Raw genomic sequence first — 451,265 nt, forward strand, 5'->3', positions numbered from 1 at the left:
GAAATGCGTCGCTAGTTGCACTCGCGGATACTAGGCGCCGGAGCGCAGACCGGCGGCGAACCGCTGGGCTTCCTCCCAGGTGGGCAGGAGGCCGGATGCGCGCACCTCGTCGAAGCTGGGCGCTGCGGCATCGCGCTCGGACAGGCTCGGTTCGGCGCCGTCGACCAGCGGCCAGTCGATTCCCAGCGCCGGGTCCGTCGCGCAGATGGTGTGCTCGCGCTGCGGGTTGTATTCCGCCGAGCACAGGTACATGACCGTCGAATTATCTTGTAGCGCAAGGAAGGCGTGCCCGAGGCCTTCGGAGATGTAGATCGTCCGGTGGTCCTTGTCGTCGAGCAGGACGGAGTCCCACTGGCCGAAGGTCGGCGAGCCAACGCGGATGTCGACGACTACGTCGAACACCGAGCCCGACACACAGGTCACGTACTTGGCCTGGCTCGGCGGCAGCTGAGCGAAGTGCAGACCGCGCAGCACGCCGGCCGACGACACCGAGCAATTTGCTTGCCGAACGTCCAGCCGATGGCCGCTGAACTCGGTGAACCCGCGGTCGGTGAGCCATTCGAAGAACATGCCACGGGAATCACCGTGGATGGCCGGGGTGATCTCCCAGGCGCCGGGAACCTTGAGCTCGCGAGCCTTCACCTCAGCGCCCGCGTTCCTCGTAGCGCGCTTCCGCTTCGTCCTTGAGCGGGCGCCACCACGACTCGTTGGCCCGGTACCAGTCGATGGTCGCCCGCAGACCCTCTTCGAAGTCGGTGTGCTTCGGGGCCCAGCGCAATTCGTCGCACAGGAACGACGGGTCGATGGCGTAGCGCAGGTCGTGGCCGACCCGATCGGGCACGTGGTCGAAGTCGTCCGGGTCGCGGCCCATCATCTTCAGCACCGTGCGCAGCACGGTCAGGTTGTCGCGTTCGCCCTCGGCGGCGATGAGGTAGGTCTGACCGATTTGGCCCTCGTCCAGGATCCGCCGCACCGCGCTGTTGTGATCCTCGACGTGGATCCAGTCGCGCACGTTGGCGCCGCGGCCGTACAGCTTGGGCCGCCGGCCGGTGAGCACGTTGGTGATCTGGCGCGGGATGAATTTCTCGATGTGCTGATACGGCCCGTAGTTGTTGGAGCAGTTGGAGATCGTCGCGCGCACCCCGTAGGAGCGCACCCAGGCCCGCACCAGCAGGTCGGCGGCGGCCTTGGTCCCGGAGTACGGGCTCGACGGATTGTAGGGCGTCGACTCGGTGAACCGCGTCGGGTCGTCGAGCTCCAGGTCGCCGTAGACCTCGTCGGTCGAGATGTGGTGCAGCCGCACGCCGTGGCGTCGCACCGCTTCCAGGATGGCGTACGTCCCGATCACGTTGGTGCGCAACGACGGCTCCGGGTCGTCCAGGGAGTTGTCCACGTGGCTTTCGGCGGCGAAGTGGATCACCGCGTCGGACTCCGCGACCAGCGCGTCGACCAGCGCGGCATCGGCGACGTCGCCCTCCACCACGGTGATGGCGTCTTCCACGTCGGCCAGCGACTCGCGCCGTCCGGCATAGGTAAAAGCGTCGAGCACCGTCACCGAATCCTCGGGGTGTTCGCCCACTGTGCTGTGCACGAAATTGGCGCCGATGAAGCCGGCTCCGCCGGTGACCAGCAATCGCATGGTCACACACACTAACCGAGCGGGATCGTCAGCTTGGGGGAGTTACCGCTAAAGGGGCTAGCCCAGGCCGAGCGGCCCGGCCAATTCGGCCAGCGCCGAGACCAGGTTTTCATCCTTGGTGAGAACCTGCACGGGCACGTGGTCGGCGCCCGCGGCGAGGTGCTGCTTGAGCCGCTCGGCGATCTCGTCCGGGGTCCCATAGGCCACCAGCGCGTCGACCAGCCGGTCGCTGCCGGGGCGGGTGACTTCCTCATCCGAGTAGCCCAGCCGCTTCCAGTTGTTGCGGTATTTGGCCAGGTTGAAATAGATGTCGAGCGCCCTGCGGCCCACCGCGCGCGCCTTGTCCGGGTCGGTGGTCAGCACCACCTTGTGTTCGGGCGCCAGAAACGCCGAAGGGCCGATCAGCTCCCGGGCCTGCGCGGTGTGTTCGGGGGTGGTCAGGTACGGGTGTGCGCCGGCACTGCGGTCGGCCGACAGCTTGAGCACGCGGGGCCCCAGGGCCGCCACGACGCGCCGGTCGGCCGGGACGCCGTACTCGTCGAGCTGGTCGAGGTAGGCGACCAGCGCGTCGTACGGCTTGCGGTACTCGGTGTGCGCCTCCGGATGGCCGACGCCGATGCCGAGCAGGAAGCGGCCCGGATAGGCCCGGTCGATGCGGTGAAACGACTCGGCCACCGGCTTGGCCGCCGCCGTCCAGATGTTGACGATGCCGGTGGCCACCTGCAAGGTCGTCGTCGCCTCGAGGATGGGCTCCACCCAGGCGAGCTCGGCGGGCGGGGAACCGCCCACCCACACGGCGCCGTAGCCCAAAGCTTCGATTTCCCTGGCTTGCTGGGGTGTGACGCCGCGTCCGAACGAGCCGAACCGGCCGAGGGAAGGGCGTGGAGACGGGCTGGTGGCATGAGCGTCGGTCATGGTTGCTCCAACCCGCGGGTCGAACTGCCCTATTCCCGCAGAGCCCCCGCGGTCTTCATATGGCGCCGGGAAAGAGCGCCCGAACATTGCCCAGCGAATCAACGAATTCGCGCTTTTGGTGCCGCTACGCGCCGAGCTGTTCGCCGACGGGTTGTCGCAGCGAAGAAACAACCTGTCGCCATAGTTGGTGGCGCGTTATGGTTTGACCAGTTGTCGTTGGAGGGCTCGTTGCAGAAAACGTCGTTCGGAAACTACGAGCTGATCGAGTTGCTGGGCCGCGGCGGCATGGGTGAGGTCTGGCGGGCCCACGACACCGTCATCGACAGAATCGTCGCGATCAAGATTTTGCCCACCGAAATCTCCCAGGACGACGTATTCCAGCAGCGCTTCCGTCGCGAAGCCCATGCGGCCGCGCGATTGCGGAGTCCGCACATCGTGCCGATCCACACCTACGGGGAAATCGGCGGGCGCCTATTCGTGGATATGGCCTTGATCGAGGGCCGCGACCTACAGTCCATCCTGCGCGACGGCCCGCTGCCGCCCGCGCGGGCGGTGCGCATCATCGAGCAGGTCGCCAAGGCGCTGCAAGCCGCGCACAAGGAAGGGCTGCTGCACCGGGACGTCAAGCCCTCCAACATCCTGGTCGACGACGACGACTATGCCTATCTCATCGACTTCGGCATCGCCCTGGCGGCGGGGGAGCGGAATCTGACCACCGTCGGCGACGTGATCGGGACGTTCTACTACATGGCTCCGGAACGGTTCAAAATCCAAGAGCCCGATGCGCCGCCCATCGATTCCCGCTCGGATATCTACGCGCTGGCCTGCGTGCTGTACGAGTGCTTGACCGCCGAGCACGTATTCCCCGGCGACAGCCTGGAGCAACAGATCGGCAACCACCTCGTCAGCCCGCCGCCGCGCCCGTCGATCACCAACCCCGCGCTGCCGGGCGGCTTCGACACCGTCATCGCCAAGGGCATGGCCAAGATGCCGGGCGACCGCTACGACACCGCCGTCGAGCTGGCGCGAGCCGCCCGCAACGCCGTCACATCGCCGATCCCCCTGCCGCCGCGGCCCTTCGATCGGCAGCAACCGGGGCCGTTCCCGCCGATTCGCACGCAAGGCTACGGTCACAGCGACCAGGAATCCGGCGCCGCGACGGTCCAGTACCCGGTGCCCACTCCCGGGACCTATCCCCGCCCGGCACCCCAGGTCGTATCGGGGCCCCAGCCCGTCGCCGATCGGTTGCCCGCCAGGCCGCCCGCGCCGTGGTGGCGCCGCAAGCCCGCCATCATCGCCGCCGCCGCCCTGGCTGTCGTCGCGCTCGTCGTTGCCGCACTGGTCGTCTTCGGCGATTTCGGGTCAAAACGCGGAAACCCCCGGCAAACGACGCTGCCGTTCACCGGCCTGCGCGACCCGCAGGGGCTCTCGGTCGGCAATGGCGGCACTGTGTACGTCGCCGACACCATGCACAACCGGATTTTGGCCCTGTCCGCGGGCTCGTCCGACCCGGTCGTGCTGCCATTCGAGGGCCTCAGCTATCCCAGCGGTGTGACGGCAGACAACTCCGGCAACGTCTACGTCAACGATTCCGGTAACAGACGGGTGCTGATCCTTCGCGCCGGCTCGCGGCAGCAGACCCAGCTGCCGTTCACCGACCTCGAACATCCGACCGGCCTGACGGTGGGCAGCGCCCGCACCGTCTACGTCACCGACACCGCCAAGAATCGGGTGGTTGCCCTCAACCCCGGCTCGACCAAGCAATACGAGGTCCCCTTCACCGGTCTCAAGGCTCCGACCGGCCTGGTGGTGGCCGACAACGGAACCATCTACGTCGCCGACGGCGGCAACAATCGGGTGCTGATGCTGGCCCCCGGCTCGAACACGCAAGCCACGGTGCCGTTCGTCGGCCTGTCGGATCCCGGCGGGGTGACGCTGGACCGGGAGGGAGCCGTCTACGTCACCGACAGCGCGAACAATCGGGCGCTGAAGCTGCCCGCGGGCTCGAGCCGGCAGGTCGTACTGCCCTTCACCGGCCTCGACGCGCCGTGGGGCCTGGCGGTCGACAGCAACGGCACGGTGTATGTCGCGGGCCACAACAACAAGATTTTGGTGTTGCGGCCCAAACCCGAATAGGTGTCCGGCCAAATCCTGTGGTCGGCTCCGTCTTTTGCGCCGACTGTAGCGATGCGGGTAAGGTGGGACGACGGTGCGGCGTCCGTGCCGGCTCTTGGTGTGCCCAGTCTGAAATTTCTCGGAATTTTCACCACCGGCTCACGTTTTGCAGTCGGGACAGCTGTTGCGCCGACCGGCCGCAGTGACGCGAACGCAACGAACGAAACAAACGACGAGGATTTCTGACAAGTATGGCCAAGAAGGACGGTGCCATCGAGGTCGAGGGCCGCGTGGTCGAGCCCCTGCCCAATGCGATGTTCCGCATTGAGCTGGAGAACGGCCACAAGGTGCTCGCCCACATCAGCGGCAAGATGCGGCAGCACTACATCCGCATCCTTCCCGAGGACCGGGTGGTGGTGGAGCTGTCTCCCTACGACCTGTCCCGCGGCCGCATCGTGTACCGCTACAAGTAACCAACCAAAAGACGAGAACAGGATCGAACAGCCGTGAAGGTCAACCCCAGCGTGAAGCCGATTTGCGACAAGTGCAGGGTGATCCGTCGGCATGGGCGGGTCATGGTGATCTGCCAAGATCCCCGCCACAAGCAGAGACAGGGCTGAGCCGGACAATTTGGGCAGCCTTCCGCCTGCGCCTACAACTGAATGCAGACCTCCCAGCACCAGTGAGCGGCTGGCATCTGAAAGAGATGGGCCAGCTCATCCACGCCCGGACGGAGGCCGGGCCCCACCCCGAATTTCGGGGCCGGGAGCGGACTGGGATCAGACCTCCGCATGAGATAAGAGGACACGCCACCTATGGCTCGACTAGTAGGCGTCGATCTCCCGCGCGACAAGCGGATGGAGATCGCGCTGACCTATATCTTCGGCGTCGGCCGCACCCGCTCGAACGAGATTCTGGCGGCCACCGGCATCGACAAGGACCTGCGCACGCGGGATCTCAGCGACGACCAGCTGACCCACCTGCGTGACTACATCGAAGCCAACCTGAAGGTGGAGGGCGACCTGCGCCGGGAGGTGCAGGCCGACATCCGCCGCAAGATCGAGATCGGCTGCTACCAGGGCCTGCGGCACCGCCGCGGCCTGCCGGTGCGCGGCCAGCGGACCAAGACCAACGCGCGCACCCGCAAGGGCCCCAAGCGCACCATCGCGGGCAAGAAGAAGGCCAGGTAACCGCCATGCCACCAGCCAAGAAGACAGCCGGCCCCAAGAAGGGCCAGAAGACCCGGCGGCGGGAAAAGAAGAACATCCCGCACGGTGCCGCGCACATCAAGAGCACCTTCAACAACACGATCGTGACGATCACCGACCCGCAGGGCAACGTCATCGCCTGGGCGTCGTCGGGCCACGTCGGCTTCAAGGGGTCGCGCAAGTCGACGCCGTTCGCCGCGCAGCTGGCCGCCGAGAACGCCGCCCGCAAGGCGCAGGAGCACGGCGTCAAGAAGGTCGACGTGTTCGTCAAGGGCCCGGGCTCCGGCCGCGAGACCGCGATCCGGTCGCTGCAGGCCGCCGGGCTCGAGGTCGGCGCGATCTCCGACGTCACCCCCCAGCCGCACAACGGCGTCCGCCCGCCCAAGCGCAGAAGGGTCTAGAGAACCATGGCTCGTTACACCGGACCCATCACCCGCAAATCGCGCCGGCTGCGCACCGACCTCGTCGGCGGCGACCAGGCTTTCGAGAAGCGTCCCTACCCGCCCGGCCAGCACGGCCGCGCGCGGATCAAGGAGAGCGAGTACCTGCTGCAGCTGCAGGAGAAGCAGAAGGCCCGCTTCACCTACGGCGTGATGGAAAAGCAGTTCCGCCGCTACTACGAGGAGGCCGTGCGCCAGTCCGGCAAGACCGGCGAGGAGCTGCTGAGGATTCTCGAGAGCCGGCTGGACAACGTCGTCTACCGCGCCGGCCTGGCGCGCACCCGGCGGATGGCCCGCCAGCTGGTCACCCACGGCCATTTCACGGTCAACGGCGTGCGCGTCGACGTCCCCAGCTACCGGGTGTCGCAGTACGACATCGTCGACGTGCGGGACAAGTCGCTGAACTCGGTGCCGTTCCAGATTGCGCGGGAGACCGCGGGTGACCGCCCGATCCCGAGTTGGCTGCAGGTGGTCGGGGAGCGTCAGCGCATCCTGATCCACCAGTTGCCCGAGCGCGCGCAGATCGACGTGCCGCTCACCGAGCAGCTGATCGTCGAGTACTACTCGAAGTAACCTTCCGGAGCCGCAACTGCGGCGACCGGATAACCGAGCCGGCATCAAATAGCGGGTGCCGAGAAGGAGAACAAGAAACACCATGCTGATCTCACAGCGACCCACACTGTCGGAGGAAGTCGTCACCGACACCCGGTCCCAGTTCGTCATCGAACCACTGGAGCCCGGATTCGGTTACACCCTGGGCAATTCGCTTCGCCGCACGCTGCTGTCGTCGATCCCCGGCGCGGCCGTGACCAGCATCCGCATCGACGGCGTGCTGCACGAATTCACCACCGTGCCCGGGGTGAAGGAAGACGTCACCGACATCATCCTGAACCTCAAGGGCCTGGTCGTGTCCTCGGAGGAGGACGAGCCGGTCACCATGTACCTGCGCAAGCAGGGCCCGGGCGAGGTCACCGCGGGTGACATCGTGCCGCCGGCCGGCGTGACCGTGCACAACCCCGCCATGCACATCGCGACGCTGAACGACAAGGGCAAGCTCGAGGTCGAGCTCGTCGTCGAGCGTGGCCGCGGCTACGTCCCGGCGGTGCAGAACCGGGCCTCCGGCGCCGAAATCGGCCGCATCCCGGTCGATTCCATCTACTCGCCGGTGCTCAAGGTCACCTACAAGGTGGACGCCACCCGCGTCGAGCAGCGCACCGACTTCGACAAGCTGATCCTGGACGTGGAGACCAAGAGCTCGATCAGCCCGCGCGACGCGCTGGCATCGGCCGGTAAGACCCTGGTCGAATTGTTCGGCCTGGCACGCGAACTCAACGTCGAGGCCGAGGGCATCGAGATCGGCCCGTCGCCGGCCGAGGCCGACCACATCGCGTCGTTCGCGCTGCCGATCGACGACCTGGACCTGACCGTGCGGTCCTACAACTGCCTCAAGCGCGAGGGCGTGCACACCGTCGGCGAGCTGGTGAGCCGCACCGAGTCCGACCTGCTCGACATCCGCAACTTCGGCCAGAAGTCCATCGACGAGGTGAAGGTCAAGCTGCACCAGCTGGGTCTGTCGCTGAAGGACAGCCCGCCGAGCTTCGACCCGTCGGAGGTCGCCGGCTACGACGTCGCCACCGGCACCTGGTCCACCGAGGCCGCCTACGACGACCAGGACTACGCGGAAACCGAACAGCTCTAAAGCCCGTCCCGGCCCTACCTGATACGGGGGCCGGCCCCAATGAGGAGAAGTCGCAATGCCCAAGCCCACCAAGGGCCCCCGCCTCGGCGGGTCGTCTTCGCACCAGAAGGCCCTGCTGGCCAACCTGGCCACGTCGCTGTTCGAGCACGGCCGGATCAAGACGACCGAGCCCAAGGCTCGTGCGCTGCGGCCGTACGCGGAAAAGCTGATCACGCACGCCAAGAAGGGCACGCTGCACAACCGTCGAGAGGTTCTCAAGAAGATTCGCGACAAGGACGTGGTGCACGCCTTGTTCGAGGAGATCGGGCCGTTCTTCGCCGACCGCAACGGCGGCTACACCCGCATCATCAAGGTCGAGGCGCGCAAGGGTGACAACGCCCCGATGGCCGTGATCGAGCTGGTGCGGGAGAAGACCGTGACGTCGGAGGCCGATCGGGCGCGCCGGGTGAAGGCTTCCAAGTCCACTGCGCCCGAGGCGGCCGCGGCCGCACCGCAGGCCGCGGTCGAGCCGGAGGCGGTGGACGGCTCGGCGGCCGATGAGCCGGCGACCGACGAGGCGGTCGAGGCAGCGGCCGCCGCGCCGCAGGCATCAGTCGAAGAAGCCGGCGAGGCCGCCGGCGATGACACTGACGAGGCCACCGAGAATTAGCGCGGACGTCCGTCTGCGGCTGCACATCGCCTACGACGGAACCGATTTCGCGGGCTGGGCAGCCCAGGCCGGGCAGCGGACCGTCGCCGGCGTCCTCGACGAGGCGCTGACGACGGTTTTCCGCATTCCGGTGCGATTGCGCGCGGCCGGCCGCACCGATGCCGGGGTTCATGCCACCGGACAGGTCGCCCACGTCGATGTGCCCGCCGACGCGCTGCCGAACGCATACCCCCGCTCGGGCCGCGCGGGTGAGCCCGAATTCCTGCCGCTACTGCGCCGTCTCGGCCGGTTCCTGCCCGCCGACGTCCGCGTTCTCGACATCGCCCGGGCCCCGGCGGGTTTCGACGCACGGTTCTCGGCGCTGCGCCGTCACTACGCGTACCGGCTGTCCACGGCGGCCTACGGGGTCGAGCCGCAACAGGCGCGCTACGTCACCGCATGGCCGCGCGCGCTGGACCTCGATACGATGGCCGCCGCGTCACGAGACCTGCTGGGGCTGCACGACTTCGCGGCGTTCTGCCGGCACCGCGAGAACGCCACCACCATCCGCGACCTGCAGCGGTTGGACTGGTCGCGCGACGGCGACCTGATCACCGCGCACGTCACCGCGGACGCCTTCTGCTGGTCGATGGTGCGGTCGTTGGTCGGGGCCCTGCTGGCCGTCGGCGAGCACCGGCGCCCAGCCTCCTGGTGTCGCCAATTGCTGTCCGCCAGCGACCGGTCGAGCGACTTCGCCGCCGCGCCCCCGCACGGGCTGACGCTGATCGGCGTCGACTATCCGCCCGACGACCAGCTGGCCGCGCGAACATTGATCACGCGGGACCTGCGCACGCGGGGCTAGACGCGGCTCGCGACGAAACCCGCGGCCTGGCTGGTCAATCCGGGCACGTAGCCCAGGTGGGCCTTCCACTGGTTGCCGTTCGAGCAGATCGGATCGCCGGTGTTGCACAGGTCGATGGTCTTGCCGTCGAAATCCGGTGTCAGCGCGCTCATCAGCCGGCCCGCGCGCGCCGACGGGTTTCCGAACAGCGCGACTGCGGCGACGTGATCGGCGGCCTTGGCGGGCAGCGGCTGATGGAAGCCGAAGCCGGGAAGCGGTGCGGCCGTGACGATGTCGATGACCGCGGCACCCTGCGAATACCCGCCGAGCACCACCTTGGTGTTCGGGCAGTTGTCGGCCATCTGCTGGACGTGGCGGCTGGCGTCGTTGGCGCCGTCCGCGGCGGCCAGGAAATCCTTGCTGGCCGGGTAGTTAACCCCGTACGCACCAACGCTTTTGCGGGTGTGCTGGCGCAGCGAGCCGACGAAGGCCTGGCCCACCCGCCCGACTCCCGGCGGTTCGTCGGTCCCGCGGGCGAACACCACCTCGACGTCAGGGCAGGAGGCCGCGGCGCGAGGAAGCAGCTGTGGAGCGACCCAAAACGCGGCCGCCGCAACGAATGCGGCGGCCAGCCCTATTCGGATGAGCCTCACACGACGAGGCTACGGGCCCATGGTCAAGGGCCGATAACGATTCAGACAAGCGGGGCTTGAAGATTCGGTGTGTTAGGGGTGTTCGGCGACGGTACGTTACCGGGCACCGACGGACCGGGCGCCTGTGGGCCATACCCGGGCATCTGCGGCGCGTACTGGGGTCCGTAACCGGGCATCTGCGGGGCGGACGCGGCCCGCAGCCTGGACGCGACGAAGGACGCCGCCTGCGTGGTGTACGCGGGGACGTAGCCCTCGGTGTGGCCGCTCCACTCGTTGCCCTGACCCGCGTGGCAGATCGGGTCCTGCGGATTGCACAGGTCGATCGCCTTGGACCCGAGCAGCGCGCTCTTGGTCGGCAGCGTCCCGCCGGCGCGGTCGGCGATGTCACCGAAGGTGGCAACGGCCGCGATGTTGGTGGCGTATTGCGGCGGCAGCGAACTGCCCCAGCTGATACCACCGATCGGAACGCCGGCCACGATGTCCATCACCGAGGCGCCCTGCGAGTAACCGCCTAGCACGATCTGAGTGTTCGGGCACTTCTCCACGCTCTTCTTGACGCGGTCGATGGTGTCGTTGGCGCCGTCGCCGCCGTGCAGCTGCAGCTTGCTGGCCGCGTAGTTCACCCCGTAGGGCAGGATGTTCAGGCCCGTCTGCTGGCGCAGCGAGTCGACGAAGGCGTCGCCCACCCGGCCGAGGCCGGGCGGCTCGTTGGTGCCGCGCGCGAAGATGACCTCGACGTCCGGGCAGTCGTCGGCGGTGGCGACCGCCGGGTACGGGGTGAGCAGCAGACCGGTGGCGGTGAGCAGTGCGGACGCGCCCAGGCCGGCCCAACGACCTATGTGACAAAACACGCCGAAATTTTACCCGGATCCGGCCGAAGCGAAACTGGGGCGAGCTGTGGATGGACCGCCGCAACGGCGCTGACGTGCGGCTTAAGGTGAACCGGGGAGACGCATTCCACAATTATTCGACCTTTCCGAGGTGGCTTTGGACCGGATAGGCCTCAGCGGCTATCGATTTCTGCTGCGTCGCCTGGAGTCCGCATTGCTGGGGCTCGACCTCGGCGACGCGAACGAATTGCGCCGCACGTGGACGGCGCCCCTGTGGCTCGGGGGTGCGCTGGCGGCCATCGCCCTGGCGGGATGCGCGGTGCTGGGCGTGCTGCGGCCGCACCCCGACCTCGGCCAGGCGCGAATCGTGCTGGGGCAACCGTCCGGGGCGCTATACGTGCGCGTCGGTGACACGTGGCATCCGGTGCTCAACGTGGCCTCGGCGCGATTGATCGCGACGACGGCCGCCGACCCGCAGCCCGTACCCGACGCCGACATGGGCCGCACCAAACGCGGCCCGCTGCTTGGCATTCCGGGTGCACCGCAGCTGCTCGGCAGGCCGCTCTCGCCCGCCGAGGCGGCCTGGACGATCTGCGATACCCACGAGACCGGCGCGACGACCGTCGTCATCGGGCCCGCCGGCGGAGCGTCGGCTCGGCGTCTGGGCCCCAACCACGCCCTGCTGGTGGCGGCGGCCCCGGGCTCGCCGGCCTACTTGCTGTACCAGGGGCGGCGGGCGGTGGTGGATCTCGCGGACAACGCGGCCGTGCGCTCGCTGCGACTGGAGGGCCGCGCGCCCCAAGCCGTGTCACAGTCGCTGCTGAATGCGGTGCCCGAGGCCGCGCCGGTCAGCGTCCCGCGGATTCGCGGGGCGGGCGGCGCGGCCGCGGGGCTGCCGGGATTTCCCGTCGGCAGCGTGCTACGGGTAGCGCGCGGCGACGGCGACGAGTATTACGTCGTGCTGGCCGCCGGGGTCCAGCGCATCGGGCAGGTGGCCGCCGACCTGTTGCGGTACAGCGATTCGCGCGGCACCACCAACATCGTCACGGTGGCGGCCGACGCGATCCGCACCGCGGCAGTGGTCAACACGTTGCCGGTGGCCGGCTTCCCCGATCGGGCGCCGGCGCTCGAGGCCGGCGACACCGTGTGCGTCACGGCGAATCCCGCGCCGTCCGGGAACTTCGACACCGCGTTCCTGACCGGTGCCGGTCTGCCGGTGCCGCCCGGCGCGACGCCGGTGGCGCTGTCCCAGGCCGATGGCCGCGGCCCGGCCCTGGACGCGGTGTACCTGCCGCCCGGCCGCAACGCCTACGTGCGGGGCAACGGCCGGGCCGGAACGCGCTACCTCGTCACCGACACCGGCGTACGGTTCGGAATTCGCGACGACGACGCGGCGCGTGATCTGGGTCTTGGCGCGCCTATCCCGGGGCCGTGGCCGCTGCTGGCGCCCCTCCCGTCGGGGCCGGAACTGAGCCGGCAGAATGCGTCAGTCGCCCGGGACGCGGCCGCGGGCACCCCGTAACCGCCCGGCGGCCAAGACTCCCAGTAGCGCAACAAGACACAGGGCCGCGCCGCGCAATGCGGTGCCGCGGGCGCGCGTATCGGGCGCCCCGGATGCCGGGGACGTGCTGATCGGCAGGGGCTGAGGTTTCGGGGTGGCGGGTGGGCCGGGTTCGGTGCTGACCGCGGCGAGCACGTCGACGGCGCCGCTGCCGACGAGCGGATCCCAGCCCGCCGCCGGGTGATGCGCGGTCGACTCGATGCGCTGCATCACCTGCCGCGCGGTGAGCGCCGGGAAGCGGGCGCGCACCAGCGCCGCCACCCCACTGGCCACGGGCGCGGCGTAACTGGTGCCGGAGACGGGTGCCGAACCCAGCGCGGTGGCCGCCTCGCCGGATGCCGCGACATCCACCCAGGGTCCGGGGAGGGTGAACGCCGAGGGCGACTCGTCGGCGTTGACCGACCCGACGGTCAGCACGTAGTCGTCGTACCAGGCCGGGCTGGCGACGACGGCGACCGTCTGCCAGGTCGCGTCGGTGGGCTGCGGCGGACACTGGCCGGCGCCGGTATTGCCCGCCGCGGCCACGACGACCGCGTTCTTGACGTCGACCGCGTACGCGAGCGCGGCACCCAGTGCCCGATCGTCGGGCGCCGATGCGACGGGGACGCAGGCAACCGACGACACGTTGATCACCGACGCGCCGAGATCGGCGGCCGTCCGGATGGCCTTGGCCATGGTGTCGACGTCGCCGACTCCGGCGGCGGACCGGTCGGCGGCCGGGGAGAATTTGGTGCTGGACTGGCGGATCGCGATCACCGTGGCCTCCGGCGCCACCCCGGCGGAGCCGTTGGAATCGGGTGCCGCAGCGATGATTCCGGCCACCACGGTGCCGTGCACGTCGCAGTCCTGGGTGCCGTCGCCACCGGACACGTAGTCTCCGCCCGGTATGACGCCCGGCAGCCGGGGATGCCGCGAGACGCCGGTGTCGATGACCGCCACCCGTTGCCCGGCGCCGCGGGTCAGCTGCCAGACCCGCGGTAGGTCGGCGAGGTAGGGCGCACGGCCGGGGCCCGGCGTCGCATCCGCCGTCAGCGTGGCGCAGACCTCGCGTTGCCGGGTGGGCGACGGCGGCGCCGGCAATGCCGGCTTGGGCAGCCATGTGTCGTCGACCTGCGGCGGCGAAACGGCTTGGGCCACCGGGGTTTCCAGCTGGGGCAGCGCCGCGAACACGGCCGCCGCCAGTAGCCGTGTCACGCGTGACGCGCTCACGTCACCGTCCACCCGCGGACGGCACCATAGAGGCCGCATACCCAGCAGGTCGTGGGGATCATCGCGACCAGCACCGCGCACCTCAGCGCCCCGAGGGCGGGACCCGACAAGAGCGAGAGCGACGCGGCCGGGGCGGCAGAGCCCAGGTAAACCGCGGCGACCGCCAGCGCCGCCGTCATCGCGGCCACCCACGCGCCATGCCGGGACAGGTTTGCCGCGATCGCCCCGAAAGACGTTGCCGTGACCGCTATTCCGCCAGCAGCGCACACCAGCATCGCGGGCCCGTCGTACGAACGCGCGCGCAGCAGCAGCATCACGCCGGAGAGGGCGCCGAATGCGGTGCAGCCCGGGCCCGGCGCGCCGGTGAGCACGGTGACGACGGCGCCCACGGCGGCCGCGGACGAGAACCCGGCCCGCAGGCTGGTCAGCCAGGCGTCGGCACGGATCGCCCTGCGGTCGACGTCCGGCGCCGGGGGCAACTGAGGCGATAGTCCCGCCAGCGCGATCGCTATCCGCGCCGCCGCTCCGAGCAGGACGACGGAGGCCAGGGTCGACACCGAGCCGACGACCCGCGCCGGTGCATCGGTGATCACACCCAGCAACGCGGCGGCCCCGACAACGGTCGCGACGCACGCGAGCGCGATCAATGTGACGGCGCCGCAACCGGATACGCGCATCGCCAGCACCGAGGTGACGGCCGCGGCGGCCCCTGCCAGCATGACGTGGGGCGGGCCGGGGGGACCGGGCACCGCCAGGGCCCCGGCGAGCGCCGCGAAAGCCGTCGCCATCACGCTCAGCGCGAGCCCGCCGATCGCATCCCCGTGCCCGCGGTGGGCGACCGCCGCGGCAAGCAGGGCCGCAACCGCCGCCAACGCCACGACGCCGACGGTGGCATCGGTGACCCTGGCGCTGAGCGCTTGCCGGACGAGCGCCGCAGCGCCGATCCCGGTCAGGCACCCCGCCGCGATCGCGCCGGTGAACCGCGCCGCGCACCGGCGGCGGGGCTGGCTCCAGCGCCGGCCCGCGGCGTCCAGCGTCGCCGACACGGCCTCCGCCACGTCGTCGTGCCGGCGCGCGGCCGGCGGCGCGGCGTCCCGCGCCAGGACCAGCACGGCGCCGTCCCGGATGCCGTTCTGCGCCAACGTCGCCGCCGAGTTGAGCGGGGCCGCCCCGGGACACGCCAGCTGGTAGCGCCTCGCCTCGTCGGACCCGTCGAGTCCGTGGACACCCAGGATGTCGACGATCGAGGGAATCAGGACGGCGACGGCAACGCCCGCGGGCAGAGCCAAGTCGGTGACCGCGGCGCCGGCATGGACTGACACGCGGCGCAGCCCGGGATCGGAAACGGGTAGCAATGGCGACCCCCTGAGTCGGATTGCGGCCACGTTAGCCAGCTTTCGGTCGTCCGGTGTGCGGTTGTCCACAGGTGACTTGCCGCCGCCTCAGCGCGCTGCTTACCGTCGCCGATCGGTGGGAGGGCCATGATGACCGAATGTTTCGTGCCAGGGCCGCGGCGGTCGCCGCCGGCGGTCGCGGTGACGGACATCGCCGTCGAGGCTCCGCCCGGGCCGCCGCCGCCACGGTCGCCGCGGTTGGTGCCGGTTGTCGTCTCGGTCGCGACTCTCGGGGCGATGACGGCGGCGTTCCTTTCGGGGTCGGCCGCGTCGCGCAACCCCATGTTCCTGGCGTTCCCGGTGATGACGCTGGTTTCGATGGTCGTGATGTTGGCCGGGGGGCGCGGGCGGGGCGTCGGCGCCGACCGGGCAGACTACTTCGGATATCTCGACCGGCTGCGCAGCAGCGTCGCGGAAACAACCGCGGCACAGCGGTATTCGCTGGTTTGGGCGCATCCGGACCCCGACACGCTGTGGACGCTGGTCGGCGGACCGCGGATGTGGGAGCGCCGAGCGACCGACGCCGACTTCTGCCTGGTCCGGGTCGGCGTCGGGACCCAGCCGCTTGCCACGCGCCTGGTGCCTCCGGAGCCGTCCACCTACGGTGCCTCTGACCCGGTCACCACGGCGGCCCTGCGCCGCTTCCTGGATACGCATTCGGTCATGGTCGGCGTCCCCATCGCCGTCGGGCTGCGCGGCGCCACGAGGGTGACGATCGCCGGGGATCCGGGCGCGGCCCGCGCCCTGCTGCGCGCGATGATCTGTCAACTCGCGGTGCTGCACCCGCCCGACCGGTTGCTGATCGTCGCTGTGATCAGCGACGAGAATCGAGATCACTGGGATTGGCTGAAGTGGTTGCCGCACAACCGGCATCCGAGCGCGGCCGACGCGGTGGGGCCCGCCCGCATGGTGTACGGCCGCCCGGGGGACACGCAGGGCGTACTCGCCGGCGCCCGGCCGCCGGAGGTGGTCGTGCTCGCCGACCTGGGTGCCGCCTCCGAGGCGGTCCCGGGCGCCACCCTCCTCGAGGTCGGTGCGTGCCGAGACGGCGCGCCGGTGACCCTCACGCTCGACGGCGACACCCGACCCTTGTCGCGTCCCGATCGGATGAAGCCGGTGGACGCGCTGGTGTGCGCCCGGCGGCTGGCCGCCTACCGGGTCGGTGCGGGCGGACTGCCCGGCGGCGGTTGGCCGGAACTGGCGGGGCTGGGCAGTCTCGATGATTTTGACCCGATCACCTTGTGGCGCAGCCAGGGCCACCACGACCGGCTGTGCGTTCCCCTCGGAACCACGGTCGAGGGCGCGGCGCTGGGCCTGGACATCAAAGAGGCCGCGCAAGGCGGGGTGGGCCCGCACGGGCTCTGCGTGGGCGCCACCGGCTCGGGCAAGTCGGAGCTGCTGCGCACTATCGCCCTGGGGATGATGGCGCGCAACCCCCCGGAGGTGCTCAACCTGTTGCTCATCGACTTCAAAGGGGGCGCAACGTTTCTCGACCTGGCGCCGGCGCCGCACGTGGCCGCCGTCGTCACCAACCTCGCCGACGAAGCACCGCTGGTGGCCCGGATGCGCGACGCGCTGGCCGGCGAGGTGGAGCGTCGGCAGCGGCTGCTGCGAACGGCCCGCTGTGCCGGCATCGCGGCCTACGACGACGCGCGCCGGGCCGGCGCCCGACTGGCCGCCCTGCCGGCGCTGCTGATCATCGTGGACGAATTCTCCGAAATGCTGGCCCAGCACCCGGAGTTCGCCGACATGTTCGTCGCGATCGGCCGGCTCGGTCGATCGCTGGGCGTGCATCTCCTGCTGGCCAGCCAGCGGCTCGACGAGGGCCGGCTGCGGGGACTGGACGCCCACCTGTCCTATCGGATCTGCCTGAAGACGCTGTCCGCCAGCGAGTCTCGGGTGGCCTTGGGGACGGTGGACGCCTATGAGTTGCCGAATGCCCCCGGCGCGGGCTACCTGCGAGCGAGCAGCGGCGAGCCGATCCGTTTTCAATCCGCATTCGTGTCCGGGACATCGCCGGTCGGGGTGCCGGCCCGGGCGCCGGCGGCGTCGCCGCGGGTGTTCGGCACCAGGGCGGTAGGTGCGGCCACGGGCGCCGAGACGGCCGGGCCGGGCGCCCGGACCGTCCTTCAGGTGGTCCTCGACCGGCTGGTCCCACACGGACCGGCGGCGCACCAGGTTTGGCTGCCCCCGCTGGAAGCGGCGCCCCCACTGGACACCCTGCTTCCCGCTACCGCGCCGGGCTCGCTGAGCGTGCCGCTCGGCGTCGTCGATCGGCCGTTCGAGCAATGCCGCACACCGTTGATGGTCGAATTGTCCGGCGCCGCCGGCAACGTGGCGGTCGTCGGCGCACCCCGATCGGGCAAGTCGACGGCCCTGCGCACCCTCGTCACCGCGCTGGCGGCCACCCACGACCCCGCGCAGGTGCGGTTCTACTGCCTGGATTTCGGCGGCGGAACGCTGGGCGCGTTGCGCAGTGTGCCGCATGTGGGTGCGGTGGCCGGGCGCGCCGAGCACGAGCTGGTCCGCGGCACCGTCGCCGAGCTGGAATCCATCGTGCGGTCCCGGGAGAGCGACGGGAACCCCCATGCGGAGGGCGGTGACGTCTTCCTCGTCGTCGACGGCTGGGCGACCCTGCGCCAGGAATTCGAGGAACTCGACGCGCCGATTACCGCCCTTGCTACCCAAGGGCTTTCGTTCGGCGTACACGTGGTGCTGTCCGCTTCCCGCTGGGCCGAGATCAGACCGGCGCTGAAGGACCAGATCGGCACCCGCATCGAATTGCGGCTGGGCGACCCCGCGGACTCCGAGATCGACCGCAAGCGCGCCCAGCACGTACCCCGCGACCGGCCGGGCCGCGGCCTTTCCCGCGACCGGTCGCACATGGTGGTCGCGCTGCCCACCGACCGGGTGTGCCGTGGTGAATCGGCCGCACCGCCGATCCCGCTGCTGCCCGCGCGCGTGGACCGCGACGAGCTCGTCAGCCGCGCGGGCAGGCCGGGAGAAGCGCGCATCCTGCTCGGTCTGGGGGAGCGCGGCCTGCGGCCGGTCGCAATCGATTTCGAACAGCATCCCCACCTGATGGTCCTCGGGGACAACGAATGCGGAAAGACCGCGACGCTACGTAACCTGTGCCGCGAGATCGTCCGGGCGAAGAGCGCCACGGAGGCCCGGCTGCTGATCGTCGACTTTCGTCGTGGCCTGCTCGGCCTCGTCGAATCGGAACACCTCGGCGGCTACGCCATGTCGCCCGTGACGCTCGACGGGTTGTTGCCACCGCTGCTCGACGCCTTGCGGCTGCGGATGCCACCGCCGGACGTGAGCCAGGCACAACTGAAGACCCGGTCCTGGTGGACCGGCCCGGACTTCTACCTGCTGATCGACGACTACGACCTGGTCGCCGCACCCGCGGACAACCGGCTCGCGACGGTCGTCGAATACCTCCCGTACGCAAGGGATGTGGGGCTGCACGTGATCGTCGCGCGACGTAGCGGCGGCCTGGAGCGCGCCCTGTTCGAGCCACTGCTGGCCGACCTGCGTGGCCTCGGCTGCATGACGCTGACCATGGGTAGCGGCTCGGCCGACGGTGCCCCGTGGGACTCGCGGCGCCCCGCGCGCCTGCCGCCGGGCCGCGGCCTGCTGCGAACGCGCGCCGGTGACGAACAGTTGGTTCAGGTGGCGTGGAGCCCGCCGCCGTGACTTGGCACCGGGTGATCCTCGAGGCCGGGCCCGCGACGATCCGCCGATTGTGTTGCGGCACAAGCGGTGACACCGCTGAGGCCGTGTCGGAGGCGCTGGGCGCGATCGACGATCCGGTGGCGCTGGTCGGCGGCCGACCCGTCGCCGTCGGTTCGCTGTGGCGCACGGCGCTACGGTCACTGAGCTGTGGGGACGGCGGGGAGCTGGTCGTGGTGCATCCGTCGTGGTGGCCGTCGGTGCGCGCCGGCGTGGTGGCCGAGGCGGCCGAGGCCGTGGCCGGCGATGTGGTCATGTGTCCCCGGTCGTGGCTACTGGGCCACGCTTGTGACCGGGCGATCGTGGTCGAGATCGCCGAGCGGCTGGTGGCGATCATCGGGAGCCAGGACGGTGGCGTCGCCGCGATACCGCGCAGCGCGGAATCACCAACGGTGCTCGCGGAGGTCGCACGCGCCATCGCGGGCATGGCGCACACATCGACCGTCGTGATCGACGCGTCCGGCACGGTCGCCGGTGCGCCGGCGCTCGCGGCGTCGCTCGCCGCGACTCTGCGCGAAAGCGGCTGGGCGGCAGTCGAAATCGGCGACGCCGGGCTGGCCGCGCTGGCGCGTTCGGCCCTGTCGGTACCCGACGCGCCGTCCCACCCGCGGCCCGACACGGGCCGAGCCCGACCGCGCGCGTGGCTGGCGGCGGCGGGCGCGGGGGCCGCCGGAGCGCTGACGGTGTTGCCGCTGGCGATATCGGCGGTGGCCGCGTCCGGCCGTCACGGCGGATCGGCGCCGGCCGTGGTGCAGACGGCTGCGGCGATGCCGAGGACGTTTCTGGTCGAAGGCCGGGTGGCGTTGACGGTGCCCGCCGACTGGCCCGCGCAGCGGGTCATCACCGGCCCCGGGTCGGCGCGGGTGCAGGTCACGTCGCCGTCGGACCCCGAGGTGGCGTTGCATGTCACGCAATCGCCGGTGGCCGGCGAGACGCTGAGCGACACCGCCGAGGGGTTGAGACGGGCAATCGGTGCCGAGCCGTCCGGCGTGTTCGTCGACTTCAACCCGTCCGCGACCAGCGCCGGGCGGCCCGCGGTGACCTACCGCGAAGTGCGCGCCACCCACCAGGTGCGATGGACGGTCCTGCTGGACGGGCCGGTGCGGATCAGCGTTGGCTGCCAAAGCCGTCCCGGCGACGAAGAGGCCGTCCGCGCCGTGTGCGAGCAGGCGGTGCGCACGGCTCACGCGATCGGATGAGCCGGCGAAATTCGGCGGAACCGAACTGGCGCCGTTGGGGTCGAACCTGATATGGCGAACACGTTGAGCACCGACTTCGAGCTGATGCGGTCGGTCGCGGCCGCGACCGACGCGCGCAACGACGAGATCCGGGCGATGCTGCAGGCCTTCATCGGCCGCATGGGCAGCGTCCCGCACTCGGTGTGGGGTGGGCTCGCCGTCGCGCGATTCAAAGACGTCCTGGATCGCTGGAACGCCGAGTCGACGCGCCTCTACCACGCCCTGCACACGATCGCCGAGACCATCCGGCACAACCAGGCCGCGCTGGCGCACGCCGGCCAGGACCATGCCCGCCAGGTCGCCGCCGCCGGCGGAAACCTGTGATCGGGGGATCGGCCGTGGATCCGGTCCTGTCGTACAACTTCGGCGAAATCGAGTACTCCGTTCGCCAGGAGATCCACGCCACGGCGGCCCGGTTCAACGCGGCGCTCGACGAGCTGCGGTCGCAGATCGCACCGCTGCGGGAGGCCTGGACCCGCGAGGCGGCGGCCGCGTACCAGGTCGAGCAGCTGAAGTGGCACCAGGCGGCCACCGCGCTGAACCAGATACTGGTCGACCTCGGCAACGCGGTGCGCGACGGCGCGGACGAGGTGGCCGATGCTGACCGCCGGGCCGCGGGCCTCTGGGGACGCTAAGACGCAATGGCCCCTGTGTGGTCCCGGCGGGGGAGAGCCGCCGGGACCACACAGTCATTTTGACCTGCGGGGACGCACATCGGTAAGCTGCTCGGTTGGCGTGCGGTTACGCCGGGCCTCGGGTCAATGTCGGTCGCCGAGATCAAGCCCAACCGCAGCCCGCCTGACCGGCACCCGGCTCGACCCGGGATCCACCTCGAGAAGAGAAGGTAAGCGCTGTGCCCACATACGCGCCCAAGGCGGGTGACACCACGCGGTCGTGGTACGTCATCGACGCCACGGACGTGGTGCTTGGCCGCCTCGCCGTCGCAGCAGCCAACCTGCTGCGCGGCAAGCACAAGCCGACGTTCGCCCCCAATGTCGACGGCGGTGACTTCGTCATCGTCATCAACGCCGACAAGGTCGCCCTGTCCGGCGACAAACTGCAGCAGAAGATGGCGTACCGCCACTCGGGGTATCCCGGCGGGCTGCACAAGCGCACGACCGGCGAGCTGATGGAAAAGCACCCGACCCGTGTCGTGGAGAAGGCGATCGTCGGCATGCTGCCCAAGAACAAGCTCAGCCGTCAGATCCAGCGCAAGCTCCGCGTCTACGCAGGTCCGGAGCATCCCCATACCGCTCAGCAGCCGGTTCCGTACGAGATCAAGCAGGTGGCCCAGTGACCGAGACAACCGAGGCTCTAGAGACCCCGGAGACCACAGCGGCCCCGGAGGCCGAGGCCCCGGCCGCCCGCCCCGCCGAGTCGTTCGTGTTCGACCGGCCCATCCAGACCGTCGGCCGCCGCAAGGAGGCCGTGGTGCGGGTGCGCATCGTGCCGGGCACCGGCAAGTTCGACCTCAACGGCCGCAGCCTCGAGGACTACTTCCCCAACAAGGTGCACCAGCAGCTCATCAAGGCCCCACTGGTCACCGTCGACCGGGTGGAAAGCTTCGACATCTTCGCCCTGCTGCACGGCGGCGGCCCGTCGGGTCAGGCCGGCGCGCTGCGCCTGGGCATCGCGCGGGCGCTGATCCTGGCGTCTCCAGAGGACCGGCCCGCGTTGAAGAAGGCCGGCTTCCTCACCCGTGACCCGCGCGCCACCGAGCGCAAGAAGTACGGGCTGAAGAAGGCGCGCAAGGCGCCGCAGTACAGCAAGCGCTGATCAGCATTACTTTCTGGCCGCAGCGTTGCATCTTTGTGGGCAGTCTGCGGCGTGTCGGCGCACGTTCACGCGCGGTTTCGGTCACAAAAGAACGGGCACGTTAGGTGTCAGACCGACGACTGTGAGAGGTTTGTCCGCATGGGTCGACTATTCGGCACCGACGGTGTTCGCGGGGTCGCCAATCGCGAGTTGACCGCCGAGCTGGCGTTGGCCCTGGGTGCCGCCGCGGCCCGGCTGCTGGCCAGTTCGGGCCGGCCGGGCCGGCGGGTCGCCGTGGTCGGCCGCGACCCGCGGGCCAGCGGGGAGATGCTGGAGGCCGCGGTAATCGCCGGGCTGACCAGCGAGGGCGTCGACGCGCTGCGCGTCGGGGTGCTGCCCACCCCCGCGGTCGCCTACCTGACCGCCGCCTACGACGCCGACTTCGGGGTGATGATCTCCGCGTCGCACAACCCCATGCCCGACAACGGCATCAAGATCTTCGGCCCCGGCGGCCACAAGCTGGACGACGACACCGAGGACCAGATCGAGGAACTGGTCGCGGCGGGGCCCGGCCTGCGCCCGGTCGGCTCCGCGATCGGCCGCCGCATCGACGCCGAGGACGCCGCCGACCGCTACCTGCGCCACCTGTCCAAGGCCAGCACGCTGTCACTCGACGGCCTGACCGTGGTGGTCGACTGCGCCCACGGCGCGGCCTCCGCGGTGGCGCCGCGCGCCTACCGCGCGGCCGGCGCCCGGGTGATCGCGATCAACGCCGATCCCAACGGGCTCAACATCAACGACGGCTGCGGCTCGACCCACCTCGACGCGCTGCGGGCCGCCGTCGTCGAGCACCGCGCCGACCTGGGCCTGGCGCACGACGGGGACGCCGACCGCTGCCTGGCCATCGACGCCAACGGCGACCTCGTCGACGGCGACGCGATCATGGTCGTGCTCGCGCTCGCGATGCGGGAGGCCGGCGAACTCGCGTCCGACACCCTGGTGACCACCGTGATGAGCAACCTCGGGCTGCACCTGGCCATGCGGTCGGCCGGCATCGACGTGCGCACGACCGGCGTGGGTGACCGCTACGTCCTCGAGGAGTTGCGGGCCGGCGATTTCAGCCTCGGCGGCGAACAGTCCGGGCACATCGTGATGCCCGCGGTGGGCTCCACCGGCGACGGCATCGCCACCGGGCTGCGGCTGATGACGCGCATGATGCAGACCGGCTCGTCGCTGGCCGAGCTCGCCGCGGCGATGCGCGCGCTTCCCCAGGTGCTGATCAACGTCAAGGTCGCCGACAAGGCCACCGCCGCCGCGGCCCGCTCGGTGCAGGCCGCGGTCGAGGAGGCCGAGGCCGAACTGGGCGACACCGGTCGAATCCTGTTGCGCCCCTCCGGAACCGAACCGATGATCCGGGTCATGGTGGAGGCGCCCGAGGAGGGCCTCGCGCAGCGGGTCGCCGCTCGCGTCGCCGACGCGGTCAGCGCCGCGCGCTGATCGCTCAGCCGGGAACCCCGGCGCGGCATCCGGCGTCGGACTAGGCATGAGATTCGATAGCTCGGGGGCCCGCCGGGCCGCCGACCAACTGGGTGCGGCCGCCGAACTCCTCGACCGCGCCGCGGCAGATCACTTGGCGCGGTTGACGTTTGGCGGGGCCAGCGCCGGCCGGGCGCACACCGCGCGCGGCGACGCGTTGCGCGTCGAGCTGCAGCGGCTGACGGCCGGGGTGACGCGCTGGGCGCGGGCGGGCGCCGAGGCCGCGGCCGCGGTGCGGGCCGCCGCCGACCGCTACGCCGACGCCGAGCTGTACGCCGCGGCGCGGATCGCCTGAGGATGGCCGAGCGGCTGGACGTCGCCGGGCGCCTCGCTGAGGGCCGGCCCGCGCTCGAGCACACCGAGACCTACGTGCGGGCCTGCCACGCGCTGGGCTACCAGCATCCCGACCTGACGGCCCATCCCGCCCAGCCGCGCGACTGGTACGACAGCGAAGAGGGCCTCGATCTTCGTGCGCTCGATCGCGACTGCGCGGAGCTGCGGGCGGCCGGCGCGGCGGTCCTGGAGGCGCTGCGGATGCAGCGTGCCGGGCTCGCCGAGCTGACCGCGGCCTGGACCGGCGAGGGCGGGGGCGCCGCCGTCGGGTTCCTGGAACGCCATTGCGATGCCGCAAACACGGTGGCCGCCGAGGTCCGCGCGGCCGCCCAGCGGTGCGAGTCGCTGCGCGACAACCTGTGGTACCTGGTGGATTCCAAGGTCGCGACCACCATTGCCATCGACGAGCGCACCCGGGGGCAGCGCCCGGCATGGCTGGCCGCCGCCGCGGCCGTCACCTCCGGGGTGGGGGACCGGGCCGGCGGCGAAGAGGTGGTCCGTCAGCAGTTAATTCCGTACGTGGACAACGAGATTCGTGACGACTGGCTCACGGCGATGCGCTCGACGGCCGACGGGGTCGACACGGCCTACGACATGGTGATCGACCGGATGGCGGCCGCGCCGGTGGTGGCCTTCGAGGTTCCCGGTGATCTCGGACCGGGGTATCAATCGTTTCCGCGCGGCACCACGACGCCCGCCGCGCCGGTGTCACCCGCCGCGGTCGCCGGTCCGCCGGCGGATCCGGTGCCGCCGTCGGCCCCGACGCCCGCCGGGGCGGTAGCGCCCGCGCCGGCCGCGCCCACCGCGTTTCCCACGGCGCCGCTGCCCGACCTGGGCAGCGCGGGGGCGATGCCCGGCGCCGACGCGGGCGGCGGACTGGGTGGACCGGGTGGTCTCGGTCTCGGCGCGCTGGCCGGCCGCATCGTCGACGCGATGGGATCCCTGCTGGGCTCGGCGGCTGACCCCGCGGACACCGAGGACGCCTTCGACGACGAGGACCCGTTCCACCCGGACGACGCCGACCACCCTGACCACCCTGACGGCAAGACCGGCGGGCCGGACGAGGTCAAAAAGGTGGACGAGGTCCCGGACACCGAGACGGCCAAGCCCACCGAAGAGGCCCGACCGGTTGACGCGCCGCCGGCACCGGTTGAAGCACCCGCGCCGGCCGCCCAGCCCGCCCCCGTCGCCGCGCCGCAAGCCCCCGCGCCGGCGCCTGCGGCCGACGAGCCCTCGACACCGTGCGAGATCGCCGCGGACCAGCTTCCGCAGGCCGGGCAGTGACGGCTCAGGCGGGCCGCAGCGCGAGCACGTCCTCCACGAATCCCACGGCCTCGCGAGGGTCGGTGGACAACGGGTTGGCCAACAGCGTCGTCACGCCCGCCTCGGCGAAGGCGGCCAGGCGCTCGGCGACATACCCCCGGGGCCCGACGAGCGACATCCCGCGCACCAATTCATCCGGCACCAAGTCGATGGCCTCGGCCTTGCGGCCCGACAGGTACAGCTCCTGGATGCGGTCGGCGACTTCGCCGAACCCGTAGCGGGTGGCCAGGTTGTGATAGAAGTTGCGGCCCTTGGCGCCCATCCCGCCGATGTAGAGGGCCAGGTTCGGCTTGACCCAGGCCAGCCGGTCCTCGACATCGTCGCCGATGGCCAGCGACGCGTGCACCATGACGTCAAGCGGGCCCAAAGCCGGATCCCGCTTGGCCATGCCGGCGGCCAGCGCCTCACCCCACACCAGATGAGCCTTCTCGGGAAGGTAGAAGACCGGCTGCCAGCCCTCGGCGATCTCGGCGGTCAGCTCGACGTTCTTGGGGCCCAGCGCCGCGATCATGATCGGAATGCGTTCGCGCACAGGGTGATTGATCAGATGCAGGGCCTTGCCGAGGCCGGTTCCGCGGTCGGCGGGCAACGGGATCTGGTAGTGCTTGCCGTCGTGTTGCACCCGCTCGCGGCGCCAGACCTGCCGGCAGATCTCCACGACCTCGCGGGTGCGCCCGAGGGGGGCGTCGAACGCGACGCCGTGAAACCCCTCCATCACCTGCGGTCCGGAGGTGCCGATTCCGAGGCGAAATCGCCCGTCGGACACGTAATCCAGGCCCGCGGCCGTCATCGCCAGCAGCGAGGGCGTGCGGACGTAGATGGGCACCACCCCCGAGGCCAACTCGACCCGGTTGGTCTTGGCGGCCAGGTAGCCGAGCTGGCTGACCGCGTCGAAGGAATAGGCCTCGGCCACCACCGCGACGTCGATGCCGGACTTCTCGAGTTCGACGACGCGGTCGACGGCCTCGTGAAATCCGCCCGAGTAATTGAGAGCGATCCCGATTCGCATCCACGACAGATACCACGGTCGGCACCGCGCGTCGCAGTGCGGTGCGGGGGCGCGTCACTTCAGCAGCGCGACGACCTTCTCCTCGAGCGCGATCGGTGGGGCGTCGGGATCGAGCGGGTCGGTCCCGGGCAGCTGCACCTCCGGGTCGGCGAAGGCGCGGTAGGTCTTGTCCCCGCCGAGCGTGTAGAGCAGGTAACCGGTCAGCAGCGCCCGCACCGAGCGCTGGGTGCGCCGGTGCGGGCCGGCCAGCCCGACCACCTTCGCCAGCCGCCGGCCCTCGACCAGTCCGCCGGGTTCGGCCTTGTGCACGACGCGCAGCGTCGCCGCATCCCACGTCTCGGCGAGGGCGAGCGCGTGGGAATTCAGCGATTTCGGATCCCCCGGCGCGGTCAGGATCAGGCCGGGAACCGTCAGCGTCGCGGCGGGCTGCGCCGCCGGGGGGCTGGTCACCGCCGGGAAGAGGGCCGCCACGGCTGCGGGCTTCTCGCGCATCCCGGCCGCGGCGAACACCGCGGCCGAGCCGCCGAAACCGTGGCCCACGACGCCGAGCTTGGCCGGATGCACGCTGATGTTGCCCGGCCCCAGGCGCACCCCGGACACGATGTCCAGGGCCGTGCCGAGGTCGAAGGCGAAGTTCAGCACCGAGGGCGCCAGGCCGCGCTCGGTGTCCGGCGCCCCGGCCACGATGCCCCACGACGCCAGGTGCTCGAGCAGGCCCGCGTAGCGCGCGGCACCGGCGAGCCAGTCGTGGCCCAACGCCACGCCGGGCAGGTTCAGCCCGGCCTCCGGGGTGTACACCACCCCCGGCAAACCGGCGAAGGCCAGGTCGCCACGCAAAACCCGGTGCGGGCCACGGCGGTGCAGGGCGGCGGCGAGCTTGCGGATCCGGGGCACGGGACGACGTTAGCGCATATCGGAGGCGTGCTGGGTCGGCAGACGGCGGCCCGGCGCGCTCAGGCCGTGACCTCGACCAGACCCACCCGCCAGAGCGCCGCGTACGCCTGGCGCAGCGGGATGCTCAGCAAACGGGTGGCCGCGTCGAGCATGGGGTCGCCCCCGGCGCCGAAGGGCGATCCGGGAATCCGGGCGGCGGCGTTCAGAACTGCGGTCATGGTGATTCCCTCCTCGCAAACGGCCCGATATCGATGACCACAGCGTCGGGCCCGGGTCTTGGCGGATCCTCCACAACTTCTTGGACCGGGCCGCGGGGCACCACTGAAGCGGCACAAGGCGCCTATTCGCGCAGGTCGGCGCCGCGCTGACGATTTTGGGGCAGCCGCTGCACTACCCTGATCAGGATGTGCGGAATTGTCGGCTACGTCGGGCAGCGCCCGGCCTGTGAGGTCGTCATGGACGCGCTGCGCCGGATGGAGTACCGCGGCTACGACTCGTCGGGGATCGCGCTGGTGGACGGCCAGGGCACTCTCACCGTGCGTCGCCGCGCGGGCCGGCTGGCCAACCTGGAGGAGGCGCTGGCCGAGACGGCTCCGTCGGAGCTGGCGGGCACCACCGGCCTGGGCCACACCCGGTGGGCCACCCACGGTCGCCCCACCGACCGCAATGCGCACCCGCATCGCGACGCCGCCGGCAAGATCGCCGTCGTCCACAACGGCATCATCGAGAACTTCCCGGCCCTGCGCCACGAGCTGGAGGCCGCCGGCGTGGAGTTCGCCAGCGACACCGACACCGAGGTGGCGGTGCACCTGGTGGCGCAGGCCTACCGGCACGGCGCGACCGCGGGTGATTTCCCGGCCTCGGTGCTGGCGGTGCTGCGGCGGCTCGACGGCCACTTCACCCTGGTGTTCACCAACGCCGACGAGCCGGGCACCATCGTGGCCGCGCGCCGCTCGACGCCGCTGGTGGTCGGGATCGGCGACGGCGAGATGTTCGTCGGCTCCGACGTGGCGGCGTTCATCGAGCACACCCGCGACGCCGTCGAACTCGGCCAGGGCCAGGCCGTGGTGATCACCGCGGACGGCTACCGCATCATGGATTTCTACGGCAACGACGACACCGCCAACGCCCGCGAGTTTCACATCGACTGGGACCTGGCCGCGGCCGAAAAGGGCGGTTACCCCTACTTCATGCTCAAGGAAATCGCCGAGCAGCCGACCGCGGTGGCCGACACATTGCTCGGGCACTTCGTCAACGGCCGCATCGTGCTCGACGAGCAACGCCTGTCCGATCAGGAACTGCGCGAGATCGACAAGGTGTTCGTGGTGGCCTGCGGCACCGCCTATCACTCCGGGTTGCTGGCGAAGTACGCGATCGAGCACTGGACCCGGCTACCGGTGGAGGTGGAGCTGGCCAGCGAATTCCGCTACCGCGACCCGGTTTTGGACCGCAGCACTCTGGTGGTGGCCATCAGTCAGTCCGGTGAGACCGCCGACACCCTGGAGGCCGTCCGGCACGCCAAGGAACAGAAGGCCAAGGTGCTGGCCATCTGCAACACCAACGGCTCGCAGATCCCGCGCGAGTGCGACGCGGTGCTCTACACCCGCGCCGGCCCGGAGATCGGCGTCGCCTCCACGAAGACCTTCCTGGCGCAGATCGCCGCCAACTACCTCGTCGGGCTGGCGCTGGCGCAGGCCCGCGGCACCAAGTACCCCGACGAGGTCCAGCGCGAATACCGCGAGTTGGAGGCGATGCCGGACCTGGTGGCCCGGGTGCTCACGATGATCGAGCCGGTGGCCGCCCTGGCGCAGCGGTTCGCCCAATCCTCGACCGTGCTGTTTTTGGGTCGCCACGTCGGCTACCCGGTGGCGCTGGAAGGCGCGCTGAAACTCAAGGAACTGGCCTACATGCACGCCGAGGGGTTCGCCGCCGGCGAGCTCAAGCACGGCCCGATCGCGCTGATCGAAGAGGGACTGCCCGTCATCGTCGTGATGCCCTCACCCAAGGGGTCGGCCACGCTGCACGCCAAGCTGCTGTCCAACATCCGCGAGATCCAGACCCGCGGCGCGGTGACCATCGTGATCGCCGAGGAGGGCGACGACACCGTGCGCCCCTACGCCGATCACTTGATCGAAATCCCTTCCGTGTCAACCCTTCTGCAGCCGCTGCTGTCGACGATCCCGCTGCAGGTGTTCGCCGCGTCGGTCGCGCAGGCCCGCGGCTACGACGTCGACAAACCACGAAACCTGGCCAAGTCCGTCACCGTTGAGTAGCCGGGCATAGAAGGTGGACGTCGTGGCGAACGCATCGGTGGGGACGCGGCTGCGGAACATCTGGTACGCGGTCTGGCATTTCGTCACCGGCGCGCCGTTGACCTACCTCTGGCTGTTCGTGCTGATGATCACGACGATCATCCAGAACGAACTGTCCGGGCGGCAGCTGCACGGCGTACTGTTGCACCGCTCCACCAACATTCACGCCCTGGGCACCGATCCGCTCGATGTGCTGTTCTCCAGCCTGCTGTGGATCGACGGCAAGAACCTGGAACCGTACCTGCTGCTGTTCACCCTGTTCCTGGCGCCCGCCGAACACTGGCTCGGCCACTTGCGTTGGCTCACAGTCGGATTGACCTCGCACATCCTCGCCACCTACATCAGCGAGGGCATCCTGTACTACGCGATCGAGGAACACGAGGCGTCCGAACGGCTGGTGCACGCCCGCGACATCGGGGTCAGCTACTTCCTCGTCGGCGTGATGGCCGTGCTGGCCTATCACATCGCGCGGCCGTGGCGCTGGGGCTACCTCGGGGTGCTGTTCGTCATCTTCGGTTTCCCGTTGCTGACGATGAACCGCCACGAGCTGAACTTCACCGCGATCGGTCACTTCGCGGCGATCCTGATCGGGCTCTGCTTCTATCCGATGGCGCGGGAGCGCAAGCGTCCGGCGCTGAACCCCGCGCGCCTGAGAACGGCTGTCCGGCGGATCAGTACCCGCGAGGCCTAACCGCACATAAGTCCGGCATGGAATGCTTGCGTCGATGCGGCATTACTACTCCGTGAACGCGATCCGCGACGCCGAGGCGCCGCTGCTGGCCAGCCTCCCAGACGGTGCGTTGATGCGGCGCGCGGCCTTCGGCCTGGCCACCGAGATCGCCGCCGAGCTTGCCGCCCGCACCGGCGGGGTCGCCGGCCGGCGGGTGTGCGCGGTCGTCGGGTCGGGCGACAACGGCGGCGACGCCCTGTGGGCGGCGACGTTCCTGCGCCGTCGCGGCGCGGCCGCCGACGCGGTGCTACTCAACCCCGAGCGCACCCACGCCAAGGGACTGGCCGGCTTCCGCAGGGCCGGCGGGCTCATCGTGGAAAGCGTCGCGGACACAACGGATCTCGTCATCGACGGGGTGGTGGGCATCTCCGGCTCGGGAGCCCTGCGGCCGGCCGCGGCGGAGGTGTTCAAGGCCGCCGCGGGGATCCCGGTGGTCGCCGTCGACATCCCCAGCGGCATCGACGCGGCGACCGGCGCCATCACCGGCCCCGCGGTGCGCGCCGCGCTGACCGTCACCTTCGGCGGGCTCAAACCCGTGCACGCGCTGGCCGACTGCGGCCGCGTCGAGCTGATCGACATCGGCCTCGACCTGCCCGAGACGGACATCCTGGGTTTCGAGGCCGCCGACGTCGCGGCGCGCTGGCCGGTGCCCGGCCCGCACGACGACAAGTACACCCAGGGCGTGACGGGCGTGATGGCCGGCTCGTCGACCTATCCGGGCGCGGCCGTCCTGTGCACCGGCGCGGCCGTCGCGGCGACCTCCGGCATGGTCCGCTACGCCGGCAGCGCGCACGAGCAGGTCCTCGCCCAATGGCCCGAGGTGATCGCGTCGCCCACCCCGGCGGCGGCCGGGCGGGTGCAGGCCTGGGTCGTCGGGCCGGGCCTGGGCACCGACGAGGCCGGGGCCGCGGCGCTGTGGTTCGCGCTGGAGACCGACCTGCCGGTGATCGTGGACGCCGACGGGCTGACCCTCCTGGCCGCCCACCCCGAACTGGTTGCCGACCGTGCCGCCCCGACGGTGCTGACCCCCCACGCGGGTGAATTCGCCCGGCTAGCGGGTAACCCCCCCGGCGATGACCGCATCAAGGCATGCCGCACGCTGGCCGACGCGTTCGGCGCCACCGTGCTGCTCAAGGGCAACGTCACCGTCGTCGCCGATCCGGGCGGACCGGTCTACCTCAGCCCGGCCGGGCAGTCGTGGGCGGCCACCGCCGGGTCCGGCGACGTCCTGTCCGGGATGATCGGCGCGCTGCTGGCGGCCGGGCTGCCGGCCGCCGAGGCGGCCGCGGCCGCCGCCTTCGTGCACGCCCGCGCGGCGGCGCTGTCGGCCGCCGACCCGGGCCCCGGCGAGGCGCCGACGTCGGCGTCGCGCATCGTCCCGCACGTCCGGGCCGCCCTGGCCGCTTTGTGACACCCGCCGAACAGAGAGGACCCCCGTGACCCGCCATCCGTCCGTACCGGCGCACTCGATCGCCCCCGCCTACACCACCCGCATGTTCACCGCGCCGGTGCCCGCGCTGCGGCTGCCCGAGGAGTCGATGGACCCCGAGGCCGCCTACCGGTTCATCCACGACGAGCTGATGCTCGACGGCAGCTCGCGGCTGAACCTGGCCACGTTCGTCACCACCTGGATGGACCCCGAGGCCGGCAAGCTGATGGCCGAGACGTTCGACAAGAACATGATCGACAAGGACGAATACCCGGCCACCGCGGCCATCGAGCAGCGCTGCGTGTGCATGGTCGCCGACCTGTTTCACGCCGAACACCTCAAGGACGACGACCCCTCCAGCGCGATCGGGGTGTCCACCATCGGCTCGTCCGAGGCGGTGATGCTGGGCGGGCTGGCCCTCAAATGGCGCTGGCGCGCGCGCGTGGGCAAGGACTGGAAGAAGCGCACCCCCAACCTCGTGATGGGCTCCAACGTCCAGGTCGTGTGGGAGAAGTTCTGCCGCTACTTCGACGTCGAACCGCGCTACCTGCCGATGGAGGAGGGGCGCTACGTCATCACCCCGGAACAGGTCGTCGACGCCGTCGACGAGGACACCATCGGGGTGGTGGCGATCCTCGGCACCACCTACACCGGCGAGCTCGAGCCCATCGCGCAGATCTGCCAGGCCCTGGACAAGCTGGCGGCCGGCGGGGGCGTCGACGTGCCGGTGCATGTGGACGCCGCCAGCGGGGGCTTCGTGGTGCCGTTCCTGCACCCCGATCTGGCGTGGGATTTCCGGCTGCCCCGGGTGGTCTCGATCAACGTCAGCGGCCACAAGTACGGGCTGACCTATCCCGGCATCGGATTCGTGGTGTGGCGCAGCGCCGAGCACCTGCCCGACGACCTGGTCTTCCGCGTCAACTACCTGGGCGGCGACATGCCGACCTTCACGCTGAACTTCTCCCGCCCGGGCAACCAGGTGGTCGCGCAGTACTACAACTTCCTGCGCCTGGGCCGCGAGGGCTACACCAAGGTCATGCAGAGCCTCTCGACGACCGCGCGCTGGCTGGGCGAGCAGCTGCGCGAGGGCGAACACTGCGAGCTGATCTCCGACGGCACGGCGATCCCGGTGGTCAGCTTCCGGCTGTCCAAGGACCGCGGGTACACCGAGTTCGACGTGTCCCACGAGCTGCGGGGCTACGGGTGGCAGGTGCCGGCCTACACCATGCCCGACAACGCCACCGACGTGTCGGTGCTGCGCATCGTGGTGCGCGAGGGGTTTTCCGCCGACCTGGCCCGCGCGCTGCACGACGACGCCCGCAGCGCGCTGGCGTCGCTGGACAAGATCAAGCCCGGCGGGCACTACGATTCCCAGCACTTCGCGCACTGACTCTGGCGCCGCGAAAGTGCAACTAGCGACGCGTTCTGCGAGTAGCGGCGTCGGTAGCTGCACTTTCGCGGCCTCTGGGACAATGGCGGCCGTGGCTGTTACGCCGATATCCCTGACGCCCGGCGTCCTCGCCGAGGCCGTGGTGGACCTGGGGGCCATCGCGCACAACGTGCGGGTGCTGCAAGAGCACGCCGGCGCCGCGCAGGTCATGGCCGTCGTCAAGGCCGACGGCTACGGCCACGGGGCCACCCGCGTCGCCCGCGCGGCGCTCTCGGCCGGGGCGGCCGAGCTGGGCGTCGCGACCGTCGACGAGGCGCTGGCGTTGCGCGCCGACGGGATCACCGCGCCGGTGCTCGCGTGGCTGCATCCGCCCGGCCTCGACTTCGGGCCGGCGCTGCTCGCCGATGTGGAGATCGCCGTGTCCTCGGTGCGCCAGCTCGAGGAGGTGCTCGACGCCGTGCGCCGCACCGGTCGCACGGCCACCGTCACCGTCAAGGTCGACACGGGGCTGAACCGCAACGGCGTCGCCCCCGCGCATTACCCGGCGATGCTGGACGCGCTGCGCGGCGCCGTCGCCGAGGATGCCGTTCGGGCGCGGGGCCTGATGTCGCACATGGTGTTCGCCGACCAGCCCGACAACCCGATCAACGACGTTCAGGCCCAACGCTTTACCGACATGCTGGCGCAGGCGCGCGCGGCGCGTCTGCGGTTCGAGGTGGCGCACCTGGCGAATTCGTCGTCGACGATGTCGCGGCCCGACCTGGCCTTCGACCTGGTGCGCCCGGGCATCGCGGTGTACGGGCTGAGCCCCGTGCCGGAGCGCGGCGACATGGGGCTGATCCCGGCGATGACCGTGAAATGCGCTGTGGCGCTGGTGAAGTCCATTCGTGCGGGGGAGAGCGTGTCCTACGGGCACACCTGGACCGCGGACCGTGACACCAGCCTCGCGCTGCTGCCGGTCGGCTACGCCGACGGCGTGTTCCGCTCGCTGGGCGGGCGCCTGGACGTGCTGATCAACGGCAGGCGCCGCCCCGGTGTCGGGCGGATCTGCATGGACCAGTTCGTCGTCGACCTGGGCCCTGGGCCGGTCGACGTGGCCGAGGGCGACGAGGCGATCCTGTTCGGGCCCGGCACGCGGGGCGAACCCACCGCCCAGGACTGGGCCGACCTGCTCGGCACCATCCACTACGAAGTGGTCACCAGCCCCCGGGGCCGGATCGCCCGAACCTACCGCGAGGCCGAAACCGTTGAGCCCTGACAAGACCCGCAGGCGCCACAGGCGCAGGGCCTGGCTTGCGGGAGGCGCCGGGGTGACCGCCGTCGCCACCATCGTCGGGGCCTCCGCCCGCCGATCGATCACCCAACGCGCCACCCCCCTCGAAGACCCGTACGCCGACGAGGATTTCGACACCATCGACAACGACCGCGCGTACGTGGTCACCACCCCCGACGGGGTGCCGCTGGCGGTTCGCGAGGCCGGCCCGGTGGACGCGCAGGTGACCATGGTCTTCGTCCACGGATTCTGCCTGCGCATGGGTGCCTTCCATTTCCAGCGGACCCGGCTTGCGGACCGGCTGGGGTCGCGCGTGCGGATGGTCTTCTACGACCAGCGCGGCCACGGCAGGTCCGGCGCCGGCGCGCCCGAGAGCTATACGCTCACGCAGCTGGGAAAGGACCTGCAAAGCGTGCTGAACGAGGTCGCGCCCCGCGGCGTCGTGGTGCTGGTCGGCCACTCGATGGGCGGCATGACGGTGTTGTCGCACGCGCGCCAGTTTCCCGACGCGTACGGGCAGCGGATCGTCGGCGCCGCGCTGATCTCGTCCGCGGCCGAGGGCGTTACGCGTTCGCCGCTGGGCGAGATCCTGAAAAACCCTGCGCTGGAAGCCTTCCGGTTCACCGCCCGCTCGGCGCCCAAGCTGATGCACCGCGGCCGCAACGTGTCGCGCTCGCTGATCGGCCCGATCCTGCGTGCCGCGTCCTTCAGCGACCTGCAGGTCAGCCGCAGCCTGGACGCGTTCTCCCAGCGGATGATGAACGGCACCCCGGTCGCCACCATGGTGGGCTTTTTGGACGCCCTGGAAAAACATGACGAGACCGCCGGGCTGTGGACGTTGCTGAAGGTCCCGACGCTGATCGCGTGCGGTGATCACGACCTGCTGACCCCCGACGAATACTCGGCCAAGATGGCGGCCTCGCTGCCGCGCTCGGAGCTGGTCACCGTCACCGGGGCCAGCCACCTGGCGCTGCTGGACAAGCCCGAAGCCATCAACGACGGCCTGGTCCGGCTCGTTCGCCGTGCCGTCCCGGGCACGATGACCCTGCGGTACAGGCGATTCCGCGAATGGTTGCGCCATGATCGGTGACGGCGGCACCGCCACGCTGGAACGCGTCGAGGACACCGTCGCACTGGGATCACGGCTGGGCGAGGGGCTGCGCGCGGGCGACGTGGTGGTGCTCTCCGGTCCGCTGGGCGCCGGAAAGACAGTGCTGGCCAAGGGAATTGCCGCGGCGATGGACGTCGACGGGCCGGTGACGTCGCCGTCGTACGTGCTGGCGCGGGTACACCCGCCGCGACGAGCCGGCGCGCCGGCGATGATCCACGTCGACATGTACCGGCTGCTCGACCAGCCCGGCGCCGACCTGCTCGGCGAGCTCGACTCGCTCGACCTCGACACAGATCTCGACGACGCCGTCGTCGTGGTCGAGTGGGGCGAGGGACTGGTCGAGCGCCTGTCCGAGCGGCACCTCGACGTGCGGCTGGAGCGGGTCAGCCACTCCGACGTGCGGATCGCGACCTGGCAGTGGGACTCCAATTCCGGCACGGCTCAGAACTAACCTTGTCGAGCAGCGGCAAACTGCTCGCCGAAATCGGCTACCTTATGGGAACTTCGCTGGCCTCAGGGAGATCCTGCTCCCCGCACCTCGACGCGCGCCTGCATGATCCAGCCCTTGGACTCGCCACGCGCCATGCCCTCGTGGGTAGTCTCGTCGACGATCATGTACAGCGTGCGCCCGTCGGTTCCGCCGAGGGCAGGTGCGACAGCCCATCCGTGGTCGATGGCAACACGGTGGGTGACCGTGCCGCCCGCGACGACTCTGAGAAACTCGCCGGTGTCGTAGCAGCCGACCCACACGCCGCCTTGGATGTCGACGCAGAGGCCGTCGGGATGCCGGCGTTCGCCAAGGTCGGCGAACACCGTTGGGGCACCGAGACCTCCGTCGGCATCGATCGAAAACGCAAGAATCCGTGACCCGTTCGTCTCGCCGACGACCAGGGTCGACCCATCGGGTAGGAAGGCGAGGCCGTTTGGGACTGAGAGACCACTGGCCACGATCCGCACAACTCCCGCGGGGTCGACGAGTCCGATCGCACCTCCCATTGCCGTCCCGCTCGCCTGGTAAAGGTCGACGTAGCCATGGCCGCTGGGGGCCACGAGCAGGTCGTTAGTGGACCAGGCGAGGTCGCTGAGGTCGAACGTCGCTGCTACCCGTCCCTGCGGGTCGACATGGTGGATCTTTGGGTCGAACAACGCGGACACCACGAGCGTCCCGTCGGGCAGCCAGCCCAACCCGGAGGCGTGCGCGACTTCAGCCTCCACCGCGACGTCACCGGTCTCGCTCACCGAGCACACCCGACCTGCCGGGCCGTCGGTGAACCAGAGCCGGTCGTTGTGCCATCGGGGTCCTTCGCCGTAGACGATGCCATCCACAAATGGCAGTGCCTCAAGAGCTTCGACCGCGGTCATGGCGGCATCTTCATCGATCGCGAACCCGCGGACAAGTATTTTCGCGATTCTCTCTCTCGGCCTCGTTGCTACAGGTGTGCCGACACCGCACCGATTCGGACGCTAGAGTCGCTGCCAAACGGTCGGATTCAGAAAGTAGCTGGGCCGGAGGGCGAACACGTCAAGGGTGTAATCGCGGTCTTTCTAGCTGTGGGAACAGAGATAGTGGTTGGTATTTGCAACGCCGGGATTGCGACCCGTGAGCGGGTCCGCTCGTGACGCTGGTACTCGCTCTCGACACCTCCACCCCCGCGGTGACGGCCGGCATCGTCCGGTTGCCTGATTTCGATGTCCTGGCCGAGCGGGTCACCCTCGACGCCCGCGCGCACGCCGAGCGGCTGACGCCCAACGTGCTTGGCGCTTTGGCCGACGCCGCGCTGACGATGGCCGATCTCGACGCCGTGGTGGTGGGCTGCGGGCCCGGCCCGTTCACGGGCCTGCGCGCCGGGATGGCGACGGCCGCCGCCTACGGGCACGCGCTGGGCATCCCGGTCCACGGCGTGTGCAGCCTGGACGCCATCGGGGCCCTGACCGCCGGCGAGATCCTGGTGGTCACCGACGCGCGCCGGCGCGAGGTGTACTGGGCCCGCTACCGCGACGGGGCCCGCACCGCCGGACCGGGTGTCGATGCCCCCGCCGCCGTCGACCCCGCCGGCGCCGTCGCCGTCGCCGGCTCACCCGAACACGCGGCGCTGTTCGGCCTGCCCGTGTGCGGGCCGGTGCACCCGACACCGCCGGGCCTGGTGCGCGCGGTGTCCGACTGGGGCGACCCCGCGCCGCTAGTGGCGTTGTACCTGCGGCGCCCCGACGCCAAACCGTTGGTGGGCCCGCGATGATCGAGCCGGTGACCATCGCCGCGTTGACGCCCGCCGACGCGGGGCGCTGCGCCGAGCTGGAAGCCCAGCTGTTCCACGGCGACGACCCATGGCCCGCAGCGGCGTTCAACCGCGAATTGGCAAGCAAGCACAACCATTACGTCGGCGCGCGCCTCGGCGACACGCTGGTCGGTTACGCCGGCATCTCGCGGCTGGGCCGCACCCCGCCGTTCGAGTACGAGGTGCACACCATCGGCGTCGACCCGCTCTATCAGGGCCGGGGCATCGGACGCCGGCTGCTCGACGAGCTGCTCGGCTACGCCGCCGGCGGCGTCGTCTACCTGGAGGTGCGCACCGACAACGAGGCGGCCATCGCGCTGTACCGCAGCGCGGGCTTCGCGCAGATCGGGCTGCGCAAGCGCTACTACCGGGTCAGCGGCGCCGACGCCTACACCATGCGGCGGGAGGCTTTGTCATGATCGTCCTGGCCATCGAAACCTCTTGCGACGAAACGGGAGTCGGTATCGCGCGCCTCGACGATGACGGTGCCGTGACCCTGCTGGCCGACGAGGTCGCCTCCAGCGTCGACGAACACGTCCGCTTCGGCGGCGTCGTGCCCGAGATCGCCTCGCGGGCGCACCTGGAGGCGCTGGGCCCCACCATGCGGCGCGCGCTGGCCGCGGCGGGCGTGGCGAAGCCGGACGTCGTCGCGGCCACCATCGGGCCCGGGCTCGCCGGCGCCCTGCTGGTGGGAGTCGCTGCGGCCAAAGCGTATTCGGCCGCCTGGGACGTCCCGTTCTACGCGGTGAACCACCTGGGCGGACACCTGGCCGCCGACGTCTACGAACACGGGCCGCTGCCCGAGTGCGTGGCGTTACTGGTGTCGGGTGGGCACACCCACCTGTTGCACGTGCGGTCCCTGGGCGAGCCGATCGTCGAGCTGGGCAGCACCGTCGACGACGCCGCCGGCGAGGCCTACGACAAGGTGGCGCGGCTGCTAGGGCTGGGCTATCCCGGCGGCAGGGTGCTCGACGACCTCGCCCGCATCGGCGATCGGGACGCCATCGCCTTCCCGCGCGGCATGACCGGCCCGCGCGACGACCCCTACGCGTTCAGCTTCTCGGGACTCAAGACCGCCGTCGCGCGCTACGTCGAAAGCCATCCCGACGCGCCGGCCCCCGACATCGCCGCCGGCTTTCAGGAGGCCGTCGCCGACGTGCTGACCCGCAAGGCGGTGCGCGCGGCGACCGCGCTCGGCGTCTCGACCCTGCTGATCGCCGGCGGGGTCGCCGCCAACTCGCGACTGCGCGAGCTGGCCGGCGAGCGCTGCGCGGCCGCGGGGCTGGAGTTGCGGATCCCCGGCCCCCGGCTGTGCACCGACAACGGCGCGATGATCGCGTCGTTCGCCGCGCACCTCGTGGCGGCGGGAGCGCCGCCGTCGCCGCTGGACGTTCCCAGCGATCCCGGGCTGCCAGTGGTCAGGGGGCAGCTGCCCTAGCCGGTTTGCCGGGTGACGATGAGCATGTTGTTGCCGGTCGCCCAGGCCTGGGTGAAGGTGTCCATGGGGATCTGCTCGTCGCGGCCGTTGGGCGTGCCGCTGTCGTTGAGGTGGACGACGTCGTCGCGGGTGTCGACGCCGGTGACGACGACGGCGTGGTCGGGCTCGGTGCGCTGGCCCTGGCCGGGCGGGTAGTTCCAGATGGTTTCGCCGTTGACCGCCGCGATCACCTTGTGGCCGCCGGCCAGGTCCTGCTCCAGCCCGCCCATCGTGTTGCCGGCCGTGAGGTCGGACTGGATGCCGTATTTGCCCAGCAGCACGACCAGATCTTCAAAGGAGGTGCCGTCGAAGCGGTAGATGCCGCCGCGGTGGGTTTCGCTTCTCGTGAACACGCCGCGCAACTCGATGCCGACCTGGCTGGGTTCCCTGCCGGTGAGCTGGCCGACCACGTCCGCGACGGCCATCAGCCCGCAGTCCTCTTGGTGCTGGTAGCGCCAGTAGGGCGCCGCGGCCTGCGGGTCGCCGTACACCTGGCCGTTAGGGTCGGCGGCGGCCAGTCCGCTGCCGAGCCCGGCCCATCCGACGGCGACCGCGACGATCAGCGAGGATAGGCCGGCCAGGCGGTTTCTTCTGGTCGAAGCAGTGCGCATCGTCCCATTATCAGCCCGCCGCGAACGGTCCCTGGCCGGGAAGCAACAGGGCCCCCTTGAGTGCTAGCACTCGCATGTATAGAGTGCTAGGTGGCAATCGGCCACGCCCTGTGTCGGCACCCGCGACGACGGCGCTCGGGCAGGGACGAATGCCGAACACCTGATAATTCGGCCGGTTCCGGGCCCGCCCCGGACCGGCCGCCAACTCCGGTCCGGGCGCGTCCCGGACCCGATCCAAACACTGGAGGGCTCCAATCGTGGCGAAGGTGAACATCAAGCCACTCGAGGACAAGATTCTCGTGCAGGCCAACGAGGCCGAGACCACGACCGCGTCCGGTCTGGTCATTCCCGACACCGCCAAGGAGAAGCCGCAGGAAGGCACCGTCGTCGCAGTCGGCCCCGGCCGCTGGGACGAGGACGGCGAGAAGCGGATCCCGCTGGACGTCTCGGAGGGTGACACCGTCATCTACAGCAAGTACGGCGGCACCGAGATCAAGTACAACGGCGAGGAGTACCTGATCCTGTCCGCCCGCGACGTGCTGGCTGTCGTTTCCAAGTAAGGACCGTGTTCCGCCCCGGCGATCCCCGCGCACACCGCGGGTGATTTCCGGGGCGGCATGCGTTCGGCTTAAGGAGCCTGATGAGCAAAGTTATCGAGTACGACGAAACCGCGCGCCGCGCCATGGAGGCGGGCGTGAACAAGCTCGCCGACGCGGTTCGGGTGACGCTGGGGCCGCGCGGCCGGCATGTGGTGCTGGCCAAGGCATTCGGTGGCCCGGCGGTGACCAACGACGGCGTCACCGTGGCGCGCGAGATCGAGCTGGAGGATCCGTTCGAGAACCTGGGCGCCCAACTGGTGAAGTCGGTGGCCACCAAGACCAACGACGTCGCCGGTGACGGCACCACGACGGCGACCGTGCTCGCGCAGGCGCTGGTCAAGGACGGGCTGCGCATGGTCGCCGCCGGCGCCAACCCCATCGCGCTGGGCATCGGCATCGGCAAGGCCGGCGACGCGGTGTCCGAGGCGCTGCTCGCCGAGGCCACCCCCGTGTCGGGCAAGGAGGCGATCGCGCAGGTGGCCACCGTGTCGTCGCGCGACCAACACATCGGCGAGCTGGTGGGCGAGGCGATGACCAAGGTCGGCGCCGACGGTGTCGTCAGCGTCGAGGAATCCTCCACGCTGAACACCGAGCTGGAGTTCACCGAGGGCGTCGGCTTCGACAAGGGCTTCCTGTCGGCGTATTTCGTCACCGACTTCGACTCCCAGGAAGCCGTGCTCGAGGACCCGCTGATCCTGCTGCACCAGGAGAAGATCAGCTCGCTGCCCGACCTGCTGCCGATGCTGGAGAAGGTCGCCGAGTCCGGCAAGCCGCTGCTGATCATCGCCGAGGACGTCGAGGGCGAGGCGCTGGCGACGCTGGTCGTCAACTCGATTCGCAAGACGCTGAAAGCCGTTGCGGTCAAGGCTCCGTTCTTCGGTGACCGGCGCAAGGCGTTCCTCGAGGACCTGTCGGTGGTCACGGGTGGCCAGGTGATCAACCCCGACGCCGGGCTGGTACTGCGCGAGGTCGGCACCGACGTGCTGGGTTCGGCCCGCCGCGTGGTGGTCAGCAAGGACGACACCATCATCGTCGAGGGCGGCGGCGCCAAGGACGCCGTCGCCAGCCGCATCAAGCAGCTGCGCGCCGAGATCGAGAAGAGCGACTCCGATTGGGATCGCGAGAAGCTGCAGGAGCGGCTGGCCAAGCTCGCCGGCGGCGTCGCCGTCATCAAGGTGGGCGCGGCCACCGAGACCGCGCTCAAGGAGCGCAAGGAAAGCGTCGAGGACGCCGTCGCGGCCGCCAAGGCCGCGGTGGAGGAGGGCATCGTCGCGGGCGGCGGAACCGCGCTCATCCACGCCCGCAAGGCGCTGCAGGACCTGCGTCCCACGTTGCCCGACGACGAGGCACTCGGGGTCGACGTGTTCTCCAGCGCGCTGGCGGCGCCGCTCTACTGGATCGCCACCAACGCCGGTCTGGACGGTGCGGTCGCGGTCAGCAAGGTCAGCGAGCTGCCCGCCGGGCAGGGGCTGAACGCGGACACGCTCGACTACGGCGACCTGATCGGCGCCGGCATCATCGACCCGGTCAAGGTCACCCGATCGGCCGTCGTCAACGCGGCTTCGGTGGCCCGGATGGTCCTGACCACCGAGACGGCAATTGTCGAGAAAGTAAGCCACGAGGAGGATGACCACGGCCACGGTCACGGGCACGGGCACGGGCACCACCACCACCACCACTGAGTGGCGAAGCGAAGCGCCCCGGTGATCTGGCCGGGGCGTTTTCGCGGCCTAGCCGCCATGTGCGTCTAGTCTCGCGCCATGGACCGCTTCGTGCAGTGGGCATGGGACCGGTTCGGCGCGCGGTACTCGTGGGTAGTCTGCGGGGTCTCCGTCCTGGTGCCGTTCCCGATTTACTTTTTCTTGTCTTGTGCCATCGTGGCTTTCGAGAAGTCGGGTCACTACCTCGAAGCGGCGGCCGCCACCGGCGTTGCGATGTTGGTGCTGGCGTACGGAATTGTTCTGCCCGGCCGTGGCGCATGGCGACTTGTCGAGCGATGGGCAGCGGGTGAAGCGGTGGATCCGGCGAGGGCACTTGAGGCCACCTACGCCTGGTCTCGTCGTGCCGTTGTCCGAGGGCTGGCGGTCGTCATCGTGTGCGGCGTCCTGCTGTCGCTCGTAATCGGTGTCGTTGCCGGCGCGGCCGGACCGCGGCTCGTCCAGTACGCGGTCCTCGGTGGCGTTGTCGGGGCCGGTTCACACCTGATCGGTGTACACAGTGTGCCGGAAGGGCCGATGCGGCCGGTACGGGCCGCCATCGGCCGCAACACCGGGATCGGTGACTCCCTGCCCCGGTCGCGCCCCACGTTCGCCGCGTGGTCGAACTTGTCCATCCTCGCAACCGCGTTCGGTTTCTCCGTGGCGGGCGCGACGGTGGCGGGTGAGTTCGATCGGTCCAAGCAGTTCCCCCTGCTGTGGGTAGTCATCGGCTGCTTCTTGACAGTGGGCTTCGCCGTGCCGATAACCGTCATCAGTGTGTTCGGGCCGACTCTGCAACCGATTCGCGACCTCGCCCAAGGAGCCGAACGTGTTGGGGCCGGCGACTTCAGCCAGCGCCTGCCGGTGGTTCAAGATGATGATCTCGGCGCGTTGGCGGCGTCGTTCAACCGGATGCAGGCCGGTTTGGCTGAGCGGCAACGACTTCAGGCCGCGTTCGGGACCTACGTCGACCCGTCCTTGGCGGCGCGGTTGCTCGAGCAGGGCGATGACGTGTTCACCGGGGAGCGCCGTGAGGTGTCGGTGATGTTCGTCGACATCCGCGATTTCACCCCGTTCGCCGAGACGCACACCGCTGAGGAGACTGTCGCCCATCTCAATGCATTGTTCGAGATCGTGGTGCCTGCCGTCGTCGAGGCTGGCGGCCACGTGAACAAGTTCCTGGGCGACGGCGCGCTGGCGGTCTTCGGCGCTCCCAATCAACTTGCGAATCACGCCGACGCCGCAGTGAGCGCCGCGGCATCGATCAGCCGCCTTGTCGCCGAGCGATTCGGTGGGAAGCTTCGCATCGGCATCGGGATAAACACTGGTGTGGTGATCGCAGGCACCATCGGCGGTGGAGGCAAGCTGGAGTTCACTCTGATCGGCGATGCGGTCAACGTCGCTGCCCGCGTCGAGCAACTCACCAAGACCACCCGCGACGCAATCCTGCTCACCCAGCAGTCCGTCGACGCCCTGACTTCTCGACCGTCGGGACTCACCGATCGGGGATCGTATGCGCTGAAAGGTAAGGCAGCCGCTGTAAAGGTCTTCGGGCTCGACCCTGCTGAGACTCGTTTCCATCGCCTCGGCTGAATTGCGTAACGTATTCCAACCGATGGTCGGTGGCAGTGGTACATCCTGCACAACCGAGACCGCCGTCGTCGACAAGCCCGCCGACGCCGACGATGACCACGGCCACGGTCACAGCCACGGGCATGGGCATCACTACCACCATCACCACTAGGTAGTGCCGACGAAACACCCTCGGTCCGCGTGGCCGGGGGTGTTTTCGGTTGGACTGTCGAGTGGCATTATCGGGAACGACAGCCGCTCTGACGATTCAGATCTGAGGTAGACCGTGGCGGGATTGCGCCAGGCGGTGCTGACAGCGGTTGCCGGACAGCTCGGCCGCCCGCACGGTCTCGTCGGTCGCGGCGTAGCGCTTCTGCTCAACCGAAGCAACCGACGAGCGGTGGCCGGCGCCGCTGATGCGGCAGGCGCCGCACCCGGAAACACCATGGCGGACATAGGGTTTGGTGGGGGCCTGGGGCTGGAACTGCTGCTACAGCGGGTCGGCCAGGATGGGACCACATATGGGGTCGAGATTGCCGAGGACATGCTAAGGCGCGCCCGGGCGCGCTTCGCTACGCAGATCGCGGCCGGCTCAGTCAAGCTCTGCAATGGGTCGCTCGCCGCGTTGCCGCTCGAAGATAAATCGCTGGACGCAGCGATTTCGGTCAACACTCTGTACTTCGTTGACGACCTTGACGCCGCATGCACCGAGCTGGCTCGAGTCTTGCGGCCCGGAGGCCGAGCTGTTCTGGGTATCGGCGACCCCGATGCGATGGCTCGCTTACCTTTCACCGCATACGGATTCAGGCTTCGCCCGATCCCCGAGGTCGTTGCCGCCCTACAAAAGGGGGGGTTCGACGAGGTCGAGCAGCGTCGCCTCGATGACGTGGCGGTCCCGCATCATTTGCTCATAGCGCACGCCCGCGGCTAACGCGCCGCTAGGTAGTGCTGAAGAAACACCCCCGGTTCGTCGCCGGGGGTGTTTCGCTATCGGCATGGATCGCATCTGGCAATTGGTGTGGGAGCGGTACAAATCCAGGTATTCGTGGGCCTGCTGGGCGCTCACGCTGGCCCTGGCACTCCCGGTTTATCTCGCCTGGTCGTTGGGCATTGTCGCTTTCGAGGGGTCAGGTCGCTACGGGGAGGCGGCGGCGGTGACCGTGGTCGCCGTGCTCGCGTACCTGTATGTAGTGGCAGTTCCCGGCGGAAGGGATCCGCGCGTCATCGAGCGGTGGGCCGCCGGCGACGACGTTGATCGAGAGAGCGCACTGCGCGCCACCTACAGCTATGGCCGGAAAATGATCGCGAGGGGGGTTGTCGTCACCTTTGTCTGGATCGCGGCACTGTTCGCCGGTGTCGGGGCGATTGCCGGAGCGAGCGGGCCGCGGCTCGTCCAGTACGCGGTTCTGGGCGCCATTGCCGGAACTGCCGGCCAGCTGATCACCCAGCACAGCCTCGTCGAAGCAATCATGCGGCCCCCCAGGGCTGCGATTGCCGCGGATACTCAGATCGGCGATTCCCTGCCCCGCTCTCGCCCGGCGTTCGCCACGTGGACCAACGTGGCCATGCTTGCGGTGGGGTTCGCATTCGCCGTCGCGGGTGCGATTACGGGAGCCGTACTCGACGTCGGCAGGCACGGTCCTGCCCTCGCCATGATGATCGGTGGTGTACTCGTGCTCGTCGTCGGTCCGTCGCTCTGGGCAGCGTACTCGCCACTGCTGCAACCCATTCGCGATCTGGCCGCAGGAACTGCGCGTGTTGCCACCGGTGATTTCAGCCAACGCTTGCCGGTGGTGCAAGATGACGACCTCGGCGCGCTGGCGGCGTCGTTCAATCGCATGCAGGCGGGTTTGACGGAGCGGCAACGACTTCAGGCGGCATTCGGGACTTACGTCGACCCGGCCTTGGCGGCGCGGCTGCTCGAGCAGGGCGACGACGTCTTCACCGGCGAGCGCCGCGAGGTTACGGTGATGTTCGTCGACATCCGCGACTTCACCCCGTTCGCCGAGGCCAACAGCGCCGAGGACACCGTCGCCCGGCTCAACGCCCTATTCGAGATCGTCGTGCCCGCCGTAGTCGACGCGGGGGGGCACGTCAACAAGTTCCTCGGCGACGGTGCGCTGGCCGTCTTCGGCGCCCCCAACGATCTCGCGCATCACGCCGACGCCGCGGTGGGCGCGGCGGTTCTGATCCATCGCCTGGTCGCTGAGCGATTCGACGGCGCGCTTCGGATCGGCATCGGGATCAACACCGGTCCGGTGATCGCCGGCACTATCGGGGGCGGGGGCAAGCTCGAGTTCACCCTGATCGGTGACACCGTCAACGTCGCGGCCCGCGTCGAGCAGCTCACCAAGTCCACCGGTGACGGGATCCTTCTCACCCAGCGGACCGTCGACGCTTTGATTTCTCCACCGGCCGGGCTTACCGGCCGGGGCGCTCACGCCCTGAAGGGCAAGTCGCTGCCCACAGAGCTTTTCGGTCTCGGCTCAGCCGTCGCGCCCTCGCCTCGGCTGGGCTGAATCGGTGGGCTTGCTCCTCGAGACTTGCGCCACGCACAAGCATCCCGGCGTGTCGTGTGCGTGGTGTCAGTGCCGCGATGACCGCAATCGCTGACCGCGGAACTGCCGTGGGGAGAAGCTGGCCGAGCCGTAGAGCACCGGTCACGAACTACGTAGCGCGCTGAGTATGTAGGCGAGAAGACGCAGAATCGCACTCCGCTTCGCGGAATCGTGCGATTCTGCGTCTGCTCGCGCCGAGGGGTGTTCGGTGTCTAGTCTCCCGCCATGGACCGCATATTCCAGTGGGCGTGGGATCGGTATGGGCCGAGGTATCTGTGGGTGGTCTGCGCGATAATCTTCCCGCTGCAGCTGCCGGCGTACCTTGGCTTCTCGCTGCTCCTTGTCGCCCTCGAGGGATCCCATCGCTACGTCGAGGCGGCAGTCGTCGCCGTTGTCGCCATGCTGCTCCGGGTGTACATGCTCGTCCTGCCCGGCTCGAAGGGGTTCCGCGCCGTTGAGCGGTGGGCGGCGGGTGATGCCGTCGACCAGGAAACGGCTCTCAATGCGACCTACACCTTCGCCCGGCGGACGATGGCACGATCGGTCGCGGGCGATACGCTCTGGGCCGCTTCGCTCGCCATCGCTATCGGTGTGATCGCGGGGTCGACCGGGCGGAGGCTCGTCGAGTGGGGGATTTTCGGCGCCGCCTTCGGAGGCGCCGCCGCGCTCGTCGGCATGCACAGCTTCGTGGAGGGAGCGTTTCGGCCGGCCAGGGCGGCGATCGGCGGTGACACCGGGATCGGTGACTCCCTGCCCCGCGCTCGCCCGACTTTCGCCGCGTGGGCGAAACTGTCCGTGCTCGCGCTCGCGTTTGTGTCCGTCGCCTCGGGCGCGATGTTGGCGGGCCTGTGCTACCGCTTCTGGCAGGGCCCCCTGGTCCTTGTCGTGATCGCGTGTGCGCTGACGTTTGGCGTGGGGCCGGTCGCGGTCTTCGCGGTGTTCTCGCCATTCCTGCGGCCCATCCGCGACCTCGCCGAGGGAACCGAACGTGTCGCGGCGGGCGACTACGGCCAACGCCTGCCGGTGGTTCAGGACGACGACCTCGGCGCGCTGGCGGCGTCATTCAATCGGATGCAGGCGGGTTTGGCTGAGCGGCAACGACTTCAGGGCGCATTCGGTACCTATGTCGACCCCACACTCGCGGCGCGGCTGCTCGAACAGGGCGACGACGTGTTCACCGGCGAACGCCGTGACGTGACCGTGATGTTCGTCGACGTCCGCGACTTCACCCCGTTCGCCGAGGCGAACACCGCCGAGGACACCGTCGCCCGGCTCAACGCCCTGTTCGAGATCGTCGTGCCCGCCGTCGTGGAAGCCGGGGGGCACGTCAACAAGTTCCTCGGCGACGGCGCGCTGGCGGTCTTCGGCGCCCCAAACGATCTTGCGCATCACGCCGACGCCGCGGTGGGCGCCGCCGTGCTCATTCAGCGCCTGGTGGCGGAGCGCTTCGACGGCGAGCTTCGGATCGGCATCGGAATCAACACCGGCCCGGTGATCGCCGGAACCATCGGCGGCGCAGGCAAACTCGAGTTCACCCTAATCGGCGACACCGTCAACGTCGCCGCCCGCGTCGAGCAGCTCACCAAGACCACCGGCGACGGGATCCTTCTCACCCAGCAGTCGGTCGACGCCCTGGCTTCTCGGCCAGTGGGGCTGAGCGACAGGGGATTTCACGCCGTAAAGGGCAAGTCGGCTGCCGTGCAGGTTTTCGGCCTGGACGTTACGCTTCGCGTTCCGTCATAGCCCGGCGATCAGGATGCCCACGCCCAGCACGATCGCCAAACTGAGGGAAATCAGCAGGAAGCTGACGAGCCCTTCCTTGGCCGCCGAGGCCCCGTGGTCACCGGCCGCAATCGGCGCGAAACGTCGGCCCGCGCCCCATGCCGCGGCGAGCAGCGTCGCCAACCAGTTCGCGTAGCCCGCGTAGACGATCAGCGCGACCGCGGCGACTCCCCACGCGTGGGGCAGGTGGATGTGCGGCCAGAGCAGGCCGAGTATCACGACGAACATGCCGTTGAGGACGGCTTCGAGGTGGCTCGACAGGGCCATACGCGGGTTCTTCAGCGCCGGGACGGCCAACCCGGTCAGCAAACCGATCAAGAACAGGACCAGGCCAAGCGTGAACAGCATCGTCTGCATGTCAGAACGGTACGGGCGCGCGACCGCGCCTGCTGCCGTTCCGCCAGGAGATGAGCGCCGCGATGCTCCGCTGTTTGGAGCCGGCAAATTATTAATGCCGTGAAGCCACAGCAAACCCGCTGAATTTCGTAAGATTGCGTCGTTCAGATGGAGGTCGGGCCGATGGCAGGGTTTCCGGTTGACCCCTCGTCCGTGACGGCGGAATGGCTCAGCAAGGTGCTGTGCGCCGACGTGCGGGAATGCCGGCTCGAACAGATTGGCATCGGTGTCGGACTCCTCGGTCGCTTGTACCGTGCGCATCTCGACGGCGCGCCCGGCGTGCCCCGGTCGGTGGTCGTGAAGTTGCCGCTGGTGGACGCCGAAGTACGAACCGCCGTCTGCGCCGACCTCGAGTTCTACCTGCGCGAGGTGCGCTTCTACCAGGAGATCGGCCTGGCCAACCCGCTGCGCCCGGCACGCCCGTACGTCGCGGCGTTCGACGAGACGACGCACGACTTCGTGCTCGTCCTCGAGGACCTCGGGCGCCTCCGCGTCGCCGATCAGATCGTGGGGTGCACCGCCGCCGACGCCGAAACGGTCGTCGACGGCATCGCCCGTCACCACGCCCACTGGTGGGAAAGCCGTCGGTTCGCGGCGCTGCCCTGGTTGAAGACATTCAGCACGCCGCCGTTCCCGGCACGTCTGGCCGGCAATTTCGAGGCCGCCTGGCCACGCTTCCTCGAGGGCGTCGGTGCGGACCTGTCGCCGGAACTGCGCGTATTCGGAGAGCGGTTTCCCGCGCTTGTTCCGTGGTTCTTCCAGGAGCTCACCCGGCCACCCAATACCTTCCTGCATGGCGACCTGCGCCTCGACCAGCTGTTCTTCGCCGTCGACGCAGACGATCCAACGGTGACGGCGCTGGACTGGCAGGTCACCTCGAAAGGCCGGGGCGCCTACGACGTGGCGTATTTCCTGAGCCAGAGCCTGGTCACCGAAACGCGGCGCGGCTGCGAAAGCCGGCTCATCGAGCGGTACGCCGAGACCCTGGCGGAGAACGGGATCGACTACCCCCGAGAAGAGCTGTGGCGCGACTACCGGCTCACCACGGCATGGTGCTTCGCCTACCCGGTGATTGCCGCCGGCCGGATCGACCTCGCCAACGACCGGCAGCTACAGCTGCTCCGGAGCATTCTCGGCCGCGCCGCCGTGGCGATCGAGGACCACGACGCCCTGTCGCTGAGGCCCGACTGAGCATGGCCGAGCACCGCCGAGCCTGCCCGTCGTGCGGCACCACCAACGAAGAGGACGCCCGCTTCTGCGAAGGCTGCGGCGGGCCACTCGGCCGGGCCTGCCCGACGTGCGGTGTCGAGGCCAGCGCCACCGCGCGATTCTGCCGGGGATGCGGCGCGCCGCTCGACGACCACGTGCAGCCCGGCCGTGCGACCGCCGCGCGCAAGACGGTGACGGTGATGTTCGCCGACCTGGCCGGTTCGACCAGCTTCGAGGAGCGCGTCGACGCCGAGACTGCGCGCGAGGTCATCGGCCGCTACCACGACCTGCTTCGCTCGACCGCCGAGCGCAATCGGGCGGGCGTCACCAAGTACATCGGCGACGGGTTCATGGCCGTCTGGGGCGTTCCCGAGATGGGACCCGACGACGCCGGCCGAGCGGTCGACGCCGCGGTCGAGCTGCAAGAGCGCTTCGTCGACCTCGCCGCCGGCGTGTCCGAAGGGCACGGTGTCGATCTCGCCCTGCGGGTCGCGGTCAACACCGGTGAGGTCGTGGTCGGCGCCGGCGACGCCGACCTCGTCGGTGACGCCGTGAACGTCGCGGCGCGGCTCGAGGCCGAATGTCCGCGCGGCCACGTCGTCGTCGGCGAGGAAACGTGGCGGTCGACGCGCGGCCGGCACTCCTATGACGCGCACGGTCAGGTGCAGGTGAAGGGACGCACCGCGCCCGTGGCCGTGTACCAGTGGCTGGGCCGCCAATCCGAGCCCGCCGACTCCGCCGTGTTTGTCGGCAGGGCTGACGAGCTCCGGCGCCTCGGCGCCGCGTTCGATGACGCGATGGCCGCTCAGGCGGCGCGGCTGGTCACCGTCATCGGCGATCCCGGTGTCGGCAAGAGCCGGCTGGCGGCGGAGTTCGTCGAGGCGCGGCCGGGCCTCCGCGTCGTTGCGGCCCGGTGCCACGCCGAGCAGACCGTCGCGCTGGCGCCGATCGTCGAGGTGTTGCGGGCCCGCGACCTGGATGCCGACATTCCTGTCGGCGTTCCCGAGCGCGACCGCGTGCTCGGCGACCTCAAGGGTCTTGCGGCCGGCGTACCCGGATCGGTGGAGGAGACGTTCTGGGCGCTGCGCCGGTTCGTCGAGGTGCTGGCGTCCGGTGAGCCGCTGGTGATCATCCTCGACGACCTGCACTGGGCCGACACCCTGCTCGTCGACTTCGTCGAGCACCTCGCGGAGTGGGTGAAGGAAGTGCCGGTGCTCGTGGTGGCCCTGGCCCGGCCCGAGCTCCGCGAGGCCCGGCCCGACCTCGTCGGCTGGGTGTCCGAGGCATTCCACCTCGGCGGCCTCGGCCCCGACGCGACCGCCGAGCTGGCGGCCGGCGTCCTGGGCGCGTCCCGCCTGCCGCAGGAGCTGGTGACCCGGCTCCCCTCGTCGACCGGCGGCAATCCACTGTTCGTCCGCGAGTTGCTCGGGATGCTCGTGCACGACGGGGTCCTCGTCGCGGACCCGGCCGGCTGGCGGCTGACGATCGATGCCGACGCCATCACCATTCCGCCCACGATCCAGGCGCTGCTGGCGTCGCGGCTGGAGCGGCTCGACGCCAGGGATCGGCGGGTGCTCGAGATGGCGTCGGTGGTCGGCACCGACTTCTCACCGGCGGCGGTGCGCGCGCTCGGGGAACGCGGTGCCGAGATCAAGGAGCCCCTGGAACGACTGCGTCGCCTCGACCTCGCGCAGCCGACCGGGGCCTACATCGGCGACGAGCCGGTCTGGCGGTTTCACCACGTCCTGATCCGCGACGTCGCCTACCGCCGGCTGTTGAAGTCGGACCGGGCCGAGCTGCACGAGCGGCTCGCCACGTGGGTGGAGGCGGGCGGGGCGAGTCTCGCGTTCGACGCCGACGAAATGGTCGCCCGGCATCTGGACGCCGCCCACCGATACCGGCTGGATCTCGGCGCGCGCGACGAGCACACCGATGGGCTCGCGCTGCGGTCGGCACGGTGTTACGTGGTTTCGGCGCGCCGGGCGCTGGATCGTGACCAGCTTGTCTCGGCCGGCGCCCAGGCGGCGCGCGGTGCGGCTTTGGCCGCCGCCGACGAGGCGCTGCACGCCGAGCTGTTGCTGGTCGGCAGCGAGGCCCTGCTCTCCGCCGGGGACGTCACCGCCGCCGCGCCGCTCGTCGAGGCCCTCGAGCGCCTCGCCGGCGAGGCGCTGGCGCCATGGGCGACCTGCTACCGGAGTCAGTTCGTCGTCTACACCGACCCGGAACGGCTGTTGGAGGTCGACGCCCTCCTGCAGGACGCCATCGACGAGTTCGCCCGGCGCGGGGACCCGGCCGGGCTGGCCAAGGCGTATCGGGTGCGCGCGAATGCCCGCGCCCGGCTCGGCCGTATCGGCGACTGCGAGACCGACCTCTTCGAGGCGCTGATCGCGGCGCGGCAGGCCGGCGACCACCGGCAGATCACCGCGGCCCTGGGCGCCGCGCCCAACGCCGCGCTATGGGGCCCCAACCCGGTGCCCAAGGCCGGCGGGCGGTGTCTTGACGTGGTCCGGATGCAGCGCATGACCACCGCGGCGCCCTCGCTCGAGGCGACGTCGCTGCGCTGCCTGGCCGTGCTCGAGCTGCTTCGGGGCCGGGCCGACAAGGCCCGCACGATGCTGGCCGATGCGCGCCAGATCGTCGCCGACCTCGGGTTCCGCCACGGCCTGATGGAAACCGAGCTCTTCGCCGGGATCATCGAGTTGATGGCGGGCGACCCGATCGCGGCCGAGCCGCACCTTCGGGCCGCTCTGGAAGGACTGGACGCCCTGGGCGTCGGTGCCGACGCCGGTCAGGCCGCCGCCCTGCTGGCGCGATCGGTGCTCGCCCAGGACCGCGTCGACGAAGCAGACCGGTACGCGGGCGAAAGCGAGCGCCTCGCCGGGCACAACCTGAAGACGGCCATCGCGTGGCGCGCGGCGCGCGGCGAGATCCTGGCGGCGCGGGGCCGGTACGACGACGCCGCCACCATGGCCAGGGAAGCGGTCGCCGTCGCCGCCGACACCGACCTGGTGCTCGACCACGCCGAGGCCTGCCTCGCCCTGGCCCGGGTGCTCGCCGCGGCGGGCGATACGCGGGGGGCGGCGGACGCCCGGGGCGACGCCGAGGCGCTCTATGCGGCGAAGGAGGCGGCGGGCTCGATCGCGCGAACGGTGGAGCGCGCCGCGCCGGCGGCGACGGGCCCGGCGCCGTCGCGTCTGGCCGTCGCGAACCGGGCGAGCGCGCTGAGCGAGCGCGGATTGCTCGCGCTGCGCGCCAGCGATATCGATGGCGTCGTCGCCGGCTATCTCGATGGGCATGTGTACGACGACCGGCGGCGCATGCAGGGCGGCCCGATCGAGGACCGCGCCGATGCGCGGGCGGCCATTGAGCGCGCCTGCGAGCAGTACAACCACTTCGACGGGCGCACGCTGGCCGTCCGGGGTGAGCGCCTGCACCTGCTCTGGACTCGCTGGTCGGACGACGCCGGAAACGAGACGACCTATCTGCATGTCTTCGAGCTCGGTGATGACGGGCTCGTCTGCTACGAAGGCCGATTCGACGAGGACGACTTCGACGGCGCCTACCGGGAGCTGGAGCGCCGCTATTACGCCGGCGAGGGCGCGGCGTTCGCCGAGGGGGGTGCTATCTCGACAGAATCCATGATCGCCTTCAGCCAAGGCGACTTCGACCGGTTTTTCGGCGAGCTCAGCGCACCCGAGATGCGTTGGGAGAACCGGTCGCGATCGGCTGACCCACACCGCTCAGAGAACGACCTTCGTGCCAGCTTTGGGGAACTTAAAGCGATGGTCGCATCGGTGCGGATATGGCTCTCGGCGGTGTGCTGGTTGTCGCCGACCTGGAGTGTTACCCGCATAGAACGCGAGGCCGTCGGGCTGGACGGCGAGCGCTATGCCTGGACGCGGATCCTGGTGGGTGAGATCCGCGACGGCCGGCTCACGTCGATGTGCGAGTTCGAACTCGACGACGAGGAGGCGGCATTCGCCCTCGCCGAGGAGCGGACGCGAGCGACACCCAGCCGGCTCGCGGTCAGCAACGGCGCCAGCCGGGCAACGGACGGGCTCATCGAGGCGGCGCGGGCACGGAACGCCGCCGTCGCCGTCGAGTCCTACGCCAACCGGTTCGCATTCGACGACCGACGCCGGCTCAGCGGCGACCCGATCGAGGACCGTGCGACGCTGCTTGTCGCGATCGAGCAAATCCTCACTCATTACTCGCAATTCGAGGCGCGCACGCTGGCGGTGCGCGGTGAGCGCCTCCAGCTGTCCTGGAGCCGCTGGTCGGATGAGGCCGGGAACGAAACGACACATCTGCAGCTGGTCGAGATCGACGATTACGGACGGATCACCTACGACGGCCGCTTCGACGACGACGACTTCGAGGGGGCCTACCGCGAGCTCGAAAACCGTTATTACGCAGGCGAAGGCGTGGCGTTCGCCGCGGCGGGGGCCGTCTCGACAGAATCCATGATCGCCTTCAACCACGGCGACTACGACCGGTCGTTCGGCGAACTCATGGCGCCTGAGATGCGCATCGACAACCGGTCGCGGTCGGCTTTCCCGGATCGCTCAGCCGACGACCTTCGCACCACCTCTGAGCAGCTGAAAAACATGGTCGCCTCGGTGCGGCAGTGGCTCTCGGCAGCGTGCTGGGTGTCGCCGTCCTGGCTTGTTGCCCGACTGGACCGCGAGGCCGTCGGGCCGGAAGGGGAGCCCTACTCCTGGACGCGGATCCTGGTAGGCGAGATCCGCGGCGGCCGAATCGCGTCGATGTGCGAATTCGAACTGGACGACGAGAACGCGGCGTTCGCCCTCGCCGAAGAGCGGATGAAAACCAACGCCAGCCGGCTCGCGGTCGACAACCGCGCCAACCGGGCACACAACGGTGTTTTCAACGCACTGCGGGCACAGAACGCCCGCGCCGCCGTCGAGTTCTACTCGGAGCAATCCACTCACGATGACCGGCGGCGACTTCCCGGTGGCCGGGTTGACAACCAAGCGACGCTGCTCGCGAGCGCTGAGCGAGTCCTGTTGCAATACAAGCGATTCGAGGAGCGCACGTTAGCCGTGCGCGGTGAATGCCTGCAGCTGTCCTGGAGTAAGTGGTCAGATGACGCCGGCAACGAAACAACCTACCTGCACGTAATAGAACTCGGGAGTGACGGGCTGATCGCCTATGACGGTCGCTTCGACGGCGACGACTTCGAGGGCGCCTACCGAGAGCTGGACCGCCGCTATTACGCGGGCGACGGCGCGCCGTTCGCCGAGGCGGGCGGTGTCACCACGGAATCGATGATCGCCTTCAACCAAGGCGACTTCGACCGGCTTTTCGGCGAGTTCTGTGCCGCTGAGATGCGGTTCGAGAACCGGTCACGGTCGGCTTTCCCGGATCGCTCGGCCAGCGACTTCCGTGCCAGCGCTGGGGAACTGAAAGCCATGGTCGCCTCGGTGCGGATGTGGGTCTCGGCGGTGTGCTGGTTATCGCCCGCGTGGAGTGTTGCCCGCTTTGAGCGCGAGGCCGTTGGGCCGGAGGGCGAGCGGTATGCGTGGACCGGACTCCTCGTAACTGAGATCGGCGGCGGTCGAATCCTGTCGATGTGCGAGTTCGAACTCGACGATGAGGACGGAGCGTTCGCCCTCGCCGAAGAGCGGATGCGGGCCGCCCCCAGCCGGCTCGCGGTCAGCAACCGGGCCAGCCGGGCAATGGACGGCGCTTTCGACGCGATGCGGGCCCGGAACGCCGTCGCCGCCATGGGGTTCTACGCGGATGGGTTTGACTACGACGATCGGCGCCGACTCAGCGGCGACCTGATTGGCGACCGTGGGGCGCTGCTCGCGGCGATCGATCGAGTCCTCGCTCAGTACACGCAATTCGAGTCGCGCGTCCTGGCCGTGCGTGGTGAACGCGTGCAGCTGTCCCGGTGCCGCTGGTCCGATGAGGCCGGGAATGAATCGACTCATCTGCGCGTGGCCGAGGTCGGCGAAGACGGAAGAATCACATATTCCGGACGCTACGAAGACGACGACTTCGAGGGCGCCTACCGAGAGCTGGAGCGCCGCTACTCTGCCGGCGAGGGCGCGGCATATGCCGTTGCCACGGTGGCGGATTCGATCGTTGCCGTGAACAACCGCGACTTCGACCGGTTGTTCGGCGAGCTCAGCGTCCCGGAGCTTCGCGTGGAGAGCCGGACACTATCGGCGTTCCCGGATCGCTCGGCCAGCGACCTTCGCGCCAGTTTTGGCGACCTGAACGCGATGGTCGCCTCGACGCGGACATGGCTCTCGGCGGTGCGCTGGGTGTCCCCGACGTGGGGCGTCACCCGCCTGGAGCGCGAGGCCGTCGGGCCGGAAGACGAGCAGTACGCATGGACCCGGCTGCTCGTCGTCGAGACGCGCGACGGGCGGCTCGCGTCGATGTGCGAGTTCGAACTCGACGACGAGGAGGCGGCGTTCGCTCTCGCCGAGCAGCGGGCACGGTCGTAGCCGCCCCGCGCGGCGGTGCAGACAGGCAAGATTGCACGCGTGGACAGCCCATCATTTTTCGTCACGCCGGGATATGGCGATCGCCAGCTCCGGAACTTCCACTATTCGCAGGCGGTTCGGCACGGTAACCGGGTCGAGACTTCCGGCCAGGGCGGTTGGGACGACGACTGGCGATTTCCGGAGGCGGTGCGAGGCGAAGTGATTCAGGCCTTCGACAACGTCGAGCGGACGCTGGCGACTGCCGGGGCGTCGTGGCGCGACGTGGTCAGCGTCCACTCCTACCATGTGCCGGACGCTGACGGCACGATCGGACAGGATCACCTCGCCACGATGGCGGAGCAGTTCCGTCGACGCATGGGTGATCGCGCTCCGCTGTGGACGTGCATCGGCGTCGCGGCCCTCGCAAATCCGGCGATGCGGGTCGAGATCCAAGTCACCGCAGTCGTCGACCGCGACGGATGACCAGCCGAAATCTGACGCCCGGAGACGCGGGAGAACAAATGTTAGGTTTGTCGACGAACCGATGCCGGGAGGCAGCATGACGCCGTCGCTGGACGAACTGGTCAAGCGGGGAGAGGGTGCTCAGGACGCCGTCGATCTGGGCGACGGCATCTTCATGTCCCGCAACATCGCCAACAGTTATCTCGTGACGACGTCCGACGGTGACCTGCTGATCAACACCGGCACCGATTTCGAGGCGTCCGAGATCCGGGCCCGGTTCGCGCGCGTCAGCCAGGGTCCGCTTCGGATGATCACCTTCACGCAGGGCCACCCCGACCACGTCGGCGGCTGGAGCGAGTTCCACCGGCCCGGCGTCGAAACGATCGCGCAGGCCAATCATTGCGACGTCCGCGAGTACTGGCGCCGCCTGCATCCGTTCTACGTGCGGCGCATCATGACGCTGTGGGGCGCCTTCATGGACGTGGCAACCCAGGCGGCCGCACTGCCACCGGAGCCAATGCTCACCCAGACGTTCCTCGACACCCACGGATTCGACCTCGGCGGTCGGCGGTTCGAGCTGCACTCCACGCCCGGCGGCGAGACCACCGACGCGCTCGCGGTGTGGCTGCCCGAACACCGCACGGTGTTCATCGGCAACCTGATGGGCCCGTTCTTCGGCCACGTCCCCAACCTGTATACGCTGCGCGGCGACAAGATCCGCAGCGCGATGACCTTCATCCACTCCCTGGACAGGGTCATCGGGCTTGGTCCCGAAACGCTCATCAACGGCCATGACGTGTTTCGCGGCGCCGCAGCGATCCGGGCCACCCTGACCAAGGTGCGCGACGCGACGGCCTACCTTCGCGATCGCACCATCGATGGCATGAACTCCGGCTCCGACCTGTGGACCCTGATGCGTGACGTCACTCTTCCGCCGGGGCTGGCGCTTCCCCAGGTGCACGGCAAGGTCGCCTGGATCGTGCGGGCGATCTGGGAGGAGCATGTGGGCTGGTTTCGCTACGAGTCCACCACCGAGCTCTACGACGCGCCGCCGTCGACCGTCTGGCCGGACATCGTGAACCTGATCGGCGGCACCGCCCCGCTCACCGAGCGCGCCGCCGCCCATGCCGAGGCCGGCCGTCCCTTGCAGGCGCTGCATCTGACTGACGTCGTCCTGGCCCACACCCCGGGCGATCCCGACGCCTTGGCAGTGAAACGCCAAGCGCTGGAACAACTCCTGGCCGCCGGCGGGCGGGAGAACCACAGCGAGGTGCAGTGGCTGGAACACGAGCTCAAGAGCGCGGCGGCGAAATGAGCTCGTCAGCTCGCCGAACGTGAAGCTACTGCGAAAACATCGCGAAAATCTCGCAACAGCTGCACGCTCGGCAAACTAACGCGAACGACAAAAATATGAGAGCCGTATGAGCCGGGCGCTCGGCGGACTCCTCACCGCGAGACATATGCAAACGTGAACCTTGTGGCCTCCGAATCGCAGGTAGCAGAAGCGCTAAGACAAGCGTCGACGTACCTGTGGCTGGCCGACGTGGTCGGCAAGAGGCGGCTGCCGATCATCCAGTCGCTCTACAGTTTTGCCGCCCGGCAGATGGTCGCCTACACCGAGGACGGCGAGGACTGGCACATCCGGGCGGCTGCCGCCGCCGCGCACGACGCCACCGAAATGCACCAACTGCTCACCAGCCGGGCCTCGCGCGTCTCGGGCACGCTGGACAACCCGACGAACCTCTGACTAGCGCCTCAGCCGCCGGGCGGAAGGCTGTTGGTCGTAATGGTCTTGCTCGGCGTGGTCGTGACGGCCGGGCTGCTGGTGACCGTGACGGTGCTGGTGCTGGTGCTGGTGCTGGTCGACGGCGAGGGCACGGCGGTGGTGGTGCTCGTGGTGACGGTGGTCGTCGTGGTGGTCGTCGTCGCCGATGCCGCCGCGATCACCCCGCAGGCCAAGCGCTTGCCCGAGACGCCGCTGGAAGCGCTGCCGAGATTGTCCGCGTCCTGGTTGACGACCAGTGCGGTACCGGAGCTGTTTCTCAGGTCCTCGGCGGTGAATGCGTTGCTCGTGGTGACGAGTTTCGCCGAGCCGTCCGACCGCACCTGCAGCGCGGTCAGGTCGCCGCTGGCGGGATAGCCGGTGTGCCCGGGCGCCTGGTAGACGGGCCCGGCGGAGCTGAAGTCCCCGGCCTCGCACTTGCCCACCGAGGCGATCTGCAGCCCGTGGAAACCGGGCGTCAGGATCTGGTTGGGGCCGGCTTCCACGGTCACCGTCGCGTAGCCGCTCGCGAAATCGAAGGTGGCGCTGGCGACCTGGCTTCCGTCGGCGCCCTTCACCTGCGTGGTCAGCTTCTGCCCGCCGGACGGCGTAGTGGACAGCGGTTCGGTATTGGGTTGGGTGCCGCGCTGGTTGGCGCACGCGCCCAATGATGCGGTGATTGCGGCGACGGCCGCGATCGCTATGGCCGTTTCCCTCTTCAAGCCGGTTTTCATGGGCTGCGCCTACCCGAATTGGCCCACGTCAAAACGGGTGGTCGGCGGCGAACCCGCCGGCCGTCAACAGTCCCGCTCAGGCCGACCGGCGGATGCCGCGCGCCCGGCCGAAGTCACCCTTCAGCAGCAACTCGCGCTCGGTTTCCGACAGGCCGCCCCAAACGCCGTACGGCTCACCGACTTCCAGCGCGTGCGAACGGCACTCCGCGATCACCGGGCACTGCCGGCACATTTCCTTGGCGCGTTGCTCGCGTTGCATGCGGGCGCGCCCGCGTTCCCCGTCGGGGTGGAAGAACACCGACGAGTCGACGCCGCGGCACAAGCCTTGCATTTGCCAGTTCCAGATGTCGGCATTGGGTCCAGGTAGCTGCTGCGGCTGTGGCATTGGTTCGTTCCCTCTCTGCACGGCACGCTCAGAAGGCGAGGTTCGCGATGCGCCCGAAAAGCGATTGTGCAACCGATTTCGAGTGGAGTCACCGATGACTACCCGTCAAACATAGAACTTAGGGGTGGGGGTGAATTTCCGTCAATAGCCACTTAGGCCGCCAAAGTATATAACCGTTGGAGCAAAATTAACTTCCCGTTCATGTGCTACGCATTCGCGGGCCGGGAAGCGTGCTACCTGGGACTTGGCCGCGCGGGGATTTCCCAGCTCAGCGCGCGCCACGCCGCAAAGAGCGATTAATACAGAGTCGATTGTGATTAACACTTCGGTAACGTCGGCAGCACGAAGTGTTTACTACTATCACCGTGATTGAAACTCCTCACACTTCACTGATCGAGCCGACGCTGGCCGCCGCGGCCTTCGGGGACCGGCCCGCGAGCTGGCCGCTGCCCGCGGCGACCACGCGCCGGCAACTGTGGTTGCGCGCCGTCGCGGCGGGCGGGCAGGGACGCTACGCCAGCGCCGACCGCGACCTGGCGGAGCTGCGCCGCGGCGCGCCGGGCGACCGGTGGATCTCGCTGGCCCACAGCGCGCAGGGTTCGTTCCTGCGCCAGCTGGGCTGGCACACGCTGGCGCGCGGCTGGGACGGCCGCGCCCTGGCGGTGGCCGGCACCGATCCCGAGGCCCGCGCCGACGCGCTGATCGGGCTGGCGGCAGACGCGCTGGGCGTCGGCCGTTTCGCGGCCGCGACAACGTTGTTGGCCCGCACCGACGCTGCACCCGGTTCGGTGCCCGACCGGCTCCCGGTGCGCCGGGCCTGGGTGGCCGCCGAGCTGGCGATGGCCTGCGGCGACGGTGCCTCGGCCGTGCGCCACGCCGAGGAAGCGGTCGAACTGGCCGAGGCGATGGCGGTGACGTCGGCGCGGCACCGCGTCAAAAGCGACGTAGTGCTGGCCGCCGCGCTGTGCAGCGCCGGTGACATCGAGCGCGCCCGCACGGTCGCCGAGGCCGCGTTGGATGCCACCGGCCGGTGGCGGCTGATACCGCTTCGTTGGGCGCTGGCGTGCTTGCTGATCGATATCGAAAGTGCCACGTTTTCAACACAAAAGCTGCACGAAATCCGCGATATCTGCGCAGGCCAGGTGCGGCGCGCCGGGGGCGCGTGGCGTTCCGCTTGAAACGGCCTTACGCCCGTTATTGTCATTGCGACAGTTAGCCCGCCGTCAGCCCACGTTGTGTCCCGTTCGTAACGTTGGAGATACCGCCGTCGATGACAATTCAAGGGGAACGTCTCGACGCTGTGGTTGCGGAGGCCGTGGCGGGGGACCGGAACGCCCTACGAGAGGTGCTGGAGACCATCCGCCCGATCGTCGTCCGATATTGCCGCGCGCGCGTCGGCACGGTCGACCGGGGTGGTCTGTCAGCCGACGACGTGGCTCAGGAGGTGTGCTTGGCCACCATCACGGCGCTGCCGCGCTACCGCGAGCGCGGGCGGCCTTTCCTGGCGTTCCTGTACGGCATCGCCGCCCACAAGATCGCCGACGCGCACCGGGCCGCCGGCCGCGATCGTGCCTACCCCGCGGAATCGGTTCCGGAGCGCTGGTCGCCGGAGGCGGGCCCGGAACAGCGTGCCATCGAAGCGGATTCGGTCAGCCGCATGAACGAGCTGCTGGAGATCCTGCCCGCCAAGCAGCGCGAGATCCTGATCCTGCGCGTGGTCGTCGGCCTGTCCGCCGAGGAGACCGCAGCCGCCGTCGGCAGCACCACCGGCGCGGTGCGGGTGGCCCAGCACCGGGCGCTGTCACGGCTCAAGTCCGAAATCGTCGCGGCGGGTGACTATGCCTGAATCACTGGACGAATTCGGCCACACCGATTTGCTGCTGGACGCGCTCGCCGACCGGCAGCCGCTCGATCTGGACAATCCCGATGACCCGAACTTGGAAGCGCTGGCCGTCCTGCTGGGGGACTGGCGCGACGATCTGCGGTGGCCGCCCGCCAGCGCGCTGGTGTCGCCGGAGGAGGCCATCGAAGCGCTGCACGCGGGGCTTTCAGAGCGCCGGCGCGCCCGCCGCGGCCTGGCGACGATCGGCTCCATTGCCGCGACGCTGTTGGTGCTGAGCGGGTTCGGCGGCATGGTGGTCGAGGCCCGCCCGGGCGACGCGCTCTACGGCCTGCACGCGATGTTCTTCGACCAGCCGAGGGTCAACGACGATCAAATCACGTTGTCCGCCAAGGCCGAACTGGTCAAGGTCCAGCAAATGATCGACCAGGGCCAGTGGGCCCAGGCCTCCGACCAGCTGGCCGAGGTCAGCAGCACCGTGCAATCGATGAATGACGGGGCCAGCCGAAACGACCTGCTGGATCAGGTGAATCTGCTGAACACCCGGGTGGAGTCGCGCAACCCGAACGCGACGCTGCCCCCCGCGGCACCGAAACCGAGCGCCCCGGTCTCGCCGCCCCCGACCACCAACCCGCCGAGCGTGGCCAGCACGACCGTCCCGGCTCCAAGCCCGTCAGCGAGCCCGTCGGACAGCCCCTCGCCAAGCCCGACTACGACCAGCCCGTCGTCGGGCCGGCATCGGCACCATCACAAGACGACGCCGCCCTCGGTGGCACCGGACGACACGCCCTGAGTTCAGTGGCGGTGGTGAAAGTCGGCGTCTGACGTCGCTTCGTTGAGCGAGGCGTCGGCGTATCCACGGCAGTAGTCCCACGTGACATAGGAGTCCGGCTCGGGGTCATAGGCGGGCTCGTGCGGGCGCACGGTGCCATCGATCAGCAGCTGTAACAGGTTGGCGCGCAACATGTCCCAGTCGTGGTAGTGGTCCTGCTGGCACTCGTCGCAGCACACCACCAGACCGCGAATACCCTTGTGCGCCAACAGCGCCTCGTACACGGCGAGGTCGGCCAGGTCGGCCTCGACCGCCATCCGCTCCTGCTGGTCCAGCGGCTGGCCCGGCTCGACGGCGTCGAGCGCCGCCGACGGATCGCAGGGGTCGTCGGCGAATGGGTCGGGCGGCAAACCCGGCGGGAGGTGGTCACGCACGCCCCTAGCCTACGCAGGGCGGCCGTCATAACGCCAGCAGGCGGCCCGCCCGCCGGGGCGCCCGCGGCGCGCCCGGGCAAGCGACTGCCGGCGGCGCGCGAGCCGATAGGATGGGCTTCTCACTCCGCGCGCGCATGGAGGGCTCCCGATGACCCGTGGCATGTCCCACTTAGAAGACACCGACCTGGTTGCCAGCCTGCGCGATACCCCCGTTCCCGGGCTGGCCGGCGACCCGGTGCCGACCGGTGGTGACAACCCGTTCAAAATCGCGATGCTCGGATTGACTTTCGACGACGTCCTGCTGTTGCCCGCGGCCTCCGACGTGGTTCCGGCGACCGCGGACACCTCCAGCCAGCTCACCCGCAAGATCAGGCTCAAGGTGCCGCTGGTCAGCTCGGCGATGGACACCGTGACCGAGTCGCGGATGGCGATCGCGATGGCCCGCGCCGGCGGCATGGGCGTGCTGCACCGCAACCTGCCGGTCGCCGAGCAGGCAGCGCAGGTCGAGATGGTCAAGCGCTCGGAGGCCGGCATGGTCACCGACCCGGTCACCTGCCGGCCCGACAACACCCTGGCCCAGGTCGACGCGCTGTGCGCCAAGTTCCGCATCTCCGGGCTGCCGGTGGTCGACGAGTCCGGCGCGCTGGTCGGCATCATCACCAACCGCGACATGCGCTTCGAGGTGGACCAGATGCGGCCGGTCTCCGAGGTGATGACCAAGGCCCCGCTGATCACCGCGCAGGAGGGCGTCAGCGCCGACGCGGCCCTGGGGCTGTTGCGCCGCAACAAGATTGAGAAGCTGCCCATCGTCGACGGCCACGGACGGCTGACCGGGCTGATCACCGTCAAGGACTTCGTCAAGACCGAACAGCACCCGCTGGCCACCAAGGACAGCGACGGTCGGCTGCTGGTGGGCGCGGCCGTCGGCGTCGGCGGCGACGCCTGGGTGCGCGCCATGATGCTCGTCGACGCCGGCGTGGACGTGCTGATCGTGGACACCGCGCACGCGCACAATCGCCTGGTGCTGGACATGGTCGGCAAACTCAAGGGCGAGGTCGGCGACCGCGTCGAGGTGATCGGCGGCAACGTGGCCACCCGCGCGGCGGCCGCGGCCCTGGTCCACGCGGGGGCCGACGCGGTCAAAGTCGGCGTCGGGCCGGGATCGATCTGCACGACGCGGGTGGTGGCCGGCGTCGGCGCGCCCCAGATCACCGCCATCCTGGAGGCCGACGCGGCCTGCCGCCCGGCCGGCGTGCCCGTCATCGCCGACGGCGGCCTGCAGTACTCCGGCGACATCGCCAAGGCGCTGGCCGCCGGCGCGTCGACGGCCATGCTGGGCTCGCTGCTGGCGGGCACCGCCGAGGCACCCGGCGAGCTCATCTTCGTCAACGGCAAGCAGTTCAAGAGCTATCGGGGCATGGGGTCGCTGGGCGCCATGGCGGGCCGGGGCTCGGGTGGGCAGACCAAGTCCTACTCCAAGGACCGCTACTTCGCCGACGACGCCTTGAGCGAGGACAAGCTGGTGCCCGAGGGGATCGAGGGCCGGGTGCCGTTCCGCGGGCCGTTGTCGTCGGTGATCCACCAGCTGACCGGCGGCCTGCGCGCCGCGATGGGCTACACCGGATCGCCCACCATCGAGTCGCTGCAGCAGGCGCAGTTCGTCCGCATCACGGCGGCCGGGCTGCGGGAGAGTCACCCGCACGACGTCGCCATGACCGTCGAAGCCCCGAACTACTTCGCGCGGTGAACAGCGAACTGAACATGGTCGAGATCGGGATGGGCCGCGCCGCCCGTCGCACCTATGAACTCAGCGAAATCGGCATCGTGCCGTCGCGGCGCACGCGCTCGTCGCAGGACGTGTCGACGGCGTGGCAGCTCGACGCCTACCGGTTCGAGATCCCGGTGCTGGCCCATCCGACCGACGCGCTGGTGTCCCCGGAGTTCGCGATCGAGCTCGGCCGCCTCGGCGGGCTGGGCGTGCTCAACGGCGAGGGCCTGATCGGCCGGCACGCCGACGTCGAGGCCAAGATCGCCCAACTCTTGGAGGCCGCCGAAAAGGAGCCCGAACCGTCGGCGGCGATCCGGTTGCTGCAGGAGCTGCACGCGGCGCCGCTGGACCCGGAACTGCTGGGCTCGGCGGTCGCCCGCATCCGCGAGGCCGGCGTGACCACCGCGGTACGCGTCAGCCCGCAAAACGCCCAGTCGCTCACGCCGGCGCTGCTGACCGCCGGAATCGACCTGCTCGTCATCCAGGGCACCATCGTCTCGGCCGAAAGAGTGGCCAGCGATGGCGAGCCGCTGAACCTGAAGACCTTCATCTCCGAGCTCGACGTGCCCGTCGTCGCCGGCGGCGTGCAGGACCACCGCACCGCGCTGCACCTGATGCGCACCGGGGCCGCCGGCGTCATCGTCGGCTACGGCTCCACCCGGGGGGTGACCACGACCGACGAGGTGCTGGGCATCAGCGTGCCGATGGCCACCGCGATCGCCGACGCCGCGTCCGCCCGCCGCGAATACCTCGACGAGACCGGGGGCCGCTACGTGCACGTGCTGGCCGACGGCGACATCCACACCTCGGGCGAGCTGGCCAAGGCCATCGCCTGCGGCGCCGACGCGGTGGTGCTGGGCACCCCGCTGGCCGAATCCGCCGAGGCCCTCGGCGGGGGGTGGTTCTGGCCCGCCGCGGCGGCGCACCCGTCGTTGCCGCGCGGCGCGTTGCTGCAGATCGCCGTCGGCGAGCGCCCGCCGCTGTCCCGCGTCCTGGGCGGGCCGTCCGACGACCCGTTCGGCGCCCTGAACCTGGTCGGCGGTCTGCGCCGGTCGATGGCCAAGGCCGGCTACTGCGACCTCAAGGAATTCCAGAAGGTCGGCCTGACCGTCGGCGCCTAGCGATCGGCGCTCCTCATCGGCCGCGAGCGTGCGGCCAGCCGCGCCCTCGAGCCCGACCGTGCGGCGGGGCGCACACTGGTGCCCGCGCGGCGGTCGGGCCCGAGCTCGCTGGTTTATTACCGGCCGGTAAGTCCATACTGGTTGCCATGAAGCCGGATTACGACGTCCTGATCATCGGTTCGGGATTTGGGGGCAGCGTCAGCGCGTTGCGGCTGACGGAAAAGGGCTATCGGGTGGGTGTGCTGGAGGCCGGCCGCCGCTTCGCCGACGAGGAGTTCGCCGAGACCTCCTGGGACCTGCGCAAGTTCCTGTGGGCGCCCAAGCTCGGGTGCTACGGCATCCAGCGCATCCACCCGTTGAAGAACGTGTTGATCCTGGCCGGCGCGGGAGTGGGCGGCGGATCGCTCAACTACGCCAACACCCTCTACGTGCCGCCGGAGCCCTTCTTCAACGACCCGCAGTGGCGCGACATCACCGACTGGCGCGACGAGCTGATGCCGCACTACGAACAGGCGCGCCGGATGCTGGGCGTGGTGGAGAACCCGACGTTCACCGACGCCGACCGCCTCGTCAAGGAAGTCGCCGACGAGATGGGCTGCGGCGACACGTTCGTGCCCACGCCGGTCGGGGTGTTCTTCGGCCCGGACGGCACCAAAACGCCCGGAAAGACCGTGCGCGACCCGTACTTCGGCGGCGCCGGGCCGGACCGCACCGGCTGTCTGGAATGCGGCTGCTGCATGACCGGATGTCGCTACGGCGCCAAGAACACCCTGGTGAAGAACTACCTGGGACTCGCGGAATCCAATGGGGCACAAGTCATTCCGATGACAACGGTGAAGAGCTTCGAGCAGCGCCCCGACGGGCTGTGGGAGGTGCACACGGTCCGCACCGGAAGCTGGCTGCGCCGGGACCGGCGCACCTACACCGCCGAGAACCTGATCCTGGCCGCGGGCACCTGGGGCACGCAGCATCTGCTGTTCGACATGCGCGACAGCGGCAGGCTGCCCCGGCTGTCGCAGCGGTTGGGCGTGCTGACCCGGACCAACTCCGAGTCGATCGTGGGTGCCGCGACGCTGGAGGTCCGGCCCGAGCTGGACCTGACCCACGGCGTGGCGATCACGTCATCGATTCATCCGACGTCGGACACCCACGTCGAGCCGGTTCGCTACGGCAAGGGCTCCAACGCGATGGGGTTGCTGCAGACCCTGATGACCGACGGCCACGGTCCCGGGGGCACTGATGTGCCGCGGTGGAAGCAGCTGTGGGACCAGGCCCGCGAAGATCCGCGCGGCATCATCCGAATGATCAACGTCAGCCAGTGGAGCGAGCGCACGCTCATCGCGTTGGTGATGCAGCACCTGGACAACTCGATCACCACGTTCACCAAGCGCGGCAAGCTCGGAATCCGTTGGTATTCCAGCAAACAGGGGCACGGCGAGCCGAACCCGTCGTGGATCCCGGTCGGCAACGAGGTCACCCGCCGCATTGCCGCCAAGATCGACGGGGTGGCGGGCGGCACCTGGGGCGAGTTGTTCAACATCCCGCTGACCGCGCACTTCCTCGGCGGTGCGGTGATCGGCGACAGCCCCGACAACGGCGTCATCGACCCGTACCACCGCGTCTACGGCTATCCGACGCTGTTCGTGGTGGACGGCGCGGCGATCTCGGCGAACCTGGGCGTCAACCCCTCGCTGTCGATCACCGCGCAGGCCGAGCGCGCCGCCTCGCTGTGGCCGAACAAGGGGGAGAACGACGAGCGGCCGCTGCAGGGCGATACCTACCGGCGGCTGGACCCGGTCCCGCCCGCGCACCCGGTGGTACCCCTCGACGCACCGGGGGCGCTGCGCTGGCTGCCGATCGATCCCATCAGCACGGCGGGCTGACCGCCCTTAGCTGGCCACCTCGAGTGGGGCGCCGCTGATCACCCGGCTGCGTTCCCGGTGCATATTGACGGGCACATCGCCCATCAGCGTGACCCGGTGCATGAGCCGAGGCTGGTTGTCGTAGTCGTCGATCGCGCGGTGCTGGGTCGCCCGGTTGTCCCAGATGGCGACGTCCCCGGGCTCCCAGTTCCAGCGAACGGTGTTCTCGGGCATGGTGATTCGCCGTTGCAGCAATTCGAGCAAAACGGTTGACTCGTAGCTGTCCAGTCCGACGAAGCCGCGCACGAAGTCGCCCAACAGCAGCGTGCGTTCACCGGTCTCGGGGTGCACCCGTACGACGGGATGCTCGGTTTGGAACTCCTTTTTCTCGAACGCCTGGCGAAAAGCCCTCTGTGCCTCGGTCATCGAGGCCACGGCCTCCGCGGTGATGTAGTCGAAGCGGTTGGTGTGCAGCGCCCACAGGTCGTCGACGAGCCACGTCAGCGGCTCGGGCAGGTCGTCGTAGGCCGCCGTGGTGGAGGCCCACAGCGTCGAACCCCCATAGCTGGGCAGGGTGACCGCCCGCAGGATCGAGGCCGCCGGATAGTTGGCGACGAATGTGACATCGGTGTGCCAGCGCGTCGCCTTGCCGTATTCGGAGTTGATCGGCGTGATGACCGGCGTGTCCTTGTCGGCCAGCGCGCCCGCCGCGGGGTGGCCGACCGGGGTGCCCAGCAGCCGCGCGAACGCCAGCTGCTCGCCGTCGTCGAGGTGGTGCTGGCCGCGGAAGAAGATCACCTTGTGCGCCAACAACGCCTGGTGGATCTGCTCGACGGCGGCCGGGCCGAGGTCGCCGCCCAGGCGGACGCCGTCGAGGCGGGCGCCGATGCGGCTGCCCAGCTTGGTCACGGTGATCGAGTCGGTCATTTCTTTCGTCCTTCTGTGGTGAAGACGGTGTAGTCAGTTGACTACATGCGCTAGTGTAGTCACATGACTACACGTTCGGCAAGTGCCCGCCCGAAAATGCCGACCGGGCGTGACGAGGTGGCGGCGGCTGTCCTGGAGGCGGCCACCGACCTGTTCGCCGACCGCGGCCCGGCCGCGACGTCGATCCGCGACATCGCTGCGCGCTCAAAGGTCAACCACGGGTTGGTGTTTCGTCACTTCGGCACCAAGGAGCAGTTGGTCGGCGCGGTGCTAGATCATCTCGGCTCGAACCTGTCCGAGCTGTTGGAGTCGGGTGCACCGGCCGACGCCGTCGAGGAGGCCCTCGACACGCAGATGCGGGTCATGGCGCGAACGGTGCTCGACGGGTATCCCGCCGCGCAGTTACAGCAGCGTTTTCCCAATGTCGCCCCGCTGCTCGCGGCGGCACGCCCGGGACACGACACCGAGACCGGTGCGCGGCTGGCGGTCGCCAATGCCCTTGCGCTGCAAGTTGGTTGGCGGCTGTTCGCGCCCATCCTGCGCTCGGCCGTCGGGCTCGAGGAGCTGACCGACAACGCCCTGCGGGAGGTGGTGGACGCCGAGGTGGCCCGGATCCTGCGGCCTCACTGAGTGCGGGCCAGGGCGCGGCGGTGCAGCGGCTCGCGTCCCGGCGGCTGCTGCGGCGGCGGCAGCAGCGGCTTGCGGATGCGCACGGAGACGGTCGTCGGGGACTCCGTGCTCAACGTGAGGTGCTGGCCGGCGTGGCGGATGGTCAGTTCATGCCCGGGCCCGTCGTGCACGGTGTAGGTGACCTCCGAGTGGTTGACGTCGACGGTCAGCCGGAAGTCCCGCCAGCGCAGCCGGAAGCGGAGCCGCGAAATACCGTCGGGCAGAAGCGGATCCAGCGACATGATGCCCTCGTCGTCGCGTAGGCCGCCGAATCCCACGACCAGCGTCATCCAGGCCCCGGCGAGCGACGCCATGTGCAATCCGTCGCGGGTGTTGTGGTGCAGATCGCGCAGGTCGATCAGCGCGGCCTCGTAGGCGTAGTCGTGCGCCAGCTCCAAATGTCCGACCTCGGCGCACATCACCGCCTGCGTGCACGCCGACAGCGACGAGTCGCGCACCATGCGCCGCTCGTAGTAGTCGACGTTGCGCGCCTTCTGCTCGGGGGTGAACGCGTGGCTCTGCCACTGCATGGCCAGCACCAGGTCGGCCTGCTTGATCACCTGCGCCGGATAGAGCCGCACATAGGCTTCGTGCAGCAGCAGCGGATAGGTCTGGTTGGTCTCGAAGTCCCATTCGGTGAACGTGGTGAACCCCTCGCACTGCTGGTGCACGCCCAACTCCGCGTCGTAGGGGATGTTGACCGCATCGGCCGCGTCGCGCCAGGCGGCGGTCTCCTCGGTGGTGACGTCCATGGCCGCCGCCTCCTCCGGGTGGCGGTTGCAGGCCTCGGCCGCGGTGTTCAGGTTGTGCGCGGCCATCAGGTTGGTGAAGACGTTGTCGCGCACGATCGCCGTGTACTCGTCGGGACCGGTGACGCCGTCGAGGTGCCAGACGCCGTGCCGGTCGTGGTGGCCGATCGACATCCACAGCCGGGCTGTTTCGACCAGGACCTTCAGGCCGCACTCCCGCTCCAGGTCGTCGTCGCCGGTGACGACGCGGTAGCGCTCGAAGGCCATGGCGATGTCGGCGTTGATGTGCCAGGCGGCCGTGCCGGCCGGCCAGTAGGCCGAGCACTCCTGCCCGCGGATCGTCCGCCAGGGAAAGCTGGCCCCGTCGAGGCCGAGTTCGGTCGCGCGTTCCTTGGCGAGGTCCAGCGTCGACGCCCGCCAGCGCAGCGCGTCGGCGACGGTGTGCGGCGCGGTGTAGGTCAGCACCGGCAGCACGTAACCCTCGGTGTCCCAAAAGGCGTGCCCGTCGTAGCCGGTTCCGGTGAGCCCCTTGGCGGCGATGGCGCGGCGTTCGGCGCGGGCGCTGGCCTGCAGCAGGTGGAACATCCCGAACCGGACCGCCTGCTGGGATTCGGGGTCGCCCTCGACCTCGACGTCGGCGTTCTCCCAGAAGTCGTCGAGGTATTCCCGCTGCGAGTCCAGCAGCCCCTGCCACCCGCTGTAGCGGGCGCTGTGGATCGCGGCGGCGGCCTGGTCGCGCAGCGCCGGGCGCGAGCGCATGCTCGACCAGCCATACGCCAGGTACTTGACGATGCGCAGCCGCTGGCCCGGGCGCAGCCCGCAGATCACCGTGGTGCGCGCCAGGTCCGGGCGCGCGTCCGTGCTGAATTCGACGCGGCCCTCGACCTCGATCTCGTGGTCCATCGCGGCCGACATCATCAGTGCGCTGCTTCGGGTCCGGTGCATGAGAAGCGCTCCGGTCTCGGTGTTTTCGTGGCCGACGGCCTCGAGCGGATTTTCCAGGATCGCCGACACGCGCGGGTCGTCGGAGGTCTCCGGCTGGTCCTCGTTGGTGACCAGTTCGGACTGCACGGTCACCCGCACGAATTCCTCGACCGCCTCCACGACGTACTCGATGGCGGCGATGCCGCGGTGGGGCAGCGAGACGAGCCGGGTGGAGACGACCTTGATCTCCTTGCCCGCCGGCGAGCGCCAGTGCGCCCGGCGGGTCAGGGTCCCGGCGCGCAGGTCGAGGCATCGCTCGTGGGAGAGCAGCTCGCCGTAGCGGACGTCGAACGGCTCGTCCTCGACCAGCAGCCGGAGGATCTTGCCGTTGGTGACGTCGACGAGCGTCTGGCCGGCCTCGGGGTAGCCGTAGCCGGCCTCGGCGTACGGCAGCGGCCGGATCTCGTAGAAGGAGTTCAGGTAGGTGCCCGGCAGGCCGTGCGGCTCACCCTCGTCGAGGTTGCCGCGCAACCCGATGTGCCCGTTGGACAGCGCGAACAGCGATTCCGACTGGGCCAGCAGGTTCAGGTCGAGCCGGGTCTCGCGCACCTGCCACGGTTCGACGGGGAAGGCTTCTTCGGTGATCATCGGGCGATCATGCCAGCAGGTCGGCCAGGTCGGTGACCACCACGTCGGCGCCGTTGCCGCGCAGTTCCTCAGCCTGGCCCACCCGGTCGACGCCCACCACGTAGCCGAAGTTGCCGGCCCGCCCGGCCTGCACGCCGGACAAGGCGTCCTCGAAGACGGCCGCGGCGCCGGGGCCGACGTCGAGCAGCTCGGCCCCGCGCAGGTAGGAGTCCGGGGCCGGCTTGCCGGCGATGTGCTCCTCGCGCAGCGTGACGCCGTCCACCCGCTTCTGGACGAACCGGTCGAGGCCGGTGACTTCCAGGACGTCGCGGGTGTTGGCGCTCGATGACACCACCGCGATGCCCAGGCCGGCGGCCGAGACGGCCTCCAGATAGCGGCGCGATCCTTCGAATACCTTGACGCCGTCGTCGTGCAGGACCTTCTGGAACATGTCGTTCTTGCGGTTGCCCAGGCCGTATACCGTCTCGGCGTCGTCGGGGTCGTCGGGGCTGCCGTCGGGCAGCTCGATGCCGCGGCTGCTCAGAAACGACCGCACCCCGTCCTCGCGTTTCTTGCCGTCCACGTATTGGCGGTAGTCGGCGCCCGCATCGAAGGGGACGAACTTGTCTCCCGTCGTCTTGGCCCGTTCGGACAGGAACGCGTCGAACATGGCCTTCCAGGCCTTGGTGTGCACGCTCGCGGTGTCGGTGAGCACACCGTCGAGATCGAAAAGACAGGCGCGCACCTTCTCAGGCAGGCCCAGCGCTGAACTCACCGGCGGACCTCACTCTCGGGTGTCGGGGTCGGGCGATCTCCACTTCACCATGCTTACCCGAGTGCCGCCAGGGTCATTCGCCGTTGGCTACCGCCGTTGTTGTGGCCAAGCCCCGGATGGCTCTTAGGCGTCCGTCGGATAGGGCGCCGGTGAGGTTGTCGATCTTCCGCGGAAATTCGGCGACGAAGGCGTGCAGGCCCAGCGGGTTGGCGGGCTGGGCGAGCACCGCCCGCATGAGCTCGGCTGCTTGGTCGGTGAGGTCGTTCCAATGTTCGACCGCAAACCCGGCGGACTCGACGACGGCGCGCAACGCATCGGGGGTGGCCAGGTGGCTGCGTGCGGGGTGATCGGCCCACGGCTGTGGATAGTCGGGTTCGCCGTGGTCCCCAATCGTGATGTCCCACAGGGCGAGCCGGCCGCCACCTTTCAACACCCGGCGCGCTTCGGAGTACAGGCGCGCTTTGTCAGCCACGTTCATCTGGACATGCTGGCTGACTACGACGTCGAAAGTGCCCTCGGCGAAGGGGAGTTCGGTGACGTCCGCCCTGCGAACGCGGATCTGGCGGTCGAGGCCGACGAGTCGGTTGAGCCAGCGGTGGGTTCGGCAATATTCCTCGGTGACATCCACGGCGGTGACCGGGCATCCGTAGCGGTCGGCAACGTAGCGGGCAGTGCCGCCGACCCCGCTGCCGGCGTCGAGAACCTCGCTGTCGCTGGTGATCTGGGCCAGGTCCACCAGCTGTGCGGTGGCGAGGCGGCCCATGGTGTGGAAGTCCTCGAGCGGGGCCAGGTCGGCGGGAACGAGGTGTTCGAGATCTTTCCCGCCGGCGAGCAGCGCCCGCTCGATGTTGTTGCGTGACAGGCCGGTCGAATACTGGTCGGCGATGGTGTCGGTCATTTCTGAGTCCACGCGGTGATGAGGGGTGGCATCGCGATGAGGGCGTCGGCGGCCAGCGCCTGTTCACGAAATAGCGGCACGAACTCGTCGAGGTCGGCGATCTCGTCGATTGCGAAGCCGCCTTGCTCCGCGATGGGCGACACCAAGCGCCAGACCTCTGCGGCGTAGGCCAGGATGTCGTCGTCGGCGGCGGTGCCGATCGGCGTGCCGAGTGTCAGCCGCGGCGCGCCCAGGCCGGCGTCGGAAAACACCGTGTGCAGCGTGGTGCCGAACCGCGCGCTGAGGCCCATGGCCTCGAAGGCGCGCACGATCCCCGTCGTCACGTGCACCATGAACGGCAGGTCCGGGAAGCTGCGCGTACCGGTGATGTCGTTCTCGGAGAACGCGATCACGCCGCCGGGGCGCACGAACGAGCCGAGGTGCCGCAGGGTGGCGGCCGGGTCGGGCAGGTGCATCAGGATCAACCGGCCGATTACCGCGTCCACCGGTTCGTCCAGGGCGATGGCGTCAATCGCAGAGCGCGCGAAATGCACTGTGGACAGACCTTGTTCGGCGGCGCGTGCGCCGGCCAGCTCGATCATCTCGGGTGCCGCGTCCACCCCCAGGACGGTTCCGGTGGGACCGACGAGGCGGGCGGCGATGAATGACACGTCGCCGGGCCCGCACCCGATGTCGAGCACCCGCATGCCCGGCCGCAGCCCGGCGAGCCGCAGCGCGTGCTCGGTGTAGTCGTTGTAGAGCCGCCCCTGCAGGAGGAGTCGCTGCACCTCCACGTCGGCATGGCCTAAGGCGTAAGTGCTCTCGCTCATGACATGATCCTTTCGGTTTGACGTGCCGGCAACAACCAGCCGACGACTATCGCGGCGCCCAGCGCGATGCCCGCGCACACCAGCGAGCTCACCCGCAGGCCGTCCAAGAAGGCGCGATCGACGGCGTCGCGGACGTGGCCGGCCTGTTGCGCGGGTAGGTGCTCGATCACCCTGTGCGCCAATGCCATTGAGTGCCGCATCGCGTCGCCGGGCAATCCGGTCAACGCAGCCGCCTCGAGATGTCCGGAGTACACCGACGCAAAGATGCTGCCGGCAACGGCCACACCCAGGGTGCCGCCCAGTTCGCGCGTCGTGTCGTTGACGGCCGAGCCGACGCCGGCTTTGTCGACCGACAGCGATCCCATGATCGCCTCGGTGGCCGGCGCCGTCGTCAGGCCGAGGCCGCCGCCCAGCAGCACCATCTGCATGGCGATCTGGTGATAGGGCGTGGCGGCGTCCGCAGTGGATGCCCACGCCAGCCCGGCGGCGAACACGGTGAGCCCGGTGGCGACGACGGCGGTGGTGCCGATCCGTTCCACCAGGCGCGGCCCGGCGATGCTGGCCAGCGCGATCGACGCGGCGACCGGCAGCAATCGCACACCGCTTTGAAATGCCGTGTAGTCCTTGATGAATTGGAAGTACTGGGTGATGACGAAGATGAAGCCGAACAACGTCAGGAAGCCGGCGGTGACCGCCAGGCTGCCGCCGGAGAACCGGCGGTCGAAAAACACCGAGATATCCAGCATCGGATGGGTGCTGCGCCGCTCCCACAGTGCGAAGCCGGCGAGAACCAGTGCCGCCACGACGAATCCGGTCGCGGTCCGGGGGTTGGTCCATCCCCAGCCGGGTGCCTCGATGACCGTGTACACCAGCGTCGTGATCCCGGCGGCGGACAGGATCAGTCCGGGCGCGTCGACGCGGGGTGCCGCCGGGTCGCGCGAGGTGGGAACGAACAGCATGCCGCCGACCATGGCCAGCGCCGCGACGGGAATGTTCACCATGAAGATCGAGCCCCACCAGAAGCGTTCGAGTAGCCAGCCACCGCTGATGGGCCCCACCGCCACTCCGACGCCCACCATGGCCGCCCACAGCCCGATCGCCTTGGCGCGCGGTGCGGGGTCGGTGAAGATGTTGGTGATCAGCCCCAGCGTGGTCGGGAAGATCACCGCAGCGCCCACGCCCATGGCGGCGCGGGCGGCGATGAGTGCGTCTGCCGAATTCACCTGTGCCGCAACGCCGGAGGTGAGGGCGAACACGGCCAGGCCGAGGTTGAGCGAACCGCGCCGGCCGTAGCGGTCGGACAGGCTGCCGGCCGACAGCAGCAGGCCCGACATGACCAGGGTGTAGGCGTCGACGATCCATTGCAGTTGGGCGGTGTCGGCGTCGAGCTCCCGCGAGAGCGTGGGCAGTGCGACGTTCACGATGGTGGCGTCGACGCTGATGACGAAGACGCCGAGGCAGATGACGGCGAGTGCTGCGGTGGGGTTGCGGAACGTGGGATCGGGACGCATGAATCAGAGATTAAAGTCGCTAGACAAATAAATCAAGTAGCTAGTTGAAAAAGATGTCTAACACCTGGTAGGGTGGTGTGGTGCCGGTACGCAGGAACTACAACCAGAACTGCCCGATCGCCCGGGGGCTCGATGTGCTGGGCGAGCGGTGGACGTTGTTGATCCTGCGCGAGTTGGTCGGCGGTGCGCGCCGCTATGGCGACCTGCGCGCGGCGCTGCCCGGCATCGCAACCAACCTGCTGGCCGAGCGGCTCAAGGAATTACAGGACGCCGGGCTCGTCGACCGTGCCGACCTGCCGGCCCCCATCGGGCGCACCGTGTACACGCTCAGCGACCTGGGCTGGCGGCGGGTGCTGCCGGTCCTGCGGAGCATCGCACGGTTCGGGCTGGACCGGCTGGATCCGATCGACGGGGGGCCCGCCTCGCCGTCGAACGGCTTTTTGGCCGGGATCCTGCTGGGCTTCGACCCGGTCAACGCGGCCGGTCTGGAACTGACGTGCCGGGTCGAGATCGATGGCCGCCGTTTCGAGTTCGCGGTGCGCGACGGTCACGTCGGCGCGGCCCATGGGGAACCCGAGGTGACGATCACCGCCGGCGCGATCGACCTGGTGACCGCCCGACTGGGGCCGACCGAAGCCAAGCGCAAAGCCGCGCTGCGGAACATCGACTTCGGCGGTGACGCGGATGCCGTCGGCGCGCTGCGTCGGGCGTTCTCGCTGTAACTACTCACCACGACACCGGCAGTGCGGCCAGCCCGCCGGCCAGCGCGTCGCTCCGCGTGGGCAAGGTCGCGGGATCGGCCGTCAGATGCATGGCCGGGAATCGTGGAATGAGTTGGGCGAAAACCTCTTTCAACTCGATGCGCGCCAAAGGGGCGCCCAGACAATAGCGCGCGCCGTGCCCGAAGGCCAGGTGGGAGGCTTGCCGGCGGTGGACGTCGACGCGCTGTGGTTGGGCGAACACCGCGGGGTCGTGGTTGGCCGACCCGATGTCCAGCAGCAGCAGGTCTCCGGCGCGGACGGTGACGCCCTCGACGTCGAAATCGGTGTGCGCATAGCGGGGAATGCCGCCCACGCCGGTCGCTATCGCCGCCGCCCGCAACAGCTCCTCGACGGCGCCGGGGATCAGCGCGGGATCGTCCTGAAGCGCACGCCACTGGTCGCGGTCGGCCAGCAACAGCGATGTGCCGAGGCCGATCTCGACGACGGTCGTCTCGTGCCCGGCGAACAGCATGAACATCGACAGCATCGCGATCTCGTCGTCGGGGACGCCGTCCGTCGCACACAGCCGCGAGATGACGTCGTCGCCGGGATGCGCGCGCTTGGCCGCGACCAACTGGCCGCCGTAACCAAACAGCTCGGCCAGCCCGCGCTCGGAGCGGGCGTGATCGCGCACGTTGCCGGCGTCCTCGGCCCAGGTCCGGAACTGCTCGCGATCGGAGTACGGCACGCCGAGCAGCTCGCAGATCACCAGGATCGGCAGCGGCAGCGCCAATCGCTCGTGCAGATCGGCCGGCGGCCCGTGGTCGGCGAGCTCGTCCAGCACTCCGGCGGTGAGCGCCGCCACCCGTGGCGCCAGCGCGCGCAGATGCTTGGGAGAGAAGTGCGGCCGCAGCAGTGCCCGCATCCGATTGTGGTCGGCCGCTTCGGTTTCGAAGTCGCCGAGCGGGCCGCCGAACAGGGCCGATTCCCCGATGCGTGCCGCCGCCTCGGGCTCGGGATGGGAACGGCCCAGGCGATCGTCGTCGAGCAGCCGTCGTACCTGGGCGTACCCGGTGACCAGCAAGGCCTCGTCGCCCACCGTGGTGCGCATCCGTTGAACTGCCATCGCGCCCGCCTTGTATAACTGTCCATGTACAAAAGTACCTATACAATTGGTCGCGGACAAGGGGAGGTTCCCGATGACGTTGGCCCGATCGGAGGCGACTCGGCGGCTGCCGCGGGCGCAACGGCGCGAACAGATCCTCGCCGCCGCCACCCGCGCGTTCGCCCGCGGCGGCTTCGCGAACACCGGGCTCGACGCCGTCGCCGCGGAAGCCGGGATCACCCCGGTGATCCTGTACCGGCACTTCGCCTCGAAGGCCGACCTCTACCGGGAAGTCATCCTGAGCGGACACACCCGGCTGCGCGAAGCCACCGGCGGGTACGACTTCGGCGACACCAGCATCCCGGCGCTCGTCCGCGCGGCCGCGGCCGATCCCGATGCCTTCCGCCTGCTCTACCGCCACGCCACCCGCGAACCGGAGTTTCGCGACACGATCGACTCCCTCAGCGAGAGCTCGACGGAGATCACCCGTCGCCACCTGGCCGGCATCACCGACGACCGATGGCGCAACTGGGCCGCGCAGTTGCTGCCCACCATGACGGTGGACGCGGTCATCGCCTGGCTCGACGCGGGCCAACCCGATCCGGATCACGCGGCGGTCCGGATCCGCCGCATCGTCGACGCCGTCATCCGGGCGGCCCACTAAGCTTGCGCCGTGGCGAAACCTGTGGACCCCGGGCCGGCCGGGCGGCCCGTCCTGGTGGTGGACTTCGGCGCCCAGTACGCGCAGTTGATCGCCCGCCGGGTCCGCGAGGCGCGGGTCTTCTCCGAAGTCATCCCCCACACCTCCACCGTCGAGGAGATCAAGGCCCGCAACCCGGTGGGGATCGTGCTCTCCGGCGGGCCGGCCAGCGTCTACGCCGACGGCGCCCCGCGGCTCGATCCCGCGCTGTTCGACCTCGGGCTGCCGGTGTTCGGCATCTGCTACGGGTTCCAGGCGATGGCGCAGGCGCTCGGCGGCACGGTCGCCCACACCGGCACCAGCGAGTACGGCCGCACCGAGCTGAAAGTGCTTGGCGGCGAACTGCACTCGGACCTACCGGATATCCAGCCGGTCTGGATGAGCCACGGCGACGCCGTCACCGCCGCACCCGATGGCTTCGACGTGGTGGCCAGCAGCGCGGGCGCGGCGGTGGCCGCCTTCGAGAACCGCGAACGGCGCCTGGCCGGCGTGCAGTACCACCCGGAGGTGATGCACACCCCGCACGGCCAGCAGGTGCTCAACCGATTCCTGCACGACTTCGCCGGGCTGGGCACCGAGTGGACCCCCGCCAACATCGCCGGCGCGCTGGTGGAGCAGGTGCGTGCGCAGATCGGAGACGGCCACGCGATCTGCGGGCTGTCCGGCGGCGTGGACTCGGCGGTGGCCGCGGCGCTGGTGCAGCGCGCCATCGGTGATCGACTGACGTGTGTCTTCGTCGACCACGGGCTGTTGCGCGCGGGCGAACGCGCCCAGGTGCAACGCGATTTCGTGGCCGCCACCCGCGCCAACCTGGTCACCGTCGACGCGTCGGACACCTTCCTGGCGGCGCTGTCGGGGGTGACCAACCCGGAGGGCAAACGCAAGATCATCGGCCGGCAGTTCATCCGGGCGTTCGAGGGTGCTGTGCGGGATGTGTTGGGGGACAATCCGGTTGAGTTCCTGGTGCAGGGTACCCTGTATCCGGACGTGGTGGAGTCCGGCGGGGGCAGCGGCACCGCGAACATCAAAAGTCACCACAACGTCGGCGGCCTGCCCGACGACCTGAAGTTCAAACTGGTCGAGCCGCTGCGGCTGCTGTTCAAGGACGAGGTGCGCGCGGTCGGGCGCGAGCTGGGCCTGCCGGAGGAAATCGTTGCGCGCCAGCCGTTTCCGGGGCCGGGGCTGGGCATCCGGATCGTCGGCGAGGTCACCGCCGGACGCCTGGAGACGTTGCGGCGCGCCGACTCGATCGCGCGCGAGGAGTTGACCGCCGCGGGCCTGGACAACCAGATCTGGCAGTGCCCGGTGGTGCTGCTGGGCGACGTCCGCTCGGTCGGGGTGCAGGGCGACAACCGCACCTACGGTCACCCGATCGTGCTGCGCCCGGTGTCCAGCGAGGATGCGATGACCGCCGACTGGACCCGGGTGCCCTACGAGGTGCTGGAGCGCATCTCCACTCGCATCACCAACGAGGTGCCCGAGGTCAACCGGGTGGTGCTGGACATCACCAGCAAGCCGCCCGGCACCATCGAGTGGGAGTAGCCCTCCTGGCCGCGAGAGTGTAAGTAGCGACGGCTCTTCTCGGGCGATGTGTCGCCAGTTGCACTTTCGTGGCAGCAATAGCTACCTGCACGACTGCGTCGTTGACAGTCGCCGCATCTGGGTGATAGTCGTTGAGCAATCGAAAACAGGGTTTTCGATTGCTCGTGAGCCGACACCGGCTGGAGGACAAACGTGGCCGATCAAGCCGATACCCAGGCGCAACCTGCCTGGAAGAACCCCATGGCGTGGCTGCCGCACTCGATCGCGGAGGCGGCGTTGTCGGCCGGCGGCGGGCAGGCGCCCGACCTCTCCGGGGCCTGGGCGCACCTGCAGGAGCGGCTGGACGCGGCCGAGCAACTCGTCCGCGCCTCACCGGTCAACAAGAACCGCCTTGACTACGGGTCGGGGATGCGTCACTTGATGGTCCTGCTGGCGGTCGGTACCGACATGGCACTGCGGGCCGACCCCGACCCGGTTCTCGCCGTCAACCGCGCCAGCATGGACGACATCGTCACCTGGGGCCTGGAATGCCCGGACTGCGTGTACCTGACTGCGAGCCTGCGCCCGGGCGAGACCTATCGGCTCTACGGCACCCGGGGGACGGCCCGCTACGTCGGCTTGCAGACGATGGACGGGATCGCGGCGACCGCCAATTGCCTCGTGGACGATCTCGACGTCGACGCGGACGGGCGCTTCGAGGTGATCCTCTCGGCGAACGAGCACGAGGGCAACTGGCTACGACTGGCCGGTGATCGTCCCACGTTGACCGTACGAAACTTCTTCTACGACTGGGACAGCGAGGTTCCAGCGTCGCTGCGCATCGAGCGCATCGGCCACGAGGTCGTACCCGAAGCGACATCCGTCGACCTGGACGCCTCGGTGTCGCGCCAACTCTACGCGCTGGGGGACTTCGTCTACGACAACCTGAAATTCTTCCTCGACTTCGGTGCGATGCCGCCGGCCAACGGTTTCATTCCGCCGATGGACATGACCGAGATGGGTGCAGCGGCCGAAAACCGGCCCGTCATCGGACGATTCGAGCTCGAACCCGACGAGGCGCTTATCCTCGAGGTGCAACCGCCCGAGGGTGTCTACTGGAGTATCTCGTTGGGCAATCCGTGGTTGGAGACGATCCACTACGGGCGCCACCAATCCAGTCTCAACGGACATCAGGCGGTCATCGACGCCGACGGGATCTTCCGGGCCGTCATCGCTGCGACCGACCCCGGGGTGGCGAACTGGCTGGACACGGCGGGTCACAGCAACGGCGCCATGCTCTTGCGCTGCGTCCGAACGGAAACCGCGCCCGTCCCCAGCACGCGTGTGGTGAAGGTCGGCGACGCCTTGGCGGCGTTGCCGACCGACACCACGATGACCACCCCCGACGAACGCGCCACAGTCGTCGAAGCCCGTCGCCGCGCCGTACACGAAAGGTTCTACCGGTGAGTTTCTCCGCTGACGCTCTCGAAGACGGCGCGCGCACCGCCACCGCCCTTGACGACTTCGGCTCGTCGTACTACCGCGAGGGTCTGGAACGGACCGTTGACGCGTTGAACACCGAAGCCGAGCTCAACGACCTCGGCCGCGTCATGCAGCACGCGACCATCAGCAACGCCCTGATCCAGCGGCTGAAGATCGTGGAAACCTATAAGCAGCATCCCGAGATCGGCGACGAGGTGATCGAGGGCCCCGTCGTCGTCCTCGGTCTGCCGCGCACGGGCACCACCGCGCTGAGCCAATTGGTCGCTGCCGACCCGCAATTCAGGTCGTTGCGCACCTGGGAATCTCAGGCACCGACTCCGCCTCCGGAGTCGGCGACGCAGCAGAGCGACCCGCGGATTGCCCAGGCCGCCGAAGGCATCGCGATGATCTCGCAGATGTTTCCCGACTTTCATGCGATGGTCAGCTCCGAGCCCGAAGCCGCGACCGAGTGCCAGGACCTGATGGGCATGAGCTTTCGCACCTTCCACTTCGATGGCGTGGTGCGCGTTCCAAGCTACGTGGAATGGCTGCTGGGAAGCGACATGCGCGAAACCTACCGGTTCCACCGGAACGTGCTCAAATTGCTGCAATGGCATTGCAAGCCGAACCTTTGGCACCTGCGTACCCCGGTGCACATGTTCGCCCTCGACGCGTTCGTCGAAGCGTACCCCGGTGCGAAATTCCTTTGGAGCCACCGTGATCCGGCCAAGGTCCTGGGGTCGGTCTGCAGCCTGATCGGCTATGTGCGCAGCTGGAGCAGCGACCGGCGGAACCCCGAAGAACTCGGCGCCGAGCAGCTGTCGTGGTGGGCCGAGGGCATGCGGCGCGCAATGGAATTCCGCAGGAAATTCGGGGACGACCGGTTTGTCGACGTGTCGTTTGCCGCCCTGCAGACCGATCCGGTCAGCACCGTCGCCGACAGCTACGAAAAGCTTGGTTTGACATTCACCGATGCGGCGCGGGCCAAGGTGTGCCAGTGGGCAGACGAACACCAACCCGGTCACCGCGGCAGCCACAACTACGACCTGGCGGACTACGGGTTGACCCCGCAACAGGTGCACGAGGCCTTCGGAGACTACATGGCCGCCTACGATGCCTCGGGGTGAGCGGGCCGGCGGGCGCCAGAAACTCGAGCGAGATCCGCAGATTCATGCCGCGATCGTGTCGGCCGCCGCCGCCATCGTCCGGAGTGAGGGTGTCCAGACGCTGTCGATCGCCCAGGTGCTCAGCAGATCGCAATTGAGCACCCGGGCGTTCTACCGGCACTTCGACTCCAAAGATCAGTTGGTCGCGGCGGTATTCCTCGAGATGGCCCGCGCCGAGGTACTGCGGCTTGTGCAGCGGATGTCGCAACACGCCGACCCGGTCCGCGCGGTGGCGGCCTGGATCGACGCGCGGCTGGACCTGGCGTTCAACCGGCAGATCCGCTCCGATCTGCACCGAATGTCGCTCGAGGCGCAGAACCAGATGTTCGTCGCGCCCCGGCTCGTGGCCCCCGCCTACCAGGAAATCCTGCGACCCCTGGTCGAACAGCTCACGCGGGGAAGGGATTCGGGCTTATTCGGCGAAATCGATCCCGAGGGCGAGGCGCTGTCCATCCAGGGCGTCGTATGGGCCAACATCGAACGGTATTGGGCGACGGGCGATCGCGATCCCGGCGAGATCCGTGAGCGCGTGCAGCGTTTCTGCCTGGGCGGCCTGCGCGTCACCCCCGAAACGATCGAGGCCGTCCTGGCCGAAGCGACGGATCGTTTGCCGCGAGGCTGCAACTAGCGACGGCTCCTTCTCGGGCGATGTGTCGCCAGTTGCACTTTCACGAGGGCTTGACGGCATCATCAGCCACACCAGCACCGGCCGCATAAAGGCGCCTCTCGCGTTTCTTGACGGTTGTCGGAGGGCGGGTGTTTACTCGCAAATATATCGAACAAACTTTCGAAATCGTCCCTGGGAGGAGGCTGATCATGAGTGCGGCTGTTGCCTCCGATCACCGCGCTGACCAGTTGGAATCGCTGCGCCGGCGGATGGCTCAGATGACGGGGCACGCCGTCGACCCGCTGCCGGATCCGCAATCCCGGCTGGCCCTCCCGCGGTGGCTGGCCAAGGCGCTGCCGGCGCCGCTGCCGCGGGGAACGGTGGCGGTGCTGTCGGGGGCGCGGTCGCTGCTGGTGAGCATGGTGGCCGCGGTGACGGCGGCCGGGGGCAACGTCGCCATCGTCGGCCAGCCGGACATCGGCCTGCTGGCCGCCGCGGAGATGGGGGCGGATCTGAGCCGGCTCGCGGTGATCCCGGATCCGGGGACCGATCCGGTCGAGGTGGCCGCGGTGCTCATCGATGGCATGGACCTGGTGGTGCTCGGCCTGGGCGGGCGCCGGGTGCCGCAGACGCGGGCGCGCGCGGTGGTGGCGCGGGCCCGCAACAAGGGGTGCACCTTGCTGGTCACCGACGGCGACTGGCAGGGGGCGCCGACGCGGCTGCAGGCCCGGGTCTGTGGTTATGAGTTGACGGCGGGCGATCGTCCGGGATTCGGCCGGATCGGCAAAGTGCGGTTGCAGGTCAGCGGCGTGTGCGCGGGCAAACGGGTGATCGGCCGGGCGCGGGCCGGGTGATTTGGGGTGGTTTCCTCACGCGCGCTGGCGATTTGGTGCATGGACTGGCCCGCGGTGGCGGCGGCGGCCGCGGCGGGCCTGCCCGCGACGGCCCCGATCGCGGTCACGTTGGCCAACCGGGTGATCGCCTGCTCGGCGGCCGCCCGTGCGGCGGGGGTGCGGCGGGGGCTGCGGCGGCGGGAAGCGGCGTCGCGGTGCCCGCAACTGCACGTCGCGACCGCCGACGCCGACCGCGACGCCCGCTTCTTCGAAGGGGTGATCGCCGCCGTGGACGACCTGGTACCCCGCGCCGAGGTGCTGCGGCCCGGGCTCCTGGTGTTGCCGGTGCGTGGGGCGGCCCGCTACTTCGGGTCCGAGGAGCGTGCCGCCGAGCGGTTGGTCGACGCGGTGGCCGCCGCCGGCGCCGAGTGTCAGGTCGGCATCGCCGACCAGTTGTCCACCGCGGTCTTCGCCGCGCGGGCGGGCCGGATCATCCCGGCGGGTGACGACGCGAGGTTCCTGTCGGCGCTGTCGATCCGGCAGCTGGCCACCGAGCCGAGCCTGTCCGGCCCAGGACGCGAGGACCTGACGGACCTGTTGTGGCGGATGGGGATTCGCACCATCGGGCAGTTCGCCGCGCTGTCCCGCACCGACGTGGCCTCCAGGTTCGGCGCCGACGGGGTGGCCGCGCACCGGTTCGCCCGCGGCGAACCCGAGCGGGGACCGTCCGGACGAGAGCCGCCGGCCGAACTCGAGGCCGTGCTCGACTGCGACCCACCGATCGAGCGGGTCGACGCCGCGGCCTTCGCCGGGCGCTCGCTGGCCGGCACGTTGCACCAGACGCTGATGGCTGCCGGGGTGGGCTGCACCCGGCTGGCCATCCACGCCGTCACCGCCAACGGCGAAGAGCGGCAGCGGGTGTGGCGTTGCGCCGAGCCGCTGACCGAGGACGCCACCGCCGACCGGGTGCGCTGGCAACTCGACGGATGGTTGAGCAACAGACGGGCTCAAGACCGTCCCTCGTCGCCGATAACGCTGCTGCGGCTGAAGGCGGTGGAGGTGGTGTCGGCCGGGGCGCTGCAGTTGCCGCTGTGGGGCGGGCTGGGGGAGGAGGACCGGCTGCGGGCCCGACGGGCGCTGGTGCGGGTGCAGGGCCTGCTCGGGCCGGAAGCGGTGCGGGTGCCGGTGCTGTCCGGCGGTCGCGGGCCCGCCGAACGCATCACGCTGACCCCGCTGGGTGACGAACCGGCACCGCGGGCCGACCCGGGCCTGCCGTGGCCCGGCCAACTACCGGAGCCCTCGCCGGCCGTTCTGCTCGACGACCCGGTGGAACTGGTTGACGTCCAAGGTAATCCGATACGGGTCACCGGCCGGGGGATGTTCTCGGCCGACCCGGACCGGCTGACCGCGCACGGCCGCGACGAGCGGCTGCGCTGGTGGGCCGGCCCGTGGCCGGTCGACGAGCGGTGGTGGGATGACCGGCCCGTCGCCGGTCAAAGGGGAAGCCGCAGCGCCCGCGCCCAGGTCTTGCTGGAGGACGAGCGCGCGTTTCTGCTGTGCTACCGCCAGCGGCGCTGGTATCTCGAAGGGAGCTACGAGTGAGTGGGCCGCAGCGCGTCGGGGGTCAGGTCCTTCAGCGAGGCGTACCCGTCGACGGCCATGATCAAATCCGCCTCGGCCAGCAGCGAGCGCAGCACGTGCACGATGCCGTCGACGCCACCCAGTGCCAGGCCGTAGGCATAAGGGCGGCCGATGCCCACCGCGGTCGCGCCCAGCGCCAGCGCCTTGATGACGTCGGCCCCGCTGCGCACGCCCGAGTCGAACAGCACCGGCATCCCGTCGGCGGCCTCCAGCACCCCGGGCAGGCAGTCCAGGCAGGCCAGCCCGCCGTTGGCCTGGCGGCCGCCGTGGTTGGAACAGTAAATGCCGTCCACGCCAACGTCTTTGGCGCGGCGCACGTCGTCGGGATGACAGATTCCCTTGACCAGCAGCGGCAGGCTGGTCTGCGCGCGGAGCCACTCGAGGTCGCTCCACCGGAACGGGCCGCCGAAGATCGGCAACTTGCGCACCGCCGCCTCGGTGGCGTCCTCGCCCGGATCCAGCCCGGCGCGGAAAACCGGATCGGAGGTGTAGGTGGCCAGGCATCCGCTGGGCACCTGGGGGTAGTTGCCGCCGCTCAGGTCGCGCGGGCGCCACCCGGTGACCCAGGTGTCGAGGGTCACCGCGATGCCCTTGAACCCGCACGCTTCGGCGCGGTGCACCAGGCTGGCGGCCATCTCACGGTCGGGCGGCGTGTACAGCTGGAAGAAGCCCGGCGTGTCGCCGAGTTCGGCCGCGACATCCTCCATCGGGTCGGAGGTCAGCGTTCCCACGAAGAACGGCACGCCCGTGCGTGCGGAGGCCCGCGCCGCGGCCAGGTCGCCGTGGCCGTCCTGGGCGCACACGCCGATGACGCCGATGGGCGCCATGAAGATCGGTGACGGCAGCGTGATGCCGAACAATTCGACGGACATGTCGCGCTGCTCGGGGGCGATGCCCATGCGCGGATACAAGCCCCAGCGCTTGAAGGCGTCGCAGTTGGCGCGCTGGGTGTGCTCGTCGCCGGCGCCGCCGGCGACGTAGTCCAACACCTTCGGCGGCATCGCCGCGGCGGCCTTGGCCTCGAGGTCGGCGAACCTGATCGGGTAGGGCGGCTGCCGGCCGGCCTGCCCCTGCTCGTAGAGCTCGTTTTGGTACTCGGCAAAGGGCATCGGCGGATTCCCTCCTAATCGCTTGCGGTGGAACAGATCTTGCGTGTCAGAAGCGCACCGGCCAGCGTGGCCGCGCCCAGCGCCGCCGTGGGAATGGCAACGCGGGCGGCGCGGGTCCGCGGGCCGGGTTCGGGGCGGCCGGGGGGAGCCGCGGATGCGACGTCGGCCGAGCTTTTCGCCATCGCCATGATCTGCCCCAGGTGCAGCGCGTCCGCCGCCCCGGAGTCGCTGATCTGCGTCTGGCAGGAGAACCCGTTGGCCACCACCAGCGCATCCCGATTCCTCCGGATCGCCGGCAACAGGGCCTGCTCGCCGCAGTCGAGCGAGAGTTGATACTTGCCCCGCTCGAATCCCCACGAGCCGGCCAGCCCGCAGCACCCGCCGGATACCGGCTCCACGTCGAGTCCCATCTTCTGCAGGACCTGCTGGTCGGCGTCGACCCCGCCGGTGGCCCGCTGGTGGCAGTGACCCCACAGCAGCGCTCGCGCTGACGACACCTTGGGCACCTCGACGCCGAACTCCGTGAAGAACTGAGCGAAGTGAAAGCTGTTGCGCATCAACCGGTCAGCGTCGTCATCATGGGGCAGCAGCTTCTTGAGCTCGTCCTTGAAGACGGCCAGGCAGCTCGGTTCCATGCCGACGATCGGTGTGCCGGCGCGTATTTCGTTGCGCAACTGTCCTAAAACGTCGTGGAGGTAGTGCTCGGCGACGTCGAGGAAGCCGTAGTCGTACAGCGGGCGGCCGCAGCAGATGTGCCCGGTGGGCATGACGACCCGCCAGCCGGCCGCCTCGATCGCCTCGACGCAGGCGACGCCGACGTCGGTGTGCAGGCGGTTGTTGAAGGTGTCGGGAAACAGGATCACCCGCGGCCCGGACGCGTTGACCACCGGGCGGGCGGCGAACCACTGCTGCAGAGTCATCGGCGCGAACGTGGGCAGCGGGCGGCGCCGGTCAATCCCGCCGAGCGCCTTGGCGATTCGGGACAGAACCGGCGTCTGGGTCGCGAAGTTCGCCAGCTCGGGCACGGCGCTGGCCAACCGCGCGGCCTGGTCGATGAACCCGAACGCGTAGGCGTACCGCGGCCGCCAACGGCGCAGCGACCGGAAGTGGTGGTAAAGAAACTCCGCCTTGTAGGTCGGGATGTCCACCTCGACCGGGCAATCGCTGGTGCAGCCCTTGCACGAAAGGCACAGGTCCAGCGCGTCGGCGACTTCGCTGGACTGCCAGCCGTCGGTGATCACCTCGCCGCGCAGCATCTCGAACAGCAGCCGCGCCCGCCCGCGGGTGGAGTGCTTCTCCTCCCTGGTCACCTGGTAGCTCGGACACATGGTGTTGTCCGCCTCGGGCACCCGGCACTTACCGACGCCCACGCAGCGCAGCGCCGCATGCGAGAAGTCGCCCTTGTCCTCGGGGTAGGCGAACTTCACCTTCGGCCGCGGCGGGTTGTAGTCGGTGCCCAGCTTGAGGTTCTCGTCGAAGCGGTAGGGGTCGATCACCTTGCCGGGGTTCATCTTCCACTCGGGATCCCAGATCAGCTTGAACTTGCGCATGGCCTCCATCACGCGCGGGCCGTACTGCTTGTGCAGTAACTCGGCGCGCTGCTGGCCGTCGCCGTGCTCGCCGGACATCGACCCGCCGTAGGACGCGACCAGGTCGCCGGCTTCCTCCATGAAGCTGCGGTAGTTGGCCAGCCCGTCCTTGTGGCGCAGGTCGAACCCGACCCGCGAGTGGATGCAGCCCTCCCCGAGGTGGCCGTACATGGCTCCGCGCAGGTTGTGCTTGGCGTACAGCTGCTGCAGGTCGCGCACGTAGTCACCGACCCGCCGCCACGGGACCGCGGAGTCCTCCCAGCCCGGCCAGTGGTTGCCGCTGTCGACGGGAAAGGCGGTCGAGCCCAGCCCCGCCTCGCGGATCGCCCACAGCTCGGCGCTGTTCCCGCCGTCCTGCTTGGCGCGGGCCAGCACGATGCGGTCGTCGTCGATGCGCTTCTTCTTTTTCAGCCAGCGCACGAATTCCTCGGCGCGCTCGCGGGATTCGCCGGGTTCGTCGGAGCCGAACTGCACCATCAGCCAGGCCCCGTTCGACTCCGGCCGCGGCAGCGCGGCCCGGCCGGCGGGATTGGCGCCGGTCAGCTCCTGGTCGTGGACCAGCACGTGGTCGACGGCCTCCAGGCCGATCGGCTTCCACTCCATCATCTCCGGCGCGAGGTCGCCGGCCTCGCCGAGGGAGTCGAACTGCACCACGACGACGGTGCGGTGCAGCATGGCCGGGGTGAGCATGACGGTGGCGGTCAGCGCCACCGCGCAGGTGCTCTCGGTCCCGACCAGAGCCCGCGCGACGTTGAACCCCCGCTCGGGCAGCAGCTCGTCGAGGTTGTAGCCGGACACCCGCCGGGGCACCTCTTCGACGTCGGCGAAACCCTTGCGGATGTCGTCGGCGTACTCGTCGCGCAGATCCCTTAGTGCGGCATAGATCTCGCCCTTACGCCCACCGGCGGCGATGATGCTGTCGAGATCCTTCTCCTCGTTCACACCGACGGTGAACCGGGCGCCGTCGTACGTGACGATGTCGAGTTCGTGGGTGTTGTCGGAGGTGCGCGGCCCCGGTCCGTAGAAGCGCGACTGGACCGAGTGCACGCCGCAGGAGTTGTTACCGATGTTGCCGCCCAGGGTGCACCGCGAATGCGACGACGGGTCGGGACCGAACACCAGCCCGTGTTCACCGGTGGCCTTGTTGAGTTGTTCGTTGATCACCCCGGTCTGCACGGTGGCCATGCGCCGCTGCGGGTCGATGTCGAGGATGCCGGTCAGGTACTTCGAAAAGTCGATCACCACCGCCACATTCACGGTCTCCCCGGACAGGCTGGTGCCGCCGCCCCGGCACAGCACCGGCGCGTGGTAGGCGTGGCAGGCCCGGACCGTCTGCACGACATCGTCGAGCGTCTTGGGGATGACCACCCCGATGGGGACCTGCCGGAAGTTCGACGCGTCGTTGGCGTACATCGCCAACGTCGCGGTGTCGAACCGCACCTCGCCGCCGACGTGGCGGCGGAGCTGGTTTTCCAGGCCGGTGACGTTGACCTTGTCGACGGTGGCCATTCCGGCGACGAACCGCGCGTCGGGGCGGGCCGGGATGGTCCGCACCTCGTCGGCCCTGAGCAGGTTCATTCGTGGTCGTCCCTGCCGCCGATGCTCTTGATCGACTCGGTGAACTCGTGCATCTTCTGCTTGGCGCCCTTCTTGCCGATGCTGACGCGGTCCGGATCCTTCAGCACGGCCTTGGCGGTCTTCTTCGCCATCATCTTCTTGATGTGCGGCGGGACGGGTGGGATGTCCTTGTCGACGACCACCTCCAGCACCACCGGACCGCTGGCGGCCAGCGCCTGGTCCCACGCCTGCCCGATCTTCTTCGGGTCGTCGCAGCGGATGCCGGTGAGTCCGAGCAGCTTGGCGAACTCGGCGTAGGGGACATCCGGAATATATTGTGACCCTTCAAACTTCGGCTCGCCACCCATTGCGCGCTGCTCCCAGGTCACCTGGTTGAGGTCCTCGTTGTTGAAGACGCAGAAGATCAGCGGCCCATCGGAGAGCCGATCTTTGTAGCGCTTGACGGTGATCATCTCGGCCAACCCGTTCATCTGGAACACCCCGTCACCGATGAGCGCGATCACCGGACGGCCCGGGTGCGCGAGCTTGGCGGCGATCGCGTACGGCGTGCCCGGCCCCATGGTGGCGAGGTTTCCGGCCAGCGACGCGGCCATGCCCGGGCGCATCTTGAGGTGCCGCGCCCACCAGTTGGCGACCGAGCCCGCGTCGGTGGTCAGGATGGCGTTGTCCGGCAGGCGCTTTGACAGCTCGTGGGCCACCAACTCGGGATTGAGCGGGTCGGCCTTGTCGTGTGCCCGCTTGTCCAGCACGGCCCACCACTCGGAGACCTCATTTTCGATCTTGTCCCGCCACGACCGGTCGTCCTTGCGCTGCAGCAGTGGAACCAGTTCGCGCAGTGTGTTTTTGGAGTCGCCGACGAGGTTGGCCTCCATCGGGTAGCGGGTTCCGATCATCTTGCCGTCGAGGTTGATCTCGACGCCGCGACACTGTCCCTCCTGGGGCAGCCATTCGGCGTAGGGGAAGCTGGTGCCGACGAAGAACAGGGTGTCGGCGTCGGACATCATGGCTTGGCTGGCGGTGGAGCCGAGCAACCCGATCGGTCCGGTGACGTACGGCAGGTCATCGGCCAGCACGGCACGGCCGAGCGACGTCTTGGCCACGCCCGCGCCCAGCAATTCGGCCGCCTGGATGACCTCGTCGACGGCCTCCGCGGCGCCTTGTCCGACGACCATCGCCACCTTCTTGCCCTCGTTGAGGATCTGGGCCGCCTTCTCCAGTTCGGATTGCGGGGGAATCACCCGCGGCTTGGTCCAGCCGACGCTGGTGTAGACGGCGCCGTGCATCCGGGGCGGTGAGGGGACGGCATCGGACTCACCCACGTCCTCGGGCAGGATGATCGTCGCCACGGTTCGGTTGTTCAGCGCCACCTTGCAGGCCCGGTCGACGAGTTGCCGCGCCTGCTCGGGTGCCATGCAGATCTGCACGAAGTCCGACGAGACGTCCTTGTACAGCGACAGCGGGTCGATCTCCTGCTGGAAGGCCGCGCCCAGCGACATCCGCTTCTGCTGCCCGACGATGGCGACGACGGGGTGGTGGTCGAGCTTCGCGTCGTAGAGGCCGTTGAGCAGGTGGATCGCGCCGCCGCCGGAAGTGGCCAGGCAACAACCGATCTCACCGGTGAACTTGGCGTGCCCCGTCGCCATGAACGCGGCCATCTCCTCGTGGCGCGGCTGGATCAGTTCCGGATCGCCGCCGGCCCGGTCGAGGGCGCCGAGCATCGACAGGATTCCGTCGCCGGGATATCCGAAGATCCGGTGAATGCCCCACTGGCGCAGGCGGTCGACGATGAAGTCGGCGGTTTTCGGCATGATGCTCCTTCGATCCGGCCAGCGGCCGCGTCGCTATCGATTCCACACGCGCCCGGGGCAACCGTTGCCCAGGGCCATGATCGGGGACTTACCCGGCGCGATGGCGGCCAAACGGCCCAGACTCGGGGATTATCCGGTGCCGACGCCGACGGGCGGACCGCTCGCGTCCGCGAGCCGATGCGCCGCCTCGAACAGCAGCGCGTGCACGAAGGCCTGGGGCAGGTTGCCGCGCAGCTGCCGCTGCCCGACGTCGAATTCCTCGGCGAACAGCCCGGGTGGGCCGCAGGCGGTGCGATTGCGCTCGAACCACCGCACCGCCGCCAGCTCGTTGCCCTGCTGGTGGTCGGCCAGTGCCATCAGAAATCCGCAGAGCAGGAAGGCGCCCTCGGCCTCGCCGAGTGGCCGCTCGTCCGGGCGGAATCGGTAGACGAACCCGTGCCGCCCGAGATCAGCCCGCACCGCCTCGAGCGTGGCGATGCTGCGCGGATCGTCGGCGGCGCCGGCCCCGCGGATCGAGGGCAGCAGCAACGCGGCGTCGACGCGCGAATCGTCCGGCGCGCGTTGCCATCTCCCCGAGGGATGCAGGCAGTCCGAATTCGCGTCGGCCACAAGCAGTTCTGCCAGCCGATCCCATTCGGCACGCTCGGAGGCCGTCGCCACCTCCGCGATGCGCCGCAGCCCGGCCGCGCAGATGAGCCGCGACTCCGCCCAGTGCCGGTTGCCGAGTTCCCAGACCCCGGCGTCCGGTTCGCGCCACCGCTGACCGATCGCCCGGACCAGCGTTTGCACGGCACGCCAACGCGTGCCGTCCAGGCGGTCGTGCCGCCCCGCGGCGGCCAGCAACAGCAGCGCCTCGCCGTACACGTCCAGCTGGAATTGGTCGGTGACCGAATTGCCGAGCTTGACGATGGCGCCGGGATAGCCCGGCAGGTCGACCTCGCGCTCCTCGGGCAGCGCTTCGCCGGCGACGGTGTAGGCCGGGCTCAAACCGGGACCGTCGGCGAGGACCCGCTCGGTGACGAACCGGACGGTGTCGTCGAGCAGCGGGTGAGCGCCCGCAGCCGCGACGGCCTGCCCGCTGTAGCACTGGTCGCGGATCCAGCAGTACCGGTAGTCGTAGTTGCGGCCCTGCTCGGCCCGCTCCGGCAGCGACATCGTCGCGGCGGCGACCATCCCGCCGCCGGCACTGGTCATCCCGCGCAGCACGGCATACGCGGTGCGCGCGTCCTCGTCGGCCAGGGTGCCGGAGAACTCCGGCACCGCTGCCGCCCAAGCGCCTTCGGTGTCGCGCCACGCGTCGTCGGGCCGCGGCGGCCGGTCGCCGAGCTCGCGGTCGGACAGCTCCAGAACCAGGTCGTGGTCGGCGCCCGGGACGACGTCGACAAACGCGCGCAGCGAGCCGTCGTCGCACCGCCGGGCGTCGGCCGCGCCGGACCAGCGGAACCGCAGCGGCCCGGACCGGCCCGTCCATACCGCGTCGTCGCACGAAAGGTCCGCCATGGTTTCGGTGCCGTAGCCCGCGCGGACGTCGAGGGTGACCCGGACGCGGGCCGCCCCGTCCAGCGCGCGGATGCGGCGCAGCACGACGGCGGTGTGCGGGTCGCCGGGAAACGCCAGTGCCTCACGGCATTCGACGATGCCGTCGCCGGTCACCCAGCGCGAGCGCCAGATCAACGACCGTTGCTCGTAGCGGCCGCCCCAGACGAAGCGCGGGTGCTCCGGGGACACGGCGTACATCCCGCCGCCGCCGAGCAGCGAGTTGAATGCGGCCGGACTGTCCCAGCGCGGCAAGCACATCCAGCAGAAGTCGCCGCGCGGACCGACCACGATTCCGCGTTCGCCGTCGGCGAGCAGGCTGTACTGCCGCAGCACCTCCGGTGGGAATTGTCGGGCCAGAGGCGGGATGTCGCTCATCGATTTCCTTCGTTCTCGCGGCGCATACCCCCGTTTTCCGAACAGAATCACCGACGCTGTCAGCGTCGGTGACCTTCGCGCGAAGCCCCTGCCGTCGTGGCACCGGAGCCGCCGCTGAGGTGACTGGCCGCGAAGTCCACACCTTTTTCCACCATGCTCGCGTCGTCCGCATAGGCCCGGTGGGCGGCGAAGTTCATCCCGTCGGAGCAGACCGGGTCCTCGGGGGCGCAGACTTTGATGGTCTTGGCCTCGTACCGGGGGCCGATGACGACCGGCGGCTCGCCGAGGAAGTTCATCGCCCGGACGTTGGGCATTCCGAAGAGCACGACCGAGGACACGTGGCTGGCCACTGAGGGTGCCATCGGTTTGGGCACGCTCGCCGGGTCGACACCGTCGGGCACCGCGGCGGAGGTGACGAAGCCCATCACGGCCGCACCCTGGGAATAGCCGCCGAGGACCATCTTGGTGTTCGGGCATTCCCTGGCCATCGACTCGACGTGAAAGCCGGCGTCCTTGATCCCTGCCAGCCCGGTGTCCCACTGATCGCTGGCGGGGTAGTTGACCGGATACACGTCGAACGACCTACCGCCGACGCGGGAGCGGAGGCCGTCCACGAATGCCTGGCCGGTGGGGCCGACACCGGGATCCTCGCCGGTGCCGCGGGCGAAAACCACCTGCACGTCTGGACATGGCTGGGCGGCGGCGGAGAAGGCAGACGCGAGGACGGAACCGCTGAGGCCCGACGCGGCGACTATCGAAGTGCAGAGGAAATAAATGGCGCGGCGGCTGATCATGTCCGCAGATGGTGCCCTGCCGGATCCGCTTCAAACAAAGAATTTTTCCGGCGCAATGCGGCGGCGCGCGCATTGGTCTGCCAAACACACACTAAGGCCGGAAAACGAAAAGTTCCGGTCGCCGTGCGATGCCGGAGACCAATTGGCCTGCGCGGATTGGTCTTTGAGGTCCGGCATGCGCGTCCCCAAGCGTGGCTTCCGCACCACGGCGCCGAATAATCCGGCTACAGTTTCAGGTGGTTGAAGGATCAGCCTGCCGTGCCCGGTGGCGCTGCCTCCCGATCGCGCCGCGTGGCGGCTCTCCCACAAAACCCGACGGTCAGTTGAGAGGTGTGTCAGTGACGTTGCGCAGACAGCATTTCAGTGGTGGCGTGGTCCATCACTCTCGGGGCGGTGTCGTCCGATGCGACCGGGCCCGGGTGCGCGCGCGGGCCCGCACCGGTGCCATGGTGCTCGAGCTCGACGGAGACGTCGACGAGGCCAACCTCGGCACGTTGGTCGCAGAATTGGCCCGCTTCAGCGCCATTAGAGCCATGCGAGCGCCGCTGATACTTGACGTGCGCAAGGTGGATTTCTTGGGAGTGTCGGGCTGGCGGGCGCTTGTCTCGCTGGGCTATTGGTACCGCGAGGCCGGGCTTTCTTGCGTGTTGGTGGCAGGGCCGGCGCTACGACCCTACCGGCGCATGGCCGCCGATCACCCCGTGTTGCCCGTCGCGGGGTCGGTGGACGAGGCGATGCGCCACCTCAAACCCGGCAGTGGTACCGGTCGTGGCCGGCCGCGGATCGTCGCGCGGGGACATACGCGGTGCTGAACCTCGCAGCGGCGTGCGTCAAGGACGCCCGAACGCCAGGGCGACGTTGTGCCCGCCGAATCCGAACGAGTTGTTGATCGCGTACCGGTAGTCGCCCGCGCGGGGCTTGCCCGCGACCACATCCAAATCGATTTCCGGGTCGAGGTTTTCCAGGTTCAGTGTCGGCGGGATCACCTGGTCGCGCAGCGCCAGCACGGTCAGGATCGACTCGACCGCGCCGACCGCGCCCACCGAGTGGCCCAGCGCGGCCTTGGGGGCGTAGACGGCGGGCGCGTTGGAGCCCAGGGCCCGGTTGATGGCCTTGCCCTCGGCCAGGTCGCCCACCGAGGTCCCGGTGGCGTGGGCGTTGATGTGGTCGATGTCGCCGGGCGTCAGGCCCGCGAGCTGGATCGCCCGGGTCATCGCATGCGCGGCGCGCGCCCCGTCGGGGTCGGGCGCGACCATGTGGAAGCCGTCGGAGGTGACGGCCGCGCCCATCAGGCGAGCCAGGACGTTGGCGCCGCGCGCCCTGGCGTGCTCCTCGGTCTCGATCACCATGAGTGCGCCGGCTTCGCCGAACACGAAGCCGTCGCGGTCCTTGTCGAAGGGCCGGCAGGCGCCTTCCGGATCCTCGTTGTTGGTGGACATCACGATGCGCATCTTGGCGAACGCCGCGATGGGCACCGCCTCGATCTTGGTCTCCACGCCGCCGCAGATCGCGATGTCGGCATCGCCGAACGCGAGGTATTGCCACGCGCGGGCGATGCCCTCCGACCCCGACGCGCACGCCGACACCGAGGTGAGCACCCCGGCCCTGGCGTGCCGCTCCATCGCGATCGCCGCCGCGGAGCCGTTGGGCATGTACTTCTGCACGGCCAGCGGTGAGACCGCGTTCGCCCCGCGGGCACGCATGTCGTCGTAGCTGAACACGAGTTCCTCCGCCGAGCCGAGGCCGGTGCCCAGCGACACCAAGAACCGGTTCGGGTCGGTCTCCGGGGAGCCGGCACTGTCCCACACCCGCCGGCCCAGGACGGTTGACATCCGCTGCAGATAGCCGGTCCTCTTGAGTTCGGCGTGGGTGAGCCGGCTGTCGAACTGCTCCAGCAGATGCCCACCGATGCGCACCGGCAACTCGAACGTCTCGACGAACTCGTCGTCGAGTTCCCGGATGCCACTGCGGCTGCCCAGCAACATCTTCCAGGTGCCTTCGGCGTCGGTGGCCAGCGCGGTCGTCATGGCGACGCCGGTGACGACCACGTTGCGCAGGGCCTTGCCGGTGACCAGCTCCGTCATGAGTGCGCGAACCCTTTCCACAAAGCTTGCCAACGGGTACGGGAAGTCTTCCGCGCCGGCGGATGCGTCAAAAGTGTACGGGGGCAGCCGGTTCAAACTGTTCGTTTTGCGGCTAGGCGTTCGCTTGCCGCCACTCGTTTTCCGGGTAGCTGCACGGGTAGTCACCCGCTATGTCATTGCGTGCGAGTGAACCGATCGCGATCGAATCCGTGGAGGCGTCGGCCTACTCCATCCCGACCGACGCACCCGAGTCCGACGGCACGCTGGAATGGGACTCGACGACCTTCGTCCTGGTGAGCGTGCGGGCCGGCGGGCAGCTCGGCATCGGCTACACCTACGGCGGCACGGCTGTCGTCACCGTCGTGCGGTCCAAGCTGGCCGACGTCCTGGCCGGCGCGGACGCGTTGCAACCGCCGGCGCGCTGGGCGCAGATGCAGCATGCGGTCCGCAACCTGGGTAAGCCCGGCGTAGCCGCCGAGGCGATTTCGGCAGTCGACATCGCGCTGTGGGATCTGCGGGCACGCCTCCTGGGCGAGCCGTTGGTCATCGCGCTGGGCGCCGCCCACGAGGCCACACCGATTTACGGCAGCGGCGGGTTCACCTCGTACGACAACGACACCCTGCGCGCGCAGCTGTGCGGCTGGGTCGAGGCCGGTATCCCCCGCGTCAAGATGAAGGTCGGCCGCGACCCCGACGCCGACCTCGCCAGGGTCGCCGCCGCCCGCTCGGCGATCGGGGACACCGAGTTGTTCGTCGACGCCAACGGCGCGTACACCCGGAAACAGGCCCTGCTGTGGGCCCAGCGCTTCGCCGAGTACGACGTGCGCTGGTTCGAGGAACCGGTGACCTCCGACGACCTCGACGGGCTGCACCGGCTGTGCGAGCAGGGCCCACCCGGAATGGATGTTGCCGCAGGCGAATACGGGTATCACCTGCCGTACTTCCACCGCATGCTCGACGCGGGTGCGGTGGACTGCCTGCAGGTCGACGTCACCCGAGCCCTCGGCATCACCGGCGCCCTCAAGGTCGCCGCGCTGTGTGACGCCCGGGGCATGGACGTCTCTTTGCACTGCGCCCCGCAGATCAGCGGCCACGTCGGCACCGCGATCTGGCACCTGCGTCACCTGGAGTACTTCCACGACCACGTGCGCATCGAGGGGTTGGCGTTCGACGGAACCGTCGATCCCGAACCGGGTGGCGTGCTACGCCCGGACCGGGCGGCGCCCGGGCACGGGTTGAGCGTCAAGCACGCGGATCTCGAGCAGTATCGGGTCGCGTGAGACCGGCCAGTTGGCGCGCGAACGGCGCGACCCGATCGATGAACCGGTCGAAAAAGGCCGCGGGATCCACGTCAACCCCGATCAGCGCGTTGGCTTTTCGGTCTGCCGCCGCGACGGCGGCCGTCACCCCGCGGGCGGGGGGGTCCGCCAACTCGATCGTGACCGTCGCGGCCCGGGTCGCCACCAGCCGCGCGTCCAGCGCCACCGCCGCGGCCAACGGATCGTGCATGAAGGCGACGTAGCCGTGTCCGCGCTCCGCGTGGGACTCGAAGTAGAACCGCATCGCGTCCTCGATCACCGCGACCAATGGCGACGGGCCGGCCGCGTGCGCGAGCCGGGCCAGGATGGCCGGCGTCATGGCGACGCGCCGGGTGAGGTCCAAACCGCAGACGATCGGAAGCCTCGAAAGCCCTTGTCGCCCAGCCCAGCCGGCGAACACCTCGCCGGCCGCGTCGGGATCGACCCGGATGTTCCACTCGGCCATCGGATTGGTGTCGTCACCGAACGCGCCACCCATGATCACCAGCCGGCGCAGCAGCGTCGGCAGCGCGGGCTCGCCGCGCAACGCGAGCGCCAGATTGGTCAGCGGGCCGGTGACCAGGCCGACAAGCTCTCCTGGATGCGCGTGTGCCGCGGCTATCCACGCCGCCGTGGCGTCGTGGCCGGCCAGCCGTCGATCGGTGCGGGGGAGCTCGGCATAGCCCAATCCCGTGGGCCCGTGGAACTTCGAGTGATGGGGCCAGCGGCCGCACAGCGGCTCGTCGGCGCCCTTGGATACGGGGATGGCCGGGGCCCTGCACAATTCGAGCAATCCCAGGTTGTTGGCGCAGACCTGCTCGACGTGAATGTTGCCGCCGGTCGAGGCGATGCCGACGACGTCGGCGTCGGAGCTGGCCAGCAGGTAGATCAGCGCCACCGCATCGTCGATGCCGGTGTCGACATCGACGAAAACGGCGTTCACCGCGATCTCACCAGTGCACGCCCGGCACCAACCGCACCAGTCGCTTGACCGGCCGGGGCGTGCGAATGCCCCCGGTGACCGCGCGGGCCGGGCGCCTGGGCCTGCGCTTCGGCGGCGCTTGCGTCTCGTGCGGAAGACCGCGCGCCGCAGCGGAATCGGGGTAGCCCAGGTACAGCTGATGCAGGATGCGCCGCGACGTGCGCGGTGCGAAGTAGTTGCCGGCCTCGGCCAGCGTGCCCAGCGGGGTGTCGATGCGCGCCGGCTTGTCGACGAGGCCGCGCACCACCATCGCCGCCGCGCGCTCGGGGCTGATCGCGGGCACCGGGTTGAGCCGGTGCGATGGCGCGATCATCGGCGTGCGGACCAGCGGCATGTGCACGGTGGTGAAGGTGATGTGGTCGGAGAGCGTCTCCGTACCGACCACGTCGGCGAACGCGTCGAGGGCCGCCTTGGTGGGCAGGTACGAGCTGTATTTCGGGTTGCGGGCCTGCACGCCGGCGCTGGAGACGTTGACCACGTGACCGAACCGGCGCTCGCGCCAGTGCGGCAGCAGCGCCAGCACCATCCGCACCGCGCCGAAGTAGTTGACGGCCATCACCCGTTCGTAGTCGTGCAGCCGGTCGGTGGAGTTGACCACCGACCGGCGGATCGAGCGGCCGGCGTTGTTCACCAGGTAGTCGACGTGGCCGAAGCGGCCCAGGATGTCCTTGACGGTGTGGTCGACCGACGTGGAATCGGTGACGTCGCAGGTGAATGCGTGGGCGTCCCCGCCGTTGGCCCGGATCTCGGCGACCAGCTCATCGAGCGCGTCGGCGCTGCGGGCCAGCGCGAACACCGTCGCGCCCTTGTCCGCGACCGCGATCGCCGACGCCCGCCCGATGCCGCTGGACGCGCCGGTGATGACGACGTGGCGACCCCGCAGCGGCTCCTTCGGGTCGTCGCGCCGCGCGCGATCGGGGTCCAGATGCTCGGCCCAGTACCGCCACAGCCTGGGCGCGTAGCTCGCGAACTCCGGGACCTCGATACCGTGTCCCTGCAACGCTTTTCGGGTCTCGTCGCTCACGAACTGCGGCGCCAGGTCCACGACGTCGAAGATCTCGGCGGGGATCCCCAGCTGGGTCGCCCCCATGTTGCGCAGCACCCGGGCGCGCCCGCGCACCTTGAGTACCGGCGCGGCCGCCGCGCGGGGCAGCGACCCGCGCAACGGCGGCAGCCCGGCCGCCTCGGCCACCCCGCGGTAAATGCCGCGCAGCCCAATGGTTTTGGGGGCGGTGAGGTGAAACGTTCGCCCGTCCGGCCCATCTGGCCCTTCGGCGTGCATGAGCGCGACGAGCGCGTCGGCGACGTAGTCGACCGGGACGATGTTGGTGCGCCCGGTGTCGGGCAGCAGGATCGGGGTGAACCTGGGCAGCACCGCCAGCTTGGCGAGCACGCCGAAGAAGTAGTACGGGCCGTCGACCTTGTCCATTTCCCCGGTGATCGAGTCGCCCACCACCACCGCCGGACGGTAGACGCGGTAGCGCAAGCCCGGTGTCGACCGGACCAGCGACTCGGCCTCGAACTTCGTCCGGTGATACGGCGTCGGCAGTTGTTGTCCGACGTCGAAGTCGTCCTCGGTGTACTCGCCGGGGAAGTCGCCGGCCACGGCGATCGACGACACGTGGTGCAACGTGGCGCCCAGCCGCCGCGCCAGCTCGATGACCGACCGGGTCCCCTCGACATTGGCGGCGCGCTGCTCGGCCTCCCCGGCGGTGATGTCGTAGATCGCCGCGCAGTGCACGACGTGCTCGACGCGTCCCAGCTCGGCGAGGGTCTGCTCGGTCAGGTCGAGGTCCGGCAGCTCACCGACCAGCGGTTTCACCCGGTCGCCCCAGCGCGCGGCGAGGCGTTCGAAGCGGCCCAGCGATCCGCGGCGCACCAGCACCCACACCTGCGCGTCGGGGCGGGATTCCACCAGACGGGACACGACGTTGCGACCAATAAACCCGGTACCGCCGGTAACGACATACCGCATGCAAGCCATCGTGGCCGCAGGTGGCCGCGCGCGTCAACTCCGCGGGGATCGGGATCAGCCGCCGAAGTTGCGGATGCCGTCCCACTCCTCGAGCGTCCAGCCGGTCATCGGGTTGCCGCTGATCACCACGCGGCCGATGTTGGGCAGTGGGTGGCTGGTCCGCAGGCTGTCCTTGGCGTTTCGCACGTTCATCAGGGTCCAGTACTCGATGGAGAACTTGTGCGAGAACACCACCGGCTTGCTGTGGCCGCTGTCGTAGACCTTGTTCACCGCCGCGGTGAACCGCTCGTTGAACTCCTTGCCGCTGACCGAGCCGGGGATGCGGTTCTGGACGTCACCGTTGAGCCAGTCCGCCGGTGCCAGCAGGTATGTCGAGGAATCCATCGAGGCCGGCTTTCCCTCGAACCAGCCGGCGTCGATCTCCTGGATGCCCTGCAGCGTTTCCACCCGCTTGTGCAGTTCGGCGGCCAACGGCTCGGCGGTCTGCTGTGCGCGCGCCATCGTGGAGGCGTAGACGGCGTCGTACTTGTTGTGGGCGAGCTGGTGCGCGACCTGCTCGGCCTGGCCCTTGCCCTCCGGGGTCAGGCCCGGGCCCGGCACCGAGGTGTCGGTGATTCCGTTGGCGTTGGCCTCCGACTCCGCGTGCCGGATGAAGGTCAACGTGATGCTGCGCTGCTGCGGCGTTCCGCCACAGGCACCGACGATCGTCGCCGCGGCGATCACGGCGAGTGCTTTACCGACCATGCTCCCCTTGCCCATGGCGATAGCCTGCCCTGCCGATGGTGCCGGTGGGAAGGGTTTGCAAGGGTTTGGAAAGCTTGAGTGACGAAAAGGTGCGATTGCAGTTAGTCGAGAGGAGACTCGTATGGCCATTGACCCGAGCGCGGTCGGCGCGGTGACCGAGCCGATGCCGTTCGAATGGACCGACCGGGACACGTTGCTGTACGCCCTCGGCGTGGGGTGCGGGACCGACGACCTGTCGTTCACCACCGAGAACAGCCACGACATCGCCCAGCAGGTGCTGCCCACCTACGCGGTGATCTGCTGCCCGGCCTTCGGGGCGGCGGCCAAGGTCGGAACGTTCAACTGGGCCATGCTCCTACACGGATCGCAGGGGGTGCGGCTGCACGCGCCCCTGCCCGCGGCCGGCAGGCTGTCGGTGGTCACCGAGGTCGCCGACATCCAGGACAAGGGCGAGGGCAAGAACGCGGTTGTGATGCTGCGCGGCCGCGGCACCGACCCCGACTCGGGCCAGCTGATCGCCGAGACGTCGACCACGTTCGTGGTCCGGGGCGCGGGCGGGTTCGGGGGCCAGCCGGGCCAGCGGCCGGCCGCGCCGGAGATCCCGGACCGCGAGCCCGACGCCCGGGTGCCGCTGCCGACCCGCGAGGACCAGGCGCTGATCTATCGGCTGTCCGGCGATCGCAACCCGCTGCACAGCGACCCGTGGTTCGCCCGCGAGCTGGCCGGTTTCCCGAAGCCGATCCTGCACGGGCTGTGCAGCTACGGGGTGGCCGGCCGCGCGCTGGTCGCCGAGCTGGGCAAGGGTGTGGCCGCCAACGTCACCTCGATCGACGCGCGGTTCAGTTCACCCGTGTTTCCCGGCGAGACGCTCACGACGCTGATCTGGCGCACCGAGGCGGGCAAGGCGGTGTTCCGCACGGAGGCCTCCGGCGCCGAGGGGTCCGACGCCCGGGTGGTCCTGGACGATGGGGCCGTGGAGTACGTCGAGGGTTAGCTGGACTGCGGGAGCCGCGCTAACCTAGCCGGGTGCCGGAGCGCAGTCCCTACGAGCAGCTGGTAGCTAGCGGCGAAATACAGCGCGCCACAGCCGATTTCGACGACCTTCCCGAACCGGTCGAACTCGAACCGGGCGTCGAGCTGCCGTCACTGAGGCTTGCGCGCCTGCGCGGTCACGAGCGCTGACGGCAGTCCGCTAATTTTCGTATCCGCCCGTCCTGTGTGACGGTCGGGCGACAGCACGTCAGGTGCCGTCGGCGCCGTGGGTGCCGGCGCCGCCGAACAGCTTGCCTCCGCTGCCGCCGGGCGCGCCCGCGCCGGGGGTGCCGGGGATCGTGCCGGTTCCGCCGTTGCCGCCGTTGCCGCCGTTACCGCCGTTGCCGACGTACTGGGCGCTGCCGCCGGCCCCGCCGGCTCCGCCGCCGCTCCCGTTGCCGGTGTTGCCGGCGGTCCCGCTGCCGGAGCCGGAGCCGGGATTCCCGCCGTTGCCGCCGGTCGCGCCATTGCCGCCGCTACCGCCGTTGCCGTACAGCAACGCGCCGTTGGCGCCGGTCCCACCGCCGCCGCCGACGCCACCGTCCCCGCCATTGCCGCCGTTGCCGCCCCCGGCGCCACCGTTACTGCCGCCCTTGCCGCCGGTCCCGCCGTTGCCGCCGCTGCCGCCGCTGCCGGCGCTGCCGCCGTTACCGGTCAGCAGGCCGCTTCGGCCACCAGCTCCGCCGGCACCCCCGGCACCGCCGGCGCCGCCGGTGCCACCGGTGCCGCCGGGGGTGGTGCCATCGCCATTCGTGCCGATTTGCCCGACGCCCCCATTGCCCCCGGTGCCGCCGCCGCCGGCGGTGCCGCCGTTGCCGAACAGCCCGGCGTTGCCGCCGCTACCCCCGTCGCCGCCTTTGCCGCCACCGCCGCCGCTCACACCATCGTGGTTCGAGCCGCTGGACGTTTGGGTGTTGCTCCCGCCGTTCCCGCCGTTTCCACCTGCTCCGGCGTCGCCGAACAGCGGCCCGGCGTTGCCGCCGGCCCCGCCGTGGCCGCCGGCGCCGCCGAAGGCGCCGGATTCCCGGCCCTTCGTGGACCCGCCAAGGCCACCATCGCCGCCGTGACCGCCGGCTCCGATCAGCCGGGCGCTCCCGCCGGCTCCACCGTCCCCGGCCGCACCGCCGGGGGAGTTGTTGCCACCGGCACTGTTCGATCCGCCGTTTCCGCCGGCCCCGCCGTCGCCGCCGTTGCCATAGAGCGCCCCGCCGTTGCCACCGGCGCCGCCATTCCCGGCCGCACCGCCCGCCCCCTGGCCGCCCGTCTGGTTCCCACCCGCGCCCCCGGCGCCGCCGTGTCCGCCGTTGCCGACCAGCCCGGCACTCCCGCCGGTTCCGCCGCTCGCACCGGCGCCACCGGCCTGGCTGGCGCCGTTACCACCGCCGGCCCCGCCCGCCCCGGCGTCCCCGCCGTTGCCGTACAGCCACGCGCCGGACCCGCCGTTGCCGCCCGCTCCAGCTGCGCCACCATTGCCCTGGGCGTTGGTGGACCCGCCGCCACCACCCGCGCCGCCGGCCCCGCCGTTGCCGTACAGCAATCCGGCCGACCCGCCGGCCCCGCCGACGCCTCCGGTCCCGCCGGTGAGGCCGCCGCCGCCGCTTTGGTTTTGCCCGCCTGCCCCGCCGGCGCCGCCGGCACCGCCGTCGCCGACCAGGTAGCCGCCGCCCCCGCCGGCTCCGCCGGCGCCTCCAGCCCCGCCGGACGAGCCGGTTTGGGTATTCGCGCCGCCGATGCCGCCGGCCCCGCCGCTCCCGCCGGGGCCGAACATCCCGGCGTGACCACCGGCCCCGCCCGCCCCGCCGACCGAACTGGTCATGCTGTCGAGGCCGTCGCCGGCGTTGCCGCCGCTTCCGCCCGCGCCCGCGGTGCCTGCCAGCAAGCCGGCATTGCCGCCCAGACCACCGGCCCCGCCGCTGCCGCCGGGAGTGGTGGCATCACCGTTCGCTCCCGGGGCGCCGGTTCCGGCGGCCCCGCCGTTGCCCCACAGCCAGGCGTTGCCGCCCGCCCCGCCGCTGCCGCCGCTGCCGCCTACCGCGGTGGCAACACCACCGTTGCCGCCGAACCCGCCACTGCCGTAAAGCCATCCGCCGTTGCCGCCCGCGCCGCCGTTGCCGCCGGCACCGCCGTTGCCGCCGTTGCCGCCGTTGCCGACCAGCCCGGCGGAGCCACCGCTGCCACCGGCCAGGCCGGAACCCGTTTGCGAATAGCCGTTGCCGCCACTGCCGTACAGCAGGCCGCCGGCGCCGCCGTTGGGGCTGGCCGCCGTCCCGTCGGCGCCGTTGCCGATCAGCGGGCGCCCGAGCAACGCCTGGGCGGGCGCGTTGATCGCATTGAGCGCGTCCTGTTCGAGGGTCTGCAGCGGGGAAGCGTTGGCGGCCTCGGTCATTGCGTAGGAAAGGCCGGCGCCGTTCAGCGCCTGCACGAACCGGTCGTGAAACGCCGTCGCCTGCCGGCTGAGAGTTTGGTACGCCTGGCCGTACTCGCCGAACAGCGCCGAGATGGCCGCCGAGACCTCGTCGGAGGCTGCCGCCTGGATCTGGGCCGTCGGGCCGACGGCCGCCGCGTTTGCAGCGCCAAGCGCCGACCTGATTCCGGCTAAGTCCGTCGCCGCCGACGCAATGTCGGGCGAAGCGATGACAAAAGACATGTCTGACCTCCCGATCGTGGCGCGAAGCTTAGCGCGGCCGCCATGGCGCGTCCTGAAATTCGCGCATGTCTCCAGGGAGTTCGCAGGAAGATTGGCAATGACCAAGGGTCATGCGTCAATTCGCGGTGGCCTCGTCCAACCGCCGCGCCAGCCGCTCGGTGAACTCGGCGGCCCGCGCGGGGCTCTCCAATGCGAATTGAGCGGCGGTGGCGCGATCACCATCCTCGTTGTGCCGCACCAGGATCGGGATGCCGTCGTCGACGATCGCGTCGAACGCGTCCTCGTCGGTGATGTCGTCGCCGAGATAGACCGGCAGCAGGGGACCGGCGTCGTGCAGGTGCTCGATCACCCAGCGCAAAGTCTTTCCCTTGTCCCAGTCCAGATCCGGGCGCAGCTCGATGACTTCGCGCCCCGTCGTCACACGAAGCGCGTCGCGCCGACCCGCCGCGCGCACGGCCGCGGCCACCTCGCCGACCCGATCGCGCGCGGCGTTGCGGTAGTGCACCGCGACGCCAAAGCGCTTGTGCTCCACCACCACCCCGCTTATCGGGCCAAGCCGCTCGCGCAGCTCGTCGGCCGCCCGCGCCAGCACCGGGACGGCCACCGCCGCGTCCTCGTTTTGGTGGTGTGTGCCGTCGGGCGCGGTCAGCTCGAACCCGTGGCTGCCGGCATACCAGATGCCGGGCACGCCGAGACGCGTTGTCACGTCGGCGAGGTCGCGTCCCGACAGCACCGCGACCGGGCATCGGGCGGCCAGGTCCCGCAGCGCTTCGACCGCGCCGGCGACGGGCCGCGCCGCGTCGGGGTCGTCGACGATGTCCGACAGCGTGCCGTCGAAGTCGTAGAACACGGCCGGTTTGCGGTCGGCCAGGAGGTCCAGCGCCTGCGCGGCATCCGGCAGCTGGGACATGCGCCGGTCCCCGGTGCGCACCGCGACATCGCCCGCGTCGTTGACGACCAACGCGAAGCCTTGGTCGCGCGCGGCCGCCGCGGCCGCCTCGTCGTGGGTGACGACGGCGCATCGGCCCGGGCGCACCGAGAGCGCGCCGGCCGCCTCGTGCAGGTTGGTGAAGGTCGCGGTGGCGACGCCGGCGTCGCGCAGTTGCCGGATCAGCGTCGGCGGGGGTTCCTGTGCGGCATCGAAGAGCACCGCGTCGTGGCGGCGCGGGTCGATGGTGACTGGCATCAATCAACCCTTTCAGGGGTGCGGCATCGAACATACTTTCGATAGACTGCTCGCGTGGGCTGGTTCAACGGGCCGCCGAGCTGGGCGGAGATGGAGCGGGTGCTCGACGGCAAGCCGCGCCATGCCGGCGCGCCGGAGGAACTTCCGGAGGACGGCCCGCTGTCGCGCAAACGCGGGGCGTACCGGCCGCCGGGCGACACGCGACCGGCCCACACCTGCGTTCCCTATGCCGAGTTGCACGCGCATTCGGCGTTCAGCTTCCTCGACGGGGCCAGCACCCCCGAGGAGCTGGTCGAGGAGGCCTCCCGGCTGGGCCTGCGCGCGCTGGCGCTCACCGACCACGACGGCCTGTACGGGGCGGTGCGGTTCGCCGAGGCGGCCGCCGAACTCGAGCTGCGCACGGTGTTCGGCGCCGAACTGTCGCTGGGCGGCGAGCCCCGCACCGAGCGACCGGATCCGGCCGGTCCGCACCTGCTGGTGCTGGCCCGTGGGCCGGAAGGCTACCGGCGGCTGTCGCGGCAACTGGCCGCCGCGCACCTGGCCGGCGGGGAGAAGGGCAAGCCGCGCTACGACCTCGACGCGCTGACCGAGGCCGCCGGCGGGCACTGGCACATCCTGACCGGATGCCGCAAAGGCCATGTGCGCCAAGCGCTTCACGGGGGAGGCCCAGACGCGGCGGAGCGGGCGCTGGCCGACCTGGTGGACCGGTTCGGCGCGCACCGGGTCAGCGTCGAGCTGACCCACCACGGCTTGCCCCTCGACGACGAACGCAACGCGGCGCTGGCCGGGCTCGCGCCGCGCTTCGGCGTCGGGGTCGTCGCCACCACCGGCGCCCATTTCGCGGGCCCGTCGCGCGGGCGGCTGGCCATGGCGATGGGCGCCATCCGGGCGAGGCAGTCGCTGGATGCCGCCGCCGGCTGGCTGGCGCCGTTGGGCGGCTCGCACCTGCGCTCCGGCGAGGAGATGGCCCGGCTGTTCGCGCATATGCCTTTTGGGGGCCCCGACGTGGTGACGGCCGCCGCCGAGCTCGGCGAGCAGTGCGCGTTCGGGCTGGCGCTGATCGCCCCGCAGCTGCCGCCGTTCCCAGATGTACCGCCCGGCTCTACCGAGGACAGCTGGCTGCGGCAGCTGACCATGGCCGGAGCACGCGATCGCTACGGCCCAGCCGAAAAAGCGCCGCGCGCCTACTCGCAGATCGAACACGAACTGAAAGTCATTGCGCACCTGCAGTTTCCGGGCTACTTCCTGGTGGTGCACGACATCGCCCGGTTCTGCCGGGACAACAACATCCTGTGCCAGGGCAGGGGATCGGCGGCCAACTCCGCGGTCTGCTACGCCCTGGGTGTCACCGCGGTCGACCCGGTGGCCAACGAGTTGCTGTTCGAGCGGTTCCTGTCGCCGGCGCGCGACGGGCCGCCCGACATCGACATGGACATCGAGTCCGACCAGCGCGAGAAGGTCATCCAGTACGTCTACGACAAATACGGCCGGGACTACGCCGCCCAGGTCGCCAACGTCATCACCTACCGGGGGCGGATCGCGGTGCGCGACATGGCCCGCGCGCTGGGCTTCTCGCAGGGGCAGCAGGACGCGTGGAGCAAGCAGATCAGCACCTGGAGCGGGGTGGCGGATTCCCCCGATATCGAGGACATCCCCGAGCCGGTGATCGAGCTGGCCACCCAGATCCGGAACCTGCCGCGGCACATGGGCATTCACTCCGGCGGCATGGTGATCTGCGATCGCCCGATCGCCGACGTGTGCCCGGTGGAGTGGGCGCGCATGGAGAACCGCAGCGTCCTGCAGTGGGACAAGGACGACTGCGCGGCAATCGGTTTGGTGAAGTTCGACCTGCTCGGGCTGGGCATGCTCTCGGCGCTGCACTACGCCATCGACCTGGTGGCCGAGCACAAGGGGATCGAGGTGGACCTGGCCCGCCTCGACCTGTCCGAGCCGGCGGTGTACGAGATGCTGGCGTGCGCGGATTCCGTCGGCGTGTTCCAGGTGGAGTCGCGCGCGCAGATGGCCACGTTGCCCAGGCTGCGGCCGCGGATCTTCTACGACCTGGTGGTGGAGGTCGCGCTGATCCGCCCCGGACCCATCCAGGGCGGGTCGGTGCATCCCTACATCCGGCGGCGCAACGGCGTCGACCCGGTCGTCTACGACCACCCGTCCATGGAGTCGGCGCTGCGAAAGACGTTGGGGGTGCCGCTTTTCCAGGAGCAGCTGATGCAGCTGGCCGTCGACTGCGCCGGGTTCTCCGCGGCCGAGGCCGACCAGCTCCGGCGCGCCATGGGCTCCAAGCGCTCGACCGAGCGCATGCGACGGCTGCGCGGCCGCTTCTACGACGGCATGCGCGCGCTGCACGGCGCGCCCGACGAGGTGATCGACCGGACCTACGAAAAGCTGGAAGCCTTCGCCAATTTCGGCTTCCCGGAAAGCCACGCGCTGTCCTTCGCGTCGCTGGTGTTCTACTCGTCGTGGTTCAAGCTGCACCACCCGGCGGCGTTCTGCGCAGCGCTGCTGCGCGCGCAGCCGATGGGTTTCTACTCGCCCCAGTCGCTGGTGGCCGACGCGCGCCGGCACGGCGTGGCGGTGCACGGCCCGGACGTCAACGCCAGCCTGGCCCACGCCACCCTCGAGAACGCCGGAACGGAGGTCCGCCTCGGTCTGGGCGCGGTCCGCCACATCGGCGACGACCTGGCCGAGAAGCTGGCCGGGGAGCGAAAAGCCAACGGCCCGTTCACTTCCCTGCTGGACCTAACCGGAAGGCTGCAGCTAACCGTGTCGCAGACCGAGGCGCTGGCCACGGCCGGGGCGCTGGCCTGCTTCGCCATGTCGCGGCGGGAGGCGTTGTGGGCGGCCGGGGTCGCGGCAACCCAGCGCCCGGACCGGCTGCCCGGGGTGGGGTCGTCGTCGCACATCCCGTCGCTGCCGGGGATGAGCGAGCTGGAGCTGGCCGCCGCCGACGTGTGGGCCACCGGCGTCTCCCCGGACAGCTATCCCACGCAGTTCCTGCGCGACGACCTCGACGCGATGGGCGTGGTGCCCGCCGGACGGTTGCTTTCCGTGCCCGACGGCGACCGCGTGCTGATCGCCGGCGCGGTGACCCACCGGCAGCGGCCCGGGACGGCCCAGGGCGTGACGTTTCTCAACCTCGAGGACGAAACCGGGATGGTCAACGTGCTCTGCACGCCCGGGGTGTGGGCGCGGCACCGCAAGCTGGCCAACTCCGCGCCGGCGCTGCTGGTCCGCGGCCAGGTCCAAAACGCCAGCGGTGCGATCACCGTGGTCGCCGAGCGGTTGGGCCGCATCTCGCTGTCCGTCGGGTCGAAGTCCCGCGACTTCCGCTAGCAATCCCGTCACGCGGACGCGGTTGCCGGGCTAAGTTCTGACCACCGCTTGGAATCGGCTGTATTGGTTCAACGTTGGAGTCGAGATGAAATTCAGAACTGCTCGCCAGTGCGCTGCGATTTTGGGTTGTGCTGCGGCGCTTGGTCTTTCTCCCGCGGTGGCCAGCGCCGATCCGCCCGACCCGCACCAGCCGGACATGACCAAGGGGTTCTGTCCGGGCGGGCGATGGGGCTACGGCAATTTGGCCGTATGCGACGGCGAGAAGTACCCCGACGGGTCGTTTTGGCACCAGTGGATGAAGACCTGGCTCGTGGGCCCGCAGTTCTACTACGACTGCGTCGGCGGCGACGAACCCCTCCCGGGCCCGCCGCCTCCCGGTGGCTGCGGCGGGGCCATTGCGCCCGACCAGCCGCCCCCGCCCGCACCATAGTTGCCGCGAGGGTCCCCAAACTGCCAGCAGTTACCGGCGCGTCGCGTACAAACACGCGCGCTCGCGGGGATGGCGCGCCCCGACGGTAGCCTCCACACATGACCCTGAACCTGTCCGTCGACGAAGTCCTGACCACCACCCGCTCGGTCCGCAAGCGCCTCGATTTCGACAAGCCGGTGAGTCGCGAGGTGCTGATGGAATGCCTCGACCTGGCGCTGCAGGCGCCGACGGGCTCCAACTCGCAGGGCTGGCAGTGGGTGTTCGTCGAAGACGCCGACAAGAAGAAGGCGATCGGCGACATCTACCTGGCGAACGCCCGCGGTTATCTCAGCGCGCCGGGCGCCCAGTACCCCGAGGGCGACACCCGCGGCGAGCGGATGGGCAAGGTCCGCGATTCGGCGACCTACCTCGCCGAGCACATGCACGAGGCGCCCGTGCTGCTGATCCCGTGCATCGAGGGCAGGGAGGACAAGTCGCCGCTGGGCGGGGTGTCGTTCTGGGCATCGCTGTTCCCGGCGGTGTGGAGCTTTTGCCTGGCGCTGCGCTCGCGGGGACTGGGCTCCTGCTGGACGACCCTGCACCTGCTGCGCGACGGCGAAAAGCAGGCCGCCGAGGTGCTCGGCATCCCCTACGACAACTACAGCCAGGGCGGACTGTTCCCGATCGCCTACACCAAGGGCACCGACTTCCGGCCCGCCAAGCGGCTGCCCGCCGAGCAGCTGACCCACTGGAACGGCTGGTAACTAAACCGCCCCGGCATAGCCGTGCTGGCGCCACGCCTCGTAGACGGCGATGGCCGCCGCGTTGGACAGGTTCAGCGAGCGCCGGCCCGCCAGCATCGGGATGCGCACCTGCCCGGTGATGTGCGGGTCGGCCAGGGTCGCCGGGTCCAGCCCGTCGGGTTCCGGCCCGAACATCAGCACGTCGCCAACCCGGTAGTCGACGTCGGCGAACGACACAGCCGCGTGCGCGGTGAAGGCGAACACCCGCGCCGGGGCCAGCGCGTCCCAGGCGGCCCGCAGCGACGCGTGCACGGTGACCGAGGCGAGGTCGTGATAGTCCAGGCCGGCCCGCCGCAGTTTGGGTTCGGACAGATCGAAGCCCAACGGCTCGACCAGATGTAATTCGGCGCCGGTGGCCGCCGCCGTCCGGATGGCGTTGCCCGTGTTCGGCGCGATGCGCGGGGAGTAGAACAGCAGCCGGAACATCAGCCGATCATGGCAGGGCCATGTGTTTGCCAGACTTGCGCACCCGCGCACAGCGACACCTGAGAGAGCTCTGCGTACTCAGTAAGAATTGTGGAGACCTGGCCCGCGGGCTGTCATACTCGTCGGATTGCCAGGCGTTATCGCCCGCGCCCCGCTGCGCGGCAAGGGCGAAGCCAAAGCGAATCCAAGGCGGAATAAAGCAGGAAGTCCCATGAGCCTCTCGTTTCTCGACGCGCCGCGAATCGGCGCGCCGGCCGGCCGCGCGGCCGCAAGCGCATGACCATGTTCACCCGCCCGGCCCGCGCGGTCGAGGCGTCCGCGCCCCAGTCCCGGCAAGCCTCCGCGCGGCAGGCCAAGCGCCCGCCGGCCTGGTCGCCGAGCAACTGGCCCGTCCGCTACAAGGTTCTGGCGATTGTGCTGGTCCCGCTGATTTTGGCGATGACGTTCGGCGGGCTGCGCATCAAGGACGCGATGGCCAACGCCGGCGGACTCAAGCTGGCCGCGGCCCGCGCCGACGTGCTGCCGGCGATCACCAAGTACATGTCGGCGTTGGACGTCGCGCTGCTGGCGAGCTCGACCGGACACGACGTCGAAGGGGCGAAGAAAAACTACGAGGCGCGCCGCTACGAGCTCCAGCAGCGGCTGGCGGACACCGACGTCACCCCCGACGTCCGGTCCGGGGTGAACACCGTGCTGAACGGGGGCCAGGGGCTGCTGGACAAGGTGGCCGACAACAGCATCGGTTTGCGGGACCGGGTGACCACCTACGCCCCGATCCTGCTGACCGCCGAGGACGTCATCAACGCGTCGGTGCGCGTGGACAACGAGCGGATCCGCGCGGAGGCGCAGGGCCTGAGCCGCGCCGTCGGCGCCCGCGGCCAGATGACGATGCAGGAAATCCTGGTGACGCGCGGGTCCGAGCTGCCCGAGCCGCAGCTGCGGACGTCGATGATCACCCTGGCCGGCACCGAACCGTCGACCCTGTTCGGGATGAGCGAGGTGCTGGGCGCCGGCTCGCCCGAGGCCCACACCCTGCAGCAGCAGATGGTGACGCGGATGGCGATCATGTCGGATCCCGCCAGCGTGCTCGTCGACAACCCCGAGCTGTTGCGCTCGATCCGGACCACCGACGGGATCGCCGAGCAGGTCATCGCCGACGCGACGGCGTCGGTGACCAAGTCCGTGCACGCCGAGGCCACCGACCGCCGCAGCGCCGCGGTCGTCGACACCGTGCTGGTGCTGGCCGCCATCGTGATCGCGCTGCTCGTCGTGTTGCTGGTGGCCCGCGCGCTGGTGCGCCCGCTGCGCGTGCTGCGCGACGGCGCGCTCAAGGTCGCGCACACCGACCTCGAGGAAGAGGTGGCCCGGGTCAAAGCCGGTGGCGCCGAACCGATTCCGCAGCCGCTGCCGGTGTACACCACCGAGGAGATCGGCCAGGTCGCCCACGCGGTCGACGAGCTGCACACCCAGGCGCTGCTGCTCGCCGGGGACGAGGCGCGGCTGCGATTGCTGGTCAACGACATGTTCGAGACCATGTCGCGGCGCAGCCGTTCGCTGGTCGACCAGCAGCTGGCGCTGATCGACCGGCTGGAGCGCAACGAGGAGGATCCCGAACGCCTGGACAACCTGTTCCGGCTCGATCACCTGGCGGCCCGGCTGCGCCGCAACAGCGCCAACCTGCTGGTGCTCGCGGGCGCGCAACTCGCCCGCGACCAGCGGGACCCGGTGCCGCTGTCGACGGTGATCAACGCCGCGGTGTCCGAGGTCGAGGACTACCGCCGCGTCGAGGTCACCGGCCTGCCCGACTGCGCTCTCGTCGGCGCGGCGGCGGGCGGTGTCATCCATTTGTTCGCCGAACTGATCGACAACGCGCTGCGCTACTCGCCGCCGACGACGACCGTCCGGGTCTCGGCATCCCTGGGCGGGAGCGGCGCCGGTGGGGGCGTGATGCTGCGAATCTCGGACTCCGGGCTGGGCATGAACGACGCGGATCGGCGGATGGCCAACATGCGGCTGCAGGCCGGTGGTGGGGACACTCCGGATCCGACCCCGGACAACGCCCGCCACATGGGTCTGTTCGTGGTGGGCCGCATCGCCGCCCGGCACGGCATCCGGGTGGGGCTGCGCGGCCCGTCCGCCCGCGAGGCCGGCGCCGGCACGACCGCGGAGATCTACCTGCCGCCGACGGTGCTCGACGGCCTGGCCGCGCCGCCGGACGAGCCGAGGCGGGCCCGGGGCGGCGCGGCGGTCCCGGTGCCCAGCGCCACATTGGCCGCCGCGACCCCCGCCGCCGAACCGCCAGTCGCCGCGCCGCAGCCGGCGAACCAGAACGGCGCCGAGCCGTCGGTCACGTTGCTGCCGCGCCGCAACCCGGGCTCCAGCGGCATCGCCCAAATTCCCGCAATTCCCCCGCCCCCGGCCCCCGAGCTGCCCCGCCGGCAGCGCCGCGAGCTCGCCACGCCCTGGTGGGAGGCCGAGCAGCGGGCGCAGCCGGAGCCGACACCGCCCGAGCCTGCTCCGGAGCCGAAACCCGCGCCGACCAAAGCGGTGTCGGACACGTCGGCGTTCTTCGCCGCGCGTTCCCAGAGCGTTCGTCCAGAGCCGGAAAACGTGCGGCCCCCGGCCGGCACGCAGGAGCCCCCCAGGCCCGCCGAACTCCCGAAGGCTCCCGAGCCCCCGTCAGCCCCAGCCGATGATGACGTCATTTACCGTCGGATGCTGGCGGAGATGCTGGGCGACCCGCACGACCTGGTCAACAGCCCCGACCTCGATTGGCAGTCGGTGTGGGACCGGGGCTGGACGTTGGCGGCCGCGGCCGAGGACAAGCCGGTCGAGTCGCAAACCGAGCACGGGCTGCCCATCCGCCAACCCGGGGCCCGCCTGGTGCCCGGGACGGCCAACGGGACCGCGGCGACGGAAGGGACGGAAGGGGAGGCGCCGCAGGCAGACGAGGGGTCGCTGGTCGGATCCAGCGGCCGATCCGCTGCCGGGCGGCGGCCCCAGCACTCGGCCGCCGGGCGCGACCCCGAGGCGGTGCGGGCCTCCTTCAGCAGCCACTTCGGTGGCGTGCGCTCGGGACGGTCGCATGCCCGCGAGACGAACGAAGGATCGGATCAGCAATGACGTCAGCCGGCAATTCGCTGGACTGGCTGGTGACGAAGTTCGCCCGCGAGGTCCCCGGCGTCGCGCATGCGCTGCTGGTGTCCGTCGACGGGCTGCCGGTCGCGGCCAGCGAGCATCTTCCGCGCGAACGCGCCGACCAGTTGGCGGCTGTCGCCTCGGGTCTGGCCAGCCTCGCGACGGGTGCCGCGCAGTTGTTCGAGGGCGGCCAGGTGCTGCAGTCGGTGGTCGAGATGGCCAACGGCTACCTGTTGCTGATGCGGGTCGGCGACGGGTCGCACCTTGCCACGCTGGCCGTCAGCTCCTGCGATATTGGCCAGATCGGCTACGAGATGGCCATCCTCGTCGAACGGGTGGGCGGGGTGGTCCAGTCCACCCGCCGATCCGGATCGCACTCGTGAGCCGCGATGGACAGACGCGAGACCTGGCCACCCGCGCGTGAGGCGAACCTGGTCCGTCCGTACACCCTGACGTCCGGACGGACCGGCACCGACGTCGACCTTCCCCTGGAAGCGCCGATCGAGACGTTGCCGGCGGGCCTGGCCCACCGGTGGCCCGCCAACGATACGAGAGGCAGGATCATCCACCTGTGCACCAACAGCCCGTCGGTCGCGGAAATCTCGGCCCGGCTGGATTTACCGATCGGCGTCGCGCGCGTCCTGGTCGGCGATCTGGTGCTATCCGGCTACCTTCGGGTGCATAGGACATTGACCGAGCGTTCCACCCGCGACGAGCGCCACGAACTCATAGGAAGGACCCTGCGTGGTCTTAAAGCACTCTGAGGGAGCCCACGCGTCGACGAAGATCGTCGTCGCCGGCGGGTTCGGGGTCGGCAAGACCACGTTCGTCGGCGCGGTCTCGGAGATCATGCCGTTGCGCACCGAGGCGATGCTCACCGACGCCTCGGCCGGCGTCGACGCGCTCGAGGCGACCCCGGACAAGCGGACCACCACGGTCGCGATGGATTTCGGCCGGATCACCCTGGACGAGGAACTGGTGCTCTACCTGTTCGGCACCCCGGGGCAGCGGCGATTCTGGTTCATGTGGGACGACCTGGTGCGCGGCGCGATCGGCGCGATCATCCTGGTCGACTGCCGGCGCCTGCAGGACAGCTTCGCCGCGGTGGACTTCTTCGAGCATCGCGACCTGCCGTTCCTGATCGCGGTGAACGAATTCGACGGCGCGCCACGCTATCCCGTCGAGGCGGTGCGCGAAGCGCTGTCCCTGGCTCGGCACATTCCGGTGATCAAGGTCGACGCCCGCGATCGCAGGTCGGCGACCGACGCGCTGATCGCGGTCAGCGAATACGCACTGGAAACCCTGGCCGCGAGCTGATCCCGCTGTGGATCGGTGGGCCGACTGCGAATACACCGGCCGGGATTTTCGCGACGAAGACCTCAGCCGGCTGCGCACCGAGCGGGCGGTGTTCAGCGAATGCGATTTCAGCGGCGCCAACCTCAGCGAATCCGAACACCGCGCATCGGCCTTCAGGAACTGTACCTTTCACCGAACAACCTTGTGGCACTGCACCTTTGCGCAGTGCAGCCTGCTGGGTTCGGTGTTCGTGCACTGCCGGATGCGGCCGATGGCGTTCGACGAGGTCGATTTCACCCTCGCCGGGCTCGGCGGTAACGACCTTCGCGGCGTGGACCTCGGCGGTTGCCGGCTGCGGGAAACCAGCCTGGTGGAAACCGACCTGCGCGAGGCGGTGCTGCGCGGCGCCGACCTTACCGGCGCGCGGACGACGGGCGCCCGGCTCGACGGGGCCGACCTGCGCGGCGCCACCGTGGACCCGGCGCTGTGGCGGACCGCGTCGCTGGCGGGCGCGCGCGTCGACGTCCCGCAGGCGTTGGGTTTCGCGCTGGCGCACGGGCTCAGCCTGGAGGGCGGCCCGGACGCTTCCTAGCGCCGCAACCGGATTCGCCACCACACGATGGCCGAGTAGACGACCGACAGGACCAGCAGCATCGCCATGTCGAGCGACCACGCGCCCGCCGTGTGGTTCCAGTGGCTGTCCTTGGGGCTGAACGGGCTGGGCTCCACCCCGTTCAGGTCGATGGTCGAGGCGCACGCGGCGAACCCCCAGCGCGCCGGCGTCAACCAGGACAGCTGGTCGATCACGGGCCGGTTGGTCACCGGGATCACCCCGCTGGAGAACACCAACTGCGCCATGATGGCCACGACCAGCAGCGGCAGGATGTGGTCGCTGGTACGGGCCAGCGCCGACAGGACCAGGCCGATGATCGCCGCGACGATGCAGGTTGCGGCGGTCGCGACGTACAGCTCGAGGGTGGGGCTCCCGAGCAGCACAGCCCCCCGGGTCGGGGTTCCCTTGCCGATCACGGTGATCGTGGTGGCGCACGCCGCCTGGGCGACCGCGAAGACGCAGAACACGGCGATCTTGGCCAGCAGGTAGGCCCCCGTCGACAGGCCGAACGCCTGCTCCCGGCGAAAGATGGGGCGCTCACCGACCAGGTCGCGGATCGTCAGCGCGGTGCCCATGAAGACCGCGCCCACGCAGAGCAGGACCAGTATCTGCGCGGGTTCGGCGGGCGTCTTGCCGTGCGGGTCGGCCAGGCCGAAGCCGGTGCTGCCGGGGACGGTGAGCGCGAGCAGCCCGATGACGAACGGCAGCACCGCCAGGAACACCGTGTACCAGCTGTCGGAGACCACGAGGCGAACCTGGCGGCGCGCGATCGTCGAAAACTGGCGCCGCACATCGATGTTCACCGGCTCGCCGAGGTCCCGCGGCCGGGCTCGCGGCGCGCCTTTCTCCGGCCGCTTCTGCGCCAGGAAGCGCCGCTTGGCCTCGTCGGGGTCGGCGCCCACCTTGACGAAGATCTCGGCCCAGTTGGTGGTCCCCATGACCGACGAGATTTCGTCGGGCGGCCCGAAGTACGCCGTCTTGCCGCCGGGGGCGAGCAGCAGCAGCTGGTCGCAGAGGTCGAGGTGGGCCACCGAGTGCGTCACCACCAGCACCGTGCGGCCGGCGTCGGCCAGTTGGCGCAGCATCATCATGACCTGGGAGTCCAGCGCGGGGTCCAGCCCGGTGGTGGGCTCGTCAAGGATCAGCAGCGACGGCCCGGTCAGCAGTTCCAGCGCCACCGAGGCCCGTTTGCGCTGGCCGCCGGACAGCTTGTCCACCCGGGTGTCGGCGTGCTCGGTCAGGTTGAGCTCGTCGAGCACCCGCGCGACGGCCTGCGCGCGATCGGCCTGGCTGGTGTCCGGCGGCAGGCGCAGCTCCGCCGCGTAGCCCAGCGCCTGGTTGACGGTCAGCTGGCGGTGCACCACGTCGTCCTGCGGGACCATCCCGATCCGGGTCCGTAGGGTCGCGTATTCGGCGTGGATATCGTGCCCCTCGAATGTGACCGATCCGGCGGTGGGGCGCGTGTACCCGGCGATGAGCCGGGCCAGGGTGGTCTTGCCCGCGCCCGAGCCGCCGATGATCGCGGTCAGGGTGCCCGGCCGGGCGGTCAGCGAGATGTTGTCGAGCAGTTCCTTGCCCTCGACCCGGAATTGCACACCGCTGACCTCCAGGCCCCCGGTGCGCGCGTCGCCCGCGGACCGCTGCACCAAGGCGCCATTCGTGAAAACCAGGTCGACGTTGCCGATGGTGACGACATCGTCCTCGCTGAGCAGCGCCGAGCCGACCCGGACCCCGTTGACGAATGTTCCGTTGACGCTGCGCGCATCGCGGATCTCGGTGCCCGAGGGCGTCGGGACAATGATCGCGTGATGGCGCGAGGCCATCACGTCGTAGATGACGATGTCGTTGGACGCGGCGCGACCGATCGTGGCGAAACCGTCGGGCTTCTCGAACCCATCGCCCGGGCGCTGCACGACGACGTCGTCGGTCGCCGCCGGCTGCGCCGACGCGATCGGACCCGTCGGCGGTTCGGCGGGCAGCACCGTCCCCGGGTGGGTGGGCGGGTCCGGCGAAGACCCGTGCCGGGCCGCGCGAGCCCACCCCGGCGGCCGGGGGAGCCGCCGGTTTCGTTGCGGCGGGACCGCGCGTATCGGATCCGTCGACGGGGCACCCCCGTCCGGCTTGATCTCGAACATCAGGCACGGTCCGTCGGGGTTGCCGATGTTGATGCGCCGGCCGTCGCAGATGTCGATCACCCGGGCCCGGCGCCGGTCGACGAATGTGCCCCGCGGCGACCCGTTGTCGATCGCCAGCCACCTGCCCCGGTCGAAGCGCAGCACCAGATGCGTGCGCGAGATCAGCGGGTGGGCGATGCACACATCGGCGCCCAGGTCACTGCCAACGACGATGTCGTGACCTGCGCGGAAGGTGTGTTTCGACCCGTTGCCCAAGACGGTCAGCACGGGCGGCGCAAGCGTATTCATCCCAGCCAGAGGAATATCCGCTGGCGACGGCGCCAAACGGTCAGTGGCGCTTGAGCCGGATCTTCCACCACGTGATGGCGCTGTAGACCACGCTCAGCACCCCGAGCATGAACATGTCGAACAGCCATGCGCTCGACTTGTGGTCCCAGTGCTGGTCTTTCGGGTCGGTCGGCCCCGGTATCAGCCGGTGGGTATCGATGGTCGACGCCGACGCGGCGAAGCCCCACCGGGCGGGCGTGCCCCATGACAATTGGTCGAGCACGATCCGGTTGGTGACCCAGATCATGCCGCCGGAGAACACCAGCTGCGACATGATCGATACCACCAGCATCGGCATGATCTGGTCCTGCGAGCTGGCGAGCGCCGACAGGGCCATGCCGAGCAGCGCCGACACCACACACGTCGCGGCCACGTCGACGAACAACTCGAACCTGACGTCTCCCAGCAGCACCGCTCCGGAAAGCGGCTTGCCCCAGCCGATTACGGAGATCGCCGTGGCGATTCCCGCCTGAATGATGGCGAACACGCTGAACACCACGATCTTGGCCGCCATGTAGGCCGCGGTGGACAGGCCGACGGCCTGTTCGCGGCGGAAAATGGGCCGCTCGTTGACCAGGTCGCGGATCGTCAGCGCGGTTCCCATGAACACGGCGCCGACGTTGAGCATGACCAGGATCTGGTCGGGCTGGGCCGGATTGTTGCCCATCGGGTCCGACATGCCGTAGCCGGTCGTGCCGCGCACGGTGAGGCTCAGCACGCCGATGAGGAACGGCAGCAACGCCAGGAACACCGTGTAGCCGCGGTCGGAGACAACCAGCCGCACCTGGCGGCGCGCGACCGTGGAGAACTGGCGAAACAGGTCGGTGTGCACGGGTTCGCCCAGGTCGGCCGGGCGGGAATCCGACGGCTTCTCGGCCAGGTGCTTGCTTTCGGCGAGGAAGCGGCGGTTGGCCTCGTCGGGATCGGCGCCCACCTTCGCGAAGATGTCGGCCCAGTTGGTGGTGCCCATGGCCGCGCCGATCTGGCTGGGCGGGCCGAGGAACGCCGTCTTGCCGCCGGGGGCCACCAACAGCAGCTGGTCGCAGACGTCCAGGTAGGACACCGAGTGGGTGACCACCAGCACGGTGCGGCCGGCGTCGGCGAGCTGGCGCAGCATCATCATCACCTGACGGTCCAGCGCCGGGTCCAGCCCGGTGGTGGGCTCGTCGAGGATCAGCAGCGACGGCCCGGTCAGCAGCTCCAGCGCGACGGAGGCGCGCTTGCGCTGGCCGCCGGAGAGCTTGTCCACGCGGGTGTCGGCGTGCTTGGTCAACTCGAGTTCCTCGAGGACCTGCGCGACGGCCTGTTCCCGGTCGGCCTTGCTGGTGTCGGGCGGCAACCGCAGCTCGGCCGCGTAGCCCAGCGCCTGGTTGACCGTGAGCTGGCGGTGCACCACGTCGTCCTGGGGCACCATCCCGATGCGGCTGCGCATCGACGCGTACTCGGTGTGGATGTTGTGGCCCTCGAACGTCACCGAACCGGAGGTGGGGCTGGTGTACCCGGCGATCAGCCGCGACAGCGTCGTCTTCCCGGCGCCCGACCCGCCGATGATGGCGGTCAGCGTCCCGGGACGGCACGTCAGCGAGATGTGGTCGAGCAATTGCTTGCCGTGGTCGACGGTGAAGCAGACCGAATTCACTTCCAGGCCGCCGGTGCGCGTGGCGGCCTCGGTGCGGCGGACCAGGTTGTCGCCGGTGAAGACCAGGTCGACGTTGCCGATCGTCACGACGTCGCCCTCGGTCAGCACCGCCGAGCCGACCCGGACCCCGTTGACGAACGTGCCGTTGACGCTGTGCGCGTCGCGGATTTCGGTGCCCAGCGGCGTCTGGGTCAAAAACGCGTGATGCCGCGACGCCAGGACGTCCTGGATGACGATGTCGTTGTCGGTGGAGCGGCCGATCGTGAGCGCTCCAGACGGCTTCGGCATCGCCCCGGACCGCGACGGCAGCAGCGCCTGGAACACCTTGGTCGCCAGGTTGGCCACCTCCGGTGGCTTGGCGGAGGACGGCGACATCTGCGTCTCCGGCGCGCCGGATGGGTGAGACATCTGCGGGTGGGGCTGGAAATTGGCCGGCGGCGGCGCGGCGGCCGGGTGCACGGGCGGGCGACCGCCGCCACCCGGGCGGCCGGCTTGGCCCGGCGGGTGCGGTGGCGCGAGGTGGTGCGGCCGGCGGGCCACCGACGCGGCCCAGCCGGGTGGCCGGCTGCCGGGCCCGGGCGGGGGACCGGGCGGGGGACCGGGCGGACCGGATTGGCCCGGCCACGCCGACCCCGCCTGGTGGGCCGCGACCGGGATGCCCATCGACTCGGTGCGGGGCGGGCGCCCGGCCAAACCTTGGTGGCGCCCGACCTCGAAGCTCAGCTGCGGCCCGTCGGGGTTTCCGATGTTGAGGGTTTGGCCGTCGTGGATGTCGACCACCGGCACCCGGCGGCCGTTGACGAAAGTCCCGTTGAGCGAACCGTTGTCGATGGCCAGCCACCGGCCCTGGTCGAAGCGCAACAACAGGTGGGCGCGCGAAATCAGCGGATGCGTGATGCGCATGTCGGCCCGCAGGTCGCGCCCGACCACCACGTCGTGACCCGCGGCGAAGGTGCGTTCCGACCCGTCGTGACGAACGGTTAGCGCTGGCGGGGCTGCTGCAGTCATCGCCACAACTGTAGCGGGTGCGGCTGTTTTCACCCTGTGAGCGTGAGCGCAGGCAGCGACTGCGAGCTCACTCTCGAACCCCGGGGTTCACGTCGTCAGCGGGCCAAGGCGTCCGGTGCACCCGTCACCACGCAGTGGGTGCGCGTGTAGATCGTCGGCATGCATCGGTTGCAGTGTGTGCACGCCGAATGCACGCTGTGCGCGGCGCCGTCGGCGGCGATCCGATTGATCAGGTCCGGCTCGGCCAGCAGCGCCCGGCCCATCGCGACGAAGTCGAATCCCTCGGCCATCGCCAGGTCCATCGTCTCCCGGTTGGTGATGCCGCCGAGCAGAATCAGCGGCATCTTGAGCTCGGCGCGGAACAGCTTGGCGTCGCGCAACAGGTAGGCCTCGCGGTAGGGGTACTCGCGCAGGAATTTCTTGCCGGTCATCCGCATGCCCCAGCGCAGCGGCGGCTTGAACGCCCCGGCGAACTCCTTGAGCGGGGCGTCGCCGCGGAACAGGTACATCGGATTGACCAGCGAGCTACCCGCGGTGAGCTCGATCGCGTCCAGCCCGCCGTCTTCCTCCAGCCACTTCGCGGTGATCAGCGATTCCTCGGTGCTGATGCCGCCGCGCACGCCGTCGGCCATGTTGAGCTTGGCCGTGACCGCGATCGGCGTGCCTTCTTTTTCCACCGCGCGGCGGACGGCCAGCACCATGCCGCGGGCCACCTTGGCGCGGTTCTCGAGCGAACCGCCGAACTCGTCGTCGCGGCGGTTGATCAGCGGCGACAAAAACGAACTCGCCAAATAGTTGTGGCCCAGATGGATTTCGACGGCGTCGAACCCCGCTTCGATGGCCAGCCGGGCGGCGTTGGCGTGCCCGGCGATGACCTCGTCGATGTCCGCACGGGCCGCCTTCTTGGCGAACCGCATCCCGATCGGGTTGAAGAACCGGACCGGCGCCAGGGCCTTGGCCTTGTTGGACTTGGCATTGGCGACCGGGCCCGCGTGGCCGATCTGCGCGCTGACCGCCGCCCCCTCGGCGTGGATCGTGTCGGTGAGCCGGCGGAACCCCGGCACCGCCTCGGGCCGCATCCAGATTCCGTTGCCCTCGGTGCGCCCGCCGCGGGAGACGGCGCAGTAGGCGACGGTCGTCATGCCGACGCCGCCCGCGGCCGGCAGCCGGTGGTACTCGATGAGGTCGTCGGTCACCAGGGCGTCGGGCGTGCGCGCCTCGAAGGTGGCGGATTTGATGGTGCGGTTGCGCAGCGTGATCGGACCGAGCCTGGCGGGGCTGAACACGTCCGGAGGGGTCGACATACCGGGGAGCGTGCCAGACTGTCGGCGTGGGAGCAATCACGCTGGACGGCAAGGCCACCCGGGACGAGATCTTCGTCGACCTCAAGCAGCGGGTTGCCGCCCTGACCGCGGCGGGACGCACACCCGGGCTGGGCACCATCCTGGTCGGCGACGACCCGGGTTCGCAGGCCTACGTGCGCGGCAAGCACGCGGACTGCGCCAAGGTCGGCATCACGTCGCTGCGTCGCGACCTGCCCGCCGACATCAGCCCCGCCACGCTCGACGAGACCATCGACGAGCTCAACGCCAACCCCGAGTGCACCGGCTACATCGTCCAGTTGCCGCTGCCGAAGCAGCTGGACGAGAACGCGGCGTTGCAGCGGGTGGACCCCGCCAAGGACGCCGACGGCCTGCACCCGACCAACCTGGGCCGGCTGGTGCTCAACAACCCGGCGCCGCTGCCGTGCACCCCGCGCGGCATCGTGCACCTGTTGCGCCGCTACGACGTCGAGATCGCCGGCGCGCACGTGGTCGTCATCGGCCGCGGTGTGACGGTGGGCCGCCCGCTGGGGCTGCTGTTGACCCGGCGCTCCGAGAACGCGACAGTCACGTTGTGCCACACCGCAACTCGCGACCTGCCGGCGCTGACCCGGCAGGCCGACATCATCGTCGCCGCCGTCGGCGTCCCGCACCTGCTGACCGCCGACATGGTGCGACCCGGCGCCGCCGTGCTCGACGTGGGTGTCAGCCGGGTGGACGGCAAGCTGGCCGGCGATGTGCACCCGGACGTGTGGGAGGTGGCCGGCCACGTATCACCGAATCCCGGTGGCATCGGCCCGCTTACCCGCGCGTTCCTGCTGACCAACGTCGTCGAGCTGGCCGAGGGACGGCGCTAACAGGTGCGCGCGATCATGCGGGCCCAGTGGCCGATCGTGTTGGTCGAGCTGATCTTCTCCGCGGCGTTTGTCTTGGTGGCGGCCAACTTCTGGCGCCGTGGCGCCCTGCTGATCGGCATCGGGGTCGGCGTGGCGGCGCTGCTGCGATTGCTGTTGTCCGACGAGCGGGCCGGCCTACTGGTCGTTCGCGGCAAGGGCCTGGACTTCGCGACCACCGCGGCCGTCGCCGCGGCGATGGTCTATATCGCGTGGACCATCGATCCGTTGGGGACCCGTTAAATCCCTGGCATGCCGGGGATTTGGCTCAGCCCGCCGGGCAGGTTGGCCGGGAGGTTGGCAGGTAGGCCGCCGGCCAGGTTGCCGGGGATACCGGGCAGCCCGGCGGTGGGGTTTCCGCTGGCGATGTTTGCGATTTCCTGCGGGCAGTACATCTGAATGGCGATGGTGGTGAACATCTGCGCCATCTGCGGCGACATGCCCTGGTGGGTAACGCTTGCCGCGGCGGCGGCGAAGTTCCCGCCCGGCTGCGCGAGCATCGGGCAGATGGACTGGCCCACCGACATCGCGTTGCCCGGTTCGCCGAAGTCGATGCCGGCGTGGTTGAGCGCGTCGATGAAGTTGTCGTCGGTCCCCGCGTCCGCCTCGGCGGGCGCGGCGAAGGCCGCGGCCACCGTGAGCAGCCCGGCGGCGCCGGCCAGCAGGCGAATGGTCAAGGGCTGGTGGCGAAACAACCAGATCCACCGCTGAGGTCCCGCCGCCAGTGCCTTCATGCCATCTCCATCCGTCGTGGAGTGCACTGAGGGCACTCGAGTCACGTTAGTGAACTCTGATCTATGACTGTCACATTTACAACACGGTGCGGTAAAGGTTTGCACAATAAGCGTTTTGTGGGCCCGCCGCGCCCGCGACGTCGTTTATTGCGCCGGCGCCTGATCGGGAGCCGACCACGCGATCGAGGCCACACTGTTACCCGACACTCGCGCCGGGGCCGGATTTTCGGGTGCCGATTGGACCAGAATCCGGCCCATGACGTCGAATCACAGCCTGGACTCTGGGATCTCGCGCCAGACATTTCTTCGCGGCGCCGTCGGAATGTTCGCCGCCGGAGCGGTATTCGGGGGTGCGCGCGCGGCCGCCGACCCGGCCGCCGGCTGGGGCGGCTTGGCCTCCTCGATCGGGGGAAGCGTGCTGTTGCCGGCCAACGGCGCCCAATTCGCCACGGGCAAACAAGTTTTCAATGCGCTGTACAACAATTCCAATCCGGCGGCGGTGATCACCGTGTCGTCGCAGTCGGACGTGCAGAAGGCGGTCGCGTTCGCGGTGGCCAACGGGCTCAAGGTCGCCCCGCGCGGCGGCGGGCATTCCTACATCGGCGCGTCGGCCGCCAACGGGACCATGGTGCTCGACCTGCGCGGGCTGCCCGGCGGGGCCAACGTCGACGGCGGCGGCAACGCGACGGTGACGCCGGCGACCACGGTGTACGCCGCGCACCAGGCGCTGGCCGGGGCCGGGCGCGCGATTCCCACCGCCACCTACCCCAGCGTCGGGATAGGTGGCCTGTCGCTCGGCGGCGGGGTGGGCGCCGATTGCCGTCATGCCGGGTTGACGTGCGACGCGCTGCAGTCGGCCACGGTGGTGTTGCCCAGCGGCGACGTGGTCACGGCGTCTGCCAACGACCACCCCGACCTGTTCTGGGCGCTGCGCGGAGGGGGCGGCGGCAATTTCGGGGTGACGACGTCGATGACGTTCGCGACCTTCGCCACCGCCGACAGCGATGTGGTGCGACTGGACTTTCCACCGGCGTCGGCGGTGCAGGTGCTGGTCGGCTGGCAGTCGTGGCTGAGCGCGGCCGGCCGAAACACCTGGGGGATCGTCAATCTCTCGGTCGGCAGCCAGCCGGACTGCCATGTGCTGGCGACCTGCCCGGCGGGCGCCGGCCCCGGTGTCGTCGACGCGATCAAGTCCGCGGTGGGGGTGGCGCCCACCGCGGTGCAGAACAAGACGCTCAGCCACATGGACCTGGTGACGTATCTGGCCGGCGGCAGCTCGACGACGTCGCCCGTCGGTTTCGTGGCCGGGTCCGACGTGCTCACGACGATCGATTCGGCTGCGGCCCATGCCATCGCGACGGCGATCGGGCAGTGGCCGGCCTCCGCGGGCAAGGCGTCGCTGCTCGTCGACCCGCTGGACGGCGCCGTCGCCGACGTCGCGGCGGGGGACACGGCCTTCCCGTGGCGCAAACAGTCCGCGCTGCTGCAGTGGTACGTCGAACCCGTCGCCAACCAGGTGCCCGCGGCCGCGCAGTGGCTGAGCTCCGCTCACCAAGCGGTGCAGCAGTTCTCGGTGGGCGGCTACGTCAACTACCTGGAGACCAACAGCTCGGCCTCGCGGTACTTCGGCTCGAACCTGTCGCAGCTGACGGCGGTGCGCCAGAAGTACGACCCTGACCGTGTCATGTTCTCGGGATTGACTTTCTGACGGCACTACAACCTTTGTGGTGAAATGCCGCATGACCCGCGAAGCGTTCGGCGCGGAGTTCGTCGGCGCCGAAGGATTCCTAGACACCCCGACATTCGGGTTGCCGCCGCGGTTTGCGGCCGAGGCGCTGCGCGACTGCATCCGATCGTGGGAAGAGGGCGAGTTGCAGATCCGCGCGTTCGACGAGCCGATGGGTGCCAGCCGAGCGGCCTACGCGTCGCTGATCGGCGCCGACGAACACCGGGTGGCGCTGGGGACCAGCGTGTCGTCGGCGATCGGCCTGGTCGCCGCCGCGATCCCCGACGGCAGCCGGGTGGCGGCGTTGCAGGGCGAATTCACCAGTGTCACCTTCCCGTTCGTCGCTCAGGCCGCGCGTGGTGTCACCGTCACCGAGCTGGCGCCGGGCCAATTCGAGGATTCCGCCGGTGATTTCGACGTCGCGGCGGCCAGCCTCGTCCAGTCCGCCGACGGCGCCTTGCTGGACCTTGAGTCGCTGCGCGCCAGCGTCGCCGATTCGCGCGCCATCACCGTGCTCGACGTGAGCCAGGCCCTGGGCTGGAAGAACGTCACGCTGGGATGGTCCGACGTCGCCGTCGCGGCCAGTTACAAGTGGCTGCTCGGGCCGCGCGGGGTGGCCTGGATGTCGTTGAGCCAGCGCATGATGGACACGCTCACCCCGCACACCGCCAGCCCGTACGCGGGGGCGGACATGTGGTCGTCGCTGTACGGGCTGCCGATGCGGCTGGCCGAGAACGCGCGGCGGTTCGACGCGTCGCCGGCGTGGTTCAGCATGCTGGGCGCGGCGCTGTCGCTGACGTGGCTGGCGTCGCTGGATCGCGTCGCCGTCGAGTCCCACACGCTGCGGCTGGCGAACCGCTTGCGCACCGAATTGCAGCTGCCCGCTGCCGAGTCGGCGATCGTGGCATTCTCGGTGGATGGCGCCCCAGATGCCCTGCGGCGGGCCGGTATCCGGGCATCGGTGCGCGCGGGGGCGACCCGGGTCGGGTTTCACCTGTACAACACGAACTCAGACGTCGACAAGCTCCTCGGTGCGCTCCGGCCCTAGCCCTAACCCGTCAGCGCCGCCCGGATGCACACGGTGACGTACGGCAGCGCCAGGCCGGCCGAATTCGTCAGTGCCGGATGGGTGGCCAGCAACTCGCGCACCTGCTCGAGCGTCCTGGTGCGCACCTCGGTCGGTGAGGTAATGCAGTAGCTGCGCGACGCCACCAGGTCGATCAACGCTTGCGGCGTCAGGTAATTCGTCCACTCGAGCTGATGACGCTCCGGCCCGGTGAACGACTCGGACAAGTTGACGTCGAAGCGGCCGTCGCCGTCGGAGCCGATGATCTCGCCCAACTCGCGCACCCAGCCCAGCCGCTCGTCGCGGGTGTTCCACACCAGCCCGAGCCGCCCGCCGGGCCGCAGCACCCGGGCCACCTCGGGGATCGCCCGCTCGGGATTGACCCAGTGCCACGCCTGGGCGACCAGCACCGCGTCAACGCTGTTGTCCTCCAACGGAATTTCTTCGGCCGTGCCCAGCAGGGCACGCGTTTCCGGCAGCGAGCTGCGCAGTACTTCGAGCATGTCGGGGATCGGGTCGACGGCCACCACGTCCAGGCCGCGCTCCACCAGCCGAGTGGTCAGCTTGCCGGTGCCGGCGCCGAGGTCGAGCACCTGGCGGGCCCCGCTCGGCAGCAGCCAGTCGATCGCCTCGGGCGGATAGGAGGGGCGGCCGCGCTCGTAGGCCGCGGCCGCAGAGCCGAACGACAGCGAGCGGTCCTGGCCGGCCCGGGTCATCGCGGGTCGGCCAGGTCGAGCGTCTTGCGGATCAACTCGCCGACGGCCTCGGATTCCACCAGGAACCCGTCGTGCCCGCAGATCGACTCGACCACATGGAGTTCGGCGCAACCCGGCAGGAGCTCGGCCAGCTCCTGTTGCAGGCGCAGCGGGTAGAGCCGGTCGGAGGTGATGCCGCCGACCACCACCGGCACCGGGCACCCGCGCAGGGCCGCTTCGACCCCGCCCCGGCCGCGGCCGACGTCGTGGCTGTTCAGCGCCTCGGTCAGGATGACGTAGCTGCCGGCGTCGAAGCGGGCCAGCAGCTTGTCGCCCTGGTGTTCCAGGTAGCTCTGCACGGCGTAGCGGCCGCCTCCGAATGGGGGGCCCGGGTCCTCGCCGCCCTGGCTGTCGTTGGCGAACCGGGTGTCCAGCTCCGCCTCGCCGCGATAGGTCAGGTGCGCGAAGCGCCGCGCGATCGTCAACCCGGCGGCCGGCGCCCGGCCCGTCTCGTGGTAATCGCCGCCCTGCCAGTCGGGGTCGGCCTTGATGGCCGCGATCTGCGTGGTCTGGGTGCCGATCTGGTCTCCGGTCGCGCGCGCCCCGACGGCCAGCAGCAGCCCGGCACGCACCCGCTCCGGGTGACCGACGATCCACTCCAAAGCCCTTGCGCCGCCCATGGATCCGCCGACCACGGCGGCCACCTGGTCGATGCCCAGAGCGGCCAGCGCGGTGATGTCGGCGGCCACCTGGTCGCGCACCGAAATCAGCGGAAACCGTGAGCCCCAAGGCTTTCCGTCGCGCGCGAGCGAGCTGGGGCCGGTGGATCCGCGGCAGCCACCCAGCACGTTGGTGGCCACCGCGCACCAGCGGTCGGTGTCGATCGGCGCGCCCGGCCCGGCCACGCCGTCCCACCAGCCGGGCGTGGGGTGTCCGGGGCCGGCGGGCCCGGTGATGTGGGAATCGCCGGTCAGCGCGTGCAGCACCACCACTACGTTGTCGCGTGTGGGCGACAGCTCGCCCCAGCGCTGGACGGCGATGCAGACGTCGTCAATCACCTCACCGCTTTCCAGCCGCAGCGAGCCGATGTGGACATACCCGACTTCGCCTTCGGCGGGCAGCGTCTGGGTTCCAACGTCGGAGATCGTCATGTCAGACTCTTCAGACCGCCGCCACGGTGTGTGACTCACCGCTGAACTTCCGGGCCGCGGCAAACCCGAGCTCCAGGTCGGCCAGGATGTCGTCGATGCCCTCGATGCCGACGGCCAGCCGCACCAGCCCGGGGCTGACGCCGGTGCTCAGCTGCTCCTCGGGGCTCAGCTGGGCATGCGTGGTCGACGCCGGGTGAATCACCAGCGAGCGCACGTCGCCGATGTTGGCGACGTGGCTGTGCAGCTTGAGGGCGTTGACGAACGCCTTGCCGGCCTCGACGCCGCCGGCCAGCTCGAACGCCAGCACGGCCCCGGTTCCCTTGGGCGCCAGCTTCTTTCCGCGTTCGTACCACGGCGAGCCGGGCAGCCCCGCATAGTTCACCGACACCACCCCGTCATGGCCGGCCAGAAACTCGGCGACCCGCTGGGCGTTGGCGACGTGGCGCTCCATGCGCAGGCTCAGCGTTTCCAGGCCCTGGGCCACCAGGAACGCGTTGAACGGCGCGGCGGCCGACCCGAGGTCGCGCAGCAGTTGCACGCGCGCCTTGAGCGCATACGCCGGCGGGCCCAGCTCGGCGTACACCACGCCGTGGTAGCTGGGGTCGGGCGTGGTGAACCCGGGGAAGCGGCCCTGCGTCCAGTCGAAGGTGCCGCCGTCGACGATGACGCCCGCGATCGCGGAGCCGTGCCCGCCCAGGTACTTGGTGGCCGAGTGCACCACGATGTCGGCGCCCTGCGTGAACGGCTGGATCAGGTACGGAGTGGCGATGGTGTTGTCGACGATCAGCGGCACCCCGCTGGCGTGGGCCACCCCGGCGACCCCGGGCGTGTCCAGCACGTCGATCTGCGGGTTGGAGATGGTCTCGGCGAAGAACGCCTTGGTGTTGGGCCGGACCGCGGCCTGCCACGAGTCGAGGTCGTCGGGATTGGCGACGAAGCTGACCTCGATGCCGAGCTTGGCCAGCGAATAGTGGAACAGGTTGTACGTGCCGCCGTAGAGCCGCGGGCTGGACACGATGTGATCGCCGGCACATGCGAGGTTCAATATGGCGAATGTCTCAGCCGCCTGCCCGGAGCTGAGAAACAGCGCGGCGACGCCGCCCTCGAGCGCGGCGACCCGCTGCTCGACGACGTCGGTGGTCGGGTTGCCGATCCGGGTGTAGATGTTGCCCGGAACCTCGAGCCCGAACAGCGCCGCGGCGTGCGCAGTGTCGTCGAAGGTGTACGAGGTGGTCTGGTAGATCGGCAGGGCGCGGGCGTGGGTGGTCGGGTCGGCCTGCTGGCCGGCGTGCACCTGCTTGGTCTCGAACGACCAATGCGCGGTGGGGTCGGCGGTATCTGTCTCGCTGTCTCTAGAGCTCACGTGCGGCGGTGCTTTCTTCTCGGAAGGGCATGAACTGGCATCGGGAAGTGCGCCGTCGACCTAGCGACGGCACACGAAGCGCCGCAAATGAGCTTGATGAGTGCACATCACGTTTCCCCTCTAGTCAGGGGTCCGTTATGGCGGACCCGCGCTTGCCGCGCAGCCTGTGGCTACTAGACCTGGTCTTTCACCCGGGGCACCCCACCGCGGTTGGAGGGTTGCCGGCCAGCAAGCCGGGGCTTAGCGCTGGCACTCATGACCGATGTGAAGCCTATCTCATAGCGGCGAGTCCCCGCCAACTCGAGCCAACTCCTATGGTCCGGCGGCCACCGGTGCCGCAGTTCAGCGCGCTGGCCTGCGGTCGACGCCTGTCCAAACACCCTTGATAACGTGGCAGCCAGAACGCTGAGCCCCATCGATATCCGATCAATGACGCCAGGAGAGATGGACCGTGTGCGCCGAACAGCCGACCGTCATCTACACGTTGACCGACGAGGCGCCGCTGCTGGCGACCTACGCGTTCCTGCCGATCGTGCGGGCCTTCGCCGAGCCGGCGGGCCTCAAGATCGAGACGGGTGACATCTCGCTGGCCGCCCGGATCCTGGCGGAGTTCCCCGATCACCTGACCGAAGAGCAGCGGGTGCCGGACGCCCTGGCGGAACTGGGCGCGCTGACGAAGCGGCCCGACACCAACATCATCAAGCTGCCGAACATCAGCGCCTCGGTGCCCCAGCTGGTCGCCGCGATCAAGGAGCTGCAAGGGAAGGGCTTCAAGGTTCCGGACTTTCCGCAGAATCCGAAGACCGACGAGGACAAGGCAATTCGGGAGCGCTATGCCAAATGCCTTGGCAGCGCGGTCAACCCGGTACTGCGTGAGGGCAACTCCGACCGGCGCGCGCCCAAGGCCGTCAAGGAGTACGCGCGCAAGCACCCGCACAGCATGGGGGAGTTTTCGCCGGCGGCGCGCACCCACGTCGCGACCATGCGGCACGGCGACTTTTACCACGGGGAGAAGTCGATGACGCTGGATCGCGCGCGCAGCGTGAAGATGGTGCTGGAAACCCAAAGCGGTCAGACCCTCGAGCTCAAGGACAAGGTCGAGCTGCGCGACGGCGACGTCATCGACAGCATGTTCATGAGCAAGAAGGCACTCTGCGAGTTCTACGAGGAGCAGATGCAGGACGCCTACGAGACCGGCGTGATGTTCTCGCTCCACGTCAAGGCGACCATGATGAAGGTCTCCCATCCCATCGTCTTCGGCCACGCCGTGAAGATTTTCTACAAGGATGCGTTCGCCAAGCACCAGGAGCTGTTCGACGAACTCGGCGTCAACGTCAACAACGGATTGGTCGATCTCTACGACAAGATCGAGTCGCTGCCCGCCTCCCTGCACGAGGAGATCATCCGCGACCTGCACGCCTGCCACGAACACCGTCCCGAGCTCGCGATGGTCGATTCGGCCAAGGGCATCACCAACTTCCATTCGCCCAGCGACGTGATCGTGGATGCGTCGATGCCGGCGATGATCCGCGCCGGCGGCAAGATGTGGGGCGCCGACGGGCGGCAGAAGGACACCAAGGCCGTCAACCCCGAGTCGACCTTCGCCCGCATCTACCAGGAGATCATCAACTTCTGCAAAACCCACGGGCAGTTCGACCCGACGACGATGGGCACGGTGCCCAACGTGGGCCTGATGGCCCAGCAGGCCGAGGAATACGGCTCGCACGACAAGACATTCGAGATCCCCGAGGACGGTGTCGCCAACATCGTCGACCTCGAGACCGGGGAGGTCCTGCTCAGTCAGAACGTGGAAGAAGGCGACATCTGGCGGATGCCGATCGTCACCGACGAGGCGATCCGGGACTGGGTCAAGCTGGCCGTCACCCGGGCGCGCAACTCGGGCATGACGGTGGTGTTCTGGCTCGACACCGAACGCCCGCACGAGGTCGAACTGCGCAAGAAGGTCAAGGCGTACCTGAAGGAGCACGACACCGAGGGCCTCCAAATCCAGATCATGCCGCAGGTATGGGCCATGCGGTACACGCTGGAGCGCGCGATGCGCGGACAGGACACCATCGCCGCGACCGGAAACATCCTGCGCGACTACCTCACCGACCTGTTCCCGATCCTGGAGCTCGGCACCAGCGCCAAGATGCTGTCCATCGTCCCGCTGTTGTCCGGCGGCGCGATGTACGAGACGGGAGCGGGCGGTTCGGCACCGAAGCACGTCCACCAGCTCGTCGAGGAAAATCACCTGCGCTGGGATTCCCTCGGTGAGTTCCTGGCGCTGGGAGCGTGTTTCGAAGACATCGGTGTCAAGACCGACAACGAGCGCGCCGAGCTTTTGGGCAAGACACTGGATGCGGCGATCGGAAAGTTGTTGGAGAACAACAAGAGTCCGTCACGCAAGACCGGCGAACTCGACAATCGCGGCAGCCAGTTCTACCTGGCGTTGTACTGGGCCGAGCAACTCGCCGCGCAATCCGACGACGAAGAGTTGCGCGAGCACTTCGCCTCGCTGGCCGACGAATTGAGCCGCAACGAGGACAAGATCGTGGCCGAACTCGCGGAGGAGCAGGGCGAGGCGGTCGACATCGGCGGCTACTATCGCCCGGACACCGAGAAGACGACTGCAGTGATGCGGCCGAGCAAGACGTTCAACGAAGCGCTGGCAGCTTCGCAAGGTTAAGGGCCGCGAGAGAAAGTCGAACTCGATATGGCAGGCGAATCCAAGATCAAGGTCAAGGGCCCGGTAGTCGAGCTCGACGGCGACGAGATGACCCGCGTCATCTGGAAGCTCATCAAGGACATGCTCATCCTGCCCCATCTCGACATCAACCTGGAGTACTACGACCTGGGGATGGAGCACCGCGACCGCACCGACGACCAGGTGACGATCGACGCGGCCTACGCCATCAAAAGGCACGGCGTGGGCGTCAAATGCGCCACCATCACCCCCGACGAGGCCCGCGTCTCCGAATTCAACTTGAAGAAGATGTGGCTGTCGCCGAACGGGACCATTCGGAACATCCTGGGCGGCACCATCTTCCGCGAACCGATCGTGATTTCGAATGTGCCGCGCCTGGTTCCGGGCTGGACCAAACCGATTGTCATCGGCCGTCACGCCTTTGGTGACCAGTACCGGGCGACGAATTTCAAAGTCGACAAGCCGGGTACCGTCTCGCTGACGTTCACCCCCGCCGACGGCAGCGAGCCGATGGTGCACGAGATGGTGACCATCCCCGAGGACGGCGGCGTCGTGATGGGGATGTACAACTTCAAGCAATCCATCCAGGACTTCGCGCGGGCGTCGTTCACCTACGGCCTGAACGCCAAATGGCCGGTGTATCTGTCCACCAAGAACACCATCCTCAAGGCCTACGACGGCATGTTCAAAGACGAGTTCCAGCGCATCTACGACGAGGAGTTCAAGGAGCAGTTCGAGGCCGAGGGCCTGACCTACGAGCACCGGCTCATCGACGACATGGTGGCCGCCTGCCTCAAGTGGGAGGGCGGCTACGTGTGGGCCTGCAAAAACTACGACGGCGACGTGCAGTCCGACACCGTCGCGCAGGGCTACGGATCGTTGGGGCTGATGACGTCGGTGCTGATGACGGCCGACGGCAAGACGGTGGAGGCCGAGGCCGCGCACGGCACCGTCACCCGCCACTTCCGGCAGTACCAGGCCGGCAAGCCGACCTCCACCAACCCGATCGCATCGATCTTCGCCTGGACGCGCGGGCTGCAGCACCGCGGCAAGCTGGATGACACACCCGAGGTCAGCGACTTCGCCCAGAAGCTGGAGGAGGTCGTCATCTCCACCGTCGAGGGCGGCAAGATGACCAAGGACCTCGCCATCCTGATCGGTCCCGATCAGGAGTGGCAGCAGAGCGAGGAGTTCCTCAACTCCATCGCCGAGAACCTCGACAAGGCCTTAGCCGGCTGATTCCTCGCGGCGCCCGTCACCTTTGGTGCACTCGTCGAGGAAGTCGGTGACGACGTCGGCGATGCGATCGGGCGCCTCCAGCATCGGCACGTGGCCGACGCCGTCGAGCCGGGTCACCCTCGTGTCCTTGGGCAAAAAGTCGGTGAAGTGCCGGCTGAACCGCTGCGGCGGCACCACCCGGTCCTTTTCGCACAGCACGAGGTGGGCGGGCACGGCGGTGTCGGCCAACTCGAGCAACCCCGGCAGCAGCAACGCCTTGACCAGCAGCTGGAAATAGGCCGGGCAATGCGCGGCGTCGTCGACGATGCCGGACAGCTTCCGCTCGCTCACCCCATCCGGCGACGCGCTGAGCGGCAGGGTCGCCAGCCGGCGGCTGAACGGCAGCCGCAGCACCCGCTGGCCGAGCAGGCGGGTCAGCAGCAGGATCGGCAGCCCCGAGATGAACTTGCCGATCACCTCGAACTTCACCGGGCTGAACCGCGTCCACCCGCCGGCTGGCGCGATGCCGGTGACGCTGCGGGCGCGCCCGCGCCGCTCGAGTTCGAACGCGACCCAGCCGCCCAGCGAGTTGCCGACGATGTGGGCGGTCTTCCAGCCGAGCTCGTCCATCTGACCCTCGATGCGGTCGGCCAGGACCGCCGAGCTCAACAGCCAGGTGCCGGCGTACGGCCCGCCGTTGTGGCCGGCCATGGTCGGGGCGAACACCTCATAGCGACCGGTGTCGGCCACCCGCTGCGCCACGTCCTCCCATACCGTCTGGGACAGCAGGAAGGGGTGCAGGAACAACACGGGTTCCCCGGAGCCGAGGTGGATGGGGGCTCGAGACGTCATAGTGCCGACAGTAAAGGCGGTACCGCCGGTACCGCAACAAAGGGATGACCGGTGGTCGAGGCGCCCTGTGCCCGTCGTGAAAAGATCGACGGCATCATGAGCACCGCTACCGGATCCAGCCGGATCTTCTCCGGCGTGCAGCCCACGTCCGACTCGCTTCACCTCGGCAACGCGTTGGGTGCGATCACGCAGTGGGTCGGCCTGCAGGACGACCACGACCCGTTCTTCTGCGTCGTCGACCTGCACGCCATCACCATTCCGCAGGATCCCGACGCCCTGCGCCGCCGCACCCTGATCACCGCCGCCCAGTACCTGGCGCTGGGCATCGACCCCGCCCGCAGCACCGTGTTCGTGCAGAGCCACGTGCCCGCCCATGCCCAGCTGGCGTGGGTGCTGGGTTGCTTCACCGGGTTCGGGCAGGCGTCGCGCATGACGCAGTTCAAGGACAAGTCCACGCGCCACGGCAGCGACTCGACCACGGTGGGCCTTTTCACCTATCCCGTCCTGCAGGCCGCCGACGTGCTGGCCTACGACAGCGACCTGGTGCCCGTGGGGGAGGACCAGCGCCAGCATCTCGAGCTGGCGCGCGACATCGCGCAGCGGTTCAACGCCCGCTTCCCCGACACCTTCGTGGTTCCCGACGTGCTCATCCCCAAGGTCACCGCCAAGATCTACGACCTGCAGGATCCGACGTCGAAGATGAGCAAATCGGCGGCCAGCGATGCCGGTCTGATCAACCTGCTCGACGATCCGGCGTTGTCGGCCAAGAAAATTCGCTCCGCGGTGACCGACAGCGAGCGCGAGATCCGTTACGACACAGCGGCCAAGGCCGGCGTGTCGAACCTGCTGACCATCCAGTCGGCGGTCACCGGGGTCGGCATCGAGACGCTCGTCGAGGGCTACGCGGGGCGCGGCTACGGCGACTTGAAGAAGGACACCGCCGAGGCCGTCGTCGAGTTCGTCGGGCCGATCAAGGCACGCGTCGACGAATTGATGGCCGATCGCACGGAATTGGAGTCGGTGCTCGCGGCCGGGGCGCAGCGCGCCGAGGAGGTGGCGGGCAAAACCGTTCGGCGGGTTTACGATCGGTTAGGGTTTCTTCCGCTAGCCGAATAGGTTTGACCATGACCGAGCCGACCAAGCCGGGGCTGATTGACCGGCTGCGGGCCCGGTTCGGGTGGATCGATCACGTGCTGCGCGCCTACCGGCGCTTCGGCGATCGCAACGGCGGCTTCTACGCCGCGGGCCTGTCCTACTACACGATCTTTGCGCTATTTCCGTTGCTGATGGTGGGTTTCGCGGCGTTCGGATTTTTGCTGTCGCGCCGCCCCGAGTTGCTGGCCACGATCGACGCGCACATCCGATCCGCGGTGACGGGCGCTTTGTCGCAACAACTCGTCGACCTGATGAACTCGGCGATCGACGCGCGGACCTCGGTCGGTGTCATCGGCCTGGTGACCGCGGCCTGGGCCGGCCTCGGCTGGATCTCGCACCTGCGCGCGGCGGTGACCGAGATGTGGTGGGATCAGCGCATCGAGTCGCCGGGCTTTGTGCGCGACAAGCTTTCCGACCTGGCGGCGATGGTGGGGACGTTCCTGGTGGCCCTGGCGAGCGTGGTGCTGAGCACCCTCGGCCACGCCGCCCCGATGGGCGCCGTGCTGAGATGGCTTGGAATACCCGAGTTCTCGGTGTTCGACTGGCTGTTCCGGCTGATCTCGATCCTGATCTCGCTGCTGGTGTCCTGGATGCTGTTCACCTGGATGATCGCGCGGCTGCCGCGCGAGAAGGTCGACTTCGCCGACTCGATGCGGGCCGGGCTGCTCGCGGCGGTCGGCTTCGAGGTGTTCAAACAGGTGGCATCGTTGTACTTGCGGACGGTGCTGCGCAGCCCCGCGGGTGCCACCTTCGGTCCGGTGCTGGGGCTCATGGTGTTCGCCTACATCACGGCGTTTCTGGTCCTGTTCGCCGCCGCCTGGGCGGCCACCGCCTCCGATGACCCGCGCACCACGCCCGTGCAGCCTCCGCCACCGGCGATCATCGCGCCGCGGGTGCAGCTCGACGAGGGTCTCAGCACCCGTCAGGCGATGACCGCGGTGGGCCTGGGAGCCGTTGGGGCGCTGGTGTTTTCCCGGCTGGCCCGCTGGCTGCGCTAGCCTACAGCCTCCAGCGCCGCGCGCACCTTCTCGGCGAACACGATGGCCGCCTTCAGCGGGCGCACCATGACCGTGATCTCGTCGATCAGGCCGTCGTCGCGCGTATGCACGAAGTCGCAGCCCTGGATCCGCATCCCGTCCACGGTGGCGCCGAAAAGCAGCACGTGATCGGGGCCGCCGGGCAGCTCCTTTTCGAACCGGAAGCCGTCCAGTACCTCACCGACGGCGCCGATGACGGCCGCGATGGTGCCGGGACCGCGGTAGGGCCGGTGCGCGATGGGGCTGTTGAGCACCGCGTCGTCGGCGAACAGGCGACCGATGTCACCGAGTTCGCCGGACTCGACGGCGGCGCGGAACGGGTGCGCGTTCACAGCTCGACCGCCCTGCCCACGGCCACCGTGACGGCGGTGACGAAGATCGCCACGTTCACCGCGACGCTACGGGGCTCGCGCAGGTGCGCGTGCGAGGCCATGGCCCCGACCATGACGATCGCGAGTCCGCCTGCGGCGGCCGGGACGAAGAACTCGGCGACGCCCACCACCCGCGGCAGCACAATCCCGATGGCGCCCAACAGTTCACAGAACGCGGTGGCTCGCACCACCGGCATGGGAAACGGTGCGATGCCTGTTTGTCCCGTCGCGAGAAGCCGATCCCTGGGCATGCTGATCTTCGCCAGCCCCGAGGCGAGGAAGATCGCGGCGAGCAAGACCTGCAGCGTCCATAGCAACGTATTCATGGTGACCCTCCGTGGTCGATGGCGGTTCACAGGTATGACGAGGCGCCGGCGCGATATGTGACAGGCGCGCCGGGCTACCCGTCGGCCAGCCAGTCGCCCCGGGCCATGACCGCAGCCACGCGCAGATCGCGGTCGAGCACAACGAGGTTGGCGTCGAAGCCCTCCCGCAGCGCGCCCACGCCTTCGAGCCCGAGGGCCCGCGCCGGCGTCGTCGCCGTCATCCGCACCGCGGCGGCCAAGCCCGCGACCCCGGCGACTGTGCGGAACAGCCGGTCCATGGTGGCGGTGCTGCCGGCGATCGTCGACGTTCCGCGCACCCGCGCCACGCCGGCTGCGACATCGATCGGCACCGCGCCGAGCCGAAACGCGCCGTCGGCGCAGCCGGCCGCGGCGATCGCGTCGGTGACCACCGCGACGCGGTCGGGTCCCGCGGCGGCGACGACCGCGCGCACCACCTCCGGGTGCACGTGCACGCCGTCGGCGATGAGTTCGACGGTCACCCGCGGGTCCTGCAGCAACGCGAGCGCGGGCCCCGGCTCGCGGTGGTGCAGCGGCGGCATCGCGTTGAACAGATGGGTGCCGACCGTGGCGCCGAGATCGATTGCCCGCCTTGCCTGCTCGTAGGTCGCGTCGGTATGCCCCACGGCCACAACGACACCCGCGGCCAGAAAACGCCGGATCGCCTCCTCGGCTCCCGGCAATTCGGGCGCCAGGGTGACCATCCGGATCGCGCCGCCGCCCGCGGCCAGCACGGCGTCGATCTCGGCGGGATCCGGGTCACGCATCCGGGCAGGATCGTGGGCTCCGCAGCGCGCCCGGCTCAGCCACGGCCCCTCCAGATGGATGCCCGCGACCGCGCCCTGCTGGCAAGCCAGCGCCCGCACGCCCGCGATCAACTCCGCCGGCGAGGTGGTGACCAGACTGGCGAGTGTGGTGGTGGTGCCGTGCCGCAGATGAAACTCGGCCGTCGCGGCGATGCCGTCGGGGTCGGTGTAGGAGGCCCCGCCCCCGCCGTGCACGTGCATGTCGACAAAGCCCGGAACCACAACGCAATCCGGGAATTCCCGGTCCGCCGGCCGGGGCGGCGGGCCGGCCCCGCTCGCGACGATTCGTGCACCGGACGTCTCCAACCAGCCCGGCCGGCCGGCCTGACCGTCGAGGACCATGGTTCCCGCGGAGATCAGTCCCACCGGCCGCCGTTCTCCCAGAAGTGGCTTATCTCCTCCAGTGGGCGCCCTTTGGTCTCGGGCGCATAGCGGTAGACGAAGCCGAACGCCACCAACGCGAGGAACCCGAACAGCGCGAAAGTCCCTGCGCCGCCAAGGGAATGCAGCAAGGTCAAGAACACGGCGGCGACGATCGCGTTGGCCACCAGGTTGGAGGTGAGCATCGTGGAAGACCCGAGGGACCGCAGCCGCGATGGAAAGCTTTCGCTGGCGTACACCCAGCCCAGGGAGCCGAAGCCCATGGTGTAGCCGACGATGAACAACAGGATGCCGGCGAACCCGAACACCAGTCCGGCCCCGCCCAGGCCGGAGGCGAACACCACCATCAACACGACGTCGGCGGCGATCATCATCGCGATGCCGCACAACAGGATTGGGCGCCGGCCCAGCCGGTCGACGAGGAGCAGCGCTACGCCCACCGCGGCCAGCCCGGCGACCTGGACCAGCGCCGGCAGCGCCAGCAGCGCGAAATTGCCGGTGAAGCCCATGGCCTCGAATATCCGGGGGCTGTAGTAGATGATGGCGTTGATGCCGGTGATCTGGATCAGGAAGCCGAGCGTGATCACAAAGGCGGTGGCCCGCAAGTACGGTGGGCGCAGCATCTCGGGAAACCCGCCGCGGCCCTCACCCAACCCGCGGCGGATCTCGGCGAGTTCCGCGTCGGCGTCCGCATCCGGCTCCACCCGCAGCAGCGCCCGCCGGGCGTCGTCGGTGCGGCCCTTCATCACATACCAGCGCGCGGTGTCGGGCAGCCGAATCACCAACGGCAACAACAGCGTTGTGGGCACCACGGCCAGTCCCAGCATCCAGCGCCAGCTGTGCGTGCCGGCCAACAGGTAACCGGTCAGGTAACCGACGATCAGCGCGCCGACGATCGCGAGCTGATAGCTCGTCAGCAGCGCGCCGCGCACCGCCGCCGGCGCCGATTCCGCCACGTAGACCGGGACGGCCACCACTGCCAGGCCCAAGGTCAGCCCGAGCAGGAAGCGTGCCGCCAGCAGCATCGGCAGCGAGACCGACAGCGCACCCAGCAGCGCGAACGCCGCGTAGGCGACGAGGATTCCCACCAGCGAGCGCTTGCGCCCGATCGCGTTGGCCAGCGCACCGGCGCCGAGAGCCCCGGCGATCTGGCCGATCACCACCATCGTCGTCAGCAGTTCCTGTTGCCGGGTGGACAGGCCGAAGTCCTCGGTGACGAACAGTTGCGCGCCGGCGATGATGGACAGGTCGTAGCCGTAGATGACGCCGACGCTCGCGGCGGTGAGCCCGATCAGCAGGCTGCGCCGCGAGACGGCGGGCCGCGACGTCAACGGTGTTGCGGTCGGCGGTTCATCGAGCGAGCGACCATGATCAAACTAAACACGATGATCGCTCCGATCACCGCAACGCCCACCCGCACCGGCAGCGCATCCGCGGCCGGCATCAGCCCGGCGGCCTGCGACGCGGCGCCCGGCCGGTCGGCGGCGCTGTCGTGGCGCGTGGTGATCAGCGAGGGATCGGGCTCGATCAACGTGCCGACCTGGGTGCCCTGCGGTGTGGAAAACCCGTAGTCCAGCAGGTGCGCGGCCTGCTCCCACGGGGCGATCGGCTGCCGAGTGCCGTGCAGCAGCACCGCCATCAGCCGTCGCCCGTCGTGGTTGGCAGCGCCCACAAAGGTCTGTCCGGCGTCGTCGGTGTAGCCGGTCTTGCCGCCCATCGCGCCCGGATACTTGTAGAGCAGCTGGTTGTCGTTTTCCAGCTCGTAGCCGGGGTGATCGCCGTGGCCGGGGAAGTCGAAGGTGCGCGTCGCGACGACCCCGGCGAAAGTCGGGTTCTGCCAGGCGTAGCGGTAGAACAGCCCGATGTCGTAGGCCGACGTGCTCATGCCCGGCCCGTCCAGCCCGGACGGCGTCGCCACCCGGGTGTCGCGGCCCCCGAGCTTGGCGGCCAGCACGTTGATCTTCTCCAGCGCCTGCTGCATCCCGCCGAGCTGCATGGCCAGCGCGTGGGCGGCGTCGTTGCCCGAGTGCATCAGCAGGCCGTGCAGCAGCTGGTTGACCGTGTACACACCGCCGTCGTCGACGCCGACCTTGGTGCCCTCGGCGGCCGCGTCGTCGGCGGTGCCCTGGATGGATTTGTTGAGCGGCAACGCGTTGAGGGACGCCATCGCGACCAGGACCTTGATGACGCTGGCCGGGCGGTGCCGCCCGTGCGGGTCCTTGGCGGCGATGACGGCGCCGCTGTCCAGGTCGGCCACCACCCACGCGTCGGCGGACACGTCGCCCGGCAGCGGCGGCGTGTTGGGCGCCGCGATGATCCCGCAGCCGCCCAGCGCCTCGCCGCCGACGGGCTTGGGGGGCACGGCCAGCGGCATCGGCGGGTCGCCGGCGGCCGGGACCTCGGAGGAATCCACGGCGGGCGGGGTGTTCACCTGGTACGGACAGGGCGGCGGCCCGGCGTTGGGGCCGGCACCCGGTTCGGCGCGGGCCACCGCGACCGGGGCACCAGCCACGAAAACCGCTGCGACCAGGCACGACATCGAACGTAGGAAGGTCATCGTCTGTGCAGACTAGGCGATCGGCCGCCCGATTCAGGGGAGCCGCGCTGTGACCGGTGAGGCAGATGTTACAAACCCGGCGGTGCACTACGCTGACACCATCCAAAACAATCGATTCTTCTCGAAGTGGCGCGGCGAGGGCGACGGCCCGCGATCGCTGAAAGATCTGCTCAAGCAGGTCGAGAAGAGCACCCAGGTTCGCCATCGCGCGAGCGACCGCCTGCTGGCGGAGCTCGAGCAGCATCGCGACGCCACACCCAATGCCGACCTGCGCTCGGCGCTCACCTGGCTCTGCAACGCGCAATCGCGGCTGTCGAGCGACCCGAGCCCGGCCCGTTCCCGCGAGGTGTTGCTGGCCGCGTACGAGGTCAACCGGGTCCTGGCGCTGTCCTAGCCCACCGCTTCTAACCCACCGCGAGACTGTGAGTACCGACGGTCCCACTCGCGAAATGCGTCGTGGAATACAGTTTCGCGGTCAAAGGCGGGCAGACTCCGCGCTGAGCACGTCGCGCAGGGCGGCCTCGATCGTGTCGAACTCGGCCTGGCCGCTGATCAGTGGCGGCGCCAGCTGGACGACGGAATCGCCGCGGTCGTCGGTGCGGCAGTACAACCCCGCCGCGAACAGCGCCGCCGACACCCGGCCGAGCAACGCGCGGCGTTCGTCGTCGCCGAAGGTCTGCCGGGTCGCCTGGTCCTTGACCAGTTCGACGCTGTAGAAATATCCCTCGCCGCGCACGTCGCCGACGATGGGCACGTCGTAGAGCCGCTCCAGGGTGGCGCGGAACGCGGGCGCGTGTTGTCGGACGCGGTCGTTGAGGCCCTCGCGCTCGAAGATGTCGAGGTTGGCCAGCGCGACGGCGGCCGACACCGGGTGCCCGCCGAACGTATAGCCGTGCGGGAACATGGTTTTGCCGTCGTCGAACGGCTCGAAGACCCGGTCGCTGGCGATCATCGCGCCCAGCGGTGAGTAGCCCGACGTCATGCCCTTGGCGCAGGTGATCATGTCGGGCAGGTAGCCGAAATCGTCACAGGCGAACATCGATCCGATCCGGCCGAACGCGCAGATCACCTCGTCGGAGACCAGCAGCACGTCGTACTCGTCGCAAATCTGGCGCACCCGTTCGAAATAGCCCGGGGGAGGGGGGATGGCGCCGCCCGCGTTTTGTACCGGTTCCAGGAAGACCGCGGCGACGGTTTGGGGTCCCTCGAATTCGATCGCCTCGGCGATGCGGTCGGCGGCCCACTGCCCGAAGGCTTTTGGGTCGGTTTGGAACGGTTCGGGCGCGCGGTAGAAGTTCGTGTTGGGCACCCGGAAGCCGCCCGGCGTCACCGGTTCGAACGGCGCCTTGTACAACGGCAGCCCGGTGATCGCCAGCGCGCCCTGGGTGGTGCCGTGGTAGGCGACCGCCCGCGAAATCACTTTGTGCTTACCGGGTTTGCCGGTCAGCTTGAAGTACTGCTTGGCCACCTTCCACGCGGTCTCGACGGCCTCGGTGCCGCCGGTGGTGAAAAAGACGCGGTTCAAATCGCCCGGGGCGTAGCGCGCGAGGCGCTCGGCGAGCTCGACCGCGCTCGGGGTGGCATACCCCCACAGCGGGAAGTACGCCAGGGTGCCGGCCTGCCGGGCGGCGACCTCGGCGAGTTCGGTGCGGCCGTGCCCGACCTGCACGGTGAACAGCCCGGACAGCGCGTCGAGGTAGGCCTTGCCGCGGTCGTCGAAGATCGTGACGCCCTCGCCGCGGGTGATGATCGGCGGCGCGATGTCCGGGCCGTGCCGGGCGAAATGGAGCCAGAGGTGTTCGGTCATTGTCCGCGAGCGTAACGCCGTGGCGGCCCTTGGCGTCGAAAGTGTCCCTGGCGTTACGCTCGCGGTATGACCGCAGCGCAGCAGGTCAGTCAGTTCCAAGAGCTACGGCCGCATCTGTTGTCGGTTGCCTACCGGCTCACCGGCACGTTCTCCGACGCCGAGGACATCGTGCAGGAGGCCTGGTTGCGCTGGGACGCCCACGATCAGCCGATCACCAACTTGCGCGCGTGGCTGACCACGGTGGTGAGCAGGCTGGGCCTGGACCGGTTGCGATCGGCCGCGCACCGTCGCGAGACCTACACCGGCAACTGGCTGCCCGAACCGGTGGTCACCGGATTCGACCAGGCCGATCCGCTGTCCGCCGTCGTGGCCAGCGAGGACGCGCGGTTCGCGGCGATGGTGGTGCTCGAGCGCCTGTCGCCCGATCAGCGGGTCGCGTTCGTGCTGCACGACGGGTTCGCCGTGCCCTTCGCCGAGGTCGCCGAGGTGCTGGGCATCAACGAGGCCGCCGCGCGGCAGCTGGCGTCGCGGGCCCGCAAGGCGGTCGCCGCGCAGCCCGCGCCACAACCCGACCCGTCGCACGACGAGGTGGTCGGCAAGTTGATGGCCGCCATGGCCGTCGGCGACCTGGAGGCCGTGGTGGGGCTGTTGCACCCGGACGTGGTCTTCACCGGCGACTCGAACGGCAAGGCGCCCACCGCCGTTCACGTCATCACCGGGGCGGACAAGGTGGCCAGGTTCGTGTTCGGCCTGGCCAACCGCTACGGCCCGGCGTTCTTCACCGCCAACCAGCTGGCGCTGGTCAACGGCGAACTCGGCGTCTACACCGCCGGCAGCCCCCGCGACGGCGACCACCGGGAGCTGCTGCCGCGGATCCTGGCGTTGACGCTGCGCGACGGAAAGGTCTGCGCCCTATGGGATATCGCCAACCCCGACAAGTTCACCGGCTCTCCGCTGCGTTCTGGTTGAGCTCGGCCCACGGAACCCGGCAGGCGTCACCGGAATTGAAGCCCTGCTCGGTGATGCCCAGGGCGGCGTTCACCCGCGCCCGCATGTTCTCCAGCCCGACCTGGTAGGTCAGCTCGAACACGCCGGCATCGCCGAAGCGCGCCCGAAGGTCGGCGACCTGCTCGTCGGTGACGGTGTGCGGATCGGTGGTGATCGCTTCGGCGTAGGCGATGGCGGCGCGCTCGTCGGCGCTGAACAGCGTTGAGGCGGCGTAGTCGTCGATGTCCTTGAGCCGCTGGATGTCCAGGCCGTCGAGGCGCTGCAGCATCGACCCGAAGTCGACGCACCAGGAGCAGCCGATCTGGCGTGCGGTCCAGTACACCGCGAGCTCGCGGACGCTGGCCGGCAGGGCTTTCGATGCCCGGTCGACCATGGTTTCGTGGACGGCGCTGGCGATCAGGAGCTTGCGGTGGTGCGCGGCGACGGCGAACGGCTCCGGGACCTGGCCGTAGCGCCGCTTGGCGACCCGATACATGGCCCGGGTCAGCAGCCCGGCGCGCTTGGGGGGCAGGGGTTCGATCCGCGTTTTCTGAGTCATACCCGTCAGACGAGACGGGCCGGCAATGTGTGACACTCCCACGCCGCGAGCGCCCGTGTTTGTACGGTGACACGCCGCAAACCGTGGCATTTTGCGGACGCTCGCGGGGGGAAAGGAGCACAAAGAGGGTCAGCGCGAGAACATGATCGCGCGCTTGACCTCCTGGATCGCCTTGGTGACCTCGATGCCGCGCGGGCAGGACTCGGTGCAGTTGAACGTGGTGCGGCAGCGCCACACGCCGTCGACCTCGTTGAGGATGTCGAGGCGCTCGGCGGCGGCCTCGTCGCGGCTGTCGAAGATGAAGCGGTGCGCGTTGACGATCGCCGCCGGCCCGTAGTAACTGCCCTCGTGCCAGAAAATTGGGCAGCTGGTCGTGCAGCACGCACACAGGATGCACTTGGTGGTGTCGTCGTAGCGGGCGCGGTCGGTGGGGCTCTGGATGCGCTCCCGCGTCGGCGGATTGCCGCTGGTGATCAGGTACGGCTTCACCGCCCGGTAGGCGTCGAAGAACGGCTCCATGTCGACGACGAGGTCCTTCTCCACCGGCAGCCCCCGGATGGGCTCGACGGTGACGGTGAGTGCCTTTTGGGGTTTGCCCGGCCTACCTTGTGGCAGCAGGTCGCGCATCAGCACCTTGCAGGCCAGCCGGTTGACGCCGTTGATGCGCATGGCGTCCGACCCGCACACCCCGTGCGCACAGGAGCGCCGGAACGTCAGCGTCCCGTCGAGGTAGCTCTTGATGTAGATCAGCAGGTTGAGCATCCGGTCGCTGGGCAGACACGGCACCCGAAAGCTTTGCCAGCCACCGGTTTTCGCGAAGGCCTCGGGCTGGTCGGGGTTGAACCGGGCGATCTTGACGGTCACCATCACCGCGCCCTCGGGCACCGGCGGCAATGGAGGCTCCAGAGTTTCGACGTCCGGCTCGACAGACTCGGTCACTAGTACTTCCGTTCCTTGGGTTCGTAGCGCGTCTGCACGACGGGCTTGAAGTCCAGCGCGATGTCGCTGAGCAGGTCGGTGCCCTGCTTGTAGGCCATCGTGTGGCGCATGTAGTTGACGTCGTCGCGGTTGGGATAGTCCTCGCGGGCATGCCCGCCGCGCGACTCCTTGCGGTTCAGCGCACCCACCACGGTGACCTCGGCCAATTCCAGCAGGAACCCGAGCTCGATGGCCTCCAGCAGGTCGCTGTTGAAGCGTTTCCCCTTGTCGTGCACGCTGATTCGGGAGTACCGCTCCTTCAAAGCATGGATATCCGTCAAAGCCTGCTTGAGCGTCTCCTCGGTGCGGAACACCGCGGCGTTGTTGTCCATCGTCTGCTGCAGGGCGCCCCGGATGTCGGCGACGCGCTCGTTGCCGTGCTCGGAGAGGATGTCACCCACCCAGCCGACGACCATGGCCGCGGGATCCGGCGGCATGTCGACGAAGTCGTGCCCCCGGGCGTACGCGACGGCCGCGATGCCCGCGCGGCGGCCGAACACGTTGATGTCCAGCAGCGAATTGGTGCCCAGCCGGTTGGCGCCATGCACCGACACGCACGCGCACTCGCCGGCCGCATACAGCCCCGGGACCGTGGAAGTGTTGTCCCGCAACACCTGTCCGGTCACCGTCGTGGGAATCCCGCCCATCACGTAGTGGCACGTCGGATACACCGGGACCAGCTCGTGCACCGGGTCCACGCCCAGATACGTGCGGGCGAACTCGGTGATGTCGGGCAGCTTGGCCGCCAGCACGTCCTCGCCGAGGTGGCGGACGTCGATGTACACGTAGTCCTTGTGCGGGCCGGCGCCGCGACCCTCCAGCACCTCCAAAACCATTGAGCGGGCGACGATGTCGCGCGGCGCCAGGTCGACGATCGTCGGTGCGTAGCGCTCCATGAAGCGCTCGCCCTCGCCGTTGAGCAGCCGGCCGCCCTCGCCGCGCACGGCCTCGGAGATCAGGATGCCCAGGCCGGCCAGGCCGGTCGGGTGGAACTGGTGAAACTCCATGTCCTCCAACGGAAGTCCCTTGCGGAATACGATGCCGATGCCATCGCCGGTCAGCGTGTGCGCGTTGGACGTCGTCTTGTACATCCGGCCCGAACCCCCGGTGGCGATCACGACGGCCTTGGCGTGGAACACATGGATCTCGCCCGTCGCGAGCTCGTAGGCGACCACGCCGGTGGCCACCGGGCCGGTCGGCGTCTGCGTCAAAACCAGGTCCAGCACGTAGAACTCGTTGAAGAACTGCACGTCGTGGCGCACGCAGTTCTGATACAGCGTCTGCAGGATCATGTGGCCGGTGCGGTCGGCGGCGTAACAGGACCGGCGCACCGGGGCCTTGCCGTGGTCGCGCGTGTGCCCGCCGAAGCGGCGCTGGTCGATGCGGCCCTCGGGGGTGCGGTTGAACGGCATCCCCATCTTCTCCAGGTCGAGCACCGCGTCGATGGCTTCCTTGCACATGATCTCGACGGCGTCCTGGTCGGCGAGGTAGTCGCCGCCCTTGACGGTGTCGAAGGTGTGCCATTCCCAGTTGTCGTCCTCGACGTTGGCCAGCGCGGCGCACATGCCGCCCTGCGCGGCGCCGGTGTGGCTGCGGGTCGGGTAGAGCTTGGTCAACACCGCGGTGCGCACCCGCGGACCCGCCTCTACCGCCGCGCGCATCCCCGCACCGCCCGCGCCGACGATCACCACGTCGTATCGGTGTTCCTGGATCACAACCGGCCTCTCACGAGATGTTCGCGTCGAATGTCACCAGCACGTAGGTGCCCAGCACCAAGGTGAACCCCATCGACAGCAGCAGCAGGCTGTTGAGCCAGAACCGGGTCGAGTTCTTGCGGCTGTAGTCGTCGATGATGGTGCGCAGCCCGTTGCCGCCGTGCAGCTCCGCCAGCCATAACAGCGCCATGTCCCAGATCTGCCAGAACGGCGAATGCCAGCGCTGCGCCACGTAGTTGAAGTCGATGCGGTACACGCCGTCGTCCCACATCAGCATGATGAACAGGTGCCCGATCGCCAGGAACAGCAGCGCGATCCCGGAAAACCGCATGAACAGCCACGCGAATTTCTCGAAGTTGGGGATGCCGGCGCGCCGCCGCGGGGAGCGGGGATTGTCCAGGCTGGCGGGGCGGTCGTAGAAGCGCTGCCTGACCGGCGCCTGCTGGCCCCGGCCGAGCTGAAGGTCGGGGCCGGTCACCGGACATGCTCCAGGATGTGGATGCCGGTGACCACGCCGGCCGGAACCATCAGCAGCAAAAAGACGATGCAGACGATGCCGAACATCAGCCGCTGGTAGCGGGGCCCCTGCGACCAGAAGTCGATCAGGATGACCCGGATCCCGTTCAGCCCGTGGAAGAGCACCGCCGCGATCAGCCCGTACTCCATCAGGCCGACGATCGGCGTCTTGTAGTCGCCGACCACTGCGTTGTAGGTCTGCGGATCCACCCGCAGCATCGCGGCGTCGAGGATGTGGACGAACAGGAAGAAGAAGATCGTCGCGCCGCTGATGCGGTGCAGCACCCACGCCCACATGCCGGGATCGCCACGATAGAGGGTCCGGGGCGGTCGCCGCTTGCGCGACGGGGCCGATGTCACCAAGTCTCCACCGCCTTAGAGAAACACAAGTACAGGCTCAAGCCGGGCAATCAAGCCTAACCCTGCCAGGTCGCCGGTCGCGCCAACAGCCGACAGGCGAATTGCCGTGCCAGAGTTAGGGTGGCGGTCACGAGCCGGCCCTCAGGTTGAGCGAGGTAGATATGCCCGAAGTCGATTGGAATGCGCTGCGGGACAAGGCCGTCCATGCGGCGGCGGGGGCCTACGCGCCGTACTCGAGGTTCCCGGTGGGTGCGGCCGCGCTGGTCGACGACGGCCGCGTCGTCACCGGCTGCAATGTGGAAAACATCTCATATGGCCTTGGTCTCTGTGCCGAGTGCGGGGTGGTGTGCGCGCTGCACTCCACCGGTGGGGGGCGGCTGGTGGCGCTGGCGTGTGTGGACGCGCAGGGACGCACGCTGATGCCGTGCGGGCGCTGCCGGCAGGTGCTGCTGGAGCACGGCGGCCCCGGCCTGCTCGTCGACCATCCGGCCGGCCCGCGCGGCCTCGGCGAACTGCTGCCCGACGCCTTCACCGCCGACCTGCCCGGGGAACGCCCTTGACATTCGATGCGCCGACGGTGATCCGGACCAAACGCGACGGTGGGCGGTTGTCCGACGCCGCTATCGACTGGGTCGTCGACGCCTACACCGGCGGCCGGGTCGCCGACGAGCAGATGTCGGCGCTGCTGATGGCGATCGTGTGGCGCGGCCTGGACCGCGGCGAGCTCGCCCGGTGGACCGCGGCCATGCTGGCGTCCGGCGAACGCCTGGACTTTTCCGACCTACCGGTGCCGACCGTCGACAAGCACTCGACCGGCGGCGTCGGCGACAAGATCACCCTGCCGCTGGTGCCCCTCGTCGCCGCCTGCGGCGCGGCCGTGCCCCAGGCGTCGGGCCGTGGGCTGGGGCACACCGGCGGCACCCTGGACAAGCTGGAATCGATCGCCGGGTTCACCGCGCAGCTGTCCACCCGGCGGGTGCGCGACCAGCTTCGCGACGTCGGCGCCGCCATCTTCGCCGCCGGCGACCTGGCCCCGGCCGACGCCAAGCTGTACGCGCTGCGCGACGTCACCGCGACCGTCGAGTCGCTGCCGCTGATCGCCAGCTCGGTGATGAGCAAGAAGCTGGCCGAGGGCACGGGCGCGCTGGTGCTCGACGTGAAGGTCGGCTCCGGGGCGCTGATGCCCACGGAGGCGGCCAGCCGCGAGCTGGCCCACGCCATGGTGGAGCTGGGCGCCGCGCACGGGGTGCCCACCCGCGCGCTGCTGACCGACATGAATCGCCCGCTGGGCGCGACCGTCGGCAACGCGCTCGAGGTCGCCGAGGCACTGGAGGTGCTGGCCGGCGGGGGCCCGCCCGACGTGGTCGAGCTGACGCTGCGGCTGGCCGCCGAGATGCTCGAGCTTGCCGGGCTCGGTGACCGCGACCCCGCCCAGGCGCTGCGCGACGGCACGGCGATGGACCGGTTTCGCCAGCTCATCGCCGCCCAGGACGGCGACCTGTCGGCGCCGCTGCCGGTCGGTTCGTGTGCCGAGGCCGTGAGCGCCCCCCGGGGCGGCACAATGGGCGATATCGACGCGATGGCGGTGGGGCTGGCGGCTTGGCGGCTCGGCGCGGGCAGGTCCCGCCCGGGCCACCCGGTGCAGCCCGGGGCCGGGGTCAGGATCCACCGCCGCCCCGGCGAGCCGGTCGCCCCCGGCGAGCCGCTGTTCACCCTCTACACCGACAGCCCCGAACGCCTGGGCGCCGCGCTGGACGAACTGGACGGCGGCTGGTCCGTGTCCGACAAGCCCCCGCTTTCCGCGCCGCTGATCATCGATCGGATCGCCACGTGACGACACCTTTGGATCTGTCCCAGATCACCAAGGCCCCGAAGGCCCTGCTGCACGATCACCTCGACGGCGGGCTGCGCCCGTCGACCGTGATCGACATCGCCGCCCAGACCGGCTACGACGGGCTGCCCGCCACCGAGGTCGACGAGCTGGCGACGTGGTTCCGGACCCGCTCGCACAGCGGCTCGCTGGAGCGCTACCTCGAGCCGTTCTCCCACACCGTCGCGGTGATGCAGACGCCCGACGCGCTGTACCGCGTCGCCTACGAATGCGTGGAGGACCTGGCGGCCGACTCGGTCGTCTACGCCGAGGTGCGCTTCGCACCCGAGCTGCACATCGACCGCGGCCTGTCCTTCGACGAGATCGTCGACGCCGTGCTGGACGGGTTCGCCGCCGGCGAGAAGGCCTGCGCCGCCGGCGGCCATCCCATCAAGGTGCGCCTGCTGGTCACCGCGATGCGCCACGCCGCGGTGTCGAGGGAGATCGCCGAGCTGGCGATCCGCTTCCGGGACAAGGGAGTGGTCGGGTTCGACATCGCCGGCGCCGAGGCCGGCAACCCGCCGACGCGGCACCTGGACGCCTTCGAGTACATGCGAGACCACAACGCGCGCTTCACAATCCACGCGGGCGAGGCGTTCGGGCTGCCGTCCATCCACGAGGCGATCGCGTTTTGCGGTGCCGACCGGCTCGGTCACGGGGTGCGCATCGTCGACGACGTCGAGGTGCTCGACGGTGGAGGCGTGCGGCTGGGCCGGCTGGCATCGATCTTGCGGGACAAGCGAATTCCGTTGGAGCTGTGCCCCAGCTCGAACGTGCAGACCGGCGCGGTCAAAAGCATCGCCGAGCACCCGTTCGACCTGCTCGCCCGCGCCCGGTTCCGCGTGACCGTCAACACCGATAACAGGCTGATCAGCGACACCACGATGAGCCTCGAAATGTCGAGGCTCATCGAGGCTTTCGGCTACGGGTGGAGCGACCTCGAGCGATTCACCATCAACGCGATGAAGTCGGCGTTCATCCCGTTCGACGAGCGGCTGGCGATCATCGACGAGGTGATCAAGCCGCGGTACGCCGTATTGATCGGCTAGCGGGTCAACCGGGTACCGGAGCGGCGGCGGCCCATCAGGGCCTCGTAGATCGCGATCAGGACGACGGCCGCCCCGACCCCGATGAAAAACGGAATCCAGGCGATCCCGCCGTTGGCGTTGTGGTAACCGAACTGGCCGGCCACTACCGAACCGATCAGGCCACCGACGGCGCCGAGCACGACCGTCATGATCATGCCGACGTCTTGCTTGCCCGGCATGACCAGGCGCGCCACCAAACCAATGATCGCGCCAACGATGATCGCCAGGATGATTGAGCCAACCATTTCTGCTCCCGTCTTCGCGGCTCCCCGAATGGGCACCGTCTGATTGCGGGGGTTCCCCGAACCGCAGCGCTTGTAACACAATTCGGCGAGCCGGCGATTGCCGGGAGCATCGATCGCCCACCGAAAACGCAGAATTTCGGGTCGATCGCGACTACGCTCCGGGTACTTGGTGGAGGTGCCGGATGTCGTACGTCATCGCAGCCCCGGAGCTGGTGTCGGCCGCGGCGTCGGACCTGGCGAACATCAACTCGACGATCGGCGCGGCCGACGCGGCGGCGGCGGCCACGACGTCGGGGCTGCTGGCCGCGGGCGCCGACGAGGTGTCCGCGGCCGTCGCCGCGGTGTTCGGCACGTACGCACTCGACTATCAGGCGCTTTGCGCCCAGGCCGCCGCGTTCCGGCGGCAGTTCGTCCAGCACATGACCGCCGCCGCCACGTCGTATGCCGCTACCGAGGCCGCGAGCACCGACCCGCTGCTGGCCCTCGTCAATCTGCCCACCGACCTGCTGGTCGGGCGCCCGCTGATCGGCGACGGAGCCAACGGGTTCACCAACTCCCAGGGGATAGGGACATCCGGCGGGGCGGGCGGGATCCTGTACGGCCGCGGCGGTGACGGCGGGAACAGCGTCGCCGTCGGATCCACCGGCGGCGCCGGGGGACCGGCGGGCCTGTTCGGGTTCGGCGGCACGGGTGGGGGCGGCGGGTACGGCGCGGCGGGCGGTCCCGGCGGGGCCGGCGGGTCGCTGCTCGGCACCGGCGGCGCGGGCGGGATCGGTGGGACCTTGGGTATGGGCGGCCCCGGCGGGCCCGCGGGCCTGTGGGGCGTCGGCGGGATGGGCGGCATGGGTGGGGTTTTCGCGCAGGGCGGTCCGGGCGGGGCCGGCGGGTGGCTGGTCGGCACCGGCGGCGTGGGTGGGACCGGCGGGGTCGAGGGCGCGGCGGGCGGGCAGGGCGGTGCCGGCGGCCTGCTGGGCGCGCACGGCGCCACCGGCGCCACCGGCGGCGCCCCGAACATCCCGCTGGGGGTGGTGACCAATTCGACCACCGGCGACTACCGCCCCTATGTCGACGTCTCCATCAACGGCGGTCCGAGCGTGCCGGTCACCGTCGACACCGGATCGATCGGTCTCTTGGTCCCGCCCCAGGACGTCAATACCCAGAACCTGGGCGCGCCGATCGCGTCGCACACCGCCTATTACGGCGGCGGGAACTCCGTGCTCGCCGAAACCTACAACGTTTACCCGACGACGGTGAACTTCGGCAATGGGATCGGCACCGCGCCCACCACCGTCGGCGTCATCACCTCGGTGAGTCAAACGATCAATGGCGTCACCACCAATTATCCTGCTTCACAAGGTGTTCCGGTGCTGGGTATCGGGGCAAACGCGGCCAACCCGAATGGCAATGCCAACGTCGTGGCGGCGCTGCCGGGCAACCTGGGCCAGGGCGTGCTCATCGACGAACCGGACGCTCTGTTGCAATTCGGCCCCAACCCGTACACCCCCCACGTTTCCGTTTCCGGGGCGCCGATCACCACCCTGGGCGTGTCGATCAACGGCGGGCCCATCGTTTACGAAACCGGTTCGGTGATCGATTCCGGCGGCCAATGGGGGGCCCTCCCGCAATCGCTGGTGCCGAACCCGGTCAGCGGCTACGTGCCGCCGACGACGACGATCGACTACTACACGAGCGGCGGCACGCTCATTTACGACGTGACGGTGGGCGCCGGTCCCCGGGCCCCGGTGGTGGTGTCGGGCGGCGACGTCAACACCGGCAACCTCGCCTTCTCGTTCGAGCCGGTCTACATCCAATACGGCGGCTCGGGCATGACGATCTTCGACTAGCCACTCGGGCAACTTGACGGCGGGCAGTGCCCGGTACACGTTGGTGAGGTGAAACTGCCGCTGCTGGGCCCGGTGTCGCTCACCGGATTCCAGAACGCCTGGTTCTTCCTGGTGCTGCTGGTGGTGCTGCTGGTGATCGGGATCTACGTCGCGGTGCAGTTCGCCCGTCGCCGCCGCGTGCTGCGGTTCGCCAACATGGAGGTGCTGGAGCGGGTCGCGCCGCTGCGCTCCGGCCGCTGGCGCCACGTGCCGACCATCCTGCTCGCCACGGCGCTGGTGTTGCTGACCACCGCGATGGCCGGGCCGACGTCCGACATCCGGATCCCGCTCAACCGCGCGGTCGTCATGCTGGTCATCGACGTCTCGGAATCCATGGCGTCCACCGACGTCGCCCCGACCCGGCTGGCCGCGGCGAAGGAAGCCGGCAAGAAGTTCGCCGACGAGCTGACGCCGGCCATCAACCTCGGGCTGGTCTCCTTCGCGGCCAACGCCGCGCTGCTGGTCTCCCCGACGACCAACCGCGGCGCGGTCAAGGCGGCGATCGACAGCCTCAAGCCGATGCCGAAAACCGCGACGGGGGAAGGGATTTTCACCGCGCTGCAGGCGATCGCCACCGTGGGCTCGGTGATGGGCGGCGGCGAGGGCCCCCCGCCGGCGCGGATCGTGCTGGAGTCCGACGGCGCCGAGAACGTGCCGCTGGATCCCAACGCCCCGGAGGGCGCGTTCACCGCCGCGCGGGCGGCCAAGGCCGGCGAGGTGCAGATCTCGACGATCTCCTTCGGCACGCCCTACGGCACCGTCGAGTACGAGGGCGCCACCATTCCCGTCCCGGTCGACGACCAGACGCTGCAGGAGATCTGCAAGATCACCGACGGCCAGGCGTTCCACGCCGACAGCCTGGAATCGCTCGAGCAGGTCTATTCGACGCTGCAGCGCCAGATCGGCTACGAGACGGTGAAGGGCGACGCCAGCCTGCCGTGGATGCTGCTCGGCGCGGTGCTGTTGGCCGGCGCCATCCTGGCCGGCCTGGCGCTCAACAGCAGGCTGCCCTCCTGAGCGATCAGGTCGGCAGCCGCCGGTTGATCAACAGCGCCAGCGCCGTGGCGATCAGCGCCGCGATGACGCCCAGGCGCAGCCACCCGGCGCTGCCCGGCCCGGGCACCACCCGAAACCCGATGTCGTTCTCGATGGCCTCGTAGCTCTTGTTGAGCTCGCCGAGGTTGGTGGCGGTGTAGGACTGGCCGCCGGCCAGCCGCGCGATCGTCTTCATCTGGTCCGTCGACACGGGCACGGCGACGCGCTGGCCGTTCATCTCGATTTCGCCGCCCTTCGTGCCGAACGAGATCGTCGAGATGGGCACGCCCTGGTCCTTGGCCAGGCGCGCCGCGGTGTAGGCGCCGTCGTGCGGGTCGCTGGGATTGGTCGGCTTGTTCTCGCCGCCGTCGGAAAGCAGCACGATGCGCGCCGGCGGCGGCGTGTCCCCGCCCGTGATGGCCGCGGCGCCGACGGCGTGCAGGGCGGTGAAGATCGCCTCACCCGTCGCCGTCCCGTCGGCGAACTCGAGCTTCTTGAGCGCCTCGATCGTCGCCTGGTGCTGCGGGGTCGGCGGCACCAGCAGGTAGGGCGTCCCGGCGAACCCGACCAGCCCGAGGTTGATGCCCGGCGTGAGCTGGTTGGCGAACTGGGTGGCCGCCTGCTCGGCCGCTTTGAGCCGGTTGGGTTCGACGTCGGTCGCCCGCATCGAGTTCGACATGTCGATGATCAGCACGACGCAGGCGCGGTTGCGCGGGATGCGCATGTCGTGCGTCGGGGTGGCCAGCGCGACGGTCAGCAGCAGCAGGGACAGCAGCGCCACCGCAATCGGAAGGTGGCGCCACGACGACTGCGGCACCTGCGCCTCGGTGAACCGGCGCAGCCGGCGCCGGCGGCGGGCCTGGACCACGACGTAGAACGCCAGCAACGCCAGCGGGACCAGCGCGAACAGCAGCATGCCCGGGCGGTGAAACCCGTAGAGCGGCAGCGGCCCGACGCCGGGAAGCGACACGTGCCTATTCCCGCCTGAGCCGACCCTCGACGAATTGCTCGAGCTTCTCCCACTCACGCACCGCCGCGGCGTACGGCGGGGTGGGCTTGGCGACCGATTCCGGCTCCAGCACGCAGCCCACCAGCTTGCCCAGCGGCCGGCCGGCGTCCAGCGCCTTGTCGACGGTGGGGTCCTCCGAGTAGTCCCCGATGTCGCGGAGCAACTCGACGGCCAGGTCGAGCTGGTCGCGGTCGATGACGTCCGGCCCGTCGGCCAGGTCGTCGGCGAGCCCGCTCAGCACGTAGATGTTGTCGTCGGTGACCTCGACGGCCAGCGAACCGTCGGTCGCGGCGGTGCGGATGTCGTCATAGGTGCTCAAGTCGGACAGGTCGTGGTCGTGCTCGTCGGCCAGGTAGCGCGCCAGCGCCCGCTCGGAGCTGAACACGCTGATCCGGCCGTTGCGGCCCAGGAAGATCGGGCGATCGTCCAGATAGCAGCGCAGCGTGTAGAACGTTCCGGCACTGGTCATGATGCGGATCGGGTCGATGCCCACCTGAACCCAGAAGTCCTCGTCGCTGCCGAGCACGACGGTGTCGCCGGCGGCGCGGGGCGCCTCTTCGCGCTCTTCCTCGTCGTCGGGTTCCGCGGCGTCCTCGTCGGAGGGCTCGTCGGCCGCCTCCTCGGCTTCCGCATCGACGCCTTCGACCTCGGTCTCGTCTTCGGGCGGCTGCTCGTCGAGTTCCTCGGCGGCCTTGGCCGCGTACTCGGCGTCGACCTCCGGGGTGTCGACCAGCTCGTCGATCGCGGTGAGCACGTCGTCCCAGCTGCGCCCGATGACCTCGGCGATCGCGTTCCAGCGCTTCTGGCCCACCTTGCCGGCGAAGGTGTCCATCCCGCCGGCGACGGTGCCCAGGCTGGGGTTGCCGTTGAAGAACTTCGCCACCGCCGGCAGTTCGCACACCGACCCGATCGACGACACGATGGACAGCGCGCCGGCCAGGGCGGCCACCGACTCCTCGGTCGGCTTCTCGGACACCAGCTCCTCGACCGCGACCAGATCGAACCGCCGGTCCTCGGCGGGCCGGAAGCGGTGGGCGTGCGCCGCCGTCAGGTCCGGCCACCCGGGGTGGTCGACGAGATCGTTGTCGGTGTCGCGGCGCACGAACGCGACCAGGTCGGCAACGGACTCGAACCCGTAGAGGTCCTCGTCCTTGCCCAAAAACGCCTCCCACTCGTCGCCGCCGTCGCGCCAACGGGGCGCCCACACGGTGTAGCGGTCACCGGCGGACAGGCTCAGGCGGATCGGCACGAGGTCAGCAGCCATGCGGCACAGAATAGCGACGAACGGCGAAGCCGCCCGGCTCGGCCATCCGAGGAGCCGGCTGTCAGGCGGCCCAGATGGTCGCGATCGGGGCCGCCCCGGCCGCGTAACCGAGCTTGGGCAACCCGTACATCTGCTCGAGCGTGGCCAGCACGTTGTAATGGTTGATCTGCTCGTTGTAGGTGCCGGGCTGCACGTGCGCGCCGTAGATCACGGTCGGGATCTGGTTGCGGGGGCCGCCGTCGTCCTCGTCCCACGTCAGGATGAGCAGGCTGTTGTTGGCGACCGCCCAGTTGGCGTAGCCGGACAGCGCGCTGTTCAGCCACGCGTCGCCCTGCGCGATCGAGCCGTCGTGCATGTTGTTGTCGTTGTTGGGGATGACGAAGGACACCGTGGGCAGGCTCGCGTAGTTACCCGTCGGGAAGGCCGAGAACGGCACCGAAGCGGCGGCCGGCACATTGCTGAAGTTGGCCCATGGCACGTGCTTGCGCGCGTACTTGCCCGCGCTGCACACCGGCGAGCCGACGGCGGGCAGGCTTTCCGAGTAACCGCCGAATGTGTAACCGGCGGAAAGCAATTCGGACGCCAGGTTGGGGGTGGCACCGGCGTTGACCGGGCACACGTCCTTGGTCACCCCCAGCGTGCTGCCGGCGAACAGCGCCAGGTAGTTCGGCTCGCTCGGGTGCGTCTCGGCGAACGACTGCGCCATCAACGCCCCGCGGCCGGCCAGCGCGTTGATGAACGGCGCCGACTTGTTGCCGATGATGTTGGCCTGCGAGCGGTTTTCTTCGATGACGATCACCACGTGCGCCGGACGCGGCAGTGCCGCCGCCCGCAGCGTCGTTCGCGGGGCCGGCGGGCTCGCCGCCAGCGCCGCCAGTGCCAGCAGCGCCGCCGCGCCGACGAGCCGCAGCGCACCCTCGATTCGGCTCAGCACCCGGGGAGTATATGGGCGGATCCGGGCCGCGGACGGCGCCGACGCGAGCGTGTCCGCGCCGCTTTAGCCAACCGCGACCGCATCGTTATATAGGGTCAAATCCCGTGGAGGTGCGCGTCGTCGATCACCCGCTGGCCCTGGCCCGGCTGACCACGCTGCGCGACGAACGCACTCCCAGTGCCGCCTTCCGGGCCGCGCTGCGCGAGCTGACCCGGATGCTGGTGTACGAGGCCACCCGGGACGCGGGCCGCGAGACCTTCCCGATCCGCACGCCCGTCGCCGAGGCGCTCGGGGTGCGGCTGGCCAACCCCCCGCTGCTGGTGCCGGTGCTGCGCGCCGGGCTGGGCATGGTCGAGGCGGCGCTCGAGCTGCTGCCGGAGGCCAGGGTGGGATTCGTCGGCGTCGCCCGCGACGAGGAAACCCACCGGCCCGCAGGCTATCTCGAGTCGCTGCCCGACGACCTGGCCGGCCAACCGGTGCTGGTGCTGGATCCCATGCTGGCCACCGGTGGGTCGATGACCCACACGATCGAGTTGCTGCACCGCAGGGGCGCGTCGGACGTCACCGTGTTGAGTGTGGTAGCGGCGCCGGAAGGCGTTGCGGCCCTGGAGAATACGGCGCCGGACGCGCGGCTGTTCACCGTCGCCGTCGACGAGGGGCTCAACGAGATCGCCTACATCGTGCCGGGTCTCGGCGACGCCGGCGACCGCCAGTTCGGCCCGCGCTGACCTCGGCGAGAGGGTAGCTACCAGCTGCGCGCCTCGGCGACCAGTGCGTCGCGCAGCGCCCTGGCCCGGTCCCGGGCCGACGGCAGGTCGTCGGTCGGCGCGCAGCGAATCTCGACGTAGCACTTCAGCTTCGGTTCGGTTCCCGACGGGCGGACCACCGCCCGCACCGTCGTGTCGGCGTCGCCGCCGGTGAGGATCAGCGCGTCGCCGGCGTCGGTGGTGGTGGCGGGGAAGCCGGCCAGCCGCGCCGGTGGCGCCGCCCGCAGCCGCGACATCAGCTCGGCGATCTCGGCCATGTCGGCCACCCGCGACACCGCCGCGACGTCGTGCACGCCGTGGCGCCGGGCCAGCTCGTCGAGCCGGTCGGGCACCGAAAGCCCTTGCCCCCGCAGCGCGGCCACCAGGTCGCACACCAGCACCGCGGCGCTGATGCCGTCCTTGTCGCGCACGGCGTCCGGGTCGGCGCAGTGGCCGATCGCCTCCTCGTAGGCGTAGACCAGGACGCCGCCGGGGACGTCGGCGTCGGCGCGCGCCAGCCATTTGAACCCGGTCGGCGTCTCGACATGGGTGGCGCCACGGTCCGCGGCGATCGCGGCCAGCATCCGCGACGAGACCACGGTGCTGGCCACCACCGGCGTACCGAGCGGCAATTGCTGCGACAGGACGTAATCGCCGAGCAGCCAACCGGTTTCGTCGCCGGACAGCATCCGCCAGCCCGCTCGGTCGGGGATGCCGACCGCGCACCGGTCGGCGTCGGGGTCCAGCGCGATCGCGACGTCGGCGCGCACCTGCGCGGCCAGGGCGAGCAGCGCGTCGGTGGCCCCGGGCTCCTCGGGGTTCGGAAACGCGACGGTGGGGAAGTCGGGGTCGGGTTCGAACTGGGCGCCGACGGTGTGCACCTGGTCGAATCCCGCGCGGCGCAGCGTCTCGACGGCCACCTCGCCGCCCACCCCGTGCAGCGCGGTGAGCGCCACCCGCACCGAACCCGTGGATCGGCGCACCGCGGCCGCGCGCGCGACGTAGCGCTCGACCAGGTCGGTATGGACGGGCGCGACGGGTTCGCGGGCGATCCGGTCGGCCGGGGGAGCGGCGGCCATGGCGGCCTCGATCTGGCGGTCGGTCGGGGAGACGATCTGGATGCCGCCCTGGAAGTACACCTTGTAGCCGTTGTCGGCCGGCGGGTTGTGCGACGCGGTGATCTGCACCCCGGCGGCGGCGCCGGTGTGGCGCACCGCGAACGCGACCACCGGCGTGGGCAGCGGGCCCGGCAGCAGCAGCACGGAAAACCCCTGGGCAGCAAGCACTTCAGCGGTAACGGTGGCGAACACCGCCGAGCCGTGCCGGGCGTCGCGGCCGACGATCACGTGCGCGCCGGCCAGGCCGCGCTCGGTGAGCACGCGGGCCACCGCCCACGTCGCGCGCGACACCACCGCGACGTTCATGGCGTCGGGACCGCCGCGCACCGGTCCGCGCAGCCCCGCGGTGCCGAAGGTCAGGGGGCGGGCGAAGCGCGCCGCGAGCTCGTCGGGGCCGCAGGCGGCGAGCTCGGCGGCCGTCGCGGGGTCCGGATCGTGCGCGATCCACTCCTCCGGCGTCACGTCCTACAGCGTCCTACAGCCGTGCCACCACGCCGGCCAGCAGCGCGCCGATCCGGCCGGCCGAGGCCGCCCCCACGGCCAGCACGTCGGCGTGGGCCAGCGGTTCCCCCGAAATCCCCGCCGCCAGGTTGGTCACCAGCGACACCCCCAGCACCTCGGCGCCCGCCGCCCGGGCCGCGATAGTCTCGTGCACCGTCGACATGCCGACCAGGTCGGCGCCCAGCATTCCCAGCATCCGGATCTCCGCGGGCGTCTCGTAGTGCGGCCCGGGCAGGCCGGCGTAGACGCCCTCGGTCAGCCGCGGGTCGGCCTGCCGCGCCAGTTCGCGCAGCCGCGGCGCGTAGGCGTCGGTCAGATCCACGAACTGCGGGCCGACCAGCGGCGAACGCGCGGTGAGGTTGAGGTGGTCGCTGATCAGCACCGGCTCGCCGATCGCCAGGCCGGGGCGCAGCCCGCCGGCCGCGTTGGTGAGCACGACAGTGCCCACCCCCGACGCGCAGGCCGCGCGGACCGCGTGCACCACGTGGCACAGGTCGTGCCCCTCGTAGGCATGCACGCGACCGACCAGCACCAGTACCCGCTGCGCGCCGATGCGCATCGACAACAGCTCGCCGGTGTGCCCGACGGCGGTGGGCGGCGCGAAGCCGGGCAGCTCGGCCTGGGGCAGCACGACATCCGGAGAACCCAGGGCCGCGACGGCCGGCCGCCAGCCCGATCCGAGCACGATCGCGACGTCGTGCGCGTCGACCCCGGTGCGCTCGGCGATGGCCCGGGCCGCCCGCCGCGCGAGGCCGTCGGGATCGGGCGCGCGGTCGCTCACACGGGCGAGCTTAGTTGCCGAAGAAATCCGTCAGGACGTTGCGCAGGTTGTTGATGCCCGACGTGAAGCCCGTCGGCGCCGCGTTCTGGATCCCGCTGATCACGGCGAGCCCCGTATTGGAGAAGCCCGACATGTAGTCGCCGATGTTGCCCACCCCGGACGCGTTGTCGCCGGAGTTGTTGAACCCCGAGCTTCCGTCGCCGAGGTTGCCGAAACCGGAACTGGTGCCGGACCCGGTGAACAGGTTGCCGAGACCGGTGTTCAGGTCGCCGGAGTTGAAGACGCCCGTGTTGATGCTGCCCGAGTTCCACAGGCCCGTGTTGTAGTTGCCCGCGTTGAAGGCGCCGGTGCAGTAGTCGCCGGAGTTGAACAGCCCGGTGTCCGTCGATCCCGAGTTGAACAACCCCGTGCTGAAGTTCCCGGAATTACCGGCGCCCCAGTTGAACTGACCCGAGTTGCCGATGCCGACGTTGCCGCTGCCCGAGTTGAAGAAGCCGATGTTGTTGGTGCCCGAGTTGCCGAAGCCGATGTTGCCGGTGCCGGAGTTGAGGGCGCCGATACCGATCTGGTGGTCGCCGGTGAGCCCGATGCCGATGTTTCCGGTGCCCGTGTTCCCGAATCCGAGGTTCAGGGAGCCGAGGTTGCCGAAGCCGAGGTTGTTGCCGCCGAAGTTGCCCAGGCCGAAGTTGTAGTCGCCGTTGTTGCCGCCGCCCTTGTTGTAGCCGCCGATGTTGCCGCTGCCCAGGTTGAGGCTGCCGATGTTGCCGCTGCCCAGGTTCCAGAAGCCGAAGTTGCCGCTGCCCAGGTTGATGTCGCCGAGGTTGCCGCTGCCGAGGTTGAGCTGGCCGTTGTTGCCGCTGCCCAGGTTCCACGCGAGCTGGTTTCCGATGCCCAGGGTCAACAGCTTGAGGTTGCCGACGCCCCCGACGTTGATGCCCGGGATGTTGTCCAGCGGACCGAAGGCGCTGTCGAGCATCTTGAGCGGCGGCCACGACGCGATCTCGTTGGCGGCCACCGACGCGCCTGCGTGGTAGTCGACCATCGCGGCCACGTCGGCGGCCCACATCTGCTCGTATTCGGACTCGGTGGCCGCGATCGCCGGGGCGTTCTGGCCGAACAGGTTCGACATCACCAGCGACACCAGGCCGCTGCGGTTGGCATCGACGACCGCCGGGTGCACGGTCGCCGCCAGCGCCGACTCGAACACCGCGGCCACCGACTGCGCTTGCGCCGACGCGTTCTGGGCCTGCGCGGCCGCGGCGCCCAGGAAGCTCGCGTAGGGGGTGGCCGCCGCCATCATCGCCGCCGACGCCGGGCCCTGCCAGGCCTGACCCGTCAGGCCCGAGGTCACGGATGCGAACGACGAGGCCGCCGTGGCCAGCTCGGAGGCCAGCCCGTCCCAGGCCGCCGCGGCCTCCAGCATGGGTGCCGACCCCGCCCCGATGAACATCCGCAGCGAGTTGACCTCCGGGGGCAGCACCAAAAAACTCATCGAGGATCCCTTCTGCTGGAGACGGTGTTCATTGAACAGACGTCATATAGATAGCAGGGTTACATACTTTTAGTCCACAAGTGTGGGCTAGAGCACGTCTTGCGGTTTGCTAGCCGTGGCCGACCGAGGCCGGATCGTGGCGGTGGGATACTGCGAGGGTGCCCACCAGCTCGACTGACGCCTCAGGCCCCCTCGCCGCGGTCGAGGACGTCGTGCGGCGGCGCGGCGGCGATCTCGTCGAGTTGTCCCACGCGATCCACGCCGAGCCCGAGCTGGCCTTCGCGGAGCACCGCAGCTGCGCCAAGGCCCAGGCCCTGGTCGCCGAGCGCGGTTTCGAGATCACCGCGCCGGCCGGCGGCCTGGACACCGCGTTTCGCGCCGACTTCGGCAGCGGGCCACTGGTGGTCGGGGTGTGCGCCGAGTACGACGCGCTGCCCGAGATCGGGCACGCCTGCGGCCACAACATCATCGCGGCGTCGGCGGTGGGCGCCGCGCTGGCGCTGGCCGAGGTGGCCGAGGAGCTCGGGCTGCGGGTCGCGCTGGTGGGGACCCCCGCCGAGGAGGCCGGCGGGGGCAAGGCGCTGCTGCTGCAGGCCGGAACCTTCGACGACGTCGCGGCGGCGGTGATGGTGCATCCCGGCCCGACCGACATCGCCGCGGCCCGCTCTCTGGCCCTGTCCGAGGTGGTCGTCGACTACCGTGGCAAGGAATCGCATGCCGCGGTCGCGCCGTTTTTGGGCGTCAACGCCGCCGACGCCGTGACCGTCGCGCAAGTGGCCATCGGGGTGCTGCGCCAGCAACTGGCGCCGGGCCAGCTCGCGCACGGGATCGTCACCGACGGCGGGCAGGCCGTCAACGTCATCCCCGGTCGCGCGACGTTGCAGTATGCGATGCGGGCCGTCGATTCGGATTCGCTGCGAGAGCTGGAGGGCAGGATGTTCGCGTGCTTTGCCGCAGGCGCGCTGGCCGCCGGCTGCGAATACGAAATCGACACCCCGGCACCGCCTTACGCGGAACTCAAACCCGACCCCTGGCTGGCCGGCGTTTGCCGCGACGAGATGCGCCGGCTCGGTCGTGAGCCGCTGGCGCCCGAGATCGAGGCCGGGCTCCCGATGGGGAGCACCGACATGGGCAACGTCACGCACGTGCTGCCGGGGATCCACCCGGTGATCGGGGTCGACGCGGGCGGGGCCACCGTGCACCAGCGCGCCTTCACCGCCGCCGCCGCGGGGCCCAGCGCCGACCGCGCGGTCGTCGACGGCGCAATCATGTTGGCGCGCACCGTCGTTCACCTCGCCCAGGACCCCGGGCAGCGCGACCGGGTGCTGGCGGCCCGCGACCGACGGGCGGCGTCGTGAGCCTCGTCGACACCGCCGAATCGTGGTTGGCCGCGCACCACGCGGAGCTGATCTCGTGGCGCCGGCACATCCACCGCTACCCGGAGCTGGGCCGCCAGGAGTTCGCCACCACCCAGTTCGTCGCCGAGCGGCTGGCGGACGCGGGCCTGAACCCGAAGGTCCTGCCCGGTGGGACCGGGCTGATCTGCGACCTCGGCCCCGAGCACGAGCCGCGGATCGCGCTGCGCGCCGACATGGACGCGCTGCCCATGGCCGAGCGCACCGACGCCCCGTACGCGTCGACGATGCCCAACGTCGCGCACGCCTGCGGGCACGACGCGCACACCGCGATCCTGTTGGGCACGGCGCTGGCGCTCGGGTCGGTGCCGGAGTTGCCGGTCGGGGTGCGGCTGATCTTCCAGGCCGCCGAGGAGCTGATGCCCGGCGGTGCGATCGACGCCATCGCCGCCGGTGCGCTGGCGGGGGTGTCGCGGATCTTCGCCCTGCACTGCGATCCCCGGCTCGAGGTGGGCAAGATCGCGGTCCGGCAGGGCCCGATCACGTCGGCGGCCGACCAGCTGGAGATCACGCTGTACTCGCCCGGGGGGCACACCTCGCGCCCGCACCTGACGGCCGACCTGGTCTACGGACTGGGCACGCTGATCACCGGGCTGCCGGGGGTGCTGTCGCGGCGCATCGACCCGCGCAACGGCACGGTGCTGGTGTGGGGCGCCGTCAATGCCGGCGTGGCACCGAATGCGATTCCCCAGACGGGTGTGCTGGCCGGCACCGTGCGCACCGCGAGCCGCCACACCTGGGTGGCCCTCGAGGAGATCATCCGCGAGACCGTGACCGCGCTGCTGGCCCCGCTGGGGATCGAACACACCGTGCAATACCGCCGCGGCGTGCCGCCGGTGGTCAACGAGGACGTCTCGACTCGCATCCTCACCCACGCGATCGAGGCCGTCGGCCCCGACGCGCTGGCCGACACCCGGCAGTCCGGCGGCGGCGAGGACTTCTCGTGGTACCTCGAGGAGATTCCCGGCGCGATGGCGCGACTGGGCGTGTGGTCTGGCGCCGGGGCCCAGCTGGATTTGCACCAGCCCAACTTCGACCTCGACGAGCGGGCGCTGGCGATCGGCCTGCGCGCGATGGTCAACATCGTCGAGCAGGCGGCCCTCTTCTAGCCCGCGGCCCTGCCGCGCCGCGAGCGCCCGTGTTTGTCCGCGACACGCCGCGTGTAGCTGGCATTTTGCGGTCGCTCGGCGGGTGAATTGTGGGCGTGGAAGTTTGGCTCGACCATTGCCGGCATGCATTCAGGGCTCGAGCGATTGCTCGATGCACAAGGCGGAGTGGTCACATCTGCCCAGTCGCTGACCTTTCTCACCCGCCGCGAACTAGAGCATCTGCTGAAATGTGGTGTACTGCAAAAGGTTTGGCATGGAATCTACGGCCGTGGCGAGGTTGGCGATGCGCTGCGATTGCGCGGACTGGATCTATCGACGGGCACCAGGGTCGCCGTGTGTCTCTGCACCGCGGCGGCCGCTCACGGCTTCGATACCGAACGACCGGGGGAGTTGCACGTCCTCAACCCCGGCGCCCGCCACTTGCGATCCGCCGACGGGCTGTTCGTGCACCGGCGCGAGGGGGCGCCGCTGACCCTGGTCGGCGGACGGTGGGCGACGTCGCCCGCCTGGACGGCGATCGAAGTCGCCCGGGCCCTGCGCCGGCCCCGGGCGCTGGCGACACTGGATGCCGCGCTACGCAGCGGCACGTGCGACCGCCCGGACCTGACCCGGGCGGTTTGGCGACAGTCCGGCCGGCGCGGGATCGTCGTGGTGCGCGAACTGCTGGATCTGGCTTCGCCATTGGCCGAGTCGCCGATGGAAAGCGAAGCGCGGCTGGTGATGATCGACGGCGGCTTGCCCCCGCCAGTCCTGCAGTACGAGGTCGAGGACTTGCGCGGGCGCGTCTGGCGGCTCGACTACGCGTGGCCGGAATCTCGGGTCGCGGCCGAATACGACGGCGTGGACTGGCACAGCGGGCCGGACGCGTTTCGCCGGGACCGGTTCCGGACGGCCGCGCTTCAGGAGTTGGGTTGGACGATTGTGCCGATCGTTTTCGAGGACGTCAGGTACCGGCCCGACGAGTTGGTGCGGCGCCTGGACGCGCAGTTGCGGCGCGCGAAAGTTGCGTGAGCGCCCGCAAATTGCCGGGGTTACCGGCGTGTCGTCGTACCGACACGGGCGCTCGCGCCAGAAAGGGAGGGGCGGGTTAGAGGCCGTTGGCGCCGAACAGCAGCCCGCCCGTGCCGCCGGCGCCGGGGGCGCCCGTAGCCGCCACGCCGATTCCGCCGTTGCCGCCGTTGCCCCCGTTGCCGATCAGCACGACGTTGCCGCCGGCGCCGCCGGCGCCGCCGGTCGACCCGGCGGCGGTCGCCAACCCGCCGGCCCCGCCGGTTCCGCCGGTCCCGATGAGCCCGGCGGTACCGCCGGCGCCGCCGGCCCCGCCGAGCAGGCCCTGCGTCAGCCCGCCGACGCCCCCGGCCCCGCCGACGCCGGACAGCATGCCGCCGGCGCCCCCGCCGCCGCCGCGCCCGCCGACGCCGTTGGTGCCGAACCCGCCGGCCCCGCCGCCGCCGCCCGCGCCGATCAGCCCGGCGTTGCCGCCCGCCCCGCCGGCGCCGCCGGCGATCAGGGCGGCGCCGGTGTTGCCTCCGCCCCCGCCGCCGGTACCGCCGTCGCCGAACAGGAGCCCGCCCGCGCCGCCGGCCCCGCCGGCGGCGGCGGTGCCCGTGGCGTTCCCGCCGCTGGCGCCGTTGCCGCCGTCGCCGCCGTTGCCGGTCAGCCCGGCGATGCCGCCGGCCCCGCCGGCCCCGCCGGCGCCGGTGCTGAACGCGACCCCGCCGTCGCCGCCGGTCCCGCCGGAGCCGTTCAGCATGCCGCCGGCGCCGCCGATCCCGCCGGCGCCGCCGGCGCCGGTGCCCAGCGCCTGCCCGCCGGCCCCGGCGGCCCCGCCGTTGCCGACCAACACGGCGTTGCCGCCGGATCCGCCCAGGCCGCCGTTGCCCGCCAGGGCGCCCAGCCCGCCCGGGCCGCCGACGCCGCCGTTGCCGAACAGGCCCGCGTTGCCGCCCGGCCCGCCGGCCCCGCCACCGGCGGAACTGGAGCCGCCCATCCCGCCGGGCCCGCCGTTGCCGAACAGCACCCCGCCGGCCCCGCCGGCGCCTCCCGTCCCGCCGAATCCGCCGAGGCCGCCGGCCCCGCCGTTGCCGATCAGCCCGCCGGCGCCACCCGCGCCGCCGGGCACCCCGACCGAACTGCTCGGGCCGCCGTTGCCGCCGTCGCCGTACAACAGGCCGCCGGGGCCGCCGGCCTGCCCCACCCCGGCGATCGTCGTCCCGTTGGCGCCGTTGCCGATCAGCGGCCGACCGAACAGCGCCTGGGTGGGCCCGTTGACCGCGTCGAGCAGGCTCTGCAGCGGCGAGGCGTTGGCGGCCTCGGCGAGCGCGTAGGACCCCGCGCCCGCCGTCACGGCCTGCACGAACCGGTCGTGGAACGCCGCGGCCCCGGCGCTGAGCTGCTGGTATTCGGCCGCGTGGGCGCCGAACAGCGACGCGACGGCCTGGGACACCGCATCCTCGGCCGGGGCCAGCAAGGCCGTCGGGACCGCCGCGGCCGCGCTGGCCGTGGCGATCGTCGAGCCGATGCCGGCCAGATTCGCGGCCGCCGACTCGACCAGTTCGGGCACCGCGAAAACAAACGACATGGCGCACCTCCGACCGGCTCCCGGCAAACGGATCGTATATCCGCGGGGTCGAAAGTGGCCGATAAAACGTTACGGCGAGCCGTCACCCCGGGTCGTGGCGCGCCTGACGTGTTCGGCGATGTGGGCGTAGGTTCGCCGGGTCACGTCGGCGGCCCCGCTCATGATGTTGTAGCCGTGGTCGACGCCGGCCACCTCGTGGTATTCGGCTAACGCCCCGACGGCGTCGAGCTTGCCGGCATAGGCGCGGGCTTCGCCGCGCAGGCGATCGTGTTCGGCGGTCACGACCAGCGCGGGCGCGATTCCGTCGATTCCCTCGGCGTTGTCGCCCCAGGCGGGAGAGGCCAGGCGGTCGCGCCGGCGGGCGGGGTCGGGGATGTAGGCGGTGTCGAAGACCGCGCCCATCCACGGTTTCATGACGGCCCGGCCACCCAGCGGGGACGGCTTGTCGCGGGTGGGCGTGACGAGGTCCAGCGGCGCGTAGTGCAGCACCTGCAGCGCGATGTCCGGGCCGCCGTTTTCCAGCGCCTGGCGGGCGGCCGCGGCGCTGAGGTTGCCGCCCGCGCTCTGACCGCCGACGCACAGCCGGGTGCCGTCCCAGTCCCGGCCGGGGCCGGCCGCCCAGCACACGACGTCGTAGATCTGCTGCGGCGCGGCGGGAAAGCGGTGCCGCGGCGCCAGGACGTAGTCGGGGTTGACCACCGCCACACCCGCGTTGGCGGCCAGGTAGCGGCACCAGGGATCGTCTTGGTCGGGATGTCCGACCACGAAGCCGCCGCCGTGCACGTTGACGTAGACGGGGTGGTTGGCCGCGCCGGCCGGCGGCTGGTAGACGGTCGCCGGCACGGGGCCGTGCCGGGTGGGGATGGTGACCGTCGAGGTTCGGCCCGCCCATTCCGGGAAGCGCACGGCGGCCTTCGGCGCCGGGTTGACCGCGGCGCCGAACGCGCGCGCCAACGCGTCGGCGACCATCGGGCGGGACAGGATCGACGAAATCAGGCGCCGGTCCCCGGGCCGATGTTGCGGGCCGGGCGGGTGCGCAGGCCGTGCACGTAATCCTCGGGCGCACCGGCGATTTCGGCGGCATCGGCCATCACGCCGATGTAACGCGCCGACGGCAGACCCCCCTCCCAGGCGTCCAGCACGTACAGCCACGCCAGCACCGGGTCGGTGGTGGTGTCCGACGAGATGCGCTCCACCCGGCAGCGGATCTTCTTGTGCACCCCGAACTCGGAACCCTCCCAGCGGTCGAGGTTGCACTCGTCGGCCGGCGTCATGTCGTAGAGCACGACGAACACCTTCGAACCCGGGTCCTCGACGATCGTGGCCAGCGCGCCTTCCCAGCCGATGTCCTCGCCGCCGAACGTCAACCGCCACCCGTGCAGCCAGCCCGTTCCGGCCATCGGCGAGTGCGGCGCGCGCTTGAGCATCTGCTCGGGATCCATGTTCGACCCGTACGCGGCGTAGAGCGGCACGGGGAAAGCTTAAACGCCGCGCGCTCGCGCGCTATTCACCCGAGCGTTTCGCGACCTCCCCCCGACGCGGTTAGGTTAGACGCGGTTAGGTTAGACGCGGTTAGGTTAGGAACGTGGTGACCCGCATCGTGATCGTCGGCGGGGGGCCGGCCGGTTACGAAGCCGCGCTGGTCGCCGCGACCCTGGGCGCGGAGCGCTCGGACGCCCCCGACGTCACCGTCATCGACTCCGACGGCATCGGCGGCGCGGCCGTGCTGGACGACTGCGTGCCGTCCAAGACCTTCATCGCCTCCACCGGGCTGCGCACCGAGCTGCGCCGCGCGCCGCGGCTGGGCTTCGACATCGACATCGACGACGCCAAGATCTCGCTGCCGCAAATCCACGCCCGCGTCAAGACGCTGGCCTCCGAGCAGTCGGCCGACGTCAAGGCCCAGCTGCTGGGCATGGGCGTGCACGTGATCGCCGGCCGCGGCGAGCTCGTCGACTCCACGCCCGGCCTGGCGCGGCACTGCGTCAAGGCCACCGCCGCGGACGGCACCGCCAGCGAGCACGACGCCGACGTCGTGCTGATCGCCACCGGCGCCAGCCCGCGCATCCTGCCGTCGGCGCAGCCCGACGGCGAGCGCATCCTGACCTGGCGGCAGCTCTACGACCTCGAGGCGCTGCCCGAGCACCTCGTCGTGGTGGGTTCCGGGGTCACCGGCGCCGAATTCGTCAGCGCCTACACCGAATTGGGCGTGCAGGTGACCGTGGCCGCCAGCCGGGACCGGGTGCTGCCGTATGAGGACGCCGACGCCGCGCGGGTACTGGAGGAATCCTTCGCCGAGCGCGGCGTCAAGCTGGTCAAGCACGCCCGGGCCGAGTCGGTCACCCGCACCGACGCGGGGGTCCTGGTCGCCATGACCGACGGGCGCACCGTCGAGGGCAGCCACGCCCTGATGACGATCGGGTCGATCCCCAACACCAGCGGCCTGGGCCTGGAACGGGTCGGCATCGAGCTGGGCCGCGGCAACTACCTGAGGGTGGACCGGGTGTCGCGCACGTCGGTGCCGGGCATCTACGCCGCGGGCGACTGCACCGGGCTGCTGCTGTTGGCGTCGGTGGCCGCGATGCAGGGCCGGATCGCGATGTATCACGCGCTGGGGGAGGGTGTGAGCCCGATCCGGCTGCGCACGGTGGCGGCGACGGTGTTCACCCGGCCCGAGATCGCCGCCGTCGGGGTGCCGCAGTCGATGATCGACGACGGCTCGGTGCCGGCCCGCACGATCATGCTGCCGCTGCGGACCAACGCGCGCGCGAAGATGTCGGGCCTGCGCCAGGGCTTCGTCAAGGTGTTCTGCCGCAAGTCCACGGGTGTGGTGATCGGCGGCGTGGTGGTGGCGCCCATCGCCTCCGAGCTGATCCTGCCGATCGCGGTGGCGGTGACCAACCGGATCACCGTCAACGAGCTGGCGCAGACGCTGGCCGTCTACCCGTCGCTGTCCGGGTCGATCACCGAGGCCGCCCGCCGGCTGATGGCCCACGACGATCTGGACTGAAAGCCGCCGGAAAACCCACTAGCCTGGGTGCAGCATTGCTACCGACGAGTAACCGATAGGAGCCTGTCGTCGTGACCGAGTCGCCCCCCGCCGCCTCCACGCTTGGGCCCGCCACGCGCGCGGCGGCCTGGGAGCGGCTCGGCGCCGAGCAGTTCGACGTGGTGGTCATCGGCGGCGGCGTGGTGGGCTCCGGGTGCGCGCTGGACGCGGCCACGCGCGGGCTCAAGGTGGCGCTCGTGGAGGCGCGCGACCTGGCGTCGGGCACGTCGAGCCGGTCGTCGAAGATGTTCCACGGCGGGCTGCGCTACCTCGAGCAGCTGGAGTTCGGTCTGGTCCGCGAAGCGCTCTACGAGCGCGAGCTGTCGCTGACCAAGCTGGCCCCGCACCTCGTCAAGCCGATGCCCTTCCTGTTCCCGCTGACCAAGCGCGGCTGGGAACGCCCGTATGTGGCCGCCGGCATTTTCCTCTATGACCGGCTGGGCGGCGCGAAATCCGTTCCGGCGCAAAAACATCTGACCCGCGCGGGCGCGTTGCGGTTGAGCCCGGGCCTGAAGCGCAGTTCGCTGATCGGGGGGATCCGCTACTACGACACCGTCGTCGACGACGCCCGCCACACCATGACGGTCGCGCGCACGGCCGCGCACTACGGCGCGGTGGTGCGGTCCTCGACCCAGGTGGTCGCGTTGCTGCGCGAGGGCGACCGGGTGACCGGCGTGCGGGTGCGCGACTCCGAGGACGGCGCGATCACCGAGGTCCGCGGCCACGTCGTGGTCAACGCGACGGGGGTGTGGACCGACGAGATCCAGGCGTTGTCCAAGCAGCGCGGCCGGTTTCAGGTCCGCGCGTCCAAGGGCGTGCACGTGGTGGTGCCGCGCGACCGCATCGTCAGCGACGTCGCGATCATCCTGCGCACCGAGAAGTCGGTGATGTTCGTCATCCCGTGGGGCGGCCACTGGATCATCGGGACCACCGACACCGACTGGAACCTCGACCTCGCCCACCCCGCGGCCACCAAGGCCGACATCGACTACATCCTCGGCACCGTCAACACCGTGCTGGCCACGCCGTTGACGCACGCCGACATCGACGGCGTGTACGCCGGGCTGCGGCCGCTGCTGGCCGGGGAGAGCGAGGAGACGTCCAAGCTGTCGCGCGAGCACGCCGTGGCCGTGCCCGCGCCCGGCCTGGTCGCGATCGCCGGGGGCAAGTACACGACCTACCGGGTGATGGCCGCCGACGCGATCGACGCCGCCGCGCAGTTCGTCCCGGCCCGGGTGGCGCCGTCGATCACCGAGAAGGTCAGCCTGCTGGGCGCCGACGGGTACTTCGCCCTGGTCAACCAGGTCGAGCACGTCGCCACCCTGCAGGGCCTGCACCCGTACCGGGTGCGCCACCTGCTGGAGCGCTACGGATCGCTGATCGACGACGTGCTGGCCCTGGCGTCCGACGCGCCGGACCTGCTCACCCCCATCAAGGAGGCGCCGGGCTACCTGCGGGTGGAGGCGCTGTATGCCGCCACCGCCGAGGGGGCCCTGCACCTGGAGGACATCCTGGCCCGCCGGATGCGGATCTCGATCGAGTACTCGCACCGCGGCGTCGACTGCGCCCGCGAGGTGGCCGACGTGGTGGCGCCGGTGCTGGGGTGGAGCGCCGGGGACGTCGACCGCGAGGTCGCCAACTACACAGCGCGGGTGGAGGCCGAAATCCTGTCGCAGGCGCAGCCCGACGACGTGTCCGCGGACGAATTGCGCGCCAGCGCGCCCGAGGCGCGCGCGGAAATCCTCGAGCCGGTCCCGCTCAGTTGAGGCCGGCGCCGTTACCCGTGCGCGACGGGCTCGGGCCCGCGCGGGTGCGGCTGCGCGGCGGGCCGGTCCTGGCCGAGCTGACCGCGCGGTTCGGCGCGGCCGACCGCGAGGTGGTCGACGCCGACGGGGCCGCGATCGACGACGCCACAGTGTTGCCGGCGGGTTCCTTCGTGTACCTGTATCGCGAACTGCGCGAAGAGGTTTCGGTGCCGTTCGCGATGCCGATACTGCATCGCGACGACGACATCGTGGTCGTCGACAAGCCGCATTTTCTGGCCACCATGCCGCGCGGGCGCCACGTCGCGCAGACCGCGCTGGTGCGACTGCGCCGCGAACTGGGCCTGCCCGGGCTTTCGCCGGCGCATCGGCTGGACCGGCTGACCGCCGGGGTGCTGCTGTTCACGGTGCGGCGCGAGGTGCGCGGCGCGTATCAGACGCTGTTCGCCCGGGGGCTGGTCGCCAAAACCTACCTGGCGCGCGCGGCCGTCGACCCCGGGCTGAGCCTGCCGCGCGTGGTGCGCAGCCGCATCGTCAAGCGCCGCGGCCACCTGCAGGCGGTCAGCGAACCCGGCGTGCCCAACGCGGAGACGCTGATCGAGCTGGTTTCCGACGGCCTGTACCGGCTGACGCCGCGCACCGGACGCACGCATCAGCTGCGGGTGCACATGGCCTCGCTCGGGATACCGATCGCCGGAGACCCGTTGTATCCCAACGTGATCGACGTGGCCGCCGACGACTTCAGCACGCCGCTGCGGCTGCTGGCGCAGCGCATCGAGTTCGACGACCCGCGCACCGGTGCGCGCCGGGAGTTCGTCAGCCGCCGCGCTTGTCCCTGAGCGAACCCGAATTTGGTCGCCGACGTCCGGGGTAATGTGCCGAATGCTGCCGGCGGCGAGTGTGGCTATTGCCCGGGCGCCAGCCCCACAGCGGCATCTCGCGCGGCGGTGCGTAGCCGCTGGTCCCACACGGCGAAGACGGTGTCGTCAACCCCTAGGGCGAGGACGCTGGCAAGGTGGACCGCATCGGCGCCACGCAGCGCGTGCGCTGTGGCTAACTGCCCGGCGTGGTGGGCAATATTCTCCGTCAGCTCCACCGCCCGAGTGGCTGCCCAGTACTCTTCCCACATCGCCTGGGCGTGGTGTTGTTCCTCGGCGCCCAAGCGGCGTGCACGGCCTGCGGCCGCCAGCGCTGCGCACACCTCTGGATACGCCAACCGAGAAGAGACCGCGGCGTCGCAGCCATCCCATAGTGCCGCGGCAATGTCGCTGTCGTCCTCCTCGACGAGGAGTTTGACGAACGCGCTGCTGTCGAAGTAAACGATCGGCACGGGTCAGCGGCGTTGATCGCTCACCAGGTCAGAGACGGATCCCCGAGCACGCACCCGTGTAGCCCCGCGAGCCGTGGGCCGGTCCGCTGATCGAGGTCGACTCAGTACACCCTGCCGCGTCAGCTCCTCCAGCAGCGGAGCGGTGTCCACAGCCACCAGCCGAACTACCGGCGTTCCCCGATCGGTGACGACGACTTCCTCACCGGCGCGCACCCGCTCGATCCAGTCCGCCAGCTCGGCCCGCAACGTACTCACCGCCACATGCATAAGTAAAGTGTACAACGGAAACGTAGTTACTTGTACGTCGATGCCTGATGCGCAGCGCTCTGGTTGAGTCAGCCGCAGAGGTCGGAAGAGCGCCCGCCGGCATCGCGAGAGGCATATTTCCGACATGGTGGCGATCGCCAACTGCCCGACGGCACCGTCATCTGCACGCTGCCCGGCGGGCGTCCGTATGTCGCCACCTCGAAGCGCGATGATGCCCCGGCGCCCTCAACGACCCGGCTACCGGCGTGAACACCGGGAAACCGGGTAGCCCGTCGCCATGGACATCACCGTCACGTTCGTCGGCAACGCCACCACGCTGATCGCCGCCGACGGACTGACGCTGTTGACCGACCCCAATTTCCTGCACCGCGGCCAGCACGCCTACCTCGGTTATGGGCTGGTATCCAAACGACTCCGCGAGCCTGCCCTGTCCATCGACGAGCTCCCGCCGATCGACGCCGTGGTGCTCTCGCACATGCACGGCGATCACTGGGACCGGGTGTCGCAGCGGGGCCTCGACCATGGGCTCCCGGTGATCACCACCCCGCACGCGGCCAAGCGGCTGCACCATCGCGGCTTCGGCCAGGCGGTCGGCCTGTCGACCTGGCAGCGCCACACGATCATCAAGGGCGCCACCACGGTTCACCTCACGTCGCTGCCCGGACGGCACGCGCCCGGATGGGCGCATCGGCTGCTGCCGCCGGTGATGGGCACCATGCTGGAATTCGTCTCCGCCGACGAGTCGGTGCGCCGGATGTATGTGTCCGGTGACACCCTGCTCGTCGAGGAACTCGACGAGATTCCGCACCGCTTCGACGCGATCGACCTGGGCGTGCTGCACCTGGGGGGCACCCGGTTGCCGGCCGGGCGCCGGCTTCCGTTCGGGCTGACGGTGACCATGGACGGCCGCCAGGGCGCCGAACTGGTCGCGGCGCTGGGGCTGCCGCAGGTGATCCCGATCCACTTCGACGACTACGGCGTGTTCGCCTCGCCGCTGGCCGACTTCATCGGCGAGATGCAGCGCCGCGGCCTGGCCGGGCGAATCGTCACGCTGGAGCGCGGCGGGTCCGTGACCGTGTGAGGGTTCTGGCTGCTCAGCCAGCCCTCAGCCAACCCTGAGTAACGCTTCGCCCCCCCAGCGCCACAGGTATATCGTTCGTCTCATCCGTTACCAACGGGGAAGGATCCGGTACGTGCGGCGTCGAGGTGCGATGTTTCAGCGATTGTCGCGGCGCGGACGACGCGAATTTCCGGGACCGTTCCCCGTCTAGGGGATGTGAGATGCCATGGACTTACTAGCGCTGCCGCCGGAGGTGACCTCCGCGCTCATGCATTCCGGGCCCGGGGCCGGCTCGCTGATCGAGGCGTCCGCCGCCTGGCAGCGCGTGGGCACCGAGCTGGACAACACGGTCAGCACGTACACGACGGTGCTGTCCTCGCTGCTGGAGTCGTGGAACGGCCCGTCGTCGACGGGCATGCTGCAGGCCGTCCAGCCCTACATCACCTGGCTGCGCGCCACCGCGCAGCAATCGCAGCTGATGGCGTCCTCGGCCCAGGCGGCCGCGACGGCGTTCAACACCGCGCGCTCGGCGGTGGTGCCGCCCGCGGCGGTGAGCGCCAACAGGACGCGGCTCGCCCAGTTGGTGGCCACCAACCGGTTCGGCGGCAACCTGCCGGCGATCGCGGCGACCGAAGACGAATACCAGGGCATGTGGGCGACCAACTCCGCGGCCCTGACGCGCTATCAGGCGGCCTCGACCCAGGCCACCGAGCTGCCGGGGTTCTCCTCGCCGCCGTCGATCGCCGACGCCGCCGGGACGGCCGCGCAGGCCACCGCCGCGCAGGCCGGCGCCGCGCCGGCCACCGCCGCGGCCACCTCGGCGGCCTCGACGCCGGTCGGGGATTTCCTGAACTCGGTACTGGGCACGCCATTCGGCTTCGACCCCAACCAGGGTTGGTTCGGGCTGGCGAATACCTACGCCAACCAGTTCATCTCGTCCGGATTCCCCATCAACCTGCTCAGTTACGCCGCGCAGAGCACGTCGGCCCAGGCGCTGCAGAGCGTGGGCAGCGACGTCGGTCAGGGCCTGGCCGAGGGGGAGTCGGCACTGGGCGCCTCGGAGATCGGCCTCGCCAACGCGATCAAGGGCATCGGCTCGGCGCCGACCGCGGCGATGGCTGTCGGCGTGACGATGGGCAAACTGACCGCGCCGCCCGCCGTGGTCGGTCTGCTGCCGGCCGCGCAAACCCCCGTGCAGCTGGCGTCGGCGGCGTCGCCGCTGGATGCCGGGGACGCCGGGTTCGGCATGCTCCCGCCGTTGATGCCGCCGCCCATCTCGGCGGGCAGCGGCTGGCGCAAGCGCAAGCAGCCGCAGGCCGAGGAGCTCGGAATCGGCAAACAGGTCAAGGGATCGGTGATCCACCCACCCCCGTCCGCGGGATGAGAGCCGGCCCGGCGTCATGGATTTTCAGACGTTGCCGCCCGAGATCACCGCGGCGCTGATCCACTCCGGGCCGGGCGCCGGGTCGCTGATCGAGGCCTCGGCGGTGTGGCAGCGGCTGGGCATCGAGATGGAGGACGCCCTGCCCAACTACGCCGCGGTGCTGTCGACGCTGACCGAGGCCTGGCAGGGCCCGTCGTCGACGGCGATGATCGACGCCGTCGACCCCTACATCGGGTGGCTGCGCAGCACCGCCCAGCAGTGCGAGCAGCTCTCCGCCTCGCTGCGGGCCGTCGCGACGGCATTCGAATTGGCTTGCCGGACAGTCGTTTTCCCCGTTCAAGTCAGCGCCAACCGGGTCCGGCTGGCGCGGCTGGTGGCCACCAATTGGCTGGGGACCAACAGCGTGGCGATCGCCGAGACCGACTCGCAGTACGAAGGCATGTGGGTCAACAACTCCGGCGCGATGTACCGCTACGCGGCGACCTCGGCGCAAGCGACCCGGCTGCCGGCGTTCGCCTCGCCGCCCGCGATCGCCAATCCGGTCGCCGCGGCCGCGCAAAGCGGCGCCGCGCCCGCCGCCGCCGCCCCGGCGGCCTCGACCCCCCTGGGGGACTTCCTGACGTCGATCCTGAGCACCCCCGGCGGCTTCAACCCGCACGACGGCTGGTTCGGTCTGGCCAACACCTACGCAAATCAGTTCATCGCCAGCGGGTTCCCCATCAACCTGCTCAGCTACGTGGCGCAAAGCAGCGCGGCCCAGGCGCTGCAGAACGTGGGCGGCGACGTGGGCCAGGGCCTTTCGGAGGGCGAGGCGGCCCTGTCGGCGGCGGGGGCGGACCTGGCCGGCGCGATCAGGGCCGTCGGGTCGGCGGCGGCGCCGACGGCCGCGGTGGGCGTGGGGGTTTCGATGGGCAGGCTGATCATGCCGCCCGCCGCGGTCGGGATGCTGACCGCTTCGCACACCCCGGTGCAACTCGCCGCGGCGGTATCCCCGCTCGCCGCAAGCGAATCCGGGCTGCCCTTCATGCCGCCTCCGATGATGCCGCCGGTGACGCCGCGCGACAAGCGCAAGCGCGAGGGCCGCGACTACGACGACATCGAATACGGGCTGGAGCTCAAGGGGACGTTCATGACCCGGCCGCCCTCGGCGGGGTGAAGCCGAAAGTCACTGCGGCGGTTGGGCGGTCGGCGCCCCGGCAAGGCCGGCCTGCAGGCCGCGATCGATTTGGTCCGCGACGGAGGACCCGTCGCTCGAGACCGTCTGCGGGCAGGCGCAGCTCAGCTCGTTGAAGACACTGGGGTCGGCGCCGGCCGGTACGGCCCCGGCTACCGCGGCGCCCACGGTAAGCGCCGCACTGACAAGGAACTTCGGTGCCACCTGAGAAATTCTAGGTGGCGCAATGTCGCGTCCCCGCAAGAGCGGCGTTGCGATTCCGTTACGACGCGTGCCGGGGGCAGTACGCGCGGATGCTCGCGCCGACGAAGTAGCCGGCGTGGTAGCCGTCCAGATCGGTGTTGTTCATCACCGTCGACGCGACCTGGCTGGGGGTCCTGCCGATATCGAGTTCGTCGCAGACCTCGTGGCCGGCGATCACGGCCTGCTGCGGTGATCCGAAGTGGATGCCCCTGGCGTTCAACGCCGCCAGGAAGGCGTCGTCGCTGGCGTCGGCGTGGGCGATCGGGACGGCGCCGAGCGCGATAAGGACTGCAAACAAGGCCAGGAGTGCCAGGACACGGACGCTTCGCATAGGCGCATCCTCCCTCGCAGCGCAGTCGGCACTCAGCTTCGCACAAGGCGACTATCGCTGAATTGCAATCGTGACAACTGCCGCCGGGGGATCAAACCGGCCGGTATCAGCCCGTCAGGACGGAATGTCCGCGTACTGCGGGCAGTAGGCGCGCTCGGAAAGGGCGACAAAGAACCCGGAGTTGGCGCCGTCCAGCGTGCTGCTGTTCATCACGTCCATCGCGATCTGGTCCTGCGTCTTACCCATTTGGAGCTGGCGGCAGACCAGGTGCCCGGCCGCGATCGCGGAGGGGGCGGACTCGTGCGCGATGCCGTGCGAGTGCAGCACCGTGATGAACGCGTCATCGGTGCCATCGGCGTGAGCGGTGGGGGCGGGTGCCAGGGGACCGAGCAACGCGACCGCCGGGACGAATCCGGCGGCCAATACCGACAACAGCGGGCGGAGCCTGCGGGTACGGGTCTTCGGCATGCCTGCAGACTCGCCCACAAAGGTTGCCGGGAGGTTACGGCTGTGCATCGTGTAATGGTCGCGGACGTTTCAAACACCGCAAATATTTAGAAACACCGCGACATTAATTCGGTTTTGCGGCCGTCCGGCCCGCCTCCCGCCACCCGCGGGCGCGCTCGGTAGCTTGACGGCATGCCGTATACGCGCTGGTTGTCGCTTGCTGTGCTGGCGATGTGCCTGGTGGGCTGCGGTGTGCGCCACGTACCCGCGACCGGCGCCCGAGACCTGACCGGCACGATGCGTTCCGGCGGCATGGACCGCACGTACGCGCTGCACCTGCCACCCGGCGACCCCGTCGGCCTGGTGCTGAGCCTGCACGGGGGCGGCGGCACCGGAAAAGGGCAGCGGGGCCTGACCGACTTCGACACCGTGGCCGACGCCAACGGCCTCCTGGTGGCCTACCCCGACGGCTACGACAAGAGCTGGGCCGACGGGCGGGGGGCGTCGCCGGCGGACCGCCGCCACGTCGACGACGTCGCGTTCCTGGTCGCGCTGGCGGGCAAGCTGCAAGGCGACTACCACATCGCGCCCGGGCGCGTCTTCGCCACCGGGATGTCCAACGGTGGGTTCATGTCCAACCGGCTGGCGTGTGACCGCGCCGACGTCTTCGCCGCGATCGCGCCGGTGGCCGGCACGCTGGGCACGGGCGTGGGCTGCCATCCGTCTCGCCCGGTGGCCGTCCTGACCGCGCACGGAACCGCCGACCCGCTGGTGCCGTTCAACGGCGGCAAGGTGCGCGGCCGCGGTGGGGTCAGCCACGCCGTCGCGGTCGCGAGCATGGTGGACACGTGGCGCTCGGCCGACGGATGCCAGGGCGATCCGGCGTCGCAGGTGCTACCCGACGTCGGGGACGGCACCGTCGTGCACCGCTTCGATTTCACGGCGTGCGCGGCGCCGACGGCGGTGGTCTTCTACCAGATCGACAACGGCGGGCACACCTGGCCGGGCGGCAAACAGTATCTGCCGCAGGCGATCATCGGGCGCACCTCGCGCGCGGTGGACGCCTCGCAGGTCATCGCCCGCTTTTTCCTCGCCCACGCCCGCGACTAGCGATAGGTGGGGCAGTACGCGGCGATGGCCGCGCCGACGAAGTACCCGGCGTGATAGCCGTCCAGCTTGCTGTTGGTCATCACCTGGTTGGCGATCTCGGGCTTCTGCTCGCCCATCGTCAGTTCCTGGCAGACCTCGTGCGCGGCGGTCAGCGCGGCCTGCGGTGAGGAGAACTCGATGCCCCGGGCCTTCATCGCGTTCAAGAACGTGGTGTCCATCGCATCGGCGTGCGCGACCGGGGCCGGCGCCGTCGCGAGGCCGAGCAGCGTGGGGGCCACGGCCAGGCCGGCCAACAGCGCACGGGGGGTCACCCAGCGATCATCGCACGCCGGGCGCCGGCGCGCGAAAGTTTGTTCACCGCTGACACGACGGGCACCAGTACGTCACCCGATCGCCGCGGTCGTCGTAGCGGATGCGGGTCCCGCAGCGGCGGCAGGGCTGCCCGGCGCGCCCGTAGACCCACAGCTGCCGGCCGGGCCGGGTGTCGCCGGTGGTGCAGCGGTTCCAGCGGAACCGGTTGGCCCACAGCATGTCTCGGGCGCGGGAAACCAGGCGGCGCGGGTCGGTGACGGCGTTAGCCGGTGCGGTGGGCAGGTGGCCGGCCAAAAAACATAGTTCGTTGCAGTAGACGTTGCCGATCCCGGCCAGCACCCGCTGGTCCAGCAGCGCCTCGCCGATCGGCCGGTCCGGGTGTGCGCTCAGGTTGGCCGAGGCGCGCACCGGGTCCCAGTCGCGGCCGAGCAGGTCGGGTCCCAGATGCGCGACCGCGTCGCCGTCCCGGTCGCGTTCGAGGATCTCCAGCACTCCCAGGTCCACGCCTACGGCGCGAATTCCGTTGGCCTCCAGCACGATTCGCGCCCGGTGATCGACCTTGACCGGCCGCTTGCCGACCCGCCAGCTGCCGTCCATCTTCAGGTGCGAGTGAATGCTGGCGCGCCCGGCGCGGATGAACAGATGCTTGCCACGGCTGAGGACCTCGTCGACCACCTGCCCGGTCAGGTCCACGGTGGCGAACCGCGGCACCCGGACATCGCAGCGCGTCAGCGTGCGCCCGGCCAGATGCTGTCGCAGCTCGGCCGCGGTGTGCCAGACGGTGTCACCTTCGGGCATGGTTCACCGCAGCCGCATTCCGCGTGGGGTTCGGGCGAATCCGGCTTCGGAAAGGGCAGTGAGCGCGGCCCGCTCCCGCCCTTCGGCACCCGGCTGCAACGCCGGCGTCCCGTCGACGCGCTCGACCAGGATCGACGCGACGCGGCGGGCGGTGACCAACTCGGCCAGCGCCGCGGCGGCGGCGTGGTCGGCCGCCGGGTCGTCGGTGAACGTCAGCAGCGAGCGCCCGCCGCGCTCCAGAAACCAGGCCAGCTCGCCGTCCACCAGCACCACGAGCGCGCCGGCCTTGCGGCCGGGCCGCGCCCCGGGGGCGTCGATGTGCCCATTCGAAGCCGGCCAGGCCAGCGCCGCGCCGTAGGGGTTGGCCGGGTCGGCGGCGGCCAGCGCGACGGCTCGGTATTCCGGACGCTCGGGGTCGATCCCGTCGCTGTAACTGCGCAGCCGGTCGACGGTGGACGCGACGGCGAACTGGGCGCCGCCCAGCGACTCGACGAAATAGCCGCGCTGGCACCGGCCGGCCTCCTCGAACGTGCTCAGCACCTTGTACAGGGTGGCAAAACCGCCCGGCAGGCCCTCGGCGGTCGCCGCCCCGCGGGTGAGCACGCCGTGGCGGTTCAGCAGCAGCTCGGCCTGGTAATGCGCCCGCACGGTGGAGTCCGGCTCCGGGGCCGGCAGCGCCGACCACCGTCCGGCCACGGCCGGGTCGGTGCTGCGCTGCTGGGCGTGCGCGACGGTGTAGCGGCTCAGCCGCGGCGGGCGCTGCGTCCGGTGCGCGGGCTGGGAGGATCGCGTGCGTTTGCCCGCGCCGGTCAGCACGGCGCGCACCGGCGCGAACGTGTCGCCGGTGACCCAGCCGGCCCAAATGAGTTCCCACAGCGCATCTTTGAGCGCGGTCTCGGTGACGCCGTCCCGGGAGAGCTGCCGGAAGAAGTACGCGCCGCCGCCGGCCAGGGTGTCCAGGATCGCGCGGTGGACGTCGGTGAGGTCGAGCGCGGTGGCGGTCAGCGGCGGCAATGTCAGAGGCGCGGAATCGCTGGCATGCAGCGCGATCCAGCCGTCACTGCCCGAGATCGACCCGGCGCCCGACCAGGTGACCTCGCCGGAGGCTAGCAGCTCGTCGAGCAGCGCGGGGGAGTAGTCGCGGACCCGGGGGGCCAGCACCAGCGGCTCGATCGCCGAGGCCGGCATCCGCACGCCGGCCAGCTGGTCGATCACGGCGGCCAGGCCGTCGAGACCGGTGTTGGCGGCGACGCCCACGTGATGCCAGGCCGGCAGGAACCGGCCGTAGGCGGCGGTGCTCACCGGCTCCACCTGCGCGCGCAGCGCCGCCAGCGAGCGCCGCCGCAGGATGCGCAGCACGTCGGCGTCGCACCACTGCTCGGCCCCGGCGCCGGGCGCGCCCGGTTCGACGAAGTCGCCGCGCACCAGCCGCCCATCGGCGGCGAGCCGGCCGAGCACGTCGGCCGTCACCCGCAGGCCCAGGCCGAACCGGGCGGCGGCTTCGGCCGTGGTGAACGGGGTGTGCGTGCGCGCGTATCGGCCCAGCAGCTCGCCCAGCGGGTCGGTGACCGTCTCGGTGAAGGCGGCCGGCACGCCCAGCGGAACCGCGGCGCCGACCCCGTCGCGCAGCCGCCCGATGTCCTCGACGGCCACCCACCACCCGCGCCCGGCGAACGACACGGTCAGCGCGCGCCGGGCCGCGCGCAGCCCCTCCAGCCAGCCCCCGACCTCCGCGCCGCCGGCCCGGGCGGCGACCTCGTCCTCGGTCAGCGGGCCCAGCAGCCGCAGCAGGTCCGCCGCGCCCTCGGCGTCGCGGGCGGCCCGGTCGTCGGTCAGGTGCTGCAATTGCCGGCCGGTCGCGGCGATGACGTCCGGGTCGAGCAGCTCGCGCAGCTCCACCCGGCCGAGCAGCTCGGCCAGCAGCGTGCTGTCCAGCGACAGCGCCGCGGCCCGGCGCTCGGCCAGCGGGGTGTCACCCTCGTACATGAACGCGCCGACATAGCCGAACAGCAGCGACGCCGCGAACGGCGAGGGCCGCGCGGTCTCGGTCTCGACCACCCGCACCCGGCGCGAGGCGATGGCGGTCATCAGGCCCACCAGCGCCGGCACGTCGTAGACGTCCTGCAGGCATTCGCGGACGGTCTCCAGCACCACGGGGAAGTCGGGGTACTTGCGCGCCACGTCCAGCAGCTGGGCCGCGCGCTGGCGCTGGTGCCACAGCGGCGAACGGCGGCCGGGATGCCGCCGCGGCAGCAACAGGGCGCGCGCCGCGCACTCGCGGAACCGGGACGCGAACAGCGCCGAGCCGCCCACCTCGGCGGTGACGATCGGGTCGATCTCGTCGGCGTCGAAGACGAAAAGCTCCGCGCCGGGCGGGTTGTCGCCGTTGTCGGAGATCATGTCCGGCAACCGCACCACGATGCCGTCGTCGGAGGCCGTCGGCTTCTCGTCGATGCCGTAGCGTTCGCGCAGCCGCCGGCCGACCGCCAGCGCCAGCGGCCCGTGCACCCGCAGCCCGTGCGGCGAGTGCAGGATCACCCGCCAATCACCCAGCTCGTCGCGGAACCGCTCGACCAGCAAGGTGGTGTCGGTGGGGACCACCCCGGCGGTGGTGCGCTGCTCGTCCAGCAGCCCCCACAGGTTGTCAACGGCGTACGCGTCGAAACCCAAAGCGGCACAACGCGTGTCGAATGACTCACGGTCGAGCGCCGCCAGCTCGCCGGTGAACGCGCCGAGCGCGGCGCCCAGCTCGGCGGGGCGGCCCACGTCGTCGCCGCGCCAGAACGGCAGCCGGGCCGGCTGGCCGGGCGCCGGGATCACCAGCACCCGGTCGTGGGTGATCTCGGTGACGCGCCAGCTGGTGGCGCCCAGCGAGATCACGTCGCCGGGGCGGGACTCGTAGACCATCTCCTCGTCGAGTTCGCCCACCCGGGAAGGCCTTTCGCCTTCGGACGCGAGGTAGACGGTGAACAGCCCGCGGTCGGGGATGGCGCCGCCGGAGGTGACGGCCAGCCGCTGCGCGCCGGGGCGTGCGCTCAGCGTGCCCGCATCGCGGTCGTAGACCAACCGGGGCCGCAGCTCGGCGAATTCGGTGGACGGGTACTTTCCGCTCAGCAGGTCCAGGGTGGCCTCGTACACGCTGCGCGGCAGCGTCGCGAACGGGGCGGCCCGGCGCACGGTGTCGAACCACGCGTCGGCGTCCAGCGGCTCCAGCGCGGCGGCCGCCACGGTCTGTTGCGCCAGGATGTCGAGGGGGTTTGCGGGTACCCGCATCGTCTCGATCTGGCCGGCGAGCATGCGCTGCACGGTCACCGCGCACCCGATCAGGTCGGTGCGGTGCTTGGGGAACAGCACCCCGCGCGACACCTCGCCCACCTGGTGGCCGGCCCGCCCGATGCGCTGCAGGCCGCTGGCCACCGACGGCGGCGCCTCCACCTGGATCACCAGGTCCACGGCGCCCATGTCGATCCCCAGTTCCAGGCTGGAGGTGGCGACCACCGCCTTGAGCAGGCCACGCTTGAGGTCCTCTTCGACCAGGGCGCGCTGCTCCTTGCTGACCGAGCCGTGGTGGGCGCGCGCCAATATCGGCTCGGCGCCGTAGGTTTGGCCGCTTCCCATCAAATGCGCGGGTGCCCCGCCGGCCACCTTGGGGTTCGTGTCGGCCGGCCGGGCGAGCCCGCGACGTTCGGCGTGAATCTCGTTGAGCCGGGCGGTCAGCCGCTCGGCCAGCCGCCGCGAGTTGACGAACACGATGGTCGAGGCGTGGGCTTCGATCAGGTCGACCAGGCGCGCCTCGACGTCGGGCCAGATCGTGTTGTCGGCCAGGTTGGCCATGTCGGGCACCGGGACGGCCACCGTGAGCTCGATGGTCTTGCCCGACGGCGGGGCCACGATCGTCGTCGGGGCACCGCCCGACAGGAACCGCGCCAGCTCCTCGGGGGGGCGCACCGTCGCCGACAGCCCGATGCGCTGCGCGGGCTTGTCCTCCCGCAGCGCGTCAAGCCGCTCCAGCGACAGGGCCAGGTGTGCGCCCCGCTTGCCGCCGGCGATGGCGTGGATCTCGTCGACGATGACGGTCTGCACGCCGGCCAGGGTCTCGCGCGCGGCCGAGGTGAGCATCAAAAACAGCGACTCCGGCGTGGTGATCAGCACGTCGGGCGGGTGGGCGATGAGCTGGCGGCGGGCCGCGGGCGGGGTGTCGCCGGAGCGGACCCCGACACTGATGTCGGGCGGCGGCAGGCCGTGGCGCTCGGCGATCCGGGTGAGCCCGGCCAGCGGGGTGCGCAGGTTGCGCTCGACGTCGACCGCCAGCGCCTTGAGTGGCGACACGTACAGCACGCGGGTGCCGGCCGGCCGCTCGTCCGGGCCGGCCAGGCGGTCCAGGGCCCACAGGAACGCGGCGAGCGTCTTGCCGGAACCGGTCGGGGCGATCACCAGGGTGTTGGAGCCCCCGGCGATGGCCTCCCACGCCTGCGACTGCGCGGTGGTCGGTGCGGCGAAGGTGCCGCGGAACCACTCGCGGGTGACCGCGCTGAACCGGCCTAGCGGGTCAGGATTGCTCACCCGACCATGGTGCCAACACGTACCGACATGTGCTCACAGTCGCGCGGTGGCCATGGCCTCGGCGAGGTCCGGCGGGATCTCCGGGATGCGGACGATCGCGTCCAGCAGCGCGTGCGCACACGCCTCGGCGAGCCCGTCGGCGTCGCTGGTGGGGTCCATGATCCGCTGCCGGCAGATCTCGAACGTCAGCGCCAGCCAGCCGTGCAGGATTACCCGCAGGTGCCGCTCGACCCCGGGCTTGAGCTCGCGCTCGGGGGTCGCGCTCACCAATTCGTCGATCCGGCCCATGATGTGTTCCATCTGGCGGTTCTTGGCATCGTCGCTGACGCCGAGCAGCACGGGGTCGGACCGGCCCAGGCCCACATACGCCGCCCACGCCGACTCCGGATGCTGCTGCTGGTAGGCCATGTAGGCCAACACACCCAGCTTGAGCTCCTCGAACATCGTCAAACCGGCGGGCCGCAGCTCGTTGGTGGCCTCGTGCAGCCGGTCGGCCTCGTCCTGGACCACCGCGGCGAAGAACGCCCGCTTGTCCGGGAAGTAGTGATACATCAGCGCGCGGGACACCCCGGCCCGCTCGGCGATCTCGTCGATGCGGACGTCGTCATACGGCCGCTTCCCGAAAACCTCCGCCCCCAGAGCTAGCAGCTCGGCTCGGCGGTCCTCAGGGGATAACCGCCTCCTGGCTGTTGCCATGTGTCAGATAGTACTCACGGGGCGCCGGTCGCATTTCAAACGGCGCTGATCGACCGGATCGGGGCCGCTTCGGCGGCGCTCAGGCCTCGTTGAGGGCCTCTTTGAGCCGACGCACGCAGAACCGGAATCCGTACCACGAGATCTCCGCCCGCAGGTTCGCCTTGTCCAGGAATCCCTGCCAATCCTGGCGCCGGAAGCCCCTGGCGATCGACGTCATTCCGTCGGAGCGGATGATGTCGTGCCAGCCCATCAGGCGGGCGATGACGGGAAAGCCGTAGTAGGGCACGGAATGGCGATGCAGATCGGCGACGTGCCAGCCGTACACGGAATTCGCCTCGAGCCAGCTCAGCAGCTCGACCACGTCCTTGTCTCCGAGATGGTGCGCCACCTGCGAGCTGACGATGAAGTCCACCGGCCGCTCCGGCTGGTAGGAGAACACGTCTCCCGTCCGGTAATCGATGGCCATGTCCGGCGGGGTGGCGGCGCGCGCGGCCGCGGCGCTGCGGGGATTGAGATCGATGCCCGTCAATTGCGCGTTCAGCCCGCGCCGCCGCGCCCAGCGCGCGATGGCGCGCAGCAGATCGCCGTCGCCGTAGCCGACGTCCAGCACGGAGAATCGGCCACCGCGCGGCAGTCTCCTGGTTTGCCGCGCCAGCCAGCGCAGGGTGGGGCGATGGGTGCAGGTCAGGCGGTTGACGACGGCGAGTTCGGCCAGGCAGCGTTGGTAATCGGCCAAGTCGACGCCGGCATCGTCGAGCATTTCTGGCATCGTGCTGCGTATCGAGAGATCCATTAACCCTTCCCCGACCCCGAGCTCTCGATCCATGTTGGGGTACTCGTCAAGCTGCTGTCCTCGGCCCCGGCTAGTCCGACAAGCGGTGAGCGGTCGGTAGCGGCTGAATGGTACCGAAAACGCGGCTTTTCCCGAAACTGCGGTCGGCGGAACGGGCGTTGACACCCGCCGTTTATCGCGGTTTAGCCCCGGGTATCTGTCCCCATGCGCAGTGCACGGTAACTACGCGGTAACTAATCCGGGGCGGGAAACGATGGATTAGGGGCAGGCGGAAGCAGGACACGAGGGGCCAGGGATGCAGGAAGCGGATCAGCGGTCGCGCGGGGACCGCTTGGGGCAGGAAGACCACGAGGTACACGCCGCGGTCCGGTTCGCCGTGGTGGCCGCCGCGGCCGGCGTCGGCTTCGTGATCCTCGCCGCGTTGTGGGTCAGCACCTGCCCGGGAACCGGCGTCGACACGGTCGCCTGCGGCGCGCCCCAGCGAACGATCCTCGCCTTCGGCGGGCCCCTGATCCTGTTGGCCGGCGGGCTCTGGTCGTTTTTGCGCACCTACCGCGTGTGGAAGGCGCGGGGCACCTGGTGGGGCTGGCACGGCGCCGGCTGGTTTCTGTTCACCCTGATGGTGGTGGCGCTCGGCCTCGGCGCGGCGCCCATCGCCGGCCCGGCGCTGGGCCTCTAGGCGCGTTTCTTCGGGTTTGCTACAAGTCTGTTCCAGGCCTCGCCAAACACGTTGGGCGAGATCTACCGTTGAGGGTGCGACCTCGATAGGAGCGGCTATGGGAGACACTTTTCACGACCCCGTCGACCATCTGCGAACCACGCGACCGCTTGCCGGCGAGTCGCTGATCGACGTGCTGCACTGGCCCGGCTACCTGTTGATAGTGGCCGGCGTCGTCGGCGGGTGCGGGAGCCTCGCGGCCTTCGGCAGCGGGCACCACAACGAGGGCATGACCGCGGGCGTGACCGCCATCGTCATCACGGTGCTGGGACTGGTGTGGCTGGCCGTCGAGCACCGGCGGGTGCGCAGGCTCTGCGATCGTTGGTACACCGAGCATCCGGACGTGGTCAGGCAGCGACCGGCCAGCTGAACGCTGGGCGTCCCGGCGGGCGAAATCGGTGGGTTATCGCCCTGATCGAATGGGTATCAGCTCTAGACCATGATGAGAGCCGGGAGTGTTGCACCAGCGAACGTTCAGTGTGAGAGGCCCGTGCGGCTCGGGGCGCTAGGACCCGGCCATCGTGACTAACCGATTGGAACCCACGGTCGATGGCGGCCTGCAGAGCAGTAATACTGTCAATCGGACATTGCCGGGAGACCATATGACCGATGCGGGATTGCGCGCCAACAACCGTCAACGCGGCCACCGGGCCGTGGAACTACACGTCGCCGCGCGCCTGGAGAACCTCGCCATGCTGCGCACGCTGGTCGGCGCCATCGGCACCTTCGAGGACCTGGACTTCGATGCCGTCGCCGACCTGCGGCTCGCGGTCGACGAGGTGTGCACCCGGCTGATCCGCTCGGCCACCCCGGACGCGACGCTGACCGTCGTGGTCGACCCGCACGACGACGAGTTGGTGGTCGAGGCCTCCGCCGCGTGCGACACCCACGACGTGGTGGCGCCCGGCAGTTTCAGCTGGCATGTCCTGACATCGCTGGCCGACGACGTCCAGACATTCCATGACGGTCGCGAGCCCAACGAAACCGGCAGCGTCTTCGGGATCACGCTGACCGCGCGACGGGCGGCCACTAGCAGGTGACCTCCCGAGCTTCCGGCGGTTCGGTGTCGCGCCCGAACGAGTACGCCGATGTGCCGGACATGTTCCGCGAGTTGGCGACCGTCGCCACCGACTCGATGGAATTTCAGCGCCAGCGGGACAAGATCGTGGAGCGCTGCCTGCCCCTGGCCGATCACATCGCCCGCCGCTTCGAGGGCCGTGGGGAACCGCGCGACGACCTGGTTCAGGTGGCGCGGGTTGGGTTGGTCAACGCGGTGGCCCGCTTCGACGTCGAGACCGGGTCGGACTTCGTGTCGTTCGCGGTGCCCACGATCATGGGCGAGGTCCGCCGCCACTTCCGCGACAACAGCTGGTCGGTCAAGGTTCCGCGGCGGCTGAAGGAACTGCACCTGCGGCTGGGCGCCGCGACGGCCGACCTGTCCCAGCGCCTCGGGCGGGCCCCCACCGCAACCGAACTCGCCGTGGAACTGGGCATGAAACGCGACGAGGTGGTCGAGGGCCTGGTGGCCGGCAGCTCGTATAACACGCTGTCCATCGACACCGGCGGCGGCAGCGACGACGACGACGCCCGCGCCATCTCCGACACCCTGGGCGACGTGGACGTCGGCCTCGACCGCATCGAGGACCGGGAGGCGTTGCGCCCCTTGCTCGAGGCGCTGCCCGAGCGGGAGCGAATGGTGTTGGTGCTCAGGTTCTTCGAGTCGATGACCCAGACGCAGATCGCCGAGCGAGTCGGGATCTCACAGATGCATGTGTCGCGGCTGCTGGCGAAGTCGCTAACGCGGCTGCGGGACCAGCTGCAGTAGCGGCCGCGCTTTTCTTTCGCTGACGCCGCCCTTGCCGTCGGCGCGGGACTGGCGCAACATCGGCTCCGTGCGCGGCGTCGTCACCGGCAGGGTGCCGTCGGGGTCACAGATGCGCAGCAGCCGCGACACCGCCGGGCTGGGCAGCATGGCCCAGGAGGCCTGCGCGGCCGAGCACTCGACGTTGATCCGGTGCAGCGCCGAAAACCCTGCCGTACCAATGAATTCCAGGCCGCGCAGATCCAGGATCACCCGCCGGGATTGCCTGACGCTGCGTTGCACGTAGGACGCGAGGTGATCGGCGTTCGCGGCGTCGAGTTCGCCGTCGACGGTGATCAGCGCGCCCGTCGCGCCAAGGCGGGCGGTGAACTGCGCGGTGCGACTTTGTTGCCATGATTGAGCCACAGACATGCTTCGTCTCCAGTGTTGGGAGGGTCGTGCTGTGGATGACGTCGGGTCAAACGATCGACTGCGACGGGACAGGGAGTTCGCCGGCGCCAGTCAGCGCGTCCCCGACGCGATCCGGGTGGCTGTGAACTCAACCTGAACTGAACCCTACCCGCGGCGGGCGGGGCCGACAACCGGACGCCCGGCTATTTGATCTCGGCGAGCACCGTGCCCTGGGTGACGGCGGCGCCGGCCTCGACCGCGAGTCCGGTGATGGTGCCGTCCTTGTGCGCGGTGACGGGGTTCTCCATTTTCATGGCCTCGAGGACCGCCACCAGGTCACCGGCGGAAACCTCCTGGCCCTCCTCGACGGCGACCTTGACCACGGTGCCCTGCATGGGCGCGGTCACGGCGTCGCCGGAGGCCGCCGTGCCGCCGTGCGAACCGCGCTTGCGCGCCTTCGGCTTCTTTCTGATGACACCGGCGTCTTGGCCGGCGGCGCCGTTGGATAGTGCCAAGTCACCGGGCAGCGACACCTCGAGCCGGCGCCCACCCACCTCGACGACCACCTTCTGGCGGGGCCGGGCGTCCTCTTCGTCCAAAGGCTCGCCGCCGGTGAACGGTTCGACGGTGTTGTTCCACTCGGTCTCGATCCAGCGGGTGTGCACCGCGAAGCCGTCCTCGTCGCCGATGAATGCAGGGTCGGACACCACGGCGCGGTGGAACGGGATTACGGTGGCCAGGCCTTCGACGTGGAATTCGTCCAGGGCCCGGCGGGAGCGGGCGAGCGCCTCGGAGCGGGTGGCGCCGTACACGATCAGCTTGGACAGCATCGAGTCGAACTGCCCGCCGATCACCGAACCGGCCTCGACGCCGGAGTCCAGCCGGACACCGGGTCCGGTCGGGATGTCGTAGCGGGTGACCGGACCGGGCGCGGGCAAAAAGCCGCGGCCGGCGTCCTCGCCGTTGATCCGGAACTCGATGGCGTGGCCGCGGGGGGTGGGGTCCTCGGTCAGGTCGAGCTTCTCGCCGTTGGCGATCTTGAACTGCTGCAACACCAGGTCGATGCCCGCGGTTTCCTCGGTGACCGGGTGCTCCACCTGCAGGCGGGTGTTGACCTCCAAGAAGGAGATCAGGCCGTCCTGGCCGACCAGGTATTCGACGGTCCCGGCGCCGTAGTAATGCGCCTCCTTGCAGATCCGCTTGGCCGATTCGTGGATCTCCTTGCGCTGCGCGTCGGTCAAAAACGGCGCCGGCGCCTCCTCCACCAGCTTCTGGAAGCGACGCTGCAGGGAGCAGTCCCGGGTCCCGGCCACGATGACGTTGCCGTGCTGGTCGGCGATCACCTGCGCCTCGACGTGGCGGGGCTTGTCCAGGTAGCGCTCCACGAAGCACTCACCGCGGCCGAACGCGGCGACGGCTTCACGGGTGGCCGACTCGAACAGCTCCGGGATTTCCTCGAGGGTGCGCGCCACCTTCATGCCGCGGCCGCCGCCGCCGAACGCCGCCTTGATCGCGATCGGCACGCCGTACTCCTTGGCGAAGGCCACCACCTCGTCGGCGTCCTTGACCGGGTCGGGGGTGCCGGGGACCAGCGGGGCCTGCGCGCGGGCGGCGATGTGGCGGGCGGTGACCTTGTCGCCGAGGTCGCGGATCGACTGCGGGCTGGGGCCGATCCAGATCAGGCCGGCGTCGATGACCGCCTGCGCGAAGTCGGCGTTCTCGGAGAGGAAACCGTAGCCGGGGTGAATCGCGTTGGCGCCGGACTTCTGGGCCGCGTCGAGCAGCTTGGCGAAGTCCAGATAGGACTCCGCGGACGTCTGGCCGCCCAGCGCGAACGCCTCGTCGGCCAGCCGCACGTGCGGCGCCTCGGCGTCGGGCTCGGCATACACCGCCACGCTGGGCAGGCCCGCATCGCGGGCCGCGCGGATCACCCGGACAGCGATCTCACCGCGATTGGCGACGAGCACCTTGGCGATCCTCGAGCTGGCGTGACTAGCCACTGCGCCTCCTGTTTGGCTGGACGTGTCTTGTCTCTAAGAGAATTTCTTACAAGTCTTGTCCGGGGAAGTTTAAGCGCCGCGCCGTAGGCCCGGTAACTCGGTTCCCCTTTCAGGCCGCCTCGCGCAATCGGCGCTTGATGCGGGCCAGCATCGCCGACATCCCGCGCAGCCGCAGCGGGCTGATCAGAGCCGCCAGACCCAGATCGGTGTAGAAATCCTCGGGCACCGCCAGGATGTCGGCGGCGGGTTGTTCGTCCAGGCCGGTGGCCAGGATCGAGGCGAACCCGCGGGTGGTCGGCGCCTCGGCGGGCGCGCTGAAGTGCAGCCGCACCCGGTTCGGGTCGCTGGCGTCGACGTGCAAGAACAGTGGCGACTGGCATTCGGGCACGGGCTCCATCGCCGCCTCTTCCAGGTCGGCGGGCAGCGCGGGCAGCTCGTTGGCGAATTCCAGCAGCAGCGCCAGCTTGTCCTGGCCCTGGACTTCGGCGAAGTCGGACACCACCTCGGCCAGGGCGGCGGGCATGCTCATCAGCCGGGTACCGCTCCCGGTTCCGCACCGGCGACGATGGGCACCCGCACCGTGTTGCCCCACTCGGTCCAGGAGCCGTCGTAGTTGCGGACCCCGGGCTTGCCCAGCAGGTGGGTGAGCACGAACCAGGTGTGGCTGGAGCGCTCGCCGATGCGGCAGTACACGACGGTCTTGTCGTCGGGCTCGATGAACCCGTAGAGCTCCTCGAGCTCGGCGCGGGGGCGGAACCGGCCGCTCTCCTCGACGGCGCTGCCCCACGGAATCGAACGGGCCGTCGGGATGTGCCCGGCGCGCAGCGCGCCCTCCTCGGGGTAGTCGGGCATGTGGGTGCGCTTGCCGGTGTACTCGTCCGGCGAGCGCACGTCGATGAGCGGCTGGTCGCCGAGGACGGCCAGCACGTCGTCCTTGTAGGCGCGGATGGGTGCGTCGTTGCGCTGCACGACGGGATACCCGGTCGACGTCTTCGTCGGGACCTCCAGGGTGGTCTCGCGGCGCTCGGCCAGCCACAGGTCACGCCCGCCGTTGAGCAGGCGCACGTCGGCGTGGCCGAACAGCGTGAACACCCACAGCGCGTAGGCGGCCCACCAGTTGCTCTTGTCGCCGTAGATCACCACCGTGTCGTCGCGCGCGATGCCCTTGCGGTTCATCAGCTCGGCGAACTGCTCGCCGTCGATGTAGTCGCGGACGCGCGCGTCGTTGAGGTCCGTGTGCCAGTCGATCTTGACCGCACCGGGGATGTGGCCGACGTCGTAGAGCAACACGTCCTCGTCGGATTCGACGATCGCCAGGCCGGGGGCGCCCATGTTGGCGGACAACCATTCGGCGGTGACCAGTCGTTCGGGGTGGGCGTATTCCGTCAGGGAGGGGTGAGGATCGGGGGGTAATGGCACGACTTCGAGCCTACCGTCGGGCGAAGGCCCGTCTCGCCTGGGCATTGGTTGTGAGCTCATGGCTTTGGGTATGAGCGTAGGGCGAAAAAAACGCCAGATCGTTGCCCTGGCGTAACAGTGAAAGCCGTGGCTTCACACCCGAAGCCCTGGCTTCACAGTCAATGCGCCGGGCTGGCCGCCCACAGCGCGGACACCGACAGCCCCATCCGCGCCAACAGCGCGCGCAGCAGCGGCAGGCTCACGCCGATCACGTTGGACGGGTCGCCGTCGATCCCGTCGACGAACCAGCCGCCCAGCCCGTCGATGGTGAATCCGCCCGCCACCCGCAGCGGTTCCCCGTCGGCGACGTACGCCCGCAGGTCGGCGTCGGTGGGCTCGGCGAAACGCACTGTGGTGCAACCCGATTCGGCCTCGCGGTGGGTGACCGTGCCGGCGCTCAGGCGCAGCAGGCAGTGCCCGGTGTGCAGTTCGCCGGACCGCCCGCCCATCGACCGCCACTGGTCCATCGCGGCCGCGGCGGACGGCGGCTTGCCGCACAGCCGGCCGTCGATGTGCAGCATCGAATCACAGCCCAGCACAACGCAATCCGTGGCCAGCGCGGGATCCAGCCCGCCGGCGACCGCGTCGGCCTTGGCCGTCGCCAGCGCGCACACCACCTCGCCGGGCGCCGCATCCGGGCCCAGGCCCGCGGCGATCACGTCCTCGTCGATGCCGGAGACCGCGACCACCGGCTCGACGCCGGCCTGGCGCAGCACCCCGAGCCGGCCCGGGGAGGCCGAGGCCAGCACCAGGCGGGTCACTGCTTCATGTGTGTCATCTGCTGCAGGGTGAGCCGCTGGTAGTTGGACATCGCGTAGCACAGCCGGTCCACCGGCAGCCCCCAGCGGGTGCGCTCGGGCTGGGCGGGCTCGCCGGCGCCGCCACCCACGCAGCCCAGCACGGCGACCAGCGCGGCCACCTCCTCGGTGGTGGGGCGGCCCTTGAGGATGTGGATGTGCGGCTCGTGCGGCTGCTGCGGTGGGTTCTCGTTGCTCACTGAAGCCGAATCGTTCGTCTCGTTCCCGTCACTCACTTCGTTCAATTGTTCGTCTCACTCCCGCCGCTCACTTCGTTCGCTCCGCTCGCTGGACTCACGGGTTCGTTCCGCTCACTCGACTCACAGTGGAATGTTCCCGTGCTTCTTGGGCGGCAGGTGGGCGATCTTGCGTTCCAGCAGGCGCAGCGCCGTGCCGATGTAACCGCGGGTGTACGACGGCGGGATCACCGCGTCGACGTACCCACGCTCGGCCGCGACGTAGGGGTTGACGAGGGTGTCCTCGTACTCCTGCTGCAACTGCAGGCGCAGCGCATCAACGTCCTCGCCCTTCTCGGCGGCCTCCTTGAGCTGTTGGCGGTACACGAAGCCGACCGCGCCGGAGGCGCCCATCACCGCGATCTGGGCCGTCGGCCAGGCCAGGTTGACGTCGCAGCCCATGTCCTTGGACCCCATCACGCAGTACGCGCCGCCGTAGGCCTTGCGGGTGATGACGGTGATCTTGGGGACGGTCGCCTCGCCGTAGGCGAACAGCAGCTTGGCCCCGCGCCGGATGATGCCGTTGTACTCCTGGCCGGTGCCCGGCAGAAAGCCCGGAACGTCGACCAGCATGACGATCGGGATGTTGAAGGCGTCGCAGGTCCGCACGAACCGGGCCGCCTTCTCCGAGGCGTTGATGTCCAGGCAGCCGGCGAAGTGGGTCGGCTGGTTGGCCACGATCCCTACCGGCCGGCCCTCGATCCGGCCGAACCCGACCACGATGTTCTGCGCGTAACCGGCCTGGATCTCGAGGAACTCGTCCTCGTCGAGGATGCGGGTGATCACCTCGTGCATGTCGTAGGGCTGGTTGGGCGAGTCGGGGATCAGGGTGTCCAGCTCGAGGTCCTCGGCGGTGAGGTTCTCCTCGATCGGGCCCTGGGCGGCCGCCTCGGCGTAGCGCGGGGCGTCGGTGGCGTTGTTGGGCGGCAGGTAACTCAGCAGGTCGCGCACCCAGTCGAAGGCGTCCTGCTCGCCGGAGGCGACGTAGTGCAGGGTGCCCGACTTCGCCATGTGGGTGTGGGCGCCGCCGAGCTCCTCCATGGTGACGTCCTCGCCGGTGACCGTCTTGATGACGTCGGGGCCGGTGATGAACATCTGGCTGGTCTGGTCGACCATGACCACGAAGTCGGTCAGCGCGGGGGAGTAGACGTGCCCGCCCGCGGCGGCGCCCATGATCAGCGAGATCTGCGGGATAACCCCGGACGCGATGATGTTGTTGCGGAAGATGCGGCTGTACAGGCCCAGCGAGACGACACCCTCCTGGATGCGCGCGCCCGCGCCGTCGTTGATGCCGATCAGCGGGCGGCCGGTCTTGAGCGCCAACTCCTGGACCTTGACGATCTTCTCGCCGTACACCTCGCCGAGGCTGCCGCCGAACACCGTGGCGTCCTGGCTGAAGATGCACACGTCGCGGCCGTCGATGGTGCCGTAGCCGGTGATCACGCCGTCGCCCAGCGGGCGGTTTTTCTCCAGCCCGAAATTGCTGCTGCGGTGCCGCGCCAGCGCGTCGAGTTCGACGAACGAGTCCTCGTCCAGCAGGGCGAGGATGCGCTCGCGCGCGGTCAGCTTGCCCTTGGCGTGCACCTTTTCGACGGCCGTCTCGCCGACGGGGTGCAGCGACTCCTCGCGCCGCTTGTGCAGCTCGGCCAGCTTGCCGGCGGTGGTGTGGATGTCGACGGTGTGTTCGCTCGCAGGCTCTGCGGAATGATCCGAGCGGTCGGTAACGCTTGTCATGGGTCCTGATGTTATCGGCAGGCCTGGCCGCCGAGTTTTAGGCTGGGCTCGTATGGATGCACCGCTGGATCATGCCGCGCTGCGCGCCGAGCTGATCGGAACCGGGCTGGGGTGGCGCCACCTCGACGTCGTCGGGCAGACCGGCTCCACCAACGCCGACCTGCTGGCGCGCGCGGCCGCCGGCGACGACATCGCCGGCGCGGTGCTGATCGCCGAGCACCAGACCGCCGGGCGCGGGCGCCACGGCCGCGGCTGGGCGGCCGGCCCCCGTGACCAGATCACGATGTCGGTCGGTGTCAGCGTGGTCGACGTGCCGACCGAGGCGTGGGGCTGGCTGTCGCTGGCCACCGGGGTTGCCGTCGTCGACGCGGTCAACCCGCTGCTCGAGGCGACCGGCCGCCGGGCGGGCCTCAAGTGGCCCAACGACGTGCTGGTCGACGGGGGCAAGCTGGCCGGAATCCTCGCCGAGGTCTCGCGGCCGGCCGTGGTAATTGGCTTGGGGCTCAACGTGTTTGCGGCACCCGCAGAGGTTGATGGCGCGACGTCGCTGTCCGGCCTCGGCGTGCCGGCGCCCGACCGCGGCGCGCTGGTCTGCGCGGTGCTGACCGAACTCGGCCGGCGCATCGTGGCCTGGCGCGCGGCGCGCGGCGCCGACTGGGCGCTGGCGGCCGACTATCGGGCGCGCAGCCTGACCATCGGCACCCGGGTGCGCGCCGAGCTGCCCGGCGGCCGGGAGGCCGTCGGGACCGCGACCGCCATCGACGACCACGGGAGGTTGTGCCTGGAAACGGCAGGGGCGACCGGGAGCGAGACCGTCGTCGTTTCGGCCGGTGACGTGGTGCATCTACGTTAGGAAGCGGTAGCTTCGGGCGGGTGAGCTATCCGGATAACGCCCTCGCCGCGGGCGAGCAGGTCGTCCTACACCGGCATCCGCACTGGAAGGGCTTGATCTGGCCCGTCGTCGTCCTCGTCCTGGCCACCGCGCTGGCCGCGTTCGGCTCGGGCTATCTGAACTCGACGCACTGGGAGCAGCTCGCCAAGAACATCCTGCACGGCGTCATCTGGGGGATCTGGCTGGTGCTCGTCGGCTGGCTGACGCTGTGGCCGTTCCTGAGCTGGCTCACCACGCATTTCGTCGTCACCAGCCGGCGGGTGATGTATCGGCACGGGGTGCTCACGCGCTCCGGAATCGACATTCCGTTGGCGCGGATCAACAGCGTGGAATTCCGGGACCGGTTGTGGGAGCGGATGTTTCGCACCGGCACGCTGGTCATCGAGTCGGCGTCACAGGATCCGTTGTCGTTTCCCGACATTCCGCGCCTGCGCGAGGTGCAGGCGCTGCTGTATCACGAGGTTTTCGACACCCTGGGTTCCGCCGAACCCGACGCGTCGCCGAGCTGACGCGACCTTTTGTTGCGCCAGGCGCGCAGCAGCGTGACGTTGCCGTCCTGCGCATCGTCCTCGAAGGCGTCCTCGAAGACCTCGGCGATGCCGCCGGCGGTGAGCGCCGACTCCAGCGCCTTGTCGGGGTTGCGCGCGAACTGGTCGGGGAACACCCAGCGCCTGAACGCCCAGAACCGGAACGCCATCTGCAGCAGGTTGCCGATGATGTAGGCCGAGATGAAGTCGGCGATGTTCTCCACGGTCAGCGACACCGATGGCACCCGCAGCTGCAGGATGTAGCTCGAGATCCACAGCGGGGCCATGGACAGCAGCACCCCCACGCCGCTGAACGCGAAGAACAGCAGCGCCTCGTGGTGGCGCTCGCGGCCCCCGCGGTCGCGGAAGCTCCACTCCCGGTTCAAGACGTAGGACGCGATGACCGCGACGATGCCCGCGATGACCTTGGCGGTCACCGGCTTGGGCTCGAGAATCGTCAGCTTCAGCGTGTAGAAAATCGCGGAGTCGATGATGAACGTCGTGCCGCCGACGATGGCGAATTTGATCAGTTCATGATGGCGCTGCGCATACGGCTGAACGAACTGCGGCAAACGCGCGATTGTGGCTTCGGCGAAGGACACAACACGTCAGTGTACGGACGGACACGAAACCGGCGCAAAATGTGTCTCCCCGGGGACCGTGACACCATGATGGCCGTGCCGAATACACGCCCGCGGGTCGCCATGGTCGGCGGCGGCCAACTCGCCAGGATGACCCACCAGGCCGCGATCGCGCTGGGGCAGACGCTGCGGGTGCTGGCCACCGCCCCCGACGAGGCGGCCGCCCAGGTCTCCCCGGACGTGGTGCTCGGCTCGCACACCGACCTCGAGGACCTGCGCCGGGTCGCGGCCGGGGCGGACGTGCTGACGTTCGACCACGAGCACGTGCCGTCCGAGCTGCTGGAGAAGCTGGTCGCCGAGGGTGTCCGGGTGGCACCGCCGCCGCAGGCGCTGGTGCACGCCCAGGACAAGCTGGTGATGCGGCGGCGGCTGGAGGCCCTGGACATCCCGGTGCCCCGCTACGCCGAGATCCGCAGCGTCGACGAGCTCGATGCGTTCGCGCGGCGGATCGCCGGCCCCGTCGTCGTGAAGGCGGTCCGCGGCGGCTACGACGGGCGCGGGGTGCGGATGGCCCGCGACCCGGAGCACGCCCGCGAGATCGCGGCCGCCTTCCTGGCCGACGGCGTGCCGGTGATGGCCGAGGAGCAGGTCAGCCTGCGCCGCGAACTGTCGGCGCTGGTGGCGCGCTCGCCCTTCGGGCAGGGCGCGGCGTGGCCGGTCGTGGAGACCGTGCAGCGGGACGGGATCTGCGTGCAGGTGATCGCCCCGGCGCCGGGACTGCCCGAGGAGGCCGCCGCTGACGCCCAGCGGCTGGCGTTGCGGTTGGCCGCCGAACTCGGCGTCGTCGGGGTGCTGGCGGTGGAGCTGTTCGAGAGCCCCGACGGCGCACTGTTGGTCAACGAGCTCGCGATGCGCCCGCACAACTCCGGGCACTGGACCATGGACGGGGCGCGCACCGGCCAATTCGAACAGCATTTGCGCGCGGTGCTGGACTATCCGCTCGGCGACACCGACGCGATCGCGCCGGTGACGGTGATGGCCAACGTGCTGGGCGCCCCGCGGCGGCCCGAGATGACCCTCGACGAGCGGCTGCACCACCTGTTCGCGCGGATGCCCGACGCCCGGGTTCACCTGTACGGCAAGGAGGAACGCCCCGGCCGCAAGGTAGGGCACATCAATTTCCTCGGCACCGGGGCGGACCTAGAAGACCCGGCGGGGCTGCGGGAGCGCGCCGAGCTGGCGGCACACTGGTTGTCGCACGGGCAGTGGACGGACGGATGGGACCCACATGACTAGTACCGGGCCGCGCGTCGGGGTGATCATGGGCAGCGACAGCGACTGGTCGGTGATGTCCGACGCCGCCGACGCGCTCGCGGAGTTCGACATCCCCACCGAGGTGCGCGTGGTCTCGGCCCACCGCACGCCCGACGTGATGTTCGACTACGCCCGCGGCGCGGCCGACCGCGGCCTCGAGGTGATCATCGCCGGCGCCGGCGGCGCCGCCCACCTGCCCGGGATGGTGGCCTCCGCGACTCCGCTGCCGGTGATCGGTGTGCCGGTGCCGCTGGCGCGCCTCGACGGGCTGGACTCGCTGCTGTCGATCGTCCAGATGCCGGCCGGGGTGCCGGTGGCAACGGTCTCGATCGGCGGCGCCCGCAACGCCGGCCTGCTGGCGGTGCGCATCCTGGGATCCTCCGACGCGCGGCTGCGCGCGCGGATCGTGGCCTTTCAGCGGGAGCTGTCCGAGACCGTGCGCGGCAAGGATGCGGCGCTGCAGGAACGTCGGGGTAAAGTTACCGACGAGTAGTAAAGGAGGCTCGCGATGGCTGGATGGGCCGGAAACCCGTCGTTCGATCTGTACCAACTGCCCGAGGAGCACCGGGAGCTGCGGGCGGCGATCCGGGCGCTGGCGGAGAAGGAGATCGCCCCGCACGCGGCCGACGTGGACGAGAACGTCCGGTTCCCGCAGGAGGCGCTGGACGCGCTGAACGCGTCGGGCTTCAACGCCGTGCACGTGCCGGAGGAGTACGGCGGGCAGGGCGCGGACTCGGTGGCGGCGTGCATCGTCATCGAGGAGGTCGCCCGGGTCGATGCGTCCGCGTCGTTGATCCCGGCGGTGAACAAGCTGGGCACCATGGGCCTGATCCTGCGGGGCTCCGACGAGCTGAAGAAGCAGGTGCTGCCGCAGATCGCCGAGGGCGCGATGGCGTCGTATGCGCTGTCCGAGCGTGAGGCCGGCAGCGACGCCGCCTCGATGCGCACCCGGGCCAAGGCCGACGGGGACGACTGGATCCTCAACGGCGCCAAGTGCTGGATCACCAACGGCGGCAAGTCGGACTGGTACACGGTGATGGCGGTGTCCGACCCGGACAAGGGCGCCAACGGCATCTCGTCGTTCATGGTGCACAAGGACGACGAGGGGTTCAGCGTCGGTCCCAAGGAGCGCAAGCTCGGGATCAAGGGCTCGCCGACCACCGAGCTGTACTTCGAGAACTGCCGCATCCCGGGCGACCGCATCATCGGCGAGCCCGGCACCGGCTTCAAGACCGCGCTGGCCACGCTGGACCACACCCGCCCCACGATCGGCGCCCAGGCCGTGGGCATCGCCCAGGGCGCGGTGGACGCCGCGATCGCCTACACCAAGGACCGCAGGCAGTTCGGGGAGTCGATCAGCAGCTTCCAGGCCGTGCAGTTCATGCTCGCCGACATGGCGATGAAGGTCGAAGCCGCGCGGATGCTGGTCTACCAGGCGGCCGCGCGCGCCGAGCGCGGCGAGGGGGACCTCGGCTTCATCTCGGCGGCATCGAAGTGCTTCGCCTCCGACGTCGCGATGGAGGTGACCACCGACGCCGTGCAACTGTTCGGCGGCGCCGGCTACACCGCCGACTTCCCGGTGGAGCGCATGATGCGCGACGCCAAGATCACCCAGATCTACGAGGGCACCAACCAGATTCAGCGGGTGGTCATGTCGCGGGCGCTGTTGCGCTGATTTCGCCGGCGCATAGGATCTCCCTTCGGTGTGTTCGATTCCACACGTCGAGTCGGTAAGAAGTCACCGGCTGTCCAGTCCGACCGCGACCCAGGGGTCTGTATGCACGTTGTGACTTCCCATGCCGGCCCGCAGATGGGCCGGAATTGATACCAGCGCCGGCCCCCCAAACACCGGGGGCGCAGCGGCAGGCGCTGAAGCCGTTGTCGTTGCTGCTGGTCGAGGACGACCGCGCCGACGCGGTGTTGGTCGAAGAGCTGATCACCGACGCGGTCGCCGACATCCGGGTGACCTGGGCGCAGTCGGTGGCGCACGCCGAGCGCGAGCTCGCCGCGGCGCGGCCCGATTGCGTGCTGCTGGACCTGCATCTGCCCGACGCCAGCGGGATGGACGCCCTGGCCCGCATCGCCCAACAGGACGCGACCGTCCCGATCGTCGTACTGACCGGACTGAACGACGAGTCCTTCGGGGCTTCCGCGGTCGCGGCCGGCGCCCAGGACTATCTGGTCAAGGGCCGCGTCGAGCCCGAGATGCTGCGCCGCGCGCTGCTGTATGCCATCGAGCGCAAACGCGCCGAGCTCATCTCCGCCGACCTGCACGCGAGCCAGCTGCGCGCCCGCGAGAACGCGCTGCTGGAGCGCGGCCTGCTGCCGTCGCCGCTGCTGCTCGACGAGCCCGGTATCGACATCGTCGCCCGGTACCGGCCCAGCCGCGAGGACGCGCTGCTGTGCGGCGACTTCTACGACGTCGTGCAGTCGCCCGACCGGGTGGTGCACGTGCTGATCGGCGACGTCGCCGGGCACGGGCCGCACGAGGCGGCCCTGGGCGCGGCGCTGCGCATCGCGTTTCGCGCGCTGACCTTCGCCGGCGTGCGCGAGGTCGCCTTGATGCGGCAACTCGAGCGGGTGCTGCACTCCGAGCGCACGGCCACCGGAATCTTCGCGACCGTGCTCAGCCTGGCGATCCACCCCGACAGCCCGCGCGTCACCGCCGTGCGCGCCGGGCACCCGGGGATGCTCCTGCAATCCGGCGCGAGTGTGCAGTGGGTCGAGCCGCCGGCGGGTCCGGCGCTGGGCCTGCGCGCCGACGACTGGCCGTGCCACGACCTGGAACTGACCGTGGGTCAGGGTCTGCTCCTGCTGACCGACGGGCTGTTCGAGGGTTATTCGGGGCGCGGCATCGAGCGCTTGGGGGAGGACGGCCTGCTCGCCCTGGCCCGGCGGCACGCGCAGCGGCCCGGCCCGGAGTTCGTCGACGCGCTCATCGACGGCGCGCAGCAACTCGCCGAACCGCGCGGCGGGCTCACCGACGACATCGCCGTGCTGCGCGTCGAGAGGACGACGGCGTGAGCCCGGCCTTTCGGCCGCCGCGCCTCGCGCACCTCACCGTGCGCGGCTGGCAGGCGCTGTTGCTGTCCACCATGGGCGTGATGGTGCTCGCCGGCGCCGTGGTCGGGGCGGTGTTGCTCCACCACAACGACGAGACGTCGCACTGGCTGACCGACGGGATCCAGCCGGCACGGGTGGCGGCCTTCCAGCTGCAGTCGGCGCTGCGTGACCAGGAGACGGGCATCCGCGGCTATTTGATCTCCGACGATCGGCAGTTCCTCACCCCGTACTACGACGGGCAGCACGCCGAACTGGCTGCGGCCGAAGAGATTCGGCGGCGGTTGAGGGCGCGCCCGGAGCTGACCGCCGACGTGGACGCCATCGAGAATGCCGCCGCCAGCTGGCGGGCGAACTACGCCGAGCCGGTGCTGGCCAGCGTGGAGCCCAACGGCCGCAACGTCATGAACCGCCCGGCAGCGGAGCGCGGCAAGACCGAATTCGACCACCTGCGTGCCCTTTTCGACACCCAGAACGCCCACCTGTCTGCGGCGTGGGCACGTGCGGACGACGACCTCAAACGCACCGACGCCTGGCGCGACCGCGTGCTGGGTGCGATGGTGCTGCTGTTCTTCTGCACCGCCGCCGCGCTGGGCCTGCTGACGCGCGACGCGGTCACCCGCCCGCTGGCGGCGCTGGCCGAGTCGTGCCGGCGGATCACCAAGGGCGACTTCGGCGACCGGATCGTGGCCCCGAGGCGGCCCAGGGACATTCGCAAGATAGCCATCGACGTGGAGGACATGCGGGAGCGCCTCGTCGAGGAGCTCGAGGTATCGCGCTCGGCCCGCCAGCTTTTGGACGACCAGGCGCTCGAGTTGCGGCGCTCGAACGCCGAGCTCGAGCAGTTCGCCTACGTCGCGTCGCACGACTTGCAGGAGCCGCTGCGCAAGGTCGCGTCGTTCTGCCAGTTGCTCGAACGGCGCTACGGCGACCAACTCGACGGGCGGGGAATCGAATACATCGGCTATGCCGTCGACGGGGCCAAGCGCATGCAGGTGCTGATCAACGACCTGCTGACGTTCTCGCGCGTCGGCAGGGTGGGCACCGTGGACACCGAGGTCGCCCTGGACGACGCGCTGGACGCCGCCCTGGCCAACCTCGCCGCGGCCATCGAGGAGGCCGACGCCGAGATCGTGCGGCCGCGCCGGCCCCTCCCGCAGATCATCGGGGATCCCATGCTGCTGACGATGCTGTGGCAGAACCTGGTCGGCAACGCGGTGAAGTTCCGGCGCGAAGACCGCCGCCCGCGCGTGGTCATCGACTGCGAGGACGGCACCGGTGACCGCGACGGCGAATGGTTGTTCAGCGTGTCGGACAACGGGATCGGCATCGCGGCGGAGTTCGCCGAGAAGGTCTTCGTCATCTTCCAGCGCCTGCACGGCCGGGAGGTGTACTCCGGAACCGGGATGGGTCTTGCGTTGTGCAAGAAGATCGTCGAGCACCACGGCGGCACCATCGAGGTCGACACGACGTACACGGACGGAACCCGACTGCGGTTCAGCCTGCCGATACCCGCGCCGGTGCGCGCGCACGAACAAAGCCCAGCCACAGTCGAAGGAGCCTCATGATGACATCAGCCGGCCGAGCGATCGAAATTCTGCTCGTCGAAGACGATCCCGGTGACGAGCTGATCACCCGGGAAGCGTTCGAACACAACAAGGTCAACAACAACCTGCACGTCGCGCACGACGGCGAGGAGGGCCTGGATTTTCTCTACCGGCGCGGCGCCTTCGCCGACGCGCCGCGGCCCGACCTCGTGCTGCTCGATTTGAACCTGCCGAAATACGATGGGCGCCAACTGCTTCAGCAGGTCAAGTCGGACCCGGACCTGTCGCGCATCCCGATCGTCGTGCTCACCACCTCCTCGGCGGAGGAGGACATCCTGCGCAGCTACGAACTGCACGCCAACGCCTACGTCACCAAGCCCGTCGACCTCGACCAGTTCATGAGCGCCGTCCGGCAGATCGACGAGTTCTTCGTTCAGGTGGTGCGGCTGCCCGGCGTCTGAGCGGCTACCCGGATTCCGAGTGCCGCCGCGCGAACCACGTAATCAGCCGGCCGAGCACGATCAGCACCAACACGAAAATGATCAGCAGGAACGCCGCGTCGTACGACAGCGCGCGGGCCGCCTTCGACGGCAGGTTGTAGAACGTCCAGATCGGGTAGGTCAGGTAGCCGACCGGTGAGTCGGTGAGCTTTCCGGTCGGGGCGGAATTCGACCAGCCCGCCGTGTAGAGCATGGGCGCGGTCTCGCCGACCGCGAGCGCGAGCGCCACCAGCAGGCCGGTGACGATCCCGGGGATCGCCGACTTGAGCACGATTTTGCGCAGGGTCCAACCCAGCGGCAACCCGAGCGCCTCCGCCCCCTCCCGGTAGGACGTGGGCACCTGGGACAGCGCGGATTCGGTGGCCTTGGCGATGTACGGGATGCTCATGGCCGACAGCGTCAGCACCCCCGCCGCCAGCGAGAAGCCCCAGTGGAACTTCACCACCAGCGCCAGGTAGCCGACGTATCCGAGCACGATGGACGGGATGCCGGACAACACCTCGTAGGCGCCGCGTAGGATGGATCGCGTTCTGCCACTGGCGAATTCGGACAAATAGATCCCGGTCAACACGCTCACCGAGCCGCCCACCAGCATGACCCCGACGCCCACGACCACGGTGCCGATGATCGCGTTGCGCAGTCCCCCGCCGTTGCCCCGGGTGTCTTCGGTCAGCACGCTCCAGGTGAACACCGGCAACGCCCGGGAGACGACTTCGATCAGCATCCACAGCGTCGGCACCACCACCACCGCCAGGCAGCACACGCAGGCGACCCAGAACAGCGCGTTGACGATCTTGCGCCGGTTCGCGATGACGTCGGCGTTCACCTCACACCCCCCGGCCCACCGGCAGCGCCGTGCCCGACACCCGGCGCACCATGGCGCGCGCCGCCACGTTTGTCAGCAACGTGATCACCATCAGCACCAGCGACACCTCGGCCAGGGTCTTCACCGCGAAGTCGGTGAAGTCGGTCATCGCCGAATCCAGTTGTGACACAACGGTGGCGGCGATGGTGGTCATGGTCGCGTAGATGTTGGCGGGCATCGCGCCCAGCACCGCGCCCGACACCATGGCGACGGCCATCGTCTCGCCCAGCGCGCGTCCGAGCCCGAGCACCACGGCCCCGACGATCCCGCTCGACACCCACGGCAGGGTGACCCGGCGCGCGCACTCCCAGTCCGTCATCCCCAGCGCGACGGCGCCCTCGCGAGGCAGCACCGGCACCTGCCGGATCAAATCGCGGGTGGTGCTGGCGATGATGGGAATGACCATCACCGCCAGCACCAGGCCGGACACCAACATGCCCTCCCCGTTGCCGGGGTTGCCGCGGAAGTAGCCGAGGATCGGCACGTCGGGGGCGTTGCGGGCGATCACCGGCGCGACATTGTGGGCGATGAACGGCCCGAATGTCATTGCGCCCCAAAGGCCGACGATGACGCTGGGGATGCCGGCGAGCAACTCCAGCACCATCCCGATCCCCGACGCCAGCCGCCGGGGCAACCGCTCCACGATCACCAGCGCTGCGCCGATCGACACCGGCACCGCGATGATCAGCGCGATCGCCGAGGTCGCCAGGGTCCCGACGATCAGCGGCAACGCCCCGTAGTAGGCACCGACCGGATGCTGGACGCCGCGCGTGACGACGGCGTCGCCATACGTGTTGCCCGGATTCCAGTCGGTGGCGGTGAAGAAGTGCAGCCCGTTGACCCGGATCGCGGGCAGCGCCTCGAGCAGCAGCGTCGCCAACACGAACACGAGCGCGAGCAGCGGGATCACCGCTCCCACCGCGCCCAGCGCACGCACCGCGAAGCCCGGGCGCCGCGCGGCGCGGACCCGGGCCAGCGCGCGCGGCATCGTGGCGGCGGTCACCGAACCCCTACTGGCCGCTGATCTTGGCGATCTGGGCGTCCGACGACTTCACGACCTCGGCCGGCAGCGGCTGGAAGTGCACCTTGTCCAGGAACGAGGCATTGTTGCCGTCGGTGATCGCCCAGTGCAAAAACGCCTGCAGCGTCTGCGCGGTGGCGGCGTCCTTCTGGCTGCTGTTGACGATGGCGTACTCGTAGTTGATGATCGGGTATCCGTCGGCGGCGGGGCCGTTGATCAGCGAGATCGCTTGGTTCGCCGGGGTTTTCGAGGCGAAGCCGGCGGCCGCGGCCTGGATGCTCTGCGCGTCGGGCAGCAGGAACTTACCGGAGGCGTTGGCCAACTGGGCCTCGCCGAGCCCGCGCTGCTGGGCCTGGTCGAGGAAGCTGATGCCGATGTAGGCCACGCAGCCCGGTGTGTCCGCGCAGCCGGTCACCATGCCGCCGTTGCCGTTCTCGCCGAGCGCGCCGGGCACCGCGGGAAAGTCGACGGTGGTGCCGAAGGCAGGCGACTTGCCCCAGCCGTCGGGGTCCTGCTTGGACAGGTACTGGGTGAACAGGAATGTGTCACCGGACCCGTCGGAGCGGTGCAGCGGAACGACCGGCGTGGCGGGCAGATTCACGCCGGGGTTCAGCCCGGTGATCTGCGGGTCGTTCCAGGTTTTGACGCTGCCGTTGTACATCCCGGCCAGCACCTTGCCGTTCAGCTTGATGTGTTCGGTGACCCCGGGCAGGTTGTAGTTGACCTGTTGCGCCGAGATGGCCAGCGCGATGTTCATCAGGCCCTTGTGCTGGGCCATGTCGCCCTCGGAGAGGTAGGCGTCGGAGGCGCCGATGTTGACCGCCCCGGCCGCCGCCTGGGAGATCCCGGTGCCCGAACCGGTGCCCTGGGGAGTGATCGTGACGTTGTTGTACTTGTCGTGGTAGGCCGGGCCCCACAGGTTGAACAGCGGGTACAACAGCGTGCTGCCGGTCTCCGACAGCGTTATCGGCGAGGACGCCGGCGTCGTGGCCACCGGTCCACCGGACCCCTGATTCGACGATCCGTTCGTCGAGTTCGAACCGCAGGCGCCCGCGGCGCAAACCAGTGGGGCGGTGGCCGCCACGGCCAGGAACCTACATAACCGCTTCTTCACGATCTCTCACCTTTCGTTCGTTTCCGTAGCGATGCGCACCGCTTTTTGGTGTTCATGCGCTGATCTTGGCGATCTGGGCGAGCGACAACTTGGCCACCGAGTCCGGCAGCGGCTGGAAGTGAACCTTGTCCAGGAACGCGGCGGCGTTGCCCTCGGTCACCGCCCAATGCAGGAACGCCTGCAGCGTCTGGGCGGTGGCGCCGTCGGGCTGGGTGGCGTTGACGATCGCGTACTCGTAGTTGACGATCGGGTATCCGTCGGCGGCCGGTCCGTTGATCAACGAAATCGCCTGATCGGCCGGGGTCGTCGCGGCGAACCCGGCGGCCGCGGCCTGAATGCTCTTGGCTTTGGGCAGCAGGTACTTGCCCGAGGCGTTGCCCAGCTTGGCCTCGCCGAGGCCCTGCTCGTCGGCCGCGTCCAGCGAGCCGATGCTGGTGTAGGCGACGCAGCCCGGGTTTGCCGCGCAGCCGGTCACCATGGCGCCGTCGCCGTTTTCGCCCAGCGCGCCGGGCACCGGGGGGAAGTCGACGGTGGTGCCGAAGCCCGCAGACTTGCCCCAACCGTCGGGGTCCTGCTTGGACAGGTACTGGGTGAACTGAAACGTGCTGCCCGACCCGTCGGAGCGGTGCAGCGGGACCACCGGCGTGTCGGGCAGGTGCAGGCCGGGGTTGAGGGCGGCCAGCTGCGGGTCGCTCCACCGCTTGATCGTGCCCTGATACATGGCGGCCAGCACCTTGCCGTTCAGCTTGAGGTGCTGGTGGATGCCGGGCAGGTTGTAGTTGACCTGCTGCGCCGAGATGGCCAATGCGATGTTCATCAGCCCCTTGTGCGCGGCCATGTCGCCGTCTGACAGGTAGGCGTCGGAGGCCCCGATGCTGACCGCCCCGGCCGCGACCTGGGAGATCCCGGCGCCCGAACCGCTGCCCTGGGTGGTGATGCTGACGTTCGGATACTTCGCGTGATACGCGGGACCCCACTCGCTGAACAGCGGGTAGAGCAGCGTGCTGCCGGTCTCCGACAGCTCGATCTTGGCCGTCGCCGGCGCGGTGGCCACGCTGCCGGTGGTCGACGGGGTAGTGGGCGCGCCGCCCGTGGAGGTCGCGGCGTGCGAGCCGCACGCCGCGACCCCGAGGGCCGCCACGAGGGCCAGCAGCGCATCCGACCGGGTCTTCACGTCCTCGCTTCCTCGGGCCGGCCGGCCTGGGCCGGCCGGAACGGGGCGAAGTAGCGGGCGGTTTCCTCGTGCTCGGGCGACAGGAACAGCTGCTGGGTGGGCCCCTCCTCGACCAGCCGGCCTTCGAAGAAGAAGGCGGTCCGGTCGCCGGTGCGGGCGGCCTGGGCCAGGTCGTGGGTCACCATGACCACGGTCAGCCGGTCGGCGAGCGAGCGGATGAGGCCCTCGATCTTTTCGGTCGTGGTCGGGTCCAGCGAGGAGGTGGGCTCGTCGAGCAGCAGCACCTCCGGGTCCACCGCGAGCGCGCGCGCCAGGCACAACAACTGCTGCTGACCGCCGGAGAGCCGGAACGGGGAATCCCCGAGCCGATCCTTGACCGCATCCCAGAGGCCGACCTCGGTGAGCCGGGCCTCGGCGACGCTTCTGAATTCCTTGCGCGGCACCATCTTGTGGGCGCGCACGCCGGCGACCACGTTGTCCATGATCGACATCGGGAACGGGTTGGGCCGCTGGAACAGCATGCCGACGCTGCGGCGAAACTCCATCAGGTCGCGGCCGGAGAAAATGCTGCGCCCGCCCATCAGGACGTCGCCGCTGTGCCGGAACCCGGAGACCTTGTCGTTCATCCGGTTCAGGGTCCGCAGAAAGGTCGTCTTGCCGGAGCCGGTGGGCCCCAGCAACGACGTGACCGCGCGCGCCGGAAACTCCAGGCTCACCCCGTCGAGCACGGTCTTGGCCCCGAAGCCCAGAGTGAGGTCCACCGCCGCCATGGCCGGAGGGGCGGCACCGGCCCCGGTGTCGGCGTCGAGCTGTTCACGGCCCATCAATGCCCGATGCTACTGCGCGTTACCGGCGCGACACCCGCGCGCAAACATTTCTTCAGCTACCTACAAGGTGCCGCTAATCCCACACCCATCTTCAAAGGTTTGTATATTCACGATTGGTTCACGTTTGTGTCACCTACGTCGCTGCGTGCGCCGCGCACGGTCCCGACGCTACGGAGGAGTTGCGTGAGGTTTATCCGATCCCGCACGGCGCTGAGCCTGTTCGTCGTCGGCGTCTTGGTGCTGGCCGGATGCGGTGGCAACTCGAACAATTCGTCGGGGACCAGCGCCAAGCCCATTCCGGTGGATTGCGGCGGCAAGAAGCTGCTGCACGCGAGCGGATCCACCGCGCAACAGAACGCGATAGAGCAGTTCGTCTACGCCTACGTGCGTGCGTGCCCGGGCCACACCCTGGACTACAACGCCAACGGCTCGGGCGCCGGCGTCGAGGAGTTCGTCAACAACGAAACCGACCTGGCGGGCTCCGACGTCCCGCTGAACCCGTCGACGGGTCAGCCGGACCGGGCGGCGGCCCGGTGTGGCTCCCCGGCCTGGGACCTGCCCACGGTGTTCGGCCCGATCGCGATCACCTACAACGTCAACGGCGTGGGTTCGCTGAATCTGGACGGGCCGACCGCGGCGAAGATCTTCAACGGCGCCATCACCAAGTGGGACGACCCGGCGATCAAGGCGCTCAACGGGGGTGCCTCCTTCCCCTCGACGCCCATCCACGTCGTGTTCCGCAGCGACAAATCCGGGACCACCGCCAACTTCCAGAAATATCTCGACGGCGCGTCCGACGGCGCCTGGGGCAAGGGCACGGGCGAAATGTTCAACGGCGGCGTCGGAGACGGCGCCAGCGGCAACAACGGCACGTCGGCGGCGCTGCAGAGCACCGACGGGTCCATCACCTACAACGAGTGGTCGTTCGCGGTGGGCAAGCAGTTGCACATGGCGCAGATCATCACCTCTGCGGGCCCGGATCCGGTGTCGATCACGACCGACTCGGTCGACAAGACCATCTCCGCCGCAAAATTCCAGGGGCAGGGCAACGACCTGGTGCTGGACACGTCGTCGTTCTACAAACCGACTCAGGCCGGCGCCTACCCGATAGTGCTGGCGACCTATGAGATCGTCTGCTCGAAGTATCCGGACTCCGCGACCGCGCAGGCCGTCAAGGCATTCATGCAGGCCGCCATCGGTCCGGGGCAAGATGGATTAGAGCAGTATGGATCGATCCCGATGCCGAGCTCGTTCCAGTCGAAACTGGCGGGCGCGGTGAACGCGATCTCGTGAACGGACGAAGGGAGCCTCCAGGGTGAGCGCGCCGGGTTCGCGAATGGGGTCGCAGTTCGGGCCCTACCGACTGCTGCGGCTGCTGGGCCGCGGCGGGATGGGTGAGGTCTACGAGGCCGAGGACACCCGCAAACGCCGCGTGGTGGCGTTGAAGCTGATATCGGAGCAATACTCCGGTGACCCCATGTTTCGCGCGCGGATGCAGCGCGAGTCCGACGCCGCGGGCCGGTTGACCGAGCCGCACGTGGTGCCGATTCACGACTACGGTGAAATCGACGGCCGCCTCTATCTGGACATGCGCCTGATCGACGGCGCCGACCTGGCCACCGTGTTGCGGCGTTCCGGGCCGATGAGCCCGCCGCGCGCGGTGGCCATCGTGAGCCAGATCGCCGCGGCGCTGGACGCCGCGCACGCCAGCGGCGTGACGCACCGCGACGTCAAACCGGAGAACATCCTCGTCACCAACAACGACTTCGCCTACCTGGTGGACTTCGGGATCGCCCGCGCCGCCGCGGACCCGGGGCTGACGCAGACCGGGACCGCGATGGGCACCTGCAAGTACATGGCCCCGGAGCGGTTCACCAGCGACGACGTCACCTACCGCGCCGACATCTATTCGCTCGCTTGTGTTTTGGGCGAGTGCCTGACCGGCTCGCCGCCGTACCGGGCCGACAGCATGGAACGGTTGATCGCGGCGCACCTGCTCGAGCCGCCGCCGCGGCCCAGCCAGATCATGCCCGGGCGGGTGCCGGCGGCCCTGGACGACGTGATCGCCCGGGGCATGGCCAAAAACCCCGACGAGCGTTACCGCAGCGCCGGGGACATGGCCGCCGCGGCCCACGCCGCGCTGACGACGGGGGAGCAGCACCAGGCGGCCGCGATCCTGCAGCGCGGCGAGGACACCGCCCGCTCGTCCGACTCCGCCGAGACGATGGCTCGTCCGGTGGCACCCAGCGGCGGCGCCAGCTGGCCCTCGGCGCCGGGGGTCAGCGGCGGGATGGCGCCGTCCGGTGGCGTCGCCGGGTGGCGCAGCCAATCCATGCCCGCGTCGTATCCGCAGCCGACGGGTCCGTCGCAGTCGGACTACTGGCGGGGCGGGCCCCCGCCGGACCACAAACGCAAGTGGTGGATCGTCGGCGCCATCGTCGCGGTTGTGATCGTTGCCGTCGTCGCCATCGTCACGGTCATCCTGCACGGATCGAACTCCCCGTCGAAGGAGGCGTCCGGGCAGAGCGTGTTGCCGTTCAACGGGATTGACTTCCGCCTGTCCCCGGGCGGGGTGGCTCTGGACAAGGCCGGCAACGTCTACGTGACCAGCATGGGCATGTACGGCCGTGTGGTGGAGTTGCCCACGGGGACGACCGCCCCGCGGGTGCTGCCGTTCAACGGGCTCTACCAGCCGCAGGGGCTGGCGGTGGACGACGCCGGCACGGTGTACGTCGCCGACTTCAACAACCGGGTGGTGAAGCTGACGGCCGGGTCGAACAACCAGACGGTGCTGCCGTTCAACGGCCTCAACTATCCCGAGGGCGTGGCGGTGGATTCCCAGGGCGCGGTCTATGTGGCCGACCGGGGCAACAACCGGGTGCTGAAGCTGGCGTCCGGGTCGAACGCCCAGACGGTGCTGCCGTTCAATGGGCTGAAGAACCCGGACGGCGTGGCGGTGGACCCCGCCGGCAACGTGTTCATCACCGACACCGACAACAACCGGGTGCTGAAGCTGGAGGTCGGGACAAACGCCCAGGTCGAGCTGCCGTTCGGCGGCGTCTCGGTGCCGTGGGGCATCGCGGTGGACCCCGCGGGCGACGTGTTCGTCACCGAACACGACAGCAGCCAGGTCAAAAAGCTGCCCGCCGGATCCAACGTTCCGGTCGTGCTGCCCTTCACCGGGCTCAACACGCCGCTGGCGGTGGCGGTGGACTCCGCCGGTGAGGGGAACGGGAACGTCTACGTCGCCGACCGCGGCAACAACCGGGTGGTCAAACTCGTTCCGTGACCAGGAACTCGTCGTTGTGTTGCCCCGGGGCGGGCGGGGGATCGGCGGCCACCGCGTCGAAGCTCGAGTAGCGCGCCGGCATCCGCACGACGGTGATCGCCTCGTCGCCGGTGCCGACCTGCAGCGCGAGCTCGTTCTCGGCGAACAGTGGCGTGCCGACCACCTGCTTCCAGGTATAGGCCAGGCAGGCCATCAGGCCGCCCTCCTGCAACAGCTCGACCCATTCGGCCGCGGTCCTGGCGGCCAGCGCCGACTCGAGTTCCTCGGTCAATTCGTGGTAGTTCAGCGCGCGTGAGCGCTGGGAGGCGAAGCGCTCGTCGTCCACCAGATCCGGGCGGCCGATGATCTGGCACAGCTTCGCCCAGTGCTTGGGCACATAGGCGCTGATGACCAGGTAACCGTCGGCGGCCTTGAACGCGTCCGACGGCTGGGTGGCAAAGCCGACTCCCTTGCGCTTCTTGGGTTTTGGGTCGCCGTCGGGCTTGGGTGCCTCGCTCGGCTTGTTCAGGTGAATGGTCAGCTGGCTGGCCTGCAGGTTCACCGCGACGTCGTACATGGCCACGCGCACGGTTTCGGCCACCCCGTGGCGCTCGCGGTTGAGCAGCGCGGCCAGCACCGCCTGGGCCAGCACGTGACCGCTGGCGGCGTCGACGAGCTGGAACGGGATGATCTGCGGCTTGCCGGTCGGCGTCGGCATCCCGGTGGACATGCCGGACTCGGCGGCGACCATCAGGTCCACGCCCGGCCTGCTGCCGTGCGGCCCGTTGCCGCCGTAGGCTGACAGCCGCGCGTAGACGAGCCGGGGATTGCGGGCCCGCAGGTCGTCGGGGCCCAGCCCCAGGCGTTCCATCACGCCGGGCCGAAACCCTTCCAGGACAACGTCGGCGGTGTCGGCGAGCCGCAGGATCTGCTCTTTGTTCTCGTCGACGGTCAGGTCTGCCGCCACCGATTTCTTGCCCCGATTGTGCGGCAGGAACAGCGTGGGCAGCGGCGGGCGCCCGGGCAGGACCGCGGTGATCTGCCGGGCCGCCTCGCCGGCGGGCGCCTCGATTTTGATGACCTCGGCACCCAGGTCGGCCAGCACCTGCCCGGCCAGCGGCCCGGCGATGTTCTGGGTGAAGTCGAGCACCCGGTAGCCGTCAAGTGGCTTGGCGGGCTTGCTGTTTGGCCTGTCTGACATGTGGGGCCTTTCCTTAACCTGCCGGGTGCAGCACCGCGGTGCAGTAATAGTTCTTCGCGAAGGGCGCGTCCTCGGCGGTGGGTTGCAGCGGTAATCCGATGTCGCCCAACAACTTATTGAGCGGTGTGCGCTCCGGGCGCCACCCGCGCTCTTCCAGATAGGCCGCCACGTCGTTGCGTTCCCCGGGGAAGCCCAGGTCGTCGAGCGCGACGTCGAGGCCGTTCTCCCGCCACTTTTCGCCGGCGGCGTTCAGCGCGTCCCCGCTGACCCCTGTGTTGACGAACACCTCGGCCACCAGCCGGCTGCCGTCGGCGCTGAGCGCGGTGATCTGATCCAGCAGCCGGTCCTGCGCGTCGGCCGGCAGGAAGCCGAGCAGGCCCTCGGCGGCCCAGGCGGCGGGGCGGCCGGGGTCGAACCCGGTGCGTTGCAGCGCCGCCGGCCAGTCGTGGCGCAGGTCGACCGACACGTTGCGCAGCTCGGCCGTGGGCGTGGCGCCCAACTCGGCGATGGTGGCCGACTTGAACGCGATGACCTCGGGCTGGTCGATTTCGAAGACCGTGGTGCCGGCTGCCCACGGCAGCCGGTAGGCCCGCGCGTCCAGACCCGAGGCCAGGATGACGACCTGGTCGACGGCGGCTTTCTGGGCTTCGGCGAAGAACGCGTCGATGTAGCGCGTGCGCGCCGCAAGCAGGTCGGTCATGCGCTGCATGCCCCACGCGGCGCCGTCGACATCGACGTCGGCGGAGTCGATTTCGCCCGCGGCCCACCGGGTGAAGAAGTCCACACCCACCGCGCGCACCAGCGGCTCGGCGAACGGGTCGTCGATCAGCTTGGCCCGGGTGGCGCGGGCCCGCCCCGCCGCGACCATGGTGGCCGTGGCTCCCACACTGGTTGCCAGGTCCCAGGTGTCGTCGTCGGTGCGCGCCATCGGATGGTCCTTCCGTTGCGAGGCTGGTTAGACAGAATAACGATACGGTCTCCCGGCCGTTGCGCGTCCCGGCGCCGGGCCCGTCCCGCCTACCATGGCCGGATGCAGATGGTGCTCTCGATCGCCGAGTCACCGCGCCCGGCCGCGGTCACGCGAGACGTCGCCTGGCGGCGCAGCGCCCGCGCGGCCCGGCAGCTGGCGTGGCTCAGTTTGGCGGTGGTGCTCGTCGAGGGCGTTGTCGGCCTGTGGGAGGGGCTGGCGGTCGGATCCGTCGCGCTGACCGGATGGGCGCTGGGCGGTGGCGCCGAGGCGCTGGGCAGCGGGATGGTGGTGTGGCGCTTTTCGGGATCCCGGACGCTGTCCGAGACGGCCGAGCGGCGCGCGCAGCGCGGCGTGGCGATCTCGTTCTGGCTGACGGCCCCCTACGTCGCCGCCGAGTCCCTGCGCGACCTGACCGACGGGCACCGCGCCGACACGTCGGTGATCGGCATGGCGCTGACGGGGGTCGCGCCGGTGCTGATGCTGGCGCTGGGCTGGGCCAACCATCGGCTCGGCGAGCGGCTGGACTCGGGCGCCACCCACGGCGAAGGCACCCAGAACTACCTGTGCGCCGCGCAGGCGATCGGCGTGCTGGTGGGCCTTGCCGCGACGGCGCTGTGGGCGGGCGGTTGGTGGATCGACCCCACGATCGGGCTCGGCATCGCCGGCATCGCGGTCTGGGAGGGCATCCAGTCCTGGCGCGGCCACGCCTGCGGCTGCTGATCGGGCGGTCAGTCCGGGTCGGCTGACCAGGTGCCGGGCATCATCGGCACGCGCGTCGGCAGCGTCGTGAGCCCCGCCGCCGTGCCGGCGGCCGGCTTGGCCGCGGTTCCGGTGAAGCCGGGGGTTTTCGCGGGGGCGGGGTCTGGTTCGAGGTCCATGTATTCGTAGCCGCGGCCGGGCTGGGTGACCTTGGCCCGGCGTCGGCGCTGCGGCGCGGCGCGTTCCTCGGGGGCGGCGGCGGCCGCCGGGGCGTCGGCGCCCTCCGGTTCGGGGGCCGTCTTGCGGGCGGCGGCCCCCGCCGCCCGGCGGGCGTCCGCGCCCAGGCCGCCGACCAGGTAGCCGTAGCCGTCCATGCCCGCGGCCAGGCCCGCGCCGGTCGCCGCCGGCGGTGTGGTGGCCGGCGGTGGCGGCGCCCCTGGTGCGGGGGTGGCCGCGGCCGCGGGGGCCGGCGCGGGGGCCGGCGCGGGCGGCGGCGGGGTCGGTGACGGCGTGGGGATGCTCGGGGCGAGCGCCACCACGGGCGGCATGGTGGGCGGCAGCGCCGGCGGCACCGCGACCAGCAGGCCCTTGATGCCGGCCAGGCCGGACAGCCCGCCCAGTGTCGCTGGGACGGCGGCCAGCGGCGCCAGCGACGCGGTGATCAGCGGCAGGAAGACCACCAGCAGCCCAATGCTCTGCTCCAGCAACGTCTTCAGCAACGCGATGGTGTCGGTGATGACCGTGCCGATGGCTTCGACGGTGACGAACACCAAAGTCCAGCCGATGACCGTCGGATTACCCGAGGCGAACGCCGCGGCGACGTCCGCGGCGATGAACGCGAAGGTCTCCGACAGGAACAGGGAGTACGAGGCGAAGTCCATCGGGTAGCCGAGGGCGAACGCGATGTTGAACGGGCTGAGAAAGCTCAGCGGATTGCCGAGCACGGGCAGCCAGGGGTCGAAGCCCGAAAACAGCGCCGCGAAGAACGGGTTGTTGGCCACCGAGTCGATCAACGGCTGCAGCGACTCGTAGTAGAAATCGGTAAACCCGTTCTGCTGCAACCACTCCAGGATGTCGTTCTGCCGGTCGGGTGGTAACGGCTGGTCGGTGGCGGCGGCCGTCATGATCTGCGGTGCCGCGGTGGTATGCGGCGCCGCGGTCACCGCCGCCGCGGCGACGGCTTGATAGGTGCTCATCACGGTGGCGGCCTGGAGCCACATCCGCGCGTAGTCGGCCTCGTTGGCCGCGATCGGGATCGCGTTGATGCCAAAGAAATTCGTCGCGATCAGCACCGCGTGCGTGGCGTGGTTGGCGGCCAGCTCCGCCAGCGTCGGCATCGCGGCGAGCGCGGAGGTGTAGGCGGCGGCCGCGGCTTCGTGCCGGGCGGCCGTCGCGGCGCTGTTCGCGCCGGCCTGCGCCAGCCACGCGAGGTGCGGGGCGTGGGCGGCCGCATAGGCGTCGGCGGTCGGGCCGTCCCACGAGCCCACCCCCGCCGCCAGGATTGCCTCGAGTTCTTGGCCGGCGTCGGTGTATTCGGTGCCGAGCGAATTCCACGCGGTGGCCGCGGCGAGTAACGCGCTGGGGCCGGGACCGGCGCTCAGCAGCGCCGAGTGCACCTCCGGGGGCGACGCCATCCAGATCGGCGCGGTCATTGGGCGAAAAGGGGGACGCGATGCCAGGACGAATGTGGCATGGGGGTTGCCAGCTCTCTCGGGGTACACCGCCCCGGGTCGCAGGATGCGACGACGCGAGTGTCCTGGCTCTCGGATCGCTGCTCGCCTCGCCTTCCAGCTCTGCTGAGCCGTGGCTAGTGAGGGTCGCTCCCCGATGACAGTGGCGGGACCGCGCCGGATTCGCACCGGCTTCCTGCATCGTCATCGCCTTACGCGCAGTATTGTCGCACGCTCCCGGTGGCCGCGGTGGGCGATCGCCGGCTACGGGTCGTCTTCGTCGTGGCAGAGTCGTTCGGGGTGGTGATACGAGTTGGTTCTGGGCTGTCCGTGATCCAGGTGTGGGGGTGGGATCCATTCGGTGTGGCCGTGGGCGTTGGTGCGGGTGGTCCAGCCGTTTTCGGCGAGGCGGTTGTCGGGGCCGCAGGCCAGGGTGAGTTCGTCGATGTGGGTGCGGCGGGTGGTTTGCCAGCCGTTGATGTGGTGGACCTGGCTGTGGTAGGCCGGGGCGTCGCAGCCGGGCTTGGTGCAGCCGCGGTCCTTGGCGTAGAGCACGATCCGCTGGGCGGGGGACGCGAGGCGTTTGGTGTGATACAGCGCCAGCGCCTTGCCGTGGTGGAAGATGGCCAGGTAGTGATGGGCGTGCTGCGACCACCGGATGACATCGGCCATGGGTACTAGGGTTCCGCCGGCGGTCAGGGCTTTGCCGGCGGCGGCCTCGAGCTCGGCGAGGGTGGTGATCGCCACGATGCCCACGGGTAGGCCGTTGTGTGAGCCCAGCTTGCCGGAGGCGAACAGGGCGCGCAGTGCAGCGAGGAATGCGTCGTGGTTGCGTTGGGCGGTGCTGCGGTGATCGCGGCGCACCGCGGCCTCATCCGGAGGGTCGTCGACGACGGGGGTGTCGTCTTCGGGATTGCACGCCCCGGGGGCGGCGAGCTTGGCCAGCAGCGCCTCGATGGCCGCGCGCAGCTCGGGGGTGACCAGGCCGCTGATGCGTGAGAGGCCGTCGAACTCGGGCTTGCCGAACACGATGCCGCGCCGGCGGGCGCGTTCTTGTTCTGTGAACGCGCCGTCGGGGTGCAGCCAGTCCATGATCCGCTGGGCGTATTTGGCCAACTCATCAGGCCGGTAGCCGCACGCTTTGCGGGCCAGGTCTTTGTCGGCGGCCTCCCGAATCGAGACGTCGACTTCGACGGGCAGGTGGTCGAAAAACCCGCGGATCACGCGCACATGGGCGTCGCCGATGAGCCCGTCGCGCTGGGCCACGGCGGTCGCGGAAAGCCGCGGTCCCAGCGCCTCGCCGGTCAGGGCGCGGCGCACGCCCAAATCGGCGGCGTCGTCGATGCGCCGCGCGGCCTCGGCTTTGGTGATCCGCAGCCGATCAGCCAACGCCCGGCGCAGCGTGCCACCCAACTCGGCCTCGCCGGCCTGTGCGCGGAGTTGGTTGATCAGCGCGTGCTGGGGGGTGCGCAGCCGGCGCGCGACGCGCTCGAGGCGCTCCAACGCGCGCAGCCGTTCCGGGGTGGTCAAGGCGTCGAAGGACAGCTCGCCCAGCCGGTCCAGGTCGGCGTCGAGGGCGTCGAAGGCTTCGACGATCTGCTCACGACTGCTCGCGCTCATGCCTCAAATCGTAGGGACGCCCACCGACAACAATCCCGGCAATGTGGCCACTGAAACCACAGTGACACAAGGGATTACGCAAATTCGGCGGTCCTCCGCGCGCGATGCCGAAAGCGGTGTGTCAGACTGCGCCATGGTCTCCGACAAGCCGGCGCTGGTCTTGCTGCACGGGCTCAACGCCTCCGGCGGCGCCTGGCAAGACGTCGTCCGGCACCTTTCGAAGTATCACGACGTGTACGCGCCCACAGCCCCCGGCCACCGCGGCGGGCCCCCGGTGCAGCGGCGCCCGGCGATCTCCGTTGATCTCGTGGACTGGGCGGAAAGCTATCTCGACGAGCAAGGGTTGGAGCGACCGCATCTCGCGGGCCACTCGATGGGCGGCTACCTGGCCATCGAACTGGCCCGGCGCGGCCGGGCTGCGACGGTGTGTGCGCTTGCGCCAGGGGGCTTTTGGGCGCCCGGCGACGGGCTGCGGGCGAAGACGATGTCATATGTTCAGGGTGGCGACGGGCCGATGCGCCTGCTCCGGCCCATCCTGCCGTTCGTGCTCAAGCCGGCCGCGGTCCGCCGAGCAATGTTCCGCACCGGTGCATCTCATGGCGATCGGGTGAGCGCGCGGCGCTGTGTCGAGATCGTCGACGACTACCTCGGCTGCACCGTAAAGCGCGACATCTTCTCGTCCGACGATCAGCGGATCGCGCCGCTGGACCCACTGCCGTGCCCCGTCACCGTGGCGTGGTCGGAGAACGACGTGGCCATTCCCATCGCCTCGTACGATTCCAACGCTCGCGAGCGTCTTCCGGGCGCGACGTTCCTGACGCTGGCCGATACGGGCCACGACCCGATGATGGACGACCCAGAACTGGTCGCGCGGACCATCCTGAACGTCACTCAGTCCAGCCGGTAGCGAATCAGCCGGGAGCTGTTGGCCACCACCGCCACCGACGACGCGTTGTGCAGGATCGCCGCCAGCACGGGGGACAGGACGCCGCCCGCGCCGATGATCAGCCCGGCCGCGTTGACGGCGATGGACATGCCGTAGTTCTCGCGGATGACGTCGACGGCGCGCTCGCCGAGGTCCCGCACGTCGAGCAGCCGGTGCAGGTCGTCGTTGGCCAGCGCCACGTCGGCGGTCTCGACGGCGACGTCGGTTCCGGCCAGCCCCATGGCGATCCCGATGTCGGCGGCGGCCAGCGCCGGCGCGTCGTTGATGCCGTCGCCGACCATGCCGACCACGAAGCCGGCGTTTTGCAGCTCGCGCACCACCTCGAGCTTGTCCTCCGGCATCACCTCGGCGCGCCATTCGTCTATGCCCAGTTCGCGCGCGACCACCTCGGCGATCTCGGGATGGTCGCCGGTGAGCATGACGATGCGCCGAATCCCGTTGGCGCGCAGCTCGTTCAGCACCGCGGCGGCCTCGGGGCGCACCTCGTCGCGCAGGCTGATCAGCCCCACCAGCTTGCCGTCGACCGCGAGCAGCAGCGGCGTCTCGGCCTGGCGCCGCAGCTTGTCCACCCACTCCGAGGCTTTCTTGGACACCCGGACCTTTTCCGCGCGCAGCAGCGACGGGCTGCCCAGCAGCAGGGTCCGGCCGTCGGCCCAGGTTCGCATGCCCAGGCCCACCAGCACCTCGCACTCCTCGTGCGGCGGGATGCTGATGTGGCGTTCCTCGGTGGAGCGGATCACCGCCTCGGCCAGCGGGTGACGCGAGTGGATCTCCGAGCTGGCCGCGTAGGCCAGCACCTGCTCGGGCTCCCAATCTTTCTGCAAAGAAACGATGTTGGTGACCACCGGGCGCCCGACGGTCAGCGTGCCGGTCTTGTCGAAGACGATCGCGTCCACCTGGCCGGCCTGTTCGAGGTGCGAGCCGCCCTTGATCAGGATGCCGCGGCGCGCGCCGTTGCCGATCGCGGCGCTGATCGCGGTCGGGGTGGCCAGGCCCACCGCGCAGGGGCACGCGATCAACAGCATGGTCATCGCCCGCCGCACGTCCCCGGTGAGCACCAGGGTGATGGCGGAGACGATGAACGAGGTGGGAACGAAACGGCGGGAGAAGTTTTCGCCGACGGTCTGGATCGGCGCCCGGTCGTGCTGCGCCTCCTCGACGCGGGTGATGATGCGCCCGATCGTGGTCTGATTGCCCACGGCGTGCGCGCGCACCACGACGCGCCCGCGCACCACCACCGAACCGGCATGCACGCCCGCCCCGACCACGACGCTGACGGGCAGGTTCTCGCCGGTGATCGCCGACTGGTCCACGATCGCCTCGCCGTCGACGACCTCGCCGTCCACCGGGATCGCGACGTGGTCGTGCACCACCACCTCGTCGCCGATCTGCACGGTGTCGATCGGCACCTGAATCTCGTTGCCGTCGAGGCGGATCCAGGTGGTGTCCTGGCTGCCGCGCAGCAGCTCGGAGATGGCGCGCCGGGTCCGGCGCAGCGTCAGGTCCTGCAGGTACTCGCCGATGTTGAGCAGCCACAGCACGGTCAGCGCGACCACGTTCTCGCGCAGGATCAGGCTCGCCACGGTCGCCGCCGACACCAGCGCGTCGGTGCCGGCGCGACCCGAGCGCAGCGAGCGCAGCGCGCCGCGCAAGAACGGGTAGCCGGTGAACACCGTGACGCCGGTGGCGAACAGCCGCCCGCTCGGGCCCAGCAGCGGCGGCCGCGCGAACACGTAGCGGCGCACCCCGAGCAGTGCCAGCGCCGCGCCGCCGATCACCATGCGCAGCACGTCGGTGTTGCGGATCTCCGAGGAATGCGGTGCTCGGGCCGGGATCAGCTCGGCGGCGACGTGCGCGGCCGAGCCGATTGCCGCCAGGACCGAGGGGCGGTCGCAGCGCCGCGGCGAGTACCACACCACCACCGAGCCGGTGCGCGGATAGGCGTGCACGGCGCGCACGCCCTGCTGCTTGGTGACGGCCTCCTCGACCGCCACGGCCCGGCGCGAGTCGCCGCGCACCCAGTCGACCGACACCCGCATGCGCCCGGCCGCATCCGAAAGCACGTGCAGGGCAGGGTCTTCGGCGGTGGCCGTGCCTACGGACATGTCCGCGCGGTCAGTGCTCGTGGTCGTGGGTGTCGGTGATCGACGGCGTGGGCGCTTCCTCGCCGATGCGCTCGCGGGCCTCAGCCATGACGTCGGCCAGCTTCAGCCGCGCCGACTCGGCGGCCTCCTCGGCCTTGCGGGTGCCGCGCAAGCCCAGCTCCGCGGCCGTCACCGCGGTCTCGTGCAGCGGTGCCTTGGCCATGGCCTTGCGCACCGCCTCGTAGGCCGTCACCCCGACGAGGCCGGTGACGACCGTCGATGCCGCTTTCGCCAAGAGCCCGTACGCCGCCATCGCGTGAACCTTCCTGGGTGTGTGTGCCGGTTTCGCACGACACTAACATCGAAATATTGCGATATCAATATGAGTCCGTCAGAGGACGCGGGTCACCTTTTCCGTCTCGATCCGCCGCTGCAGCGCGGCGGGGTCGGGGTTGGTCACCTGCACCAGCGACGCGCCGACGGCCAGGATCGCCAGCAGGCCGGCCACGAGCTCGTCGGGCCCGTCCCACGCCGCGCCGGAGAGCACCCGGTCGCCGGCCGTCAAACCCCTTGCCGCGGCAGAGTTTTCGCAGGCGGACAGGATCTGCTCCACCGAGCGCCCGGCCAGCGCCGGCCCGGGGTGGCGTTCGGCGGCGATCTGGTCGCCGTGCACCCGCACCGCCGTGGCGTAGTCGGTGACGCCGATCGGCAGGTCGGGTACGGGCCGGCCGAACGGATCCAGCGACAGCACGGCCACCTCACCGGCGCCCGTACCGTCGGCCTCGTCCAGCCGGTCGGCGGTGCACAGCGCCACGTCCGCCGGCCCCGGTTCGAGCACCGCCTCGGCGCCGATCCACCACACCCCGAACAGCACCGCCGCGGTCTGCCAGTGCGCGGGCAGCAGGATGGCGACCCGGCTGTCGGGCCCCGCGGCCATCTCGTCGCGCAGCAGGTTGCCGGTCTTGGCGGCCCAGTTGGCCAGCGTCGCCGCGGACAACTCGATGCGCTCACCGGTGGCATCGTCGTAGTAGGTGATGCGCGGGCCGACGGCGTCGGTCCGCAGCATCGGATCAAGGATGGCTCCCGAGAGTGTGCTCACGGGGTGGTTAGTTTATGCACTCCGGTTTGTCGGAGCCCGCGGTGAGGATCGGCGAGGGCGCCGGCACGTTGGGGTCGGCCCCGGCGGCGGCGTTGGACACCCGTGCGGACGTCAGTGATCCGCCGCCCGACAGTCCCGAGCCCGGCCCGGTGTAGTCGTTGGCCAGCACCACGCGCACCGATCCGGCCGGGATGGACGTGTCGGCGACGACGGGCAATCCGCCCAGCTCCTTGGAGATCTCCTGGGCGCCCAGGTCGTCGGTCTTGGCGGCGCGGACCTGGCTGCCCTTCACGTGGCCGCCATCGTTGTTGCCGACCGTTCCGGTGGCAAAACCCTTGGAGCTCAACACATCCGACACCGCGGCGGCGAGCCCGTTGATGTCGGTGTCGTTGACGACGTCGGCAGTGGTCTTGGCCGGCGTGTAGGCCAGCTCCTCGGTCTTGCCCTCGGCCTGGCCTTCCAGCAGCCCGGCGACCCAGTCCTGGACCTGGTGGGGATCCACCCGCACCACGCTTTGCATGCCGTCGTCGCTCCAACCGGCGCCGTCGAGCACCGGGATCGTCGCGAAGGCGACGTTGCCGCCGGCCAGCTTCTGCATCTGCTGCACGAAATCCATGACGTCCCAACCGGACGAGATCACTACCGAGCGCTGGACGGCGGCCTGCAGCCGGCGCAGCGTGGTGGGGCTGGACAGCGTCTGCCCGGAGATGACGCGGTGGGCCAGCGAGGCCATCACCACCTGCTGGCGCACCACCCGGTCCAGGTCGCCGCGCGGCAGGTCGTGGCGCTGGCGCACGAAGCTGAGCGCCTGCGGGCCGTCGAGGCGCTGGCGGCCGGCGGCGAAGTCGGCGCCCGAAAGCGGTTCGTAAACCGCCTCTTTGAGGCAGACGTCGACGCCGCCGAGCGCATCGGTGATCAACGCGAATCCCAGCAGTCCGATCTCGGCGTAGTGGTCGACGGTGACGCCGGTGAGGTCGGCGACGGTCTTGATCAGGGCCTCACGGCCGGCCTCGGTGCCCTGGGCCGCCGCGTCCTTGGCGGAATCGCCGGCCTTGACCAGGCTGGCCCGCTTGGCCTCCCGGGTCTGGCCGTAGACACCGTTGACCTTCGTCTTGCCCAGGCCCGGCGCCTGAACGTAGGAGTCGCGCGGGATCGAGATCGCGGTCGCCGACTTCCCGTTGTTCGGTATCCGGATCAGGATGATCGTGTCGGTGTTGGTCGCTTCCTCGTCGCCGGCCCGCAGGGTGTCCAGCTCCTCCTGCGACAGCGGGTTGCCGTGCGCGTCGGTGCGGCTGTCCAGGCCGACCAGCAGGATGTCGATCGCGCCGTCGTCGCCGCCCTTGCCCAGCGACGGCGCCGACATGTGGAAGATGCCGTCCTCGAAGGCCCGCACGTTGCTCCAGGCGAGCCCGGTGCCGAGCACCACGGTGAGGGTCAGCACGGCGGCGATCACACGGACCACACGTTGCACAGGCATCACAATAGGTTACTTGCGACACACCGGCTTGGCGCGTAGCCGACCCCGGTGTGCCCAAGGCGTATAGGCGCCGTGCCAGACTCGACACATGTCAGACAGACTCGTGATCACCGGTGCCGGGGGGCAATTGGGCAGCTGCCTGGCGGCGCTGGCCACCTCCCAGGGCCGCGAGGCGCTGGCCCTGACGTCGGCGCAGTGGGACATCACCGACCCCGCCGCGGCCGACCGCATCATCCGCGCCGGCGACGTGGTGATCAACTGCGCGGCCTACACCGACGTCGACGGCGCCGAGAGCGACGAGGCCGGGGCGTACGCGGTCAACGCCACCGGGCCCGAACACCTCGCGCGGACCTGCGCGCGCGTCGGCGCCCGGCTGATCCACGTGTCCACCGACTACATGTTCACCGGCCCCGTCGTCGGCGAGCCGCGTCCCTACGAGCCCAGCGACGCACCCGACGCCCGGGGGGTGTACGCGCTCAGCAAGCTCGCCGGCGAACGTGCCGTGCTGGCGGCGCTCCCGGAGGCCGTGATCGTCCGCACCGCCTGGCTCTACACCGGCGCCGCCGGCAAGGACTTCGTTGCCGTGATGCGCCGGCTGGCCGCCGGGGACGGCCCGGTGACCGTGGTCGACGACCAGGCCGGCACACCGACCTACGTGGCCGACCTGGCCGTCGCGCTGCTGCAGGTCGTCGACGAGCGGGTGCCCGGGCCCATCCTGCACGCCGCCAACGAGGGCGCGGTCTCGCGCTTCGAGCAGGCGCGCGCGGTGTTCGAGGAATGCGGCGCCGACCCGGCGCGGGTGCAGCCGGTCAGCACCGACCAGTTTCCGCGCCCGGCGCCGCGGCCGACCTATTCCGCGCTGGGCAGCCGGGAGTCCGCCGCGCTGGGCCTGACGCCGCTAAGGCCCTGGCGCCCTGCGCTTGTCGCGGCGCTGGCCGCGTCACCAAGCGAACGCCCGGTACCCTCTACGCGTGACTGACGTCCTGCCGGTCGTGACGGTGACCTACTCGCCGGGCCCGCACCTGGAGAGGTTCCTGGCCTCCCTGTCGCTGGCCACCGAGCGCCCGGTCAGCGTGGTGCTGGCCGACAACGGCTCCACCGACGGCACCCCGCAGGCGGCCGTCGAGCGCTACCCCAACGTGCGGCTGTTCGACACCGGCGCCAACCTGGGCTACGGGACCGCGGTCAATCGCGCGGTCGCGCAGCTCGACCAGGCACACGACTGGGTGATCGTGGCCAACCCCGACGTCCAGTGGGGCCCGGCCAGCATCGACGCCCTGCTGGACGCCGCCGCGCGCTGGCCGCACGCCGGCGCGCTGGGCCCGCTGATCCGGGATCCCGACGGGTCGGTGTATCCGTCGGCGCGGCATCTGCCCAGCCTGATCCGCGGCGGCATGCACGCGGTCGTCGGGCCGTTCTGGAAAACCAACCCCTGGACGGCGGCCTACCGCCAGGAGCGCCAGGAGCCCAGCGAACGCGCCGTCGGCTGGCTGTCGGGATCGTGCCTGCTGGTGCGCCGGTCGGCGTTCCGCCAGGTCGGCGGATTCGACGAGCGCTATTTCATGTATATGGAGGACGTCGACCTCGGCGACCGGCTGGGCAGGGCCGGCTGGCTGAGCGTGTACGTGCCGACGGCTGAGGTCCTGCACCACAAGGGCCACTCCACCGGCGGCGACCCGGCCAGCCACCTGGCCGCGCATCACCGCAGCACCTATACCTTCCTGGCCGATCGGCATTCGGGGTGGTGGCGCGCGCCGCTGCGCTGGACCTTCCGGGGGTCGTTGGCGCTGCGGTCGCGGCTGATGGTGCGCAGCTCGCTGCGCAGCCGCAGACGCAACCTGGCGGGACGGCGCTGACGTGGGAGCCGCCCAGGTTGACGCGGTGGTCCTGGTCGGGGGCAAGGGCACCCGGCTGCGGCCGCTGACGCTCTCGGCGCCCAAGCCGATGCTGCCCACCGCCGGGCTACCGTTTCTGACCCACCTGCTGTCGCGGATCGCCGCGGCGGGCATCGAGCACGTGATCCTGAGCACCTCGTATCAGGCCCAGGTGTTCGAGGCCGAGTTCGGCGACGGGTCCAAGCTGGGCCTGCAGATCGACTACGTGACCGAAGAGAACCCGTTGGGCACCGGCGGCGGCATCGCCAACGTCGCCGGCCGGCTGCGCCACGACACCCTGATGGTGTTCAACGGCGACGTGCTGTCCGGCGCCGACCTGGGCCAGCTGCTGGAGTTCCACCACGCCAACCGCGCCGACGTCACCCTGCACCTGGTCCGGGTGGGCGACCCGCGGGCGTTCGGCTGCGTGCCCACCGACGAGCAGGGCCGGGTCACCGCGTTCCTGGAGAAGACCCAGGACCCGCCGACCGACCAGATCAATGCCGGCTGTTATGTGTTCGCGCGCAACGTGATCGACCGGATCCCGCGCGGCCGCCAGGTCTCGGTGGAGCGCGAGGTGTTCCCGGCACTGCTGTCGGACGGCGGTGTCGGCGTTTATGGCTACGTCGACGCCACCTACTGGCGCGACATGGGCACGCCCGAGGACTTCGTGCGCGGCTCGGCGGACCTGGTGCGCGGCATCGCCCCGTCCCCGGCGCTGCACGGCCAGCGCGGCGAGCAGCTGGTGCACGACGGCGCGGCGGTGTCGCCGGGCGCGGTGCTGATCGGCGGCACGGTCGTCGGGCGTGGCGCCGAGATCGGTCCCGGCGTCCGGCTGGACGGCGCGGTGATCTTCGACGGGGTGAAGGTCGAGGCCGGCAGCGTGATCGAGCGCTCGATCGTCGGCTTCGGCGCCCGCATCGGCCCGCGGGCGCTGATCCGCGACGGGGTGATCGGCGACGGCGCCGACGTCGGCGCGCGCTGCGAGTTGCTGCGCGGCGCGCGGGTGTGGCCCGGGGTGGCCATTCCCGACGGCGGGATCCGCTACTCGTCCGACGTGTGAGGCCGGCACGAGCGTGCGGCTGGCTTCACACTCGGTGCCGACTGTGCGGCTGGCTTCACAGTCGGCGGGTCGCCCGCGAAACCAGGTACTCCAGCGCGTGATCGGTGCCGTCGGGCAGCGCGCCGACGGGCCACCAGCGCAGGTCCTCGGACTCCTCGCTGATCGCGATCCGCGCGCCGGGCGGCGCGTGCGCCACGAACTGCAGGTCGAGGTGGCGGGTCGGCACGCCCAACGAGCAGGTGACCGGATGGACGTGCACGGCGGCCAGCTCGGGGTCGATGCGCAGGCCGTCGACGCCGGACTCCTCGGTGGCCTCGCGCAGCGCCGCGCCAACGATGTCTGTGTCGCCGTCGTCACTGTCTTCACAGTGCCCACCCAGCTGCACCCAGCGGCCCAGGCGGCGGTGCAACGTCAGCAGCGTCCGCGATCCGGTGTCGTCGAGCACCAGCGCCGACGCGGTGACGTGGCCCGGCACGCACTCGCGGCGGCAGGCGTCTTCGCGGGCGTGCACGAATGCCAGCACGGCGTGGCGCAGCGAGTCCTGCGCCGGGTCGGGGGCCCGCCACCCGGTGAGCGCCGAAATCGCAGAATCGCGCAGCGTCAACGGGATCCGCGCCTCATCCGGCGGTCGCGCAGCGACGCCCAGGCCGCGCGGCACCCCGCGACCACCTCGCCGGGCAGGCCGAGGCCGTCGATCAGGACGTGGCGGTCGACGAGGTCGAGCGCCTTGTCGGTTTCGTTGGCCTTCAGCAGCAGGTCGACGTCGCGGGCGAGTTCGGCGTCGGCGTACGCCGGCGCGGGGATGGGCAGTTGCTCGGCCTCGCGGGGTTCCAGCTCCAAGATGCCCCCACCGTAGCTGCGGCCGAGGATCTCGGCGAAGGCGAACGTCACGCTGTTGTGGAACACCGCGGCCAGCGCGGCCGGGTCCGTCCCGGGCGCGAGCCGGACCCGGTGCACGGTGTCGGTGCTCGTCGCCGCGGCGGCGTTGACGGTCAGCCGCGGCGCCCGGTGGATCTGGCGCAGCAGGAACAGGTCTGGAACCCACAGCGACGGCGTGGTCCACCACGGGGTGCGGATGGAGCACTTGTAGCCCCGGTGCACGCCGGCGGCCTCACCCGCGTCGATGTGCGCGACGACGGCGGCGTCGGTGGGCTCGGCGGACGCGTCGAGCAGCCAGGTCCGCTGGCCGGCCGCGAGATCGGCTGCGCGGCAGTCGGTGTCGTAGACCAGGCCGGACAGCTGGGCGCTGCGCGAGACGAGCGGGACGCAGTGCGGCCGCAGTCCCAGCCCGCCGGCCTGGGCGTCGGTGAAGGTGAAGAAGCTGTTCCGCCCCGTCACGATGCCGACGTCCACCCCGGCCAGCGACCCGAGCCGGGTCAGTTCCGGCGAAGCCTGAAGCGTGCGCAGCAGCCGGATCGCGGCGGGGGCGAGGAAGTATTTGGTCCACTTCTCGTTTTCGTGCAGCAGCGCCGGCTCCGAAGGGAGACGTTCGAAGTCGGCGTGCGCCAGCGCGTCGGCGTCCTCGAGGTGGACGGTGCGGATGCGGGCCGGCCCCGCGCCGGTCACACCGCAGAACAGCACCACCTCCTGCTGGACGCCGTCGAACACCAGCCGCTCGAACGTCAGCAGCGTGATGTCGCGGTAGCGGCTCAGCAGAAACTCGCGCAGCGGGGCGGCATAGCCGACCTGGAGCAGCTCGGCGGGCAGCACCAGGCCGACGCGTCCGCCGTCGCGCACCAGGACCGTGCTCGCCACGACGAAGGGGACCCAAGCATTGGTCAGCCGGCTGGGGCGCAGGCCCTCGCCGCGCATCAGCTCCAACGCCGGCTCCCGCTGATCGGCGGCCCAGTTGCCGAAGCGGATGTAGGGCGGGTTGCCCGCCACCCCGTCCCAGCCGCCGACGTCCGCCCCGGCCATCCACGTGAACAGGTTCCCGGCGTCGACGGGAGCGAACTCGCCGGCCTTGGCCGCCTCGGCCGCCACCAGTTCCACACCGCGCACCCCGTCGCCGAGCCTGGCCAGCTCGCGCAGGATCGCGCCCTCGCCGCAGGACGGCTCGAGGATCCGTGGGCCGGCGTCGCGCACCCAGCGGGCCAGGAATCGGGCGACGGGCGCCGGCGTGTAGTAGCCGCCGCGCACCTTGTCGGGCGATGCCGCCACCTTGCCCGCGAACGTCGTCATTTGCGGATCAACAGATCCCCGGCGTCGACCGGGTCGCGTGGGCCGGGGGGATCCAGGGCATGGCCGATCGCGATGGCGCCCAGCGGCTCCCAGTCCGCGGGCAGCTCGAGCTCGGCGCGCACCAGGTCGGCGGCGAAGATCGTCGAGCCGATCCAGCAGCTGCCCAGCCCGCGCACCGCGAGAGCGACCAGCAGCGCTTGCACGGCCGCCCCGACGGCGACCGTGAACATCGTGCGCTCGGCGTCGGTGCGCCGGGCGTCGGGATAGGCGTGGGCTCCCTCGGGGACCAGGAACGGGATCACCACTTCGGGTGCGTCGTAGAGGATCTGGCCGCGCGCCACCCGGCGCTCGATGGAGTCGGCGGCCCGGCCGTCGGCGGCGAGATCGGCACGCCACTGGTCTTTCATCCGGTCCAGCAGCCGGACGCGGGTGGCCGCGGTCCGCAACCACACGAACCGCACCGGGCGGGTGTGGTGGGGGGCAGGGGCGGTGAGGGCCTCGGCGACGGCGGACTCGATCAGCTGCCGCGCCACCGGTTCGTCGCTGAAGCGGCGCACCGAGCGGCGCAACAGCTGGGCCTGCCGGCGGCCCGCGTCGAGGGCCTCGGCGGTGCCGAGCCAGAACAGGTCTTCCTCGCCGGGGCGCAGCAGTTGCCGGGCCGTGGAGCCGTCGTCGGTCACGGGCAGCCCGCGCACCACGGCCACCGGCAGCGCGGTCAGTTTTCCCTTGACCAGGTCGGCGGCCGCGGCGACCTCGTCGGCGATCGCGACCTCGGTGACGAGCAGCTCGTTGCCGTACGGGTCGACGGCGCCCGAATAGCTGTGCAGCACACGAAGACCGGCCGCGCCGATCGCCGCGTCGATCTGGCCGTTGCGCCAGGCGCGGCCCATCGTGTCGGTGATGACCACGGCGACGTCGACGCCCAACCGCTCCCGCAACCCGGTGCGCAGCGCCGCGGCGCTGGCGTCGGGGTCGACCGGCAGCAGGGCCAGCTCGTCGCGCCCGACGTTGGATCCGTCCACCCCTGCCGCGGCCTGCACCAGGCCGAGCCGGCTCTCGGTGATCAGCGTCCGGCCCTTGCGCGCCAGCACCCGCACCGCCTCGGAGTCGACGAGCTTGCGGCGCAGCCGATCCCGCGCCTCGGCGTCCCGCGGCGCCGGCACCAGGCGGCCCTCGCACTTGGACACCACCTTGCTGGTCACCACCACGACGTCCCCGTCGCGCAGCCAGGGCGCGGCCGCGGCCAGCGCCGCACCCAGGTCGTCGCCGGGGCGGAACTCGGGCAGCCCCGCCACCGGCAGGATCTCGACGGCGGCCCCGGTGCCATGGTCGCCGCGTTGCGGCGCCGGTGTGCCTGAGTCGGTCACGTCACGCCCGCCAGCTCGAGCCCCGCGCTGACCATCTCGGCGGTCGCCTTCGGGTCGCTCATCAACAGCGGCACCGCGCGCACCGCGACCCCCTCGATGCCGGCCGAGTCGCCCTCGGCGATCAGCCAGCAGTCCAGGATCCCGGTGGCCTTGCGCGCACCGTAATGCCGGCCGACGGCCTCGGCGGTGGATTCGACCCCGATGACGGACAGGCAGGCATCGGCCATGCCGCGCAACGGCTTTCCGCCGATGATCGGCGAGTAGCCGACGACGGGTGCCGCGGCCTTCCGCAACGCGCCGCGGATGCCCGGCACGGCGAGGATGGCGCCGACGCTGACCACCGGGTTCGACGGCGCCAGCAGGATCACGTCGGCGTCGCCGATGGCGGCCACGGCTTCGGCTGCGGCGCTGGCCTTTTCGGCGCCGACGAACGCGAAGCTGTGCGTGGGCACCTGCGCCCGGTAGCGCACCCACCATTCCTGGAAGTGGATCGCGCGCCGGCTGTCGTCGTCGGGATCGGTGATCACCACGTGCGTCTCGCAGCGGTCGTCGGTCACCGGCAGCAGCCGCGCGCCCGGTTGCCAGCGGTCGCACAGCGCGGCGGTGATCTGTGACAGCGGGTAGCCGGCGTTCAGCATCTGGGTGCGCACCAGGTGGGTGCCCAGGTCGCGGTCGCCCAGCGCAAACCAGTCCGGCTGCACGCCGTAGCGCGCCAATTCCTCCTTGGCGTGCCAGGTTTCGTCGCGGTGACCCCACCCTCGCTCCGAGTCGACGCCTCCACCTAAGGTGTACATGCAGGTGTCCAGATCCGGACAGACACGCAACCCATGGATCCAGGCGTCGTCGCCGATGTTGACGATCGCGGTGAGTTCGTGGCCGTCGGCATCCGGGCGCCGCTGGTTTGCGAACTGACCGAGCCCGAGCAGCTGTTGAACCCCCAGCAGGAACCGGGCGCCGCCAACCCCACCGACCAGAGCGGTGACTTTCACTTGAGCTTCACAGGGCTCGACAGTACTGCCCGGCCGGGGCACCCGTTTCGACGACCGAAACGGGATGTGATCGACACGCCGAAGACCCCAGACAACAGAAACGCCGAAATTTCGTAACGAGATGATATGGAAATGCGGCAGAACGCTTGACCAAGCAGGTCAACAAGTGTCTAATCACAACAGTGTCATTTCCCGGTTGGCCGGCCGGTTCCGGTGTCGCAGACCGAGATTCGATCACTTGTTCGAATTGTCTGTACATCAGAACAGTGGGAATTCACTATCTCTCTCAAATCAAGCTGAGGAGGCGGACGAAGCATGTCTTATGAGCACCTTCGGGGCGTTATGACAGGCACACCGCGCACCACCATCGGCACGGCGCCGGCGGCGACCGTCCGTCCGCACCTGACCGTGGTTCCTGACACCCCAGTCGTTTTCGAGCCCGAGCCCCTTCCCCTGCCCACCCCGGACCAGTGGCAGGACCGCGCGTTGTGCGCGCAGACGGACCCCGAGGCCTTCTTCCCGGAAAAGGGCGGCTCGACCCGCGAGGCCAAGAAGATCTGCCTGGGTTGCGAGGTGCGCCACGAGTGCCTCGAGTACGCCCTGGCCCACGACGAGCGCTTCGGCATCTGGGGCGGTCTGTCCGAACGCGAACGCCGCCGGCTCAAGCGCGGCATCATCTAAGACGCCAGCCCTATTCGTCGTCGATGGTGGGGTCGATGACCTGGGGCTCGACGTCCAGATAGATCGCCACCTGGGCCACGAGGATCTCGTGCAGCAACTCGTCGAGTTCGACGGTGTCCTTGGCTCGCCTCTCAATCGGCTTGCGGAACAAGACGATTCGCGCCCGCGTGGCATTTCCGCGAACATCGACGCCGGCCGGGATCAGCCGGGCGAGCGCGATCGGCCCGTCGGCGATGACCTCGGGCGGCCACTGCACGCTGTCGGGGTCCTTAGCGGCGATGCGGGGGATTTCGTCGACGGCCACGTCGAGCTCGGACACCCGCTCGTGCCAGCGGCGCTCGATGGGTTCGTAGGCCTCCAGCACTGCCATGTCGAACCGCTCGGCCCGGCTGCGCCAACCGGGCACGCTCGGCGGCAGCAGCGGGCCGCGCATGTCGCGCCCCCGCCGGGCGCCGCGGGAGGAAGCCGAGCGGCGCGTTTCGCCCACGCGCCGATGGTAACGGTTGGACATCGCGGGCCCCTCGGATGCGCGTGTCCGGCGCTGCCTGGGCCTTTTTGCGCGATAGCCTTTGCGACGTGAACGTTCCCCGTCGCTGTTGCCGGCCCGGGTGTCCGCACTATGCCGTGGCGACCTTGACGTTCGTCTACTCGGATTCGACGGCAGTCGTCGGCCCGCTCGCCACCGCGCGCGAACCGCATTCGTGGGATCTGTGCGTCGGCCACGCCGGCCGGATCACCGCCCCCCGCGGATGGGATCTGGTGCGCCACGCCGGCCCGCTGAATTTCGAGCCCGCCCACCCCGACGAGGACGACCTGGTCGCCCTGGCCGACGCGGTACGCGAGGGTCGCCCGCGCGACGTGGCGGCCGCCGCTCCGCTGAACGGCTTCGCCCCCGCCATGGGTGCCGTGGGCGCCACGGGCGCTGAGGCCCCCCTGCAGCACGCCGGCGCGCATGCCACCGCGCCGAGCAGCGGTTTGCTCGCACCGCCCGAGCGCCGGTCGGGACGGCGCCGCGGGCATCTGCGGGTGTTGCCCGACCCCAGCGACTGAGGCGGGCGCCCGGGGGCCGATAGGCTGACGCCCAGAGCCCCAGCAATCCATGGCGTCAGGAGTTTCGCAATGTCCCGGTCCGCCGCGACCGTTCGCCGTGTCGTCAAGGCCTACGACGTGCGCGGGCTGGTCGGCGAGGAGATCGACGAGTCGCTGGTCACGGATCTGGGGGCCGCGTTCGCTCGGCTGATGCGCGGCGAGGGCGCTACGCGGGTGGCGATCGGCCACGACATGCGGGACAGTTCGCCGGCGCTGTCGGCCGCCTTTGCCGACGGGGTGACCGGCCAGGGGCTGGACGTGGTGCGCATCGGGCTGGCGTCCACCGACCAGCTGTACTTCGCCTCCGGGCTGTTGGACTGCCCCGGCGCGATGTTCACCGCGAGCCACAACCCGGCGGCCTACAACGGCATCAAGCTGTGCCGGGCCGGGGCCAAACCGGTGGGCGCCGACACCGGCCTGGGTGTCATCACCGACGACGTGATCGCCGGTGTCGCACCGCATGAGGGGCGGCCCGGGTCCGTCTCCGACCGCGACGTGCTGGCCGACTACGGGGCGTTTTTGCGTTCGCTGGTGGACACCGCCGGGCAGCGCCCGCTGCGGGTGGCCGTGGACGCCGGCAACGGCATGGCCGGCCACACCGCGCCGGCCGTGCTCGGCGCGATCGACTCGATCACCTTGTTGCCGTTGTACTTCGAGCTCGACGGCTCGTTCCCCAATCACGAGGCCAACCCGCTCGACCCCGCCAACCTGGTGGACCTGCAGGCCTTCGTGCGCGACAGCGGCGCCGATATCGGCCTGGCCTTCGACGGGGACGCCGACCGGTGCTTCGTGGTCGACGAGCGCGGGCGCCTGGTGTCGCCTTCGACGGTGACCAGCCTGGTCGCGGCGCGCGAACTGGGCCGCGAGATCGGCGCCACGGTCATCCACAACCTGATCACCTCCCGCGCGGTCCCCGAACTGGTCACCGAGCGCGGCGGCACACCGCTGCGGTCCCGCGTCGGCCACTCCTACATCAAGGCGCTGATGGCCGACACCGGCGCGATCTTCGGCGGCGAGCACTCGGCGCACTACTACTTCCGTGATTTCTGGGGCGCCGACTCCGGCATGCTGGCGGCGCTGTACGTGCTGGCCGCGCTCGGGGAGCAGGACCGGCCGCTATCGACGCTGACCGCCGACTACCAGCGCTACGAGTCGTCCGGCGAGATCAACTTCACCGTGGCCGATGCGTCGTATTGCGTTGAGGCGGTGCTGAAGTCGTTCGGCACCCGGATTCACTCGATCGATCACCTGGACGGGGTGACGGTCGACTTGGGCGACGGCAGCTGGTTCAACCTGCGCAGCTCGAACACCGAGCCGCTGCTGCGGCTCAACGTGGAGGGCCGCACCGCCGAGGACGTCGACGCGGTGGTCACCCACGTCAGCACCGAAATCAGGGCAGCCACACCGTGAACGCGACGCGGTCGATCGACCTGGAAGACCCCGAAGGCCTGCTCGCCGCGGACCGGGACGGCCTGTTGCGGGCGGCGTCGTCGGCGGGCGCGCAGGTGCGCGCGATTGCCGCGGCAACCGGCGAAGGCGCGCTGGACCCGCTGCGCACCGAAGACCGTGCGCGCAGCGTGATCTGGGTCGCCGGCCGCGGGACCGCGGGGACCGCGGGGGCCATGCTGGCCGCGACACTGGGCGGGGCGGCGTCGGCGCCGATCGCGGTCGTCGGCGAGGCGCCCCCGTGGGTGGGCCCGCTGGACGTGTTGATCGTCGCGGGCGACGATCCCGGCGATCCCGCGCTGGTCTCCGCCGCCGCCACCGGGGTGCGCCGCGGCGCGCGGGTGGTGATCGCGGCGCCGTATGAGGGGCCGCTGCGCGATTCCACGGCCGGGCGCGCCGCGGTCCTCGAGCCGCGGGTCTGGGTTCCCGACGAGTTCGGGTTGCCGCGGTACCTTGCCGCCGGGCTGGCCGTCCTGCATGCCGTCGACCCGCGGCCGAGCGTCGAGCTCGGCGCGCTCGCCGACGAGCTGGATGCCGAGGCGCTGCGCAACAGCGCCGGCCGCGAGCTGTTCACCAACCCGGCCAAGACGATCGCCGCGCGGCTGGCCGGGCACCGGGCGGCGCTGGCCGGCGACTGCGCCGCCACGGTGGCGCTGGCCCGCCACGGCAGCTCGGTGCTGCTGCGGCTCGCGCGCGAGGTGGTCGCCGCCGCCTGGCTGGCGGACGCGGTGGTCGCGCTGCGCACCGGCGATGCGGGCTCGTCGGTGGACGCACTTTTCCACGACGAGCAAATCGACGGGCCGCCGCCCGACCGGATGCGGGCGCTGGCGCTCACTTTGGCCGACGAGCGGACGGTGGTGGCCGCCCGGGTCGCCGGCCTCAGCGATGTCGACCTGGTCACGGCCGAGGACGTACCCGACGCGCCGGATGCCGGGGGCGGTTCGCCCGTGCCGGCCCGTGCCGGGCCCGCCGAGCAACAACTGGCAGTATTGGCCGTTCGGCTGGAGATGGCCGCGGTTTACATGCGACTGGTGCGGGGATAGATACACAAGTGGAACTTCTTCGGGGGGCGTTACGTACGTACGCCTGGGGATCACGAACCGCCCTGGCGGAATTCACCGGGCGACCGGTTCCGGCGGCGCATCCGGAGGCCGAGCTGTGGTTCGGCGCGCACCCCGCCGACCCGGCCTGGCTGGAAATGGGCAAGGGCAACAAAGATGAAGTCTCGCTGCTGCAGGCGCTGGTCGACGACCCGGAGGGGCAGCTGGGCCCGGGATCGCGCGCCCGGTTCGGCGACGTGCTGCCGTTTCTGGTGAAGGTGCTGGCCGCCGACGAACCGCTGTCGCTGCAAGCCCACCCGAGCGCCGAGCAGGCGGTCGAGGGTTACCTGCGCGAGGAGCGGCTGGGCATCCCGGTGACCTCGCCGGTGCGCAACTACCGCGACACCTCTCACAAGCCCGAGTTGTTGGTGGCGCTGCAGTCGTTCGAGGCACTGGCCGGGTTTCGCCCGGCGTCGAAGACCATCGAGCTGCTGCGGGCGCTGGCCGTATCCGACCTCGACCCCTACATCGACCTGCTGAACGATCAGTCCGATGCCGACGGCCTGCGCGCGCTGTTCACAACCTGGATCACCGCGCCCCAGCCCGACATCGACGTGCTGGTACCCGCCGTGCTGGACGGCGCCATCGCCTACGTCAGTTCCGGCGCAACGCAATTCGCCGCCGAAGCCAAGACGGTGCTGGAGCTCGGCGAGCGCTATCCCGGTGATGCCGGGGTGCTGGCGGCGTTGCTGCTCAACCGCATCACCCTGGCTCCGGGCGAGGCCATCTTCGTGTCCGCCGGCAACCTGCACACCTACCTGCGCGGCTTCGCGGTGGAGGTAATGGCCAACTCCGACAACGTATTACGCGGGGGCCTGACCCCCAAGCACGTCGACGTGCCCGAGCTGCTGCGGGTGCTGGACTTCGCGCCTACCACCGAGGAGCAGCTGCGGCCGCCCATCCGCCGCGAGGGGCTGGGTCGGGTGTACGAGACGCCGACCGACGAGTTCGCCGTCGCGCTGCTGTCGCTGGAGAGCGAATACCTCGGCCACGAGGTCGACGCCTCCTGCGCCCACGAGGGTCCGCAGGTCCTGTTGTGCGCCGAGGGCCGCACGACGGTGCACGCCAAGTCCGGATCGCTCACCCTCGAACGCGGGATGGCCGCCTGGGTGGCGGCCGACGACGGGCCGATCCGGCTCGTGGCGAGCGAGCCGGCCAAGCTGTTCAGGGCGACCGTAGGGCTGTGACGGCCCGCCGCCCCTTGGCGGCTTTGACGGCGCCGCGGCGCTCGCGCAGCCACAGCCGCATGTTGTGGGCCATGGTGCGGCCGACGATACGCGGCGGCGGCACCATGTAGAGGCTGTCCAGCAGCGAGAACCGGCGCAAAAACCATTCGGCCAGAACGGGTTCGGTCTCGGCGGCCCCGAGGAATTGGTCGAACAGCGATGCCGACGGCCGCCACCACCACGGCACGGGGGCCTTGGTGCCGGCGTGGTGGAAGTTGACGTCGGCGATGCCGTTCATCATCCACACCGGGTAGGTGGTCTTGGCGGTAGCCCGATTCAGTTGGCGCGCAAGGCCTTCGAGGTCATCAGCGGGTGATTGCAGCGCTCGCCGCAGATGGCCGGCCTGCAGCGAGGTCATCGTCATGCCCTGCCCGAACGTGGGGTTGAAGCTGGCGACGGCGTCGCCGAGGGGGACGATGCCGAGCGGAAAGCGGTCCAGCTTGTCGTAGCGGCGCCACCGGCTGGCCGGGAACGCGTGATAAGCCGGCTCGCCGACCGGTTCGGCCTGCGCCAGCGCGGCGGCGAAATGCGCGGGCAGCAGCTCGTCGGCCAGCGCGAGCATCTCCGGAAACGTCTCCGGCGGTTTGGCGTTGGCCACCCCGAACGTCGTCAGCACCCAGATGTGGTCCTCGTAGTGCAGCATGCCCAGCCCGAGCCGCTGGTCGTGCGAGGCGCCGGCGACCACCACCTTCTCGGCGATCAGGTCCTCCGGCATCCGGAACCGCTGGGTCGCGTAGTTGATGCCGATGTCGATGGTTTCTTCGACGGGGCGCGCGAATCCCCACTGCGACAACCACACCGGCAGCCGCGTGCCACGGCCGGCGGCGTCGACGACGAAGTCGGCCGGCACGAACTCCGGCTCGCCTTGTGGGTCGTGCGGATCCAGCAGCACACCGGTCACCCGCTGGCGCGCGCGATCGAAGCGCGGTTCGAAGACCGACCGCCGCACGATCTCGACGTTGCCGATCTGCTCGACGCGCCGGCGCAGCTGCCACTCCAGGTGGGGGCGGCTCGGCACGTAGGCGGTGAACTCGTCGCGCAGCGTGTGCCCCGTCCCCAGGACGTGGCCCGCCGCGCCCAGGTGGATGCAGTCCGGCCGGTTCTCCAGCATCGGAACGCCCGCGTCCACCATGTCGGCCAACAGGCCCGGAAACAGGCTCTCGAACTCCGCCGCCCCCCGGGCCATCAGCATGTGCAGATGCCGGTCCTGCGGCACGGCGGCGCGGTGCTCCGGGGCGCCCGGCAACTCGTCGCGCTCGTAGACGGTCACCTGCGGGTAGCAATCCGCCAGCACCCGCGCGGCGCACAGACCCGCGATGCTTCCCCCGATGACCACGGCGTGGCCCCGGCCGATTCCCCCATCCGGCATGACCGCAGACTACCCAGTACTGTGCGGTCCATACAGGCCCGACAGGCCCAACAGGCAAGGAAGGCGGGCGAGTGGCAAGTCGATGGCGCACGAAATCGGTCGAACAATCGATCGCCGACACCGACGAGCCGGACACCCGGCTGCGCAAGGAGCTGACCTGGCGGGACCTGGTCGTCTTCGGCGTCGCGGTGGTGATCGGCGCCGGCATCTTCACCGTCACCGCGTCGACCGCCGGCGACATCACCGGACCGGCCATCTGGATCTCGTTCGTCATCGCGGCGGTCACCTGCGCGCTGGCCGCACTGTGCTACGCCGAATTCGCCTCGACGCTGCCGGTGGCGGGCAGCGCGTACACGTTCTCCTATGCCACTTTTGGGGAGTTTCTGGCCTGGATCATCGGCTGGAACCTGCTGCTGGAGCTGGCGATCGGCGCCGCGGTGGTGTCCAAGGGCTGGTCGAGTTATCTGGGCTCGGTGTTCGGATTCGCCGGTGGCACAGCCCAATTGGGGTCGGTACGGCTCGACTGGGGAGCGCTGGTGATCGTCTCGGTGGTGGCGACGCTGATCGCGCTGGGAACGAAGCTGTCGTCGCGGTTCTCCGCGGTGATCACCGCCATCAAGGTGTCGGTCGTGGTGCTGGTCGTGGTCGTCGGCGCTTTTTACATCAAGCGTTCCAACTACACGCCGTTCATCCCGAAGCCGGAGGTCGGGCACGACGCCACGGGCATCAACCAGTCGGTGCTGTCGCTGCTGACCGGGGCGCACAGCAGCCACTACGGTTTTTACGGCCTGCTGGCGGGGGCGTCGATCGTGTTCTTCGCGTTCATCGGGTTCGACATCGTGGCCACCATGGCCGAAGAGACCAAGAAGCCCCAGCGCGACGTCCCGCGCGGGATCCTGGTGTCGCTGGCGGTCGTGACCCTGCTCTACGTCGCGGTCGCGGTCGTGCTGTCCGGCATGGTGTCCTACACCCAGCTGCGGACGTCGCCCGGCGGCAAGCCGGCGAACCTGGCGACGGCGTTCACGGCCAACGGGATTCACTGGGCCAGCAAGATCATCGCCATCGGGGCGCTGGCCGGGTTGACCACCGTGGTGATGGTGCTGATGCTCGGGCAGTGCCGGGTGTTGTTCGCGATGGCGCGTGACGGGCTGTTGCCCCGCCCGCTGGCCAAGACCGGGCCGCGCGGCACCCCGGTGCGGATCACGGTGCTCGTCGCACTGGTCGTCGCCGTGACGGCCGCGCTGTTTCCGATCGCCAAGCTCGAGGAGATGGTCAACGTCGGGACGCTGTTCGCGTTCGTCCTCGTGTCGGCCGGCGTGATCGTCCTGCGCCGCACGCGCCCGGACCTGGAGCGGGGATTCCGCGCCCCGTGGGTGCCGGCGTTGCCCATCGCGTCGATCTGCGCCTGCGTGTGGCTGATGGTGAACCTCACCGCGCTGACCTGGGTCCGGTTCGGCGTGTGGCTGGTGGTGGGGACCGCGATCTACGCCGGCTACGGGTACCGGAACTCCGTGCAGGGAAAACGGCAGGCCGAAGAGTCCGACCCCGACGCGGCCGCCGCGGCCGCATAACGCGCCGGCCGCCGCGGCCCTAGCGCGCCGGCCGCCGCGCCGTCATCGAGTGTGAAGCTAGGGCTTTGGCAGTGAATCCCGGGCGGGAAAACGGCCCGGTACGCCGCCCTGAGCGCACACCCAAAGCCATAGGTTCACAGTCGATAAGTCCTGGCCGGGCGGCGGCTCAGCCCTGCAATCGAGTGTGAAGCTAGGGCTTTGGCAGTGAATCCTGGGCGGGAAAACGGCCCGGCGCGCCGCCCTGAGCGCACACCCAAAGCCCTGCTTTCACACTCAACGCCCTCGTTTTCACTCTCAAGCCGCCGTGCACGGGAACTGGTTTACAAAACTGCATCTAATGTCTAGACAGGAGACGCAATACGTCGTATTGTCAAACCAACACCGTGGCATGACTCACAAGGAGGTTTGGCATATGACCACATTCAGCCCCCCGGCCCAAGCGGCCGAAGCGCCCGTCTGGCGGGACAAGAAGCGCCACCTGTGGCTGATGGGACTGATCGCCCCGACGGCGCTGTTCGTGATGCTGCCGGTCGTGTGGGCGCTCAACGGGCTCGGCTGGCACGCCGCCGCGCAGGTCCCGCTGTGGATCGGGCCGATCCTGGTCTACGTCCTGTTGCCGCTGTTGGACCTGGGTTTCGGGCCGGACGGGCAAAACCCGCCCGACGAGGTGATGGAGCGGCTGGAGAACGACAAGTACTACCGCTACTGCACCTACGTCTACATCCCGTTCCAGTACGCCAGCGTGGTCCTGGGCGCCTACCTGTTCACCGCGTCGAACCTGAGCTGGCTCGGCTTCGACGGGGCGCTGGGTTGGGCGGGCAAACTCGGCGTCGCGCTGTCGGTCGGTGTCCTCGGCGGGGTGGGCATCAACACGGCGCACGAGATGGGGCACAAGAAGGAGTCGCTGGAGCGGTGGCTGTCCAAGATCACGCTGGCGCAGTCCTGCTACGGCCACTTCTACATCGAGCACAACCGCGGCCACCACGTGCGGGTCTCCACCCCGGAAGACCCGGCGTCGGCGCGTTTCGGCGAAACGTTCTGGGAGTTCTTGCCGCGCAGCGTATTCGGCAGCCTGCGCTCGGCGTTGCGGCTGGAGGCCCAGCGAATCCGCCGGCTGGGCAAGAGCCCCTGGAACCCCAGGACCTACCCGTCCAACGACGTGCTCAATGCCTGGCTGATCTCGGTGGTGTTGTGGGGCGCGCTGATCGCGGTGTTCGGCCCGGCGCTGATCCCGTTCGTGATCATCCAGGCCGTCTTCGGGTTCAGCCTGCTGGAATCGGTCAACTACCTCGAGCACTACGGGCTGCTGCGGCAGCGCAAGGACAACGGTCGCTACGAGCGCTGCGCGCCGGTGCACAGCTGGAACTCCGACCACGTGGTCACCAACCTGTTCCTCTACCACCTGCAGCGGCACAGCGATCACCACGCCAACCCGACGCGTCGCTACCAGACGCTGCGCAGCATGGCAGGCTCGCCCAACCTGCCCAGCGGGTACGCGTCGATGATCTCGCTCACCTACTTCCCGCCGCTGTGGCGCAAGGTGATGGACCATCGGGTGCTGGCCCACTACGACGGCGACATCACGCGGGTCAACCTGCAGCCGCGCAAGCGCGACCGGCTGCTGGCCCGGCACGGGGTGACAAAATGAGCGCCTACCGGTGCCCGGTCTGCGACTATGTCTACGACGAGGCCAAAGGCGATGCCCGGGAAGGCTTTCCACCCGGCACGCGGTGGGCGGACGTCCCCGACGACTGGTGCTGCCCGGACTGCTCGGTGCGCGAGAAGCCCGATTTCAGTGAGATTTCAGCCGGATTTCGAGAAGGAGCGAACCAGTGACCGACTACAAGCTGTTCCGTTGCATCCAGTGCGGCTTCGAGTACGACGAGGCCCTGGGCTGGCCGGAGGACGGCCTGGCGCCCGGCACCCGCTGGGACGACATCCCCGAGGACTGGAGCTGCCCGGACTGCGGCGCCGCGAAATCCGACTTCGAGATGGTTGAGGTGGCACGACCGTGAGTGCCCCGGCGACTATTCTCGCGCCTGTGAAGCGGATGCCCTACGCCGAGGCGTCGCGCGCCCTGCTACGTGACTCGGTGTTGGACGCGATGCGCGACCTGCTGCTTGACCGGGACTGGTCGGCCATCACGCTGTCGGACGTGGCCCGCGCCGCGGGCATCAGTCGGCAGACCATCTACAACGAGTTCGGCTCGCGCCAGGGCCTGGCGCAGGGGTACGCCTTGCGCCTGGCCGACCGCCTCGTGGACGCCGTCGGCGCCGCGCTCGGCGCCAACGTCGGCAACGTCTTTGAGGCGTTCCTGCAGGGTTTCCGGGCCTTCTTCGCGGAGTCCGCGGCCGACCCGTTGGTGATCTCACTGCTGAGCGGGGTCGCCAAGCCCGACCTGCTACAGATCATCACCACCGACAGCGCGCCCATCATCACCCGGGCCTCGTCGCGGCTGACCTCGGCGGTTACCCAGAGCTGGATCGCCACCACCGACGAGGACGCCGGCGTGCTGGCCCGCGCCATCGTGCGGTTGGCGCTGAGCTACGTGTCGATGCCGCCGGAGGCTGATCACGACGTCGCGGCCGACCTGGCCCGGCTGATGACGCCGTTCGCCGAGCGGCACGGGGTCGTCGACATTCCCTGAGGTCCCGGGGGCTACAGTGGCGGCGGTACATACCTAAGCTATGTACCCGCCCCGGATCCGTTACAGCCCTTGAAGGATGAATCACGCTATGACGACGACCGAAAACGCGTTGACCGCCGACGTTCGCAACGGCATCGATTTCAAGGTCGCCGACCTGTCGCTGGCGGATTACGGTCGCCGGGACATCGAGCTCTCCGAGCAGGAGATGCCGGGCCTGATGTCGTTGCGCCGGGAGTACGCCGAGGTGCAGCCGCTCAAGGGGGCGCGGGTGTCGGGCTCGCTGCACATGACGGTGCAGACCGCGGTGCTCATCGAGACCCTCGTCGAGCTGGGCGCCGAGGTCCGGTGGGCGTCGTGCAACATCTTCTCCACCCAGGACCACGCCGCGGCCGCGGTGGTGGTCGGCAAGCACGGCACCCCCGAGGAGCCCAAGGGCGTCCCGGTGTTCGCCTGGAAGGGCGAGACGCTCGAGGAGTACTGGTGGGCCGCCGAGCAGATGCTGACCTGGCCCGACGAGCCGGCCAACATGATTCTCGACGACGGCGGCGACGCCACCATGCTGGTGCTGCGCGGCGCGCAGTACGAGAAGGCCGGCGTGGTGCCGCCCGCCGAGGAGGACGACTCCACCGAGTGGAAGGTCTTCCTGGAGCTGCTGCGCAAGCGCTTCGAGACCGACAAGGACAAGTGGACCAAGATCTCCGAGTCGGTCAAGGGCGTCACCGAGGAGACCACCACCGGCGTGCTGCGCCTGTACCAGTTCGCCGCGGCCGGCGACCTGGCGTTCCCGGCGATCAACGTCAACGACTCGGTGACCAAGTCCAAGTTCGACAACAAGTACGGCTGCCGGCACTCGCTGATCGACGGCATCAACCGCGGCACCGACGTGCTGATCGGCGGCAAGAAGGTGCTGGTCTGCGGCTACGGCGACGTGGGCAAGGGCTGCGCCGACTCGGTCAAGGGCCAGGGCGCGCGCGTCGTCGTCACCGAGATCGACCCCATCAACGCGCTGCAGGCGCTGATGGAGGGCTACGACGTCGAGACCGTCGAGGACGCGATCGGCAGCGCGGACATCGTCATCACCGCGACCGGCAACAAGGACATCATCACCCTCGAGCACATGAGGGCGATGAAAGACCATGCGGTGCTGGGCAACATCGGCCACTTCGACAACGAGATCCAGGTCTCGGCGCTGGAGCGCTCCGGTGCCACCAAGGTGAACATCAGGCCGCAGGTCGACGTGTGGACGTTCCCCGAAAGCGGCAAGTCGATCATCCTGTTGTCCGAGGGCCGGCTGCTGAACCTGGGCAACGCCACCGGCCACCCGTCGTTCGTGATGAGCAACAGCTTCTCCAACCAGGTGATCGCGCAGATCGAGCTGTGGACCAAGAACGACGAGTACGACAACGAGGTGTACCGGCTGCCCAAGCACCTCGACGAGAAGGTGGCCCGCATCCACGTCGAGGCGCTGGGCGGGAACCTGACCAAGCTGACCAAGGAGCAGGCCGAGTACATCGGCGTGGACGTCGACGGCCCCTACAAGGCCGACCACTACCGCTACTGAGCCGCCCGCACGCGCCGCGCGCTCGATAGGCTCGCGCCGTGCTGATCGCGATCGAGGGCGTCGACGGCTCGGGCAAGCGGACGCTGACCGACGGGCTGAGCAAAGCGTTCCGCGAGGCCGGAAAGTCGGTGGCCACGCTGGCCTTCCCGCGCTACGGGCGCTCGGTGACCGCCGACGTCGTGGCCGAGGCGCTGCACGGTGAGCACGGCGACCTGGCGTCGTCGGCGTACGCGATGGCGATGCTCTTCGCGCTCGACCGCGCCGGGGCGGTCGACGAGATCGCGGGCCTGGGCCGCGACCACGACGTCGTCATCCTGGATCGCTACGTCGCCTCCAACGCGGCCTACACCGCCGCGCGGCTGCGCCAGGACGCGGCGGGGGAGGCGGCGGCCTGGGTGCGCCGCCTGGAATACGAGCGGCTGCGGCTGCCCCCGCCCGACTGCCAGGTTCTGCTTGCCGTCCCCGTCGAGCTCGCCGCGCAGCGGGCCCGCCACCGCGCCGAGCGCGAGCCCGACCGGGCGCGCGACAGCTACGAGCGCGACGACGAACTGCAGCGGCGCACCGGCGCGGTCTACGCCCAGCTGGCCGCCGCGAACTGGGGCGGGCGCTGGCTCGTCGTCGACGCCGACGTCGATCCGGGCACGCTGGCGGCCAGTTTGACCGCCGGATAGCACAAATTTGTCACGATTTGCCCCTTTCGCCCGAGAAACGCCCGTGTGGTGCGCCGAATTTGTCCCGATCTGGTGACACCATGGACTCCATGAGGCAAAGGATTTTGGTCGTCGACGACGACGCTTCGCTGGCCGAGATGCTCACCATCGTGCTGCGCGGGGAGGGCTTCGACACCGCGGTCATCGGCGACGGCACCCAGGCCCTGACCGCGGTGCGCGAGTTGCGCCCCGACCTGGTGCTGCTGGATTTGATGCTGCCCGGCATGAACGGCATCGACGTGTGCCGGGTGCTGCGCGCCGACTCCGGCGTCCCGATCGTGATGCTGACCGCCAAGACCGACACCGTGGACGTGGTGCTCGGCCTGGAGTCGGGCGCCGACGACTACATCATGAAGCCGTTCAAGCCCAAGGAGCTGGTCGCCCGGGTGCGCGCGCGGCTGCGGCGCAACGACGACGAGCCCGCCGAGATGCTGTCCATCGCCGACGTCGACATCGACGTGCCCGCGCACAAGGTCACCCGCAACGGCGAGCAGATCTCCCTCACCCCGCTGGAGTTCGACCTGTTGGTCGCGCTGGCACGCAAACCGCGCCAGGTGTTTACTCGTGATGTGCTGCTCGAACAGGTGTGGGGATACCGGCACCCGGCGGACACCCGCCTGGTGAACGTGCACGTCCAGCGCCTGCGGGCCAAGGTCGAAAAAGACCCTGAGAACCCGACCGTGGTGTTGACCGTTCGAGGAGTGGGATACAAGGCCGGACCTCCGTGATCCGCCCCGGCGACGATGCGGGGCGTCGCGAGTGATTCGTGCCTCGCGGCGACGCACGCGAAGTCGTTGGGGGCGCTCCGGCCCCATGAGCCGCGGCGTGGGTGCGTTGAGTCGAGCCGTGGGCGTTGCCTGGCGCCGATCGCTACAGCTGCGAGTCGTGGCGCTGACGCTGGGACTGTCGCTGGCGGTGATCCTCGCGCTCGGCTTCGTGCTGACCAGCCAGGTCACCAACCGGGTGCTCGACGTGAAGGTCAAGGCCGCCATCGAGCAGATCGAGCGGGCGCGCACCACCGTCAGCGGGATCGTCAACGGCGAGGAGACGCGCTCGCTGGACAGCAGCCTGCAGCTGGCGCGTAACACGCTGACGTCGAAGACCGACCCGGCCTCGGGCGCCGGGCTGGCCGGCGCGTTCGACGCGGTGCTGATGGTGCCCGGCGACGGGCCGCGCGCCGCGACGACGGCCGGCCCCGTCGACCAGGTGCCCAATTCGCTGCGGGGCTTCGTCAAGGCGGGGCAGGCGGCCTATCAGTACGCCACGGTGCACACCGACGGCTTCTCGGGGCCGGCGCTGGTCATCGGCACACCCGCGTCGGCGCAGGTGGCCAACCTGGAGCTGTATCTGATCTTCCCGCTCAAAAGTGAGCAGGCCACCATCCAGCTGGTGCGCGGCACGATGATCACCGGCGGCGCGCTGCTGCTGGTGTTGCTCGCCGGGATCGCGCTGCTGGTTTCCCGGCAGGTGGTGGTGCCGGTGCGCTCGGCGTCGCGCATCGCCGAGCGGTTCGCCGAGGGGCACCTGTCCGAACGGATGCCGGTGCGCGGCGAGGACGACATGGCGCGGCTGGCGGTGTCGTTCAACGACATGGCCGAGAGCCTGTCGCGGCAGATCACCCAGCTCGAGGAGTTCGGCAACCTGCAGCGCCGCTTCACCTCCGACGTCAGCCACGAGCTGCGCACCCCGCTGACCACCGTGCGCATGGCCGCGGACCTGATCTACGACCACAGCGCCGACCTCGATCCCACGCTGGCCCGCTCCACCGAGCTGATGGTCAGCGAGCTGGACCGCTTCGAGACGCTGCTCAACGACCTGCTGGAGATCTCGCGGCACGACGCCGGCGTGGCCGAGCTGTCCGTCGAGGCGGTCGACCTGCGCTCTACCGTGCAAAGCGCGCTGGGCAACGTGGGCCACCTGGCCGAGGAGGCCGGCATCGAGCTGCTCGTCGACCTGCCCGCCGAAGAGGTGATCGCCGAGGTCGACGCGCGCCGGGTGGAACGGATCCTGCGCAACCTGATCGCCAACGCCATCGACCACGCCGAGCACAAACCGGTGCGCATCCGGATGGGCGTCGACGAGGACACCGTCGCGGTCACCGTCCGCGACCACGGGGTGGGGCTGCGACCCGGCGAGGAGAAGCTGGTGTTCAGCCGGTTCTGGCGCTCGGACCCCTCCCGGGTGCGCCGCTCCGGCGGCACCGGACTGGGCCTGGCGATCAGCATCGAGGACGCCCGCCTGCACCAGGGCCGGCTGGAGGCCTGGGGCGAACCCGGCCAGGGTGCCTGCTTCCGGCTGACCCTGCCGCTGGTGCGCGGGCACAAGGTCACCACCAGCCCGCTGCCGCTGAAACCCATTCCGCCGCAGCCCGATCCGCCGGGCGCGCCCGCGCCACCGCCGGACAAGGCGCGCCAGCGCGAACCCGCCGAAAGGGGCGTCTAGGTGCGGCGGCTTATCGGCCTGCTGTGTGCCGCGGTGCTGCTGGGCGGGTGCGCCGGGGTGCCCAGCTCGTCGGCCCCGCAGGCCATCGGCACCGTCGAGCGGCCGGCGCCGTCGAACCTGCCCAAGCCCACCCCGGGCATGGACCCCGACGTGTTGCTGCGCGAATTCCTCAAGGCCACAGCGGATCCGGCGAACCGGCACCTGGCGGCGCGGCAGTTTCTCACCCAGTCGGCGTCCAACGCGTGGGACGACGCCGGCAGCGCGCTGCTGATCGACCACGTGGTTTTCGTGGAAACCCGTGCCGCCGAACGGGTTTCGGCGACCATGCGGGCCGACATGCTGGGCTCGCTGTCCGACGTGGGCGTCTTCGAGACCGCCGAGGGCGTGCTGCCGGACCCGGGCCCGATCGAGTTGGTCAAGACGCGGGACGGCTGGCGCATCGACCGCCTGCCCAACGGGGTCTTCCTGGACTGGCAGCAATTCCAGGCCACCTACAAACGCAACACCCTGTACTTCGCCGACCCGACCGGCAAGACGGTGGTGCCCGATCCCCGCTACGTCGCGGTGTCCGATCACGACCAGCTGCCCACCGAGCTCATCTCCAAAATGCTGGCCGGGCCGCGCCCCGAGATGGCCCACACCGTGCGCAACCTGCTCGCACCGCCGCTGCGGTTGCGCGGGCCGGTGACGCGGGCCGACGGCGGCAAGAACGGGATCGGGCGCGGTTACGGCGGTGCGCGCATCGACCTGGAGAAGCTGTCCACCACCGATCCGCACAGTCGGCAATTGCTTGCCGCGCAGATCATTTGGACGCTGGCCCGCGCCGACATCCGCGGCCCGTACGTGATCAACGCCGACGGCGCGCCGCTGGACGACAGGTTCGCCGAGGGCTGGACCACCTCGGACGTCGCGGCCACCGATCCCGGCGTCGCCGACGGCGCGGGCGCCGGTCTGCACGCCCTGGTCAACGGGTCGCTCGTCGGGCTGGACGGCCAGCACGCCACCACCGTGCCGGGGGCCTTCGGGCGGATGGGCGACCAGACCGGGGCCGCGCTGTCGCGCAACGGGCGCGAGGTGGCGTCGGTGGTGACGCTGCGCCGCGGCGCCCCGGATCAGGCGGCGTCGCTGTGGATCGGCGACCTCGGCGGCGAGGCGGTGCAGTCCGCCGACGGGCACAGCCTGACCCGGCCCAGCTGGGCGCTGGACGACGCCGTGTGGGTGGTGGTCGACAACAACAACGTGCTGCGCGCGATTCAGGAGCCGGCGTCGGGGCAGCCCGCGCGCATCCCGGTGGACTCCGCGCTGGTGTCCGCCAGCTTCCCCGGTCCGATCACCGACCTGCAGCTCTCGCGCGACGGGACGCGCGCCGCGATGGCGATCAACGGCCAGGTGATCCTCGCCGGGGTGGAGCAGACGCAGGCCGGCCAGTACGCCCTGACCTACCCGCGCCGGCTGGGCTTCGGTTTGGGCAATTCGGTGATCACGCTGTCGTGGCGCACCGGCGACGACATCGTGGTGACCCGCACCGACGCCGGCCATCCGGTGTCCTACGTCAACCTCGACGGGGTGAACTCCGACGCGCCGGCCCGCGGCATGCAGACCCCGGTGTCGGTCGTCGCGGCCAACCCGTCGACGGTGTACGTCGCCGGCCCGTCGGGGGTGCTGCAGTATTCGGCGTCGGCCCCGGAAAGCCAGCAGAGCTGGTCGGAGGTGTCCGGGTTGTCGACGCCCGGGGCGGCGCCCGTGCTGCCGGGCTAGCGCCGGCGGAGTGTCACTCCCCACCGTCACACTGGCGGGCGTGCTCGACCTGATCCTGCCGCTGGAATGCGGCGGCTGCGGGACGCCGTCGACCCGCTGGTGTGACGCCTGCGCCAGGGAGCTCGCGGTCCGGCCCGACGAGCCGCACGTGATCAACCCGCGCGTCGACCCCCAGGTGCCGGTGTTCGCGCTGGGTCGCTACGCCGGCGCGCGCCGCCGGGCGATTCTGGCGATGAAGGAGCGCGGCCGCGGCGACCTCGTCGCGACGCTGGCCCCGGCGCTGGCGCTCGGGCTCCACCGGCTGCTGACGTGGGGGATGGTCGAGACCCCGCTGACGCTCGTGCCCGCGCCGACGCGGCGCTCGGCGGCGCGCCGCCGCGGCGGTGACCCGGTGGCCCGCCTGGCGCGGGCCGCGGTGGCCGGGCACCCGGACGTCACAGTTGCCGCGGCCCTGCGGATGAGGGGGCTCGCCCGCGACTCGGTGGGGCTCGGCACGTCGGCGCGCGAGCGCAACCTCGCCGGACGCGTGGTGCTGCGGGGCCGAACGCCGGAGGCAGAAGTGGTGGTCGTCGACGACATCGTCACCACCGGCGCGACGGCGCGCGAGTCGGTGCGGACCCTGCGCTCCGCCGGTGTCCGGGTGGCCGCGGTGCTGGCGATCGCGGCGGCGTGAAAGCCTCTGAATCCCCGATGAGCCGGCCAAGAGGTTGTGAAGAACACGCAACAGCTGTGCGAAATTGGTGGCGCCCCAAGGCGAACTAGAGCTAACGTCGAAATCAACGTTCAGGGACATCCTGTCGCGATTCCCCGGGCTGAGACGCCACTGCGAAGGGGGTGAGTATTCGACACCTTGCACCGGCGGGCAGCCTGCGGCGGCGATCCCTTCGAGAGCCGTTCCCACCCCGTCGTTGCGTCATCTGAAAGCTGGCACGCAGCGCGTGCGACGTGGAAAAGGAAACGAGTTGACACGTATGTCAAGGCTTACCGTCGATCCCGGTCAGATTCTGGACCAACCCCCGGCAGACAGCGCCGGGCCGGCCGAACTGGCCAGTACCGAAGTCGTGTTCAAGGGCCGCAACGTCGAAATCCCCGATCACTACCGCGTCTACGTCTCACAAAAACTCGCCCGCCTCGAACGATTCGACCGCTCCATTTATCTTTTCGATGTCGAGCTCAAACACGCGCCCAACCGGCGCCAGCGCAAGTCCTGCCAACGCGTGGAGATCACCGCCCGCGGCCGCGGCCCGGTGAGCCGGGCGGAGGCCTGCGCCGACAGCTTCTACGCCGCGTTCGAGTCGGCGGTCGACAAGCTGGAGAGCCGGCTGCGCCGCGTCAAGGACCGCCGCAAGGTCCACTACGGCGATAAGACCCCGGTTTCGCTGGCCGCGGCCACCGCGGTGACCCCACTGCCGCAAGGCGCCTTCAACTCCGGGCCGGTCGAACCCCACGAACACGACGGCATGGAACCTCACGACGACCACGAGCCCGGGCGCGTGGTGCGCACCAAGGAGCACGAGGCCACCCCGATGTCGGTCGACGAGGCGCTCTACGAGATGGAGCTCGTCGGGCACAACTTCTTCCTTTTCTACGACAGGGAGACCGAACGGCCCTCCGTCGTCTACCGCCGGCACGCCTACGACTACGGGCTTATTCGACTGGCCTGATCCGATCGGGCTTGATCGGCGGGTGCGGCTGGCTCGTCGCCTACGATGGGGGTCGCTCGCTAAACAACGAGGACTCCTACCAACAGGGGAAACATAGCTGTGCTGTCGAAGTTGCTGCGCCTTGGTGAAGGTCGCATGGTCAAGCGCCTCAAGCGGGTGGCCGACTATGTCAACACGTTGTCCGACGACATCGAGAAGCTCACCGACGCGGAGCTGAGGGCCAAGACCGACGAGTTCAAACGGCGGCTTGCCGACGAGGGGGAGACCCTCGATGACCTGCTGCCCGAGGCGTTCGCCGTCGCCCGCGAGGCCGCGTGGCGGGTGCTGGACCAGCGCCCGTTCGACGTGCAGGTGATGGGCGCGTGCGCGCTGCACCTGGGCAACGTCGCCGAGATGAAGACCGGTGAGGGCAAGACCCTGACCTGCGTGCTGCCCGCCTATCTCAACGCACTGGCCGGCAAGGGCGTGCACATCGTCACCGTCAACGACTACCTGGCCAAACGCGACAGCGAGTGGATGGGCCGGGTGCACCGCTTCCTGGGCCTGCAGGTCGGCGTCATCCTCGCGCAGATGACGCCCGACGAGCGGCGCGTCGCCTACAACGCCGACATCACCTACGGCACCAACAACGAGTTCGGCTTCGACTACCTGCGCGACAACATGGCGCACTCGCTCGACGACCTGGTGCAGCGCGGGCACAACTACGCCATCGTCGACGAGGTCGACTCGATCCTGATCGACGAGGCCCGCACGCCGCTGATCATCTCCGGCCCCGCCGACGGCGCCTCCAACTGGTACACCGAGTTCGCCCGGCTGGCGCCGCTGATGGAAAAGGACACCCACTACGAGGTCGACCTGCGCAAGCGCACCGTCGGCGTGCACGAGAAGGGCGTGGAATTCGTCGAGGACCAGCTCGGCATCGACAACCTCTACGAGGCCGCCAACTCGCCGCTGGTCAGCTACCTCAACAACGCGCTGAAGGCCAAGGAGCTGTTCAACCGGGACAAGGACTACATCGTCCGCGACGGCGAGGTGCTCATCGTCGACGAGTTCACCGGCCGTGTGCTGATCGGGCGCCGCTACAACGAGGGCATGCACCAGGCCATCGAGGCCAAGGAGCACGTCGAGATCAAGGCCGAGAACCAGACGCTGGCCACCATCACCCTGCAGAACTACTTCCGGCTCTACGACAAGCTGGCCGGCATGACCGGCACCGCCCAGACCGAGGCGGCCGAGCTGCACGAGATCTACAAGCTGGGCGTGGTGCCGATCCCGACCAACAAGCCGATGATCCGCACCGACTGCTCCGACCTCATCTACAAGACCGAGGAAGCCAAGTACATCGCGGTGGTCGACGACGTCGCCGAGCGCTACGAGAAGGGCCAGCCCGTCCTGATCGGCACCACCAGCGTGGAGCGCTCGGAGTACCTGTCGCGGCAGTTCCAGAAGCGCCGAGTCCCGCACAACGTGCTCAACGCGAAGTTCCACGAGCAGGAGGCGACCATCATCGCGGTGGCCGGGCGGCGCGGCGGCGTCACGGTGGCCACCAACATGGCCGGCCGCGGCACCGACATCGTCCTGGGCGGCAACGTCGACTTCCTCACCGACCAGCGGTTGCGCGAACGCGGCCTGGACCCGGTGGAGACGCCCGACGAGTACGAGGAGGCCTGGCACGCCGAGCTGCCCGTCGTCAAGGAGGAGGCCTCCAAGGAGGCCACCGAGGTGATCGAGGCCGGCGGCCTGTACGTGCTGGGCACCGAACGTCACGAGTCGCGGCGCATCGACAACCAGCTGCGCGGCCGCTCCGGCCGGCAGGGCGACCCGGGCGAGTCACGCTTTTATCTGTCGCTCTCCGACGAGCTGATGCGCCGCTTCAACGGCGCCGCGCTGGAGGCGATGCTCAACCGGCTGAACCTGCCGGACGACGTGCCGATCGAGAACAAGATGGTCACCCGCGCCATCAAGAGCGCCCAGACTCAGGTCGAGCAGCAGAACTTCGAGGTCAGAAAGAACGTCCTCAAGTACGACGAGGTGATGAACCAGCAGCGCAAGGTGATCTATGCCGAGCGCCGCCGAATCCTCGAGGGCGAGAACCTCAAGGACCAGGCGCTCGACATGGTCCGCGACGTGATCACCGCCTACGTCAACGGCGCGACCGTCGAGGGCTACGCCGAGGACTGGGACCTCGACGCGCTGTGGACGGCGCTGAAGACGCTCTACCCGGTCGGGATCACCCACGAGAGCCTGACACATCCCGACGCGGACTCCGACAGCGACGACCTGACCCGCGAGGAACTGCTCGACGCGTTGCTCAAGGACGCCGAACGTGCTTACGGCGCAAGGGAAGCCGAGCTCGAGGAAATCGCCGGTGAGGGCGCGATGCGCCAGCTGGAACGCAACGTGCTGCTCAACGTCATCGACCGCAAGTGGCGCGAGCACCTCTACGAAATGGACTACCTCAAGGAGGGCATCGGGCTGCGTGCGATGGCGCAGCGCGATCCGCTGGTGGAATACCAGCGCGAGGGCTACGACATGTTCATGGCCATGCTCGACGGCATGAAGGAGGAGTCGGTCGGGTTCCTGTTCAACGTCACCGTGGAGGCGGTGCCCGCCCCGCAGGTCGCCCCGCAGCCGACGCCGGAGGGGCTGGCGGAGTTGGACGCGACCGCGGCCGCTCCGCAGGACGGCGCCCCCGAGCCACCCGCCCCGGCGCGCGAAGAGCCCCCAAGCATGTTGCGCGCCAAGGGAATCGATAACGAAGCACCCGCGATGACGTATTCCGGTCCGTCCGAGGACGGTTCGGCACAGGTGCAGCGCAACGGCGGCGGCCAGCAGAAGACCCCGGCCGGCGTCCCCGGTGGGGCGAGCCGGCGCGAGCGACGCGAGGCCGCGCGGCGGCAGGGCCGCGGCACCAAGCCGCCGAAATCGGTCAAGAAGCGCTGACGCACTGACGCCGAGGCCAGCGACCGGTCGAGAAAGGGGCGAGTTCGGTGCCCTTCGACACAGCCGTATCGCGGACTGAGATTTTGTCGGCGCTGTCTCTGGCGATCGACCTTGGGCTCGGGCAACCGATGGATCACATGCTGCGATCCGCGGCGATGGGCACGAGGCTTGCCGAGCGGCTTGGGCTCGGCGAGCGCGAGCGCGGGACCGTTTTCTACACCGGTCTGGTGATGTGGATCGGGTGTCACGCCGACTCGCACGAGTACGCGCGGTGGTTCGGCGACGACATTGCGGTGCGACACGACAGCCACTTCGTCGACTGGTCCGGCGCGCCGTTTCGGCGATTTCTCGTGGGCAACCTCGGCCGTGGGTCGGCGTTGCCGAAACGAGCGCAGTTGGCGGCCAAACTGTTCTTGGACGCGCGCGGGAATCTCGGCGCGTTGATGCGGTCCCATTGCCTGTCGGCGGCGTTGCTCGCCGACGAGATCGGGCTGGGCGCGGACGTCTGCGAAGCCCTTCCCTTCGCGTACGAGCGGTGGGATGGCAGCGGTCTTCCCGCCGGCGCGGCCGGGGACCAGATACCCGTGGCGATGCGGGTGGCGCAGCTCGCCGACATCGCCGAAGTGCACCACCGCGCCCACGGCGCCGGGGCCGCGGTCGCGGAGGTGCGCCGCCGGAGCGGAAAACAGTTCGACCCGAATATCGTGGCAGCGTTCACGGCGGCCGCCGACGAGCTGTTGCGCGAGGACGAAGATGTCTGGTCGACCGCTGCCGAGTTGGCGCCGGATCCCCAAGAAACGCTGGACGATCCCGCGCTCGACCGCCTCTTGTGCGCGATGGGGGATTTTGCCGACTTGAAATGCCCGTTCACCCTTGGGCATTCCCGCGCCGTGGCCGAGCTGGCCCAGAACGCCGGGAAATGCGCCGGGCTGCCGCAGGAAGAGGTCGACGTCCTGCGCCGCGCGGGCTACGTTCACGACCTCGGTCGGATCGGTGTGTCCAACCGGGTGTGGGAAAAGCCGGGTGAATTGACCCACGCCGAACGAGAGCGGATGAATCTGCATCCGTATTTGACCGGCAGGATCTTGGCGCGGGTCGGTGGACTCAAAGCCATCCGCGAGGTCGCGGTGGTCCATCACGAACGACTGGACGGGTCGGGCTATCCGAATGGCCTTCGGGGTGACGACCTGTCGGTGCGCGACCGGGTATTTGCCGCCGCCGAAAGCTACTGCGGCTCAATGGAACCACGGCCGTATCGCGATGCACTCGACGAGGATGCCGCGGCTGGACGACTTCGAAGCGAAGCGACCCGCGGCCGCCTCGACGGCGACGCGGTCGAGGCCGTACTGGAGGCCGCGGGCCACCGGCCGTTACGGCGTGCCGCGAGGCCGGCGGGACTGACTCGCCGCGAGGCCGAGATATTGCTTCATGTCGCGCAGGGGTCCTCCAACCGTGAGATCGCCTCGGCCCTTTGGATTTCCGAGAAAACCGTACGCAATCACGTTGAGCACATCTATGCCAAGATCGGGGTTTCGAACCGGATCGGGGCCAGCTTGTACGCGACACGGCACGGCCTGACCGGCAGCGCGCCCACCTGAGTATCTGCTCGCCCGGTCAACGCCGCGGCCCAGGGATGCAACAGCGCGCCGCCGTCATCGGGTGGATGCGCCGGGCCGGGATCGCCGGTCCAGCACCCATGCGGTTGCCAGCGTCAGGGCCACCGCGAACGAGGCGAGCGCGATGAGACTGGTGGTGGTGCCTCCCTGGAAGGCGTGATGGTAGGCGGACATGGCCGGCAGCGTGCTGCTGTAGCGGTCGAGGTCCAGGTCGCGACCCAACGCGTCGAACGCGTGGCGGTTGGACAGCACCAGGCTCATCAGGCGCCCGGGGGTGGCCATCTGGTCGACGGGGACGATGGCGCCACCGAACAGAACCTGGGGGAAGCACAGCATCGGCAGGGCCAGGGCCGCCTGCGCGGCGTTGGAGACGGCGGCCGAGGCGAAAAGGCCCAGGGCCAGTGCCGACGTCGCCTCGATCACGATCGTCGCGAACAGCGAGGCGTAGACGCCCCACCCGAGAGCGGGGAGCCGACCCAGTGCGCGTAGCACAACCAGCAGCACCGCGCTCACTCCCGCCAGAACCGGCAGCAGCGCCGTCACCTTCGACGCCACGTAGGCGCCCACGCTGAGCCCGGACAGGCGTTCGCGCCGGAACACGGCCATTTCGCCGACGATCTGAAGCAGGCCGTAGGTCAGGCCGAAGAAGAAGCCGTCGAACGCGATCCAGAACACGATCTGCGCGGGGCCGACGTCGGCCGCGCTGCCCGGATCGAACGCGCCGCGTTTGAACAGCGTCGCCATCATCGCCGTCACCAGCACCGGCGAGCCGAGCAGGATCGCGAGGGTCAGTCGATTGCGGGCGAGCACATCGACATTTCGCCGGGTGAGCAGCCACCATTGCCGGACCATGCCCGTGCGCTTGACGTCGGTCCGTGCGGCCGTAAGCGGCGGTAGCGGCGCCGCGGGCCGGGTAGTCGAGTTCAGCCGGCTCTCCGCGAATCTCTGCGCCCAGATCTGCGGGGTGTGCTCGCCGGCCAGGCGCTCATACACCTCGGTGAGGCGTTCTGCTCCGAAGTAGCGCCGCGCCGCGGTGGGAGTGCCGGTGAAGGCCAGGTGGCCGTCGCGGGCCAGGAATACCACCCGGTCACAGCGGTCGATGCCCGCCGGCTCGTGTGTCGTCAGCACGATGGTGATCCCGCGCCGGCTGAGCCGGCGCAGCAGGCGCATCACGTCGGCCGCGGTGGCGGGGTCGAGGCCGGACGTCGGTTCGTCGAGGAAGAAGAGGCGGGGCCGGGTGAGCAACTCCACGGCGATGCTGGCCCGCTTGCGTTGACCGCCGGACAGCGCACGCACCGGAACGTCGGCGCGGTCGGCCAGGTCGAGATCGCGCAGGGTTTCGTCCACGATCCGTTCGGCGTCGGCCGCGGGCGTTCCCGCCGGGAGCCGCAGCAGCGCCGCGTACCGCAGCGTGCGGCGCAGCGGCATCTCCAGATGGATGATGTCGTCCTGGGGCACGTAACCGATCGCCGGGCCGGCGCCGGGGCGACATGCGACGCCGTCGTGCAAAAGCCTTCCCGCGGAAGGCGGTTGCAGTCCGGCGAGGATCTCCAGCAATGTCGTCTTCCCGGCTCCGCTGCCGCCGGCGATGGCGATCAGTTCGCCGGGTTGTACCGAGAGTGACAGCTGGTGAAGGATCTGGCGGTCGCCGACGCGCCGGCTGATGCCAACCGCGTCGACCCGAACGCCCTCGGGTGGCCGGGCCACGCGATCTGATCGCCGGATATCGAGCGGCTCGACGGTCGTTGCCGTGCATATGGATTCGGTCATGATGTGGCCTCCGTGGTTACCCGAAATCTGTCACCTGCGATCATCGGTTCGCCGTCGCCACGGCCGCATGGGGCATTCGCCTCAACTCAGGAGGAATAGTCAATTCTGACTAGGGCGCCGTCGCGCGAAGTTGAGGCAAATGACCTATATACGCCCGGGCGCGCGCGGCGGACACTGGGGACCATGAAGCGCTACCTGATCGTCGCCTACGGCGCGGCGGCCTACCTGCTGTTCCTCGCCGCGTTCCTGTATCTCATCGCCTTCGTGGGCAACCTCTTCGTGCCGCGCACCGTCGATCACGGGCTGACCGCGTCCATCGGCCAGGCGGTGCTGGTCAACGTGTTGCTCGTGGGCGCGTTCGGCGTCCAGCACAGCGTCATGGCGCGGCCGTCGTTCAAGGCGTGGTGGGCCCGATTCGTGCCCGACTCCATCGAGCGCAGCACCTACGTGGTGGCCTCGAGCGCGGTGCTGGTGCTGCTGTATTGGCAGTGGCGAACGATGCCGGCGATCATCTGGGACGTGCGCCAACCGGCCGGGCGCGCGGTGGTGTGGGCCGTGTTCTGGCTGGGCTGGGCGATCGGGCTGGCATCGACGTTCATGGTGAGCCACTTCGACCTGTTCGGCCTGCGCCAGGTGTATCTGGCGTGGCGTGGAAAGTCGTACAGCCACATCGGGTTTCACGCGCGGTGGCTCTACCGGCTGGTGCGCCACCCGCTGATGCTCGGTCTGCTCATCGCCTTCTGGTCGGCGCCCACGATGACCGCCGGGCACCTGCTGTTCTCGTTCGCGATGACGGGCTATGTCCTGATCGGCGTGCACTTCGAAGAGCGCAATCTCGTCGACGCGCTGGGTGACGAATACCGCGAGTACCGCCGCGACGTGCCGATGCTGGTCCCGCACCCGGCCCGGCACCCGGCCGAAACCGTTGGCCAGCACTAACTCTCGCTTAGCAGGCCCGCGGCGGTAACGCACCGCGGTTGACGGTCCCGGCGCACCTGTAAAGATGGGTGTCATGGATGTCAAGGAGGTGCTGCTGCCGGGCGTCGGTCTCCGATACGAATTCACCAGCCACAAGGGCGAGCGGATCGGCATCATCGCACGTCGCGGCGGCGACTTCGACGTCGTCCTGTACGGCGCCGACGACCCCGATCAGGCCCGGCCGGTTTTGCACCTGGCCGACGACGAGGCCGAGGCCGTCGCCCAGATACTGGGCGCGCCCCGCATCGCCGAGCGGTTCACCGAACTGTCCCGGCAGGTGCCCGGCCTCGAGACGGGGCAGGTTCACGTCGTGGCCGGCAGCCCCTTCGCGGGCCGTCCGCTTGGTGACACCCGGGCCCGCACCCGCACGGGGGCGTCGATCGTGGCGATCGTGCGCAACGACGAAGTGCTCGCCTCGCCCGGTCCGGCCGAAGTGCTGCACGCGCGAGACGTGCTGATCGTCATCGGCACCGAAGACGGCATCGCGGGCGTCGAACAGATCATCGACAAGGGCTGAGCAGGTGCAGGTTTCGGGGGCGCTGCTGCTACAACTCGGCGCCCTCCTGGCCACGCTTGCCGTGCTGGGCGGCGTGGCGCGCCGCCTGGCGTTGTCCCCCATCCCGGTCTATTTGCTGGCGGGCCTGTCGCTGGGCAAGGGCGGGCTGCTGTCGGTCGCCGCGGCCGGCGAGTTCATCGAGACGGCCGCGCCGATCGGGGTGGTGCTGCTCCTGCTGACCCTGGGCCTGGAATTCTCGGCGACCGAATTCGCCAGCAGCCTGCGCCACCACCTGCCGTCCGCCGCCGTCGACATCGTCCTCAACGCCACGCCCGGCGCGGTGGCCGGCTGGCTGCTGGGCCTGGACGGCGTCGCCATCCTGGCCCTGGCCGGGGTCACCTACATCTCGTCGTCGGGCGTCATCGCGCGGCTGGTGCAGGATTTGGGCCGGCTCGGTAACCGCGAGACGCCGGCGGTGCTGTCGGTGCTGGTCCTCGAGGACTTCGCGATGGCGGCCTACCTGCCGCTGTTCGCGGTGCTGGCGGCGGGGGGTGGCTGGGTGCGGGCCGTCGCCGGCATGGTCGTCGCGGTCGGCGCGCTGCTGGCCGCGTTTGCCGCGTCCTACCGGTGGGGACACCACGTCGGCCGGCTGGTCGAGCACCCCGACTCCGAGCAGCTGCTGCTGCGGGTCCTGGGCATCACGCTGATCGTCGCGGCGGTGGCCGAGGTCCTGCATGCCTCGGCCGCCGTCGGCGCGTTCCTGGTGGGCCTCACGCTGACCGGTGCGACGGCCGATCGGGCGCGCCAGGTGCTGGGCCCGCTGCGCGACCTGTTCGCCGCCATCTTCTTCCTGGCGATCGGCCTGTCGGTCGACCCGAAGGAGCTGCTGCCGATGTTGCCGGTGGCGCTGGCCCTGGCCGCGGTCACCGCGGCGACGAAGGTGGCCACCGGGGTCGTGGCCGCCCGCCGCGACGGCGTGGCCCGGCGCGGGCAGCTGCGCGCGGGTACCGCGCTCATCGCCCGCGGGGAGTTCTCGCTGATCATCATCGGCCTGGTCGGCACGTCCATCCCCGGCGTCGCAGCGCTGGCGACGTCGTACGTCTTCGTGATGGCGATCGCGGGGCCGGTGCTGGCCCGGTACGTGGGAGGCGCGCCCACGCCCGCTGCCTGATCGTCAGCCGATGTGCAGGGCGACCACCAGCCACCGGGCGCCGCCGGCGCCGCCGTGCACCCGTTCCACGCGGCAGGCGATGGCGTGCACCCGGTGCCCGCGGCTGTAGGACCCGAACACCTCGGCGGCGGCCTCGGGGTCGCGGTGGCCCGCCGGTTGCAGCCGCGTGCGGCGCAGCACCGCGGCGCCGTGCCGCGTGGGTGGGCGGCGACCGATGGAGAGCACGGAGTCCACCAGGCCGGGCGCGAGCACGGGCCGCAGCTGCGCGGCGGGGCGTCGCCGGTCGATGACTTCGAGCACCCGGCGCAGCGCGGCGTCGGCGAAGACCGCCGCCTGGCGCATCGGCTCGGAGGTGGCCGCGGGCCCGGCCGTCGGCTTCCTGCCCGGTTGGGCGGGGTGCGGCCGGCGGGGTGCCTGCGGGCGGTGGCGCGGCGACGCGTGGGGCTGCGGCCGGCACCGGGGGACGTCTCGCCGTGGCGGCTCGTAGTCGACGACGGGCGTCACGGCGAAAACGGTCAACGCGCACTCTCCATCGGATCGACGCTGCTGGAGAGTGGCAGACGGGGTGGTCAGTGGTCATCATGGCACAGCGTGAGCCGGCGCGTATGCGCGCCGATCGCGCCGTGGCGCACCCGTGGCGAGCCCCGCCCCGCGTCGGCGATTACCGTGGGCGGGAACATCCGTTCACTTAACGAAAACCAGGAGGACAGCGCCGCAATGGTGACCCGGTTGTCCCCGGCGGACGCCTCCTTCTACCGGCTGGAGAACACGGCCACCCCGATGTATGTCGGGTCGCTGTCCATCCTGCAGCGCCCACGGGCGGGATTGAGCTACGAGAAGCTGCTGGCCACCGTCGAGCAGCGGCTGGCCCAGATACCGCGCTACCGGCAAAAGGTTCGCGAACTGCGGATCGGCATGGCCAGGCCGGTGTGGATCGACGACAACGAGTTCGATATCACCTATCACGTGCGCCGCTCGGCGCTGCCGTCGCCGGGCAGCGACGAGCAGCTGCACGAGCTGGTCGCGCGGCTGGCCGCGCGCCCGCTGGACAAGTCGCGACCGCTCTGGGAGATGTACCTGGTCGAGGGCCTGGCCAAAAACCGGGTCGCCCTCTACACCAAGTCCCATCAGGCGTTGATCAACGGGATGACGGCGCTGGAAATCGGCCACGTGATCGCCGACCGGACCCGACGCCCGCCGCCGTTTCCCGAGGACATCTGGATACCGGAACGCGACCCCGGCCACATGCGGCTGGTGCTGGGGGCGATCGGCGACTGGGCGGCGGGGCCCGGCACGCAGCTGCAAGCCGCCGGGTCCGCGGTGACCGGGCTGGTGACCGATGCCGGTGCGCTGCTCGAGGCAGGCCGCCGCGTGGCCGACATCGCGCGGGCGGTGGCGCGCGGCACGGCGCCCAGCAGCCCGCTCAACGCCACCGTCTCGCGCAACCGGCGGTTCACGGTGGCCCGCGGCAGCCTCGAGGACTACCGCACGGTGCGCGCGCGCTACGACTGCGACGTCAACGACGTGGTGCTCGCCGTGGTGGCCGGCGCGCTGGGCAACTGGCTGCTGTCCCGCGGGGAGGCGGTCGCGCCGACCGCGACGGTGCGTGCGATGGCGCCGCTGTCGGTCTACGCCGATGAGCAACTGGACTCGACCGGCCCCGGCCAGATGATCAGCCAGGTCACCCCCTTCCTGGTGGATTTGCCGGTGGGGGAGGCCAATCCGGTGGTGCGGCTGTCGCAGATCGCCCACGCCACGGAGTCCAACCCGACCGCGGCCAGCCTGGTCGACGCCCGCACGATCGTCACCCTGTCGGGTTTCGCGCCACCGACGCTGCACGCCATGGGAATTCGGGTTGCGACGAGCTTTCCGAGTTTTTCCAAGCGCACCTTCAACCTGTTGATCACCAACGCCCCGGGCGCCCAGTCGCAGATGTACATCGCCGGCGCCAAGCTGCTGGAGACCTACGCCGTCCCACCGCTGCTCAACCAGCAGGCACTGGCGATCAGCGTGACGTCCTACAACGGCATGCTGTACTTCGGGATCAATGCCGACCGCGATGCGATGAGCGATGTCGACCTGTTGCCGGGCCTGCTGAACCAGGCCCTGGAGGAACTTCTCGAGGGTTCCCGTTGAGTGGCCGGGTGAAATCCGGTGCCTGGATCTATCATTCGTTGGTGTGAGCACTCAGACGACCGGCGGTCAGCCGGCCCCGCGCAAAATCTCCGGCGCCGTCTACGAGTCCGAATTATTCCGGCTCCAAACGGAATTCGTGAAGTTGCAGGAGTGGGTGCGGCACACCGGTGCGCGTATCGTCGTGGTCTTCGAGGGGCGCGACGGGGCCGGCAAGGGTGGAACCATCAAACGGATCACCGAATACCTCAATCCCCGCGTGGCCCGCATCGTGGCGCTGCCCGCCCCGACCGATCGCGAACGCGGCCAGTGGTATTACCAGCGCTACATCGCGCACCTGCCCGCCAAGGGCGAAATAGCGCTGTTCGACCGGTCGTGGTACAACCGTGCGGGCGTCGAAAAGGTCATGGGATTCTGTACGCCGCAAGAGCATGCGCTGTTCTTGCGGCAGACGCCCATTTTCGAACAGATGCTCATCGACGACGGGATCCTGTTGCGCAAGTACTGGTTTTCCGTCTCCGAGGCCGAGCAGCTGCGCCGGTTCAAGGCGCGGCTGAATGACCCTGTGCGGCAATGGAAACTCAGCCCCATGGACATGGAAGCGCTGTATCGGTGGACGGACTATTCGCGCGCCAAGGACGAGATGATGGTCCACACCGACATCCCGGCCAGCCCGTGGTACGTCGTGGAATCGGACCTCAAGAAGCACGCGCGGCTGAACATGATGGCGCATCTGCTGTCCACGATCTCCTACCACGACGTCGGGCGGCCGAAGGTCAAGCTGCCCGAACGTCCGGTGGTGAGCGACAATTACCGGCGCCCGCCCCGTGAGCTGTCCCGCTACGTGGATGACTACGCGGCCACACTGATCGGGGGCTGAAATTCAGGTCTACATCCCGGCCACCCTGGCGATGCTGCAACGCCTCGTGGCCGACGGCTCGCTGCGGCCGGTCAACGGCACCGCGTTCGCGCTGACGCCGCGGCTGCGCGAGGCCTACGCCGAGGGCGACGACGACGAGCTCACCGAGGTGGCGCTGCGCGAGGCGGCGCTGGCGTCGCTGCGGCTGCTGGCCGATGACGCCGAGGCCGGCCTGCCGCCCCGGCGCGCCGTGCTGGCCGCCGAGGCCGATGACGTCACCTACCGTCCCGATCTCGACGACGCCGTCGTGCGGCTCGGCGCGCCCGTCACGCTCGACCGGGTCGTCGCCGCCTACGTCGACAACGCCGCCGCCGAGCCCGACGTTGCCCGGGCGATCGAGGACATCGACGCCGCGGACCTGGGCGACGAGGACGCCGGGCTGGTCGTCGGTGACGCGATGGACCACGACCTTGCGTGGTACGCGACCCAGGAGCTGCCGTTCCTACTCGACCTGCTTTAGCCTCGCACTGTGACGCAGTCCTGACCAGCGCATCTGGATACGGCACCGTAGGTTACGGTACCGTAGCCTTTTGGAGGGCGTCGTGAGCAGGAGCTTTTAGTGGGCAAGCAATACGCACCGGTCACCGCCAATGTCGGGGAGACCAAGCGCCCGGCCGTCGCCGGGGCGGATCGGCATCCGGGCTGGAACACGCTGCGCAAGATCGCCGCGCGCATCACCACGCCGCTGTTGCCCGACGACTATCTGCACCTGGCAAACCCGCTGTGGTCGGCGCGCGAACTGCGGGGCCGCATCCTCGAGGTACGCCGGGAGACCGAGGATTCCGCGACCCTGGTGATCAAGCCGGGCTGGGGTTTCAGCTTCGACTACCAGCCGGGCCAGTACATCGGGATCGGGCTGCTGGTGGACGGTCGCTGGCGCTGGCGGTCCTACTCGCTGACTTCAAGTCCGGTAGCGCCCGGCTCCGATCGCACGGTGACCATCACCGTCAAGGCGATGCCCGAAGGTTTCCTGTCCACCCACCTGGTGGCCGGCGTCGAGCCCGGGACCATCGTCCGGCTGGCCGCGCCGCAGGGCAACTTCGTCCTGCCCGACCCGGCGCCGCCGTCGATCCTGTTTTTGACGGCCGGCTCCGGCATAACGCCGGTGATGTCGATGCTGCGAACGTTGGTGCGCCGCAACCAGATCGGCGACATCACCCATCTGCATTCGGCGCCCACCGAAGCCGAGGTGATGTTCGGTGCCGAGCTGGCCCAGTTGGCCGCCCGCGAGCCCGGCTATCGGCTGCAGGTGCGCCAGACGCGCACCCAGGGCCGCCTCGACCTCGCCGCGCTGGACCACGAGGTGCCCGACTGGCGCGAGCGTCAGACCTGGGCGTGCGGGCCGGAGGGCCTGCTGGCGCGGGCCGAGAAGCTGTGGTCTTCGGCGGGCGTCGGCGACCGGCTGCACCTGGAGCGCTTCGCCGTGTCCAAGGCCGCACCCGCCGGGGCCGGCGGCACAGTTACGTTCGCCCGCAGCGGGCGCGCCGTTGCGGCTGATGCCGCGACGTCGTTGATGGACGCGGGGGAGGGCGCCGGCGTGCAGATGCCGTTCGGCTGCCGGATGGGCATCTGCCAGTCCTGTGTGGTCAGTCTGGTCGACGGCCACGTGCGCGACCTGCGGACCGGCGCCGAACACGATCCCGGAACCCGGATCCAGACCTGTGTGTCGGCCGCTTCCGGCGATTGTATGCTCGATATTTAAAGGCTACTCACAGGTAACCTACGGTTTCGTAGGTTACGATGGCGTAGGTAATGCGATCGAAAAGACGACCGATAGGGAGAAGAAGACGATGGCGATCACCGACGTCGACGTATTCGCCCATCTGACGGACGCCGACATCGAAGGCCTGGCCGTTGAGCTGGATGCCATCCGCCAGGACATCGAAGACTCTCGCGGGGCGAAAGACGCCCGCTACATCCGCCGCACCATCGCCGCGCAGCGCGCGCTCGAGGTGGCCGGCCGGCTGGTGCTGGCCGCCAGTTCGCGGCGTTCGGCCTGGTGGGCGGGCACCGTGACGCTGGCGGTGGCCAAGATCGTCGAGAACATGGAGATCGGCCACAACGTCATGCACGGCCAGTGGGACTGGATGAACGACCCGGAGATTCACTCCTCGACGTGGGAGTGGGACATGAGCGGGTCGTCCAAGCACTGGCGCTACACCCACAACTTCGTGCACCACAAGTACACCAACATCCTCGGAATGGACGACGACGTCGGCTACGGCCTGCTGCGCGTCACCCGCGACCAGCGCTGGAAGCGCTTCAACACCTTCAACTTGCTGTACAACACCATGCTTGCGCTCCTCTTTGAATGGGGCGTCGGGCTGCAGCACGTCGAGCTCGGCAAGATCGTCAAGAAACGGATGGACGGGGACGAAGCCCGGCAGCGGACCGACGAGTTCCTGGCCAAGGCGGGCCGCCAGGTACTCAAGGACTACGTCGCGTTCCCGGCGCTGACCGCGCTGTCGCCCGGCGCGACGTACCGGTCCACGTTGACGGCGAACGCGGTCGCCAACGTGATCCGCAACGTGTGGGCCAACGCCGTCATCTTCTGCGGCCATTTCCCGGACGGCGCGGAGAAGTTCACCAAGACCGACATGATCGGCGAAACCAAGGGGCAGTGGTACCTGCGCCAGATGCTGGGCAGCGCCAACTTCGAGGCCGGGCCGGCGCTGCGGTTCATGAGCGGCAATCTCTGCCACCAGATCGAGCACCACCTCTATCCCGATCTGCCGAGCAACCGGCTGCACGAGATCTCGGTGCGGGTGCGCCAGGTCTGCGACAAGTACGACCTGCCCTACACCACGGGCTCATTCCTGCTGCAGTACGGCAAGACGTGGCGAACCATCGCCAAGCTGTCGCTGCCGAACAAGTACCTGCGCGACGATGCCGACGACGCGCCGGAGACGCGCAGCGAGCGGATGTTCGCGCAACTGGAGCCCGGTTTCGGCGGCACCGACCCGGCGACCGGACGGCGACGGGGCCTGAAGACCGCGATCGTCACCGTGCGGGGGTGGCGGCGCGCCAAGCGGGCCGCGAAGGCCGCAACCCGCGACGCCGCCTAAAGCCCTTGCGCCGAGCGTGAATTGGTTGCGAAAATCCGCGCCGAAACTCGCGACAGTTTCACGTTCGGCGCGGCGTTAGCCGGACCGCTGCCAGGTGCCGCATCGTTTCGTCAGGAACGCGGCGTCGCTGGGCAAAATCGCCACCACCGCGGGGCCGGAGGCGTTGTCGTTGTCGATGATGTCGTTGGTGGCCAGCGTCCTCAGGCGTGCCCAATAGCAATCGGCCCGGCCGCTGCTGCGGTACGTGCCCGCCACGATGTCCACCCCGACCTGGTAGGTGCCGTCGGCGGTGATGGTCGTTTTGGGCCCGGGCGGCGGCGGCGGGGTGAAGGTCACCGTCTGGGTTTGGGTGACCGGGGGCAGCGTCGAGGTGACGGTGACGGTCTGGGCCGCCGGGTGGCCCTGGGTCCCGCAACCCGCCAGCACCGCCGGAACCACGAGGACCGCCGCAATGACTGTTTTGCTTGCCTGCACGGAATGGGAGAGTAGACGGAGGCATAGGGAAAGGCACGCGATGTTCGCAGCGTTCGGATTCGAAACCCTGGGGGTGGTCGTCGGGGACATGTATTTCGTCGACCCGCGCCCACTCACCGGCCAGGAGACCCCGGAGCGTGGGGTCAGGCTGGAGCTGCGCCTCGTCGACCGCGACGAGCCGCGCGGGTCGATCTACGCCGGCGTCCCGATCGCCTTCACCCGCCCGGCGTGGCGGGTGGACCTGTTCGGGTCCACCGAGAGTCCCCCCGGCACGCTGGACCGCGCCCACCACCACCCCCGCTTCGACGGGTGGGAACCCGGCCGCCGGCACTTCGTCCCCGAGTTGTCGGCCGACCCGGTGTCGTGGCTGGCCGGTCAGCTGGCCGACCCGGACACCGTGCTGGCCAGGGCGGGAATCGATCCCGGCGAGGTCAGCGAGGCCGATAAGGCGGGGCTCGTCGCGTCGGCCCCGGACATCGTCGCCGCGGTGAAGCGGATGCTCGACGGCGTGCGCGACGGGACCCTGGCCCCGGCCCCGCCCGAGCCGGTCGCCGCGGCCCGCACCGGTTGGCTCTGACTTCGATCCGGCGCATCAAGCCGATGACAACCGAACAGCTCGACCGGCCGTCAACCGGCAGCCGGCGCCGAGCGCCCCGGGCGGTGTTGGCGATCGTTGCCGCTGCGGTTGATCAACATCCTGATGGTTCCGGCCGCGGTGATGATCGAGCGGGCAAGTGGTCGACATGGATGAGCGCCCGGCCCGAAGGGCGTCCACGCTCGACGACCGCCGATGTCGCCGTTTGTCGTCAATGACGCGCAAGCGACCCCACCCGCGCTCGCTCACGGCGACCAACGCGGCGCTTCGCGCCGGCGTGAAAGTTGTGCCATGGATTCCGTCCTGGCTCAAGCGCTTGCTCGCCGGCGGCAGGCGGGTCACCATCGACGGCAACACCCTTGACCCCACGCTTCAGCTGATGATGGCCGCCCAACGGCGCACCCGTACCGGGGGCCTGTCGGCGGCCGGCGATCCCGAATCCGCCCGCGCCCTGATGCGAAGCTCGCACGCGGTGATGGCCACCCACATCGCCGTTGCCGTCACCGATTTCACGGTTCCCGGTCCCGCCTGCCCCCTCCCGGTGCGGCACTACCGACCGCCGGCCGCGGGGGCGGCGCCGTTGCTTGTCTTTTTCCACGGCGGCGGTTTTGCCGTGGGCGACATCGAATCCCACGACGGGCTGTGCCGGATGGTCTGCAGGGACGCCGCGATACATGTGTTGTCGGTGGACTACCGGCTGGCACCGGAACACAAGGCCCCGGCGGCGGTTGACGACTGCGTCGCGGCCTACCGATGGGCGCTGGGGCACGCCGCGGAGCTGGGCGCGGACCCGTCCCGAATCGGCGTTGGCGGCGACAGCGCGGGCGGCAACCTGGCGGCGCTCGTCGCGCTGCGCGGCCGCGACGAGGGCCTTCCGCAACCGGCGCTGCAGGTGCTGCTCTACCCGGTGCTCGACCTGTCCGCGAAAACGCCGTCACGCGCGTTGTTTGCCGAGGGGTTCTTCCTGTCCGAGCGCGACACACAGTGGTTCAACGACCTGTATCTGGACGGCAGCGATCTGGCGCCCGACGATGCCCGCGTGTCTCCGCTGAAGGCGACTGACCTATCAGGCCTTGCGCCGGCCCTGGTGCTCACCGCGGGATTCGATCCGCTGCGCGACGAGGGCAATGCGTACGCGGCGGCCCTACGGTCGGCCGGCGTTGAGGTGGACCATCGTCAATTCGGTTCACTGACACACGGATTCGCCAGCATGGCGCCGTTCGGAGGCGGCAGCGCCGACGCGATCACGGTCACCATCTCGGCGATCCGGGACCACCTCAACCGCCGCTGAGGGTGGTCACCTTGGCCGCCAGCTCGGCCAGCTTGGCGTCCAGTTGCTTCGCCGCGCCGAGCAACTCGGGATTCGTTTCGACCACCATCAGCGTCGACGGCCGCACGTACGTCAGGCTGCTGCCTGTGCCCTCATCGGCCAGCAGCAGCTCGACGGGGGCGAACAGGCCCGCGGTCACGTCGTGGCGCAACATTGTGATGGCGATCAGCGGGTTGCCGAGGATGACGCGGAGCGCCTTGCGGTCGATCCCGGCCTTGGTGATCCAGCCACCGTGATCGAACAACCCGAACAGCATGAATCCGCTTGGGCCAACGTGGGACTCAACCTCGTCCCGGTAGGACTCCCAGGTGTGGAACGTCGCCGAAAGTTCGTCGATCGGAACCGGCTTTTCGCCGATGTCGGCCAGCAGCGCGGCCACCAGTTCGTCGTAGCTCTTGGCGCTGTCGTAACGCACCCGGATGCCGTCGAAGCGGGTTTCAGACACTGACATGCTCGACCTCCTCGAGTTCGATGTGCTCGTGCACGGGCGCGCGAGGGGTGCGATCTATCCGCAGGCTCAGCAGTTCGGGCCGGCCGTAGTGGCCGCCGGCATCCATCAGGACCTTCCGGGTGTTGATCAGCGACAAGTCGAGATCGGCGACGACCTCGCCCTCGCCGGTGCGCAGCGGCTCGCCCAGGTACTCGCCCTGGGGCGTGATGATCGCGGTGAATTGACCACCCGAGATCGGGCCGATCGGGCAACCCGTGTCGGCCATGATCTGCGCCTGCTGATCGGCGTCGAGCCACGCGGTCGCATTGACGACGAACACGCCCGACTCGAGCGCGTGATTGCGCACGCTGATCTCCATCTGCTGGGCGAACAAGTCGCCCCCGAACGATCCGGGAAACATGCTCGAGTGGATCTGCTCGCCGTCGGCGATCAAGGCGTAGCGGGCCAGTGCGTTGAAGTGCTCATAGCACGCCAACTGCCCGATGCGCCCGACCGCGGTGTCGACCGCGCGCAGTCCGCTGCCGTCGCCCTGGCCCCACACCATTCGTTCGTGGTAGGTCGGCATGATCTTGCGGCGGCGCTGCAGGAGGGCGCCGTCGGAATCGAACAACAACTGGGTGTTGTACAACGAGCCGCCGTCGCGCTCGTTGACGCCGATCGACACCACCATGGCGGCCGCACGCGCCGCCTCGGCGATCGCATCGACCGCCGGCGACGGGATGGTCACGGCCCGATCCAGCAGCTTGAGGTGCTCGGCGCGCATCTCGAAGGGACGCTGGACGAAAGAGAAATAGGGATAGTAGGGGACCACAGTTTCCGGGAACGTCGCGAACTGCACGTCCTGCCGGGACAGCTGCTCGATCTTGGCTACCACCCGTTCGATCGTGCCCTCCCGGCTGTACAACACCGGGCTGAGTTGAACTGCGGCTGCGCGGATTACGTCCATCGCCCGCTCCCTTCTAGTCGAGCCGCTCGATGATGGTGGCGTTGGCCATGCCGCCGCCCTCGCACATCGTCTGCAGGCCGTACCGTCCGCCGTGCTGATGCAGGGCGTTGACGAGCGTGGTCATGATGCGCGCGCCGCTGGCGCCCAGCGGGTGGCCGATCGCGATGGCGCCGCCGTTGACGTTGGTCTTGGCCAGATCCGCGCCGGTGTCCTGCGCCCACGCGAGCACGACGGGCGCGAACGCCTCGTTCACCTCGAACAGGTCGATGTCGGCCAGCGTGAGACCCGCACGGGCCAACACCTTTTCGGTGGCGGGGACGACCCCGGTCAGCATGTAGAGCGGGTCGGAGCCGACGACGGTCGTGGTGTGGATGCGCGCCAGCGGGCGCAGGCCCAGCCTGCCCGCGACCTCGCTGGTGGTGATGAGCACCGCGGCGCTGCCGTCGGACAGCGGCGAGGAGTTGCCCGGCGTGATCTCCCAATTGATCTGCGGGAAGCGCGCTTCGGCCGCCTCGCTGTAGAACGCCGGCTGCAGCCCGGCCAGGGTCTCGACCGTCGTGCCGGGCCGGATGATCTCGTCGGTGTGCAGCCCGGCGATCGGAATGAGCTCGTTGTCGAACAGGCCCTCCTTGGTGGCGCGGGCGGCCTTCTCGTGGCTGCCGGCGGAGAACTCGTCGAGCTGGGCGCGCGAGAGGCCCCACTTCGCGGCGATCAACTCGGCGCTGATCCCCTGCGGCACCAGGCCGTCGGGGTAGCGCTGGGCCATATCGTGGCCGAACGGGTCGCTGCCCGGTAGCACCGAGGTGCCCATCGGGACGCGGCCCATGGACTCCACGCCGGCGGCGATGACGAGGTCGTAGGCGCCGGCGAGCACACCCTGGGCGGCGAAGCTGATGGCCTGCTGGCTGCTGCCGCACTGGCGGTCGATCGTGACGCCGGGCACCGACTCCGGGAACCCCGCGCCCAGCAGCGCGTTGCGGGCGATGTTGACGGCCTGGTCGCCGACCTGGGCGACGGCGCCGGCGATCACGTCGTCGACCTGCGCGGGGTCGACGCCGGTGCGGGCCACCAATTCCCGCAGGGCGTGCGCCAGCAGGTCGGCGGGCAGCACGTCGTGCAGCGCACCGCTGGCCTTGCCCTTGCCGATCGGGGTGCGGACCGCCCCGACGATGACGGCGTCGCGGTTCATGGCTCCTCCTTAAGCTGAGTATTCTTTGCTATATTCAGCTGTAACACCTGGGTATACTAAAAGCAACCCAGACCGGGAGGTGATCTACATGACATTTCTGCAGGGCGCCCTGGCGGACCGGGAGAACTGGTCGGCGGTCGGCGAATGTGCGATCGAGAAGACCATGACCGTCGTCGGCACCAAGTCCGCGATGCTGATCATGCGCGAGGCGTACTACGGCACGACGAGGTTCGACGACTTCGCCCGGCGGGTCGGAATCACCAAGGCGGCCACGGCGGCGCGACTGGCGGAACTGGTTGAGTTCGGCCTGCTGGCGCGGCGGCCCTACCGCGAGCCCGGCCAGCGCGCCCGCGAGGAGTACGTGCTCACCGAGGCCGGCATCGATTTCATGCCGGTGGTCTGGGCGATGTTCGAGTGGGGCCGTCGCCACCTGCCGGGCCGCCACCGGCTGCGGCTGACGCACCTGGGCTGCGGCGCCGAGGCGGGCGTCGAAATCCGTTGCGCCGAGGGGCATCCGGTGCCGCCGAACGAGCTCGGCGTGCGGCTCGCCAAGTCTGGTTGAGCGCCGCCGGCCGTCACCAGGCGCCGCGAGCGGCCGCAAATGCACGCCTCACGCGGCGTGTCGGCGTACAGACGCGCACGCTCGGCGGGGGTGGCGGGGGCGTCACTGCTCCCGCAGCACCGCGAGCAGCCGGCGCGCGGCGGCGACGCGGCGGGCCGCGGGCCCGGACAGCGCGTCCAGCGCGCACTCGGGATCGGCCGGCGGGCCCATGTGCCCGCAGCCGCGGGGGCAGTCGGCGATCGCCTCGGCCAGGTCCGAGAAGGCCATCAGCACGTCGTCGGGCTCGATGTGGGCCAGCCCGAACGAGCGGATGCCCGGGGTGTCGATCACCCAACCGTCGGAGTCCAGCGGTAGCGCGACCGACTGGGTCGACGTGTGCCGCCCCCTGCCGATATCCGTCACCTCGCCCACGGCCCGATCCGCCTCGGGCACAAGGCGATTCACCAGCGTCGACTTACCGACGCCGGAATGCCCGAGCAGCACGGTGATCTTGCCGGCGAGCAGGCCGGCGACCGCCAGCAGGGGGTCGTCGACGCCGGCGACGACCACCGTCAGGTCCAGGTCCACGAACTGCTCGGCGAACGGTTCCGGCGGGGCGAGGTCGGTCTTGGTCAGGCACAGGATCGGGGTGAGTCCGCCCGCGTAGGCGGCGATCAGCGCCCGGTCCACCAGCCCGGTGCGCGGCGGCGGGTCCGCGAGCGCCACCACCATCAGCAGCTGGTCGGCGTTGGCGACCACCACCCGCTCGGTGGGATCGGTGTCGTCGGCGGTGCGCCGCAACACCGTTCGGCGCTCGCCGCGGCGCACGATGCGGGCAAGGGTGTCGGGCCGGCCGGACAGGTCGCCGACCAGGTCGACGTCATCGCCGACGACGATGGGGGTGCGGCCCAACTCGCGCGCCCGCATCGCGGTGACCCGGCGCTCGGGCCGGCCGCCCAGCACGCACCCCCAGCGCCCGCGGTCGACGCTGACCACCATCGCGGGCTCGGCGTCGGCGTGCTCGGGACGGGTCTTGGTGCGCGGTCGCGAGCCCCTGCCGGAGCGGACCTTGACGTCGGACTCGTCGTAGTCGCCGGGCCTCAACCGCGGGGCTCCAGCATGCGCGCCCACAGTTGCGGAAACTCCGGCAGCGTCTTGGCGGTGGCGCCGATGTCGTCCACCTCGACCCCCGCGACGCGTAGCCCGATGATGGCGCCCGCCATCGCCATTCGGTGGTCGGCGTACGCGCGCCAGATGCCCCCGCGCAGCGGCCTCGCGGTGATCACCAGGCCGTCGGGCGTCTCGGCGCAGTCGCCGCCCAGGCGGTTGATCTCGGTGCTCAGCGCGGCGAGCCGATCGGTCTCGTGGCCCCGCAGGTGGGCGACGCCGGAAAGGCGCGACACCGATCCCGGGGTGGCCAGCGCGGCCAGCGCTGCCACCGACGGTGTCAGCTCGCCGACGGCGCTCAGGTCCACGTCGAAGCCGCCGTAGTCGCCCGACCCCCGCGCCTCGAGGGACGAATCGGTATGGCTGACAACGGCATTGAGCTTGCCCAGGACGGCCAGTATGTGCTCGGCGGGTTGCACGCTGGTCGCCGGCCAGCCGGTGATGCGCACCGTTCCGCCGCTGACAATCGCGGCGGCCAGGAACGGCACGGCGTTGCTCAGATCGGGTTCGACGTCCCAGTGCCGGGCCGCGACGGCGCCGGCGGGCACCCGCCAGCGATTGGCGACCGAATCGTCGACGTCGACGCCGGCCTGGCGCAGCATCACGATCGTCATCTCTATGTGCGGCGCCGAGGGCACCGCGGAACCGGTGTGTTGGACTGTCAGGCCTTCGCTGAACGACGCCGCGGCCAGCAGCAGGCCCGACACGAACTGCGAGGACGCCGACGCGTCGATGGCGACGGTGCCACCGGCGACTGATCCACGGCCGTGCACCCGGAACGGCAGTCGGGTGCCGTCGATGCCGACGCCGAGGCCGCGCAGCGCATCCAGGAGAGGGGCGATCGGCCGGGCCCGCGCCTGCTCGTCGCCGTCGAAAATGACCGGGACGGCGGCCAGCGCCGCCAGCGGCGGGACGAAGCGCAGGACCGTGCCGGCCAGCCCGCAGTCAACGGTGGCGCCGGGGCCGGGGGAGATTCGCCCGCTGACCGTCAGCTCGGGCCCGGCGCCGTCGACGGCCAGGCCCAGGGTGCGCAGCGCCCCGATCATCAACTCGGTGTCCCGGCTGCGCAGCGCGCCGCCGATGGTGGACTCGCCGTGGCCCTGCGCGGCGGCCAGCCCCGCCAGCACCAGCGCCCGGTTGGTCTGCGACTTCGAGCCGGGGACGGTCACGGTCGCGTGCACGGCGGACGCCGCAAGGGGTGCCGGCCATGTGCTCACCGGTCCATCATCGCCTGTCGCGTGGTTCGGGCACCATGGAGGCATGTGCGGGCGTTTCGCGGTGACGACGGATCCGGCGCTGCTGGCGCAGAAGATCAAGGCGATCGACGAGGCGACCGGGACCGCACCCATCCCCGAGGCGCCCAACTACAACGTGGCCCCCACGACGACCATCGCCACGGTGGTCACGCGGCACACCGAGCCGGAGGATGACCCCACCCGCCGCGTGCGGCTGATGCGCTGGGGGCTGATCCCGCCCTGGGCCAAGGCCGGGCCCGACGGGGCGCCCGAGGGCAAGGGCCCGCTGCTGATCAACGCCCGCGCCGACAAGGTCACCAACTCGCCGGCGTTCCGATCGAGCGCCAAGTCCAAGCGGTGCCTGATCCCGATGGACGGCTACTACGAATGGCGCGTCAATTCCGAGGTCGCCGGCAAGAAATCGCCGAAGACTCCGTTCTTCATGTACCGCGAGGACGGCGAGCCGCTGTTCATGGCGGGTTTATGGTCGGTCTGGAAACCAAAGGGGCAGCCCGCCCAGGACGCACAGCCGCTGCTGAGTTGCACGATCATCACCACCGATGCGCCCGGCGAGCTCGCCGAGATCCACGACCGGATGCCTCTCGTTGTGCCCGAACGGGATTGGGACCGCTGGCTGAACCCGGACGCCCCGATCGACGAAAAGCTGCTGACCCGCACGCCCGACGTGCGCGGCATCCGGATGCGCGAGGTGTCGACGCTGGTCAACAACATCCGCAACAACGGGCCGCAACTTCTCGAGCCGGTCGAGCAGCAATCGGACCAGATGAAACTGCTGTAGCGGCGTGCGCGACGTGGGTACGCTCTCGTCCTAGGTCGATGACCCGGGTCGGAGGTCAGGCCCGGCGCCACCAGCACCGGCGGAAACGGCGATACCGGCGGGCTATTCGACGCACCCGGAAATAGCGGGATGGGTTAGCCACATGCCGGAAGCGTGATGGCTAAGCCAAAGTGACACAGAAGATTTGAGTGCGGGTTGTCGGCACCGCTTAAGATACCTGTGTGACCGGCTCGTACACCTACACCTTCGACGACATCCGTGACCGCCCGGTGGCGGTGATCGGCGCGGGTACCTTGGGGCGGCGCATCGCGATGATGTTCGCCAGCCGCGGCGGAACGGTGCGCATCCACGCGCGCCGCGCCGAACAGCTCGCCGAGGCGACCCACTACGTGGCGGAGGCCCTGCCAAGAGTGTTGCAGCAGCGCGGGTTTGGTGAAGCCGGCGTCGCGGCGGCGGCGGCCTCGCTGGAGGAGGCGCTGGACGGCGCGTGGCTCGCCGTGGAATCCGTCCCGGAGAAGCTCGAGATCAAGGTTCCGCTGTGGGGCGAGATCGACCGGGCGGCGCCGCCGGACACCATTTTCGGGACCAACTCGTCGTCGTACCCGTCGCGGCTGATGGCCGAAAACGTGCGGGACAAAACCCGGTTGTGCAACACGCACTTTCATATGCCACCGGAGCTCAACGCCGTGGACGTGATGTCGGACGGCCAGACCGACCGCGGCCTGCTCGACACCCTGCTGACCGTGCTGCCCGAGTTCGGTGTCTATCCCTTCGAGGTGCGTAAGGAGTCGACCGGCTTCATCTTCAACCGCATCTGGGCGGCGATCAAGCGCGAGTCGCTGGCGGTGGTCGCCGAGGGCGTGGCACGCCCCGAGGACGTCGACGGGATGTTCAAGCTCAACTGGGGCGTGGCGGCCGGGCCGTTCCAGATGATGGATTTCATCGGCCTCGACGTCGTGCTCGACATCGAGAACCACTACGCCGAGGAGTTCCCGCACCTGCCGGTAAGCGTGCGGGAGCTGCTGCAGAGCTACGTCGACGCCGGCAAGCTCGGCGTCAAGACCGGCGAGGGCTTCTACACATACTCTTGAGCCGCCGCCTCGACCGGGACCTTCGTGCGGATTACCGCGATCGATGTGCCGAGATACCACAGCACCGTCGAGGCGGCCGGTGCCCAGGCCGAGAAGCCGCCCTCGATGCTGAACGGCCCGGTGCGGAAGAACACGCCCGCGGTCCCGAGCAGATTTACTGCCAGCGCCAGCACCGCCAGGTATGCGGTCCATCTCGGCAGCACGCCATTTGCGAAGACGCAGTAGGCATACGCAAAGGCCGTCGCCGCCATGAAAAAGCCCCACAAGCCGATGAGAACACCCGGGAAGTGCACTCCGATGGCGAAGACGATTGCGGCCGGCAACCCTTCGGCATGCTGGGCGACGGCAATTTGTATGGCCTGCGTTACCAGCAGCAGCGTGGCGACGGCAGCGGTGCCGAGCAGGAAGATTCCCGGAAGGTAGCCGCTGTCGTCTGATGTGCGCAAGACCCGGTGCACCGCAACGGCGAACACCAACATCAGGGGCGCCGCCAACGCGTACATCCATGCCTGTGTGACCAACTCGGAATGATTTGCGATGAAGAAGTTGCGGTAGGTGACGGCATCGCCATTCGCCTCCGGCGGAGCACCGGTGAGTGTTGCAGCGATTACGGCTACGAGGACGTAGACGAGGCCCGCGATGCCGCCCAACCGAATCGACCGGTTATCTCGCATAGCTATCCTCACCTGGCCCTTCTGTCTGGTGGCTTGAGGGTACGCCACATCGGGCAGCGGATCAGCGTTTCAAGTAGGACAGCGCGAGCCGCGCGGCGTTGGCGCCGCACATGCCGTGCGCGCCCGGTCCCGGCGGGGTGGCCGCCGAGCAGATGTACATGCCCGGCACCCCGATGTCATACGGCGACAGCGTGATTCGCGGGCCGAACGTCAGCTGGCGGATGTCCTTGGCGCCGGTCATGATGTCGCCGCCGTCATAGTTGGCGTTGTAGGCGGCCAGCTCAGAAGTCGAGCGAACCGCAAGGCCGACCACGCGTTCCCGGAAACCCGGTGCGAAGCGCTCGATCTGGGCGACGATCGCCTCGGTCGCGTCGCCGGCATACCCGTGGGGGACGTGCGCATAGCTCCACACCGGGTGCGTATCGCCCACGGAGCGTTGCGGATCCGCCAGATACTGCTGACCGACGAGCACGAACGGCCGCTCAGGCATGCCTCCGGCGTGGATCTCCCGCTCGGTCGCGGCCAGTTCCGCGTACGTGCCGGCCAGGTGCACCGTGCCGGCCCGACGGGCATCGGTGTTCGTCCAGGGCACGCCACCCTCGACGGCGAAGTCGACCTTGAACGCCCCCGGGCCGCGGCGAAACCTGTTGAAAGGACGTGCAACTGAGCGTGGTAGGCAATCCCCCAGGATCCCGGCCACCGCGCCCGGCGCCAGGTCGAACAGCGTGACATCCGCGCCTGGCAGCAGCGATGCCGTCGTGATCCGGACGCCGGTCTCGATCGTGCCGCCCAGCTCGGTCAGCAGCGCCACCATCGCGTCGGTGATCGCTTGCGATCCGCCCTCGGCCACCGCCCAGCCGTGCCGGTGGCCCGCGGCGATGATGCCCATCCCGATCGCCGAGGTCATCGGGTGGTGCAGGGGCCGAAAGGCATGGGCCGCAACGCCTCCGAACAACGCCCGGCCCGCCTCGGTGCGAAACAGCCGGGCGAACGCCGACCCGGGAAGCAGCGTGGGCGCACCGAACCGGGCCAGCATCAGCGGATGGCGCGGCCACCGCAGCAGTGGGCGCATGATGTCGTCGCTCAGGGTGTCGAACCGGTCGGCGGCGTAGCCGAACGCGAGGCGCCAGCGTGGCCCGTCGCGTCCGAGGCCGCCCGCGGTCTGCTCCACCGAGCGGTGCAGGACGCCGGCGTCGCCGCCGTCCAGCGGGTGCGCGCAATCGATCTCGGGCCACCGCCACGTCAGGCCGTACCGGCGCAGGTCGAAGCGGCCCAGAAACGGCGAGCCGACGGCCATCGGGTGGATCGCCGAGCAGTGGTCGTGCAGCAGGCCGGGGACGATCGCCTCGCCGCTGCGCACGCCGCCGCCGACCTCGTCGGCGGCCTCGAGCACCGTGACCCGCACACCCTCGGCGGCCAGACAGATCGCGGCGGCGAGCCCGTTGGGCCCGCCGCCCACCACCACCGCGGTACTCAAGCCTCCATTGTGCGCACATACGCGCGCGCGATACCGAATCGTGTCGCCATGGACATTTCCCTGACGCCGGGGCGGCGAATCATATTCGCATGATCAATAGCGAACAGACCGTGTTTGAGGGTCCTCTGCAGCAGCTTGCTCGCAGCGCGTGGCAGCTGCTGTTGCTCATCGGCGTCGCCGCAGTGGCGCTGGGTGTCATCGTGCTGGCGTGGCCGGGCAAGACACTGTTCGTGGCGGGTGTCCTGTTCGGCATCTACCTGGTGGTGTCCGGGATCGGATACGTGTTCGCCTCCTTCGGCGCCCACGCCGGCGCCGCGATGCGCGTGCTGACGTTCATCACCGGCATCGTGTCGCTGGTGCTGGGGTTCTTCTGCTTCCGCGACGAATTCGAGGCGGTCTGGCTGCTGGCCATCTGGATCGGCATCAGCTGGCTGTTCCGCGGGATGACGCTGCTCACCGCCGCGCTGGCGCTGGATCACATGCCCGGCCGCGGGTGGCAAATCCTGTCCGGGCTGGTCATCGTGGTCGGCGGGGCCGTGCTGATCATCTCCCCGCTGCGTTCGATCGCGGTCCTGGCCCTGGTCGCGGGATGGTGGCTGATCGCCATCGGCATCCTCGACATCATTACGGCCTTCCAGACCCGCAGCCGCGCGAAGGATCTGACGGCCGCCGGGCCTAGGGACCCGAGTATCCCGGCGGGTTGACGCCGTCGACCCAGAAGTCGACGCCCAGCTTCGAGCCGGGAATGCAGTCGTACGCCGACAGGTCGGAGACGCCGGACTCCACCAGCACGTCCTCGCACAGCAGCATGTTGCCGGTGAACTCCTTGGCGGGCTTGTTGAGGATGACGTAGGCCGCGTCGGAGTACACCTCGGGCTTGCGGGCGCGGCCCATCGCCTCGTCGCCGCCGAGCAGGTTCTGCACCGCGGCGGTGGCCACCAGCGTGCGCGGCCACAACGTGTTCGACGCGATGCCCTCCTCCCGCATCTCCTCGGCGATTCCCAAGGCGCACAACGTCATTCCAAACTTGGCCATCATGTACGCGGTCGGCTTCAACCACTCCTTGCCGAGTAGCACCGGCGGTGACAGCGTCAGGATGTGCGGGTTGTCCCGGCCCTTCAGGTGCGGGATGCAGGCCTGCGACACGGCATAGGTGCCGCGCACCTGGATGCCGTTCATCAGGTCGAAGCGCTTCATCGGTACATCGGTGATCGACCCCAGGTTGATCGCCGATGCGTTGTTGACGCAGATGTCGATGCCACCGAACTGCTCGACGGTCTTGGCGACCGCGGCCTCGACGGAATCGGGATCGCGGACGTCCCCCACGATCGGCAGCGCCTGCCCGCCCGCCTCCTCGAGCTCCTTGGCGGCGGTGTACACCGTGCCCGGCAGCTTGGGGTGCGGCTCGGCTGTCTTGGCGATCAGCGCGATGTTGGCGCCGTCCTGTGCGGCGCGCGTGGCAATCGCCAGGCCGATACCGCGGCTGGCGCCCGAGATGAACATGGTCTTGCCTTGCAGAGACGTGGCGTGAGACATGGCCGTCACATTAACTCCACCCCCGAGCGGACGGATCGGGGGACCGCGCCGGCGGATTTGTGCCCGGGAAATAGCGCGCTGCCCGATGCTGTTGAGAGAGTCGGTTTCCGGTGCAGCTCCGACAGGGCCTGGACGGGCAGGATCAGACACTGTCGGGGGCAGCCTTTAGATTGGGAGGAGCAGTCTGGTGCCAACGGCTACGAGCCTGTTGGAGGACGAGTTGACCCGCTCGCTGACGAGTCCGGCGCCGTCCTGGGACAGGGCTGCGGAAGGGACCGGGTTAATGGCCGACCCACAAGAGCGCCTGGACGGCGAGCAGCGGCTAGGGGCTGCCGAGCCGGCACCGCCCGAGGAGACCGACGAGCAGCTCACGGCGCGCTTCGAGCGTGACGCGATTCCCCTGCTCGACCAGCTGTACGGCGGCGCGCTGCGGATGACGCGAAACCCCGCCGACGCCGAGGACCTGCTGCAGGAGACCATGGTCAAGGCCTACGCGGGCTTCCGCTCGTTTCGGGCCGGCACCAACCTCAAGGCGTGGCTGTACCGGATTTTGACCAATACCTACATCAACAGCTACCGCAAGCGCCAACGCCAACCGGCGGAGTATCCGACCGAGGCGATCACCGACTGGCAGTTGGCCGCCAACGCCGAGCATTCCTCGACCGGCCTGCGTTCGGCGGAGGTCGAGGCGCTGGAGTCGCTGCCCGACGACGAGATCAAGGCGGCGCTGCAGGCGTTGCCCGAAGAGTTCCGGATGGCCGTCTACTACGCCGACGTCGAGGGATTCCCGTACAAAGAGATCGCCGAGATCATGGACACGCCGATCGGCACGGTAATGTCCCGGCTGCACCGCGGCAGACGTCAGCTGCGGGGCCTCCTGGCCGACGTGGCCAAGGAGCGGGGTTTCAGCCGCGGTCAGCAGACGCACGAGGAGGTGCCGTCATGAGCGACCTTGCCGGCCCCACCGACCCCCGCGCCGACGACCGCCATTCCCACGGCCTGGGCTGCGCCGAAGTGATCGCCGAGGTATGGACCCTGCTCGACGGCGAATGCACCCCCGAGGCCAGGGAACGGCTGCGCCAGCACCTCGAGGCGTGCCCCGGATGCTTCCAGCACTACGGGATCGAGGAACGCGTCAAGGCGCTGATCGCGACCAAGTGCAAAGGCGAACGGGCACCCGAGGGCCTCAAGGAGCGGCTGCGCCTGGAAATCCGCCGGACCACCATCGTCCGGGAGTGGAATAAGCCCTAGTCAGGAATTGGGCCGCTTGCCGTGGTTGGCCTTGCTGTGCTTGCGGTCGCGCTTCTTTCGGCCACGCTTGGCCATGTCGAAAACCTCCGTGATTGGCGTTCGAACGGGGCGCCGGGCACCCGTCGGGTTGCCGCCCAGTCTCTCACGGCGCGCCGCGCGCGGTTGAACGGCCCACGTGCGGTGGCCGCGACTGGTGCTGTGGTTCGATATAGCTCAGCTTGACCAGCAGCCAGCACACATGGCCGGGATGAGGTGAATATGGCCGAGGATGTTCGCGCCGAGATCGTGGCCAGCGTGCTCGAGGTCGTCGTCAACGAGGGCGACCAGATCGGCAAGGGCGACACCCTGGTGCTGCTGGAGTCGATGAAGATGGAGATCCCCGTCCTGGCCGAGGTCGACGGCACCGTCAGCAAGGTCAGCGTCTCGGTCGGCGACGTCATCCAGGCGGGCGACCTGATCGCGGTCATCAGCTAGTCCCGGCATGTCCACGCTCGGTGACCTGCTCGCCGAACACACGATGCTGCCCGGCAACGCGGTGGACCACCTGCACGCGGTGGTGGGCGAGTGGCAGCTGCTGGCCGACCTGTCGTTCGCCGACTACCTGATGTGGGTGCGCCGCGACGACGGTGTGCTGGTGTGCGTGGCGCAGTGCCGCCCGAACACCGCGCCGACGGTGCTGCAGACGGACGCGGTGGGCAGCGTGGTCCCCGCCGACCGGCTGCCGCTCGTCGGCGAGGGTTTCGGCTCCGGCGTCGCCGTAACGGAAGGCGAAGGGGGACAACAGCATTCGTGGCAGCTGCCCGGCCCGCACATCGAGGCGTCGCCGGTGCGCTACGGCGGTCACGTGGTGGCGGTGCTGACGCGGCACCAGACCGCGCAGGCCGCGGGCCGCGCGTCCGGAGCGCTGGAGATCGCCTACCGGGAATGCGCCACGGACCTGGTGCACATGCTCGCCGAGGGCACTTTTCCCGACGTCGGGGACGTCGTCATGTCGCGCTCCACCCCGCGAGTCGGCGACGGCTTCATCCGCCTCGACGTCGGCGGCGTCGTCGCCTTCGCCAGCCCCAACGCGCTGTCGGCATACCACCGCATGGGTCTGACGTCGGAGCTGGAGGGACGCAGTTTCATCGAGGTGACGCGGCCGCTGATCTCTGACCCCTTCGAGGCGCAGGAAGTCGCCGAGCACATGCGCGACCTGGTGGCCGGCGGCGAGAGCATGCGGATGGAGGTCGACGCCGGCGGCGCCACGGTGCTGCTGCGCACGGTGCCGTTGGTCGTCGAGGGCGCCAGCGCCGGCGCCGCGGTGCTGATCCGCGACATCACGGAGGTCAAGCGCCGCGATCGGGCTTTGATCTCCAAGGACGCCACCATCCGCGAAATCCACCACCGGGTGAAGAACAACCTGCAAACGGTGGCGGCGCTGCTGCGCCTGCAGGCCAGGCGGACGGGCAACGCCGAGGGACGGGAGGCGCTGCTCGAGTCGGTGCGCCGGGTGTCGTCGATCGCCCTGGTCCACGACGCGCTGTCGATGTCGGTGGACGAGCAGGTCAACCTCGACGAGGTCATCGACCGGATCCTGCCGATCATGAACGACGTGGCATCGGTGGACCGGCCCATCCGCATCAACCGGGTTGGCGACCTCGGCGTGCTGGACTCCGACCGGGCGACGGCCCTGATCATGGTGATCACCGAGCTCGTCCAGAACGCCATCGAGCACGCATTCGACCCGGGCGCCCCGGTGGGGTCGGTGACCATTCGCGCCGAACGCTCGGCGCGCTGGCTCGACGTCGTCGTGCACGACGACGGGCGCGGTCTGCCCGAGGGGTTCAGCCTGGAGACTTCCGAGAGCCTGGGCCTGCAGATCGTGCGGACGTTGGTGTCGGCGGAGTTGGACGGCACGCTGGGCATGCACCGCGCCGCCCGCGGCACCGACGTCGTGCTGCGGGTGCCGATCGGGCGGCGGACCCGGTTGCTGCTATGAGACTCCTATAGCCGGACGTGCCCTACGCAACAGTGCGGCCCCGACAATCGTCGGGGCCGCACTGTGTGCAAACCGAGTCAGACTCCGCTGCGTGCCTTCGTGCGGGCATTGCGACGCTTGAGTGCGCGCCGCTCATCTTCGCTCATGCCCCCCCAGACGCCCGAGTCCTGGCCGGTGTTCAGGGCCCAGGACAGGCACTCTGTGGTCACCGGGCAACGATTGCAGACCAGTTTCGCGTCAGCGATCTGCGCGAGCGCGGGGCCGCTGTTCCCTACCGGGAAGAACAGCTCCGGGTCCTCGTCGCGACAGACCGCCTTGTGGCGCCAATCCATAAGTAATTACTCCTCACTGAGTGCGCAGCAAGACGCACGGCCTTTTTCTTCGGCTGTTAACGCGTGCACTAGAAAAGGGTCCGCACCCCTACAAAATTTCTGCATGCAACCTTTTGATCGTTTCACAGGCTCAACAGATGTCAATAGTGTCGAGTTGCCTCGTGGGCTATCTCACTTCAGTGATTTCTTAGTCGGGCCCTTACTCCGTTGTACTACACTGCCCGGCCGCCGCCCAGGACGAAAATTAGTCGCCGTCCCGTCGGCGCAGCTCAGCGGAAGTTTTCCGTGGAGGGGCGACCACCGGCAGCACGTCGCGGACCGCCCGGAACGTCATGGTCTGGCGCAGGCCGAGGTAATCCCCGTCGAACTGGCTGGCCACCGGGCCGTCGGTCGAGGTCACCGTCACGCACGGGGCGTCGTCGTCGCGGATGAGTTGGGGGTGGTTGCCCTTGGGGCCCTTGGCCAGCAGCTGGCGGACCAGCCGCAGCGTCGGGAACACCTTCATGGCGGTCAGCGCGAACACCCCCAGGCCCGACTCGAAGCTGCAGTCGGGGTTGGTCACCAAGGGCCGGCTGTTGCTGTAGGTCCAGGGGCTGGTGTTGGACACCCAGGCGAAGTGCACCCCCGAGACCGGCTCCTGGCCCGACAGCTCGAGGGTGAGGATCGGTTCGCGGCGCCGGAAGGCGAGCGTGACGGGTACCGCCACCCGCCAATAGCGCAACGGGGTGACCTTGACGCCCTTGTTGCGCTGGGCTTCCACCGCGGCGACGACCTCGGCGTCGACGCCCATCCCGGCGTTGATGACGGCCCACCGCTCGCCGCAGTCGATCAGGCTGATGCGCCGCCACGTCTGGTGGCGGCGGTAGTCGTCGAGCAGCTGGATGAGCTGGTTGGTGGCGGCCACCGGATCCGGCGAGATGCCCAGCGACCGGGCCAGCACGTTCGCGGAGCCGCCGGGCACGATGGCCAGCGCGGGCACCGGGATGCCCGGGGCCGCGGCGCGCGCGTCGGGGCGGCCCAGCAGGCCGTTGACGACCCCGCTCACGGTGCCGTCGCCGCCGTGCACGACGACCACGTCCACCCCGTCCGCGACCGCCCGCTGGGCCAGCTCCGCGCCGTGGCCGCGGTGGGTGGTGTGCTCGACGGTGAGCTGCAGGCGGCTCTTGAGGGCGTGCGCCAGCAGGTCGCGGCCGGCCGAGGTGGTGGAGGTGGCGGTGGGGTTGACGATCAGCACGGCGCGCATGATCCCCGAGCTTATGCGGCCTGATTAGGCTGACGCTGTGCAGCCTGCAGCCGCCCCGGGCACCGTGCGCGGCGCGGGCCTGATCGTCGCGGTCCAGGGGCTGGCCGCGCTGGTGGTGGCCGTGGTGCTGGTGGTGCGGGGGATCGCGGGGGCCGACCAGCGTGTGGTCAACGGCCTGGCCACGGCGGTGTGGTTCGTGGTGGTCGGCGCCGTGGTGCTGGCCGCCGGACGCGCGCTGGTGGTCGGCAAGCGCTGGGGGCGCGGGCTAGCGGTGGTCGCCCAGCTGCTGTTGCTGCCGGTGGCGTGGTACCTCGGGGTCGGCTCGCACCAGCCGGCCTTCGGTATTCCGGTGGCCGTGGTGGCGCTGACGGTCTTGGGTCTGCTGTTCAGCCCGGCGGCGGTGCGGTGGGCCGCCGGAGGTGATCAGGAAGGTCCGGCCAGCCCGGCCAGCCCCGGGCCCGACAACCGGTAGGTGGTCCACTCGCGCTGCGGCGCCGCGCCGACGCCGTCATACAGCGCGATGGCGTCGGCGTTCCAGTTCAGCACCGCCCACGACAGCCGCGTGTAGCCGTTGTCGCGGCACTCGCCGGCCAGCGCCGCCAGCAGCGCGCGGGCCAGGCCGCGGCGGCGAAACTGCGGGCGCACGAACAGATCTTCGAGGTGGATTCCCGCCACACCGTCCCAGGTGGAGAAGTTGACGAACCACAGCGCCATGGCGGCGATCTCGCCGTCGATTTCGGCGGCGTGCCCGTGCACGGTGGGCGAAGCGCCGAAAAGCGCTGCAGAGATTTGTGTTTCGGTGACGGTGCATTCGTCGGCCGCACGCTCGAATTCGGCCAGCGCGTGAATCATGTCGGTGATGTCGGCGGCGTCGTGCGGTGCGACCCGGCGAATGGTCGGCTTCACTGCTCGACGCCCAGCGCATTGAGGATGGTGGCGAATTTCGTTGTGGTTTCCGCGAATTCGTCGTCGGGGACGGATTCGGCGACGATTCCCCCGCCGGCGTGCGCCACCGCCGTGCGGCGGTCCGCCGACAACTGCGCGCACCGGATGGACACCACGAAGCGGCCGTCGCCGGCCGCGTCGCACCAGCCCACGGCCCCGGCATAGAAACCGCGGTCTCCCTCCAGCTCGGCGATGAGCTGGGTCGCGACTTTCGTCGGAACCCCGCCGACCGCCGGGGTGGGGTGCAGCGCCATCGCCAAATCGATTGCGGTGGTTGACCTGTCACGCAGCCGGCCGCTGATCGGGGTGCACAGGTGCCAGACGGCGGCGGTGCGGCTCAACTGAGGCTCGGGCGCGATGGTCAGCTCGTCGCACAGGGGATCCAGGGCGGCCCGCATGGTGTCGATCACCAGCCGATGCTCGTGGCGGTCCTTGGCCGAGCCGGCCAGCGCGGCCCCGTTGGCGGCGTCGGCGTCCGGGTCGGCGGCGCGCGGGGCCGACCCGGCGAACGGTTGGCACATGACGCGTTCGCCGGCGCGCGCGACCAGAAGCTCGGGGCTGGCCCCCACCAGCACCGCGCCCGCGTAGTCGTCGCCGGCGGGGCTGAGATCGACGAGGTAGCCGTAGGCGGCGGGGTCGGCGGCGGCGAGGCGGCGCAGGATGATCCGCGCATCCAGCGGCGCGTCGGCGACCAATCGCAGCGCGCGGGCCAGCACCACCTTGTGCAGCGGGTTGTCCGGCGCGGCGAGCGCGTCGCGGGCGCGGACGATGCGGGCGCGGTAGTCGGCCGGCGCCGGCAGCGCGGCGGCGATGCGCACCGCCGGCAGCGGACCCGTCGGCCAGTCGGGTGGCCCGTCGCCGCGGCGCACGGTCCCCGCCGCCATCAGGGCCGCGGGGTCACTCACGTCGAAAGGCAACGCGCCCAACACGATTGGGACCGACCCGTCGCGCAGTGCGGCCTGGGCCGCGCCCACGTCGCGATAGCCCGCGCGTGCGCCGTCGGCGATGAGGGTCCCGCGCGGCCCGCACAGCGCGAACGGCGGGTTCACCGGTCCGTCAGCCCGAGCGCCGTGAGCTGCCGCACCCCGTGTTCGAACCCGCACGCCGCGATCGAGGCGGTGACCATGCCGAAGCGGCTTCCCTCGGTCAGCGGCAGCTCGACCCAGCGCGTGATCACCGCCCGGGAGAAGTGGCCGTGGCCGACGAACACCACGTCCCGCGTCTTTAGGTGCTCCAGCGCCATCGCGACGGCGCGGTCGGCGCGCTCGCGGACCTGCGCCACGCTCTCGCCGCCGGGGCAGCCGTGGGTCCACACCAGCCAATCGGGCACCGATTCGTGGATCTGCTCGGTGGTCAGGCCCTCGTCGGAGCCGTAGTCCCACTCGGCGAGCACGTCGGAGACCTCGTCGACGGTGAGCCCGGCCAGCTCGGCGGTGTCCAGGGCGCGCCGGCGGGGGCTGCTGATCACCAGCGGGTCGACGGGGTCCAGCGCGGCCAGCCTCCGCCCGGCCAGCTTGGCCTGCGCCCGGCCGGCTTCGGTCAGCTCGACCTCGGTGCGTCCGGTGTGCCGGCCCGATTTCGACCATTCGGTCTCGCCGTGACGGAGCAGCAGCAGTTGGTGGTCGTACAAGCCCATATCAACCGATTCTGCCGGACGGGACGGTCCCGGCTCGCCGGAGTCACGGCCCGCAGCGGACGGCTGTCGAACATGCCAGGATGGGCACAGTGACCGTGCGGCGAGGGAGGAGCGGGCGCTGGTGAGTAACAAGACCCGGGTACTGGCGGTGGCCAACCAGAAGGGCGGCGTCGCCAAGACGACGACGGTGGCCTCGTTGGGCGCGGCGATGGCGGACGAAGGCAAGCGGGTCCTGCTCGTCGACCTGGACGCGCAGGGGTGCCTGACTTTCTCGCTCGGCCAGGACCCCGACAAGCTGCCGGTGTCGGTCCACGAGGTCCTGCTCGGCGAGGTCGAGCCGAACGCCGCGCTGGTCACCACGATGGAGGGAATGACGCTGCTGCCGGCCAACATTGACCTCGCGGGGGCCGAGGCGATGCTGCTGATGCGGGCCGGGCGCGAATACGCGCTCAAGCGCGCGCTGGCCAAGCTGGCCGACCAGTTCGACGTGGTCATCATCGACTGCCCGCCGTCGCTGGGCGTGCTCACCCTCAACGGGCTGACGGCCGCCGACGAGGTCATCGTCCCGCTGCAATGCGAGACGCTCGCGCACCGCGGCGTCGGCCAGTTCTTGCGCACGGTCGCCGACGTCCAGCAGATCACCAATCCGGGCCTGCGGATGCTGGGTGCCCTGCCGACGCTGTACGACTCCCGCACCACGCACACCCGCGACGTGCTGCTCGACGTCGCCGACCGCTACGACCTGCCGGTGCTCGCCCCGCCGATCCCGCGCACGGTGCGCTTCGCCGAGGCCAGCGCGTCGGGCTCGTCGGTGATGTCCGGGCGCAAGAACAAGGGCGCCTCGGCCTACGGCGAGCTGGCGCAGGCGTTGATCAAGCACTGGAAGTCGGGAAAACCGTTGCCCACCTTCGCCGTCGAAGTCTAGCTCCGGCGCGCTCAGCCCAGCGCGACCACGGTGTCGCCGCGCTGCTCGAACACCCTGGCCCCCGACACGGCCGGGACCACCGCCGCAGTGCCGGGCGCGCGGTTGACCGGGATGTAGCGTTCGTTCGCGCCGCTGACCGGGTCATAGACCCCGATGCCGCCGGTGACCGGCACCAGCAGCCGGCCGGCCATCATCGCGCCAGGGCCCAGCGGCGCCTTTTCCCCCGCCGCGACGGTGTAGCGCAGGGTCAGGTTGCCGGCGTCGAAGACCATCAGCGAATCGCCGGTCCACCAAGTCACCGTGTTGCCCGCCTGCGACACCACCGCCGCGCTCGACGGCGGCTTGGGCAGCAGCGCGCTCGCAACGGTGGCGCCGGTGTCGTCGACGACGTCCACCCTGGGTTGGGGCGCCGGCAAATACACCGCGGTGTTGTTCTCGACGACGGTCAGGACACGGGCTCCCGAATCCGCCCTGATCCCGGGTTCGGCCACGACGTGTTGCTGGGGTTCGTCATCCTCCTTGCCCGGGCGCAGCAGGACCAGCCGCAGGTCGGCCTGCTGCGCGCAGCTTTCCAGCACCGACACCGCCGACGAGCTGGCCGCCGCCGAAACCAGCCGGCAGCCGGAGTGCAGGCCCCGCGCCGACGGCTTGACCCGGGCGTCGGTCTCGCCGTAGGCGAGCATCCGGACCATGTCGGAGCGCCACAGTTCCAGCCGGGTGTCGCCGGCCGAGAGCACCGTCGTGCCGTCGGAGGACAGGCGCACCCGGGGATCCGCGTAGCCGCTGCGCGCGGCCCCGCGCCGGCCGGTGGCCCCGTCCAGCGTGCTGACCTGGCCGCAGCCGCGGTCGTCCCGGTAGACGGCGACGGCGTAGTGGTAGACCCAGGACACCCCACACAGCTCGCGGTCCCGGGCGTAGCTCCAGCGGGACTGGCCCGTGCCCGGGTCGCGTCCGTCCACCCGGCGCCCGTCGCCGGTCGCGATCGCCCCGCTGACCACCACGGGCGCGGTCGTACCTGGGCTGCGGGCGGTCCACAGCTGGTTCAGTGCGGCCGGCACCGCCTTGGCGGGAGTCGGCGCGGGCAGCGGAACGGCGGCCGGGCGGCTGACGGTGGCCCGGGCGTCGCTGGTCCACCAGACGAGCGCGGCTATGACGGCGACGACGACCGCGATGGTCGCGGCGGCCACCATGTCGCCCCTGGTCCGGCGCTCCGGTTTGACCATGCGTTGCCGCGCGGGCGTCAGCCGGCGGGCGCGGCCGCTGAGTTAGCCGCCGCCGATCCCTCGGCGGGCTTGCGGCGGCGACGGCGGCGCCGGCCGGACCCGCCGTTGCCCGCCGCCGCGGCGCCGGACGTCGCGGGCGGCGTGTGCGCGGCGGCCTCGCCGTTGGCGGCGCCGGGGTGCCCGGTGACGGGCTGGCCGCCGCGGGTGCGCCGGCGGCGCTCGCCCGAGCGCGAGCGGCCGGACTTCGCAGGCTTGTCGGACTTCGCTGCCTTTTCCGCGCCCTGGCCCTGGGCCCGGCGCTGGCCGTGCGATTTGCGGGCCGCGCCGACCGTGCCGTCCACCTCGGCGGGGATGCCCAGCTCGGCGAACAGGTGCGGGGAGCTCGAGTAGGTCTCGGACGGATCGGGGGAGTCCAGGCCGAGCGCCTTGTCGATCATCGTCCAGCGGTGCAGGTCGTCCCAGTCCACCAGGGTGACCGCGACGCCGGTCTTGCCCGCGCGGCCCGTGCGGCCGATGCGGTGAACGTAGGCCTGCTCGTCTTCGGGGCACTGGTAGTTGATGACATGGGTGACGTCGTCGATGTCGATCCCGCGGGCGGCGACGTCGGTGGCGACCAGCACATCGATGTCCCCCGACCGAAAGGCCTTCAGCGCCTTCTCGCGGGCGATCTGGCCGAGGTCGCCGTGCACGGCGCCGACCGCGAAACCGCGCTCAGCCAGCTCGTCGGCGACCTTCTGCGCGGTGCGCTTGGTGCGGGTGAAGATCATCGTGGCGCCGCGCTCGCGCGCCTGCAGGATGCGGCTGACCAGCTCGACCTTGTCCAGCGCGTGGGCGCGGTAGACGAACTGCTCCGTGGTGTCGTGGGTGGCCGCGGAGTGCGGCGCCTCGGCGCGGATGTGGGTGGGCCGGATCATGAACGTGCGGGCCAGCGTGATGATCGGGCCCGGCATGGTCGCCGAGAACAGCATCGATTGCCGCTCGGCGGGGATCTGGCGCAGGATGCGCTCGATGTCGGGCAGGAAGCCCAGGTCGAGCATCTCGTCGGCCTCGTCGAGCACCAGCGCCGAGAGCCCGCCCAGCTGCAGGTGTCCCTGCTGGCACAGGTCGAGCAGCCGCCCGGGGGTGCCCACCACGACGTCGGCGCCGGCGCGCAGCGCGTCGATCTGGGGTTCGTAGGCGCGCCCACCGTAGATGGACACCACGGAAAGTGGGCGTCCCTCCTCGGCGACGAGGTGCTTGGCGGCGGTGGCCAGGTCGCCGGTCACCTGCATGCATAGCTCGCGGGTGGGCACCACGACCAGGGCCCGCGGGGTGCCGTTGAGCGGCCGGACGGCGGTGGTTTGGGTGATGCGCTGCAGCAGGGGCACCCCGAACGCGAAGGTCTTGCCCATGCCGGTGCGGGCCTGGCCGATCACGTCGTCGCCGGCGAGCGCCAGCGGCAGCGTCAGCTCCTGGATGGCAAAGGGACTCTCGATGCCCTTTTCGCCCAGCGCGCGGACGATTTCGTCGCGAACGCCGAGGCCGGCGAAGGTGATTTTGGGGGTGGTTTCGGGGGTCGGTTCAGTTGTGCTGATAGGTGCGGTCATGCGTGGATGGCAAGCCTTTCGGTGACGGTATCGATGTTGTCGGTGTTCTCTGTCGCGGTCACGCGCGCACGAGTTCCGACTCCGATTCGTCGCCGAGTCGCGGCCCTCGTTACAGCCTGAGCGGGGCTCAGGCCGGGCGGGCCAGCTGTGCACGCACATTTCGCCGGTACCGGCTTGCTACTGAATATTCGCCAATACCGCATTCCATGATAGCTGGTCGACAGCCGGCGCCCAGGTTGTCCCAATTGCGCCGACTACAGTGTTGCCATGACCCCGCCCTCACCAGCGTCCCCGTCGGCCGGCCAGGTGGACACTTCGCCCGGCCCCCGCCTGTCGGCGGACCACCCGGGCGTCAACGAGTTGTTCGCGGTGCTGGCCTACGGCGAGGTCGCCGCGTTCTACCGGCTCACCGACGAGGCGCGGATGGCACCCGACCTGCGGGGACGCATCTCCATGGCGTGCATGGCCGCCGCCGAGATGGCGCACTACGAGCTGCTGCGCGACGCCCTGGAGAGCCGCGGCGTCGACGTCGTCGCGGCCATGTCCAAGTACGTCTCGGCGCTGGAGAACTACCACCGCCTGACGATGCCGAGCACGTGGTTGGAAGCCCTGGTCAAGACGTACGTGGGTGACGCGCTGGCCGCAGACCTGTACCTCGAGATCGCCGACGGGCTGCCCGACGAGGTCGCCGACGTGGTGCGCGCGGCGCTGGCCGAAACGGGGCACTCGCAGTTCGTCGTGGCCGAGGTGCGCGCCGCGGTGATGTCGAGCGGCAAACAGCGCAGCCGGCTGGCGCTATGGTCCCGTCGCCTGTTCGGCGAGGCGATCACGCAGGCCCAGTACGTGCTGGCCGAGCACGACGAGCTGGTCGACCTGGTGGTGGCCGGTCCGGGCGGCCTGGGCCAGCTCAGCGCGTTCTTCGATCGCCTGCAGCAGACGCACGACCGGCGGATTCGCGAGCTCGGCCTGAGCTAAGGGGCGCAGGTGGCCACCGGGCCGCCGTTGGCCGACATCGCCACCGGTTGGCCGGCGGCATTGACGACGGAGCAGTTGAGATGGCTCAAGAAGCTGGTCGCCACCACGGAGAACGTCTGCACGCCCGGATTCAGGACGATCACCTTCGACCACGGCAGCGACACGTTGAACTCGGAATGCTGGTAGCCGCGGGCGTCGGTGTAGACGATGTTCACCAGGTCCAGCAGCTGTTTGGTGCCGGTCACGCTGTAGACGACCGTCCGCGGGTTCAGCGCGACCGGGGGCGGCGCGGCGACGGGGGGCGGCGCGGCCGTCGGCGTCTGCGCCGGCACCGGGACCGGCGACGCGCTGGGCGGCGGGGCCACCGTCGTCACCGTCTCCGGCAGTTGGGGCGCCGACGTCCTGGGCACGGGACTGGACGCGCTGGGCGCCGGCGCCGAGGTCAGCGTGTGGGGAGCGGGCGCCCCGACGGTAGCCTTCGTCGACGCGCTGTCGCCGCTGTTGATGATGACCGCGGTCGCGATGGCGCCGACGGCCACCACGGTGCCCAGGATCGCCGCCGCCGGGCGCCAGCGGGTGTCCGCCGGCCACGCCAGCTCGCCGTAGCCGTCCAGGACGTCGGTGTCGGCTCCGTCGTAGCTGTCGTCGTCGGGGTAGTCGTGAACTGGGCCGAGACGATCGGTGAGCATGTTTCTGATGGTGCCGATGTTACGGATGTGGCCGAGTCCGAGCCGGGCGGTTCGCGCCATGTTGGCCGAGCTGGGAGCGAATCGTTATGTTCGTGCGGACGACGTTTCGCTCATCGCGAACCACGGCCCGGGGGGACATGCACCGCGCGGGCGTCCACTAGCCTGCTGCTGACACGTCGGATGACGTCTGAGAAGTTCAATACGCTTTACAGCACTCGGAAGGGGCCACGGTGGAGGTCAAGATCGGTATCACGGACAGTCCGCGCGAGCTGGTCCTGTCCAGCGCGCAGACGCCCGCCGAGGTGGAGGAACTCGTCGGGGCCGCGCTGCGCGACGCCTCCGGTCTGCTCAGCCTCAGCGACGAGCGCGGCCGCCGGTTTTTGATCCAGAGCACCAAGATCGCGTACGTCGAGATCGGTGTCGCCGACGCCCGCCGGGTCGGGTTCGGGATCGGCGCCGAATCGGCCGCCGCCAAGGCCGCGGGAAAGGCCGCTAAGGGCGAGTAAGCGGCACGTGTGACAGCCCGCCCCAGGCGAACTGGACGGTGCCGTCGACGGCGTCGGACTTGGAGATCGGACGGTCGGAGTCCAGCCAGTAGCGGGCGCAGTCCACGCTGATGCCGACCAGTCCGACCGCGATCATCCGGGCGCGATGCGGGTCCAGCCCCGAATCGGCGCTGATCAGGTCGAAAACGGCGTCGATGCACGCCTCGGTGGCCACCCGCACCTGCGCGGCCACCTCGGGCTCGGTGACGTAGTCGTTCTCGAAGATCAGCCGGTAACCCTGGCTGTCGTGCTCGATGAAGTCGAAGAACGCCTGCACCGCCGCGTGCAGGCGCCGCCGGTTGTCGGTGGTGGTGCTCAGGGCCTGCTGCACCCCGGTGACCAGGTTTTCGACGTGCCGGTGCAGCACCGCCAGGTAGAGCTCCAGCTTGCTCGAAAAATGTTGGTACAGAACGGGTTTGCTGACACCGGCGCGGTCGGCGATCTCGTCCATGCCGGCTGCGTGGTAGCCGTGGTTGACGAAGACGTCGCTCGCGACGATCAGCAGCTGGCCACGGCGCTCGTCGCGGGGCAGGCGGTTGCCGCGCCGGTTGGCGGTCGCGATGCTGTCGCGCGGGGCGTCGCCCGGCCGAACACGCTCGGCCGGTTTGACGGCACGTCGTGGCCCCGCCTTGGCGAGATCGCTCATCGAGTCCTCATTCGATCGGTGCAACTGGCCGTCCGCCCCCGGGGCCAGCCGCGCGCGGCTAGTCGCAACGACCTTACTACCCGCCGGGCCGGCACGATCGCTATCGCCGCAGTCCGCGCCGGTGGCGGCGGTCGACCGGCCCAGCGCGGCGCATTCGGGCGCGCCAAGGGCACCCACCGCGCGTGCTGTGCAATCCTGGGAAAATGACGTCCCAGCGGCCCTCTCACGGCCCCGGCCGGGTTCCGGTGCTGCGCGACGAGTGGCGGGAACCGCTGCGGGCGCTGCGTGACCCGATCGCCCGGGACGCCGGGCGGCCCCGGGTCGACCGGGAGCGATCGCGCCGCTGGCGCAAGCAGACCTGGCTGGGCCGGTTCGTCTCCACCTACGGTTGGCGCGCGTACGCGTTGCCCGCGCTGGCGGTGCTCACCGGGCTGGTGATCTACCAGGCGGTGACCGGCACCGGCGCGCCGAAACCGACGGCGACCCAATCCATCCAGAGCACGCCGGACATCGGCGCGGTGGGCACGTCGATCATGGACGCGCCGCCGCGGGGGCTCGCGGCCTTCGACGCCAACCTGCCGGCCGGTACGCTGCCCGACGGCGGCCCCTTCACCGAGGCGGGCGACAAGACGTGGCACGTGGTGCCCGGCGCGACGCCGCAGATCGGGCAGGGCACCGGCAAGGTGTTCCACTACACCGTCGAGGTCGAAAACGGCATCGACCCCACGATGTTCGGCGGCGACGAGGCCTTCGCCCAGATGGTCGACCAGACGCTGGCCAACCCCAAGGGCTGGACGCACAACCCGCAATTCGCGTTCGTCCGCCTCGACGCCAGCGACCCAAACAACAAGGCGAAGCCCGACTTTCGCATCTCGCTGGTGTCCCCGGTGACGGTGCGCGGCGGCTGCGGCTACGAATTCCGGCTCGAGACGTCGTGCTACAACCCGGTTTACGGCGCCGACCGGCAGGCGCGGGTGTTCATCAACGAGGCGCGCTGGGTGCGCGGGGCCGTGCCCTTCGAGGGCGACATCGGTTCCTATCGGCAGTACGTGATCAACCACGAGGTCGGCCACGCCATCGGGTACGTGCGCCACGAACCCTGCGAGCAGCAGGGCGGCCTCGCGCCGGTGATGATGCAGCAGACGTTCTCCACGGCCAACGACGACGCCGCCAAGTTCGACCCCGACTTCGTCAAGGCCGACGGCAAGGTCTGCCGGTTCAATCCCTGGCCGTATCCGATCGCCTGAGAACCGTTTGCGCCGAGACTGCCGTCAGCGCGTGATTCCGGCCTCAGACGCGATCTGTGTGCAGCCTGGGCGCGCGGGTGCTGTGATGGATAGGTGTCGTCGTCACTGCCACCGCTAGTGGAGCCCGCCGGCGAACTGAGTCGCGATGAGGTGGCCCGCTACAGCCGCCATCTGATCATTCCCGACCTGGGCGCCGACGGGCAGAAGCGGCTGAAGAACGCCCGGGTGCTGGTGATCGGCGCCGGGGGCCTCGGCGCGCCGACGCTGCTGTACCTGGCCGCGGCCGGTGTCGGCACCATCGGCATCGTCGAGTTCGACGTCGTCGAAGAGTCGAATCTGCAGCGCCAGATCATCCACGGGACCGCCGACGTCGGTCGGCCCAAGGCACAGTCGGCGCGCGACTCGATCGCCGCCATCAACCCGCTGGTCGACGTGCGGTTGCACGAATTCCGGCTCGAGCCCGCCAACGCCGTCGACCTGTTCGGCCAGTACGACCTGATCCTCGACGGCACTGACAACTTCGCCACCCGCTACCTGGTCAACGACGCCGCGGTACTGGCGAAAAAGCCGTACGTGTGGGGGTCGATCTACCGCTTCGAGGGCCAGGTGTCGGTGTTCTGGGAGGACGCGCCGGCCGACGAGGGCGGCAATAAGCGCGGCCTGAACTACCGCGACCTCTACCCCGAGCCCCCGCCCCCCGGCCTGGTCCCGTCCTGCGCCGAGGGCGGTGTGCTGGGCGTCATCTGCGCCTCGATCGCGTCGGTGATGTGCACCGAGGCGATCAAGCTGATCACCGGCATCGGCGAGTCGCTGCTGGGCCGGCTGATGATCTACGACGCGCTGGAGATGAGCTACCGCACGATCGGGATCCGCAAGGACCCCGCCAGCCCCAGGATCACCGAACTGATCGACTACGAGGACTTCTGCGGCGCGGCGTCCCCGGAAGCCGCCGCCGATTCCGCCATCACGCCGCGGGAGTTGCGCCAGCTGATGGACTCCGGCACGAAGCTGGCCCTGATCGACGTCCGGGAGCCGGGCGAATGGGACATCAATCACATCGACGGCGCCCAGCTGATCCCGATGTCGTCGATCAGTTCCGGGGAGGGCCTGGCGCGCCTGCCCCACGACCGCACGGCGGTGCTGTACTGCAAGACGGGCGTGCGCTCGGCCGAGGCGCTGGCCGAGGTGAAAAAGGCCGGTTTTTCCGACGCGGTCCATTTGCAGGGCGGGATCGTGGCCTGGGCCAAGCAGATGCAACCCGACATGGTCATGTACTGACCCGAAACCCCAGTTGTGTGGTGGCGACCCGCAGCGCCCGGCTTCGCCGCGCTTGCGGTCGCCACGTGTTGGCCTCGTCTACGCTTTCCGTGTGACTGTCGAGCCACCGCCGGAGCATGTGCTGGCGGCGTTCGGTTTGACCGGTGCGAAGCCCGTTGCCCTGGGGGCCGGCTGGGAGGGCGGCTGGCGATGCGGCGAAGTCGTCCTGTCGATCGTCGCCGACCACGCGCGCGCGGCCTGGTCGGCGCGGGTGCGCGAGACGTTGTTCGTGGACGGCGTGCGCCTGGCCCGGCCGGTGCGCTCGACCGACGGCCGTTACGTGGTGTCGGGGTGGCGGGCGGACACCTTCGTCGCCGGCACCCCGGAGCCCCGCCACGACGAGGTCGTCTCGGCGGCGGTGCGGCTGCACGAGGCGACCGGCAAGCTGGAGCGCCCCCGCTTCCTGACCCAGGGACCCACCGCGCCGTGGAGCGACGTCGACGTCTTCATCGCCGCCGATCGCGCCGCGTGGGAGGAGCGGCCGCTGGCGTCGGTGCCGCCGGGTGCGCGGACCGCGCCGTCGACCGCCGACGGCGAACGTTCGATCGAGCTGATCAACCAGCTCGCCTCGCTGCGCAAGCCCACCAAGAGCGCCAACCAGCTGGTGCACGGAGACCTTTACGGCACAGTGCTTTTCGTGGGCACCGCGGCGCCGGGAATCACCGATATCACCCCGTACTGGCGCCCGGCGTCGTGGGCCGCGGGCGTCGTCGTCGTCGACGCGCTGTCCTGGGGAGAGGCCGACGACGGACTCATCGAACGCTGGAACGCGCTTCCGGAGTGGCCGCAGATGTTGTTGCGGGCGTTGATCTTTCGCCTGGCGGTGCACGCCCTGCACCCGCGGTCGACCGCCGAAGCGTTCCCGGGCCTGGCCCGCACCGCGGCGCTGGTCCGGCTGGTGCTTTAAAACTCGTAGCGGACCTCGTTCAGCGCGACCCTGCCGTCGACGGCCAGCACGCCTTCGGCGCGCAGGTGCTCCAGCTGCCGGGTGGTCAAGTGCCGCGCGGGGCGGCCCGACGCGGTGATGACGCGGTGCCAGGGCAGATCCGAGGAATCGGTGCGCATGATCCACCCGACGATGCGCGGGCTGGAAAGCCCTGCGGCGGAGGCGATGTCGCCGTAGGTGGCGACCCGGCCGGAGGGGATCGCCGCGACCAGCGCGCGCACCCGCTCGACCTGTTCGTCGGTCACCGGCGCCACTCTCAGCGGGGTCCCGTCAGCTCGCGGACCAGCGCCGCCACCTCGTCGGGCCGGGCGTAGGGCACCATGTGGTTGCACTCGAAATCCAGCAGCCGGAAGTCGGTTCCCAGCCGCTGCCGCAGCCCCGCGATCAGGCGTTCGCCGACATACGGCGGGGACGTCAGCGTGGCGCGCACCAGCACCGTGGCCGTCCCGGGGGGCGGCAGCACGGCGTCGCGGGCCAGCTCGCTCCAGTACGACATCATCGCCGGCGGGCTCACCCGCCAGCCGTATCGCCCGTTGGGCAGCTCGACGAGGTGCTCGGCGATCTCGGTGTCGAGCCATCTCGGGTCCACGTCGGACCACGAGCCGTGCACCTTCTCCGCGCGCGCTTCGTCGGGGTGCGGGTAGTCGGGGGAGCAGAACATCGCCTGGGCGATGTCGCGCATCCAGCCCCCGTCCAGGCCGACCGCCGGGTCGAGCAGCAGCAGCGCCGCCACCCGGTCCGGGCGCGCGGCGGCCAGCTGCATCGCCAGCGCCCCGCCGAACGAGTGGCCGACCACCAGCACCGGCGCACCTCCTTCGGCGGCCTCCTCGTCGAGCAGCGCGGCCAGCGCCGCGACGTTGGCGTCGATGGTCCACGGCGCCGCCCACGACGACCGCCCGTGGCCCAGCAGATCGGGTGCGGCGACGGCGAATTCGGGCAGGTAGCCGGCCAGCTGCCGCCAGCGACCCCCGTAACCGGTCAGCCCGTGCAGGGCGAGCAGCCGCATTGGACCCGCCGGGCCGTAGCGGTGCACGTGTAGGTCGGCGGTCACCCGTCGATGGTGCCAGTCGCCGGTTCGGGCGCCGCCGGTGCCCGGCTTAGTCGTCCCGGTCGTCGTCGGCGACGGGGACGACGAAAGCCTGCTCGATCACGTCGGCCTCGTTGGCCTCGCGAGCCGCGGCGTCGGCATCGACGTAGGCGGCGTCCAAACCGGCCTCGTCTTCGACCGCTCTGTGTTGATCGGCCGCGTCCGCCTCGGGCACTCCGTCATCTGGGCCAGCAGACACGATGTTCGATCCCTCCTCGGCTGGTGTTGGGGGTTTTCTGATTCCAGTATCCAGCGGCCGCGCCGAGTTGTCAGACCCCCGTGGTTGCATGCAGCCATGCCACACACCTGGAGCGACGAGGCCGGTGCCGCCCTGGCGCCCGGCGTGCGTGGGCGGGTGCGTGTCCTGGGCGGGCCGGGCACCGGCAAGAGCGCGCTGCTCGTCGACGCCGCGGTCGCCCAGATCGGCGCCGGTGTCGATCCGGAATCGGTTCTGCTGCTTACCGGTTCGGGCCGGCTGGGGATGCGCGCGCGCAGCGCGTTGACGACGGCGTTGCTGGGCGCCACCGGCCGCGGCCGGACCGCGGTGCGCGAGCCGTTGGTGCGCACCGTGCACAGCTACGCCTACGCCGTGTTGCGCCGGGCCGCCGAGCGGGCCGGTGACCCGCCCCCGCGGCTGGTCACCAGCGCCGAACAGGACGCCGTCATCCGGGAGCTGCTGGCCGGTGACCTCGAGGACGGCGCCCGCGCGGCGAGCGCCTGGCCGCCCGAGCTGCGACCCGCCCTGAGTACCGCCGGCTTCGCCACCGAACTGCGAAACCTGTTGGCGCGCTGCGCCGAACGCGGGGTCGACCCGCAGGAACTGGAGCGCCTCGGCCGCCGGTGCCGGCGCCAGGAATGGGTGGCCGCCGGGCAGTTCGCGCGACAGTACGAGCAGGTGATGCTGCTGCGCGCGGCGGTCGGCGCGGCGGCCCCGCAGGCCACGGCGCCGGCGCTGGGCGCCGCCGAGCTGGTGGGCGCGGCGCTGGAGGCCTTCGCGGTCGACCCCGAGCTGCTGGCGGCCGAACGCGCCCGGGTCCGCGTGCTGCTGGTCGACGACGCCCAGCAGCTCGACCCGCAGGCGGCGCGCCTGGTTCGGGTGCTGGCCGCGGGCGCCGAGGTCACGCTGGTCGCCGGTGACCCCAACCAGGCGGTGTTCGGCTTCCGGGGCGGTGAGGCATCCGGGCTGTTGGCCGACGATTCGCCGGCGGTGACGCTGACGGTGTCGCATCGCTGCGCGCCTGCCGTGGCGCGCGCGGTCAGCGGCGTCGCGAGCCGGCTGCCCGGCGGCGGCGCCGGCCGGCGCATCGACGGTACCGGGGCCGAGGAGGGATCCGTCACCGTGCGCCTGGCCGCCTCGGGGCATGCCGAGGCCGCGATGATCGCCGACGCGCTGCGGCGCGCGCATCTGGTCGACGGGGTGCCGTGGTCGCAGATGGCGGTCGTCGTCCGGTCGGTGCCGCGGGCCGGCGCGCGGTTGCCGCGCGCACTGGCCGCCGCAGGCGTGCCGGTGGCCGCGACCGCATCGGGCGGACCGTTGTCCGACGAGCCCGCGGCCCGCGCTCTGCTCACCGTGCTGGCCGCCACCGCCGACGGGCTCGACGGCGAGCGGGCACTGGCGTTGCTGACCGGGCCGATCGGCCGCGTCGATCCGGTGTCGCTGCGCCGGCTGCGCCGGACGCTGCAGCGGGCCCGCCCCGACCGGGCGCCGGGCGACGTCGGGGCGCTGCTGGTCGAGGCCCTGCACGCCGACGCGCCACGCCCCGGCCCCCTGCGCCGGGTGCGCGCGGTGCTGGACGCCGCCGTGCGCTGCCACCGCGACGGGCAAGACCCGCGCTACACCCTGTGGGCGGCCTGGCACCGCTCCGGTCTGCAGCGCCGCTGGCTGTCCGCCGCCGAGCGCGGGGGATCCGCCGGCACGCAGGCCACCCGGGACCTGGCGGTGGTGACCGCACTGTTCGACATCACCGATCACTACGTGTCGCGCACCCCGGGCGCGTCGTTGCGCGGGCTCGTCGAGCACGTCGCGGCCCTTCAGCTGCCCCGCGCCAACCCCGAAGCGTCGGGGGCCGAGCAGGTCCGGGTGCTCAGCGCGCACGCCGCGCTGGGACACGAATGGGACCTCGTGGTCATCGCCGGTTTGCAGGAAGGGTTGTGGCCCAACACCGTTCCGCGCGGCGGCGTGCTGGGCACCCAGCGGTTGCTCGACGCGCTGGACGGCGTCACCGAGGACGCGTCGGTGCGGGCGCCGCTGCTGGCCGAGGAGCGCAGGCTGCTGGTGGCGGCCATGGGCCGCGCCCGGCGCCGGCTACTGGTGACGGCCATCGACGGCGACGCGGGCGGGGCCGGCGGGGAGGCCGCGGTTCCCTCGGCGTTCGTTGCCGAAATTGCGCAGTGGGCAGACAGTGACGACCTCGAGCCCGTTGACGCGCAACCGGACTCGGCACCACGGGTGTTGTCCGCGGCCGCGCTGGTCGGTCGGCTGCGCGGTGTCGTGTGCGCCCCCCCGGGCACCGTGGGCGAGACCGGGCGCCGCTGCGCGGCAACGCAATTGGCGCGGCTGGCCAAGGCCGGGGTGCCGGGCGCCGACCCGGCCGGATGGCACGGCCTGATACCGGTCAGCACCACTGAACCGCTGCGGGGTGCCGGCGAGCAGGATGTCGTGACGCTGAGCCCCTCGACCCTGCAGACGCTCACCGACTGCCCGCTGCGCTGGCTGGCCGAACGCCACGGCGGCACCGACGCGCGGGACCTGCGCTCCGCCATCGGCTCGGTGCTGCACGCGCTGATCGCCGAGCCGGGCAAGACGGAGACGCAATTGCTGGCCGACCTGGAGCGCGCCTGGCGGCACCTGCCCTTCGACGCCCCGTGGCATGCGGCCAATGAGCTGTCCCGCCACCGCGCCATGATCGGGGCGTTCCTCGAGTGGCGGGCGCACACCCGCGGCGAACTCACCGAGGTCGGCGTCGAGGTCGGCGTCGACGGAACCCTCCCCACGCCGAACGGCGGCGAGATCCGGTTGCGCGGGCGGGTCGACCGGCTGGAGCGCGACGCGGCCGGGCGGCTGGTCATCGTCGACATCAAGACCGGCAAGACGCCGGTCAGCAAGGACGACGCGCAACAGCACGCACAGCTGGCGATGTACCAGCTGGCGGTGGCCGAGGGGCTGATTCCGGAGGGTACCGAGCCCGGCGGCGCGCGGCTGGTGTACGTGGGCAAGACGGGCGCCGGCGGCGCCACCGTGCGCGAGCAGGACCCGCTGACTGCCGCGGCCCGGGACGAGTGGCGCGACCTCGTCCGGCGTGCGGCCGGCGCGACGGCCGGGCCGCAGTTCGTCGCCCGGCGCAACGACGGCTGCGCGCACTGCCCGATCCGGCCGAGCTGCCCGGCCCACGCCGACGGGTCGGCACCGTGAATCCCCGGCACAGCCCGGCCGAATTGGCCTGCGCGCTAGGGCTTTTGCCGCCGACCGACGAGCAGGCCGCGGTCATCGCCGCGCCGCCCGGCCCGCTGGTCGTCATCGCCGGCGCCGGCGCCGGCAAGACCGAGACGATGGCCGCGCGGGTGGTGTGGCTGGTCGCCAACGGCTACGCCGAGCCCGGCCAGGTGCTGGGGCTGACGTTCACCCGTAAGGCCGCCGCCCAGCTGTTGCGCCGCGTCCGGTCCCGGCTGGCGCGCCTGGCCGGCCTGACCTCCGCCGGCCCCGCCGTCGTGGCGGCCGCCGAACCCGGCGGCGCCCCGGTGGTCAGCACCTATCACGCCTTCGCCGGCTCGCTGCTGCGCGAGCACGGCCTGTTGTTGCCCGTCGAGCCCGACACCCGGCTGCTCGGGGAGACCGAGCTGTGGCAGCTGGCCTTCGAGGTCGTCAACGGCTACCGCGGCGAGCTGCGCACCGACAAGACCCCGGCCGCGGTCACCTCGATGGTGCTGCGGCTGTGGGGCCAGCTGGCCGAACACCTGGTGGACACCCGCCAGCTCCGCGACACCCACGTCGAGCTGGAACGGCTCGTCCACGGCCTGCCGGCCGGCCCCTACCAGCGCGACCGCGGCCCCAACCAGTGGCTGCTGCGGTTGCTGGCCACCCAGACCCAGCGCGCCGAACTGGTACCGCTGCTCGACGCGCTGCACGAGCGCATGCGCGCCGCGAAGGTGATGGACTTCGGCGCCCAGATGGCCTCGGCGGCGCGGTTGGCCGTGGCCTTCCCGCAGGTGGGTCAGGAGCTGCGCAGCCGCTACCGGGTGGTGCTGCTCGACGAGTACCAGGACACCGGGCACGCCCAGCGCGTCGCGCTGTCGGCGCTGTTCGGCGGCGGAGTCGACGACGGGCTCGCCCTGACGGCCGTCGGCGACCCGATCCAGTCGATCTACGGCTGGCGCGGCGCCTCGGCCACCAACCTCCCGCGGTTCGCCACCGACTTCCCGCGTTCCGACGGCACCCCGGCGCCGGTGCTCGAGCTGCGGACGAGCTGGCGCAACCCCCCGGAGGTGCTGCGGGTGGCCAACGCCGTCTCCGCCGAGGCGCGGCGGCGGTCGGTGGCGGTGCGCGCGCTGCGCCCCCGGCCCGACGCCGCGCCCGGCACCGTACGCTGCGCGTTGCTCGCCGACGTGGGCGCCGAACGCGAGTGGATCGCCGACCAACTCGACCGGCACTACCGGCAGGCACGTGCCGACGGCGTCCCCCCGCCGACCGCCGCGGTGCTGGTGCGCCGCAACGCCGACGCCGCCCCGGTCGCCGACGCCCTTCGCGCGCGCGGAATTCCGGTCGAGGTGGTCGGTCTGGCCGGGCTGCTGGCCATCCCCGAGGTCGCCGACGTCGTGGCGATGCTGCGGCTGGTCGCCGACCCGACCGCCGGCGCGGCGGCGATGCGGGTGCTGACGGGCCCGCGCTTGCGCCTCGGCGGCCGGGACATCGCCGCGCTGTGGCGGCGGGCGGTCGCCCTCGCCGGCACGCGCCCGGCCGCCACGCCGTCGCCCGAGTCGATCGCGATGGCGGCCGGCCCGGACTCGGACGCGCCGTGCCTGGCCGACGCGATCAGCGATCCCGGCCCGGCCGATTCGTACTCGGCGTTGGGTCATCGACGCATCACCGCGCTGGCCGCCGAACTGCACACCCTGCGCGCCCATCTCGGCCATTGCCTGCCCGACCTGGTCGCCGAGGTGCGTCGCGCGCTGGGCGTCGACTGCGAGGTCCGGGCGGCCGCGGGGCCTGGGCGGCCCTGGGCCGGCGCCGAGCACCTCGACGCGTTCGCCGACGTCGTCGCCGGCTACGCCGAACGCACGGCGGCAGACGCGTCGGCGGGCGCCTCGGTGGCCGGCCTGCTGGCCTACCTCGACGCCGCCGAGACCGTCGAGAACGGCTTGGCGTCCGCCCCGTCGACGGTCGCGCGGGACCGGGTCCAGGTCCTCACCGTGCACTCCGCGAAGGGCCTGGAGTGGCAGGTGGTCGCCGTGGCGCACCTGTCGGGCGGAATCTTCCCGTCGACGGCGTCGCGCAGCAGTTGGCTCACCGACGCCGCCGAGCTTCCCCCGCTGCTGCGCGGGGACCGCGCCTCGGCGGGCTCGCTGGGTGTCCCGGTGCTGGACACCTCGACCGTCACCAACCGAAAGCAGTTGTCCGACACCATCTTCGAGCATCGTCGCCGCCTCGAGCAGCGACGCGTCGACGAGGAGCGCCGGCTGCTGTACGTGGCCATCACCCGCGCCGAGGACACCCTGCTCGTCTCCGGGCATCACTGGGGATCCACCGGCGTCAAACCGCGGGGCCCGTCGGAATTCCTGTCCGAGCTCAAGGACATCATCGACGGTTCGGCCGCGGCCGGCGATCCGTGCGGGGTGGTGGAGCAGTGGGCGTCCGACCCCGCCGACGGTGAGCCAAACCCCTTGCGTGACAACGTTATCGAGGCTCAGTGGCCCGTCGACCCGCTGGGCGCGCGCCGCGGTGACGCCGAAGCGGGCGCGGCGCTGGTGCGCCACGCCATGTCGGGCGACATCGAGGGGGCCGGCACCGGCGGCCTCGACGTCGAAGGCTGGGCCGCCGACGTCGACGCGTTGCTGGCCGAGCGGGCGCGCGCGGAGCGCCCGCCGGCCCGCGCGCTGCCCAGCCAGCTCTCGGTCAGCGGGCTGGTCGATCTGGCCCGCGACCCGGCCGGGGCCGTGCAGCGGCTGGTGCACCGGCTGCCCACCCGCCCCGACCCGCACGCGTTGCTCGGCAACGCTTTTCACGCCTGGGTGCAGAAATTCTACGGCGCCGACTCGCTGTTCGATCTGGGCGACCTGCCGGGAGCGGCGGACTCCGACGTCGGCGACCCCGCGGAATTGGCCGCGCTGCAGGCCGCGTTCACCCAATCGCGTTGGGCGGCACGCACCCCGGTTGCCGTCGAGGTGCCCTTCGAAATGCCGATCGGCGACACCGTGGTCCGTGGCCGCATCGACGCGGTGTTCGCCGACCCCGACGGTGGCGCCACCGTGGTGGACTGGAAGACCGGCGAGCCCCCGCGCGGCGCGGAGGCCCTGCGGCAGGCCGCCGTCCAGCTCGCGGTGTACCGCCTGGCGTGGGCCGCGCTGGCCGGGGTCCCGGAAGCGTCGGTGCGCACCGCGTTCCACTACGTGCGCACCGGTAGGACGATCACCCCCGCCGAACTGCCGGACCTCGCCGAGCTGGCCGCGCTGGCGACCGATTCCGCCGACGACCGCGCCGCCCGTGTCTGACGTGGTTACATTTGACTCGTGCGTGCGCCGTGGGGTGGGTTCGATGCGGTAACGGATTTCCGTGGCCAAAGGTAGCTGGCGGCGGCTGGGCCGTCTCGACGAGCGGTTGACCGTCCAGCCCAGTTACGCGCTCGTCGGCGTGCTGCGCATTCCCCAGGGGCAGGCCGGTCCGGCCCGCATCATCACTCGTCGGGTGGCCATCGCGATCGCGGCGTTGTTCATCGGCGCCATCACCGTCTACCTCGACCGCGACGGATACCACGACGCGCAGGGCGACCGGCTGACGTTTCTGGATTGCCTGTACTACTCGGCGGTGACGCTGTCGACGACGGGCTACGGCGACATCACGCCCATCTCGGAGTTCGCGCGCGCGATGAACGTCTTGGTCGTCACGCCGCTGCGCATCGCGTTCCTGATCTTGTTGGTCGGCACCACCCTCGAGGTCGTCACCGAGACGTCCCGGCAGGCGTGGAAGATCCAGCGTTGGAGGAGCAGAGTGCGCAACCACACGATCGTGATCGGCTACGGCACCAAGGGCAAAACCGCGGTCGGGGCGATGCTCGGGGACGAGGTCCCCCCGGCCGAAATCGTCGTCGTCGACACCGATCAGGCCGCCCTCGACCGGGCCGCATCCGCCGGGCTGGTCACCGTCCACGGCGACGCGACGAAGTCCGACGTGCTGCGACTGGCCGGCGCCCAGCACGCGGCATCGATCATCATCGCGTCCAGCCGCGACGACACCGCCGTGCTGGTCACGCTGACGGCGCGGGAGATCTCGCCCAGGGCCAAGATCGTGGCGTCGATCCGGGAGGCCGAAAACCAGCACCTGTTGCGGCAATCGGGCGCGGACTCGGTGGTGGTCTCCTCGGAAACCGCCGGCCGGCTGCTCGGCCTGGCCACCACCACGCCCAGCGTCGTGGAGATGATCGAGGATCTGTTGACCCCCGACGCCGGGCTGGCCATCGCCGAGCGCGAGGTCGAGCAGGCCGAAATCGGCGGATCCCCAAGGCATCTGCGCGACATCGTGCTCGGCGTGGTGCGCGACGGTCGCCTGCTGCGCATCGGCGCCCCCGAGGCGGACGCGATCGAGGCCAGCGACCGGCTGCTCTACGTCCGACAGGCGGGCAATTAGTGGCGATCGCAAGCGCGGCGAAGCCGGGCGCTGGGGTACCCCCGCGAAGCTGGGGGACGGGTCGCCCCGGAGGAAACTAGCCCCATGGACTTCCAGCTGCGCGACATCCCGGTGCTCTCGCGCGTGGGCGCGGACCGGGCCGACCAGCTGCGCACCGACGTCGACGCGGCGATGGCGGGTTGGGCGGACGCGGCGCTGCTGCGGGTGGATTCGCGCAACCAGGTGTTGGTCACCGACGGCCGGGTGGTGCTGGGCGCCGCGGCCGCGCTGGCCGACAAGCCGCCCAAAGATGCCGTATTCCTGGGCCGCATCGAGGGTGCCCGCCACGTGTGGGCCATCCGCGGCGCGCTGCAGGCGCCCGAGGACCCCGATGTCAAAGCCGAGGTGGTGAACCTGCGCAGCCTCGGCCCGATCTTCGACGACACCAGCAGCCAACTCGTGTCCTCGGCGATCGCGCTGCTGAATTGGCATGACAGCGCGCGCTTCAGCGCGGTGGACGGCTCCCCGACGCGCCCGGCCCGCGGCGGCTGGTCCCGGGTCAACCCGGTCAGCGGCCACGAGGAGTTCCCGCGCATCGACCCCGCGGTGATCTGCCTGGTCCACGACGGCGGTGACCGGGCGGTGCTGGCGCGCCAGGCGGTGTGGCCCGAGCGGATGTTCTCGCTGCTGGCCGGATTCGTCGAAGCCGGTGAGTCTTTCGAGGTGTGCGTCGCCCGCGAGATCCGCGAGGAGGTCGGCCTGACCGTGCGCGATGTGCGCTACCTGGGCAGCCAGCCGTGGCCGTTCCCGCGGTCGCTGATGGTCGGTTTCCACGCGCTGGGCGACCCGGACGAAGAGTTCTCGTTCAACGACGGCGAGATCGCCGAGGCGCAATGGTTCACCCGCGACGAGGTGCGCACGGCCCTGGCGGCCGGCGATTGGAGCAGCGCATCAGACTCGAAACTCCTGCTGCCCGGGTCGATTTCGATCGCGCGCGTGATCATCGAGTCCTGGGCCGGGCTCGACTGAGCAGGCTCAGCCGGCGGCGGCGAGCTTCGCCTTGACCTGCGCCGCGCTTGGATTCGTCAGCGTGGACCCGTCGGCGAACTTCACCGTCGGGACCGTCCTGTTGCCGCCGTTGACCGAACCGACGAACTCCGCGGCCGCCGGATCCTGCTCGATGTCGACCTCGTCGTAGGAGATCCCGTCGGAGTTGAGCACCGTCTTGAGCCGGTGGCAGAACCCACACCAGGACGTCGTGTAAACGGTGAGCGCAGCGTCGGTCATAGCCCGGTCAACATACCCGACGCACCACGCATTCCTTGCAGTGCCTGGCCGGGGCGCCGCGCCCCCTTTGTCGGCGGCTACTGCCACTATGGGAGCCATGCCGCTGGTCGCTGACGCACTGACCGCCGAGCTCGACGACGAGCAGCGCGAAGCCGTGCTGGCCCCTCGGGGACCGGTCTGCGTGCTCGCCGGCGCGGGAACGGGCAAGACCCGCACCATCACGCACCGCATCGCCCAGCTCGTCGCGAGCGGCCACGTCGCCGCCGGCCAGGTCCTGGCGGTCACGTTCACCCAGCGCGCGGCGGGGGAGATGCGCTCCAGGCTGCGCACGCTCGCCGGCGACACCGGGTCGGGCGTCGGCGCCGTGCAGGCCATGACCTTCCACGCCGCGGCGCACCGCCAGCTGCGCTACTTCTGGCCGCGGGTGGTCGGCGACACCGGCTGGCAGCTGCTCGACACCAAGTTCGCCGTCGTGGCCCGGGCGGCCAGCCGCTGCCGGCTCAACGTCAGCACCGACGACGTGCGCGACCTGGCCGGCGAGATCGAGTGGGCCAAGGCCTCGCTCATCGGCCCCGAGCAGTACGCGGGCGCCGTCGCCGAAGCTGGCCGCGACCTTCCGCGGGAGGCCCAGCAGATCGCGGCCGTCTATTCGGCCTACGAGGCCCTCAAGGTCCGCGACGAATCGCTGGCGCTGCTCGACTTCGACGACCTGCTGCTGCACACCGCGGCCGCGATCGAGAACGACCCCGCCGTCGCCGAGGAGTTCCGCGACCGCTACCGCTGCTTCGTCGTCGACGAGTACCAGGACGTCACCCCGCTGCAGCAGCGCGTGCTGGCGGCGTGGCTGGGCGACCGCGACGACCTGACCGTCGTCGGCGACGCCAACCAGACCATCTACTCGTTCACCGGCGCCACGCCCCGCTTCCTGCTCGACTTCTCGCGCCGCTATCCCGACGCGACGGTGGTGCGCCTGGAACGCGACTACCGCTCCACCCCGCAAGTGGTGTCGCTGGCCAACCAGGTGATCGCCGCGGCGCGCGGGCGCGTCGCCGGCAGCAAGCTGCAGCTGTCGGGTCAGCGCCCGCCCGGCCCGGCGCCGTCGTTCGGCGAGCATCCCGACGAAACCGCCGAGGCCGCCGCCGTCGCCAAATCGATCGCCCGGCTGATCGAATCCGGTACCGCGCCGTCCGAGGTCGCGGTGCTCTACCGGGTCAACGCGCAGTCCGAGGTCTACGAGGAAGCCCTGACCGAGGCGGGCATCACCTACCAGATCCGCGGCGGGGAGGGGTTTTTCAACCGCCAGGAGATCAGGCAGGCGCTGCTGGCGCTGCAGCGGGCGGCCGAGCGCGGCTCCGAGGCGGCCGAAACCCCATTGCCGGAGGTCGTGCGCGCCGTGCTGGAGCCGCTGGGGCTGACGGCCGAGCCGCCGGCGGGCAGCCGCGCCCGGGACCGCTGGGAGGCGCTGGGCGGGCTGGCGGAGCTGGTCGACGACGAGGTGGCGCAGCGCCCGCAGCTCGACCTGCCGGGGCTGGTGGCCGAGCTGCGCCTGCGCGCCGACGCCCGGCACCCACCCGTCGTGCAGGGCGTCACGCTGGCGTCGCTGCACGCGGCGAAGGGACTCGAGTGGGACGCGGTGTTTTTGGTCGGGCTGGCCGACGGCACCCTGCCCATCTCGCACGCGCTGGCCCACGGCCCCGACAGCGAGGCCGTCGAGGAGGAGCGCCGCCTGCTCTACGTCGGAATCACCCGGGCGCGCGTGCATCTCGCGCTCAGCTGGGCGCTGGCGCGCAGCCCGGGGGGGCGCCAGAGCCGCAAGCCGTCGCGGTTCCTCAACGGCATCGCCCCGCAGGCCCGCGCCGACTCCGCGCCGGCCCGGTCGCGCCGCACCCGCGGCGCCGCGACGCGCTGCCGGATCTGCAACGACAGCCTGACCACGCCGGCGGCCATCATGCTGCGCCGGTGCGAGACGTGCGCGGCCGACATCGACGAGGAATTGCTGCTGCGGCTCAAGGAGTGGCGCCTCGAGGTCGCCAAGGAGCAAAAGGTGCCCGCGTACGTCGTGTTCAGCGACAACACGCTCATCGCGATCGCCGAGCTGCTGCCCGGCGACGAGACGGCCCTGATCGCGATCCCGGGGATCGGCGCGCGCAAGCTCGAACAGTACGGGCCCGACGTGCTGGAGCTGGTTCGGCAATCCCGCTGAGCGCAAACGCGCAGGTCAGAAAATCGGTTGTGGCCGGCAGCGGGTACCATCTACCCTCGAAAGCGCATTTTGCTGCTCGCAAGGGCGCGGAGAGTTCACGGAGAGGAGGGTCGCCACGATGATCACCAATGCGTTCGGTGTACGCGTGGCCGCCGCGGCTCCGACTCGTGCCCTGGCCGCGGCCGCCTCCCATGCCGCCAAGCATCGCGCCGCCGCGACTGGCGCGTCCGTGGATCGGGGACCGATCTAACTAGCCCCAATTTGGCCACGGACCCGAAGTCAGCAAGGATCCGTGGCCATTATTTTTCGGGTGCACACCCCGCAACCTGGTCCGGATCACCACAAAACCCGACCAGGAAGCAGGTGAGCAGGACATGTCGGCACCGCCAGTCCCCAGACCGACGTCGCCGGAGTTGCCATGCCACGCCGGCGATCCCGACCTGTGGTTCGCCGAGACCCCGACCGACCTCGAGCGCGCCAAGACGCTGTGCGCGAGCTGCCCGGTCCGCCGCCAGTGCCTGACGGCCGCGCTGGAACGCGCCGAACCGTGGGGCGTGTGGGGCGGGGAGATCCTCGAGCGCGGATCGGTGGTCAGCTTCAAACGCCCGCGGGGACGCCCCCGCAAGGACGTGGCCGCCTAGCCGTACGCCCAGCCCGCGAAAGTGCAACTGCCGACGCGTTTCTCGAGAGCCGGCGTCGGCAGTTGCACTCTCGCGGACTACACCACCGCGCTGTCGGGCTCGGCGAAGCCGGGGACCAGCTCCTCCGACAGCGCCCGCGTCGGAATGTGGGCGTCCAACTGGCACATGATCGCGACCCCGGACGCGATCACCCGCATCGGGATTGCCAACTTCGGCGGCAGATCCAGCTGCCGCGCCGTGCGGATCTGGGCCACCGACCGGTCGATCTGGCCGACCGTCATCCGCTGCAACCACTTGCGGGTGTAGTGGAAGACCTCGACCTCGACGGGTTCGACGTACTGGCGCAGCATGTCGTCGATGTCGCGCACCGAGACCTGCTGGCCCTTTTGGATGAAGCCGGCCTTCTCCATCGTCGGCATCAGCAGGTCGTAGTTCTTCTCCCGCGCCAGCCGGATCGACATGCCCAGCTCGACCGGGAAGCCGCCCGGCATCGGCGCCACCGCGCCGAAGTCGATGACCCCCATGCGGCCGTCGGGCAGCAGCATGAAGTTCCCCGGGTGGGCGTCGCCGTGGATCATCTCCAGCCGGCGCGGCGCGTCGAAGGTGAGCTCGGCCAGGCGGGTGCCCATCAGGTCGCGCTGCTCGACGGTGCCGGTGCGGATGATCTCGGCCATCGGGATCCCGTCGATCCACTCCTGGATCACCACCTTGGGCGCGCTGGCCACGATGTGCGGCACCACGAAGTGCGGATGGTCCTGGTAGGCCTTGGCAAAGGCCCGCTGGTTGTCGGCCTCCAGCCGATAGTCGAGCTCCATCTCGGTGCGCTCGATCAGCTCGTCGACGATGCCCTGGACGTCCACGCCGGGCGCCAGCTGCTTGACCACCCCGACCATGCGTTTCATGGTCTTGAGGTCGGCGCGCAGCGCCTCGTCGGCGCCCGGGTACTGGATCTTGACGGCCACCTCGCGACCGTCGGCCCACACCGCCTTATGCACCTGGCCGATGCTGGCCGAGGCCATCGGGCTGTCGTCGAACGAGCTGAACCGGGAGCGCCACTTGGTGCCCAGCTGCGCGTCGAGCACCCGGTGCACCTTGTGCGCGGGCATCGGCGGGGCGTCCTTCTGCAGTTTGGTCAGGGCCTCGCGGTACGGCTCGCCGAACTGCTCGGGGATGGCGGCTTCCATCACCGACAGCGCCTGGCCGACCTTCATCGCGCCGCCCTTGAGCTCACCGAGGACGGTGAACAGTTGGTGCGCGGCCTTCTCCATGAGCTCTGCGTTGACTTCGTCCCTGGACTTTCCGGTCAGCCGCTTGCCGTAGCCGAGTGCCGTCCGGCCGGCGATACCGACCGACAGGCCGGCCAGCTTGGCGTTACGCGCGGCGCCGCCGCGTTTGATGTCTGCCACGTACCCATCATCCATGACGCCCGACGCGGCGCGCGGTCGATCCGGCCACAACCGGGATCAGCGGACCTTAGGTTATTGCCATGGCAGCCAAGCAAACGCAGCACGACGCGGCCGAGGCGTTGTTCCGGGCGATCATCGAGACGCTGGACAAGAACCGCAACGAGGGCACCCTGACCGCGCAGGTCCTCGAGGAGCTCGCCCGGGCGTACGCCTCGCTGGCGACCAACGTCCCCGACCAGGGCCGGCTGGGGTAGGCGCGGGCGTCAACACGGGCACAGGGGGTGCTTGGTCCAGCGGCGCGCGACGATCGAGCCGGCGTTGACGTCGAACTCCAGCGTGGCGTTCAGTGCCGCGGGCGGCGTCGGGTCGGGCACCGCCTGTTGGCCGCGCACGGCGGCGATCACCCGGTTGACCTGGCTGAGCGCCAGCGCCGCGGTGGCCAGCAGGGTGGCCCGGTCGGCCACCCCGACGCTGTCGCGCAATTGGGCCGCGATGGCCGGCCAGGCCGCGTCGCGGTCGGCGCGATGCAGGTCAGCGCAGCCCAGGCAGCTGGTCACGCCGGGGATGACGAGCGGGCCCACCAGGCCGGTGCCGTCCCGCACGCGTACCGGCAGGTGCGGCACGCCGCGGGCGTGCAGGTCGCGGACCATCCGGGGGTCGGCGACCAAGTTGTCCGACAGCACCACCAGATCCACCGCCGCCGGCGACACGGCGGCGTGTGGCTGGCTGCTGCGCGCGACCCGCGCCCCCGAACACCGCAACGCCTCGACGAGCAGCTCCGACAGCGGCCCCCGGCCGTGGATGCGGATCGACGCCGCCCGGCCGCGGGGCTGGCGGCACTCGGTCGCCACACCCGCGCCCACCAGCTGAGCGACCAGGCCGGCCAGGCCGTCTGGGTCCTGCAGCCCGCGGTCGACGGCCCGGCGCTGCAGCTCGGATATCGGCGTCGGCGACCGCATGGACCGCAGCAGCGCGGCCAGCTCGGGCGCCGCGAGACCGCCCGGCGGGCGGACCAGCACGGCGCGGCGCGGATCCCAGCCGACCTGTACCGCGCCGTCGGGGCGCAGCAGCACCGGCATCGCCGGGTCCAGCGCATACAGCGAAAGCGTGGGCTTGGGGGCGGCCTGGAACGCGGCCTGAGTCATGGGTGGTGACTGTGCCACGCGCGCGGCGAGTGCCGCGCTCAGTTATCCCCAGCACCGCCGTCGGGGCCGGGGTCCTGCTCGAGCTTGGCGATGGCCTCGTCGATGCCGCTGGTGTCCCCGCCGACGATGCGGTCGATGAACCCCGCCGGCTCGTCGAGGTCGTCGGCGCCGGGCAGCAGGTCCGGGTGTTGCCAGACGGCGTCGCGGTCGTCGGCGCCGGCGGCCTCCGTCAGGCGCTCCCACAGCGCGGCGGCCTCGCGCAGCTTGCGCGGCCGCAGCTCGAGGCCGACGAGCGTCGCGAACGTCTGCTCGGCCGGCCCCCCGCTGGCGCGGCGCCGGCGCAGCGTCTCGGACAAAGCGGCGGTCCCCGGGATCCGGTCGCCCAGGGCCGCGGTGACCACCACCTGCACCCAGCCGTCGATCAACGCCAGCAGCGTTTCGAGGCGCTCCAGCGCCTGCGTCTGGGCCGGCGTCGCCTTCGGCTCGAAAACCCCTTGGCCGAGCAGGTTTTCGATGGCCGCCGGATCCGACAGGGTCGCCGGATTGAAGTCGCGCGCCAGCTCCTCGATGCCGGACATGTCGATCTTCATGCCCCTGGCGTAGGCCTCGACCGCACCCAGCAACTGGCTGGACAGCCACGGCACGTGGGTGAAGAGCCGGTGGTGGGCGGCCTCCCGGGCGGCCAGGAACGTCAGGATTTCGCTGCGCGGCTGCTCGAGCCCGGCGGCGAACGATTCGAGGGCGTCCGGCATGATCGCGGCCACCCCCTTGGGGCCGAGCGGCAGACCGATGTCGGTCGACGTCAGCACCTCGCGGGACAGCCGGCCCAGCGCCTGGCCCAGCTGCGAGCCGAACGCCATCCCGCCCATCTGCGACATCATCGCCAGCAGCGGGCCGGCCATGGTCTTGGCCTCCTCGGGCAGCGACGACGCCCACACCGTCGCGATCTGCTCGGCCATCGGGTCGCACAGCCGCTTCCAGGTCCCGAGGGTGTGGTCGACCCAGTCGCCGGGGCTCCAGCCCGCGGCTTTGGTCGTGCCGGCGGGCAGCGCCGTCGCGCCGTCCAGCCAGGTTTCGGCGAGGCGGACGGCGTCGGCGATCGCCTGGTTCGTCGAGGCCGGGATCGGTGCGACGAACCCGATCGAACTCGACGCGACCCGGCGGGCCAGCTCGTAGTTGACCGGCCCCGACGTCTGCCCGCCCGCCATGACGGTGCCCGCGCTGGAAAACATCTGGCCGAGCTGGGTGAAGATCTGGCCCAAATCGCCCATGCCGAAGGCGCCCAGCGGGTCGGACGCCCCCGAACCGGACTCGGGATCTTTCTTCCCGGGCTGCTCGCGGTCCGGGTCGTCGCCGGAGGAGAAGCCGAAAGGCAGGTCAGCCATGACGTCAACGGTACCCACCGCGCCGGCGCCACGTGCGGCCTCCGGTCACGCTCGTAGCTGAATGGGGCCCTGCGGCGTCCCGATAGGGTGAGCGGCGTGAACCGGCGGATTCTGACCCTGATCGTCGCGCTGCTGCCGATCGTCGTGTTCGGTGTGTCGCTCGCGGTGGTGACGGTGCCGTTCGTGTCGCTGGGCCCCGGCCCGACGTTCGACACGCTCGGTGAGGTCGACGGCAAGCAGGTGGTCGCCATCCAGGGCGCCACGACGCACCCGACGACGGGCCACCTCAATATGACGACGGTGTCCCAGCGCGACGAGCTGTCGTTGGGCGAGGCGCTGACGCTGTGGCTGTCGGGGCAGGAGCAGCTGATTCCGCGCGACCTGGTCTACCCGCCGGGCAAGTCGCGCGAGGACGTCGACAAGGCCAACACCGCCGACTTCAAGCAGTCGGAGGACAGCGCCGAATACGCCGCGCTGGGCTACCTGAAGTACCCGGCCGCGGTGACCGTCGCGACCGTCACCGACCCCGGCCCGTCGGCGGGCAAGCTCAAGGCCGGCGACGCCATCGACATGGTCAACGGCACCCCGGTGGCCAACGTGGAACAGTTCACCGGGTACCTGAAAAACACCAAACCCGGCCAGGACGTGACGATCGACTACCGGCGCAAGAACGAGCCGGCCGGGGTGGCGCACATCACGCTGGGGACCAACAAGGATCGCGACTACGGCTTTTTGGGGGTGGCGGTGCTCGACGCGCCCTGGGCGCCGTTCGTCGTCGACTTCAACCTCGCCAACGTGGGCGGGCCGTCGGCCGGCCTGATGTTCAGCCTGGCCGTCGTCGACAAACTCACCACCGGTGACCTGGCGGGGTCGACGTTCATCGCGGGCACCGGGACCATCTCCGTGGACGGCAAGGTCGGCCAGATCGGCGGCATCACCCACAAGATGGCGGCCGCCCACACGGCCGGGGCCACCGTGTTTTTGGTGCCGGCGAAAAACTGCTACGAGGCCAGCTCCGACAACCCGTCCGGTTTGCGCTTGGTGAAGGTCGAGACGCTCGATGGCGCGGTGGACGCGCTGCACGCACTGCGGGCGGGCGGCCAGCCGCCCAGTTGCTAGCCCACCCCTCGCGCGATGCGAGGTGCGTACAGTTGTGAGCTAGAAAACTCCAAGCCCGATCGATCAGGGAGCGTAGCCAGTGGGGATGCGGCCCACCGCACGGATGCCGAAGTTGACTCGGCGCAGCCGGATTCTGATCCTGATCGCACTCGGTGTGATCGTTTTGCTGCTCGCAGGCCCGCGGCTGATCGACGCCTACGTCGACTGGCTGTGGTTCGGCGAGCTGGGCTACCGCTCGGTGTTCACCACCGTGCTCTTCACCCGCATCGCGGTGTTTTTGGTCGCCGGCCTGCTGGTCGGCGGGATCGTGTTCGCCGGGCTCGCGCTGGCCTACCGCACCCGCCCCGTGTTCGTGCCCAGCAACACCAACGACCCCGTGGCGCGCTACCGCTCCGTCGTCGTGTCGCGGCTGCGGCTGGTAGGCATCGGGATCCCCTCGGCCATCGGGCTGCTGGCCGGCATCATCGCGCAGAGCTACTGGGTGCGCGTCCAGCTGTTCCTGCACGGCGGGGACTTCGGCATCCGCGACCCCCAGTTCGGCAAGGACCTCGGCTTCTACGCGTTCGACCTGCCGTTCTACCGGCTGCTGCTCAGCTACCTGTTCGTGGCCGTGTTCCTGGCTTTTTTGGCGAACGTGTTGACGCACTACATCTTTGGCGGCATCCGGCTTTCCGGGCGCACCGGGGCGCTGAGTCGCTCGGCGCGCATCCAGTTGGTGAGTCTGGTGGGCGCGCTGGTGTTGCTCAAGGCGGTCGCCTACTGGCTGGACCGCTACGAGTTGCTGTCGCACACCCGCGGCGGCAAGCCGTTCACCGGCGCCGGCTACACCGACATCAACGCCGTGCTGCCGGCGAAGCTGATCCTGATGGCGATCGCGCTGATCTGCGCCGCCGCGGTGTTCTCCGCTATCGTGCTGCGGGACTTGCGGATTCCGGCAATCGGCCTGGTGTTGTTGCTGCTGTCGTCGTTGATCGTGGGCGCCGGGTGGCCGTTGATTGTCGAGCAGATCAGCGTCAGACCCAATGCGGCGCAAAAGGAAAGCGAATACATCGGCCGTTCCATCACCGCGACGCGGCAGGCCTACGGGCTGACCTCCGACGTGGTCAGCTACCGCAACTACACCGGCGACGGGCAGGCCACCGCCCAGCAGGTCGCGGCCGACCGCGCCACCACCTCGAACATCCGCCTGCTGGACCCCACCATCGTCAGCCCGGCGTTCACGCAATTCCAGCAGGGCAAGAACTTCTACTACTTCCCCGACCAGCTGTCCATCGACCGCTACCTCGACCGCAACGGGGCGCTGCGCGACTACGTCGTCGCCGCGCGGGAGCTCAACCCCGACCGGCTGATCGACAACCAGCGGGACTGGATCAACCGGCACACCGTCTACACCCACGGCAACGGGTTCATCGCGTCGCCGGCCAACACGGTGCGCGGCATCGCCAACGACCCCAACCAGAACGGCGGCTATCCGGAGTTTTTGGCCAACGTCGTGGGCGCCAACGGCAGCGTGGTGTCCGACGGCCCGGCGCCGCTGGACCAGCCGCGCATCTACTTCGGGCCGGTCATCTCCAACACCTCGGCCGACTACGCGATCGTCGGACGCAACGGCAACGACCGCGAATACGACTACGAGACCAGCACCGAGACCAAGAACTACACCTACACCGGGCTCGGGGGAGTGCCGATCGGCAGCTGGATATCCCGCAGCGTGTTCGCCGCGAAGTTCGCCGAGCGAAACTTTTTGTTCTCCAACGTGATCGGCTCCAACAGCAAGATCCTGTTCAATCGGGATCCGGCGCGGCGGGTCGAGGCGGTGGCGCCGTGGCTGACGACCGACAGCTCGGTGTACCCGGCGATCGTCAACAAGCGCCTGGTGTGGATCATCGACGGCTACACCACGCTGGACAACTACCCCTACTCCGAACTCACCTCGCTGGAATCGGCCACCGCCGACTCCACCGAGGTCGCGTTCAACCGGCTGGCGCCCGACAAGCGGGTCTCCTACATCCGCAATTCGGTGAAGGCCACCGTCGACGCCTACGACGGCACCGTCTCGCTCTACCAGCAGGACGAGCAGGATCCGGTGCTGAAGGCCTGGATGCGGGTGTTCCCCGGCACCGTCAAACCCAAGACCGAAATCACCCCCGAGCTGGCCGAGCACCTGCGCTATCCCGAGGACCTGTTCAAGGTGCAGCGGATGCTGTTGGCCAAGTACCACGTCAACGACCCGGTGACGTTCTTTTCCACCTCCGATTTCTGGGACGTGCCGCTGGACCCGAATCCGACCGCCAGCAGCTACCAGCCGCCTTATTACATCGTCGCGAAAAACATTGCCAAGAACGACAATTCGTCCTCGTATCAGTTGACGAGCGCGATGAACAGGTTCAAGCGTGACTACCTGGCCGCCTACATCAGCGCGAGTTCCGATCCCGCGACCTACGGCAGGATCACCGTGCTGACCATCCCCGGTCAGGTCAACGGCCCGAAGCTGGCCAACAACGCGATCACCACCGACCCGGCGGTGTCCCAGGACCTCGGCGTGATCGGGCGCGACAACCAGAACCGGATCCGGTGGGGCAACCTGCTCACGCTGCCGGTGGCCCAGGGCGGCCTGCTCTACGTCGAACCCGTCTACGCGTCCCCGGGGGCCAGCGACGCCGCCTCGTCGTATCCGCGGCTGATCCGCGTGGCCATGATGTACAACGACAAGATCGGCTACGGGCCCACCGTGGGTGACGCCCTGACCGGGCTGTTCGGCCCCGGCGCGGGTGCGGCGGCCACCGGGATACAGCCCACCGAGGCCGGCGCGCCGCCGAACGCGAACCCGAGCCCGCCCGCCGGCCCGCCGGCGCCCGCCGCGGCGCCGGGATCACCGCCGCCGCCCGCGGCGGCGGTGCCGCCGGCTCCGGACGGCTCGACGACCCTGTCGCCGGCCAAAGCCGCCGCCCTGCAGGAGATCCAGGCCGCGATCGGCGCTGCCAAAGACGCCCAGAAGAAGGGCGACTTCGCCTCATACGGCGCCGCGCTGCAGCGGCTCGACGACGCGATCACCAAGTACAACAACACCAAGTAACCCTCCCCACCGCGAGCGTGCATTGCTCCTCACCCACCGCGAGCGCCCGTGTTTGCACGGCGACACGCCGTAAACCTTGGCATTTTGCGGACGCTCGGCGAGGGGGTCAGCCCCGCAACGCGCGCGCGATCTGGCCGTACCGCTCGAAGCGCTCCGCATCGCCGAGCGCCCCAAAGGCGTTGTATAGCACCAGATGCGTGGCGATGCCGGCGTACTTCTCGGTCAGCGCGCCGGCCAGCCCGTCCCACGTCGACTCGGTGGCGAAGGCGGCAACGTGCTCGTCGGAAACCTGGGCCACCATGCCGGCGAAGTCCCCGGCCTTCTGCTTCTCCCGGATCCGCGCCGTCGTCCCCTCGAAGCCGGCCTCGTCCCAGATGAACGCGTAGTTCGGGGTGCTGCCGTAGAAGGCCATGCTGGCGCGCACCGATTCGCGCTCGGCGGCGCGCTCCTCGTCGCTGTCGCCGACGATCGTCATCACCGGCACGATCATCGCGACGTCCGACGGCGAGCGCCCCGCCTTCGCCGCGCCCTCGGCGACGTTTGGCACCACGTGCCGGGTCAGGTAGCCGGGTTCGCCCAGCGGGTGCACGTGCACCCCGTCGGCGACTTCGCCGGCCATCCGCAGCATCCACGGATTCACCGCCGCCACATCGACTTTGGGGTCGGGCGCGTCGATGGGGCCCGCGCTCCACTGCGGGGTGATGAAGTCGAGGTCGTAGTACTCGCCGTGGTGGTCGAGTTTGCCGCTGCGAAACGCCGAGAAGCAGGCCTTCACGGCGCGCACGTAGTCGCGCAGTCGCGGGCCGGGACGTTCGAAGGCCACGCCGTAGCGCCGCACGACGTGCGTGCGCACCTGCGTGCCCAGCCCGAGCCGGAACCGTCCGCCGGTCGCCTCCTGCAGCTCCCACGCCGCGGCCGCCGTGACGAACGGGCTGCGCGGAAACGCCACCGCGACACCGGTGGACAGCTCGAGGCCGGGCGCGGCCTGCGAGGCGACCGCGGCGTTCAAGTAGGGGGTGCGCCCCGTCTCGGTCAACAGCAGACCGGAGAACCCCGCGGCCTGAGTTCGGCGGGCCAGGTCACCGGTCTTGGCCAGCGGCTGCGGGACCGCCATCACGTCGACGTGCATGACGGAACAGTAGCCGCTCAGCCCCGCGACGCCGTGCGGAACCTCTCGCGGTAGGCCTTCGGCGAGACGCCGAGGCGGTCGATGAACACGCGGCGCAGGCTTTCGGCGCTGCCGAAGCCCGCCACCCGCGCGGTGTCGGCGACGGTGCGGCCGGCATCCAGTGCGGCGCGGGCGGCATCGATGCGCACCATTTCGACATACCGCGCCGGCGTGGTGCCGAGCTCGGACTGAAACAGTCGGGTCAGCTGCCGCGTGCTCAGAGATGCCCGCGCGGCAAGGGTTTTCACGCTGTGGTCGGCGGCCGGATCGACCGAGACCGCGTCGGTGGCCTTGCGCAGCGGCGACTGCGGCGGGGGATCGGCCTCGACCAGCACCGAGAATTGCGATTGCCCGCCCGCGCGCTTGAGATAGACCACCAACCAGCGGGCCACGGCGCGGACCAACTCGGTGCCATGATCCATTTCGACCAGCGCCAGCGCCAGGTCGATGCCCGAAGAGATGCCGGCCGAGGTGAAGACGTCGCCGTCGCGCACGAAGATCGCGTCCGGCTCCACGGTGACTCCGGGAAAGGCCCGGGCGAACAACCGAACGTCGTGCCAGTGGGTGGTGGCGCGCCGGCCGTCGAGCAGGCCGGCCTGCGCCAACACGAACGAGCCCGTGCAGATCGAGGCCAGCCGACGGGTCCGGCCCGCGACCGACCTGATCGCCGCGACGAGTTCGGGGTCGATGGCCCGCCGGGGCAGGGTGTTGCTGCCGGCGACCATGACGGTGTCGGCGGACTCGATCGAGGCGATGGCCTCCGTGACGCCCAACCGGGTCCCGATCGAGGTGGTGACGTCGCGCCCATCCACCGACGCGATCTTGATCCGGTAGTCGCCGCCATAGCGATTGGCCTCGGCGAACACCTCACCCGCCCCCGCGACGTCCAGCATGGTCACGTCGTCGAAGACGACGATCACGATCACCCGCGGGCCCGTCACAAGCCCATTGTCCGCACCGTGTCGCAATTTGTGGGAAGGACGGCTCAAACGACATGGGGTGTCGGGTCGCCGTACCCGCACACTTTGGTCATGACGACTCAATCGATCGACACCATTGCGGGCATCGTCGTGCCCGACACGCCACTCGTCCGCGAGGTCACCGAATTTATCCGCGACGCCGAAGACGACCTGCTCTTCGACCACTCCCGACGGGTGTTCTTGTTCGGCGCGCTGCAGGGGCGCCGCCGTGGGCTGCAACCCGACCTGGAGCTGCTCTATGTGGGTGCGATGTTTCACGACCTCGGTCTCACCGATCGCTACCGCACGTCCACCCTGCGCTTCGAGGTCGACGGTGCCAACGCGGCACGGGCCTTCCTGTTGGAACGTGGGGTCGACGAAGCCGACGCGCAGAAGGTGTGGCTGGGCATCGCCCTGCACACCACTCCCGGCATACCCGAGTTCCTCGACCCCGAAATCGCCTTGGTCACAGCGGGTGTCGAAACCGATGTCATCGGCATCGGCCGTGACGACCTTTCCCCCGAGGCCGTCGACGCGGTGACCGCCGCCCACCCCCGCCCCGGCTTCAAGAAGCGCATTCTGGACAGCTTCAACGACGGAATGAGGCACCGCCCGGACACCACCTTCGGCACGATGAACGCCGACGTCCTGGCGCACTTCGATCCGTCGTTCAAGCGGGGCAATATGGTTGATCTCGTCCTCGGCAGCAGCTGGCCCGAATAGCAGGAGGTGGTCGAGGTGAATCAGATTCCCGTCACGGTCGTCCAGCCCGGGGAAGGCGATTACGTTGCGCTGCCTGGTTTCGGGGCGGTCTTCAAGCTGTCCGGCGCGACCAACGGGGGCGAGGTGTCCATCGTCGAGCACCCCTTTGCCGTCGGCGTGCTCACCGCCGCGCACCGGCACACCCGCGAGGACGAGCACTCGATCGTGCTGGCGGGCGAGATCGGCTTTCGCTCCGACGACAGCGAGGTGGTGCTGGGACCCGGGGGCTACATCACCAAGCCGCGGGGGCAGATGCACGCGATGTGGAACGCGGGCACCGAGCCGGGTCGCATCGTCGAGGTGATCACCCCGGGCGGCTTCGAGCACTACTTCAGGGAACTGGGTGAACTGCTCGTCGAGCACGCCGACGACCCGAACGGCCTGGTCCTGCATCAGCTGCCCGAGTTCGGCGGGCTCGCGGACAAATACGGGATCACGTACGGGAACCCGGCGTGGATGGACGACATCAGGCGTCGCTACGGGCTCAACCCGCCTTCGCACTGACGTCGCGACGGCTGGCACCGCTGGTCAGCGCGCGATTTGGCCGCCGAGACACACCTTCGGTAACCTTGCCTTTACCCAACGCGGGGTGGAGCAGCTCGGTAGCTCGCTGGGCTCATAACCCAGAGGTCGCAGGTTCGAATCCTGTCCCCGCTACCAAACGGGAATGGCTCCCGGAAGAGATTCCGGGAGCCATTTTCATGCTCGGTTACGCCGCCGCGCCCCGAATTCAAATTCGAAGATCCACGGGTCGTCGCTGCCGTAGCGCGCGTCGGCCGGGCCCTACCGCCAGCAGAACTACCACCCGGGGTGGGTGGTGGCGCCCCACATGTCGAACCCGGTGGCCGAGCGGGGCGGATGCGAGTCGCGGACCTCGAGCGTGAGCTGAGGGCGCTCGCCGTGAGCAGAGGGCGGGGCTCCGACGACTTTCTGCGGCCTCCGCTCACGCTCGGAGCCAAGGATTCACACTCGAGACCCAACGCCCCGCAAACACCCGCCGGCAGTGGTCCAAAGTCCCTTCGCCTAGAGCCCTCGTGCCCTCGCCCGGCCCGGTGCGGGTGCGCGACGGTGGATGCGAGACAGCGGGAGATCGAAGGGACAAAGCCATGAACGCGCGCTTTCCGGATGCCGGCACGGTACGAACGGTCCTGGCGTTGGCGTCGCGGGCGCCCTCGGTGCACAACACCCAACCCTGGCGCTGGCGAGTCGACGCGGCGAGCCTGCACCTCTACGCCGACCCCTGCCGGCAACTGCCCAACACCGACCCCGACGGCCGCGACCTGATCCTGAGTTGCGGCACGGCGCTGCATCACTGCGTGGTCGCGTTCGCGGCCGTCGGGTGGCGTGCCAAGGTGACCCGGTTGCCGAATCCGGCCGACCCCAATCACCTTGCCGCCATCGAACTGTCGCCGCACCCGGCGGACGGCGTCGACATCGCGCTGGCCGCGGCCATCCCGCGGCGTCGCACCGATCGGCGCCACTACAGCTCGTGGGCGGTGCCCGTCGGCGACATCGCGCTCATGGCGGCGCGGACGGCGCGACACGGCGTGACGCTGTGCCAGGTCGAAGATCTCGACAAGCTGCACGACATCGTCGCCGAATCCGTTGGGCAGCACCGTAACTACGAATACCTGGCCGAGCTCACGGCGTGGAGCGGGCGCTACGCCTCAGTCGCGGGCGTCCCGGCCCGCAGCGCGCCGGCCCCGGATCCGACGGCGAAGATACCGGGCCGGTACTTCGCCGGTCCCACGCTGGCCATGGCGCCGGACTCGTCGCCCGTCGATGACAATGCGGTCGTGCTCGCGCTGGGCACCCGAGCCGACGACCGGCTGGCGCAGCTGCGCGCGGGGGAGGCCACCAGTGTCGTGCTGCTGACGGCGACCTCGGCCGGATTGGCGTGTTGTCCGGTCACCGAGCCGCTGGAGATCGCCGGAACCCGAGAGGTGGTGCGCTCCGAGGTATTCGGCGGCGGCCACTACCCGCAGATGCTGCTGCGGGTGGGCTGGGCGCCGATCAACGCCGACCCGCTGCCGGCGACGCCGCGGCGCGACCTGCACGATGTCGTCGAGTGGGTGAGCGGCTAAGCCGGGCCGAACCGGAACCGCCGCCCGGTGACCATCTCGGGAACCACTCGCACATAGTGCGTCTTCTCCGACGCCGTCCACGAAAGCAGTTGGGCGCGTTCGGCTTCCTCGATCTGCTCGTTGGTGCGAAGCGAGCGCGCGCGGCCCTTGACGATCACGCTCCAGCCCTCCGCGACGTTGTGGTCGTCGACCTCGAAGAGCACGTGGTTGTTGATCGCCGTGCTGACCAGCTTGGTGCCCTCCGCGGTGCGAAACAGCACGGTGCGGCCCTGGACGACGTAGTTGACCGGGAAGATCTCGGGCTGGCCGTCCACGCTGGTGACGATGCGTCCCAGCGCGACCCCGGCCAAGAGCTGCCAGCATTCGCTCTCCGACAGGATGGTCACCCCGTCATCGGTCATCGACATTTCGCCCACCCTTCTCACGGATTTCGAGGACATCGCGTGCCGCGCGCCGCGGTGTGGGCGGCGGGACGGCTTCCATCGGCGGCGCTATCCCGGCGCGGATCAGCACCTGAGGCTGGCCGCGGCCGTCGAGCAGGCCGCGCACGATGTCGCGGGTTTCGTCCAGCTCGATGAGGTGGGTCAGCGGGCAGGTCGCCAGGAGCGCCAGGGTGCACTCCAGCAGCACGTAGGACAGCGCCTCGCCGCAGCGCAGGACGTCGGCCCTGGTGTCTTCCGGGGTCGAGAGCACCAGGATCTTCGAGCAGTCCACCGAGACGTCGGGGCGCCGGTCCCCGTGACCGCGCGCCGGGAACTCGCGCGCGACGTCCACCCGGGCGCTTTCCTTGTCGGACGGCAGGGCGCTCGGCGGTATCCCTTCGCCCGAGGCGAAAGGTGCAGTCCACCAGTCGAGTTCGGCGTGGTACGACTCGTCGTCGCGGCGCAGCACCTCGGTGAGCCGGGAGGCCTCGATCAGCTCGGGTCGCGCGTCGTCGGGCAGCACGTCCAGCGTCACCAGGCTTTCGTCGAGGGTGCTGCGCAGCACGGGTTCGAACAGGCCCCAGTAGACGGGCTGTCCCATCGGCAGCCGGTCGGTCCTGCGGCACAGGATCGCGCTGGCGCGGTCGCGCTGCGCGCGGGTGACGCGCTCGACGGGACCGAATGCGATCGAGGCCACATGGCTGGGATCGGTTGCGTCGGGGAACCTCTCGATGTCGGCGCGCCACCCCGCGGCCAGCATGGCGACCCGCAGATGATCGAGCGCGGCGCCACAACTGATGATCGCTTCGCGGCCCGAGCGGTCGGCGCCCGGCAGGATTCGGTCACGGTCGACGAAAAGCCGCAGCATCCCGTCCTCGGCCACCCAGCGCCACGGCTGGCTGTTGTGCACCGACGGCGCTCGGCACGCCAACCGCACCGCTGCACTCAGGGTCTGGGTGTCCGGCGTCGCGTTCATGGTCACTGTTCACGCTAGGCCGCGTCGGGTCCTGAGGGCAGGGACGAACGGCTCCCCGACTAGGGCCTAACGGCCCCTGCGCCCCGCACGACCGCGAAATAGGCTGGTATTGAGCCAAAAATGGCTAGTCAGGAGCCGACATGAACCAGCCAGACGCGAAGTCGGTGGTGGTGGGCGTCGACGGCTCGCAAGCCGCAGTCGAGGCCACCGAATGGGCGATCGAGGAGGCGCGCAGCCGCCAGCTGCCGCTGCGCCTCGTCTACGTCATCGAACGCCGCGATGCGCGCACCGAATGTGAACTCGAACGCGCCGACATGGCGCTGTCCCGCGCGGAACACACCGTCCGACGGTCCGCGCGGCCGGTGGAGGTCGAAACGGCCGTTCTCTCAGGCGATCCCGGGCAGGCGCTGGTCGACGAATCGCACGCTGCGGCGCTGGTATGCGTGGGCACCTCCCGGCGCGGACGGGCGACAGACGGGCTGTTGGGCCCCACCGCCGCCGCGCTGGTGGCAGGCGCGCAATGCCCGGTGGCGATCATCCGCAACAATCCCGCCAGGCCACGTGCCGGTGTCATCGCCGTCGTGCTCAACGACGACCCGGACAACGACGACGTCGTGCACCAGGCGATGGAGGAGGGGCGGCGTCGCCACGCCACCGTGCTGCAGATCGACCGGCGGCTGAACAGCTGGGTCCGACGCTATCCCGACGTGCACGTCGCGACGGTGGCCGCGGGCACCGGACTGAGAACCGGCGAAAGGCGAAGCAGCGTCATCGAACTGGCCGTGGTGGGCGCCGCCGACGCCGCCGAGATCGCCGACCTGGTCACCCCGAACTGCCACCCGATCGTGGGTTATCCCGACTGCTCGGTGCTGGTGGTCCGTCCCCGAAGCCGATGAACGGCCCGGCGGCGCCGCGGCCCGTCGTAGTCGGCATCGACGGCTCGCAGGCCGCGATACAGGCGGCGCTCTGGGCGCGCGAGGAGGCGCTCAGTCGTGACGCGCCCCTGCGCCTGCTGTCCGCGGCCGACGCGCGGGACGGCGTGGCCGCCGCAAAGATCGCCATTCGCCAGGCGGCCAAGGCGATTGACGGCGCGGGCAAGCCGGTGCGGATGGAAACCGAACTCGTCCCGGGACCGCCGGTCGCGGCGTTGGTCCGCGCGTCGGCGTCGGCCGCCATGGTGTGCGTCGGCGCGGTCGGATGCACCCACTTCCGGCGGGGCCGGGCGGGCTCCACCGCCGCCGCCCTGGCGTCGTCGGCGCGCTGTCCCGTGGCGATCATCCGGTCCCGCGGCAACAGCCCCGGGGAAGGGATCGTCGTCGGGCTGGACGGGTCACCCGACAGCGGTGCGCTGCTGGGCGCCGCCGTCTCCGAGGCCCGGCTGCGCGACGCCGACCTCCGGGCGCTGATCCGCCGCGATCGCCGGGCGCTGGCCGACCTGGACCGCCGCCTCGTCCGGTTCAGGCGGCGCTATCCGGAGCTGCGGGTCGAACCGGTGGCCGTGCGCGGCGGGCTGCTCGAGTACCTGACCGACAACCCGCGGCCCGCCGAGCTGGTGGTCGCCGACGCCGGCAACCGCCAACACCTGCAGGAGCTCGTCGGGCCGGCCGGCTGCTCGGTATTGGTCGTCAACCAGCGACATTTGTGACTCGGCGTTTTCGTGAAAAAATGACGGATCACGCCCGGCAGAAAGGGCCCGCAATGGTCAAGGTCTTCCTCGTCGACGATCACGAGGTCGTCCGGCGCGGTCTCGCCGACCTGCTCGCCTCGGACGCCGAGCTGGAAATCGTCGGCGAAGCCGGTTCGGTGGCGGAGGCGAAGGCGCGGATACCCGCGCTGCAGCCCGACGTCGCCGTGCTCGACGTGCGCCTTCCCGACGGCAACGGGATCGAGTTGTGCCGCGACCTGCTGGCCGATCATCCCGACCTGCGCTGCCTGATGCTGACGTCGTTCACTTCCGATGAGGCGATGCTGGAGGCGATCCTGGCCGGCGCCAGCGGCTACGTCGTCAAGGACATCAAGGGCATGGAACTGGCCCACGCGATCAAGGAGGTCGGTGCCGGCAAGTCCCTGCTGGACAACCGGGCCGCGGCCGCGCTGATGGCGAAGCTGCGCGGGGCGGCGCAGCGCGAGGACCCGCTGTCCGGGCTGACCGATCAGGAGCGCACCCTGCTGGGGCTGCTCGGCGAGGGTTTGACCAACCGCCAGATCGCCGCGCGGATGTTCCTCGCCGAGAAGACGGTGAAGAACTACGTGTCGCGACTGCTGGCGAAGCTGGGCATGGAACGGCGCACGCAGGCGGCGGTATTCGCCTCGAAATTGGAGGAACGATCCGGACGCCCGGAAACGCGCGCCGAGTGACCGGCGGCGACGAACGCGGCTCTGCTTTCGGCGAGTCGCTGGCGGCGCGCGACCGGATGGATCACCTGCTGCGCGTGGTTGTCGAGATCGGTGCGGATGTTTCAGACCTCGACGCGACGCTGCATCGAATCGTCACCGCGGCAAGGGAGTTGACCTCCGCCCCGTACGGCGCCCTGGCCGTCCGCGATGCCGACGGCAACCTGCTCCGCTTCGTCCACGAGGGCATGGACGCCGACACCATTCGGCGCATCGGGCATCCGCCCGTGGGCAAGGGGCTGTTGAGCCTGTCCCTGTTCGACACGCCGGCGCTGCGCCTGGATGACCTGAGAGCGCACCCGGCCGCCGTCGGGGTCCCCGAGCACCGCGCCATGCGAGCCTTTCTCGCGGTGCCGATCACCATCGGTGGGCGGGTCTTCGGCAACATCTACCTGACCCACGACGACCCGGCGCGGGTGTTCTCCGAATCCGACGAATTCGCCGCGCGCGCACTGGCATTCGCGGCCGCGGCCACCATCGACAACGCGCGGGTGCTGGAGCGTGAGCGGTTGTCGGTGAAGTGGATGGAGGCCAGCCGTGAGATCACCACCGCCCTGCTGTCGAGCGCCGAGCCGCACCGGCGCCCGCTGCAGTTGATCGCCGAGCGCGCCATGGCCCTGACCGATGCCGAGCAGGCGATCGTGCTCGTCCCGGCCGACGCCGACGTGCCCGACGACGAAACCGACACGCTGGTGGTGTCCGCCGCGGTGGGGGCGCACGCCGACGAGGCGCTGGGCCGGCGGGTGCCGGTGGCGGGTTCCACCAGCGGCGAGGTCTTCCGCTCCGGCGAACCGCTGATCACCGACTCGATGCGGTACCCGATCCAGGCGTTCAGCGACGCCGGGCTGCGCCCGGCCGTCGTGATGCCGCTGCGCGCCGACGACAAGGTCGCCGGCGTGATCGCGATCGCACGCGCCGCCGACCAGCCGCCCTTCGACGAGACCTACCTCGACCTGGTGAGCGACTTCGCCACGCACGCCGCGATCGCCCTCGTGCTGGCCTCGGGACGGGAGGATTCGCGGCAGCTGACGATCCTCGCCGAGCGCGAGCGCATCGCGCACGACCTGCACGACCACGTCATCCAGCGGATTTTCGCCGCCGGCATGAACCTGCAGGGCACGCTGGCCCGGGCGCGGTCCCCGGAGGTGGCCGAGCGGCTCAACCGCACCCTCGACGATCTGCAGACCATCATCGAGGAGATCCGGACGACGATCTTCCAGCTCAAATCCCCGCCGGGCATCGACGGCGGCTTGCGGCAACGGATTCAACGAGTGGTCGCCGACCTGACCGAAAACCGTGACGTCGCAACCACTGTTCGCATGCACGGGCCGACGACCGCGGTCGGCGGCGATCTCGCCGAGCACGCGGAGGCGGTCACCACCGAGGCCGTGAGCAATGCGCTGCGCCACTCCGGCGCGTCGCGGCTGACCGTCGAGGTCAATGTCGCCGATATGTTCGTCCTCGACGTCGTTGACGACGGACGCGGCATCCCCGCCGGCAATCGGCGCCACAGCGGTCTGGCCAACATGAAGCATCGGGCCGAACAGCTCGGTGGGACCTGCGAGATCACCAGCCCGCCGGACGGGGGCACCCGGGTGCACTGGGTCGCCCCGCTTACCGACGAGTGACCAATGGCGTGCGGGGCGGGGCCGAACGGCCCTGCCCGACGGCGCCGGTCCGAATAGCATTGGGGACCATGGGCACACGTGAATCACGAATCGTGGTCTGCGTCGACGGGTCGGCCGCGTCAGACGCTGCGGTTACCTGGGCGGCGCGCGAGGCGATCATGCGCGGGCTGCCCCTGAAGCTGCTGCACGCGGTGCCACCGGTGGTCGTCGGCTGGCCGGTGGGGCGGCTTTACGCTGACATGCCCGACTGGCAGCGCGACGACGCGCAGCATGTCATCGATCAGGCCCGCAAGACGCTGCACACCGTTGTGGGCCCGGCGGACCCGCCCGAAATACGCACGGAGATGGTGTATTCCAGCGCTGTGCCGGCGCTGATCGAGGCCTCCAACGATGCCTGGATGATCGTCGTCGGCAACCAGGGCGTGGGCGCGATGGGCCGGCTGTTGTTGGGCTCGGTCACGACGGGGCTGCTGCATCACGCGCACTGCCCGGTCGCCGTTGTCCATCCGAATCAGCAAGCGGCCCAGGATATCAGGGCGCCGGTGCTGCTCGGCGTCGACGGATCACCCGCCTCACAAGGCGCGATCGCCCTCGCCTTCGACGAAGCTTCCCGCCGGGGAGTGGGGCTGCGCGCGCTACACGTGTGGAGCGATGTCGCGGTCTTTCCGGTGCTCGGAATGGACTGGCGCGACCGCGAGCGCGAGGGCCAAGAGATCCTCGCCGAGCGCCTGGCCGGCTGGCAGGAACGCTACCCCGACGTGCATGTCGAGCGATTGCTGTTCTGCGACAAGCCTTCTCATTGGTTGCTCGAGGAGTCCGAGCACGCCCAGCTGGTCGTGGTCGGCAGCCGCGGCCGCGGCGGCTTCCCGGGGATGTTGCTGGGTTCCGTCAGCTCCGCCGTGGCCCACGCGGCGCGGGTCCCGGTGATCGTCGTTCGTTGAGACCGAAAGGAGCATCTGATGATCGAACTGTTGCCGGACATGCCGCAGGGAGTGACCGGGATCCGCGTGTCGGGCCGGCTGCGCGGTGACGAGTTGCGCGACGTCAGGCCCGAGATCGAAGAGCTGCTCGACACCGGCGAGATCCGGATCGTGGAGGTCATCGCACCCGACTACGAGGGCTTCGGGCCGGGCGGGTTGGTCGAGGACCTGAAGCTGGGCTTCGGCACCGTCTTCCCGCATCACTCGGCCTTCAAGCGGATCGCGGTCGTGTCCGACAAGGACTGGGTCGCACACGTTTTGCACGCGCTGGCGTGGATGATTCCCGGCGAGCTCGCCGTGTTCGGGCTCGACGAGCTCGACCGCGCCAAGCACTGGGCCGCGGGCTGAAAGGGAGGCCGAGATGACCACGTCCATCAAGCGTTATGGGATCGTCGCCGGTGTCGACGGATCACCGCCCTCCAATGCCGCCGTCTGCTGGGCGGCCCGCGACGCGGCGCTGCGCCACGTCCCGCTGACGTTGGTGCACATGTACGGTGCGGCCGCGCCGATGTTTCCTCCGGTGCCACTCCCGGCCGGGGTCGCGGCGTGGCAGGAGGAGGACGGCCGGGAGGTTCTCGAGCGTGCGGTCAAGATCGCCGAGGATGCGGTCAAGAAAGACAAAAAGATCGAGATCACCAGCGAACTGAGGTGTTCGCCGCCGGTGCCGACGCTCGTCGACCTGTCCAAAGACGCCGAGCTGATCGTCGTGGGCAGCAGCGGGCGCGGCGCGGTGGGGCGCGCGTTGCTCGGGTCGGTCAGCTCGGGCGTGGTCCGTGATGGCGCCTGCCCGGTCGCGGTCGTCCGCGACGAGGACCCGCTGATGCCCCACCCGCAGCAGGCGCCCGTGCTGGTCGGAATCGATGGATCGCCCGCCTCCGAGCTCGCGACGGCGATCGCCTTCGACGAGGCATCCCGCCGCGGCGTCGATCTGCAGGCGCTGCACGCCTGGAGCGACGCCCAGGTGCTCGAACTCCCCGGATTCGATTGGGCCATGGTGCAGGCCGAGGCCGAGCGTGCCCTGGCCGAACGCTTGGCGGGCTGGCAGGAACGCTATCCGGACGTAGCGGTGCGCCGGCTGCTCGTCTGCGATCGGCCGGCTCGCCAGTTGATCGAGAAATCGGAGTCCGCACAGTTGACCGTCGTCGGCAGTCACGGCCGCGGCGGCATCGCCAGGACGCTACTGGGCTCGGTCAGCAACGCCGTGGTTCACTCGGTCCGGATGCCGGTGATCGTGGCGCGACCCTCCTAGGGGGCAGGTGACCGAAACTTCAGGGCCCTACGTCCCGTACCTGGCCGCGCACGAGACGCACACCGGCATGGTCGTGCTGGTGGGTGACCGGGCGTTCAAGGTGAAGAAGCCGGTGCTGACCGACTTCCTCGACTTCCGCACACCCGAGCAGCGAGAGCGCGCGTGCCGCCGCGAAGTCGAACTGAACAGCCGGCTGTCACCGGATAGCTATCTGGGGGTCGCGCACCTCAGCGACCCCGGCGGCGGCCCGGCCGAGCCGATCGTCGTCATGCGCCGCCACCGCGACGGGGACCGGCTGGCGTCCAGGCTCCGCGGCGACGCCGACGAGACCGTGCGGGACCTCCTGGACGCCATCGCCGCGGTGCTGGCGCGGTTTCACCGCAGCGCCAAGCGTGGCCCGGTGATCAGCGCCCAGGGCCAGGCCGTCGCGATCGACCGGCGCTGGCGCGACAACCTGACCGAGCTGGACCGCTGCGCCGTGACGCTGCCCGCGGGAGCGGTGACGCGAATAAGGCATCTCGCAGGCGAATTCATCGCCGGCCGGGGACCGCTGTTCACCCAGCGCATCAACGACGGGCTCATCGTCGACGGCCACGCCGACCTGCTCGCCGACGACATCTTCTGCGGGCGCGGGGAACCCGCGCTGCTCGACTGCCTGGAGTTCGACGACAAGCTGCGCTACGTCGACTGCATCGACGACGCCGCATGTCTCGCGATGGACCTGGAGTTCTTGGGCCGCAAAGACTTTGGCGAGCATTTTCTGCAGCGCTACGCCGCGCACTCGAGGCGCCCCACCCCGCCGTCGCTCGCGCACTTCTACATCGCCTACCGCGCGGTGGTGCGGGCAAAGGTCGACTGCGTGCGGCTGTCGCAGGGCAACGACCAGGCCGTCGCCGACGCCGCCCACCACCTCGCCATCGCGGTCGAGCACCTCGAGGCCGGCGGCGTGCGCCTGGCACTGGTCGGCGGCAACCCGGGCACCGGCAAATCCACGCTCGCCCGAGTGCTCGCCGAACGGACTGGGGCGCAGGTCATCTCGACCGACGATGTGCGGCGCGAACTGTGGGACTCCGGCGCGATCAGCGGGGATCCGGGCCTCCTGGATCGCGGGTTGTACACCCCGGAGAACGTGGCCGCGGTCTACGAAGACGCCCTCGAGCGGGCACGCCCGTTGCTGGGCGCCGGGCACTCGGTGATCCTCGATGGCACCTGGAGAGAACCGCAGCTGCGCGCGCGGGCCCGTCGGCTCGCCTCCGAAACACACTCGGGGCCAGTGGAAATCAGGTGCGTGGCGGGGGTTGACACGGCGGCCGGCCGGATCACCACAAGGCAGCCGGGCAACTCGCAGGTCACCCCGGAGATCGCCGCGGCGATGGCCGCCCGCGCGGCGGGCTGGGACACCGCACACCGAATCGACACCTCGGGAAGCCTCGACGACTCGGCGCGAGCGGCCGTCGCCGTGTGGCGGCGCCCGATCTAGACAGGCCGGCCGTTGCGGACGCGCCGACGCGCCGTCAGCAGCAGGTGGTCGAACTCCGACCGGCAGTCCGTGGTCACGCCCACACCGCGGAAGTCCGCCGCGATCTGCTCGGCCAGCAGCCGAAGCTTGATGTTCGCTTCCTGCGACAGCCATCTGAGCAGGTTGAACGCGGCCTCGTCGTCGATGTCGTAGACCAGCATCAGCATGCCCTTGGCCTGCTCGATGGCCGCTCGGTTCTCGCTGATCTGGACCAGCCTCGCGGTGACAAGGTCTTCCGCGCCTGCGGCCGAGGCTTGTTCGACGTGGGGCGTTCGACCGTTGGGATGCCAATTCATCGCGGACCTCCCGGGCGGTGGGGCGATGACCCGAAACGCCGGGCCACCGCCCCCGCCGGCTACTCAGGCGTCGACGAGTTCGCGCGTCGTGGCGCCGCCGGTGACGGGCCCGTGAGCACCCCCACGGTCGACCGAAATCTTGCGCGGCTTGGCCTTTTCGGCCACCGGGATGGTCAGCTTCAACACGCCCTCGCGGTAGGACGCCTCGATTTTGTCGGTGTTGAGGTTTTCGCCGAGCACGAGCTGGCGACTGAACACCCCGCGCGGTCGCTCGGTGGCCAGCATCTCGCGATCGGGGTCGACGGCCTTGCGCTCGGCGCGCACGGTCACCACGTTGCGCTCGATGTCGATGTCCAAAGTGTCGGCGTCGACCCCCGGCAGGTCGAATTCGACGACGAACCGGTCTCCTTCGCGCCAGGCGTCCATCGGCATCACGGAAGGCCGCGCGGCCGTGCCGAGCGCGTGCTGGGCGAAGCGGTCCAGCTCGCGGAACGGATCGGTACGCATCAGCATGGCGGTCACCTCTCACTCCAATCTCTTGATTGCAAGGCGATTAACTTATGTCTCGTGACATAGATTTCATATATCACTGTCGACAGACGAATGCAAGTGTGATAGACAGATTTCCGTGCGAGTTCGCTGTAGGGGCCTCCGATGACCGAGAACGCCGCCGACACCGGGACGCCGGCGCCCGACCGCGGGGTCTACGGAATCTCGGTGGCCGCCGAACTGTCCGGCGTCCCCGTGCAGTCACTGCGCCTCTACGAGCGGCAGGGGCTGTTGACGCCGGCGCGCAGCGACGGCGGCACCAGGCGCTACAGCGCCGACGACCTGGCCCGGCTCCAGCGCATCAGCGCGCTCGTCGACGCCGGGGTGAACCTGGCCGGCGTCGCCCGCATCCTCAGTTTGGAGGACGACAACACCGCGCTGTCGGCGGCCAACTCCGACCTGCGCGCCACCAACCGGGATTTGCGCGACGCGGCAAAAACCGTGGCAGCCAAGAAGAAACCGGGCCGCTAGCTCGTCCTGGGCATCGGGATGCCTTCGCTGGCCGCGAATTGCGCGTCCCCCTCGGAGGACAGGCCGATCGACACCACCGACCGGTCGAACAGCGCGTCGGTCAGGTAGGCCAGCGAGACGGCCCATCGGTTGACCGCACGCGGGATGGCGTAGAGGTGGTACGCGCGGGTGACGGCCTTGGCGGGCAGCCCCGACAAGTGCACGTTGAGCGGATTGGCCACGGCATACCCGGGACCCAGGTCGACCACCAGGCCCAGGTTGTGATGTTTGTACTGCTTGCGCGTGCCGTAGCCCAGGCTGGCGGCCACGTTTCGGGCGAGCACCTTGCCCTGGCGGGTCGCGTGCTGCGCGGTGGGCGGGGTGATTTTTCCGGGCTGCGTCAGGTCGGGAACCGCCGCCGCGTCGCCGGCCGCAAAGACGTCGGGGTGGCCGGGTACCTGTAGGTCGGGCTGTACTTTGAGCCGGCCCCTTTCCGTCGGCAGTCCGAGCTCCTGGATCAGCGGGGCGGCGGTCACCCCCGTCACCCAGGCCAGCGTATGGGTGTCGACGCGTGAATCATCGCTGAGCACAACGTGATCCGCGTGCGCTTCGTTGAGCGTGGTGCCCAGCCGCACGTCGATACCGCGGCGGCGCAACGCCTTGAGGGCGGCGTCGCCGAGTTTGCGCCCCACCTCGGGCATGACCTGCTCGGCGGTATCCAACAGCAAAAACTTGACGTCGGCGGGGTCGAAGCCCATCTGCCTGGCCGCCGCGTCGGCCAGCGCTCGCAGCTGGGCGACCAGCTCGGTGCCCGAGTACGAGGCCCCGACCACGACGACGGTGCGCCGCGCGGCCGCCACCGCCGGGTCGTCCTCGATGTTGGCGAGCTCGAGCTGCTCGACGACATGGTCGCGCAGGTAGAGGGCCTCGGCGGTGGTTTTCAGTCCCCGCGCGTGCGTGGCGAGCCCCGGCACGTCGAACAAGCGCGTCACCGAACCCGGGGTGAGCACCAGCCGATCCCAGGACATCGAGTGGCCGCGTTCGTCGGGATCTCGATACGTCAGGGTGCGCCGTTCGAAATCCACGCCGTCGACGCGGCCGCGCACGGCGCGGACGCCTTTGAGCGTGTTGGCCAGGGGCATCGCGACGAAGCGGGCGTCCACGACACCGCCCGCGACGTCGGGCAGCAGCGGGGTGTAGAGCATGTAGTCGACGGGGGAGATCATCGTGATGGCGACCGGCGCGCCCCGGCGGCCGAGAATGCGGGCCAGGCGACGCGCGCAGGTGAATCCGGTGAAGCCACTGCCGACGATCGCGATCGAGGTCATCAATGCGAGTGTAGCCGGTGGCGACCCGACCATCCGAAACCTTTGTGCCGCAAGCATTCTCCTCCTCCGCCGCGATCACCCGCCGGCTCCCGGGGCGGCGCCGGGCCCGTTCGCCTCGTGGCGGTCGGCTTCGTTGCCCGTTTGGCACTTCGTTGGATGGCTCATAGACTTCGTTTAGTGCGTCGACACGACGGATTTGTCGCCGCCACCATGACACAAGTGAGGCAGGGCGGTTGATTTTCATGCCCGAGGGCCAAAACACGGTCGCGAGCCAGCTCGCGGGGCTGATCGCCGATCTCGAGCGGCACGGCACGGATACCGGCGCCGTGCTGCGCGAACTCCTCGAAAGTGGCGCCCGGCTCGTCGCGGGCTGCCAGTACGCGGGGATAACCCTGGCCGACAGGACCAAAACGGTCACCAACGTCGTCGCCACGCACCGCTACCCGATGGTCCTGGACACGATCCAGAACCAGTGCGGGGAGGGGCCCTGCCTGTCGGCCGTGTGGCAGCACCACATGATGCACGTCGAGGACCTCAACGTCGACCAGCGCTGGCCGCGCTACCAGCGCCACGCGCTCGAGCAGACCCCGATCCGCTCGATCCTGTCCTACGAGCTGTTCGTCGACAACACCAGCATGTCGGCGCTCAACTTTTTCGCCGACCAGCCGCACGCGTTCACCGACGAATCGCTGGAGCTTGGCAACGTCTTCGCCACCCACGTCGCGCTGGCGTGGTCGATGATGCGCCGCCAGGACCAATTCCGCAGCGCCCTGGCGTCGCGGGACATCATCGGTCAGGCCAAAGGCGTCGTCATGGAACGCTTCGACCTCGATGCGGTCGAGGCGTTCGAATTGCTCTCGCGGCTATCGCAACAGTCCAACATCAAGCTGATCGAGATCGCCAAAGGGCTGATCGACAGCGAACATCCGCTCAAGCGGCCCCATCGGACCGAGCGGGGCGCGTAGCGGCGTTTCGCCCGGCGCGAGGCGGGTATGTGCCATGCCCATGAAAGCCGTCACGTGGCAGGGCAAACGCGACGTCCGCGTGGAATCGGTGCCCGATCCCAAGATCGAACGGCCCACCGACGCCATCATCGAGGTCACCTCTACGAACATCTGCGGGTCCGACCTGCATCTCTACGAGGTCCTCGGCGCCTTCATGAAGGCGGGAGACATCCTCGGGCACGAATCCATGGGAATCGTCCGGGAGGTCGGTGGTGAGACGGGCGATCTGGGGGTGGGTGACCGCGTCGTCATCCCGTTCCAGATCTCCTGTGGCCGTTGCCACATGTGCGACCACCAGCTCTACACGCAGTGCGAAACCACCCAGGTGCGCGATCACGGCATGGGTGCGGCGTTGTTCGGCTATTCGGAGCTCTACGGCGAGGTCCCCGGCGGCCAGGCCGAACTGCTGCGCGTGCCGCAGGCCCAGTTCACCCACATCAAAGTTCCTGCGGGGCCACCAGATTCGCGGTTCGTCTATCTCTCCGATGTGTTGCCGACCGCCTGGCAGGCGGTGGCCTACGCCGACATCCCCGAAGGCGGCTCGGTGACCGTCCTGGGACTCGGCCCGATCGGGGACATGGCCGCGCGCATCGCCCAGCATCTCGGCTACCGGGTCATCGCCGTCGACCTGGTGCCCGAACGCCTGGCGCGGGCCGCCGAGCGCGGCATCCACACCATCGACGTGGGCCGGGCAGATTCCCCGGTCGGGGACCTGATCCGGGACCTGACCGACGGGCGGGGCACCGACTCGGTGGTCGACGCGGTGGGCATGGAGGCCCACGGCTCCCCGGTCGCCAAGCTCGCCCAACAGGCCAGCGGCATGCTGCCCGACGCGATCGGCAAGCGGGTCATGCAAACCGCCGGCATAGACCGGCTTTCGGCCCTGTATTCGGCCATCGACATCGTGCGGCGCGGCGGCACGATCTCGCTGAGCGGCGTCTACGGCGGAATGGCGGATCCCTTGCCGATGCTCACCCTGTTCGACAAGCAGGTGACCCTGCGGATGGGCCAGGCCAACGTCAAAAGGTGGGTCGACGACATCATGCCGCTGCTGGGCGACGACGACCCGCTCGGTGTCGACTCGTTCGCCACCCACGTGCTGCCGCTGGATCAGGCGCCGCACGCCTACGAGATCTTCCAGAAAAAGCAGGACGGCGCCGTCAAGGTCATCCTGAAACCCTGAAAACAACTTGAAAGTACTGTGCCACAACGCTTTCCGCATACCCATCGGACGGCAGTTTGAGGCTGGCTCAGGCAGGGTACTGAATGCGCCATGACCACCGCACACGCCGCCGCCCCAACGCCCACCGGCGAAGTCTGGCCGGGCCGGGCCTATCCATTGGGCGCGGCGTACGACGGGGCGGGCACCAACTTCGCGGTGTTCAGCGAGGTCGCCGAGCGGGTGGAGTTGTGCCTGTTCGACGCCGACGGCGCCGAGAGCCGCATCACCCTGCCGGAGGCCGACGGGTTCGTCTGGCACGCCTACGTGCCGAACATCGAGCCGGGCCAGCGCTACGGGTACCGCGTGCACGGCCCCCATGACCCGCAGGGCGGGCTGCGCTGCAATCCGAACAAGCTGTTGCTGGACCCGTACGCGAAGGCCATCGACGGCACGTTCGAGTGGAACCAGTCGTTGTTCGGTTACAACTTCGGCGATCCCGACAGCCGCAACGACGACGATTCCGCGGCCAGCATGCCCAAATCGGTGGTGATCAACCCCTATTTCGACTGGGGCAACGATCGCCCGCCCGACCACCAATACGCCGACTCGGTGGTTTACGAGGCGCACGTCAAGGGGCTCACGAAGACCCATCCCGGGATCCCCGAACAGCTCCGCGGAACCTACGCGGCGGTGGCGCACCCCGTGATGATCGAGCACCTGCAGGGCATCGGGGTCACCGCCATCGAGCTGATGCCGGTGCACCACTTCGCCAACGACTCCACCCTGGTCGACAAGGGGCTGTCGAATTACTGGGGCTACAACACGATTGCGTTCTTCGCGCCCGACCCGAAGTATTCCAGCGCCGCCTCGGCCGGGGGACAGGTGCAGGAGTTCAAGGCGATGGTGCGGGCCCTGCACGAAGCGGGCATCGAGGTCATCCTCGACGTCGTCTACAACCACACCGCCGAGGGCAACCACCTGGGACCCACGCTGTCGATGCGCGGCATCGACAACGCCGCCTACTACCGGTTGGTCGACGACGACAAGCGCTACTACATGGACTACACGGGCACCGGCAATAGTCTCAACGTCGGGCATCCGCACGCGCTGCAGCTGATCATGGACTCGCTGCGCTACTGGGTGACCGAGATGCACGTCGACGGCTTCCGTTTCGACCTTGCCGCCACGCTGGCCCGCGAGTTCTACGACGTCGACCGCCTGGCCACGTTTTTCGAACTCGTGCAGCAGGATCCGACGGTCAGTCAGGTCAAGCTGATCGCCGAACCCTGGGACGTCGGGCCGGGCGGCTACCAGGTCGGCAACTTCCCGCCGCAGTGGACGGAGTGGAACGGCAAGTACCGCGACACCGTCCGGGACTTCTGGCGCGGCGAGCCCGCCACGCTCGACGAGTTCGCGTACCGCCTGTCCGGGTCCGCCGACCTCTACGAGCACACCGCGCGCCGGCCGGTGGCCTCGATCAACTTCGTCACCGCCCACGACGGGTTCACGCTGCGCGACCTGGTGTCGTACAACGAAAAGCACAACGACGCCAACGGCGAGGACAACAACGACGGCGAGAGCCACAACCGGTCCTGGAACTGCGGCGCCGAGGGACCGACGGACGATGCCGGGGTCAACGCCCTGCGCGCCCGCCAACAGCGCAACTTCTTGACCACCCTGCTGCTGTCGCAGGGCGTGCCGATGATCTGCCACGGGGACGAGCTGGGCCGCACCCAGGACGGCAACAACAACGGTTACTGCCAGGACAACGAGCTCACCTGGATCGACTGGGCCAGCGCCGATGCCGGGCTGCTGGAGTTCACCCGGGCGGTGTCGGCGCTGCGGGCCAGCCATCCGGTTTTCCGCCGCCGGAGGTTCTTTTCCGGCAAGCCGGTGGGCCGGCGCGGCCAGGACGGGTTGCCCGACATCTCGTGGTTCACCCCGGACGGCACCGAGATGAGCGACGAGGACTGGGGCGCGGGCTTCGCGAAGTCCGTCGCGGTGTTCCTCAACGGCCACGGCATCCCCTACCTGGACGCGCGGGGACAGCGGGTCCTCGACGACTCGTTCGTGCTGTGCTTCAACGCCCACCACGAGCCGATCGAATTCACCTTGCCGCCAAAGGAGTTCGGGATATCCTGGCTCGTTGTGGTGCACACCGGGGCCGACGGGGAGCCGCCGTCGGAGGAGTTGCCCGCGGTGGCCTCACTCACCGTGGACGCTCACACCGCCGTCGTGCTGCAAGCCCAGGGCGACGCCTGAAACTCCTGATCGATACGCTGTGCCTGCAGCGGGCTCGTTACAGGAGAGGGCAAATATGTCAAGGACAGTGGTGGTTGGCGCGTCGAGCGGACTGGGGCGTTGCATCGGCGTCGGCCTCGCGCAGCGTGGCGATCAGGTCGCGCTGCTCGCCCGGCGCCGGGAGCGCATCGACACCGCGGCGAAGGAGGCGGGACCCGCCGCGGTCGCCGTCGAATGTGACGTCACCGACGAGGCGTCCTGCCGATCGGCGATCGGCACCGCCGCGGACGCGCTCGGCGGCATCGACAACCTCGTCTACACCCCGGCCGTCGGGCCGCTCGTCCGGATGGTCGACACCGACGCCGAAACGTGGCGGCGCATCTTCGAGACCAACGTCATCGGGGCCTCGCTGGTGACGGCCGCTGCGGTGCCGCACTTGACGGCTGCCGCCGGCAAGGCGGTCTACTTGTCCTCCGACGCAGGCACTTTCGGCCCGCCGTGGCCGGGACTCGGCGCCTACGGCGTCAGCAAGGCCGCCCTCGAGAGACTCGTCGAGGCGTGGCGGGCCGAGCACCCCGAGATCGGCTTCACCAGCCTGATCGTGGGCGAGTGCGCCGGCGGCGAGGGCGACGGCCAAACCGGCATGAACAACGGCTGGGACATGGACCTCGCGATGAAGGCCGTCCCGCTGTGGTCGTCGCGCGGCTGCATGCCCGGCAAGCTGATGCCCATCGAGGACCTCGTCGACGTGGTCCACACGATCCTGCGCACCCACGCCGCGACGTCGATGCCGGTCGTGGTGGCCCGCGGCGCCCCCGCGGCCGCGGCGGCGTTCGCGGACGCCGCGCAATCCTGACGAGTCCTAAAGCCGCAGTCTTTCGCGGACCGTGTCCGCCAGGAAACGCCCCCGCGACGCCGGCCGGAAGGCGCGGGCCGCGGCGGTCAGCGCGTCGCGGGCGTCCGGGTGCAGCTCGATGTCGGCGGCGGCGACGTTGAACTCGAGCTGCTCGACGCTGGACGCGCCGGGAATGGCGACCACGCCCGGCAGGCTGATCAGCCACGCCAGCGCCACCTGAGCCGGCCTCGCGTTGACGTCGGTAGCGACTTCCCTCAACGTCTGCAGCAGCGGCTCGATGCGGCGCAGGTTCTCCGTGCCGAACAGCGGGTTGGCCGCGCGGATGCCGCCGGGGCGGTGGTCCGGTCCGTACTTGCCGCCCAGTAGCCCCTGCGCCAGCGGGCTGTAGGCGATCACGATGCGGTTCTCGCGCTCCGCGAAGGGCACCAGGTCCTCCAGCGCGCCGGCGTGCGCGAGCGAAAAATGCACCTGGTTGCTGATGACCGGCCGCCCGAGCGCGGCGTCGGCCTTGCGCCACCGCGCCAGCGAGTAGTTCGAGACGCCGGCCGCGCCGATCTTTCCGGCGTCGAGCAGGTCGCGCATCCCGGGCATGATCACCGAATCGGGGACCACCGGGTTGGGCTGGTGGATCTGGTAGAGCGGGATGCGGTCGAGGCCCAGCCGCCGCGCGCTGGCGCGCTCGCGCTGCTTGACCACGGCGGGAAAAGGCGCCACCGGGAATACCTTGCTGGCCACAGCGACCTCGGCGCGCTCGTCGCCGAGCGCCTCGCCGAGGATCCGTTCGCTTTTGCCCATGCCGTATACCTCGGCGGTGTCGAACAGCGTCACGCCCAGGGCCCTGGCCCGCCGCACGATGTCGCGCGCCCCGCCGGACGCATACCCGTCCCCGTAGCCCCACTCGCGGGAGCCGAATTGCCACGTGCCCAGGCCGATTCGGCTGACGCGCCCGACCCCGTCGACGTCCAGATACTTCATGGGTCCACCCTAGGCGAGCGCTAGCCGGGGATCTTGTTGAGCGCGTACTCGGCGATGCTCACCGCCGTTTGCCGCGGGCGCAGCGCGTCGGTCGTGCCGCTGCAGGAGACGTACAGGTCGACGACGACGTTGGCCTTGGCCGCAATCGCGCGGGCGGAGCGCACCTGCAGCCCCTTGGGCGCCAGATCCATTGTGGTGATGCCGTTTCCGGCGTCGGCGGGAGCGCTCAACGAGAACGGGATCACGCCGGCCTCGGGGATTGTCACGCGCACCGTGGTGCCGCCGCATTGGCGCCATCCGGACAGCAGCCCGCCCAGTTGGGACTGGGCCGCGGGCGGGTCGCGAAAGGCCGCGACGGCCTGGATGACCTGGACCGACTTCAGCAGGCTGCGGGTGTCGGAGAATTCGGCCGCGTGGTAGCCGGAGATGGCTTCGACGGTGTAGGCGTCCGGTGTCCCGGGGGCGATGGCGCCCCAGCACTCCGGGCGGTCGATGGTCCCTTCCCGGTCGGACCGGGCCGGATGGTCCCAGGTTTGACCGGCCTCGAGGTTCTGGTCGTCGGTCATGGTCTTCAGCTCGCTGAGCCCGGGCAGCAGCGCGGCTATGGCGTCCGGCGCGACCGTCGGCCGCGGGGGCGCCGCGGCGGTGGTGGCGGGCGCCGCCGGGCGGCTTGGGTCGGCACGGAACGCGGCCAGCCCCGCCCACGCGACCACCGCGACGACCGCGAGCGTTACGAATGCATACGACAGCACCATCCCCACCACCGCGCGGTCCCTGCCCCGCTCACCACTCTGGCGCAGCCGCGCCAGCGCCAGGTGCCCGAGCACCGCGCCGACGGGCGGTGAAACGAACGCGAACACCAGCGACTGCGTTGCCAGCGCGTTGACGCGCGCGCGCTGCGGCGGCGCGGCCGGGGACGCCGGCACCGGTTGCGCGGCGGGCGGCCCGGCCGGCGGCAGGCGCCCCAGCGGATCGTAGGTGAACGGGCCGTACCCGAAAGGATCCTGGGGATTCACACGGCGGTCTCCTTAGCCTGGGAGCCTGCCGAGAATGTAGCCGACGACGACGCCCGGCCACCGATCAACGTGTCGGAGGAGGGCTTTCCGGGTGGGCGAGCCGGAAGCGCTCGATCAGGTGCGCGACCCTGCCCAGCTCGTCGCGCAACGTCTGTAGCCTGCGCAGGTCCGCGACGTCGAGCCGGCCCAGCGAGCCGTAGTGCCGCAACCGGCGCAGCCGTCCGGTCAGCACCGTGCCCCACCGGATGCTGAAGTCGTAGCGCTGGTTCTCGCTGATCGGCTCCTCGTCGTCTTGTGCCGCCAGTTCCCGAAGCGCCCTGATCTGGCGGGTGATCAACGCGACGTCGTTGTCGATGTCGACGTTGGCTTTGACCGCGGGCCGAGGGTGATTTCGTATGACGCTCATCGCTCCGCCCTTTCACCCGACATTTGCTGGGGATTACCCGAATCGGCACACATCACACGCAGTTTCCCACTCGGCGCGAGACAAGACCACGCCGAGCACGAGGAGCGCGAAGTGGCGGCGATGCTGGACCGGGCCCGCGCGCCGTCGTCGGCAAGGACTGGCGTTTTCCGGGCGCGACGCGGGGGTATGCCCAGGGCCGTGACGTTCCTGGGCAGCTCCCTGCTCGATCCGCGACCCGCCTGAACGGTGGCGGCCACCAAGGCCAGCGCCGCGCGCTACCTTCCCGAGGATCGCGCGCTGGATTCGCTGAAGACCGCGGCTGGCGGCTGCCGCGGCTGCCCGCTTTTCGCCGACGCCACGCAGACGGTCTTCGGTCACGGAAACCCGGGCGCGCCCATCATGTTGGTGGGTGAGCAGCCCGGCGACCGGGAGGACCGGGCCGGTCTGCCGTTCGTCGGCCCCGCGGGGCGGCTACTCGCCCGGGCGCTCGACGAGGCCGACATCGACCCGACGCTGACCTACCAGACCAACGTCGTCAAACATTTCAAGTTCACCCGCAAGGGCGGCAAGCGGCGGATACACCAGAAGCCGAGCCGCACCGAGGTCGTCGCGTGCCGGCCGTGGCTGATCGCCGAGATCGAGGCCGTGCGCCCGCAGGTGATCGTCTGCCTCGGGGCGACCGCCGCGCAATCCCTGCTGGGACCGGCGTTTCGGGTCTCGGCTCAGCGCGGTCGGGTCGTCGAGTTGCCCGACACGGTCGACGTGACGCTCGAGCCGGAGCCGATCGTGGTGGCGACGGTGCACCCGTCGTCGGTGCTGCGGGACCGCAGTGCCGCCCACGACGACTCCTACAAATCGTTCGTCGACGACCTCTGCAGCGCCCGCATCGCCTACGCGAGTTGAGGCTCGCGCTCAACTCTTCTTGTGCGGCAAGAACTCCTGCACCTTGGTCTTCAGGCCCACCTTGACGAAGCCGACGCGGTCCTCGTCCCCGGACAGCACCGCGGCCGTCGCCGCCTTGAACTGGTCCCAGGTGGCATGCGGAGGGATCGGCGGCATGTCGGGGTCGACGTGTACGTCCAGCACGGTGGGACGGTCGGAGGCCAAAGCGTTGCGCCAGGCGTCCCCGAGCTCGTCGGGGTCCTTGACGGCCCTCGCGTTGAGGCCGAGGCTGGCGGCGAACCCGGCGAAGTCGATATCCGGAAGGTTCTGCGACTCCGCGAATTTGGGGGAGCCGGCCATGGCCCGCATCTCCCAGGTGACCTGGTTGAGGTCGTTGTTGTGCAGGATCGCGACGATCAGGCGCGGATCGCCCCACTCCTGCCAGTACCGCTTGATCGTGATGAGTTCGGCCATGCCGTTCATCTGCATGGCGCCGTCACCGACGAACGCGATGACCGGCCGATCCGGGTTGGCGAATTTGGCGCCGATCGCGTAGGGGACGCCGGGGCCCATCGTGGCCAGGGTGCCCGACAGGGATCCGCGAATGTCGCCGTGGAACCGCAGGATTCGCGCGTACCAGTTGGCCGCCGAGCCGGAGTCGGCGGTGACGATGGCGTTGTCGGGCAGCTGCGGTGACAGCTCGGAGAACATCCGCATCGGGTTGATCGGGTCGGCGCTGACGTTGGCTTCCATGTCCATCGTTTCCCACCAGCGCGCCACATTGGCCTCGATCGTCTCGCGCCATCCGCGGTCCTCCTTGCGCCGCAGGTGCGGAATCAGCGCCTGCAGCGCGGCTTTCGCGTCGGCGACGACGTTGACCTCATACGGGTAGCGCATCCCGATGAACCGGCCGTCGACGTCGATCTGCACGGCCCGGCACTGGTCGAACTCCGGCAGGAACTGGGTGTAGGGGAAGCTGGACCCGACGGTGAGCAGGGTGTCGCAGTCGCGCATCAGCTCGTAGCTGGGCCGGGTGCCCAGCAGGCCGATAGATCCGGTGACCCAAGGCAATTCGTCACTCAACACGTCCTTGCCCAGCAGCGCCTTGGCCGCCCCGGCGCCGAGCAGGTCGGCGACCTCGGCCAGCTCCCGGTGTGCGCCGCGGGCGCCGGTGCCCACCAGCATCGCCACCTTCTTGCCCGCGTTGAGCACCTCGGCTGCGCGGGTGATGGCGGCGTCGTCGGGGGCGATGGCCGGCGCTTCGATGCCCAGGCTGGACGGCACCATCTTGAAGGCGTGGGTCGGCGGCGAGTACGGCAGTTCCTGCACGTCCGACGGGATGATCAGCGCTGTCGGGGCGCGTTGGGTCATCGCCACCCGGATGGCGCGGTCCAGGACATTGGGCAATTGTTCGGGGACCGTGACCATTTGGAGGTAGTCGCTGGCGACGTCCTTGAACAGGCTCATCAGGTCGACCTCCTGCTGATAGGAGCCCCCCATGGCGCTGCGGTTGGTCTGGCCGACGATCGCCACCACCGGGACGTGGTCGAGCTTGGCGTCATAGAGGCCGTTGAGCAGATGGATGGCCCCGGGCCCCGACGTCGCCGCGCACACCGCGACCCGGCCGCTGAATTTCGCGTAACCCACGGCTTCGAACGCGCTCATCTCCTCGTGGCGCGACTGGATGAACATGGGCTTGTTGTCGGCGCGGGCCCACGCGGCCAGCAGCCCGTTGATGCCGTCGCCGGGATAGGCGAATACGTGCTCGACGCCCCATGCCCGCAGTCGTTCCAACAGGTAGTCCGAGACCTCTTGTTTAGCCATGGGTTGTCCTCCTCGACGGACAGCGACGGACAGCAGGGTGACATTGCAGGTGACCCCCGGATCGCCGTTGGTTGGACGTGCCGGTTGGCGCGGGCGAAGCGGGCGGTTCGGCTGCCGGCTCCGTCAGTACGGCAGCCGACACCGACCGGCGGTTTCGCCACACGGAATCCCGCATACCCGCAATCGCGTCCCCTTATGCGTGCAAGGGCCGGGTCATGCGCTCTTGGGCAGCGCCCCGGATGCGTCGTGGCCCTTGGCCACTCGGCGGATGAGCATGCGGGTGGCCTTCTCCAGAATCTCCTGCGCCGCCTCCGGCCGGCGGGCGCGCGCGGCGCGACGCGTCGCCGCGCCGATCGTCAGGCCGCGCTCGTAACCGGTGACGACGCGGGGGTCCACGTACGAGCCGCGGGCCACCGCGGGGGTGTTGCCGAGTTCCTCGGCGACCTCCTTCATCACGGCGGACGTGACGCGCTTGACCACCCGTTGGGAGACGGGTGGGTCCGCGTCGGCGAACGCCGCGGCGGCCAGCACCGTGCCGTGCCAGGTGCGCAGGTCCTTGACGGTGTACTCGTCGCCGACCATCTCCTTGAACCGCGCGTTGAGATCGTCCGAGCGGATGTCGACCCATCCGGATCCGGTGCGGCACACGAGCAGTCGTTCCGTGCGCTCCGGGCGTCGCATCAGGGCACGCACCGCCCGAACGATTTCGGCGTCCTCGATCTCCACGGTGCGCCGGACCCCGCTTTTGGCAGGAAAGTCGAATGCGACCGACCCGCGGCGCACCGTCACGTGACTGCACTGCAGGGTGGCCATTCCGTAGGACTCGTGCTCCTCGGCGTACTGCTCGCCGCCGGCGCGGAAGTAGCCGCGGTCCAACAGACGCAGCGCTACCGCCAGGACCCGCTCGCGCGTTAAACCGCGGCGCCGCAGGTCTTTACCGACCCGCGCCCGCCACATCGGCAACTGCGCCGAGAGCTCCAGCACGCGGTCGAACTTCTCCTCGGCGCGCTCCTGCTGCCACGCGGCGTGGTAGAGGTACTGGCGGCGTCCGGCCGCGTCGGTGCCGACGGCCTGGATGTGGCCGTTGGGGTAGGGGCAGATCCAGACCTTCTTCCACGCCGGCGGAATGACGAGGTCCTTGATGCGCGCCAGGGCGTCCGGATCGGTCAGCCGGTTGCCGTCGGGGTCGTGGTAGGCGAACCCCTTGCCGCGGCGTTTGCGGGTGATCCCCGGTTTGCCGAGCTCGCTGCGACGCAACCGCATCCTTGCCTCCAGTCCGTCTGGGTGACTGGACAATTACCCGCGCGCCCAACACGCGAAACGACCCGCCACGACGCTGTGGCGGGTCGTTTCCGGCGCGTTTAGCCGGCCATGAACTCCTGGTAGGCCGAGTCGAGCATCGGCGGCAGCGCCTTGACGTTGCACTGCCGCTCGGTGTCGCCGATCGGCGCCAGGATGCCCCGCAGGTCGTAGTACTGCTGGGGGTGCGAGGTGAAGTAGGCCCGCAGGTTGGACGCGGCCTCCGGCCGCGGCTGACTGTAGGCGGCCGTCACCACCTGGCCGGCGTCCGGATGTGCGGCCAGGTACTGCTGTGCCGCGCCCTGCACCGAGGACACCGTGGCGTTGACGCCGGCCGGGCTGCAGTCGGGCGCCGCGGCCGCCGTCGGGGCACCGATGATGCCCATGGTCAATCCCCCGAGCAGACAACCCGCGCTGATGCCGGCGACTCGCCGGCGCGCGACGATACTGCTGATTTTCATGATGAGTGTTGTCCTTCGAAATTGATGAAATTGATCGAGAGCGATCGAACTGGTCGAACAGAGGGTCCCGAGGCCCTCGAAAACCAAAGTAGCGGAGCCCGAAAGTGGCGGCCGTCACTCGCAAACGCATATTGCGGTCGCGCACCGCCCGGTGCGGCCGTTGGGCGCCGGTTTCGCTAAGACAGCAACCAAATCGGGCCGAAAAAGCTGAGGATTCTTAGAGAACGCGATCGGTTCTTAAGCAATTGCAAGACGGATCGTGACAAAACCGTGACATGCTCAGCGGCTCGTGTTGGACAGATCCCGCGCCCGCAGCCTCGTCGGCGCGGTGCTGCCGTCCCCGTTCGAGCTGCCGTCGGTCCCGTCCGGCGCCAGGGTGCTCAACCAGGTGTCGACGTCCGGGCCGACGACGACCGCGCCGTCGGAGGCCAGCAGTGCCCCGGTGCCAAGGGCGCGCAGCGCGGGCTGGACCGCGCGGACGTGGCGGCGATCGCCTTGCCGCACGAGCAGTTTCGACGTGAGGTCGGGCAGCCGGACGGCCTCGGGGCCGGTGACGGTGCGCGGCGGGTGCGTCTGGCCCAGGGCCGCCTCGACCAGCACATCGGCGACCGTGTCGGCGGCGACGGGCTGGATCAGCCAGTCCTCGACCACCACCTCGCCGTCCTGGGCGGTGACCGCGGCGGGGTTGTTGGCGAATTCGTACCACTGGGTGGATTTCACGATCGTCGCCGGCACCGGGCCGTCGAGCACGATCTCCTTGGCCGCCCGCTTGGCCGCGTAGTACGGAAATCCGTCGAACGCGGGGTCTTCGACGCCGGCGATCGTCAGGACCACCAGCCGCCGGACATTCCGCGCGGCGCACGCTCCCACGATGTTGTGGGTCGCGGTGGCCACCGTCCGGGTGATGCCCGAGCGTCCGTCGGCCGGCAGCGGATTGGAGACGTCGATGACGACGTCGACTCCGGCCAGCGCTTCGAAGAGCCCCCGCCCGGAGACCACGTCGACACCCTGGGCGCGCGACATCTCGACCACCGCGACGTCGCGGGCGTTCAGCCTGGCGACGACGCGCGACCCGGCCGTGCCGGTCGCCCCGATGACAGCGACGGTGCTCAGTAGCCTCACCCCCCTTACGCGGTCGCCCGGTGGAGCTACCCGGATAGATGTCGTTCAAACCAGCCTTTTCGCCAGGCGGATCGCATCGCGTGATCACGCGCACAGCTGGGCCCGGGGTGTTTGGGCGGGCGGCGCGGGGGAAGCCGGTAAGGCGAACGACCAAGACGCAACCAACACAGGGAGGTCGACCCATGGGAGATGACAAGAGCGGACCGCAAGAGGCCGTCAAGGGCGCGGTCGAAGGCGTCAAAGGCAAGGCGAAGGAGGTTGGCGGAACCGTCCTCGGCCGCGACGACATGGTCGAGGAGGGCCAGGCCCAGCAGGACAAGGCCGACGCCCAGCGCGACGCGGGCAAGAAGGAAGCCGAGGCGGAGTCGGCGCGCGCCGGCGCGAAGGCCGCCGAGGAGCGCCAGAAGGACAACCAGTAACCGATCCCGCGGGGGCCCGGTCCGGCAATCGGACCGGGCCCTTTGCTCATGCCCGGTGCAGGTCGATCACCAGCGGCCGGTGATCCGATATCGGCATCGCGTCGGCCCGCGCCGCGCCGCCGCGCAGGGTTTCGTCGTCGGTGAGGATGTGGTCGAGCTGGCGGTGGGGCGTTGCGGCCGGAAACGTCGTCGCGGTGGCCAGCGGCCGCATGCCCGACCAGCGCTGCGCAGCGTGGGGCGTCATGTTCAGGTCCCCCATCAGCAGCCGCGGGCCCGGAAAGCCGCGCAGGTCGCGCACGAGCCGGCGCAGCTGGCGCCGATTCCAGCCGGGCACGAAGGACAGGTGGGTGTTGGCCACCGTCAGGCCGCCGCGCGGGGTGTGCAGCTGGGCGATGACGGCCGCTCGCGGTTCCTCGTCGACGACGGTCACCCGGTTCGGCTGCCGAAGATACATGGGAAAGCGCACCGGAATCCGCGGTAACCGCACCACCTGCCAACTTGCTACCGGGAAGCGGGACAGCAGGGCGATCCCGTAGGCCGCCGTGCCGGGCTGCTCGTGGCCGGTGGCGGCCATCCAGGTCGCGCCGGGCGTACCGGAGATCGCCGCCACGAACCGGTGCTCGACGGCTCCCATGGCTTCGGCCGCGACGGCGGTCAGGTCGGCGCGATCCGAGCGCGGCTGGTCGAAGTCGACCTCTTGCAACCCGAGGATGTCGGGATCCAGGCGGCGCACGCACTCGCCCAGCCGGCGCGGGTGCACGCCGTCGCCGACGGTGCGGCCATGCAGGATGTTGAAGGTCGCCACGCGCATGGGTTTACCGGAATATCACTTCTCCCACCGCGAGCAGCCGCTGCAGGACGAACCCCGGCAACACCGGTGGCGCGCCGGCGACTCCCGGCTCGAGCTGACTCCGAAAGCACCGCGCCGCAAGGCGTTTGCGGGCGAGCGCGCCAGCGGGCACGCGCACGGCGTGGGCCCGCTCCCATGGGACCGCTGGGTCGGCCGGGCCGGCCCAGTGCCACATCCACACCGGGTATTCCAGCAGCGCGGCGCCGGTGCGTTCACACGCGCGCGCGGCCGCGCGCCCGACGGCCTCGTGATCCGGATGCCCGTCGCCCCGCCAGGTGGTGGCACACCAGGTCCCGGGTGCGGTGTCCTCGAGGATCCCCGTGAGCAGGTCGCCGATCTCGTCCTCGTGGTCGGTCAGCTGCCCGTCGGGCAGGCCCAGTGACACCGGCGGCGGTGCTCCCAGAACACTTGTCGCCCTGCGTAGCTCGTGCCGCTGGGTGATTTCGAGACGGACCCGCTCGGCGGGCCGCGCCGCGGGCCGGGCGGCGCCACCGTCGCTGACCGAGATCACCCGGACGGCGACGCCGGAGGCCACCAGTTGTGCGGTCGTCGCGCCGAGTCCGAGCGTCTCGTCATCGGGATGGGGCGCGACGACGACCAGGCCCGGGCAGGCCGAAAGGTCCAGGGGCGGCAGCGGATGGGAGTCCAGGGCGGTCAGCCAGACCGGCACCGGGGTGCCGCCGCGGGTCAGCGGCTTCGCCGCGAACTTCGCGTAGTTGCCGGCCGGCAGGGTGGTGACGGTGTGCACAGGGTGCTCGAGGGTCGTCATCGCTGCCGCCCGGCCAGCCGTCCCAGCTCGGCCAGGTCCCGCTCGGCATGGCTCTGGCGGATGTAGATGGTCAGGTCGGCGACGCGCTGGGCGTGCCGGCCGTCCTGGCACAGCGGGCCCGGCCCGAGGGCCCGGCCGGTCCGGGTGATGGCTTCGTCGGCCGCGTGCTCGACGACGGTGCGCGCGCGATGGGCCAGCAGTTGAGCCGTGTCGGAGCGATCGAACGGATCGGCGTCGATCTGGGCAGCCGCGGCGGCCAGGATCGCCTCGCCCGCGGCGAGCGCGGCGTCGACGGCACCCAGGTGCGCCAGCGAGTACGCGTCAGCCGATTCGCTTGTGGCGCAGCGGTACAGCGGCTCGGCAACCCGGCGCGCACCGCCGAGCCAGCAGGCCGCCACGCCGATGGCCGCGTGCCAGAACCCGGGTCGGCTGAAGTACTCGTCGGGATCACCGACGGCGACGGCGGGGGCGTTGGTGAACTGCACCGCCCGCGTGTCGCTGCCGGCCATCCCGACGTTCCACCACGTGGTCGGCAGCGCTTTGACGGCGGGTTCGCTGACCGTCACCGCGAACAGGCCGCGGCTGCCGTCGTCGAGCCGCGCGGTCACCAGCGCGTGGCTGCAGAATCCGGCGCCCGAGCACCACACCTTGGTGCCGTTGAGGATGATCGCTCCGCCGCTGATCTCGGTGGCGGTCACCCTGGCGTCGCACGACTCAGCCGACCACACGGCCCACAGCTGCCCGGAATCGGGGGGCTTGCCGCCGAGCTCGTGCAGGATCGCCACGGCGTCGAGGTGGGACTCGGCAATGCGGGCCGCCACCACGTCCTCCTCGGCCAGCCGCGCCAGGCGTTGCCAGCGTTCGGCGGTGCGCCCCGCAGCGGGTAGCGGCAACTCGAGTCGTCCCGAGTCGAGCCAGTGCTGCACCAATCCCGCCGTCACGCGCGGTCACCCTCATGGCGGGCGCGGAACCGTGCGGCTGACATAAGTGAATAACTGCCCAGTCTCACTGGCGCTTAAACGAACGAGGAGCGACGTCACCGCCTTTGCCGGCCGGTTGCATCCGGCCGGCGGGGGGTATGACCTAGGGACCATGACACCCATCGAGACGCCCGCGGACGCGACGGCGCCGGTCGCCTGCGAGCAGCTGCGGGAAGCGTTGCGCAGGGCGGCCTCCGCGCTCAAGGAGAACGGCCCGCGCTTCGCGCTGGCCGGCACCTATGCGCTGTGGGCCTACGGCGCGCCCGAGCCGAGCCACGACGTGGACCTGGTGGTGGCCGAGTCCGATGTGGCCGAGGCGGAGGCCACCCTCGCCGGCGCCGGTTTCGCCGTCGAACATCCCCCGGAGGACTGGCTGTTCAAGGCGCGCACCGGCGATACGGTCGTGGACGTGTTGCACCGCATCAACGGCGAACGCGTGGAGCCCGCGATGCTGGAGTGCGCGGAGCAACGCGAGGTGCTGGCGATTGGGATGCCGGTGCTGCCGCCCACCGTGGTGGTGATCCAGAAGTTGCGCGCCCTGAACGAACATCACTGCGACTTCGCCAGGCTGCTTCCGCCGGTGCGCGCGGTCCGCGAACGCCTGGACTGGCGCGACATCGAAACCAGCACCGCCACCAACGATTACGCGGCCGCGTTCCTGGTGCTCGCCGGCCGGCTCGGCCTCACCGGTTGAGCCCGGGTCAGTGGTTGCGCAGCTTGGCGACCAACTTGTCCTTGGTCAGGCTTGAATAGCCGGACATGCCAAGCTCTTTGGCCTTCTTCTTCAACTCGGGAACCGTCCAGTCCTGGTACGAGCCGGACTTGCCGCCCTTGCGGCCGACCGACGACTTGCCCCGGCTGGCGGCGGCGTTGGAGATCCGCGCCGCCTTCTCCTTGGAGTCGCCCTTCTTGCGCAGGTCCTGGTACACCTTTTCGTTCTTGATCGACGAACGTGGCATTCTTCATCCTCCTTGGTGTCGAAATTCCGATGACGCTCATGCCGGCACCGGATCGGTTTGGCGCTCCCAACAGCGATGGCGTGCCAGCGCGGCGGCGAGTTCCTCGGCGAACGCGTCGGGAAGCTCGTCGGCGGCCGCCGTCGTGGTGACGACGGCCTGGTCGCTGACAATGCCGGTGTCCTCTGCGAGGCGGGACTTGATGCCCCCGGCGCGCAGCAGCTTGATCCCAGCGCCGTACGCGCCGATCGGCTTGAGGTGCTTGTAGGCCTCGACCACAAAGTGCACGGCGTATCCGTCCCCGGACAGCGTCGACACCGAGTCCGGTCCGCACGCCACGACCACCGCGTCGTAGAGGACCGACGCCATCGTCGTGAACGCCCGGTCGACGGGCAGTTCACCGCCGGACCCGCCGCGCAGCGCGCCGCCGGCAACCGGCGCAAGGACCTCGACGATCGCGCCGCGCTGTTCCATCTGCTCCTTGAAGCGTTGCGTCCCAACGACATCCACGCCGTCGGCGGCCAGCACCGCGATCTTGCGCGAGGCGATGGTGTCGCTGACGGCGATCTGCGACAGCGCCGGCGAGGCGGCCGCTGCACCGTCGACCGCTTCGTCGGGCGGCGCGGGCAGCCCCAGCTTCGCCGCCACCCGGGTGGCCAGTTGGTGGTCGACGCGGGCAAGTTGGGCCACCACCGCCGCACGGATGTCGGGCACTTCCACCTTGCCGAGCTCGAAGGCGAATCCGGCGACGATGTGTTCGGCCTCGACCGGCGTCATGCTCTTCCAGAACATGCGCGCCTGGCTGTAGTGATTCTCGAAGGACTTCGCGCGCTTGCGCATGGCGACGCCGTCCACCCGCTGTGTGTAGTGGCGAAAGACGTCCTCGTCGGCCAGCGCCGGGCAACCGCCCCCGATGCTGTTCTTGTAGTAGCTGGTCCGGCCCTGCGGGATCCGCTGCTGGGCGTAGCCGTCGTGCTGGTTGGTGCGCACCTCGGCCACCGGCCGATTGACCGGCAACTGCGCAAAGTTGGGGCCGCCCAGGCGGATCAGCTGCGTGTCCAGGTAGGAGAAGTTGCGGAACTGCAGCAGCGGGTCGTTGGTGAAGTCGATCCCGGGCACCACGTTGGCGGTGTGAAAGGCGACCTGCTCGGTTTCGGCGAAGAAGTTGTCGGGGTTGCGGTTCAGCACCATCTTGCCGACCGGGCGCACCGGGACCTGTTCCTCGGGAATCAGTTTCGTGGCATCCAGCAGGTCGAAGTCGAACTTGAACTCGTCGGCCTCGGCGACCAGTTGCACGCCGAGTTCCCACTCGGGAAATTGGCCGGACTCGATGGCCTCCCAGAGGTCGCGCCGGTTGTAGTCGGGGTCCTTGCCGGCGATCTTCTGGCATTCGTCCCAGATCAGCGAGTGCACGCCGAGGCTCGGCTTCCAGTGGAACTTTACGAAAGTGCCTTCGCCGCGGTCGTTTACCAGCCGGAACGTGTGCACGCCGAAGCCCTGCATCATGCGGTAGCTGCGCGGCAGCGCGCGGTCGGACATCAGCCACATGATGGTGTGCAGCGTCTCGGGCTGCAGCGCCACGAAATCCCACAGCGTGTCGTGGGCCGACTGGGCCTGCGGAATCTCGTTGTGCGGCTCGGGTTTCACCGCGTGGACGAAATCGGGGAACTTGATCCCGTCCTGAATGAAGAAGACCGGGAAGTTGTTGCCGACCAGGTCGTAGTTGCCCTGTTCGGTGTAGAACTTGGTGGCGAACCCGCGCACGTCGCGGACGGTGTCGGCCGAGCCGCGCGACCCGGCCACCGTGGAGAAACGCACGAACACCGGTGTCCGGGTGCCCGGCGTGGTCAGGAATTTCGCCGCGGTGTGCTGGGCCAGCCAATCGTCGTACGGTTCGAAGAAGCCGTACGCGCCGGCGCCGCGCGCGTGCACGACCCGCTCCGGGATGCGCTCGTGGTCGAAGTGGGTGATCTTCTCGCGGGCGTGGAAATCCTCCAGCAGCGTGGGGCCACGCTCGCCCACGCTCAGCGCATCGTCGGTGTGATCAACGCGGACCCCCTGCTGGGTGGTCAGGTACCCGGTGTCGCGGCGGAAACGCGCCGACTCGAGGTCGTGTTGCTTCGGATCCGGTGTGTCGTCTTTGGCCATGGCGTCCGGTTACCACCGTCCGCTCAACCCAAAACCGGCACCACGTGCTTCTATCCACCGGCCGCGCGGTTACGTAAGCTTGAGCGGAGTAGTCGAGGGTGGTGATTGACGCGTCCAGTCAACGGGACGACGCGGACGGCCTGCGGGGAGTGGTCGCGATCGGCGCCTCTGCGGGCGGCGTGGACGCGCTGTCCCGGTTGGCCGCCGGTCTGTCGGCGGATCTGCCGTACGCCTATTTGATCGTGCTGCACGTCCCCGCCGGTGTGCCGAGCGTCCTGGCCCGGATCGTCGATCGCAGCGGCCCCCTCCCCGCGATCACGGCGGAGCACGGTGCGCCGCTGTTGCCGGGCCACATCTACGTCAGCAGTCCGGACCGTCATCTGCTGGTCGTCGACCACCGCGTCGTGCTGTCCCAGGGCCCGACGGAGAACGGCCATCGGCCCGCCATCAACGCCCTGTTTCGCTCGGTGGCCGTGGCATTCGGGACACGCGCGATCGGCGTGCTGCTCTCCGGGGTGCTCGACGACGGCGTGCTGGGGCTGGCCGCGATCCGCTCGCGCGGCGGCGCCACCATCGGCCAGTCACCGGAGGACGCGTTGTTCCCGGCCATGCCCGTCAACGCGCTCAATGCGGGCGTGCTGGACCGGCAGGCCGCCGCGGCCGAGATCGGCGCGGTCCTCAAAGAACTTTCGTACCGGGAAATCGAGGAGCCGAACATGGAACCCGATGCGGCGTTGGAACTGGAAAATCGCATCGCTATGGCCTCCAGGTTCTCGACCGACTTCGACACCCAGGAGCTGGGCGCGCCGTCGGGCTACACCTGCCCCGACTGCAACGGCTCGCTAATCTCCGTCAGCGAGAACAATTTCCGCTGTCAGGTCGGCCATGCGTGGACGGCCGACGCGTTGCTCACCGCGCGCGACGACGAGCTTGAGGGCGCACTGTGGGTCGCCGTGCGCAGCCTGCGGGAGAAGGTCAAACTGGCTCGCCAGCTTGCCGACAAGGCCGGGCCCGGCCCGCTGTTCGGCCACTACATGAACCTGGCCGAGGAAAGCGAACGCGCGCTGGCCGTGCTCAGCGAACGGCTCGCGGGCACCGCCCCCCCAAGCGGTGATACCGGTGGCTGAGTACGGGTCGGTCGTGCGGATCGACTCAGCACCGCAACGCGGCGTGCCGATCCTGGTGCTGGACGGGGTGCTGGACGGCTCCACGTATCGGACCGTCCGCGACGCCGTGATCAAGGCCGCGCTCGACGAGCCGCGCGGCGTCGTCGTCGATGTCAACCGCCTGTCCGTGCCGTCCGCGTCGGCGTGGGCGGTGTTCACCAGCGCCCGCTGGCACGTCAGTGTCTGGCCGGACGTGCCGATTCTGCTGGTCTGCGGAGAGCCGCGGGTGCGCAGGGCCATCATCGCCGGCGGCGTGACCCGCTACGTGCCGGTGCATCCCACCCGGTTGTTGGCGCTGGATGCCCTCGGCGACGGGGAGTTGCCGTTGCGCCGGCGGGCGCGCACCGAGCTGCCGGTCACCTCGGCCGGTGTCGGCCTGGCCCGCGCCATGGTCACCGATTGGCTCACCCAATGGGACCAACGCGAGCTGATCCCGGTCGCGGCGACCGTCGCGACGGTGTTCGTCGAAAACGTCCTCGACCATACGCAGAGCGCGCCGGTCCTGATGGTCGAGAACTATCGCGACACCGTCACGGTCGCGGTCGAGGATTGCAGCGAGCACCTGCCCGGCCGGCACGAGGACCCCGACCGCGGCGCCGAAATCGTGTCCGGCCTGGCCATCGTGTCCGTGCTGTGCCGGTCGTGGGGCGCCACCCCGACCATGTCGGGCAAGACGGTGTGGGCGATGGTCGGTCACGAAAATCAGCTTTGACGTCGCGAGTAGTGTTCACATTCTTCTGCGCCTGCAGATCCTTTTGCTCCTAGGACGAAGTGCTCTTGCGAACGGGACTACATGGACGGCACGACTGACGAGGCCTTCGAGGCGCTGCTGCGATATATGCGCGACTCCCGCGGCTTCGACTTCACGGGCTACAAGCGCACGTCGCTGATGCGCCGGGTCCGGCACCGGATGGATCAGGCGGGCTATCCCTCCTTCGAGGAGTACCTCGACGTCCTGCAGGCCAGCTCGGACGAGTTCGCGGCGCTGTTCAACACCATCCTGATCAACGTCACCGCGTTCTTCCGGGACGCGGAGGCCTGGGAGTTCATCGGCGCCGAGGTCATTCCGCGGATGCTCGCCGAGCGTGGTCCCGGCGACCCGATCAGGGTGTGGAGCGCGGGGTGCGCGTCCGGGCAGGAGGCCTACACGCTGGCCATGCTGCTGGCCGAGGCGCTGGGCCCCGACGCGTTTCGGCAGCGGGTCAAGATCTACGCCACCGATATCGACGAGGAGGCGCTCACCGAGGCGCGCACGGCATCGTATGAGGCCAAGGCGGTCGAGGGGGTGCCCGCGGACCTGCTCGGCCGCTACTTCGAACAGGTCAATGGCCGCTACGTCTTCCACAAGGACCTGCGCCGAGCGGTCATCTTCGGCCGCAATGACCTGGTCAAGGACGCGCCGATCTCCCGCGTCGATCTGTTGGTGTGCCGCAACACCCTGATGTACCTCAACGCCGAGACGCAGCGAAACGTGTTGGGGCGCTTGCATTTCGCGCTTGCGCCCCAAGGCACCCTGTTTCTCGGGCACGCCGAGATGCTGTTGAGCCACAGTGATCGCTTCGCCCCGTTGAGCCTCAAGAACCGGATCTTCCGCAAGATCATCGGATCCCAGGCCCACGTGGAACGCTACGACCCGGCCGCCGCCTTCTACGATCGCCACCCCGACCTGCCGGGGCTGGCCACGGTGCGGGACTTGGCATTTCGCGCCAGCCCGGTCGCCCAGATCGTGATCACCGGCGAGGACACCGTCGCCATGATCAACCAGCAGGCGGAGAGCATCTTCGGCCTGTCGGCCCGCGACATCGGCCGGCTACTGCGCGACCTCGAGGTGTCCTACCGTCCGGTCGAGCTGCGCGCCTACCTCGAACAGGCCAAGGTGGAGCGGCGATCCACCCGGATCCCGGACGTCAAGTGGCAGCGGCCCGGTGCCGAGACCGTGTGGTTCGAGATCCACATCAACCCGCTCGTCGACGCCGAGAACGGCCTGCTGGGTGTGTCGATCGTGTTCTTCGACGTCACCGCGACGCGCGCGCTGCTGGACAAGGTCGTGCAGACCAACCGCCAGCTCGAGGCGGCCTACGAGGAACTGCAGTCCACCAATGAGGAGCTCGAGACCACCAACGAGGAATTGCAGTCCACCAACGAAGAGCTCGAGACGATGAACGAGGAGCTGCAGTCCACCAACGACGAGCTGCACACCATCAACGACACGCTGCGCGAACGCAGCGTCGAACTCGACGACGCCAAGAACTTCCTGGAGTCGCTGACCAATTCGGTTCAGCTGGGCATGGTCGTGGTGGACCGGGAGATGCGGGTGGTGGTGTGGAACCGCGGCTGCGAAGAACTATGGGGCCTGCGTGCCGACGAGACGACGGGTGCCCGATTGACCGGGCTGGACATCGGGCTGCCGCTGGACGGCATCCGCCCGCTGATCGGCAACGCGTTCGTCGACCCGGAGAGCTCCGGTGAAACCGTGGTGGACGCCGTCAACCGGCGCGGCCGACCCACCCGGATACGGGTGGTGTGCACTTCGTTTCGGTCGCCCGAGGGAACCGTTGGCGGGGCGCTGCTGTTGATGGAGGTCCTGGAATAGCGGTTTAGTGCCCCCAGCGCGCGGCCGCCTCCGAGGCCGCCTGGTGGGCCAGTTGGGCGCGGCGCAACGACTCTTGGGCCCGGCTGCGCGCGACGGCGACGGTCCGCGCGGTGGCACCGAACCCCTCGGACAGATCCTGCCGCCTGCGCCGCAGCTCGGCGGCGCGCCGTCGCGCCATCTCGGCACGGCCGGCCGCGTTGTTGGGCAGGTGGTCCGGCGTCAGCCGACACGTACCGTCGCCCCGTGCGACATGCCCATCCATTGATCCCCCTTCTCCCGGTTCCGTGGCCTGCGCCGGCGGCATCACCCGAGTCTGCTCAGGCAGCGCGCCACCCGCGACGAGCCCGGCCAGCACGCGCCCGATCTCGTGAATCGGCAGTACGAGGTCGGCACCGGCACGCGCCGCCGCGAGCGGCATCGACGCGTAGAGCGCGGTGTCCGGGCTTTGCGCGATGACGATGGCGCCGGCGCGCTTCATCGCCGCGGTCCCCACCGCACCGTCCTGGCCGGAGCCCGACAACACCACCGCCACGCTGCGCGGCCCGTACGAGGCGGCCACCGACGCCAGGAGCAGGTCGATGCGCCGCTCCGAGCGCCCCGACATGGCGCGCAGCCGACAGCAGCCGCCGGGCGCGAGCTCCAGCTGCACCTGGGGCGGGCAGACCACCACCTGCCCGGGCACCACCGACTGGCCGTCCAGCGCCCAACTGACCCGGTGGGGCGTTTGCCTGCCCAGGATCGTGGGCAGCACGCTGCTGAGGCCCCCGAGGTGCTGCTGCACGACCACGGCGGCCGGAAACTCGGCCGGCAGGTCGTGCAAGACCACCGACAACGCATCCAGCCCGCCCGCCGAGGCCAGCAGGACCACCAGGTCCAGCGGCGGGCGCTGGACGTTGCCGATGGCCGCGGTCATCCCTTCAGTGTCCTCTTCGGGGCGGTCGGCCCGGCCAGCCGATATGCGAAACGGCTGGACGACAGGCGAAGGACGCGGCGGGCGCGTTTCGTTTGTACCGGGCGGGGTAGCACTCCTGGGTCGTTGTTTCCGCGCGCGAACCCGAAGGGGGCGGCAGTGAAGATCGCGATCGTCACTGGTGACGACGTCGTCGGTGACGACCCGGCGCAACTTGGCGCCGCGCTCGCGGCCGGGGGACACGAGGTGACGTCCTACGTCAGGCAGCGGGACGGGCGGCGCGCGAGAGCACATCCCGAAAGCGGCTATCGAACGGTGCCGATCCGCGTCGGCCCGCGCGCCGCGGCTTCGGCCGCGCAGGTGCTGCCGTACGTCGGGGAATGGGTGACCATGCTCGAGCGCCTGTGGGTGTCGGACCCGCCCGACGTCGTGCACGCATATGGATTCCTCGGCGGCCTGGCCGCGCAACTGGCGGCACGGCAGCAGCGGATACCCACGGTGCAGAGCTTCCAGGGGCTGGCCGGGGCGTCCCGTCCGGTCGCCGACGACCTGCGCGGCCGCATCGAGCCGCTGTTGGCGCGGGGCGCGGCCTGGGTGACCGGTGAGTGCACTGCCGACGCCGACATCCTGTGCCGGTTGCGCCGCGGCCGGGCCCGAGTGTCCACTCTGTGTAGCGGCGTCGACGTGGAAGCTTACAGTCCGGTCGGCTCGGTGGCCGCCCGCAACGGGCGTCATCGGATTCTGTGCATGGGCCCGGACCTGTTGGGAGCCAATGGGTTTGATATCGCCATGCGAGCGCTGCCCAAGGTCGCCGATGCGGAGCTCGTCATTGCCGTCACGGCCGGCGAACCCGGCCACGACGACGCGCGCGCCCGGCTCGCGTGCCTTGCCGCCGAGTTGGGCGTCGCCGATCGGGTTCACCTCGCCGGCACGGCCGGCGCCGAACTGCCGTCGCTGCTGCGCTCCGCCGACATCGTCGCGTGCACGCCCCGGCAGCCGCCGCGCGCGACGCCGGTGTTGCGGGCCATGGCCAGCGGGGTGGCCGTCGTCGCGCTTCCCGTCGGTGTCCTGACCGACGTCGTGGTGGACGGTGTTACCGGCCAGGTGCTGTCGCACCATGACCCCACCGCGGTCGCCGCGGTGTTGAGAAGCCTTCTCGCGCAAAGCTTCCGGTGTCAGAGCATGGGCGCGGCCGGGCGCAGCCGCGCCGTGTCGCGGTTCACCTGGGACCGCATCGCGCTGGACGCGCTGAACATCTATCGCCCGCTCGTCCCGCAAAACGGCGGGCCGGCCAAGCTCCAGCCGGCCGACGACCCGGTACTGCGATGACGACCATCACCGACGGCGTTTCCTCCGGCGTCGACGTCGTCGACGCGGTCGACGAACCCGACTCGATCCGGGTCGAGCTGCGCCCCGCCCCGCCCGCCCCGGCGCGTGGCCCGGGGCCGGTGCAGCGTCCCGCGGCGGTTCGTTACGAGCAGTTCCGCACCGTCGAGGCGGAGGCCACGCGGCGGTTTTTCACCGGCGCCTACGCCCCGGGCTGGCGGGTCGGCGGGCTCGCGAGCCCGCTGGCCGTCACCCACCGCCGCTGCGTGGCGGGCTCGCTGGCACTCGACGAGGTACTGATCCAGGGACGGCTGGCCTTCGAAATCCCGCCCGCCGACAGTGTTCTCGTGATTCAGCCACGCGCCGGGTCGCTGGCCGTGACGGGTGGCCCGTTCCCGAGCGTGGACAGTCCCATCCTGGTCTCGCACGGCATGTCCTGCGCGCTGCGCGTCAACGGTGCCCGGTTCGACGTGGTGACCATCGCCGCCGACGCGCTGCGCAAGGTCGCCGCGAACTGGCAGGCCCCGCTGTCGCAGCAGGTCCGGTTTTTGAACTGGCGCCCACGGTCCCGCGGTGCCCTGCGCGCGTGGCATCGAGCGCTGGATTATGTGACCGCGACCCTGGCCGCACCCGATACCGCCGGGCAACCGCTGGTAGCTGCGGCGCTGGCACCGCTCTTGGCCGGCGCGCTGCTCGAGTGCTACCCGTCCAACATCACCGAACAGGAGCTGGCCGGAGATCCCGCGATCCCGGAATCGCTGCGGGACGCGGTCGCGTTCATCCACCGGCACGTCGCCGGCGAGGTGAGCATCAACGACATCGCGGCCGCCGTGCACCTCACACCCCGGGCGGTGCAGTACCTGTTCCGGCGCCAGCTCGACACCACTCCCACCGAATACCTGCGCCGCATCCGGCTGCATCGCGCGCATCAGGACCTGACCGCCGGCGAGCCGTCCAACTGCACGGTCACCGAGATCGCGCAGCGTTGGGGGTTCGCCCACACGGGCCGCTTCGCCGTGCTGTATCGACAGACCTACGGCAACAGCCCCCACGCCACCCTCAAACAGGCGGGTGCCGGGACCGGCTAATTGCGCAGGGTCGAGTGCGGGCTTTGGCCGTAGAGCTGCCGGTAGTAGACCGCGAACCGGCCCGTGTGCGCGAAACCCCACCGCGCGGCGATCTGCGTGACCGTCGTGTGCGCCCGATCGGCGGCCAGCAGATCCTGGTGCGCGTGGTAGAGGCGCACCCGCCGCAGGTATTCCATTGGCGTGCAATCGCGGTGGCGACGGAACATCAGCTGGATCGCGCGCGGGGTGACGTAGGCGGCCCCGGCGATGTCGGCGATACCGATGTCGCTGTCGGCGTGCTCCTCGATGAACGCGATCGCGCGCCGCAGCAGCGCGGGAGCGGTGTCGCGCCGATCCGCGGTCGTGGGATCCAGCAGCGCGTTGTTGGGGAATGCGGCGAGCATGCTGGCCGCCAGGTGTTGCATCGCGGTCGAGGCGACCAGCGGCGCGCCGCCCAGCGCCGGGTCGGCCAGCACGCCGTCCCGCAGATAGTCGACGGCGTGGATCAGCCGGCGGGCGGCCGCCGCGGAAACCGGCTGCGAATCGGTCAACCGGACCGGCTCGCGCCGGCGCCCGTTGCCGGCCGCCGCCACCCGATCCAAGATGTCCCTGTCGACGGTGACCACCGCGCAGCGGGCCCGTCTCGCGCGACCGCTGAACGGCAGCCCGAGCGCGCCAAGGGCCAGGATCTCGTCGGCGCCAACGGAATTCGGTCGCCGGCCGGGCAGCCCCTCCTCGATCACCCCGGACCGCATCCGGCACAGCAGGATTTTCTCCGGCGCGTCGGCGTCGTAGCCGACGTCGGAATCGACCTCGGCGTCGTCGATGCACAGGGGCCCCAGGGACCTGCGCGAGATCCGCACGCGGGTGGCGTCGCTTTCGGAGCCGCTGATGCGCACGGCGCCGTAGGCCCGGCCGAGGACCTCCTCGGCCTTCCCCAGGTCGTCCGTGTCCAGCAATACCGTTCTCATCGGCTACCGTTCGTCAACGCTACGGGTACCCCACCATCGCGTCTAGCATCGGTCGGATGGTCGAGATTCACTTGCAGCGGACGATCGCCGCGCCGGTAGAGCAGGTCTTCGACTGGCTGGCCGACCCGCCGAACCTGGCAGCCGCCCCACTGGCGCTGCGGGGCTACTACGCGAAGGATTCGCCGGGGCGCGAGGCGGGCGCGCTGCGCGGGGTGGTCTGCGCCGGCGCGTGGTTCCGGGAGGAGATCACGGCCTACGATCGGCCGCGCAGCTACACCTATCTCATCGTGCGATCGTTCCCGCCGTTCGATCACGACGGCGGCACCCTGACGTTCACGGCGTCGGGAGAGGGCACGCACGTGGACTGGCTGACCAACTACACCCACCCGGCCCGGGCCGGCGGCAAGCTGTTGGAGGCGCTCACCCGCCGGATGCTGCGGTCGAGTTTTGTTGCCATCCTTGACGCCTGCGCCGCGGCGCTCGAGCGGGGGTAGCGTCAGCGGCTCAATCGGCTCATCAATTGGCCGGCGGCGTATCGGCCGCTGGCCACGGCGCCGGTCACGGTGGCCGGGTTGTCGACGCCGACGGCCTCGCCCGCGAGGTAGAGCCGCTCGCCGATCGGTTCGGCCAGCCGGTGCCGATCGGCGAGTCCGGAACCGGGGGCATGAAACGAGTACGCGCCCAGCGCATACGGGTCCGCGGACCAGTTCGACGTGCGGACCTCGAGCGGCGACGCGTCGGGGCCGAACAGCTGGCGGGCGATGGGCCCCGCGCCGGCCAGCAGGTCGGCAGGCGACGACGACTCCGCCCGTCGGCCGCGGTCGCCGGCGTTGAGCGCCAACACTATTGGCCCCGCGGCGCTCGGCAGGGTGAACCATTGCGCCCAGGGGCCCGGCTCGGCGCCCAGGTACTGATAGAAGGCGTTGTCCACCTCCCAGGTGCGCCGGCTGAAGCGAAAGAAGCTCTTGGACAGCGCGCCGAAGCCCAGGGCTCCCACGGCGTGGGCTTGCGGGTCGGGTAGCGGCGGATCGAACGCGATCGCACCGGATTTCAGCACGCCGAGGGGGACGGTGACGATCGCCGCGGGCCCGTCGAACGAGCTGTCGCCCGCGCGCACCGTGACGGAGTCGTCGCGCCGGATGACCGCGGTTACCGGCGTGTTCAGCTGGATCCGCAGGCCGCCGGCGAGCAGCCGCGGCAGGGCGTCGTAGCCGTTGGTGACGACGTCCTGGTCGCCGTCGGCGTACTCGGCGTGGTCAAAGGCCTTGGCGGACAGCTCGTTCGCGCCGGCGGCGAATTCGTCCTCGATTTCGGTGGTGAGATAGAAGGCCAATTGGGCGCGGTCGGAATCGGACAGCTCGGCACGGGTGGCCGCGGCGTCGACGGCGGCCCCGAGGCTGCCGTCGTCGACGTCGCCGCGGGCCCGCGTGACGAAGGCGCGCCAGTTTTGGGGGTCGTACCGCAGCGGCGGCAGTCGCGGATCGACGGCGAGCTTGGCCCATCCGTAGTAGTCGGTGGGGACGAGCTGCGCCCGCGCCTGGTGTGCCAGGTCCATCAGCGGATTGTTGAACGTGCCGTGGATCCACGACGCTCCCATCTCCAGTGGCACACCCCAGTCGCGGTTGGTGCACACCCGGCCGCCGATGCGGTCGCGGGCCTCGATGACGCGCACCGGCCATCCCGCGTCGGCGAGGTTGCGCGCGGCGGACAGGCCCGCCATGCCCGCCCCGACGACGAGCACCGCCCCGGTATCCGGCGGCGGCGGACGGCCCGGCGCGCAGGCGGCCGCCAGCCCGCCGCCGACCACGCTCGCGGTGGCCGCGATGAACCCCCGACGCGACATCGGGTACACGGCTGCCAGCGTCTCACACGCGGCGCGCGGTTGTGGGACGGTCGTGCGCGAATTCGCGGCGTGTAATGGGCCGTTTTCACCTGTCCGTCGCCGCGGCGGGGATACACTCGCGTACATCGGCGGTGTGGCCGCGTTCGAAGGGGGAGCGGCGATGAGTGCTCGGCTATCCGAAGAACTGCCGCCCGGCCGCGCCCTGACGGTTCGTGCGATCGACGGAACCCCGCTGCACACAGAGGTTTTCGGCCCGCCCGAGGGCTATCCCATCGTGCTCACGCACGGCATCACCTGCGCCATCCGGGCGTGGGCCCACCAGATCACCGACCTGGCAGCCGATTATCGGGTCATCGCGTTCGACCACCGCGGCCACGGCCGCAGCGGCATTCCCCGGCGCGGCGGCTACAGCCTCAAACACCTTGCGTGCGACCTGGATTCGGTGCTCGACGCGACGCTGGCGCCGCGCGAGCGGGCGGTACTGGCCGGACATTCGATGGGCGGCATCACGATCGCCGCGTGGGCGTCGCACTACCGGCACAAGGTGGCCCGGCGCGCCGACGCCGTCGCGCTGATCAACACCACCACCGGGGATCTCGTGCGCGAGGTCAAGCTGCTGGCGGTGCCGGGCGGGTTCTCGGCCGCGCGGGTGCTGGCCGCGCGCGGCCTGATCGGTGCGTTCGGCGGGTTTCCGCTGCCGCCCGCGGCCCGGATCCCGAGCCGCTACCTGGTCGCGATGCTGGCGGTCGGTCGCGACGCCGACCCGAGCGCCGCGCGGGTCGTCTGCGAGCTGTTCGCGCAGACGTCGGCGGCGGGGCGCGGCGGGTGCGCGAGGATGCTCGTCGAGGCGCTGGGCTCGCGCCATCTGGACCTCGACGGCCTGACGGTCCCGACGCTGGTCGTCGGCAGCGAAGCCGATCGGCTGACGCCGATCAGCCAGTCCCGCAGGATCGCGCGCACCGCGCCCAACGTGGTCGGGCTGGTCGAGCTGCCCGGCGGCCACTGCTCCATGCTGGAACACCCGCGCGAGGTCAACCGGCACCTGCGCGAGCTGGTCGAATCGGTGGCCCACGACGCGCGCGACCACCGGATCAGCTCATAGCAGGGCGGTGATCTCGGCGGCCGCCCGCTGCCCCGACCGGACCGCGCCGTCGAGGAAACCGGTCCACTCGTCGGCCGTCTCGGTGCCGGCCCAATGGATCGGCCCGACGGGTTGGCGCAGCAACGGCCCGAATCGCGTCCACGACCCCGGTGGGACCGCCGCGGTCGGGCCACCCGGCGCGAAACCCTCTGCGCCCCAACGATGGTCGACGTAGTCGAGCGGTTTGAGGGCCTCGTCGCCGAACAGCGACGCAAAGCAGCGCAGCGTGTCGCGGCGGCGCTGTTCGGCGGGCAGCGAGTCGAACCCGCGGGCGTCGACGAAGCCCATCAGGATGCCGGGGCCGTCGGCGTGCGGGCTGACGTCGAACGTGATGAAAACCGGGCCGCGGTCGGACAGCGCCTGCCCGGAGAATCCGTCGGCCCGCCAGAACGGTGTCTCGTAGGCCGCGTACGCCTTGCTGAGCCTGCCCTGCGGCCAGTGCCTGGCGAGCTGCTCGTATTCGGCGGGCAGCGGGGGAGCGAATTCGATGGAGGCGCGATGGGCCGGGGGGATCGCGACGATCACGAATCCCGCCTCGGCCGAGCCGGCGTCGGTGGTGACGGTGACCCCGGAGCCGTGCCGTTCGATGCGGCGCACCGGCGCGCCCAGGACCACGCGGGCGCCGAGTTCGGCGGCCGCCGCCTCCGCGATCTGCTGGGTGCCGCCCGGGAAACGGTCCTGTTGGGCGCCGTTTTCCACGTCCAGCAGCCGGTCCAGTCCGCCGGCGGCGTGGGTGTAGCGGGCGGCGTGCAGCATCGACACGTCGTCGGGCTCGCACCCCCACGTCACCCGCGCGACGATGGCCATCAGGTCGTGCGACGACGCGGTGGCGCGCACCGAGCGCAACCATCCGCCCAGGGACATGGCGTCCAGCACGCGCGCGCGGCGCGCGTCCCAGGGCGATGCGACCGGGACGCCGCGGGCGATGCGGTCGAATTGCCAACGCAGCCGGCCGATGTCGAGCAGCCCGGTCAGCGACAGCTTGGGGATGGTGCCGTGATAGGGGCGCGCCCAGCCGCGCCAGTGGATCACGTTCTTGCCGTGGTGATGGGTCGGCGTGGTTGCCACGTCGAGTTCGGCCGCCAGTGCCAGGACGGCGTCCTGAGTCGGGCCGACGAAGGTGCCGCCCAGGTCGGCGGGGAGGCCGGCGACGCTGCCGGTGAACGACCGGCCGCCGACGCGGTCGCGGCCCTCGAAGACCAGCACGTCGTGGCCCTGCCGCGCCAGCTCGCGCGCCGCGGACAGCCCGGCAAAGCCGGCACCGACCACGACAACGTCGACAACCGGCGGCGGCTTTGTCACGTCCTCCAGTCAACCGCATTTCGCGGAGTTCGTAAGATAAATTTCCTCCCGCAGCGCCGACAGGGCCGACAAGGTAGGTACATGAAAGTCTTCACCGCCTTGTACGGGCCCGTCGATGCGGCCGGGCGCGCGAGGGAGCTGCGCGACGCCGGCGCCACCGGCGTCGCCACCTTCGAGGGCCCGCATGATGTGTTCGCCCCGCTGACGCTGGCCGCCACCGTGGGCGGCCTGGACCTGATGACCAACGTGGCGATCGCGTTTCCGCGCAATCCCATCCACCTGGCGCACCAGGCCAACGACCATCAGCTGCTGAGCGGGGGGCGATTCTTCCTCGGCCTGGGCACCCAGATCCGCCCGCAGATCGAGAAGCGGTTCGGCGCGCAGTTCGATCACCCGGTGGCCCGCATGACCGAGCTGATCGGCGCCCTGCGCGCGATCTTTGCGGCGTGGAATACCGGCGGCCGCTTGGACTTTCGCGGCCAGTACTACCGGCACACGCTGATGACGCCGACCTTCAGCCCCGGCCCGAACCCCTACGGCCCGCCGCCGATCTATGTCGGCGCCCTGGGTCCGCGCCTGACCCGCGCGGTGGCCGGGCACGCCGACGGCCTGCTGGTGATGCCGTTCGGCTCGAAGCGGTTTTTGCACGACAACACGCTGCCCGCGGTGCGCGACGGCCTGGCGGCGGCCGGCCGCCGGCGCGAGGACTTCGCCGTGATTCCCGAGATCATCGTCTCGGCCGGCTCGGGCGCGGCAGACCACGCCGCCACCCGGCGGCTGCTCGCCTTCTACGGGTCGACGCCGGCCTACCGGCCCGTGCTGGCCGCGCACGGCTGGGAGGACCTACAGCCCGAGCTCAACGCGATGTCCAAGCAGGGCCGCTGGCAGGAGATGGGCGGCCTGATCGACGACGGCATGCTGCACACCATCGCCGCCTGCGGCACCCCCAAAGAAATCGCCGCCCACATCCGCGACCGCGTCGACGGCGTCTCCGACACCGTGTGCCTGTATCAGCCGTCGCCGATCGCGCTCGAGACCTTGTCGGAGATCGTCGACGAGCTGGGGCCGAGCTAGGGCGCGACGGTCAGCCAGTCCGGGAAGCCCGACGGGTCGTGGCGGCCGAGTGCGCCATGTTCGTAGAGGCCCCAGCCCTCGACCGGATCGCCGTCGCCGTCGCGGCACACCGCGCGGCCCACGTGGTCGATCACGCCGAAGCCCGACCGCGCGACGATCGCCGGGTCGGTCATGTCGTAAGTCAGCCGCTCGACGAACTTTTCGCCCTTCCACATGCCGTGCAGCCAGTCCGAGTCGCCGCCGTAGCCGCCGCCGACGTGGATGGGCACGGGCAGCTTGGATTCCACGTCGAAGTGCACCGGTGTCCCGTCGGGGGCGGTCGCGTCGATGGTGGCCCCGGTCGGGATGCGGGTGCCCGACCGGTAGTGGATCTTCACCCGCGGCCAGCCCAACTGTTCGACGCGGCCGTCGCGCCAGACCCGGGTGCAGTCGTTGAGCGAGCGGAACCCGCTGGGCTCCTCCTGGATGATCAGCACGATGGCGAACTCGTCGAACGCCATCGGCACGTAGAGCCACCACATGCCCTCGAACGGCGGATCGGCGGGCCGGCCCGCCGGTTCGGGCTCACCGATCGGCCGGATGCCCCAGGACCGGTCGCGGCTGCCGATCCAGGTCGCGGGGTCGACCGCGATCTCCTCGCCGTCGATGGCGATGCGGCCGCTCCAGCTGCCCAGCTGGGCGAATCGCTGGGCGTCCAGCGTCACCCGGTTTCCGGAGCGCATCAGGTGGGGCTGCTCCTGGACGACGTCGAACAGGCCCTCCCAGGTGAGATCGGCTGCGATGCCGTCGGTTTCGTCGAGCACGATCCGTAGCTTGCGCAGCGGCTCGCTGACCTCGACGCGATAACCGTTGACGTTCTGGTTGAGCCGGTCGGAGTCGATGGCGTCGGACAGGTGCACCGCGGTCTGGGTGTCGCCGCGCCGGACGAGCAGGAACGCGTCCTTGACGCCCAGGTTGGGGTAGTAGCCGATGCCGCTGATGACGAAGATGTCGCCGGTGCGGTCGTGGGCGTTGAAGTAAGAGCGGTCGTAGAAGTTGCGGTCGGAGGAACCCGCCCACGCGATCGGCTGGGGAACCTGGTGGACCGGGAATTCGTCGAGCGGGCCAAGCATTACTGCTCCTCTCCGATGAGCCGCCTCATCAATCCGGCGTGGTAGAACAGCGATTCGACATCGTCTGGCTTTTCGGTTTCGCCGAAGTGCACCCGCCGCGCGCCGGTGCGCATGAACACGCAGGCCCACATCACCCCGGAGTAGGCGTAGAACCAGCGCAGGTCGCCCATTTCCACCCCGGTGAGTCTTTGGTAGGTGGCGCGGACGTCGTCCTCACGCATCACGTCGGGCAGCCCGGGCAGCGTGGCCAGACCGGCGAGTTCCTGAAAGACCATGTGCGCGTAAATCATCCACGCGACGTCCAGTTCGCGCGGACCCAGCGTCACCATCTCCCAGTCCAGCACCGCCACCGGGGCGAAGTCGCGGTAGAGCACGTTGCCCACCCGCGCGTCGCCCCACAGCAGCACGGGCTCGCGGGCGTCCGCCTCGGCCGGCCAGTTGTCCTGCAGCCATTCGAAGGTCCGCTCCAGCAGCGGCGATCGGCCGATGTCGGGGACCGCGAAGTCGTACCACGAGCGCACCCAGTTGAAGTGCCGGCGCAGCGCGGTGTCACCGTCTGCGCCCTCGGCCAGGAAGCCAAACATGTTCTGCGCGTCGGGGATTGCGTGCAGCTTGGCGAGCACGCCCACCGTGGCGTCCTGCAGCGCGCGCCGGCGCTCGGCGGGCGCGTCGGCGAACCAGTTGCCCCCGAAGGTGTAGGGCATGACGTCGGGCGGCACCTCGCCGTCGACGTAATCCATGACGAAGAACGGGGTGCCCAGGACGTCGCCGCTGGGTTCCAGCCAGCGCACGCGTGGCACGGGCACGTCGGTGAGATCGCCGACCTCGCGGATCACCTCGAATTGGTGGTCGAGCCGGTACGTCGGGAAGACCTGCACGTCCTCGGCGGTCGGCGCCACCCGGGCCACCAGCTTCTGTTCGATCGGTGCCCCGTCCTGTTGCCAGCGGGCGGTCAGGATGATGGTCTCCGACGACATGCCCGTCGCGTCGACGCCGCTTTCCACTGTCACCTGTGGGTTCGCGTTATCGGGCAGGACGGTCGACAGCCATTGCGACATCACCGCCGGCACGGTCGTGACGTCGCGGCTGGAGCGCTGAAGCCGGTCGACATTGTCGAGCGCCGGTTCGGTGGCCACGGGTGCCTCCATTCTTCGAGACTTCTTCGGGGCAATTACGATACGGTAGGTAGCGTTATGAAAGCAGACCCGCCCTACCTTGACAAGGTCCCCGGTGCCGGCCGCCCCCGGGATCCCCGCATCGATTCGGCGATCCTGTCGGCGACCGCGGAACTGCTTGTGGAGATCGGCTATTCGAATCTCAGCCTGGCCGCGGTGGCCGAGCGGGCCGGCACCACGAAATCGGCCCTGTACCGCCGGTGGTCGAGCAAGGCCGAACTCGTGCACGAGGCGGCGTTCCCGACCGCCCCCACCGCGCTGGAGGCTCCGGCCGGCGACATCGCCGCCGACGTCCGGATGATGATCGAGGCCACCCGCGATGTGTTCACCACGCCCGTGGTGCGCGCCGCGCTGCCCGGCCTGGTGGCCGACATGACCGCCGATCCCGCTCTGAACGCGCGGGTGATGTCGCGCTTCGCCGATGTGTTCTCGGCGGTGCGGGTGCGGCTGGGCGAGGCCATCGACCGCGGCGAGGCGCATCCCGACGTGGACCCGGACCGGTTGATCGAGCTGATGGGAGGGGCGACGATGCTGCGGATGCTGCTGCGCCCGGAGGAGGAGCTGGACGACGCCTGGGTGCGGCAGACGACCGCCATCGTCTTGCACGGGGTGACGGGATGACCGGGCGGCTGGCGGGCCGGGCCGCCATCGTCACCGGCGCCAGCCGCGGCCTGGGCCGGGCGATCGCGCTGGCCTTGGCGGCCGAGGGTGCGGCGGTGGCCGTCGTCGGGCGCACCGAACAGGTATGGGACGAGCGATTGCCGGGAACCATCGGTGCCACGGTCGGCGGCATCGAGGCCACAGGTGGGCGCGCCGTGGCGATCCGTGCCGATCTCACCGACCGCGACGACGTCGCGCGGCTGGTGGATGAGGCTCGAGAAGCGTTGGGGCCCATCACGATTCTGGTCAACAATGCGGCCTTCACCGCGCCCGGGCGCCCGCCGGCGCCGGGCTCCGAGCAACGCGCAAAGCCCCCCAGGGCCGCGACGGGCGCCGCCAAGCCCGGCTGGCCGGGGTTCGTCAGCACGCCGCTGCACGCGTTTCGGCGGCATTTCGACATCGCGGTGTTCGCCGCCTACGAGCTGATGCAACTGGTGTGCCCCGACATGATCGAGTTGGGCGGGGGGTCGATCATCAACGTCACCTCGGTCGCGTCGCGGCTGCCCGGCGACGGACCGTACGCCGATCGCAGCGGCGGGGTGCTGCCCGGTTACGGCGGATCCAAGGCGGCGCTCGAGCACCTCACCCAGTGCGCGGCGTTCGACCTCGCCGACCACAACATCGCGGTGAACGCGCTGTCGCCGTCGAAACCGATCCTCACCCCGGGCCTGTCGTACTACGCCCGCGAGTTCGCCGACACCGCCACGGCCGAGGAATTTGCCCGGGCCGCAGCGGAACTGGCGCTGGTGGACGCCGCGGTGGTCACCGGGCGCACGATCGGCCATCATCAGGTGCTCGACGGCAGCTTCCGGCCGTTCGCGCCCGGCTGAAGCTTGGTGGTCGTCACCGCGTTGATGATGACCGCGCACACTCGGTGCCATCGCGGGGAACCAAAACCCGCGCGCAGCAGCAGGCCGTTGGCGCGGCCCCGGGTGCGGGCCTTGCCCCGACGACTGGTGGCCAGGGTCGGCGCCAGCCACCACGAGAACTGGTCGGCGAGCACCAGGTGACCGCCGGGGCGCAGCACCCGGGCGCATTCGCGCAGACCGGCCTGCTGGTCCGTCCAGTGGTCGAACGACGTCGAGCTGACGACGAGATCGAATGCGCCGTCGGGGTGGTCGAGCCGCTCAGCCACCCCCACGGTGAAGCTCAACCGGTCGTCGCCGCCGAAAGAGCTTGCGGCCGCGATCATTTGCGGCGCGGCATCGACGCCGCACAGTTGCCGGGCATCCGGGTAGCGGTGGCCCAGCGCGCGCAGCAGATAGCCGGTCCCGCAGCCCACGTCCAGCACGCGGCCGGGAGCGGCTTCGGTCGCCACCGCGAGATGCGCGGTGCGGTCGGCGATCTCATGATGCAGCCGACCGCGCCACCCGCGGTCGTATGCGGGCGCTCGGTCGTCGAACGCGGCGAGGTCGCGGTACGGCGGCACGCGTTCAGTGTCGCACCGCCGGGCGCGAAACACCCGCCAGGGCCCGGGCGGCGGATCGTCGGACAGCAGCTATGGCGTCGGGCGTGAGCGCAGGGCGGGACCTCGGCGCAGCCGACGTCGCAGCGCCCACCAGCGGCGTTCCTGGCGACATAGCTGCGCGACGTGCAAGTATGTACAAAGCCAGTGCCGCAACGGCGGCAGGCAACCGGTCGAGTGGTGGGGCATGCCCGTTATCAAGCCCGGGATTGACAAGCCGACGGGGCGCGTTGTCGCGCTGATCGTCGTGATGTTCTTCGACGCGGCCGCCCTGCGCGGATACCTACCGGCTCAGGGCCGCGCGATGCGCGCGGAGCCGGGTAGCGCCAGGGTGGCGCTGATATTCGTCATCGGGGCACTCGGCGCGACTCTCGCCCTGCTGGTGATCGCCGTCATCGCGCGGTTGCGGGACCCGCGGGCGGTGGCGCCGAAGCAGGGGGACCTGTCCGGGATGCTGGGTACCGACCGGGGCGGACCGAGGTGGCGCGTGTTGCTGATCGGGCTGGCCGTGATCGTGGCGTGGCTGGTGATTGCGACATTGCTCGTCCAGTACCTGACGCCGCACGACATCAATCCCGCCGCGCCCGGTCAGTCCGGTACCGAGCGGCCGCCGGGCCAGCCCGCAGGCCGGCCGCCACCACGGCACCCGCCGAAGAACTCCGCGGACACCATCGGCATCCTGCTCGCCGCCACCATCCCGATGCTGCTGGTGATCGTCGCCGGATCGGCCGTCATGGCCGGGCGTCGGTGGCGGGCGGCCACACCGAGCGTCACCGGCGATCGCCTCGACGGTCACGTCGAGGCGCCGGCGCCGCCCTCGGAGACGCTGGCCCGCGCCGCCGAAGTCGGGCTGGCCGAGATCGGCGACCTCAACCGGGAGCCGCGCGAGGCGATCATCGCCTGCTACGCCGCGATGGAAAGCGAGCTCGCCCATGTTCCGGGCGCCGCCCCGCAGGACTTCGACACGCCGACCGAGGTGCTCGTCCGCGCCGTCGAACACCACGCGCTGCACGCCGATAATGCCGAGCAGTTGGTGAACCTGTTCGAAGAGGCACGCTTCAGCCCGCACGTGATGAGCGAGGAGCACCGCAAGCTGGCGGTAGACGTCCTGCGGCTGGTTCTCGCGGAACTGCGGTGCGCGGCATGAAAAGGCTGATAACCCTGGGTGTTTGCCTGGTGCTGTCCGTCGAGCTCCTGGTGTTGATGCTGCACGGCCGGCGATTCCTGTTGGCGGCGTCCGGCATTGGTCTCGCCCTGGTACTGCTCAACGTCCGTCGCTACCTGGGACGCGGCACGGAACCGCCCGGGGAGTCCGGCCACGACGACCTGGGCGATTCGCTGCGCCGCTGGCTGGCCACCACCGAGACGACGATCCGGTGGTCGGACTCCTCCCGCGCGGACTGGGACCGGCACCTGCGACCCATGCTCGCGCGACGCTACGAAATGACCACGGGCCAAAGGCAATCCAAGGACCGCGCGGCGTATCACGCGACCGGCCGAATGCTATTCGGCGCCGAACTGTGGGAATGGGTCAACCCGAACAATGTGACGCGGACCGGGGACCGCGAGCCCGGGCCCGGCCGTGCGGTGCTGGAAGAAATTCTGCGGAAGTTGGAGAAGGTATGACACTGCCGGCCGCCATGCCAGCGGGTACCACCACCGCGCGCTGCGAGGCGGTGCTCGACGAAATCGAACGCGTGGTGGTGGGCAAGCGCGCGGCGCTGACGCTCATCCTGACCGCAGTGCTCGCGCGCGGCCACGTTCTCATAGAAGACCTGCCCGGCCTGGGCAAGACGCTGATCGCGCGGTCCTTCGCGGCCGCGCTGGGTCTTCGATTCACCCGGGTGCAGTTCACGCCGGACCTCCTGCCCGCCGATCTGCTCGGCTCGACGATCTACGACATGCAGTCGGGCCGCTTCGCGTTCCGCGCCGGGCCGATCTTCACCAACCTGTTGCTGGCCGACGAGATCAACCGCACGCCGCCCAAGACGCAGGCGGCCCTGCTGGAGGCGATGGCCGAGGGCCAGGTCAGCATCGACGGCGAAACCCACAAGCTGCCAACGCCATTCATCGTGTTGGCGACGGACAACCCGATCGAGTACGAGGGCACGTATCCGTTGCCCGAGGCGCAGCTGGACCGGTTCGCGGTCCGGCTGGAACTGCGCTACCTCTCGGAGCACGACGAGACCGCGATGCTGCGCCGCCGCCTCGAGCGCGGTTCGGCCGAGCCCACGGTCAACCAGGTGGTGGACGCCCACGACCTGCTGGCGATGCGCGAGTCGGTCGAGCAGGTGACCGTGCACGAGGACGTGTTGCACTACGTGGTATCCCTGGCCACCGCCACCCGCCACCATCCGCAGGTCGCGGTGGGCGCCAGCCCGCGCGCGGAACTCGACCTCGTTCAACTCGCGCGCGCCCGTGCGCTGCTGCTCGGTCGCGACTACGTGATCCCCGAAGACGTCAAGGCGCTCGCCGTCGCGGCCGTCGCCCACCGGATCACGCTGCGCCCGGAGATGTGGGTGCGCAAGATTCAGGGCGCCGACGTGGTCGGTGAGCTGTTGCGCCGCTTGCCGGTGCCCCGAACCGGCGGGGGGCACGGGGGGACTGGGTGAGCCCGGCGTGATCGCAACGCGGGAAGCCGAGTTCAGTTGGCGCGCATCACCATTGACGCGGGCGATCGCGACCTCCGCCGGGGTCGCGCTGGCCGTCGCCGTGATCGGCGGGCGCTGGCAGCTGATCGCGTTCGCGGCGCCACTGCTCGGCGTGCTGTGCTCGATCACCTGGCAGCGTCCGGTGCCGAGGTTCTGGGTGCACGGGGAACCCGATTCGCAGCGCTGCTTCGAAACCGAGCCGGCGCGGGTGAAGGTGTGGCTGACCCACGAACACGGGCCCGCGGCGGCCGAGCTCGCCCTGGCGCCCGTCGCGGGCCTGCAGTTCGACGCGCTCGAGCCGGAGTCGCCCCACGCGAAATCGGTTGCGGCAACGGCGGAGCGCTGGGGGCGGTATCCGATCCGGGCCCGCATCGAGGCGGTCGCGCGCGGCGGGTTGCTCACCGGCACGGCCACCGTCGACGCCGCCGACGTCATCGTGTTTCCGCTGACACCCCCGCAGTCGACGCCGCTGCCGCAGATCGAGCTGCTCGACCGCCTCGGCGCCCACCTCACCCGGCACATCGGCCCGGGCGTCGAGTACGCCGACATCCGCCCGTACGTCCCCGGCGACCAGCTGCGGGCGGTCAACTGGCCGGTGAGCGCGCGCCGCCGCCAGCTGCACGTGACCCAGCGGTTGACCGACCGCGCCGCCGACGTGGTGGTGCTGATCGACACCTATCGGCAGCCGGCCGGCCCGGCGACCGAGGCCACCGAACGAGTGGTGCGCGGTGCGGCGCAGGTGGTGCAGACCGCGCTGCGGCACGGCGATCGCGCCGGGATCGTCGCCCTCGGCGGCAACCGGCCGCGCTGGCTCGGCGCCGATATCGGACAGCGCCAGTTCTACCGGGTGCTCGACACGGTGCTCGGTGCCGGCGAGCGATTCGAACACACCACGGGCACACTGGCGCCGCGCGCGGCGGTTCCCGTCGGCGCGGTCGTCATCGCGTTCTCTACGTTGCTCGACACCGAATTCGCGCTGGCGTTGATCGACCTCCGCAAGCGCGGCCACGTCGTGCTCGCCGTCGACATCCTGGACAGCTCACCGTTCGAGACCCAGCAGGATCCCCTGATCGACCGGATGTGGGCGCTGCAGCGCTCGGCCATGTACCGCGACATGGCGACCATCGGGGTGGACATCGTGCCGTGGCGGGGGGACAGCACGCTGGATCAGTCGATGGGTGTGTTGCCGGACCGCCGCCGCCGCGTGCGGGGACGGCTCGGGGGATAGCACCATGAATCCGATCGCATTGCCGGCCTCGACCGTTTTCGGTGGGCTCATGGTCGGGCTGGCCGCCGCCGGCGCGCGGCCGGCGGCGCCGGCGGCGGTCGTCGCGGCCGTGGCCGCTGCCGTCGCGGTCGGTGCCGGGCTGGCCTTCCGCCCGGCGGCGACGATCGCCGTGCTGCTGGCGGTGGCGACGATTGCGGCCTCGGACCCGTCGCCGATATTCGCCGCCTGGTCCGGGCTGAGCGCCGCCGCCTACCTGGTATGCCGCCACGCGGTCGGGACGCCCGCCGGTGTCGTCATCTGGAGCTGGCCGACGGTCGTTGCCGCCGTGGGGTTTTCGTGCGCCGGGGTGGTTGCGGTGTCGTTCCCGCTGCAGCTGCCGTGGCTGCCGGTGGCCGCGCCGTTGGGAGTGCTGGCGATCTATGTCCTCGCCACACGCCCGTTCGCGAGCTGAGCGGCCGGGCGCCCGGTGTTTGAAAGTGACCGTTTTCGGACGAGGCGGAAACAGTATCCCTAGAGTTTATTGTCGACGGCCGGGTCATGCTCGGCCGGCCCGCGCGGCCTGGGGATGGGCGTCGTGCGGCATGCAACAAGGGGGCAAGCTGATGAGCTTTTTGACTCTTCCACCGGAAATCAATTCGCTGCGGATGTTTTCGGGTGCCGGTGCGGCGCCGATGCTGGCGGCCGCCGCGGCCTGGGACGGCCTTTCGGCGGAGTTGAGCTCCGCGGCGGAGTCGTTTTCGTCGGTGACGTCGGGGCTGGCGGGCCAGGCGTGGCAGGGTCCGGCGTCGGCGGCGATGGTGTCGGCGGCCGCCCCCTACGCGGGGTGGCTGACGGCGGCCGCGGCCCGGGCGTCCGGGGCGGCGGCGCAGGCCAAGGCGGTGGTCAGCGCGTTCGAGTCGGCGTTCGCCGCGACGGTGCATCCGGCGGCGGTGGTGGCCAACCGTTCGGATCTGGTGGAGCTGGTGGTGTCGAACCTGTTCGGGCAGAACGCGCCGGCGATCGCGGCGGTGGAGTCCAACTACGAGCAGATGTGGGCCGCCGACGTGGCCGCGATGGTGGGTTATCACGGCGGGGTGTCGGCGGCGGCCACGCAGTTGATGTCGCTGCCGGCGGCGCTGCAGAACCTGCCCGGCCAGCTGGCCGGCGCGGCCACCAGCAACCCGGTCACCGGATTCCTGCAGCAGCTCGAGACGGCGCAGGTCAACTTCAACACCAACCTGGTCAACGGCGAGATGGCGTTCAACCACTCGCTGGTGAACGGTGAGCTGGCCTTCGAGCAAGCCACCTTTGGCACCAACACCGCGCTCAACGGGTTCGTGAACCGCAGCTTCAACGTCGGAAACCTGTTGTGGGGCAGCGCTCAGCAATCCGCCAACCTCTTCACCGGTGCGCAGGTCCCGACGAATTTCAACTCGAACCTGCTGATCGGAAGCGCGGCGCAGCCCTTCAACAGCGGCGCCATCGGCGGACCGCTGGGCGCCTTCGACCAGAGCCTGGCCGCGGGCGCCGACCTCGCCGGCTTGTTCCCGGCGCAGGTAACCCTCGCTCTCGGGACGCCGGCGCAGGCGGCGCTCGGTGCCGCCGGCAGCGCCGCGGCCACCAACCCGTTCAACGCGTTCCTGCAGCAGCTCGACACGGCGCAGACCAACTTCAACACCAACCTGGTCAACGGCGAGCTCACCTTCAACCATTCGCTGGTGAACAGCGAGGTGGCCTGGGAGACAAGCACTTTCGGCACCGATAGCGCGTTGAACGGGTTCGTCAACCGCAGCTTCAACGTCGGCAACCTGCTGTGGGGCACCGCGCAACAGTCGCTCAACGGGTTCACCGGTGCGCAACCTGGGACGGGCTTCAACTCCAGCCTGCTGCTGGGCAGCGGGCAGCAGGTCTTCAACGGCGGCCAGATCGGCGGCCCGGTGGGCGCCTACGACCAGGCCTTGGCCGCCGGCGCCGACCTGGCCGGCCTGTTCCTCGGGGGCTAGCCCGGGCGCTGGCTCAGCGCAGTAGCTGGGCCGCCTGATCGGCCAGGTCGAGCAGCGGCTGCGGGAAGATCCCCAAAACCACTGTGACGGCGGCACATACCGCGATCGCAGCCTTGCTCAGGATGCCCGGCGCCACCACCTGCGGGGTGTTGTCGGTCGCTTCGGTGAAGAACATCGACACGATCACCCGCACGTAGAAGTAGGCGGCGACACCGCTGGCCACCACACCGATGATGACCAGCGCGGCGGCGCCGCCCTGGGCGGCCGCCTTGAACACGGCGAGCTTGCTGACGAACCCGCTCGTCAGCGGAATCCCGGCGAAAGCCAGCAGGAACATCGAAAACATCACGCCCACAATGGGAGAACGCTGTCCGAGGCCCGCCCAGTGCGACATCTTGGCGTCCTCGACACCGTCGGCGTTGCGGATCAGGCTCACGATGGCGAACGCGCCCATGGTGCTGAAGCTGTAGGCGACCAGATAGAACAGCGTGGACGACAGGCCCGCCCGGTTGTCGGCGATGACGCCGGTGAGGATGAAACCCACATGCGCGACCGACGAATAGGCCAGCAATCGCTTGACGTCGGTCTGGTTGACCGCGGTGATGGTGCCCACGACCATGGTCAGGATCGAGATCGCCCATAACACCGGGCGCCACTGGTCGTGCAGCGGCGGTAGCGCGACGTAGATGACCCGAAGCAGCGCGCCGAACGCCGCCACCTTGGTGGCCGCGGCCATGAACCCCGTGATCGGGGTGGGCGCGCCCTGGTAGACGTCGGGAATCCAGGAATGGAACGGGACCGCACCCACTTTGAACAGCAGTCCGACCGACAACAGCGCGACGCCGGTCAATGCCATCGAGCTATCCCCGTGGGCGGCCAGCGCAACCCGGATCCCGGGCAGCAGCAGGGTGCCGGTGGCGCCGTACAGCAGCGCCACGCCGTACAGGAAGAAGGCCGAGGAGAACGCGCCCAGCAGGAAGTACTTCATCGCCGCTTCCTGCGACAGCAGGCGGCGGTGACGGGCCAGCCCGCACATCAGGTACAGCGGCAGCGACAGCACCTCCAGCGCGACGAACATCGTCAACAGGTCATTGGACGCCGGGAAGACCATCATGCCGCCGACGGACAGCATCGCCAGCGGGAAGAGCTCGGTCTGCGCCGCTCCGGCGCGCTCGGCGTCGCGCTCGACGTCGCTGTCGGGAACCGCGGAGGCCTGGGGCGTAAAGGAATCCAGCCCGCCCGGGCCCACCGCCACGGCGACCTTGCTGCCGGCCCTGGCTTGCGTCCGTTCGGCCATGAAGATCACCGCCAGCACCGCGACCAGCAGCACGGTGCCCTGCAGGTACAGCGTCGGCCGGTCGATGGCGACCGCGCCCAGTACCCCGGTGCGCCCGCCGGGTTGCACCGAGCGGCTCACGGCGACGACGGCGACAAACGCCGCGATCAGGCCACCGAGCGCGAGCGCCACCTGGGCGCCGTAGCGAATTCGCCTGGGCAGGAACGCCTCGGCGAGCACGCCGACGACCGCGATACCGAAGACGATGAGCATCGGGCTCAGCAGGAAATACTCGACGCTGGGGGTCGGGAGGGTCATCGGTGCGGTCCTTCGGCTGTCTGTGGAAGGGCGGTACCCGGTGGCACGATCGGCGCGGGATCGTGCTGGCCGATGGTGGTCATGGTGTTCGCGACGGCGGGATTGATCAGGTCCAGCACCGGCTTGGGGTAGACGCCGAGAACGAGCAGCAGCGCGATCAGCGGTGCCACGACGACCATTTCGCGCGCCTTGAGGTCACCGATGCGTTCGTTGCCGCTGGCCACCGGTCCCGTCATCACGCGCTGGTAGAGCCACAGCATGTAGATCGACGACAGCACCAGCGCGGTGACACCGAACGCCGCCGCCAGCCAATAGCGGTTGAAAGTGCCCAACAGGACCAGGAATTCGCTGACGAACGGCGCCAGCCCGGGCAGCGACAGGGTGGCCATCGCCGACACCAGGAACGTGCCCGCCAGGATCGGCGCCACTTTCTGCACACCGCCGTAGTCGGCGATCGTCCGGCTGCCGTGCCGCGAAATCAGGAAGCCCGCGATCAGGAACACCGCCGCGGTGGACAGGCCGTGGTTGAGCATGTACAGCGTCGACCCGCTCTGCCCCTGGCTCGTCATCACGAAGATGCCCAGAATGATGAACCCGAAGTGGGAGATCGAGGTGTAGGCGATCAGGCGCATCATGTCGGCCTGACCGATCGCGACGATCGCGCCGTAGACCACCCCGATGACGGCCAGCACGATGATCAGGGGGCGGAAATACGTTGAGGCGTCGGGGAACAGCTGCAGGCAGTAGCGCAGCATGCCGAAGGTGCCGACCTTGTCCATCACCGCCATCATCAGCACGGCGGTCGCCGGTGTCGCCTCGACGGCGGCGTCGGGCAGCCAGCGGTGGAACGGCCACAGCGGGGCCTTGATCGCGAACGCGAACATGAAGCCGAGGAACAGCGCCTTGAACACGGCGGGGTCGGCGCCGTAGCGGCCCGACGCCACCCCGGCGACGATGTCGCGGAAGTCGAACGTGCCCGGGCCGTGCTGCGCGGTGACGACGTACAGCCCGATCACCGCCGCCAGCATGATCAGGCCGCCGAACAGGTTGTACAGCAGGAACTTCACGGCTGCGCGCGACTTGCCGGGGCCTTGTCCGAAGCCGCCGATCAGGAAGTACATCGGGATGAGCATGGCCTCGAAGAACACGTAGAACAGCAATACGTCCAGCGAGATCAGCGAGATCAGCACCATCGATTCGATGGCCAGGGTCAGGGCGACGTAGGCGTGCACGCTACGGCTATCGGGCTGCGTGCCTTGCCTGCCGTCGTTCCAGCCGGCCACCTGCAGCAGCGGGATCAGCACCGCGGTCAGCAGCACCAGCACGACCGCGATGCCGTCCACGCCGAGGGAGTAGCCCGCGCCCAAAGCCGGTATCCAGCGGTGGCTTTCGACGAACTGGTAGGTGGGGCCGCCGGTCTTGAACCCGACGGTGACCACGATCGCCACCGCCAGCGTCGCCACGCCGAAGACCAGGCCCGTCCACTTGGCGAGCCGGCGCAGGCCGGGGGGCAGCAGGATGATCAGCACGGAACCGGCCAGCGGCACCAGCCACAGGACGCTCAGCCAGGGAACCGCAGTCAAGGAATTCGAGCTCACCAGACCTTCACCGCCAGGATCAGCGCGGCCACCAGCACGGCGCCCACCAGCATGGACAGGGCATAGTTGCGGGCAAAGCCGGTTTGCAACTCCCGCAGGCGATTCGACGTGCGGCTGACCAACGCCGCCAGCGCGTTGACCGAGCCGTCCACGCCCGCGTCGTCGACTTCGACCAACGCGTGGGTCAGTTGCGCGCCGGGGCGCATGAACACCTCCTCGTTGAAGACGTCGCCATAGAGGTCGGCGCGCGCGGCGGTGGTGAGGGTCGAGACGCGGGCCGGGGCCACCCGCGGGACGGGGGCGGTGGCGTACATCCGGAGGGCCACCACGATGCCGACGGCGACCACCCCCAGCGCTACGACGGTGGTGACCCAGGACGGAAGCGCATGGGCGGCTTCTTCGTGCGTTCCGACGACGGGCTCCAGCCAGTGCTGCAGGGCGCCTCCCCACCACAACAGCACGCCGGAGAACACCGAGCCGACCGCGAGCAGGATCATCGGCCACGCCATCACGGCCGGCGCCTCGTGCGGATGCGAGCCCGGGGCCCAACGCTTTTCGCCGAAGAAGGTCATCAGCATCACGCGCGTCATGTAGAAGGCGGTGACGCCGGCGCCCAGCAGCGCGGCCCCGCCCAGCACGTAGCCCCGGGTGTCGCCGGTGGACAGGGCCGCCTCGATGATCTTGTCCTTGGAGAAGAAGCCCGCGAACGGCGGCACGCCGATGATCGCCAGATAGCCCAGGCCAAAGGTGGCGAACGTGATCGGCAGCGCGGCGCGCAGGCCGCCGTAGCGGCGCATGTCCTGCTCCTCGTGCATCGCGTGGATGACGGCGCCGGAGCCGAGGAACAGCCCGGCCTTGAAGAACCCGTGGGTCAGCAGGTGCATGATCGCGAACGCGTAGCCGGCCGGGCCCAGGCCGGCGGCGAGCACCATGTAGCCGATCTGGCTCATCGTCGACGCGGCCAGGGCGCGCTTGATGTCGTCCTTGGCGCAGCCGATGAACGCCCCGAGCAGCAGTGTGACGGCGCCGACGACGACCACGGCCAGTTGCGCGTCGGGCGCCAGGTTGTACAGCGGGTTGGACCGCACGATCAGGTACACACCGGCGGTCACCATGGTGGCCGCGTGGATCAACGCCGACACCGGGGTCGGGCCCTCCATCGCGTCACCCAGCCAGGCCTGCAGCGGTACCTGCGCGGACTTGGCGCAAGCGCCCAACAGCAACAGCAACCCCATCGCGGTCAGCGCGCCGCGGCTCGCCCCGGGCGCGGCGGCGAACACCCCGGAGTACGACAGCGTGCCGAAGCTGCTGAACATGACGAACATTCCCAGCGCCAGCCCGGCGTCGCCGACCCGGTTCATCACGAACGCCTTCTTGGCGGCCGTCGCCGCCGTCGGCTTGTGGTACCAGAAACCGATCAGCAGGTAGGAGGCCAGGCCGACGCCTTCCCAGCCGAGGTAGAGCACGACGTAGTTGTCGGCGACCACCAGCAGCAGCATCGAGGCCAAGAACAGGTTGAGGTAGCCGAAAAACCGGCGCCGGTCCGGGTCCTCGGCCATGTAGCCGATCGAATAGATGTGGATCAGCGACCCGACGCCGGTGATCAACAGCACGAAGCAGATGGACAGCTGGTCGATCTGCAGCCCCATGTCGACCTGAAGCCCGCCGACGGGGATCCAGCTGAACAGCTTCTGCTGGATGGCCCGCCCGGCCCCGTCGCGGCCGAGCATCTCGGCGAGCAGCGCCGCGCCTACGCCGAACGACGCGAGCGCGGCGGCGCTGCCCAGCAGGTGGCCCCAGGCGTCGGTGCGCCTGCCCCCGAAAAGCAGGATTGCGGTGCCCGCCAAAGGCAGTGCCACGAGCAGCCAGGTGTAGTGAGTCATGTTGGCGCTGTTCAGCCTTTGAGTAGGTTGGCGTCGTCGACCGACGCGGATTTGCGGGCACGGAAAATCGTCATGATGATGGCCAGGCCCACGACGACCTCGCACGCGGCCACCACCATCGTGAAGAACGCGATCATCTGGCCGTCGAGATGGCCGTGCATGCGCGCGAACGTGACGAACGCCAGGTTCACGGCGTTGAGCATCAGCTCGACGCACATGAACATCACGATGGCGTTGCGGCGCAACAGCACTCCGGCGGCCCCGATGGTGAACAGCAGGGCCGAAAGGTAGAGGTAGTTTGCCGGATTCATGACGTGCCGCCTGTCACGGCTTCGGGGGAGCGAGTCGCTCGGAGTTCTCCGACCTCGTTCCCGTCGGCGCCGCGGATCCGCAGGATGGGGGATACCGACAGCTCCGAGTAGGAGCCGTCGGGCAGCAGCGCGGCCACGTCGACCGCGTTCTGGCGTGCGTAGACGCCCGGGTTGGGCAGCGGGGTGGGTCGCCCGCCGGGCCGGAAGCGTTCCTCGGCCAGCTCGCGCTGGGTCTTGCGACGCTCGAATCGCTCCCGGTGCGCGAGCACCATCGCCCCGACGGCCGCGGTGATCAGCAGCGCGCTGGTCAACTCGAACGCCCACAGGTAGCGCGAAAAGATCAGGGCGGCCAGGCCTTCCACGTTGCCGTTGGCGTTGGCGGTGGTGAGCCCGACGAAACTGCCGGTCGCCACGTTGCCGATGCCGGCCAGCAGCAGCACGCCGAACCCGATGCCGGTCAACACCGATGCGACACGCTGGCCGCGCAGCGTCTCCTTCAGTGATTCCGCGGAGTCCACGCCGATCAGCATGAGCACGAACAGGAACAGCATCATCACCGCGCCGGTGTAGACCACCACTTGGACGACGCCCAAAAACAGTGCGTCCTGGATCATGTAGAACACCGCGAGGATGATCATCGTCATCGCCAGGAACATCGCCGAGTAGACGGCGTTGACCGCCAGTACCACCCCCAGCGCACCGACCAGCGCCAGCGTGCCCAGCACCCAGAACGTCACGGCCTCACCGGTGGAGGTGCGAACGATCGCCTCTGTCGCCAAGTACCCGGTCACCTTGTGTCCCCGGCGCTTTCGGCCTCGCGCAAGCCCTCGGCGGTCACGTTGCCCTGGTAGTAGTCCTTGTCGGTGGCGCCGGCCGCCCTCGGGTGGGGCGGCGCGAGCATGTCTTGCAGCAGCGGGGCGAGCAGCCGGTCCTTCTCGTAGATCAGATCCGCGCGGTTGTCGTCGGCCATCTCGTAGTTGTTGGTCATCGTCAGGGCCCTGGTCGGGCAGGCCTCGATGCACAGTCCGCACCCGATGCAGCGCAGGTAGTTGATCTGGTACACCCGTCCGTAGCGTTCCCCGGGCGAATACCTCAGCTCCTCGGTGTTGTCGGCGCCCTCGACGTAGATCGCGTCGGCGGGGCAGGCCCAGGCGCACAGCTCGCACCCGATGCACTTCTCCAGGCCGTCGGGGTAGCGGTTGAGTTGGTGGCGGCCGTGGTAGCGCGGCGCGACCGGCCCCGGCTTCTCCGGATATTCCTCGGTGACCCTCTTTTTGAACATCGAACCGAGCGTCACACCGAAACCCGCTATGGCGTCGAGGAACTTAGGCACGTGCTTTCTCCTTGCTGGCGGCCGGTAGCGGCGGTGTCGGAAAGGCCGGCCCAGGGCCCTCTGCGTCCTGCGACGTCGAGACTTGGCCGCGCTGCCGGCGCAGCTGCCGCTCCATCGCGCGAATGCCCGGTGTGGTGAACGGTTTTCGCAACAGCAGCACCACCGCCGAGGCCACCACGATGCTGCTGATCACCAGCAGCGGGGTCCAATGCGCATACCCCTGGTTGCGCAACGTGCGGATGACCGCCGCGATCAGTATCCACACGAGTGATGCCGGGATGAGCAGCTTCCAGCCCAAAGCCATGAACTGGTCGTAGCGCAGCCGGGGCAGCGTGGCGCGCAGCCACATGTAGATGAACAGGAAGGCCCACATCTTGACGGTGAACCAGAGCACCGGCCACCAGCCGAGGTTGGCTCCCGGCCACATGTTCAGCGGCCACGGGGCATGCCAGCCCCCGAAGAACATGACCGTTGCCAGCGACGAGACCGTCATCATGTTGACGTACTCGGCCAGCATGAACATGGCGAACTTCAGCGACGAGTACTCGGTGTGGAACCCGGCGACCAGCTCGCCCTCGGCCTCGGGCAAATCGAATGGCGCCCTGTTGGTTTCGCCGACCATGGAGATCAGGTAGATCACGAACGACGGCAGCAACCAGAACACGTACCACACCCGGTCCTGTGCGTTCACGATCTGCGACGTCGACATGGAGCCGGCGTAGAGGAACACCGTGGCGAAGGACAGGCCCATCGCGACCTCGTAGGAGATGACCTGAGCCGTGGAGCGCACCCCACCCAGCAGCGGGTAGGTCGATCCCGACGCCCAGCCGCCCAGCACGATGCCGTACACGCCGATCGCCGAGAGGCCCAGGATGAACAACACCGCGACCGGCAGGTCGGTCAGCTGCAACGGCGTCCGGTGTCCGAACACCGACACCACCGGGCCGAACGGGATGAACGCGAACGCGGTGAACGCGGGGATCACCGAAAAGACCGGCGCCGCAAAGTAAACGAACTTGTCGACGCCGCCAGGGGTGATGCTTTCCTTCAGCGCCAGCTTGATCCCGTCGGCCAGGCTTTGCAGGGCGCCCCACGGCCCCACCCGGTTGGGGCCGGGCCGCAGCTGCATCCAGCCAAGAATCTTGCGTTCGAGCAAGATCGCGACCAGCACGTTGAGCATGAGGAAGACGAAGATGGCCAGCGCCTTGCCCAGCACCAACCACCAGGTGTCGTGCCCGAAGGCGCTAAGCGAGGTCATGCGCCCGCTCCAATGTCCACGATGCTGCCGACGGTGACGCCCAATTTCCGGTGCACCGCCGAACCCGACGAGTTCAGCGGAAGCCACACCACCCGGTCGGGCATGTCGGTGACGCTCAGCGGCAGCGAGATCGATCCGCGCGCCGTGCCGACCGTGACGTGCTCGCCGTCGGCGGCACCGATCTCGGCGGCGGTGCCCGCCGACAGCCGAACGGCGGGTTCGCGTGCGGTGCCCGCCAGATGCGGTTCGCCGTCCTGCATCCGGCCCTCGTCGAGCAGCAGCCGCCACCCGGCCAGCACGGCTTGCCCTTTTTCGGGCCGGGGCGGTTCGGGGGCCGCGACCTGAGGCGCGGCGGCGTGTTCGCCGTCCCACGTCCCCAGCCCCGCCAGCTCCTCGCGGGCCGCCTCGACCGTCGTCGTTCCCAGGTAGACGCCCATCTCGTCGGCCAGCGTGTCGAGCACCCGGTGGTCGGATTCGCCGGCTTGCTGGCTGGTGCCGCGAAACGCCGATTCGAACGGGCGGTAGCGGCCCTCCCAGTTGACGAACGCACCGGACTTCTGGGTCGTCGGCGCGACCGGGAACACCACGTCGGCGCGTTCGGTGACGGGACTGTGCCGCAGCTCGAGGCTGACCAGGAAACCGACGGAGTCCAGCGCGGCCAGCACCACTTCGGGGTCGGCGAAGTCGTTCGGTTCGACGCCGCCGACCAGCAGTGCGGCCAGGGATCCGTCGGCGGCGGCGGCCAGGATGGCGTCGGCGTCACGCCCAGCGGCAGAAGGCAATTCGTCGACGTTCCACGCCGCGGCGACCTGCGTGCGGGCGGCGTCGTCGGCAACCGGGCGGCCGCCGGGCAGCAGCGAGTGCAGTGCGCCGGCCTCCAGCGCGCCGCGCTCCCCGGCCCGGCGCGGCACCCACGCCAGCCGGGCGCCGGTGGCCTCGGCGAGGCGCGCCGCGGCGGACAACCCGCCGGGTGCCGTGGCCAGGCGTTCGCCGACCATGATGACGGCGCCGGGTTTGGAGAGCAGCTTTCCGACGTCACCGCCGGCCAGCCCGTCCAACGCCGCCGCCTCGGCGCCGGGAACGGTTTCGATCAGCTTGCCCGACATCTTGGTCAGCGCGCGGGTGGCGAACGGCGCGACCGCGAACACGGGCACACCGTTCTTGCGGGCGGCCTTGCGCAACCGCAGGAACACGATCGGCGACTCGTCTTCCGGCTCGAACCCGGCCAGGACCACCACCGGCGCCGACTCCAGGTCGGAGTAGCTGACCGTGACCGGCCGGCCGGCGACGCGGGACGCCAGGAAGTCGGCCTCTTCGGCGGAGTGTGGTCGCGCGCGGAAGTCGATATCGTTGGTGTCCAACACGATTCGCGCGAACTTCGCGTAGGCGTAGGCGTCTTCCCAGGTGGCCCGCCCGCCGACCAGCACGCCGGTCCGTCCGCGGGCCGCCTCGAGCCCCTGGGCCGCTGCCACGATCGCGTGCGACCACGACGCCGGCTGCAGTTCGCCGTTCGCGTCCCGGATCAGGGGGGTGGTGATCACGTCGGGCTGGGTCGCGTAGGTGAAGGCCCACCGGCCCTTGTCGCAGTTCCATTCCTCGTTGACTTCGGGGTCGTCGCCGGCCAGCCGGCGCAGCACCTTGCCGCGGCGATGGTCGGTGCGCTGGGCGCACCCCGACGCGCAGTGCTCGCACACGCTGGGGCTGGAGACCAGGTCGAACGGGCGGGCCCGGAAACGGTAGGCCGTCCCGGTCAGCGCACCCACCGGGCAGATCTGCACCGTGTTGCCCGAAAAGTAGGAGTTGAACGGCTCATTGGCGTAGATGCCGATCTGCTGCTGCGCGCCGCGCTCGAGCACGTCGATAAATTTGTCGCCGGCGATCTGGTCGGAGAACCGGGTGCAGCGCACGCACGAAATGCAGCGCTCCCGGTCCAGCAGCACCTGCGACGAGATGTTGATGGGTTTGGCGAAGCGCCGCTTGTCGTCGTGGAAGCGGCTCTCGGGCCGGCCGTTGGACATGGCCTGGTTCTGCAACGGGCACTCGCCGCCCTTGTCGCACATCGGGCAGTCCAGCGGGTGGTTGATCAACAGCAGCTCCATCACCAGGTGCTGCGCCTTGTCGGCCACCTCCGACGTCAGCTGGGTGCGCACCACCATGTCGTCGGTGGCCACCACCGTGCACGACGTCATCGGCTTGCGCTGGCCCTCGATCTCCACGATGCACTGCCGGCACGCGCCGACGGGGTCCAACAACGGGTGCTCGCAGAACCGCGGGATCTGGATGCCCAGCAACTCGGCCGCGCGGATCACCAAAGTTCCTTTGGGAACGGTGACTTCGACGTCGTCGATGGTCAACGTCACCATCTCCGGCTGGGCCACCCCGTCGCCGGTCTCAGGTTTGGCCGCCTGCGTCATTGGCGCCGCTCCTTTCCCCCGCAAGCGGGTGGGGCCCCCGTGAAGCTGGGGAGTGCCCCCACGTCAGTTCGTTCTGCATCGTCGCCGGCGCGCGTCACGCCTTACCTCCGTCAGCCATCAGCATCGAGTCTCGAGGGTCGAACGGGCAACCGCCGCCCTCGACGTGGGCGACATACTCGTCGCGAAAGTACTTGATCGACGACTGCACCGGCATCGCCGCGCCATCGCCCAACGCGCAGAACGACTTTCCGAACAGCACGTCGGCAATGTCGAGCAGCGTGTCCAGATCCTCTTGGGTGCCCCGGCCGGTTTCCAGCCGCTCGTAGATCGGAACCAGCCAGTAGGTGCCCTCGCGACACGGCGTGCATTTGCCGCATGACTCGTGCTTGTAGAACTCCGACCAGCGCCGGGCCGCACGCACCACGCACGTGGTCTCGTCGAAAATCTGCAGCGCCTTGGTGCCCAGCATGGAACCGGCCCCGCCCACGCCCTCGTAGTCCAGCGGCACGTCGAGGTGCTCCTCGGTGAGGATCGGTGTCGACGACCCGCCCGGTGTCCAGAACTTGAGCCGATGCCCGGCCCGCACCCCGCCGGCGTATTCGAGCAACTCGCGCAACGTGATTCCCAGGGGCGCCTCGTACTGGCCCGGGCGGGCGACGTGACCCGACAGCGAATACAGCGTGAAGCCGGGCGATTTCTCGTTGCCCATCGACCGGAACCACTCGACGCCGTTGAGAATGATGGGCGGCACGCTGGCGATGGACTCGACGTTGTTGATCACGGTGGGGCAGGCGTACAGACCCGACACCGCGGGGAACGGCGGCCGCAGCCTCGGCTGCCCGCGCCGGCCCTCCAGCGAGTCGAGCAGCGCGGTTTCCTCACCGCAGATGTAGGCGCCCGCGCCGGCGTGCACCACCAACTCCAGATCGAAGCCCGAGCCGTTGATGTCGCGGCCCAGATAGCCGGCGGCGTAGGCCTCGGCCACCGCGTTCTGCAGGCGGCGCAGCACCGGCAGCACTTCGCCGCGCACGTAGATGAACGCGTGGTGGGCGCGGATTGCGTACGCGGCGATGATGACGCCTTCGACGAGCACGTGCGGCGTCGCGAGCATCAACGGAATGTCCTTGCACGTACCGGGTTCCGACTCGTCGGCGTTGACCACCAGGTAGTGCGGCTTGGCCGCCGCGCCGGTGTCGCCCTGCGGGATGAACGACCATTTCGTCCCGGTCGAAAAGCCCGCGCCGCCGCGCCCGCGCAGCCCGGAGTCCTTGACGGTGGCGATCACGTCGTCGGGCTCCATCGTCAGGGCCTTCTTCATCGCCCGGTAGCCGTCGTGGCGGTGATAGGTCTCCAACGTCCACGACTCGGGGTCGTCCCAAAAGCGGCTCAGCACCGGAGTCAGCGGCGTCGCCTGCGCGGTGGTCATGACTGGCCTCCCGGCGCGGGCGGCGCGTCCATGCCGAGTTCCTTTGCCACCCGCAGACCGGCCAGGGTGGCCGCGCCGGCGCCGCCCTGGCCCTGGTCGGCCCGTTCGTCGGGCCGCCCCGCCAGAATGCGCGACGTCTCGCGGAAGACGCACAGCGGAGCGCCGCGGGTGGGCGTCGCGGGCTCACCGGAGCGCAGCGTGTCGACGAGTTCTCGCGCCGACTCCGGCGTCTGGTTGTCGTAGAACTCCCAATTGACCATCACCACGGGCGCGAAATCGCATGCGGCGTTGCATTCGATGTGCTGCAGCGTGACCGAGCCGTCCTCGGTGGTCTCGTCGTTGCCGATACCCAGATGCTCCGTGAGGGCGTCGAATATCGCGTCGCCGCCCATGACGGCGCACAACGTGTTGGTGCACACCCCGACCAGGTAGTCGCCGGTGGGCCCGCGGCGATACATCGTGTAAAAGCTGGCCACCGCCGCCACCTCGGCCCCCGTCAGCCCCAGCAGCTCACCACACAGCTCCAAACCGGCCGGCGTCAGGTACGAATCCTCGGCCTGCACCAGGTGCAGCAACGGCAATAGCGCCGAGCGCCTTTCCGGGTAGCGGCCGATGATCTCCTTGGCCTCGAGCTCCAGTCGTTCCCGCACCTCCGGCGAGTACGACTGTGGCGCACCCTCCACCACGAACTGGTTGGGCTCCTCGGGCGGCGGGCCGAGCCGCAGAAACACCGGCTGGCCTTGCGGACCGGTCACCGGTCGACCCCGCCCATGACCGGGTCGATGCTGGCGACCGCGCTGATCAGATCGGCGACCATCCCGCCCTCGCACATCGCGGCGACCGCCTGCAGGTTGGTGAACGAGGGGTCCCGGTAGTGCACCCGGTAGGGGCGGGTGCCGCCGTCGCTGACCATGTGCACGCCGAGCTCCCCGCGCGGCGATTCGACCGCGGTGTAGACCTGGCCCGGCGGCACCCTGATGCCCTCGGTGACCAACTTGAAGTGGTGAATCAGCCCCTCCATCGAGGCGCCCATGATCTTGGCGATGTGCTCTTGCGAGTTGCCCATGCCGTCGGGGCCCACCTTCAAGTCGGCCGGCCAGGCGATCTTGCGGTCCTCGACCATGATCGGGCCCGGCTGCAACTTGTCCAGACACTGCTCCACGATCTTCAGCGACTCCCACATCTCGTCGACGCGAATCATGTAGCGCCCGTAGGCATCACAGGTGTCAGCGGTCATCACGTCGAATTCGTAGTTCTCGTATCCGCAGTAGGGTTCGCTTTTGCGCAGGTCGTGCGGCAGTCCGGTGGAGCGCAATATCGGGCCGGTGATGCCCAGCGCCACGCATCCGGTCAGGTCCAGGTAGCCGACGTTTTGGGTGCGGGCCTTCCAGATCGCGTTCTCGTTGAGCAGCTCGCCCAAATCCCGTACGGATTTCCGCACTTCTTCGAGGCATTTCGCGATGTCGGCCTTGGCGTTGGTCGGCAGGTCCTGCGCCACGCCGCCGGGGCGGATGTAGCCGTGGTTCATCCGCAGACCGGTGATCATTTCGAAGATGTTGAGGATGTACTCGCGCCCCCGGAAGCCGATGAACATCGCGGTCATCGCGCCCAGTTCCATGCCGCCGGTCGCCAGCGCGACCAGGTGCGACGAGATCCGGTTGAGCTCCATCATCATGACCCGGATGACGTTGACGCGTTCGGGTATCTCGTCGGTGATGCCGAGCAGCTTCTCCACACCCAGGCAGAAGGCGGTCTCGTTGAAAAGCGGTGACAGGTAATCCATTCGGGTCACGAAGGTGACGCCCTGGGTCCAGTAGCGGTATTCGAGGTTCTTTTCGATTCCGGTGTGCAGGTAGCCGATTCCGCATCGGGCCTGGATGACGGTCTCGCCCTCGATCTCGAGGATCAGCCGCAGCACCCCGTGCGTGGACGGGTGCTGGGGGCCCATGTTGACGACGATGCGTTCGCCGGGATCCGCGTTGCGCGCGGCGTCGACGATCTGGTTCCAGTCCTGGCCGCCGGCGACGAGGACGGTATCAGCTTCGGTCATCAGTTGTAGGCTCTCCGCTCGTCGGGCGGGGGTATTTGCGCCCCTTTGTATTCGACGGGAATGCCGCCGAGGGGATAGTCCTTGCGCTGCGGGTGCCCGTGCCAGTCGTCGGGCATCTGGATGCGCGTCAGCGACGGGTGCCCGTCGAAGATGATTCCGAAGAAGTCGTAGGTTTCGCGCTCGTGCCAGTCGGTGGTCGGATAGATCGCAAACAGCGACGGAATGTGCGGATCACTGTCCGGGGCGGCCACTTCCAAGCGAATGCGGCGATTGTGCGTGATCGACTGCAGCGGGTAGACGGCGTGCAGTTCGCGTCCCGTCTTGTGGGGGTAGTGCACCCCGCTGACGCCCAGGCACATCTCGAAGCGCAGGTGCGGTTCGTCGCGCAACCGCTGGGCAACCTGAGGCAGCAGCTCGCGGCGCACGTCCAGGGTCAGCTCGCCGCGGTACACCACGACTCTTTCTATCGCGTCGTGGAATTCGACCCCGCTCTTGTGCAACGCCTCGGCGAGGCCGTCGACCACATCGTCGAAGTAGCCGCCGTAGGGCCGGGGACTGCTGCCCGGGAGCGTGACCTCCCGCACCAGCCCTCCGTATCCCGACGTGTCACCGGTGTCGTAAACCCCGAACATGCCGTGCCGGACGTCAATCACTTTTTCGTCGCTTTGGCCGACTGCTTCCTGGGGGTCCTGGTCGGGCGAGCTCATCGCAGCAGTCCGCGCATTTCGATCGTGGGCCGGGCCGCCATCGCCGCCTGCTCGGCCTCGGCGATCGCGGTTTCGCGGTTGACGCCCAGCGGCATCTCCTGAATCTTCTCGTGCAGCTTGAGGATTGCGTACAGCAGCATCTCCGGGCGGGGCGGGCAGCCGGGGAGGTAGATGTCGACCGGGACGACGTGGTCGACGCCCTGCACGATCGCGTAGTTGTTGAACATCCCGCCCGAAGACGCGCACACGCCCATCGACAGGACCCACTTCGGTTCGGCCATCTGGTCGTAGATCTGGCGCAGCACCGGCGCCATCTTCTGGCTGACCCGTCCGGCCACGATCATCAGGTCGGCCTGGCGCGGTGTCGCCGAGAACCGCTCCATGCCGAACCGTGCGATGTCGAACCTCGGTCCGGCGGTTGCCATCATCTCGATCGCGCAGCAGGCCAGCCCGAACGTCGCCGGCCACAACGAATTTTTGCGGACGTAGCCCGCGACCTTCTCGACCGTTGACAGCAGGATGCCGCCGGGCAGCTGTTCTTCCAGACCCACGCCTACCTCAATCCCATTTCAGCCCTCAATCCCATGTCAGTCCGCCGCGGCGCCACACGTAGGCGTAGGCCACGAAGACCGTGAGCATGAACACCACCATCTCGACCAACGCGAAAGTCCCCAGCGCGTCGTAGCTGACCGCCCACGGGTACAGGAACACGATTTCGATGTCGAAGATGATGAACAGCATGGCGGTCAGGTAGTACTTCACCGGGAACCGTTGCCCGGCCGTCGCGTGCGGGCCGCTCACGGGTGATTCGGTGGGCTCGATGCCACATTCGTAGGCCGCCAGCTTCGACTTGTTGTACCGCGACGGGCCGACCAGGCTCGCGATCGCAACCGAGCCCACGGCGAAGGCGGTGGCAATGGCGCCCAGCACCAGGATGGGTATGTAGACGTTCAACTCGCTCCATGATCCGTCGTGGGGGCCGCCGCTAAGGGCTTTTAGTAGCGGCCGCGCGGTAACCGGGCTGCTGTGACGGGCTGGGTCTGGAGCCCGGCACAGTGACTTTCAACATAGCGTCGCGGCGACTCGCGCACGTGCGCGGGGTGGTGCTATTCGCCGGGTTGCGATGTTCCCGCGCCGGGGTCGACGGTGCGGCGGCGTGTGTCCGGGTATCGGCGCAGGTGAGCAGGGTCTAGCGAGTGGGGGTGCGCAGCAGCCCCAGCACGGTGCGGCCCAACACGATGGGGTCGAGCGGATGCGGCACCGCGGCCTCGGCGCGCGACCAACTGGCCAGCCACGCGTCGTCGCGGCGGCCGGTGAGCACCACCACGGGCGGGCAGCTCGCAAGTTCGTCTTTGAGCTGTTTGGCGATGCCCATGCCGCCGGTCGGGGTGGCCTCGCCGTCGAGGATGGCCAGGTCGATGCCACCCTCGTCCATTGTCCGGATGACCATCGGGCCGGTTGCCACCTCGACGTAGCTCAGCTCGGGGAGGTCGGGGTGCAGGTGCTTGCCCAGCGCGCGCATCACGGCCTCGCGGGTCTCGGCGTTGTCGCTGTAGACGAGGATCCGCAGGACCAACGTTGCAGTGGGGCTGGATTCGGGCACGGTCAGATGGTACTGGTGGTGCGCCGGCGTCACCGGGGCGCCCGAACGAATACCGCTTGCGCGGCGGCCGTCGCCTTCGTGCCGATCATGCCGAACTTGTTCCAGCCCAGGTCGAATTGGGAACGGTCGATTTGGGTTTCGCCGGCGATGTGGATCGAGCCGTCGTCGAGTTCGGTGATCGTGACGGGCAGGGTCAGCGGCGCGGTGACGCCTTTGAGCGTGAGACTGGTTTGCAGATCGGCGCGCCTGCCGGTGGTCGGCCGCACGGCGCTGACGACGACGCTGATGTCACCGAAACGCTCGACGTCGAAGAAGTCGGCCGAACGCAGGTGCTTGTCACGACGGCCGATACCGGTGTCCAGCGACGCGGCCCGGATGTCGAGGCGGCCCGACACCGCGCCCGCGCCGGCCAGCTGCCCCTCGCCGGTGAACTCGGTGAAGCGGCCCTTGACGTTCAGCAGGCCCCACATGTTGGCGACTTTGAAGGTGATGGCCGACCGGTCCGGTACCACGGTCCAGGCGCCGACCAGGTCGGGGTCATTGAGCAGGGATTCCAGCGTTGTCATGTCAGCTCACCTCACAAAAGCGGTGCGATCCCGGCGGGGTCGAAGTACTCGTCGATCCGGTCGATCATTCCGCGGGTACCCACCCGGATCACGATGCAGACCCGCAACGAGATCGATTGGCCGGCCTGGCCGGTGGCGTGCAGGACGTGCTGCTGGACGAAGCCGCCGTCGAAGAGCCGCCGGTCGAGGATCTCGTAGCGGCGCTCGGTCGTCGCGCCGATGAACCAATCGATGACCCGCAGCGCGCGGGCCTTGTCGTCATCGCGGCGCGAGCCGACCCGCCAGACGGCGACGTCCTCACTCCATAGCCCGCCGACCGTGGCCACCTCGCCGTTCTCGATCGCGGTGAACAGGCGGTCGGCCACGTCGACAATGGTCTGCGCGTCGGCAGTGGGCATGGTGGCTCCTAATCCGTGTGCTCGTATCCGGGGTGGGCGGCCGCCAACCGGTGGCCCACCAGCGTGCGCAGGCAGGCGATGACCTGCGCGTCGGGGAGGTCGGTCAGCTCACCGGCCCGGATGGCGCCGGCCAGCCCCTTTTCGTCGGCGAAACCCAGGCCGGCCAGCGCGGCTCGGCAGTCAACCCCGCCGTCGTCGAGCAGTTCGCGCTCGACCATGCGCAACGCGTTGGCGGCCACTCTGGCATGGAAGTTGACCTGTCCGTCGGTGGCGGCGCGGACGTCGGTTTCGAGGAACTCGGCCACCGCGGCAATCAACTCGGACGCGGTCGGACGGCCGTGCATGCTGTCGCTCACCTATCGGCCCCCTCGAGCAAGTCGAGCAGATCCCATTCGGTTTCGCAGACCCGGCGGCCGATCGTCGCCAGCTCCACCGATCGGGAGTCGCCGCTCAGATGCCGCTCCGCCTGGTAGCGGCAGATGACGCCCCACCGCAGCGTGGCCAGCACCAGCCACCAGTGGAACGCCACCCGGTCGACGGTAGTCGCGCTGGCCTCCTCGTAGGCCCGCAGGAAGCTGTCGATGCTGCCGAGGCCGCCGGCGCCGAGGCCGGCCGGGGCGCCGAATCGCCAGGCGCGGACGCAGAACCAGGCGAGGTCCTCGTACGGGTCGCCGAGGTGGACCAGCTCCCAGTCCAGGACGGCGACCAGGTCGGACCCGTCGACGATGAGGTTTCCCATCCGGTAGTCCCCGTGCACGAGAACGGGATCCGACGGCCGGGATTCGTGCGGCCGGTTGGCCTCGAGCCAGCGAAACGCCCATTCGAAGCTGGCGGTGGTGTCGCCCATGGCGTCGAGGCGCTCGCGCCACTGGCCGAGCTGGTCCTCGCGGGCCAGGCCCGCAATGTGCGGATCGGCCCGGTGGATGGCCGCCAACGCCCGCGCGCACTGGGGGAGCAGGCGCGCCCGTCCCGCGTCGTCGAGTCGGCGCTGGATGCGCCGGACGATGGTCTCGCCCGCGATTTCCTCGCAGATCAGAAACGGATTACCCAGTGCGGCAACCGAATCGTCGGCGAGCAGGATGTGGGGGACAGGGGCGCCGGCGGCCGCGGCCGCGGCCTGGGCGCGGCCCTCGAGCTCCATGCCGGCGTGCACGTCGTCGGGCGGGCCGGTGCGCAGGATCAACCGGCGGCGGTCCGCATCGGCGACGGCGTCGAACGCCCAGGTGGTGCGGCTGGCGCCACCGGTCAGCGCGCGCAGGTTCTCGATGGTAACGACTTCGGAGCCGGCACCGAGCGCCGGTGCCAGCACGCGAGCCAGCTTGCCCGGCAGGTCCCCGCCCGGGTCCAAGGCGGTCACCGCTGGCCGAATTTGAACAGCCGCTGCGCCACCCGGCGGATCTGGATCTCCTCGGCGCCCTCGGTGATCCGGTAGCGGCGGTGATGGCGGTAGATGTGCTCGAACGGCTCGTGGCGGCTGTAGCCCAGTCCGCCGAAGACCTGCATGGCGCGGTCGGCGGCGTCGCAGACCAGCCGGTTGGCGCGGTAGTTGGCCATCGACACCTTGTCCGAGACCTCCATGTGGTGGTCGCGGTCGAGGTGCCAGGCCGCGTATTGGACCAGCAGGCGCACCATCTGGGCTTCGGTCTGCAGCTCGGCCAGCGGCCATTGCACGGCCTGGTTGACCGACAGCGGCTTGCCGAACACCGTGCGCTGGGCCGCGTATTCGGCGGCGCGGTCAATGCAGTACTGCGCGGCGCCCAGGCTGCTGGCCGCCTGCCGAATCCGGTTCTCGTGCAAGAAGGTTTGGGCGACCGCCAGGCCGCGGCCGACTTCACCGAGCACCGCGTCGGCGGGCACCCGCACGTCGGTCAGCTCGACCTCGCCGTGGTCGGTGGGCATGTTGAACGTCCACCAGTAGTAGGGAACGTTGAAGCCGGGCGCATCGGTCGGCACCAGGAACGCGGTGATGCCCACAGCGGAACCCGGCTCACCGGAGGTGCGGGCGAAGACCAGGTCGTGGGTCGCGCGGTGCACCCCGGTGTTGAAGCGCTTGGAGCCGTTGATCACCCAGCCGTCCCCGTCGGATTGGGCGTGCGTTTCCAGCCACGTCGCGTCCGAGCCGTGCCGGGGCTCGGTGAGCCCGAAGGCCATGGACCGTTCCCCGGTGATCAACGCCTCCGACCACAGGCGGCGCTGCTCGTCGGTGCCGAAGCGCTCCATCATGATCACCTGCGGGAAGTTCCCGACGATCGAGGACTCGTTCTGCAGGTCGTTGTGCAGGCCAAGGCCTTTGTGCGCCAGGTGTTCCCGGATGACGGCCATGTCGACGTTGGTGCCGTCGCGCCCGCCCAGCGACGCCGGCAGCCCGTAGCGCAGCCAGCCCGCCCGATCGGCCCGCCGGCGCATCTCGGCGAGCAGGTCCTCCCACTCGCGGGTGGGGATGCCGTCGTTGTCCCAATCGGTGCGGGCATGCTCGCGGCGCCGGTCGAAGTACTGGATGTGCTCGCGCTCCAGCGGCTTGATCTCGGACTCGATGAACGCGTCCATCTCGGCGAGCACGCCCGGAAGGTGTTCGGGGAGGGTGAAATCCATGTGTGCGCTCCTTAGCTGCCGTAGAGGGTCTTCTTCCAGACCGTCGATAGCGTCGTGACGGCCTCCGCGTCGCTGATCTTGATGCCGAGGCCCCCCGGAGCCGAGGTGCCGACGAACACCGTGGTGAAGTTCTCGAACAGCAGGGCGATGGCCGCCGCGGTGTGTTGCGGGTTCAGTTCGGCCCCGTAGCCCTGCGCCTGGGCGCGGCGCACCGAGGCGGCCACGATGTCCATCCCGAAGCGCCGGAATTCGTTCTGGACGGCCGCAAATCGCCGCTGGGTGGCGGCCAGCTGGGCCACCGCGATCATGATGCCGATGTTCTGCTTGAACATGTTCCAATACCCGGTGACCACCGACGTGAAGAACGCGTCGTCGTCCGGCGACTGCGGTAGCTCGACGCTCAACCCCGACGGCGCCACCACCTCGTGCAGAAACGACTCGGCCAGGGCGGCCAGCAGGTCTTCCTTGTCGGCGAAATACCGGTAGAACACGGCGGGCGACTTGCCCGCCGCCGACGTGATGTCGGCCAGCGTGGTGCCGTGAAAGCCACGTTCGGCGAACAACTTTCGGGCGGCCTGCTCGATGGCCCGCCTGGTCTGGCGGCCCTTGACGGTCGAGGGTTCGGCCGCCATCAGGTCCGCATCCGGTCGCCGGCGCGCAACAGAGAGCTCGGCAAGTCGTGACCCACAACGGATCTGGCGACCTCGGCCGCGGCGATGGCCGCCTGCAGGTCGACGTCGACCTCGACATCGCTGTCGGTCAGCAGGTACACCAGATCCTCGGTGGCGATGTTGCCGGTGGCGCCCGGGGCGAATGGGCAGCCGCCGAGCCCGCCGACCGAGGCGTCGAGCCGGGTGACCCCCGCGCCGACCGCCGCGTACGCGCTGGCCAGCCCGGAGCCGCGGGTGTTGTGAAAATGCCCGCCCAGCGGCATGTCGCCGATCACCGGGAGCAGTTGCGCGATCAGCGAACTCACCCGTCCCGGCGTGGTGGTGCCGATGGTGTCGGCGATCGACAGCCGGTCGGCGCCGCGGTCCCGGGCGGCCGCGGCGATGTCGAGCACCCGCTGCGGCGGGGTAGGGCCCTCGAACGGCGAGTCCCACGCGGTGGCGATGACGACCTCGACGGTGGCATCGCTGCCGTGGGCGATGGCGACGATCTCGTCGATCTGGCTGGTGGCCTCCGTACTGGTGCGCCCGACGTTGGCCTGGCTGAACGTGTCGTCGGCGGCCACCACGTATTCGATCGACCGCAGTCCGGCGGCGACGGCCCGCTTGGCGCCGTTGGGGCTGGCCACCAGCGCGGAGAACTCGATGTCGGGGTAGTCGTGCAGTTGCGCGGCGAGTTCGGCGGCGTCGGCCATCGACGGCACCTTCGACGGGGAGACGAAGGCGGTGGCCTCGACCTCCCGCACCCCGGTGGCAGCGACCGCGGCCAGCAGTTCCAGCTTGGCGGCCAACGGGATTGGCTTCTCTATCTGCAGGCCGTCGCGCAGGGAAACCTCGCGGATGTCCACGTGTGTCATAGCACCTCCTCGGCCCTGAGCTCGTCGAGCTCGTCGGCGGTCTTGCCCAGCAGCCCGAGGTAGACGTCGTCGTTGTGTCGGCCCGGGCGCGCGGGGCCGGCGTTACGCACGGCGCCGGGCGATTCGGAGAGCACCGGCACGATGCCGGGCCCCAGGACGTTGCGCCCGATGCGTTCGTCATAATGGTCGACCAGCATCCCGCGCGCGCGCAGCTGCGGGTCCTCGACGACCTCGGCGACGGTGTTGATGGGGCCCGTGATCACGCCTGCGGCGGAAAGGGTTTCGGTGATTTCACCCGGCTCGCGCTCGGCTGCCCACGCGCCGATGATCTCGTCGAGTTCGTCCTGGTTGCGGCCGCGGGCGCCGTGGGTGGCGAACCGCTCGTCGGTGGCCAGTTCCGGGCGGCCGATGGCCTTGCTCAGCCGGGCGAACACGGTGTCCTGGTTGGCGGCGATCACGACCCAGGAGCCGTCGGCGCTGCGGTAGATGTTGGACGGCGCGATGCCCTCCAGCCGGGTGCCCGACGGGCCGCGCACCACGCCGCCGACGTCGTAGTCGGGGATCGTGGACTCCTGTACCGCCAAACATGATTCGGTCAGCGCCACGTCGACCACCTGTCCACGGCCGGTGACGCTGCGCCGGTATAGTGCGGCCAGCGCGCCCTGGGCGCCGAACATGCCGGCCAGGCTGTCGCCGAGCGAGAGCGCCAGCCGGGGCGGTGGACCGCCGGGAAAGCCGTTGAGGTGCCGCAGCCCGCTGGCGGCCTCGGCCACCGACGCGTAGCCGGCCTTGTGCGCGTCGGGCCCGGTCTGGCCGTAGCCGGACACCCGAACCAGGATGATGCCGGGGTTGCGCTCGGACAGCACGTCGTAGCCCAGGTTCCACTTCTCCAGCGTGCCCGGTCGGAAGTTCTCGACCACGATGTCGGATTTCGCAATCAGATCGAGGAACAGCTCGCGCCCGCGTGGCTTGCGCAGGTCGAGGGTGATCGCCCGTTTGTTGCGCGCGGCAACGGTCCAGAAGACGTGTTGCCCGTCGAGTTCGGCCTGGCCCCAGGTGCGCAGCGGGTCCGGGGCGCCCGGGGGCTCCACCTTGATGACGTCGGCGCCCATGTCGCCGAGCAGCCGCCCGGCGAATGGTCCGGCGATCAGGGTGCCCAGTTCGAGCACCCGGATGCCGTCCAGCGCACCGGTCATTCGGCGCTCGCGAAATCGTGGCGGACCAGCCAGTCGGTGACGATCTCGACGGCCGCCCGCAGCTTGTCGCGCTGGTCGGGACCCGCGTAATAGTGTGTGGCGCCGGGGATTTCGTGCATCTCCTTGTCGGGGTGGGCGATCGCCTCGAAGAGCCGACGGGTGTGGCTCGGCGTGCAGGCGTCATCGGCCAGGTTGCCGATCACCAGCGCCGGGATCGCAAGGTCGCGCCCGCAGTCGACCCCGTCGCCGCGGGCGTCGTCGTAGCTCCACTGCGACAGCCAGCCGCGCAGCGTGGAAAAGCGGGCCAGCCCGACGGGGCTCATGTTCACCACTTGAGGGTCGCCCAGGTAGCAGGTTCCCGGGGTGCGTTCGTTGGGATCGACCGTAGGGTCCAGCCAGCGCGGGTCGGCCATGGTGCCGTGCACGACGAACCCGAACTCGTCATCGGGCCGCCCGGCAGCCTGCAATTCGGCCAGCTTTTCCCGCACCCATGCGGTGATGCGACGGTTGCGGTCGATCTGCGCCTGCCGGTAGCGGTCGACGAACTCCTGGCTGTAGGGCGGTTGGTTGGGGTTGTCGGGGTTGTACAGGTCCAGCTCGGGATCGCGCTTGGTCGGGTCGGTTTCGTCGAGGATCGAGGCGTCCAGCCATTCGGTCAGCGTGCCGTGCCGGCTGATGTGCGCGGCGAGCAGCATGATGCCGTCCGCGGGGGTCAGGTCGAGCTGCGTCAGGTCGGGCCCGTCGCCGGACGGGCTCGACGTGATGGTGGGCTTTTGGGCCTGCTGCTGGTAGAACATCGACAGCGAGCCGCCCCCGCTCCACCCGGCGAGCACCACCTTGGTGTAGCCGAGCCGGTTCTTGGCGTCCTTGATGCATTCGCCGAGATCCTCGACCACCTTTTCCATCAGCAGCGCCGAATCCGTGCCGCGGAACCGGCTGTTGCAGTAGATGACGTGGTGGCCGGCGCGGGCCAGCGCGTTGATCATCGGCAGGTAGGCGCCGCCGCCGATCGGATGCATGAAGACCAGCACGGTGTCCGACGGCCTGTCCTTCGGCTTGAGCAGATAGCTTTCCAGCACGGTGATCTCGGCCAACCCGCCGTAGACGTCGCGGACGCCGGAATTGTTCTGAAAAGCGACGAGATAAGGGATGCGCTCGTATTCGTGCTTCACAACCGTCCTCATGGTCAGTGCTGTCCCAGGTCGTGGGCGAGTACCTCGGCGGACGGCGTCAGCCGGCGCCGGGTGTCGACGGCGATCACCTGCCAGTCCACTCGCGAATGCTCGTCGAACTTGCGGCGCGCGCGTTCCCGCGCCTTCTCCGGTGCGCCGTGGTGAACCCCTTGCGGCGCATGCGAAATCAGACCCGGGGGCATCGGGATACCGTAGAGCGAACCGCCGTGGAAGAACGCGATCTCGTCGTAGTCGACGTTGCGGTGATACCACGGCGTGCGTTCGGTGCCCGGTACGCCTTCGGCCGGCTTGGGCAGGAAGTTCATCACGTAGACGCCGGTCGCCTGCATGAACAGGTGGACCGTCGGCGGCAGGTGGACGCTGTCGGAGGTGACCACGTTGTAGTCGGCGATGTTGAAGGTAAACGCGAAGTTGTCGCCGCGCCAGCCCTCGACGTCGATCGGATTGTGTTGGTAGAAAAGCGTTGTCGGGCCACCCTGGTGGACAAGGCGGACCTCGTACTCGTCGCGGCCGTCATCGTCGATCGGCGCCGGCTCGGGGATGGTGGCCTGCGACGGGTCGAACGGGAAGTGGCGGCCCAGCGCGCCGGGCGGCGGCACCCGGAACTCGTCGGTGGCCTCGATCATCAGCAGCGTCGTCTCGCTGTCGGGCACCTGGCGCCAGGTGCACGCCTTAGGGATGTAGACCCAGTCGCCGTCCCGGTAGCGCAGCGGCCCGAACTCGGTCTCCAGCAGGCCCGCGCCCTGGTGCACGAAGCACAGCAGGTCGCCGTCGACGTGGCGGGCGTAGTACGGCATCGGCTCGTGGCGGCGGCTCAGCAGGATGCGGCAATCGTCGTTGTGAAACATCAGCAGCGGCCCGCCGTAGGCGTCGGTGGCGTCGCTGGGCTTCAGCTCGGCGGCGAGCACGTCGATGGGACGCAGCGGCCCGGCCGACCGGTAGGCGGTGGGGTCGTTGCGGCGGTACATGTTGGCGGTGCGGCCGGTGAAGCCGCCCCGGCCCAGTTCGTCGTCCTTGAGCCCGTCCAGGTCGGCGTGCAGGCGCCGCGGTGTTTTCCCTTTTCGCAGGTGAACGAAGGATTCCATGGGACGACTCCAGGGGTGGCTACTCGGCTTACAGAACTAAAAGTGACATTACTTTTTGTTTTCCAGCCGCACAAGGGGCGGCCGATTGCGTGCGCTCGCAGGGCAAGTCACACCGGCCACACCAGCCTCTGGCCGGAGGGCACCATGTTTGCGGGCAATCGGCCGACTCCTCCGCCGCGGAGGCCGGTGGGGCGTCAATCACGAACGCGGAGAACGACTTTCCCCTTGGCGGTGCGATTCTCGAGCGACGCGACCGCGGCGGCGGCCTGCTCCAGCGGGTAGACCTCCGGCGTGGGCGCGGCCAGCCGCCCCGAGCTGAGCAGACCCTCGAGCCCGTCCCACTGCTCGGCCAGCGCGTTCGGGTGCGTCGCCGTCCAGGCGCCCCAGCCCACGCCGACGACATCAATGTTGTTGAGCAGCAAGCGGTTTACCTTGACGGTCGGAATCTCCCCGCCGGTGAACCCGATGACAAGCAGCCGTCCGCCCGGGGCGAGCGAGCGCAGGGAATCGGTGAACCGGTCCCCGCCGACCGGGTCGACCACCATGTCGACGCCGCGACCGCCGGTGAGCTCCTTGACCGCGTCCTTGAAGCCTTCGGCCAACACCACGTCGGTGGCGCCCGCGGCCGTCGCGACGTCGGCCTTGGCTTCCGTGCTGACCACCGCGATGCTGCGCGATGCCCCCAGCAGCGACGCCAGCCGCAGCGTCGACGTTCCGATACCGCCGGCCGCGCCGTGCACCAGCACTGTCTCGCCGTGGGCCAGCCGGCCCCGCACGGTCAGCGCGAAATACATCGTCAGGTCGTTGAACAGCAGGCCGGCACCGGCCTCGAAGCTGACGTTGTCGGGGAGCTTGAACACGCGGTCGGGCTGCAGTATCGCGACCTCGGCCATGCCGCCGGCCAGCATCGTCAGCCCGACGACGCGATCGCCGGCGCGGACGTGGGCGTCGTCGGGGGCCGACCGCACCACGCCGGCGATCTCCGCGCCGAGCACGAACGGCGGCTCGGGCCGGTATTGATACAGGCCGCGGGTCAGCAGCGCGTCGGGGAATGCCGCGCCGGCGGCGTGCACCTCGACGACCACACCGTCACCCGAGGGTTCGTCGACCTGGCCCACCTCGATCGCGTCCGGACCATCCAGCCGGGTCACCCGTGCAGCGCGCATGCCACCTCCGTCGTCGATGCCCGACCAGCCTACTAACCTCACCGCATGGATTCCTTTCCGCTCGGTGGTTCTTCCGTCGCCCGCGTCGGCTTCGGCGCCATGCAGCTGCCCGGACCCAACGCGTTCGGGCCGCCGCGGGACCGCGACGAGGCGCTCGCCGTGCTGCGGCGGGCGGTCGAGCTGGGCGTCAACCACATCGACACCGCCCAGTTCTACGGACCCGACGTCGCCAACGAGCTCATCCGCGAAGCGCTGCACCCGTACCCGGAGCACCTGGCGCTGGTGAGCAAGGTCGGCGGGTGCCGCGACGACACCGGCGCCTGGCTGCCTGCCAGCGAGCCCGCCGATCTGCGCCGTGACATCGAAACCAATGTGCGCGCCCTCGGTGTCGATCGGTTGGCCGTGGTCAACCTGCGGATCTTCGAGAGCGACGGGCCCGACCAACTGTTCGACGACCAGCTTTCGGTCCTGATCGAGGCCCGCGACGCGGGATTGATCGGCGGAATCGGGCTCAGCAACATCAACCGTGAGCACCTACTGCACGCCTTGGGGCGCACCGAGATCGCCTGTGTGCAAAACGCTTTCAATCTCGTTCACCGGGACTCGGCCCCGGTGCTCGACGAATGCACCAGGCAGGGGATCGCGTTCGTCCCGTTTTTTCCGCTCGGGGCGGCCTTCATGCAGCCGAACCCGGTGCTGAGTCACCGGGTGGTGGTCGAGGCCGCCGAGCGGCTCGGCCACACCCCGGCGCAGGTCGCGTTGGCGTGGACGCTGGGCGTGGCGCCCAACGTCCTGCTGATTCCCGGCACCTCGTCGGTGGGGCACCTGGAGGAGAACATGGCTGTCGCCTCGATCGAGCTGGACGACGACACCCGCGAGCGGCTGAACGCCGTCGCCGCCTGATGCGCGTCCGGCCCGCCACCGCCGCCGACGCCGCAGCGTGCGTCGACATCTACCGTCCGTACGTGCTGGACGCCGTGATCAGTTTCGAGGTGGACGTGCCGACGGTCGAGGAGATGGCGGACCGCATCGCCGCCGCGCTGGCCAGGCATGAATGGCTGGTGCTCGAGGTCGACGGCGACGTCGTGGGTTACGCCTATGCGGGCCAGTTCAATTCGCGTGCCGCATACGAATGGTCGGTCGAGACGAGCGTCTACCTCGCTCGGTCACGGCTGGGCCGGGGCGGCGGCCGGGTGCTCTACGCGGAGCTGCTGCGCCGTCTCGCCGAGCGGGGCTTTCGCCGGGCGTTCGCCGGCATCGCTCAACCCAACGACGCCAGCGACGCGCTGCACCGGTCATTCGGTTTCCGTCCGGCCGGCCACTACCGGCGGGTGGGGTGGAAGCACGGCGCCTGGCATGACGTCGTGTGGTGGCAGCTCGATCTGCGGGGTCCCGACGACGCGGACCCTCCGCGCCCGATCGCTACTTGAGCTCTGACGACGACAGACCCAGCAGGCGCCGGGCGACCACCAGCTGCTGAATCTGCTGGGTGCCCTCGAAGATGTCCAGGATCTTCGAGTCGCGCGCCCACTTCTCCAGCAGCGACTGTTCGGAATACCCTGTGGTGCCGGCCAATTCGACGGACTTGAGGGTGACGTCGCTGGCCATGCGCCCGGCCTTGGCCTTGCTCATCGACGCCTCTTTGGAGTTGGGGATCTTGTTGTCGGCCTGCCACGCCGCGCGCAGCGACAGCAGGTAGCTGGCCTCCCAGTCGGCCTCCATCCGCAGGAATTCGGACGCGGCGGCGCTCTGCGCGTGGGAGGGCTTGTCGTAGGAGATCTCGACCCCGGCCTCGGTGAGGATCTTGCGGATCTCCTCGAGCGCGGCGCGGCCGACCCCGATGGCCATGGCGGCGACGATCGGCCGGGTGTTGTCGAAGGTCTCCATCACCCCGGCAAAGCCCTTGCCGACCTCGATCTCCGGGTTGCCCAGCAGGTTGTCCTTGGGAATGCGGACGTTGTCGAACCGGATCGCCGCGGTGTCGGAGCCCTTGATGCCGAGCTTGTGCTCGAGCCGTTCGACGGTGACGCCGGGATGGTCGCGCGGGACGATGAACGACTTGATCGCCGCGCGGCCCTGCGACTTGTCCAGCGTGGCCCACACCACGATGTGGGTGGCGCGCGATCCGGCGGTGACGAAGATCTTCTCGCCGTTGATGACGTACTCGTCGCCGTCCAGCTTCGCGGTGGTGGACACCGCGGCCGAGTCGGACCCGAAGCCGGGCTCGGTGATGGCCATCGCCGCCCACACTTTGCCCAGGCGCTCCAGTTGCTCGTCGGTGGCGACCGCGGAGATGGCCGCGTTGCCCAGGCCCTGATAGGGGACCGACAGCATCATCGCGACGTCGCCCCAGCAGGCCTCCAGCGTCTGCAGCAGCGCGGCCATGTTGGCGCCGTTGTGGTTTCGGTCCCGGTCCTCGTCCTCGTCGCGCAGCGCGTCGGCCCCGGCGAAGGCGACCGATTCGGACGCCCCCTCGAACAGGTTGATCAGGGTGTCGAGTTCGACCGGGTAGGCGTGTTCCTTGAGGTCGTACTTGCGCGCGATCGGCCGCATCATCTCGGCGGCGCCCTGGTGGGTCTTGACGATCACGCCTTGCAGCTTGCGGGGCAGTTCCAGATTGATTGCCATGGTTGGTCTTTCAGCTCGTGGTAGATGACGACCTAGATAACGACGACGCCCTCGGCGACGCCGATGGCCCGCAGGTCGCGGTACCACCGTTCGACCGGGTGTTCCTTGGTGTAGCCGTGGCCGCCGAGCAGTTGCACACCGTCCAGGCCGATCCGCATGCCCTTGTCGGTGCCCAGCCTTTTGGCCAGCGCCGCCTCACGCGCGAACGGAAGGCCCTGTTCGGCGCGGGCGGCGCCGCGCCAGGTGATCAGCCGCAGCCCGTCGAGTTCGATGGCGATGTTGGCGCACATGAACGCCACGGCCTGCCGGTGCGCGATCGGCTCGCCGAACGCCTCGCGTTCCTTGACGTAGGGGACGACGTAGTCGAGCACCGCGTGCGAGGTGCCGACCGCCAGCGCCGCCCAACCGAGCCGGGACAGCGCGAGCGCCTCGGAGTAGGCCTCGTCGTATTCCGCGTCGGACGCATCCGGTTCACCGAGCCGCGCGCTCAGCGGCACCGACACCCCGGTCAGCTCGACCTGGCCCAGGGCCGCCGCACGGATCCCCATGCTCGGATCCGCCTTGACGGTAAGGCCTTTGGTGGACGACTCGACGATGAACAGCGCCGGCTTGCCGTCCAGCTGCGCGGCGACGATGAACAACTCGGCATCCGCAGCGGCCGGCACCAGCGATTTCACGCCGTCGAGCCGATAGCCGCTCGGCGTGCGCACCGCGGTGGTCTTCAGCCGGGTGGGGTCGAACAGCGGACGGGGTTCGGCGATGGCCACGCAGGCCTGCGGTACCTTCTCGCCGGCGAACTCGTGGAGGTAGGTGGCCTGTTGGTCGGCGCTGCCCCAGTGCGTCAGCGCGGCCGCCACGCCGCCGGGGGCCAGGATCGGCAACGCCAGGCCCATGTCGCCGTAGGCGAGCGCCTCGGCCGCCAGCACGTTGGTCACGCTGGAGCGGTGGGCGGCGATGCCGTCGAAATCCTCGGGGATGTTGATGGCGGTGATGCCCAACTCGGCGGCCTTGGCGATCAGGTCCGGCGGATAGGTCGCGGCCTCGTCGGCGTCGTGTGCCGCGGGCCGCAGCACCTCCGCGGCGAACTCGTCGAGGGTCTCGACGATCATCTTCTGTTCGTCGTCGGGCGTCAGGTCGAAGTAGTCCTTGCCGCTGGACTTGAGCCGCGTCGGTCCACCGCGCAGGCTCTGGACCCGCTTGAACTGGCGGGAGGTGGCGCCGGCGGTCGAGAAGATCGTCTTCGTGCCGTAGCGCAGGCCCCGGTTGAGCGGGTCGCGCAGATGGTATTTGTCGAGAAACTCCTGCCCGACCAGCGGAGTCAGCAGCGCCAGGACGATGTCGATCCCCGTCCGCTTGTGCGGCTGCAGCCCGACGCCGGTCTTACGGCCGCGCCGTTTGGCGCGCGAGCGGGGGGGCGAAGTCTGTGGTGAACCGGTGTCGGTCATGTCAGCTGCCTCGGTGGTTGGGCGACGCGGATAAACCTATCTTACTCCGGAGTAAGATAGGTGGAAACAGTTGTTAACTAATTCACAGAACCAGAGCCCGGAGCGCCTGCTCATGCAGTAGGCCGTTGGTCGCCACGGCGTCGCCGCCGTGTGGGCCGGCCGTCCCGTCCAGTGCGGTGAACGTCCCGCCGGCCTCGCGCACGAGGATGTCGAGGGGCGCCAGATCCCACAGCGACACCTCTGGTTCGGCGGCAATGTCGACCGCGCCCTCGGCGACCAGGCAATACGACAGGAAGTCGCCGTAGGCCCGGACCCGCCAGACCGAGTCCGTCAGCCCGACGAAGCGATCGCGCAGGCCGCGTTGCGCCCATCCCGACAGGCTGGAAAACGACAGGCTGGCCGAATCCAGCTGCGCCACAGACGAAACCGACAGCCTGCGCGGTGCGCCGCCGTCGAACGCGGCGAAAGCGCCCCGGCGGTGCGCCGCCCACCAGCGGCGCCGCAGCGCCGGCGCGCTCACCACGCCGACCGACGGGACGCCGTCGGAGAGCAGCGCGATCAACGTGGCCCACACCGGCACCCCGCGCACGAAATTCTTGGTGCCGTCGATCGGATCGATGATCCATTGGCGCCCACGGAAGGTCGCGGTGCCGCCGAACTCCTCGCCGACGACGCCGTCCTCCGGCCGTTCGCGCCCCAGGGCTTCGCGCAGTTCGGTTTCGACCGCGCGGTCGGCGTCGGTCACCGGCGTCAGATCGGGTTTGGTGTCGATGCGCAGGTCGAGGGCGCCGAACCGCGCGGAGGTCAGCGCGTCCGCGCGGTCGGCCAGTTGCAGGGCCAGCGCCAGATCCGTGCGACTCATGACGCAAGTCCTACCATGGCCAGGGTGTGGGAATTCGGTCTGCTGATCCTGCTCGTCGCGGTCCTGGCGGTGTTCTTGGCCCAGCGGTTCGCCCCGCGCGGCCCGCGCGGTGAGTTGGCCAGTGGCACGCTGCTGGTAACCGGCGTCAGCCCGCGACCGGACGCCGCCGGTCAGCACTACGTCACCATCGCCGGTGTCATCACCGGCCCGACGGTCAGCGAGTACGCCGTGTATCAGCGCATGCAGGTCGACGTCGCGGACTGGCCGACGATGGGCCAACTGCTCCCGGTGGTGTATTCGCCCAAGAATCCGGACAACTGGAGGTTTGCGCCCGAGCCGCCGCCCGAACCGCCGGCCACCTAGTCAGCCGCCCGCCGGGGGCCGCGTCATCACGGTGAGCCGGGTCCCGTAGCGAGGCAGGACGCCCGAGCCGCGCCCCACCGTGCCGGCGGGCATCCCGGGCACGCCGGGGTAGCCGGACCCGGCGGCCTCGTCGGCGCCGAACGTGGTGAGGCCGGCGGGCTGCAGCGGCGCCAGCCGTCCGGTGGACGGTGCCGTCCAGCTCGCCGGAACCGACATCGGCCCGATCACGTTCCCCTTGCCCATGCTCACCGTGACCGCGTGGGGCAGGCCGCCGAACCCTCCGAGCCCCGTTGTGGCCGTGGCGCTTTGCAATTGGCCGAGCCCGATGGGCCCGAGCGCGGGGGCGGGTGACGCCAGGCCGGACAGGTAGGCCATGTTGGCTTGGATGCCGAAGAGGTTGGCGGTGTTGCCGCTGAGCGACGCCGGGATGCCCGCCATGGTTCCGGTCCCCTGCATCGCGGTGTTCACCAGCTGTATGGAATCCAGCAGGCTAAGAGGACTCCAGCCGTTGGGGGTAATCGGAATCGGGCTGAGGTTCAGCAAGTTCTGTAGACCGTTGGAAATCTGTCCGCTCCATTCCGACAGCGTCTGGTACAGGTCGGACAGCGGATCGCTGGCCGCCTGGGTGGCGGCGGCGTTCTGCGCGTCCACGCCGTCCGGGTTGGTCGTCTGCTGCGGGGAGACGAACGACGCCAACCGGGTGGCCGCCGCCGAGCCGGTGGCGTAGGTGTTCATCGCGGTGGCGTCTTGGGCCCACATTTCCGCGTAGTGAGCCTCGGTGGCCGCGATCGCCGAGGTGTTCTGGCCGAAGAAGTTCGTCGCAATCAGCGCCTTCAGCTGAACGCGGTTGGCCGCGATCACGGGCGGGGGCACAGACATCGCAAACGCCTGATCGAATGCCGCCGCGGCCGCCCTGGCCTGCATGGCCGTCTGCTTGGCCTGCCGCGCGGTCGCGGACAGCCACTCGACGTAGGGTGTGGCCGCGGCCGTCATCGACGCCGATGCCGGGCCGTGCCAGTGCAACCCGGTCAGCGACGCGAGCACGGAGCCATAGGTCTCGGCCGTGGTGCCCAGTTCGGCGGACACCGAATCCCAGCTTCCCGCGGCTGCCAATAGCGGCCCCGACCCCGGGCCGCTGTAAATTCTCGCGGAATTGATCTCCGGCGGAAAAAAGACGTAATCCATTGTCAAATCTCCCTGTGGGTATGTCTGCGTCAACCACCCCCATTGGCGGCGGTCATAAAAATGTAGGCGCCGGTGGCCGTTCGCGTCCGCAATTTACGACGAATTGTCAAGTGTGTCAGGGCAACTGAAAATCGCCAGATTCACTACCAGGTGATGCAGCATCGCGCAGAACGTGACCCCCCATGCCGCCAATGCAATCCAGCTCTGCACGTCGCCGATGGTCTGCACGATGGGCAGCTCGTCGGCCTGCCCGAGGTAGTGGCCGCCGACCCCGTACATCCCCAGCGGGAACACCATGCTCCACAGCGAGGCTTCGTAGCGCAACGGGATGCGGTGCGCGACGTGGCGCCAGACACCGGCGGCGATCAGCGGTGGGATCAGCCAGCTCCCGAATGCCCAGAACACCACCGACATTCCGGCGATCAGCCCCCGGGTGGCCGCGACCATCGGCGCGTTGGCCATCTCCACGATGCGGGCGCCGGCCAGCACGGTGATCGCCGTGGCGCCCATGGCGACCCAGTACGGCGGAGTCAGATCCTCCGGTTCCAGCGGATAGACGAACAGGCGGGCGGTGACGAAAACGCCTGCGGCCCCGTACAGGAACACCCCGACCGACCAGGAGAACACCGCGAGCAGGGCCAGCTCCCGCCGTCCGGATCCGATGGCCGGCTGCAGCACCGCGGCCAGCACGGCGATCGACTGGCTGGCGACCACCCAGGTGAACCAGGTGCCGTTGGCGCGTTGCAGTGCGGGCGCGCGGGCGCTGTGCAGAACCGCCGTCCAGGGCACCACGTAGCCGAGCGCGAGCCAGAAGATCCAGCCGACCGCCAGCAGGGTGAGCGCGGCCGCGTGGTGCGAGTCGAGGGCGAGGCGGGTGCCGACCACGTCGACGGCGGCGACGAACGTGAACATGGCGAACGCGCGTCCCGGATCGGCCAGGTCCTTCGCGAAGTCAGTGCGGAAGAAGACAATTCGGGCCGCGCTGAGCGCCATCAGCACGACCAACTCGGCGCCGGCCAGCCAGAGTAGAACGACGGACAGCGCATAGGCGTGGTGGTGATACATCGCGACCGACACGATGCCCGTGGCCATCACCAGCGCGAAGTAGCCCGGGTTGAGCGCCCGCACCGCTTCGCGGATGCCGCCGCGGTCCGTCATCCACGGTTGGTGAAGTTGTCAGCGATGTCCTGCAGGATTTCGGGGTGGCGCAGAAACGGCGTAATGATGTCGACGGGCAGCGGGAAAACCACCGTGGAATTTTGATCCGCGCCCAGCTCGAGCAGCGTCTGCAAATAGCGCAACTGCAGCGAAGCCGGGCTCTTGGACAGTGTTTCGGCGGCTTCCCGCAGTTCCTCTGAGGCCTGCAGTTCCCCGCGGGCGTTGATCACCTTCGCGCGGCGCTCGCGTTCGGCCTCGGCTTCACGGGCCATCGCCCGTTGCATCGACTCGGGGATTTCGACGTCCTTGATCTCCACCACCCGAACCTGGATGCCCCACGGTTCGGTCATCTTCTCGATGATCGTGCGCAGGTCACTGTTGAGGTCTTCGCGGTGTGCCAGCAGGGTGTCCAGGTCGGCGCGACCCAACAGCGAACGCAGCGTCGTCTGGGCGATCTGCGACGTGGCCACCGCGTAGTTCTCCACCGCCAGAATCGCTTTCAGCGGGTCGGTGACCTGGAACATCACGACGGCGTTGACTCGCGCCGGCACGTTGTCCCGCGTGATCACCTCCTGGGGCGGGATGGTCAACGTCACCAGCCGCTGATCGACGCGAATCATCTTGTCGGCCAGCGGAATCAGAAACCGCAGCCCGGGATTGTAGAGCGGTCGCACGTGGCCCATCCGGAACACGACGCCGCGCTCGTACTCGCGCAGCACCGCCAGCGACAGCACGGCGAGCACGGCCAGGATCGCGATTCCCACCGCGATGACGGCGATCACCCATGCGGTCACGACGGCGTGTCCCCCTTGCCGTCCCAGCCCCCCCAGCGGGTGGAGTAGCGGTCGATCGCGACGGCGACGGCGTCCTCCTGCGCGGTGCGGTGCGGCAGGTAGTCCGGCGCGTTGGACGGAGTGTTCCACAGGTGCTGGGCCAGCGGCAGGCCCAGCAGCACGACCAACACCACGGTGCCCACAAGGATCAGCGTCTCACTGGCTGAATGGCTGGCGATCAGCGTGGCCAGCGGCAGCACCACCCCGAATGCGGCCACGCTGCAGGCGATTCCCCGGTGGAATCGCCCGGCGTCCGAGTGCGGCCACGGATCGATTTCGCGGCTGATCTCGCGGCCGTGATCCGATGTCGTGCAACTGGATTTCACCGGGCAACTGTTGCACACGACCGGCAGTGCCCGATAGCGCGTCACCCGGTGCCGCGGATCGAACGAGCTGGGCCACAGCCAGTGGTCCTGGGGACAAACCCAGGCGTCGTGGTCGGGCCGGTAGGTGAACTGGCCGATGCGCCATTGCGCCGCGCGCGCCGAGGCGCGCCGTGCCATGCCGTCGAAGCTCCACCCGATCGCCAGCAATGCCAACGAATATCCGGCGATCAGCCACACCGTCGCGGCCGGCGGCGCCACCGGTCAGTCCTTCGCCGGAACCCGGGCGTCGTCGGCCCCGGCCTCGGTGTAGAGCGGATGTTCGGGCAGTTCGTCGACCGTCGTTCCCGAACGGAAGTTGCGCAGCGCGGTCAAGGCGATCCAGACGAAGGGCAGCACACCGCCGACGATCAGGATGATGTCACCGGGCATCCGCAGCCACTCGATCACTGCATTGCCGGGTTTGGTGATGTAGCCCAGCGACCGTGCCTCGAAGTAGCCGTCGTTGACCGAGTGGTACAGCTGCAGCACACCAAGCGGTAGCAAGGTGACGAACACCATCCACGCCAGGCCGATGTTCATGCACCAGAACGAGATTCGCGCCAGCTTCTCCGGCCACTTGTCGGCCGGGATCACGTAGCGGAACGCGAACATGGCCAGGCCGACGGCGAGCATGCCGTACACGCCCATCATCGCCGCGTGCCCGTGGTTGGCCGTAAGCGCCGTGCCGATCTGGTAGTAGGACACCACCGGCAGGTTGATCAGGAATCCGAAGATGCCCGCGCCCAGGAAGTTCCAAAAGCCCACGGCGACAAGGAACATCACCGCCCAGCGGTGGGGGAACGGGTTGGCGTCACCGGACTGCTGGCGCGCACCCAGCTGCAGGAACGCCCACGCCTCGACGGTCAGGAAGGTCAGCGGGATGACCTCTGCGGCCGAGAAGAACGCGCCCAGCGCCATGTGCTCCACCGGGGTGCCGGAGAAGTACAGGTGGTGCATGGTGCCGATGACGCCGCCGGCGGAATACAGGATGACGTCGAGGAAGATCACGCCGAGCGCGATGCGTTCCCGCACCACGCCGAGCAACACGAACATGTACGCCACCATCACGGTCGTGAACAGCTCGAGGAAGTCCTCCACCCACAGGTGCACCACCCAGAACCGCCAGAAGTCCGCGACGGTGTAATGCGTGCCGCTGCCGGCCAGCAACCCGACGGCGTAGAACACGGGAATGGCCAAGCCGGAGAAGAAGAACAGCCAGGGCATGTTCATCTTCGACTCGCCCTTGAGCCGGGCTCGCATGCCCCGCCAGATGATCGCGATCCACACGAACATCCCGATGATCAGCAGGATTTGCCACAACCGCGGCAGGTCGAGATATTCCCACTGCTGGGAGAGCGGTCCGCCCGCGGGGATCACGCCGTAGATCGAGAGCGCCTCGGTAATCAGCGAGCCGAACACCACCACGGCGACCGCACCCAGCAGCACGTAGGCCAGCAGCGCCTGACGTTTGGGCTCACGGCGCGCGATGAACGGCACCAGGAAGATGCCGCCGGCCAGAAATGCCGCCGCGGTCCAGAACAGCGCCAGCTGCAGATGCCAGGTGCGGGCGAGGTTGTAGGGCAGCACGCGGGCCAGGTCCAGGCCGAAGAACGTCGCCAAATCGGCGCGGTAGTGCTCGGCGGCCGCGCCCAACAGCGTCTGCGCCAAAAACAGCACCGACACGACCGCGAAGAACCAGATGCAGGCCCGCTGCGCCGGGGTCAGGCTCACGCTGCCGGGCTGGCGGAACGACAGCGTGGTCGCTTCGGCGCTGTGCCAGCCGACCTTCTGGCTCCACCGCCCGTAGACGCCGAACATCACGCCGATGCCGCCCAGCAAGGCGATCAGCGACAGCGCCGACCACACGATCACCGCCGCGGTCGGGCCGTTGTCGACGCGCTTTTCGGCCGGCCAGTTGTTGGTGTAGGTGTAATTGTGGCCGGGGCGTTCGGCCGCGGCCGCCCATGCCGTCCACGCGAAGAACGCTGTCAGCTGGCGGATTTGAGTCTTGTCGGTGATCAGGTGCGGCAGCAGGCCGTATTTGGTGGAGTTCTCACCGAAGTAGGCCGCGTACTCGTCTTGGATGTGCCCGAACGCGGTGGCCTGGAGACCGGTGAAGACCAGCGTCTTGTCCGCGGCGTTGTACCGGTTGGTCCGGAACTCGGTCACCACCCGATCGTGCGTGTCGGTCACGCCTTGGGCCCGCAGCTGATTGGCGACGTCGTCGGTTGCCCTGCGCAGGTATTCGGCCGTGTAGTCCGGACCCAGGTAGGCGCCGTGGCCGAGCACCGACCCGTACTCCATCAACCCGCGAGCCTGGTACAGCTCCTGGCCTTTCGTGATGTCGTCGGCGGTGAACAGCACCTGGCCCGTCTCGGTTACCACCTTGTCGGGCATCGGCATCGACGCCGTGTAGGTCCGGTAGGCCAGGATGCCCATCACGAGGAACCCGAAGATCATCACCAGGGCGACACCCTGGATCCAGCCCTTCCCGATCAGCGGTTGAGTAGACGGCTGATCGAATTGTTGCGCGGTGGACAACGGCTCAGCGGCCATCTGGCGAACTCCCATCTACTAAACGTGGAGAGGCGACGTCATAGCCATCCAACCGTGTCCGGTGGGGTCGCGACAGTACTTGTGCGAAGGATAGGGACCAACGGCCCCCGGTTGAGGACCGAATGCCCAGCTTCAGCCGTGCCCGATGCGCAGGAGTTCGGCCAGGTTCGGCAGCTTGACGCGGGGACGTCCGTGCGGCTCGCCGGCCGCGCGCTCGTGGCGGTCGATGACCTGCCAGTGGGCGGACGTCACCAGCTTCGGTTGGCGCGACGCCAGCCAGTCGGCCACCCTGTCGGCGTGGTCAGCGGGGACGTCCGCGAGTTCGGCCCGCTCTTTAACGCGGGCCAGGTCGTCCAACAACGTGTCGACGGTGTCCTGGGAGTCCTTCTTATTGGTGCCGATCACACCGGTCGGCCCGCGCTTGATCCACCCGACGACGTATTCATTGCGGCTGCCCTCTACCCGCCCGCCGGTGTTGGGGATGGTCGCGCTCTTGTGGTCGAACGGCAGCCCCGGGGTGGGCACACCGCGGTAGCCGACCGATCGCACGACCAATTGGGCCGGCAGTTCCTCGCGTTCGCCGGTGTCCTTGGCCGCCACCCACCCGCTCTCGTCGCTGACCAGTTCGTTGCGGCCCAGCACGATGCTTTCCACTTTGCCGTCGCCCTTGATCTCGATCGGAGAAGTCAAGAACCGGAAGACGATTCTGCGGTGCCCGGGCCGCGGTGCGCGCTGGGCGTAGTCGCGCAGCACCTTGATGTTCTGCTTTGTCGTCTTGCCCGCCGCGGCCGCGTCCTCGTCTGTGATGCTCTCGAATTGCGCCGGGTCGACGATCACGTCCACCCCTTCGAGGTCGGCCAGCTCGCGCAGCTCCAGCGTCGTGAACGCCGCCTGCAGCGGCCCGCGCCGGCCGATGATCACCACTTCGTCCACACCGCACGGGCGCAGCGACTGCAACGCGTGGTCGGCGATGTCGGTGCGCGCCAGTTCGTCGGGGTCGGTCACCAGGATGCGCGCGACGTCCAGCGCCACGTTGCCGTTGCCGACGACCACCGCCCGGGTGCCCGACAGGTCCGGGGTGCATTGCTCGAAGTTGGGATGCGCGTTGTACCAGCCCACGAAGTCGACGGCGGCGACGCTGCCCGGCAGCTCCTCGCCGGGGATGTTCAGCGCGCGGTCGGACTGCGCCCCGACGGCGTAGATGACGGCGTCGTAGCGCTCGGCGAGTTCGGCGGCCTCGACGTGCTCACCCACCACCACGTTGCCGAAGAAACGAAACCGCGGGTCCTCGGCGGTCTTCTCGAACTGCTTGCTGATCGATTTGATCTTCGGGTGGTCGGGCGCCACGCCGGAGCGCACCAGCCCCCATGGTGTCGGCAGCATCTCGACCATGTCGACGGCCACGTCGACGTCCTCCGAGGCGTCGGCCGCCTTGAGCAACGACGACGCGGCGAAGAATCCCGACGGCCCGGAGCCGACGATAGCGACATGGTATGGGCGCATATGTGAGGCCTTCTGCTCGTGCCCGGCTGCGGCGCAAGGGGCTGTGGAGAAACTGGCCGCAGTCGCGCGGTGCACATGATGGTCTCCTGATGCTAATCGTTGACGCCCGTGACTTGCCGGTAGCCTTGTCGGCTGTGGAACCCGACCGTCAAGCCGATATCGCCGCCCTTGACTCCACCCTGACCACGGTGGAGCGGGTGCTCGATGTGGACGGTCTGCGCACCCGCATCCAGAAGCTGGAGCAGGAGGCCTCCGATCCCAAGCTGTGGGACGACCAGACCCGCGCCCAGCGGGTGACCAGCGAGTTATCCCACACCCAGGGCGAGCTGCGCCGCATCGAGGAGTTGCGGCAGCGCCTCGACGACCTGCCGGTGCTCTACGAGCTGGCGGTCGAGGAGAACGAAGAGGACGCGCTGGCCGAGGCCGACGCCGAACTCAAGTCGCTGCGCGCCGATATAGAGGCCACCGAGGTGCGCACGCTGCTGTCGGGTGAGTACGACGAGCGCGAGGCGCTGGTCACCATCCGTTCGGGGGCAGGCGGGGTGGACGCCGCCGACTGGGCCGAGATGCTGATGCGGATGTACATCCGCTGGGCCGAGCAGCACAAGTATCCGGTCGAGCTGTTCGACACCTCCTACGCCGAGGAGGCGGGCATCAAGAGCGCCACCTTCGCGGTGCACGCCCCCTTCGCCTACGGCACGTTGTCCGTCGAGCAGGGCACCCACCGGCTGGTGCGGATCAGCCCGTTCGACAACCAGAGCCGGCGCCAGACGTCGTTCGCCGAAGTCGAGGTGCTGCCGGTGGTGGAGACCACCGACCACATCGACATTCCCGAAGGCGACGTGCGCGTGGACGTCTACCGGTCCAGCGGACCCGGGGGGCAGTCGGTGAACACCACCGACTCCGCGGTGCGTTTGACCCACATCCCGACGGGTATTGTCGTGACTTGTCAGAACGAAAAATCGCAACTGCAGAACAAGATCTCGGCGATGCGGGTGCTTCAGGCAAAGTTGTTGGAGCGCAAGCGATCAGAAGAGCGCGCCGAGCTTGACGCGTTGAAGGGCGAGGGCGGCAGCTCCTGGGGCAACCAGATGCGCTCGTACGTGCTGCACCCGTATCAGATGGTCAAGGATTTGCGAACCGAGTACGAGGTCGGCAACCCGGCCGCCGTTCTGGACGGAGACATCGACGGGTTCCTGGAAGCGGGGATCCGGTGGCGCAACCGAAAAGATGACGATTAATACGAACCTGATGGCCGCCGCAGCGGCGTCACCGGCGCGGCGCTGGGGGGACTTCTGGCACGGCCAGATCGGTGAATGGATCATCACCCGGGGCCTGCGGATCGCGATGGTGTTGATCGCCGCGGTGCTGGCGGCACGTTTCGTCAACTGGGTGGCCGACCAGGTGACCCGGCAGCTCGACGTGGGTTTCGCCGAAAGCGACGCGTTGGTGCGCTCGGAGGCGACCAAGCATCGCCAGGCCGTGGCGTCGGTGATCTCGTGGGTGTCAATCGTGATCATCGGGATCTGGGTCATGCTGCAGATCGCCGACATCCTGCGGTTTTCGGTGGGTGGCCTGATCGCGCCGGCCACGGTGGTCGGCGCGGCGCTGGGTTTCGGTGCTCAGCAGCTGGTGAAGGACCTGCTGTCCGGCTTCTTCATCCTCGTCGAGAAGCAGTACGGCTTCGGGGATTTGGTGACCTTGACCATCGTCAGCGCGACGGAGGCCAGCGGCACGGTCGAGAACGTGACGCTGCGGGTGACCCGGCTGCGCTCGCCGGACGGCGAGGTGCTGACCATCCCAAATGGCCAGATCGTCAAGGTCGTCAACCTCTCGAAGGACTGGGCACGCGCGGTGGTGGACATTCCGGTGTCGACCAGCGCCGACCTCAACCGGGTCAACGAGGTCTTGCACCAGGAATGCGAACGCGCGATGGACAACCCGGTGCTCGGGGAGTTGCTGTTGGATGCCCCCACCGTGATGGGCGTGGAAAGCATCCAGGTCGACACCGTCACCCTGCGCATGGTGGCCCGCACGCTGCCCGGTAAGCAGTTCGAGGTCGGCCGCCAGCTGCGGGTGCTGGTCATCCGGGCGCTGGCCCGTGTCGGGATCGTGACCGCGGCCGACGCGACGGTCGGCATCGTCGACGACGCCGCGCTGCCCGCGACCGAGACGGCCGAGAAGGCCGGCGGCACGGTGCGGCAGTCGTGAAATTCACGCTGAACATCTTCGAAAAGCGCAGCGACGAGCAGCGACGAGGCTGGAGCCACCTGTTCGGCGGGCGTGTGCGCACGTCGACCTTCGTGCTGATCGTCGCGTTTTTCGCGGTCTGGTGGCTCTACGACACCTATCGCCCGGAACCGGCTCCCAAGCCGCCGGCCCAGCAGGTGGTGCCGCCGGGCTTTGTGCCCGACCCCAACTACACCTGGGTGCCGCGCAGCCGGGTGCAGCAGCCTCCGGCGACACCCAGCTTCACCCCGACCCCGACCACCACCATCCCGCCGAGCAGCACGCCGCCGCTCACGACCACCACGACCACGCCGCCACCGTTTGAGCTGCCGAAGCCCCCGTGCCTGTTGCCGCCGCCCTTCTGTCCGCCGAGTACCAGCGCCGCACCGGCACCGACTTCGCCGCCGCAGCTACCGCAACCCGGCCCCGGTCCGGCGCCGACTTCGCAGCCCCCGGCCAGCTGACTTCGCTTACCAGCGAAATTCACCGCTACACTGGCGTGCCGTGATGATCACCCTGGACAAGGTCAGCAAGAAGTACAAAGCGTCGGCACGGCCGGCGCTGGATGACATCAACGTCAAAATCGACAAGGGTGAATTCGTCTTCCTGATCGGGCCCTCGGGATCGGGAAAATCGACGTTCATGCGGCTGCTGCTGGCGGAGGAGACGCCCAACACGGGCGACATCCGGGTGTCGAAGTTTCACGTCAACAAGCTGCCAGGACGCCACGTGCCCAAGCTGCGTCAGGTGCTCGGCTGCGTCTTCCAGGACTTCCGCCTGCTGCAGCAAAAAACTGTCTACGAGAACGTCGCCTTCGCCCTGGAGGTCATCGGCAAGCGCCGCGACGCGATCAACCGGGTGGTGCCCGAGGTGCTCGATACGGTCGGCCTGTCCGGCAAGGCCAACCGGCTGCCGCACGAGTTGTCGGGTGGTGAGCAGCAACGGGTCGCTATCGCCCGCGCGTTCGTCAACCGGCCGCTGGTGCTGCTTGCCGACGAGCCCACCGGCAACCTCGACCCCGACACCAGTAAGGACATCATGGATTTGTTGGAGCGGATCAACCGCACCGGCACGACGGTGCTGATGGCCACGCACGACCACCACATCGTCGACTCGATGCGGCAGCGGGTCGTCGAGTTGTCGCTGGGCCGGCTGGTTCGCGACGAGCAGCGCGGCGTCTACGGAATGGATCGCTAAGTGCGCTTCGGCTTCCTGTTCAACGAGGTCCTGACCGGTCTTCGTCGCAACGTGACCATGACGGCGGCGATGATCCTGACCACCGCGATTTCGATCGGGCTGTTCGGCGGCGGCCTGCTGGTCGTTCGCCTGGCCGAGCACTCCCGGGCCATCTATCTCGACCGCGTCGAGACGCAGGTCTTCCTGACCGAGGACGTCTCGGCCAACGACCCGTCCTGCAGCACCAACCCGTGCAAGGCGCTGCGAGAACGGATCGAAAAGCGCGACGACGTGAAATCGGTGCGGTTCCTCAACCGCGAGAACGCCTACAACGACGCCATCCGGAAGTTCCCGCAGTACAAGGACGTCGCCGGGAAGGATTCATTCCCAGCGTCTTTCATTGTCAAGCTAAATAACCCCGAGCAGCACAAGGACTTTGACACCGCGATGCAGGGGCAGCCCGGCGTGTTGTCCGTGCTCAACCAGAAAGACCTGATCGACCGGCTGTTCGCGGTCCTGGACGGCTTGAGCAACGTCGCGTTCGCCGTCGCCCTGGTGCAGGCCGTCGGCGCGATCCTGTTGATTGCCAACATGGTCCAGGTCGCGGCGTATACGCGGCGCACGGAGATCGGGATCATGCGTCTGGTCGGGGCCAGCCGCTGGTATACCCAGCTGCCGTTCCTGGTGGAGGCGATGGTCGCCGCGGTTGTCGGTGTGGCCATCGCGGTGGCCGGGCTAATCCTTGTGCGGGCAACGTTTTTGGACAACGCGCTCAACCAGTTCTACCAAGCCAACCTGATCGCCCGGGTCGACTACGCCGACATCATCTACATCTCGCCGATCCTGTTCCTGCTCGGCGTGTCGATGGCGGCGCTTACCGCCTACGTGACCCTGCGCCTCTACGTGCGGCGGTAGCTGTGCCCAAAGACTCGAGCCGGACCAAGGCGGCGGGTGACAAGCGTGGCAGCAAACGAATCGTGGCCACCAATCGCAAAGCGCGGCACAACTATTCGATTATCGAGCTTTTCGAGGCAGGCGTGTCATTGCAGGGCACCGAGGTGAAGAGCCTGCGGGAGGGACAAGCGTCGTTGGCCGACGCGTTCGCAACCGTGGACGACGGCGAAGTGTGGTTGCGTAACCTGCATATTCCGGAGTATCAGCACGGTAGCTGGACCAACCATGAGCCACGTCGCAATCGAAAGTTGTTGTTACATAGGCAACAAATCGACAGACTGGTCGGCAAGATCCGTGATGGTAACCTCGCCCTCGTGCCATTGTCTCTGTATTTCTCCGAAGGAAAGGTCAAGGTCGAGCTCGCTCTTGCGCGCGGCAAGCGGGCGTACGACAAGCGCCAGGACGTGGCTCGCCGGGATGCCCAACGCGAGGTGCACCGTGAACTCGGGCGCCGAGCTAAGGGCATGAACTGATTGGGGCCGCTTACGCCCAGCTGTCCGCCGTTACGTACGGTGTCAGCGATTTCGTGGGCGGTGTAGCCGCTCGACGGGTGCCGGCACTGCGGGTGATGCTCGTGGCGTACCCGATCGAGACGATCCTGCTCGGCGCGATGGCGTTCGTCGTGGGCGGGCCGATCACCCTCGGCGCGATCTTTTGGGGCTGTCTGTACGGCGTCGGCATGGCGTTCGGCATGTGGGCGTTCTTCGCGGCGCTGGGCGCGGGCCCGATCTCGGTGGTCTCACCCCTGGCGGCCGTCCTCAACGCCGCCGTGCCGGTCGCCGTCGGCGTGGCGCTGGGGGAGCGGCCGGGCCAGGCCGCCTCGGTGGGCGTCGTGCTGGCGCTGGTTGCGGTCACGCTGGTCAGTCGTGAGGCCACCGCCGAGGGCACCACTCCGTACCGATTCACGCCGAAGGTGGCGTGGCTGACGGTCGTGGCGGGCTCGGCGATGGGCCTGAACCTGGTGTTCCTGCATCAGGCGCCGCACGCCTGCAAGCTGTGGCCGCTGGTGTTCGCCCGGCTGTCGGCCACCGCGGTGGTGGTCATCATGGCCGCATTCAGCAACAACGTGCGGCTGCCGCACGGCAAGCCGCTGAAGCTGGCCATGGGCGTGGCCCTGCTGGACGTCGGCGCCAACGTGACCATGCTGTTGGCGCTGCACACCTGGCTGCTGTCGCTGGCCAGCATCCTGATCTCGCTGTATCCGGCGGCCACCGTCGTCTTGGCGATGGTGGTGCTGCGCGAGCGGGTGAGCCGCTGGCAGGGGGTCGGCATGGTGATGGCCATGGGTTCCGTGGCGATGATCGCCGCGAGCTAGCCGCCCGGCCTAGGATCCGTCCATGGCCGATCGCCCTCTCACCCTGCTGGACAAATCCGACGTCCTGTCCGGGCTGTTCGCGGTGTGGGACTCCCTCGACGCGCTGCTGGACGAGCTACCCGAAAGCGGCTGGCGGACGGCCAGCCCGCTGCCGGGATGGGACGTCAAGGCCGTGGTAGCGCACATGGTCGGAACGGAGTCGTTCCTGGCCGGCATCGCCGCGCCCGAACCGGACGTCGACGTCAGGTCCCTTGAACATGTGCGCAACGACATCGGCGCGATGAACGAATGCTGGGTGCGCCATCTCAGCGGGGAAGCGGGCGCCGAGGTGCTCGAGCGTTTTCGCGCGGTGACCACCAATCGGCGCGCGGCCCTGGCGGGAATGTCCGAGGGCGACTGGAACGCGGTGACGCCGACGCCGGTGGGCCCGGAAAGCTACGGGCGGTTCATGCGGGTACGGGTGTTCGACTGCTGGATGCACGAGCAGGACATCCGCGATGCGGTGGCGCGGCCGTCGTCCGAGGGCTCGCTGCGCGGCCCCGCGTCCGAACTGTCCCTCGACGAGGTCACGTCCACCATGGGGTACGTGGTGGGCAAGCTCGCCAAGGTGCCCGACGGGTCGCGCATTCTGTTCGAGCTGACCGGCCCGCTGGCCCGCAGCGTCCGCGTCAACGTGGACGGCCGCGCCCGGCTGGTCGACGACTTCGACGGCGACGAACCGACGGCGACGATCCGGATGGACGGGCTGCAGTTCACGCGGCTTTCCGGCGGTCGACCGATGAGCGCCGCGCGCTCGCAGGACATCGAGCTTGACGGCGACAAAAGCGTCGCCAACCAGGTCATCGAGCACCTGAATTTCGTGATCTGACAGCCTCTTTCGCGGCGATTTAAATCACAGTGCGCGACATATGTGTATCCGCGCGGGCCGATTGGGTAGCCGAACACGTACGGGCGCACCTCGCGCCGACACCCGAATCGTCAACCCCAGGAGGGCCGACAGTTATGACTGCACCCGACACCACTCGTCTGCTCGCGCAACTGCGCACGCTGCTCGATCTGACCAACACCGAGATCCAGGTCGCGGAAACCCGCGTCGCCCAGGCGCGCACCGAGGCCGTGCGCCGCGAACTCTCGCAGAACGCCGCGAACGGCCGCAAGCGGGCCGACTCGCTCGAGGCCGCGATCCGCAAGCTGGGCGGTTACCCCGACGTCATCGGCCCCTTCCTTGGCCGCGCCGCCGCGGCGGTCAAGGCGCTCACCGAGCAGGCGCAACCGTTCGACGAGGCGCTGCTGGGCGACCTCGCGCTCGAGGACCAGCTGCTCGACCGCGCCCGTTACGCCAAGGCGCTGGCCGTCGCCGCCCGACGCCAGGACGTCGTTAACCTTGCCGACCGCCTGATCGACGCCCATTCGGCCACCGTGGACTGGCTCACGACCGTGCTGGCCGAGGACGCGCTCGGGGGACCGGCCGCGCTGCGCCGCACGCCGCTGCAGGCGGCCGCCGGGACCGCGGTCAAGCTGGTCAACCTGCCGGCCGCGTGGTCGGCGCGCGGGGTCGACCGGACCGTTGAGGCGCTGCGCTCGGCGGGCCCGGCGTTCAACGACCTCGTCAAGCGGGGCGGCAATGCGGGCGAAATCGCGGCCAAGGCGCTGTCCGCGTCCCAGAGTGCCGCCCTCAAGGCGGCCGAGCGGGTCACCCGTTCCGAGGGAGCCGACGACGCCGCGGACGCCCTGCACGCCGGTCGCACCGCCGCGGGGGTCCTGGATGCCAAGGAACTGCCCATCCGCAAGTACGACGACCTGAACGTCAACGAGGCCGTGGATGCGATCAAGAAGCTGACGGCTCCCAATGACGTTCGCGCGATCATCGCCTACGAGGAGGCGCACAAGAATCGTCAGCGCATCGTCTCCGCCGCGCAGACGCGCGTCGCGGCCATCGCGCAGGACGTCGTCGGCATCAAGTAAGCCAACCAGCGCCGTTCTCGGCAACCGGATACCCCCTGACGTCGCCAGACCGGGGGGTATCCGGCTTTGGTGGGAACTTAATTGCGTTGCCGCGTGTTGATAGCCGGGTACCATGGAATGTCCTGCCGACAGTCGGCGGGGATGCTCGAAGAACACAAGACAAGGGGCTGAACGGTTTCGACTTCGCGCATCGAATCAAGGGAAGCGTGCCGGTGCAGGCAAGAGACCACCGTAAGCGTCGTTGCAACCATATAAGCGCCGATTCACATCAGCGCGACTACGCTCTCGCTGCCTAAGCGACAGCTAGTCCGTCAGACCGGGAACGCCCTCGACCCGGAGCCTGGCGTCAGCTAGAGGGATCCACCGGTGAGTTCGGTCGCGGGGCTCATCGGGACATACACAGCGACTGGGATCGTCATCCTGGCTGGTTCGCGTGACCGGGAGATCCGAGTAGAGACATAGCGAACTGCGCACGGAGAAGTCTTGAGGGAATGCCGTAGGACCCGGGTTCGATTCCCGGCAGCTCCACAACTAGAAATGCTTACCGCTCATCGAGGACGGTAGGCATCGGCGTGGCTGAATACGCCGACCACGGTGACTCGCCGCAGTTCGTCATCAATTCGGTAGATCACGCGGTAGGTGCCGCGACGAGCGCTGAAGCGATCATGCAACGGTGGTCGGAGCTGCTTGCCAACTCTGCGCGGATTATCGAGTAGCGGACCGATGATGAACTCGTAGGCAGCGAACGCCACTGCTTCCGGAAGTTGCTCGGCTAATTGACTTTTCGCCGTCGGCGCAATTTGGAGTTCGTATCGACCGCGGGTCACGGCCTGGCTCGGCGTGCTTGCATCGCCGCAGTGAGGCTGTCTTGGTCCTCCCCCTCCCCGAGGGATAGCTCAGCATCGGCCTCGCCAAGAGCGCGAAGCGTTGCTGAGTCGGAGAGCACCGCAATGGTTTCCTCGAGTGACTCCAGGTCGTCGACGGCGAGCAGTACCGCGGTGGGTCGGCCGTGCACCGTGACGGTGATGCGCTCGTGCTGTTCGCCGACGCGGGCGACCAATTCCGACAGATGCGCCTTTGCCTCGGCGAGGGAGCTGACTTCGGGCATAGTCATAAGTATGACCAGACTGGCGGGCGACGTCCAGCGAAGCCACAATTACCTCGCGCTAGCGATGATGCGGCGGTTGCTCGTCGCGGAGCGGCTCTCGTCTAAACGACGCGCGTACCTGCTCCTCATCGCCATACGTCTCCGAGTTCTTCGTGAGGCACTCGCGTCGCGGCTTTGACGCGGCCACGGGGCATCGTTGCGGCGAGGCCGCCGACTGCGCTCTCGCCCTGCCGGGGCTGCGGATGCGCGGCCCGCTCCTCAGCGACACGGCTTAGTCGAGGTCAACTCGCTTCTGCAGCGAATCGCTGAGAACCTGTCCCTATCAACGGTCTTACGTACTATCTGCATGTCGGCTTCGCGTCATCGGCGTCACTTCGTGGCGTCGAGAATGAAGTCCCTGCGGAGTTCGAGCAGCACCCTGTCGGCGGTGAGCAGTCGCAATCCGGCACGGTCAGCCTGGGCAACGAGGAGCCGATCGAACGGGTCGTGCCGCGTCAATTCGGGATAGTCGTGGATCGCTTCGGCATGCTCGGCAGTGATGTTCAGCAGTAGGAGACCCTGTCCGGTTAGGACTGCGGACAGTGGGGTCGGCACCGAGAGCTTGCCGAGCATAGTCTTGATGGTCAATTCCCAGACGGTCGCAGCGGAGACATGGACACCGCGCGCCGAACTAATGATCGTGCGAGCCTCTGGGCCGAGTCGTGGGCTGTCATCGAGCAGCCATAGGAGGGTCTGGCTGTCAAGAAGCAGCATCGCCGTGGTGTTGCGCGCCGTAGAACATCTCCTGAATCTCCGCATCGACGTCGAAGGACGAGTCGTCGTAGGTGAGCTGGCCCCGCAGTCCGCCGAATGTGACATCGACGGCTTGATGGGGCACCAGATCCGCGATCGGCTTGCCGGCCTTCGAGATGACCACACGCTCTCCGCCCGCGACCCTCTCGAGGAGTCGAGAGAGGTGCGTCTTCGCCTCGTGGATGTTCACGTTTACTGTCACCGCTCGATGGTAGAACCCTAGACTTAGTTTGGTCTAGTCTACTCGTTGATGCGGATCAGGTTCGCTACGCGTGAGGAAGCCGCAATTGCCTCGCGCTAGTGGTGATGCGGCGGTTGCTCGTCGCGGAGCCGGCTCTCGTCTAACGCGGCACGCGCCTGCTCCTCATCGCCGTACCCCTCCAAGTCCTCGGCCGTGACGTACTCGCGTCGCGGCTTTGGCGCGGGCCGTGGATGTGGGGGTTCGCTGGGCATGGCGCGATTGTCGCAAATGTCCTCTGTGGCCTGGTCGCTAGCGCATCCCAAATCTTTTACGCCGCCTACGCGCCGAGGAATCCTGAACGCCTTGGACGAGCTGATCGAGATCATTCGAGATGACCGGCCTGCCGCGCCCGACGCCTGGGTACGCCGTAGCACATTACTATGGTGAAGTGCTACACTCGCCGAGTGTCCAGCGGCGAGGTGAGTGTGCGCGAATTGCGAAACAACACGCGTTTCGTTCTGGATGCGCTGGAAGCCGGCTCGACGGTTTATTTGACGAGCCACGGTCGGCGCATCGCTGAGATCCGTCCGCTGCCGGCAGCGGCCGACGCTGACGTGCAGAGCTTGCTCGATGAGGTCAACCGTATGCCGGTCGTTGACTCGGGTGCGCAAGAGGAATTGGACCGAGACAAGCGTGCGTCGCTACAGGCGGAGCGTGAGCGTGAGTCGCGGCTGTGGCCCTGATTCTGGACACGTCGGCGGTGATTGGTTGGGTGGAGCGCCGCAACCAGAATGTCATCGCGGCGTTGGCTGCCACCGAGCGGCTGCCGGTTATCAGCATCGTCACACTTGGTGAGCTGTTTCAGGGCGTGGAGTCGGCGCGGCGCGCGAACGACGCTGGGAGGTTAGCGATTCGGCAGCGCACGCTGGGCTTGGCGCAGCGACGCTTGCCGCGGGTGGCCGTTGACGAGAGTGACGCAAAACTGTTCGGGAAACTGTCGGCGCTTCTGTCGCGGGGGGTGTCGCACAATGACCGCTGGATCGCCGCTGCGGCAATGCGGGCCAAACGGTCCTTGGTCACCGAGGACGCCGAATTGGCAGATGCTTTGGTTGCTTCCGGTATCGACATCACGGTCATTGCCTGTTGAACCGTCGAGCGGGTCGGTGAAGCGACCGGTGGTCGATGACCCTGGCGAGCACGTAACAGCCGCGCCACCGATTGGGCAGCAGCGGCCGGCGCGGGCGAGGTGCTCGTCTCGCGATCGTCGTCGATTTGGTGGCCGGGTTTTGGGTAGTGGCGGGTCAAGCCGTGCTAATCCGCTGCGGGCCGGTTCTGCCGCGCATCCCAAATCCTTTGGGTCTCCTCGTCGATCGATCGGTGGTGGATTTCCTGGAAGTTCCGTCCACCCCTACCGAATGTGGCGACGACGGCGGCCGGCACATCCTGTTCCGGCAGGGGCTTGGACAGCCACCGGCACGGTCTTACGTGCACCAAATCCACTGCCGCAGCGGCTTTGTCGGCGTCGTAGAAGTATGGCCCGGTGATGCGGCCCAGCCAGTACCACCCGTCGGTGTCGCGGGTCCACGCAAACGAGCCGTCGTCGACCTCGGCGAAACGCGCGACCCGGCGGTCAAGCCGTTCGCGTTCGGCCGGCCCATTCGTGTACTGCCCGAAGCCGCACACGCCGAGCCGGCGAGCGCGATCGATGGCGGGTTGTAACTCGACGGCATCGCTCCGGGAGCGCATCGGCGCGCGGTAAACGGCCATGAGAGACATCGTGCCCCGATTCCGGGCGGGCTGGCCTACGTCAGTAATCGAAGGTGATCGTCCCGACACCGCTGGGGCTGTTGCTGATGTACACCGGTCCGAGCGTGAAGGGGGTGAACCCGGTGTTCATCGCGACGTTGCCGGTGGCGGTCGGGCTGTTCGCCGCGGTCGTCGTGTACGAGTACAGCGGCGTCTGATTGTTGTCGGTGGAGATCGAGATGACCGTTCCCTCGGGCACCTTCCCGGACGTCTGGCCCGTGCCCAGGACGATTCCGGGGATGGTGCCGTGGTTGCCGCCGGAATCGAAAACCGAGGTCACCGTCCAGTACGGTCCGGCCGGGTCGTAGCCGCCGACCTGGACGTCCAGGGTGGTGATCGGCACTCCGGAAACCGAGGCGACGGGCGGTAGCGGGTTGGGACCGAATTGCAGGTAACCCTGCGGCTGGTTGATCAGCTCGCCCTCGCCGAGTTGACCCGGCAACGCCGTGGTCACGACGCTGCCGTGCCCGCCCACCGCGACCGCCCCGATGTTCGGCCCGATGCCCAAAATGCCCGCGGTCCCGGGGCCGAACGCCTGGCCCCCGAGGATCAGTGCCAGGCCCTGGACCGAGGTCGGGAATGGCAGGAGGCCGACCTGGACGTTGGTCGGTGCCGTGATCGCTCCGCCGCCGAAATCCACCGTGGTGTCGAACTGGGCGTAGACAATGCCCACCCCGTTGCCGTAGCGGATGACGTCGAACCCGGTGGGCAGGCCGAGGTGCTGTATTCCTATGTCCCAGAAGGGAACAACGAGGCCCGCGGATCCGGTGTCCAGCAGCACGGGCACATTCGGGCCGCCGTTGACCGAAACGTTGACGACGGGGAAGTTGCCGGATGTGTAGAGCGGGACGGTCGCGCTGACCGGTGAGCCGGCACCGACGGGCCCGTTGTTGCCGTACAGCCAGCCGCCGAGTCCGCCGGCCCCGCCGGCCGCGTTGGGGCCGCCGGCGCCGCCGGGCCCCCCGTTGCCGATCAGCCCCGCCGAACCGCCGGCGCCGCCGGGCATCCCGGTGGCGACGCCCGCGCCGCCCGCGCCGCCGTTGCCGTACAGCAATCCACCCGCGCCGCCAGGCTGCCCCGGACTGCCGGTGGCACCGTTGCCGATCAGCGGCCGCCCCAGCAGCACCTCGGTGGGCGTATTCACCACACCAAGCACGTCCTGGGCGAGGGTTTGCCACGCGGCGTTGACCGACTCCGCGGCCCGATACGCCGTCGCCCCCGAGCCCAGCGTCTGGACGAACCATTGATGAAACGCACTGGCCCGCACACTGAGCGCCTGGAACTCCTGAGCGTGGCCGGCAAATACCGCCGCGACGGCCACCGACACCTCGTCGGCGCCGGCGGCAACCAGCCCGCTGGTCGGGATGACAGCGGTGGCATTGCCCGCGTTCAGCTCCGCGCCGACGCTCTCCAAATCCGCTGTCGCCGAGGCCAACAGGTCGGGAGCCACGAGCAGCAGCGACACCTCGGGCTCCTCTGCGTGAATCGGCGTGACCGGTGTGGGGAAGCTTAACCGGATGCCGTCTGGGCGTGGCGAATTTCCGGAGCTACAGGGTGAGGGGCGCGCGCCGCCGAAACGACTTATGATCTCCGTGCGCAATGCAGGGGAGCGGATGGGGGCGCATCGTGGCCTATGAGTTGAGGGTCGATCCCGCCGCGCTGCACGCCGGCAGCGCGGACATGTTCAACGCGGTCGGTGAGGCCGCGATCAATTTCGTCAGCCACGAAGAAGGGCTGGCCGCGGCCGCGCCCGGGTGGGTCGGATCCTCGCGGCTGGCGTTGGCAGAGCTGACTGCTCGGTGGGAGATCCGGCACGACCAACACCAGGTGCAGGTCGGCGGATTGGGGTCGCACGTCGCCGAGGCGATGTTCGGCTATGTCACCAATGAGGACGACTCGGCGCGGGCTCTCAGGTCGGTACGGGGGTAGGAGTATCGGGTGGCGCCGTTGACCCCATACGACGTCAAGCGTTGGGATCTCAGCGCGATCCAGATGGTCTTCGAGACGGCCAACGGACGCGCTAATACCTTGCAGCACTTGGGGGAGAACCTGCAGCAGGTCCAGAACACTCTCAGCGACTGGCGTGGGGAGGCCGGGGAGGCGTTTCGCGCCGACGTGGGTAAGACGCGCCGCGACATCGAGGCCGACGGCCACGAGTCCAGGCAGGTGGCGGCGGCGGTCGCCCGCGCCGAGGCCGACGTGAGCGCGTGCAAACGCGAACTGGCAGACATCGAGCGGGTCGCCGACGCCAAGGGCTGGACCATCGCACCGGACTGGCGAATCGATTTGGGCGACACCTGGATTGGGCGCGATCCCATCGAGTTCGCCGCACAACAGCAGCTGCTGCAGGACCGGCTCATCATGCTGAAGGTGCGCGCCGATGCCGCCGACCACGAGCTGGCCGCCGCCATCCGCGGCGCCGTGGGCGAGGGCCCGCTGGCGGCCGCGGGACCGCCGGCAGGTGGTGCGCCGCCGCCGCAAGGCGCGCGCAACCCAGCTGGCGGGGGCAAACCCCGCACGTGGCAAGACATGCTGTTGCCCGAGGGCCCGGCAGATCCCGGGCCAGGTCGTGTGCCGGCCGGCGCCCCGCCGGTCCCCACGCAGGTTGCGGGAAAACCGCCGTCGCTGCAAGACCTCTTGACCGACGAGGATCCGCTGCCGGGCCAGCTGCCCGTTGGGCGCCCTGGCGCACCGCCGTATCGGCCGACGCCCGCGGACATCGCAAGCGCCAAAGCGCTGCTTCGCCCGATCATGCGCAGCGACGGTGTGCCGCCCGATCAGATCGAAGGGCGCATCGATGACCTGCTGAGCCAGATCCAACCGTGGCTCGACCACGGCATGCCTCACTACATACCGCCCGAGCCTCAAGAGGGCCCGCCGCCGCCGGGATTCGGTGACGGATTTCGGGACCGCTGGTTCGCTACCGAAGAGGGGATTCACAACCTCTTCGGAGTGGGCGGACCAAAAGCACCGGGCGTGCTCAAGTCGTGGGAGCAGATGGTGAAAGGCACCGTCGAGACGGCCCTGAATCCGGTCGGTGGGGCGGTCGGTGAAGTCAAAAACCTGCTGGACTCACCAAGCCCCGCCTACTACTTCGGCGGCAAGGCCGCCGACGGTGCCATCGCGCTGCCGGGCTTGCTGTTCGGTGGGGAAGGAGCGGCGGTTGAAGCGGGACTCGGCGACATGGGCGCCGGTGTGCTCGACACCGGCCCGGCGGTTTCGTCGCATGTCCCTATTGGCTTCGATCACCCTCCCACTTACCACTCGTGGGTGGAGGGCGCGGCGATGGACCTCAACTACTCGTACTTGCACGGCGGACCCACCGGAAGCCTGAGCCAACAACTCGCCGACATGTCGACGCACTACGTCGGTGAAAACCCAGGCCGAGTAGTGCTGGGCAGATTCGACGGTCAGGATGGTGGCTACATCGGCGAGGCTAGGAGCCATGGAGGGATCTACTACGACACCGGACCGGAACCGTGGGGTGCCCTCACTGGCGGGCTCAACGAGGCACAAACGCAGGTTCTTGCTTGGGCGCCGAATGAGGCGTACCTCCGCACACAGATGGAGAACCACATACCTCGGATCGAGTATCTGCTGCCGGACGGCTTCGACAGTGTTGATGAAGTCGCACGGGTACGTCGGGAATCCTTCTCGGCGTTCGAAATTAACTTCTTAGACCAAAATGGAGCGAAGTTCGGATATAGAAGGATCGGGAATGCCTGGGTGTACGAAGGTCAGTAACCGACGATGAGCGCCAACGATGTGGAACGGTATATGGGTTCAACGTTGGCAGCCCTCGGGTTTCGCCTCGATGAGGTGGACGCTGACGTCGAGTATGGCGAGCGCCCCGCATGGGCGGTGTTCTATCGGGGTCCTGCATGCAAACTTCAAGTGTGCTGGTCAGCTCGAGAAGGCGGGGTGGACTTCATGCTCGCATCGCTCGATGCACCGAACGAGTTCGGTCTCGTCAACGAGTCGAAGAAATGGCGCTTCATGCTGGCCCTCAGCGATGCAACCGACGACTTGGGGATGCCACCCCTGGGCGCGGCAACGGACAAAGTGTGGGAGTGGCGGAAGGCACTGTTCGATGCCCATTTCGACGCCGCTCAAAGCGCACTTTCGCGCCGGTAGTAGTACACCTGCCCCGGCCGCGGCCCGATTTGCACTCCTCAGCTGCGCGCAGAGTTCTCGACGATGATGTCGCAGGCGGTCTCGTAGAACGCGCTGATTAACGTCGAGAACGACAGCGCAAAGGGATGAATCATGTACACGTCCAACCGCTCCAGGGTCCAGTCCGGCAGCACGGGCACGATGCTTCCTTCGCGCAATTCGTCCGTGACGATGATCTGGTTAGGCATCGCCCCGACGCCGAGCCCCTGCAGGATGTACTGCTTGCATACCTGAAAGTTGTTGGCGCGAGCCCGGACCATGAGTGAAAGCTCTTGCCGCCGCTTGCTTTTCGCGATCGTCACCCGACGGGGCGTGTCGCCGATCCCGAAATCGATGAACGGCAGGTCATTCAATTGCGCCGGGGTGGTGATGGGTTCGTCGAGCCCGCGCAGGAAGTCCGGCGCGGCGCACAGGAACAGCTCCAGGCTGAAGACCTTCCGGGCGATCAGCGTGGAATCCTGCAGCGGGCCGGTCCCGAAGACCACGTCGAACCCGTCGTGCACGGGGTGAACGACGTTGTCCACCAAGCGAATGTCCAGCCGCGAATTGGGGTGGCGCTGCAGGAATTTGGCGCCGACGCGGGAGGCGTAGTCGATGCCGACGAAGACGGGTATCGCGACGCGCAGCTCACCCTGCGGCTCCTGCCTGCTGTCCTCCACCAGCGCGCGCACGCCGTTGGCCTCGGCCAGGATGTTGACGCCGTGGGTGTAGATCTTCTCGCCCAGATCGGTGACGCTGAGCTGATGCGTGTTCTTGCGCAGCAGCTTGATCCCCAGGTCCGACTCCAGCTTGCTGAGCTTGCGGCTGACGGTGGACTTGGGCATGCCCAGCAGCGTGGCCGCCTTGGACAGGCTGCGGCACTCGACCACCTTGCCGAATACCAGCAGGGCGTCGAGGTCGAACGGCAGGTTTTGTTCCATCGGCGTTCCAAAAATGCAACAGGGTGTTGCAATTGAAGGCCTATTTCGCCGCATCGGTCAAGTGCTACGTTTCTGCCGGTAGGGGACCGGGGCCTACCAAGAGGACGACGGAGGAGGCCTCATGAGTCAGGACGTCCTGGTGACCAAGCCGGCAAGCGGGCACTGGACCGACGCCTATCCCGAGCTGGGCCGCGGCCCGGTGTCCCTCGAGGACTGCGTCTCGCCGGAGTTCTACGACAAGGAACGCGAGCACGTCTTCCGCAAGACCTGGCTCTACGTGGGTCGCGTGGAGCGAGTCCCGAAGTCCGGCAGCTACTTCACCCGTGAGCTGAGGTTCCTGAACACCTCGGTCATCATCGTGCGCGGCAAGGACGACGTGATCCGGGCCTTCCACAACATCTGTCCACACCGCGGAAACAAGATGCTGTGGGAAGACGACCCGTTCGAGGAGGTGCAGGGCCGCGCGCCGCTGCTGTACTGCCGCTTCCACGGCTGGCGGTACAAGCTGGATGGCTCGCTGCACTCCGCGACGCGCACCGATCTGTTGCTCGACTTCGACGCCGACAGCTGCCGCGTGCCGTCGATCCACTGCGAGGTGTGGGAAGGGTTCATCTTCATCAACCTCAACCCGGACAACACCGAGCCGTTGCGCTCGTTCCTCGGCAAGCTGGCGCACGGCATCGAGGGCTACCCCTTTGCGGGGCCGCACCAGGTCTACCGGTTCAAGACCGAATTGCAGTGCAACTGGAAGATTTTCGTCGACGGCTTCGCCGAGAGCTATCACGGCCCCTACCTGCACGCGTCGTCGTTCGGCGCGCTTACCGCCGAGGCCCGCGACGCGTTCAACCAGCCGAACCCGTTCACCGACGCGCTGGCCTATCAGCTCGAGGGCCCGCACCGGATGTTCTCCTTCTCGGGCGAGCCGTCGCAAAAGACGCCGTACTCCAAGCCCATCGAGTGCGTGATGGAGGCGAGCGCGGCCGGCCCGTGGACCAAGCGCACCGACCGCGGCCCGATGCCGCCGGGACTCAACCCCACGCGCTCGGAGAAATACGGCTTCGATTCGTTTCAGTTCTTCCCCAACTTCGTGCTGATCTTCGGCTCGTCGGGTTTCAGCACGCACACGCATTGGCCGACGGGCCCGCACTCCCACATCTTCGAAGTCGAGATGTTCTACCAGCCGCCCACAACGCACAAAGAGCGGCTGGGGCAGGAGCTGACGGTGACGTTCCTCAACGACATCATCCTGGAAGACGCCAGCCCGTCCGAGGGCCTGCAGGCGATGCTCAACAGCCGGGCGCTGACGCACTTCACGATGAACGACGAGGAGATCCTGCTGCGTCACCTGCACAAGGTGGTCGGCGATTACGTCGCCGCCGGCGAGCAGGCAAAGGCGCGCCAGTGAACGCGCTTCTGCCGCAAGAGTTTTCCCGACTCGAGCACCTGGTCGCCGAATGGGCCATCGAGGACGGCCACGAGCGCTACGTCAAGCGCGTGAGCAGCTCCATGGCCGAGATCCAGGCGTTCTACGACGAGGTGTTCCCCCGGGCCGAGGAAGCGGTCGCCTACATCGACAAGTTCGACTATTCCGAGCCGCTGCCCGAGGACGTCGCGAACCTGCGCAACCTGCTGTACTCGTTGATCACCGTCTCGCTCGCGGTCGAGCTCTGGCGACAGCCGCGGGTGAAGCATTCGGCGAACACCATCCTGACCCGATTGAGCTGAGGCGCATGGGAACCCGAGCACGGCAACTCGAAATCGTCGACTGCACACCAACTATCGCCAGCGAGATCAGGACCGATCTGGATACGCTGCTCAGCGGTCGCGAAGCCGAGACGATCCGCGCCACGCTGCAGCGGCGTGGCGTGGTCTTCTTCCGCGGCCTGCAGATCAGCGACGAGCAGCAGGTCGCCATCGCCAAAACCCTTGGCAGCATTGTGCAGAACGAGGGGGAGGGCGGGATCTACAAGATCTCCCTCGACACGAGCGTCAACCAGCGGGCCGAGTACCTGAAGGGCTCGATGTTCTGGCATTTCGACGGCTCCCTGCAGCCGTACCCGAACCTCGCGACCCTGCTGCGCGCGGTGAAGCTGTCGGACTCCGGCGGCCAGACCGAGTTTTGCAACACCTACGCGGCATACGAGGACTTGCCGGATGCCGACAAGGACGCCATCGCCGAGCTTCGGGTGGTCCACAGCGCCGAGCGCTCGCAGTACTACGTCAGACCGGAGATGAGCTACGACGAGATCACCTTCTGGCAGAAGTCGCCGACGAAATCGTGCCCGATGGTGTGGACGCACCAATCCGGGCGCAAGTCGTTGCTGCTGGGCGCGACGGCGGACTACGTGATCGGGCTGCCGGTGGAGGAAAGCCGCGCGCTTCTGGCGCGCCTTCGGGACTGGGCCACCCAGCCGCACTACGTCTACCGGCACGAGTGGCAACTCGGCGACCTGCTGATCTGGGACAACACCGGCACCATGCACCGGGCGCTGCCCTATGCCGCCGACAGCGGTCGACTCATGCACCGCACGGTGCTCGCGGGCGAAGAGCCGCTGCATTGAAGCTGGGCATCGCGACGCCGGTCGTCACCAACGTCGCGGGTGCGGCGCTGACGTGGGAGCGCAACGCCACGATCGAAGACATCGGCCGCGCCGCCGAGGCCGCGGACCGGCTCGGCTATCACCATCTGACCTGCAGCGAGCACATCGGCATCCCGTCTGCCGAGGCCGCGCGGCGCGGATCCCGCTACTGGGATCCGCTTGCCACGCTCGGCTACGTGTCGGCGCGCACCCGACAGATCCGGCTCGTCACGATGACCCTGGTGCTCGGTTATCACCATCCACTCGCGATCGTAAAGCGTTACGGCACTTTGGATCACGTCAGCGGCGGCAGGGTGATCCTCGGCGTCGGCGTCGGCAGCCTCAAGGAGGAGTTCGACCTGCTGGGCGCGCCGTTCGACGACCGGGGAGCCCGCGCCGACGACGCCCTGAAGGCGCTGCGGGCGGCGCTGCCCACCAACGAGCCGGTGTACGAGGGCGAGTACTACTCGTTCGGCGGGCTCACGGTCGACCCCTGCGCGTTGCAGCCGCACCTGCCGATCTGGATCGGTGGGCGTACCAGGCGGTCGTTGCGGCGGGCCGTCACGCTCGCCGACGGGTGGTGTCCGTTCAACGTGTCCATCGCCACCGCCGCCGAGTGGTTGCGGGCCTGGGAGTTGCCCGCCGGATTCGAGGTCGTCCTGCCCGCCGAGCAACCGCTGGACCCCATGGGGCAGCCGTCGTTGACCACGGACACGCTGCAAACCATGGCCGCGGCCGGCACCACCACGGTGTCGGCCAGGTTCGTCCACCGCTCGCTCGAGCACTACCTCGAGCAGATCCACGCCCTCGCCGAGTTGCACGCCACGGTGTTCTAATACGGAATGTGGCGTAGATCACACTCGCCTGTTTCCCCGGACAAAAGGCCTTTAACGCTGGTAGAACGCACGTACTCGGTGCTGTTAAACGTGTGTCAACCAAGCGCGTATTGTGCGTCGGTGGGGCGCCGTGACAGCGGTTAAGGAGGAACCTGCCGTTGACCGCAGGTGTACACGACGCGACAGCGGCTGAACCGGCGATTGAGACAGACGGCAATGAACTGGCCGCTGTCGAGGATGAACTGGCCGCCGTCGACGTTGCCGTGGAGACCGACGTCGCGGTCGACACGACCATCACCACGAACGGTCACCAGGTCCCCGATCTCGTGGTCCTCACCCCGGCCGAGCCGGACGAACACCAGAGCCACCCGACGCAGCTGTCGATCGCCCGACGCGCGGCGACCCTGCTGGGTAGGCCGGTGCGGTACGGGGTCAACCAAACCGATTCGTCGTTGAAGACATTGGGCCGCTTCTTCGAGCTGGCCGTGCAGTCCTTCGCCTACCTGATCACGGATCTGGTCCGGCTGCGCCACCCGTGGCGGGACACCCTCAACCAGGCGTGGTTCATCATCAGCGTCACGGCGATACCCGCGCTGCTGGTGTCCATCCCCTTCGGGGTGATCGTGGCGGTGCAGGTCGGCAACTTCATCCAGCAGGTCGGCGCCTCCTCGATCTCGGGCGCGGCCGGCGGCCTCGGGGTGATCCGGCAGGGCGCGCCGATCGTCGCCGCCTTGCTGCTGGGCGGGGCGGCCGGCTCGGCCGTGGCCACCGACCTCGGCGCGCGCACCATCCGCGAGGAGGTCGACGCGCTGCGCGTCATGGGCATCGACCCGGTGCAACGGCTGGTCACGCCCCGGCTGGCCGCGATCGTCTTCGTGGCGCCGGTGCTGTGCTCCTTCATCATCTTCATGGGCCTGGCGGCCGGCTACGCCATCAACGTCGGCTTCCAATCCGGAACCCCGGGTAGCTACATCGCGTCTTTCGCGTCGTTCGCCAGCGTCGGCGACGTCGGGGTCGCCATGCTCAAGACCTGGCTTTTCGGCGTCGTGGTCATCCTGGTGGCCTGCCAGCGCGGCCTGGAGGCCAAGGGTGGTGCGCGCGGTGTGGCCGACGCGGTCAACGCCTCCGTGGTCATCGGCGTGGTCGCGGTGTTCGTCCTCAACCTGGTGATCACCCAGGGGTTGTCGATGTCCATGCCGCTGAGAGTCGGCTGATGGCTGCCCCGGCACGTTACCGGCCCACGCCCCTGCGGGCTTCGTCGTGGGTTGCCGAGCGCGGTGACTCCCTCATCCAGCGTCTCGGCCACCAGCTCACCTTCCTGTTCGAGGTGCTCGGCGCGATTCCGCAGACGGTCCGGCACTACCGGCACCAGATCGGGGTGCTGTTGGTCGACATGATCTGGGGGAACGGTTCACTGATCGTCGGCGGCGGCACCATCGGCGTGCTGGTGTTCATGGGCGCGGCCGTCGGCGGTTCGGTGGGGATCGAAGGCTACGGCGCCCTCGACATGGTGGGCATGGGCCCGCTGACCGGGTTCGTCTCCGCGTATGCCAACACCCGGGAGATGGCGCCGATGATCGCGGGCATCGGCTTCGCGGCCCAGGCCGGCTGCCGCATGACCGCCGAGATCGGCGCGATGCGGATCTCCGAGGAGATCGACGCGCTGGAAGCCCTGGGCATTCAGTCGATCCCGTTCGTGGTCACCACCCGGGTGATCGCGGGGATGATCACCATCGTCCCGCTGTACGTGGTGACGCTGGCGCTGAGCTACGTGTCTTGCGCGCTGGTGGTCAACGTGCTGCACGGGCAGTCGTCGGGCACCTACTACCACTACTTCGACTCGTTCATCCAGCCGTCCGACGTGGTGTTCTCGGTGCTCAAGGCGGCCACCTTCGTGACCCTGATCATCGCCATCCACGGCTATCAGGGCTACTACGCCAGCGGTGGTCCCGAGGGCGTCGGGCGGGCCTCCGGTCGAGCCATCCGGGCCAGCATCGTCACCGTGGTCGCCGCCGACATGGTCCTGACGCTGTTGTTCTGGGGCAACAGCCCCGGCATTCGGATCTCGGGATAGGGCATGCCGATATTTCCAGACCAAGGAGTGCGCGCGCCCAGTCCCCGCGCGTTGCGCATCCGGGGCCTGATCGCTGCCGTCGCGCTGGCGATCGCGGGCGTCACGCTGTATCAGCTGGGCACCGGCGGCTACTCCGACACGTTCAAGCTCACCGTGGTGACCGATGCGCTCGGTGAGGGCCTGACGCCGGGCGCGGAGGTGAAGTTCCGTGGCCTGACGATCGGGTCGGTGAAAGCGCTGCAATCGGTCGGTTACAACAAGCAGAAGATGACGGTCGAGCTCGAACCGGGCCAAGCGAAGGCCCTGGCGGCCGACACCACGGCCAGGTTCATGTCCTCGAACACCTTCGGCCTCGCTGCGGTCGAGCTGATCAGCAGCGGCACCGGGCCCCGGCTGCGACCCAACCAGACGCTGTTGATCGGCACCAACAACGCCCGGTCGACGTCCATCACCGGGTTGCTGCGCCAGGGCCAAAAACTCGGCCAGATCATGGACTCGCCCGATGTCGACCACATCGTCGAGGTGGTCCGCCGCCACGCCGACCTCACCGAGCCGGTGACGCGGTCCTACTTCGACCTGGTCAAGATGATCGTCGATTCCCAGAAAGTGCCGTTCTCCCAGTCACTTTCGGTGCTCGCGTCGGTGGTCAACGGCGCCAACGACTCCATCCCGCTCATCGGGCTGGCCTACGACCTGCTCAACGGGATGGCGTTTTTGGCAGAGCCCGACGGGGTCGCGCGCATGAACCTGATCATGGACCAGACCGCAAAACTGTTGTTCAACATGGACCGCACGTTCGCGAAGAACGTGTCATGGCTCGTCCCGATCTTCGGTTCGCTGGCCGACGTGCTGCTGCCGCTCACCTACATCATGGGCAGCGAGGCTCCCGTCTATGACCGGCTGTCGGGTCTGCTGGACCGCACCAGTGCGGCGTTCCCGATCGTCAACGGCAAGGTCCGTATGCAGATCGAGGTCGTCATGGACACGATGCCCGGGCTGCCGGCGGCCCTACCGACCGCGCCCGGACCGGAACCGCAGCGGGGCGGCCGATGAGAAGTGTCACCAAATCGGTGGTGTGGCTGACGGTTTTCAGTGCCGTCGCGGTGGTCTGTGCGCTCGTCGTGCTGACCGCCTTGCGTTCCCCGGTCACCGGCGCGGTTTCTAGCTACACCGCGGCGTTCTCGGACGTATCGGGGCTGTACGTCGGCGACGACGTGCGCATCTCCGGGGTCCAGGTCGGCAAGGTGCAAACAATCCGGCTCGACGGGCGGACCGCCAAGGTGGACTTCACCGCGCAAAACGATCACCCGGTGTTCGCCAACACCGTCGCCGCGGTGCGCTACCAAACCCTGCTCGGTCAGCGCTACGTGGAACTCGTCCAGCCGGCCAAGCCGGATCGACGGCTGCCGGCGGGGGGCACCCTTCCGCTGGGGCAGACCATCCCGTCGTTCGATGTGGCCAAGCTGTTCAACGGGTTTCGGCCGATCTTCCAAACCCTCGACCCCGCCCAGTTCAACCTGCTGGGGGAGAACCTGCTGCGGCTGATCCAGGGCGACGAAGCCGGCGTCGGCCCGTTTCTGCACGACCTCGAGGTCATTTCCCGGTTGGCCGTCGACCGCAAAGCGGTCATCACCGCGATGATCCGCAACCTCAGCGCGATCTCGAAGGATTTGGGCGGCAAGTCAGACCAGCTGTTCCATCTGATCGCCACGCTCAACGAGGTGGTGACGCGGTTCGCTTCCAAGGGTGAGGAATTCCGTGACGCGCTGGAGAGCGGACTGCCGGTCCTGCGCAACAGCGCCCACCTTTTGCAGTACTTCGAGCGCATTGTCGACGGGACGAAGGTCCCGCTCTACGACCTGTTCAGCCGGATGTGGCCGCAGACCGCGACGATCATCTCGGGCCTGTCGTTGATGCCGTCGCTGATCCAGGGGCTGCGGGACTCACTGGTCGACGACAAAGCCGCCACCCCAACGTTTTCCTGCTCACACGGCGAAGTCGCCCTGCCGGGAATCGGGCAGGTGTCGTTCGCGCAGCAGAACCTGGTGGTGTGCCGGTAATGATGTTCGGCAAGCGGCTGGGGCGACGGCGCGTGGTGCTCGACGAGCACGCCGCCGCCGTCCGCAGCCGCCGGCAGGGCATCCTCGGTGTCGTCGTCATCCTCGCGGCGTTGGCCGGCACCGCGATGGCCTATTTGAATCCGTCCGGCCAGACCGGGTACATGGCGCACCTGTCCAATTCCGGCGGCGTGCGCGCCGGCGACCAGGTGCGGATCGCCGGCATCCCGGTCGGGAAGGTCACCGGCGTGCGGCTCGCCGGCGGCGTCGTCGAGATGAACTTCGACGTCATGCGCTCGGTGGTGGTGGGCTCGGAATCCACCCTGGACGTCAAGCTGCTGACCCCGCTGGGCGGGCACTACGTGGCTCTCGACCCGAAGGGAGCCCTGCCGTTGGGCCGCAACGTGATTCCGCCACAGCGCATCACGTTGCCGTTCGAGGTCAACGACATCATCCAGGCGGCGACCCCGCTGATCAAGGAAGTCGACGGCCAGGTCATCCACGACACCTTCACCGAGGTCGCCAACGCGGCCAACAAGTACCCCAACGCGATACGCGACCTGCTGCGCTCGGCCAACGCGTTGACCACGTCACTGAGCGAGTCCACCGAGGAGTTCCACCGCACCCTGGACTTCGCCGACAACGGCCTGCGGGCCATGGTCGCCGGACGTCAACAGCTCATCACGCTGTTCGAACAGGTCGACATCCTGGGCAGGACGTACACCGCGAAGTCGGTCGATATCGTCGAGTTCTTCGGCCTGCTCAAGGAATTATCGCGCGTCCTCGACCGCATCGGTGTCTTCTATGCGCGGGAGGTCGCGCCGGTCGGCAACGGCATCGACGACATCACCGACACGCTGACCGCCCACCCCGAGCGCATCGGCGAGGCGCTCGAGGGCCTCGGACAGACCCTCAACATCCTGGTCCCGATGCTCAGCGGCAACGGGGTCGTCTTCGACCAGCACAACCGGCTGGTGCCCGGACAGGACCTGTGCCTGCCCAACCTCATGAGGAACTGTTGAGATGACCAGGATGTCGGCGCTCGGCTCGCGGCTGCGGTCCCCATGGGGTATCGCAACGGTGGTGGCCGTCGTCGCCGCCGTCACCACGGCGGCGGTCATCGGGGCAAAGCTGGTGATGCCGAGCAACACCCGGGCGATGTGCGCCGAACTGACCGATGCCGTCGGGCTGTATCCGGGCAACAAGGTGGCGCTGCTGGGCATCGAGGTCGGTTCGACGACAGCGATCGTCAACAAGCCCGCCTTCGTCGAGGTCGACTTCACGGTGCCCGCCGACCTCGACCTGCCTGCCGATGTCGGCGCGGTCACCTACTCGCAATCGATTGTCACCGACCGCCATATCGAACTGACCAAGCCCTACACCGGTGGCCCGAAGTTCACCGGGCCGGGGTGCATCAAGCTGAAGTCCACCAAAACCCCGATCAGTGTCAGCGAAACCTTCGCCGCCATCGGCAAACTCGCCGATGCGGTCCTTGGCCCCCAGGACGGTCGGGACCCGTCGAAGGCGCCGGGCGTGCAGGCCATCAACGACAGCTTGCACGCGGCCAGCCGCTCGCTGGACGGCACCGGGGCCGGCATCAACAAGACGCTGCGCAATCTGGTCACCATGCTGGCCGACCCCTACAAGGCCGACGCCGACTATCGGGCGCTGTTCGAAAACGGTGAGATCCTCACCTCGGACTTCCTCAGGAACTGGGACAGCTTCGCGTCGGTGATCCAAACGCTTCCCGCCACAACCCAATTGATCGAGGGCCTGTCGGACAACTTCGGGGCCGCCATCAGCTATATGACACACATGCTGCCGATCTTGGTCGAGATGATGAACCGGTTCGGACCGCGGATCTACAAGAAGATCGAAAAGCTGGTCTCCTGGGTGCAGCGGGTGCTGAACGCTCACGGCCCGGCCGTCCTCGCCACCGTCAATTCGTGGCCGCAGTTCAGCCACTGGCTGACCGACATCTACGAGCCGGCCTGGGGCACCCACAACGTCACCTATATCCCTCCGCAGGTGGCGATTTCACCGTCGCAGGCCGGCGCCATCTGCGACGGGCTGCAGCGACGCCACATCCCCGGCGCCGCGGCGGCGTGCGCGTCGGGCGCCAGTTCGGATCCGGTCACGCTCGGCCTGACCGACCTCATCCTGGGGGCTGCGCTGTCATGACCCGCCGATGGACGCACGCGGCCCGAATATTGCTGGCCGCGGCAGCGATCAGCCTGACGGCGGCGTGCTCACTGGATCCGACCCGTCTGCCGGTGCCGGGCGCCTACACCCCCCATCACCCGTTCCGGGTCAAGATCGAATTCTCCAGCGTGCTCAACCTGCCCGCGCGCGCCAAGGTCGACTCCGGGGGAGTGCAGATCGGCGTGCTCGACCACGTGCAGCTCGACGGCAATACGGCGGTCGCTTTCGTCGACATGGCCGGCGGCAGCAGCCTTCCCGGCAACACCCGCGCCGAACTGCGCCAGGCCACCCCGCTCGGTGACATCTACATCGCGCTGCTGCCGCCGGACAGTCCGTCGCCGACCGTGCTGCACGACGGCGACACCATCCCGTTGCGCAACACCGCTCCGGCCGCCAACGTCGAAGACGTTCTGCGGTCGGTGTCGAACCTGGTGGCCGGCGGCACGATCGGCACGCTGCAAGATACCGTCGTCAACTTCAACAAGGCCTTCCCGAAAGAACCCGGCGAGCTGACCCGGATCCAGCAGACCGTCGGCGGCGTACTGAACGACTTGGCGGCCAACCAGGACACGATGAACGGAATCCTGTCCAGCCTGGAGAACATCAGCGCCAGCCTGGCGTCCAATACCGCGGTGTTCAACCGGCTGGTCATCGAGGGCCCCCCGAAGCTGGAAGGCCTGTCCGCGGTCACACTGGCGATCCTGCATGTCGTCGCGGACTCCAAAGACGTCGGCGAACTCGGCGGACAAATTGTCAACCCGGTAACGGGCGACTTGATGCAGATCCTGTCCTACATCACACCGTGGATCAACACGGTGGCGACCGCCGATACGACCATCCCTGTGCTCGCCGACAAGCTGATCGCGTTCCTGCACTACAAGCTCCTCGGGTTCTTCCGCAACGGCGGTCCGAAATACATTGTCTCCGAACTTCATCCACCGACCGGCCACGAGGGCGTGGACCCCGCCGACAAGGCGGACGCGGCGGTCTCCGCGATGCGGACGATGGGACTGCTGCCATGAAATTCAACGCCCGCATCACGCTGGCCATCCTGACGGCGCTGACGCTGCTCGGTGCGGCCTACATGGCGGTCGGCGTGCTGGACATGGGCCCGACCAAAGAGGTAACCCGACTTACCCTGCTGCTCAACACTTCCGGCGGCCTGCTGCCCACATCGGAGGTGACGATGCGCGGCGTCAAGGTCGGCCGCGTGACGGGCATCCGGACCACTGCGGCGGGGCTGGCGGTCTCGATCGACCTCGACCGTTCCCACCCGGTGCCCGCCAACAGCGCGATCAGCGTGGAGAACCTCTCGGCGGCGGGTGAACAGTACATCGACTTCAAGCCGAAACTGATTGCGCCGCCATACTTTGCCGACGGGACGGTGATCCCCCCCGACCGGGTGGCACCGATGGTCACCGGCGCCGACCTGCTCACCAAGGGCAATGCCCTGATCTCGGCGCTTAACCCCGATCACGCGCGCACCGTGATCAGCAATATCGGCGTGGCATTCGCCGACAACGACGGCACCCTCGATTCCCTGGCTACCACCGCCGGGTTGACGGCCAAGGTCATTCACGACGACAAGCTGTTGATGGCAACCCTGTTCGGCAACGTCGCCACGTTCACCACCAACCTGGGTGAGATCAATGCCGGCGAGATCATCAGCGAGACCGGCAAGCTGCTGCCGCGCTCGGTGCCGGCGTTCTTGCGGCTGATCCACGAAATCGAAACCCTCTCGCACAGCGGGATCGGTGTGGTGGGCCCCGACGACGCGGCCGGGATTCTGGTGACCAAGCTCGGCGAATACCTCGACATGCTGGCCGGCCCGCTGAGTACCCTCGCGCCCGTCCTGCAGCCCGCGGTCGCACCGCTGCGCGACGTCAAGGTCGATGCCGGGCACTGGCTCGACTTCTGGGAATCGACCTTCAACGACACCGGCGGCATGCGGGTGCAACTCAACGTCCCCGATTGGCACCAGTGACAGGAAAAGAAAGAACGGACATGGCCAACTCGACGATCAAAGACGACACCAAAGACGAAAAGGTGGACGACACCGAGCTTGACGCCGCAGATAGCGACGAATCCCGGCCCGGCCGACTGGCCAGGCTGCGGCCCGAGCGGCCGGGTCGCTGGGTCGCGGCCGTCCTGGCGGTGGCGGTGATCGCCGGCGGCGCGTTCGGGTTCATCGAATATCGCAAGGTGACCGGCCAACTCGCGCAGTTGCGCCGAGACCAGGCCGACCGCGCCGCGGCGGCGCAGCTGGCCAAGGAGTATGCGCAGAAGTCGCTGACCTACACCTTCGAAGACCCGGGCGCCTTCTTCCGCTCGGTCGAAGACGGTGTGTGCCAACAGCTTAAGGACAAATACGTCAACGCCTCCGACCTGCTCAAGGGCATCATGCTGCAGGCGCAGGTGAGCTCCACCGGTGAGGTGCTGGCGACCGACGCGACCGCCCAGCCGGGCGGGGCCTACCAGGTGGTGGTGTCGGCGCATCAAACCACGCGCAACCTGCAAAACCCGACGCCGAAGGTATCGATCATCCTGCTGCAGGTCACGGTCAACAAGGTGGGCAACGCGTTTCAGGTTTGCGACATCGGACCCAAGACCGGCGCGCACCCCCCCGTCGAGCAGCAGCTCCCGCCGGAGCTCGCCCCGGCTCCCGTCCAGCCGGCTCCGAAGCGGTAGGTGCGCGGCCGTGCAGCGGCTCTCATTGCTGGCCGTTGCGGTGACGATGGCTACCGCGGGCGTCGTCGGTCCCGCGTACCCCGCGGCGACCGCTGACACCGCACTGCCCCCGTGCCCGCAGGGCCCGGCGCTGATCAGTCCGAAAGCCACGTCGCCGCATACGGATTGCCGCCTGCACTCCGGTTCCCTCGATTTCGCCGTCACCTACTGGACCGCGCCGGAGTTGCCCGGGCCCCGGGCGGCGAAGGTCGTCGTGACCGATCCGTCGGGCGGGGTGGTGCAAACCATCGACGAGCTGTTGCAGCCGACGAGCCCGGGGGGCGTCGGGATGCAGGACCTCGACGGCGACGGCCGCGACGAGCTGATCGTCCCGATCGCCCGAAACCCGTTCAACGGCAGCCCGAACACGCTGTTCTCGGTGTGGCGCGCACCGGATGACCGCCTGCACTACGAACGCACCCAGATGGTCGGTCAGGCCATTTATCCCAGTGGCGACGGCTATCTGGTTACCAACGGCGGCGGGCTGGACAGCCGCGACCTCACGTACTATCTGCCGACCGGAGCCGGGTACACGCTCGTCGTGGTGTTGACCATCGAAGCCGAGGAGGTGGACCCGGACACGCACCGGGTCCTGACCGTCGTCTGCCGCGCCCACCAGGAAGACGGCCTGCACGCGGTGAACATGAACCTCCGTCAGGCCGAGGAGACGTTCTGCGCGTCACCGGCCGCCATGGCGATCTGGCCCGACGCCCAGCGCATCGAAATCCGGCGCTGGCGCCAGGGGCAGCAACGGTAGCCGGTCCCTAGGGCGCGCAGAAGTCGCGGGAAGCGGCCAGTTGCCGTCTGGCTTCGGCGAGATCGCCGGCGAGTTGTTCCGGGTTCGACGGCCGGTAAACATCGCTGCCGTCGATCTGCGACGCCAGCATGCCCGATCGGACCCGCAGATCGATCGCCGCCGGAACGGTCACGCCGTGCAGCGGCGCCAGCGCGTTGCGGATCTGTCCCGCCACCCACGACGGCGTCCCCGTCGGGGACACCGCGTTGAACCAGGGTTCCAGCCGATCGGTCACCGGCAGGATGACGCCGCATTCCCAGTCGCCGACGGCCGCCGCCGGGGCAGCCGTCAGCATCGCGGCCGCGGCAACCGCGAGCGGCACACCCAGAATTCGTCGGGCACGTCGAGACATCGGCCCTACCTTCGCATTCCGCCGGCCGTTGTGTCGACACTTTGCCCAAGTTCATTGCCCGCGAGAGTCCCCAAAATGCCAACAATTACCGGCGCGTCGTGTGCAAACACGCGCGCTCGCCGGGGGAGGGGTACGCGGCCGGACGGTAATCTCCTGGAATGGAGCGCATCATTCAGGGGATGTGGGATCGGTTTGGCGCCCGGTATCTCTGGGCATGCAGCGTGTTCGCGTTTGTCATTTCGCTGCCGATCTACTCGGTATTCGTATCGTTGCCGATCGTCGCGTTCGAGAAGTCCGATCATTACGTCGAGGTCGGAGTCGTCACCATCGTCGCGGTGGTGGTACTCGTATGCATCTTTATCCTCCCGGGTCGCCAATGGGCGCGCCCCGTGCAGCGGTGGGCGGCGGGCCACAACGTCGATCGAGCCGCCGCGCTGGAGGGCACCTACATCTACACCCGAAAAGCATCCGTCCGAGCGGTGTGGGGCGCCGGTGTCTGGGCAGCCGCGCTCGCGGTCGTCGTCGGAGTGCTCGCCGGAGCGCACGGGACACGGCTGGTGCAATACGGCATCGTCGCCGGTGTCCTGGTGGCGGCCATTCAGCTGGTCGCCTATCACAGCATCGTGGAGGGAGCGTTCCGCCCGGTCAGGATCGCCCTCGCCGGTGACACGGGGCTCGGGGATTCGCTGCCACGGTCCCGCCCCACTTTCGCCGGGCGCTCAAACGTGGCAGTAGTTGCCGCCACGTTTGCATACGGCGCCGGAGGGGCATTGCTTGCCGCAGCGTCCAATCGAGTCAGCGCTGCCCCCATCCTGTCCGTGGTGATCGGGGGTGCAATGGCGATTGCATTCGCGGTGCCGGTGACCGTAGGTTTCGGATTCTCGAGGTCGCTGCAACCCATCCGCGACCTCGCCAAGGGCGCCGAACGCGTTGCGGCGGGGGACTTTGGCCAGCGCCTGCCCGTCGTGCAGGACGACGACCTCGGAGCCCTGTCGGCGTCGTTCAACCGCATGCAGGCGGGTTTGGCTGAGCGACAACGGCTTCAGGGCGCGTTCGGCACCTACGTCGACCCGGCGCTGGCCGCGCGGCTGCTCGAGCAGGGCGACGACGTGTTCAGCGGCGAGCGGCGCGAGGTGACCGTGATGTTCGTCGACATCCGGGATTTCACCCCGTTCGCCGAGGCGAACACCGCCGAGGACACCGTCGCCCGGCTCAACGCCCTGTTCGAGATCGTGGTGCCCGCCGTCGTCGATGCGGGTGGGCATGTCAACAAATTCCTCGGCGACGGGGCGCTGGCCGTCTTCGGTGCACCCAATGACCTTGCGGGACACGCCGACTCGGCGGTGTCCGTTGCCGTCAAGATTCAGCGTCTCGTCGCGGAGCGCTTCGGCGACGCGCTTCGGATCGGCATCGGGATCAACACCGGCGCGGTGATCGCCGGCACCATCGGTGGGGGAGGCAAGCTGGAGTTCACCCTCATCGGTGACACCGTCAACGTCGCCGCCCGCGTCGAGCAGCTCACCAAGTCCACCGGCGACGCGATCCTGCTCACCGGATCGTGTGTCGACGCGCTGGCCGACCGGCCTTCGGGCCTCGTCGACCGCGGCTCGCACGCGTTGAAGGGCAAGTCAGCCGCAGTGCAGGTGTTCACACTCGGTGCGGCGCAAGCTAATTGCCCGCCTCGATAGCGGCGACCCGCGCGGCGGCGTCGGGTCCGCAGAAGCGCTGCAGGTCGACGCCCCCGGCGGCCAGCAGCCCGTCGATGCGCCGCTTGAGGTCGCCCGAGGTCAGATGCGCATACAGGTTGGCGCCCGGGCACGACGTCTGGGCAAAGTCGCGATGGCCGGCCAGTGTGTCGGTGGAGACGCGAAAGTTCTGGGCGGCCCACGCGAATGCGACGGCGGCGCCGTGCAATTGGGCCTCCGACACCGCCTCCTGGTCGAAGTCTCCCTCGCACAGGACCAGGAAGTGTCCGGTGGTGTCGTAGTCCGTCGCGGTGTCGCCGGCGATCGCGGTGTTGCGCAGTTCGTACAGGTTGCCGTTGCGGTCGACGCCGACGTGGTACGCGATGTCGATCCAGCCCAGCTGATCCTGGTGGTAGTGCTGATCCTGGCGTAACCGGCCCGGGGCGTTGCGGTTGTCGCCGAGAACGACCGCCTCGTGGTGGAGGGTCATCCGCTTGATGGTGTGAGGTCGCCCGCCGGGGCGGGCCGGCCGCGCGCCCCAGGCGTCCCGGCACAGCAACTGAGCAGACGCGGCAGGCGGACCCGCCGCAGCCGTACTCGAGCATCCGCCGAGCACGGACGCCAGGCCGACGCCGCCGACTACCCGGAGCAGCTGGCGGCGGTCGACGAAAACCACCGCGTCACTTCGCCGCGCTCGGGCAATAGGCGCCGACAGCGGCCTGCGCGAAATGCTCGGCGTCGTCATGCGTGAAGCGCTTCGGCCACCGATTGCCGGCGGTGATGTCCTGCGTCTGCGCGTCCATGATGTTGGTCACCGTCAACTCCAGCGATTGGGGCCGCGGTGGCAACAGCAGAAAGCAGGTGTGGTGGCCCAACTCCATGTACCGCTGACGGATACCGGCCTTGCCGTTGTCCGTGATGCCGTAGCTGTCCAACGTGGACATGAATTGAGCGTCGGCCCCGTCGGCCGGGGACAGCCCCGCCGCTGACGGACTGATCGTCACCGTCTGCGGTCCCGGCGATGTCGCCGTCTTGTCCCGGGACAGGTAGACGCCGACGGAGATCAGCCCCGCCAGGGCGGCCACCGCGAAGGCTGCGGCGCCGATGAGGACCGCCACGGGCGCCTGGCGGGTTCGAGTCGCCGGCCGACGCGGATGAGACACCGCTCCGGTTGGGGCATCGCGGCCGTCGACAGTCATGCGCAGCCTCTCGCCCGGGTAACTCGAGGTCCAATCAATCTCGCACCGTTTGCATTCCAGAGTTCATCAGCCTGGCGGCCGATGTCGAAGTCTGTCACGGTTGCGGCGGTCCGTACAGGCTGCCCGGGGTCCCGGGAGGCCGCGTGCGATTCATGGCCAACTCGAATCCGTCTCGACGATGCGCCGATCGTATCGCTGACGCTGCACCGCGCCTAGCATTTCGGGCCTTTTACGATCCGCCAACCAGGTTGTTGTGCTGCGGGCAGTACGCGCGCACGGAGAGGGTCACGTACGTGTCGGCGTCGAGCCCGGGATTGCTGGCACGAAACGACGCGACGATCTGGGGCACCGTCATGCCCTGGCGGATGTCGTCGCAGACCACCTTTCCGTTGTGAACGGCGGCCGCGGGATTGGCGAACGAGATGCCGTGGTCGTTCAGGTCCTGCACGTACTTGTCGTCCTGGTCCGGCGTGGACGCGATGGACGACGGCGCGGCGGCGGAGGCCGACGGTGTCGTCGGGGCGGGTGCCGCGCTGCCGTTCGCCGGCTGCGGCGGCCCCTCGGATGTCGGGCTCGCCAGCCAAAACGCCAGCACGATTCCCCCGGCCAGCGCGAGCCCACCCAGCAGCAGCGCGGCGGCCTTGCGCCAGGTGGCGCTCCACGATTCGCGGTCGGCGAGTCCTGCGCCGTCGGCGCGGTTGAGCGCGAACGTTTCGTCGCCAGCCGGGGACGGCTCGGCCATGACGGTCATGGTAGCCATCGTCAACCGATCGTGAGAGCCTCACGTGAGGTTGAAGCCATGTCGTGTGGGGGTGCGCGTTATGTCAGTCGCGATGAATAGCCTGCGGCGCGTGCTGCAGTACGAGGTCACTGTCGGCGCGCTGATCGAGCTGGCGTTGTGGCTCGCGATTCCGTACCTGTGCATCGGCTTCGTCTGGGCTGTCCTGCATGGCGATGAAACGCAGCGGATTCAAACGCGCCTGGAGGGCGCGGTGCCGTTGGGCGCCGACGTCGCGGCCTTCGGCGTGACGGCGGCGTTGTGGCCGGCTTCGATCCAGATCGCCGATGCATGCCCGGTCAGGTGACCGGCGGGTGCCGCTAGCTGGCGGCGGTTTCGCAGCGGGTGACGTGGTCGATTGTGTGCGGTGCGACGCCCAGTCCGCGCAAGCAGAACCGCAGCGCACGGTCACGGATCACCGTGCGATCCCAGCGGTGCGTCGCCCACTGCCGCTGGGTGCCGGCCCACACCACGCCGTGGATGGACTTGGCCGCGGTGGCCGGGACGATGTCTTCGAACACGCCAAGTTCCAGTCCTCGCTCGAGCTGCTCGACGAGCGGTTCGAGAACCGCGCTGTATGCGGGCGCGGTCATCTCCGGCGAGGAGAACGCTTTGGAGTGGGCCTCGAGGGTCAGCCGGCGCCGACCGAGGTCGGTGCCGTCACCGAAGGCGAGTTCTAGTCGCCCGTCGATCCAGGCGACGACGGCCTCCACCGGGTCGGCGGCGTCCGCCATTCTTGCTCGCAGCCTTTGGGTTTCCATGCGAGCCAGTTCCAGAAAGACCGCCGACACCAGCTGGTCCTTCGACTCGAAGTGGCGGTAGAACGCGCGCGTGCTCAGCTGCGCGCGCTCCAACACCGCGGCGATGCTGAGTCCACGGACCCCGTGGTCGTGCATGGAGCTGGACGCGGCTGTCAAAATGGCGCATCGCACATCGGGGTCGGGAGCGAGCTTGTTGCGCCTGGCTGGGACG

The 451,265-nt window shown here is 69.6% G+C and carries 434 protein-coding genes, 1 tRNA gene, 1 other RNA gene, 1 pseudogene and 2 riboswitches (1 of these 439 running past the window's edge); of the genes and pseudogenes, 235 read left to right on the forward strand and 202 right to left on the reverse strand.

Annotated features, from left to right (window positions below; all coding sequences use genetic code 11):
* Positions 1-30 precede the first annotated feature (30 nt).
* The 3 genes from rfbC to AC5Y43_RS03445 are packed head-to-tail and all read right to left on the reverse strand — an operon-like array spanning position 31 to position 2,554.
* Positions 31-642: a dTDP-4-dehydrorhamnose 3,5-epimerase gene (rfbC, locus tag AC5Y43_RS03435; RefSeq protein WP_499969441.1), complete on the reverse strand. Its 612-nt coding sequence runs from the start codon at positions 640-642 to the stop codon at positions 31-33.
* Between the two features lies 1 nt (position 643).
* Complete coding sequence (gene rfbB, locus AC5Y43_RS03440; protein ID WP_499969443.1) at positions 644-1,639, reverse strand: dTDP-glucose 4,6-dehydratase; 996 nt, start codon at positions 1,637-1,639, stop codon at positions 644-646.
* Positions 1,640-1,696: 57 nt separating this feature from the next.
* Complete coding sequence (locus tag AC5Y43_RS03445; protein WP_499969445.1) at positions 1,697-2,554, reverse strand: LLM class F420-dependent oxidoreductase; 858 nt, start codon at positions 2,552-2,554, stop codon at positions 1,697-1,699.
* Between the two features lie 210 nt (positions 2,555-2,764).
* On the opposite strand from AC5Y43_RS03445, the gene AC5Y43_RS03450 reads away from it, so the two are divergent.
* From AC5Y43_RS03450 to truA, 9 genes are all read left to right on the forward strand, one after another.
* The gene (locus AC5Y43_RS03450; RefSeq protein WP_499969448.1) at positions 2,765-4,690 is read left to right on the forward strand and encodes a serine/threonine-protein kinase PknD; all 1,926 of its coding nucleotides are present in this window, start codon (positions 2,765-2,767) and stop codon (positions 4,688-4,690) included.
* A 230-nt stretch (positions 4,691-4,920) separates the two neighbouring features.
* A complete protein-coding gene (gene infA, locus AC5Y43_RS03455) occupies positions 4,921-5,142 on the forward strand; it encodes a translation initiation factor IF-1 (RefSeq protein ID WP_003418601.1) in 222 nt (73 codons plus the stop codon).
* Between the two features lie 33 nt (positions 5,143-5,175).
* The gene (rpmJ, locus tag AC5Y43_RS03460; protein WP_003886927.1) at positions 5,176-5,289 is read left to right on the forward strand and encodes a 50S ribosomal protein L36; all 114 of its coding nucleotides are present in this window, start codon (positions 5,176-5,178) and stop codon (positions 5,287-5,289) included.
* Positions 5,290-5,484: 195 nt separating this feature from the next.
* Positions 5,485-5,859: a 30S ribosomal protein S13 gene (rpsM, locus tag AC5Y43_RS03465; RefSeq protein ID WP_499969450.1), complete on the forward strand. Its 375-nt coding sequence runs from the start codon at positions 5,485-5,487 to the stop codon at positions 5,857-5,859.
* A 5-nt stretch (positions 5,860-5,864) separates the two neighbouring features.
* Positions 5,865-6,278 carry a 30S ribosomal protein S11 gene (rpsK, locus tag AC5Y43_RS03470; protein ID WP_499969451.1) on the forward strand — a complete coding sequence of 138 codons (414 nt, stop codon included), beginning with the start codon at positions 5,865-5,867 and terminating at the stop codon, positions 6,276-6,278.
* Positions 6,279-6,284: 6 nt separating this feature from the next.
* Positions 6,285-6,890, forward strand: a complete 606-nt coding sequence (gene rpsD, locus AC5Y43_RS03475; RefSeq protein WP_499969453.1) for a 30S ribosomal protein S4 — start codon at positions 6,285-6,287, stop codon at positions 6,888-6,890.
* Positions 6,891-6,972: 82 nt separating this feature from the next.
* Positions 6,973-8,016 carry a DNA-directed RNA polymerase subunit alpha gene (locus tag AC5Y43_RS03480; protein WP_499967028.1) on the forward strand — a complete coding sequence of 348 codons (1,044 nt, stop codon included), beginning with the start codon at positions 6,973-6,975 and terminating at the stop codon, positions 8,014-8,016.
* A 55-nt stretch (positions 8,017-8,071) separates the two neighbouring features.
* A complete protein-coding gene (rplQ, locus tag AC5Y43_RS03485; protein WP_499969456.1) occupies positions 8,072-8,665 on the forward strand; it encodes a 50S ribosomal protein L17 in 594 nt (197 codons plus the stop codon).
* On the forward strand, positions 8,637-9,506 hold the full coding sequence (gene truA / locus AC5Y43_RS03490) for a tRNA pseudouridine(38-40) synthase TruA (protein WP_499969458.1): 870 nt from the start codon (positions 8,637-8,639) through the stop codon (positions 9,504-9,506). The genes rplQ and truA overlap by 29 nt, the downstream gene beginning before the upstream one ends.
* Here truA and AC5Y43_RS03495 read toward each other — a convergent pair.
* Both AC5Y43_RS03495 and AC5Y43_RS03500 read right to left on the reverse strand, forming a co-directional pair.
* The gene (locus AC5Y43_RS03495; protein ID WP_499969460.1) at positions 9,503-10,138 is read right to left on the reverse strand and encodes a cutinase family protein; all 636 of its coding nucleotides are present in this window, start codon (positions 10,136-10,138) and stop codon (positions 9,503-9,505) included. The genes truA and AC5Y43_RS03495 overlap by 4 nt on opposite strands.
* Before the next feature lie 41 nt (positions 10,139-10,179).
* A complete protein-coding gene (locus AC5Y43_RS03500; RefSeq protein WP_499969462.1) occupies positions 10,180-10,989 on the reverse strand; it encodes a cutinase family protein in 810 nt (269 codons plus the stop codon).
* 130 nt (positions 10,990-11,119) lie between these two features.
* On the opposite strand from AC5Y43_RS03500, the gene eccB reads away from it, so the two are divergent.
* Entirely contained in the window at positions 11,120-12,490 is a 1,371-nt protein-coding gene (eccB, locus tag AC5Y43_RS03505; protein WP_499969466.1) for a type VII secretion protein EccB, read from the forward strand.
* Here eccB and mycP read toward each other — a convergent pair.
* Together mycP and eccD are read right to left on the reverse strand one after the other, a co-directional pair.
* Positions 12,455-13,777: a type VII secretion-associated serine protease mycosin gene (gene mycP / locus AC5Y43_RS03510; protein WP_499969468.1), complete on the reverse strand. Its 1,323-nt coding sequence runs from the start codon at positions 13,775-13,777 to the stop codon at positions 12,455-12,457. The two genes, eccB and mycP, sit on opposite strands and share 36 nt — an antisense overlap.
* Complete coding sequence (gene eccD / locus AC5Y43_RS03515) at positions 13,735-15,069, reverse strand: type VII secretion integral membrane protein EccD (protein WP_499970380.1); 1,335 nt, start codon at positions 15,067-15,069, stop codon at positions 13,735-13,737. The genes mycP and eccD overlap by 43 nt, the downstream gene beginning before the upstream one ends.
* 153 nt (positions 15,070-15,222) lie before the next feature.
* Between eccD and eccCa the strand changes: the two genes are divergently transcribed.
* From eccCa to AC5Y43_RS03560, 9 genes are all read left to right on the forward strand, one after another.
* On the forward strand, positions 15,223-18,831 hold the full coding sequence (eccCa, locus tag AC5Y43_RS03520; RefSeq protein ID WP_499970382.1) for a type VII secretion protein EccCa: 3,609 nt from the start codon (positions 15,223-15,225) through the stop codon (positions 18,829-18,831).
* Positions 18,828-20,066, forward strand: a complete 1,239-nt coding sequence (locus AC5Y43_RS03525) for a type VII secretion-associated protein (protein WP_499969470.1) — start codon at positions 18,828-18,830, stop codon at positions 20,064-20,066. Before eccCa ends, AC5Y43_RS03525 begins: the two co-directional genes overlap by 4 nt.
* Positions 20,067-20,117: 51 nt before the next feature.
* Complete coding sequence (locus AC5Y43_RS03530) at positions 20,118-20,429, forward strand: WXG100 family type VII secretion target (RefSeq protein WP_499969473.1); 312 nt, start codon at positions 20,118-20,120, stop codon at positions 20,427-20,429.
* 14 nt (positions 20,430-20,443) lie between these two features.
* On the forward strand, positions 20,444-20,740 hold the full coding sequence (locus AC5Y43_RS03535; protein WP_499969475.1) for a WXG100 family type VII secretion target: 297 nt from the start codon (positions 20,444-20,446) through the stop codon (positions 20,738-20,740).
* 218 nt (positions 20,741-20,958) lie between these two features.
* On the forward strand, positions 20,959-21,402 hold the full coding sequence (gene rplM, locus AC5Y43_RS03540; RefSeq protein ID WP_499969477.1) for a 50S ribosomal protein L13: 444 nt from the start codon (positions 20,959-20,961) through the stop codon (positions 21,400-21,402).
* The gene (gene rpsI, locus AC5Y43_RS03545) at positions 21,399-21,881 is read left to right on the forward strand and encodes a 30S ribosomal protein S9 (RefSeq protein WP_499969479.1); all 483 of its coding nucleotides are present in this window, start codon (positions 21,399-21,401) and stop codon (positions 21,879-21,881) included. The genes rplM and rpsI overlap by 4 nt, the downstream gene beginning before the upstream one ends.
* Before the next feature lie 138 nt (positions 21,882-22,019).
* Positions 22,020-23,357, forward strand: a complete 1,338-nt coding sequence (gene glmM / locus AC5Y43_RS03550; protein WP_499969481.1) for a phosphoglucosamine mutase — start codon at positions 22,020-22,022, stop codon at positions 23,355-23,357.
* Positions 23,358-23,403: 46 nt separating this feature from the next.
* Positions 23,404-23,691, forward strand: coding sequence for a hypothetical protein (locus tag AC5Y43_RS03555; protein ID WP_499969483.1), 288 nt, complete (start codon positions 23,404-23,406; stop codon positions 23,689-23,691).
* A 2-nt stretch (positions 23,692-23,693) separates the two neighbouring features.
* The gene (locus AC5Y43_RS03560; protein ID WP_499969485.1) at positions 23,694-25,013 is read left to right on the forward strand and encodes a hypothetical protein; all 1,320 of its coding nucleotides are present in this window, start codon (positions 23,694-23,696) and stop codon (positions 25,011-25,013) included.
* 4 nt (positions 25,014-25,017) lie between these two features.
* Here AC5Y43_RS03560 and AC5Y43_RS03565 read toward each other — a convergent pair whose 3' ends face one another.
* Genes AC5Y43_RS03565 through AC5Y43_RS03575 form a run of 3 tightly spaced genes read right to left on the reverse strand, consistent with a single transcriptional unit; the run spans position 25,018 to position 27,173 of the window.
* Positions 25,018-26,061: an LLM class F420-dependent oxidoreductase gene (locus AC5Y43_RS03565; protein WP_499969487.1), complete on the reverse strand. Its 1,044-nt coding sequence runs from the start codon at positions 26,059-26,061 to the stop codon at positions 25,018-25,020.
* A gap of 54 nt (positions 26,062-26,115) precedes the next feature.
* Positions 26,116-26,955 (reverse strand): dienelactone hydrolase family protein, encoded by an 840-nt coding sequence (locus AC5Y43_RS03570; RefSeq protein ID WP_499969489.1) that lies wholly within the window; start codon positions 26,953-26,955, stop codon positions 26,116-26,118.
* A gap of 59 nt (positions 26,956-27,014) precedes the next feature.
* Entirely contained in the window at positions 27,015-27,173 is a 159-nt protein-coding gene (locus tag AC5Y43_RS03575; RefSeq protein WP_499969491.1) for an Rv1535 family protein, read from the reverse strand.
* A gap of 186 nt (positions 27,174-27,359) precedes the next feature.
* On the opposite strand from AC5Y43_RS03575, the gene glmS reads away from it, so the two are divergent.
* The 7 genes from glmS (at position 27,360) to tsaE (ending at position 35,651) form a co-directional block, all read left to right on the forward strand.
* Positions 27,360-29,228: a glutamine--fructose-6-phosphate transaminase (isomerizing) gene (gene glmS, locus AC5Y43_RS03580; protein ID WP_499969493.1), complete on the forward strand. Its 1,869-nt coding sequence runs from the start codon at positions 27,360-27,362 to the stop codon at positions 29,226-29,228.
* 22 nt (positions 29,229-29,250) lie between these two features.
* Complete coding sequence (locus AC5Y43_RS03585; protein ID WP_499969495.1) at positions 29,251-29,958, forward strand: rhomboid-like protein; 708 nt, start codon at positions 29,251-29,253, stop codon at positions 29,956-29,958.
* Positions 29,959-29,992: 34 nt separating this feature from the next.
* Positions 29,993-31,408 (forward strand): NAD(P)H-hydrate dehydratase, encoded by a 1,416-nt coding sequence (locus AC5Y43_RS03590; RefSeq protein ID WP_499969497.1) that lies wholly within the window; start codon positions 29,993-29,995, stop codon positions 31,406-31,408.
* A gap of 25 nt (positions 31,409-31,433) precedes the next feature.
* Complete coding sequence (gene gad / locus AC5Y43_RS03595) at positions 31,434-32,816, forward strand: glutamate decarboxylase (protein WP_499969499.1); 1,383 nt, start codon at positions 31,434-31,436, stop codon at positions 32,814-32,816.
* Between the two features lie 91 nt (positions 32,817-32,907).
* The gene (gene alr, locus AC5Y43_RS03600; RefSeq protein ID WP_499969501.1) at positions 32,908-34,074 is read left to right on the forward strand and encodes an alanine racemase; all 1,167 of its coding nucleotides are present in this window, start codon (positions 32,908-32,910) and stop codon (positions 34,072-34,074) included.
* 52 nt (positions 34,075-34,126) lie between these two features.
* Complete coding sequence (locus AC5Y43_RS03605) at positions 34,127-35,179, forward strand: alpha/beta fold hydrolase (protein ID WP_499969504.1); 1,053 nt, start codon at positions 34,127-34,129, stop codon at positions 35,177-35,179.
* Entirely contained in the window at positions 35,169-35,651 is a 483-nt protein-coding gene (tsaE, locus tag AC5Y43_RS03610; protein WP_499969507.1) for a tRNA (adenosine(37)-N6)-threonylcarbamoyltransferase complex ATPase subunit type 1 TsaE, read from the forward strand. The genes AC5Y43_RS03605 and tsaE overlap by 11 nt, the downstream gene beginning before the upstream one ends.
* Positions 35,652-35,713: 62 nt before the next feature.
* On the opposite strand, the gene AC5Y43_RS03615 is transcribed toward tsaE, so the two are convergent.
* The gene (locus tag AC5Y43_RS03615; protein ID WP_499969509.1) at positions 35,714-36,562 is read right to left on the reverse strand and encodes an SMP-30/gluconolactonase/LRE family protein; all 849 of its coding nucleotides are present in this window, start codon (positions 36,560-36,562) and stop codon (positions 35,714-35,716) included.
* Between the two features lie 254 nt (positions 36,563-36,816).
* On the opposite strand from AC5Y43_RS03615, the gene tsaB reads away from it, so the two are divergent.
* The 3 genes from tsaB to tsaD are packed head-to-tail and all read left to right on the forward strand — an operon-like array spanning position 36,817 to position 38,914.
* The gene (gene tsaB / locus AC5Y43_RS03620; RefSeq protein ID WP_499969511.1) at positions 36,817-37,437 is read left to right on the forward strand and encodes a tRNA (adenosine(37)-N6)-threonylcarbamoyltransferase complex dimerization subunit type 1 TsaB; all 621 of its coding nucleotides are present in this window, start codon (positions 36,817-36,819) and stop codon (positions 37,435-37,437) included.
* Positions 37,434-37,895 (forward strand): ribosomal protein S18-alanine N-acetyltransferase, encoded by a 462-nt coding sequence (gene rimI, locus AC5Y43_RS03625; protein WP_499969513.1) that lies wholly within the window; start codon positions 37,434-37,436, stop codon positions 37,893-37,895. The genes tsaB and rimI overlap by 4 nt, the downstream gene beginning before the upstream one ends.
* The gene (gene tsaD, locus AC5Y43_RS03630; protein ID WP_499969515.1) at positions 37,892-38,914 is read left to right on the forward strand and encodes a tRNA (adenosine(37)-N6)-threonylcarbamoyltransferase complex transferase subunit TsaD; all 1,023 of its coding nucleotides are present in this window, start codon (positions 37,892-37,894) and stop codon (positions 38,912-38,914) included. Before rimI ends, tsaD begins: the two co-directional genes overlap by 4 nt.
* Here tsaD and AC5Y43_RS03635 read toward each other — a convergent pair.
* On the reverse strand, positions 38,911-39,564 hold the full coding sequence (locus tag AC5Y43_RS03635) for a C39 family peptidase (RefSeq protein WP_499969517.1): 654 nt from the start codon (positions 39,562-39,564) through the stop codon (positions 38,911-38,913). The genes tsaD and AC5Y43_RS03635 overlap by 4 nt on opposite strands.
* Positions 39,565-39,821: 257 nt before the next feature.
* On the opposite strand from AC5Y43_RS03635, the gene groES reads away from it, so the two are divergent.
* The 6 genes from groES to AC5Y43_RS03665 all read left to right on the forward strand — a co-directional run bounded on the left by groES (position 39,822) and on the right by AC5Y43_RS03665 (position 47,733).
* On the forward strand, positions 39,822-40,124 hold the full coding sequence (gene groES / locus AC5Y43_RS03640; RefSeq protein WP_007167930.1) for a co-chaperone GroES: 303 nt from the start codon (positions 39,822-39,824) through the stop codon (positions 40,122-40,124).
* Between the two features lie 80 nt (positions 40,125-40,204).
* The gene (groL, locus tag AC5Y43_RS03645) at positions 40,205-41,845 is read left to right on the forward strand and encodes a chaperonin GroEL (RefSeq protein ID WP_499969519.1); all 1,641 of its coding nucleotides are present in this window, start codon (positions 40,205-40,207) and stop codon (positions 41,843-41,845) included.
* 78 nt (positions 41,846-41,923) lie between these two features.
* A complete protein-coding gene (locus tag AC5Y43_RS03650; RefSeq protein ID WP_499969521.1) occupies positions 41,924-43,453 on the forward strand; it encodes an adenylate/guanylate cyclase domain-containing protein in 1,530 nt (509 codons plus the stop codon).
* A gap of 265 nt (positions 43,454-43,718) precedes the next feature.
* Entirely contained in the window at positions 43,719-44,363 is a 645-nt protein-coding gene (locus tag AC5Y43_RS03655) for a class I SAM-dependent methyltransferase (RefSeq protein WP_499969523.1), read from the forward strand.
* A gap of 64 nt (positions 44,364-44,427) precedes the next feature.
* Positions 44,428-45,951 carry an adenylate/guanylate cyclase domain-containing protein gene (locus AC5Y43_RS03660; protein ID WP_499969525.1) on the forward strand — a complete coding sequence of 508 codons (1,524 nt, stop codon included), beginning with the start codon at positions 44,428-44,430 and terminating at the stop codon, positions 45,949-45,951.
* Positions 45,952-46,215: 264 nt separating this feature from the next.
* The gene (locus tag AC5Y43_RS03665) at positions 46,216-47,733 is read left to right on the forward strand and encodes an adenylate/guanylate cyclase domain-containing protein (RefSeq protein WP_499969527.1); all 1,518 of its coding nucleotides are present in this window, start codon (positions 46,216-46,218) and stop codon (positions 47,731-47,733) included.
* Here the strand turns inward: AC5Y43_RS03665 and AC5Y43_RS03670 are convergent.
* Positions 47,728-48,129, reverse strand: coding sequence for a styrene oxide isomerase (locus AC5Y43_RS03670; RefSeq protein WP_499969529.1), 402 nt, complete (start codon positions 48,127-48,129; stop codon positions 47,728-47,730). The two genes, AC5Y43_RS03665 and AC5Y43_RS03670, sit on opposite strands and share 6 nt — an antisense overlap.
* Before the next feature lie 147 nt (positions 48,130-48,276).
* On the opposite strand from AC5Y43_RS03670, the gene AC5Y43_RS03675 reads away from it, so the two are divergent.
* The 5 genes from AC5Y43_RS03675 to AC5Y43_RS03695 all read left to right on the forward strand — a co-directional run bounded on the left by AC5Y43_RS03675 (position 48,277) and on the right by AC5Y43_RS03695 (position 58,044).
* Entirely contained in the window at positions 48,277-49,359 is a 1,083-nt protein-coding gene (locus tag AC5Y43_RS03675; RefSeq protein ID WP_499969531.1) for an oxidoreductase family protein, read from the forward strand.
* A gap of 2 nt (positions 49,360-49,361) precedes the next feature.
* Entirely contained in the window at positions 49,362-55,856 is a 6,495-nt protein-coding gene (locus AC5Y43_RS03680; RefSeq protein WP_499969533.1) for an AAA family ATPase, read from the forward strand.
* A 39-nt stretch (positions 55,857-55,895) separates the two neighbouring features.
* Positions 55,896-56,318, forward strand: a complete 423-nt coding sequence (locus AC5Y43_RS03685) for a Rid family hydrolase (RefSeq protein ID WP_499969535.1) — start codon at positions 55,896-55,898, stop codon at positions 56,316-56,318.
* Between the two features lie 76 nt (positions 56,319-56,394).
* Positions 56,395-57,612, forward strand: coding sequence for an alkyl sulfatase dimerization domain-containing protein (locus tag AC5Y43_RS03690; protein ID WP_499969537.1), 1,218 nt, complete (start codon positions 56,395-56,397; stop codon positions 57,610-57,612).
* A 162-nt stretch (positions 57,613-57,774) separates the two neighbouring features.
* Entirely contained in the window at positions 57,775-58,044 is a 270-nt protein-coding gene (locus AC5Y43_RS03695) for a hypothetical protein (protein WP_499969539.1), read from the forward strand.
* A gap of 8 nt (positions 58,045-58,052) precedes the next feature.
* Here the strand turns inward: AC5Y43_RS03695 and AC5Y43_RS03700 are convergent, their stop codons facing one another.
* Positions 58,053-58,781: a superoxide dismutase family protein gene (locus AC5Y43_RS03700; RefSeq protein WP_499970384.1), complete on the reverse strand. Its 729-nt coding sequence runs from the start codon at positions 58,779-58,781 to the stop codon at positions 58,053-58,055.
* Between the two features lie 88 nt (positions 58,782-58,869).
* Positions 58,870-59,178 (reverse strand): WhiB family transcriptional regulator, encoded by a 309-nt coding sequence (locus AC5Y43_RS03705; RefSeq protein ID WP_499969540.1) that lies wholly within the window; start codon positions 59,176-59,178, stop codon positions 58,870-58,872.
* Between the two features lie 365 nt (positions 59,179-59,543).
* Here AC5Y43_RS03705 and AC5Y43_RS03710 point away from each other — a divergent pair, with 365 nt between their 5' ends.
* From AC5Y43_RS03710 to AC5Y43_RS03720, 3 genes are all read left to right on the forward strand, one after another.
* Positions 59,544-60,356 carry a hypothetical protein gene (locus AC5Y43_RS03710; protein ID WP_499969542.1) on the forward strand — a complete coding sequence of 271 codons (813 nt, stop codon included), beginning with the start codon at positions 59,544-59,546 and terminating at the stop codon, positions 60,354-60,356.
* A 92-nt stretch (positions 60,357-60,448) separates the two neighbouring features.
* Positions 60,449-61,024 (forward strand): sigma-70 family RNA polymerase sigma factor, encoded by a 576-nt coding sequence (locus AC5Y43_RS03715; RefSeq protein ID WP_499969543.1) that lies wholly within the window; start codon positions 60,449-60,451, stop codon positions 61,022-61,024.
* Positions 61,017-61,811, forward strand: a complete 795-nt coding sequence (locus AC5Y43_RS03720) for an anti-sigma-D factor RsdA (protein ID WP_499969545.1) — start codon at positions 61,017-61,019, stop codon at positions 61,809-61,811. The genes AC5Y43_RS03715 and AC5Y43_RS03720 overlap by 8 nt, the downstream gene beginning before the upstream one ends.
* A 2-nt stretch (positions 61,812-61,813) precedes the next feature.
* Here the strand turns inward: AC5Y43_RS03720 and AC5Y43_RS03725 are convergent, their stop codons facing one another.
* Positions 61,814-62,224, reverse strand: coding sequence for a DUF5319 domain-containing protein (locus AC5Y43_RS03725; RefSeq protein WP_067323130.1), 411 nt, complete (start codon positions 62,222-62,224; stop codon positions 61,814-61,816).
* Positions 62,225-62,372: 148 nt separating this feature from the next.
* Between AC5Y43_RS03725 and guaB the strand changes: the two genes are divergently transcribed.
* The 3 genes from guaB to AC5Y43_RS03740 all read left to right on the forward strand — a co-directional run bounded on the left by guaB (position 62,373) and on the right by AC5Y43_RS03740 (position 66,996).
* Positions 62,373-63,971 carry an IMP dehydrogenase gene (gene guaB, locus AC5Y43_RS03730; protein ID WP_499969546.1) on the forward strand — a complete coding sequence of 533 codons (1,599 nt, stop codon included), beginning with the start codon at positions 62,373-62,375 and terminating at the stop codon, positions 63,969-63,971.
* Between the two features lie 14 nt (positions 63,972-63,985).
* A complete protein-coding gene (locus tag AC5Y43_RS03735) occupies positions 63,986-65,113 on the forward strand; it encodes a GuaB3 family IMP dehydrogenase-related protein (protein ID WP_499970386.1) in 1,128 nt (375 codons plus the stop codon).
* A 146-nt stretch (positions 65,114-65,259) separates the two neighbouring features.
* The gene (locus tag AC5Y43_RS03740) at positions 65,260-66,996 is read left to right on the forward strand and encodes a GMC oxidoreductase (RefSeq protein ID WP_499969547.1); all 1,737 of its coding nucleotides are present in this window, start codon (positions 65,260-65,262) and stop codon (positions 66,994-66,996) included.
* Positions 66,997-67,002: 6 nt separating this feature from the next.
* On the opposite strand, the gene AC5Y43_RS03745 is transcribed toward AC5Y43_RS03740, so the two are convergent.
* Positions 67,003-67,902, reverse strand: coding sequence for a TauD/TfdA dioxygenase family protein (locus AC5Y43_RS03745; protein WP_499969549.1), 900 nt, complete (start codon positions 67,900-67,902; stop codon positions 67,003-67,005).
* Between the two features lie 63 nt (positions 67,903-67,965).
* Here AC5Y43_RS03745 and AC5Y43_RS03750 point away from each other — a divergent pair, with 63 nt between their 5' ends.
* Entirely contained in the window at positions 67,966-68,532 is a 567-nt protein-coding gene (locus AC5Y43_RS03750) for a TetR/AcrR family transcriptional regulator (protein ID WP_499969551.1), read from the forward strand.
* On the opposite strand, the gene AC5Y43_RS03755 is transcribed toward AC5Y43_RS03750, so the two are convergent.
* The 5 genes from AC5Y43_RS03755 to AC5Y43_RS03775 form a co-directional block, all read right to left on the reverse strand.
* A complete protein-coding gene (locus AC5Y43_RS03755; RefSeq protein WP_499969553.1) occupies positions 68,526-70,892 on the reverse strand; it encodes a glycoside hydrolase family 65 protein in 2,367 nt (788 codons plus the stop codon). The genes AC5Y43_RS03750 and AC5Y43_RS03755 overlap by 7 nt on opposite strands.
* Positions 70,893-70,899: 7 nt before the next feature.
* On the reverse strand, positions 70,900-71,646 hold the full coding sequence (locus tag AC5Y43_RS03760) for a beta-phosphoglucomutase family hydrolase (RefSeq protein WP_499969554.1): 747 nt from the start codon (positions 71,644-71,646) through the stop codon (positions 70,900-70,902).
* 73 nt (positions 71,647-71,719) lie between these two features.
* Positions 71,720-72,544 (reverse strand): methyltransferase domain-containing protein, encoded by an 825-nt coding sequence (locus AC5Y43_RS03765; RefSeq protein WP_499969556.1) that lies wholly within the window; start codon positions 72,542-72,544, stop codon positions 71,720-71,722.
* On the reverse strand, positions 72,541-73,353 hold the full coding sequence (locus AC5Y43_RS03770; RefSeq protein ID WP_499969558.1) for a class I SAM-dependent methyltransferase: 813 nt from the start codon (positions 73,351-73,353) through the stop codon (positions 72,541-72,543). Before AC5Y43_RS03770 ends, AC5Y43_RS03765 begins: the two co-directional genes overlap by 4 nt.
* Positions 73,350-74,864 (reverse strand): MFS transporter, encoded by a 1,515-nt coding sequence (locus AC5Y43_RS03775; RefSeq protein WP_499969560.1) that lies wholly within the window; start codon positions 74,862-74,864, stop codon positions 73,350-73,352. Before AC5Y43_RS03775 ends, AC5Y43_RS03770 begins: the two co-directional genes overlap by 4 nt.
* 80 nt (positions 74,865-74,944) lie before the next feature.
* On the opposite strand from AC5Y43_RS03775, the gene AC5Y43_RS03780 reads away from it, so the two are divergent.
* Positions 74,945-75,586: a winged helix-turn-helix transcriptional regulator gene (locus tag AC5Y43_RS03780; RefSeq protein ID WP_499969563.1), complete on the forward strand. Its 642-nt coding sequence runs from the start codon at positions 74,945-74,947 to the stop codon at positions 75,584-75,586.
* A 4-nt stretch (positions 75,587-75,590) separates the two neighbouring features.
* On the opposite strand, the gene AC5Y43_RS03785 is transcribed toward AC5Y43_RS03780, so the two are convergent.
* Complete coding sequence (locus AC5Y43_RS03785) at positions 75,591-76,691, reverse strand: cytochrome P450 (protein ID WP_499969565.1); 1,101 nt, start codon at positions 76,689-76,691, stop codon at positions 75,591-75,593.
* A 73-nt stretch (positions 76,692-76,764) separates the two neighbouring features.
* On the opposite strand from AC5Y43_RS03785, the gene AC5Y43_RS03790 reads away from it, so the two are divergent.
* The 7 genes from AC5Y43_RS03790 (at position 76,765) to AC5Y43_RS03820 (ending at position 84,581) form a co-directional block, all read left to right on the forward strand.
* Positions 76,765-77,334: a TetR/AcrR family transcriptional regulator gene (locus tag AC5Y43_RS03790; RefSeq protein WP_499969567.1), complete on the forward strand. Its 570-nt coding sequence runs from the start codon at positions 76,765-76,767 to the stop codon at positions 77,332-77,334.
* Between the two features lie 9 nt (positions 77,335-77,343).
* On the forward strand, positions 77,344-78,912 hold the full coding sequence (gene guaA, locus AC5Y43_RS03795; RefSeq protein WP_499969568.1) for a glutamine-hydrolyzing GMP synthase: 1,569 nt from the start codon (positions 77,344-77,346) through the stop codon (positions 78,910-78,912).
* A 240-nt stretch (positions 78,913-79,152) separates the two neighbouring features.
* Positions 79,153-80,358, forward strand: a complete 1,206-nt coding sequence (locus AC5Y43_RS03800; RefSeq protein ID WP_499970388.1) for a DUF1214 domain-containing protein — start codon at positions 79,153-79,155, stop codon at positions 80,356-80,358.
* On the forward strand, positions 80,355-81,500 hold the full coding sequence (locus AC5Y43_RS03805; RefSeq protein ID WP_499969570.1) for a sulfotransferase family protein: 1,146 nt from the start codon (positions 80,355-80,357) through the stop codon (positions 81,498-81,500). Before AC5Y43_RS03800 ends, AC5Y43_RS03805 begins: the two co-directional genes overlap by 4 nt.
* Complete coding sequence (locus AC5Y43_RS03810; protein WP_499969572.1) at positions 81,487-82,167, forward strand: TetR/AcrR family transcriptional regulator; 681 nt, start codon at positions 81,487-81,489, stop codon at positions 82,165-82,167. Before AC5Y43_RS03805 ends, AC5Y43_RS03810 begins: the two co-directional genes overlap by 14 nt.
* Before the next feature lie 188 nt (positions 82,168-82,355).
* Entirely contained in the window at positions 82,356-83,000 is a 645-nt protein-coding gene (gene imuA', locus AC5Y43_RS03815) for a DnaE2-dependent mutagenesis accessory factor ImuA' (RefSeq protein ID WP_499969574.1), read from the forward strand.
* A gap of 39 nt (positions 83,001-83,039) precedes the next feature.
* Positions 83,040-84,581, forward strand: a complete 1,542-nt coding sequence (locus AC5Y43_RS03820) for a DNA polymerase Y family protein (RefSeq protein ID WP_499970390.1) — start codon at positions 83,040-83,042, stop codon at positions 84,579-84,581.
* Here AC5Y43_RS03820 and AC5Y43_RS03825 read toward each other — a convergent pair.
* From AC5Y43_RS03825 to AC5Y43_RS03845, 5 genes are all read right to left on the reverse strand, one after another.
* Entirely contained in the window at positions 84,572-85,729 is a 1,158-nt protein-coding gene (locus AC5Y43_RS03825; RefSeq protein WP_499969576.1) for an alpha-hydroxy-acid oxidizing protein, read from the reverse strand. The genes AC5Y43_RS03820 and AC5Y43_RS03825 overlap by 10 nt on opposite strands.
* Positions 85,730-85,743: 14 nt before the next feature.
* Positions 85,744-88,896: an FAD-binding and (Fe-S)-binding domain-containing protein gene (locus tag AC5Y43_RS03830; RefSeq protein ID WP_499969577.1), complete on the reverse strand. Its 3,153-nt coding sequence runs from the start codon at positions 88,894-88,896 to the stop codon at positions 85,744-85,746.
* Positions 88,893-90,704, reverse strand: coding sequence for a thiamine pyrophosphate-requiring protein (locus tag AC5Y43_RS03835; protein ID WP_499969579.1), 1,812 nt, complete (start codon positions 90,702-90,704; stop codon positions 88,893-88,895). The genes AC5Y43_RS03830 and AC5Y43_RS03835 overlap by 4 nt, the downstream gene beginning before the upstream one ends.
* A 129-nt stretch (positions 90,705-90,833) precedes the next feature.
* On the reverse strand, positions 90,834-92,618 hold the full coding sequence (locus tag AC5Y43_RS03840) for a glycoside hydrolase family 15 protein (RefSeq protein ID WP_499969581.1): 1,785 nt from the start codon (positions 92,616-92,618) through the stop codon (positions 90,834-90,836).
* A 59-nt stretch (positions 92,619-92,677) separates the two neighbouring features.
* A complete protein-coding gene (locus AC5Y43_RS03845) occupies positions 92,678-93,412 on the reverse strand; it encodes a cutinase family protein (protein WP_499969583.1) in 735 nt (244 codons plus the stop codon).
* Between the two features lie 338 nt (positions 93,413-93,750).
* Here AC5Y43_RS03845 and AC5Y43_RS03850 point away from each other — a divergent pair, with 338 nt between their 5' ends.
* Complete coding sequence (locus AC5Y43_RS03850; RefSeq protein WP_499969585.1) at positions 93,751-94,224, forward strand: STAS domain-containing protein; 474 nt, start codon at positions 93,751-93,753, stop codon at positions 94,222-94,224.
* A gap of 18 nt (positions 94,225-94,242) precedes the next feature.
* Here AC5Y43_RS03850 and kasB read toward each other — a convergent pair whose 3' ends face one another.
* Entirely contained in the window at positions 94,243-95,496 is a 1,254-nt protein-coding gene (gene kasB / locus AC5Y43_RS03855; protein ID WP_499969589.1) for a 3-oxoacyl-ACP synthase KasB, read from the reverse strand.
* Positions 95,497-95,666: 170 nt separating this feature from the next.
* On the opposite strand from kasB, the gene AC5Y43_RS03860 reads away from it, so the two are divergent.
* Complete coding sequence (locus AC5Y43_RS03860) at positions 95,667-96,776, forward strand: enolase C-terminal domain-like protein (protein ID WP_499969591.1); 1,110 nt, start codon at positions 95,667-95,669, stop codon at positions 96,774-96,776.
* Here the strand turns inward: AC5Y43_RS03860 and AC5Y43_RS03865 are convergent.
* The 3 genes from AC5Y43_RS03865 to AC5Y43_RS03875 are packed head-to-tail and all read right to left on the reverse strand — an operon-like array spanning position 96,739 to position 100,510.
* Positions 96,739-97,737, reverse strand: coding sequence for a nucleoside hydrolase (locus AC5Y43_RS03865; protein ID WP_499969593.1), 999 nt, complete (start codon positions 97,735-97,737; stop codon positions 96,739-96,741). The genes AC5Y43_RS03860 and AC5Y43_RS03865 overlap by 38 nt on opposite strands.
* A gap of 7 nt (positions 97,738-97,744) precedes the next feature.
* Positions 97,745-99,751, reverse strand: coding sequence for an SDR family oxidoreductase (locus tag AC5Y43_RS03870; protein WP_499969595.1), 2,007 nt, complete (start codon positions 99,749-99,751; stop codon positions 97,745-97,747).
* A gap of 54 nt (positions 99,752-99,805) precedes the next feature.
* Positions 99,806-100,510, reverse strand: coding sequence for a histidine phosphatase family protein (locus tag AC5Y43_RS03875; protein ID WP_499969599.1), 705 nt, complete (start codon positions 100,508-100,510; stop codon positions 99,806-99,808).
* A 106-nt stretch (positions 100,511-100,616) separates the two neighbouring features.
* Between AC5Y43_RS03875 and AC5Y43_RS03880 the strand changes: the two genes are divergently transcribed.
* On the forward strand, positions 100,617-101,489 hold the full coding sequence (locus tag AC5Y43_RS03880) for a MaoC/PaaZ C-terminal domain-containing protein (RefSeq protein WP_499969601.1): 873 nt from the start codon (positions 100,617-100,619) through the stop codon (positions 101,487-101,489).
* A gap of 32 nt (positions 101,490-101,521) precedes the next feature.
* On the forward strand, positions 101,522-101,677 hold the full coding sequence (locus AC5Y43_RS03885; protein ID WP_499969603.1) for a hypothetical protein: 156 nt from the start codon (positions 101,522-101,524) through the stop codon (positions 101,675-101,677).
* A 58-nt stretch (positions 101,678-101,735) separates the two neighbouring features.
* Here AC5Y43_RS03885 and AC5Y43_RS03890 read toward each other — a convergent pair whose 3' ends face one another.
* The gene (locus AC5Y43_RS03890; RefSeq protein ID WP_499969605.1) at positions 101,736-104,174 is read right to left on the reverse strand and encodes a PE family protein; all 2,439 of its coding nucleotides are present in this window, start codon (positions 104,172-104,174) and stop codon (positions 101,736-101,738) included.
* Positions 104,175-104,289: 115 nt separating this feature from the next.
* Positions 104,290-105,360, reverse strand: coding sequence for a trehalose-phosphatase (gene otsB / locus AC5Y43_RS03895; protein WP_499969607.1), 1,071 nt, complete (start codon positions 105,358-105,360; stop codon positions 104,290-104,292).
* Positions 105,361-105,414: 54 nt separating this feature from the next.
* Here otsB and AC5Y43_RS03900 point away from each other — a divergent pair, with 54 nt between their 5' ends.
* From AC5Y43_RS03900 to AC5Y43_RS03910, 3 genes are all read left to right on the forward strand, one after another.
* The gene (locus tag AC5Y43_RS03900; RefSeq protein WP_499969609.1) at positions 105,415-108,711 is read left to right on the forward strand and encodes an error-prone DNA polymerase; all 3,297 of its coding nucleotides are present in this window, start codon (positions 105,415-105,417) and stop codon (positions 108,709-108,711) included.
* An 85-nt stretch (positions 108,712-108,796) separates the two neighbouring features.
* Positions 108,797-109,141 carry a hypothetical protein gene (locus AC5Y43_RS03905; RefSeq protein ID WP_499969611.1) on the forward strand — a complete coding sequence of 115 codons (345 nt, stop codon included), beginning with the start codon at positions 108,797-108,799 and terminating at the stop codon, positions 109,139-109,141.
* Between the two features lie 98 nt (positions 109,142-109,239).
* Positions 109,240-109,884, forward strand: coding sequence for a nitroreductase family protein (locus tag AC5Y43_RS03910; protein ID WP_499969613.1), 645 nt, complete (start codon positions 109,240-109,242; stop codon positions 109,882-109,884).
* Here the strand turns inward: AC5Y43_RS03910 and AC5Y43_RS03915 are convergent, their stop codons facing one another.
* Positions 109,885-110,349: a tRNA (cytidine(34)-2'-O)-methyltransferase gene (locus tag AC5Y43_RS03915; RefSeq protein ID WP_499969615.1), complete on the reverse strand. Its 465-nt coding sequence runs from the start codon at positions 110,347-110,349 to the stop codon at positions 109,885-109,887. It lies immediately after the preceding gene.
* A gap of 276 nt (positions 110,350-110,625) precedes the next feature.
* Here AC5Y43_RS03915 and AC5Y43_RS03920 point away from each other — a divergent pair, with 276 nt between their 5' ends.
* Genes AC5Y43_RS03920 through AC5Y43_RS03940 form a run of 5 tightly spaced genes read left to right on the forward strand, consistent with a single transcriptional unit; the run spans position 110,626 to position 115,375 of the window.
* Positions 110,626-113,472 (forward strand): sensor histidine kinase, encoded by a 2,847-nt coding sequence (locus AC5Y43_RS03920; protein ID WP_499969617.1) that lies wholly within the window; start codon positions 110,626-110,628, stop codon positions 113,470-113,472.
* Positions 113,469-113,870 (forward strand): serine protease inhibitor, encoded by a 402-nt coding sequence (locus tag AC5Y43_RS03925; RefSeq protein WP_499969619.1) that lies wholly within the window; start codon positions 113,469-113,471, stop codon positions 113,868-113,870. Before AC5Y43_RS03920 ends, AC5Y43_RS03925 begins: the two co-directional genes overlap by 4 nt.
* Before the next feature lie 6 nt (positions 113,871-113,876).
* Positions 113,877-114,251, forward strand: coding sequence for a DUF742 domain-containing protein (locus AC5Y43_RS03930; RefSeq protein ID WP_499969623.1), 375 nt, complete (start codon positions 113,877-113,879; stop codon positions 114,249-114,251).
* Positions 114,232-114,804 (forward strand): GTP-binding protein, encoded by a 573-nt coding sequence (locus AC5Y43_RS03935; RefSeq protein WP_499969626.1) that lies wholly within the window; start codon positions 114,232-114,234, stop codon positions 114,802-114,804. Before AC5Y43_RS03930 ends, AC5Y43_RS03935 begins: the two co-directional genes overlap by 20 nt.
* A gap of 7 nt (positions 114,805-114,811) precedes the next feature.
* A complete protein-coding gene (locus AC5Y43_RS03940) occupies positions 114,812-115,375 on the forward strand; it encodes a pentapeptide repeat-containing protein (RefSeq protein WP_499969628.1) in 564 nt (187 codons plus the stop codon).
* On the opposite strand, the gene AC5Y43_RS03945 is transcribed toward AC5Y43_RS03940, so the two are convergent.
* The 3 genes from AC5Y43_RS03945 to AC5Y43_RS03955 all read right to left on the reverse strand — a co-directional run bounded on the left by AC5Y43_RS03945 (position 115,372) and on the right by AC5Y43_RS03955 (position 121,809).
* Positions 115,372-117,819: an ATP-binding cassette domain-containing protein gene (locus AC5Y43_RS03945; protein WP_499969629.1), complete on the reverse strand. Its 2,448-nt coding sequence runs from the start codon at positions 117,817-117,819 to the stop codon at positions 115,372-115,374. The two genes, AC5Y43_RS03940 and AC5Y43_RS03945, sit on opposite strands and share 4 nt — an antisense overlap.
* A 40-nt stretch (positions 117,820-117,859) precedes the next feature.
* Positions 117,860-120,505: an ATP-binding cassette domain-containing protein gene (locus tag AC5Y43_RS03950; protein ID WP_499969631.1), complete on the reverse strand. Its 2,646-nt coding sequence runs from the start codon at positions 120,503-120,505 to the stop codon at positions 117,860-117,862.
* Between the two features lie 95 nt (positions 120,506-120,600).
* On the reverse strand, positions 120,601-121,809 hold the full coding sequence (locus AC5Y43_RS03955; protein ID WP_499969633.1) for an NADH:flavin oxidoreductase: 1,209 nt from the start codon (positions 121,807-121,809) through the stop codon (positions 120,601-120,603).
* Between the two features lie 26 nt (positions 121,810-121,835).
* Here AC5Y43_RS03955 and AC5Y43_RS03960 point away from each other — a divergent pair, with 26 nt between their 5' ends.
* Complete coding sequence (locus tag AC5Y43_RS03960; RefSeq protein ID WP_499969635.1) at positions 121,836-122,684, forward strand: bifunctional methylenetetrahydrofolate dehydrogenase/methenyltetrahydrofolate cyclohydrolase; 849 nt, start codon at positions 121,836-121,838, stop codon at positions 122,682-122,684.
* 15 nt (positions 122,685-122,699) lie between these two features.
* Positions 122,700-122,963 carry a DUF3017 domain-containing protein gene (locus AC5Y43_RS03965; RefSeq protein ID WP_499970392.1) on the forward strand — a complete coding sequence of 88 codons (264 nt, stop codon included), beginning with the start codon at positions 122,700-122,702 and terminating at the stop codon, positions 122,961-122,963.
* Here AC5Y43_RS03965 and AC5Y43_RS03970 read toward each other — a convergent pair.
* Positions 122,960-123,454 (reverse strand): DUF732 domain-containing protein, encoded by a 495-nt coding sequence (locus tag AC5Y43_RS03970; RefSeq protein WP_499969637.1) that lies wholly within the window; start codon positions 123,452-123,454, stop codon positions 122,960-122,962. The genes AC5Y43_RS03965 and AC5Y43_RS03970 overlap by 4 nt on opposite strands.
* Before the next feature lie 256 nt (positions 123,455-123,710).
* Here AC5Y43_RS03970 and AC5Y43_RS03975 point away from each other — a divergent pair, with 256 nt between their 5' ends.
* On the forward strand, positions 123,711-125,162 hold the full coding sequence (locus tag AC5Y43_RS03975; protein WP_499969639.1) for an FAD-dependent oxidoreductase: 1,452 nt from the start codon (positions 123,711-123,713) through the stop codon (positions 125,160-125,162).
* Positions 125,163-125,193: 31 nt separating this feature from the next.
* On the forward strand, positions 125,194-126,228 hold the full coding sequence (locus tag AC5Y43_RS03980; RefSeq protein WP_499969642.1) for an aminotransferase class V-fold PLP-dependent enzyme: 1,035 nt from the start codon (positions 125,194-125,196) through the stop codon (positions 126,226-126,228).
* A gap of 2 nt (positions 126,229-126,230) precedes the next feature.
* Here the strand turns inward: AC5Y43_RS03980 and AC5Y43_RS03985 are convergent, their stop codons facing one another.
* From AC5Y43_RS03985 to AC5Y43_RS03995, 3 genes are read right to left on the reverse strand one after another with little or no spacing between them, the layout of a single operon-like run.
* Positions 126,231-126,962: a class I SAM-dependent methyltransferase gene (locus tag AC5Y43_RS03985; RefSeq protein ID WP_499969644.1), complete on the reverse strand. Its 732-nt coding sequence runs from the start codon at positions 126,960-126,962 to the stop codon at positions 126,231-126,233.
* Positions 126,959-128,092: a homoserine O-acetyltransferase MetX gene (gene metX / locus AC5Y43_RS03990; RefSeq protein WP_499969646.1), complete on the reverse strand. Its 1,134-nt coding sequence runs from the start codon at positions 128,090-128,092 to the stop codon at positions 126,959-126,961. The genes AC5Y43_RS03985 and metX overlap by 4 nt, the downstream gene beginning before the upstream one ends.
* Positions 128,093-128,102: 10 nt before the next feature.
* Positions 128,103-129,455 (reverse strand): bifunctional o-acetylhomoserine/o-acetylserine sulfhydrylase, encoded by a 1,353-nt coding sequence (locus AC5Y43_RS03995; protein WP_499969648.1) that lies wholly within the window; start codon positions 129,453-129,455, stop codon positions 128,103-128,105.
* A 143-nt stretch (positions 129,456-129,598) separates the two neighbouring features.
* Positions 129,599-129,716: riboswitch (SAM riboswitch) on the reverse strand.
* A gap of 190 nt (positions 129,717-129,906) precedes the next feature.
* Between AC5Y43_RS03995 and AC5Y43_RS04000 the strand changes: the two genes are divergently transcribed.
* Together AC5Y43_RS04000 and AC5Y43_RS04005 are read left to right on the forward strand one after the other, a co-directional pair.
* Positions 129,907-132,144: an NADP-dependent isocitrate dehydrogenase gene (locus tag AC5Y43_RS04000; RefSeq protein WP_499969651.1), complete on the forward strand. Its 2,238-nt coding sequence runs from the start codon at positions 129,907-129,909 to the stop codon at positions 132,142-132,144.
* 27 nt (positions 132,145-132,171) lie between these two features.
* Entirely contained in the window at positions 132,172-133,401 is a 1,230-nt protein-coding gene (locus AC5Y43_RS04005) for an NADP-dependent isocitrate dehydrogenase (protein ID WP_499969654.1), read from the forward strand.
* Here the strand turns inward: AC5Y43_RS04005 and ephH are convergent.
* Entirely contained in the window at positions 133,390-134,187 is a 798-nt protein-coding gene (ephH, locus tag AC5Y43_RS04010) for an epoxide hydrolase EphH (protein WP_499970394.1), read from the reverse strand. The genes AC5Y43_RS04005 and ephH overlap by 12 nt on opposite strands.
* A 141-nt stretch (positions 134,188-134,328) precedes the next feature.
* Here ephH and trpS point away from each other — a divergent pair, with 141 nt between their 5' ends.
* The gene (gene trpS, locus AC5Y43_RS04015; protein ID WP_499969656.1) at positions 134,329-135,348 is read left to right on the forward strand and encodes a tryptophan--tRNA ligase; all 1,020 of its coding nucleotides are present in this window, start codon (positions 134,329-134,331) and stop codon (positions 135,346-135,348) included.
* Between the two features lie 8 nt (positions 135,349-135,356).
* Positions 135,357-136,385 (forward strand): inner membrane protein YhjD, encoded by a 1,029-nt coding sequence (gene yhjD, locus AC5Y43_RS04020; protein WP_499969660.1) that lies wholly within the window; start codon positions 135,357-135,359, stop codon positions 136,383-136,385.
* Here the strand turns inward: yhjD and AC5Y43_RS04025 are convergent.
* From AC5Y43_RS04025 to dacB1, 5 genes are all read right to left on the reverse strand, one after another.
* Positions 136,382-136,756, reverse strand: coding sequence for a nuclear transport factor 2 family protein (locus tag AC5Y43_RS04025; RefSeq protein WP_499969662.1), 375 nt, complete (start codon positions 136,754-136,756; stop codon positions 136,382-136,384). The two genes, yhjD and AC5Y43_RS04025, sit on opposite strands and share 4 nt — an antisense overlap.
* Positions 136,753-137,121, reverse strand: a complete 369-nt coding sequence (locus tag AC5Y43_RS04030) for a DoxX family protein (protein ID WP_499969664.1) — start codon at positions 137,119-137,121, stop codon at positions 136,753-136,755. The genes AC5Y43_RS04025 and AC5Y43_RS04030 overlap by 4 nt, the downstream gene beginning before the upstream one ends.
* A 74-nt stretch (positions 137,122-137,195) precedes the next feature.
* Positions 137,196-138,287, reverse strand: coding sequence for an N-acetylglucosamine-6-phosphate deacetylase (gene nagA / locus AC5Y43_RS04035; RefSeq protein WP_499970396.1), 1,092 nt, complete (start codon positions 138,285-138,287; stop codon positions 137,196-137,198).
* A 14-nt stretch (positions 138,288-138,301) separates the two neighbouring features.
* Entirely contained in the window at positions 138,302-139,657 is a 1,356-nt protein-coding gene (locus AC5Y43_RS04040; RefSeq protein ID WP_499969666.1) for a sugar porter family MFS transporter, read from the reverse strand.
* Positions 139,654-140,883 carry a D-alanyl-D-alanine carboxypeptidase DacB1 gene (dacB1, locus tag AC5Y43_RS04045; RefSeq protein WP_499969668.1) on the reverse strand — a complete coding sequence of 410 codons (1,230 nt, stop codon included), beginning with the start codon at positions 140,881-140,883 and terminating at the stop codon, positions 139,654-139,656. The genes AC5Y43_RS04040 and dacB1 overlap by 4 nt, the downstream gene beginning before the upstream one ends.
* A gap of 157 nt (positions 140,884-141,040) precedes the next feature.
* Between dacB1 and AC5Y43_RS04050 the strand changes: the two genes are divergently transcribed.
* A complete protein-coding gene (locus tag AC5Y43_RS04050) occupies positions 141,041-141,277 on the forward strand; it encodes a hypothetical protein (protein WP_499970398.1) in 237 nt (78 codons plus the stop codon).
* Between the two features lie 81 nt (positions 141,278-141,358).
* Here AC5Y43_RS04050 and AC5Y43_RS04055 read toward each other — a convergent pair whose 3' ends face one another.
* A complete protein-coding gene (locus tag AC5Y43_RS04055) occupies positions 141,359-142,690 on the reverse strand; it encodes an aspartate aminotransferase family protein (RefSeq protein WP_499969670.1) in 1,332 nt (443 codons plus the stop codon).
* Positions 142,691-142,756: 66 nt separating this feature from the next.
* Between AC5Y43_RS04055 and AC5Y43_RS04060 the strand changes: the two genes are divergently transcribed.
* Positions 142,757-143,659 (forward strand): sigma-70 family RNA polymerase sigma factor, encoded by a 903-nt coding sequence (locus tag AC5Y43_RS04060; RefSeq protein WP_499969671.1) that lies wholly within the window; start codon positions 142,757-142,759, stop codon positions 143,657-143,659.
* On the opposite strand, the gene AC5Y43_RS04065 is transcribed toward AC5Y43_RS04060, so the two are convergent.
* The 5 genes from AC5Y43_RS04065 to sdhC all read right to left on the reverse strand — a co-directional run bounded on the left by AC5Y43_RS04065 (position 143,631) and on the right by sdhC (position 147,742).
* Positions 143,631-144,236, reverse strand: a complete 606-nt coding sequence (locus AC5Y43_RS04065; protein ID WP_499969673.1) for a carboxymuconolactone decarboxylase family protein — start codon at positions 144,234-144,236, stop codon at positions 143,631-143,633. The genes AC5Y43_RS04060 and AC5Y43_RS04065 overlap by 29 nt on opposite strands.
* Positions 144,237-144,365: 129 nt before the next feature.
* Complete coding sequence (locus AC5Y43_RS04070; protein ID WP_499969675.1) at positions 144,366-145,175, reverse strand: succinate dehydrogenase iron-sulfur subunit; 810 nt, start codon at positions 145,173-145,175, stop codon at positions 144,366-144,368.
* On the reverse strand, positions 145,175-146,929 hold the full coding sequence (sdhA, locus tag AC5Y43_RS04075) for a succinate dehydrogenase flavoprotein subunit (RefSeq protein ID WP_499969677.1): 1,755 nt from the start codon (positions 146,927-146,929) through the stop codon (positions 145,175-145,177). The genes AC5Y43_RS04070 and sdhA overlap by 1 nt, the downstream gene beginning before the upstream one ends.
* A gap of 10 nt (positions 146,930-146,939) precedes the next feature.
* Complete coding sequence (locus AC5Y43_RS04080) at positions 146,940-147,407, reverse strand: succinate dehydrogenase hydrophobic membrane anchor subunit (protein WP_499969679.1); 468 nt, start codon at positions 147,405-147,407, stop codon at positions 146,940-146,942.
* Entirely contained in the window at positions 147,404-147,742 is a 339-nt protein-coding gene (gene sdhC, locus AC5Y43_RS04085) for a succinate dehydrogenase, cytochrome b556 subunit (RefSeq protein WP_499970400.1), read from the reverse strand. Before sdhC ends, AC5Y43_RS04080 begins: the two co-directional genes overlap by 4 nt.
* Positions 147,743-147,966: 224 nt before the next feature.
* Between sdhC and AC5Y43_RS04090 the strand changes: the two genes are divergently transcribed.
* The 3 genes from AC5Y43_RS04090 to AC5Y43_RS04100 are packed head-to-tail and all read left to right on the forward strand — an operon-like array spanning position 147,967 to position 150,724.
* Entirely contained in the window at positions 147,967-148,365 is a 399-nt protein-coding gene (locus AC5Y43_RS04090) for a cytidine deaminase (RefSeq protein WP_499969681.1), read from the forward strand.
* Complete coding sequence (locus AC5Y43_RS04095) at positions 148,362-149,639, forward strand: thymidine phosphorylase (RefSeq protein WP_499969682.1); 1,278 nt, start codon at positions 148,362-148,364, stop codon at positions 149,637-149,639. The genes AC5Y43_RS04090 and AC5Y43_RS04095 overlap by 4 nt, the downstream gene beginning before the upstream one ends.
* Positions 149,636-150,724: an adenosine deaminase gene (locus tag AC5Y43_RS04100; RefSeq protein WP_499969684.1), complete on the forward strand. Its 1,089-nt coding sequence runs from the start codon at positions 149,636-149,638 to the stop codon at positions 150,722-150,724. The genes AC5Y43_RS04095 and AC5Y43_RS04100 overlap by 4 nt, the downstream gene beginning before the upstream one ends.
* Here the strand turns inward: AC5Y43_RS04100 and AC5Y43_RS04105 are convergent.
* Positions 150,721-151,008 carry a GlsB/YeaQ/YmgE family stress response membrane protein gene (locus AC5Y43_RS04105; RefSeq protein WP_499969686.1) on the reverse strand — a complete coding sequence of 96 codons (288 nt, stop codon included), beginning with the start codon at positions 151,006-151,008 and terminating at the stop codon, positions 150,721-150,723. The genes AC5Y43_RS04100 and AC5Y43_RS04105 overlap by 4 nt on opposite strands.
* Before the next feature lie 182 nt (positions 151,009-151,190).
* Here AC5Y43_RS04105 and AC5Y43_RS04110 point away from each other — a divergent pair, with 182 nt between their 5' ends.
* Positions 151,191-152,852 carry a PecA family PE domain-processing aspartic protease gene (locus AC5Y43_RS04110; protein ID WP_499969688.1) on the forward strand — a complete coding sequence of 554 codons (1,662 nt, stop codon included), beginning with the start codon at positions 151,191-151,193 and terminating at the stop codon, positions 152,850-152,852.
* Between the two features lie 48 nt (positions 152,853-152,900).
* Complete coding sequence (locus AC5Y43_RS04115; protein ID WP_499969690.1) at positions 152,901-153,908, forward strand: VWA domain-containing protein; 1,008 nt, start codon at positions 152,901-152,903, stop codon at positions 153,906-153,908.
* Between the two features lie 4 nt (positions 153,909-153,912).
* Here AC5Y43_RS04115 and AC5Y43_RS04120 read toward each other — a convergent pair whose 3' ends face one another.
* The 3 genes from AC5Y43_RS04120 to AC5Y43_RS04130 form a co-directional block, all read right to left on the reverse strand.
* Positions 153,913-154,896 (reverse strand): VWA domain-containing protein, encoded by a 984-nt coding sequence (locus tag AC5Y43_RS04120; protein ID WP_499969692.1) that lies wholly within the window; start codon positions 154,894-154,896, stop codon positions 153,913-153,915.
* Positions 154,897-154,900: 4 nt separating this feature from the next.
* A complete protein-coding gene (gene satS / locus AC5Y43_RS04125) occupies positions 154,901-156,199 on the reverse strand; it encodes a protein export chaperone SatS (RefSeq protein ID WP_499969693.1) in 1,299 nt (432 codons plus the stop codon).
* A gap of 61 nt (positions 156,200-156,260) precedes the next feature.
* On the reverse strand, positions 156,261-157,133 hold the full coding sequence (locus AC5Y43_RS04130) for an alkaline phosphatase family protein (RefSeq protein ID WP_499969695.1): 873 nt from the start codon (positions 157,131-157,133) through the stop codon (positions 156,261-156,263).
* Positions 157,134-157,237: 104 nt separating this feature from the next.
* Between AC5Y43_RS04130 and upp the strand changes: the two genes are divergently transcribed.
* The gene (upp, locus tag AC5Y43_RS04135) at positions 157,238-157,861 is read left to right on the forward strand and encodes a uracil phosphoribosyltransferase (protein ID WP_499969696.1); all 624 of its coding nucleotides are present in this window, start codon (positions 157,238-157,240) and stop codon (positions 157,859-157,861) included.
* A 17-nt stretch (positions 157,862-157,878) separates the two neighbouring features.
* On the opposite strand, the gene AC5Y43_RS04140 is transcribed toward upp, so the two are convergent.
* Genes AC5Y43_RS04140 through AC5Y43_RS04150 form a run of 3 tightly spaced genes read right to left on the reverse strand, consistent with a single transcriptional unit; the run spans position 157,879 to position 161,771 of the window.
* Positions 157,879-159,459, reverse strand: coding sequence for a phospho-sugar mutase (locus AC5Y43_RS04140; protein WP_499969698.1), 1,581 nt, complete (start codon positions 159,457-159,459; stop codon positions 157,879-157,881).
* Positions 159,460-159,472: 13 nt separating this feature from the next.
* Entirely contained in the window at positions 159,473-160,279 is an 807-nt protein-coding gene (locus AC5Y43_RS04145; RefSeq protein ID WP_499969699.1) for a purine-nucleoside phosphorylase, read from the reverse strand.
* Between the two features lie 10 nt (positions 160,280-160,289).
* Entirely contained in the window at positions 160,290-161,771 is a 1,482-nt protein-coding gene (locus AC5Y43_RS04150; protein WP_499969701.1) for a PPE domain-containing protein, read from the reverse strand.
* Between the two features lie 158 nt (positions 161,772-161,929).
* Here AC5Y43_RS04150 and AC5Y43_RS04155 point away from each other — a divergent pair, with 158 nt between their 5' ends.
* The 3 genes from AC5Y43_RS04155 to AC5Y43_RS04165 all read left to right on the forward strand — a co-directional run bounded on the left by AC5Y43_RS04155 (position 161,930) and on the right by AC5Y43_RS04165 (position 165,306).
* Positions 161,930-163,129, forward strand: a complete 1,200-nt coding sequence (locus AC5Y43_RS04155) for an amidohydrolase (RefSeq protein ID WP_499969702.1) — start codon at positions 161,930-161,932, stop codon at positions 163,127-163,129.
* Positions 163,126-164,295 carry a M20 family metallopeptidase gene (locus tag AC5Y43_RS04160; RefSeq protein ID WP_499969704.1) on the forward strand — a complete coding sequence of 390 codons (1,170 nt, stop codon included), beginning with the start codon at positions 163,126-163,128 and terminating at the stop codon, positions 164,293-164,295. Before AC5Y43_RS04155 ends, AC5Y43_RS04160 begins: the two co-directional genes overlap by 4 nt.
* A 123-nt stretch (positions 164,296-164,418) precedes the next feature.
* Positions 164,419-165,306 carry a type IV toxin-antitoxin system AbiEi family antitoxin gene (locus AC5Y43_RS04165; protein WP_499969705.1) on the forward strand — a complete coding sequence of 296 codons (888 nt, stop codon included), beginning with the start codon at positions 164,419-164,421 and terminating at the stop codon, positions 165,304-165,306.
* Between the two features lie 76 nt (positions 165,307-165,382).
* Here the strand turns inward: AC5Y43_RS04165 and AC5Y43_RS04170 are convergent, their stop codons facing one another.
* The 3 genes from AC5Y43_RS04170 to AC5Y43_RS04180 all read right to left on the reverse strand — a co-directional run bounded on the left by AC5Y43_RS04170 (position 165,383) and on the right by AC5Y43_RS04180 (position 168,348).
* Complete coding sequence (locus AC5Y43_RS04170) at positions 165,383-166,876, reverse strand: PE family protein (RefSeq protein ID WP_499969707.1); 1,494 nt, start codon at positions 166,874-166,876, stop codon at positions 165,383-165,385.
* Positions 166,877-166,945: 69 nt separating this feature from the next.
* Positions 166,946-167,782, reverse strand: coding sequence for an alpha/beta hydrolase (locus AC5Y43_RS04175; RefSeq protein ID WP_499970402.1), 837 nt, complete (start codon positions 167,780-167,782; stop codon positions 166,946-166,948).
* Between the two features lie 86 nt (positions 167,783-167,868).
* Positions 167,869-168,348 (reverse strand): gamma-glutamylcyclotransferase family protein, encoded by a 480-nt coding sequence (locus AC5Y43_RS04180; protein WP_499969708.1) that lies wholly within the window; start codon positions 168,346-168,348, stop codon positions 167,869-167,871.
* 113 nt (positions 168,349-168,461) lie between these two features.
* On the opposite strand from AC5Y43_RS04180, the gene AC5Y43_RS04185 reads away from it, so the two are divergent.
* The 3 genes from AC5Y43_RS04185 (at position 168,462) to AC5Y43_RS04195 (ending at position 172,527) form a co-directional block, all read left to right on the forward strand.
* Positions 168,462-169,886 carry an NAD(P)H-quinone dehydrogenase gene (locus AC5Y43_RS04185; RefSeq protein WP_499969709.1) on the forward strand — a complete coding sequence of 475 codons (1,425 nt, stop codon included), beginning with the start codon at positions 168,462-168,464 and terminating at the stop codon, positions 169,884-169,886.
* A 71-nt stretch (positions 169,887-169,957) separates the two neighbouring features.
* Complete coding sequence (locus AC5Y43_RS04190) at positions 169,958-171,691, forward strand: glycerol-3-phosphate dehydrogenase/oxidase (RefSeq protein WP_499969711.1); 1,734 nt, start codon at positions 169,958-169,960, stop codon at positions 171,689-171,691.
* Entirely contained in the window at positions 171,688-172,527 is an 840-nt protein-coding gene (locus tag AC5Y43_RS04195) for a pseudouridine synthase (protein ID WP_499969712.1), read from the forward strand. The genes AC5Y43_RS04190 and AC5Y43_RS04195 overlap by 4 nt, the downstream gene beginning before the upstream one ends.
* Before the next feature lie 65 nt (positions 172,528-172,592).
* On the opposite strand, the gene AC5Y43_RS04200 is transcribed toward AC5Y43_RS04195, so the two are convergent.
* Together AC5Y43_RS04200 and AC5Y43_RS04205 are read right to left on the reverse strand one after the other, a co-directional pair.
* The gene (locus AC5Y43_RS04200) at positions 172,593-173,018 is read right to left on the reverse strand and encodes a type II toxin-antitoxin system VapC family toxin (RefSeq protein ID WP_499969713.1); all 426 of its coding nucleotides are present in this window, start codon (positions 173,016-173,018) and stop codon (positions 172,593-172,595) included.
* 3 nt (positions 173,019-173,021) lie between these two features.
* Entirely contained in the window at positions 173,022-173,411 is a 390-nt protein-coding gene (locus AC5Y43_RS04205) for a type II toxin-antitoxin system Phd/YefM family antitoxin (RefSeq protein ID WP_499970404.1), read from the reverse strand.
* 151 nt (positions 173,412-173,562) lie between these two features.
* Between AC5Y43_RS04205 and AC5Y43_RS04210 the strand changes: the two genes are divergently transcribed.
* From AC5Y43_RS04210 to AC5Y43_RS04220, 3 genes are all read left to right on the forward strand, one after another.
* Positions 173,563-174,366 carry an MBL fold metallo-hydrolase gene (locus tag AC5Y43_RS04210; RefSeq protein WP_499969715.1) on the forward strand — a complete coding sequence of 268 codons (804 nt, stop codon included), beginning with the start codon at positions 173,563-173,565 and terminating at the stop codon, positions 174,364-174,366.
* A 205-nt stretch (positions 174,367-174,571) separates the two neighbouring features.
* Positions 174,572-175,729: a PPE family protein gene (locus tag AC5Y43_RS04215; RefSeq protein WP_499969717.1), complete on the forward strand. Its 1,158-nt coding sequence runs from the start codon at positions 174,572-174,574 to the stop codon at positions 175,727-175,729.
* A gap of 16 nt (positions 175,730-175,745) precedes the next feature.
* Positions 175,746-176,885, forward strand: coding sequence for a PPE family protein (locus AC5Y43_RS04220; RefSeq protein ID WP_499969719.1), 1,140 nt, complete (start codon positions 175,746-175,748; stop codon positions 176,883-176,885).
* Positions 176,886-176,894: 9 nt separating this feature from the next.
* On the opposite strand, the gene AC5Y43_RS04225 is transcribed toward AC5Y43_RS04220, so the two are convergent.
* The 3 genes from AC5Y43_RS04225 to AC5Y43_RS04235 form a co-directional block, all read right to left on the reverse strand.
* A complete protein-coding gene (locus AC5Y43_RS04225) occupies positions 176,895-177,107 on the reverse strand; it encodes a hypothetical protein (protein ID WP_499969720.1) in 213 nt (70 codons plus the stop codon).
* A 58-nt stretch (positions 177,108-177,165) separates the two neighbouring features.
* A complete protein-coding gene (locus tag AC5Y43_RS04230) occupies positions 177,166-177,477 on the reverse strand; it encodes a DUF732 domain-containing protein (protein WP_499969721.1) in 312 nt (103 codons plus the stop codon).
* A gap of 114 nt (positions 177,478-177,591) precedes the next feature.
* Positions 177,592-177,945 carry a DUF732 domain-containing protein gene (locus AC5Y43_RS04235; RefSeq protein WP_499969723.1) on the reverse strand — a complete coding sequence of 118 codons (354 nt, stop codon included), beginning with the start codon at positions 177,943-177,945 and terminating at the stop codon, positions 177,592-177,594.
* 171 nt (positions 177,946-178,116) lie between these two features.
* On the opposite strand from AC5Y43_RS04235, the gene AC5Y43_RS04240 reads away from it, so the two are divergent.
* A complete protein-coding gene (locus tag AC5Y43_RS04240; RefSeq protein ID WP_499969724.1) occupies positions 178,117-179,034 on the forward strand; it encodes an extracellular catalytic domain type 1 short-chain-length polyhydroxyalkanoate depolymerase in 918 nt (305 codons plus the stop codon).
* On the opposite strand, the gene AC5Y43_RS04245 is transcribed toward AC5Y43_RS04240, so the two are convergent.
* The 5 genes from AC5Y43_RS04245 to AC5Y43_RS04265 form a co-directional block, all read right to left on the reverse strand.
* Entirely contained in the window at positions 179,031-179,345 is a 315-nt protein-coding gene (locus AC5Y43_RS04245) for a DUF732 domain-containing protein (protein ID WP_499969726.1), read from the reverse strand. The genes AC5Y43_RS04240 and AC5Y43_RS04245 overlap by 4 nt on opposite strands.
* A gap of 43 nt (positions 179,346-179,388) precedes the next feature.
* A complete protein-coding gene (gene nei2 / locus AC5Y43_RS04250; protein WP_499969727.1) occupies positions 179,389-180,144 on the reverse strand; it encodes an endonuclease VIII Nei2 in 756 nt (251 codons plus the stop codon).
* A gap of 3 nt (positions 180,145-180,147) precedes the next feature.
* Positions 180,148-184,707, reverse strand: coding sequence for an ATP-dependent helicase (locus tag AC5Y43_RS04255; RefSeq protein WP_499969728.1), 4,560 nt, complete (start codon positions 184,705-184,707; stop codon positions 180,148-180,150).
* Positions 184,708-184,740: 33 nt separating this feature from the next.
* Positions 184,741-185,403, reverse strand: a complete 663-nt coding sequence (locus AC5Y43_RS04260; RefSeq protein WP_499969730.1) for a TetR/AcrR family transcriptional regulator — start codon at positions 185,401-185,403, stop codon at positions 184,741-184,743.
* A gap of 79 nt (positions 185,404-185,482) precedes the next feature.
* Positions 185,483-186,163, reverse strand: a complete 681-nt coding sequence (locus AC5Y43_RS04265) for a methyltransferase domain-containing protein (RefSeq protein WP_499969732.1) — start codon at positions 186,161-186,163, stop codon at positions 185,483-185,485.
* A gap of 328 nt (positions 186,164-186,491) precedes the next feature.
* Here AC5Y43_RS04265 and AC5Y43_RS04270 point away from each other — a divergent pair, with 328 nt between their 5' ends.
* The 4 genes from AC5Y43_RS04270 (at position 186,492) to AC5Y43_RS04285 (ending at position 188,739) form a co-directional block, all read left to right on the forward strand.
* On the forward strand, positions 186,492-186,875 hold the full coding sequence (locus AC5Y43_RS04270) for a hypothetical protein (protein WP_499969734.1): 384 nt from the start codon (positions 186,492-186,494) through the stop codon (positions 186,873-186,875).
* A gap of 97 nt (positions 186,876-186,972) precedes the next feature.
* Positions 186,973-187,284, forward strand: a complete 312-nt coding sequence (usfY, locus tag AC5Y43_RS04275; RefSeq protein WP_499969735.1) for a protein UsfY — start codon at positions 186,973-186,975, stop codon at positions 187,282-187,284.
* 232 nt (positions 187,285-187,516) lie between these two features.
* Positions 187,517-187,954, forward strand: a complete 438-nt coding sequence (locus tag AC5Y43_RS04280) for an ATP-binding protein (RefSeq protein ID WP_499969737.1) — start codon at positions 187,517-187,519, stop codon at positions 187,952-187,954.
* Complete coding sequence (locus tag AC5Y43_RS04285) at positions 187,951-188,739, forward strand: RNA polymerase sigma factor SigF (RefSeq protein ID WP_499969738.1); 789 nt, start codon at positions 187,951-187,953, stop codon at positions 188,737-188,739. Before AC5Y43_RS04280 ends, AC5Y43_RS04285 begins: the two co-directional genes overlap by 4 nt.
* On the opposite strand, the gene AC5Y43_RS04290 is transcribed toward AC5Y43_RS04285, so the two are convergent.
* The 7 genes from AC5Y43_RS04290 to AC5Y43_RS04320 form a co-directional block, all read right to left on the reverse strand.
* Positions 188,710-189,147: an STAS domain-containing protein gene (locus AC5Y43_RS04290; RefSeq protein WP_499969739.1), complete on the reverse strand. Its 438-nt coding sequence runs from the start codon at positions 189,145-189,147 to the stop codon at positions 188,710-188,712. The genes AC5Y43_RS04285 and AC5Y43_RS04290 overlap by 30 nt on opposite strands.
* A gap of 182 nt (positions 189,148-189,329) precedes the next feature.
* Positions 189,330-191,126, reverse strand: coding sequence for an acetyl/propionyl/methylcrotonyl-CoA carboxylase subunit alpha (locus tag AC5Y43_RS04295; protein WP_499969740.1), 1,797 nt, complete (start codon positions 191,124-191,126; stop codon positions 189,330-189,332).
* A gap of 109 nt (positions 191,127-191,235) precedes the next feature.
* The gene (locus AC5Y43_RS04300) at positions 191,236-191,655 is read right to left on the reverse strand and encodes a SufE family protein (protein WP_499969742.1); all 420 of its coding nucleotides are present in this window, start codon (positions 191,653-191,655) and stop codon (positions 191,236-191,238) included.
* A complete protein-coding gene (locus tag AC5Y43_RS04305) occupies positions 191,655-192,545 on the reverse strand; it encodes a sulfurtransferase (protein ID WP_499969743.1) in 891 nt (296 codons plus the stop codon). The genes AC5Y43_RS04300 and AC5Y43_RS04305 overlap by 1 nt, the downstream gene beginning before the upstream one ends.
* A gap of 158 nt (positions 192,546-192,703) precedes the next feature.
* On the reverse strand, positions 192,704-193,345 hold the full coding sequence (locus tag AC5Y43_RS04310) for a Maf family protein (RefSeq protein WP_499969745.1): 642 nt from the start codon (positions 193,343-193,345) through the stop codon (positions 192,704-192,706).
* Positions 193,342-193,617 carry an acyl-CoA carboxylase subunit epsilon gene (locus tag AC5Y43_RS04315; protein WP_499969746.1) on the reverse strand — a complete coding sequence of 92 codons (276 nt, stop codon included), beginning with the start codon at positions 193,615-193,617 and terminating at the stop codon, positions 193,342-193,344. Before AC5Y43_RS04315 ends, AC5Y43_RS04310 begins: the two co-directional genes overlap by 4 nt.
* 84 nt (positions 193,618-193,701) lie before the next feature.
* Positions 193,702-195,351 carry an acyl-CoA carboxylase subunit beta gene (locus tag AC5Y43_RS04320; protein WP_499969748.1) on the reverse strand — a complete coding sequence of 550 codons (1,650 nt, stop codon included), beginning with the start codon at positions 195,349-195,351 and terminating at the stop codon, positions 193,702-193,704.
* A 52-nt stretch (positions 195,352-195,403) separates the two neighbouring features.
* On the opposite strand from AC5Y43_RS04320, the gene AC5Y43_RS04325 reads away from it, so the two are divergent.
* On the forward strand, positions 195,404-196,204 hold the full coding sequence (locus AC5Y43_RS04325) for a biotin--[acetyl-CoA-carboxylase] ligase (RefSeq protein WP_499969749.1): 801 nt from the start codon (positions 195,404-195,406) through the stop codon (positions 196,202-196,204).
* Positions 196,205-196,224: 20 nt separating this feature from the next.
* Positions 196,225-196,752 (forward strand): PH domain-containing protein, encoded by a 528-nt coding sequence (locus AC5Y43_RS04330; protein ID WP_499969752.1) that lies wholly within the window; start codon positions 196,225-196,227, stop codon positions 196,750-196,752.
* Here the strand turns inward: AC5Y43_RS04330 and AC5Y43_RS04335 are convergent.
* Positions 196,698-197,372 (reverse strand): GtrA family protein, encoded by a 675-nt coding sequence (locus AC5Y43_RS04335; RefSeq protein ID WP_499969754.1) that lies wholly within the window; start codon positions 197,370-197,372, stop codon positions 196,698-196,700. The genes AC5Y43_RS04330 and AC5Y43_RS04335 overlap by 55 nt on opposite strands.
* Before the next feature lie 66 nt (positions 197,373-197,438).
* Here AC5Y43_RS04335 and AC5Y43_RS04340 point away from each other — a divergent pair, with 66 nt between their 5' ends.
* The 6 genes from AC5Y43_RS04340 (at position 197,439) to AC5Y43_RS04365 (ending at position 203,733) form a co-directional block, all read left to right on the forward strand.
* Entirely contained in the window at positions 197,439-198,647 is a 1,209-nt protein-coding gene (locus AC5Y43_RS04340) for a 5-(carboxyamino)imidazole ribonucleotide synthase (RefSeq protein WP_499969756.1), read from the forward strand.
* Positions 198,640-199,158 carry a 5-(carboxyamino)imidazole ribonucleotide mutase gene (gene purE, locus AC5Y43_RS04345; protein ID WP_499969757.1) on the forward strand — a complete coding sequence of 173 codons (519 nt, stop codon included), beginning with the start codon at positions 198,640-198,642 and terminating at the stop codon, positions 199,156-199,158. Before AC5Y43_RS04340 ends, purE begins: the two co-directional genes overlap by 8 nt.
* 15 nt (positions 199,159-199,173) lie before the next feature.
* Positions 199,174-200,340 (forward strand): acyl-CoA dehydrogenase, encoded by a 1,167-nt coding sequence (locus tag AC5Y43_RS04350; protein WP_499969759.1) that lies wholly within the window; start codon positions 199,174-199,176, stop codon positions 200,338-200,340.
* A 203-nt stretch (positions 200,341-200,543) separates the two neighbouring features.
* Positions 200,544-201,689: a PP2C family protein-serine/threonine phosphatase gene (locus tag AC5Y43_RS04355; RefSeq protein WP_499969761.1), complete on the forward strand. Its 1,146-nt coding sequence runs from the start codon at positions 200,544-200,546 to the stop codon at positions 201,687-201,689.
* 71 nt (positions 201,690-201,760) lie between these two features.
* On the forward strand, positions 201,761-203,293 hold the full coding sequence (locus AC5Y43_RS04360) for a sensor histidine kinase (RefSeq protein WP_499970407.1): 1,533 nt from the start codon (positions 201,761-201,763) through the stop codon (positions 203,291-203,293).
* The gene (locus tag AC5Y43_RS04365; RefSeq protein WP_499969763.1) at positions 203,293-203,733 is read left to right on the forward strand and encodes a response regulator; all 441 of its coding nucleotides are present in this window, start codon (positions 203,293-203,295) and stop codon (positions 203,731-203,733) included. The genes AC5Y43_RS04360 and AC5Y43_RS04365 overlap by 1 nt, the downstream gene beginning before the upstream one ends.
* 4 nt (positions 203,734-203,737) lie before the next feature.
* On the opposite strand, the gene pstA is transcribed toward AC5Y43_RS04365, so the two are convergent.
* Genes pstA through AC5Y43_RS04390 form a run of 5 tightly spaced genes read right to left on the reverse strand, consistent with a single transcriptional unit; the run spans position 203,738 to position 208,770 of the window.
* Positions 203,738-204,598 carry a phosphate ABC transporter permease PstA gene (gene pstA / locus AC5Y43_RS04370; protein WP_499969765.1) on the reverse strand — a complete coding sequence of 287 codons (861 nt, stop codon included), beginning with the start codon at positions 204,596-204,598 and terminating at the stop codon, positions 203,738-203,740.
* Position 204,599: 1 nt separating this feature from the next.
* Complete coding sequence (pstC, locus tag AC5Y43_RS04375; RefSeq protein WP_499970409.1) at positions 204,600-205,625, reverse strand: phosphate ABC transporter permease subunit PstC; 1,026 nt, start codon at positions 205,623-205,625, stop codon at positions 204,600-204,602.
* A gap of 22 nt (positions 205,626-205,647) precedes the next feature.
* Complete coding sequence (gene pstS / locus AC5Y43_RS04380) at positions 205,648-206,772, reverse strand: phosphate ABC transporter substrate-binding protein PstS (protein ID WP_499969767.1); 1,125 nt, start codon at positions 206,770-206,772, stop codon at positions 205,648-205,650.
* Between the two features lie 52 nt (positions 206,773-206,824).
* Complete coding sequence (pstS, locus tag AC5Y43_RS04385; protein WP_499969769.1) at positions 206,825-207,946, reverse strand: phosphate ABC transporter substrate-binding protein PstS; 1,122 nt, start codon at positions 207,944-207,946, stop codon at positions 206,825-206,827.
* The gene (locus tag AC5Y43_RS04390; RefSeq protein ID WP_499969771.1) at positions 207,943-208,770 is read right to left on the reverse strand and encodes an ATP-binding cassette domain-containing protein; all 828 of its coding nucleotides are present in this window, start codon (positions 208,768-208,770) and stop codon (positions 207,943-207,945) included. Before AC5Y43_RS04390 ends, pstS (AC5Y43_RS04385) begins: the two co-directional genes overlap by 4 nt.
* A 186-nt stretch (positions 208,771-208,956) precedes the next feature.
* Between AC5Y43_RS04390 and pstS (AC5Y43_RS04395) the strand changes: the two genes are divergently transcribed.
* Together pstS (AC5Y43_RS04395) and AC5Y43_RS04400 are read left to right on the forward strand one after the other, a co-directional pair.
* Positions 208,957-210,066 carry a phosphate ABC transporter substrate-binding protein PstS gene (pstS, locus tag AC5Y43_RS04395; protein ID WP_499969773.1) on the forward strand — a complete coding sequence of 370 codons (1,110 nt, stop codon included), beginning with the start codon at positions 208,957-208,959 and terminating at the stop codon, positions 210,064-210,066.
* Positions 210,067-210,109: 43 nt separating this feature from the next.
* Complete coding sequence (locus AC5Y43_RS04400) at positions 210,110-212,062, forward strand: serine/threonine-protein kinase PknD (protein ID WP_499970411.1); 1,953 nt, start codon at positions 210,110-210,112, stop codon at positions 212,060-212,062.
* Here AC5Y43_RS04400 and AC5Y43_RS04405 read toward each other — a convergent pair.
* Entirely contained in the window at positions 212,046-213,242 is a 1,197-nt protein-coding gene (locus AC5Y43_RS04405; RefSeq protein ID WP_499969775.1) for a CoA transferase, read from the reverse strand. The two genes, AC5Y43_RS04400 and AC5Y43_RS04405, sit on opposite strands and share 17 nt — an antisense overlap.
* Positions 213,243-213,255: 13 nt before the next feature.
* Positions 213,256-214,170 carry an SAM-dependent methyltransferase gene (locus AC5Y43_RS04410; RefSeq protein WP_499969776.1) on the reverse strand — a complete coding sequence of 305 codons (915 nt, stop codon included), beginning with the start codon at positions 214,168-214,170 and terminating at the stop codon, positions 213,256-213,258.
* Positions 214,171-214,272: 102 nt separating this feature from the next.
* Here AC5Y43_RS04410 and AC5Y43_RS04415 point away from each other — a divergent pair, with 102 nt between their 5' ends.
* A complete protein-coding gene (locus AC5Y43_RS04415; RefSeq protein WP_499969777.1) occupies positions 214,273-214,932 on the forward strand; it encodes a cation efflux transmembrane domain-containing protein in 660 nt (219 codons plus the stop codon).
* A gap of 8 nt (positions 214,933-214,940) precedes the next feature.
* Here the strand turns inward: AC5Y43_RS04415 and AC5Y43_RS04420 are convergent, their stop codons facing one another.
* The gene (locus AC5Y43_RS04420; protein ID WP_499969778.1) at positions 214,941-216,563 is read right to left on the reverse strand and encodes a PPE family protein; all 1,623 of its coding nucleotides are present in this window, start codon (positions 216,561-216,563) and stop codon (positions 214,941-214,943) included.
* A gap of 75 nt (positions 216,564-216,638) precedes the next feature.
* Positions 216,639-216,825: riboswitch (cobalamin riboswitch) on the reverse strand.
* A gap of 20 nt (positions 216,826-216,845) precedes the next feature.
* Positions 216,846-218,201 carry an HNH endonuclease signature motif containing protein gene (locus AC5Y43_RS04425; protein ID WP_499969780.1) on the reverse strand — a complete coding sequence of 452 codons (1,356 nt, stop codon included), beginning with the start codon at positions 218,199-218,201 and terminating at the stop codon, positions 216,846-216,848.
* Positions 218,202-218,244: 43 nt separating this feature from the next.
* Between AC5Y43_RS04425 and AC5Y43_RS04430 the strand changes: the two genes are divergently transcribed.
* Entirely contained in the window at positions 218,245-219,108 is an 864-nt protein-coding gene (locus AC5Y43_RS04430; RefSeq protein WP_499969781.1) for an alpha/beta fold hydrolase, read from the forward strand.
* Here the strand turns inward: AC5Y43_RS04430 and ctpC are convergent.
* The 4 genes from ctpC to AC5Y43_RS04450 all read right to left on the reverse strand — a co-directional run bounded on the left by ctpC (position 219,093) and on the right by AC5Y43_RS04450 (position 223,810).
* Positions 219,093-221,252, reverse strand: a complete 2,160-nt coding sequence (gene ctpC, locus AC5Y43_RS04435) for a manganese-exporting P-type ATPase CtpC (protein WP_499969782.1) — start codon at positions 221,250-221,252, stop codon at positions 219,093-219,095. The two genes, AC5Y43_RS04430 and ctpC, sit on opposite strands and share 16 nt — an antisense overlap.
* A gap of 10 nt (positions 221,253-221,262) precedes the next feature.
* Positions 221,263-221,544, reverse strand: coding sequence for a DUF1490 family protein (locus tag AC5Y43_RS04440; protein ID WP_499969784.1), 282 nt, complete (start codon positions 221,542-221,544; stop codon positions 221,263-221,265).
* 78 nt (positions 221,545-221,622) lie between these two features.
* Positions 221,623-222,297, reverse strand: coding sequence for a TIGR03089 family protein (locus AC5Y43_RS04445; RefSeq protein WP_499970415.1), 675 nt, complete (start codon positions 222,295-222,297; stop codon positions 221,623-221,625).
* A 40-nt stretch (positions 222,298-222,337) separates the two neighbouring features.
* Complete coding sequence (locus AC5Y43_RS04450) at positions 222,338-223,810, reverse strand: LCP family protein (RefSeq protein WP_499969786.1); 1,473 nt, start codon at positions 223,808-223,810, stop codon at positions 222,338-222,340.
* A gap of 85 nt (positions 223,811-223,895) precedes the next feature.
* On the opposite strand from AC5Y43_RS04450, the gene rfbD reads away from it, so the two are divergent.
* Genes rfbD through manB form a run of 3 tightly spaced genes read left to right on the forward strand, consistent with a single transcriptional unit; the run spans position 223,896 to position 226,744 of the window.
* Positions 223,896-224,786: a dTDP-4-dehydrorhamnose reductase gene (gene rfbD / locus AC5Y43_RS04455; protein ID WP_499969787.1), complete on the forward strand. Its 891-nt coding sequence runs from the start codon at positions 223,896-223,898 to the stop codon at positions 224,784-224,786.
* Complete coding sequence (locus AC5Y43_RS04460; RefSeq protein WP_499969789.1) at positions 224,779-225,663, forward strand: glycosyltransferase family 2 protein; 885 nt, start codon at positions 224,779-224,781, stop codon at positions 225,661-225,663. The genes rfbD and AC5Y43_RS04460 overlap by 8 nt, the downstream gene beginning before the upstream one ends.
* A 1-nt stretch (position 225,664) precedes the next feature.
* The gene (manB, locus tag AC5Y43_RS04465; protein WP_499969790.1) at positions 225,665-226,744 is read left to right on the forward strand and encodes a mannose-1-phosphate guanylyltransferase; all 1,080 of its coding nucleotides are present in this window, start codon (positions 225,665-225,667) and stop codon (positions 226,742-226,744) included.
* 55 nt (positions 226,745-226,799) lie between these two features.
* Here manB and AC5Y43_RS04470 read toward each other — a convergent pair whose 3' ends face one another.
* Genes AC5Y43_RS04470 through cofD form a run of 4 tightly spaced genes read right to left on the reverse strand, consistent with a single transcriptional unit; the run spans position 226,800 to position 231,281 of the window.
* Complete coding sequence (locus tag AC5Y43_RS04470) at positions 226,800-227,348, reverse strand: NUDIX hydrolase (protein ID WP_499970417.1); 549 nt, start codon at positions 227,346-227,348, stop codon at positions 226,800-226,802.
* Positions 227,345-228,925, reverse strand: coding sequence for an Eco57I restriction-modification methylase domain-containing protein (locus AC5Y43_RS04475; protein WP_499969791.1), 1,581 nt, complete (start codon positions 228,923-228,925; stop codon positions 227,345-227,347). Before AC5Y43_RS04475 ends, AC5Y43_RS04470 begins: the two co-directional genes overlap by 4 nt.
* Positions 228,922-230,292: a coenzyme F420-0:L-glutamate ligase gene (locus AC5Y43_RS04480; protein WP_499969793.1), complete on the reverse strand. Its 1,371-nt coding sequence runs from the start codon at positions 230,290-230,292 to the stop codon at positions 228,922-228,924. Before AC5Y43_RS04480 ends, AC5Y43_RS04475 begins: the two co-directional genes overlap by 4 nt.
* Entirely contained in the window at positions 230,289-231,281 is a 993-nt protein-coding gene (cofD, locus tag AC5Y43_RS04485; RefSeq protein ID WP_499969795.1) for a 2-phospho-L-lactate transferase, read from the reverse strand. The genes AC5Y43_RS04480 and cofD overlap by 4 nt, the downstream gene beginning before the upstream one ends.
* Positions 231,282-231,623: 342 nt before the next feature.
* Here cofD and AC5Y43_RS04490 point away from each other — a divergent pair, with 342 nt between their 5' ends.
* Positions 231,624-231,962 (forward strand): WhiB family transcriptional regulator, encoded by a 339-nt coding sequence (locus AC5Y43_RS04490; protein ID WP_499969796.1) that lies wholly within the window; start codon positions 231,624-231,626, stop codon positions 231,960-231,962.
* A gap of 10 nt (positions 231,963-231,972) precedes the next feature.
* Here the strand turns inward: AC5Y43_RS04490 and AC5Y43_RS04495 are convergent, their stop codons facing one another.
* Positions 231,973-232,395 (reverse strand): metallopeptidase family protein, encoded by a 423-nt coding sequence (locus AC5Y43_RS04495; protein WP_499970418.1) that lies wholly within the window; start codon positions 232,393-232,395, stop codon positions 231,973-231,975.
* 143 nt (positions 232,396-232,538) lie between these two features.
* Here AC5Y43_RS04495 and AC5Y43_RS04500 point away from each other — a divergent pair, with 143 nt between their 5' ends.
* The 4 genes from AC5Y43_RS04500 to manA all read left to right on the forward strand — a co-directional run bounded on the left by AC5Y43_RS04500 (position 232,539) and on the right by manA (position 236,784).
* On the forward strand, positions 232,539-233,012 hold the full coding sequence (locus AC5Y43_RS04500; RefSeq protein ID WP_499969798.1) for a DUF3499 domain-containing protein: 474 nt from the start codon (positions 232,539-232,541) through the stop codon (positions 233,010-233,012).
* Positions 233,013-233,081: 69 nt separating this feature from the next.
* Positions 233,082-234,461 carry a phosphomannomutase/phosphoglucomutase gene (locus tag AC5Y43_RS04505; protein ID WP_499969800.1) on the forward strand — a complete coding sequence of 460 codons (1,380 nt, stop codon included), beginning with the start codon at positions 233,082-233,084 and terminating at the stop codon, positions 234,459-234,461.
* Complete coding sequence (locus tag AC5Y43_RS04510) at positions 234,458-235,540, forward strand: TobH protein (RefSeq protein ID WP_499969802.1); 1,083 nt, start codon at positions 234,458-234,460, stop codon at positions 235,538-235,540. The genes AC5Y43_RS04505 and AC5Y43_RS04510 overlap by 4 nt, the downstream gene beginning before the upstream one ends.
* A gap of 8 nt (positions 235,541-235,548) precedes the next feature.
* Positions 235,549-236,784 carry a mannose-6-phosphate isomerase, class I gene (gene manA, locus AC5Y43_RS04515; RefSeq protein ID WP_499969803.1) on the forward strand — a complete coding sequence of 412 codons (1,236 nt, stop codon included), beginning with the start codon at positions 235,549-235,551 and terminating at the stop codon, positions 236,782-236,784.
* Here the strand turns inward: manA and AC5Y43_RS04520 are convergent.
* Entirely contained in the window at positions 236,762-238,159 is a 1,398-nt protein-coding gene (locus AC5Y43_RS04520; RefSeq protein ID WP_499970421.1) for an FAD-dependent oxidoreductase, read from the reverse strand. The genes manA and AC5Y43_RS04520 overlap by 23 nt on opposite strands.
* A 104-nt stretch (positions 238,160-238,263) precedes the next feature.
* Between AC5Y43_RS04520 and AC5Y43_RS04525 the strand changes: the two genes are divergently transcribed.
* The 14 genes from AC5Y43_RS04525 (at position 238,264) to AC5Y43_RS04590 (ending at position 255,086) form a co-directional block, all read left to right on the forward strand.
* Entirely contained in the window at positions 238,264-239,763 is a 1,500-nt protein-coding gene (locus AC5Y43_RS04525) for an amino acid permease (RefSeq protein ID WP_499969804.1), read from the forward strand.
* Between the two features lie 412 nt (positions 239,764-240,175).
* Positions 240,176-241,411: an alkane 1-monooxygenase gene (locus AC5Y43_RS04530; RefSeq protein ID WP_499969806.1), complete on the forward strand. Its 1,236-nt coding sequence runs from the start codon at positions 240,176-240,178 to the stop codon at positions 241,409-241,411.
* Positions 241,408-241,599, forward strand: a complete 192-nt coding sequence (locus tag AC5Y43_RS04535) for a rubredoxin (protein ID WP_499969807.1) — start codon at positions 241,408-241,410, stop codon at positions 241,597-241,599. Before AC5Y43_RS04530 ends, AC5Y43_RS04535 begins: the two co-directional genes overlap by 4 nt.
* Positions 241,596-241,778 (forward strand): rubredoxin, encoded by a 183-nt coding sequence (locus AC5Y43_RS04540; RefSeq protein ID WP_499969808.1) that lies wholly within the window; start codon positions 241,596-241,598, stop codon positions 241,776-241,778. The genes AC5Y43_RS04535 and AC5Y43_RS04540 overlap by 4 nt, the downstream gene beginning before the upstream one ends.
* A gap of 35 nt (positions 241,779-241,813) precedes the next feature.
* The gene (gene alkX / locus AC5Y43_RS04545; protein ID WP_499970423.1) at positions 241,814-242,410 is read left to right on the forward strand and encodes a TetR family transcriptional regulator AlkX; all 597 of its coding nucleotides are present in this window, start codon (positions 241,814-241,816) and stop codon (positions 242,408-242,410) included.
* Between the two features lie 88 nt (positions 242,411-242,498).
* On the forward strand, positions 242,499-243,971 hold the full coding sequence (gene ahcY / locus AC5Y43_RS04550) for an adenosylhomocysteinase (RefSeq protein ID WP_499969810.1): 1,473 nt from the start codon (positions 242,499-242,501) through the stop codon (positions 243,969-243,971).
* Between the two features lie 38 nt (positions 243,972-244,009).
* Entirely contained in the window at positions 244,010-244,642 is a 633-nt protein-coding gene (locus AC5Y43_RS04555; protein ID WP_499969811.1) for a dTMP kinase, read from the forward strand.
* A gap of 80 nt (positions 244,643-244,722) precedes the next feature.
* Positions 244,723-245,409: a two-component system response regulator MtrA gene (gene mtrA, locus AC5Y43_RS04560; protein ID WP_055576516.1), complete on the forward strand. Its 687-nt coding sequence runs from the start codon at positions 244,723-244,725 to the stop codon at positions 245,407-245,409.
* Positions 245,410-245,440: 31 nt separating this feature from the next.
* Entirely contained in the window at positions 245,441-247,123 is a 1,683-nt protein-coding gene (mtrB, locus tag AC5Y43_RS04565) for an MtrAB system histidine kinase MtrB (RefSeq protein ID WP_499969812.1), read from the forward strand.
* The gene (gene lpqB / locus AC5Y43_RS04570) at positions 247,124-248,881 is read left to right on the forward strand and encodes an MtrAB system accessory lipoprotein LpqB (protein WP_499969813.1); all 1,758 of its coding nucleotides are present in this window, start codon (positions 247,124-247,126) and stop codon (positions 248,879-248,881) included.
* Positions 248,882-248,921: 40 nt separating this feature from the next.
* Positions 248,922-249,554, forward strand: a complete 633-nt coding sequence (locus AC5Y43_RS04575) for a ComF family protein (RefSeq protein WP_499970425.1) — start codon at positions 248,922-248,924, stop codon at positions 249,552-249,554.
* Positions 249,555-249,852: 298 nt separating this feature from the next.
* Positions 249,853-250,545: a ribosome hibernation-promoting factor, HPF/YfiA family gene (hpf, locus tag AC5Y43_RS04580; RefSeq protein ID WP_499969815.1), complete on the forward strand. Its 693-nt coding sequence runs from the start codon at positions 249,853-249,855 to the stop codon at positions 250,543-250,545.
* Between the two features lie 99 nt (positions 250,546-250,644).
* Entirely contained in the window at positions 250,645-253,488 is a 2,844-nt protein-coding gene (gene secA, locus AC5Y43_RS04585) for a preprotein translocase subunit SecA (protein ID WP_499969817.1), read from the forward strand.
* 47 nt (positions 253,489-253,535) lie between these two features.
* The gene (locus tag AC5Y43_RS04590) at positions 253,536-255,086 is read left to right on the forward strand and encodes an HD domain-containing phosphohydrolase (RefSeq protein ID WP_499969820.1); all 1,551 of its coding nucleotides are present in this window, start codon (positions 253,536-253,538) and stop codon (positions 255,084-255,086) included.
* A 54-nt stretch (positions 255,087-255,140) separates the two neighbouring features.
* Here AC5Y43_RS04590 and AC5Y43_RS04595 read toward each other — a convergent pair whose 3' ends face one another.
* Entirely contained in the window at positions 255,141-256,874 is a 1,734-nt protein-coding gene (locus AC5Y43_RS04595) for an ABC transporter ATP-binding protein/permease (protein ID WP_499969821.1), read from the reverse strand.
* 183 nt (positions 256,875-257,057) lie between these two features.
* Here AC5Y43_RS04595 and mddA point away from each other — a divergent pair, with 183 nt between their 5' ends.
* The 3 genes from mddA (at position 257,058) to AC5Y43_RS04610 (ending at position 259,519) form a co-directional block, all read left to right on the forward strand.
* Positions 257,058-257,813, forward strand: a complete 756-nt coding sequence (gene mddA, locus AC5Y43_RS04600) for a methanethiol S-methyltransferase (protein ID WP_499969823.1) — start codon at positions 257,058-257,060, stop codon at positions 257,811-257,813.
* 73 nt (positions 257,814-257,886) lie between these two features.
* Positions 257,887-258,369: a cation:proton antiporter regulatory subunit gene (locus AC5Y43_RS04605; protein WP_499969825.1), complete on the forward strand. Its 483-nt coding sequence runs from the start codon at positions 257,887-257,889 to the stop codon at positions 258,367-258,369.
* 4 nt (positions 258,370-258,373) lie between these two features.
* Positions 258,374-259,519: a cation:proton antiporter gene (locus AC5Y43_RS04610; RefSeq protein ID WP_499969827.1), complete on the forward strand. Its 1,146-nt coding sequence runs from the start codon at positions 258,374-258,376 to the stop codon at positions 259,517-259,519.
* Positions 259,520-259,522: 3 nt separating this feature from the next.
* On the opposite strand, the gene AC5Y43_RS04615 is transcribed toward AC5Y43_RS04610, so the two are convergent.
* Positions 259,523-260,038: an Rv3235 family protein gene (locus tag AC5Y43_RS04615; protein WP_499969829.1), complete on the reverse strand. Its 516-nt coding sequence runs from the start codon at positions 260,036-260,038 to the stop codon at positions 259,523-259,525.
* A gap of 198 nt (positions 260,039-260,236) precedes the next feature.
* Between AC5Y43_RS04615 and AC5Y43_RS04620 the strand changes: the two genes are divergently transcribed.
* The 5 genes from AC5Y43_RS04620 to AC5Y43_RS04640 all read left to right on the forward strand — a co-directional run bounded on the left by AC5Y43_RS04620 (position 260,237) and on the right by AC5Y43_RS04640 (position 265,636).
* Positions 260,237-261,655, forward strand: coding sequence for a WS/DGAT/MGAT family O-acyltransferase (locus AC5Y43_RS04620; RefSeq protein WP_499970427.1), 1,419 nt, complete (start codon positions 260,237-260,239; stop codon positions 261,653-261,655).
* A 43-nt stretch (positions 261,656-261,698) separates the two neighbouring features.
* Entirely contained in the window at positions 261,699-262,532 is an 834-nt protein-coding gene (gene ppk2, locus AC5Y43_RS04625; RefSeq protein ID WP_499969831.1) for a polyphosphate kinase 2, read from the forward strand.
* A 1-nt stretch (position 262,533) separates the two neighbouring features.
* A complete protein-coding gene (locus tag AC5Y43_RS04630) occupies positions 262,534-263,031 on the forward strand; it encodes a DUF6912 family protein (protein WP_499970429.1) in 498 nt (165 codons plus the stop codon).
* 99 nt (positions 263,032-263,130) lie between these two features.
* Positions 263,131-264,273, forward strand: a complete 1,143-nt coding sequence (locus AC5Y43_RS04635; RefSeq protein ID WP_499969832.1) for a ferredoxin reductase — start codon at positions 263,131-263,133, stop codon at positions 264,271-264,273.
* Positions 264,274-264,361: 88 nt separating this feature from the next.
* On the forward strand, positions 264,362-265,636 hold the full coding sequence (locus AC5Y43_RS04640; RefSeq protein WP_499969833.1) for a fatty acid desaturase family protein: 1,275 nt from the start codon (positions 264,362-264,364) through the stop codon (positions 265,634-265,636).
* Positions 265,637-265,711: 75 nt separating this feature from the next.
* Here the strand turns inward: AC5Y43_RS04640 and AC5Y43_RS04645 are convergent, their stop codons facing one another.
* The gene (locus tag AC5Y43_RS04645; protein WP_499969835.1) at positions 265,712-266,110 is read right to left on the reverse strand and encodes an Rv1352/Rv1906c domain-containing protein; all 399 of its coding nucleotides are present in this window, start codon (positions 266,108-266,110) and stop codon (positions 265,712-265,714) included.
* A 40-nt stretch (positions 266,111-266,150) separates the two neighbouring features.
* On the opposite strand from AC5Y43_RS04645, the gene AC5Y43_RS04650 reads away from it, so the two are divergent.
* The gene (locus AC5Y43_RS04650) at positions 266,151-266,687 is read left to right on the forward strand and encodes a hypothetical protein (RefSeq protein WP_499969837.1); all 537 of its coding nucleotides are present in this window, start codon (positions 266,151-266,153) and stop codon (positions 266,685-266,687) included.
* Between the two features lie 232 nt (positions 266,688-266,919).
* Positions 266,920-267,996, forward strand: a complete 1,077-nt coding sequence (locus AC5Y43_RS04655) for an alpha/beta hydrolase (protein ID WP_499969839.1) — start codon at positions 266,920-266,922, stop codon at positions 267,994-267,996.
* On the opposite strand, the gene AC5Y43_RS04660 is transcribed toward AC5Y43_RS04655, so the two are convergent.
* Genes AC5Y43_RS04660 through AC5Y43_RS04670 form a run of 3 tightly spaced genes read right to left on the reverse strand, consistent with a single transcriptional unit; the run spans position 267,983 to position 270,621 of the window.
* Complete coding sequence (locus AC5Y43_RS04660; RefSeq protein WP_499969840.1) at positions 267,983-268,486, reverse strand: DUF302 domain-containing protein; 504 nt, start codon at positions 268,484-268,486, stop codon at positions 267,983-267,985. The genes AC5Y43_RS04655 and AC5Y43_RS04660 overlap by 14 nt on opposite strands.
* Positions 268,473-269,432, reverse strand: a complete 960-nt coding sequence (locus AC5Y43_RS04665) for a carbon-nitrogen hydrolase family protein (protein WP_499969841.1) — start codon at positions 269,430-269,432, stop codon at positions 268,473-268,475. The genes AC5Y43_RS04660 and AC5Y43_RS04665 overlap by 14 nt, the downstream gene beginning before the upstream one ends.
* A 13-nt stretch (positions 269,433-269,445) precedes the next feature.
* A complete protein-coding gene (locus AC5Y43_RS04670; RefSeq protein WP_499969843.1) occupies positions 269,446-270,621 on the reverse strand; it encodes a thiolase family protein in 1,176 nt (391 codons plus the stop codon).
* Between the two features lie 88 nt (positions 270,622-270,709).
* On the opposite strand from AC5Y43_RS04670, the gene AC5Y43_RS04675 reads away from it, so the two are divergent.
* Entirely contained in the window at positions 270,710-271,183 is a 474-nt protein-coding gene (locus AC5Y43_RS04675) for a winged helix-turn-helix transcriptional regulator (protein ID WP_499969844.1), read from the forward strand.
* Between the two features lie 102 nt (positions 271,184-271,285).
* Here AC5Y43_RS04675 and rsgA read toward each other — a convergent pair whose 3' ends face one another.
* Positions 271,286-272,266: a ribosome small subunit-dependent GTPase A gene (rsgA, locus tag AC5Y43_RS04680; RefSeq protein WP_499969846.1), complete on the reverse strand. Its 981-nt coding sequence runs from the start codon at positions 272,264-272,266 to the stop codon at positions 271,286-271,288.
* The gene (gene aroA, locus AC5Y43_RS04685) at positions 272,263-273,546 is read right to left on the reverse strand and encodes a 3-phosphoshikimate 1-carboxyvinyltransferase (protein ID WP_499969848.1); all 1,284 of its coding nucleotides are present in this window, start codon (positions 273,544-273,546) and stop codon (positions 272,263-272,265) included. Before aroA ends, rsgA begins: the two co-directional genes overlap by 4 nt.
* A gap of 43 nt (positions 273,547-273,589) precedes the next feature.
* On the opposite strand from aroA, the gene AC5Y43_RS04690 reads away from it, so the two are divergent.
* Together AC5Y43_RS04690 and AC5Y43_RS04695 are read left to right on the forward strand one after the other, a co-directional pair.
* Positions 273,590-274,363 (forward strand): SOS response-associated peptidase, encoded by a 774-nt coding sequence (locus AC5Y43_RS04690; protein ID WP_499969850.1) that lies wholly within the window; start codon positions 273,590-273,592, stop codon positions 274,361-274,363.
* Between the two features lie 221 nt (positions 274,364-274,584).
* The gene (locus AC5Y43_RS04695; protein WP_499969851.1) at positions 274,585-275,454 is read left to right on the forward strand and encodes a 3-hydroxyacyl-CoA dehydrogenase family protein; all 870 of its coding nucleotides are present in this window, start codon (positions 274,585-274,587) and stop codon (positions 275,452-275,454) included.
* Here the strand turns inward: AC5Y43_RS04695 and AC5Y43_RS04700 are convergent.
* Together AC5Y43_RS04700 and AC5Y43_RS04705 are read right to left on the reverse strand one after the other, a co-directional pair.
* Positions 275,439-276,128 carry a DUF4386 family protein gene (locus AC5Y43_RS04700; protein ID WP_499969853.1) on the reverse strand — a complete coding sequence of 230 codons (690 nt, stop codon included), beginning with the start codon at positions 276,126-276,128 and terminating at the stop codon, positions 275,439-275,441. The genes AC5Y43_RS04695 and AC5Y43_RS04700 overlap by 16 nt on opposite strands.
* A gap of 61 nt (positions 276,129-276,189) precedes the next feature.
* Complete coding sequence (locus AC5Y43_RS04705) at positions 276,190-277,605, reverse strand: phytoene desaturase family protein (protein ID WP_499969854.1); 1,416 nt, start codon at positions 277,603-277,605, stop codon at positions 276,190-276,192.
* A gap of 110 nt (positions 277,606-277,715) precedes the next feature.
* Here AC5Y43_RS04705 and AC5Y43_RS04710 point away from each other — a divergent pair, with 110 nt between their 5' ends.
* Positions 277,716-278,309, forward strand: a complete 594-nt coding sequence (locus tag AC5Y43_RS04710) for an HdeD family acid-resistance protein (protein ID WP_499969855.1) — start codon at positions 277,716-277,718, stop codon at positions 278,307-278,309.
* Here the strand turns inward: AC5Y43_RS04710 and AC5Y43_RS04715 are convergent.
* On the reverse strand, positions 278,281-279,141 hold the full coding sequence (locus AC5Y43_RS04715; protein ID WP_499969857.1) for an SDR family oxidoreductase: 861 nt from the start codon (positions 279,139-279,141) through the stop codon (positions 278,281-278,283). The two genes, AC5Y43_RS04710 and AC5Y43_RS04715, sit on opposite strands and share 29 nt — an antisense overlap.
* 283 nt (positions 279,142-279,424) lie before the next feature.
* On the opposite strand from AC5Y43_RS04715, the gene AC5Y43_RS04720 reads away from it, so the two are divergent.
* Both AC5Y43_RS04720 and rsrA read left to right on the forward strand, forming a co-directional pair.
* Positions 279,425-280,087: a sigma-70 family RNA polymerase sigma factor gene (locus tag AC5Y43_RS04720; RefSeq protein ID WP_499970431.1), complete on the forward strand. Its 663-nt coding sequence runs from the start codon at positions 279,425-279,427 to the stop codon at positions 280,085-280,087.
* Complete coding sequence (rsrA, locus tag AC5Y43_RS04725) at positions 280,084-280,392, forward strand: mycothiol system anti-sigma-R factor (protein ID WP_499969858.1); 309 nt, start codon at positions 280,084-280,086, stop codon at positions 280,390-280,392. Before AC5Y43_RS04720 ends, rsrA begins: the two co-directional genes overlap by 4 nt.
* Here the strand turns inward: rsrA and AC5Y43_RS04730 are convergent, their stop codons facing one another.
* The gene (locus tag AC5Y43_RS04730; protein ID WP_085976515.1) at positions 280,393-280,467 is read right to left on the reverse strand and encodes a 50S ribosomal protein bL37; all 75 of its coding nucleotides are present in this window, start codon (positions 280,465-280,467) and stop codon (positions 280,393-280,395) included.
* A gap of 183 nt (positions 280,468-280,650) precedes the next feature.
* On the opposite strand from AC5Y43_RS04730, the gene AC5Y43_RS04735 reads away from it, so the two are divergent.
* On the forward strand, positions 280,651-280,866 hold the full coding sequence (locus tag AC5Y43_RS04735; protein WP_499969859.1) for a biotin/lipoyl-binding carrier protein: 216 nt from the start codon (positions 280,651-280,653) through the stop codon (positions 280,864-280,866).
* 7 nt (positions 280,867-280,873) lie between these two features.
* Positions 280,874-282,373 carry a sensor histidine kinase gene (locus tag AC5Y43_RS04740; protein ID WP_499969861.1) on the forward strand — a complete coding sequence of 500 codons (1,500 nt, stop codon included), beginning with the start codon at positions 280,874-280,876 and terminating at the stop codon, positions 282,371-282,373.
* A 77-nt stretch (positions 282,374-282,450) separates the two neighbouring features.
* On the opposite strand, the gene whiB1 is transcribed toward AC5Y43_RS04740, so the two are convergent.
* Positions 282,451-282,705 carry a transcriptional regulator WhiB1 gene (gene whiB1, locus AC5Y43_RS04745; protein ID WP_023371700.1) on the reverse strand — a complete coding sequence of 85 codons (255 nt, stop codon included), beginning with the start codon at positions 282,703-282,705 and terminating at the stop codon, positions 282,451-282,453.
* A gap of 244 nt (positions 282,706-282,949) precedes the next feature.
* Positions 282,950-283,948, reverse strand: coding sequence for a diacylglycerol/lipid kinase family protein (locus AC5Y43_RS04750; protein ID WP_499969863.1), 999 nt, complete (start codon positions 283,946-283,948; stop codon positions 282,950-282,952).
* A 37-nt stretch (positions 283,949-283,985) separates the two neighbouring features.
* Here AC5Y43_RS04750 and AC5Y43_RS04755 point away from each other — a divergent pair, with 37 nt between their 5' ends.
* On the forward strand, positions 283,986-284,420 hold the full coding sequence (locus AC5Y43_RS04755) for a hypothetical protein (protein WP_499969865.1): 435 nt from the start codon (positions 283,986-283,988) through the stop codon (positions 284,418-284,420).
* On the opposite strand, the gene AC5Y43_RS04760 is transcribed toward AC5Y43_RS04755, so the two are convergent.
* From AC5Y43_RS04760 to AC5Y43_RS04770, 3 genes are read right to left on the reverse strand one after another with little or no spacing between them, the layout of a single operon-like run.
* A complete protein-coding gene (locus AC5Y43_RS04760; RefSeq protein ID WP_499969867.1) occupies positions 284,372-284,854 on the reverse strand; it encodes a GNAT family N-acetyltransferase in 483 nt (160 codons plus the stop codon). The two genes, AC5Y43_RS04755 and AC5Y43_RS04760, sit on opposite strands and share 49 nt — an antisense overlap.
* Positions 284,851-285,942, reverse strand: a complete 1,092-nt coding sequence (locus AC5Y43_RS04765) for an isochorismate synthase (RefSeq protein ID WP_499969869.1) — start codon at positions 285,940-285,942, stop codon at positions 284,851-284,853. The genes AC5Y43_RS04760 and AC5Y43_RS04765 overlap by 4 nt, the downstream gene beginning before the upstream one ends.
* Positions 285,939-286,529 carry an acid phosphatase gene (locus tag AC5Y43_RS04770; RefSeq protein WP_499969870.1) on the reverse strand — a complete coding sequence of 197 codons (591 nt, stop codon included), beginning with the start codon at positions 286,527-286,529 and terminating at the stop codon, positions 285,939-285,941. The genes AC5Y43_RS04765 and AC5Y43_RS04770 overlap by 4 nt, the downstream gene beginning before the upstream one ends.
* Positions 286,530-286,650: 121 nt before the next feature.
* Here AC5Y43_RS04770 and AC5Y43_RS04775 point away from each other — a divergent pair, with 121 nt between their 5' ends.
* Entirely contained in the window at positions 286,651-287,454 is an 804-nt protein-coding gene (locus tag AC5Y43_RS04775) for a ParA family protein (RefSeq protein ID WP_499969872.1), read from the forward strand.
* A gap of 11 nt (positions 287,455-287,465) precedes the next feature.
* Here AC5Y43_RS04775 and AC5Y43_RS04780 read toward each other — a convergent pair whose 3' ends face one another.
* Positions 287,466-288,677 carry an Rv3212 family protein gene (locus AC5Y43_RS04780; protein ID WP_499969873.1) on the reverse strand — a complete coding sequence of 404 codons (1,212 nt, stop codon included), beginning with the start codon at positions 288,675-288,677 and terminating at the stop codon, positions 287,466-287,468.
* A gap of 17 nt (positions 288,678-288,694) precedes the next feature.
* Positions 288,695-290,263 (reverse strand): DEAD/DEAH box helicase, encoded by a 1,569-nt coding sequence (locus AC5Y43_RS04785; RefSeq protein ID WP_499969875.1) that lies wholly within the window; start codon positions 290,261-290,263, stop codon positions 288,695-288,697.
* A gap of 267 nt (positions 290,264-290,530) precedes the next feature.
* On the opposite strand from AC5Y43_RS04785, the gene AC5Y43_RS04790 reads away from it, so the two are divergent.
* Positions 290,531-291,238 carry a ferritin-like fold-containing protein gene (locus AC5Y43_RS04790; RefSeq protein WP_499969876.1) on the forward strand — a complete coding sequence of 236 codons (708 nt, stop codon included), beginning with the start codon at positions 290,531-290,533 and terminating at the stop codon, positions 291,236-291,238.
* On the opposite strand, the gene AC5Y43_RS04795 is transcribed toward AC5Y43_RS04790, so the two are convergent.
* Entirely contained in the window at positions 291,235-291,945 is a 711-nt protein-coding gene (locus tag AC5Y43_RS04795) for an MmpS family transport accessory protein (RefSeq protein WP_499970434.1), read from the reverse strand. The genes AC5Y43_RS04790 and AC5Y43_RS04795 overlap by 4 nt on opposite strands.
* A gap of 212 nt (positions 291,946-292,157) precedes the next feature.
* Here AC5Y43_RS04795 and AC5Y43_RS04800 point away from each other — a divergent pair, with 212 nt between their 5' ends.
* A complete protein-coding gene (locus AC5Y43_RS04800) occupies positions 292,158-292,433 on the forward strand; it encodes a DUF3107 domain-containing protein (RefSeq protein ID WP_499969877.1) in 276 nt (91 codons plus the stop codon).
* Here the strand turns inward: AC5Y43_RS04800 and fasR are convergent.
* Positions 292,420-293,118: an HTH-type transcriptional activator FasR gene (gene fasR / locus AC5Y43_RS04805; RefSeq protein WP_499969879.1), complete on the reverse strand. Its 699-nt coding sequence runs from the start codon at positions 293,116-293,118 to the stop codon at positions 292,420-292,422. The two genes, AC5Y43_RS04800 and fasR, sit on opposite strands and share 14 nt — an antisense overlap.
* Positions 293,119-293,321: 203 nt before the next feature.
* Between fasR and AC5Y43_RS04810 the strand changes: the two genes are divergently transcribed.
* From AC5Y43_RS04810 to AC5Y43_RS04820, 3 genes are all read left to right on the forward strand, one after another.
* Positions 293,322-294,365 carry a DUF3152 domain-containing protein gene (locus tag AC5Y43_RS04810; protein ID WP_499969880.1) on the forward strand — a complete coding sequence of 348 codons (1,044 nt, stop codon included), beginning with the start codon at positions 293,322-293,324 and terminating at the stop codon, positions 294,363-294,365.
* Positions 294,366-294,458: 93 nt separating this feature from the next.
* A complete protein-coding gene (gene moeZ / locus AC5Y43_RS04815) occupies positions 294,459-295,643 on the forward strand; it encodes an adenylyltransferase/sulfurtransferase MoeZ (RefSeq protein ID WP_499969881.1) in 1,185 nt (394 codons plus the stop codon).
* A 91-nt stretch (positions 295,644-295,734) separates the two neighbouring features.
* Positions 295,735-296,589, forward strand: a complete 855-nt coding sequence (locus tag AC5Y43_RS04820; RefSeq protein ID WP_499969882.1) for a TIGR02569 family protein — start codon at positions 295,735-295,737, stop codon at positions 296,587-296,589.
* Here AC5Y43_RS04820 and AC5Y43_RS04825 read toward each other — a convergent pair.
* Genes AC5Y43_RS04825 through AC5Y43_RS04835 form a run of 3 tightly spaced genes read right to left on the reverse strand, consistent with a single transcriptional unit; the run spans position 296,586 to position 297,917 of the window.
* Positions 296,586-296,882, reverse strand: coding sequence for an MGMT family protein (locus tag AC5Y43_RS04825; protein WP_499969884.1), 297 nt, complete (start codon positions 296,880-296,882; stop codon positions 296,586-296,588). The genes AC5Y43_RS04820 and AC5Y43_RS04825 overlap by 4 nt on opposite strands.
* A gap of 2 nt (positions 296,883-296,884) precedes the next feature.
* Positions 296,885-297,679 (reverse strand): alpha/beta fold hydrolase, encoded by a 795-nt coding sequence (locus AC5Y43_RS04830; RefSeq protein ID WP_499969885.1) that lies wholly within the window; start codon positions 297,677-297,679, stop codon positions 296,885-296,887.
* 46 nt (positions 297,680-297,725) lie between these two features.
* Positions 297,726-297,917, reverse strand: a complete 192-nt coding sequence (locus tag AC5Y43_RS04835; RefSeq protein ID WP_499970436.1) for an Rv3202a family protein — start codon at positions 297,915-297,917, stop codon at positions 297,726-297,728.
* A 93-nt stretch (positions 297,918-298,010) separates the two neighbouring features.
* Here AC5Y43_RS04835 and AC5Y43_RS04840 point away from each other — a divergent pair, with 93 nt between their 5' ends.
* The 4 genes from AC5Y43_RS04840 (at position 298,011) to nudC (ending at position 306,560) form a co-directional block, all read left to right on the forward strand.
* Complete coding sequence (locus tag AC5Y43_RS04840; RefSeq protein ID WP_499969886.1) at positions 298,011-301,127, forward strand: ATP-dependent helicase; 3,117 nt, start codon at positions 298,011-298,013, stop codon at positions 301,125-301,127.
* Entirely contained in the window at positions 301,124-304,420 is a 3,297-nt protein-coding gene (locus tag AC5Y43_RS04845; protein WP_499969888.1) for an ATP-dependent helicase, read from the forward strand. Before AC5Y43_RS04840 ends, AC5Y43_RS04845 begins: the two co-directional genes overlap by 4 nt.
* 61 nt (positions 304,421-304,481) lie before the next feature.
* The gene (locus AC5Y43_RS04850) at positions 304,482-305,552 is read left to right on the forward strand and encodes a potassium channel family protein (protein WP_499969889.1); all 1,071 of its coding nucleotides are present in this window, start codon (positions 304,482-304,484) and stop codon (positions 305,550-305,552) included.
* An 84-nt stretch (positions 305,553-305,636) separates the two neighbouring features.
* Entirely contained in the window at positions 305,637-306,560 is a 924-nt protein-coding gene (nudC, locus tag AC5Y43_RS04855) for an NAD(+) diphosphatase (RefSeq protein WP_499969891.1), read from the forward strand.
* 6 nt (positions 306,561-306,566) lie between these two features.
* On the opposite strand, the gene mrx1 is transcribed toward nudC, so the two are convergent.
* The gene (gene mrx1, locus AC5Y43_RS04860; protein ID WP_499969893.1) at positions 306,567-306,818 is read right to left on the reverse strand and encodes a mycoredoxin Mrx1; all 252 of its coding nucleotides are present in this window, start codon (positions 306,816-306,818) and stop codon (positions 306,567-306,569) included.
* Between the two features lie 97 nt (positions 306,819-306,915).
* Between mrx1 and AC5Y43_RS04865 the strand changes: the two genes are divergently transcribed.
* Both AC5Y43_RS04865 and AC5Y43_RS04870 read left to right on the forward strand, forming a co-directional pair.
* The gene (locus tag AC5Y43_RS04865) at positions 306,916-309,021 is read left to right on the forward strand and encodes an ATP-dependent DNA helicase UvrD2 (RefSeq protein ID WP_499969895.1); all 2,106 of its coding nucleotides are present in this window, start codon (positions 306,916-306,918) and stop codon (positions 309,019-309,021) included.
* Positions 309,022-309,395: 374 nt separating this feature from the next.
* Positions 309,396-309,662 carry a WhiB family transcriptional regulator gene (locus tag AC5Y43_RS04870; RefSeq protein WP_499969897.1) on the forward strand — a complete coding sequence of 89 codons (267 nt, stop codon included), beginning with the start codon at positions 309,396-309,398 and terminating at the stop codon, positions 309,660-309,662.
* Between the two features lie 77 nt (positions 309,663-309,739).
* Here the strand turns inward: AC5Y43_RS04870 and AC5Y43_RS04875 are convergent, their stop codons facing one another.
* On the reverse strand, positions 309,740-311,083 hold the full coding sequence (locus AC5Y43_RS04875) for a macrolide-binding ATPase MABP-1 (RefSeq protein WP_499969899.1): 1,344 nt from the start codon (positions 311,081-311,083) through the stop codon (positions 309,740-309,742).
* Between the two features lie 65 nt (positions 311,084-311,148).
* Between AC5Y43_RS04875 and AC5Y43_RS04880 the strand changes: the two genes are divergently transcribed.
* Positions 311,149-311,322, forward strand: a complete 174-nt coding sequence (locus AC5Y43_RS04880; protein ID WP_499969901.1) for a hypothetical protein — start codon at positions 311,149-311,151, stop codon at positions 311,320-311,322.
* 9 nt (positions 311,323-311,331) lie between these two features.
* Here the strand turns inward: AC5Y43_RS04880 and AC5Y43_RS04885 are convergent, their stop codons facing one another.
* Together AC5Y43_RS04885 and AC5Y43_RS04890 are read right to left on the reverse strand one after the other, a co-directional pair.
* Positions 311,332-312,213 carry a cyclodehydratase gene (locus tag AC5Y43_RS04885; protein ID WP_499969903.1) on the reverse strand — a complete coding sequence of 294 codons (882 nt, stop codon included), beginning with the start codon at positions 312,211-312,213 and terminating at the stop codon, positions 311,332-311,334.
* A 38-nt stretch (positions 312,214-312,251) separates the two neighbouring features.
* Positions 312,252-313,616 (reverse strand): zinc-dependent metalloprotease, encoded by a 1,365-nt coding sequence (locus tag AC5Y43_RS04890; RefSeq protein ID WP_499969905.1) that lies wholly within the window; start codon positions 313,614-313,616, stop codon positions 312,252-312,254.
* A 78-nt stretch (positions 313,617-313,694) separates the two neighbouring features.
* Between AC5Y43_RS04890 and AC5Y43_RS04895 the strand changes: the two genes are divergently transcribed.
* Together AC5Y43_RS04895 and AC5Y43_RS04900 are read left to right on the forward strand one after the other, a co-directional pair.
* Positions 313,695-314,717, forward strand: coding sequence for a YlbL family protein (locus AC5Y43_RS04895; protein WP_499969907.1), 1,023 nt, complete (start codon positions 313,695-313,697; stop codon positions 314,715-314,717).
* A gap of 79 nt (positions 314,718-314,796) precedes the next feature.
* Positions 314,797-317,793, forward strand: coding sequence for a UPF0182 family protein (locus tag AC5Y43_RS04900; protein WP_499969909.1), 2,997 nt, complete (start codon positions 314,797-314,799; stop codon positions 317,791-317,793).
* A 106-nt stretch (positions 317,794-317,899) separates the two neighbouring features.
* Here the strand turns inward: AC5Y43_RS04900 and AC5Y43_RS04905 are convergent, their stop codons facing one another.
* Together AC5Y43_RS04905 and AC5Y43_RS04910 are read right to left on the reverse strand one after the other, a co-directional pair.
* On the reverse strand, positions 317,900-318,922 hold the full coding sequence (locus AC5Y43_RS04905; RefSeq protein WP_499969910.1) for a TIGR03617 family F420-dependent LLM class oxidoreductase: 1,023 nt from the start codon (positions 318,920-318,922) through the stop codon (positions 317,900-317,902).
* 17 nt (positions 318,923-318,939) lie between these two features.
* A complete protein-coding gene (locus AC5Y43_RS04910; RefSeq protein WP_499969911.1) occupies positions 318,940-319,902 on the reverse strand; it encodes a GlxA family transcriptional regulator in 963 nt (320 codons plus the stop codon).
* Positions 319,903-319,992: 90 nt separating this feature from the next.
* Here AC5Y43_RS04910 and AC5Y43_RS04915 point away from each other — a divergent pair, with 90 nt between their 5' ends.
* The 4 genes from AC5Y43_RS04915 (at position 319,993) to AC5Y43_RS04930 (ending at position 322,766) form a co-directional block, all read left to right on the forward strand.
* The gene (locus AC5Y43_RS04915) at positions 319,993-320,643 is read left to right on the forward strand and encodes an HD domain-containing protein (RefSeq protein ID WP_499969913.1); all 651 of its coding nucleotides are present in this window, start codon (positions 319,993-319,995) and stop codon (positions 320,641-320,643) included.
* 15 nt (positions 320,644-320,658) lie between these two features.
* A complete protein-coding gene (locus tag AC5Y43_RS04920; protein WP_499969914.1) occupies positions 320,659-321,186 on the forward strand; it encodes a cupin domain-containing protein in 528 nt (175 codons plus the stop codon).
* A gap of 79 nt (positions 321,187-321,265) precedes the next feature.
* Positions 321,266-321,342: transfer RNA gene (locus AC5Y43_RS04925), tRNA-Met, on the forward strand.
* Between the two features lie 446 nt (positions 321,343-321,788).
* Complete coding sequence (locus AC5Y43_RS04930) at positions 321,789-322,766, forward strand: Acg family FMN-binding oxidoreductase (protein ID WP_499969916.1); 978 nt, start codon at positions 321,789-321,791, stop codon at positions 322,764-322,766.
* Here AC5Y43_RS04930 and AC5Y43_RS04935 read toward each other — a convergent pair.
* Together AC5Y43_RS04935 and AC5Y43_RS04940 are read right to left on the reverse strand one after the other, a co-directional pair.
* Positions 322,763-323,173 (reverse strand): pyridoxamine 5'-phosphate oxidase family protein, encoded by a 411-nt coding sequence (locus tag AC5Y43_RS04935; protein WP_499969917.1) that lies wholly within the window; start codon positions 323,171-323,173, stop codon positions 322,763-322,765. The genes AC5Y43_RS04930 and AC5Y43_RS04935 overlap by 4 nt on opposite strands.
* Positions 323,157-324,164: an Acg family FMN-binding oxidoreductase gene (locus AC5Y43_RS04940; protein ID WP_499969919.1), complete on the reverse strand. Its 1,008-nt coding sequence runs from the start codon at positions 324,162-324,164 to the stop codon at positions 323,157-323,159. Before AC5Y43_RS04940 ends, AC5Y43_RS04935 begins: the two co-directional genes overlap by 17 nt.
* 140 nt (positions 324,165-324,304) lie before the next feature.
* Between AC5Y43_RS04940 and AC5Y43_RS04945 the strand changes: the two genes are divergently transcribed.
* The 8 genes from AC5Y43_RS04945 (at position 324,305) to AC5Y43_RS04980 (ending at position 331,895) form a co-directional block, all read left to right on the forward strand.
* Positions 324,305-325,060: a universal stress protein gene (locus AC5Y43_RS04945; protein WP_499969920.1), complete on the forward strand. Its 756-nt coding sequence runs from the start codon at positions 324,305-324,307 to the stop codon at positions 325,058-325,060.
* A complete protein-coding gene (locus AC5Y43_RS04950) occupies positions 325,057-325,809 on the forward strand; it encodes a universal stress protein (RefSeq protein WP_499969922.1) in 753 nt (250 codons plus the stop codon). Before AC5Y43_RS04945 ends, AC5Y43_RS04950 begins: the two co-directional genes overlap by 4 nt.
* A gap of 53 nt (positions 325,810-325,862) precedes the next feature.
* Positions 325,863-326,522, forward strand: a complete 660-nt coding sequence (gene dosR / locus AC5Y43_RS04955) for a hypoxia response regulator transcription factor DosR/DevR (protein ID WP_499970438.1) — start codon at positions 325,863-325,865, stop codon at positions 326,520-326,522.
* Positions 326,523-326,578: 56 nt separating this feature from the next.
* Entirely contained in the window at positions 326,579-328,186 is a 1,608-nt protein-coding gene (locus tag AC5Y43_RS04960) for a sensor histidine kinase (RefSeq protein ID WP_499970440.1), read from the forward strand.
* 68 nt (positions 328,187-328,254) lie between these two features.
* Positions 328,255-329,127 carry a universal stress protein gene (locus AC5Y43_RS04965; protein WP_499969924.1) on the forward strand — a complete coding sequence of 291 codons (873 nt, stop codon included), beginning with the start codon at positions 328,255-328,257 and terminating at the stop codon, positions 329,125-329,127.
* A gap of 18 nt (positions 329,128-329,145) precedes the next feature.
* Positions 329,146-329,514, forward strand: coding sequence for a SpoIIAA family protein (locus AC5Y43_RS04970; RefSeq protein WP_499969926.1), 369 nt, complete (start codon positions 329,146-329,148; stop codon positions 329,512-329,514).
* A gap of 13 nt (positions 329,515-329,527) precedes the next feature.
* The gene (locus AC5Y43_RS04975) at positions 329,528-330,415 is read left to right on the forward strand and encodes a universal stress protein (RefSeq protein ID WP_499969927.1); all 888 of its coding nucleotides are present in this window, start codon (positions 329,528-329,530) and stop codon (positions 330,413-330,415) included.
* 67 nt (positions 330,416-330,482) lie between these two features.
* Positions 330,483-331,895, forward strand: a complete 1,413-nt coding sequence (locus AC5Y43_RS04980; RefSeq protein ID WP_499970443.1) for a bifunctional aminoglycoside phosphotransferase/ATP-binding protein — start codon at positions 330,483-330,485, stop codon at positions 331,893-331,895.
* On the opposite strand, the pseudogene AC5Y43_RS04985 reads toward AC5Y43_RS04980, so the two are convergent.
* Together AC5Y43_RS04985 and AC5Y43_RS04990 are read right to left on the reverse strand one after the other, a co-directional pair.
* Positions 331,892-332,209, reverse strand: a pseudogene (locus AC5Y43_RS04985) (ANTAR domain-containing protein); the annotation flags it as partial. The gene AC5Y43_RS04980 and the pseudogene AC5Y43_RS04985 sit on opposite strands and share 4 nt — an antisense overlap.
* An 84-nt stretch (positions 332,210-332,293) precedes the next feature.
* On the reverse strand, positions 332,294-332,743 hold the full coding sequence (locus AC5Y43_RS04990) for an Hsp20/alpha crystallin family protein (protein WP_499969928.1): 450 nt from the start codon (positions 332,741-332,743) through the stop codon (positions 332,294-332,296).
* Positions 332,744-332,884: 141 nt separating this feature from the next.
* Here AC5Y43_RS04990 and AC5Y43_RS04995 point away from each other — a divergent pair, with 141 nt between their 5' ends.
* Positions 332,885-333,250 (forward strand): MerR family transcriptional regulator, encoded by a 366-nt coding sequence (locus AC5Y43_RS04995; protein ID WP_499969930.1) that lies wholly within the window; start codon positions 332,885-332,887, stop codon positions 333,248-333,250.
* Here the strand turns inward: AC5Y43_RS04995 and AC5Y43_RS05000 are convergent.
* Positions 333,247-334,557: an NAD(P)/FAD-dependent oxidoreductase gene (locus tag AC5Y43_RS05000; protein WP_499969932.1), complete on the reverse strand. Its 1,311-nt coding sequence runs from the start codon at positions 334,555-334,557 to the stop codon at positions 333,247-333,249. The genes AC5Y43_RS04995 and AC5Y43_RS05000 overlap by 4 nt on opposite strands.
* A 242-nt stretch (positions 334,558-334,799) precedes the next feature.
* Between AC5Y43_RS05000 and AC5Y43_RS05005 the strand changes: the two genes are divergently transcribed.
* The 4 genes from AC5Y43_RS05005 to AC5Y43_RS05020 all read left to right on the forward strand — a co-directional run bounded on the left by AC5Y43_RS05005 (position 334,800) and on the right by AC5Y43_RS05020 (position 339,820).
* Positions 334,800-335,522: a GAF and ANTAR domain-containing protein gene (locus tag AC5Y43_RS05005; RefSeq protein ID WP_499969934.1), complete on the forward strand. Its 723-nt coding sequence runs from the start codon at positions 334,800-334,802 to the stop codon at positions 335,520-335,522.
* A gap of 40 nt (positions 335,523-335,562) precedes the next feature.
* Positions 335,563-336,744 carry a zinc-dependent alcohol dehydrogenase gene (locus tag AC5Y43_RS05010; protein WP_499969936.1) on the forward strand — a complete coding sequence of 394 codons (1,182 nt, stop codon included), beginning with the start codon at positions 335,563-335,565 and terminating at the stop codon, positions 336,742-336,744.
* Positions 336,745-336,834: 90 nt separating this feature from the next.
* On the forward strand, positions 336,835-338,985 hold the full coding sequence (gene glgX / locus AC5Y43_RS05015; RefSeq protein ID WP_499969938.1) for a glycogen debranching protein GlgX: 2,151 nt from the start codon (positions 336,835-336,837) through the stop codon (positions 338,983-338,985).
* Between the two features lie 67 nt (positions 338,986-339,052).
* Complete coding sequence (locus AC5Y43_RS05020) at positions 339,053-339,820, forward strand: SDR family oxidoreductase (RefSeq protein ID WP_499970445.1); 768 nt, start codon at positions 339,053-339,055, stop codon at positions 339,818-339,820.
* A 6-nt stretch (positions 339,821-339,826) separates the two neighbouring features.
* Here the strand turns inward: AC5Y43_RS05020 and AC5Y43_RS05025 are convergent, their stop codons facing one another.
* The 3 genes from AC5Y43_RS05025 to AC5Y43_RS05035 all read right to left on the reverse strand — a co-directional run bounded on the left by AC5Y43_RS05025 (position 339,827) and on the right by AC5Y43_RS05035 (position 342,217).
* Complete coding sequence (locus tag AC5Y43_RS05025; RefSeq protein WP_499969940.1) at positions 339,827-340,795, reverse strand: aldo/keto reductase; 969 nt, start codon at positions 340,793-340,795, stop codon at positions 339,827-339,829.
* A gap of 20 nt (positions 340,796-340,815) precedes the next feature.
* Complete coding sequence (locus tag AC5Y43_RS05030) at positions 340,816-341,811, reverse strand: sensor domain-containing protein (RefSeq protein WP_499969942.1); 996 nt, start codon at positions 341,809-341,811, stop codon at positions 340,816-340,818.
* Positions 341,812-341,875: 64 nt separating this feature from the next.
* Complete coding sequence (locus AC5Y43_RS05035; protein ID WP_499969944.1) at positions 341,876-342,217, reverse strand: hypothetical protein; 342 nt, start codon at positions 342,215-342,217, stop codon at positions 341,876-341,878.
* A 246-nt stretch (positions 342,218-342,463) separates the two neighbouring features.
* Between AC5Y43_RS05035 and AC5Y43_RS05040 the strand changes: the two genes are divergently transcribed.
* Positions 342,464-343,120, forward strand: coding sequence for a UdgX family uracil-DNA binding protein (locus AC5Y43_RS05040; protein WP_499969945.1), 657 nt, complete (start codon positions 342,464-342,466; stop codon positions 343,118-343,120).
* A gap of 9 nt (positions 343,121-343,129) precedes the next feature.
* On the opposite strand, the gene AC5Y43_RS05045 is transcribed toward AC5Y43_RS05040, so the two are convergent.
* The 4 genes from AC5Y43_RS05045 to AC5Y43_RS05060 all read right to left on the reverse strand — a co-directional run bounded on the left by AC5Y43_RS05045 (position 343,130) and on the right by AC5Y43_RS05060 (position 347,805).
* Positions 343,130-344,923 carry a thiamine pyrophosphate-requiring protein gene (locus tag AC5Y43_RS05045; protein ID WP_499969947.1) on the reverse strand — a complete coding sequence of 598 codons (1,794 nt, stop codon included), beginning with the start codon at positions 344,921-344,923 and terminating at the stop codon, positions 343,130-343,132.
* Positions 344,924-345,136: 213 nt separating this feature from the next.
* Positions 345,137-346,186, reverse strand: coding sequence for a DNA topoisomerase IB (locus tag AC5Y43_RS05050; RefSeq protein ID WP_499969948.1), 1,050 nt, complete (start codon positions 346,184-346,186; stop codon positions 345,137-345,139).
* Between the two features lie 98 nt (positions 346,187-346,284).
* On the reverse strand, positions 346,285-346,683 hold the full coding sequence (locus AC5Y43_RS05055) for a heme-binding protein (protein ID WP_499969949.1): 399 nt from the start codon (positions 346,681-346,683) through the stop codon (positions 346,285-346,287).
* Between the two features lie 279 nt (positions 346,684-346,962).
* On the reverse strand, positions 346,963-347,805 hold the full coding sequence (locus tag AC5Y43_RS05060) for an SDR family oxidoreductase (protein WP_499969950.1): 843 nt from the start codon (positions 347,803-347,805) through the stop codon (positions 346,963-346,965).
* Positions 347,806-347,987: 182 nt separating this feature from the next.
* On the opposite strand from AC5Y43_RS05060, the gene mbp1 reads away from it, so the two are divergent.
* The gene (mbp1, locus tag AC5Y43_RS05065) at positions 347,988-348,224 is read left to right on the forward strand and encodes a microaggregate-binding protein 1 (protein ID WP_499963582.1); all 237 of its coding nucleotides are present in this window, start codon (positions 347,988-347,990) and stop codon (positions 348,222-348,224) included.
* 46 nt (positions 348,225-348,270) lie between these two features.
* Here the strand turns inward: mbp1 and AC5Y43_RS05070 are convergent, their stop codons facing one another.
* Genes AC5Y43_RS05070 through AC5Y43_RS05080 form a run of 3 tightly spaced genes read right to left on the reverse strand, consistent with a single transcriptional unit; the run spans position 348,271 to position 350,784 of the window.
* Positions 348,271-349,035, reverse strand: coding sequence for an endonuclease/exonuclease/phosphatase family protein (locus AC5Y43_RS05070; protein ID WP_499969952.1), 765 nt, complete (start codon positions 349,033-349,035; stop codon positions 348,271-348,273).
* 4 nt (positions 349,036-349,039) lie between these two features.
* Positions 349,040-349,843: a PIG-L deacetylase family protein gene (locus AC5Y43_RS05075; RefSeq protein ID WP_499969953.1), complete on the reverse strand. Its 804-nt coding sequence runs from the start codon at positions 349,841-349,843 to the stop codon at positions 349,040-349,042.
* Positions 349,840-350,784 carry an acyl-CoA dehydrogenase family protein gene (locus tag AC5Y43_RS05080; protein WP_499969954.1) on the reverse strand — a complete coding sequence of 315 codons (945 nt, stop codon included), beginning with the start codon at positions 350,782-350,784 and terminating at the stop codon, positions 349,840-349,842. Before AC5Y43_RS05080 ends, AC5Y43_RS05075 begins: the two co-directional genes overlap by 4 nt.
* A 151-nt stretch (positions 350,785-350,935) precedes the next feature.
* Between AC5Y43_RS05080 and AC5Y43_RS05085 the strand changes: the two genes are divergently transcribed.
* Positions 350,936-351,517 (forward strand): nucleotidyltransferase, encoded by a 582-nt coding sequence (locus AC5Y43_RS05085; protein WP_499969956.1) that lies wholly within the window; start codon positions 350,936-350,938, stop codon positions 351,515-351,517.
* Between the two features lie 7 nt (positions 351,518-351,524).
* On the opposite strand, the gene AC5Y43_RS05090 is transcribed toward AC5Y43_RS05085, so the two are convergent.
* Together AC5Y43_RS05090 and AC5Y43_RS05095 are read right to left on the reverse strand one after the other, a co-directional pair.
* Positions 351,525-351,782 (reverse strand): DUF7218 family protein, encoded by a 258-nt coding sequence (locus tag AC5Y43_RS05090; RefSeq protein WP_499969957.1) that lies wholly within the window; start codon positions 351,780-351,782, stop codon positions 351,525-351,527.
* Between the two features lie 36 nt (positions 351,783-351,818).
* Positions 351,819-353,927 carry a catalase gene (locus AC5Y43_RS05095; RefSeq protein WP_499969958.1) on the reverse strand — a complete coding sequence of 703 codons (2,109 nt, stop codon included), beginning with the start codon at positions 353,925-353,927 and terminating at the stop codon, positions 351,819-351,821.
* Positions 353,928-354,028: 101 nt separating this feature from the next.
* On the opposite strand from AC5Y43_RS05095, the gene AC5Y43_RS05100 reads away from it, so the two are divergent.
* The 3 genes from AC5Y43_RS05100 to AC5Y43_RS05110 all read left to right on the forward strand — a co-directional run bounded on the left by AC5Y43_RS05100 (position 354,029) and on the right by AC5Y43_RS05110 (position 357,686).
* On the forward strand, positions 354,029-355,054 hold the full coding sequence (locus tag AC5Y43_RS05100) for a chemotaxis protein CheB (protein ID WP_499969959.1): 1,026 nt from the start codon (positions 354,029-354,031) through the stop codon (positions 355,052-355,054).
* Positions 355,047-355,805, forward strand: a complete 759-nt coding sequence (locus tag AC5Y43_RS05105) for an STAS domain-containing protein (RefSeq protein ID WP_499969961.1) — start codon at positions 355,047-355,049, stop codon at positions 355,803-355,805. Before AC5Y43_RS05100 ends, AC5Y43_RS05105 begins: the two co-directional genes overlap by 8 nt.
* A gap of 81 nt (positions 355,806-355,886) precedes the next feature.
* Complete coding sequence (locus AC5Y43_RS05110) at positions 355,887-357,686, forward strand: CheR family methyltransferase (RefSeq protein WP_499969963.1); 1,800 nt, start codon at positions 355,887-355,889, stop codon at positions 357,684-357,686.
* A 4-nt stretch (positions 357,687-357,690) separates the two neighbouring features.
* On the opposite strand, the gene AC5Y43_RS05115 is transcribed toward AC5Y43_RS05110, so the two are convergent.
* The gene (locus tag AC5Y43_RS05115; RefSeq protein ID WP_499969965.1) at positions 357,691-358,599 is read right to left on the reverse strand and encodes a chemotaxis protein CheB; all 909 of its coding nucleotides are present in this window, start codon (positions 358,597-358,599) and stop codon (positions 357,691-357,693) included.
* 156 nt (positions 358,600-358,755) lie between these two features.
* Here AC5Y43_RS05115 and AC5Y43_RS05120 point away from each other — a divergent pair, with 156 nt between their 5' ends.
* Entirely contained in the window at positions 358,756-359,925 is a 1,170-nt protein-coding gene (locus AC5Y43_RS05120; RefSeq protein WP_499969966.1) for a glycosyltransferase, read from the forward strand.
* Complete coding sequence (locus AC5Y43_RS05125; protein WP_499969968.1) at positions 359,922-361,010, forward strand: helix-turn-helix transcriptional regulator; 1,089 nt, start codon at positions 359,922-359,924, stop codon at positions 361,008-361,010. The genes AC5Y43_RS05120 and AC5Y43_RS05125 overlap by 4 nt, the downstream gene beginning before the upstream one ends.
* Here the strand turns inward: AC5Y43_RS05125 and AC5Y43_RS05130 are convergent.
* Positions 361,007-361,960 (reverse strand): helix-turn-helix transcriptional regulator, encoded by a 954-nt coding sequence (locus AC5Y43_RS05130; protein ID WP_499969971.1) that lies wholly within the window; start codon positions 361,958-361,960, stop codon positions 361,007-361,009. The genes AC5Y43_RS05125 and AC5Y43_RS05130 overlap by 4 nt on opposite strands.
* 56 nt (positions 361,961-362,016) lie before the next feature.
* Between AC5Y43_RS05130 and AC5Y43_RS05135 the strand changes: the two genes are divergently transcribed.
* Entirely contained in the window at positions 362,017-362,454 is a 438-nt protein-coding gene (locus tag AC5Y43_RS05135; protein ID WP_499969973.1) for an SRPBCC family protein, read from the forward strand.
* A gap of 2 nt (positions 362,455-362,456) precedes the next feature.
* Here AC5Y43_RS05135 and AC5Y43_RS05140 read toward each other — a convergent pair whose 3' ends face one another.
* Positions 362,457-363,803 (reverse strand): flavin monoamine oxidase family protein, encoded by a 1,347-nt coding sequence (locus AC5Y43_RS05140; RefSeq protein WP_499969975.1) that lies wholly within the window; start codon positions 363,801-363,803, stop codon positions 362,457-362,459.
* A 160-nt stretch (positions 363,804-363,963) separates the two neighbouring features.
* Between AC5Y43_RS05140 and AC5Y43_RS05145 the strand changes: the two genes are divergently transcribed.
* A complete protein-coding gene (locus AC5Y43_RS05145) occupies positions 363,964-364,905 on the forward strand; it encodes an alpha/beta fold hydrolase (RefSeq protein WP_499969979.1) in 942 nt (313 codons plus the stop codon).
* On the opposite strand, the gene AC5Y43_RS05150 is transcribed toward AC5Y43_RS05145, so the two are convergent.
* Positions 364,900-366,246, reverse strand: coding sequence for a flavin monoamine oxidase family protein (locus tag AC5Y43_RS05150; protein ID WP_499969981.1), 1,347 nt, complete (start codon positions 366,244-366,246; stop codon positions 364,900-364,902). The two genes, AC5Y43_RS05145 and AC5Y43_RS05150, sit on opposite strands and share 6 nt — an antisense overlap.
* 81 nt (positions 366,247-366,327) lie before the next feature.
* Here AC5Y43_RS05150 and AC5Y43_RS05155 point away from each other — a divergent pair, with 81 nt between their 5' ends.
* The gene (locus AC5Y43_RS05155; protein ID WP_499969983.1) at positions 366,328-367,320 is read left to right on the forward strand and encodes a TIGR03617 family F420-dependent LLM class oxidoreductase; all 993 of its coding nucleotides are present in this window, start codon (positions 366,328-366,330) and stop codon (positions 367,318-367,320) included.
* Here the strand turns inward: AC5Y43_RS05155 and AC5Y43_RS05160 are convergent.
* Positions 367,317-368,432, reverse strand: coding sequence for an Rv3169 family protein (locus AC5Y43_RS05160; RefSeq protein WP_499969985.1), 1,116 nt, complete (start codon positions 368,430-368,432; stop codon positions 367,317-367,319). The genes AC5Y43_RS05155 and AC5Y43_RS05160 overlap by 4 nt on opposite strands.
* Complete coding sequence (locus AC5Y43_RS05165; RefSeq protein ID WP_499969987.1) at positions 368,432-369,568, reverse strand: phosphotransferase family protein; 1,137 nt, start codon at positions 369,566-369,568, stop codon at positions 368,432-368,434. The genes AC5Y43_RS05160 and AC5Y43_RS05165 overlap by 1 nt, the downstream gene beginning before the upstream one ends.
* Before the next feature lie 57 nt (positions 369,569-369,625).
* On the opposite strand from AC5Y43_RS05165, the gene AC5Y43_RS05170 reads away from it, so the two are divergent.
* Together AC5Y43_RS05170 and AC5Y43_RS05175 are read left to right on the forward strand one after the other, a co-directional pair.
* Positions 369,626-370,228, forward strand: coding sequence for a TetR/AcrR family transcriptional regulator (locus AC5Y43_RS05170; protein ID WP_499969989.1), 603 nt, complete (start codon positions 369,626-369,628; stop codon positions 370,226-370,228).
* Entirely contained in the window at positions 370,225-371,097 is an 873-nt protein-coding gene (locus AC5Y43_RS05175; protein ID WP_499969991.1) for an SDR family NAD(P)-dependent oxidoreductase, read from the forward strand. The genes AC5Y43_RS05170 and AC5Y43_RS05175 overlap by 4 nt, the downstream gene beginning before the upstream one ends.
* Here the strand turns inward: AC5Y43_RS05175 and AC5Y43_RS05180 are convergent.
* Positions 371,055-371,696: a class I SAM-dependent methyltransferase gene (locus tag AC5Y43_RS05180; protein WP_499969993.1), complete on the reverse strand. Its 642-nt coding sequence runs from the start codon at positions 371,694-371,696 to the stop codon at positions 371,055-371,057. The genes AC5Y43_RS05175 and AC5Y43_RS05180 overlap by 43 nt on opposite strands.
* A gap of 223 nt (positions 371,697-371,919) precedes the next feature.
* Here AC5Y43_RS05180 and AC5Y43_RS05185 point away from each other — a divergent pair, with 223 nt between their 5' ends.
* The 6 genes from AC5Y43_RS05185 to AC5Y43_RS05210 all read left to right on the forward strand — a co-directional run bounded on the left by AC5Y43_RS05185 (position 371,920) and on the right by AC5Y43_RS05210 (position 377,593).
* Positions 371,920-372,879 (forward strand): DUF4129 domain-containing protein, encoded by a 960-nt coding sequence (locus AC5Y43_RS05185; protein WP_499969995.1) that lies wholly within the window; start codon positions 371,920-371,922, stop codon positions 372,877-372,879.
* On the forward strand, positions 372,876-373,358 hold the full coding sequence (locus AC5Y43_RS05190) for a hypothetical protein (protein WP_499969998.1): 483 nt from the start codon (positions 372,876-372,878) through the stop codon (positions 373,356-373,358). Before AC5Y43_RS05185 ends, AC5Y43_RS05190 begins: the two co-directional genes overlap by 4 nt.
* A gap of 14 nt (positions 373,359-373,372) precedes the next feature.
* Positions 373,373-374,344, forward strand: coding sequence for an AAA family ATPase (locus AC5Y43_RS05195; RefSeq protein ID WP_499970447.1), 972 nt, complete (start codon positions 373,373-373,375; stop codon positions 374,342-374,344).
* A 7-nt stretch (positions 374,345-374,351) separates the two neighbouring features.
* Positions 374,352-375,611 (forward strand): DUF58 domain-containing protein, encoded by a 1,260-nt coding sequence (locus AC5Y43_RS05200; protein ID WP_499970000.1) that lies wholly within the window; start codon positions 374,352-374,354, stop codon positions 375,609-375,611.
* Positions 375,612-375,615: 4 nt separating this feature from the next.
* Complete coding sequence (locus AC5Y43_RS05205) at positions 375,616-376,062, forward strand: hypothetical protein (protein ID WP_499970002.1); 447 nt, start codon at positions 375,616-375,618, stop codon at positions 376,060-376,062.
* Positions 376,063-376,213: 151 nt separating this feature from the next.
* Positions 376,214-377,593 carry a PPE family protein gene (locus AC5Y43_RS05210; protein ID WP_499970004.1) on the forward strand — a complete coding sequence of 460 codons (1,380 nt, stop codon included), beginning with the start codon at positions 376,214-376,216 and terminating at the stop codon, positions 377,591-377,593.
* Between the two features lie 13 nt (positions 377,594-377,606).
* On the opposite strand, the gene nuoN is transcribed toward AC5Y43_RS05210, so the two are convergent.
* From nuoN to AC5Y43_RS05340, 26 genes are all read right to left on the reverse strand, one after another.
* A complete protein-coding gene (gene nuoN / locus AC5Y43_RS05215) occupies positions 377,607-379,187 on the reverse strand; it encodes an NADH-quinone oxidoreductase subunit NuoN (RefSeq protein ID WP_499970006.1) in 1,581 nt (526 codons plus the stop codon).
* Positions 379,184-380,770 carry an NADH-quinone oxidoreductase subunit M gene (locus AC5Y43_RS05220; protein ID WP_499970449.1) on the reverse strand — a complete coding sequence of 529 codons (1,587 nt, stop codon included), beginning with the start codon at positions 380,768-380,770 and terminating at the stop codon, positions 379,184-379,186. The genes nuoN and AC5Y43_RS05220 overlap by 4 nt, the downstream gene beginning before the upstream one ends.
* Positions 380,771-380,781: 11 nt before the next feature.
* Positions 380,782-382,668, reverse strand: coding sequence for an NADH-quinone oxidoreductase subunit L (gene nuoL / locus AC5Y43_RS05225; protein WP_499970008.1), 1,887 nt, complete (start codon positions 382,666-382,668; stop codon positions 380,782-380,784).
* Positions 382,669-382,679: 11 nt separating this feature from the next.
* Positions 382,680-382,979 (reverse strand): NADH-quinone oxidoreductase subunit NuoK, encoded by a 300-nt coding sequence (nuoK, locus tag AC5Y43_RS05230; protein ID WP_047313174.1) that lies wholly within the window; start codon positions 382,977-382,979, stop codon positions 382,680-382,682.
* Complete coding sequence (locus AC5Y43_RS05235) at positions 382,976-383,770, reverse strand: NADH-quinone oxidoreductase subunit J (RefSeq protein WP_499970010.1); 795 nt, start codon at positions 383,768-383,770, stop codon at positions 382,976-382,978. The genes nuoK and AC5Y43_RS05235 overlap by 4 nt, the downstream gene beginning before the upstream one ends.
* Complete coding sequence (nuoI, locus tag AC5Y43_RS05240) at positions 383,767-384,312, reverse strand: NADH-quinone oxidoreductase subunit NuoI (RefSeq protein WP_499970012.1); 546 nt, start codon at positions 384,310-384,312, stop codon at positions 383,767-383,769. Before nuoI ends, AC5Y43_RS05235 begins: the two co-directional genes overlap by 4 nt.
* On the reverse strand, positions 384,305-385,570 hold the full coding sequence (gene nuoH, locus AC5Y43_RS05245) for an NADH-quinone oxidoreductase subunit NuoH (protein ID WP_499970014.1): 1,266 nt from the start codon (positions 385,568-385,570) through the stop codon (positions 384,305-384,307). Before nuoH ends, nuoI begins: the two co-directional genes overlap by 8 nt.
* Positions 385,567-387,984, reverse strand: coding sequence for an NADH-quinone oxidoreductase subunit G (locus tag AC5Y43_RS05250; RefSeq protein WP_499970015.1), 2,418 nt, complete (start codon positions 387,982-387,984; stop codon positions 385,567-385,569). The genes nuoH and AC5Y43_RS05250 overlap by 4 nt, the downstream gene beginning before the upstream one ends.
* Positions 387,985-388,078: 94 nt before the next feature.
* Positions 388,079-389,410 carry an NADH-quinone oxidoreductase subunit NuoF gene (gene nuoF, locus AC5Y43_RS05255; RefSeq protein ID WP_499970017.1) on the reverse strand — a complete coding sequence of 444 codons (1,332 nt, stop codon included), beginning with the start codon at positions 389,408-389,410 and terminating at the stop codon, positions 388,079-388,081.
* Positions 389,407-390,165, reverse strand: a complete 759-nt coding sequence (nuoE, locus tag AC5Y43_RS05260) for an NADH-quinone oxidoreductase subunit NuoE (RefSeq protein ID WP_499970018.1) — start codon at positions 390,163-390,165, stop codon at positions 389,407-389,409. Before nuoE ends, nuoF begins: the two co-directional genes overlap by 4 nt.
* Positions 390,162-391,460, reverse strand: coding sequence for an NADH dehydrogenase (quinone) subunit D (gene nuoD, locus AC5Y43_RS05265; RefSeq protein ID WP_499970020.1), 1,299 nt, complete (start codon positions 391,458-391,460; stop codon positions 390,162-390,164). Before nuoD ends, nuoE begins: the two co-directional genes overlap by 4 nt.
* The gene (locus AC5Y43_RS05270; protein ID WP_499970021.1) at positions 391,460-392,167 is read right to left on the reverse strand and encodes an NADH-quinone oxidoreductase subunit C; all 708 of its coding nucleotides are present in this window, start codon (positions 392,165-392,167) and stop codon (positions 391,460-391,462) included. The genes nuoD and AC5Y43_RS05270 overlap by 1 nt, the downstream gene beginning before the upstream one ends.
* Positions 392,164-392,718: a NuoB/complex I 20 kDa subunit family protein gene (locus tag AC5Y43_RS05275; protein WP_499970023.1), complete on the reverse strand. Its 555-nt coding sequence runs from the start codon at positions 392,716-392,718 to the stop codon at positions 392,164-392,166. Before AC5Y43_RS05275 ends, AC5Y43_RS05270 begins: the two co-directional genes overlap by 4 nt.
* Before the next feature lie 25 nt (positions 392,719-392,743).
* On the reverse strand, positions 392,744-393,121 hold the full coding sequence (locus AC5Y43_RS05280) for an NADH-quinone oxidoreductase subunit A (protein WP_499970027.1): 378 nt from the start codon (positions 393,119-393,121) through the stop codon (positions 392,744-392,746).
* A gap of 235 nt (positions 393,122-393,356) precedes the next feature.
* On the reverse strand, positions 393,357-393,743 hold the full coding sequence (locus tag AC5Y43_RS05285; protein WP_499970451.1) for an Rv3143 family two-component system response regulator: 387 nt from the start codon (positions 393,741-393,743) through the stop codon (positions 393,357-393,359).
* Positions 393,744-393,799: 56 nt separating this feature from the next.
* Entirely contained in the window at positions 393,800-394,336 is a 537-nt protein-coding gene (locus AC5Y43_RS05290; protein ID WP_499970029.1) for a YceI family protein, read from the reverse strand.
* Between the two features lie 11 nt (positions 394,337-394,347).
* Positions 394,348-394,734 (reverse strand): nuclear transport factor 2 family protein, encoded by a 387-nt coding sequence (locus AC5Y43_RS05295; RefSeq protein ID WP_499970031.1) that lies wholly within the window; start codon positions 394,732-394,734, stop codon positions 394,348-394,350.
* Between the two features lie 8 nt (positions 394,735-394,742).
* Positions 394,743-395,078, reverse strand: a complete 336-nt coding sequence (locus tag AC5Y43_RS05300) for a DUF6285 domain-containing protein (RefSeq protein WP_499970453.1) — start codon at positions 395,076-395,078, stop codon at positions 394,743-394,745.
* Positions 395,079-395,086: 8 nt separating this feature from the next.
* Entirely contained in the window at positions 395,087-396,082 is a 996-nt protein-coding gene (locus tag AC5Y43_RS05305) for a phosphotransferase family protein (protein WP_499970455.1), read from the reverse strand.
* Positions 396,083-396,087: 5 nt separating this feature from the next.
* A complete protein-coding gene (locus AC5Y43_RS05310) occupies positions 396,088-397,326 on the reverse strand; it encodes an acyl-CoA dehydrogenase family protein (protein ID WP_499970033.1) in 1,239 nt (412 codons plus the stop codon).
* An 11-nt stretch (positions 397,327-397,337) separates the two neighbouring features.
* A complete protein-coding gene (locus tag AC5Y43_RS05315) occupies positions 397,338-397,958 on the reverse strand; it encodes a TetR/AcrR family transcriptional regulator (RefSeq protein ID WP_499970035.1) in 621 nt (206 codons plus the stop codon).
* Positions 397,958-398,851: a hydroxymethylglutaryl-CoA lyase gene (locus AC5Y43_RS05320; protein WP_499970036.1), complete on the reverse strand. Its 894-nt coding sequence runs from the start codon at positions 398,849-398,851 to the stop codon at positions 397,958-397,960. The genes AC5Y43_RS05315 and AC5Y43_RS05320 overlap by 1 nt, the downstream gene beginning before the upstream one ends.
* Positions 398,848-400,047 (reverse strand): CaiB/BaiF CoA transferase family protein, encoded by a 1,200-nt coding sequence (locus tag AC5Y43_RS05325; protein WP_499970038.1) that lies wholly within the window; start codon positions 400,045-400,047, stop codon positions 398,848-398,850. Before AC5Y43_RS05325 ends, AC5Y43_RS05320 begins: the two co-directional genes overlap by 4 nt.
* Complete coding sequence (locus AC5Y43_RS05330; protein ID WP_499970457.1) at positions 400,044-401,219, reverse strand: alpha/beta hydrolase family protein; 1,176 nt, start codon at positions 401,217-401,219, stop codon at positions 400,044-400,046. The genes AC5Y43_RS05325 and AC5Y43_RS05330 overlap by 4 nt, the downstream gene beginning before the upstream one ends.
* A 14-nt stretch (positions 401,220-401,233) precedes the next feature.
* A complete protein-coding gene (locus tag AC5Y43_RS05335; protein ID WP_499970039.1) occupies positions 401,234-402,325 on the reverse strand; it encodes a homogentisate 1,2-dioxygenase in 1,092 nt (363 codons plus the stop codon).
* Positions 402,326-402,519: 194 nt separating this feature from the next.
* Positions 402,520-403,491, reverse strand: a complete 972-nt coding sequence (locus AC5Y43_RS05340; protein ID WP_499970041.1) for an NADPH:quinone oxidoreductase family protein — start codon at positions 403,489-403,491, stop codon at positions 402,520-402,522.
* Between the two features lie 45 nt (positions 403,492-403,536).
* Here AC5Y43_RS05340 and AC5Y43_RS05345 point away from each other — a divergent pair, with 45 nt between their 5' ends.
* Entirely contained in the window at positions 403,537-404,394 is an 858-nt protein-coding gene (locus tag AC5Y43_RS05345) for an oxidoreductase (RefSeq protein WP_499970043.1), read from the forward strand.
* On the forward strand, positions 404,394-404,921 hold the full coding sequence (locus AC5Y43_RS05350; RefSeq protein ID WP_499970045.1) for a GNAT family N-acetyltransferase: 528 nt from the start codon (positions 404,394-404,396) through the stop codon (positions 404,919-404,921). The genes AC5Y43_RS05345 and AC5Y43_RS05350 overlap by 1 nt, the downstream gene beginning before the upstream one ends.
* Here the strand turns inward: AC5Y43_RS05350 and AC5Y43_RS05355 are convergent.
* The 3 genes from AC5Y43_RS05355 to hisN all read right to left on the reverse strand — a co-directional run bounded on the left by AC5Y43_RS05355 (position 404,914) and on the right by hisN (position 408,426).
* The gene (locus AC5Y43_RS05355) at positions 404,914-406,119 is read right to left on the reverse strand and encodes an acyl-CoA dehydrogenase family protein (RefSeq protein ID WP_499970047.1); all 1,206 of its coding nucleotides are present in this window, start codon (positions 406,117-406,119) and stop codon (positions 404,914-404,916) included. The genes AC5Y43_RS05350 and AC5Y43_RS05355 overlap by 8 nt on opposite strands.
* 32 nt (positions 406,120-406,151) lie before the next feature.
* The gene (locus tag AC5Y43_RS05360; RefSeq protein WP_499970049.1) at positions 406,152-407,564 is read right to left on the reverse strand and encodes an acyl-CoA dehydrogenase family protein; all 1,413 of its coding nucleotides are present in this window, start codon (positions 407,562-407,564) and stop codon (positions 406,152-406,154) included.
* A gap of 82 nt (positions 407,565-407,646) precedes the next feature.
* Positions 407,647-408,426, reverse strand: coding sequence for a histidinol-phosphatase (hisN, locus tag AC5Y43_RS05365; RefSeq protein ID WP_499970050.1), 780 nt, complete (start codon positions 408,424-408,426; stop codon positions 407,647-407,649).
* A 24-nt stretch (positions 408,427-408,450) separates the two neighbouring features.
* On the opposite strand from hisN, the gene AC5Y43_RS05370 reads away from it, so the two are divergent.
* Positions 408,451-408,789: a hypothetical protein gene (locus tag AC5Y43_RS05370; RefSeq protein ID WP_499970052.1), complete on the forward strand. Its 339-nt coding sequence runs from the start codon at positions 408,451-408,453 to the stop codon at positions 408,787-408,789.
* On the opposite strand, the gene AC5Y43_RS05375 is transcribed toward AC5Y43_RS05370, so the two are convergent.
* From AC5Y43_RS05375 to AC5Y43_RS05400, 6 genes are all read right to left on the reverse strand, one after another.
* Positions 408,790-409,974 carry a PPE family protein gene (locus tag AC5Y43_RS05375; protein ID WP_499970053.1) on the reverse strand — a complete coding sequence of 395 codons (1,185 nt, stop codon included), beginning with the start codon at positions 409,972-409,974 and terminating at the stop codon, positions 408,790-408,792.
* Positions 409,975-410,067: 93 nt separating this feature from the next.
* The gene (locus tag AC5Y43_RS05380) at positions 410,068-411,132 is read right to left on the reverse strand and encodes a tellurite resistance/C4-dicarboxylate transporter family protein (RefSeq protein ID WP_499970055.1); all 1,065 of its coding nucleotides are present in this window, start codon (positions 411,130-411,132) and stop codon (positions 410,068-410,070) included.
* The gene (locus AC5Y43_RS05385) at positions 411,129-411,926 is read right to left on the reverse strand and encodes a slipin family protein (protein WP_499970056.1); all 798 of its coding nucleotides are present in this window, start codon (positions 411,924-411,926) and stop codon (positions 411,129-411,131) included. The genes AC5Y43_RS05380 and AC5Y43_RS05385 overlap by 4 nt, the downstream gene beginning before the upstream one ends.
* Positions 411,923-412,549, reverse strand: a complete 627-nt coding sequence (locus AC5Y43_RS05390) for a hypothetical protein (RefSeq protein WP_499970058.1) — start codon at positions 412,547-412,549, stop codon at positions 411,923-411,925. The genes AC5Y43_RS05385 and AC5Y43_RS05390 overlap by 4 nt, the downstream gene beginning before the upstream one ends.
* 3 nt (positions 412,550-412,552) lie before the next feature.
* Complete coding sequence (locus tag AC5Y43_RS05395; RefSeq protein WP_499970459.1) at positions 412,553-414,886, reverse strand: nitric-oxide reductase large subunit; 2,334 nt, start codon at positions 414,884-414,886, stop codon at positions 412,553-412,555.
* A gap of 132 nt (positions 414,887-415,018) precedes the next feature.
* Complete coding sequence (locus tag AC5Y43_RS05400; protein ID WP_499970060.1) at positions 415,019-416,389, reverse strand: FAD-dependent oxidoreductase; 1,371 nt, start codon at positions 416,387-416,389, stop codon at positions 415,019-415,021.
* A 134-nt stretch (positions 416,390-416,523) separates the two neighbouring features.
* On the opposite strand from AC5Y43_RS05400, the gene prfB reads away from it, so the two are divergent.
* From prfB to ssrA, 10 genes are all read left to right on the forward strand, one after another.
* Positions 416,524-417,630 (forward strand): peptide chain release factor 2, encoded by a 1,107-nt coding sequence (prfB, locus tag AC5Y43_RS05405; RefSeq protein WP_499970062.1) that lies wholly within the window; start codon positions 416,524-416,526, stop codon positions 417,628-417,630.
* Positions 417,620-418,600 (forward strand): mechanosensitive ion channel family protein, encoded by a 981-nt coding sequence (locus AC5Y43_RS05410; protein ID WP_499970065.1) that lies wholly within the window; start codon positions 417,620-417,622, stop codon positions 418,598-418,600. The genes prfB and AC5Y43_RS05410 overlap by 11 nt, the downstream gene beginning before the upstream one ends.
* On the forward strand, positions 418,597-419,082 hold the full coding sequence (locus AC5Y43_RS05415) for an Rv3103c family proline-rich protein (RefSeq protein WP_499970066.1): 486 nt from the start codon (positions 418,597-418,599) through the stop codon (positions 419,080-419,082). Before AC5Y43_RS05410 ends, AC5Y43_RS05415 begins: the two co-directional genes overlap by 4 nt.
* Before the next feature lie 43 nt (positions 419,083-419,125).
* Positions 419,126-419,815, forward strand: a complete 690-nt coding sequence (gene ftsE, locus AC5Y43_RS05420; RefSeq protein ID WP_499970461.1) for a cell division ATP-binding protein FtsE — start codon at positions 419,126-419,128, stop codon at positions 419,813-419,815.
* A complete protein-coding gene (gene ftsX, locus AC5Y43_RS05425; protein WP_499970068.1) occupies positions 419,816-420,709 on the forward strand; it encodes a permease-like cell division protein FtsX in 894 nt (297 codons plus the stop codon).
* A 2-nt stretch (positions 420,710-420,711) separates the two neighbouring features.
* A complete protein-coding gene (gene smpB / locus AC5Y43_RS05430) occupies positions 420,712-421,221 on the forward strand; it encodes an SsrA-binding protein SmpB (protein WP_499970070.1) in 510 nt (169 codons plus the stop codon).
* The gene (locus AC5Y43_RS05435; RefSeq protein WP_499970462.1) at positions 421,218-422,063 is read left to right on the forward strand and encodes an EamA family transporter; all 846 of its coding nucleotides are present in this window, start codon (positions 421,218-421,220) and stop codon (positions 422,061-422,063) included. Before smpB ends, AC5Y43_RS05435 begins: the two co-directional genes overlap by 4 nt.
* Positions 422,064-422,085: 22 nt before the next feature.
* Complete coding sequence (locus AC5Y43_RS05440; RefSeq protein WP_499970073.1) at positions 422,086-422,931, forward strand: maleylpyruvate isomerase family mycothiol-dependent enzyme; 846 nt, start codon at positions 422,086-422,088, stop codon at positions 422,929-422,931.
* A 134-nt stretch (positions 422,932-423,065) separates the two neighbouring features.
* Entirely contained in the window at positions 423,066-424,028 is a 963-nt protein-coding gene (locus tag AC5Y43_RS05445) for a ferritin-like domain-containing protein (protein WP_499970077.1), read from the forward strand.
* A 163-nt stretch (positions 424,029-424,191) separates the two neighbouring features.
* Positions 424,192-424,559, forward strand: a transfer-messenger RNA (tmRNA) gene (gene ssrA / locus AC5Y43_RS05450).
* Between the two features lie 17 nt (positions 424,560-424,576).
* Here ssrA and AC5Y43_RS05455 read toward each other — a convergent pair.
* The 4 genes from AC5Y43_RS05455 to AC5Y43_RS05470 all read right to left on the reverse strand — a co-directional run bounded on the left by AC5Y43_RS05455 (position 424,577) and on the right by AC5Y43_RS05470 (position 426,130).
* Positions 424,577-424,855 (reverse strand): type II toxin-antitoxin system RelE family toxin, encoded by a 279-nt coding sequence (locus AC5Y43_RS05455; protein ID WP_499970079.1) that lies wholly within the window; start codon positions 424,853-424,855, stop codon positions 424,577-424,579.
* The gene (locus AC5Y43_RS05460) at positions 424,852-425,136 is read right to left on the reverse strand and encodes a type II toxin-antitoxin system Phd/YefM family antitoxin (RefSeq protein WP_499970081.1); all 285 of its coding nucleotides are present in this window, start codon (positions 425,134-425,136) and stop codon (positions 424,852-424,854) included. The genes AC5Y43_RS05455 and AC5Y43_RS05460 overlap by 4 nt, the downstream gene beginning before the upstream one ends.
* A gap of 369 nt (positions 425,137-425,505) precedes the next feature.
* Positions 425,506-425,889: a type II toxin-antitoxin system VapC family toxin gene (locus AC5Y43_RS05465; RefSeq protein ID WP_499970083.1), complete on the reverse strand. Its 384-nt coding sequence runs from the start codon at positions 425,887-425,889 to the stop codon at positions 425,506-425,508.
* On the reverse strand, positions 425,876-426,130 hold the full coding sequence (locus AC5Y43_RS05470; RefSeq protein ID WP_499970085.1) for a type II toxin-antitoxin system Phd/YefM family antitoxin: 255 nt from the start codon (positions 426,128-426,130) through the stop codon (positions 425,876-425,878). The genes AC5Y43_RS05465 and AC5Y43_RS05470 overlap by 14 nt, the downstream gene beginning before the upstream one ends.
* Before the next feature lie 443 nt (positions 426,131-426,573).
* Here AC5Y43_RS05470 and AC5Y43_RS05475 point away from each other — a divergent pair, with 443 nt between their 5' ends.
* Together AC5Y43_RS05475 and AC5Y43_RS05480 are read left to right on the forward strand one after the other, a co-directional pair.
* On the forward strand, positions 426,574-426,852 hold the full coding sequence (locus AC5Y43_RS05475) for a type II toxin-antitoxin system Phd/YefM family antitoxin (protein ID WP_499970087.1): 279 nt from the start codon (positions 426,574-426,576) through the stop codon (positions 426,850-426,852).
* The gene (locus tag AC5Y43_RS05480) at positions 426,843-427,256 is read left to right on the forward strand and encodes a type II toxin-antitoxin system VapC family toxin (RefSeq protein ID WP_499970089.1); all 414 of its coding nucleotides are present in this window, start codon (positions 426,843-426,845) and stop codon (positions 427,254-427,256) included. Before AC5Y43_RS05475 ends, AC5Y43_RS05480 begins: the two co-directional genes overlap by 10 nt.
* 164 nt (positions 427,257-427,420) lie before the next feature.
* Here the strand turns inward: AC5Y43_RS05480 and AC5Y43_RS05485 are convergent, their stop codons facing one another.
* Together AC5Y43_RS05485 and AC5Y43_RS05490 are read right to left on the reverse strand one after the other, a co-directional pair.
* Positions 427,421-427,885 (reverse strand): GAF domain-containing protein, encoded by a 465-nt coding sequence (locus tag AC5Y43_RS05485; RefSeq protein ID WP_499970090.1) that lies wholly within the window; start codon positions 427,883-427,885, stop codon positions 427,421-427,423.
* A gap of 31 nt (positions 427,886-427,916) precedes the next feature.
* Positions 427,917-429,380, reverse strand: a complete 1,464-nt coding sequence (locus tag AC5Y43_RS05490) for a PecA family PE domain-processing aspartic protease (protein ID WP_499970092.1) — start codon at positions 429,378-429,380, stop codon at positions 427,917-427,919.
* 161 nt (positions 429,381-429,541) lie between these two features.
* Here AC5Y43_RS05490 and AC5Y43_RS05495 point away from each other — a divergent pair, with 161 nt between their 5' ends.
* The 3 genes from AC5Y43_RS05495 to AC5Y43_RS05505 are packed head-to-tail and all read left to right on the forward strand — an operon-like array spanning position 429,542 to position 432,049.
* Entirely contained in the window at positions 429,542-429,844 is a 303-nt protein-coding gene (locus tag AC5Y43_RS05495; protein ID WP_499970094.1) for an RNA 2'-phosphotransferase, read from the forward strand.
* A 9-nt stretch (positions 429,845-429,853) separates the two neighbouring features.
* Positions 429,854-431,659, forward strand: a complete 1,806-nt coding sequence (locus tag AC5Y43_RS05500; protein WP_499970096.1) for a hypothetical protein — start codon at positions 429,854-429,856, stop codon at positions 431,657-431,659.
* Between the two features lie 6 nt (positions 431,660-431,665).
* Positions 431,666-432,049, forward strand: coding sequence for a hypothetical protein (locus AC5Y43_RS05505; RefSeq protein WP_499970097.1), 384 nt, complete (start codon positions 431,666-431,668; stop codon positions 432,047-432,049).
* Positions 432,050-432,087: 38 nt separating this feature from the next.
* Here AC5Y43_RS05505 and AC5Y43_RS05510 read toward each other — a convergent pair whose 3' ends face one another.
* Positions 432,088-433,008 (reverse strand): LysR family transcriptional regulator, encoded by a 921-nt coding sequence (locus AC5Y43_RS05510; RefSeq protein ID WP_499970099.1) that lies wholly within the window; start codon positions 433,006-433,008, stop codon positions 432,088-432,090.
* A gap of 121 nt (positions 433,009-433,129) precedes the next feature.
* Between AC5Y43_RS05510 and AC5Y43_RS05515 the strand changes: the two genes are divergently transcribed.
* From AC5Y43_RS05515 to AC5Y43_RS05580, 14 genes are all read left to right on the forward strand, one after another.
* Positions 433,130-434,413 carry an aromatic ring-hydroxylating oxygenase subunit alpha gene (locus tag AC5Y43_RS05515; protein ID WP_499970101.1) on the forward strand — a complete coding sequence of 428 codons (1,284 nt, stop codon included), beginning with the start codon at positions 433,130-433,132 and terminating at the stop codon, positions 434,411-434,413.
* The gene (locus AC5Y43_RS05520; RefSeq protein WP_499970103.1) at positions 434,410-434,733 is read left to right on the forward strand and encodes a hypothetical protein; all 324 of its coding nucleotides are present in this window, start codon (positions 434,410-434,412) and stop codon (positions 434,731-434,733) included. Before AC5Y43_RS05515 ends, AC5Y43_RS05520 begins: the two co-directional genes overlap by 4 nt.
* Positions 434,734-434,738: 5 nt before the next feature.
* Positions 434,739-435,569 carry a TauD/TfdA dioxygenase family protein gene (locus AC5Y43_RS05525; RefSeq protein WP_499970104.1) on the forward strand — a complete coding sequence of 277 codons (831 nt, stop codon included), beginning with the start codon at positions 434,739-434,741 and terminating at the stop codon, positions 435,567-435,569.
* Positions 435,566-436,423 carry a TIGR03619 family F420-dependent LLM class oxidoreductase gene (locus AC5Y43_RS05530; protein ID WP_499970106.1) on the forward strand — a complete coding sequence of 286 codons (858 nt, stop codon included), beginning with the start codon at positions 435,566-435,568 and terminating at the stop codon, positions 436,421-436,423. The genes AC5Y43_RS05525 and AC5Y43_RS05530 overlap by 4 nt, the downstream gene beginning before the upstream one ends.
* Before the next feature lie 293 nt (positions 436,424-436,716).
* Positions 436,717-437,637: an MlaE family ABC transporter permease gene (locus tag AC5Y43_RS05535; RefSeq protein WP_499970464.1), complete on the forward strand. Its 921-nt coding sequence runs from the start codon at positions 436,717-436,719 to the stop codon at positions 437,635-437,637.
* Positions 437,637-438,497, forward strand: a complete 861-nt coding sequence (locus AC5Y43_RS05540; RefSeq protein WP_499970107.1) for an MlaE family ABC transporter permease — start codon at positions 437,637-437,639, stop codon at positions 438,495-438,497. The genes AC5Y43_RS05535 and AC5Y43_RS05540 overlap by 1 nt, the downstream gene beginning before the upstream one ends.
* Positions 438,498-438,500: 3 nt before the next feature.
* Positions 438,501-439,550 (forward strand): MlaD family protein, encoded by a 1,050-nt coding sequence (locus AC5Y43_RS05545; RefSeq protein WP_499970109.1) that lies wholly within the window; start codon positions 438,501-438,503, stop codon positions 439,548-439,550.
* A complete protein-coding gene (locus AC5Y43_RS05550) occupies positions 439,547-440,557 on the forward strand; it encodes an MCE family protein (RefSeq protein ID WP_499970111.1) in 1,011 nt (336 codons plus the stop codon). The genes AC5Y43_RS05545 and AC5Y43_RS05550 overlap by 4 nt, the downstream gene beginning before the upstream one ends.
* Positions 440,557-441,576: an MlaD family protein gene (locus AC5Y43_RS05555; protein WP_499970466.1), complete on the forward strand. Its 1,020-nt coding sequence runs from the start codon at positions 440,557-440,559 to the stop codon at positions 441,574-441,576. Before AC5Y43_RS05550 ends, AC5Y43_RS05555 begins: the two co-directional genes overlap by 1 nt.
* Position 441,577: 1 nt before the next feature.
* The gene (locus tag AC5Y43_RS05560) at positions 441,578-442,735 is read left to right on the forward strand and encodes an MlaD family protein (RefSeq protein WP_499970112.1); all 1,158 of its coding nucleotides are present in this window, start codon (positions 441,578-441,580) and stop codon (positions 442,733-442,735) included.
* Positions 442,732-443,778 carry an MlaD family protein gene (locus AC5Y43_RS05565; RefSeq protein WP_499970114.1) on the forward strand — a complete coding sequence of 349 codons (1,047 nt, stop codon included), beginning with the start codon at positions 442,732-442,734 and terminating at the stop codon, positions 443,776-443,778. The genes AC5Y43_RS05560 and AC5Y43_RS05565 overlap by 4 nt, the downstream gene beginning before the upstream one ends.
* Entirely contained in the window at positions 443,775-444,740 is a 966-nt protein-coding gene (locus tag AC5Y43_RS05570) for an MlaD family protein (protein ID WP_499970116.1), read from the forward strand. Before AC5Y43_RS05565 ends, AC5Y43_RS05570 begins: the two co-directional genes overlap by 4 nt.
* A gap of 20 nt (positions 444,741-444,760) precedes the next feature.
* Positions 444,761-445,444 carry a hypothetical protein gene (locus AC5Y43_RS05575; protein WP_499970118.1) on the forward strand — a complete coding sequence of 228 codons (684 nt, stop codon included), beginning with the start codon at positions 444,761-444,763 and terminating at the stop codon, positions 445,442-445,444.
* 10 nt (positions 445,445-445,454) lie between these two features.
* Complete coding sequence (locus tag AC5Y43_RS05580; RefSeq protein WP_499970120.1) at positions 445,455-446,240, forward strand: hypothetical protein; 786 nt, start codon at positions 445,455-445,457, stop codon at positions 446,238-446,240.
* 7 nt (positions 446,241-446,247) lie between these two features.
* Here the strand turns inward: AC5Y43_RS05580 and AC5Y43_RS05585 are convergent, their stop codons facing one another.
* Complete coding sequence (locus AC5Y43_RS05585; protein WP_499970121.1) at positions 446,248-446,631, reverse strand: hypothetical protein; 384 nt, start codon at positions 446,629-446,631, stop codon at positions 446,248-446,250.
* A 158-nt stretch (positions 446,632-446,789) separates the two neighbouring features.
* Here AC5Y43_RS05585 and AC5Y43_RS05590 point away from each other — a divergent pair, with 158 nt between their 5' ends.
* The gene (locus tag AC5Y43_RS05590; RefSeq protein WP_499970122.1) at positions 446,790-448,319 is read left to right on the forward strand and encodes an adenylate/guanylate cyclase domain-containing protein; all 1,530 of its coding nucleotides are present in this window, start codon (positions 446,790-446,792) and stop codon (positions 448,317-448,319) included.
* Here the strand turns inward: AC5Y43_RS05590 and AC5Y43_RS05595 are convergent.
* From AC5Y43_RS05595 to AC5Y43_RS05605, 3 genes are all read right to left on the reverse strand, one after another.
* On the reverse strand, positions 448,300-448,932 hold the full coding sequence (locus AC5Y43_RS05595) for an N-acetylmuramoyl-L-alanine amidase (protein ID WP_499970468.1): 633 nt from the start codon (positions 448,930-448,932) through the stop codon (positions 448,300-448,302). The two genes, AC5Y43_RS05590 and AC5Y43_RS05595, sit on opposite strands and share 20 nt — an antisense overlap.
* Before the next feature lie 64 nt (positions 448,933-448,996).
* Positions 448,997-449,434, reverse strand: coding sequence for a DUF732 domain-containing protein (locus tag AC5Y43_RS05600; protein WP_499970124.1), 438 nt, complete (start codon positions 449,432-449,434; stop codon positions 448,997-448,999).
* A 310-nt stretch (positions 449,435-449,744) separates the two neighbouring features.
* Positions 449,745-450,257 carry a DUF732 domain-containing protein gene (locus AC5Y43_RS05605; RefSeq protein ID WP_499970125.1) on the reverse strand — a complete coding sequence of 171 codons (513 nt, stop codon included), beginning with the start codon at positions 450,255-450,257 and terminating at the stop codon, positions 449,745-449,747.
* A 79-nt stretch (positions 450,258-450,336) separates the two neighbouring features.
* Between AC5Y43_RS05605 and AC5Y43_RS05610 the strand changes: the two genes are divergently transcribed.
* Positions 450,337-450,600, forward strand: coding sequence for a hypothetical protein (locus AC5Y43_RS05610; protein WP_499970126.1), 264 nt, complete (start codon positions 450,337-450,339; stop codon positions 450,598-450,600).
* A 13-nt stretch (positions 450,601-450,613) separates the two neighbouring features.
* Here AC5Y43_RS05610 and AC5Y43_RS05615 read toward each other — a convergent pair whose 3' ends face one another.
* A protein-coding gene (locus AC5Y43_RS05615; protein WP_499970128.1) for a TetR/AcrR family transcriptional regulator crosses the window boundary here: on the reverse strand, positions 450,614-451,265 show its 3' portion. The gene runs 14 nt beyond the window's last position; only the last 652 of its 666 coding nucleotides appear in the window; the start codon falls outside the window, past its right edge; its stop codon occupies positions 450,614-450,616.

Source organism: Mycobacterium sp. NGS57, from assembly GCF_059812405.1.

Excerpts from the sequence above, each read along its gene's own strand:
- AC5Y43_RS03910 (WP_499969613.1), top strand. The coding sequence starts at position 109,240 with ATGACCCTGAACCTGTCCGTCGACGAAGTCCTGACCACCACCCGCTCG.
- AC5Y43_RS03890 (WP_499969605.1), bottom strand. The coding sequence starts at position 104,174 with ATGTCTTTTGTCATCGCTTCGCCCGACATTGCGTCGGCGGCGACGGAC.
- AC5Y43_RS04930 (WP_499969916.1), top strand. The coding sequence starts at position 321,789 with ATGAACGCGCGCTTTCCGGATGCCGGCACGGTACGAACGGTCCTGGCG.
- rplQ (WP_499969456.1), top strand. The coding sequence starts at position 8,072 with ATGCCCAAGCCCACCAAGGGCCCCCGCCTCGGCGGGTCGTCTTCGCAC.
- AC5Y43_RS05550 (WP_499970111.1), top strand. The coding sequence starts at position 439,547 with ATGAGAAGTGTCACCAAATCGGTGGTGTGGCTGACGGTTTTCAGTGCC.
- AC5Y43_RS04935 (WP_499969917.1), bottom strand. The coding sequence starts at position 323,173 with ATGTCGATGACCGATGACGGGGTGACCATCCTGTCGGAGAGCGAATGC.
- AC5Y43_RS05045 (WP_499969947.1), bottom strand. The coding sequence starts at position 344,923 with ATGGCTAAACAAGAGGTCTCGGACTACCTGTTGGAACGACTGCGGGCA.
- AC5Y43_RS05075 (WP_499969953.1), bottom strand. The coding sequence starts at position 349,843 with ATGACGACCCTCGAGCACCCTGTGCACACCGTCACCACCCTGCCGGCC.
- usfY (WP_499969735.1), top strand. The coding sequence starts at position 186,973 with ATGGGAGACACTTTTCACGACCCCGTCGACCATCTGCGAACCACGCGA.
- AC5Y43_RS04915 (WP_499969913.1), top strand. The coding sequence starts at position 319,993 with ATGACGACTCAATCGATCGACACCATTGCGGGCATCGTCGTGCCCGAC.
- imuA' (WP_499969574.1), top strand. The coding sequence starts at position 82,356 with ATGAGTGCGGCTGTTGCCTCCGATCACCGCGCTGACCAGTTGGAATCG.
- AC5Y43_RS04360 (WP_499970407.1), top strand. The coding sequence starts at position 201,761 with ATGGGCGTGATGGTGCTCGCCGGCGCCGTGGTCGGGGCGGTGTTGCTC.
- AC5Y43_RS05295 (WP_499970031.1), bottom strand. The coding sequence starts at position 394,734 with ATGCCCACTGCCGACGCGCAGACCATTGTCGACGTGGCCGACCGCCTG.
- nuoD (WP_499970020.1), bottom strand. The coding sequence starts at position 391,460 with ATGACCGAAGCTGATACCGTCCTCGTCGCCGGCGGCCAGGACTGGAAC.
- AC5Y43_RS05005 (WP_499969934.1), top strand. The coding sequence starts at position 334,800 with ATGCCCGAGGGCCAAAACACGGTCGCGAGCCAGCTCGCGGGGCTGATC.
- AC5Y43_RS04620 (WP_499970427.1), top strand. The coding sequence starts at position 260,237 with ATGGTGACCCGGTTGTCCCCGGCGGACGCCTCCTTCTACCGGCTGGAG.
- rpsD (WP_499969453.1), top strand. The coding sequence starts at position 6,285 with ATGGCTCGTTACACCGGACCCATCACCCGCAAATCGCGCCGGCTGCGC.
- AC5Y43_RS04365 (WP_499969763.1), top strand. The coding sequence starts at position 203,293 with ATGACATCAGCCGGCCGAGCGATCGAAATTCTGCTCGTCGAAGACGAT.
- AC5Y43_RS05110 (WP_499969963.1), top strand. The coding sequence starts at position 355,887 with ATGGACGGCACGACTGACGAGGCCTTCGAGGCGCTGCTGCGATATATG.
- AC5Y43_RS04865 (WP_499969895.1), top strand. The coding sequence starts at position 306,916 with ATGCCGCTGGTCGCTGACGCACTGACCGCCGAGCTCGACGACGAGCAG.
- AC5Y43_RS03920 (WP_499969617.1), top strand. The coding sequence starts at position 110,626 with ATGACCATGTTCACCCGCCCGGCCCGCGCGGTCGAGGCGTCCGCGCCC.
- AC5Y43_RS04325 (WP_499969749.1), top strand. The coding sequence starts at position 195,404 with ATGGATGCACCGCTGGATCATGCCGCGCTGCGCGCCGAGCTGATCGGA.
- AC5Y43_RS04150 (WP_499969701.1), bottom strand. The coding sequence starts at position 161,771 with ATGAGTTTTTTGGTGCTGCCCCCGGAGGTCAACTCGCTGCGGATGTTC.
- AC5Y43_RS04290 (WP_499969739.1), bottom strand. The coding sequence starts at position 189,147 with ATGTCTGTGGCTCAATCATGGCAACAAAGTCGCACCGCGCAGTTCACC.
- AC5Y43_RS05095 (WP_499969958.1), bottom strand. The coding sequence starts at position 353,927 with ATGGCCAAAGACGACACACCGGATCCGAAGCAACACGACCTCGAGTCG.
- AC5Y43_RS03615 (WP_499969509.1), bottom strand. The coding sequence starts at position 36,562 with ATGACCGCGGTCGAAGCTCTTGAGGCACTGCCATTTGTGGATGGCATC.
- AC5Y43_RS03775 (WP_499969560.1), bottom strand. The coding sequence starts at position 74,864 with ATGCGTCCCGATCCCACGTTCCGCAACCCCACCGCAGCACTCGCCGTC.
- AC5Y43_RS04720 (WP_499970431.1), top strand. The coding sequence starts at position 279,425 with ATGGCCGACCCACAAGAGCGCCTGGACGGCGAGCAGCGGCTAGGGGCT.
- AC5Y43_RS04230 (WP_499969721.1), bottom strand. The coding sequence starts at position 177,477 with ATGCGAAGCGTCCGTGTCCTGGCACTCCTGGCCTTGTTTGCAGTCCTT.
- AC5Y43_RS05310 (WP_499970033.1), bottom strand. The coding sequence starts at position 397,326 with ATGGATTTCACCCTCCCCGAACACCTTCCGGGCGTGCTCGCCGAGATG.
- AC5Y43_RS05175 (WP_499969991.1), top strand. The coding sequence starts at position 370,225 with ATGACCGGGCGGCTGGCGGGCCGGGCCGCCATCGTCACCGGCGCCAGC.
- AC5Y43_RS05345 (WP_499970043.1), top strand. The coding sequence starts at position 403,537 with ATGGATTCCTTTCCGCTCGGTGGTTCTTCCGTCGCCCGCGTCGGCTTC.
- AC5Y43_RS03755 (WP_499969553.1), bottom strand. The coding sequence starts at position 70,892 with ATGATCACCGAAGAAGCCTTCCCCGTCGAACCGTGGCAGGTGCGCGAG.
- AC5Y43_RS03715 (WP_499969543.1), top strand. The coding sequence starts at position 60,449 with ATGACAATTCAAGGGGAACGTCTCGACGCTGTGGTTGCGGAGGCCGTG.
- guaB (WP_499969546.1), top strand. The coding sequence starts at position 62,373 with ATGACCCGTGGCATGTCCCACTTAGAAGACACCGACCTGGTTGCCAGC.
- AC5Y43_RS05125 (WP_499969968.1), top strand. The coding sequence starts at position 359,922 with ATGACGACCATCACCGACGGCGTTTCCTCCGGCGTCGACGTCGTCGAC.
- AC5Y43_RS03675 (WP_499969531.1), top strand. The coding sequence starts at position 48,277 with ATGGAGGTCGGGCCGATGGCAGGGTTTCCGGTTGACCCCTCGTCCGTG.
- AC5Y43_RS03590 (WP_499969497.1), top strand. The coding sequence starts at position 29,993 with ATGCGGCATTACTACTCCGTGAACGCGATCCGCGACGCCGAGGCGCCG.
- AC5Y43_RS04990 (WP_499969928.1), bottom strand. The coding sequence starts at position 332,743 with ATGCTGATGCGTACCGATCCGTTCCGCGAGCTGGACCGCTTCGCCCAG.
- mtrA (WP_055576516.1), top strand. The coding sequence starts at position 244,723 with ATGGACTCCATGAGGCAAAGGATTTTGGTCGTCGACGACGACGCTTCG.
- nuoH (WP_499970014.1), bottom strand. The coding sequence starts at position 385,570 with ATGACCTCGCTTAGCGCCTTCGGGCACGACACCTGGTGGTTGGTGCTG.
- AC5Y43_RS03975 (WP_499969639.1), top strand. The coding sequence starts at position 123,711 with ATGACGTCGAATCACAGCCTGGACTCTGGGATCTCGCGCCAGACATTT.
- AC5Y43_RS04840 (WP_499969886.1), top strand. The coding sequence starts at position 298,011 with ATGCCACACACCTGGAGCGACGAGGCCGGTGCCGCCCTGGCGCCCGGC.
- AC5Y43_RS04535 (WP_499969807.1), top strand. The coding sequence starts at position 241,408 with ATGAGCGCCTACCGGTGCCCGGTCTGCGACTATGTCTACGACGAGGCC.
- AC5Y43_RS05610 (WP_499970126.1), top strand. The coding sequence starts at position 450,337 with ATGTCAGTCGCGATGAATAGCCTGCGGCGCGTGCTGCAGTACGAGGTC.
- AC5Y43_RS05055 (WP_499969949.1), bottom strand. The coding sequence starts at position 346,683 with ATGAAAATCAGCAGTATCGTCGCGCGCCGGCGAGTCGCCGGCATCAGC.
- kasB (WP_499969589.1), bottom strand. The coding sequence starts at position 95,496 with ATGACGGAGCTGGTCACCGGCAAGGCCCTGCGCAACGTGGTCGTCACC.
- AC5Y43_RS05010 (WP_499969936.1), top strand. The coding sequence starts at position 335,563 with ATGAAAGCCGTCACGTGGCAGGGCAAACGCGACGTCCGCGTGGAATCG.
- AC5Y43_RS04110 (WP_499969688.1), top strand. The coding sequence starts at position 151,191 with ATGTCGTACGTCATCGCAGCCCCGGAGCTGGTGTCGGCCGCGGCGTCG.
- AC5Y43_RS04030 (WP_499969664.1), bottom strand. The coding sequence starts at position 137,121 with ATGAATACGTTGCTATGGACGCTGCAGGTCTTGCTCGCCGCGATCTTC.
- AC5Y43_RS05000 (WP_499969932.1), bottom strand. The coding sequence starts at position 334,557 with ATGACCTCGATCGCGATCGTCGGCAGTGGCTTCACCGGATTCACCTGC.
- AC5Y43_RS03930 (WP_499969623.1), top strand. The coding sequence starts at position 113,877 with ATGGACAGACGCGAGACCTGGCCACCCGCGCGTGAGGCGAACCTGGTC.
- AC5Y43_RS05025 (WP_499969940.1), bottom strand. The coding sequence starts at position 340,795 with ATGAAGTATCTGGACGTCGACGGGGTCGGGCGCGTCAGCCGAATCGGC.
- AC5Y43_RS05210 (WP_499970004.1), top strand. The coding sequence starts at position 376,214 with ATGAGCTTTTTGACTCTTCCACCGGAAATCAATTCGCTGCGGATGTTT.
- AC5Y43_RS04750 (WP_499969863.1), bottom strand. The coding sequence starts at position 283,948 with ATGCGCGCCGTGCTGATCGTCAACCCCACCGCCACCTCCACCACCTCG.
- ftsE (WP_499970461.1), top strand. The coding sequence starts at position 419,126 with ATGATCACCCTGGACAAGGTCAGCAAGAAGTACAAAGCGTCGGCACGG.
- AC5Y43_RS04790 (WP_499969876.1), top strand. The coding sequence starts at position 290,531 with ATGACCCCGCCCTCACCAGCGTCCCCGTCGGCCGGCCAGGTGGACACT.
- ctpC (WP_499969782.1), bottom strand. The coding sequence starts at position 221,252 with ATGTCCGTAGGCACGGCCACCGCCGAAGACCCTGCCCTGCACGTGCTT.
- AC5Y43_RS03835 (WP_499969579.1), bottom strand. The coding sequence starts at position 90,704 with ATGCCGAAAACCGCCGACTTCATCGTCGACCGCCTGCGCCAGTGGGGC.
- otsB (WP_499969607.1), bottom strand. The coding sequence starts at position 105,360 with ATGCCAGTCACCATCGACCCGCGCCGCCACGACGCGGTGCTCTTCGAT.
- AC5Y43_RS04975 (WP_499969927.1), top strand. The coding sequence starts at position 329,528 with ATGACCACGTCCATCAAGCGTTATGGGATCGTCGCCGGTGTCGACGGA.
- rfbB (WP_499969443.1), bottom strand. The coding sequence starts at position 1,639 with ATGCGATTGCTGGTCACCGGCGGAGCCGGCTTCATCGGCGCCAATTTC.
- AC5Y43_RS03790 (WP_499969567.1), top strand. The coding sequence starts at position 76,765 with ATGACGTTGGCCCGATCGGAGGCGACTCGGCGGCTGCCGCGGGCGCAA.
- AC5Y43_RS05555 (WP_499970466.1), top strand. The coding sequence starts at position 440,557 with ATGATGTTCGGCAAGCGGCTGGGGCGACGGCGCGTGGTGCTCGACGAG.
- AC5Y43_RS05515 (WP_499970101.1), top strand. The coding sequence starts at position 433,130 with ATGAGTCAGGACGTCCTGGTGACCAAGCCGGCAAGCGGGCACTGGACC.
- AC5Y43_RS04350 (WP_499969759.1), top strand. The coding sequence starts at position 199,174 with ATGGCTGGATGGGCCGGAAACCCGTCGTTCGATCTGTACCAACTGCCC.
- AC5Y43_RS04490 (WP_499969796.1), top strand. The coding sequence starts at position 231,624 with ATGACAGGCACACCGCGCACCACCATCGGCACGGCGCCGGCGGCGACC.
- AC5Y43_RS05085 (WP_499969956.1), top strand. The coding sequence starts at position 350,936 with ATGACACCCATCGAGACGCCCGCGGACGCGACGGCGCCGGTCGCCTGC.
- AC5Y43_RS03860 (WP_499969591.1), top strand. The coding sequence starts at position 95,667 with ATGTCATTGCGTGCGAGTGAACCGATCGCGATCGAATCCGTGGAGGCG.
- AC5Y43_RS05400 (WP_499970060.1), bottom strand. The coding sequence starts at position 416,389 with ATGCGCCCATACCATGTCGCTATCGTCGGCTCCGGGCCGTCGGGATTC.
- AC5Y43_RS04320 (WP_499969748.1), bottom strand. The coding sequence starts at position 195,351 with ATGACAAGCGTTACCGACCGCTCGGATCATTCCGCAGAGCCTGCGAGC.
- AC5Y43_RS05185 (WP_499969995.1), top strand. The coding sequence starts at position 371,920 with ATGCCCGTTATCAAGCCCGGGATTGACAAGCCGACGGGGCGCGTTGTC.
- AC5Y43_RS05090 (WP_499969957.1), bottom strand. The coding sequence starts at position 351,782 with ATGCCACGTTCGTCGATCAAGAACGAAAAGGTGTACCAGGACCTGCGC.
- AC5Y43_RS05395 (WP_499970459.1), bottom strand. The coding sequence starts at position 414,886 with ATGGCCGCTGAGCCGTTGTCCACCGCGCAACAATTCGATCAGCCGTCT.
- AC5Y43_RS03650 (WP_499969521.1), top strand. The coding sequence starts at position 41,924 with ATGGACCGCTTCGTGCAGTGGGCATGGGACCGGTTCGGCGCGCGGTAC.
- AC5Y43_RS03530 (WP_499969473.1), top strand. The coding sequence starts at position 20,118 with ATGGCGAACACGTTGAGCACCGACTTCGAGCTGATGCGGTCGGTCGCG.
- eccCa (WP_499970382.1), top strand. The coding sequence starts at position 15,223 with ATGACCGAATGTTTCGTGCCAGGGCCGCGGCGGTCGCCGCCGGCGGTC.
- AC5Y43_RS03840 (WP_499969581.1), bottom strand. The coding sequence starts at position 92,618 with ATGAGCGACATCCCGCCTCTGGCCCGACAATTCCCACCGGAGGTGCTG.
- AC5Y43_RS04655 (WP_499969839.1), top strand. The coding sequence starts at position 266,920 with ATGACGCGCAAGCGACCCCACCCGCGCTCGCTCACGGCGACCAACGCG.
- AC5Y43_RS05140 (WP_499969975.1), bottom strand. The coding sequence starts at position 363,803 with ATGTCGCGTCGGGGGTTCATCGCGGCCACCGCGAGCGTGGTCGGCGGC.
- AC5Y43_RS04220 (WP_499969719.1), top strand. The coding sequence starts at position 175,746 with ATGGATTTTCAGACGTTGCCGCCCGAGATCACCGCGGCGCTGATCCAC.
- AC5Y43_RS05145 (WP_499969979.1), top strand. The coding sequence starts at position 363,964 with ATGAGTGCTCGGCTATCCGAAGAACTGCCGCCCGGCCGCGCCCTGACG.
- AC5Y43_RS04735 (WP_499969859.1), top strand. The coding sequence starts at position 280,651 with ATGGCCGAGGATGTTCGCGCCGAGATCGTGGCCAGCGTGCTCGAGGTC.
- AC5Y43_RS03740 (WP_499969547.1), top strand. The coding sequence starts at position 65,260 with ATGAAGCCGGATTACGACGTCCTGATCATCGGTTCGGGATTTGGGGGC.
- AC5Y43_RS05130 (WP_499969971.1), bottom strand. The coding sequence starts at position 361,960 with ATGAGAACGGTATTGCTGGACACGGACGACCTGGGGAAGGCCGAGGAG.
- AC5Y43_RS03985 (WP_499969644.1), bottom strand. The coding sequence starts at position 126,962 with ATGACCCGGGCCGGCCAGGACCGCTCGCTGTCGTTCGGCTCTGCGGCC.
- AC5Y43_RS04665 (WP_499969841.1), bottom strand. The coding sequence starts at position 269,432 with ATGGACGTAATCCGCGCAGCCGCAGTTCAACTCAGCCCGGTGTTGTAC.
- AC5Y43_RS05560 (WP_499970112.1), top strand. The coding sequence starts at position 441,578 with ATGACCAGGATGTCGGCGCTCGGCTCGCGGCTGCGGTCCCCATGGGGT.
- AC5Y43_RS04060 (WP_499969671.1), top strand. The coding sequence starts at position 142,757 with ATGACCGCAGCGCAGCAGGTCAGTCAGTTCCAAGAGCTACGGCCGCAT.
- hisN (WP_499970050.1), bottom strand. The coding sequence starts at position 408,426 with ATGAGTCGCACGGATCTGGCGCTGGCCCTGCAACTGGCCGACCGCGCG.
- nuoN (WP_499970006.1), bottom strand. The coding sequence starts at position 379,187 with ATGACCCTCCCGACCCCCAGCGTCGAGTATTTCCTGCTGAGCCCGATG.
- satS (WP_499969693.1), bottom strand. The coding sequence starts at position 156,199 with ATGGCTGCTGACCTCGTGCCGATCCGCCTGAGCCTGTCCGCCGGTGAC.
- purE (WP_499969757.1), top strand. The coding sequence starts at position 198,640 with ATGACTAGTACCGGGCCGCGCGTCGGGGTGATCATGGGCAGCGACAGC.
- AC5Y43_RS03560 (WP_499969485.1), top strand. The coding sequence starts at position 23,694 with ATGGCCGAGCGGCTGGACGTCGCCGGGCGCCTCGCTGAGGGCCGGCCC.
- AC5Y43_RS04270 (WP_499969734.1), top strand. The coding sequence starts at position 186,492 with ATGCAGGAAGCGGATCAGCGGTCGCGCGGGGACCGCTTGGGGCAGGAA.
- rfbD (WP_499969787.1), top strand. The coding sequence starts at position 223,896 with ATGTCAGACAGACTCGTGATCACCGGTGCCGGGGGGCAATTGGGCAGC.
- AC5Y43_RS04905 (WP_499969910.1), bottom strand. The coding sequence starts at position 318,922 with ATGCACGTCGACGTGATGGCGGTCCCGCAGCCGCTGGCCAAGACCGGT.
- AC5Y43_RS04055 (WP_499969670.1), bottom strand. The coding sequence starts at position 142,690 with ATGACCGAACACCTCTGGCTCCATTTCGCCCGGCACGGCCCGGACATC.
- AC5Y43_RS04870 (WP_499969897.1), top strand. The coding sequence starts at position 309,396 with ATGTCGGCACCGCCAGTCCCCAGACCGACGTCGCCGGAGTTGCCATGC.
- AC5Y43_RS04605 (WP_499969825.1), top strand. The coding sequence starts at position 257,887 with ATGGATGTCAAGGAGGTGCTGCTGCCGGGCGTCGGTCTCCGATACGAA.
- AC5Y43_RS03905 (WP_499969611.1), top strand. The coding sequence starts at position 108,797 with ATGAAATTCAGAACTGCTCGCCAGTGCGCTGCGATTTTGGGTTGTGCT.
- nei2 (WP_499969727.1), bottom strand. The coding sequence starts at position 180,144 with ATGCCCGAAGGTGACACCGTCTGGCACACCGCGGCCGAGCTGCGACAG.
- AC5Y43_RS05410 (WP_499970065.1), top strand. The coding sequence starts at position 417,620 with ATGACGATTAATACGAACCTGATGGCCGCCGCAGCGGCGTCACCGGCG.
- AC5Y43_RS05050 (WP_499969948.1), bottom strand. The coding sequence starts at position 346,186 with ATGCGGTTGCGTCGCAGCGAGCTCGGCAAACCGGGGATCACCCGCAAA.
- tsaD (WP_499969515.1), top strand. The coding sequence starts at position 37,892 with ATGATCGTCCTGGCCATCGAAACCTCTTGCGACGAAACGGGAGTCGGT.
- AC5Y43_RS03830 (WP_499969577.1), bottom strand. The coding sequence starts at position 88,896 with ATGAACCTGCTCAGGGCCGACGAGGTGCGGACCATCCCGGCCCGCCCC.
- AC5Y43_RS05135 (WP_499969973.1), top strand. The coding sequence starts at position 362,017 with ATGGTCGAGATTCACTTGCAGCGGACGATCGCCGCGCCGGTAGAGCAG.
- AC5Y43_RS03820 (WP_499970390.1), top strand. The coding sequence starts at position 83,040 with ATGGACTGGCCCGCGGTGGCGGCGGCGGCCGCGGCGGGCCTGCCCGCG.
- AC5Y43_RS03555 (WP_499969483.1), top strand. The coding sequence starts at position 23,404 with ATGAGATTCGATAGCTCGGGGGCCCGCCGGGCCGCCGACCAACTGGGT.
- AC5Y43_RS05195 (WP_499970447.1), top strand. The coding sequence starts at position 373,373 with ATGCCAGCGGGTACCACCACCGCGCGCTGCGAGGCGGTGCTCGACGAA.
- AC5Y43_RS04945 (WP_499969920.1), top strand. The coding sequence starts at position 324,305 with ATGAACCAGCCAGACGCGAAGTCGGTGGTGGTGGGCGTCGACGGCTCG.
- AC5Y43_RS05355 (WP_499970047.1), bottom strand. The coding sequence starts at position 406,119 with ATGGCAATCAATCTGGAACTGCCCCGCAAGCTGCAAGGCGTGATCGTC.
- sdhC (WP_499970400.1), bottom strand. The coding sequence starts at position 147,742 with ATGTGGGCGTGGGTGCTGCACCGCATCAGCGGCGCGACGATCTTCTTC.
- nuoK (WP_047313174.1), bottom strand. The coding sequence starts at position 382,979 with ATGAATCCGGCAAACTACCTCTACCTTTCGGCCCTGCTGTTCACCATC.
- mrx1 (WP_499969893.1), bottom strand. The coding sequence starts at position 306,818 with ATGACCGACGCTGCGCTCACCGTTTACACGACGTCCTGGTGTGGGTTC.
- AC5Y43_RS04965 (WP_499969924.1), top strand. The coding sequence starts at position 328,255 with ATGGGCACACGTGAATCACGAATCGTGGTCTGCGTCGACGGGTCGGCC.
- groL (WP_499969519.1), top strand. The coding sequence starts at position 40,205 with ATGAGCAAAGTTATCGAGTACGACGAAACCGCGCGCCGCGCCATGGAG.
- AC5Y43_RS04240 (WP_499969724.1), top strand. The coding sequence starts at position 178,117 with ATGCCGTATACGCGCTGGTTGTCGCTTGCTGTGCTGGCGATGTGCCTG.
- AC5Y43_RS04970 (WP_499969926.1), top strand. The coding sequence starts at position 329,146 with ATGATCGAACTGTTGCCGGACATGCCGCAGGGAGTGACCGGGATCCGC.
- AC5Y43_RS04740 (WP_499969861.1), top strand. The coding sequence starts at position 280,874 with ATGTCCACGCTCGGTGACCTGCTCGCCGAACACACGATGCTGCCCGGC.
- AC5Y43_RS05465 (WP_499970083.1), bottom strand. The coding sequence starts at position 425,889 with ATGCTGCTTCTTGACAGCCAGACCCTCCTATGGCTGCTCGATGACAGC.
- AC5Y43_RS04410 (WP_499969776.1), bottom strand. The coding sequence starts at position 214,170 with ATGGCGCGCACCGACGACGACACCTGGGACCTGGCAACCAGTGTGGGA.
- AC5Y43_RS03750 (WP_499969551.1), top strand. The coding sequence starts at position 67,966 with ATGACTACACGTTCGGCAAGTGCCCGCCCGAAAATGCCGACCGGGCGT.
- AC5Y43_RS04995 (WP_499969930.1), top strand. The coding sequence starts at position 332,885 with ATGACCGAGAACGCCGCCGACACCGGGACGCCGGCGCCCGACCGCGGG.
- AC5Y43_RS03880 (WP_499969601.1), top strand. The coding sequence starts at position 100,617 with ATGGCCATTGACCCGAGCGCGGTCGGCGCGGTGACCGAGCCGATGCCG.
- AC5Y43_RS05300 (WP_499970453.1), bottom strand. The coding sequence starts at position 395,078 with ATGCACGGCCGTCCGACCGCGTCCGAGTTGATTGCCGCGGTGGCCGAG.
- AC5Y43_RS05250 (WP_499970015.1), bottom strand. The coding sequence starts at position 387,984 with ATGACGCAGGCGGCCAAACCTGAGACCGGCGACGGGGTGGCCCAGCCG.
- trpS (WP_499969656.1), top strand. The coding sequence starts at position 134,329 with ATGAGCACCGCTACCGGATCCAGCCGGATCTTCTCCGGCGTGCAGCCC.
- AC5Y43_RS04205 (WP_499970404.1), bottom strand. The coding sequence starts at position 173,411 with ATGTCGGAAATATGCCTCTCGCGATGCCGGCGGGCGCTCTTCCGACCT.
- AC5Y43_RS04475 (WP_499969791.1), bottom strand. The coding sequence starts at position 228,925 with ATGACGACGTTCGCGGGCAAGGTGGCGGCATCGCCCGACAAGGTGCGC.
- AC5Y43_RS04400 (WP_499970411.1), top strand. The coding sequence starts at position 210,110 with ATGGGGTCGCAGTTCGGGCCCTACCGACTGCTGCGGCTGCTGGGCCGC.
- AC5Y43_RS05335 (WP_499970039.1), bottom strand. The coding sequence starts at position 402,325 with ATGGAATCCTTCGTTCACCTGCGAAAAGGGAAAACACCGCGGCGCCTG.
- AC5Y43_RS05190 (WP_499969998.1), top strand. The coding sequence starts at position 372,876 with ATGAAAAGGCTGATAACCCTGGGTGTTTGCCTGGTGCTGTCCGTCGAG.
- glmM (WP_499969481.1), top strand. The coding sequence starts at position 22,020 with ATGGGTCGACTATTCGGCACCGACGGTGTTCGCGGGGTCGCCAATCGC.
- AC5Y43_RS05590 (WP_499970122.1), top strand. The coding sequence starts at position 446,790 with ATGGAGCGCATCATTCAGGGGATGTGGGATCGGTTTGGCGCCCGGTAT.
- AC5Y43_RS04715 (WP_499969857.1), bottom strand. The coding sequence starts at position 279,141 with ATGTCTCACGCCACGTCTCTGCAAGGCAAGACCATGTTCATCTCGGGC.
- tsaE (WP_499969507.1), top strand. The coding sequence starts at position 35,169 with ATGATCGGTGACGGCGGCACCGCCACGCTGGAACGCGTCGAGGACACC.
- AC5Y43_RS05170 (WP_499969989.1), top strand. The coding sequence starts at position 369,626 with ATGAAAGCAGACCCGCCCTACCTTGACAAGGTCCCCGGTGCCGGCCGC.
- AC5Y43_RS04280 (WP_499969737.1), top strand. The coding sequence starts at position 187,517 with ATGACCGATGCGGGATTGCGCGCCAACAACCGTCAACGCGGCCACCGG.
- AC5Y43_RS05510 (WP_499970099.1), bottom strand. The coding sequence starts at position 433,008 with ATGGAACAAAACCTGCCGTTCGACCTCGACGCCCTGCTGGTATTCGGC.
- AC5Y43_RS05380 (WP_499970055.1), bottom strand. The coding sequence starts at position 411,132 with ATGACGGACCGCGGCGGCATCCGCGAAGCGGTGCGGGCGCTCAACCCG.
- AC5Y43_RS03565 (WP_499969487.1), bottom strand. The coding sequence starts at position 26,061 with ATGCGAATCGGGATCGCTCTCAATTACTCGGGCGGATTTCACGAGGCC.
- AC5Y43_RS04215 (WP_499969717.1), top strand. The coding sequence starts at position 174,572 with ATGGACTTACTAGCGCTGCCGCCGGAGGTGACCTCCGCGCTCATGCAT.
- AC5Y43_RS04505 (WP_499969800.1), top strand. The coding sequence starts at position 233,082 with ATGTCCCGGTCCGCCGCGACCGTTCGCCGTGTCGTCAAGGCCTACGAC.
- AC5Y43_RS04785 (WP_499969875.1), bottom strand. The coding sequence starts at position 290,263 with ATGACCGCACCTATCAGCACAACTGAACCGACCCCCGAAACCACCCCC.
- AC5Y43_RS05460 (WP_499970081.1), bottom strand. The coding sequence starts at position 425,136 with ATGCCCGAAGTCAGCTCCCTCGCCGAGGCAAAGGCGCATCTGTCGGAA.
- AC5Y43_RS04675 (WP_499969844.1), top strand. The coding sequence starts at position 270,710 with ATGACATTTCTGCAGGGCGCCCTGGCGGACCGGGAGAACTGGTCGGCG.
- AC5Y43_RS05505 (WP_499970097.1), top strand. The coding sequence starts at position 431,666 with ATGAGCGCCAACGATGTGGAACGGTATATGGGTTCAACGTTGGCAGCC.
- AC5Y43_RS04390 (WP_499969771.1), bottom strand. The coding sequence starts at position 208,770 with ATGGGCCGTGAACAGCTCGACGCCGACACCGGGGCCGGTGCCGCCCCT.
- AC5Y43_RS05315 (WP_499970035.1), bottom strand. The coding sequence starts at position 397,958 with ATGGCGGCCGAACCCTCGACCGTCAAGGGCCGCCAGACCAGGCGGGCC.
- AC5Y43_RS04300 (WP_499969742.1), bottom strand. The coding sequence starts at position 191,655 with ATGAGCATGCCCGCCGCCCTGGCCGAGGTGGTGTCCGACTTCGCCGAA.
- AC5Y43_RS04690 (WP_499969850.1), top strand. The coding sequence starts at position 273,590 with ATGTGCGGGCGTTTCGCGGTGACGACGGATCCGGCGCTGCTGGCGCAG.
- yhjD (WP_499969660.1), top strand. The coding sequence starts at position 135,357 with ATGACCGAGCCGACCAAGCCGGGGCTGATTGACCGGCTGCGGGCCCGG.
- AC5Y43_RS03870 (WP_499969595.1), bottom strand. The coding sequence starts at position 99,751 with ATGCGGTATGTCGTTACCGGCGGTACCGGGTTTATTGGTCGCAACGTC.
- AC5Y43_RS05360 (WP_499970049.1), bottom strand. The coding sequence starts at position 407,564 with ATGACCGACACCGGTTCACCACAGACTTCGCCCCCCCGCTCGCGCGCC.
- AC5Y43_RS03915 (WP_499969615.1), bottom strand. The coding sequence starts at position 110,349 with ATGTTCCGGCTGCTGTTCTACTCCCCGCGCATCGCGCCGAACACGGGC.
- AC5Y43_RS04065 (WP_499969673.1), bottom strand. The coding sequence starts at position 144,236 with ATGACTCAGAAAACGCGGATCGAACCCCTGCCCCCCAAGCGCGCCGGG.
- AC5Y43_RS05350 (WP_499970045.1), top strand. The coding sequence starts at position 404,394 with ATGCGCGTCCGGCCCGCCACCGCCGCCGACGCCGCAGCGTGCGTCGAC.
- AC5Y43_RS04170 (WP_499969707.1), bottom strand. The coding sequence starts at position 166,876 with ATGTCGTTTGTTTTCGCGGTGCCCGAACTGGTCGAGTCGGCGGCCGCG.
- whiB1 (WP_023371700.1), bottom strand. The coding sequence starts at position 282,705 with ATGGATTGGCGCCACAAGGCGGTCTGTCGCGACGAGGACCCGGAGCTG.
- AC5Y43_RS03970 (WP_499969637.1), bottom strand. The coding sequence starts at position 123,454 with ATGAAGGCACTGGCGGCGGGACCTCAGCGGTGGATCTGGTTGTTTCGC.
- mycP (WP_499969468.1), bottom strand. The coding sequence starts at position 13,777 with ATGCGGCCTCTATGGTGCCGTCCGCGGGTGGACGGTGACGTGAGCGCG.
- AC5Y43_RS04265 (WP_499969732.1), bottom strand. The coding sequence starts at position 186,163 with ATGCTCGACGATGCCGGCGTCGACTTGGCCGATTACCAACGCTGCCTG.
- AC5Y43_RS05575 (WP_499970118.1), top strand. The coding sequence starts at position 444,761 with ATGGCCAACTCGACGATCAAAGACGACACCAAAGACGAAAAGGTGGAC.
- AC5Y43_RS05570 (WP_499970116.1), top strand. The coding sequence starts at position 443,775 with ATGAAATTCAACGCCCGCATCACGCTGGCCATCCTGACGGCGCTGACG.
- AC5Y43_RS03810 (WP_499969572.1), top strand. The coding sequence starts at position 81,487 with ATGCCTCGGGGTGAGCGGGCCGGCGGGCGCCAGAAACTCGAGCGAGAT.
- AC5Y43_RS03480 (WP_499967028.1), top strand. The coding sequence starts at position 6,973 with ATGCTGATCTCACAGCGACCCACACTGTCGGAGGAAGTCGTCACCGAC.
- AC5Y43_RS05540 (WP_499970107.1), top strand. The coding sequence starts at position 437,637 with ATGGCTGCCCCGGCACGTTACCGGCCCACGCCCCTGCGGGCTTCGTCG.
- AC5Y43_RS05325 (WP_499970038.1), bottom strand. The coding sequence starts at position 400,047 with ATGACCGGTGCGCTGGACGGCATCCGGGTGCTCGAACTGGGCACCCTG.
- AC5Y43_RS04425 (WP_499969780.1), bottom strand. The coding sequence starts at position 218,201 with ATGAGCGCGAGCAGTCGTGAGCAGATCGTCGAAGCCTTCGACGCCCTC.
- AC5Y43_RS05070 (WP_499969952.1), bottom strand. The coding sequence starts at position 349,035 with ATGCGCGTGGCGACCTTCAACATCCTGCATGGCCGCACCGTCGGCGAC.
- AC5Y43_RS04770 (WP_499969870.1), bottom strand. The coding sequence starts at position 286,529 with ATGGGCTTGTACGACCACCAACTGCTGCTGCTCCGTCACGGCGAGACC.
- AC5Y43_RS03660 (WP_499969525.1), top strand. The coding sequence starts at position 44,428 with ATGGATCGCATCTGGCAATTGGTGTGGGAGCGGTACAAATCCAGGTAT.
- truA (WP_499969458.1), top strand. The coding sequence starts at position 8,637 with ATGACACTGACGAGGCCACCGAGAATTAGCGCGGACGTCCGTCTGCGG.
- AC5Y43_RS03745 (WP_499969549.1), bottom strand. The coding sequence starts at position 67,902 with ATGACCGACTCGATCACCGTGACCAAGCTGGGCAGCCGCATCGGCGCC.
- alkX (WP_499970423.1), top strand. The coding sequence starts at position 241,814 with ATGCCCTACGCCGAGGCGTCGCGCGCCCTGCTACGTGACTCGGTGTTG.
- AC5Y43_RS03945 (WP_499969629.1), bottom strand. The coding sequence starts at position 117,819 with ATGAATACGCTTGCGCCGCCCGTGCTGACCGTCTTGGGCAACGGGTCG.
- AC5Y43_RS05445 (WP_499970077.1), top strand. The coding sequence starts at position 423,066 with ATGACTGCACCCGACACCACTCGTCTGCTCGCGCAACTGCGCACGCTG.
- AC5Y43_RS03765 (WP_499969556.1), bottom strand. The coding sequence starts at position 72,544 with ATGACCGACACCATCGCCGACCAGTATTCGACCGGCCTGTCACGCAAC.
- mbp1 (WP_499963582.1), top strand. The coding sequence starts at position 347,988 with ATGGGAGATGACAAGAGCGGACCGCAAGAGGCCGTCAAGGGCGCGGTC.
- nudC (WP_499969891.1), top strand. The coding sequence starts at position 305,637 with ATGGACTTCCAGCTGCGCGACATCCCGGTGCTCTCGCGCGTGGGCGCG.
- AC5Y43_RS04405 (WP_499969775.1), bottom strand. The coding sequence starts at position 213,242 with ATGTCAGACAGGCCAAACAGCAAGCCCGCCAAGCCACTTGACGGCTAC.
- AC5Y43_RS04210 (WP_499969715.1), top strand. The coding sequence starts at position 173,563 with ATGGACATCACCGTCACGTTCGTCGGCAACGCCACCACGCTGATCGCC.
- fasR (WP_499969879.1), bottom strand. The coding sequence starts at position 293,118 with ATGAGCGATCTCGCCAAGGCGGGGCCACGACGTGCCGTCAAACCGGCC.
- AC5Y43_RS03705 (WP_499969540.1), bottom strand. The coding sequence starts at position 59,178 with ATGCCACAGCCGCAGCAGCTACCTGGACCCAATGCCGACATCTGGAAC.
- AC5Y43_RS03680 (WP_499969533.1), top strand. The coding sequence starts at position 49,362 with ATGGCCGAGCACCGCCGAGCCTGCCCGTCGTGCGGCACCACCAACGAA.
- AC5Y43_RS03720 (WP_499969545.1), top strand. The coding sequence starts at position 61,017 with ATGCCTGAATCACTGGACGAATTCGGCCACACCGATTTGCTGCTGGAC.
- rimI (WP_499969513.1), top strand. The coding sequence starts at position 37,434 with ATGATCGAGCCGGTGACCATCGCCGCGTTGACGCCCGCCGACGCGGGG.
- AC5Y43_RS04950 (WP_499969922.1), top strand. The coding sequence starts at position 325,057 with ATGAACGGCCCGGCGGCGCCGCGGCCCGTCGTAGTCGGCATCGACGGC.
- AC5Y43_RS04420 (WP_499969778.1), bottom strand. The coding sequence starts at position 216,563 with ATGACCGCGCCGATCTGGATGGCGTCGCCCCCGGAGGTGCACTCGGCG.
- AC5Y43_RS05585 (WP_499970121.1), bottom strand. The coding sequence starts at position 446,631 with ATGTCTCGACGTGCCCGACGAATTCTGGGTGTGCCGCTCGCGGTTGCC.
- AC5Y43_RS03690 (WP_499969537.1), top strand. The coding sequence starts at position 56,395 with ATGACGCCGTCGCTGGACGAACTGGTCAAGCGGGGAGAGGGTGCTCAG.
- AC5Y43_RS05605 (WP_499970125.1), bottom strand. The coding sequence starts at position 450,257 with ATGGCCGAGCCGTCCCCGGCTGGCGACGAAACGTTCGCGCTCAACCGC.
- AC5Y43_RS05440 (WP_499970073.1), top strand. The coding sequence starts at position 422,086 with ATGGCCGATCGCCCTCTCACCCTGCTGGACAAATCCGACGTCCTGTCC.
- nagA (WP_499970396.1), bottom strand. The coding sequence starts at position 138,287 with ATGGTCCTCGACGGTCAGGCCGGCCGGCCGGGCTGGTTGGAGACGTCC.
- AC5Y43_RS03735 (WP_499970386.1), top strand. The coding sequence starts at position 63,986 with ATGGTCGAGATCGGGATGGGCCGCGCCGCCCGTCGCACCTATGAACTC.
- rpsK (WP_499969451.1), top strand. The coding sequence starts at position 5,865 with ATGCCACCAGCCAAGAAGACAGCCGGCCCCAAGAAGGGCCAGAAGACC.
- AC5Y43_RS03825 (WP_499969576.1), bottom strand. The coding sequence starts at position 85,729 with ATGCCCTTTGCCGAGTACCAAAACGAGCTCTACGAGCAGGGGCAGGCC.
- AC5Y43_RS04700 (WP_499969853.1), bottom strand. The coding sequence starts at position 276,128 with ATGCGAGATAACCGGTCGATTCGGTTGGGCGGCATCGCGGGCCTCGTC.
- AC5Y43_RS05290 (WP_499970029.1), bottom strand. The coding sequence starts at position 394,336 with ATGACAACGCTGGAATCCCTGCTCAATGACCCCGACCTGGTCGGCGCC.
- AC5Y43_RS05115 (WP_499969965.1), bottom strand. The coding sequence starts at position 358,599 with ATGACCGCGGCCATCGGCAACGTCCAGCGCCCGCCGCTGGACCTGGTG.
- AC5Y43_RS03875 (WP_499969599.1), bottom strand. The coding sequence starts at position 100,510 with ATGGGCAAGGGGAGCATGGTCGGTAAAGCACTCGCCGTGATCGCCGCG.
- AC5Y43_RS04235 (WP_499969723.1), bottom strand. The coding sequence starts at position 177,945 with ATGCCGAAGACCCGTACCCGCAGGCTCCGCCCGCTGTTGTCGGTATTG.
- AC5Y43_RS04105 (WP_499969686.1), bottom strand. The coding sequence starts at position 151,008 with ATGGTTGGCTCAATCATCCTGGCGATCATCGTTGGCGCGATCATTGGT.
- rsrA (WP_499969858.1), top strand. The coding sequence starts at position 280,084 with ATGAGCGACCTTGCCGGCCCCACCGACCCCCGCGCCGACGACCGCCAT.
- AC5Y43_RS04165 (WP_499969705.1), top strand. The coding sequence starts at position 164,419 with ATGCATTCAGGGCTCGAGCGATTGCTCGATGCACAAGGCGGAGTGGTC.
- AC5Y43_RS05375 (WP_499970053.1), bottom strand. The coding sequence starts at position 409,974 with ATGGATTACGTCTTTTTTCCGCCGGAGATCAATTCCGCGAGAATTTAC.
- AC5Y43_RS04980 (WP_499970443.1), top strand. The coding sequence starts at position 330,483 with ATGGTCGTGCTGGTGGGTGACCGGGCGTTCAAGGTGAAGAAGCCGGTG.
- AC5Y43_RS04440 (WP_499969784.1), bottom strand. The coding sequence starts at position 221,544 with ATGGCGGCGTACGGGCTCTTGGCGAAAGCGGCATCGACGGTCGTCACC.
- AC5Y43_RS04650 (WP_499969837.1), top strand. The coding sequence starts at position 266,151 with ATGTTCGCAGCGTTCGGATTCGAAACCCTGGGGGTGGTCGTCGGGGAC.
- AC5Y43_RS04445 (WP_499970415.1), bottom strand. The coding sequence starts at position 222,297 with ATGCTGCGGACCGACGCCGTCGGCCCGCGCATCACCTACTACGACGAT.
- AC5Y43_RS05340 (WP_499970041.1), bottom strand. The coding sequence starts at position 403,491 with ATGCGCGCTGCACGGGTGACCCGGCTGGATGGTCCGGACGCGATCGAG.
- nuoL (WP_499970008.1), bottom strand. The coding sequence starts at position 382,668 with ATGACTCACTACACCTGGCTGCTCGTGGCACTGCCTTTGGCGGGCACC.
- glmS (WP_499969493.1), top strand. The coding sequence starts at position 27,360 with ATGTGCGGAATTGTCGGCTACGTCGGGCAGCGCCCGGCCTGTGAGGTC.
- AC5Y43_RS04780 (WP_499969873.1), bottom strand. The coding sequence starts at position 288,677 with ATGGTCAAACCGGAGCGCCGGACCAGGGGCGACATGGTGGCCGCCGCG.
- mddA (WP_499969823.1), top strand. The coding sequence starts at position 257,058 with ATGAAGCGCTACCTGATCGTCGCCTACGGCGCGGCGGCCTACCTGCTG.
- AC5Y43_RS03955 (WP_499969633.1), bottom strand. The coding sequence starts at position 121,809 with ATGTCGACCCCTCCGGACGTGTTCAGCCCCGCCAGGCTCGGTCCGATC.
- AC5Y43_RS05155 (WP_499969983.1), top strand. The coding sequence starts at position 366,328 with ATGAAAGTCTTCACCGCCTTGTACGGGCCCGTCGATGCGGCCGGGCGC.
- AC5Y43_RS05485 (WP_499970090.1), bottom strand. The coding sequence starts at position 427,885 with ATGTCTCTCATGGCCGTTTACCGCGCGCCGATGCGCTCCCGGAGCGAT.
- AC5Y43_RS04960 (WP_499970440.1), top strand. The coding sequence starts at position 326,579 with ATGGATCACCTGCTGCGCGTGGTTGTCGAGATCGGTGCGGATGTTTCA.
- pstC (WP_499970409.1), bottom strand. The coding sequence starts at position 205,625 with ATGCCGCGCGCGCTGGCCCGGGTCCGCGCCGCGCGGCGCCCGGGCTTC.
- AC5Y43_RS03770 (WP_499969558.1), bottom strand. The coding sequence starts at position 73,353 with ATGAGCGAGAGCACTTACGCCTTAGGCCATGCCGACGTGGAGGTGCAG.
- AC5Y43_RS03445 (WP_499969445.1), bottom strand. The coding sequence starts at position 2,554 with ATGACCGACGCTCATGCCACCAGCCCGTCTCCACGCCCTTCCCTCGGC.
- infA (WP_003418601.1), top strand. The coding sequence starts at position 4,921 with ATGGCCAAGAAGGACGGTGCCATCGAGGTCGAGGGCCGCGTGGTCGAG.
- AC5Y43_RS03635 (WP_499969517.1), bottom strand. The coding sequence starts at position 39,564 with ATGCGCACTGCTTCGACCAGAAGAAACCGCCTGGCCGGCCTATCCTCG.
- AC5Y43_RS04660 (WP_499969840.1), bottom strand. The coding sequence starts at position 268,486 with ATGTCAGTGTCTGAAACCCGCTTCGACGGCATCCGGGTGCGTTACGAC.
- AC5Y43_RS03845 (WP_499969583.1), bottom strand. The coding sequence starts at position 93,412 with ATGATCAGCCGCCGCGCCATTTATTTCCTCTGCACTTCGATAGTCGCC.
- AC5Y43_RS05525 (WP_499970104.1), top strand. The coding sequence starts at position 434,739 with ATGGGAACCCGAGCACGGCAACTCGAAATCGTCGACTGCACACCAACT.
- AC5Y43_RS05160 (WP_499969985.1), bottom strand. The coding sequence starts at position 368,432 with ATGCTTGGCCCGCTCGACGAATTCCCGGTCCACCAGGTTCCCCAGCCG.
- AC5Y43_RS05565 (WP_499970114.1), top strand. The coding sequence starts at position 442,732 with ATGACCCGCCGATGGACGCACGCGGCCCGAATATTGCTGGCCGCGGCA.
- AC5Y43_RS04260 (WP_499969730.1), bottom strand. The coding sequence starts at position 185,403 with ATGGCAACAGCCAGGAGGCGGTTATCCCCTGAGGACCGCCGAGCCGAG.
- AC5Y43_RS04005 (WP_499969654.1), top strand. The coding sequence starts at position 132,172 with ATGGCAGGCGAATCCAAGATCAAGGTCAAGGGCCCGGTAGTCGAGCTC.
- AC5Y43_RS04530 (WP_499969806.1), top strand. The coding sequence starts at position 240,176 with ATGACCACATTCAGCCCCCCGGCCCAAGCGGCCGAAGCGCCCGTCTGG.
- AC5Y43_RS03575 (WP_499969491.1), bottom strand. The coding sequence starts at position 27,173 with ATGACCGCAGTTCTGAACGCCGCCGCCCGGATTCCCGGATCGCCCTTC.
- AC5Y43_RS04810 (WP_499969880.1), top strand. The coding sequence starts at position 293,322 with ATGACGTCCCAGCGGCCCTCTCACGGCCCCGGCCGGGTTCCGGTGCTG.
- AC5Y43_RS03925 (WP_499969619.1), top strand. The coding sequence starts at position 113,469 with ATGACGTCAGCCGGCAATTCGCTGGACTGGCTGGTGACGAAGTTCGCC.
- AC5Y43_RS05545 (WP_499970109.1), top strand. The coding sequence starts at position 438,501 with ATGCCGATATTTCCAGACCAAGGAGTGCGCGCGCCCAGTCCCCGCGCG.
- AC5Y43_RS03785 (WP_499969565.1), bottom strand. The coding sequence starts at position 76,691 with ATGGCAGTTCAACGGATGCGCACCACGGTGGGCGACGAGGCCTTGCTG.
- AC5Y43_RS03665 (WP_499969527.1), top strand. The coding sequence starts at position 46,216 with ATGGACCGCATATTCCAGTGGGCGTGGGATCGGTATGGGCCGAGGTAT.
- AC5Y43_RS04595 (WP_499969821.1), bottom strand. The coding sequence starts at position 256,874 with ATGACCGAATCCATATGCACGGCAACGACCGTCGAGCCGCTCGATATC.
- rpsM (WP_499969450.1), top strand. The coding sequence starts at position 5,485 with ATGGCTCGACTAGTAGGCGTCGATCTCCCGCGCGACAAGCGGATGGAG.
- dacB1 (WP_499969668.1), bottom strand. The coding sequence starts at position 140,883 with ATGACCTTCCTACGTTCGATGTCGTGCCTGGTCGCAGCGGTTTTCGTG.
- AC5Y43_RS05205 (WP_499970002.1), top strand. The coding sequence starts at position 375,616 with ATGAATCCGATCGCATTGCCGGCCTCGACCGTTTTCGGTGGGCTCATG.
- hpf (WP_499969815.1), top strand. The coding sequence starts at position 249,853 with ATGTCAAGGCTTACCGTCGATCCCGGTCAGATTCTGGACCAACCCCCG.
- AC5Y43_RS04495 (WP_499970418.1), bottom strand. The coding sequence starts at position 232,395 with ATGCGCGGCCCGCTGCTGCCGCCGAGCGTGCCCGGTTGGCGCAGCCGG.
- dosR (WP_499970438.1), top strand. The coding sequence starts at position 325,863 with ATGGTCAAGGTCTTCCTCGTCGACGATCACGAGGTCGTCCGGCGCGGT.
- AC5Y43_RS05270 (WP_499970021.1), bottom strand. The coding sequence starts at position 392,167 with ATGAGCTCGCCCGACCAGGACCCCCAGGAAGCAGTCGGCCAAAGCGAC.
- AC5Y43_RS03800 (WP_499970388.1), top strand. The coding sequence starts at position 79,153 with ATGGCGTGGCTGCCGCACTCGATCGCGGAGGCGGCGTTGTCGGCCGGC.
- AC5Y43_RS04875 (WP_499969899.1), bottom strand. The coding sequence starts at position 311,083 with ATGGATGATGGGTACGTGGCAGACATCAAACGCGGCGGCGCCGCGCGT.
- AC5Y43_RS04340 (WP_499969756.1), top strand. The coding sequence starts at position 197,439 with ATGATGGCCGTGCCGAATACACGCCCGCGGGTCGCCATGGTCGGCGGC.
- AC5Y43_RS04940 (WP_499969919.1), bottom strand. The coding sequence starts at position 324,164 with ATGAACGCGACGCCGGACACCCAGACCCTGAGTGCAGCGGTGCGGTTG.
- glgX (WP_499969938.1), top strand. The coding sequence starts at position 336,835 with ATGACCACCGCACACGCCGCCGCCCCAACGCCCACCGGCGAAGTCTGG.
- AC5Y43_RS04640 (WP_499969833.1), top strand. The coding sequence starts at position 264,362 with ATGGCGATCACCGACGTCGACGTATTCGCCCATCTGACGGACGCCGAC.
- nuoF (WP_499970017.1), bottom strand. The coding sequence starts at position 389,410 with ATGACCACCGCGCAGGCGACGCCGCTGACTCCGGTGCTGAGCCGCTTT.
- AC5Y43_RS03950 (WP_499969631.1), bottom strand. The coding sequence starts at position 120,505 with ATGACTGCAGCAGCCCCGCCAGCGCTAACCGTTCGTCACGACGGGTCG.
- AC5Y43_RS04880 (WP_499969901.1), top strand. The coding sequence starts at position 311,149 with ATGGCAGCCAAGCAAACGCAGCACGACGCGGCCGAGGCGTTGTTCCGG.
- AC5Y43_RS03980 (WP_499969642.1), top strand. The coding sequence starts at position 125,194 with ATGACCCGCGAAGCGTTCGGCGCGGAGTTCGTCGGCGCCGAAGGATTC.
- AC5Y43_RS03965 (WP_499970392.1), top strand. The coding sequence starts at position 122,700 with ATGCGGGCCCAGTGGCCGATCGTGTTGGTCGAGCTGATCTTCTCCGCG.
- AC5Y43_RS04885 (WP_499969903.1), bottom strand. The coding sequence starts at position 312,213 with ATGACTCAGGCCGCGTTCCAGGCCGCCCCCAAGCCCACGCTTTCGCTG.
- AC5Y43_RS04090 (WP_499969681.1), top strand. The coding sequence starts at position 147,967 with ATGCCCGAAGTCGATTGGAATGCGCTGCGGGACAAGGCCGTCCATGCG.
- ahcY (WP_499969810.1), top strand. The coding sequence starts at position 242,499 with ATGACGACGACCGAAAACGCGTTGACCGCCGACGTTCGCAACGGCATC.
- AC5Y43_RS04415 (WP_499969777.1), top strand. The coding sequence starts at position 214,273 with ATGCAGATGGTGCTCTCGATCGCCGAGTCACCGCGCCCGGCCGCGGTC.
- metX (WP_499969646.1), bottom strand. The coding sequence starts at position 128,092 with ATGACGATCTCCGACGTTGGAACCCAGACGCTGCCCGCCGAAGGCGAA.
- AC5Y43_RS05035 (WP_499969944.1), bottom strand. The coding sequence starts at position 342,217 with ATGAGCGTCATACGAAATCACCCTCGGCCCGCGGTCAAAGCCAACGTC.
- AC5Y43_RS05320 (WP_499970036.1), bottom strand. The coding sequence starts at position 398,851 with ATGACACACGTGGACATCCGCGAGGTTTCCCTGCGCGACGGCCTGCAG.
- AC5Y43_RS03670 (WP_499969529.1), bottom strand. The coding sequence starts at position 48,129 with ATGCAGACGATGCTGTTCACGCTTGGCCTGGTCCTGTTCTTGATCGGT.
- AC5Y43_RS04670 (WP_499969843.1), bottom strand. The coding sequence starts at position 270,621 with ATGAACCGCGACGCCGTCATCGTCGGGGCGGTCCGCACCCCGATCGGC.